The sequence below is a fragment of the Thalassobacillus cyri genome (assembly GCF_900107755.1).
Classification (GTDB): Bacteria; Bacillota; Bacilli; order Bacillales; family Halobacillaceae; genus Thalassobacillus; species Thalassobacillus cyri.
Genome location: NZ_FNQR01000002.1, coordinates 57059 through 397140, shown reverse-complemented (window position 1 = coordinate 397140; position 340082 = coordinate 57059). Strand labels below are relative to the sequence as shown.

324 protein-coding genes, 1 tRNA gene, 4 pseudogenes and 4 riboswitches (1 of these 333 cut by a window edge) are annotated in these 340082 nt (G+C 43.3%); of the genes and pseudogenes, 138 read left to right on the top strand and 191 right to left on the bottom strand.

Annotated elements, in window-relative coordinates; all coding sequences use genetic code 11:
• Nucleotides 1–6: 6 nt before the first annotated feature.
• The 3 genes from BLV00_RS04160 (at nt 7) to BLV00_RS04150 (ending at nt 3424) form a co-directional block, all read left to right on the top strand.
• Complete coding sequence (locus BLV00_RS04160; protein ID WP_425441642.1) at nt 7–129, top strand: IS3 family transposase; 123 nt, start codon at nt 7–9, stop codon at nt 127–129.
• A gap of 258 nt (nt 130–387) precedes the next feature.
• A riboswitch (SAM riboswitch) is annotated at nt 388–496 on the top strand.
• A 143-nt stretch (nt 497–639) separates the two neighbouring features.
• Entirely contained in the window at nt 640–2352 is a 1713-nt protein-coding gene (locus tag BLV00_RS04155) for an O-acetylhomoserine aminocarboxypropyltransferase/cysteine synthase family protein (protein WP_093042696.1), read from the top strand.
• A 64-nt stretch (nt 2353–2416) separates the two neighbouring features.
• Nucleotides 2417–3424: a homoserine dehydrogenase gene (locus BLV00_RS04150; RefSeq protein WP_093042694.1), complete on the top strand. Its 1008-nt coding sequence runs from the start codon at nt 2417–2419 to the stop codon at nt 3422–3424.
• A 46-nt stretch (nt 3425–3470) separates the two neighbouring features.
• Here the strand turns inward: BLV00_RS04150 and BLV00_RS04145 are convergent, their stop codons facing one another.
• The 3 genes from BLV00_RS04145 to rpiA all read right to left on the bottom strand — a co-directional run bounded on the left by BLV00_RS04145 (nt 3471) and on the right by rpiA (nt 6651).
• A complete protein-coding gene (locus tag BLV00_RS04145; RefSeq protein ID WP_218131881.1) occupies nt 3471–4892 on the bottom strand; it encodes a polysaccharide deacetylase family protein in 1422 nt (473 codons plus the stop codon).
• 113 nt (nt 4893–5005) lie between these two features.
• Nucleotides 5006–5842 (bottom strand): tryptophan 2,3-dioxygenase, encoded by an 837-nt coding sequence (kynA, locus tag BLV00_RS04140; protein ID WP_093042690.1) that lies wholly within the window; start codon nt 5840–5842, stop codon nt 5006–5008.
• A 107-nt stretch (nt 5843–5949) separates the two neighbouring features.
• Nucleotides 5950–6651, bottom strand: a complete 702-nt coding sequence (rpiA, locus tag BLV00_RS04135; RefSeq protein WP_245728801.1) for a ribose 5-phosphate isomerase A — start codon at nt 6649–6651, stop codon at nt 5950–5952.
• 133 nt (nt 6652–6784) lie between these two features.
• Between rpiA and BLV00_RS04130 the strand changes: the two genes are divergently transcribed.
• Complete coding sequence (locus BLV00_RS04130) at nt 6785–6964, top strand: hypothetical protein (protein ID WP_093042686.1); 180 nt, start codon at nt 6785–6787, stop codon at nt 6962–6964.
• Nucleotides 6965–7017: 53 nt separating this feature from the next.
• Here BLV00_RS04130 and BLV00_RS04125 read toward each other — a convergent pair whose 3' ends face one another.
• The 7 genes from BLV00_RS04125 to BLV00_RS04095 form a co-directional block, all read right to left on the bottom strand.
• Nucleotides 7018–7989 carry a ring-cleaving dioxygenase gene (locus tag BLV00_RS04125; protein ID WP_093042684.1) on the bottom strand — a complete coding sequence of 324 codons (972 nt, stop codon included), beginning with the start codon at nt 7987–7989 and terminating at the stop codon, nt 7018–7020.
• A 179-nt stretch (nt 7990–8168) separates the two neighbouring features.
• Nucleotides 8169–8936 carry a sugar phosphate isomerase/epimerase family protein gene (locus tag BLV00_RS04120; RefSeq protein WP_093042682.1) on the bottom strand — a complete coding sequence of 256 codons (768 nt, stop codon included), beginning with the start codon at nt 8934–8936 and terminating at the stop codon, nt 8169–8171.
• 23 nt (nt 8937–8959) lie between these two features.
• Nucleotides 8960–9592, bottom strand: a complete 633-nt coding sequence (locus BLV00_RS04115; protein WP_093042680.1) for a response regulator transcription factor — start codon at nt 9590–9592, stop codon at nt 8960–8962.
• On the bottom strand, nt 9585–10628 hold the full coding sequence (locus BLV00_RS04110; protein ID WP_093042678.1) for a sensor histidine kinase: 1044 nt from the start codon (nt 10626–10628) through the stop codon (nt 9585–9587). Before BLV00_RS04110 ends, BLV00_RS04115 begins: the two co-directional genes overlap by 8 nt.
• Nucleotides 10625–11347, bottom strand: coding sequence for a cell wall-active antibiotics response protein LiaF (gene liaF, locus BLV00_RS04105; RefSeq protein WP_093042675.1), 723 nt, complete (start codon nt 11345–11347; stop codon nt 10625–10627). Before liaF ends, BLV00_RS04110 begins: the two co-directional genes overlap by 4 nt.
• A gap of 73 nt (nt 11348–11420) precedes the next feature.
• Nucleotides 11421–12065, bottom strand: coding sequence for a PspA/IM30 family protein (locus BLV00_RS04100; RefSeq protein WP_093042673.1), 645 nt, complete (start codon nt 12063–12065; stop codon nt 11421–11423).
• 24 nt (nt 12066–12089) lie between these two features.
• The gene (locus BLV00_RS04095; RefSeq protein WP_093042671.1) at nt 12090–12449 is read right to left on the bottom strand and encodes a lmo0954 family membrane protein; all 360 of its coding nucleotides are present in this window, start codon (nt 12447–12449) and stop codon (nt 12090–12092) included.
• Between the two features lie 284 nt (nt 12450–12733).
• Between BLV00_RS04095 and argF the strand changes: the two genes are divergently transcribed.
• Nucleotides 12734–13759, top strand: coding sequence for an ornithine carbamoyltransferase (gene argF, locus BLV00_RS04090; protein ID WP_093042669.1), 1026 nt, complete (start codon nt 12734–12736; stop codon nt 13757–13759).
• Nucleotides 13760–13918: 159 nt separating this feature from the next.
• On the opposite strand, the gene BLV00_RS04085 is transcribed toward argF, so the two are convergent.
• The 3 genes from BLV00_RS04085 to BLV00_RS04075 form a co-directional block, all read right to left on the bottom strand.
• Entirely contained in the window at nt 13919–15019 is a 1101-nt protein-coding gene (locus BLV00_RS04085) for a M24 family metallopeptidase (RefSeq protein ID WP_093042667.1), read from the bottom strand.
• 244 nt (nt 15020–15263) lie between these two features.
• The gene (locus tag BLV00_RS04080) at nt 15264–15692 is read right to left on the bottom strand and encodes a hypothetical protein (protein ID WP_093042665.1); all 429 of its coding nucleotides are present in this window, start codon (nt 15690–15692) and stop codon (nt 15264–15266) included.
• A 24-nt stretch (nt 15693–15716) separates the two neighbouring features.
• Complete coding sequence (locus BLV00_RS04075; protein ID WP_093042663.1) at nt 15717–16097, bottom strand: VOC family protein; 381 nt, start codon at nt 16095–16097, stop codon at nt 15717–15719.
• A 166-nt stretch (nt 16098–16263) separates the two neighbouring features.
• Here BLV00_RS04075 and BLV00_RS04070 point away from each other — a divergent pair, with 166 nt between their 5' ends.
• Complete coding sequence (locus BLV00_RS04070; RefSeq protein WP_093042661.1) at nt 16264–16665, top strand: hypothetical protein; 402 nt, start codon at nt 16264–16266, stop codon at nt 16663–16665.
• 19 nt (nt 16666–16684) lie between these two features.
• On the top strand, nt 16685–17443 hold the full coding sequence (locus tag BLV00_RS04065) for an alpha/beta hydrolase (RefSeq protein ID WP_093042659.1): 759 nt from the start codon (nt 16685–16687) through the stop codon (nt 17441–17443).
• Nucleotides 17444–17471: 28 nt separating this feature from the next.
• Here BLV00_RS04065 and BLV00_RS04060 read toward each other — a convergent pair whose 3' ends face one another.
• The 4 genes from BLV00_RS04060 to BLV00_RS04045 form a co-directional block, all read right to left on the bottom strand.
• Entirely contained in the window at nt 17472–18536 is a 1065-nt protein-coding gene (locus BLV00_RS04060; RefSeq protein ID WP_093042657.1) for a PQQ-dependent sugar dehydrogenase, read from the bottom strand.
• Between the two features lie 812 nt (nt 18537–19348).
• Nucleotides 19349–20908 carry a hypothetical protein gene (locus BLV00_RS04055; protein ID WP_093042655.1) on the bottom strand — a complete coding sequence of 520 codons (1560 nt, stop codon included), beginning with the start codon at nt 20906–20908 and terminating at the stop codon, nt 19349–19351.
• Nucleotides 20909–20997: 89 nt separating this feature from the next.
• A complete protein-coding gene (locus BLV00_RS04050; RefSeq protein ID WP_093042653.1) occupies nt 20998–22245 on the bottom strand; it encodes an L-lactate MFS transporter in 1248 nt (415 codons plus the stop codon).
• Between the two features lie 233 nt (nt 22246–22478).
• A complete protein-coding gene (locus BLV00_RS04045; protein ID WP_245728799.1) occupies nt 22479–24770 on the bottom strand; it encodes an ATP-dependent DNA helicase in 2292 nt (763 codons plus the stop codon).
• Between the two features lie 183 nt (nt 24771–24953).
• On the opposite strand from BLV00_RS04045, the gene BLV00_RS04040 reads away from it, so the two are divergent.
• Together BLV00_RS04040 and BLV00_RS04035 are read left to right on the top strand one after the other, a co-directional pair.
• Complete coding sequence (locus BLV00_RS04040; protein WP_093042651.1) at nt 24954–25874, top strand: SGNH/GDSL hydrolase family protein; 921 nt, start codon at nt 24954–24956, stop codon at nt 25872–25874.
• Between the two features lie 36 nt (nt 25875–25910).
• Nucleotides 25911–26543 (top strand): YpmS family protein, encoded by a 633-nt coding sequence (locus BLV00_RS04035; RefSeq protein WP_093042649.1) that lies wholly within the window; start codon nt 25911–25913, stop codon nt 26541–26543.
• Between the two features lie 41 nt (nt 26544–26584).
• Here the strand turns inward: BLV00_RS04035 and helD are convergent, their stop codons facing one another.
• Entirely contained in the window at nt 26585–28903 is a 2319-nt protein-coding gene (helD, locus tag BLV00_RS04030) for an RNA polymerase recycling motor HelD (protein WP_093042647.1), read from the bottom strand.
• A 264-nt stretch (nt 28904–29167) separates the two neighbouring features.
• Between helD and cysK the strand changes: the two genes are divergently transcribed.
• Nucleotides 29168–30097 (top strand): cysteine synthase A, encoded by a 930-nt coding sequence (cysK, locus tag BLV00_RS04025; protein WP_093042645.1) that lies wholly within the window; start codon nt 29168–29170, stop codon nt 30095–30097.
• A gap of 127 nt (nt 30098–30224) precedes the next feature.
• Here cysK and BLV00_RS04020 read toward each other — a convergent pair whose 3' ends face one another.
• Nucleotides 30225–30836 (bottom strand): trimeric intracellular cation channel family protein, encoded by a 612-nt coding sequence (locus tag BLV00_RS04020; protein WP_093042643.1) that lies wholly within the window; start codon nt 30834–30836, stop codon nt 30225–30227.
• A 341-nt stretch (nt 30837–31177) separates the two neighbouring features.
• Between BLV00_RS04020 and BLV00_RS04015 the strand changes: the two genes are divergently transcribed.
• Nucleotides 31178–31702 (top strand): helix-turn-helix domain-containing protein, encoded by a 525-nt coding sequence (locus BLV00_RS04015; protein ID WP_093042641.1) that lies wholly within the window; start codon nt 31178–31180, stop codon nt 31700–31702.
• A 22-nt stretch (nt 31703–31724) separates the two neighbouring features.
• Nucleotides 31725–31877, top strand: a complete 153-nt coding sequence (sda, locus tag BLV00_RS22480) for a sporulation histidine kinase inhibitor Sda (RefSeq protein ID WP_093042639.1) — start codon at nt 31725–31727, stop codon at nt 31875–31877.
• A gap of 87 nt (nt 31878–31964) precedes the next feature.
• Here sda and BLV00_RS04005 read toward each other — a convergent pair whose 3' ends face one another.
• From BLV00_RS04005 to pxpB, 12 genes are all read right to left on the bottom strand, one after another.
• A complete protein-coding gene (locus BLV00_RS04005) occupies nt 31965–33914 on the bottom strand; it encodes an aconitate hydratase (protein WP_093042637.1) in 1950 nt (649 codons plus the stop codon).
• A 154-nt stretch (nt 33915–34068) separates the two neighbouring features.
• Entirely contained in the window at nt 34069–35481 is a 1413-nt protein-coding gene (locus BLV00_RS04000; RefSeq protein WP_093042635.1) for an MBL fold metallo-hydrolase, read from the bottom strand.
• 207 nt (nt 35482–35688) lie between these two features.
• A complete protein-coding gene (locus BLV00_RS03995) occupies nt 35689–36207 on the bottom strand; it encodes a DUF6933 domain-containing protein (RefSeq protein ID WP_176791313.1) in 519 nt (172 codons plus the stop codon).
• A gap of 778 nt (nt 36208–36985) precedes the next feature.
• A complete protein-coding gene (treR, locus tag BLV00_RS03990) occupies nt 36986–37699 on the bottom strand; it encodes a trehalose operon repressor (protein ID WP_093042631.1) in 714 nt (237 codons plus the stop codon).
• A 24-nt stretch (nt 37700–37723) separates the two neighbouring features.
• On the bottom strand, nt 37724–39406 hold the full coding sequence (gene treC / locus BLV00_RS03985) for an alpha,alpha-phosphotrehalase (protein WP_093042629.1): 1683 nt from the start codon (nt 39404–39406) through the stop codon (nt 37724–37726).
• A gap of 35 nt (nt 39407–39441) precedes the next feature.
• Nucleotides 39442–40851 (bottom strand): PTS system trehalose-specific EIIBC component, encoded by a 1410-nt coding sequence (gene treP, locus BLV00_RS03980; RefSeq protein WP_245728798.1) that lies wholly within the window; start codon nt 40849–40851, stop codon nt 39442–39444.
• A gap of 21 nt (nt 40852–40872) precedes the next feature.
• Nucleotides 40873–41367, bottom strand: a complete 495-nt coding sequence (locus tag BLV00_RS03975) for a PTS sugar transporter subunit IIA (protein WP_093042625.1) — start codon at nt 41365–41367, stop codon at nt 40873–40875.
• A gap of 656 nt (nt 41368–42023) precedes the next feature.
• Nucleotides 42024–42677, bottom strand: a complete 654-nt coding sequence (locus tag BLV00_RS03970) for a putative hydro-lyase (protein WP_245728807.1) — start codon at nt 42675–42677, stop codon at nt 42024–42026.
• A gap of 155 nt (nt 42678–42832) precedes the next feature.
• A complete protein-coding gene (locus BLV00_RS03965) occupies nt 42833–44023 on the bottom strand; it encodes an NRAMP family divalent metal transporter (RefSeq protein WP_093042623.1) in 1191 nt (396 codons plus the stop codon).
• An 18-nt stretch (nt 44024–44041) separates the two neighbouring features.
• Entirely contained in the window at nt 44042–44812 is a 771-nt protein-coding gene (locus tag BLV00_RS03960; protein WP_093042621.1) for a LamB/YcsF family protein, read from the bottom strand.
• A gap of 11 nt (nt 44813–44823) precedes the next feature.
• Nucleotides 44824–45825, bottom strand: a complete 1002-nt coding sequence (locus BLV00_RS03955) for a 5-oxoprolinase subunit C family protein (RefSeq protein ID WP_093042619.1) — start codon at nt 45823–45825, stop codon at nt 44824–44826.
• The gene (gene pxpB / locus BLV00_RS03950) at nt 45822–46541 is read right to left on the bottom strand and encodes a 5-oxoprolinase subunit PxpB (RefSeq protein ID WP_093042617.1); all 720 of its coding nucleotides are present in this window, start codon (nt 46539–46541) and stop codon (nt 45822–45824) included. The genes BLV00_RS03955 and pxpB overlap by 4 nt, the downstream gene beginning before the upstream one ends.
• Nucleotides 46542–46844: 303 nt before the next feature.
• On the opposite strand from pxpB, the gene BLV00_RS03945 reads away from it, so the two are divergent.
• The 6 genes from BLV00_RS03945 to BLV00_RS03915 all read left to right on the top strand — a co-directional run bounded on the left by BLV00_RS03945 (nt 46845) and on the right by BLV00_RS03915 (nt 54740).
• Nucleotides 46845–48035 carry an MFS transporter gene (locus BLV00_RS03945; protein ID WP_093042615.1) on the top strand — a complete coding sequence of 397 codons (1191 nt, stop codon included), beginning with the start codon at nt 46845–46847 and terminating at the stop codon, nt 48033–48035.
• Between the two features lie 132 nt (nt 48036–48167).
• Nucleotides 48168–49328 carry a CapA family protein gene (locus tag BLV00_RS03940; RefSeq protein WP_093042614.1) on the top strand — a complete coding sequence of 387 codons (1161 nt, stop codon included), beginning with the start codon at nt 48168–48170 and terminating at the stop codon, nt 49326–49328.
• A gap of 434 nt (nt 49329–49762) precedes the next feature.
• Entirely contained in the window at nt 49763–51103 is a 1341-nt protein-coding gene (locus BLV00_RS03930) for an MFS transporter (protein ID WP_093042610.1), read from the top strand.
• A gap of 121 nt (nt 51104–51224) precedes the next feature.
• Nucleotides 51225–52175 (top strand): oxygen-dependent tRNA uridine(34) hydroxylase TrhO, encoded by a 951-nt coding sequence (gene trhO, locus BLV00_RS03925; protein ID WP_093042609.1) that lies wholly within the window; start codon nt 51225–51227, stop codon nt 52173–52175.
• A 205-nt stretch (nt 52176–52380) separates the two neighbouring features.
• Nucleotides 52381–53778, top strand: a complete 1398-nt coding sequence (locus tag BLV00_RS03920) for an amidase (protein ID WP_093042607.1) — start codon at nt 52381–52383, stop codon at nt 53776–53778.
• Between the two features lie 92 nt (nt 53779–53870).
• Nucleotides 53871–54740: an SDR family oxidoreductase gene (locus BLV00_RS03915; RefSeq protein WP_093042605.1), complete on the top strand. Its 870-nt coding sequence runs from the start codon at nt 53871–53873 to the stop codon at nt 54738–54740.
• Nucleotides 54741–55021: 281 nt separating this feature from the next.
• Here BLV00_RS03915 and BLV00_RS03910 read toward each other — a convergent pair whose 3' ends face one another.
• Genes BLV00_RS03910 through BLV00_RS03900 form a run of 3 tightly spaced genes read right to left on the bottom strand, consistent with a single transcriptional unit; the run spans nt 55022 to nt 57923 of the window.
• Nucleotides 55022–55852 (bottom strand): ABC transporter ATP-binding protein, encoded by an 831-nt coding sequence (locus tag BLV00_RS03910; RefSeq protein WP_093042603.1) that lies wholly within the window; start codon nt 55850–55852, stop codon nt 55022–55024.
• A 14-nt stretch (nt 55853–55866) separates the two neighbouring features.
• On the bottom strand, nt 55867–56922 hold the full coding sequence (locus tag BLV00_RS03905; RefSeq protein WP_093042601.1) for a FecCD family ABC transporter permease: 1056 nt from the start codon (nt 56920–56922) through the stop codon (nt 55867–55869).
• Nucleotides 56919–57923, bottom strand: coding sequence for a FecCD family ABC transporter permease (locus BLV00_RS03900; RefSeq protein WP_093042599.1), 1005 nt, complete (start codon nt 57921–57923; stop codon nt 56919–56921). The genes BLV00_RS03905 and BLV00_RS03900 overlap by 4 nt, the downstream gene beginning before the upstream one ends.
• A gap of 203 nt (nt 57924–58126) precedes the next feature.
• Between BLV00_RS03900 and BLV00_RS03895 the strand changes: the two genes are divergently transcribed.
• On the top strand, nt 58127–59116 hold the full coding sequence (locus BLV00_RS03895) for an ABC transporter substrate-binding protein (protein ID WP_093042597.1): 990 nt from the start codon (nt 58127–58129) through the stop codon (nt 59114–59116).
• Nucleotides 59117–59359: 243 nt separating this feature from the next.
• Here the strand turns inward: BLV00_RS03895 and argH are convergent, their stop codons facing one another.
• The 3 genes from argH to thiD (BLV00_RS03880) form a co-directional block, all read right to left on the bottom strand.
• A complete protein-coding gene (argH, locus tag BLV00_RS03890) occupies nt 59360–60784 on the bottom strand; it encodes an argininosuccinate lyase (protein ID WP_093042595.1) in 1425 nt (474 codons plus the stop codon).
• Nucleotides 60781–62040, bottom strand: a complete 1260-nt coding sequence (locus tag BLV00_RS03885) for an argininosuccinate synthase (protein WP_093042593.1) — start codon at nt 62038–62040, stop codon at nt 60781–60783. Before BLV00_RS03885 ends, argH begins: the two co-directional genes overlap by 4 nt.
• A 166-nt stretch (nt 62041–62206) precedes the next feature.
• Entirely contained in the window at nt 62207–63010 is an 804-nt protein-coding gene (gene thiD / locus BLV00_RS03880; protein ID WP_093042591.1) for a bifunctional hydroxymethylpyrimidine kinase/phosphomethylpyrimidine kinase, read from the bottom strand.
• A 144-nt stretch (nt 63011–63154) separates the two neighbouring features.
• On the opposite strand from thiD (BLV00_RS03880), the gene BLV00_RS03875 reads away from it, so the two are divergent.
• The 4 genes from BLV00_RS03875 to BLV00_RS03860 all read left to right on the top strand — a co-directional run bounded on the left by BLV00_RS03875 (nt 63155) and on the right by BLV00_RS03860 (nt 67886).
• Complete coding sequence (locus tag BLV00_RS03875) at nt 63155–64306, top strand: conserved virulence factor C family protein (RefSeq protein ID WP_093042589.1); 1152 nt, start codon at nt 63155–63157, stop codon at nt 64304–64306.
• 90 nt (nt 64307–64396) lie between these two features.
• Entirely contained in the window at nt 64397–64825 is a 429-nt protein-coding gene (locus tag BLV00_RS03870) for a BrxA/BrxB family bacilliredoxin (protein WP_093042587.1), read from the top strand.
• A gap of 338 nt (nt 64826–65163) precedes the next feature.
• Nucleotides 65164–66102: a PD-(D/E)XK nuclease family protein gene (locus BLV00_RS03865; RefSeq protein ID WP_093042585.1), complete on the top strand. Its 939-nt coding sequence runs from the start codon at nt 65164–65166 to the stop codon at nt 66100–66102.
• Between the two features lie 107 nt (nt 66103–66209).
• Complete coding sequence (locus BLV00_RS03860; protein ID WP_093042583.1) at nt 66210–67886, top strand: M4 family metallopeptidase; 1677 nt, start codon at nt 66210–66212, stop codon at nt 67884–67886.
• Between the two features lie 105 nt (nt 67887–67991).
• On the opposite strand, the gene BLV00_RS03855 is transcribed toward BLV00_RS03860, so the two are convergent.
• The gene (locus BLV00_RS03855) at nt 67992–68717 is read right to left on the bottom strand and encodes a gamma-glutamyl-gamma-aminobutyrate hydrolase family protein (RefSeq protein ID WP_093042581.1); all 726 of its coding nucleotides are present in this window, start codon (nt 68715–68717) and stop codon (nt 67992–67994) included.
• Nucleotides 68718–69045: 328 nt separating this feature from the next.
• On the opposite strand from BLV00_RS03855, the gene adh reads away from it, so the two are divergent.
• Nucleotides 69046–70566, top strand: coding sequence for an aldehyde dehydrogenase (gene adh, locus BLV00_RS03850; protein ID WP_093042579.1), 1521 nt, complete (start codon nt 69046–69048; stop codon nt 70564–70566).
• 33 nt (nt 70567–70599) lie between these two features.
• Entirely contained in the window at nt 70600–70968 is a 369-nt protein-coding gene (locus BLV00_RS03845; protein ID WP_093042577.1) for a DUF779 domain-containing protein, read from the top strand.
• A gap of 49 nt (nt 70969–71017) precedes the next feature.
• Here the strand turns inward: BLV00_RS03845 and hutH are convergent, their stop codons facing one another.
• Entirely contained in the window at nt 71018–72535 is a 1518-nt protein-coding gene (gene hutH, locus BLV00_RS03840) for a histidine ammonia-lyase (RefSeq protein ID WP_093042575.1), read from the bottom strand.
• A gap of 96 nt (nt 72536–72631) precedes the next feature.
• Nucleotides 72632–73069 (bottom strand): histidine utilization transcription antiterminator HutP, encoded by a 438-nt coding sequence (gene hutP, locus BLV00_RS03835; protein WP_093042573.1) that lies wholly within the window; start codon nt 73067–73069, stop codon nt 72632–72634.
• Nucleotides 73070–73266: 197 nt separating this feature from the next.
• Between hutP and BLV00_RS03830 the strand changes: the two genes are divergently transcribed.
• Nucleotides 73267–73446 (top strand): small acid-soluble spore protein H, encoded by a 180-nt coding sequence (locus BLV00_RS03830; protein ID WP_093042571.1) that lies wholly within the window; start codon nt 73267–73269, stop codon nt 73444–73446.
• An 84-nt stretch (nt 73447–73530) separates the two neighbouring features.
• On the opposite strand, the gene BLV00_RS03825 is transcribed toward BLV00_RS03830, so the two are convergent.
• Together BLV00_RS03825 and BLV00_RS03820 are read right to left on the bottom strand one after the other, a co-directional pair.
• On the bottom strand, nt 73531–74964 hold the full coding sequence (locus tag BLV00_RS03825) for a PAS domain S-box protein (protein WP_093042569.1): 1434 nt from the start codon (nt 74962–74964) through the stop codon (nt 73531–73533).
• A gap of 141 nt (nt 74965–75105) precedes the next feature.
• Entirely contained in the window at nt 75106–75888 is a 783-nt protein-coding gene (locus tag BLV00_RS03820; protein ID WP_093042567.1) for a carbon-nitrogen family hydrolase, read from the bottom strand.
• 112 nt (nt 75889–76000) lie between these two features.
• Between BLV00_RS03820 and BLV00_RS03815 the strand changes: the two genes are divergently transcribed.
• Nucleotides 76001–77173, top strand: a complete 1173-nt coding sequence (locus BLV00_RS03815) for a pyridoxal phosphate-dependent aminotransferase (protein ID WP_093042565.1) — start codon at nt 76001–76003, stop codon at nt 77171–77173.
• Nucleotides 77174–77303: 130 nt separating this feature from the next.
• Here BLV00_RS03815 and BLV00_RS21855 read toward each other — a convergent pair whose 3' ends face one another.
• From BLV00_RS21855 to BLV00_RS03805, 3 genes are all read right to left on the bottom strand, one after another.
• Nucleotides 77304–77456, bottom strand: a complete 153-nt coding sequence (locus BLV00_RS21855; RefSeq protein ID WP_176791312.1) for a hypothetical protein — start codon at nt 77454–77456, stop codon at nt 77304–77306.
• 14 nt (nt 77457–77470) lie between these two features.
• Nucleotides 77471–78541: an AimR family lysis-lysogeny pheromone receptor gene (locus BLV00_RS03810; protein ID WP_143030673.1), complete on the bottom strand. Its 1071-nt coding sequence runs from the start codon at nt 78539–78541 to the stop codon at nt 77471–77473.
• Between the two features lie 748 nt (nt 78542–79289).
• Nucleotides 79290–80177, bottom strand: a complete 888-nt coding sequence (locus tag BLV00_RS03805; RefSeq protein WP_093042561.1) for a vanadium-dependent haloperoxidase — start codon at nt 80175–80177, stop codon at nt 79290–79292.
• Nucleotides 80178–80319: 142 nt separating this feature from the next.
• On the opposite strand from BLV00_RS03805, the gene BLV00_RS03800 reads away from it, so the two are divergent.
• On the top strand, nt 80320–81030 hold the full coding sequence (locus BLV00_RS03800) for a nucleotidyltransferase domain-containing protein (RefSeq protein WP_093042559.1): 711 nt from the start codon (nt 80320–80322) through the stop codon (nt 81028–81030).
• 93 nt (nt 81031–81123) lie between these two features.
• Here BLV00_RS03800 and BLV00_RS03795 read toward each other — a convergent pair whose 3' ends face one another.
• A complete protein-coding gene (locus BLV00_RS03795) occupies nt 81124–81954 on the bottom strand; it encodes an STAS domain-containing protein (protein ID WP_093042557.1) in 831 nt (276 codons plus the stop codon).
• A 164-nt stretch (nt 81955–82118) separates the two neighbouring features.
• Here BLV00_RS03795 and BLV00_RS03790 point away from each other — a divergent pair, with 164 nt between their 5' ends.
• Nucleotides 82119–82568 (top strand): hypothetical protein, encoded by a 450-nt coding sequence (locus BLV00_RS03790; RefSeq protein ID WP_093042555.1) that lies wholly within the window; start codon nt 82119–82121, stop codon nt 82566–82568.
• Nucleotides 82569–82579: 11 nt separating this feature from the next.
• On the opposite strand, the gene BLV00_RS03785 is transcribed toward BLV00_RS03790, so the two are convergent.
• Both BLV00_RS03785 and BLV00_RS03780 read right to left on the bottom strand, forming a co-directional pair.
• Nucleotides 82580–82975, bottom strand: a complete 396-nt coding sequence (locus BLV00_RS03785) for an HIT family protein (RefSeq protein WP_342721969.1) — start codon at nt 82973–82975, stop codon at nt 82580–82582.
• Nucleotides 82976–83281: 306 nt separating this feature from the next.
• Nucleotides 83282–84040, bottom strand: coding sequence for a TrmB family transcriptional regulator (locus BLV00_RS03780; RefSeq protein ID WP_093042551.1), 759 nt, complete (start codon nt 84038–84040; stop codon nt 83282–83284).
• Between the two features lie 135 nt (nt 84041–84175).
• Between BLV00_RS03780 and BLV00_RS03775 the strand changes: the two genes are divergently transcribed.
• A complete protein-coding gene (locus BLV00_RS03775) occupies nt 84176–85333 on the top strand; it encodes an MFS transporter (RefSeq protein ID WP_093042549.1) in 1158 nt (385 codons plus the stop codon).
• A gap of 20 nt (nt 85334–85353) precedes the next feature.
• On the opposite strand, the gene BLV00_RS03770 is transcribed toward BLV00_RS03775, so the two are convergent.
• A complete protein-coding gene (locus tag BLV00_RS03770; RefSeq protein WP_093042735.1) occupies nt 85354–85824 on the bottom strand; it encodes a DinB family protein in 471 nt (156 codons plus the stop codon).
• Nucleotides 85825–85950: 126 nt separating this feature from the next.
• Between BLV00_RS03770 and BLV00_RS03760 the strand changes: the two genes are divergently transcribed.
• Nucleotides 85951–86562, top strand: a complete 612-nt coding sequence (locus BLV00_RS03760; protein ID WP_176791316.1) for a peroxiredoxin — start codon at nt 85951–85953, stop codon at nt 86560–86562.
• A 177-nt stretch (nt 86563–86739) separates the two neighbouring features.
• Complete coding sequence (locus BLV00_RS03755; RefSeq protein ID WP_093042543.1) at nt 86740–87228, top strand: nucleoside deaminase; 489 nt, start codon at nt 86740–86742, stop codon at nt 87226–87228.
• A gap of 139 nt (nt 87229–87367) precedes the next feature.
• On the opposite strand, the gene nagE is transcribed toward BLV00_RS03755, so the two are convergent.
• The 6 genes from nagE to BLV00_RS03730 form a co-directional block, all read right to left on the bottom strand.
• Nucleotides 87368–89302: an N-acetylglucosamine-specific PTS transporter subunit IIBC gene (gene nagE / locus BLV00_RS03750; protein ID WP_093042541.1), complete on the bottom strand. Its 1935-nt coding sequence runs from the start codon at nt 89300–89302 to the stop codon at nt 87368–87370.
• A 421-nt stretch (nt 89303–89723) separates the two neighbouring features.
• Nucleotides 89724–89897 carry a hypothetical protein gene (locus BLV00_RS21850; protein ID WP_176791311.1) on the bottom strand — a complete coding sequence of 58 codons (174 nt, stop codon included), beginning with the start codon at nt 89895–89897 and terminating at the stop codon, nt 89724–89726.
• 140 nt (nt 89898–90037) lie between these two features.
• A complete protein-coding gene (gene pabB / locus BLV00_RS03745; RefSeq protein WP_093042539.1) occupies nt 90038–91777 on the bottom strand; it encodes an aminodeoxychorismate synthase component I in 1740 nt (579 codons plus the stop codon).
• A gap of 2 nt (nt 91778–91779) precedes the next feature.
• Entirely contained in the window at nt 91780–92382 is a 603-nt protein-coding gene (locus tag BLV00_RS03740; protein ID WP_093042537.1) for an anthranilate synthase component II, read from the bottom strand.
• 115 nt (nt 92383–92497) lie between these two features.
• Nucleotides 92498–92734, bottom strand: coding sequence for a YjzC family protein (locus BLV00_RS03735; protein ID WP_093042535.1), 237 nt, complete (start codon nt 92732–92734; stop codon nt 92498–92500).
• Nucleotides 92735–92870: 136 nt separating this feature from the next.
• Nucleotides 92871–93248, bottom strand: a complete 378-nt coding sequence (locus BLV00_RS03730) for a DUF2512 family protein (RefSeq protein WP_093042532.1) — start codon at nt 93246–93248, stop codon at nt 92871–92873.
• A gap of 198 nt (nt 93249–93446) precedes the next feature.
• Between BLV00_RS03730 and BLV00_RS21845 the strand changes: the two genes are divergently transcribed.
• The 10 genes from BLV00_RS21845 to BLV00_RS03685 all read left to right on the top strand — a co-directional run bounded on the left by BLV00_RS21845 (nt 93447) and on the right by BLV00_RS03685 (nt 105080).
• A complete protein-coding gene (locus tag BLV00_RS21845; protein WP_176791310.1) occupies nt 93447–93602 on the top strand; it encodes a hypothetical protein in 156 nt (51 codons plus the stop codon).
• A gap of 195 nt (nt 93603–93797) precedes the next feature.
• The gene (locus BLV00_RS03725) at nt 93798–94910 is read left to right on the top strand and encodes a M14 family zinc carboxypeptidase (RefSeq protein WP_245728797.1); all 1113 of its coding nucleotides are present in this window, start codon (nt 93798–93800) and stop codon (nt 94908–94910) included.
• 95 nt (nt 94911–95005) lie between these two features.
• Nucleotides 95006–96088: a lipocalin family protein gene (locus BLV00_RS03720; RefSeq protein ID WP_093042530.1), complete on the top strand. Its 1083-nt coding sequence runs from the start codon at nt 95006–95008 to the stop codon at nt 96086–96088.
• Between the two features lie 245 nt (nt 96089–96333).
• Complete coding sequence (locus BLV00_RS03715; RefSeq protein WP_093042528.1) at nt 96334–97707, top strand: M28 family peptidase; 1374 nt, start codon at nt 96334–96336, stop codon at nt 97705–97707.
• 183 nt (nt 97708–97890) lie between these two features.
• Nucleotides 97891–99087: a M20 metallopeptidase family protein gene (locus tag BLV00_RS03710; protein ID WP_093042526.1), complete on the top strand. Its 1197-nt coding sequence runs from the start codon at nt 97891–97893 to the stop codon at nt 99085–99087.
• Nucleotides 99068–100390 carry an amidohydrolase gene (locus BLV00_RS03705; protein ID WP_425441637.1) on the top strand — a complete coding sequence of 441 codons (1323 nt, stop codon included), beginning with the start codon at nt 99068–99070 and terminating at the stop codon, nt 100388–100390. Before BLV00_RS03710 ends, BLV00_RS03705 begins: the two co-directional genes overlap by 20 nt.
• Complete coding sequence (locus tag BLV00_RS03700; RefSeq protein ID WP_093042522.1) at nt 100383–101666, top strand: M20 family metallo-hydrolase; 1284 nt, start codon at nt 100383–100385, stop codon at nt 101664–101666. Before BLV00_RS03705 ends, BLV00_RS03700 begins: the two co-directional genes overlap by 8 nt.
• A complete protein-coding gene (locus BLV00_RS03695) occupies nt 101632–102939 on the top strand; it encodes a hypothetical protein (protein ID WP_093042520.1) in 1308 nt (435 codons plus the stop codon). The genes BLV00_RS03700 and BLV00_RS03695 overlap by 35 nt, the downstream gene beginning before the upstream one ends.
• Before the next feature lie 90 nt (nt 102940–103029).
• Nucleotides 103030–104553 (top strand): AbgT family transporter, encoded by a 1524-nt coding sequence (locus BLV00_RS03690; protein ID WP_093042518.1) that lies wholly within the window; start codon nt 103030–103032, stop codon nt 104551–104553.
• A gap of 242 nt (nt 104554–104795) precedes the next feature.
• Nucleotides 104796–105080 carry a hypothetical protein gene (locus BLV00_RS03685; protein ID WP_093042516.1) on the top strand — a complete coding sequence of 95 codons (285 nt, stop codon included), beginning with the start codon at nt 104796–104798 and terminating at the stop codon, nt 105078–105080.
• A 218-nt stretch (nt 105081–105298) separates the two neighbouring features.
• On the opposite strand, the gene BLV00_RS22735 is transcribed toward BLV00_RS03685, so the two are convergent.
• The 4 genes from BLV00_RS22735 to BLV00_RS03670 all read right to left on the bottom strand — a co-directional run bounded on the left by BLV00_RS22735 (nt 105299) and on the right by BLV00_RS03670 (nt 107834).
• A complete protein-coding gene (locus BLV00_RS22735) occupies nt 105299–105376 on the bottom strand; it encodes a putative holin-like toxin (protein WP_419177281.1) in 78 nt (25 codons plus the stop codon).
• A 117-nt stretch (nt 105377–105493) separates the two neighbouring features.
• Entirely contained in the window at nt 105494–106540 is a 1047-nt protein-coding gene (locus BLV00_RS03680; protein ID WP_093042514.1) for an ATP synthase beta subunit C-terminal domain-containing protein, read from the bottom strand.
• A gap of 122 nt (nt 106541–106662) precedes the next feature.
• Entirely contained in the window at nt 106663–106896 is a 234-nt protein-coding gene (locus tag BLV00_RS03675) for a hypothetical protein (protein ID WP_143030670.1), read from the bottom strand.
• A 113-nt stretch (nt 106897–107009) separates the two neighbouring features.
• Nucleotides 107010–107834 (bottom strand): aldo/keto reductase, encoded by an 825-nt coding sequence (locus BLV00_RS03670; RefSeq protein WP_093042510.1) that lies wholly within the window; start codon nt 107832–107834, stop codon nt 107010–107012.
• Between the two features lie 98 nt (nt 107835–107932).
• On the opposite strand from BLV00_RS03670, the gene BLV00_RS03665 reads away from it, so the two are divergent.
• Together BLV00_RS03665 and BLV00_RS03660 are read left to right on the top strand one after the other, a co-directional pair.
• Nucleotides 107933–108472, top strand: a complete 540-nt coding sequence (locus BLV00_RS03665; protein WP_093042508.1) for an HD domain-containing protein — start codon at nt 107933–107935, stop codon at nt 108470–108472.
• A gap of 104 nt (nt 108473–108576) precedes the next feature.
• Nucleotides 108577–108999, top strand: coding sequence for a CBS domain-containing protein (locus BLV00_RS03660; protein ID WP_093042506.1), 423 nt, complete (start codon nt 108577–108579; stop codon nt 108997–108999).
• A 50-nt stretch (nt 109000–109049) separates the two neighbouring features.
• Here BLV00_RS03660 and BLV00_RS03655 read toward each other — a convergent pair whose 3' ends face one another.
• The 8 genes and pseudogenes from BLV00_RS03655 to BLV00_RS03620 all read right to left on the bottom strand — a co-directional run bounded on the left by BLV00_RS03655 (nt 109050) and on the right by BLV00_RS03620 (nt 118665).
• Nucleotides 109050–109955 carry an NAD(P)/FAD-dependent oxidoreductase gene (locus BLV00_RS03655; RefSeq protein ID WP_093042504.1) on the bottom strand — a complete coding sequence of 302 codons (906 nt, stop codon included), beginning with the start codon at nt 109953–109955 and terminating at the stop codon, nt 109050–109052.
• 140 nt (nt 109956–110095) lie between these two features.
• Nucleotides 110096–110818 carry a hypothetical protein gene (locus BLV00_RS03650; protein WP_218131880.1) on the bottom strand — a complete coding sequence of 241 codons (723 nt, stop codon included), beginning with the start codon at nt 110816–110818 and terminating at the stop codon, nt 110096–110098.
• Between the two features lie 330 nt (nt 110819–111148).
• Nucleotides 111149–111748, bottom strand: coding sequence for a hypothetical protein (locus BLV00_RS03645; RefSeq protein ID WP_093042500.1), 600 nt, complete (start codon nt 111746–111748; stop codon nt 111149–111151).
• Nucleotides 111749–111757: 9 nt separating this feature from the next.
• A complete protein-coding gene (locus BLV00_RS03640) occupies nt 111758–112954 on the bottom strand; it encodes a ParM/StbA family protein (RefSeq protein ID WP_093042498.1) in 1197 nt (398 codons plus the stop codon).
• 566 nt (nt 112955–113520) lie between these two features.
• On the bottom strand, nt 113521–114504 hold the full coding sequence (locus BLV00_RS03635; RefSeq protein WP_093042496.1) for a Gfo/Idh/MocA family protein: 984 nt from the start codon (nt 114502–114504) through the stop codon (nt 113521–113523).
• 206 nt (nt 114505–114710) lie between these two features.
• Nucleotides 114711–115097, bottom strand: a pseudogene (locus BLV00_RS03630) (protease); the annotation flags it as partial.
• A 13-nt stretch (nt 115098–115110) separates the two neighbouring features.
• Nucleotides 115111–116946 (bottom strand): ABC transporter ATP-binding protein, encoded by a 1836-nt coding sequence (locus tag BLV00_RS03625; protein WP_093042494.1) that lies wholly within the window; start codon nt 116944–116946, stop codon nt 115111–115113.
• Nucleotides 116947–118665, bottom strand: a complete 1719-nt coding sequence (locus BLV00_RS03620) for an ABC transporter ATP-binding protein (RefSeq protein WP_093042492.1) — start codon at nt 118663–118665, stop codon at nt 116947–116949.
• Between the two features lie 133 nt (nt 118666–118798).
• Here BLV00_RS03620 and BLV00_RS03615 point away from each other — a divergent pair, with 133 nt between their 5' ends.
• The gene (locus BLV00_RS03615) at nt 118799–119524 is read left to right on the top strand and encodes a DUF421 domain-containing protein (RefSeq protein WP_093042490.1); all 726 of its coding nucleotides are present in this window, start codon (nt 118799–118801) and stop codon (nt 119522–119524) included.
• 11 nt (nt 119525–119535) lie between these two features.
• On the opposite strand, the gene BLV00_RS03610 is transcribed toward BLV00_RS03615, so the two are convergent.
• Nucleotides 119536–120132 carry a DNA-3-methyladenine glycosylase gene (locus tag BLV00_RS03610; RefSeq protein ID WP_093042488.1) on the bottom strand — a complete coding sequence of 199 codons (597 nt, stop codon included), beginning with the start codon at nt 120130–120132 and terminating at the stop codon, nt 119536–119538.
• 121 nt (nt 120133–120253) lie between these two features.
• Between BLV00_RS03610 and fdhF the strand changes: the two genes are divergently transcribed.
• Genes fdhF through BLV00_RS03595 form a run of 3 tightly spaced genes read left to right on the top strand, consistent with a single transcriptional unit; the run spans nt 120254 to nt 123916 of the window.
• On the top strand, nt 120254–123244 hold the full coding sequence (fdhF, locus tag BLV00_RS03605) for a formate dehydrogenase subunit alpha (RefSeq protein ID WP_093042486.1): 2991 nt from the start codon (nt 120254–120256) through the stop codon (nt 123242–123244).
• Nucleotides 123219–123713, top strand: a complete 495-nt coding sequence (locus BLV00_RS03600) for a helical membrane plugin domain-containing protein (RefSeq protein ID WP_093042484.1) — start codon at nt 123219–123221, stop codon at nt 123711–123713. The genes fdhF and BLV00_RS03600 overlap by 26 nt, the downstream gene beginning before the upstream one ends.
• Nucleotides 123710–123916 carry a heavy-metal-associated domain-containing protein gene (locus BLV00_RS03595; protein WP_093042482.1) on the top strand — a complete coding sequence of 69 codons (207 nt, stop codon included), beginning with the start codon at nt 123710–123712 and terminating at the stop codon, nt 123914–123916. Before BLV00_RS03600 ends, BLV00_RS03595 begins: the two co-directional genes overlap by 4 nt.
• A 293-nt stretch (nt 123917–124209) precedes the next feature.
• Here the strand turns inward: BLV00_RS03595 and BLV00_RS03590 are convergent, their stop codons facing one another.
• Nucleotides 124210–124665 (bottom strand): hemerythrin domain-containing protein, encoded by a 456-nt coding sequence (locus tag BLV00_RS03590; protein WP_093042731.1) that lies wholly within the window; start codon nt 124663–124665, stop codon nt 124210–124212.
• 296 nt (nt 124666–124961) lie between these two features.
• Here BLV00_RS03590 and BLV00_RS03585 point away from each other — a divergent pair, with 296 nt between their 5' ends.
• Nucleotides 124962–126725 carry a Xaa-Pro dipeptidyl-peptidase gene (locus BLV00_RS03585; protein ID WP_093042729.1) on the top strand — a complete coding sequence of 588 codons (1764 nt, stop codon included), beginning with the start codon at nt 124962–124964 and terminating at the stop codon, nt 126723–126725.
• A 245-nt stretch (nt 126726–126970) separates the two neighbouring features.
• Nucleotides 126971–127138 carry an aspartyl-phosphate phosphatase Spo0E family protein gene (locus BLV00_RS03580; RefSeq protein ID WP_093042480.1) on the top strand — a complete coding sequence of 56 codons (168 nt, stop codon included), beginning with the start codon at nt 126971–126973 and terminating at the stop codon, nt 127136–127138.
• A gap of 78 nt (nt 127139–127216) precedes the next feature.
• Here the strand turns inward: BLV00_RS03580 and rpoN are convergent, their stop codons facing one another.
• From rpoN to thiW, 6 genes are all read right to left on the bottom strand, one after another.
• Nucleotides 127217–128521 (bottom strand): RNA polymerase factor sigma-54, encoded by a 1305-nt coding sequence (gene rpoN, locus BLV00_RS03575; protein WP_093042478.1) that lies wholly within the window; start codon nt 128519–128521, stop codon nt 127217–127219.
• Nucleotides 128522–128743: 222 nt separating this feature from the next.
• Complete coding sequence (gene thiE, locus BLV00_RS03570) at nt 128744–129361, bottom strand: thiamine phosphate synthase (RefSeq protein WP_093042476.1); 618 nt, start codon at nt 129359–129361, stop codon at nt 128744–128746.
• Nucleotides 129358–130131 carry a hydroxyethylthiazole kinase gene (gene thiM / locus BLV00_RS03565; RefSeq protein ID WP_093042474.1) on the bottom strand — a complete coding sequence of 258 codons (774 nt, stop codon included), beginning with the start codon at nt 130129–130131 and terminating at the stop codon, nt 129358–129360. The genes thiE and thiM overlap by 4 nt, the downstream gene beginning before the upstream one ends.
• Nucleotides 130118–130966, bottom strand: a complete 849-nt coding sequence (gene thiD, locus BLV00_RS03560) for a bifunctional hydroxymethylpyrimidine kinase/phosphomethylpyrimidine kinase (protein WP_245728794.1) — start codon at nt 130964–130966, stop codon at nt 130118–130120. Before thiD (BLV00_RS03560) ends, thiM begins: the two co-directional genes overlap by 14 nt.
• A complete protein-coding gene (gene tenA, locus BLV00_RS03555; protein ID WP_093042470.1) occupies nt 130933–131622 on the bottom strand; it encodes a thiaminase II in 690 nt (229 codons plus the stop codon). Before tenA ends, thiD (BLV00_RS03560) begins: the two co-directional genes overlap by 34 nt.
• Before the next feature lie 67 nt (nt 131623–131689).
• A riboswitch (TPP riboswitch) is annotated at nt 131690–131793 on the bottom strand.
• A 17-nt stretch (nt 131794–131810) separates the two neighbouring features.
• A complete protein-coding gene (gene thiW, locus BLV00_RS03550) occupies nt 131811–132311 on the bottom strand; it encodes an energy coupling factor transporter S component ThiW (protein ID WP_093042468.1) in 501 nt (166 codons plus the stop codon).
• Between the two features lie 80 nt (nt 132312–132391).
• A riboswitch (TPP riboswitch) is annotated at nt 132392–132504 on the bottom strand.
• A 267-nt stretch (nt 132505–132771) separates the two neighbouring features.
• Here thiW and BLV00_RS03545 point away from each other — a divergent pair.
• The 5 genes from BLV00_RS03545 (at nt 132772) to BLV00_RS03525 (ending at nt 135733) form a co-directional block, all read left to right on the top strand.
• Entirely contained in the window at nt 132772–133464 is a 693-nt protein-coding gene (locus BLV00_RS03545) for a DsbA family protein (protein WP_093042466.1), read from the top strand.
• A complete protein-coding gene (locus tag BLV00_RS03540) occupies nt 133457–133879 on the top strand; it encodes a disulfide oxidoreductase (RefSeq protein ID WP_093042464.1) in 423 nt (140 codons plus the stop codon). Before BLV00_RS03545 ends, BLV00_RS03540 begins: the two co-directional genes overlap by 8 nt.
• A 157-nt stretch (nt 133880–134036) precedes the next feature.
• Nucleotides 134037–134462 carry a DMT family transporter gene (locus tag BLV00_RS03535; RefSeq protein WP_093042462.1) on the top strand — a complete coding sequence of 142 codons (426 nt, stop codon included), beginning with the start codon at nt 134037–134039 and terminating at the stop codon, nt 134460–134462.
• Between the two features lie 17 nt (nt 134463–134479).
• The gene (locus BLV00_RS03530) at nt 134480–135175 is read left to right on the top strand and encodes a Crp/Fnr family transcriptional regulator (protein ID WP_176791309.1); all 696 of its coding nucleotides are present in this window, start codon (nt 134480–134482) and stop codon (nt 135173–135175) included.
• A gap of 12 nt (nt 135176–135187) precedes the next feature.
• Nucleotides 135188–135733 carry a DMT family transporter gene (locus BLV00_RS03525; protein WP_093042458.1) on the top strand — a complete coding sequence of 182 codons (546 nt, stop codon included), beginning with the start codon at nt 135188–135190 and terminating at the stop codon, nt 135731–135733.
• Between the two features lie 100 nt (nt 135734–135833).
• Here BLV00_RS03525 and BLV00_RS03520 read toward each other — a convergent pair whose 3' ends face one another.
• The 3 genes from BLV00_RS03520 to BLV00_RS03510 all read right to left on the bottom strand — a co-directional run bounded on the left by BLV00_RS03520 (nt 135834) and on the right by BLV00_RS03510 (nt 138658).
• A complete protein-coding gene (locus BLV00_RS03520; RefSeq protein WP_093042456.1) occupies nt 135834–136157 on the bottom strand; it encodes a DUF4387 domain-containing protein in 324 nt (107 codons plus the stop codon).
• A gap of 14 nt (nt 136158–136171) precedes the next feature.
• Complete coding sequence (locus tag BLV00_RS03515; RefSeq protein WP_093042454.1) at nt 136172–137551, bottom strand: acyclic terpene utilization AtuA family protein; 1380 nt, start codon at nt 137549–137551, stop codon at nt 136172–136174.
• Between the two features lie 360 nt (nt 137552–137911).
• Nucleotides 137912–138658 (bottom strand): GntR family transcriptional regulator, encoded by a 747-nt coding sequence (locus BLV00_RS03510; RefSeq protein WP_218131879.1) that lies wholly within the window; start codon nt 138656–138658, stop codon nt 137912–137914.
• 241 nt (nt 138659–138899) lie between these two features.
• On the opposite strand from BLV00_RS03510, the gene BLV00_RS03505 reads away from it, so the two are divergent.
• The 4 genes from BLV00_RS03505 to BLV00_RS03485 all read left to right on the top strand — a co-directional run bounded on the left by BLV00_RS03505 (nt 138900) and on the right by BLV00_RS03485 (nt 143234).
• Nucleotides 138900–140270: a TRAP transporter large permease subunit gene (locus BLV00_RS03505; protein WP_093042450.1), complete on the top strand. Its 1371-nt coding sequence runs from the start codon at nt 138900–138902 to the stop codon at nt 140268–140270.
• 16 nt (nt 140271–140286) lie between these two features.
• Nucleotides 140287–140595, top strand: a complete 309-nt coding sequence (locus BLV00_RS03500) for a hypothetical protein (RefSeq protein ID WP_093042448.1) — start codon at nt 140287–140289, stop codon at nt 140593–140595.
• A gap of 19 nt (nt 140596–140614) precedes the next feature.
• Nucleotides 140615–141358, top strand: coding sequence for a gamma-glutamyl-gamma-aminobutyrate hydrolase family protein (locus tag BLV00_RS03495; protein WP_093042446.1), 744 nt, complete (start codon nt 140615–140617; stop codon nt 141356–141358).
• Between the two features lie 853 nt (nt 141359–142211).
• A complete protein-coding gene (locus BLV00_RS03485; protein WP_093042442.1) occupies nt 142212–143234 on the top strand; it encodes an LLM class flavin-dependent oxidoreductase in 1023 nt (340 codons plus the stop codon).
• Between the two features lie 38 nt (nt 143235–143272).
• Here the strand turns inward: BLV00_RS03485 and BLV00_RS03480 are convergent, their stop codons facing one another.
• The 7 genes from BLV00_RS03480 to BLV00_RS03455 all read right to left on the bottom strand — a co-directional run bounded on the left by BLV00_RS03480 (nt 143273) and on the right by BLV00_RS03455 (nt 154683).
• On the bottom strand, nt 143273–144541 hold the full coding sequence (locus BLV00_RS03480; protein ID WP_245728792.1) for a M48 family metallopeptidase: 1269 nt from the start codon (nt 144539–144541) through the stop codon (nt 143273–143275).
• Between the two features lie 245 nt (nt 144542–144786).
• Nucleotides 144787–146274 carry a glutamate synthase subunit beta gene (locus BLV00_RS03475; RefSeq protein WP_093042440.1) on the bottom strand — a complete coding sequence of 496 codons (1488 nt, stop codon included), beginning with the start codon at nt 146272–146274 and terminating at the stop codon, nt 144787–144789.
• Nucleotides 146275–146292: 18 nt separating this feature from the next.
• Nucleotides 146293–150882 carry a glutamate synthase large subunit gene (gene gltB / locus BLV00_RS03470; protein ID WP_093042438.1) on the bottom strand — a complete coding sequence of 1530 codons (4590 nt, stop codon included), beginning with the start codon at nt 150880–150882 and terminating at the stop codon, nt 146293–146295.
• 450 nt (nt 150883–151332) lie between these two features.
• Nucleotides 151333–151872 carry a macro domain-containing protein gene (locus BLV00_RS03465; protein WP_093042436.1) on the bottom strand — a complete coding sequence of 180 codons (540 nt, stop codon included), beginning with the start codon at nt 151870–151872 and terminating at the stop codon, nt 151333–151335.
• Nucleotides 151873–152004: 132 nt separating this feature from the next.
• Complete coding sequence (locus tag BLV00_RS21840; protein WP_176791308.1) at nt 152005–152166, bottom strand: hypothetical protein; 162 nt, start codon at nt 152164–152166, stop codon at nt 152005–152007.
• Nucleotides 152167–152349: 183 nt separating this feature from the next.
• Nucleotides 152350–153675: a S8 family peptidase gene (locus BLV00_RS03460; protein WP_093042434.1), complete on the bottom strand. Its 1326-nt coding sequence runs from the start codon at nt 153673–153675 to the stop codon at nt 152350–152352.
• A 279-nt stretch (nt 153676–153954) separates the two neighbouring features.
• On the bottom strand, nt 153955–154683 hold the full coding sequence (locus tag BLV00_RS03455) for a 3-ketoacyl-ACP reductase (protein WP_176791307.1): 729 nt from the start codon (nt 154681–154683) through the stop codon (nt 153955–153957).
• Nucleotides 154684–154799: 116 nt separating this feature from the next.
• Between BLV00_RS03455 and BLV00_RS03450 the strand changes: the two genes are divergently transcribed.
• Together BLV00_RS03450 and BLV00_RS03445 are read left to right on the top strand one after the other, a co-directional pair.
• On the top strand, nt 154800–155261 hold the full coding sequence (locus BLV00_RS03450) for a DinB family protein (RefSeq protein WP_093042430.1): 462 nt from the start codon (nt 154800–154802) through the stop codon (nt 155259–155261).
• A gap of 104 nt (nt 155262–155365) precedes the next feature.
• Nucleotides 155366–155830 carry a GNAT family N-acetyltransferase gene (locus BLV00_RS03445; RefSeq protein ID WP_176791306.1) on the top strand — a complete coding sequence of 155 codons (465 nt, stop codon included), beginning with the start codon at nt 155366–155368 and terminating at the stop codon, nt 155828–155830.
• A gap of 54 nt (nt 155831–155884) precedes the next feature.
• Here BLV00_RS03445 and BLV00_RS03440 read toward each other — a convergent pair whose 3' ends face one another.
• The 3 genes from BLV00_RS03440 to BLV00_RS03430 all read right to left on the bottom strand — a co-directional run bounded on the left by BLV00_RS03440 (nt 155885) and on the right by BLV00_RS03430 (nt 159859).
• Nucleotides 155885–156979, bottom strand: a complete 1095-nt coding sequence (locus tag BLV00_RS03440; RefSeq protein ID WP_093042426.1) for a M20 family metallopeptidase — start codon at nt 156977–156979, stop codon at nt 155885–155887.
• 125 nt (nt 156980–157104) lie between these two features.
• Nucleotides 157105–158169, bottom strand: coding sequence for an ATP-grasp domain-containing protein (locus tag BLV00_RS03435; protein ID WP_093042424.1), 1065 nt, complete (start codon nt 158167–158169; stop codon nt 157105–157107).
• Nucleotides 158170–158374: 205 nt separating this feature from the next.
• On the bottom strand, nt 158375–159859 hold the full coding sequence (locus BLV00_RS03430) for a Na+/H+ antiporter NhaC family protein (RefSeq protein WP_093042422.1): 1485 nt from the start codon (nt 159857–159859) through the stop codon (nt 158375–158377).
• Between the two features lie 259 nt (nt 159860–160118).
• Here BLV00_RS03430 and BLV00_RS03425 point away from each other — a divergent pair, with 259 nt between their 5' ends.
• Genes BLV00_RS03425 through arsA form a run of 4 tightly spaced genes read left to right on the top strand, consistent with a single transcriptional unit; the run spans nt 160119 to nt 162947 of the window.
• On the top strand, nt 160119–160400 hold the full coding sequence (locus BLV00_RS03425; RefSeq protein WP_093042420.1) for an adhesin: 282 nt from the start codon (nt 160119–160121) through the stop codon (nt 160398–160400).
• Nucleotides 160401–160413: 13 nt separating this feature from the next.
• Nucleotides 160414–160776 carry an ArsR/SmtB family transcription factor gene (locus tag BLV00_RS03420; protein WP_093042418.1) on the top strand — a complete coding sequence of 121 codons (363 nt, stop codon included), beginning with the start codon at nt 160414–160416 and terminating at the stop codon, nt 160774–160776.
• A 25-nt stretch (nt 160777–160801) separates the two neighbouring features.
• Nucleotides 160802–161161, top strand: coding sequence for an arsenite efflux transporter metallochaperone ArsD (gene arsD, locus BLV00_RS03415; RefSeq protein ID WP_093042416.1), 360 nt, complete (start codon nt 160802–160804; stop codon nt 161159–161161).
• 19 nt (nt 161162–161180) lie between these two features.
• Nucleotides 161181–162947: an arsenical pump-driving ATPase gene (gene arsA, locus BLV00_RS03410; protein ID WP_093042414.1), complete on the top strand. Its 1767-nt coding sequence runs from the start codon at nt 161181–161183 to the stop codon at nt 162945–162947.
• An 89-nt stretch (nt 162948–163036) separates the two neighbouring features.
• Here arsA and cypC read toward each other — a convergent pair whose 3' ends face one another.
• Nucleotides 163037–164305, bottom strand: coding sequence for a CYP152 family fatty-acid peroxygenase CypC (cypC, locus tag BLV00_RS03405; protein ID WP_093042412.1), 1269 nt, complete (start codon nt 164303–164305; stop codon nt 163037–163039).
• 38 nt (nt 164306–164343) lie between these two features.
• Nucleotides 164344–165288, bottom strand: a complete 945-nt coding sequence (locus tag BLV00_RS03400; protein ID WP_093042410.1) for a COX15/CtaA family protein — start codon at nt 165286–165288, stop codon at nt 164344–164346.
• Between the two features lie 135 nt (nt 165289–165423).
• Between BLV00_RS03400 and BLV00_RS03395 the strand changes: the two genes are divergently transcribed.
• From BLV00_RS03395 to BLV00_RS03385, 3 genes are all read left to right on the top strand, one after another.
• On the top strand, nt 165424–165813 hold the full coding sequence (locus tag BLV00_RS03395) for a DUF1259 domain-containing protein (RefSeq protein WP_093042408.1): 390 nt from the start codon (nt 165424–165426) through the stop codon (nt 165811–165813).
• Between the two features lie 139 nt (nt 165814–165952).
• Nucleotides 165953–166528, top strand: coding sequence for a TetR/AcrR family transcriptional regulator (locus tag BLV00_RS03390; protein WP_093042406.1), 576 nt, complete (start codon nt 165953–165955; stop codon nt 166526–166528).
• 71 nt (nt 166529–166599) lie between these two features.
• Complete coding sequence (locus BLV00_RS03385; RefSeq protein ID WP_093042404.1) at nt 166600–169770, top strand: bifunctional cytochrome P450/NADPH--P450 reductase; 3171 nt, start codon at nt 166600–166602, stop codon at nt 169768–169770.
• A gap of 128 nt (nt 169771–169898) precedes the next feature.
• Here BLV00_RS03385 and BLV00_RS03380 read toward each other — a convergent pair whose 3' ends face one another.
• Complete coding sequence (locus BLV00_RS03380) at nt 169899–171773, bottom strand: Xaa-Pro dipeptidyl-peptidase (RefSeq protein ID WP_093042402.1); 1875 nt, start codon at nt 171771–171773, stop codon at nt 169899–169901.
• Nucleotides 171774–171839: 66 nt separating this feature from the next.
• On the bottom strand, nt 171840–174173 hold the full coding sequence (locus BLV00_RS03375; RefSeq protein WP_093042400.1) for a WD40/YVTN/BNR-like repeat-containing protein: 2334 nt from the start codon (nt 174171–174173) through the stop codon (nt 171840–171842).
• A gap of 446 nt (nt 174174–174619) precedes the next feature.
• Between BLV00_RS03375 and BLV00_RS03370 the strand changes: the two genes are divergently transcribed.
• Together BLV00_RS03370 and BLV00_RS03365 are read left to right on the top strand one after the other, a co-directional pair.
• Nucleotides 174620–175999 carry an alkaline phosphatase gene (locus BLV00_RS03370; RefSeq protein WP_281242971.1) on the top strand — a complete coding sequence of 460 codons (1380 nt, stop codon included), beginning with the start codon at nt 174620–174622 and terminating at the stop codon, nt 175997–175999.
• Between the two features lie 69 nt (nt 176000–176068).
• On the top strand, nt 176069–176728 hold the full coding sequence (locus BLV00_RS03365; RefSeq protein ID WP_093042398.1) for a hypothetical protein: 660 nt from the start codon (nt 176069–176071) through the stop codon (nt 176726–176728).
• Between the two features lie 150 nt (nt 176729–176878).
• Here the strand turns inward: BLV00_RS03365 and BLV00_RS22730 are convergent, their stop codons facing one another.
• The 3 genes from BLV00_RS22730 to BLV00_RS03350 form a co-directional block, all read right to left on the bottom strand.
• Nucleotides 176879–177076: a YjcZ family sporulation protein gene (locus BLV00_RS22730; RefSeq protein WP_093042396.1), complete on the bottom strand. Its 198-nt coding sequence runs from the start codon at nt 177074–177076 to the stop codon at nt 176879–176881.
• Nucleotides 177077–177184: 108 nt separating this feature from the next.
• Nucleotides 177185–178030, bottom strand: coding sequence for a protein-glutamine gamma-glutamyltransferase (locus BLV00_RS03355; RefSeq protein ID WP_093042394.1), 846 nt, complete (start codon nt 178028–178030; stop codon nt 177185–177187).
• 192 nt (nt 178031–178222) lie between these two features.
• Nucleotides 178223–179422, bottom strand: coding sequence for a CynX/NimT family MFS transporter (locus tag BLV00_RS03350; RefSeq protein WP_093042392.1), 1200 nt, complete (start codon nt 179420–179422; stop codon nt 178223–178225).
• 154 nt (nt 179423–179576) lie between these two features.
• Here BLV00_RS03350 and BLV00_RS03345 point away from each other — a divergent pair, with 154 nt between their 5' ends.
• Nucleotides 179577–181739 carry an FUSC family protein gene (locus tag BLV00_RS03345; RefSeq protein ID WP_093042390.1) on the top strand — a complete coding sequence of 721 codons (2163 nt, stop codon included), beginning with the start codon at nt 179577–179579 and terminating at the stop codon, nt 181737–181739.
• A 32-nt stretch (nt 181740–181771) separates the two neighbouring features.
• On the opposite strand, the gene BLV00_RS03340 is transcribed toward BLV00_RS03345, so the two are convergent.
• The 5 genes from BLV00_RS03340 to BLV00_RS03320 form a co-directional block, all read right to left on the bottom strand.
• Nucleotides 181772–182425 carry a superoxide dismutase family protein gene (locus tag BLV00_RS03340; protein WP_093042388.1) on the bottom strand — a complete coding sequence of 218 codons (654 nt, stop codon included), beginning with the start codon at nt 182423–182425 and terminating at the stop codon, nt 181772–181774.
• Nucleotides 182426–182679: 254 nt separating this feature from the next.
• Nucleotides 182680–183645: a nuclease-related domain-containing protein gene (locus BLV00_RS03335; RefSeq protein ID WP_093042386.1), complete on the bottom strand. Its 966-nt coding sequence runs from the start codon at nt 183643–183645 to the stop codon at nt 182680–182682.
• 243 nt (nt 183646–183888) lie between these two features.
• Nucleotides 183889–185001, bottom strand: a complete 1113-nt coding sequence (locus BLV00_RS21835; RefSeq protein WP_093042384.1) for a hypothetical protein — start codon at nt 184999–185001, stop codon at nt 183889–183891.
• A gap of 55 nt (nt 185002–185056) precedes the next feature.
• Nucleotides 185057–186025: a hypothetical protein gene (locus BLV00_RS03325; protein ID WP_093042382.1), complete on the bottom strand. Its 969-nt coding sequence runs from the start codon at nt 186023–186025 to the stop codon at nt 185057–185059.
• A 168-nt stretch (nt 186026–186193) separates the two neighbouring features.
• The gene (locus BLV00_RS03320) at nt 186194–187411 is read right to left on the bottom strand and encodes a dicarboxylate/amino acid:cation symporter (protein ID WP_093042380.1); all 1218 of its coding nucleotides are present in this window, start codon (nt 187409–187411) and stop codon (nt 186194–186196) included.
• A gap of 224 nt (nt 187412–187635) precedes the next feature.
• On the opposite strand from BLV00_RS03320, the gene BLV00_RS03315 reads away from it, so the two are divergent.
• The gene (locus BLV00_RS03315) at nt 187636–187815 is read left to right on the top strand and encodes a small acid-soluble spore protein H (RefSeq protein WP_093042723.1); all 180 of its coding nucleotides are present in this window, start codon (nt 187636–187638) and stop codon (nt 187813–187815) included.
• A 51-nt stretch (nt 187816–187866) separates the two neighbouring features.
• Here BLV00_RS03315 and BLV00_RS03310 read toward each other — a convergent pair whose 3' ends face one another.
• Nucleotides 187867–188145, bottom strand: coding sequence for a hypothetical protein (locus BLV00_RS03310; protein WP_093042378.1), 279 nt, complete (start codon nt 188143–188145; stop codon nt 187867–187869).
• 262 nt (nt 188146–188407) lie between these two features.
• Here BLV00_RS03310 and dcuS point away from each other — a divergent pair, with 262 nt between their 5' ends.
• The gene (dcuS, locus tag BLV00_RS03305; RefSeq protein ID WP_093042377.1) at nt 188408–190039 is read left to right on the top strand and encodes a DcuS/MalK family sensor histidine kinase; all 1632 of its coding nucleotides are present in this window, start codon (nt 188408–188410) and stop codon (nt 190037–190039) included.
• A complete protein-coding gene (locus BLV00_RS03300; RefSeq protein WP_093042375.1) occupies nt 190011–190730 on the top strand; it encodes a response regulator in 720 nt (239 codons plus the stop codon). The genes dcuS and BLV00_RS03300 overlap by 29 nt, the downstream gene beginning before the upstream one ends.
• 93 nt (nt 190731–190823) lie before the next feature.
• Here the strand turns inward: BLV00_RS03300 and rraA are convergent, their stop codons facing one another.
• The 4 genes and pseudogenes from rraA to BLV00_RS22305 form a co-directional block, all read right to left on the bottom strand.
• Nucleotides 190824–191306, bottom strand: coding sequence for a ribonuclease E activity regulator RraA (rraA, locus tag BLV00_RS03295; RefSeq protein ID WP_093042373.1), 483 nt, complete (start codon nt 191304–191306; stop codon nt 190824–190826).
• A gap of 148 nt (nt 191307–191454) precedes the next feature.
• Nucleotides 191455–191883, bottom strand: coding sequence for a hypothetical protein (locus BLV00_RS03290; RefSeq protein WP_093042371.1), 429 nt, complete (start codon nt 191881–191883; stop codon nt 191455–191457).
• Between the two features lie 177 nt (nt 191884–192060).
• Nucleotides 192061–192621, bottom strand: coding sequence for a GNAT family N-acetyltransferase (locus tag BLV00_RS03285; RefSeq protein WP_093042721.1), 561 nt, complete (start codon nt 192619–192621; stop codon nt 192061–192063).
• A gap of 197 nt (nt 192622–192818) precedes the next feature.
• Nucleotides 192819–193129 (bottom strand): annotated as a pseudogene (locus tag BLV00_RS22305) (GNAT family N-acetyltransferase); the annotation flags it as partial.
• 360 nt (nt 193130–193489) lie between these two features.
• On the opposite strand from BLV00_RS22305, the gene BLV00_RS03280 reads away from it, so the two are divergent.
• From BLV00_RS03280 to BLV00_RS03265, 4 genes are all read left to right on the top strand, one after another.
• The gene (locus BLV00_RS03280; protein ID WP_425441641.1) at nt 193490–194755 is read left to right on the top strand and encodes a 2-hydroxycarboxylate transporter family protein; all 1266 of its coding nucleotides are present in this window, start codon (nt 193490–193492) and stop codon (nt 194753–194755) included.
• A 132-nt stretch (nt 194756–194887) separates the two neighbouring features.
• On the top strand, nt 194888–195802 hold the full coding sequence (locus BLV00_RS03275) for an AEC family transporter (RefSeq protein WP_093042367.1): 915 nt from the start codon (nt 194888–194890) through the stop codon (nt 195800–195802).
• Between the two features lie 47 nt (nt 195803–195849).
• Complete coding sequence (locus BLV00_RS03270) at nt 195850–196329, top strand: PaaI family thioesterase (protein ID WP_093042365.1); 480 nt, start codon at nt 195850–195852, stop codon at nt 196327–196329.
• A gap of 213 nt (nt 196330–196542) precedes the next feature.
• Complete coding sequence (locus BLV00_RS03265; RefSeq protein WP_093042363.1) at nt 196543–197337, top strand: C40 family peptidase; 795 nt, start codon at nt 196543–196545, stop codon at nt 197335–197337.
• Between the two features lie 109 nt (nt 197338–197446).
• On the opposite strand, the gene BLV00_RS03260 is transcribed toward BLV00_RS03265, so the two are convergent.
• Nucleotides 197447–197989, bottom strand: a complete 543-nt coding sequence (locus BLV00_RS03260) for a GNAT family N-acetyltransferase (protein WP_093042361.1) — start codon at nt 197987–197989, stop codon at nt 197447–197449.
• Between the two features lie 181 nt (nt 197990–198170).
• Nucleotides 198171–198914, bottom strand: coding sequence for an SDR family oxidoreductase (locus tag BLV00_RS03255; protein ID WP_093042359.1), 744 nt, complete (start codon nt 198912–198914; stop codon nt 198171–198173).
• A 172-nt stretch (nt 198915–199086) separates the two neighbouring features.
• Between BLV00_RS03255 and BLV00_RS03250 the strand changes: the two genes are divergently transcribed.
• The gene (locus BLV00_RS03250; protein ID WP_093042357.1) at nt 199087–199671 is read left to right on the top strand and encodes an LOG family protein; all 585 of its coding nucleotides are present in this window, start codon (nt 199087–199089) and stop codon (nt 199669–199671) included.
• A gap of 49 nt (nt 199672–199720) precedes the next feature.
• Here BLV00_RS03250 and BLV00_RS03245 read toward each other — a convergent pair whose 3' ends face one another.
• The gene (locus tag BLV00_RS03245) at nt 199721–200932 is read right to left on the bottom strand and encodes a M14 family zinc carboxypeptidase (protein ID WP_093042355.1); all 1212 of its coding nucleotides are present in this window, start codon (nt 200930–200932) and stop codon (nt 199721–199723) included.
• Nucleotides 200933–201117: 185 nt separating this feature from the next.
• Between BLV00_RS03245 and BLV00_RS03240 the strand changes: the two genes are divergently transcribed.
• A complete protein-coding gene (locus BLV00_RS03240) occupies nt 201118–201786 on the top strand; it encodes an NAD(P)-binding domain-containing protein (protein WP_093042353.1) in 669 nt (222 codons plus the stop codon).
• A 123-nt stretch (nt 201787–201909) separates the two neighbouring features.
• Here the strand turns inward: BLV00_RS03240 and BLV00_RS03235 are convergent, their stop codons facing one another.
• The 4 genes from BLV00_RS03235 to BLV00_RS21830 all read right to left on the bottom strand — a co-directional run bounded on the left by BLV00_RS03235 (nt 201910) and on the right by BLV00_RS21830 (nt 204077).
• Nucleotides 201910–202827, bottom strand: coding sequence for an endonuclease I family protein (locus BLV00_RS03235; protein ID WP_093042351.1), 918 nt, complete (start codon nt 202825–202827; stop codon nt 201910–201912).
• Nucleotides 202828–202974: 147 nt separating this feature from the next.
• Complete coding sequence (locus BLV00_RS03230) at nt 202975–203271, bottom strand: hypothetical protein (RefSeq protein WP_093042349.1); 297 nt, start codon at nt 203269–203271, stop codon at nt 202975–202977.
• 157 nt (nt 203272–203428) lie between these two features.
• Nucleotides 203429–203848 carry a vWA domain-containing protein gene (locus tag BLV00_RS03225; RefSeq protein ID WP_093042347.1) on the bottom strand — a complete coding sequence of 140 codons (420 nt, stop codon included), beginning with the start codon at nt 203846–203848 and terminating at the stop codon, nt 203429–203431.
• An 88-nt stretch (nt 203849–203936) separates the two neighbouring features.
• Nucleotides 203937–204077, bottom strand: a complete 141-nt coding sequence (locus tag BLV00_RS21830) for a hypothetical protein (RefSeq protein WP_176791305.1) — start codon at nt 204075–204077, stop codon at nt 203937–203939.
• A gap of 267 nt (nt 204078–204344) precedes the next feature.
• On the opposite strand from BLV00_RS21830, the gene desA reads away from it, so the two are divergent.
• The 4 genes from desA (at nt 204345) to BLV00_RS03205 (ending at nt 208709) form a co-directional block, all read left to right on the top strand.
• Entirely contained in the window at nt 204345–205403 is a 1059-nt protein-coding gene (desA, locus tag BLV00_RS03220) for a Delta(5) desaturase DesA (RefSeq protein WP_093042345.1), read from the top strand.
• Between the two features lie 92 nt (nt 205404–205495).
• Nucleotides 205496–206638, top strand: a complete 1143-nt coding sequence (locus tag BLV00_RS03215; RefSeq protein WP_093042343.1) for a sensor histidine kinase — start codon at nt 205496–205498, stop codon at nt 206636–206638.
• Entirely contained in the window at nt 206635–207234 is a 600-nt protein-coding gene (locus BLV00_RS03210) for a response regulator transcription factor (RefSeq protein WP_093042341.1), read from the top strand. Before BLV00_RS03215 ends, BLV00_RS03210 begins: the two co-directional genes overlap by 4 nt.
• A 251-nt stretch (nt 207235–207485) precedes the next feature.
• Nucleotides 207486–208709, top strand: a complete 1224-nt coding sequence (locus tag BLV00_RS03205) for a C45 family autoproteolytic acyltransferase/hydrolase (protein ID WP_093042339.1) — start codon at nt 207486–207488, stop codon at nt 208707–208709.
• 47 nt (nt 208710–208756) lie between these two features.
• Here BLV00_RS03205 and BLV00_RS22300 read toward each other — a convergent pair whose 3' ends face one another.
• From BLV00_RS22300 to BLV00_RS03195, 3 genes are all read right to left on the bottom strand, one after another.
• Nucleotides 208757–208912: a hypothetical protein gene (locus tag BLV00_RS22300; RefSeq protein WP_245728790.1), complete on the bottom strand. Its 156-nt coding sequence runs from the start codon at nt 208910–208912 to the stop codon at nt 208757–208759.
• A complete protein-coding gene (locus tag BLV00_RS22295; RefSeq protein ID WP_245728788.1) occupies nt 208909–209115 on the bottom strand; it encodes a hypothetical protein in 207 nt (68 codons plus the stop codon). The genes BLV00_RS22300 and BLV00_RS22295 overlap by 4 nt, the downstream gene beginning before the upstream one ends.
• Before the next feature lie 101 nt (nt 209116–209216).
• A complete protein-coding gene (locus BLV00_RS03195; protein ID WP_093042336.1) occupies nt 209217–209399 on the bottom strand; it encodes a YjzC family protein in 183 nt (60 codons plus the stop codon).
• 220 nt (nt 209400–209619) lie between these two features.
• Between BLV00_RS03195 and BLV00_RS03190 the strand changes: the two genes are divergently transcribed.
• Nucleotides 209620–210357 carry a YqjF family protein gene (locus tag BLV00_RS03190; protein ID WP_093042334.1) on the top strand — a complete coding sequence of 246 codons (738 nt, stop codon included), beginning with the start codon at nt 209620–209622 and terminating at the stop codon, nt 210355–210357.
• 80 nt (nt 210358–210437) lie between these two features.
• Here BLV00_RS03190 and BLV00_RS03185 read toward each other — a convergent pair whose 3' ends face one another.
• Nucleotides 210438–210680: a hypothetical protein gene (locus BLV00_RS03185; RefSeq protein WP_093042332.1), complete on the bottom strand. Its 243-nt coding sequence runs from the start codon at nt 210678–210680 to the stop codon at nt 210438–210440.
• 239 nt (nt 210681–210919) lie between these two features.
• Between BLV00_RS03185 and BLV00_RS03180 the strand changes: the two genes are divergently transcribed.
• Genes BLV00_RS03180 through BLV00_RS03160 form a run of 5 tightly spaced genes read left to right on the top strand, consistent with a single transcriptional unit; the run spans nt 210920 to nt 216229 of the window.
• Entirely contained in the window at nt 210920–212548 is a 1629-nt protein-coding gene (locus BLV00_RS03180) for a spore germination protein (RefSeq protein WP_093042330.1), read from the top strand.
• On the top strand, nt 212545–213750 hold the full coding sequence (locus BLV00_RS03175; RefSeq protein WP_093042328.1) for a Ger(x)C family spore germination protein: 1206 nt from the start codon (nt 212545–212547) through the stop codon (nt 213748–213750). The genes BLV00_RS03180 and BLV00_RS03175 overlap by 4 nt, the downstream gene beginning before the upstream one ends.
• 5 nt (nt 213751–213755) lie before the next feature.
• Nucleotides 213756–213983, top strand: coding sequence for a hypothetical protein (locus BLV00_RS03170; protein WP_093042326.1), 228 nt, complete (start codon nt 213756–213758; stop codon nt 213981–213983).
• Entirely contained in the window at nt 213962–215110 is a 1149-nt protein-coding gene (locus BLV00_RS03165) for a GerAB/ArcD/ProY family transporter (RefSeq protein ID WP_093042323.1), read from the top strand. Before BLV00_RS03170 ends, BLV00_RS03165 begins: the two co-directional genes overlap by 22 nt.
• Nucleotides 215111–215125: 15 nt before the next feature.
• On the top strand, nt 215126–216229 hold the full coding sequence (locus BLV00_RS03160) for a GerAB/ArcD/ProY family transporter (RefSeq protein WP_176791304.1): 1104 nt from the start codon (nt 215126–215128) through the stop codon (nt 216227–216229).
• 22 nt (nt 216230–216251) lie between these two features.
• Here the strand turns inward: BLV00_RS03160 and BLV00_RS03155 are convergent, their stop codons facing one another.
• Nucleotides 216252–216635, bottom strand: coding sequence for a VOC family protein (locus BLV00_RS03155; protein WP_093042319.1), 384 nt, complete (start codon nt 216633–216635; stop codon nt 216252–216254).
• Nucleotides 216636–216649: 14 nt separating this feature from the next.
• Complete coding sequence (locus BLV00_RS03150; RefSeq protein ID WP_093042317.1) at nt 216650–217045, bottom strand: VOC family protein; 396 nt, start codon at nt 217043–217045, stop codon at nt 216650–216652.
• Nucleotides 217046–217170: 125 nt separating this feature from the next.
• On the opposite strand from BLV00_RS03150, the gene BLV00_RS03145 reads away from it, so the two are divergent.
• A complete protein-coding gene (locus BLV00_RS03145; protein WP_093042315.1) occupies nt 217171–218244 on the top strand; it encodes a PRK06851 family protein in 1074 nt (357 codons plus the stop codon).
• A 113-nt stretch (nt 218245–218357) separates the two neighbouring features.
• On the opposite strand, the gene BLV00_RS03140 is transcribed toward BLV00_RS03145, so the two are convergent.
• Nucleotides 218358–219470, bottom strand: a complete 1113-nt coding sequence (locus tag BLV00_RS03140; RefSeq protein ID WP_245728786.1) for a 5-methyltetrahydropteroyltriglutamate--homocysteine S-methyltransferase — start codon at nt 219468–219470, stop codon at nt 218358–218360.
• A 165-nt stretch (nt 219471–219635) separates the two neighbouring features.
• Nucleotides 219636–219738: riboswitch (SAM riboswitch) on the bottom strand.
• A gap of 161 nt (nt 219739–219899) precedes the next feature.
• Here BLV00_RS03140 and BLV00_RS03135 point away from each other — a divergent pair.
• Together BLV00_RS03135 and eutH are read left to right on the top strand one after the other, a co-directional pair.
• Nucleotides 219900–220082 carry an aspartyl-phosphate phosphatase Spo0E family protein gene (locus BLV00_RS03135; RefSeq protein ID WP_093042311.1) on the top strand — a complete coding sequence of 61 codons (183 nt, stop codon included), beginning with the start codon at nt 219900–219902 and terminating at the stop codon, nt 220080–220082.
• Between the two features lie 289 nt (nt 220083–220371).
• Nucleotides 220372–221448, top strand: a complete 1077-nt coding sequence (gene eutH / locus BLV00_RS03130; protein WP_093042309.1) for an ethanolamine utilization protein EutH — start codon at nt 220372–220374, stop codon at nt 221446–221448.
• 197 nt (nt 221449–221645) lie between these two features.
• Here the strand turns inward: eutH and aceA are convergent, their stop codons facing one another.
• The 4 genes from aceA to BLV00_RS03115 all read right to left on the bottom strand — a co-directional run bounded on the left by aceA (nt 221646) and on the right by BLV00_RS03115 (nt 225310).
• Nucleotides 221646–222941, bottom strand: coding sequence for an isocitrate lyase (gene aceA, locus BLV00_RS03125; protein ID WP_093042307.1), 1296 nt, complete (start codon nt 222939–222941; stop codon nt 221646–221648).
• A gap of 148 nt (nt 222942–223089) precedes the next feature.
• Nucleotides 223090–223212: a hypothetical protein gene (locus BLV00_RS22475; protein WP_281242970.1), complete on the bottom strand. Its 123-nt coding sequence runs from the start codon at nt 223210–223212 to the stop codon at nt 223090–223092.
• Between the two features lie 333 nt (nt 223213–223545).
• A complete protein-coding gene (locus BLV00_RS03120) occupies nt 223546–223917 on the bottom strand; it encodes a YbaN family protein (RefSeq protein WP_093042305.1) in 372 nt (123 codons plus the stop codon).
• A gap of 43 nt (nt 223918–223960) precedes the next feature.
• Complete coding sequence (locus tag BLV00_RS03115) at nt 223961–225310, bottom strand: dipeptidase (RefSeq protein WP_245728784.1); 1350 nt, start codon at nt 225308–225310, stop codon at nt 223961–223963.
• Nucleotides 225311–225798: 488 nt separating this feature from the next.
• On the opposite strand from BLV00_RS03115, the gene BLV00_RS03110 reads away from it, so the two are divergent.
• Nucleotides 225799–227121: an APC family permease gene (locus tag BLV00_RS03110; protein ID WP_093042303.1), complete on the top strand. Its 1323-nt coding sequence runs from the start codon at nt 225799–225801 to the stop codon at nt 227119–227121.
• Nucleotides 227122–227196: 75 nt separating this feature from the next.
• On the top strand, nt 227197–227550 hold the full coding sequence (locus tag BLV00_RS03105; RefSeq protein ID WP_093042301.1) for a DoxX family protein: 354 nt from the start codon (nt 227197–227199) through the stop codon (nt 227548–227550).
• A 272-nt stretch (nt 227551–227822) separates the two neighbouring features.
• On the opposite strand, the gene BLV00_RS03100 is transcribed toward BLV00_RS03105, so the two are convergent.
• The 6 genes from BLV00_RS03100 to BLV00_RS22470 form a co-directional block, all read right to left on the bottom strand.
• Nucleotides 227823–228989 (bottom strand): lactate 2-monooxygenase, encoded by a 1167-nt coding sequence (locus tag BLV00_RS03100; RefSeq protein WP_093042299.1) that lies wholly within the window; start codon nt 228987–228989, stop codon nt 227823–227825.
• 238 nt (nt 228990–229227) lie between these two features.
• Nucleotides 229228–231150, bottom strand: coding sequence for an endonuclease MutS2 (locus tag BLV00_RS03095; protein ID WP_093042297.1), 1923 nt, complete (start codon nt 231148–231150; stop codon nt 229228–229230).
• Nucleotides 231151–231699: 549 nt separating this feature from the next.
• The gene (locus BLV00_RS03090; protein ID WP_093042295.1) at nt 231700–231894 is read right to left on the bottom strand and encodes a DUF378 domain-containing protein; all 195 of its coding nucleotides are present in this window, start codon (nt 231892–231894) and stop codon (nt 231700–231702) included.
• Between the two features lie 431 nt (nt 231895–232325).
• Nucleotides 232326–233414, bottom strand: coding sequence for an NAD(P)-binding protein (locus BLV00_RS03085; protein WP_093042293.1), 1089 nt, complete (start codon nt 233412–233414; stop codon nt 232326–232328).
• Nucleotides 233415–233519: 105 nt separating this feature from the next.
• Complete coding sequence (locus BLV00_RS03080; protein ID WP_093042291.1) at nt 233520–233837, bottom strand: DnaB-like helicase N-terminal domain-containing protein; 318 nt, start codon at nt 233835–233837, stop codon at nt 233520–233522.
• Nucleotides 233838–233997: 160 nt separating this feature from the next.
• Nucleotides 233998–234120: a hypothetical protein gene (locus tag BLV00_RS22470; protein WP_281242969.1), complete on the bottom strand. Its 123-nt coding sequence runs from the start codon at nt 234118–234120 to the stop codon at nt 233998–234000.
• A 187-nt stretch (nt 234121–234307) separates the two neighbouring features.
• Here BLV00_RS22470 and BLV00_RS03075 point away from each other — a divergent pair, with 187 nt between their 5' ends.
• The 5 genes from BLV00_RS03075 (at nt 234308) to BLV00_RS03060 (ending at nt 236637) form a co-directional block, all read left to right on the top strand.
• On the top strand, nt 234308–234634 hold the full coding sequence (locus BLV00_RS03075) for a DMT family transporter (RefSeq protein WP_093042289.1): 327 nt from the start codon (nt 234308–234310) through the stop codon (nt 234632–234634).
• A gap of 19 nt (nt 234635–234653) precedes the next feature.
• Nucleotides 234654–235007: a DMT family transporter gene (locus BLV00_RS03070; protein ID WP_093042287.1), complete on the top strand. Its 354-nt coding sequence runs from the start codon at nt 234654–234656 to the stop codon at nt 235005–235007.
• 88 nt (nt 235008–235095) lie between these two features.
• Nucleotides 235096–235290, top strand: coding sequence for a hypothetical protein (locus BLV00_RS03065; RefSeq protein WP_093042285.1), 195 nt, complete (start codon nt 235096–235098; stop codon nt 235288–235290).
• Nucleotides 235291–235292: 2 nt separating this feature from the next.
• Nucleotides 235293–235418 carry a DUF6254 family protein gene (locus tag BLV00_RS22290; RefSeq protein ID WP_245728782.1) on the top strand — a complete coding sequence of 42 codons (126 nt, stop codon included), beginning with the start codon at nt 235293–235295 and terminating at the stop codon, nt 235416–235418.
• Between the two features lie 328 nt (nt 235419–235746).
• Nucleotides 235747–236637 carry a fructose bisphosphate aldolase gene (locus tag BLV00_RS03060; RefSeq protein ID WP_093042283.1) on the top strand — a complete coding sequence of 297 codons (891 nt, stop codon included), beginning with the start codon at nt 235747–235749 and terminating at the stop codon, nt 236635–236637.
• 64 nt (nt 236638–236701) lie between these two features.
• On the opposite strand, the gene BLV00_RS03055 is transcribed toward BLV00_RS03060, so the two are convergent.
• The 3 genes from BLV00_RS03055 to BLV00_RS03045 form a co-directional block, all read right to left on the bottom strand.
• A complete protein-coding gene (locus BLV00_RS03055; protein WP_093042281.1) occupies nt 236702–237145 on the bottom strand; it encodes an SgcJ/EcaC family oxidoreductase in 444 nt (147 codons plus the stop codon).
• 20 nt (nt 237146–237165) lie between these two features.
• Nucleotides 237166–237756, bottom strand: a complete 591-nt coding sequence (locus BLV00_RS03050) for a hypothetical protein (RefSeq protein ID WP_093042279.1) — start codon at nt 237754–237756, stop codon at nt 237166–237168.
• 82 nt (nt 237757–237838) lie between these two features.
• Complete coding sequence (locus tag BLV00_RS03045; protein ID WP_093042277.1) at nt 237839–239077, bottom strand: GNAT family N-acetyltransferase; 1239 nt, start codon at nt 239075–239077, stop codon at nt 237839–237841.
• A gap of 182 nt (nt 239078–239259) precedes the next feature.
• On the opposite strand from BLV00_RS03045, the gene BLV00_RS03040 reads away from it, so the two are divergent.
• The 6 genes from BLV00_RS03040 (at nt 239260) to BLV00_RS03025 (ending at nt 242031) form a co-directional block, all read left to right on the top strand.
• Nucleotides 239260–239526 carry a hypothetical protein gene (locus BLV00_RS03040; protein WP_093042275.1) on the top strand — a complete coding sequence of 89 codons (267 nt, stop codon included), beginning with the start codon at nt 239260–239262 and terminating at the stop codon, nt 239524–239526.
• Between the two features lie 6 nt (nt 239527–239532).
• A complete protein-coding gene (locus tag BLV00_RS21825) occupies nt 239533–239685 on the top strand; it encodes a hypothetical protein (protein WP_176791303.1) in 153 nt (50 codons plus the stop codon).
• 87 nt (nt 239686–239772) lie between these two features.
• A complete protein-coding gene (locus BLV00_RS03035; protein ID WP_093042273.1) occupies nt 239773–240036 on the top strand; it encodes a hypothetical protein in 264 nt (87 codons plus the stop codon).
• 301 nt (nt 240037–240337) lie between these two features.
• Entirely contained in the window at nt 240338–240949 is a 612-nt protein-coding gene (wrbA, locus tag BLV00_RS03030; protein ID WP_093042717.1) for an NAD(P)H:quinone oxidoreductase type IV, read from the top strand.
• Between the two features lie 483 nt (nt 240950–241432).
• The gene (locus tag BLV00_RS22285) at nt 241433–241615 is read left to right on the top strand and encodes a hypothetical protein (protein WP_245728780.1); all 183 of its coding nucleotides are present in this window, start codon (nt 241433–241435) and stop codon (nt 241613–241615) included.
• On the top strand, nt 241609–242031 hold the full coding sequence (locus BLV00_RS03025; RefSeq protein ID WP_245728778.1) for a hypothetical protein: 423 nt from the start codon (nt 241609–241611) through the stop codon (nt 242029–242031). The genes BLV00_RS22285 and BLV00_RS03025 overlap by 7 nt, the downstream gene beginning before the upstream one ends.
• A 76-nt stretch (nt 242032–242107) precedes the next feature.
• On the opposite strand, the gene BLV00_RS03020 is transcribed toward BLV00_RS03025, so the two are convergent.
• The 4 genes from BLV00_RS03020 to BLV00_RS03005 form a co-directional block, all read right to left on the bottom strand.
• Complete coding sequence (locus tag BLV00_RS03020) at nt 242108–243097, bottom strand: LacI family DNA-binding transcriptional regulator (protein ID WP_093042271.1); 990 nt, start codon at nt 243095–243097, stop codon at nt 242108–242110.
• 67 nt (nt 243098–243164) lie between these two features.
• Nucleotides 243165–243995 carry a carbohydrate ABC transporter permease gene (locus BLV00_RS03015; protein WP_093042269.1) on the bottom strand — a complete coding sequence of 277 codons (831 nt, stop codon included), beginning with the start codon at nt 243993–243995 and terminating at the stop codon, nt 243165–243167.
• Between the two features lie 17 nt (nt 243996–244012).
• Entirely contained in the window at nt 244013–244900 is an 888-nt protein-coding gene (locus BLV00_RS03010) for a carbohydrate ABC transporter permease (RefSeq protein ID WP_093042267.1), read from the bottom strand.
• Nucleotides 244901–245075: 175 nt separating this feature from the next.
• Nucleotides 245076–246308, bottom strand: a complete 1233-nt coding sequence (locus BLV00_RS03005; RefSeq protein ID WP_245728776.1) for a sugar ABC transporter substrate-binding protein — start codon at nt 246306–246308, stop codon at nt 245076–245078.
• A 238-nt stretch (nt 246309–246546) separates the two neighbouring features.
• Here BLV00_RS03005 and BLV00_RS03000 point away from each other — a divergent pair, with 238 nt between their 5' ends.
• Together BLV00_RS03000 and BLV00_RS02995 are read left to right on the top strand one after the other, a co-directional pair.
• Nucleotides 246547–248709: a glycoside hydrolase family 3 N-terminal domain-containing protein gene (locus BLV00_RS03000; RefSeq protein WP_093042265.1), complete on the top strand. Its 2163-nt coding sequence runs from the start codon at nt 246547–246549 to the stop codon at nt 248707–248709.
• Nucleotides 248710–248835: 126 nt separating this feature from the next.
• Nucleotides 248836–249279 (top strand): VOC family protein, encoded by a 444-nt coding sequence (locus BLV00_RS02995; protein WP_093042263.1) that lies wholly within the window; start codon nt 248836–248838, stop codon nt 249277–249279.
• Nucleotides 249280–249341: 62 nt separating this feature from the next.
• Here BLV00_RS02995 and BLV00_RS02990 read toward each other — a convergent pair whose 3' ends face one another.
• Nucleotides 249342–249968, bottom strand: coding sequence for an NUDIX hydrolase (locus tag BLV00_RS02990; protein ID WP_093042261.1), 627 nt, complete (start codon nt 249966–249968; stop codon nt 249342–249344).
• Between the two features lie 196 nt (nt 249969–250164).
• Here BLV00_RS02990 and BLV00_RS02985 point away from each other — a divergent pair, with 196 nt between their 5' ends.
• The 3 genes and pseudogenes from BLV00_RS02985 (at nt 250165) to BLV00_RS22725 (ending at nt 253207) form a co-directional block, all read left to right on the top strand.
• Entirely contained in the window at nt 250165–251106 is a 942-nt protein-coding gene (locus BLV00_RS02985) for a M20/M25/M40 family metallo-hydrolase (protein ID WP_245728774.1), read from the top strand.
• Between the two features lie 256 nt (nt 251107–251362).
• Complete coding sequence (locus BLV00_RS02980) at nt 251363–252661, top strand: MFS transporter (RefSeq protein WP_245728773.1); 1299 nt, start codon at nt 251363–251365, stop codon at nt 252659–252661.
• Between the two features lie 145 nt (nt 252662–252806).
• Nucleotides 252807–253207 (top strand): annotated as a pseudogene (locus BLV00_RS22725) (hypothetical protein).
• Between the two features lie 41 nt (nt 253208–253248).
• Here the strand turns inward: BLV00_RS22725 and BLV00_RS02970 are convergent.
• Together BLV00_RS02970 and BLV00_RS02965 are read right to left on the bottom strand one after the other, a co-directional pair.
• Nucleotides 253249–253446: a hypothetical protein gene (locus tag BLV00_RS02970; protein WP_093042257.1), complete on the bottom strand. Its 198-nt coding sequence runs from the start codon at nt 253444–253446 to the stop codon at nt 253249–253251.
• 141 nt (nt 253447–253587) lie between these two features.
• Entirely contained in the window at nt 253588–254208 is a 621-nt protein-coding gene (locus BLV00_RS02965; RefSeq protein ID WP_093042255.1) for a DUF3298 and DUF4163 domain-containing protein, read from the bottom strand.
• A gap of 208 nt (nt 254209–254416) precedes the next feature.
• Between BLV00_RS02965 and BLV00_RS02960 the strand changes: the two are divergent.
• Nucleotides 254417–254908 (top strand): annotated as a pseudogene (locus tag BLV00_RS02960) (hypothetical protein).
• A gap of 117 nt (nt 254909–255025) precedes the next feature.
• On the opposite strand, the gene BLV00_RS02955 reads toward BLV00_RS02960, so the two are convergent.
• On the bottom strand, nt 255026–256450 hold the full coding sequence (locus BLV00_RS02955; RefSeq protein WP_093042253.1) for a S8 family serine peptidase: 1425 nt from the start codon (nt 256448–256450) through the stop codon (nt 255026–255028).
• A gap of 413 nt (nt 256451–256863) precedes the next feature.
• On the opposite strand from BLV00_RS02955, the gene BLV00_RS02950 reads away from it, so the two are divergent.
• Nucleotides 256864–257319, top strand: a complete 456-nt coding sequence (locus tag BLV00_RS02950; RefSeq protein WP_093042251.1) for a staygreen family protein — start codon at nt 256864–256866, stop codon at nt 257317–257319.
• On the opposite strand, the gene BLV00_RS02945 is transcribed toward BLV00_RS02950, so the two are convergent.
• Entirely contained in the window at nt 257273–257560 is a 288-nt protein-coding gene (locus BLV00_RS02945; protein WP_093042249.1) for a hypothetical protein, read from the bottom strand. The genes BLV00_RS02950 and BLV00_RS02945 overlap by 47 nt on opposite strands.
• Nucleotides 257561–257598: 38 nt before the next feature.
• On the opposite strand from BLV00_RS02945, the gene BLV00_RS02940 reads away from it, so the two are divergent.
• Complete coding sequence (locus BLV00_RS02940) at nt 257599–258138, top strand: hypothetical protein (RefSeq protein ID WP_143030667.1); 540 nt, start codon at nt 257599–257601, stop codon at nt 258136–258138.
• Between the two features lie 4 nt (nt 258139–258142).
• On the opposite strand, the gene BLV00_RS02935 is transcribed toward BLV00_RS02940, so the two are convergent.
• Both BLV00_RS02935 and BLV00_RS02930 read right to left on the bottom strand, forming a co-directional pair.
• Nucleotides 258143–259651, bottom strand: coding sequence for a malate:quinone oxidoreductase (locus tag BLV00_RS02935; RefSeq protein WP_093042245.1), 1509 nt, complete (start codon nt 259649–259651; stop codon nt 258143–258145).
• Nucleotides 259652–259865: 214 nt separating this feature from the next.
• A complete protein-coding gene (locus tag BLV00_RS02930) occupies nt 259866–260102 on the bottom strand; it encodes an amidase family protein (RefSeq protein WP_093042243.1) in 237 nt (78 codons plus the stop codon).
• Between the two features lie 272 nt (nt 260103–260374).
• Between BLV00_RS02930 and katG the strand changes: the two genes are divergently transcribed.
• Nucleotides 260375–262612 (top strand): catalase/peroxidase HPI, encoded by a 2238-nt coding sequence (katG, locus tag BLV00_RS02925; protein ID WP_093042241.1) that lies wholly within the window; start codon nt 260375–260377, stop codon nt 262610–262612.
• A gap of 113 nt (nt 262613–262725) precedes the next feature.
• Here katG and BLV00_RS02920 read toward each other — a convergent pair whose 3' ends face one another.
• Together BLV00_RS02920 and BLV00_RS02915 are read right to left on the bottom strand one after the other, a co-directional pair.
• Nucleotides 262726–263835: a flavin monoamine oxidase family protein gene (locus BLV00_RS02920; RefSeq protein ID WP_093042239.1), complete on the bottom strand. Its 1110-nt coding sequence runs from the start codon at nt 263833–263835 to the stop codon at nt 262726–262728.
• Between the two features lie 113 nt (nt 263836–263948).
• Nucleotides 263949–265160 carry an ROK family transcriptional regulator gene (locus tag BLV00_RS02915; RefSeq protein ID WP_093042237.1) on the bottom strand — a complete coding sequence of 404 codons (1212 nt, stop codon included), beginning with the start codon at nt 265158–265160 and terminating at the stop codon, nt 263949–263951.
• A gap of 168 nt (nt 265161–265328) precedes the next feature.
• Here BLV00_RS02915 and BLV00_RS02910 point away from each other — a divergent pair, with 168 nt between their 5' ends.
• The 7 genes from BLV00_RS02910 to BLV00_RS02880 all read left to right on the top strand — a co-directional run bounded on the left by BLV00_RS02910 (nt 265329) and on the right by BLV00_RS02880 (nt 274641).
• Nucleotides 265329–266408 carry a M24 family metallopeptidase gene (locus BLV00_RS02910; RefSeq protein WP_093042235.1) on the top strand — a complete coding sequence of 360 codons (1080 nt, stop codon included), beginning with the start codon at nt 265329–265331 and terminating at the stop codon, nt 266406–266408.
• Nucleotides 266409–266495: 87 nt separating this feature from the next.
• The gene (locus BLV00_RS02905; RefSeq protein WP_093042233.1) at nt 266496–267659 is read left to right on the top strand and encodes a galactokinase; all 1164 of its coding nucleotides are present in this window, start codon (nt 266496–266498) and stop codon (nt 267657–267659) included.
• A 2-nt stretch (nt 267660–267661) separates the two neighbouring features.
• A complete protein-coding gene (galE, locus tag BLV00_RS02900) occupies nt 267662–268651 on the top strand; it encodes a UDP-glucose 4-epimerase GalE (RefSeq protein ID WP_093042231.1) in 990 nt (329 codons plus the stop codon).
• 13 nt (nt 268652–268664) lie between these two features.
• Entirely contained in the window at nt 268665–270188 is a 1524-nt protein-coding gene (gene galT / locus BLV00_RS02895; protein WP_093042229.1) for a UDP-glucose--hexose-1-phosphate uridylyltransferase, read from the top strand.
• A gap of 229 nt (nt 270189–270417) precedes the next feature.
• Nucleotides 270418–272217 (top strand): glycoside hydrolase family 2 protein, encoded by a 1800-nt coding sequence (locus BLV00_RS02890; RefSeq protein WP_093042227.1) that lies wholly within the window; start codon nt 270418–270420, stop codon nt 272215–272217.
• 18 nt (nt 272218–272235) lie between these two features.
• Entirely contained in the window at nt 272236–273621 is a 1386-nt protein-coding gene (locus BLV00_RS02885; protein WP_093042225.1) for an MFS transporter, read from the top strand.
• Nucleotides 273622–273657: 36 nt separating this feature from the next.
• Nucleotides 273658–274641 (top strand): ArsR/SmtB family transcription factor, encoded by a 984-nt coding sequence (locus BLV00_RS02880; protein WP_245728769.1) that lies wholly within the window; start codon nt 273658–273660, stop codon nt 274639–274641.
• Between the two features lie 53 nt (nt 274642–274694).
• Here the strand turns inward: BLV00_RS02880 and rlmH are convergent, their stop codons facing one another.
• A complete protein-coding gene (gene rlmH / locus BLV00_RS02875; RefSeq protein WP_093042223.1) occupies nt 274695–275174 on the bottom strand; it encodes a 23S rRNA (pseudouridine(1915)-N(3))-methyltransferase RlmH in 480 nt (159 codons plus the stop codon).
• 152 nt (nt 275175–275326) lie between these two features.
• Between rlmH and BLV00_RS02870 the strand changes: the two genes are divergently transcribed.
• Complete coding sequence (locus tag BLV00_RS02870; protein ID WP_093042221.1) at nt 275327–276232, top strand: Gfo/Idh/MocA family protein; 906 nt, start codon at nt 275327–275329, stop codon at nt 276230–276232.
• Nucleotides 276233–276340: 108 nt separating this feature from the next.
• Here the strand turns inward: BLV00_RS02870 and BLV00_RS02865 are convergent, their stop codons facing one another.
• The 3 genes from BLV00_RS02865 to ltaE all read right to left on the bottom strand — a co-directional run bounded on the left by BLV00_RS02865 (nt 276341) and on the right by ltaE (nt 280272).
• Entirely contained in the window at nt 276341–277594 is a 1254-nt protein-coding gene (locus BLV00_RS02865) for a S8 family serine peptidase (protein ID WP_245728768.1), read from the bottom strand.
• Nucleotides 277595–277754: 160 nt separating this feature from the next.
• Nucleotides 277755–279005: a S8 family serine peptidase gene (locus tag BLV00_RS02860; RefSeq protein WP_093042217.1), complete on the bottom strand. Its 1251-nt coding sequence runs from the start codon at nt 279003–279005 to the stop codon at nt 277755–277757.
• A gap of 244 nt (nt 279006–279249) precedes the next feature.
• Nucleotides 279250–280272 carry a low-specificity L-threonine aldolase gene (gene ltaE / locus BLV00_RS02855; RefSeq protein ID WP_093042214.1) on the bottom strand — a complete coding sequence of 341 codons (1023 nt, stop codon included), beginning with the start codon at nt 280270–280272 and terminating at the stop codon, nt 279250–279252.
• Between the two features lie 229 nt (nt 280273–280501).
• On the opposite strand from ltaE, the gene BLV00_RS02850 reads away from it, so the two are divergent.
• Nucleotides 280502–281377 (top strand): DMT family transporter, encoded by an 876-nt coding sequence (locus BLV00_RS02850; protein ID WP_093042212.1) that lies wholly within the window; start codon nt 280502–280504, stop codon nt 281375–281377.
• Nucleotides 281378–281486: 109 nt separating this feature from the next.
• Here the strand turns inward: BLV00_RS02850 and BLV00_RS02845 are convergent, their stop codons facing one another.
• The 3 genes from BLV00_RS02845 to BLV00_RS02835 form a co-directional block, all read right to left on the bottom strand.
• Complete coding sequence (locus BLV00_RS02845) at nt 281487–282128, bottom strand: class D sortase (protein ID WP_093042210.1); 642 nt, start codon at nt 282126–282128, stop codon at nt 281487–281489.
• Nucleotides 282129–282131: 3 nt separating this feature from the next.
• Nucleotides 282132–283136: a processed acidic surface protein gene (locus tag BLV00_RS02840; protein ID WP_093042208.1), complete on the bottom strand. Its 1005-nt coding sequence runs from the start codon at nt 283134–283136 to the stop codon at nt 282132–282134.
• Between the two features lie 143 nt (nt 283137–283279).
• Nucleotides 283280–285037: a glycoside hydrolase family 3 protein gene (locus BLV00_RS02835; RefSeq protein ID WP_176791302.1), complete on the bottom strand. Its 1758-nt coding sequence runs from the start codon at nt 285035–285037 to the stop codon at nt 283280–283282.
• A 451-nt stretch (nt 285038–285488) separates the two neighbouring features.
• Here BLV00_RS02835 and BLV00_RS02830 point away from each other — a divergent pair, with 451 nt between their 5' ends.
• The gene (locus tag BLV00_RS02830) at nt 285489–285686 is read left to right on the top strand and encodes a cold-shock protein (RefSeq protein WP_062443511.1); all 198 of its coding nucleotides are present in this window, start codon (nt 285489–285491) and stop codon (nt 285684–285686) included.
• A gap of 208 nt (nt 285687–285894) precedes the next feature.
• Complete coding sequence (locus tag BLV00_RS02825; RefSeq protein WP_093042203.1) at nt 285895–287325, top strand: alanine/glycine:cation symporter family protein; 1431 nt, start codon at nt 285895–285897, stop codon at nt 287323–287325.
• 79 nt (nt 287326–287404) lie between these two features.
• Here the strand turns inward: BLV00_RS02825 and BLV00_RS02820 are convergent, their stop codons facing one another.
• From BLV00_RS02820 to BLV00_RS02770, 11 genes are all read right to left on the bottom strand, one after another.
• Nucleotides 287405–288247, bottom strand: coding sequence for an MBL fold metallo-hydrolase (locus BLV00_RS02820; protein WP_093042201.1), 843 nt, complete (start codon nt 288245–288247; stop codon nt 287405–287407).
• 48 nt (nt 288248–288295) lie between these two features.
• Nucleotides 288296–288607, bottom strand: coding sequence for an MGMT family protein (locus tag BLV00_RS02815; RefSeq protein ID WP_093042199.1), 312 nt, complete (start codon nt 288605–288607; stop codon nt 288296–288298).
• A 376-nt stretch (nt 288608–288983) separates the two neighbouring features.
• Nucleotides 288984–290207, bottom strand: coding sequence for a S1C family serine protease (locus BLV00_RS02810; protein WP_093042197.1), 1224 nt, complete (start codon nt 290205–290207; stop codon nt 288984–288986).
• A 76-nt stretch (nt 290208–290283) separates the two neighbouring features.
• The gene (locus BLV00_RS02805; protein WP_093042195.1) at nt 290284–291081 is read right to left on the bottom strand and encodes an MBL fold metallo-hydrolase; all 798 of its coding nucleotides are present in this window, start codon (nt 291079–291081) and stop codon (nt 290284–290286) included.
• 20 nt (nt 291082–291101) lie between these two features.
• A complete protein-coding gene (locus BLV00_RS02800) occupies nt 291102–292013 on the bottom strand; it encodes a two-component system regulatory protein YycI (RefSeq protein WP_093042193.1) in 912 nt (303 codons plus the stop codon).
• A complete protein-coding gene (locus BLV00_RS02795; RefSeq protein ID WP_093042191.1) occupies nt 291994–293331 on the bottom strand; it encodes a YycH family regulatory protein in 1338 nt (445 codons plus the stop codon). The genes BLV00_RS02800 and BLV00_RS02795 overlap by 20 nt, the downstream gene beginning before the upstream one ends.
• A complete protein-coding gene (gene walK, locus BLV00_RS02790) occupies nt 293328–295160 on the bottom strand; it encodes a cell wall metabolism sensor histidine kinase WalK (protein ID WP_093042189.1) in 1833 nt (610 codons plus the stop codon). Before walK ends, BLV00_RS02795 begins: the two co-directional genes overlap by 4 nt.
• 6 nt (nt 295161–295166) lie before the next feature.
• On the bottom strand, nt 295167–295871 hold the full coding sequence (gene yycF / locus BLV00_RS02785) for a response regulator YycF (protein ID WP_093042187.1): 705 nt from the start codon (nt 295869–295871) through the stop codon (nt 295167–295169).
• Between the two features lie 153 nt (nt 295872–296024).
• Nucleotides 296025–297470: a peptidoglycan DD-metalloendopeptidase family protein gene (locus BLV00_RS02780; RefSeq protein ID WP_093042185.1), complete on the bottom strand. Its 1446-nt coding sequence runs from the start codon at nt 297468–297470 to the stop codon at nt 296025–296027.
• A gap of 316 nt (nt 297471–297786) precedes the next feature.
• Nucleotides 297787–297859, bottom strand: a tRNA-Phe gene (locus BLV00_RS02775).
• A gap of 490 nt (nt 297860–298349) precedes the next feature.
• On the bottom strand, nt 298350–299642 hold the full coding sequence (locus tag BLV00_RS02770) for an adenylosuccinate synthase (protein ID WP_093042183.1): 1293 nt from the start codon (nt 299640–299642) through the stop codon (nt 298350–298352).
• A gap of 338 nt (nt 299643–299980) precedes the next feature.
• Here BLV00_RS02770 and BLV00_RS02765 point away from each other — a divergent pair, with 338 nt between their 5' ends.
• Nucleotides 299981–300520: a GNAT family N-acetyltransferase gene (locus BLV00_RS02765; RefSeq protein ID WP_093042181.1), complete on the top strand. Its 540-nt coding sequence runs from the start codon at nt 299981–299983 to the stop codon at nt 300518–300520.
• 37 nt (nt 300521–300557) lie between these two features.
• On the opposite strand, the gene dnaB is transcribed toward BLV00_RS02765, so the two are convergent.
• From dnaB to BLV00_RS02745, 4 genes are read right to left on the bottom strand one after another with little or no spacing between them, the layout of a single operon-like run.
• On the bottom strand, nt 300558–301916 hold the full coding sequence (dnaB, locus tag BLV00_RS02760; protein ID WP_093042179.1) for a replicative DNA helicase: 1359 nt from the start codon (nt 301914–301916) through the stop codon (nt 300558–300560).
• A gap of 36 nt (nt 301917–301952) precedes the next feature.
• Nucleotides 301953–302399 (bottom strand): 50S ribosomal protein L9, encoded by a 447-nt coding sequence (rplI, locus tag BLV00_RS02755; RefSeq protein WP_028784454.1) that lies wholly within the window; start codon nt 302397–302399, stop codon nt 301953–301955.
• Nucleotides 302396–304372 (bottom strand): DHH family phosphoesterase, encoded by a 1977-nt coding sequence (locus BLV00_RS02750; RefSeq protein ID WP_093042177.1) that lies wholly within the window; start codon nt 304370–304372, stop codon nt 302396–302398. The genes rplI and BLV00_RS02750 overlap by 4 nt, the downstream gene beginning before the upstream one ends.
• 33 nt (nt 304373–304405) lie before the next feature.
• The gene (locus BLV00_RS02745) at nt 304406–305350 is read right to left on the bottom strand and encodes a YybS family protein (protein ID WP_245728766.1); all 945 of its coding nucleotides are present in this window, start codon (nt 305348–305350) and stop codon (nt 304406–304408) included.
• A 241-nt stretch (nt 305351–305591) separates the two neighbouring features.
• On the opposite strand from BLV00_RS02745, the gene BLV00_RS02740 reads away from it, so the two are divergent.
• Nucleotides 305592–306407, top strand: coding sequence for a histidinol-phosphatase HisJ family protein (locus BLV00_RS02740; RefSeq protein WP_093042174.1), 816 nt, complete (start codon nt 305592–305594; stop codon nt 306405–306407).
• Between the two features lie 48 nt (nt 306408–306455).
• Here BLV00_RS02740 and serA read toward each other — a convergent pair whose 3' ends face one another.
• The 8 genes from serA to BLV00_RS02700 all read right to left on the bottom strand — a co-directional run bounded on the left by serA (nt 306456) and on the right by BLV00_RS02700 (nt 313044).
• Nucleotides 306456–308042, bottom strand: coding sequence for a phosphoglycerate dehydrogenase (gene serA, locus BLV00_RS02735; protein ID WP_093042708.1), 1587 nt, complete (start codon nt 308040–308042; stop codon nt 306456–306458).
• 337 nt (nt 308043–308379) lie between these two features.
• Complete coding sequence (gene rpsR, locus BLV00_RS02730; RefSeq protein ID WP_028784459.1) at nt 308380–308607, bottom strand: 30S ribosomal protein S18; 228 nt, start codon at nt 308605–308607, stop codon at nt 308380–308382.
• A 24-nt stretch (nt 308608–308631) separates the two neighbouring features.
• Entirely contained in the window at nt 308632–309144 is a 513-nt protein-coding gene (ssb, locus tag BLV00_RS02725; RefSeq protein WP_093042172.1) for a single-stranded DNA-binding protein, read from the bottom strand.
• 12 nt (nt 309145–309156) lie between these two features.
• Entirely contained in the window at nt 309157–309447 is a 291-nt protein-coding gene (rpsF, locus tag BLV00_RS02720) for a 30S ribosomal protein S6 (RefSeq protein WP_093042170.1), read from the bottom strand.
• A gap of 145 nt (nt 309448–309592) precedes the next feature.
• Nucleotides 309593–310693 (bottom strand): redox-regulated ATPase YchF, encoded by a 1101-nt coding sequence (gene ychF, locus BLV00_RS02715; RefSeq protein ID WP_093042168.1) that lies wholly within the window; start codon nt 310691–310693, stop codon nt 309593–309595.
• Between the two features lie 182 nt (nt 310694–310875).
• Nucleotides 310876–311076, bottom strand: coding sequence for a DUF951 domain-containing protein (locus BLV00_RS02710; protein ID WP_093042166.1), 201 nt, complete (start codon nt 311074–311076; stop codon nt 310876–310878).
• Between the two features lie 21 nt (nt 311077–311097).
• Nucleotides 311098–311934: a mechanosensitive ion channel family protein gene (locus BLV00_RS02705; RefSeq protein WP_093042706.1), complete on the bottom strand. Its 837-nt coding sequence runs from the start codon at nt 311932–311934 to the stop codon at nt 311098–311100.
• An 87-nt stretch (nt 311935–312021) separates the two neighbouring features.
• Complete coding sequence (locus BLV00_RS02700; RefSeq protein WP_093042164.1) at nt 312022–313044, bottom strand: YkvI family membrane protein; 1023 nt, start codon at nt 313042–313044, stop codon at nt 312022–312024.
• Nucleotides 313045–313139: 95 nt separating this feature from the next.
• Between BLV00_RS02700 and yyaC the strand changes: the two genes are divergently transcribed.
• Nucleotides 313140–313739 carry a spore protease YyaC gene (gene yyaC / locus BLV00_RS02695; protein WP_093042162.1) on the top strand — a complete coding sequence of 200 codons (600 nt, stop codon included), beginning with the start codon at nt 313140–313142 and terminating at the stop codon, nt 313737–313739.
• Between the two features lie 84 nt (nt 313740–313823).
• On the opposite strand, the gene BLV00_RS02690 is transcribed toward yyaC, so the two are convergent.
• From BLV00_RS02690 to rpmH, 15 genes are all read right to left on the bottom strand, one after another.
• Nucleotides 313824–314780, bottom strand: a complete 957-nt coding sequence (locus tag BLV00_RS02690) for a phosphotransferase enzyme family protein (protein ID WP_281242974.1) — start codon at nt 314778–314780, stop codon at nt 313824–313826.
• 177 nt (nt 314781–314957) lie between these two features.
• Nucleotides 314958–315662, bottom strand: coding sequence for a DUF554 domain-containing protein (locus tag BLV00_RS02685; RefSeq protein WP_093042158.1), 705 nt, complete (start codon nt 315660–315662; stop codon nt 314958–314960).
• A gap of 2 nt (nt 315663–315664) precedes the next feature.
• Entirely contained in the window at nt 315665–316801 is a 1137-nt protein-coding gene (locus BLV00_RS02680) for an aminotransferase class V-fold PLP-dependent enzyme (RefSeq protein ID WP_093042156.1), read from the bottom strand.
• A 60-nt stretch (nt 316802–316861) separates the two neighbouring features.
• Nucleotides 316862–317713 (bottom strand): ParB/RepB/Spo0J family partition protein, encoded by an 852-nt coding sequence (locus BLV00_RS02675; protein WP_093042154.1) that lies wholly within the window; start codon nt 317711–317713, stop codon nt 316862–316864.
• On the bottom strand, nt 317694–318467 hold the full coding sequence (locus tag BLV00_RS02670; RefSeq protein ID WP_093042152.1) for a ParA family protein: 774 nt from the start codon (nt 318465–318467) through the stop codon (nt 317694–317696). The genes BLV00_RS02675 and BLV00_RS02670 overlap by 20 nt, the downstream gene beginning before the upstream one ends.
• 275 nt (nt 318468–318742) lie before the next feature.
• Nucleotides 318743–319621: a nucleoid occlusion protein gene (gene noc / locus BLV00_RS02665; protein WP_093042150.1), complete on the bottom strand. Its 879-nt coding sequence runs from the start codon at nt 319619–319621 to the stop codon at nt 318743–318745.
• A gap of 291 nt (nt 319622–319912) precedes the next feature.
• A complete protein-coding gene (locus BLV00_RS02660) occupies nt 319913–320602 on the bottom strand; it encodes an LrgB family protein (protein WP_093042148.1) in 690 nt (229 codons plus the stop codon).
• Nucleotides 320595–320966 carry a CidA/LrgA family protein gene (locus BLV00_RS02655; RefSeq protein WP_093042146.1) on the bottom strand — a complete coding sequence of 124 codons (372 nt, stop codon included), beginning with the start codon at nt 320964–320966 and terminating at the stop codon, nt 320595–320597. The genes BLV00_RS02660 and BLV00_RS02655 overlap by 8 nt, the downstream gene beginning before the upstream one ends.
• A gap of 349 nt (nt 320967–321315) precedes the next feature.
• Nucleotides 321316–322032, bottom strand: coding sequence for a 16S rRNA (guanine(527)-N(7))-methyltransferase RsmG (rsmG, locus tag BLV00_RS02650; RefSeq protein ID WP_093042144.1), 717 nt, complete (start codon nt 322030–322032; stop codon nt 321316–321318).
• A gap of 19 nt (nt 322033–322051) precedes the next feature.
• Nucleotides 322052–323941: a tRNA uridine-5-carboxymethylaminomethyl(34) synthesis enzyme MnmG gene (gene mnmG, locus BLV00_RS02645; protein ID WP_093042142.1), complete on the bottom strand. Its 1890-nt coding sequence runs from the start codon at nt 323939–323941 to the stop codon at nt 322052–322054.
• Between the two features lie 25 nt (nt 323942–323966).
• Entirely contained in the window at nt 323967–325343 is a 1377-nt protein-coding gene (gene mnmE / locus BLV00_RS02640; protein ID WP_093042140.1) for a tRNA uridine-5-carboxymethylaminomethyl(34) synthesis GTPase MnmE, read from the bottom strand.
• Between the two features lie 255 nt (nt 325344–325598).
• The gene (gene jag / locus BLV00_RS02635) at nt 325599–326339 is read right to left on the bottom strand and encodes an RNA-binding cell elongation regulator Jag/EloR (RefSeq protein WP_093042138.1); all 741 of its coding nucleotides are present in this window, start codon (nt 326337–326339) and stop codon (nt 325599–325601) included.
• Nucleotides 326336–327100 (bottom strand): YidC family membrane integrase SpoIIIJ, encoded by a 765-nt coding sequence (gene spoIIIJ, locus BLV00_RS02630; RefSeq protein ID WP_093042136.1) that lies wholly within the window; start codon nt 327098–327100, stop codon nt 326336–326338. The genes jag and spoIIIJ overlap by 4 nt, the downstream gene beginning before the upstream one ends.
• A gap of 78 nt (nt 327101–327178) precedes the next feature.
• On the bottom strand, nt 327179–327538 hold the full coding sequence (gene rnpA, locus BLV00_RS02625; RefSeq protein ID WP_093042134.1) for a ribonuclease P protein component: 360 nt from the start codon (nt 327536–327538) through the stop codon (nt 327179–327181).
• A gap of 55 nt (nt 327539–327593) precedes the next feature.
• Nucleotides 327594–327728 carry a 50S ribosomal protein L34 gene (gene rpmH / locus BLV00_RS02620; protein ID WP_019377820.1) on the bottom strand — a complete coding sequence of 45 codons (135 nt, stop codon included), beginning with the start codon at nt 327726–327728 and terminating at the stop codon, nt 327594–327596.
• Between the two features lie 706 nt (nt 327729–328434).
• Between rpmH and dnaA the strand changes: the two genes are divergently transcribed.
• The 8 genes from dnaA (at nt 328435) to BLV00_RS02580 (ending at nt 338928) form a co-directional block, all read left to right on the top strand.
• Nucleotides 328435–329790: a chromosomal replication initiator protein DnaA gene (gene dnaA / locus BLV00_RS02615; protein ID WP_093042132.1), complete on the top strand. Its 1356-nt coding sequence runs from the start codon at nt 328435–328437 to the stop codon at nt 329788–329790.
• A gap of 172 nt (nt 329791–329962) precedes the next feature.
• Entirely contained in the window at nt 329963–331105 is a 1143-nt protein-coding gene (gene dnaN, locus BLV00_RS02610; protein WP_093042130.1) for a DNA polymerase III subunit beta, read from the top strand.
• Nucleotides 331106–331367: 262 nt separating this feature from the next.
• A complete protein-coding gene (gene yaaA, locus BLV00_RS02605; protein ID WP_093042128.1) occupies nt 331368–331589 on the top strand; it encodes a S4 domain-containing protein YaaA in 222 nt (73 codons plus the stop codon).
• Between the two features lie 26 nt (nt 331590–331615).
• Nucleotides 331616–332734 carry a DNA replication/repair protein RecF gene (gene recF, locus BLV00_RS02600; RefSeq protein WP_093042126.1) on the top strand — a complete coding sequence of 373 codons (1119 nt, stop codon included), beginning with the start codon at nt 331616–331618 and terminating at the stop codon, nt 332732–332734.
• 9 nt (nt 332735–332743) lie between these two features.
• Entirely contained in the window at nt 332744–333034 is a 291-nt protein-coding gene (gene remB, locus BLV00_RS02595; RefSeq protein WP_093042124.1) for an extracellular matrix regulator RemB, read from the top strand.
• Between the two features lie 99 nt (nt 333035–333133).
• Nucleotides 333134–335044 carry a DNA topoisomerase (ATP-hydrolyzing) subunit B gene (gene gyrB / locus BLV00_RS02590; protein ID WP_093042704.1) on the top strand — a complete coding sequence of 637 codons (1911 nt, stop codon included), beginning with the start codon at nt 333134–333136 and terminating at the stop codon, nt 335042–335044.
• A gap of 164 nt (nt 335045–335208) precedes the next feature.
• Entirely contained in the window at nt 335209–337740 is a 2532-nt protein-coding gene (gene gyrA / locus BLV00_RS02585; RefSeq protein WP_093042122.1) for a DNA gyrase subunit A, read from the top strand.
• A 96-nt stretch (nt 337741–337836) separates the two neighbouring features.
• Nucleotides 337837–338928, top strand: coding sequence for an HD-GYP domain-containing protein (locus BLV00_RS02580; protein ID WP_093042120.1), 1092 nt, complete (start codon nt 337837–337839; stop codon nt 338926–338928).
• 30 nt (nt 338929–338958) lie between these two features.
• Here the strand turns inward: BLV00_RS02580 and BLV00_RS02575 are convergent, their stop codons facing one another.
• Nucleotides 338959–339903, bottom strand: coding sequence for a YaaC family protein (locus BLV00_RS02575; RefSeq protein WP_176791299.1), 945 nt, complete (start codon nt 339901–339903; stop codon nt 338959–338961).
• A gap of 173 nt (nt 339904–340076) precedes the next feature.
• On the opposite strand from BLV00_RS02575, the gene guaB reads away from it, so the two are divergent.
• A protein-coding gene (guaB, locus tag BLV00_RS02570) for an IMP dehydrogenase (RefSeq protein WP_093042116.1) crosses the window boundary here: on the top strand, nt 340077–340082 show its start. Its footprint extends 1464 nt past the window's final position; the window shows 6 of its 1470 coding nt (coding positions 1–6); its start codon is at nt 340077–340079; its stop codon lies off the right edge, out of view.

The window sequence follows — 340082 nt, the reverse complement described above, 5'->3', positions numbered from 1 at the left end:
GAAAGCATCGAACATTTTAAGCAGGAACTGAAAGAATACATGGACTACTACAACCATGAAAGAATCAAATCCAGGTTAAGTGGCATGAGTCCCGTCAAATACCGAGAACGTGCCCAGTTAACTGCTTGAATTAAAAAGTGTCCAATATTAAGGGGTCAATTCAGAAGCCTGAGGAAGCTCACCCCATGCCCACGGAAAGCGATCCGTTTTCCCATACAGCATAACCCCAACATAAAGTCTCGATACTGAGTCTTCAGCAATCGAGCGCTTAACTAGAAACTCACTACTGAGAATTAACAGCGTTAAATTATTAAAAAGTGTTTGACTTTAAAAAAATAATCATCTAGAATACGTAGCAAGCATAAATATTGGATTAAACAATCGAATCTCTTATCGAGAGCGGCGGAGGGAATAGGCCCGATGATGCCCGGCAACCATCAAGCATTGCTTGAAAAGGTGCTAATTCCTACAGATCTGTGGATCTGAAAGATAAGAGGAGGAAACGTACATACGCCCTCTTCTTATGAAGAGGGCTTTCTTATTTCCCTCTACCTTCTTTCACCTGCCTCACTTTTCTGAACGGAATGCTCTCTCTTTCGAACCGATTGCTTATCTTAATCATTTGAAGGAGGAATTTTCATGAGTTTTTCATCCCATCATTATAATCCCGAGACCCTATTGCTGCACGGAGGACAGGAAGCTGATCCTTCCACTGGATCCCGTGCGGTACCCATCTATCAAACTACTTCCTATGTTTTCCGTGATACGGAACATGCCAAAAACTTGTTCGGCTTAGCAGAACCAGGGAATATTTACTCTCGAATCATGAACCCGACAGTCGATGCTTTCGAACAGCGTATCGCATTGCTTGAGGATGGTGCCGCCGCTGTCGCCACCTCTTCCGGGATGGCTGCAATCACATTGGCGATTCTGAACATCGCTTCTGCAGGTGATGAAATCGTCGCCTCAACTAATTTGTATGGCGGTACGTATAACCTATTCACCCATACACTGCCTCGTTATGGGATCACCGTCAATTTTGTAGATAGTACGGATCCAGAAAATTTCAGAGAAGCTATTACGCCTAACACAAAAGCGATTTTCTCTGAAATTATCGGTAACCCGAGCTTGAATGTATTGGACATTGAAGAAGTTGCCGATGTTGCTCATGAAAACGGCATCCCGCTTATTATTGATAACACCTTCGCCACTCCATACATTTGTAAACCATTGACCTGGGGAGCGGACATTGTCGTGCACTCCGCTACCAAATGGATCGGCGGTCATGGAACAACCATCGGTGGCGTAGTCGTTGACAGCGGACGATTCGATTGGACGAATGGCAAGTTTCCTGGATTCACAGAACCCGACGAGAGCTACAACGGGCTTCGCTATGCATACGATGTCGGTCCATTAGCATTCGCTATCAAGCTGCGTGTCCAACTACTGCGCGATATTGGAGCCTGCCTCAGTCCGCAAAACGCTTTCCTATTGCTTCAAGGGCTGGAGACTCTGCACCTTCGTATCAAACAGCATACGGAAAACGCGCGAGAAGTCGCCCAACACTTAACCGAACATGATGGGGTGGAATGGGTGAATTATCCTGGCCTTGAAAACCACCCTACCCATCATTTGGCGAAAAAATATTTACATCATGGAGCAGGGTCGATTGTCGTATTTGGAATCAAAGGCGGCAGAGAAGCTGGCCGTAAGATCATTGATAATATTAATCTATGGTCTCACGTAGCAAATGTTGGGGATGCTAAATCATTGATCATCCACCCGGCATCCACGACCCATCAACAGCTGAGCGCTGATGACTTGGAAAAGACAGGAGTTACAGAAGAATTGATCCGGCTCTCGATCGGACTGGAGTCCACCGAGGACTTACTTGCTGAGTTGGACCAGGCAATCGCTATCGCTACAGGAGAAGAAAACCCGGCGGGTCCTACTAAAGAAAAAGACACTGTACAAACAGTACTTGGATCTTCTCTGGATCGTGAAAATGGCGATTTGAGACGACGCGTCATCACTACAGTGGGAGAATTCTCTGAAACTGGTAAACAGGAAATCAAAAAGCTGGAGCGTTTAGGTTTCATCATTAAAGATATCTCTGAAAAAGATGAGCTGCTTGATACCAAAGTTGACATCGTCTATAGCGAATCTGCAACTGAAATCAGAAACAACATAAAAGAAGTCACTAACCTGTCTCCTGCATTGGTTTGGCTAAAAGAGAATGAAGCTATCACTCTGGATAAAGAGCTTGGAACTGTAGCAGGGGATAACCTTTATGAACGCGCAGTTACACTGAGACAAGCGACGGATCATTCGGATGCAGCGCTGACTTTATAAGAGAAATGCCTGAGATATTTCAAACAGCCGGTTAGCGGAATAATCGGTCTGAAGGAGGATTACCATGAAGAAGATAAAAGCCGCACTGCTTGGTTATGGTACGGTCGGGCAAGGAATTCATGAAGTTCTTCATGAACACCAGGAAAGGCTGCGAATCCTCCTGGGGAAGGAAGTAGAAATTGTTGCTATTCTTGTCCAGAATCCTTCTAAACACAAGAACCTTCCGGAGAATATAGTAGTGACCACAAATTTTGAAGAAATCATCACCCTTCCCGAACTGGATGTGGTATTTGAAGCGATTGTAGGTGAGGAACCGGCACTTTCCTACCTGACACACGCCTTGGATAAAGGCGTCCACGTCATCACAGCGAATAAAATGATGTTCGCCAAGCATGCGAAATCTCTGCTCGAGAAAGCTCGAGAAAACGATGTGAAAATAGGTTTTGAGGCTACAACAGCTGGTGGAACACCTGTGATTCGCACGATTGAGCAGTTATTGCAGGTCAACCGGGTAGAAAAAATTGAAGCGATCTTAAATGGTACCAGCAATTATATTTTGACAGCCATGAGCGAACGTTCCATCGATTTCAAAACCGCCTTAGCCGAAGCGAAAGAGAAAGGTTATGCAGAAGCAGATCCTACGAATGACATCGATGGTACGGACGCATTCAACAAGCTGATGATTTTAAGTCAGCTGATATTCAATGACCAGCCAGCTTGGCATAAGGTAGAAAAAACAGGAATCAAAGACCTTACTAGTACAGATATCCAGGCTGCACAGGAGAATAATAAGAAATATAAACACATTGCTGTCATCTACAAAGAAGGAGATCAACTAAAAGCTGAAGTTTCACCTTTATTGCTCTCCTCTTCCCATCCGCTCTATAACATTGACGGAGTGGATAATGCCATTGCTATTACAAGTAATATAGTAGGTACCATCACCCTGATCGGACCAGGGGCAGGCAAATTACCAACAGCCAGTGCGATGGTTGAAGATCTAGTTGCCATTTTTCAGCACGAACCTGAGAATCATTCCATACACCAATACAAAGACCAGGCAGCAGTGTAAAGAAAGCAGCAAGCCCCTCTAATCAGGAGCTTGCTGCTTTTTATCTCTATGGAAGCCAAGCCAGCACTGGTGGTGCACCGGCCATATCCGTTTGTTCCTCTTTCCTCAACTCGCTTACCGTTACAAATTGATAACCTTCCTCATTCAATCTTCTGAGCAGAGGTTCGATTACTTTGTCTACATAAGGTGATGCTTCCTGCAGTGATATGATTGCCCCATCTTCTGCTTTCGTCATCACTTCATTAATAATAGATTGCGGATCTGCCAGACGCCAAGTTTCAATATCATGACTATTATTAATGATCGGCAGCCCGGCAACTTGTTGAACTTCTTTATTTACATGCCCATAAGGAGCTTTAACAATGCGAGGATATTTTCCAGTCAATTCCTCCAGCTTAGCTGACGTTCGATGTAACTGTTCTTCTATAGCAGAAGGTTCAAGTCTGGTCAATTCACGGTGGTTCCAAGAGTGATTTCCAATTTCATGTCCGGAAGCAGCGATTTGCTTCACCAGTTCAGGATAATAAGCAAGCCGGTTTCCGAGCACGAAAAAAGTTGCATTACCGCCATAAGTCTCTAATTCCTCCAGTACCTGTTTCGTTACTATCGGGTGCGGCCCGTCATCGAATGTCAAAGCAATCCGCTTATTTTTCTGTCTGTCCCTTAGCTGCTTTGTACTCTGTTGGATATCCTTCGATGAGGAGCTAAGGTTTTTAGAAAGAGGCTCCGGGTTATTATGTTTCAAAGCCTGGGAATATCTTTCTTTCATAATATCAATCAATTGATATTCAGGCACTGTCACCTTCACAACCGGAGCTTTCTTTTCCTTATTGGAAGGCTGGTAATAAAGTGTAATGCCATCTTCATTGAAAGAAAACACTTGGAAACTTTCTTCTTGAGGAAGGATTGAGCGTTTAATCCAACCTTCATCAAAACCTGCCTCCAGACGCTCGTTCGTACGTAACTGGTTTATCACATATTCTGATAGCTTACTTAAGTAGTCGCTATCCTTTTTGAACAAATGGGCCAATTTCAAACGCTTCCCTTTAGACAAATCGAAGTTAAGGACAGAATTACCAATTACAGGCTGATCCGTTCCGAAATCAGTAACTTCCTTGAATTCAATGCTGACAATTCCCCCGGAAGTATGAAGAAGCTCAAAGTCAATGTTAAACTCATGGGACGCTTTACTGTTCTCCTCCTGCTTCAATTGGTAGCTGTCTTGTTTGAAATTTGCTATATTTTTCTTCACATAATCCAATATTATTTGGTTCAGTTGATCATTGGAGGTCTGAGGATAGTGTACCGCTAACCGATAATCTTCATATTCCTCGATGATAGACTCTATTTCAAAATTCAGTTGTGTATCTTTGTTACCCTCTGACTGCCCGCTTGCCTTTTTATCCGTACTTGCTGTTGAACAAGCAGTTAAAAGTATGAGCAGCAGAATTGTTATGGATATTATCATTCGCTTCATAGTTAGATTACCCTTCTATGGTTAAAGTGAGTAATCTCATTGTAACATGTTTGTAATATTAATCGACATTTTTTTTACTTTATCGTGCAAAATTGCTATTTCTATCACAAATTCGTTCGAACGTCCCATAATTCTGGAAAAAAACGATGGTCGAGTACCTTTTTTAAATAACCGATACCGGAGGATCCACCGGTTCCTGTTTTATGTCCAATGATACGTTCCACTGTTTTCATATGACGGAAACGCCATTGCTGAAGCCAATCCTCGATATCTACAAGCTTTTCAGCAAGCTGATAGAGATCCCAATATTTTTCCACATTTTTATAAACAGTCGTCCAGGCAGCTTCCACAGTAGGGTCACCGTGATAAGTTTTGGTGAAATCACGATTGACAAGATCAGGGTTAATATCGAGTCCTGCCTTTGCAAGAGCTTCGATTGCAGCATCGTAAATACTTGGCGATTCATAAGCATTTTTCAATTTGGCGTGAAGCTCAGGATTTTTCTCATAAATTTTTAAGACATGCGAAGTCTTGTAACCAAGAGCGAATTCAATCATGCGGTATTGGTAGGATTGGAAACCGGAAGCCTGTCCCAGCTGATCACGAAACTGAATATATTCTGCTGGTGTCAGCGTTGATAAAACGTCCCAGGCATGGATGATTTGGGTTTGGATTTTCGAAACTCTGGCAAGCATTTTAAAAGCACCCTGCAAGTCGCCTCCCCTGATTGCATCAATCGATGCACGTATTTCATGGAGAATCAATTTCATCCAAAGTTCACTTACTTGATGGATAATGATAAACAGCATTTCATCATGGTGATCGGACAAACGATTTTGAGCATTCAAAAGTTGATCAAGGTCAAGGTACTCGCCATAAGTCATGCGTTCCCTGAAGTCAGTATGTACTTTTTCATTCGCTTTGGAATCTTCGTATTTCAAAACTCTCACACTCCTTTTTCATTGCTAGTTATAGTTTACCATGTTCTCCTTGCCGCTTTTAAAATCCCCAAAAATAAACCCCACCAGCATTCACTGATGGGGCCAAATCAATTAGATATAACCTCCACTGGATAATTGAAGAAGATACCGTTCTCTATTACCCCGGGAATTGCATTCAAGTCTTGTTCTGTCGTCAACCCGATATGGTTAAACCTTACTTCTAAAATCAGATTACCGGCTTCTGTAATAACCGGGCCATCTTTATGTTTGGCCATCCTAAGACCCACTGCGGAAACATCCATTTCCTGCAGCTTCGTTTCAACAAGATGGATAGCTCGTGGATCGATTTCTACTGGCACAGGAAAATTGTGACCGAGCCGGTTGACGAATTTGCTTTCATCTACCAGGATATACGTTTTTGGCGAACTGGCCATTACCAGCTTTTCTGCAAACATCGCTCCGCCACGACCTTTGATAAGGTTGAATTCCGAATCGACTTCATCCGCGCCGTCGAAACCCCAATCCGGCCTCGTCTGTGCTAAGGTTGTAGTCGAAATCCCTGCCCGAGCACAGCTTAAAGCAACTTCTACTGATGTAGGAATCGCAGTTACCGTTAAATTTTCCTTTTTCACTTTACTGGCTATTGCCTGAATTGCAAGAAAGGCAGTAGATCCTGATCCGACTCCTATTACCTGCCCGTCCTTTACATGTTCTGCTACTCGAAGAGCCACCAGCTCTTTTTGTTCTCTGTTCGAAATATCACCTGTCCATTTCAAATTATCTGCCAATTGGTTGTTCCATTTCAACACAATCACCTCTTCCGTCTTTATCTGGTTTTAGTATTCCCAATAATAAATTGTATAAAGCGCTTAATTGATGGCATTGTGATTTCCTGTCACTTAAAATAGAACAAGATACAAGAACAGACAAGGAGGTTTTTGTTTGGGAACTTATTTATTGAAGGGTATTGGTCAGATGCTGCTGATCGTGTTTGGGGGCTTATTTTTATGGAATCTGATTCGATACGGAAGTCTTCATTTTGTCGAATCAGGCATGGCAATTGCAGGGTGGCTGCTCTATCTCTCGGGGAAGAAACGTGAAAATAAAAAAGAGGAAACCTAATTAAAAAAATGTTCCCTCTTTTAATTTGTTAATACGGTTCACAGGCTTTTTATTTACGACAGATCCAGTGGGCGCAGCTTAGCTTCGATTTCTTCTCTATCCGGCTCCAAAAATGGCGGCAGTGACAAGTTTTCGCCCAATGATTCAATAGGTTCATCCACATCGAAGCCAGGTGTGTCCGTAGATAGTTCGAACAAAATGCCGTTCGGCTCCCGGAAGTATAGCGCTTTGAAATAATGGCGGTCTACTTTTCCGGAATTGGGGATGCGGGCTTGTTGGATGCGCTCTGCCCAGACATCGTATTCTTTTTCATCCGGTACACGAAAGGCTACGTGATGGACGCCGCCACGGCCGATACGTTCTTTTGGCAGGTCAGGACGTGTTTCAAGGTGCACCTCAGCTCCCGTTCCTCCCTTTCCAGTAGCATAGATCTCTATATCCGGAAGGGTTTCACTAATTAGGGATGGGTAAGAGCCAACATGTGTAAAACCCATCAAGCCGGTTAATACTTTTTCCGTCGGCTTCAAGTCAGCAACGGTCAATGTCACTGGCCCCAATCCCACAATCGCATGCTGTTTTGGAATCTCTTCTGTCTCCCACGCTTCCCCCGGCTCTACCCCCGTTTCTCCGTTATCCGCTACTAATATTACTTTTGTACCTTCCGTATCTTCAAAAGCAAGCGTTTCTCTCCCTGCACGCTGCGTGATTTCGCCATGCTCGACACGCTTTTCATCGAACCTTTGCTTCCAAAATTGTAATGCCTCCGTGTCCTTCACCCGAAGTGAAGTCGCCGATATACTCGACACTCCTGGGTGAGTTCTGGCTAGCATCGGAATATCAAAAAAGGTCAACTCTGTACCCGGGTTCCCTTTCGCATCCCCATAGAATAGATGATACGATGTCGTATCGTCCTGGTTGACAGACTTTTTGACGAGACGCATTCCCAACACCTTTGTATAAAAACGGTAGTTATCTTCAGCTTTTCCGGTCAAAATGGAAACATGATGCAGGCCTAATAATTCCATGATAGTGCCTCCTGTTAATTATCTCGAATTTGAGATAATTTTATAGTACAACTGAATGAAAGTCAACAAAATAACTTGGAGTATGCATAAATCCTTTCATTGATATGGCTGACAACTATTACAAAAGCCAGGACCCTTATTTTTACAGGTCCTGGCTTTAATTATGCAGTCTTCCATAGCTAGTTATTTAATTGTGGAAGTCTATCTTTTAAATAATTGATACTAATCTCCAAGCTGTCAAACGGTTTCCGGCGACTTTCATCCTGTTCTACGATCCACCATTGAACCCCTGCTTCTTCACCCGCTTCCAGCACTGCATCGATATCCACACCGCCAGTGCCAAGTTCCGCAAAAAATTGCTCTTCGTCCGTTGTCATATCTTTTAAATGAATGAGCGGTGACCGCCCTTGATAACGACTCATCCATTCGACAGGGTTCTCCCCTGCTTTCTTCAGCCAATAGACATCAAGCTCCGTATGCAGTTGGTCCGCGGTAGTGGCATCAAATATAGTTTCCAGCGCACTCCGGCCTCCTGGTAACTGATCAAGTTCAAAGTCATGGTTATGATAGCAAAGGGTGATTCCCTCTGCCCGGCATGCTTCTCCTGCTTCTCGCAAAAAAGAGATAAGCGCCTGGTAGCCTTTATCAGTGCGCTGCTCTTGACTTAAGAACGGAACTACAATATATTCACTTCCCAGTATCTTTTGATTGTAGATAACTTTCTGCAACTCAGCTTGTAAGGTTTCCAACGGAACATGGCTGGATACTGCCTGAAGTCTTAATCCATCGATCAAGGCCTTGACTTCTGATACAGCTAACCCTCCATACCCCGCAAATTCTACTCCCTCAAACCCTAATTCAGCTACTCTTTTTAATGTACCAGCAAAGTCTTGTGCACTTTCATGACGCAAGGTATACATTTGCACAGCCACTGGTATATGTACCATCCCTATACTCCCCTTCCTTCAAATCATTGGGTCAAATCATGCTTGAAAGCATAAATGACTGCCTGGGTCCGATCATGCACTTCCAGTTTACCAAGAATATTACTAACATGAACTTTGACGGTTTTCAGTGCAATGAATAACTCATCAGCTATTTCCTGATTAGTTTTCCCTTCTGCTATCTTCAGCAAAATTTCCAATTCACGCCCCGTCAACTGCTCATGCAGGTGATCCTCAGGTTTCTTACGCATACGATTCATAATTTTGCCTGTAACTTCCGGTTCAAGAATCGATTGCCCCTCGTATGTGGCCCGAATAGCCGAAGCGATCTCGTCTGCTTTCGAAGTTTTCAGCATATAACTTGTGGCACCGGCTTCAAGTGCAGGATAAACCTTTTCATCATCGATGAAGCTCGTGACAATAATTATTTTTGCCTCGGGCCAGGCAGCAGTGATTTTTCTGGTCGCTTCAATCCCATCCATTTCTTTCATGACCAGATCCATCAGAATGATGTCCGGCTTCATTTCTAAAGCTAACTCTACAGCTTCCCCGCCATCATCAGCTTCTGCCACTACCTCGATATCCGCCTGGGCTGAAAGATACGCCGATACACCGATACGAACCATTTCATGATCGTCAGCAAATAGCACCTTAATCATTGCCCTCACCTTCCTTTACTGCAGGTATTTTCACTTCCAGCCGCGTCCCTTGTCCTACTAGACTCACGACTTTCAGTGTTCCTCCTACTTCATAGGCACGTTCCTGCATATTCTGAAGCCCATAGGAGCTTGTTTTTGCCTTTTCCACATCAAATCCGACTCCATCATCGATGACTCGCATAATAATCATTTCATCACGCTCAATCAACATCACATGAAGACTGTTTGCTTTTGCGTGTCTTAAAGTATTAGAGATCGATTCCTGTAAAATTCGAAACAGCTGGTCCTCTACTCCCTTATCAAGCTCAAGGTTTTCAATATTCCAGTCAATCGTCATAGGGACCTTTTGTGTCAGTTCAGCAAGCAGTTCCTCTACGCCTTCCCTGATCGACTTCCCTTTTAAAGCTACCGGGCGTAAATGAAGCAGCAGTGCCCGCATTTCCAACTGGGATTGATGGATCATTTTTTCTACCATAGCCAGCTGTTTTTTTGGCCCTGCATCACCTGGAGCTTCACCTTCATTGATTGCTGACATCATCATCGAAGCAGCGAATAACTGCTGACTGACAGAATCATGTAACTCCCTGGCCAGGCGGTTACGCTCCTGGATGACTACTTCCTGCAGGCTCTTCTCCCGTTCATTCGCTCTCTCCGTCGCCAAGCGTTGCGACAGTTCTATTTGTTTCTTCATTTTTTCTTCAAGCTCGGAGATATGTCGATAAATATCTATGATTTCCTGAACCGTTTCATTTTCCGGCTCGCTGCGTTTCTGTCCTTTGAGTAAATCGTTCAACTGGCGATCCATACTATAAAGCTTCCGACGCCAGAACCAGCCGTAGGATATACCGGTAATCAAACCAACGCTTACAGGGAGAATGATGATCCACAGCAGATAGGGAAAATCAAACACTTCTACTTCCCATAAATCTTTCCAATCTTGTAACGGAAAAGCAAGGAAAGTTGCACCTGCTATGATAACAGCCGTAATTACACTGAAGAGAATGCCGGAGAATATTTGGCGAATCACCATATTCATATCCGCTTCACCTCGATATCACCAGAAAACACTGTCGTCATAATTTTCACTTGCGGCCGCTGTTTCCCATATCCTTCAGTTTGATAGGCAAGTTTCTGATTGATCAATTTCGTATGGGGGTGATCAAAAATGACCGCACGCCCGAATACTGCACTATGAGAGATGCTCACTTCCACTTCATAAGGGACATAAATTTCGATATTCCCAAACAAGTGGCGAATCGAGATGACCGCTGTTTCATCGGGAAGCACCGTATTGCTGAGATCGATGATCCGATCGCCAAACCCCCCATGAATATTGATGTCTTTCCATTGAAAGGCGGTATCTGCTGTTTGCTGATTACCAAAAAATTGCTGCTGGAAAAGAGGTTCTATCTCAAATAGCTGTTCTGGAACGTTCGGAGACCCAACGGGCTTCAGATATTCTGCTTCATTTTTAGAACGGGAATAATGAAATAAAAACAAAATTAGCACAGCCACTATTAAAAAGCGGACAGCCATCATATTAAGAATAGTGAAAAACAGACTGACAGTTCCGACCCAAAACAGCACCTTAGCCCAGAGATGAGAATATTTTTTCCAGCCGACATACATTAAGAATCCAGAAAACAATACAGAAAAAATCAGGCCGCCATTGAAAAAAGCTACTTCCAGCACAAAAAGGAGGGCACCAATGATGATGATCCAATTCCATGTGTCTGTATTCATCCATTTAAGCACAAGGCGCCTCCTCCTTTCTTTTATTATGTATAAAAAGACGCATAACACTGCGCCTTTTTAGAATATCATGTTTTTAATGATTCGCTGTAGCCTTTTCTTGTTCCTGCATTTGCTTTTCCAGTTTAGCGATTTTACTGTCGAACGTATTGCGATAATAAGCACTGTTCACTTTATACTCCAGGTTATCGATATAATGCTCCATCTCCTGAAAGCGATTATAGGAGTTTTCTGATGTGTGCTCGATTACGTGGTTCATTTTGTGATGAGCTCGTGCGACATTTTCCCGCCCCATCAATTCCATACGCTTCAAATGCATATCTTTCAATCGGTGCTTCATATCCTCGTATTTACATTCCAGCTCTTCCAGCTGCTGAACTGCATCCTGGCGGGAAACTTTCATACGTTCTGCACGTTCGCTGTATTCCTCGTACTCTTTTATGGCGAAATCGTACATCGTCTCTTCCCCGGCACGCTTCGCAACCTCGGCTTGTTTTTGTCGCTTTTCAGCCATGTCTTGTGCTTTCATCTGTTCCCGGGCAAATTCTTCTTTTAATTTATGCTGGCGTTCCACCAATACTCTCACTTTTTCCGTTTCCTGTTCACTATGACGCAAATATTGATTCAAAACAGCCATCGGATTCTTTTGTTCCTTCTTATCCAATAGTTCATGGAAATCAGCAGTAATTGAGTCTTTCATACGATTGAATAAATTAGCCATTAAAAACCGCTCCTTTGTTTAGTGTTAGTAATTTTTCATTTCCGCCCATTGTTTTTCAAAATTCGTGAACGGATCCTCTGTTTTCGAGGGTACAATTATGTCATCATCATGCTTTTCGTCCTGCCACTGCTTATAAATTACATACAAGACATATGCGGCACCAACACCTATAACCGCGTAGATGTTAGCAAATGCAATGCTTAGGATAAGCAGGCCTGCTATCACCCATCCAATTTTACCTGCTGTAGAATCGCTCTTGATGAATTGCTTGAATACGATATACAACAACCATACGCTTACCCCAAGCAAAATCATCGGCCCAAGATTAGCGAGTAATACAAACAGAGCGATCAGCCCCGCAATAAACAACATGAACTTTTTCATCATCCTGCCTCCTTTCTGTTATCTTGACTTCATCTTACCTTGTAAAACGAAGGTTAATAATGAGCCTAAGCTATATTTCCATATAAGACCTTAGGCGTATAATATTTTAGATTTTTTACAAATAGCACTGGTCATATAAAACAAAACTGTGTTAATATACATATCATCGCATATTTATTCTATTATCGGTTTCGATTTCCCGAAGATAGAATCTATTTTCCATTCATATCCCGGGAATAACTCTGCATAAATATGAAATAAGAGGAAGAGAGGAGAATTGGTTAATGGTTCAGGAACAGACGGTTGCCAAACCTGCCAGCACACTGTTTGGTAAAAGCTTTTTGACACTAAAAGATTTCTCGGAGTCTGAAATACACCATCTGATTGATATGGCGGAAGATTTAAAAGCTAAAAAGAAAGCCGGCATTCCCCATCGCTATCTAGATGGGCAAAATATCGCTATGTTATTCGAAAAGCCTTCCACCCGGACACGCTGCGCCTTCACGGTCGCATGTAATGACCTAGGGGCTCGTGCAGAATACCTGGGGAAGAACGATATTCAGCTCGGGAAAAAGGAATCGGTTCGGGATACTGCCAAAGTACTTGGAAGTATGTTTGATGGGATTGAATTTCGAGGGTTCAGCCATCAAACGGTAGAAGAATTGGCAGCACATGCAGGGGTTCCTGTATGGAATGGGCTGACAGATCTCTATCACCCCACCCAGGTACTTGCAGACTTTTTAACCATCAAAGAACAAGCTGGCCGTTTGAAAGGGATTACGTTTGTTTATGTCGGGGATGGACGGAATAATGTGTCCAATAGCCTGTTGATCGGTGGTGCAAAGGTTGGGATGGACATACGGATTTGTTCACCTGAAGCACTGTTCCCAGACGGATCGATTGTCCAGTATGCCGAACAGACCGCAAAGCAGACAGGTGGCAAAGTGACTGTGTCAGCCAATATTGATGAAGCTGTTGCAGGAGCAGATGTTCTTTATACCGATGTATGGGTATCCATGGGAGAAGAAAATCATTTCGAAGAACGGATCAAGCAGCTCCACCCTTACCAGGTCAATCAAACGATGGTGGAGAAAACGAATAACAAAGATCTCATCTTTCTTCACTGTTTGCCGGCTTTTCATGATTTAGAAACACAAGTTGGAAAAGAAGTCCATAAAAAATTCGGGTTATCCGAAATGGAAGTGACAGATGAGGTTTTCCGCAGCAAGCATTCCTTCGTTTTCGCCCAGGCAGAAAATCGCCTGCACACGATCAAAGCACTGATGGCAGCAACCAACCAAAAAGCATAGTTTTATTTTGATTGGCAGGGAGGGGGTACTTACTTAACCGGGCTTTATTGTGACTTAACCGGATGATATTCCACCCTAACGCAGCTATACTATATTCCAACTTAACCCTACCCGCCTGCAAAAAAGCGGATTACCTCTCGTGAAGGTAATCCGCTTTTATTATTCTATGATCTGCAATTCTTTCGGAACATTCGTTAATGTCTCATAGCCGTCCTTTGTAATCAATACATCATCTTCAATTCGAACCCCGCCAATTGCCGGATCATAGATGCCAGGCTCAATGGTGTACACCATTCCTTCTTTTAACTTTCCGTCATTCAAGTGGCTCATGGAGGGAAATTCATGCACATTGATGCCCATACCATGGCCGATACGGTGCGGGAACTTGTCCCCATATCCGGCAGATTCGATAATATCCCGGGCAGTCTGATCCAAGTCGCCGATCCTCGACCCTGGCTTACTCATTTCCAAGGAAGCTTTCTGAGCTTTTAAAACCGTTTCATAAATTTCTTTTTGCTGATCGTTGGCAGATTGATAGACAAACGTACGTGTAATATCAGAAGTGTAGCCTTCAAGCACGACCCCCAAATCAAATAATACGAAATCGCCTTTTTGAAGCTTACGATCGCCAGGTGATCCATGGGGCTGCCCGGACTTTTCGCCGAATAATACCATGGTGGAAAACGACATTTCACGGACGCCTTTTTTCTTGAGCTCATATTCGATTTTCGCAAGCACTTCCATTTCAGTGACTCCTGCCTTCAAAGCTTCCACGCCAGCTTTGACCCCATAGTCAGCCAGTTCAGCGGCACGGCGGATAATCTCTATTTCGGAAGCATCTTTGATTACACGCATCTCATTCAATATTCCGGCAACATCAAGGATTTCAGATTCGGGAAATAATTCCAATAGCGATTCCGTTCTGCCATAGGATAGCACATCTTTTTCAATACCTAAAACGGATAGGGCGGTCTTTCCTCTTTTATTTAAAGAGCCTCCCAGCTTCGCCCAAGGATCTTCATGGTCAGCATAACCGATCACTTCATATTGCCAGCCAGCTTCACGCAGCTGCCCGCTTTCCATTCCAGGAACAATGGCTATCGGTGCCTCTTCCGGAAAAACCAACAATCCAATCAGACGTTCATGGGGATCCGTATGAAATCCACTTAAGTAAAAGAAGTTCTCTTTCCCGTTAATAAAAGCAGCATCTATGCCAGCTTCTTTCAAATGCTGCCCTACTTTCTGCAAACGACGCTTCATCCTACCCACTCCTTATTATGTATATTCTTCTTCTATGATAGCGGAAAAGCCTACATCTGAAAAATTAGAAAAACTCAGCTTAACGCCAAGCCCTTGTGGCTTTAAAGCCTAATTGTTTCTTATACTTTAACCCTATAACAAAGTTAAACTTACTTAAAATATAATAAAAGCTGACCGAAGAATGGTCAGCTTTTTTTGGGGTTGTTACTACCTTGTCATCAACAACGTCGGTTAACCGCGCCAATCATATTAAAGTTTTCACACTTTCGCCTATCACTCTGAAATCATTCATTACCTTCATAAGTGAAGAGTCAGCAAATTCCTTCCTGTCGATCCCCTCTTCACTCCATTCTGTCATCCCTTGTTGGAACTCCTGTTTGAACTGTTCACCAAGAGATAACAGTTTATCTTTCGCCTCTTGAATATACGTCGGTATTTCAGTCTCTGTCACCTTTTGTATGGTAGTTTCATAAGCATTTTCTAAATAAATCAGTATATTTGTTTCTTGTAAACTTTCTTTCGACTTTTCATAGGCTCCTATAAAAAATTGCTCCACTTCCTGGACAACCTTCTTCCCGTCTTCGCTGTAACTACTAGAAGCTTGGACGGTTCCTACTTGACCGTATGCGGTCAAAAGTAAAACAGTGAAAAACAAGACGAACATTTTTTTCAAATTTCATTCCTCCTAGATGTATTTCTATTGTTGAGGGACATGGAACTCAATGATATGGCCATCAGGATCACAACAGAAAATTTGAGCAAAACCACTGGTGCTATCGGGCTTTTCTTTTATTTCAATTTTGTTTGTTTTCAAGTGTGCAACTGTCTCCTGATAGCTGTCCACTCGGAACGCGACATGGTTCCCTCTTGTATCGATATGACGATCAGGATTGTAGACAAATTGAGAATCCTCGATTAAATGTAGCTGTTGATACTCCCCGATCTGGTACCACGCGCCCGGAAATGAGAAATCGGGCCTATTTTCTTCCACTAACCCTAGTACTTCTCCATAAAAACGCTTCGCTTTTTCCAAATCACTTGTCTTTAAACTGATATGATGGATCATTACTAGTTTCATATATTCTCTCCTTTCTATTTTACAATACTGACGAATTTCTATAAAACAAACCGACTTTAATAAAATCGACATTCCTATGACACATATTTTCATTGTGGGATCCTTCCGCTATAATAAGGTGGTCATAGTGTTAATGATAGTATTTATTCATTAGGAGGATTTTTTTATGGATCGTACGCGATTTTTAGTTCGTGTTTCTGCCATATATGCTTTGATCGGTGCCTTTATCGGCTCCCATATGGCAGGCGCAGGAGGATATGAATTTAGAGCAGTCCACGCCCACATCCTTGTTGTCGGGTGGTTATCGCTATTTGCTTTTGCCATCTATTATAAAGTTTTTTCCATCCCCAAAAAATCAGTGCTGGCAACTACTCAGATATGGACCGCTTTCATTGGGTCAATTGGTCTGACAGCAGGTATGTGGCTCTATTACGTCAAACCTTTCGGAGGCATGGACACTTTCAATTTGATCTTTTTCATTGTGGGCGGATCGATTTTAATGCTTTCCTTCATTGTGTTCGCCATTATGACGTTTGTCCAGGGAAACTATATTTCAGAAGATAACTGATGGAGAGGCAGGTACATGGATGAAAAAAATTTCTTTTAAGAATTCTCGTCATTTGCATTTGGTCGGAGAGTTGTATCCAGCTTCACAGGAGAGGATTGTCATCATGTGCCACGGCTTCACTTCTGATAAGTCTTTAAAGGGTAGATTCGACCGCTTCGCCAAAGCCTTCCACCGACATGGGTTCAGTGTATTGAAATTCGATTTTAGCGGCTGCGGGGAAAGCGATGACGACCGCATCACCCTGCAGAAGGAAATAGATGATTTACAAGCTGCCATTTCTTATGTGAAAAGCTTAGGTTTTACGCGAATCGCCCTCTATGGTCACAGTCTTGGCAGCAGAGTCTGTCTGGAAGGCTTTACGGAAGGTGTCGAGGTGATCATGCTGACTGGTGCACTGACTGGGCCAATCAAATATGAATGGCCCGACCATTTCACAGAAGAACAGCTGGACGATGTGACAGTCAAAGGGTTCCTTGTTGAAAAAACTTCAAGCCCTCACCGGGAGAATATCCAAATCGATCATCAGATGCTAATGGATTTTGAAACGTGTAATCAACAAAAACTCTTATCAAAGATTGACTGTCCCGCATTGATTATCCACGGGGATGCCGACGAAGAAGAAGTAAGTCTCCACCACATCTCCAGACTGGGGATGAAATGGCTTCCTCCCCAGTCAAACCTTGAAGTCATCCACGGCGCCGATCATTCATTTTTCGGCTACCTGAATAAAGTAGAAAGTTTGCTCGTTGATTGGCTGGTAAAACACCTCGCTCCATAATTAAAATGGGTTCTACCCCCCCAGCCAATCACTGATTAGTAACCTTAAAAAGGCGATCATCATTTGTTGCAGGCGAGCCTCTTCCATCGGTATTATTATTGATGAAATAAATATCCCCGTTTTCAATCGTGACATCGCGGATACGCCCGTATTCATCCGTAATAATCATTGGTTCCAATTCATTTAAGTCCATGGCCCGGAGAGCCTGCCCACGCAGACTGGCAATGTACAATCGATTATCTTCTATCGCCACTCCGGATGGAGCCCAGGTATCGGTACCTGTATGGAAGATAGGTGTCACCATACCTTCTTGTTCTTCATCACCTTTAATCACAGGCCAGCCGTAATTACTCCCTGCTTCAATTTTATTGATCTCGTCATGAGCACTGGAACCATGCTCTGATGCATACATTTCCCCGTCCTCCGTCCAGGCGATCCCTTGCGGATTACGATGTCCTAAAGTGTAGACATAAGAGTTTTCAAAAGGGTTATCCTCTGGTATGCTGCCATCCAAATTCATCCTGAGAATCTTTCCTGCCAGACTTTCCACTTGCTGGGCTAAACGTTGGTCGGAAGCATCGCCAGTCGTTATATACAGCTTGTTATCAGGACCAATTTTCATACGGCCGCCATTATGAAAGCTGGAACCTGGTATATCCTCTAAAACCACGTCCACCTCCCGCCATTGTCCATCTTCAAGACGTATGACAATCACCCGGTTTTTAGTAGCGCCATCCTGTCGATAGGTATGATAAACATACGCTTCCTTCGTTTCTGAAAAATCAGGACGGAGCTGGAAGCCGAGCAACCCGCCTTCACCTTGCTGGTGAATAGCCTTTTTGGTTATGACCTGCTGCCTTTCCTGATTTGTACCTGCTGCCCAGGAGATGATATTCCCCTCTCGCTCCGTGATGAAAAATGTATCCCCGGCGATTTCAATATCCCATGGAGAATTCAAGTTGGCAGTCAACACTTCAATGGTAGATCTTTTACTGTTATTTTCGTCAGGTGTCTTTGTCTCAGGAGGCTCATTACTTGAAGAACATCCAGTAACCAGAATCAATGATAGGAATAAAAACAAAAGTTTGGCCATGATCCTCCACCTTTCTTACTTCATTATAATTTTGATGATCTGCGTAGAAGAAAGCTTCATTATTGATTAAAAACCAATCGACCAATGAATTGATATCTGGCCGACTGTTTTTTTGTAGTAGCTCTGTTAAGTCACAGTGTTGCCTTTACAATTGCTCCCTTTTGCTGAAGACTCAGTTTCAAGATAATTAGGTCCGTTACCAAGGTGGAGTTGGGATGGGCTGGGAAACGACTCGCTTTCCAGCTTCATCGCCTAGACACTCGCGACATAAGCAGTCCATCAACAGGAAGAAAGAGCCCTTCCCTTTTGCTGTTCTGCTTATGCGTGTCGTGTCTCCCAAGGCGATTACGCATTCATTTCTTTCCTGCGGGGACCTGGCAAGCTTCCTCGGGCTAAAGCCTGTGGGATCTCGCCTAGCCCCTTCTCCCGCGGGAGTCTCATCGTTTCCCTGCCCATCCAGCTAGCTTTATACTAAACGGCCCCTTCAAAAAGAGAAAAGTGTACAACTAAATCCTTCTTCCTTACACATTTATGTAGGAGATAAAGGGACCAATGTCTTCTTTCTATTATCATGGGGCAGTTTCCACAAGTGTGATTTCGCGAACTTCCCATGACTAGGGGCGTAGGGAAACGATGAGACTCCTGTGGGAAATGCGGGATCGCTGAGGCCCCGCAAGGCGAAGCCTGAGGAGACTCAGCACACGCCCACGGAAAGCGAATCGTTTCCTGGAGTCCCTAAACTCCAATAATATCTCGAAATCGAGTGTTCCATTATACGGCCCTATTATTGAATAGGCCTCTTAACAGAGCCTTTAGAGTAGATATGGACCAATGAACACGGTTACCAGTAAGAGATGAATACCTACAAAATAAGTGAATTTCATCGGGATTCCCCAATCTTTCCACTTTCCTTCCTTCTCCATCAGTAAATAAGCTATCACCGCAAACGCCGTTAATAGCAACCAGGTACTGCCTTGGAAATTCAAGTATTCCGGCATTCTGGCCATCAGCTTTTCAGAAAATAACATGTCATTCCATATTAAGGTCGATAATAAATATAGCCCTAACGCCGTGTACATAACCCATCTCTTTCCTTCTTCTACTGCTCCACCGAAAGCGCCCATCATTAAGAAAATAAACAGAAACGGCCATAAATACCACATAAAAGTGATGAAAAAAGTGAAAGGCGCGTACGAAAACATTCCCACCGTCTTTCCAAGAGCGCTGATAAAATCAGCCTGTTTGTATCCTGCTGCTTTTGTAAGCAACGCTTCCTGCCTGGAAGCGACATTAATTTCATTTGCTTCGCCCTTCGCATCAATCCACAGGACATTATCTACTCCTGCCCTGCTTGGCTTCAGCGAACGTTCCGGTGTATTACTCATTCTGGTCACTTTAGATTGATTTTCAGTTATTTGCAGTTCATAGATATTAAAAGCAGGCGTGTCCCTGTAGGTGGTCTTTGTCGCACCATGGGCAACAAACAGAGCTTTAGCTCCATCTTCATCCAATGAAAACTGTAAATCACTCCACTCTTTCAAGCTCCCATGACTAAAGGGATCGTCGGCTTTTACAGTCTGTAAAGAAAGTTTGCTCCCCTTAAAGTCCTCTGCTGCATAGTAATAATGATATTCCGGAGTACCCGAAACGCTTTGTTTTTGAAGCGTACCAATCATCAACCCAAGCTTACTCTCCTGCACATCAAACGCCACTTCCCTCACTGTTTCACCTGATTTGACAGGAAAAGACTTTGCTGCCAATAACTCTGTGGTGTGCTGCTCTCCCAATTGATAAACCTTTATGCTGGAAGTACTATTTCCTGGAGTTACAGTAAGTATATGTAGACCTTCATCCGTTTCCTTGATATAAACATCTGCTCGTGTGTTATCTAATTCTAAAATGTTTTTAGATTGCATTGTATCCGGGTTAAGGTGGACCAATCGGTTTTCCTGTAAGTAAAATGCATGGTTTTGTACGGGGAAAAAGCCATCTATTTCCGCCAGCTTCTCCCCCTCTTTCCCATGAAATAGGGTTTGTGAATCAGTATAAATCAAAGTTTCGCCATTGTTAAAAACCCGTGAAAACTTTTTATAATCGATGGCATATTGATGTTCCGACTGTAACTCCCACTCTTCGTCATATGTCCTTTCCATCAATGAACTTTCATGGAAGTAACTTACTATGTAACCATCGTCTTTTTCATATATAAAGGGCTCCATTCTTAGAGGAGTTTCTCCAATTTTCCAACTTCTGCTTACCCTCTCATCAGCCGGCTCTGTCACTTTTTGCAAATTTTCAAAAAATAACAAAGCTGCCCCTGCCAGAAAAATAATTAGCGGAAAGATCCAATAGCTCTTGTTCTTATACCACATCCAACTCGCACCTCCTATTACTATATTACACGAGTGGAGTGGTAAAAAGTTTCAAAAAATGTAAAAAAGAAGGGAGCCCCCCTTCTTTTTTACGCATTTGCCTTATTTTCTTTTCGTTTTTTACGTATATCTATTTTTGTCAAAATAGATACGATTAAAGCTATGACGAAAAATCCAGCGAAGTAAAGTAAGCTGCTTTCATAACTTCCTGTCGTATCTTTCATCCATGCAGCAAAAATCGGTCCAACTAAGCCTGCTGCTGCCCATGCTGTCAGAAGAAATCCGTGGATTGCTCCTAATTCTTTTGTACCAAACAGGTCGCCGATAAATGCAGGAAGTGTAGAAAACCCGCCACCATAACAAGTATAGATAACTGCAAGGAAAATTACGAATAATGCAGTTACAGTTGTCCATGGCAGGAGAATGAATAATGCTATTTGCAGAATAAAGAAAATCAAGTACGTATTTCCTCTTCCAATATAGTCAGAAAGACTTGCCCAACCAATTCTGCCCCCTCCATTGAAGATGCCCATGACACCGACAAGGGTAGCGGCAGCCGCTGTACTCATTCCAACACTTTCAACTGCTAAAGGTTTTGCTGCGGAAATAACCGCAATTCCACAAGTTACGTTGATGAACAACATGATCCACAAATAATAAAAACGCTTCGTTTTGAGTGCTTCTTTCGCACTTAGGTAAGCAAGGTCTTTTTTGTTACCTTCTCCTGTTTCACCTTCAAATCCTTCCGGTTTCCACCCCTCGGGCGGACGCTCAATATACAAAGAGGATAAGATCATGATAATGAAGTAACTGACACCTAAAATATAAAAGGTCATCGCAATACCAACAGCGTTAATTAAAAAATCCATTACCGGGCTTGCTATCGCAGCAGCAAAACCGAAGCCCATGATTGCCATACCAGTTGCCAAACCGCGTCGATCCGGAAACCATTTAACTAAGGTCGATACCGGAGCAATATACCCGACGCCGAGGCCTACTCCACCTAATACTCCATAAAAGATATATAGCAGCCATAGTGACCCCATCTGGACGGCAAAACCAGAACCAGCTACCCCAATTCCAAAAAAGATAGCAGCCGTAATTCCAGCTACCCGAGGTCCATACTTTTCAACAAACCACCCTAAAAACGCTGCAGATAAGCCTAAAAATAAGATCGCGAGACTAAAGGTGAACTGAACTTGACTGGATGACCAGCCAAACTTGTCTCCTAAAGGTGTAGTGAAGTTACTCCATGCATAAACGGATCCAATCGAAATATGGATTCCAACTGCACACAAAGCAATTAACCAACGGTTCTTTACCTTTTGATCTGACATAAAACCCCTCCGTCATAATTTCAGAAATATGGTTTAGACGATTAATATTGCCATTTCCCTTATTCGCTTTCATAAAACTTAAAATTCACAAAAATTTCATAGTTAGAGAAATGAACTTAGGGTTATCTTTCCCTATATTTTTTTGGATATAAAAAAAAGACGCAATTGATGCGTCAATTTTTTACGTAATTTTACAATTTGGATTATTTCCCCGGAAATAATGACGACCTTCCTCATTTATTGACAGCATAATGAGACCATTCCGGCGGGAAAAGTTTTAAATATTTACTGGTAAGGAAACGATCATCCACTAACAAGATGCTGCCGTGGTCCTCCTCCGATCGGATCAATCTCCCGCCAGCTTGAAGCACTTTATTCATGCCGGGATAAACATAAGCATAATCATAGCCGTTTTTACCTTTTTCATCGAAATAATTTTTAATTAAATCACGTTCAATACTTCTAGGGGCCAGACCTATCCCAACTATTGCCACTCCGTTCAAACGATCTCCCCGTAAATCCACCCCTTCGGAAAACACTCCACCCAGCACAGCAAAGCCAACAAGCTTCTGGTTTTCTCCTTCTTGAAAACTACTTAGAAAGTCATCACGTTCTTGCTCCGTCATCCCTTGGCTTTGGATAATCGATCGGAATTTCCTACCTTGCTTATTCAGTTTTAACCACTCTGAATAAACAAGTTCCATATAATGATAGGAAGGAAAGAAAAATAAATGGTTTCCTTTTACTCTTTCTACCATTTCATATAAACTATCTGCCAGCTGTATACTGTTCTTTTCCCGATCTTTATACCTTGTCGACAACGGCTGGACAGTTATGTCTACCTGGTTATAGTCATACGGGGATCCTAATTGCAAGATATAATCTCTTTTTTTTCCGCCCAGCATATCTTTGTAATACGGAAAAGGAGATAATGTAGCAGAAAAAAACACAGAAGCCCCATATTGTTTACTGACCTCGTTGAGCAAATAAGAAGGATCGACACAAAACAAATGGAGGTCTGCTTTGTTTTTTTCAATACTGCCATAGATGACATAATGATCATCTACTAACTGGAGAATCTTCAGGAAGTTTTGTGCTTCAAAATAGGTTTCCAGCAACAAATCGTTTTGTTCTCTCTCCGGTTCCTCTTTTAATTCCTGTTCCGCTTTTGCTACAAAATGATCGATCGCTTCTTCCATCATCCCCGGGACTTCCTCTAACAGAAAGTTCTCTTCTTTTTTATGATCGGCAAGCAAGGTATCAAAAGCAGTCTCGACATAACCAATCGCTTCCGAAAGCTCTCCACTTGCATAAAGCTCCTTCAGATCATAAAATGCACCACTGGCCAGGTCAGAGGAAAACATCCCCCGGGATCTTTCGACAAGATTGTGTGCTTCATCTACAAGTAATGCTGTTTGCTGCCTGTCTTCGTTTACCATCCTTTTCAAGGAAACCCTTGGGTCGAAAATATAATTGTAATCTCCAATAACTACATCGGCGATATAAGCAAGATCGAGTGAAAATTCAAACGGACAAACGCGGTGTTTTCTTGCATATTCCTCGATTACTCCTCGAGTCATCTGTGTTTCATTCCTTAAAATATCAAGGATGGCCCCATTTACTCTGTCATAATACCCATCTGCAAATTCACAGTATTCTGGTTGACAGATTGTTTCTTCCTGAAAGCATATTTTATCCTTGGCCGTCAGTGTAACCGACCTGAGTCGAAGTCCATTTTCTTCCATTAACGCTAACGCTTCTTCAGCTGTCATCCTTGTTATTGTTTTCGCAGTAAGATAAAAAAGACGTTCTGTCTCCGTATCGCCCATTGCCTTTATGGAAGGAAAAAGGGTGGAAATCGTTTTTCCGATACCCGTCGGAGCCTGTCCGAATAAATTCCTTTCTTCTTTAATTGTTTTGTATACTGCCCCCGCCAACTTACGCTGGCCAGGCCGATACGTGGAGAATGGAAATTTTAGGTCAGAGATACTTTGATGCTTCTCTTCCCTGATATGGGCAAGAATCCGAGCATAGGAAGTGTAAGCAGCAATGGTTTCATCCATAAAGACAGAAAGTTCATCAAAAGAGTAGGTTTTTATGAATCGCTTCTTTTCTTTGGTATTTTTTTGCACATAAGTCAACTGGACTTTTATTTCTTCAAGTTGATGATCGAGTGCATAGATATACGCATACCCCTTAGCCTGGGCCCAATACACCGGAAAGCTGTCTATCGTCAATTCTTCGAGTGGCATGGATGTTGACTTAATTTCATCGATTATCACACTTGTTTCAGTTTTCAACAAACCGTCACAACGGCCATGAACAATGATTGTCATACCCTCTTTTTGAAATTCTGTCTTTAAAAAGACCTCTTTTTCGTCTTGATCTTTATACTCTCGCTGGATGTGCTGATGAATGAGCGTCCCTTCCATAAGTGAACTATTCGACCGAAAACGGTTATCGATATTACCTCCACGATAGACATATTCGACTAAGGAACGGACAGATATTTTCATCTCTTTCATGATATATTCCCCTTCAATTATCATTAAATCCATTGGCCACGGACAATTTGTCATCACTAAAACCGAAACATGTATAATAAACGTTTGTCTGTTAGAATATTAGTGTAATAAGGAAACAAAATAATTTCCACAAACCAGCGGGAAAGCATATAATAGTAAAACAGACGATACAGGTGTGATACTGTGAAAAACAAAACATTTTTTCTTATAATCACGGCCATCATTCTAGTGACAGGTCTTTTTATTATAGCAATTTCACAAGAACAGCCTGCTACTAACAATGATACGGATCAAACGAACCAAGAGCAAGCAGACGATACCACTGAGTCTGAGAAGAGAGAAGAAACTCCTGAGTACGACGATGCATCCGAGAAAGAAGACAAGACACTTGGAGAAGATATAAAAGAGTCGTTTACAGATGCGCTTGAAAATGCAGTAGGCTTGTTTCTTAAAAAAGATTTGAAAATAGTGGCAATAGGAGATTCACTAACCCAAGGGGTCGGTGATGGCACTGAGAAAGGTGGCTATGTCGGCATTCTGGAAGAAAACCTACGGAATGAAGAGCTGAACCCTAACCTTAGGATAGAGAATTACGGAAAGCGCGGAAATCGTACTGATCAGCTGATTAAACGTATGCAAAAGGAGGAAATCTCCACTTCTTTGGAAGATGCGGACATTGTTTTAATCACGATTGGCGCCAATGACGTCATGAAAGTTATTAAAGATAATTTTCAAAATTTAGATTATCAAGATTTTGTAGAAGTCCAAGATCAATATAAACAAAATTTAGAGGAAATATTTCAAATGATACTAGAGAAAAACCAGGATGCAAGTATTTATCACTTAGGTCTTTTCAACCCGTTTGAAGGATATTTCACTAACATTCCTGAAATGGGACAAATCATGAGCGATTGGAATCAAATAGGAATTGAAGTGTCGGAAGATTACGACGCAGTTACATTTATTCCTATTGAAGACCTTTTTACGAACCCGGAGGAAACGTTGTTGTGGGAAGATCATTTCCACCCGAATAAAAAAGGCTATAAACTTATCGCCGAGCGCGTGTTAGAATATATAAGACCAGATATTGAGCAGAATCAATAACCCGGTTGGAATTCATAATTTATCAGGTGGAATGATATGAAATTTCTAGACTTTAAAAATAAATGGAAAGTTTTATTCTTGGCACTCGCAGCTCTGAACATTGGTATTATTATATGGATTTTAGCATTAATTTTTTTACCTACTTCTTATACAATCGTTAATGTAGATGACCAAAAGAAAACGGAAGAAGCTGAATTCACGATTGTATCGACCAAAGAGAACCTTGAACAGCTCGTCAATGAGTTTTTAAGCCAGCTCCCCAGTGATGATGACTTGAACTACTCCGTATCATTAGAGCGTAATGTCGAATTGAAAGGGAATATCAAAGCATTCGACCAAAAAATACCACTAAAAATGAACTTTGAACCTATTGTTCAAGAAAACGGAGATGTCGTTCTCCAACAAGAGGGAATATCACTCGGAAAGCTGCCACTTCCTAATAAGAAAGTATTGGAGTATGTAAATAAGAGCTTTGATCTTCCTGAATGGGTTATTATAAACCCAAATGAGGAAACTATCTATGTAGCAGTCACCGAGATGAAACCTGCCAGCAACTTCGACCTCCGTGTAGATCGTTTTAATCTGAAGACAAACCAACTCGCATTTAAAATCAGAGTTCCGAACCACAGCTTCCGATTCGCAAAGGAATTCGCAAAGGAAAATTTTTGAACTCAATAAATCCCCTGTTTTATGCTAACAGGGGATTTATTTCATTCGTATTCATATAAATTTCTTGGTACGTGTTTTAAAAAAGGACTCATTTCTCCTATATAACAAATATCTAACTCATGCATAGCCCTTGTGCATGCGGTATAAAACAGTTTCCGTTCACTTTCCTGGCGATAAGTGGAGACAGATGCGTCGGGAACAATAACAGAATCGAATTCAATCCCTTTAGCCAAATAGACCGGCAGAACCATTAAGCCTTTTTCAAAAGGCTGTGATTCTTTATAGATGAAACGAAGAGAAAATTCACCTTCTAAACTTGATACAATCTCCTGACATTCCTCTTTAGTCTTGCCGAGGATTGCGATGGTTTCCTGTCCTTCCTTCTGTCTTTCCTCAATCACCTTTTTCAATTGGTCTATCTGCTCTCTTCTTTTGTGCAGCCCATAAAGACGCGGAAGCCGTCCGTCTCGATTAAAAGCCTCGATTTCATGGCCACCAGGAATAAGTCTGCTCGTAAAGTGGACGATAGGCTTTGTGGAACGATAACTGCGCATCAGCTGTATGCGCTTCACATTCTTATAACCACCTGCTGCTTCAAGTATGGTTGGAGCCTCTCCCACATTGGCCAATATCGCCTGGTTATAGTCCCCCAACAGAGTGAAGTGCGCATTTGGAAAGAGCTGCTGGATGAATTCAAATTGAAAAGGAGAGTAATCCTGTGCTTCATCGATGAATACATATTGGATTACTGGATTAATTTTTCTTCCTTCTATTTGATCCTGCAAGTATAAATACGGCGTAATATCTTCTGCTGGAAGCGTTTTTGATTGAATTGCAGAAATCGTATCTTCCCCTATCTCTTTCCAGTTATCTGGATAATCCACTGGTAAATCCTGTTCGAATAACCCTCGATATAACTTTTTCATGTGAATAAACTTCAAATTTTTTATTTTATTACGTAATGGCCGAAGACTTCGCTCGACGATCATTTTCGCCAACATCTGCTCTTCCCGTTGATAATCATCAAAGGTTTCTTCATTGAAACGTTGATTCTTTTGCAACTCTTTGAAGGCGTCCAAATAATCTTTTTTATCCATGAAAGTAGCTTCTTCCACCGGCCAATCTTTCGTCAATTCTTCGTTAGCTAAATCGTCGACCTTCGCTAACAGCCAATCCATCACCAGCTCTATTTTATTAGGAATCGACATGTTTGTATTTAACTTATAAAAGTATTCGGAAATCTCTGTTCTACTGACTACCAGCTCACCTCGGAACTTGATATTGCGGAACCTCATGCCCTGTATTGCGAGTTTAGTGACATATTGGTCTATCATCTGCTTGAAGGCCAGGTCAGCCTTATAATGAATACCATCAATCCTGGCATCATAGTTCTTTTCAGTCTGCGATGATAACAGATATTCCAACTGATCAAATGGAGATTCCAGTGTATATTCATCATCCAGCCGTTGTGCGGCGTATTCCTGAAATGTATTTTGCCGCATGTTTTCTTCTCCAAGCTCAGGTAAAACAGAAGCCACATAACTAATGAACATTTGGTTTGGCGAGAACAGCAAAACCTGATCAGCCCGGATTGTCTTGCGGTAACGGTATAGTAAATAGGCAATACGCTGCATGGCAGCAGAAGTTTTCCCGCTTCCGGCCACCCCCTGTACAACAAGCATGTCATTCTTTTCATAACGGATGATTTGGTTTTGTTCCTTTTGTATTGTTGCCACGATGCTTTTCATTTGAGAGGTAGCATTCCCGCCAAGTACCTGCTGGAGAAGTTCATCACCTATCGTCAAACCCGTATCAAACATACCCGTAATTTTACCATTTCTAATTAAGAACTGGCGTTTTAGTTCCATCTCACCTTTCATCTTGCCTTCAGGGGTTTCGTATTGTGCGGGCCCAGGAGAGTAATCATAATACATACTGGCAATAGGAGCGCGCCAATCATAGATGAGGAAGTCATCCTCTTCCTTATCCATTAGAGAGCCAATACCGATATACACCGTTTCTTTCTGACCACCTTGCTCGGTAAAATCAATCCGGCCAAAATAAGGTGAGTCTGCCAGGCGGCTGTATAGTTTGATCGACTTATAGAATTGCCCGTGGCTTCGCTCTCGTTCGGATAAAAGCTCTGCTTGCTGCTTTATACTGGCATAAGTCTCAATCACTTCGTCCGGTTCATCGATATTGACGGTGACATCGTCCCAGAAGTTTTTCCTTAAATCAATGATGTTTTCTTTGAGTTGCCCGGTGTTTTCTTCAAGCGATTGTCTTTTTGCCTGAATAAGCTCGATAATCTCTTTGACACGCGCTTGTTCCTGTTTCCAAATACGGGTGTTTTTCTCCATTGGCCTCACTCCCCATCTTTTCTATCTATTCCTATTGACAATGATTGATTGATGTAGTAAAATTATAATTGGATAAATTTATAATTTTACAAAACCAGAATAGACGTTTCTTATTTTACTATACGTTGAAAGAAGAAACAATATGAAAAGGGCACTTTTGTGCCCTTTTTTATATGAGCCTGTTAATCCCTATTACCTTAGTAGGTATTAGAGCTTAGGATATGTTAAAATCTTTATATATACAGATGTAAAGGAAGTGACGGTATGAAAGTTGTAAATAATATGGCAGAATTGATCGGAGATACACCACTAGTCAAGCTGAATCGTCTTTCCCCGGAAAATGGGGCAGATATTTACTTGAAACTTGAAATGTTCAATCCTAGCGGAAGTGTGAAAGACCGTGCTGCTTATAATATGATTATTGAAGCTGAAAAAGCAGGTCACTTGAAAGAAGGATCCGTCATCATTGAACCGACAAGCGGAAATACTGGAATAGGTCTGGCTATGAATGCTGCGGCAAGAGGCTACCGTGCAATTCTGGTCATGCCGGATACCATGACACAGGAACGAATCAATTTGTTAAAAGCTTACGGTGCGGAAATCGTGCTGACGCCAGGAGCTGATAAAATGCCTGGTGCCATTGAAAAAGCAAAAGAATTAGTAGCTGAAACTCCGGGTGGATTCATGCCGATGCAATTTGAAAATGAAGCCAATCCTGATGCCCATCGTCACACTACAGCTACAGAAATTATCAAAGCGATGGAAGAGTTAGGCAAACCATTATCTGCATTTGTGTCCACAGCTGGTACTGGTGGAACGATTACAGGAACAGGAGAAGAACTAAAAAAACATTTCACCGATATGACCATTCATGTAGCAGAACCAGCAGGCTCCCCTGTATTATCAGGCGGAAAGCCAGGCAAGCATAAACTCGTGGGCACCAGCCCTGGTTTCATTCCAAGCATTTTGAACCAGGAAATCTATGATGAAATTTTTAAGATCGAAGATGACGATGCTTATGATATCACCCGTCGGTTAGCACGAGAAGAAGGAATTCTCGTTGGAACTTCCGCGGGTGCAGCCTGCTATGCAGCTATCCAGGTCGCAAAACAGAAGGACCCCGGTGAAGTGATCGTCGCCATCGCTCCAGATACAGGTGAACGTTACCTATCCGGTGATTTATTTCGTATTTGATAAGCAAGCAGCCCGATTCATTGCATTAATGAACCGGGCTGCTCTTTTCATATTAACGTTACATCTTTTCCTAGACAAAATAGTGTAATACTAGATATCCTCTTCAATGACTAGCCACCAGCACCTTCTACATACGATAAAGATCACGAAAACGCAAATGCCATCCTAAGTGATAGGACAGTACCCTTAACAGGATTATCGCAAAGAACAACAGGTACATTTCAAAAGTATCGTCGGTATCCACCCATCCGAGACCAATCACTACCCCGGCAAAAAGTGCCCATACAGCATAGATTTCCTGGTGCAGGACCATCGGTTTCCGTTGGGCTAAAACATCCCTCGTCATCCCCCCGCCAACTCCTGTCAAAATAGCTGCAAAAATTATTCCGCCGAGTGGGAATCCCGCATCAATGGCAAAGGCAGCTCCCTGTATAGCAAAAGCAGACAAACCGATAGCATCCAGATAGATGTTCCAGCGATCCCAAAACATCACCCAGTTCTTAGGGAAAAAGTAAACGATAGCTATCGTCGATATAGCTATATAAAATAAATATCCCTGCTCCCACACATGGACTACCGGCACGTCTAAAGCGATATTCCTGATGATGCCGCCTGCAAAAGGAGTGGCGATCCCCAACATGAAAGTGCCAAATATATCGTATCGTTCGCTTAAAGCAACAATTGCTCCGCTAAAAGCAAAAGCAGCCACAGCAAAAATATTAAGTAATTCCCAAGCCATTATAAATTTCTCCTTGTAATTAACTATACTTTATATTATCAGGATTGGCTGTGGACCACCAATGATTATTATATTTCTTTTACACCAATACAGTCCTGTAATAGAACTTTCCTATAAAGATTTCTGATGATTCCAGGAAGAAGTGAATTTCCAAACCAGCACTAGGAATATTAAACTATCGTTTAGCAGAATTTATATAAAAATATCCTGATAGCTAAAATCACCTTATACCTATCTTTTTTCCTGCTTTTCTATTAGTGTTGCAATTTGCCACAAGGAAATCTGATAATTATGCAGAATTACTATCTATAGAAGTATGGCTACAGTGAGGAAGCGGTTAAATGAGAACATGGCTGATCAAGCTCAGAAAAGAAAACATGTACACCCAGCAGGAAGTAGCATCAAAGGTTCATATCGACCGAGCTTACTACGCTCAAATCGAAAATGGGACACGCAATCCAAGTATATTCGTCGCTAAACAAATTGCAGATTTCTTTCATATTCATCCGTCTGTTTTTTTTACAGAACATATTAGTGACCCTTTTCAAACCGCCTTGCTGAGCTCTCCAGTAGTACTGGCCCATTGCGGAACAGATTTACGTTATACCTGGGTCTTCAATGCCCCCACTCGTTACAGTGAAAATTCCCTACTGGGGAAACGGGATGATGAACTGGATTCCAGTGAGGGGACAGTCGCCCTAATGGATATGAAACGTAAAGTAATCAAGGAAGGGAAGCCCCTCCGAAGGACCATACGTTTTCCCTTACCGGAAGGCAGTATCATCTACGACATTTTCGCCCAGCCTATATATGATGAAGAAGGAAATATTACGGGCGCTGCCACTTGTGCCACAAAGCTTTCCTGATTTTTGAAAGGAGTACCTTTGCATGGAAAACCTATCCTATGAAATGTTAATTCAAGCTTATCGCGCTGCACTCAAACTCAATGTCGACGATGAGTTTATAGAGCTCTTGAAACAAGAAATGAGGCGCCGGGAAAGGCAGCGGGATAATACTCCGGGTTTCCGTACTACACGATAATCCCAGCCCAGCATGTACTCCCTTCTGCATTACAATAAAAAAGGACGCAGATCGTCTACGCCCTTCTTACAGTATTCCCATATTTGTTCACCGATTCAAACGTTCCTTCACCCAGTTGATCAAACCACCCATCAGGATGAACTCTAACTGGCGAGGTGAAAGTGCATGCTCCACTTTTATTGATTTATCTTTCCCTTTCACTTTTACTTCAAATTGATTGCTTTCTCCAAGCTTCTCCCTTAATTCCTCAAATTGAAGGACATCTCCTTGTTCTAACTCCTTCCAATCTGACTCATCGACAAATGTAACCGGCAAAATCCCGAAGTTCGCCAGATTCTGCCAGTGGATTCTGGCAAAGTCCTTAACAAGTGCGACCTTTAGTCCAAGATATCGGGGAGCTATTGCGGCGTGTTCACGACTGGATCCTTGCCCATAGTTTTGTCCGCCGACAATAGCATGGCCGCCATGATCACGTATTTTCATTGCCCGATCATAATAGGTTTCATCGACAATTTCAAAACAAAACTTACTGATTTCCGGGAGGTTGCTTCGGTATGGCAGCACTCTTGCTCCTCCTGCCAGGATTTCATCGGTTGATATGTCGTCACCCATTTTCAGCAATACAGGAAGTTCTAAATGTTCTGGAAGTCCTTCCATCTTTGGAATGGTAGCTATATTTGGCCCCTTCACCAACTCTACCTGCTTCGCTTCTTCTTCCGGTAAAGGCTCTTGCAATAAATCGACGTCTACTGTTGGATTTTCTGGTTCTTTGACTAGGGGGTAATCCATATCAAGTGTACGCGGATCTGTGATTACTCCTGTAAGCGCAGATGCAGCAGCCGTCTCGGGGCTGACAAGAAATACACGATCCTCTTTGGTACCGGACCTGCCAGGGAAGTTACGCGGTGTAGTCCGTAAACTGTTCCTGCCGGTCGCCGGGGCCTGCCCCATCCCGATACAACCATTACAGCCTGCTTGATGCAAGCGTCCGCCTGCTTGAATGAAGTTAGCAATATGACCTTCTTTGGAGAGATCCAGCAGCATTTGTCTGGAAGTAGGATTTAAATCAAAAGAAACATTTTCTGCTACTTTTTGACCTTCTAGCATTTTGGACGCAATTGCAAAATCACGGTAACCAGGGTTGGCAGATGAACCGATATAAGACTGATAGATCGGTTCACCGGCTACTTCACGCACAGGAACAACATTTCCCGGACTTGTCGGTTTGGCGATCATTGGCTCCAATTCTGAGAGATTGATTTCTTCTTCCAAATCATACGTGGCATCTTCATCCGCTTTAAGTTCTATCCATTCCTCTTCTCTATGTTCCTGTTTCATGAACCGCTTCGTTTCTTCATCCGATGGAAAAATGGTACCTGTCGCCCCAAGTTCTGCTCCCATATTTGCAATAACATGGCGATCCATCGCAGATAGGTTTTTGATCCCTGGCCCATAATATTCAAAGACATGATTGGCTGCCGCTTTCACGCCATGTCTTCGAAGCATTTCCAGGATGACATCCTTGGCACTGACCCAATCCGGTAATTCTCCGGTCACTTTTACGCCCCACACTTTGGGCATTTTCACATAAAAAGGTTCCCCTGCAATCGCCATCGCTACATCAATTCCGCCGGCGCCTATTGCCAGCATACCCATACAGCCATTGGCACATGTGTGGCTGTCGGATCCTAACAGCGTCTTGCCCGGTTTTGCCAGACGCTGCATGTGGACAGGATGGCTGACACCATTCCCCGGTTTACTGTAATAAAGTCCGAACCGCTTAGCAGCACTTTGCAAAAACAAATGGTCATCAGGATTCTTGCTGTCTTCTTGAATCAAGTTATGATCGACATACTGGGCAGAAGCTTCTGTCTTGGCTCTGTCGATTCCCATCGCTTCCAATTCCAGCATAACCATTGTGCCGGTAGCATCCTGGGTGAGGGTCTGGTCGATTTTTAAACCGATTTCTTCACCTGGAGTCATTTCACCTTCTGCGAGGTGATCTTTAATCAGCTTTTGAGCTACATTCAAGCCCATTTTATTCCTCCTTTATCAGACTCTATAAGCATTCCTATTCGATGCAAAATTAGCCTATATTTTCCCTTACCCTAGAGAGAAGATTAGTATGCAACATATTCACTATAAAAAAACACACCCCCACTAGCTGCGGGTGTAACATCGGTAGTTCCATTTATTTTTCTCTTACTACTGGTAAATCTTCTTTAGTCCAAGCGGCATATCCGCCTTCAAGGTTCTTCACATCTTTAAAACCGTGCTTTTGCAATACACTGGTTGCTATTGCAGAACGAGCCCCAGATAAGCAATGAACGACTGGTGTTTTGCCTTCTGGAATTTTGTCTAGGTTATCCGGAAGCGTTCCAACAAAGATATGCTCGGCATCTTCCAAGTGACCTTCATTCCACTCGGATTCTTCACGCACATCGAGAGTTACATAGTCATCATCTTGCTGATATTTTTCGTGAAGTTCTTTTGGTGTGATGTTTTCATAAGTTTCCAGGTTAGGCTGTTTAGAAACTTCATCTGCTTTCACGTATGCTACTGCACGGTCAAGACCGATGGATTGCAGGGTCAGGTTGATGTCGTACGTGTCTTCTTCATCTGCAATTAATACGATGTCTTTATCATAATCCATCATCCAGCCTGCCCAGTTGGCAAAGGACTTGTTAAATGGAATATTAATAGTTTCTTCAAGATGCCCTTTTGCAAAGATCTGTTTCGGACGTGTATCCAGTATAATGGCACCATTCTTCTTATAGTCTTCCAATTTATCAATAGAAATTTGTTCTAAATCTTTATCTTCCAGGAAGTCTGGTCCTTCTTTGTTGATTTTTTTCATCATTGCGAAATATTTAGGTGGTTCTGGCTGACCGCTTAGAAGATTTTTCACAAACTCATCTTCATTTTCCTGTTTGACAGCCCAGTTATTGATTTTTTCATAACCTACGGTTGAAGTTGGTACAGCACCTAGCGATTTGCCGCAGGCACTTCCTGCTCCGTGGCCTGGCCAAAGCTGGGCATGATCCGGCAGCTCTTTAAATTTTTTCAAGGAATCAAACATTTGATGGGCACCTTTTTCCGATGTGCCTTCTTCTCCAGCTGCTTTTTCAAGTAAATCAGGACGTCCCACATCTCCGACAAATACGAAGTCTCCTGTGAAAACACCCATTGGTACTTCAGATCCGCCACCTTCATCTGTCAATACGAAAGAGAGACTCTCTGGGGTATGACCTGGAGTGTGCATAACATCAAAACGAACCTTACCGATATAAAATTTATCTCCATCATTCAACAACTCATGGTCGACATCATCCAGATATTGATATTTCCAGTCTCCACCACCTTCGTTAGATAGATAAAGTTTTGCGTTTGTACGCTTTGATAACTCGCGCGCACCGGAAACGAAGTCAGCATGGATGTGCGTTTCTGTTGTTGCTGTGATGTTGAATCCTTCTGCTTCAGCAGTTTCCAGATACGGTGTAATATCACGAGCCGGATCGACGACTAGAGCTTCGCCCGTGGCCTGACAGCCGATTAAATAGGACATTTGTGCAAGATTTTCATCGAAAAAATATTTGAAATACATGAAATACCTCCGTTTTTCATTGTATATACATTATATACCCTATAAGGTATATAGGTAAACCCTGAAGCTAAATCTAAAAATGACTTCTAATATACCCATATCCGTTTATGTATCATTTAAACCTAAAGGTTTACTGTAAAAAAACCGCCATATGAACTTACCCCACTTGTCTGTTCTAACGACAAAGGTGCAGTTCATAGGCGGCTATCAGTCATTTTCATTATAGTAGGCAATTAAGGTATCCAAGGGTTTTAATTCTTTCAATGGCGACAAAATAAACCGGTTATTTTCTTCGTTGACTTCTATAGCGTCAATCTCATCGTAGGATAAGCCTTGCAGGCTATGTTCCATACCTAACTTTATTTCATTCATCATACCAAGAACACTTCGGTCGTGTGTTTTGGTATAAACGATTTCCTGACCGGCTTCCAGGAAATCATCGATGATGACTTGATCGACCTTAAGTAATCTTAGCAACTCTCTTAACGAGCCCATAATGACTTGATCCATATTTTTGAATTGTTCCTGTTTTAAGCCGAATAACGTCAGGTTCAAACCCGTCTCATCATTCATCAATAATATACATTTTCTCCGCTGGATAGTAAAAAAGTTCATATGCCATTGATAAATTCTCGGCCCATCCACAGCATCCGCAGGTTGGACTTCTTTCTTTAATTCTTTGGCCATTTTAGCTGTAACTCCTATTTGCATCATCGCTGCACTCACCTACTTCTATAAAATCGGTCTCTCGTCTTTTTTTATCATAAGGGATAAACTGATTCAATCCAAGCAAACCGCTGCTGGATTAATGAATCGTATTCAATTATAGGGCCGTAAAGTCGAAGACTTGATTTCGAGATATTGGAGGAGATTAGGGTCGTTGGGGGAAGGATTCGCTTTCCGCGGGGAAGACGCAAGCCTCCTCGAGCTAAAGCTCTGCGGGGTCTTGCCAGTCTATCCTTTCCCGCAGGAGTCTTACCCTTCCCCCACGACCCTTGCCGCATAAGGTTATCGAAATCGCCCTTGAATGTCCTAACCTATTTTTTTGAGAAAAATCCAGTAATAATGTGGGATTAATCGTATTTTCTTCTTCAAAAGCATATCATTCTTGGCAGCCAGTTTCGAGATACTAAACTTTGTATGGTGGTTGGGAAAACGGTGAGACTCCTCGGAAATGCTACGCATTTTCTTCGTGCGGTGTTTATTCAAGAAGCTTATTCAAAGTCCTATGGGAGTAGAGTACATGGTGAGATCCCGCAGGGCTTTAGCCCGAGGAAGCTCACCGTACACCCACGGAAAGCGAGTGATTTCCCGGACCTCCAAACGCTCACCACCATAACGGAAACAGTTTCTCTCGAAACTGAGTCTTCAACAAAATGGAGCTTTAATCAAAACGGAGATTTAACAAAGTTTAAAAAAATAAACACTTCCAAAAGAAGCTGCTTCATTCGCTCCTTATGGAAGTGTTCTTCCATGCGTTTTCTCTTAAAGAAAAAATTTAGGGTTATTTACTGCGCCGGGCAAAATCCACAAACCTGAATTTATCAGGACGGTGCCTGGATTCGGTAAATTGAAAGAGTGTCGTATCTTCCAAATAGACTGAACTGCGGATGACGACCATTTGGTCGTGATTTTCTACATCCAGCAATTCCTTATCTTCTTCTGAAACCGGCTCGACGACGATTTCTTTTTTGGCATAGCTGATGGACAGTCCCAGTTTATTTTCAATATATTCATACAACGAATCTTCACAAATGGTTTTGGTCAACCCTGGGACAATATCTTGTCGAATGTAGTCCTTATCCAGGATGACCTTTTCTCCATCAATTTCTCTTGATCGTACGACTCGCCAGATAGGAACTTTTCCAGGATTATCCAGAAGCTCGTCTAACTTCGTGTCAGGTTCCAACAAATACAGCTCATGCACCTTTGTCCGGATTTGCTGGCCGGATTGATGCGTCAATTCCTTAAAGCTTGTCAGCCCAGAAACAGGAAACTCATATTTATCACTGTCCAAAACTATCGAACCTTTCCCTCTCACCTTTTGGATATATCCGTTTTGCGCTAACAGATGAAGGGCTTTACGGATCGTTTCTCTGGAGGTGTCATAACGCTCGCAAAGCTCATGCTCGGACGGCAGCCGTTCTCCAGCCCGGAAGCTGCGGTCCCGGATGGACATTACGAGCTCATTATAGATATCTAAATATTTCTTTTTCATAGAATCACCATTACCATTTTAACATTAGTGGATGTGATAAACGACGGACTCATATGGACGCAATCCTAAACCATCGTAGATATCCTTGTCTGAATCGTCATAATTGCTGATCAGGATATCCACTCGCTTCCCTTTGAGGTCGAACTTTTCCGGCATTTTAAACCGTGTCGCCAATCCGTAAAAATTATTGACGACAAGAAGGGTTTCATCCTTCCATTTGCGTACGAAAGCAAAAATTTGTTCATTGTCCTGCACAATCCATTCGTAATCCCCATGTGTAATAATATCAAAATCTTTTCGAAGCTGAATCAATTGTTGGTAGTGATAGAACAAGGAGTCTTTCTGTTCCATCGCTTTTTCAGCATTGACCGTTTTATAGTTGTTCGCCACTTCAATCCATGGCGACTGATCAGAAAATCCGGCATTCTCACTGGCGTCCCATTGGACAGGAGTACGTGAGTTATCACGGGACTTTTGTTTCAAAATCTCGATGATTTCGTCCTCTGTCACCCCTTCTTTTTTCAGAATTTCATATATATTAAGGGATTCAACATCACGATACTGGTCAATCGATTCGAAGTAAGGGTTGGTCATTCCAAACTCTTCCCCTTGATAGACGTAAGGCGTCCCTTGCATCATGTGAATCGTCGTTGCCAGCATTTTTCCCGATTTTACTGGATAGTTGACATCATCGCCAAACCGTGAAAGTACGCGAGGCTGGTCATGGTTGCACCAGAACAAAGCGTTCCATCCTTTACCGACGTTCATTTCTTTTTGCCAGGTAGAAAGGATTTTTTTCAATTCATAAAAGTCGAAGTCTGCCACTGTCCACTTTTCACCGTTCGGGTAATCCACTTTTAAATGATGGAAATTGAACGTCATGCTAAGCTCTTTCCGCTCCGGACGTGTATAAAGGATGCAATGGTCGATGGTTGTAGAAGACATTTCACCGACAGTAAGCAGGTCATACTTGCCAAATACTTCCCGATTCATCTCCTGCATGTACTCATGAACACGCGGGCCATCGGTATAATATTTACGGCCATCCCCGGGAGCGACACTGCCATCATCATCCGGAAAAGCCTGATTTTTAGAGATAAGATTAATAACGTCCAAACGGAAGCCATCGACGCCTTTCTCTGCCCAAAAACTCATCATTTCGTAGATATTCTTACGAACTTGTTCATTTTCCCAGTTCAAATCGGCCTGGGTGACATCGAATAGATGCAGGTAGTATTGGTCAGTCTGGTCGTCATACTGCCAGGCAGACCCCCCGAATTTGGATTTCCAATTGTTCGGGGGTCCGCCGTCTTTGCCATCTTTCCAAATGTAATAATCACGATAAGGATTATCCTTCGATTGCTTCGCCTGCTGGAACCATTCATGATCAGTCGACGTATGGTTTACGACAATATCCATGATCAGTTTCATTCCGCGTTCATGAACACCGGCAATCAGTTCGTCGAAGTCTTTCATCGTACCGTATTCCGGATGAATATCGTAATAGTCACTGATATCATAGCCGTTATCCCGCTGCGGAGATTTATAAGGAGGGGTCAGCCACAGGACATCGACCCCCAGGTTTTTCAAGTAATCCAATTTTTCAATGATGCCTTGCAAATCACCTACACCATTGCCTGTCGTATCATTAAAGCTTTTCGGGTAGATTTGGTAAACTACTGCTTTTTTCCACCACGCTTGATTCATTTAAAAACACCACCAACCTATATTGTACTCAACCATTAACAATCCCCTCTACGTTTCGCCCAAATGTAAGTGATCGCTGCAGGCAGGATGATAACGATAGCCATTCCAATGAAGAAAGGAAGCCATTTTCCGGCACTTATTGACAAGAAGCCAGGGATCCCGCCGACACCAATGGAAGTAGCTGTTACACCGGCTACTGTAATATACATACCCGCGATACCAGAAGAGATCAGGGCAGCGACAAACGGATATTTAAAACGGAGGTTGACCCCGAACAATGCCGGCTCGGTGATGCCGAGATAGGCAGAAATACCGGATGTGGAAGCCAGACCTTTCAGCTTTTCATCTTTTGTTGCAAGCATCATCGCAAATGCCGCCGAACCTTGAGCGATATTCGACAAGGCAAGCATCGGCCACAAGAAAGTTGTCCCTGTACTTCCGACAAGCTGGATATCTACTGCCAGGAATGTATGGTGCATACCTGTTACAACTAACAGACCATACAAACCACCGTAAATCAAACCGCCTAATGCAGCAAATTGATCGAAGATCGATACTAATCCGTCAGTAAGCAGGTTACCGACAAAGAACATGGCAGGACCTATGAATAGGAAAGTCAAAAAACCAGTTACCAACAACGTTATAGGAGCTACCAGTAACAATTGTAAAGAATCCGGTACACGTTCACGGAGCCAAACTTCTGATTTGGCTAATACCCAGGAAGCTAATAAGACCGGCAGCACTTGACCTTGATAACCTATTTTTTCAATCTCCAGTCCGAATAAATTCCATGTCGGAATATTGCCTTCTTTTAAAGCATTACCATAATCCCAAGCGTTCATCAGGTCAGGATGGACTAAAATAAGACCGAGGACAATACCAAATAATGGACTGCCTCCAAACTTTTTCACTGCCGACCAGCCGATCAGACCTGGCAGGAATACGAAAGCTGTATTGGCAATCAGGTTGATCATTTCAGCAATGCCGGACCATTGAGGATAGACATCGATTAATGATTTACCTTTATAAAAAATATCCGGGCCGGCAAGAATATTGTTCAGACCCATCAACAGACCAGCTGTAACGATCGCTGGCAGGATCGGGATGAATATGTCTGCAAGTACCTTAATGGCTTTTTGAAGCGGATTCATTTTTTCCGAAGATGCCGCCTTGACATCTTCCTTCGTCTGTTCACCGATACCTGTGATAGAAATCAATTCCTGATAAACTTTATCGACAGTGCCCTGTCCAATTACAATTTGAAATTGTCCGTTTGTTGAAAAAGAACCTTTAACTGACTCGATGTTGTTCAGTTTTTCTTGATCGACTTTGCTTTCATCATTCAAGGCTAAACGCAAGCGCGTGACACAATGGGTAGCGGCATTGATGTTTTCTTCTCCGCCAATGGCTTCTAAAATCTGTTTCGCCTGATTATTCAAATCCATGATGGTTTCCTCCCGTATAGGTTAGTTGGCCTTTGGCTTGATCTGCATGATTTCCGTAGAACCAGCTTCCACATTACCCTGATTATAGAAATCAAGGGAATATTCATCGCTGTTTGTGATAATCACCGGGGTAACTGTGCTTGATGCTTTTTCCTCTATCTTTGCAAGATCAAAAGTCACCAGAGTCTGTCCTGTCTTCACTTTATCCCCTTGCTTTACAGAAGCTTCGAATCCTTCCCCGTTCATGCCAACTGTTTCCAGGCCGATATGAACCAATACTTCGACACCGGCTTTGTTCTTCAGCCCGATTGCATGTTTCGTCGGGAATAATTGGACGATTTCTCCATCAAATGGTGCTACCGCTTTTCCTTCGGATGGTTGGATAGCAAGACCCTCACCCATCATTTTTTGTGAAAAGGTCGGGTCCGGCACCTCAGTCAGATCAACTACTTTTCCTGTGACAGGCGCTGTCAGAATTGTCTCTTTATTGTCTTTGCCAAAAAGTTTTTTAAACATAGTAAGTCTCCCTCCTAATCAGTTTCTACCAATCGTCATGACATGTATATACAAGTTATGAACCAATTATAATTTGTATATACATGTTTTGCAAGCGTTAACAATCATTTTTTATTGACTCTTTTAAATCGTAGTGTTTTTACAGTTAAGCTCCCGTTTGCTGAAGACTCCGTTTCGCGATGGTGGGGTCCGTGAGCCTGTGAGGAATGGGATGGTCTGGGGGCAAAGGCTTCTTGCAAAATTATAATAGGGCGGTTTACGCAAGTATGATTTCGAGAATTTCCCATAGCCAAGGGGCGAGAGGGGGGGACGGGGAGACTCCTCGAAAATGTATCCACATTTTCTTCGTGCGTGGGTTAAGTCAGGATGAATATTCAATGTCCTACGGAAAAAGAGTTCCAGGTGAGACATCACAGAGCGTCAGCTCAAGGAGGCTCAGCGGACACGTGGAATGCGACTCGTTCCCCTAGGCTCCTTTCTCCCGACCAATATCTCGAAAACAAGTCTTCGACTTTTCGGTCCTATAGGTGAATAAGCCTGTTAGAAAAAAATCGCCATTAACGCTTTACAGAGTCTTTTGTTAATAAAAAGCAAACAAAAAGCTGCTCTTGAAAAGTGAAGTATCCACCAAACAAGAGCAGCTTCTATTTTACTTATCATATACTATAATCTTCATTTTTCTTATCTGTAATAAACATATGCCCCGGAGCATGGGTGAGCATCAATTCTGGCTTCATATGCATGGCGACTGCCTGAGGGGTAACCCCACAGGCCCAGAAAACCGGAATTTCTCCGTTTTCGATCGTTACAGGATCACCAAAATCCGGACGGGATAGATCAGCAATCCCAATTGCTTCCGGGTCCCCGACATGGATTGGGGCTCCATGTACGGAAGGAAAACGACTCGTGACCTGGACAGCTTTAGGTATGTCGGCTGCTTTCACCGGACGCATACTTACAACCATAGGGCCTGAAAACCGGCCTGCAGGCACACATTGGATATTGGTCCTGTACATGGGAACATTCTTTTTTTCTTCCATATGTCGAAGCGGAATACCATGCTCTAACAATGCTTGTTCAAAGGTGAAGCTGCACCCGAGTAGAAATCCAACCATTTTTTCATCCCATCGCTCTGTTATATCATCCAGCTCCTCTGTCAGCTGGCCATTACGATAAACCCGGTAACCAGGGAGATCGATCCGAAGATCTGAATCTGGTGCAACCAAACGCGGCACAGGAGAACCAGGCTCTGTCACATCTAAAAACGGGACAGGGCTTCGGGTTGCGTTGACAAAACAACAAAAACTCAAACGCCATTGTTTCCGGCAGGACAACCAGGTTCCCCTGAATATACCCAGGAGCCAGACCGGAAGTCGACCCTGTCCAATATTGGGTACGAATTTTTTCCCGTGCTTCCTTTGGACTCCATTTTTCCGGTCTTTCCATTTGCGACTCCCCCTATATGTTATTCAAATAATTGCGGAATACCTTCAATTAGCGTGATGAAGCCCATATAGGTCATGACAATGACGATCAAGGCTCCGAATATAGTCATCCAAACGGGGTGCTTATAATCACCGACGATGCTCTTTTTATGGGCAGCTATAATCATGACCCCCAACGCAAGCGGCAAAATTAATCCATTCAGGGAACCAACTAAAATTAAGATGCTGACCGGACGCCCAACAGAGACAAATACTAAGGTAGAAATAGCTATGAATCCGACAATATACCATTTATGGTGCTTCTCAATTGATTTACTGAATGATCGGATGAAGGACACCGACGTATAAGCTGCTCCTACAACAGAAGTAACAGCTGCCGCCCAGATAACCACACCAAATATTTTATAACCTATGGTACCCGCTGCCGACTGGAATACAGTGGCGGCTGGATTCCCTGGATCCAATTGTATGCCTTGAGCGACCACTCCCAGCGCAGCCAAAAACAAAAAGACGCGCATGATAGAAGCGAAGCCGATCGCTGAGACCGCACTACGATTGACATATTCTAACGACTCCTTACCCTTGACTCCTGCTTCCAGCAGCCGGTGTCCACCGGCAAAAGTGATATAGCCACCGACAGTCCCACCGACAAGTGTTACAATTGCAAGAAAGTCTATCGTATCAGGGGCAATCGTCTTTACAACCGCTTCTCCCAGCGGAGGAGTTGCAGTGAACATGACATAGACCGTCAACCCGATCATAAGAAAACCCAGCATCTGTGCGAAGCGGTCCATCACCTTACCTGCTTCTCGTACGAGGAATACCCCGATAGCAACCAGGCCGCTGAAGAGTGCCCCCATTTCTGGTGAAATCCCGAACAGGACGTTGGTACCTAATCCTGCACCGGCGATATTACCAATATTAAAGGCGAGACCGCCTGCCACAATCAGGGCGGACAAAGCAAAACCAAGTCCCGGGAGGAGCTTGTTCGCTATGTCCTGGGCAGGTTTTTCTGAGATAGCGATAATCCGCCAAATGTTCAACTGGGCTCCGATATCAATGATTATCGAGACCAGGATAACAAAGCCAAAGCTAGCTGCTAATTGCTCTGTAAAATGTGTTGTTTGTGTCAGAAATCCAGGTCCAATGGCAGAAGTCGCCATCAAAAACGCTGCTCCCAAAAGCAGTCGTCTTCTTGATTTTTTGTCCATAAGTTCCACTCCTTGCTGTTATTTCAGTAGATCTTTGATTTTAGCCGTTTCAATGCCGGATTCTTTCAATGCTTGATTGATATATTTCGCAAAATCCAGAGCGTTTGCTCCGTCACCGTGGATGCAAATGGTATCTGCCTGCACATCGATATCTTTCCCTTGTACTGTGTGAACCTTCTTTTCTTTTACCATCCGAATCACCTGGGAGACCGCTTCCTCGTAGTCAGTAAGTAAGGCGTTTATTTCTTTCCTCGAAGTCAGGGAACCATCTTCTTGATAGGTCCGGTCGGAAAAGACTTCACTGGCTGTACGAAGACCTGCTTTCTTACCCGCCTTCACCAATTCACTGCCTGCCAATCCAAATAAGATGAGATCGGAGTCTACTTTAAAAACGGCTTCGGCAATCGCTTCCGATAAGTCCTGACGCTTAGCTGCCATATTATATAATGCACCATGTGGTTTGACATGCTGCATCTTTCCACCTTCGGATTGAACAAATCCGTTCAATGCTCCGATTTGATAGATGACAAGTTCATATGCTTCCTCTGGAGAGATGTCGATGTTCCGCCTGCCAAATCCCATCAGGTCAGGTAAACCGGGATGCGCCCCGATGCCTACCCCTTTTTCCACGGCCATCGCTACCGTCTTTCTCATTGTTGTGAAGTCTCCCGCATGGAACCCGCATGCCACGTTAGCTGAAGTGATATAGTCAAGAATCTCTTCATCACGCCCTTTTTGATAGGTTCCAAAGCTCTCTCCCATATCACAATTTAAATCTACAACCGCCATATCAAACCCTCCTAATTGAATTTCAGTCGTATTCCTTGAGCCAGCTGCTGGATACTACGCTCTCTTTCTAAATAAAGTTGTTGTGCTTCGTCATGGGATACTTCCTGAAAACGGACTTTCTCTCCAGGTTTCATTTGCGCCATCAGTGGTATGTCGACCGAGGCAATTTGTCCGATTTTCGGATACCCACCCGTTGTCTGCCTGTCAGCAAGCAGGATGATTGGTTGTCCATTCGGCGGTACTTGAACCGTACCTAAAGCTACCGCTTCTGAAATCATATCCTCCTCTTTTTCTAAATATAATCCCGGGCCATCCAGGCGATAGCCCATACGGTCAGACTTACCGCCGACTTTAAACACCTCATGAAAAAAGGCTTCCCTGCTTTCCCTTTTAAATAAATGGTATTGTCTCCCCTTCATGACTCGTACCGACTGCTCTTCCTGAAATGCCGGGATGAATTCAGAAGCTACATACCAATCCATACTGATAAAATTTCGACCTTCGGATTCCTTTCTTAATGAAGCCAATATCTTCTTAGCCACACCGGAAGCTTCCTCCACTGGTAGTTCATCATTCTCCTGCACAGCTCTTCCATGAAATCCACCGAGACCGGCACGGAGATATGTCGACTTGCTCCCCATGATTTCCGGAACATCAAAGCCGCCTGCCACAGCTAAGTAAACCCGAGATCCCTCTTTGGCTTGTCCAAACCGGAGTATACTGCCTTTTTTCACAAAAACAGGGCGCCACAGCTTGACCGGATCATCATCAATCGATGCCGAAAGGTCCCCTCCGCAAAGGGAGACCAACGTATCATTTTCAAATCTTAAACTGGGACCTGCCAATGTCACTTCCATGGTAGGCACGTCCTCCTGGTTGCCTACCAGCAAATTAGCAATCCGATGAGCTACAGGATCCATAACACCGCTGGCAATGACCCCTTGCTTTTGAAAACCGGTCCTGCCGAGGTCCTGCAGACTGGTCAGAAGGCCTGGCTTTAAAACCTTTATCATACTTCACCCTCCTTGTAAGCGTCATATTCCTGTCGGGTAATCGCTTTAAAGACGACTTTATCTCCGGCTTGTAATAAAGAGGGATTTACTTGGTCTGGCTGAAACAAAGGCAATGGGGTACGCCCGATTAATTGCCAGCCGCCAGGAGTCTCAATCGGATAGACACCAGTCTGGCTGCCTGCGATACCGACAGAACCTGCTGGAATTTGAAGTCTGGGTTCTTCTTTCCTTGGAGTCGCTATCTTTTTCGTCATGCCTCCGATATAAGGAAAGCCTGGTGCAAAGCCGATCATATAAACAAGATAATCTCCCTGCGTATGATGCTCAATAACTTGCTTTTCTGTCAGACCATTATGTTCAGCGACGAAGGAGAGGTCTGGACCTAAGTCTCCTCCATAACAGACAGGAATTTCTACGACTCGTGCTTGTGCAGACTGCCTTTCTTTCAGCGTGGCAAGGTTTCTATCAAGCTCTTCAACTACCAGCTCATATGGCAGCCGGGATTCTGTTTTTCCCAAGTAATCCAGCACTTTCATAGGATCATAAAATACAGCTATTGTTGAAAAAGCAGGAATATATTCAGTCATCCATTCCCACGGATTTTCTTCAAAATAAATGGCTGTGCTTTTCACTCGCTCGTGCGTATTTTCATCTATCGTTTTTCCAAACTCAATAATGACCGCCTGATCACCCAGCGGGTATACTTTATAATCCAAACGATGGCCTCCTTTGCAGCCCATACTTTTTTGGTTCGTATATTTTTCATAAAATTCTATATTCATAAATGGTAAACGAACTAGAATTTCAATTCAATCTAATTTTCTGATATTTTTTAATGGATATATTCCCCATCTCCAATACAAATAACGATGATAGAGCATTTTTCTTTCAAGGTTGCCAGGTTTATGATATACATTTAGGATGACGACATAATATTTAGGGTATCGAAGTATTTATTTTGAAAGAAGTGATTCATTATCGTTGACCAAGAAAAACTGGCACAACGAAATCTGTTCATTATGTGGTTTGCCAATTTCTTCATTGCAGGAAGCATAACCATGGTTTTGCCCTTTTTATCTTTATATATAGAAAGCTTCGGTAACTTCTCTGAAGCATATGTGCAAAAATGGTCAGGGTGGGTGTTTGGTGTCACCTTTGTGACTGCTTTTTTGTTTGCGCCTATCTGGGGACGAGTTGGGGACAAGTATGGCAGAAAGAAGATCTTAATCATTTCTGCCTTTGGGCTCGGACTCTCTGTTTTCTTGATGGGACTGGCCGACTCGGTCTTGCAGTTGTTTTTCCTCCGGTTATTCATGGGGGTTTTCACTGGATTTATTCCGATGTCACAAGCACTGATCGCAACACAGACACCGAAAAACATTGCTGGCAGGGTGCTTGGAACCCTGCAGACCGGGAGTATCACGGGAAGTTTGATGGGCCCGATGCTAGGTGGATTATTAGCTGATTCTTTCGGTTATTCTGCAACTTTCCAGGGAACATCGATCACTGTCTTTCTATCAGGTTTGATTGTCATCTTTGGAATCAAAGAAGTGAAAATGGAAGATGAAAATAGTGCTAATAAAACCAGTTATTCCAGTAGGGAAGTCATCCGCCATATTATCAGGCATCCAGTACTGGTAATGGTCATGCTGGTCTCTTTGTTCGTGCAAATTGCCCATTTCAGCATCCAGCCTATTTTGTCCTTATATGTTGCTGAGTTGCATGGTGCTGCCAATCTTGCTTTCTTTTCAGGAATCGCATTCTCCGCAGCAGGGTTAGGTAATTTGTTGATGGCCAGACGCTGGGGCCGCATTGCTGACCGGGTCGGTTATGTCAAAATTCTTGTGTTCCTTTTATTCATGGCAGGAATCGTTTATTTACCAGGCGCGTTCGTTACAAGTATATGGCAGTTAGTTATTATCCGTTTTCTGCTGGGGGCTTCAATCGGAGGAATTATTCCGGTACGGTCTGCCTACATTCGCCAGGAAGCTCCACTCGCTATGCAAGGGGAAGTGCTCGGCTATAATACCAGTATACGTTTCTTGGGAAATATGATTGGACCTGCACTCGGTGGAATGCTTTCCGGGTATTTCGGTTTTTCATCCGTATTCTTTGTTACCAGTACATTACTCGTAGCCTCTGGCATTGCCATGTATTTGACCATGCAGCGAAACCCGCATGCTGCTGAACACCATGCGCATTCCGTCTAAATATGGAGAAGCCTCCCGTTTTTTCACGAAAAAAAACGGGAGGCTTATTTTTATTTTCATGAAAACGGTTTATAATATAGGAAAAAGGTCTTTCAAATCCTACCTATTTTCCTATTTAAAGGGGCGCTTCTTATGAAAAGAATCTTCTTCCTCCTCATATTATTTCTCATTACAGCTGCCTGCAGCCAATCGGAGCGTACTATTTTATCTGTTAAAGACCTTACTTTAAAGAATACTGACGTCCAGGCAAAACAAGACTTCCCTGCCAACCCCAAAATAACCCTCTCCGCTATCGGTGATATTCTGATCCATACTCCCGTTTATCGTGATGCACAAACTTCCGGGGGTTATGATTTCACCCCCATGTTCAAGAATGTTGCACCCTACCTGAAAAACACCACGATATCGATTGCTAATCAGGAAACAATGATAGGGGGAACCGACTTCGGCCTGTCGGGATATCCTGCTTTCAACAGCCCGCGGGAAGTCGGTACTGCCTTGAAGACGAGCGGGATCGATGTCGTTTCGATTGCCAACAACCACACCCTTGACCGTGGTGAAAAAGCGATTGAACAGGCAATCTCCCATTGGAATGCTATCGATATGACCTATACAGGCGCCTTCAAAAGTCAACCAGATCAAAACGACCTCCGTGTAATACGAACATCAGTAGGAATCGATGTCGCATTTTTAAGCTATACGTATGGTACGAACGGAATACCGGTGCCTGAAAATAAAGATTATCTTGTCAATTTGATTGATGAACAAGCCATCAGGTCTGAAGTTAAGCAAGCGAATCAAGTGGCAGATGCCGTTGTTGTCAGTATGCATTTCGGCGAAGAGTATCAGCGTATACCTAATGATTATCAAAAAAAATTAGCCCAGCTTATATCCGATGCCGGTGCCCATGTTATTCTGGGTCATCACCCTCATGTACTTCAGCCAATTGAAATGCTTCAAGGAAAGAACGGAAATGAAACACTTGTCATTTACTCCTTAGGAAATTTCCTCTCTGCTCAGGAAGAAACCTACAGGCGGATCGGAGGCATCCTGCAAGTGGAGCTTGAAAAAGACAGAAAAGATGGATCGGTCTCTATTAATCAACCTGCGTTCATACCAACGATCGTTGACTATACCCCTTTTGCCAATCACCACGCAGGCACAGACTTTAAGGTAGTGCCGATGCATAGCTCTCTTCAGGAAGAAGTCATCCCTGAACAAAAAAAGGTATTCGAGGATATTAAACATCACATGTCCCAGTGGCTTCCTGAATTACGTTTTCCTTCTTTATAAAAATATGATATTTCTCACACCATCAACAACCGAGCTGTATAAAGCTCGGCTTTTTTTATCCATTTATTGAAGGTGGGTTTAAAATTACTTTAATATTGTGAAAATAATATTGGAATCCGTTCCCATAAACTTAATATCGCTATTCTTCATGCATGTTTTATCCTTAAAAAATGTAAGGAGATGTGAAAATACCTAGAAAAACTCCAACATTTTTACAAAAACTGAAGTACTTAGGTAAAACACAGCCAGAGACAGAACACAGTGAAATGTCCCCAAAGTCGCGGAGCAATTTCTTGTATTGCCTTGATATAGTGAATGGCTCCTTTCCAGGTAGTTCTTCACCCCCTTCCCCCTGATATGAACGTATGTTTCGCATCCTTAAACGATCTCCTATACACTTATGTAGAAAAAGAGCGGCTAAAGGAGGTCTATCAATGACCAAAGAACAAACAAACAGATCCACCAACTTTAATACGATCCTGATATTAAGTGCCGCTGTATGGCTTGTTGTAATGAACACAACGATGTTTAATATCGCATTACCTACTATATTAGAAGATTTTTCTTTAGCTCCTTCAGAGGGGGCATGGATTGTCTCTGGATATTCAATCGTATTAGCTATTTTTACGATTACTTATACCCGCCTTTCGGATTACCTGCCGCTTCGAATGCTCTTGATTATTGGTATGATCATTTTTGGAAGTTCATCATTGCTGGGTTTTTTTGCAGATAGTTTTACTTGGTTGTTGATCGCCAGGTTATGTCAGGCATCTGGAGCTGCCGCCATTCCTGGGCTTTCCTTTGTATTTGCCAGCCGTTACATCCCTGTATCATATAGAGGAAGAGCCATGGCAATTATCGCTTCAGCTTCTGCTTTAGGATTTGGATTAGGACCTGTAGCAGGTGGAATTATCACGCAGTTCCTGAGCTGGAATTACCTATTTATCATTACTTTATTTGTTGTAGCTGTCATCCCGATTTTAAAAAAGAAAATGCCTGAGGAAACCGTAGAAAAGGGAGCTTTCGACATTTTAGGAGGATTATTGACTGGCGGGACAATTACCTCCTTTCTGCTTTTTATTACGACCTATCACTGGTACTACCCGGTTATCGGCTTGTTACTGGCAGTCTTATTATGGATGCGGATTACAAGGGCCCAACTACCGTTCATCCAACCCGAACTGCTCCAAAATAAGCTTTATCGGCGTCTTTTATATATAACGTATATCGGCTTTGCTACTAACTTTGCCATTTTATTTTTGATGCCGCTGATGCTCCAGCAAATCTATAACCTGGGGCCATTATTAATCGGTATGGTAATTTTCCCCGGGGCTATACTCTCTGCAGGCGCTGCTATCATCGTAGGAAAGTTGATAGATAAGTTTGGAAATATCATCGTGCTTGTCAGTGCTCAAGGATTATTGCTTTTATCCAGTATGATTTTATACTTTTTATTTGCTGTCAACTTTTACATGATTATGTTTGCCTACCTGTTTACCAGTTTTGGCTTTTCCAGCTTATCTTCCAGTTCTACCAATGAAGTATCGCGGATATTACCGGATGAACAAATCGGTGCAGGGATTGGCCTGAAACAGCTTACCCACTTCATTGGAAGTGCTTCAGGAGCAGTGCTGGCAGGAATTTTATTGGAAGTTACACAAGCCACTGGGGCAGCTTCTTTCCTTCTTCCACTTCTGGTTCTGATTATTGGGATGAGTTATTCCTATACAATCGCCTACGTTTATATCAAGAAGAAACCAAAAGAAAGACCCTAACTTCCAAATAAAGGGTCTATTGAAAACCATCTCTTGTTGAAATTTTTTCAAAAAGTAGATATGATATAGTGTGGCAAAAAAATGTTATCACACTTGCAATGTGAAACAGGAGGAATAAGAAATGAGTAATAAAGACTACCGTGTGTTGTTATATTATAAATATGTCGATTTACCAGAATATGAGGAGTATGCGGAAGAGCATTTGGCATACTGCAAAGAATTAGGTCTGAAAGGGCGGATCATCGTTGCCCCTGAAGGGATTAACGGAACCGTATCCGGAACAGTTGAGCAGACCGATGAATATATGAAGCAAATGCATGCAGATGAACGATTCAAAGAGATGATTTTTAAAATAGATGAAGTAGAAGGTCATACTTTCAAAAAAATGCACGTACGTGCGAAATCAGAAGTCGTCAATTGGAGCATCGAAAATGATGACATCGATCCGAAGTCATTCACCGGCAAGCGCTTGAAGCCGAAAGAATTTTATGAAATGCTCCAGGATGAAGATACCATCGTGATCGATGGTCGTAATGAATATGAATATCGTATCGGCCACTTCCGCAATGCCATTCAGCCGGAAGTCGAGACTTCCCGCGAGTTTCCAGAGTGGATTGCTGAAAATGCCGATCAATGGAAAGACAAAAAAGTACTCACTTACTGCACTGGTGGCATTCGCTGTGAGAAGCTGACAGGCATTCTGATGAAAAACGGTGTGGAAGATGTCTATCAGCTGGATGGCGGTATTACCACTTACAGTAAAGATCCTGATGTAAAAGGCCGCTACTTCGACGGGAAAATGTATGTGTTTGACGAGCGGATTTCAGTTCCTGTCAACCATACGGAAGAAGACACCGTTATCTCAGAATGTGAACACTGTGGTAAAAAAGAAGACCGCATGATCAACTGCAGCAATCCGATTTGTAACCGTCAATATGTGTGCTGCGAAGAATGTGAAATCGAGCAGCATGCCGCATGCACTACGGAATGCCGCGAGCATCCGGAAAATCGCTGGGACGTAGACAGACAAAAACAAATCGATAAATATGATCGAATCCAAACGCAAAACTAATTTAGTTTCTGCGTGGGCACTTCAAATAACGTTGGTCTCTAACAGGCCAACGTTTTTTAATTTATAAGTGAAGTGATCGTTTCGATTCCCCTTTCTTATAAGCTTCGTTAAATATCAGTTTTGTCCTTTAACATTGCAGAGTTGCTATATACATTTAAGTAAAGTCCTTTACGTAATATAAGGAAATTTAGGAGGTATTTATTTGATGCTGGATATCATTCACCTGGATGCTACAGCTCAGAAGCAATTGATAGAACAGAAGGAAATCAGTGCTTATGAATTGACCGAGCATTACATAAAAAGAATTGAAAAGTTCAACCCTAAATTGAATGCTGTGGTACATACCATGTTTGACCAAGCCCTTGAGCAAGCAAAACAATATAAACCGGATGCCACCTTGTTCGGAGGCGTCCCTTTTCTTATCAAAGACTTGAATAATATTAAAGGTCTCCCGACTACTTCAGGTTCGAAACTGATGGACGGTTTCACCGCGATGGAAGACGATATTTTTGTGAAGCGCTACCGAGAGGCTGGGTTAATTTTTCTTGGTAAAACGAATACCCCGGAGTTCGGTTTTTTACCCACAACGGAACCAGACCACCTGGGGCCAACCAAAAATCCATGGGCGTTGGACAGGTCCTCCGGCGGTTCCAGTGGAGGTGCAGCAGCAGCAGTGGCTTCAGGAATGGCTCCTTTCGCACACGGCAGTGATGGCGGCGGATCAATACGGATTCCTGCTTCTGCATGCGGGTTGTTTGGTTATAAACCTTCCAGGGGGCAAGTGCCTTTTGGTCTGTATATGAATAACTTTGGAGTTAACCATGCACTGACCAAATCAGTCAGGGACAGCGCAGGACTGCTGGATATTATCAAGGGGGCTGGGCCAGGAGAAAGCTACCCTTCCTTTGCCGAGAATACTCCCCTTCTTTCGAATATTGATAAGGATCCTGGCAGGCTTAAGATAGCAGTAGATCCTGATTGGAGGGGGCGCGTTTCTATCTCTGAAGAATCCAGGAATGCAGTCAACCATGCCGTTCGTCTGCTTGAATCTCTTGGTCATGAAGTTAAATATCAGCCTTTGCCATTTGAATTTGAAGCCTTCGCCAACCACTTTATAACAAGCTGGATTGCTGGCGGCTCCCTTTTGATTAAACATATGGCAAAGTGGAATGAGACGAAACCTTCAAAAGATAAGTTAGAACCTATTTCCTATCATGTGTTCAACCTGGGGTCTCACCTCTCCGCTTCTGAGTATGAGGAAGCAAGAGTGATGCTGATGAGAGAATCACAAAAAATCCATACTTTCCACGACCAGTATGACGTGCTGTTGACTCCTGTTTTGAATGGATTGCCTTCTCTTCTTGATTCCTTCTCTAATGGTGAAGATGCGACAAAAGATATGATGTACAATTTTACGGATATTTGCAGTTTTACACCAATTGCAAATGTAACCGGTCAGCCTTCGATGAGTGTGCCTTTATATTGGACAGCACATGGACTACCGGTTGGTGTTCAGTTCACCGGCAGACTTGGCAAGGATGATTTGATGTTCCGCCTGGCTGCGCAGCTTGAGCGTGCACAATCCTGGGCGTCCTATTATTAACCATTGCATCTGTAAAAAGTTTTTACGTTTGTTTATTAAAATCCTTTAGGTGGTATCGTTCACTAGCGAAAAAGTTAAAGGAGGCAGTATTCATGAAACCGACAGATCGTCAAACAGAAGGACAACCAAAACAGGTTCAGGACAGACAGCCAGGGTTTCGGGAGCCGATGGAGCCTAAACCGATTGTCGAAGATGATGATTATAAAGGCAGCGGAAAGCTGAAAGATAAAGTAGCATTGATTACAGGCGGAGACAGCGGAATAGGTCGTGCTGTGGCCATCGGATACGCCAAAGAAGGCGCCCATCTGGCAATCGTCTATTTAGATGAACACGAAGACGCGGAAAGCCTGAAAGAACGGGTAGAACAAGAAGGAGTCAAGTGTCTCTTGATTGCTGGTGATGCTGGAGAAGAACAATTCGCCAAGGATGCTGTACAGCAGACGGTCGATGAATTCGGCAAATTGAATATTTTAGTTAATAATGTTGCCGAACAGCATCCACAAGCAAGCCTGGAAGAGATTTCGACAGAACAAATGGAGCGTACGTTCAAGACCAACTTTTATTCCTACTGGCATTTTACAAGGGCAGCTGTTCCTCATTTGAAGGAAGGAGATGCCATCATCAATACCACTTCGATCAATGCCTATCGTGGAAACAAAGAGTTGATCGACTACACTGCTACAAAAGGTGCTGTGGTCGGTTTCACACGCTCGATGGCACAAGTGTTGGTAGATAAAGGTATTCGTGTCAATATGGTGGCACCAGGGCCGATTTGGACCCCTCTTATCCCGTCCAGTTTTGATAAGGATAAAGTCGAAGTATTCGGAACCAACACTCCGATGGATCGTCCTGGTCAGCCTGTCGAACATGTCGGCAGCTATGTACTCTTAGCTTCTGATGATTCTTCTTATATGACTGGGCAATGTATCCACATTAACGGAGGCCATTGGATGAGCAGTTAAAAGACCAAAAGCGCATGTGCCTTGCTCACCCCCGACAAGCTTAAGACAAGCCTCGCCGTGACGTTTTGTGTCACAGAGAGGATTGACTTAAAACCTCGAGGGGGTAGGCACTGGCCGATGAAAATGCCACGTCCTGTGGCGTCATCGGCACTAGCACGTCCTATGCGTCGGAGCTGGATGCAGCCCGCTACAAAGGGTTATCTCCGCCCAATAAATAATTACTTAGACATTTAAATAATGCCCCAGGAGTACAGCATGTTCTCCTGGGGCATTATTTTTGTTTACGATGAAATTTGGCTGGTTTGTTTTTGAGCTGCTTTGATAAGACAGCGTCCTTTTCCGTGCGGGATACACATTGGTGTACCAAACAAAGGATCCTCCCTGACATCACACGTCATTTCAAAGACATCCTGAACCATTTTACATGTTACAATATCTTCCGGCTTTCCTTGCGCATAGACTTTTTTATCCTTCAAAGCGACGATATGGTCGGCATACCTGCTCGCAAGGTTGATATCATGCAACACCATCACAATTGTTCGGCCATGATCCTGATTTAAATCAAATAAAAGGTCCAGAATTTCAATCTGGTGAGTCATATCCAAATACGTTGTAGGCTCATCCAGTAACAACGTGTCCGTGTTCTGGGCAAGTGTCATGGCAATCCATGCCCGCTGTCTTTGCCCGCCTGATAACGAGTCCACCGAACGGTCTTTCAGTTCAAGCATGTTGGTCGCTTCTAAAGCAGTCTGTACAGCTTCCTCATCCTGCTTTGACCATTGGCGTGCCCAGCTTTGGTATGGGTAGCGTCCCTGCTTCACCAATTGCAGCACAGTCAGTCCTTCCGGAGTAACAGGGCTTTGCGGCAAGATAGCCATCTTCTTTGCCACTTCTTTGGTGCGCATCTTTGAGATATCTTTATTATCTAGCACAATATGGCCGGACTGCGGTTTCAGAAGTCTGGCTAATGAACGCAGCAATGTAGACTTTCCGCAGCCATTTCCACCAATCAATACCGTTACTTCCCCTTTAGGTATCGAAATATCAAGGGAATCGATAATAAGATCTTCTCCGTATCCTAGCGACAAATCATTGGCAATCAGCGTTTTCATAGTAATCTCTCCTTTTATGACTGCTTGCTTTTATAAAGCAAAAAGATGAAGTAAGGCGCACCGATCGCAGCCGTGAAAACTCCGGCAGGAACTTCAAGTGGTGAAAATAATGTGCGTCCCACCAGGTCAGCACCAAGTACGACAATCGCACCGACTAATGCTGATACTGGTATCAAGGAACCGTAGGAAGAACCCACCAAACGCCTGGCAATATGGGGAGCCATCAATCCAACAAAACCGATCCCGCCAGCAAAGGCAACGGCAGCACCAGTCAATGCCGTGCACAATGCTAAAAAAATCAGCCGGTCCCTTTGAAGATGAGCCCCAATACCTGCAGCAGCTTCTTCCCCTAATTCTTGAGCATTGATTCTTCTTGAAATAATCAATGAAAATATAAACAGAACCAGAACGACAGGAATCAATATTTTAACTTCCGCCCAATTGGAACCATATACACTTCCAGTCAGCCATATATTTGCTTGGGAAGCACGGAAGATAGGTCCCAGAATCATGAACATCGTGATCAATGCCTGGGTCAATAAGGAAATGCCTATTCCTATTAAAACCAGTGTCATGGGCGCAATTCCATTTTTATAAGCAAGAATGTATACCATAAACCCAACAATGATGGCTCCAATGAAAGAAGCCAAAGGCAACCACTGAAGACTTACGGTCAATGCATTGTCCTCATTACTGAACATGGCCAGGAATGCGACAACTGCTACCCCTGCACCACCTGTGATTCCAATAATATCTGGTGATGCGAGTGGGTTTCTGATCATTCCTTGTAGAATTGCCCCACTGACTGATAACGCAATACCCACAAAAAGTGCGGTTAAAATCCTTGGCATCCTGAATGAGTTGACTACCATTTGATTTATTTCATTTCCCTGCCCGATCAAAACTTTGATTACATCCAGAGGATGAACAAAGATTTCACCCAGGGCTGCTGAAAATAAAAACAACGTAACTAAAGCGAGAAGAAGCAGTGCGGATACGACCATCGACCTGGGATCGAAAAGAAACGAGATCCAATCATTTTTTGTACGAAATACGCGATATCTGCTCATGTGCTTTTCAATCCTTTACGGGCAATGTAGATGAAAAATGGTGTTCCGATAATTGCCGTCATGACACCAACCGGAACCTCTTCCGGCATAATGACATACCTTGCAGTGATATCGGCAACCAATAATAAGATAGCTCCTAATATGCCTGCATAAGGGATTACCCAGCGATGATCCTGCCCAACGATTGACCTTGCAAAATGGGGCACTACGATCCCGATGAAACCTATCGGACCAGCAACCGCTACTGCTCCTCCTGCTAAGAGTACAACCAGGATGCCAGAGACTGCTTTTATCCATCCGGTTCTCTGGCCCAGACCCTGAGCTACATCCTCCCCCATGATCAAAATATTGATATGACGGGAAATGAGCAGGGACCCAATCCATGCAGCTGCAAGATATGGAAATACGGAAGAAAGGTATTCCAGGCTTCTTCCCTGCACAGATCCTGCCAGCCAAAACAATACTTCATCCAGAGCCTTTTCATTCAAAACGAGCAGCCCCTGGGTAAAAGAAGAGAACAATGCCGCAATGGCAGCACCGGCCAATGTGAGCCTTACTGGTGTTAAGCCCTGCCGGCCAACAGAGCCGATTGCGTACACCGTGACAGCAGCCACTGTTGCTCCTAAAAAAGATACCCATGCCATTCCTTGCAGAGAAATAGACTGGAAATAGGAGACTGCAAGTACAACGAACAAGGAAGCTCCTGCATTAATTCCGAAAATCCCAGGAGATGCGAGCGGGTTTCGGGTAAGTGCCTGCATCAGTACACCAGCTATAGCTAAAGAAGCTCCTACCACACTGGCAATCAGTGCCCTCGGTAGCCGGACATCTTTTATAATGATATGTTTATTAGTTTGTTCAAAATGAAAAAAAGCTTGGTATGCTTCTTTTAGTGTTACATCTGTATAACCTAAAACGATACTCCCGCAGAGAAATAAGATAAGCAGCAGAAGTCCGGCAAGAATACCTGACCATTTCGCACCGGCTGTCCTCAACACCATAATTTTTAATCCTCTCATTATACGGAAACTAGTAAATTCCTTACATAATCAAGTCTATTTGACCCATGCCTTACTGTCAATGATTTTGAGAATCATTTTCATTTATGTCACAAAATATTTCAAATTTCCATTGACTAAAGATAATAGATTAGGTAAGCTACTAATTGTGAATGATAATCATAATCAATTAGGGAGTGGAAGGTATGTTTAGGAAATACTTACCTGCATTTATGTTAATGTTGGTTTTATCTCTTGTTTTAGCAGCTTGCGGAGGGTCTTCTAACGAAGATGCGAAAGAAAATCAAAGCAATAATAACGAGGGAAGCGAAAGCACGGGGAATTTTGAACCATATACCATAGAACATGCGATGGGCGAAACTACAATTGAAAAGAAACCGGAGCGTGTTGTTATACTTACGAACGAAGGTACGGAAGCTTTGCTGGCACTTGGAGTCAAGCCAGTCGGTGCCGTTAAATCCTGGACAGGCGATCCTTGGTATGACCACATCAGTGACCAAATGGAAGGCGTTGAGGTTGTCGGTGATGAATCAAACGTCAACATAGAAAAAATCCTGGAATTGAAGCCTGACCTGATCATTGGTAACAAAATGCGCCAGGAAGATATTTACGACAAGCTTAGCAAAATTGCCCCTACCGTTTTTGCTGAAACATTACGCGGAGAATGGCAGACGAACTTCATGACCTATTCGAAAGCGTTGAATAAGGAAGACAAAGGGAAGCAATTGATTGCCGAATATGACCAAAGGCTGGAAGATTTCGCAAATAAGGCTGGAGATAAACTGAACCAGAAAGTATCTGTCGTCCGTTTCATGCCTGACCATGTCCGTATTTATCACAAGGATTCCTTCTCAGGGGTTATCCTGGATCAAATTGGCTTTAAACGACCTGAATCCCAGCAGGCAAATGATTTTATGGAAAAAGCAACAAAAGAACGTATCCCAGCCATGGATGGAGACGTCCTCTTCCATTTCACGTATGAAACTGGAGATGGAGCAGCAAATAAAGTAAAAGAAGAATGGCTGAATGACCCACTATTCCAGAATCTTGAGGTCGTTAAGCAAGGGAATGTCCACGAAGTAAGTGATGCAATCTGGAATACAGCAGGAGGATATATTGCTGCAAATAAGATGGTAGACGACTTGGAAAAAGTATTCCTGGAAGAAGAAAAATAATATCTGATAAAAGGGCTGTCCTGGTGGGCAGCCTTCCTTTATGTAATAACAAAAACCGCCCTAGCGTATAGAGCGGTTTTACTAGACAATCCTTGTTAGTTCTAGACGCCAGTATGAGTTTACTGGACAACTTCGAAAAGATACTAGACATTATTCGTGATTTTGTTAGACAAAAGGTGATTTTACTAGACACTTCTTGAAATTAACTAGACAAATCACTCGAATACTAGACAACCTTCACAGTCAGCCATCGAGCTTGACTGCAGACTGCAAGGACTGGACCCAGCTTAAGCTGGCTGTAATCGACTGTTCGGCACTTAGAATCTGTTCCTGCACGCGGTTCTTCGCCGGTCCGCCGGCAACATTCCGGGCTTCCACGACAGATGCAGGTGTGAGAGCTTCATAGATATCTTCTTCAATAGCGTCTGAGAATTGATGGAATTCTTCCAATGATAAGTCGAGAAGATAACAGCCTTTATTGATACAGTGAAGCACTACCTGCCCGACTACGGCATGGGCTTCACGAAAGGGTACATTCTTCCCTACCAGGTAATCAGCAAGATCGGTCGCGTTGGAATAATCTTCAGCAACGGCTTTATACATTGCCTCTTTGTTGACCTGCATCGTTTCGATCATCGGGGCAAACAATGCCAATGCCCCTTTCAAGGTTTCAGCAGTGTCGAACATACCTTCTTTATCTTCCTGCATATCTTTGTTATAAGCGAGTGGCAGCGACTTCAGTGTTGTCAGCATACCAATCAGATTGCCATATACCCTGCCCGTTTTTCCGCGGACAAGCTCTGGCACATCAGGATTTTTCTTCTGAGGCATCATACTGCTTCCCGTACAAAAAGCATCATCAAGTTCAATGAAATCGAATTCCGTGCTCGACCATTGGACAAGCTCCTCGGATAACCGGGACAGGTGCATGGAAATCATCGATGTGTTCGACAAAAATTCAATAACAAAATCACGGTCACTGACGGCGTCCAGGCTGTTTTCACATAGACCGTCGAATTGCAGCTTATCAGCTACTTGCTGACGGTCAATCGGGAAGGTCGTGCCTGCAAGGGCTCCAGCACCAAGGGGCATCTGGTTGATCCGCTTGAAGCTGTCCTGCAAGCGCTCGACATCACGCTGGAACATGAAGACATAGGCCATCATATGGTGGGCGAACGAAACGGGCTGTGCCCGCTGTAGATGCGTATAGCCCGGAAGGATTGTATCGACATTGGTTTTCGCCTGGGTAAGCAAGGCTTGCTGCAATTGGACAAGCTGCTCGACCATATCGACAACAACCTCACGCAGGTAGAGACGCATATCAAGGGCCACCTGATCGTTACGACTTCTTCCGGTATGAAGCTTGCCGCTAAGCGGACCGATTTCCTTGCTCAAAAGCTGCTCGACGTTCATATGGATGTCTTCATGCCCGACATCCAGCTCCACCTTGCCGCACTCGATTTTATAATCGACTTTATTCAGGCCTTCAATGATGATAGCCGCTTCCTGGTGGGTGAGAATCCCACAGGAAGCGAGCATATCTACATGAGCCATACTTCCGATGATATCGTAACGGGCAAGCTTGCGATCAAAATTGATCGATGCTGTATATTCTTCTACGAGTTGATTGGTCGCTTTCGTGAAACGACCTCCCCATAATTTAGTCACGACTTAACCGCCTCTTTCAGATCTAATTTGACTTTATCTAAAGAGCTTCCTGTAATTTTTTCCCCCTGTGTCACGGATGCATGGACTTTTGTCGGCAATCCCCATAGTTTGATGAAACCAAGTGCCGCTTCATGATCGAAAGCGTCATCCGGATTGTAAGTGGCCAGATTGAAGTCATATAGAGAGAAGTCGGATTTACGTCCGATCACCTGCGCCTGGCCTTTGTACAACTTCACCTTCACTACGCCGGAGACGTGGGTCTGGGTCTCTTCGATGAATGCTTTTAAGCCGTCCATCAATGGAGAATACCATAAGCCCTCATAAACCATTTGAGCGAATTTTTGTTCCACGATCGGCTTGAACTGGGCAACTTCGCGAGGGAGTGTCAATGATTCTAATGCCTGATGGGACGTGATCAATGTCGTTGCGGCAGGAGTTTCATAGATTTCTCTTGATTTGATGCCGACAAGACGATTCTCTACATGGTCGATACGTCCGACCCCATGCTTACCAGCAATCTGGTTCAAGTTCAGAATCAAATCTTCCAATGGCTGCTGTTCGCCGTTGATAGCGACAGGCATACCCTTTACAAAAGTGATCTCCAATTCTTCCGGTTCATCCGGTGCATTTTCCGGGGCAGTCGTTAAATCATAAGCTTCTGCCGGAGGCTGTGCCCAAGGATCTTCCAGTACGCCGCATTCGTTACTTCTTCCCCACATGTTCTGGTCGATGCTGTACGGGTTGTCGACATCAACAGGTACCGGAATACCATGTTCTTTCGCGTATGCGATCTCTTCATCCCTGGACATTGCCCATTCTCTGACTGGGGCGACGATTTCCAATTCAGGATTCAATGCAGTGATGGCTACATCGAATCTGACCTGGTCATTCCCTTTTCCTGTGCAGCCGTGAGCGACGGCGACTGCCCCCTCTTTTTCAGCAATTTCAACAAGAACTTTCGCTATCAATGGACGCGACAACGCAGATACCAGTGGGTACTGTCCTTCATACATGACATTCGCTTTCAATGCTGGAAGCAGGTAATCTTCTGCAAATAAAGCCTTTGCGTCTACCGTATAAGATTTCAATGCTCCCACATTCAACGCTTTTTCTTTTACAAAATCAAGGTCTTTCCCTTCCCCTATGTCCAATCCGACAGCGATAACCTCATAATTATATTTATCCTGCAGCCATTTCACCGCTACCGAAGTATCTAATCCACCTGAATATGCTAATACTACTTTTGGTTTTTCCATGAGTGTCAGCTCCCCTTTGCTGTTGTTTTCCTCGTTCTTTTAAGATATGAATTATTATGCATTATTAAGTATATTAATTCAACAGTTAAACGTGATTTTTTTCAAAAACTTTTTTTATGGCATAAAAAAAGCGCGCAATAACAGGGTTCTGCGCGCTAAATTAAATCTACTTATTTTTATCCCGATAGGCAGCATGATTGGTAGATCCGATCCCCCGCTCGAAAGAAAGGGCATAACGGATCGCTTCGGTTACAAATTCTTTCGCCAGGCCGACCGCATCCTCTATCGAGTTCCCTTTAGCCAGTTCAGCCGTAATTGCTGCAGCATACGTACACCCTGCTCCGCTTGTATGGATAGTATCGACTCGTTCCGAACGATATTCCGTAAATTTTTCTCCATCATATAAAACATCCACTGCCGGGTAATCAGCGAGAGCCCCGCCTTTGACCAGTACATAGCCCGGTCCTAGTTGATGCAGCTCTTTTACAGCCTGGTACATATCTTCAATGGTTTCGATACTATCCCATCCTAAAATCTTAGCGGCTTCCATGGTATTAGGCGTGATAAGCTCAGCAATTGGAAAAAGATGACCTTTTATCGTGTTAATGGCATCATCCTTCAGTAATTGCGATCCCATTTTCCCAATCATGACCGGATCCACTACAATGTTACTCACGCCGACTTCCTTTAATATAGCAGTGACATGCTCAATAATTTCTTTAGTAAATAGCATACCGGTTTTCAGCGCATCAACCCCTACATGCTCGAATGCCGCGTATATCTGCGCCTCAATCGCCTCAAGCGGTTGAGTGAATATCCCCTGTTCTGTTCTGGAATTATTAGCAACGATTGCTGTTACGGCACTCATGCCATACACTTCCCGTTCCTGGAAGGTTTTCAAATCTGCCTGGAGCCCTGCACTCCCTTGTGCGGCTGACCCAGCGATCGTCAGTGTCCGAGCGATAGTCATAGTGAAAATCCTTTCTTCTCATTTTTTCATTATCATACTACGCCTTCTGTTAGAAACCAATGGAGAGGTTCCGGTAATGGATAGCAGCGCCAATCTCTGTTAAAATCAACATTATATTAAAGAAAAAAGGGGGACATAGATGATATGAAAATTGTGTCGATTGAACCGACGCCGAGTCCCAATTCGATGAAAATAAATTTAGATGAAGAGCTCCCGGCAGGCGACACCTACAATTTCAAGCAAGGTGATGATCTACAGGAAGCACCAGATCATATAAAAGACCTTCTCACTATCGAAGGCGTTAAAAGTCTTTACCATGTCATGGATTTTATCGCGCTGGATAGAAATCCACGCGCTTCGTGGGAAGATGCGCTGCCCCGGGTAAGGGAAGCACTGGGTACCAAGGAAGAAAATGAGGTTCAGGAAAATACCCGGCAGCAAGCTGCTCCAACAGAAGAAGCATTCGGCGAAGTAAAAGTCTTCGTGCAGATGTTCCGAGGCATACCGATGCAAGTGAAGCTTGATGATGGTAATGAAGAGAAACGTGTCGGACTCCCGGAAATATTCAAAAATGCAGCGATGAAAGCTTCTCCAGCTTCCCCTAACATGGTCATGGAACGAAAATGGGTTGAACAGAACCCTCGTTACGGCGATATGGAGGAAATCGGACAGGAAGTCGCAGAGGAACTGGCTGCCAGCTATGATCAAGCACGTTTGGATGCCCTGGTGGAACGGGCTTTTGAAGAAGGAGCCGAAGAAAAGGTCGAAACACCAAGCCGTGACAAGCAAGCGGATATTCTGGAAAGCCTTGATGCAACTGACTGGAAAGTACGATATGCGGCTCTCGACCGGATGAATCCGTCCTATGAAGACCTTCCAGTATTGGAAAAAGCACTTCGAGATGAAAAAGGTTCTATCCGTCGCCTGGCGACTGCCTACCTTGGTATGATTGAAGAGCCAGAAGTCCTTCCTTACCTGTACCAGGCGTTGCAGGACAAGTCAGTCACGGTACGGCGAACCGCTGGTGACTGCTTATCCGATTTAGGCTTCAAAGAAGCGATGCCTGAAATGATCGCTTCCCTATCTGACCCAAATAAACTTGTGCGCTGGCGGGCGGCGATGTTTTTGTATGAAATCGGAGACGAAACGGCAATTCCAGCTTTGGAAGAAGCCATTAATGACTCGGAATTCGAAGTACGCATGCAGGTGAAAATGGCGCTGCAGCGAATCCAGGGCGGCGAAGAAGCAAAAGGCTCCGTCTGGCACCAAATGACAGAAGCCCGAAAAAACAATTAATTTTATATAATAAGAAGATAAAGTTATTACGCTTTTACGGCATTAACAGCAAAACAAATAATTACATTTATCATTTAAGGAGGATTTAACATGAATGCTTATGAAGAATATATGAAACAAATGGCAAAGCCGATGCGTGATGAACTGACAAACGCAGGTTTCAAGGAACTGACGACTCCTGAGGAAGTAGATGAATTTGTAGCTCATACAAAAGGAACAGCACTGGTTATTGTCAATTCCGTTTGCGGGTGCGCAGCAGGTCTTGCCCGTCCGGCAGCACGAGAGTCGTTAGCCTTTGAAAAAACACCAGAACACCTTGCCACTGTTTTCGCAGGTCAGGACCGTGAAGCAACAGCACGCATGCGTGAACATTTCGAAGGACTGGAACCATCCTCTCCATCCATGGCACTAATGAAAGATGGAAAAGTCGTCCACTTCATTCCGCGGGAAGACATCGAAGACTTCGAAGTAGAAGAAATCGTCGACAACTTGACAAACGCTTACGACAAGCATTGCTGAATTGTTGCGCAACCCCCATTTATTTTGCGAATAATATCATCGGATGACCGCACCCAGGCAATTGACAATCCCCCTCTCTCGATATACCATTATAGGTATATTGCGAGGAGGGGTTTTTCTTGAGCGAAGAGAACAAAAAGCATTGTTACCAGGGCTCCTGACAAATTTCCAAGACCGATGATGGTCAAAAGGGGAATAGCGGCGGCAAGCCAAAATTTCCACCGATATGACCAGGTACCATCGGGATGCTCCTGGTAGGAGTATATATTGTTATCATGCAGCTGATACGCTGAAGAGGGGCCGCCGTGCCCCTCTAATTACATATTCGGAGTGATTCCATGTTCGAAATAAAACCCCATCCAGAATTATCCTGGTCTATTTCCCGCCACAAAACTCTGCTCGAATGTCCCAGAAAATATGGCTACGACTATTATGCTTCCCATAACGGCTGGCTCCGGGATGCTGATTCCCTGGCACGTCACACGTACCGGCTGAAAAAATTGACCAACCTCGAAATGCTGTTCGGAAGTATTGTTCACGATACCATCTACCAAGTCATTCAATATTATTTGGAAACGAGGCAGGTCCCTTCTGAACAGAAGTTGATCGAACGCATCCGCCAGCAGCTAAATGAAGGTTTCATAGATTCAACACGCCGGGAGCATCTATGGCATGATAAGCCGAAACATTATACGATGCTTCATGAAATCTATTATAGCCAGCATGATAGGCTTCCTGAAGATAAAATAGCTAAAATTCAAAAACGGCTTGGTACAGCGATGAACAACTTTTTGACCAGCCAAACATTCCAGGATATACAATCTCCGGAGAATATCCGTTTTGTCGAATCGGAAGACTTTCGTTATATGATGGTCGGGGATGTCAAAATATATATTGTCATGGACCTTGTCTATCGTGACCTAATAGAAGATAAGTGGGTCATCGTCGATTGGAAAACCGGTAAAGCATCTGCAGAAGACCGGAATCAGCTGGCGCTATACGCCCTCTATTTAAAGCAGCGCTATAACATAGATTCCCTGGATAAAATCGTTATACGCAATGAGTACCTGCTGGAAGGCTACCATAAAGAACATGCATTGAATTCAGCTGACTTGGTCAATGTTCAAAATCTTTTTGGAATGAGTATCCAGGAAATGTCCAAGTACCTGGTTGATGTCGAAAAAAATGAACCCGTTGATATCAACCAATTTCCGATGTATCAGGAAGAGCGAAAATGTGCCAGGTGTAACTACCAGGAATTCTGTTTCAGAACATAGAATCATAGATCAGGACTTCTGTATCATAAAAATAGTTAAAAATATTCTGACTTTTATTCCTTCTCTCTTTTATAATTAGTATTAAACTATCTCGAGGAGGAATTTTTTTGAATAAAAAACTATTATTACCAGTATTGGTTTTATCGACTACGGTGTTCGCTGGAACGATAGCCCCCCTCCCTTCGGAAGCTGTACATAGTGAAGCCTCTACAGAAGCGATTGCAGAAAAACAGGGCCTCAACAATGGAAACAAGCCTTTATTCGTCATCGAAAAGCAAGCGGTAAAGCAAAAGGCCAGCAATGCTGCTAATGCTCTTGAGCATTTAGAAAAAAATACCAGTAAATATAAAATCAAAAACCCAAAAGCGAGCTTACTAGAAAAGAAGACAGAGAAAGACGAATTGGGCATGACACATGTTCGTTTTCAACAAAGTAAAAACGGGATTCCAGTAGAAGGAAGCGAAGTGATTGTCCATTACAATCAGAACAATGCCATTACTTCAGTAAATGGAGAGTTCAATACTTCTGTTGAAAATGCAGAGGTGACTACCGAACCTGCTATATCTCAGGAACAAGCATTAGCTGCAGCTAAACAAGCTGTAAACGCTCCCGAGAAACTTGACTATGCACCATCCAGCGAGCTAGTCATTTTTCCTTTCGGTGATAAGAGCTACCTTGCTCATAAAGTAAATGTCAATTTCCTTAGTGAAGAGCCGGGTAACTGGTATGTATACGTAGATGCAGAAACCGGAAAGGTCATTGACCAATATAATGCATTGATGCATGCCGATGGCTACCTGCCGGCGGAAGGATCCGGAACCGGTGTCTTAGGAGATCATCGTAAGTTGCATGTTTCTCACAAAAATGAAAGGACTGGGGATGGAACGAAGTTTTACCTTCAGGACAACTCCCATGACGGTTTAGACGGTATCTATACTTATGATCTCGCCCATCAATGGGGAGGGCTTCCAGGTGAAGTACATTCGAAGGTAGGATCGGCATGGAAAGCGGAGTACGATGAGCCTGCGGTAGATGCCCATTACAATTCAGAAAAAGTATATGAGTATTATCTGGAAGAACATGATCGCAATTCGATTGACGGGGAAGGCATGGCAATCAAATCCAGTGTCCATTTCGGTAAAGATTATAACAATGCATTCTGGAACGGACACCAAATGACTTATGGGGATGGAGACGGCGAATTTTTCGTCCCATTATCTGCTGGTCTTGATGTTGCCGCTCACGAAATGACTCATGGGGTCATCAGTCATTCCGGAGGATTGAAATATCAATTCCAATCCGGAGCCTTGAACGAAGCTTTCGCAGATATTTTTGGGGCCCTGGTTGATGAAGAGGATTGGGAAGTCGGGGAAGATATCATGGCAGAAGCTGCTAAGGAATCGGGCAGAACCTCACTCCGGAGCCTGAGTGATCCTAGTAAGTATCCAGTTGGGTCCAGGTATGCTCCATACGGGGATGGCAGTGGTATGTACCCTTCCCACATGGATGAGTATTATGATCTTCCGAGAGACCTTGATAATGGCGGAGTACACATCAACTCTTCGATTATCAACCATGCCGCTTATTACACAGGTGAACAGATCGGCAAAGAAAAACTGGGACAAATCTATTATCGTGCTCTCACTGTTTATTTCACTCCTGATACGAACTTCAGCCAGGCAAGACAAGCATTGATCCAATCCGCAATAGATTTATACGGTGAAGCCAGTATAGAAGCGATTGCTACAGAAGATGGTCTTACTCAAGTCGGAATTACAGAATAGAACTGCTTTTCACTCTAAAGCCCACTTATCATGGAACTAGGCCATGATAAGTGGGCTTTTATGTTGTGATAGTTAACCTGTTCTGTCAGAGTAGTTTTCTTTCGCTTACTTCCCTGCATACGAAACGAATATATCAAACACTTTACGCATCCGTTCATGGTCTGCTTCAAACAATTCCGGGTGAAATTGTATACCTGTTACAAAGTTATCTTTATCCTTTTTTTCTATTACCTCTACGATTCCATCCTTAGCCTCAGCGGTTGCCCGAAAGCCATCGGCCACATCTTTTACCGCTTGGTGATGGAAAGAGTTGACCTGAAATTCTTCTCCAAATATATCATAGAATCGGCTTTCTTGATCAAACGTAATGGTATGCGAAACCATATTGCCATTGGAATATTGATTATGCTCGATGGTTTCCCCATCTTTATGAGAGATATCCTGATATAGCGTTCCACCAAAAGCTACGTTTAATATATGGATTCCCCGACAGAATCCCAGCACCGGTTTTTCCTGTCTTACCGTTTCTTTTACTAATAATAATTCAGCATTATCTCTTTCAGGGTAAGGCGGGTGCTCCATCAATACCGGCTCTTCCCCATACTTAAGGGGATTGACATCATTCCCCCCAGTCAGTAATAGCCCATCAATGCTTTCAACCTGCCTTTTTATGGCATCTTCCGAATCAAGTACAGGAAGAATAAAAGGCAATCCCCCCGAGGCATATACTGCTTCAATATAATCCTCATTCGCAAAGTAACGGCGGTATCCTGGAAATGGCCCACCTTCATCACGGCTTATTCCTGCACCTACACCTATAATTTTTTCCATATCTTACACTCCTCTAATTCATTAAAAATTATTTCACGTCATATTAAAGGTTCCATTATTCGCCATTCCATTGGTCTTTACCATATTACCGCTTCTTTTTTAAGACAAACCATTTTTATATTAAGAAATGGTTGCAGATATGTTGCGATTGAGCCTGTTAATGCACTCTTTGTCTATTCTCTTGCTTTGTATTTGTTCAATCAATACTAATAATTGACAATATTCTGATAAAATGATACTCTCGTTTTATCCTAAACTAGCAGGTTTAGCGCATGTCTATGTAAGCGTTTGCAATTAAACACAAGGTGAAATGGAGGAATCAATTAAGATGGTTTATGCATTTCCTAACACAGAAGGATCGATAGTAGAATTCAAAAAAAAGTATGATAACTACATAGGGGGTAAATGGACAGCACCAGTTAAAGGACAATATTTTGAGAATGTCACACCAGTAACTGGACAAGCTTTCTGCGAGGTCGCCAGATCGACAGAAGAAGACGTAGAGTTAGCGCTGGATGCTGCCCACGCAGCGAAGGATTCCTGGGGAAAGACCTCAGTAACAGAGCGTTCACTGATCCTCAACCGGATCGCTGACCGCATGGAGGAAAATCTCGAAAAGCTTGCGGTAGCTGAAACATGGGAAAACGGTAAAGCCGTACGCGAGACATTGAATGCTGATATCCCACTTGCTGTAGACCACTTCCGTTACTTCGCTTCCGTCATTCGTTCCCAGGAAGGATCGATTGGTGAAATCGACGGAGACACGGTGGCTTACCATTTCCATGAGCCGTTAGGTGTCGTAGGACAAATCATTCCATGGAACTTCCCGTTATTGATGGCTACTTGGAAGCTGGCACCTGCTTTAGCCGCTGGAAACGCTGTTGTACTTAAGCCGGCAGAGCAAACGCCGGTGTCCATCCTGTATTTCTTTGAAATGATTGAAGACCTGCTTCCACCAGGGGTTGTAAATATTGTAAACGGGTTCGGTTTGGAGGCCGGTAAACCGCTTGCCTCGAACCCACGTATCAACAAAGTCGCCTTTACCGGTGAAACGACGACAGGCCGTATGATTATGCAATATGCCTCCCAGAACATCATTCCTGTTACGCTTGAGCTTGGCGGTAAATCACCGAATATTTTCTTCGAGGATATCATGCGTGAAGATGATGATTTCTTTGATAAAGCAATTGAAGGGTTGGTCATGTTCGCTCTTAACCAGGGTGAGGTTTGTACCTGCCCTTCCCGCGCATTGATTCAGGAGTCCATTTATGATGAATTCATGGAGCGTGCAATTGAGCGGGTCAAACAAATTAAAATCGGCAACCCGCTTGACCCGGAAGTGGCTATGGGTGCCCAGGCTTCTTCTGAACAGATGGAAAAAATCCAATCCTATCTGCAGATTGGTAAGGAAGAAGGAGCGGAATGCCTCGTTGGCGGTGAGCGCAATAAACTGGAAGGCGATTTAGCAGAAGGGTACTATATCCAGCCGACCGTATTCAAAGGAAACAACAAGATGCGTATTTTCCAGGAAGAAATCTTCGGTCCGGTGCTTTCTGTAACAACGTTCAAAGACCAGGACGAAGCAATGGAAATTGCGAACGACACCTTGTATGGACTTGGTGCTGGTGTCTGGTCAAGAGATATGAATACTGCCTACCGTTTCGGCCGTGGTATTGAAGCTGGCCGGGTATGGACCAACTGCTACCATGCCTATCCTGCTCATGCAGCTTTCGGGGGTTATAAGATGTCAGGTGTCGGTCGTGAAAACCATAAGATGATGCTCAGTCATTATCAGCAAACGAAAAACCTGCTGGTCAGCTACAGCCCAAAGAAACTTGGCTTTTTCTAAAATCAAGCGATTTTGAAAAGGAGCGTGAATACGATGGTTGAGCGCGTAGTGGCAACAGATTCCGCTCTCCAGCTGATCGAAAAACTGAAGGAAAAACACGGTCCGCTAATGTTCCATCAATCGGGTGGCTGCTGTGATGGCAGTTCTCCGATGTGTTATCCAGATGGTGATCTGATTATCGGAGCTCAGGATGTACTGCTTGGTAAAATTGGCGACACGCCATTTTACATCAACAAGCAACAATATGAATACTGGAAACACACACAGTTAATTATTGATGTGGTTGATGGCCGTGGAGGTATGTTTTCACTGGAAGGTGTGGAAGGTAAAAGGTTTCTGAGCCGCTCCCGCGCTTTTACAGATGAGGAATACCAGGAACTTAAATCAGAAGGAGCGCTCTAGCATAAAGAACAGGCAAGCTGATAGCAGCTTGCCTGTTTTCTTTTAGCCTTTAATTAGCAACGGTTTGAGAGGTTAAATCCCAGACAAAGTCGCCCTCTTTTAACCAGGTAGCCAGGCGTTCGATATCATTAGCAAACACTCGGTCTTCCTCAATCGATGGAATGAACGTCCTTACATCCTCATACAATTCTCTGGTTGCAGCAGCCATGTGTTCCACTCCCCGGTGTTCGACCGCCTGCATAGCGCAAATCAGTTCAACCGCAAGGACACGGCGTAAATTAGCGATGATCTGATACGCATGACGCGCAGCGATTGTTCCCATACTTACATGATCTTCCTGATTAGCAGAAGAAGGAATCGAATCGACGCTTGCCGGATGGGCAAGTGTTTTGTTTTCCGAAACGAGCGATGCAGCTGCATATTGCATGATCATCGCTCCGGATTGCAGGCCAGGATTCGGACTTAAAAATGGCGGCAGGTCATTCAACTGTGGATTCACAAGCCGCTCAATCCTGCGTTCAGAGATATTCGCCAGTTCCGCCACAGCTACTTTCATGAAATCCATTGCCAGTGCAATCGGCTGCCCATGAAAATTACCTCCTGAAACGACCACTTCTCCATCTTCAAAAATCAATGGATTATCTGTCGCCGCATTCGCTTCGGTCTCCAACTTGTCATGCACATAGTCGAGACTCTGCCAGGAAGCCCCATGGACTTGTGGGATACACCGTATCGAATAAGCATCCTGCACCCTTTTCTCCCCTTGCCTTGTGGTCAAATTACTATCACCCAGCAGCCTTCTCATTCTCGCAGCAACGTCCACCTGCTCACGATAACCTCGCGCTTCATGAATGGCCGGGTGGAAGGCATCAATGATGCCATGCAGCCCCTCCATCGTCATGGCTGCAATCCATTCACTTTGCATAGCCAGTCGTTCCGCTTCAATGATATTGATCGCTCCCATCGCGGTCATCGCCTGCGTACCATTGATGAGGGCAAGCCCTTCCTTCGCTTTAAGCTTTATTGGCGCCAATCCGATTGTATACAGTGCCTCTGCAGCAGGCATTTTTTTTCCTTGAAAATAGACGCGCCCTTCACCAATCAATACAAGCGCCAAGTGAGACAGCGGTGCTAAATCCCCTGAAGCACCAAGTGATCCCTGACTCGGGATGACAGGATGAACTTTTTCGTTCACGAGCTGGCACAGCCGCTTCACCACTACTTCTCTCACACCTGAAAACCCTTTTAGCAGTGTATTCAACCGCAGCAATACCATGGCACGTGATACGACTTCCGGAAATGGCTCTCCCACGCCACAGGCATGCGATCGTATCAAGTGCAGCTGCAGCTCATTGACGTCCCCTTCCCCAATCGATACATCACTGAATTTTCCAAAACCAGTGTTGATCCCATAAACCGTGCGGTGTTCCTCGACAATTTTTTCGACAGCCTTCCGCCCTTTACGGACAGCTTTCATACTATCTTCTGAAATGCTGACTTCTTCTCCATCTATGCAGACACGCTTGATATCACTTATAGTTAATGATTTTCCATTTAACTCCACCATCATCCTCACTCCTCTTTTGAAAATGAAAAAGGAGACGACAATGGCATATGAAAGCCAATGTCGCCTCCTATCAACTGATCACTTTAGGCAACGTTCTTATATATGATTGATTCCTAAACCCATTGTTTCGTGCTCGAGCCCTTTCACAGGTGCTCCGATCGTACCGTAAAAAGCAACGGCAATCCATTCCCCTTCTCCATTACGGTCATAAGGTTTACCCCTGACCACAGCGAACTTCAAACCAACTGTACGCATCATATCACCGATGGCTATCTGCCCTCTGGTTACCCCCTCTAATGCTTCCAGGATAGCATGGTAAAGTGAATGCGTTTCCCGGTATACTTCCTCGGATATGATTTGCTGACGTTTTGCAGCCGTTTCTACAGCCGAAATCACTTTTTGCATGTTCATCGACCCGGCACGGCCGAGGCAAAACTCCACATCCTCCAATTGTTTTTCAAAAGGGGCAAGCTCCTCCTCATCAAGCGTTGCAAGCAGCACAGCTAACTTACCGATTTTCACCCGTTGACTCATAGGTACACCAAATTTCTTTTGTAAACTTTTCTAGTCACTAATAGCTACTTTAATTGTAATCGTTTTCTAAAATGTCTGTCAATCACTATTTGGAAATTTTAGTAAGGTAGCGTGTTAAACGATTGGTGAGATTATTCACATCTGCATAAATTTCCATCAGGTAATCAAACTAATGAGAAATACGTGGAGGTGGCATTATGCAAACACATCGAGCAAAAGAAATAACAGAAGCACCTAATATGATCGACGTCACATATAATGGCGTGCCGATTTACATTCAGCATGTTGATGAAAAAAATGAAACTGCAAGAATTTATCCATTAGATAATCCAGAGGAAGAAATGGAAGTAGGTCTACGAGGGTTGCAGGAACAGTAAACACAGCGACCACTAAAGGTGTTAAGCTGATGGGATAAAAAAAGCGGGTGCTCCTGAAGGGCACCCGCTTTTTCTACTGACTTGTTATAAAGGAAAGGCGATTGATATGGTTGTACCTGCTCCCATTTTACTTTCAACTTGCAATTTCCCGTTGTGACTTTCCACGATGTTATTTGTAATCATCATTCCAAGACCGGTTCCATCCGATTTCGTAGTGAAAAATGGGGTGGTGATTTTCCTTAGCTCTTCTTCTGTCATCCCGCACCCTTCATCCGCAAAGCTTATTTTCATTCCGTCCTTACATTGATCCATTATGATACGAAGACGTCCGCCTTCATGCATCGCTTCAATGGCATTTTTTATAATATTTATAAATGCTTGTTTCAATTTATTTTCAATCCCATGCACCAAAGGTAAGGAGGTGTTCTCCTCAAATTGAATCGTAACCTTATTATTTACTGCATGGGCATGCATCAAACTGATCGTCTGTTTGAGGGCGACATGGAGATCAATAGGCTTCATATCTTCTTCAGAAGGCTTGGCCAACGTAAGAAATTCATTGACCATCAGGTGGATGCGATCTATCTCTGAGAACATAAGGCTTTCATATTGCGTATGCTCACGCTTATGCTTACTGATGTCGAGTAATTGAATGAACCCTTTCAATATCGTCAATGGGTTTTTGATTTCATGGGCAATACCCGCTGCGAGTTCACCGACAAGATTCATCTTTTCATATTGCTGCAGCAAATAGTTGCTTTTCATTTCAAACTCTTTTTGTGCTGAATTATTCCGGAAAACGGCTTGCATCGCTTTTCTTCCATGGTATTCAATGATTGATCCAGTACTCGAAACATCTATCGTTTCCCCGGAAGGTAAGACAAGTCGAATATCAAAAATCCCGTTCACTTCCCCATTTTCTAAAGCTTCGACTAATTTTTCCCGATACCATAACCAGTCTTCTTTTAAAATAAAATCGGACAATGGCTTACCGATGACGTCTTCCGCCTTGACCCCTAATGTCTCTGTAGCTACCTGATTGATATATAAGATCTGCTCTTCGTCATGAATTGCCATCGCATCAGGAGCACCTTCTACCAATTTACGGAATTCTCTTTCACGTACCATCAGCTCTTCTTCTTCCAGCTTCCGTTCGGTGACATCCTGTAGCTGGATGATCAGATGAGATTCCTGCGATTCATCCTGGTAGATAGAAATACTGAGCCGTCCCCATATCATTCCACCATTATTTTTATAACAACGCTTTACTATTTCAAAAGCTTCTATATCTTCCTCCACCAGCCGCTGGAATTGAGTAGCAACCAGTTTAAAATCCTCAGGCGGTGTCAAATCCATAACATTCTTTTGCAAGATTTCTTCTTCCGTAAAGCCCAATATCTTACAGAACGATCGATTTACCATCATAAAGTTTCCATCCATATTTACAATTGCCATACCTATGAATGCCTGGTTAAAAGCATTCATGAATGCCCCTTGTGTTTCTATATTATCCAACATGAGAAGAAACCCCTTATAAAATGTATTATCCTCATTATAAACGATTCGTTATGAAATTCCTGTAAGAATAGTAAAAAACTCACACGGATTTTTTAATAAAAAGCCGGCCTGGATTAATTTTTCCAAGCCAGCTTTCCTGTATTATCTATATCGATTTGGTCTCCGATCATCAAAAATAGGAATTCGTTTTCTTATTTCTTCTACTTCACTCAAATCCACTTCACCAGTCACAATTTCTTCTTCGTCTCCTCCTTCGGCTATGATCTCTCCCCAAGGATCAATGATCATCGAATGACCGGCAAACTTATTTTTCGGATCGGCACCGATCCTATTGCAGGCAACCACATAGCATTGATTCTCAATTGCTCTTGCCTGGAGCAGGACACGCCAATGATTGACACGGGGAGCTGGCCACTCCGCTACCACGAACAACGCTTTCGCACCCTGTTGGACAGGCTTACTCATCCATTCGGGGAAGCGGAGATCATAACAGATGAACCCGGCGACTGATTCTCCATCCAACTCAAAGCTACTTTCATCTTTCCCAGCTTCCAAATAGAGATGTTCATCCATCAACTGGAATAAATGCAGTTTGCTGTATTGATGGATAAGCTGACCGTTGCGATCCACGATCAGCAATGTATTCCTGACCCCGTCCCCTTCTTCATTGGCGACAGATCCTCCAATTAAATGAACCTGATGTTTAACCGCTTGTTTTTGTAAAAATTCAATTGATTGTCTGGCTTCTTTATCAGCAATTTCATCCACACGAGTCAAATCGTACCCAGTGGTCCACATTTCAGGCAACACCAGCACATTAGCCTCGGATGCCGCATTTGCTATCCATTTTTCTGCTTCCTTATAATTTTTCTCCGGATCTCCATAAGCAATATCCATCTGAAGACAGGCTACCTTCCATTTCATCACTATCATCCCCCATTCATTCCTTTACAAATGTTAATTTTCGTTATACCATTTTAAACATTAAATTGAAAGAAGTTTAAGAAAATTCATGTTAAAGGGTGGCTCATCTATTATGAAAACTTTCCCTCATTCTGATATGTTAAAGCAATTGCCGGAACAATTTTTTGCTGTGTTAGCTGACCGTATGGAAAAAGCGGTGGCAGAAGGGCACGATGTCATCAACCTTGGACAGGGAAGCCCTGATAAACCTACTCCTCCTCATGTAATCAAACGGCTGCAGGAGGCTTCAGAAGAAATAGAAAACCATAAATACCCGCCATTCCGAGGAAAGAAGAACTTGTTGAATGCTGTTGCTGAATTCTACCAGCGCGAATACGGGGTCGACATCGATCCCGATACCGAAGTGGCTTTATTGTTCGGAGCAAAAGCAGGCCTTGTTGAGCTTCCGCTTTCCTTGATGAACCCTGGTGAAACCATGCTTGTCCCGGACCCCGGTTATCCAGATTACTGGTCCGGTCCGGCTATGGCCAATGTCCCGATGCATAAGATGCCATTATTAGAAAAAAATAACTTCCTGCCGGTTTATGACGATATTCCAGAGGATGTGAAAAAAGCATCGAAGATGTTGTTGCTCAATTACCCAAACAACCCAACTGGCGCAATGGCTTCTGAGGAATTTTTTGATGAAACCATTGAATTTGCTGAAAAAAATGATCTATGTGTCGTTCACGATTTTGCTTATGGAGCGATCGGTTTTGATGGTAACAGACCTGTCAGTTACTTGGAACGTCCCGGCGCCAAAGATATTGGAATCGAAATTTATACGATGTCGAAAACCTATAACATGGCAGGCTGGCGGATCGCTTTTGCCGTAGGTAACCCATCCGTTATAGAAGCGATCAATATTATACAAGATCACTTTTATTGCAGTATATTTGGAGCTGTTCAGGATGCTGCTGCCGAGGCATTGACCGCCTCACAGGATGGTGTCGACGAGCTCGTCGAGCTTTATGAAGACAGACGGAAAGCGCTGGTCGAAGGAGCGCGGGAAATCGGCTGGAATGTAGCAGCTCCGGAAGGATCATTTTTTGCATGGCTGAAAGTACCAGAAGGATATACATCTGCGTCATTTGCCGATATGCTGCTTGAAGAAGCAAAAATATTGGTCGCCCCAGGCATCGGCTTCGGAGAGCACGGAGAAGGATATATTCGGGTAGGACTGGTCCTGGAAAAAGAACGTATCCAGGAAGCCTTGGACCGTATAAAAAAATTGAATATCTTTTAGATTTCATTAGAAAAACTAGTCTTATCGCCAAGTCCTTATGGCGAAAGCCTAAGTGTTTCTTATACTTTAATGCTTTAACAAAGTTAAACTTTCTTAAACTATAAAAAAAGCAGCCACTGTGCTGCTTTTTTTATTTCCAGCTTCCCATACCCCCGTCTCCCGGATCATTGTTTGCTATTACTCTATTATCGATCTGGATTCGGCTGTCATCGTCAAGGTTGTCCACCACGTTAATAGTGCCTATCAACGAGAACAATAAAACAAGCAGCAACAACTTTTTCATCATCTTCCCTCTTTTCACTTCAAATATTTTAAATAATAGAAAGGCAAGCGGGCAAAAAAGTGATCTCCATACTCATTTTTGAAGCGTTGGTAGGCTCTATGAAGCAACAATCGATCATTACGTGCCACTCCTAAATAGGTTTCCTGGAAAGGTGTCAAAGATGGGAGAGACGATAAGAATGCTTCAGCTTCCTTCATTCTTCCCTCGGCAATTGCCAGATGGGATGCTTCCACTGGATCTATTGTTTCGACTCCCTCTGTTTTACGATGGAAAGCAGCAATAAACGGTAATGATCTTTCTTTCAATTCATAAAGGGAGGATGTCAAAACATTGTCTTCTGCAATCCGTATGGAGGTATTCAAATAATCCATTGCTGAACTATAGTCCTCGAATACTTCTATCAAAGCAAGATGATGATACATACCCGATTGTTTTTCTGAAGACAACGTTGAATTGATAACCTTGTAGGCATATTTTTTAGCTATCATCCCCATGTTTGATTTCCAATGATGTTGAAACATCAACTCATCAAAACGAAGCTGAAAATAATACTTAACCAGTGGTTTATCGATGAGATGCATCGCCATATAGATATCATCGATATAATTATCCAGGCTTCCAAACTGCTTGCTATCATAATGATGGTAAACAAGCATAAATAATCGTAATGCCTCTGCAGCAGCTTGATCCTGTTTCCAATTCCTCAATCTTCGTACTTCCTGTCTGGACATAGGCCTTCCAAATTTCCTTCTCGATAGCAGTTGATAGAAAAAATCATAAGGTGCTGTTATTTTTCCCGTATCCAGCAGCAACTGAACTTCTTCAAAAAAACCATTCATATATAAAAATTCTAATGCGATGACCTGTTCTTCCGGTGAAAAATTGGTATTCAGGCAATAACTTTTGGTCAGGTCTGCTGCCTGCTTCCGGGAGTGCTTTTTAAGCAAATGGTGATAGGTATTGTAAATATTGGAAGGGCTAGCCATCTTCAAACGGTCAATACGGCTGGGTTCAATTACTTGATAGTCTTCCACTTTCACACCTTCTACTCTGAATGATTTTTGTTGAAAGAAAAAATCAGACAATAGCCTCTATATCTACCTATCCTTTTTCACATCAACGAAGCAGGATTTTTTATCCCTACTCCATAAAGTTTCAATAGTTTACAGAATTATTTGATATATCTATTATATAATGATTCTTTGATAAGTTCCATTTTATAAAACTAAAGCTCTATTAAATCAGTATTGATTTTACAGATAAGCTCCCTTTTGCTGAAGACTCAGTTTCGAGACTTTAGGTTGCAATGATGGTGGCTGGGAAAACGGATCGCTTTCCGTGGGCATGTGGTGAGCTTCCTCAGGCTTCGCCTTGCGGGATCTCACCGATCATGTTCATCCCACAGGAATCTCACCGTTTTTCCAGCCACCATATGGTTGTAAGAATCTCGAAACTTCTGTTACGAATGGCATACTTTTGAAGCAATAAGAACGGATCAATCTGGCATTGTAATAGTATTCTCCTAACAATTTAGGGTAAGTAAATTTAAGAGCGATTTCGATAATCTTATGTGGTAAGGGGCGTGGGGGAAGGGTGAGACTCCTGCGGGAAAGGATAGACTGGCAAGACCCCGCAGAGCTTTAGCTCGAGGAGGCTTGCCGGCTTCCCCGAGGAAAGCGAATCCTTCCCCAACGCCCCTAGACATTACCAAACATCTCGAAATCAAGTCTTCGACTTTTCGGCCCTTTAGTTGAATAAGGCATTTGTGAAATATCAAAACAATGTTTACCAGAGTTAAAACTAAAAAAGAGGGTAGAAGCCTACCCTCGTCAACTAGATAAATAATTTAGGAGAAGATGTGTTCACCTCTCGATCTATGCTCTTGTCATCTATTCGTAAAGAATTACAATTCTGGTCAAATTCAAAAGGGATTGCCTGTTCATATGGTGGAGGAATCAGCGAAGCATGCCTGTTCTCTCGATAAGGAGAGTCGATTGTCCTTCCTTGGCTGTCTCGTTCCTTTCTCAGTTGTTCGACTACAATTCTGCCAATTTGACGCCCCAGCATTAATCCCTGATCATTATCCACTGGGAAATGCACACCTGCATAAAGGCGAGACTTAGCATCTTCTTCAGCCAGCTGACGGAGTCGTTTTTCTTCAGCAGGAAAGAAATAAGAAAGAATCACTTCAGCGGCTCCTGATACTGTTGCATGACCGGAAGGGTACGTGGGATGTTCCGGAGTACAAATAACTGTCGCAAGTTGGTCATCAAGCTGATTAGGACGGGCGACAAGCCACTTATATTTAAAATACCAGGTAATTACCAGAGCATCATTTAGCCCTGCAAACAAAGCTCCTAAAATCCTTCCGGCTCGCGGCGCTTCTACGTTATAAGTGTCAATCAGTCGGTCGGCAATAGGAGTCCATTGTTTAGAAGGCGGGCCAGAACCCCAATATTTAGCAATAATTTTTTCTTCTTCAGTAAGGTTAGCCAGGGTACGTTTCACCATTCTCAACTGACGGTACCATCGGATTCGTTCCGGTTGTTCGATCGCAAATTGAACCGGTCTCCCATCTAATGTCTCAAAGCCACCTTCCCCTTTTCGTAAAAAATAAGTGTTCCAGGAACCAGCATAGGGCTCAACCCCCTTCTCTGGAGGATACTCTTCCCCCGCATAAGGAAGTTCCGTCCATAATGGGTAGGAACTATTTTTCGTCATCTATTTCACCTCGATTCTTCCGTTCTTATAATCAGGTTATGTAACATACTGGAATGGATATAGGCATTCTTCCTAACAAATGTGAATTAACGCTTTTTTTTTAGATGAATAACATAATTAAAGTAAAAGGAGGGGATGGAAAGTGGATAAATTTATAATCCAGACCGCGACACGGTTTATTGAAGACTACTTTCCCGATGCGCTGGTTGTATTTATTGGAGGCAGTACAGTCGAAGGGAATATTACATCAGAATCAGACATTGACCTTGTTATCATTGACAATAAGGAGCCCTCTTCGTCATTAGAATGCCACTTATATGAAGGATGGAAAATCGAAGCCTTCCTCTATCATCCCAGCTCCGTCAGTATTAATTTTGAAGCGGCAAAATACAAAGGACTTCCGACCCTGGTAAAGATGTGCGCAGCTGGTAAACAAATTACCGGTGATAAAAAGGAAGGGAGAAAAATCAAAGACGAAGCTCAGCGAATTTACAAAGAAGGCCCTTCTGCCTGGACCCAGCAGCAAATTGATCATGCCCGCTACACAATCACCGATTTGTTATCCGACTTTAGAAGTGCCACCAATTTTGAGGAAGAGGTCTTTATCGTACATGAACTAATCAGTTGCTTATCCGAACTCATTCTCAGAGGTAATAAACAATGGATTGGATGGGGAAAATGGTATGCCAGGGCGCTCAGAAGCTTTGATCCCGAATTAGCCAGGCGAATAACAGCAGCGCTTGAAATATTTATCATTAAAAAGGAAAAAGAGGGTCTCTGCGAGCTTGTACACGAGCAACTTGAAGCCTTCGGCGGTGAAAAGTTTTCCGATTATCGAGAAGAACATTTATGAAATGATAAACGGTGTATAAGAAATAACCTTTCTCTTGAAAAAAACTGCCACGCCCTGGATAGTTTTTGGGGGTGACAGTTTTCCAATCCTGCATCAGAACTTTACGAGGTAGTCCTCCAGAGCCTGCTGCAAATTCCCTTTAATTTCAGCCTTATTTCCAAAGTCAATTTCTCCATCGACCATATTTCTTACAATGGCTGCGCTCATTCCCGTAATGACAGACTTACATCCCATCATAGAGATGCCATCTAACATTTTCATCAAATAATGGCTGATTTCCTTCTCCATTTCAGCCACACCAGATAGGTCGATGATCAATGTTTGAATATGTAATCTCCCTACTTCCATGAGCACCTTTTCTTCAATCACTTGATAACGTTCTTCATTGATTTCTCCAATTAAAGGAAGAATACAGACATTGGATTGGATTGGAATAATCGGTACAGAAAGATTCTTTACCAATTTTTTCTGAGATTCAAGCAGTTTATCTTTAAAATCGGAAAAGCTAAGAAAGAACCAGTTGAGGAATTTGTCAATCTGATCGTTGATTTGTTCCTCCAATTGATAGAACTCCTCCCGATTTGGAGTTTTTTCACTCAACCGTTCGTATTCATAGAGGAAGTTCCATATCGTCCTACGGATCGCCTGTACCCATTCCAGTTTGAACGAGAGTGTCAGCGAGTGCTTTGCCCATATGACTCCTTCCTGTTTTGCAAAAGCTATTACTTCTTCGTCTTCCTGCAGGACGACGTGCAAGGTCAATTTATGGGCATTTTCCAATAAATCGATATTACCTTTCATCATAATACCTTGAATTTCATCTCTTACATTGACAGCTTCATTTAATAGGTTCTCTTCGAACTCGTCATGATTGGCTGCAATGAAATCTTTGATTTCCTGCCCTTCTTTATATATCAATCCCATGCGATTCCCTCCTTTTTTGTTAATAGCTTAGCTTGCTACCATTTGGAAATATGTGTAAAAGATATATTTAAAATATTAATATAAACTATTTTATCAAATTAAAGCTTTGTTTTTAAATGATTGGCGTGAACAGTGGATACACTAAGTGAAAAAGAGGTGTATCTATGTGGACAAATGTGCTGTTGGGCCTGCTTATTCCCTGGGTAATACTCATTTATCTCTATAAGAAAAGTCCTCTCCTAGGCATACTTATGTATCCTTTAGGTGTCACGATAGCATTTGTTGCCAATGATTGGGGTTTCCTTTTGTTTTGGGAAGTGGAGCCGATTCACAAAAACCCTTCCTTACCTGCCATACCGATTAGTGTGGGTTACTTCCCTTTAATCACCAATTTATTTGCCTATGTAAAGGAAAAGAAACCCATAGACACATGGAAGCTTATTTTATTGTTTTCTATCCTCACCACTTTTATCGAACTCCTGGTTCTTTGGTCGGGTAAGATTCATTATTATAATGGATGGAATATTTTATGGACATACTTCACTTATTTAGCGGGATTTGTAGTAGTCAATGTCTATATTAAAATGTTAAAAAAGCATCACGTTCCTATTTGACCTGCTTAATATCACAGCTTTTCCCGCTTATTTTCCGGCTGCTTCAACCAGTAACGGATTCCTTTGTAAGCATAGGGTTCATCAGCAAAACGAGGAATCACATGAAGATGGGCGTGCGGGATTGATTGCCCCCCGGCTTCCCCTGTATTCCATCCGACACTGAATCCATCCGGCGAGTAACTCTCCTCTAAAATCTCTTTGGCTTGCAGCAGCAAAGATCTTGTATCCTTCCATTCTTCCTCAGTCAATTCAAAAACATTTTGATGATGTGCTTTTGGGATGATTAGCCCGCTCCCTTCCAAGACGGTTTGTTCAGACTTTTTTTGAATATAATAGCATGTGCGATTTTCCAGGATAATCTGTTGATCCCCATCTTCTACGATGTTGCAAAATAAACAATCACTCATTTCAGTCATCCTCCCATTTGCTGAAATCTGGTTAAAAAACCATGATTCCTTATCTTTTTACAATTTTTGAATATTTGTAAGTCCTTTTGGTTCATTTACTTTCTCGCTTTTATGTATTAACGTATAATTCAAAGGGTGACCTCCCTTTTGTATATTTCACTTTCCCATGCCCTCTGAACGACAGAGGGCCCTTTTTTTTGACAAAATTTTTTTTAGGCGCTGTTAAATATTACGATGGATAAAGGATCTTTTTCCGCTAGGATGTAAAGTCCGTGGGAACAACATCGTTTATATAGTAACGAAAAGTCAGTACCTTAACTTCATTAAAACCTTCTTTATTTCCTCGTCTCTCATGACTGTGTCTTTATATTTTTGGGTAATCTCCGTCAGTGCCACATCATGATAGAAAAACTCCGTAAAGAATTTGACCAGCGGCCCAGATTGGGTTCGTATTGCCTGCCACCTGAAATCTTCTACGCCTGCAAACAACATTTCTTCTTCATCGACTATTACGATTCTGCTCCGTTCAAGTGCTTCATGGTGGGTATCAGGAATCAACGTAGAAACCCCGGGGATGGTCGTTTTTATTTCTCCGATCACATGGATATTGACTACTAAGCCTGCTCGATACTTTTCCTCTAATAAATCCAGGTTTGAAGAAATATCATCCGCCCACCCGGAGATAAACACAGAATGTTCCGCTCGTTGCAATAGTTCTTGTAACACTGCCTGGATCGATTGATCTTCTTTCAATGTCCAGACACGGTCATCTTTGGGTGCCTGCTTGCTTTTCGCTTCCTTTAACTGCTCGATATTCGCTTCAAAATCAGCTTTCAGCTTCTGAATCGTTGTTTCGATAGGAAGGGGAGTATAGAGCCGCTTTTTTCCCGTAGTCGCTTCTAAAATCATCCCTTTTTCACTTAAACGATGGAGAACTTCATATACTTTCGCACGCGGCACTCCCGATTGCTTTACGATCGTTGTAGCATCGAGGGGCTGATCGACAGTGATCAAGGATTGATAAACTTGACTTTCATATTGCGTGAAACCAAACTGTTGCAGCATATTTCAGAACTCCTTGCTTACATTTTATTGCTTTCATCATAGCACAGAAAAATAAGGATGTAATTTACACTTGTCTTTCTCCTTTTAGATAGTTACTATTATAGTGGTAACAAAAATGAAAGGACGTCATTTATTATGGATAAACGTGTATATTTACTGACGATCGTCTCGTTTATTGTCGGAATGGTCGAACTGATCATTGGGGGCATTTTAGATTTAGTAGCAGACAGTTTACAAGTCAGCCTTGGACAGGCAGGGCTGCTTATCACTATATTTTCGCTTGTCTTTGCGATTGCGGCGCCCATTTTACTAACGGCTACAGCAAAAGTCGAAAGAAAGCGGCTTACATTGATTTCCCTGGCCATCTTTCTTTTTGGAAACCTGATTGCAGTCCTCAGTCCTTCCTATCTGGTACTGTTGCTTGCAAGAATCGTCTCTGCCGTCAGTGGCTCATTATTGGTCGTACTTTGCGTCACCATGGCATCCAATATTGTCGAAGAAAAATATCGTGCCCGCGCGATCGGTGTCGTCTTCATGGGTATTAGCGCTTCCCTTGTGTTGGGTGTGCCGATCGGATTGATGCTTGGTAATGCCTTTGGATGGAGGGCCCCGTTCGTATTGATCACGATATTAACGGTCATTTCCATGATGGGAGTTTACTTCTTCATGGGCAAAATTGAACCGAAGCCAGCTATCCCAATTAAACAACAATTGGCTACCTTAAAAAACAGAAAAATTCTATTTGCACAATTTACTTCATTCTTATTTTTGACGGGGCACTTAGCTTTATATGGCTATTTGACTCCATTTTTAAAAATGACAATGGGGCTGAATGGGACCTGGGTAAGTATCATCTATCTGATTTTTGGTGTGGCAGCTGTCATCGGTGGTGGAGTCGGCGGTATGCTATCCGACCGCTTCGGTACCAAACCTACGATCATCGGAATTATTGTGGTCTTCGGAATATCGATTTTCGCAATCCCATATACCACCTTCTCCCTGCCGCTTTTCTTAAGCGTCATGGTGATATGGAGTATGCTTAGCTGGGCGATTACACCAGCCATGCAAAGTTATTTGATACAATCTTCACCAGAAACGTCCGATATCCAGCAAAGCTTGAACAATTCAGCTCTTCACTTTGGAATCGCGTTTGGATCTTTTATCGGAGGTATCGTCATCGAGCAGGCTTCTGTAGAGTATAATGCAACTACCGGGGGATTTTTCATCATCATTGCCCTGGCGGCAGCAGTATTCTCGATGGCCAAACAACCGAAACCTGCTCTTTCCCACTAATAAAAATGCCAGACATCCAATCAAAGGTGTCTGGCATTTTTATTAACTTTGTTTATCATACTAATAACCGATAAATGCAGGCTCTCATGTGAGATATGAAATAAAAACATCTCGCCCAGCGTCCGCATATGCAGAAAAGGCTCTTCCAAAGCGGAATCCAGCATATTTTTACTTAGCTCGATCAATTTATCCGGCTGCTGCTCCAAATGCATGATCAGCTCTTGCTTTGCTGGAGGATTTTCTTTCCAGTCTTCAGGCCGGCTATCTCTTGGAAACAAAAGGTGATAACGCAATGGCAGCATTCGTTCCTGCTTGAGATGGGTACAAACCGTATGATCCCATCCAACGAGAATATGACCAGCATTCCACCTGATATTATTGGCATGGTGGCTAGGTATCTCATCCCACTGTTCTTCCGGCAGTTCCCTTAAAAGCTCCAGCAGCCACCCCCTCCACATTCTCCACTGTGCAAAAACCTGTCTTTCGTTCATCCAAATTCCTCCATCCGTTTTCATCTATATCCTAGTTCGCTTTCAGCAGCCTCCTTTCCTGCTTTGCTCATGAATAAGCAACACATTGAATATGATGTAAAAAACGCCGTGAAACGAGGTGAACTTATGGATTTGTCCGTAAATGACTTCAATGCCTGTGAACTGCCATTTTGCGCTCAGACGAATGACACGGCTCCTTCCTTCCAGGCGGAAGCCTATGATAATACCACCAAAAAAATCATCCCGATCAACTTGGAAAACTACCAGGGAAAATGGGTGGTGTTGTTTTTCTATGCCAGCGACTTCACGTTTGTCTGACCGACAGAATTGGCAGCGGTCGCTGCTATTCATCCGTATCTCAAACAATTGAATACGGCAGTGTTAGCCATCAGCACCGATAGTGTATACGCTCATAAAGTATTTACAGAAACGTCGCCATCTGCCTCCCAGGTCACATTCCCTCTTGTAAGTGACCGGACACATTCGATCAGTAAAGCCTATCGGGCCTTCAATCCAAAAACGGGAGCCGCTTTTCGCGTCACCACCATCATCGACCCGGAAGGCATAATAGCTGCCAAGCTGGTCAATCCGCCGGAAGTCGGACGTATCGTACCAGAGATTTTGCGTTTGATACAAGGAATACAATATGGAAGAAGAACAGGCGAAGGCGTCCCTGCGAATTGGGTGCCAGGACAGCCAGGAATCAAGCGTGACCTGAGCATGATCGGCAAAATTTAAGGGTTGGTGTAAGGCCTGGATGATCCCTATCATCTGGGCTTTTTATATGCGAAAGTATGATTTGATATAATTCAAGGTAGTTGCTTAGAAACAGGAGGGAACTGTGACCCTCCCGTTATGTAGAAGCACAACAAATTTTAACGGATGCTTTAGGAGAGTCAAAAAGGGGGACTACTAGTGGTCGAGAAATTCAATGAACTGAATCATGAGTTTTTTATGGACGAAGCATTACAGGAAGCAGAAAAGGCGGGCAAGCGGAACGATAAACCGATTGGTGCCGTAATTGTCCATAACAGTGAAATCATCACAAGAGGTTCAAATCAAATTAAAACTTCCAAAGATAATATCGCTCATGCAGAAATTGAGGCCCTGCATAACAACGCGGACTATTTGCAGGAACATGCCAGGGAATGTGTCCTCTATACTACCGTCGAGCCATGTATCATGTGTATCTCTGCCCTTATCATGGCAAACATCAGGAATGTTGTGTTCGCTGTAGAAGACAAATATATGGGTACGGAAAAAATGATAAAAAATCTCCCTTACATTGATGAACGGCTGCACAACTACCTGGGGGGTATCCGGGCTGAAGAATCAGCTAACTTGATTAAAACTTACTCCTCTTTTGATGCAGAGGTAATTTTAGAAGGCTATAGGCCTTGTTAGAAAAACTCGGCTTATAGCCAAATTCTTATGGCGAAAGCCTTAGTTTTTCTTATACTTTTTTCTTTTAACAAAATAATATCTTCATAAAGTAAAAATAAAAAGCCAGGATTCCATAAAATAGGAGTCCTGGCTTTTTGATTTAATATAAAATGTTTCTTTCGTTGACATTGACGTCTTTTGCTTCTGTAACAGATACCTTTTCTCCTTCATTTAAATTCGTAAATACGATTGGAGAAATGGTGGACGGTACATTCGCTTTCAAATAATCGAGATCCGCATGCAACAGTTTATCGCCCATTTTGACACGTTGACCTTCTGTTACAAATACTTCAAAACCTTCGCCTTGAAGCTTTACCGTGTCCAGTCCGACGTGCACCAAAATTTCATGGCCGCTGTCAGCCTTGATGCCGATCGCGTGCTTTGTCGGGAATACATTGATGATTTCCCCATCTACTGGAGATACGAATAACCCATCAGCAGGATCGATGGCAAAGCCTTCGCCCATCATTTTTTGAGCGAATACTTCATCAGGAACCTCACTCAAATTCATTAATTTTCCTTTTGCTGGAGAAACAATATCCGCTTTATCCAATGCAGGCAATCCTGCGCTTCCATCAGTCTTTGTGTCCTCCTGAACCGCTTCTCCACCAGGAGCCTGCATATCATTGCTATCCATTCGTTTACGCATTGCTTCTGCCAGAAAATCAACGGTTGTACCGACGATAACGTGCATGTTGGTTTTATTTAGCTTCATCACACCATTGGCGCCTTGACGTTTAAGAGCTTTTTCATCTACCGCTTCCATGTCATTCATTTGGAGACGAAGGCGGGTGGCGCAATAGTCCAATGTCTTGATATTTTCTGGTCCGCCAAGCGCAGTAAGGTAATGATACGCTTTCGTATCATAATCTCTGCCTTTGCCGCTGGAAGGCTGACCGACTTGCTGGTTCTCCTCTGCAAGTACTTCGTCTTCATCCTCACGTCCTGGTGTTTTCAGGTCCAGTTTTACAATCAAGGCGTAGAAAATGACAAAGTAGATAACCGCAAACACTAAACCTTGGATAAACAGCATGATCGGTTTATCGGCGATACCGAAGTTCAATAAATAATCAATGAACCCGGCAGAAAATCCGAATCCATGCCTGATATCGAGCCAAAGCGATACCATCATTGAGAGTGCCGTCAATAAGGCGTGTACCACATATAGTAATGGAGACAGGAACATGAAAGAAAATTCAATAGGTTCTGTTACCCCTGTCAGGAAAGATGTGACTGCAATACTGAATAGCATTCCTCCAACAGCAGCTCTGCGATGCTTTTTCGCTGCTGCATACATAGCAAGACAGGCAGCTGGAAGACCAAACATCATAATCGGGAAGAACCCGGCTAAGAAGCTTCCAGCACTAGGATCACCGGCCAAGAAACGGCTGATTTCCCCGCGAACTACTTCGTCAGCTCCAGGTGGCATATACGATCCAAAATCAAACCATACGACAGTATTGATAACGTGGTGCAAACCGATTGGTATCAATAGTCGGTTGAAAAAACCGTAGGCACCTACGCCGAGCGCGCCTGCACCAAGCATCCATTCTCCTAATCCATTGATAGCTGCCTGAATCGGCGGCCAAATGAAACCGAAAACACCGGATAACACTACCATCACAACAGCAGTGATAATCGGAACAAACCTTTTTCCACCAAAGAATGAAAGCCAATCAGGAAGTTGGGTCTGGTAAAAACGATTATATAATAACCCTGCAATGATACCTGCAATAATACCCCCGAAGACTCCCATACTCAAGTCATCACCGAAAGACTCTACCCCTCCGGTTAAGACGAGGTAACCTACAGCCCCCGATAAGGCTGCCCCTCCGCTTCCATCTTTGGCAAAACCCATAGCAACACCAATGGCAAAGATCAGTGCCAGGTTAGCCAGGATTCCGTTACCTGCCTGTGCAACAAACGGAATGTCCAACATGTCTTCTGCACCCAGCCGCACAAGCAATGCAGCTGCTGGCAGCATGGCAATCGGAAACATCAATGACTTACCAATACGTTGCAAAAATGCTAACATATCTTTTTTCCTCCCTTTTTATGTACTTGAAATTGAAACCGCTTAATTAGATTATAACACCCGCTTATATAGACGTATAGACCAGATGGGTAAGTTTAGCAGTGTTTAATTATTATTTATAATTAGCTTCTCCCTGAAAAAAATTCCTTAAGAGATAAAGTTTTTTCGTACCGCGTCCCCAGCTCATGTGTCATATTTGCTGAAAATAAAAACAACCTTACTATAAGGCAGATTTCACCCATCGACTCATTCATTACAACTGGTATGAGATTTTACTTCGATAGATATTGTTCATTTACTACTGTTTCTGAATAAGGGACATTCTCACCTTTGATGTTTCCGTCGTTCACTTCTACAAAAGTGAGGGAGGGATGACTTCCTGCGTATGGTAACAACCGGTCTTTATTTGACCCAATAATGCCTACTGCTCCAGCATCGATAGCAGCACGGATATATCGGTGGCCATCTGTATTTTCAAATACAAACGAAAAGATATTTCTCTAGAGTCATAGGCGACCCCTTTCACCATCTGCACACCAGGTCCTAATAACAGATTCGGCTTCAATATCTCTCTGAAATCCAGTTTTTTCACCATGACGTTCAACCTCTATTTAATATTGATCTGTACTTTTTATCCTCTCCCTTACATATATAAATATAAAATTAAACATATATTATACATATATTAAACAAAGCAAAAAAAAGACACGATCAATGTCGTATCTTTTCAGTGTTTCACCTGATCATCTGTACAGGAATCCAGCCTCTTACTCCGTTTATCATCCAAATCGAATTTGCTTCATTAAGGTCTTTCTTATGGATTACCTGCTCTGCGATAACGTGCTGTTCTAAGAGTTCTTGACGAAATGTCCCAGCAAGAAGCCCGCATTTGATCGGGGGTGTGTAATACTTTCCTTGCTTCTCTATCACAAGATTACCGATCGTGAATTCTGTCAGTTCTTCATCTTCATTCCAAAGGAGCACGGAAAAAGCATCTTCCGGAGCTGTCCGGCTAAGTTCATCATAAACTTCGCGGTGTGTCGTCTTGTGATATAAAAAAGGGTTCTTCTTATCAACTGGAGTTTTTGCCAGAGAACAGATCACAGTGTCCAGGGGACGGATAGCAGCCGTTTCCACCATGACTTCACCAGATTTGCTCACTAGCAATCGAACTTTGAAATCTCCCGCGGTTTTGTCAGCAGCGCTATGCTGCAAAGCATGCGATACTTTTTCAACATCCATGGCAAAACCGAAATAAAGGGCTGAGGATAGCAGACGGTCAATATGTCGCTGGAATAAAGGATAGTGACCATCTTGCAGTTTGAGTGATTCTAATAAATGAAACGACGGCCTTTTTTCCTTCAGCAGACCGGCTTTCGCCATCAATTCTTCGTACTCTCCTTCTACTGTAGAGTCCCATGTGATTCCACCACCTGCTCCGTAAGTGGCTGTCTCTGCTTCCTTATCAATCAAAACTGTCCTGATCGGTACATTGAATATCGCTTCCTTGTCAGGAGTAATGAAACCGATAGCTCCACAGTAGATATGCCGGGGGGATTTTTCGAGTTTGGAGATATAATTCATCGTACTTATTTTAGGAGCGCCTGTTATCGAACCGCAAGGAAATAAGGCTTGGAACCAATCATATATCTTAGCAGCAGGGTCTAATTCCGCTTCAACCGTAGATGTCATCTGATGTACAGTTGGATAAGATTCTACTTCAAACAACTTTGGCACTTTTACCGTTCCTGGCCTCGCGATCCGGCCGATATCGTTACGCAGCAAATCGACAATCATGAGATTCTCTGCCCTGTCTTTTTCAGAAGTATAGAGCTTCTGTTTAAGCTGCTCGTCTTCTCTTATACTTCTTCCTCGTGTTGCTGTACCTTTCATCGGCTTGGTCTTGATGCTGCCCTTGCTGACCTGGAAAAAGAGTTCTGGTGATGCAGATAAAACACGGTAATTCCCTATATTCAAATAGGAAGCATAAGCAGACTGCTGATTTTCTTTCAACTGTTGATAAAAAGCGTAATCATTTCCTTGAAATTGTGCAGTCAGTCTCGCTGTATAATTGACTTGATAGGTATTTCCTTCTTCAATCGCTTGTTTGATAGAGGAAATCCCCTGGTGATATTCTTCCTCGTCTGTATCCAGTTTCCAATCGGAAATTCGATAGTCAGGTTGAGACTCAGTCCAGGAATTTGCATCGACAGGATTCTCAAAAATTCCAAACCAGACGAGGGGAAAGTCACCATTTGTCTGATGGACGTGAAATGCAGAATCGAACCCAGGGGCAGCTTCATAAGAAACAAACCCCGCTACATAATACCCTTCCTGGGTTGCCGCTTCTAACTCATGAAAAGCTGCTGGTACTTCTTCTATGCAGAAAACCTCAATAACTTTGATTGGATCCGTAAAACAGATCGGCTGCTCATAAGCTGTTTCAGAAAAGTCGAACTGTAAGAACGTTTCCATGGTTACACCTCTTCCCGTAACGATCTCATTCCCCAACGCTGTGCGTTACGGTATACATTTTCAAGCATGTGAAAGCCCGCATCAGAAAGAATAGATTCAGGATGGAATTGCAACCCTTCGACTGGATATTCCTTATGCCTAACCCCCATAATAACGCCATCCTCTGTTTTGGCAGTTATATCCAGACTTTCTGGCATACTGCTCCGCTCCGCAATCAAAGAGTGATAGCGTGTCACCAAGGTGGGAGAGGGGATACCCTCGAAGGCCCCCAACTGATCATGGGTAATACAGCTTACTTTTCCATGCATCGGCTTTTCCCCTTTAATGACTTCCCCGCCAAAAAATTTAACGATAGCCTGATGTCCCAAACAAACCCCTAAAACCGGAATTCTGGTATGAAACTCATCCAACACTTCTCTGCTTGTCTGAGCCTCATCAGGATTTCCAGGACCAGGGGAAAGTACAATCAAGTCTGGCTGAAGCTGGTCAATTTCCTGAGGAGAAATTTCATGATTCTGGCAGACGCGCACTTGATGGTCCAACTGACGAAAATATTGCACCAGATTATATGTAAATGAATCGTAGTTATCAATGACTACAATCAACTTGTCCACCACTTTCTATAGAAATACACACTTCTCTTATTATAACCCCGGCTGAATATAAGTCTCAAACCTAAAAAAACTCAAGAGCAATTAATTACTCTTGAGAGGGAATAGGTTATTTGATTTTGACCCAATAGGCAGGCTTACCACTTTCTGGTGCCGCCGGGAATTCTTCATCCTGTGCTACTCGTATCACTTTATTCTCTTGCTCCTGGGAAAAACCTTCTACAAGACTGTCAAATCTGTATTGCCCCGTTTCACCCGCCTTATCACCAGTTTGATAACGTTCTTCTTCAGCCAATTCGCTCACCTCCATGGTCATATGCTGCTGATTATTTGTATCTTTTCCCATTCCAACGAGTTGTAAACTCTTTTGAATAGGGAACGCGGGAGTGCAGTGGTGGACCATTCGTTTTAGTAAGCCTTCCTGAAATCTCGACAATAATATACTCACTCCCGGCCAACCCTACCCCGCTATTTATTACGAATTAGTATTTGTGGTTTTCAAACGGATATTTACGATGCAGGACGATCCTTGCCATATATTTGTGAAAGAAATATTCACCGACTGCCATCGCTGCAGCCACTATTGCCCCAGCAATTATAAGGGGAGCCGAGTTGTTTACTAATACAATCCCAAGCAGCCAAACGACAAGGAAAACAATAGCGAAGTCAACGATTGTAGCAATCTTATTCCCGGCTTTAGGAAATACCTTCAGGTCCCCTAACGGGTAGGACAACACCCCAATCGCAACCGTCAAAATAATGACCTCACTCCAGGACATTTGAAAGCCAATCCCTAATATAAGAAATACCGCAGCAAAGGTCATTAAGCTTTTAATTCCTATTGCCTTTAAATGCTCCATAACCGACCTCCTCGCTCTTTGCTTTATGTAATTTTTTCCTTTATACACCTGTTACAAACATAATCTGCCAAAAGGTAAAAAATATGTAAACTCTTAAAAAAGATTGTAGTATCATTGTAAATTCGTATCAAGTTTCGAAAGGATAGATTAGTGAAATCATGTAAACAAAGACCTCATAAAAAACGAAAGGATGGTTTGATGGCTAACAAAAGTGAAAAGACACGAAGTGATGACTCTCCAGAGCAAAAGATGAAGCAGAAGGATAATAAGAGGGACATTGATCCCCAGCGCGAGCAGGTGGATACAGAGGTAAATAAAGATAGCGAAAAAAATCCAGATGATTTCGAACAATAATATCCTTTTACCTATTCACAGCTGCCTTCCATGATCGGAAGGCAGCTCTTGATATTTCATTAGGGCTTTTGATCGAGAGAGATAGGCGAAAAGATTCCCTCACATGGTTGTGTTTTTTGAAATAACAAAAAATTCAGCTTAATAGTGTCAGTGTTCTGCTATAATTTCACTAATTTACATTATGGAGGGATTCTTTTGAAAAAACTCATTGGCCTGTTGGCCATGTTTGGAATGTTACTTGCTTTCGCTGTTCATCCGAATGTCTATGCCAAATCTGACACAGTTCCCGGAGGACCATCTACGGAAGGGAAAACGAGCATCAACAGTATCATTACATACGAAGAAATGATTAAAAAGCTCGAAATCATTGAAGCGACCAGTAAAGGAAAAATAGAAGTATTCACACTGGATGACTACGGTACATCTGAAAGTGGCAACAGTATTTATGTTGCTAAAGCCGGTGATGGCGAGAAGAAAATCTGGGTGCAAGCTCAAATCCACGGAGATGAAAAGCTTACGACGGAAGCAGCTTTACAACTGTTAAAAACGTTCGCAAGCAACGGCACTTCTGATATCAAAACAATTCTCAATGAAGCCACTATTTATGTCATACCGATGTATAACCCGGACGGGTCAATCCTGAATAAACGACAAACCTACCTCGTAGACCAAGACAGATACCTGGATTTGAACCGGGATTGGGCAGAAGATAAATTCGAAGCGAAAGAATCCAGAGTCGTATACGAATACTGGACAGATTTAAAACCTGACTTTGCAGTGGACCTGCACCACCAGGGATTCAAGACAGTATATGGAACAAATGAATCTACTTCCTTCTCACTGGGGATTTCGCTTGCTCCTGACGGTCCGACCCTTCCTGGCATCAAGGACGGATTGTATAATACCATCACAAAACAGATGCAGGCATATGTATACGATTCAATGATTGATTATGGTTATACACATATCGATCAATACCAGGTCGGTGGTGGGGATGAAAAGTATTTCATTGACATCAGAGGCGGCGTCGTATCCGCCATGATGCTGGGGACAAACTATAATAACCTTAATGACGACGGACATAGCAACCCGGCCATATTCTTTGAAACTAAAGGAAACACAAGAGAAGGAAATCTTGGTCAGAAATCTAATGGCTATTTAACAAAGCAGAACTACCAGGCATTGAAATCTTTACTCTACGGCATTGCTACTGATGAAATCTATGGTGTGGATCCAGACCGCTGGGACGATATCCCCGCTTACCCGAGCGCAGGCTATTTAACAGATTATGAAACTAGTGGTTATTAAAATGGAAGCTGCCGGTTAACATTCCGGCAGCTTTTTCATTTGTTCCAAACTTTTCGTGTCTGCATACCTTACTAAAAACAGAAGGTGTGTACGATATGGAAGAACAACCAGATATCAGGCTCCCGGAAGATGCCGGCCCCCATGCTTCCTCTAACATCGAATGGTGGTATGCGTTCACTTTTTTAAACAGCAGCCGCGGCAGCAGATATGCTTTGATGACTTCTTTTTTTCAAGTCGGAGAATCAGCATGCAGCAAAGGTCATTACCTCATTTATACCTTAATCGATCTGGATAATAAAAAGCAGAAAAATCAATCACGAATCGATAACAAATTGAAACGGAATATGATGTTCCTTTATCTCCCTTTTTATTTGCTCCTCCACCCTTTCGATACAACTATGTGGCGTCTTTATAAAAGCTTGATTGCCGGCAGGATTCCCCGTCCCCATGGACTGCTTCGCAAGGCTGTTATCAAACAAAACCCGCTGCGACTTATGTATGGAAAAAATAGCATGACTTTTGAAAAAGAAAAGGAAGACTTTCACCTGCTTTTATCTGAAGACGGCATAACTGCAGACCTTCACTTCCAACCAAGAAAACCTCATGCACTTATCGGGACTGATGGAAAGCCGGATGACTTGTACTATTATTCATTCACACAAAATAAAGTATCAGGTAAATTGCACACACATAAAGGGATAGAATCAGTGAGTGGTGAAGGATGGTTTGATCATCAATGGGGAAAAGATTACAGCCTGGTGAAAGGAACCGGATGGAACTGGTTCGGGCTGCAGTTGGATGATGGACGTGAACTGCTCTTGAATGAAATGCGGAGCAATGATGGAGAGACGTCTTCCCAAATGGCTAATGTAATCGAAAAAGACGGTACAGTCAGGTTTACAAGAAATATCTCCTTCCACCCCCTCAAGTACTGGAAAAGCGTGAAAACAAACGCCCGTTACCCAATCGCCTGGCAAATCACTATCCCAGAGTTCAATATTGAGATCCAAACTGTTCCATTCTTTTCTAATCAGGAAATGTTGGTCCTTGGTCCATTACAAGGGATATGGGAAGGTGCTGTATCCCTCACAGGTAAAGAGCGTCTTTCCAATGGAGCTGTTAATCATTTAACCGGAGAAGGGTTTATGGAACTCGTTGGATATGCATTTTCTTCTTGATTCTGGATAGCTGCAGAAATGCAGCTTTTTTATTGTTCCATGACATTTGTCCCCCACTAGGGACTAAGCTTTAATTTTTCGATCAGCTTCTACATCCCTCTTGATTATATGACAAATTTTTCAGGATAAAAGTAACAGATCTGTTGGGTTTATTCGATTTTATGGTATATAAGAAATTTACTTACAATTCGAAAAATAGGATAATGACCTTGTCTTATAATCTATCAAAATAAGGGAGGATTTTTATGTACCGTAAAACATTAACCGCTATTCTAGCAGCCGGACTTGCATTAAGCTCAGGGATACCGGCAGAAGCAGGAAACCACGCTTCAAATGAACAATCGGATCATGCCCTCGATAACAAGGTCATCAAGAAAATCGATTCAGAAAACATGTATCAGCACATCGAAGTATTATCACAACAGCCGCGTGAAGCCGGCACAGATGGTGAATGGCAAGGTGTCCAATACATCAAAGAGCAGTTTGAAAGTTTTGGGTATAAGACAGAAATTCAGCCATTTGAATTTAATAAAGGTTTTAAACGCGGAACCCCATCTATCATCCTGAATGGGAACGATTTTGCAGGGGATGTCCATACGTTCACAGGTTCGATCAATGCTGAAGTCGAAGCGCCACTTGTCTATGTCGGACTCGCTTCTGAAGGTGAAGTTGGTGACGAAGTAGCAGGAAAAATCGCTTTGATTGAGCGTGGTGAAATTTCCTTTTATGACAAGATTCAAAATGTCCTGGACAAAGGTGCCGCAGGTGTCATTATGTTCAACCGGGAAGGAACCACGGGCAACCAATTCGGCGGGATTTATGAAGGACAAGACATCCCGGCAGTTGCTGTTACTCGTGAAGCTGGGCTGGAATTAGTCGATCGTCTAGCAACAGAAGAAGTAATAGCAACCGTTTCCGTAGAGGGTGCCAGCTATATTAAAGGGACAAGTCATAATGTCATTGCTAAAAAGAAACCACACCCTAATAAAGACAATGGACAAATTGTCATGGTAGGTGCCCACCATGACTCCGTAAGTGTTGGTCCTGGAGCTAACGACGATGCTTCCGGTGTGGCTGCAGTTTTAGAGTTAGCCAGAGTCATGGCAAATACCCCTACGGATACCGAGCTTCGATTTGCTACGTATGGTGCCGAAGAAAAAGGGTTGGTCGGTTCCTATGACTATGCTTATTCTCTAAGTGATGAAGAAGTACAAAATATCGTTGGCCATTTCCAGCTCGACATGGTAGGAAGCCGTGATGCTGGAGAATTGATCATGTTCACTCCAAACGGAGAAAAGAACCTGGTGACCGACTATGGTGCTGCAGCTGGTGCCCGCGTCTCTGAAACTGTTCCATACGGACAGCTTGGCCGCAGTGACCACGTCCCATTCTATGAGCGGGGTATTCCGGCGGCTTTGTTCATCCACGCTCCCCTTGAACCTTGGTACCACGGGCCAGAGGATACGATCGATAAAATCAGCAAAGAGAAACTGCAGGATGTTGGAGAAATCGTAGGTGCAGCAGTTTACCAGATTGCGAGACCCGATACCCCAGCGTTAGAGCATGCGAATGTAGCACCAGGAACAGTAGAATATGACTTTGACGACAGACCGCTTTGATCTTCAAAACAAATCGATTAACTGGTAGAAAGCAGCTTCCCCTCCCCTCTTTGTGAGGGGATTTTTTATATGTTTTCAGAAAATTTTAAATAAAAGGGTGACATTTATCGATAATTTGTTATACTGTTTTTTAACGGAACATTTAAGGAATATTTCCTTAAATAAAAAGGAGTGACAACAACTATGAAATCCACTATCGATACTTATATAGATGAAGTAAAAGATGAAATTATTGATATTCGACGGCACTTGCACCTGCACCCGGAATTAAGCGGAGAAGAATTTAAAACGTCCGAACTGGTACTAAAGAAACTGGAAGCCTATGGAATCGAGTACCAAACCGGCTTTGCAGGAACAGGTGTGCTTGGCATCATAAAAGGCAGCAATCCAGGTAAGACGGTTGCCTTACGTGCGGATATGGATGCTTTACCTATCCAGGAAATGAATGACCATCCTTACATTTCAAAAGAAGATGGAAAAATGCACGCTTGTGGACATGATGCCCATACTTCTATGCTTCTCGGTTCAGGTTATGCGTTAAATCAAATGCGAGAGCAAATAAACGGTATCGTATTATTAGTATTTCAGCCTGCCGAAGAAAACGCCCCTACTGGCGGCTCTAAACCTATGATGGAGGATGGCGTATTTTCGGAATACCAGCCCGATGTCATTTACGGACAGCATGTCTGGCCCAGCCTGCCTGTCGGCAAAATAGGTATAAGAGATAAAGAGATGATGGGTGCATCAGACCGCTTCAAAGTAACGGTAACCGGACGTGGCGGCCATGCAAGTATGCCGCAGGATGGCAATGACGCGATCATGATCGCCAATCAAATGATCACCAGCCTACAGACCATTATTTCCCGTAACGTGAATCCGCTTGATTCAGCAGTTCTTACAATCGGAAAAATCGAAGGCGGTTACCGCTACAATGTCATAGCTGATAAGGTGACGTTCGAAGGGACGATTCGCACCTATCTTCCAGAAGTGAAAGAAAAGGTCAAGAGCCGATTCCATACCGTTTTACGGCAGACGGCGGAAGCTTTTGATGGATCAGTCGATATCGAATATTTAGACGGATACCCGGCAACAATCAATACGCCGGAATGGGCGCAATTAGCGCGCAACTCTGCTAAATACCTGCTCGGCGAGGATGCTGCACCTGAAGTTGCTCCATCCATGGCTGGAGAAGATTTCGCCCGCTTTTTAGAAAATTATCCAGGCGCCTTCATTTGGCTTGGAACGCAGATTGAAAACAAAGAAGAACAAAAGCCTCTTCATGACCCGAAGTTCAAACTGGATGAACGAGCATTACCGATTGGAAGCTCTTTTTTAGTAAAGCTGGCAATAGATACTTTAGATGAACTGGCAAGGAGGTGATGACATGAATGATAATTTCACTGAAGAAATTACTCCCCTGCTGATTGAATGGCGCCGTACCCTCCACCAGAATCCTGAACTTGGTTTCATGGAGTATTACACCACTTACCGCATTGGTAAGGAATTAGAAAAACTCGGCTTCATTATTCATGTGGGAGTCGATGCCCTTGAAAGTGCGTCTCGCATGGGCGTTCCTGATGAGCCGTTATTAACGGAACAGGAAAACAAAGCGCTTCATTGGGGAGTTGAAGAAAGTTGGATGGAGAAAATGCGCGGGGGCAATACAGGGGTCGTTGCCATATGGGATGCCGAAAAGAATGGTGAGCATATCGGCTTTCGGTTTGATATCGACGCCCTGCCAATAAAGGAAACAGATGCTAAGGACCATTTCCCTTCTAATCATGGCTTCCGTTCTCAAGAAGACGGCGTTATGCATGCATGTGGTCATGATGGTCATACCGCCATCGGTCTTGGATTAGCCCATTTCATCGCTCAGTATAATGATTCGTTGACAGGGCGCTACACACTTATTTTTCAACCGGCGGAAGAAGGCGGACGTGGGGCGAAAGCGATCACGGATAAAGGCTGGCTCGACGAGGTTGATCAATTTTATACGGGTCATATCGGCATCAACCCCTACCCTGTCGGTACGATAGCAGCTACGACGAGAGGTTTCCTTGCTTCTACAAAACTGAATGCACACTTCAAAGGTGTCGCTTCTCATGCCGGAATGAAACCGGAGGAAGGAAAAAACGCACTCCTTGCAGCCGCAACAGCAGCCACTCAGCTCTATGCTATCCCTCGGCACAGCGGTGGTCCCACTCGAATCAATGTCGGAAAAATGAGTGCCGGCAGCGGGCGTAATATTATCCCGGAAGCTTCCTATTTAGAAATCGAAACACGGGGAGAAACGAAAGAGATAAACCGATATGTGTTAGAAGAAGCAAAACGAACCCTTCACGCCGCAGCTATGATGCACGATGTAGAGGTTATGATAGACTTTGTGGGAGAAACAGAAGAAATCGAATGTGATGATTCTTTGATTACTACTATCACCGAAGCCTGCCAATCCAGCAACTATGTTACAGAGGTTCTCCCATTTGCAAAGGTTTCCGGTTCTGAGGATGCCAGCTTCATGACCAACACAGTGCAAAATAATGGCGGAAAGGCGACATACATGCTCTTTGGTACAGAGCTCCCTTATGGTCATCATCATCCGGCCTTCGATTATCAAGAAACAGTTATTTCCGTAGCTGTTGATGCATATATTCACATTCTAAAAGGAGGGATGTCACATGAGTGAAGACTCCCATTGGTTGGAAGAAAAGCTACTGCAGTTGAACCAGGCAGATACTATGGATCAACCACGAGGATTCACCCGTCTTAGCTATAGTCCGGAGGAATCTCGTTCCCATGAAGCTTTTCAACAAATAGCAAACGAGCTCGACTTACAAGTGACTAGCGATAAAGCAGGCAACCAATGGGCTGTGTGGAAGGTGGACAGTTTGGCTCCTACCGTTGCTGTCGGCTCACACCTCGATACGGTCAATGCTGGTGGAGGTTATGATGGGGTCGCCGGTGTTCTTTGTGGTCTGGGAGCAATTAAGCAGATGAAGCATCAGTCGTTTACGCCAAAGAAAAATATTGCGGTCATTTGTTTCGCTTCTGAGGAATCGGCCCGTTTCGGTGTGTCTACTATTGGAAGCAAAGCAGTTACTGGATTGCTGGATAAGCAGGAGCTTGAGAACGTCACCGATGGAGATGGTGTGACGATCAAACAAGCAATCGAGGAGTTTGGACTAGATTGGGAAACGATCGAACAAGCAGAAAAGGCCCCGGATGAATTAGAGAGTTTCCTGGAATTGCACATTGAACAAGGAGTACAAATTGAACATAACGGAGCAGAGATTGGAATCGTCAGAGGTGTAGCCTGCCCGATTCGTCTTAAAGTTACCGCCATCGGCATGTCCAATCATACAGGTACAACTCCTATGGACAACCGGAAAGATGCCTTCGCTGCTATCGCTCCCCTTGTTAATTTTGTCGAGCAGGAAGCCAACAAGATAAACACCAGACAGGAAGTTCCCCTCGTAGCTACGGTAAGTACGGTTCAGTTAAAGCCCAATGCCATGAATGTTATACCTGGTGAAGTCGAACTTGGCATAGATATCCGCAGCGTCGATGACAGCTCTAAATATGAACTGGCAGATCTGATAAAGTCCTATTGCAGCCAGGTCGAAACAAAGCGACAAATAACGATCAAAGTAGAAACATTAGTAAATAATGATTCTATCTTTCTAGCGCCACAGATTCAGGAAAAACTTCAGAAAGTCAGTAAAAGGCTTGGATATAAGGCATTGCTGATGGATAGTGGTGCAGGACATGACGTCATGAACATGGCGGTCCGCTGGCCTTCTGGTCTGATATTCATTCCTTGTAAAGAAGGAATCAGCCATCACCCTAAAGAATATGCAAGTATAGCCGATCTGCAAAAAGGAAGTAACATAATGGCAGCATATTTACAAGAAGAAACAGGTGATGACGATGAAGACAAGAATTGGAGTAATCAGTCCTGCTGACTCGATGCAACGGATTGAATATGTAGCACAAGAATTCGAAAATATAGAATTCGTCCCTCATGTGTATGAAGAATTATCAGAAATTACTAACATTTTAACCAATCACAGGTATGAAGTGGATCAATGGTTCTTTTCCGGCGTCCTGAATTATACGTACGCCACAGAAAATCATTTGATTACGGAGGAAGAAGCGAGTTTCCCTCCCCTGCATGGTTCCAGTTTTTTCGGTATCCTCCTGGAAGCTCAATTAGCCAAGCAGACAGTTTTCCAACAGGTAGGAATCGATACGATTTCCGATGAAGAAATCGAGAAAATACTTTCGTATTACAATCTAGAAAAATTGACTTATTATAACCATCCATTTGAGGGTTACGACAAAATTCAAAACCTTGTCGCTTTCCATAAAAACTTATATGAGCAAGGGAAAACCGAGGTAGTAATCACATCAATCAAGGATGTATTTTATCAGTTGAAGAAGATGAAAATTCCAGTATTTCGTGTAACTCCTTCTTATTTATCGATACGCATGGTCATTCAATTTTTAGAGGAACGGGCACATTCTAAACGGTATCGCAACTCACAAACGGCGATCATCGGCTGTCGTGTTCAATTTAATTTGGATAAACTCGATGACCTCTACTATTCCTTCAAGACTAAATATCAGGAATTAGACTTAAAACGATCACTGTTGCAAGTCACTGAAAAAATAAATGGCTCCCTCATGCAATTAGGGGATGGGTTATTCTTTATCTTTACGACAAGAGGAGAAGTCAGCGAGGACGCTTATGAAGACTTACTGGACCTGATTGAAGAAATTAAATTACAAAATAATATTGAAGCCAGTATTTCTATTGGTTTTGGGGAGACCGTATCACAAGCAGAGCAGAATGTCCGGTTAGGATTCAGGAACATGACCAAACAGGAACAAGCAACCATCCTATTAGTAGATGAGGACCAGTCGATTACATTAAAAAATAAGCAAACTGAGGATTTATCCTACCAAACTGTCGAAACCGGTGCTGACTGGAGGAAAAAAATAAAGGATGCGTCAATCAGCCCAGGAGTCGTTTCAAAAATCATCGCTTATGCAAAACAATACCACCGGGACCAATTTACTTCCCAGGATGTTTCGCGTTGGTTACAAAGCACGGAACGGAATGGCCGTCGAATTTTGACAGAGATGGAGAAAACGAATGTAGTAGAACAATGCGGGGAAGCACAATCCGGTGAAAGGGGGCGCCCCCGTAAAGTATATCGATTCACTCAATTGTAATTTTATAAATTTTGTCTGTTCATCATAAAATTTGTTTATTTTCGGAAGATTAACGGTATTTTTCCAAATTTATGAAGGAAGGTGAAACATATGGCTACTCAGTCAAATGCTTCAGGAGGAAAAGGACTTAACCGCTTTTTGAATGTCATCGAACGTGCAGGTAACCGTCTGCCGGACCCATTCATGCTATTCGTGTACCTTGCTGTGTTTGTTATCTTATTGTCCTGGTTCATTTCTTTATTTGATGTTTCGTTTCAACAACCTGGCAGCGAAGAAGTAATTACCATCAAAAGCCTTGTCTCCGCAGAAGGACTTCAATACATTCTCACTTCAATGCTGGAAAACTTTGTCGGGTTCAAACCATTAGGACTCGTCTTGGCAATGATGCTCGGAATTGGTTTGGCCGATAAAATCGGCCTGTTGGAAACAGCTATTAAGAGCACCATTCTGAAAGCACCACCTGCTTTAGTAACTTATGCAGTAATCTTTGTCGGTATCTTAGGTAACCTTGCCTCCGACGCGGCTTTCGTTATCGTTCCTCCACTAGCCGCAATGGTATTTTACACGGTGGGGCGTCATCCACTCGCCGGTCTGGCTGCAGGTTTTGCTGGGGTCGGTGCCGGGTTTACGGCTAACATCGTCATCGCTGGCACAGATGCATTGTTATCTGGTATCTCCACCGAAGTGATGAAAAACTTAGATTCTAATATTGTGGTTACACCAGTCGATAACTGGTATTTCATGATGGTTTCTGTAGTCGTTCTATCTATCACTGGTGCTCTTATTACCGAAAAAATAGTCGAACCCCGGTTAGGTAAGTACGAAGGAAAAGGCGGAGAAGCCTTGAAAGATGCTACCGATCTGGAAAAGCGCGGGCTTAGGAATGCGGCTATAGCAGCTGTCGCCTATGTAGCCTTAATCCTTTTGGTCATATTCATTCCGAATTCACCACTTCGAAATGAAGAGGGCGGCATCATTCCTTCCCCATTTTTAGATGGGATTATTCCGATTATCTTGTTCTGGTTTGTAGCGGTAGGCGTCACGTATGGTAAAACGGTTGGAAAACTCGAAAGTTCAAGAGATATCTCTAAATTTATGAGCGAAGCAATGAAAGATATGTCCGGTTTCATCGTTTTGATTTTTGCGGCAGCTCAATTCATCGCCTACTTTGACTGGACGAACTTAGGCACCTGGATTGCCGTCAGTGGAGCGAGCTTCCTGGAGTCCATTGGGCTTACCGGAATCGCGGTCATTATCGGTTTTGTACTGTTGACCGCTGTCATGAACTTATTCATCTTCAGTGGCTCGGCACAATGGGCATTAGAAGCTCCGATTTTCGTTAAGATGTTCTATTTCCTAGACTATCACCCAGCATTTATTCAGGCTGCCTATCGTATTGCCGACTCATCGACCAATATCATTACTCCAATGAACCCTTATATCATAATCGTGTTAGCATTTATGAAAGAGTATGATAAAAAAGCCGGGCTCGGTACATTGATTGCCCTTATGCTTCCGTATAGCATCATTTTCTTATCCGTCTGGATTGTGTTGTTGCTAATCTTTGCCTTCCTTGGTATACCATTCGGACCAGGAATCGGTATGTACCTTTAAATCAAGTGGGATATTGGCCTATTATCATTACCAGAATTTACTAATCTAGGTATAGTACAGAATAAACCATTTAGTGATCCGGATAATCCTCTTTTAAAATTTATCTATAAAAAGCAGCCTTTATTGTGGGCTGCTTTTTCTTTATATAGAAAGACATCAAGTAACAAATTTGTCATTTAACAAATAAACCAAACTTTGATAAGGTAAAGAAAAGTATGCGCTTACCCAAAAGGAGGGTTACTTTGACACAGCTTTTTACCGCATTTATAGCAGCGATTTTGATAATTGCAGCCTTTTTTATAAACAGGTATTTTGCCGGAAAAGGCGAGATAACCAACAGCATGGTTTACCCTTCGATTGTGGTTGGGGGTAGCCTCGGTCTGATGATCGGAATTATTGGCGAAGGGTCACTGTCGGCCATCATTCTCACCATGGCGATCTTATCCTTGATCGTATTCATTCAGATGTTTGTCATTCACCGTATTTCCAAACTGATTGGACCGATGAAAGAAAAACAAAATAACTAACCAGAAGCCAGCTCATTTTATAAGAGCTGGCTTTTTGCTTCTCTTCGGTGAATCAAGGGTTAAAAGCAAGTTATCCTTCTTCCTTGTGTCTTTCCAATATAGTAATATGACAAAAATCCACCGCTGAGCATATTACAAAATAAGTGCTTGGATGCATGGTGTAATATATTACTTTACGCAAAAAAATAACACGCCGGCTAAGCGTGCCAAGAGGGTTATCACTTGTCGAACTTTAGGACAGCGATTACAAACATGCCAAAGCTTAACATCAACGTCAGTACTTCAAAAGTGTTCATCTTTTATCGCCTCCTTATGTAAAGCCTTCCCAAACATATGTTTGTCCTATTCAATTTTTCTTAAAAAAAGAAAATTCCCCCTAAAAAACCTCCCTCACTATGAGGGAGGCGATTTAATCATTGAATTTTACCGACATAGCTGAGTTCTTTTACTTCTTTTGCATCATTTACGCCATCTAGAATCTTTCGAACATCAACCAATGCGTCTGTTAAAGGTACCGTTTCACCTTTTTGCCCGGTGAATGCTTCTGCGACGTAAAATGGCTGCGTTAAATAGGCTTCCAGCAACTCTCCCCGTTTATAGAGAGGGGCTTCTGTTTCTGGTAAGCTGTCTATCCCTTTTACATTGACGATTGCACGCAGTTCACGGTACCTGCGGAGTAGTTTTTGAGCGCGCTGCTGTATGGTGAGGTGTGTTTGATCCAGATGCGCGCCTTCTAATATAGAGGAGGTTGAATAGATCGGGTTGACGGCAGGAAACAGATGCCTAGCAGCTAAATCAGCATCAAATTGTAACAGGGTTTCTAAAGGGCCATAAGGTAAATCTTCATCTACCACTTCACCTTTTAAATCAACTAAGAAAGTGGTAACTGAGTCAACCCCTATATTTTGAAGACGTTCCTGTAAATTTTGAATATCACCTTTCAGGACGTGGGAACGGTCAGCAGCGAAAACGATCTCGGTCTTATTCGAAAGCTTTGCTATATACTCATAAGCTTCTTCAATCGAGTGAAACGTATGATCGATATACGCTGAAATGTCATCTACTTCCGGATGTTTACCCTCAGGCTCCAATAAAATCGTTTGATACCCTTGTTGTTTCAAGCGGTGAAAAACCTCAGCTAAAATTACAAGCTGCCCCATTCCAGGCCTTGCTACCAGCCCTATCGTCCCACTCTTCGTCAACGGAGCAAACAAATCTAAAGCCTTGATACCCGTTTCTATCATTTCTACCTTCTCCCCTCTGATAATCAGTTCATCGAGACTACACTCAGCCAATGACGCCAAAGCGACAAGTGTCCTTACTTCTGCTCTTCCGACAGGAATTTTTCCTGTACTAAGATTGGACACTGTAGCCGGTCGTAATCCTACCGATTTGGCTGCCCTTGTTAAATTAGGGACACGCCGTCTCAGTAAAGCCACGTTTAAACGTAAATCTTCCATAAAACACACCTCCTGTTACTTTTAATGGTAATTTATATTACTCAATAAAGCAACATAAAATTACGTTAAAGAGTAATTATTTTTTCTCATAAAAAAGAACGGTCTCTATCGACCGTTCTCTCTTATACTTTTACATTTTCTGGTTTGGTTAATATAATACCGATTAATGCGCCAATACTGATAATCCCGCCTATGATCATTACCAGACTTCCTGTCTCCCCATTAATCACAAAGGTGCCGAATAAGGATATCGCAATACTAATAAGAGAAATCGTATAGAACGCAGCAACAATCTTTGATTCTTTTACATAACCAGTAAAGCCTAAAGTTCCTATTAATGTGAGTATCACTGCCACAAAAATCATGGAGCTACATCCTTTCCTCACGTAAATGATGTGTCTTGTTGTTATGTTTTCCCCGGAACGTTATATCTCATGCTTTACTTTTATTTATCTAAAAGGTAATGAGATTATCGAACATTCATTTCAGACGGCTGAGGTCCTTTTCGTTCGTTGCGGTCTAAGGAATCGATTTTTTTCATATCTTCCTTGTCCAATTCAAAATCAAATACGTCAAAATTCTCCTCAATACGAGATGGGGTCACCGATTTCGGAATGACGATTGTATCCTTTTGCAAATGCCACCGGATAATTACTTGAGCGGCACTCTTTCCGTGCTTATCAGCCACTTCTTTAACTTTTTCATTGCCAAGCACTTCCCCACCCTGCATCAAAGGACTCCAAGCCTCTACGTAAATGTCATGCTGTTTACAGAAGTCTTTCACTTCATTTTGCGCCAAATATGGATGGCATTCGACCTGATTCAATACTGGTGTCACTTCACATTCATCCAAAAGACGCTGCAGGTGATCGATGTCAAAATTACATACACCAATCGCTTTTACACGTCCATCCTGATATAACTTTTCCAAGGCCTTATACGTGTCTACGTAGTCATCGAATTCTGGTGTCGGCCAATGAATCAAATATAAGTCTACATACTCCAATCCAAGCTTTTCTAAGCTTTCATCAAAGGCTTTTAAGGTGTTTTCATAGCCTTGATCGGTGTTCCATACTTTTGTTGTAATAAAAAGCTCCTCACGCGGTAAACCGCTTTCCTGGATGGCTTTTCCCACCCCGCGTTCATTCCCATAGATGGCAGCTGTATCGATCGAGCGATATCCAGTTTCCAATGCTTTTTTCACTGCTGGTACAACCTCTTCATCTTCCACTTGCCATACTCCAAAGCCAAGCTGTGGCATGGTGATGCCGTTATGTAAAGTTAATTTCTGCACAGAAAACACTCCTTTATTTGTAATAACTGTAGTTTATCATAAGAAAATAGGGTAAGGCCTATATAAGCATTTAAAACAAATCAGACCGGAGGGGTCCCATGCTGGATAAAGCTAAGCTATTTGCAGAAAAAGCTCATGAAGGTCAGCAAAGAAAAGGCTCAGGTGAGCCTTACATCATCCACCCGATTCAAGTAGCAGAAACTCTGCATCAGGCAGGCTGCTCTATAGAGGTGGTTTGCGCGGGCTACCTTCATGATGTCGTGGAGGATACCGCCTATGATATTTCAGATATTGAAAACGAGTTTGGCAAAGAGATTGCACATCTGGTAGCTTCCCATACGGAAGATAAGTCGAAAACCTGGACGGAACGTAAACAGCACACCATCGATACGGTAAAAAAAGGCTCAAAAGATGTTAAGTATCTGATTTTAGCCGATAAACTGGACAATCTTTTATCAACAGAAAAAGAGTTGGAAAAGCACGGGAATAAGGTTTGGAACAATTTTAACGCCGGATACGAAAAGCAAGAATGGTACTACGAATCAGTTGCTAATTATATGTATGAGGGATTTCTGAAAGCTGAAACCCCAGACTTCTTCCAGAAATACGAAAAAGCTGTTGCCAGAGTATTTGGATAATATTACAAAAATGTTAATTCAGTGGCATCTATGTTTGATCTCCGCCTTAAGCTGGATATTGTTTACTGTGAAGCAATTAAAACCCATTCAAGGGAGGAGATAATATGGCTACTTTACAAGAAGTTATGAACGATAATGTCGAAAACTGCAAACCTCAAGATGATCTTCAAACGCTTGCGAAGGCAATGAAAACAGAAGATGTTGGATTTCTTCCTATTGCTAATGAAGATGGATATTTAGGCGTTGTTACTGATCGTGACCTCGTTGTACGCGGTCTTGCGAAAGGTTCTGCTGATCAGGTTAAAGCAGAAGATATCATGACTGAAAATGTTGTTACAGGCACTCCAGACATGCAGGTTGAGGAAGCAACGAGATTGATGCAAGACCATCAAATTAAGCGCCTGCTAGTAGTTAAAGATCAAGAAGTAAAAGGTGTTGTATCATTAGGTGATTTAGGCGTTAACGAAATGGAAAAAGTGGCTGGAGACACAGTAAGTGAGATTAAAAAAGGTTCTGGCAACAACTAATTTTTAAAACAAAGGATAGCACTGCGTTTTTAGCGGGGTCTGTCCTTTGTTTATTTTTCTCCAATAATCTTTTTATGCATCCAGATTGCAGCCTGAAGCCCTTCACCCATTGCTACGGCCACTTGTTCTGAATGGGCAACTACATCCCCGGCCGCCCACACCCCCGGTATATTGGTCATTTTCGTCCTGCCATCGACAAGGATATGTTTATTATGATGCAGTTCGACTCCAATTCCTTTTGCCAATTCAGATTTGACTTTATTTCCTCCAAAAGCGAAAAACGCATACTTCGCTTCGATTCGGCTTCCATCTTGTAAAACAACTCCATGGAATTTATCGTCATCTGATAAAACGCGATCCACTGATTGGTGAATATACTTAATATTCTTTTCAGCAAGTTGGGCCTGTAAATCGGAATCAACTTCCCTCTGTTCATGATTGATGTAAGTAAGTTCCTTCGTCCAATAAGAAAGAGTTAATGCCATATTCGCCCCTGGGTTTCCTGTCCCAAGCACTAATGTCCGCTCCCCTTTCACTTGATACCCATCACAATCCGGACATATAAACACACATAACCCAAGACAGGGGTAAAGATCTGTAAACTTATGAGGAATACGATCGACCACACCGGTAGCCAACAAAATACACGAGGTAATTAAGTTATTATGTTCATTGGTAGAAACAAGGAAGTCCCTCCCTTCCTTCCTCACATCTGACACAGTATCCTGAAGAAAATTAACACCTAATCGTTCTGCTTGTTGTTTACCAATTGTACGAAGCTCTTTGCCGCTGACCCCCTCAGGCCACCCTAACAAATTATGATAACAACGGCATAAATTCGATCTTCCTCGGTCCGAATCAATCACCAATGTCTCATGCTCATACCTTCCCAACTGAATCGCCGCCTGAAGGCCTGCGATGCCTCCTCCTACAATGACCGCTTCATATTTTTTCACTGGTACCACTCCTAATTATTCACCTATCCTCTTATTGTCACTTTCCTTGTGCATCCCATACATTAATTTCACTCATTTAAATATATTCCCCGGGAAATATCAGCATTCATTAACTCTACATATAATAAAAAAGCCTCTCTTCACGAGAGACTTGTTAATGGATCTGAAACAGGTATTCCTAATTCATCAAATGTGAATAACAGGTATTCTACATCTACCTCCCCAGAGGTGCTTTTTCGATTGATTTTACTTAATTGCTTTATCAGATCTTCTTTGGTTTCCTTTACAAAAGTACTGACAATAACATAACTTATACTTATTTTCTTATTTTTATGGATGATTTTTTGATATTCAACTGTTTCGTGCAGGATTTGTTGAATGGAAAAGGTGAGTGGTTCGATAGGAAATGGATCATGAGGAATAATTTTAGTAGCACATATGACACTTTTATCTTTTAGCTCTAACAACCCGTCAAACTCTAACCGCTTCTCCTTCGTTGTAATCCGAATATGGCGCTGGACCGGGGTATTGTAACGTCTTTCGATTTCTTTAAAAGCAAAATCTTCTGCAATGAGAGCTAATTGTAAAGGCTGCATAGTTTCTGTAGTATTAAATTTTTCAGGAGTAGCAGTGACTAATTCCGTATCATCCGAAGGCTGTTTTTCACCTTGTTCAAACTCGATGATCTCCTGCAGCTTATGATCGAATATCTCCTGGTTCGACACAAATTCTTTTTTATAGTCGAAGTACTCTTTATTTCCCCGTATGATAGCAGCAAGATTCTGCAAATATTCCGTCCTGGTGACAGCAGTTGCAATAATGAAGATTCCAGCAAGATAACTCCATGTGTTATTGGCAAACAAACATAAGCCAAGCAATAACAGAATTCCAGCAATTTTTAAAGCATGAGCTTTTAACCTAGATTTGAATGAAAGAAACGCACTGATAAGACCAAGCAAAATAGATACTGCCGCTAAACCTTCTCTGAAATTTTCAGGTAAAAGTATGTCGATCCCCTCCACCTCCCCGCTCGTTTATTACATTATATGCCCCAGAACATGGAAAAACAACGCTGCCATATCCATAAAAAATCAGGACTGAATGCTTATTTTTTTTAGTTTTATAACCCTAAGGTTCCGAATAAAAAAATGACTTCCAGGAAAAGCACTACCTTTTCTGAAAGTCATTTATTCTTAATTATTCATTTTTGAAAGAAAACCTCCGAGCAGATCTTCATCCGAATCTTCTTCTTCGTCCTCGCGATCGTCATGGTGCCCCTTCAGTTCATCTCTCATTTGGTCAAAGTTGAGGTCATCCAAAGCCTTATCCATCTCTGCCCAGTCTTTCTCGTCTTTCGCTTCTTTTTCTACCGGTGCAGGCTCACTTTTTTCTTCTACCGCAGTAGTCGCTGCCATTTCTTCCTGTAAGTATAAAGCTTCATCTATATTGACGGTATTACTATTCATAGAAGCCAGAAGCGAAGTGGCTCTGACCGGGTCAGCAAGCAAGTGATGAATAATGCTCCCAAGCAGTGCTTCCGAATGCTCATGTTTGATCCAATTACGTTGTTCTTTCGTCAATTGTCTTGGAAGTGGAATCGTGATAGTCTCCCTATCTTTAGAAAGAGATTCATTGACCCCTTCTAAAACGAACTGTGCAATTTTACTCGAAAAATTCCTGCGTTCTGTTTCTTTCAATTTACTCAGTTGTTTCAGTAGATGGTCAGGTGTGTCAGAAGGGACACGAAATGTTATCGATTGGCCCCTCTGAATACCTTTCCCTGCATTACTCATACAATCACCCTATTTTGATGAAGAAGCTTTTTGTTTTTCACCTTTTTTATCTTCCACTTTACGGCTGTCACTCTTACGGATAAAGTCAGAGATCAGCTTATAGTAAGCATTGGACATCATCCAGATACTTTCTTTTTCATCCTCGAAGAATTCAATATTGAAACCATCCAGGTTGTTATTCAATGTCTTCAAATAATCTTTCAAGACAGAGGCACCGCCACCAACAAAGTAGCAGATTTCTGACTGGGAGTTCTTTTGCCATACGTTACGAAGGAAGCGGTATTCCTTTTTAGCAAGTTCCAGCAAAATCCGATCCGTAATGTCATGTACGCTTGTTCTGCTTCCTTTAACCATGATATGGTTGCGATCATTTTTTCTGGTAATGATATCCACTACATCTCTTCGGCTGTCCAATTCTACTCCGTGCTTACTTCTGATTTCTTCACGGATTTGTTCAAGAGATTCCGATACCCCAAGATTGAACCCTTGCGCTTTATCATCATCTACATTACGGTTGCGGATCACAGCGATATCTGTAGAAAGTCCGCCTATATCCTGAATCAGAATCTGCTTATCGATCAAGTCTTTATTGATGATATTCAAATGGTTATCCATTACCAGGTTGATGTACGCTGCGAAACCTTCTGGATAAACTTTTACTTCATCAAATTTAATATTCACTTTTTTGCCTTGATATTTTGGCGTTACAAGAAACTCTACCTGGTGAACCGAACCGAGCAGTTGGGAACGATAACCAACATCTTTTCCTTCTTTTACTTCTCTTAACGGCAGGCCAGTACCCAATGTGTAATTTGCATCGATTACGCCATTATTCTTCTTGAAGCCTTTATCCGGTGTTTTTTCATTTACAGCATCCAGTGCAAGTGCTGCGAATAACATGACTAATGTCTGATCTTCTTCTGCTTTACTGCTTCCTGGATCCAGTTCTGTTGAATTGGTGCTTTTCGTTGCCAGGTTACCTACGCGGTAGATTGCATTATTTTCATGCAGGGCAGGGGAGTGGACACGAATGTGGATATTATCGATAGGATCTTTATCATCTAAATCCTCAATACCGATTACCGGACGATCTTCCACCTCACGCGCTATCACATTCGGTATGTATAGATCGGAATCCAATTTTCCAAATAGTGCTTTTACAGCATCATTACCAACATCGACCGCTGCAATTCTTGAATTTGTCATTTTTCAACTTTCCTTTCTATTTTAGGATTACTCATTAAGCCTGTTCCATAAACTACCTATATATCCAATTACTATTTCAAAGTTATAGCAGATTGATAGTATCGTCAATAAGAAAATAGTTGCATACAATCAAGCAAACAAGCAAACATTCCCGTTTACATGCAAGACAATTTGCACACATGCCTTTGTATCAATATGCGTACTTATTTGTGTACTTGCATACATTATTGTGTACATTTTGTATTCTTTTTGTATACATGTTTACTTTTATGATTACTTGTATGCATTTTTGCACACACAAGAAAATATCCGTTGTTATTCTATTATTTTACAAATGTGAATAGTATCGAATAATGAGAGATTATGGCATATCCGAAGAGAATAGAGTTAAATTGTATGGAATTGAATAGAAAGTAAGAGGGTAAAAGAGAGAAAATGATGGATTGATATGAAAAAAAGGAGGGAGAAAGAAAAGGATTATATTATAAACAAAGAAAAAAGCCATTATCCATAATAAGATAACGGCTAAAATGAGGGAGAAAATATCCAGAAGTTAACAGATATGATTATTGATCCGCTGGATAGACAATTCCAGCTTGTTTCCTGGCTTCCTCGACTATTTTAATAGTAGTAAGAGAGTGATAGTGCGAATTAATAGCAGACTCCCTCTTTCCTTCTGTAATAAGTTTAATGAACTCAGCTACCTCATAGTACATAGAGGGAAAAGCAGAAGATTGAGTGATATTTTCCTCACTACCATCCTTATACCTAATCTCTACGTGCTCAGGGTCGGAAATGTTATCAATTAATATACTGCCATTCTCCCCCTGTATTTCAGATGGAGAAAAAGAAGTAGAGATCTTGGAGTGTATCACCACCGCTTCCATATCAGCATAACTGAAGATGATACTTCCTTCTCCATCCACTCCTGTCTCCAGCTTCACTGCATGAGCTTGTATGCTTTGAGGAGATTCAAATAAAAGCAGCATCGGATAAATGCAATACACTCCTAAATCCATCAACGATCCATTGGAATACTTAGGATTGAAGGCATTAAGAACCTCCCCCTTCTTATAAGCATCGAAACGAGAGGAATACTTACAGAAGCTTCCAACATAACGCCTTACCTTCCCTATTTTATGGATGTTTTTTTGTATACTTAGAAAATTTGGCAGGAAAGTGGTCTTCATGGCCTCCATCAGCAGCACTTCATTTTTCTTAGCTGCTTCAACCATTGATTCTACTTCTTTAGCATTTGATGCCATCGGTTTTTCGCACAACACATGTTTCCCCTTCTCCATTACTGTGATTGCCTGATGAGCATGAAAAGAATTGGGACTGGCTATGTAAACAGCATCGACATTATTACTTTTTGCCATTTCTTCAACGCTTCCGTATACTTCTTCAGCACCGTATTTTTCAGCAAATTCTTCAGCTCTTTCTTTCGTACGGGAATACACTGCTGTTAAATGGAAGTCCTCATAATCTTTTACATCTTCTAATAATCGTTCCGTAATAAAATTCGTACCGATAATGCCAAAACGAACCATAATCTTTAATTCCTTTCCTAAAACATTTGGTATACCTTCGTATAGCACTGTAGCGCATTTAAAGGGCATGTATGAGGGTTTTACAATAGAGAGAGGTATAGTCTAGTAAACTTACTCAAATAGCCCTTCTACTACTTAAATTAAAACATAAAGTGCAAAATTAAAACACCAACCTTAAAAAATGCTAAGGTTGGTGTTCGTAGAGTCTACTTGAAAATAAGTACTTTTCCTACAGTGCCATCAGCACTTTGACCAGTAACACGGAACTTCAAGCCGTATTCAGGGACATTTCTTCCTGCGTCTACTAGACCTGGGTTGCTGAAATCCGCGCTATCATCGAATAATGGTGTACGCTTTGTGAAATTATCTTTTAAAGTAACTCCCCACAAGTCCGTATAGTCTAAGAACATCTTTTCGGACTTCTCAAGCGAAAATGCAGCGTCATGTAATTGATAACGTGTAGAACCTACTGCCTTGTCGCTCCAATAGTTGGTATGCTGGTCTGCGTCCACTACACCGAGGAAGCCGTCCCCTGGGTGAACGCCTGTCCAATTGTTATCGTAGCTACCATCGAAATACCATACAACCAGACCTATGCCCCTGCTTTCACCCTGCATGTAAATTATCATTTTGTTGTGCTCTTACTAGATCAGCATAGAATCCTTCTTTTTCAAGCAGTTCCTGATGGCTGCCTTGCTCGATAATTTCCCCATCCTTCAGTACCAGTATCAAATCGGCTGAACGGATGGTATTAAGCCTATGCGCGATGACAAAACTTGTTCGTCCTTCCATCAGATTCGCCAATGCTTCATTGATTTTGATTTCTGTCACGGTATCGATGCTGCTTGTGGCTTCATCTAGTATCAATAGAGACGGATCGGCCAGTATTGCCCTGGCTATTGAGAGCAGCTGGCGCTGGCCATGACTGATTCCATTTCCATCCGCATCAAGGACTGTATCGTAGCCTTCCTGAAGGCGGCTGATAAAGCTATGGGCATTAGCTGCTTTGGCGGCATCTTCTACTTCTTCATCACTGGCACCCAGCCTGTCATAGCGAAGATTCTCTCTAATCGTAGTATGAAATAAAGTAGCATCCTGTAACACAACCCCCATCTGTTTCCGGAGGCTGTCCCGGGTGATACGCTTGAGATTCTGTCCATCTACCAGTATTTCGCCTTCATCCGTTTCATAAAATCGCGATAGGAGAGAAATGATGGTTGTTTTCCCGGCTCCCGTCGGCCCAACAAGGGCTACTGTCTCTCCCGGTGAAGCTGTGAAATTAATATTTTTCAGGGTTGGCTGCTCATCCTCATAGGAAAAGCAGACAGAACGGAAGTCTATTTTTCCGTTGAGGCTATGGATAGGTTCTGCTTGTTCCTCATCTTTTGTCTCTTCGGTTTCATCTATAATTTGAAAAACGCGATCAGCCCCTGCAACTGCCGAGAGAATCATATTGAATTGGTTGGCAAGGTCATTCAATGGCCTGGTGAATTGCCTGGAATAGGTGGTGAACGTGACTATTACCCCGATGGAAACGGCACCATTTACAGCAAGTAGCCCTCCCCCGCCGACGATGATAGCGAAACTGATATTATTCAGCATATTCATCAGCTTCGGGATAAAACCAGAGTACGTCTGTGCCCAGTAACTGGCATGCCTAAGCGCTTCGTTTTTCTTCTGGAAATTTTCGATGACACTATGTTCCTGGGAAAACATCTTGATGATCGTCTGCCCAGAGAACATTTCTTCCACGTAGCCATTCATATCTCCAAGTTCTCTCTGTTGATCCTTAAAAAACCGCCCCGTCCGTTTCGTGATCCATTTCATTCCGAAGTACATCACGGGAACAATGGTGAGCGTAAGTACTGTTAATAATGGGCTCAGCCAAAGCATCATTCCGATTGTTCCAAGAATAGTGATCAGGCTGGTAGTGAATTGGATGATGGCTGTATTCAATGTTCTGCTGACGTTTTCCATATCATTCGTCAGCCGGCTCATCAGCTCTCCGAATTGCCGTTCTTGGAAAAATAAAATCGGCAGTCGTTGGAGATGAGAAAACAAGTGGTTACGCATCGTAAATACCGTGTTTTGCGATATACCGATCATCCAGTAGTTTTGCAGCCACAACGTTATAGAGTGAAATATATAAATTGCTCCTAATAGAACCAACATTTGCAACAGTGTACTTGTCTCCGGATCTTCAATCACTCTATCAACAGCTACCCCGAGCAGGTAAGGGCCTAATAAAGACAATAACGAACTGATCAGGACAACAGACAGCACCAGCCAAAACAACCGCTTCTCGCTTCGCATGTAACTCCAGACCCTCTTTATGGTCGCCTGGATGTTTTCTACTTTTGGAGGCCGGCTTCCGATACCATGATGACGGGCTCTTGGAATCTGTGGATTTTCTGTCTGTTTATACCCCTTGTTATCCGCCATTTATATCGCCTCCGTTTCTTGCTGGGACTGGTAGACTTGCTGGTAATAGGTATCATTCTTCAGTAAGGCAGCATGGTCGCCTGCTGCGAGGATGTGGCCTTGATGCATCAATAGTATTTTGTCAGCGGCCTTTAGAGAGCTTATCTTTTGAGCGACAATTACGACCGTGCACGCCTTCTTCCGCAAGGTTGCTAACAGTCTGGCTTCTGTATGGGCATCGAGCGCACTGGTGCTGTCATCTAGCAAGAGTATCTTAGGGTCCCGTACAAGCGCTCTCGCGATTGACAAACGTTGTTTTTGTCCGCCGGAAAAGGTAACACCTTTCTGCCCCAGTTTCGTCTCATAGCTGTTCGGAAGTGTTGTAATAAAGTCATGGATCTGAGCATCTTTAGCGGCTGTTATCACTTCTTCCATGGTGGCATCATCTTTTCCCCACTGAATGTTTTCCTTTACGCTTCCTGAGAATAAATGGATCTCCTGGGGAACAAGACTGATTTGCTTACGGAGTGCTTTGACATCATATTCATCTATCGATATTCCATCGATGAGCACTTTTCCACTAGTTGCCTCCTGCAGTCTCGGAATGAGATGAAGGAGCGTTGATTTACCTGAGCCGGTTTCACCTAAGATTCCCACTGTCTCTCCGGCTTTTGCATGAAAATTGATCTTTTCAATAGCAGGCAGCTTAATGGATGGATAGGTATAGGTAACTGCTTCGAATCCGATAGCACCCTCGATTTCTTTCACTATCCCTCCAGTTTGTTCATGGGTCTGATCTCCTTCAGCCTCAATGATCTCGTTTATCCGGTTGGCAGAAGCTTTTCCGCGTGAAAATACCATGATCAAAAAGGTGAACACAGAAAAGGTGAACATCATTCGGGTGGCGTAATTGATGATAGCCACGACTTCCCCCGCTTGCGCCGTCCCAAGATTCAACTGGATAGCACCGAACCATAATATTACAAGTATCACCAGGTTCATTCCAAGCATGACCATTGGCATAGCTAACTCCATCAACCATAAGGCTTTTTTGTTATCGTTCAACAAGGATGTATTAGCATTCTTGAACCTGCGTTCTTCATAATCGCCCCGGTTGAAACCTTTGATCAACCGGATACCGGCAAGGTTTTCCCGGATAATGGTGTTGAGGTTATCAAGCTTCTCCTGAACGCGGCGAAAAAACGTCACACCCTTTGTCAGTATCCAAAATAAGAACAACAACATCATAGGTAGGGATAATAATAAAATCATCGCCAATTCTTTATGTACGGTAAATGCCATCACGAGCCCGCCAATAATGAATAACGGGGCTCGAAGAGCTATCCGCATGAACATAAAAATCAAGTTCTGGATTTGTGTCACATCATTCGTCATCCTCGTGATCAATGTAGGAGTTGAAAACCGCTGAAAGTTTTTACTAGTGAATTCCTGGACTTTTCGGAACATGTCATTGCGCATGTCGTATCCTGCGCCCTGGCTGACATTCGCTGCAAAATAGGAATTGATGATGCCGGCCGCAAATGCAACCAACGAGATTCCTACCAGGACACCGCCCCAAATCGCAACCGTAATAAAATCTTCCTGCAAAATTCCATCATCGATGATTCTGGCCATTAACAATGGCTGGATCAATTCGACGACCAGCTCGACAACCATCAGAAACAAACCAATGTACATCGATATTTTATAGTGGTAAGCGTAAGCAAACATTCTTCGCATGTCTGGTTCCTCCGATAGTTCTGAAAGTTCTTATAATTATACAGCAAAAATGATCTACAGCGAACCGTTAAGCAGGTCTAATACCCCTGTATTTTGGAAAAGATAGTACCAAGTATTTATAGGAGTGAAAATTATGCTAGAGATAGTAAAAGAGTCTTTGCTTGTACTTGGGCGTATTTCCACTATCGTCCCGTTGATGCTCATAACCGCTATTTTTATGGGGAAAAGAGCAATCGGAGAACTGCCGATTTTTGACCTGTTGATCATCCTCACGCTAGGTTCTGTCGTGGGGGCGGATATCGCTGACCCATCAGTAAATCATATTCCTACTGCAGTTGCCATTATCGCCCTTGGTTTATCACAGAAGCTTGTCGCAAAACTGAAGATATCCAGCCGTTCATTCGGAAGATGGATTACGTTCAAACCGACGGTGGTTATTCAAAATGGCAAATTCATTAATGAAAATATGGAAAAAATCCATTATTCGATAGATAATGTCCTCCAGATGCTGCGTGAGAAGGATGTCTTTGATATTAAGGAAGTCCAGACAGCAATCGTGGAAGCGAATGGCGAGTTGAGTATACTGAAACATGCCCGGCATCAGACTGTGACGAGACAGGATATGAACATCATCCCCTACTCTTCTGATATCGCTTTGCCGATTATCATTGAGGGCGACATCTCCCGTGAAGTTTTAAGCTACTTTGGAGTAAAAGCTGTCTGGGTACGCCGTCAACTGGTTAAAAATGGAGTCAAAGATATCAATGATGTATTTTATGCTTCTCTCAATCGGGAATTAGAGCTGCACTATACCCTGAAAAGTGAAGTGGAACATACGATACCACCTGTTCAGCATTGACAGTAGTACGGTCATTTTCTCGCTTTAGAAACAAACCGGTTTCCAGTCACCCAAAATCTCCAGGGATAATCACGCGCCTCTCCGCTGTTATCGATGCCAACCCGAGGGCCAGTAGATATAAAATCAGGCTTTGCTCCTTCTGCGATATATAAGGGCGGTCGATCGAATTTCAAACCATAGTCCGATTTAGTAATACCTAACGCTTTCGTGAGCTTCCCAGGTCCATTAGTCAACTCGATCTCTTTTTTATTTTCTCCCCGGCGCTGGTACATCAAGTTAATCCCTTCCAGCGGCTCTACAGCACGAATCAATATCGCTTCCGGTTTCAGTACATCGCCGCTCACTACGTTAACAAGGCAATGGGTATGCATCACATACGTATAGACATGACCAGGCGCTCCAAACATGACCTCCGTCCGTTTCGTCCTCCGATTTCCATAACTATGGGCTGCACGGTCACCTGGACCTATGTAGGCTTCTGTTTCCACAATCCTGCCTGATGCCGTTCCTTCCTCCGTTTCTTTCACCAATGTTTTCCCTAATAACGCTTCAGCGAGCTCTAGTGTAGGCTGGTAAAAAAAATCTTGTTCCAGCGGTTGATAATTCATTCAGACACCTCCTGTATCGGTATCATTCCCTTTTTTCAGCTTGCCAAAAATATTCCTTTTATAGAATACCCTAGTTTTGTTCATACTTTATATATACTTAATTTTACAATAGGTGGTTTTGATGGAAATGAAAAAAGTGACGATCAGCATTAATGGTCAGGAAGTCGAAGCGACTGAAGGTCAGTCGATCTTTGAAGCCGCACGTGACAATGATATCTATATGCCGGGAATTTGCGCCTCACAGCCTGATTTAGGCGTGGGAGTTATCCAGACGTGTGACACTTGTTTTGTCGATGTAAATGGAAAGCTTCAGCGCTCTTGCTCCACTAAAATTGAACAAGGCATGCAAGTTTCCAATAAATCCGACAAGGTCAAGGAAGCCCAGCTCGAGGGAATGTCACGAATATTAGAGAACCACGAGCTGTACTGCACCGTTTGTGATAATAACAATGGTGACTGCGTCGTGCATAACACTGCCGAGCATCTGCAAGTGAACCATCAGAAATATCCGTTCACACCCAAGCCTTACACGGCAGATAACACCCATCCATTCTACCGGTATGAACCAGACCAGTGTATTCTTTGTGGATTATGCGTAGAAGCATGTCAGGACCTGCAAGTCAGTGAGGTGCTATCGATTGACTGGGAACGGAAAGAACCCCGTGTCATCTGGGATAATGATGTTCCGATCGATCAGTCCTCCTGTGTTTCCTGCGGTCACTGTGTCAGCGTATGTCCTTGCAACGCCTTAATGGAAAAATCGATGCTTGGTGAAGCAGGATATATGACAAAAATACCAAAGAACATACTTGAACCAATGATTGATGTGACAAAAGAAGTTGAACCAGGTTATAGCGGCATTTTTGCCATATCCAATGTCGAAGCTGCGATGCGGGAAAGCCGGATCAATAAAACGAAGACGGTTTGTACGTACTGTGGAGTCGGATGCAGTTTTGAAGTATGGACAAAGGGCCGGGATATTTTGAAAGTCCAGCCTCATCCTGAAGCACCTGCCAACGGAATTTCCACATGCGTCAAAGGTAAATTCGGCTGGGATTTCATTAATAGCCAGGAACGGTTGAAAACACCATTGATTCGAAAAGGGGATAAATTTGTAGAAGCATCCTGGGACGAAGCCCTTTCCCTTATAGCAGAAAAACTGCAGGGCATCAAACAGCAGAACGGTTCCGATGCGCTTGGTTTCATCGCTTCCTCGAAGTGTACCAACGAAGAGAACTATTTGATGCAGAAGCTTGCCAGACAAATTTTCCATACGAACAATATTGATAACTGCTCGCGTTACTGCCAGACTCCTGCCTCTGCCGGGTTGATGCGGACAGTCGGGATTGGCGGCGACTCCGGGACGATTGAAGATATCGCTGCCGCGGAATTGATTATCGTCGTAGGGGCGAACCCGGAAGAATCACACCCGGTTCTTGCTACCCGGATCAAACGGGCGCACAAGCTGCATGACCAGCAGCTGGTAGTCGCAGACTTACGTAAAAACGGATTGGCAGAACGTGCGGATTTACACTTGCATCCTAAGCCAGGCACAGACCTTGTCTGGATTTCAGCCGTAGCCAAATACATGATTGACCAGGGATGGGAAGCAAAAGACTTTTTAAAAGAAAGAGTCAATCATGTTGAAGAATACATGCAATCACTTGATAAATTCACGTTGGAATATGCAGAAAGTGTGACAGGCCTTACCCAGGAGAGCATGAAAAAGGTAGCTGAAATGATTCATGAATCCAAGGCTACTTGTATCCTCTGGGCAATGGGGGTCACCCAGCATATGGGGGGTACCGATACAAGCACTTCGATTGCCAACTTACTGCTGGTGACGGGAAACTTCGGCAAGCGCGGTACTGGAGCTTATCCGCTTCGCGGGCATAATAACGTGCAGGGTGCCAGTGATTTTGGTACAATGCCGAACTTCTTCCCGGGATATGAAGCTGTCGATGATGACGTAATCCGTGGACGCTATGAAAAAGCGTGGGACACTCAGCTGCCGAAAGTACCTGGGCTGAACAACCATGAGATTGTCGCGGCCATTCATAAAGGATCCGTCAAAGGTGTCTATCTGTTCGGCGAGGAAATGGGGCTGGTGGATTCAAACATCAATTATGTACATGAAGCTTTTGAAAAACTTGATTTCTTCGTAGTGCAGGATGTGTTCTTTTCTAAAACAGCCCAGTTTGCCGATGTCGTTCTTCCGGCTGCCCCGAGTCTTGAAAAAGAAGGTACATTTACCAATACGGAGCGACGCATCCAAAAGCTGAATAAAGTGATGGACCCCTTAGGCGACAGCAAACCGGATTGGGAAATTTTCCAGGACCTCGCTAATCGGCTTGGTGCAGATTGGCATTATGAAAACCCAGGTGAGATTATGGCTGAAGCAGCAGCGCTAGCCCCTGCATTCGCAGGCGTTGATTATAAACGACTGGAAGGATGGGACAGCCTCGTATGGCCAGTCGATAAGGATGGACAGGATCATCCATTACTATATGAAAAAGAATTCGCCTTCCCGGATGGAAAAGCAAAGCTCTTCCCGGTAGACTGGACCCCACCTTATGAAGCTGGCGAAGGGTATGATCTCCATTTGAATAATGGCAGGATTCTGGAACATTTCCACGAAGGAAATATGACTTACCAATCGGACGGGATATCTCAAAAAGTACCAAACCCATGGCTGGAAGTATCCCCGGAGCTTGCCAAAGAAAGAAACATAGAAACGGGAGCATTGGTGCGTCTTACTTCCCCTTATGGAAAAGTGAAACTGCGTGTTTGGGTGACTGATCAGGTTAAAGGTAACGAGCTCTACCTGCCAATGAATACACGGAAGGAAATCGAAGCCGTCAACAAACTGACGAGCAGCTACCATGATAAAGATACGCATACCCCGAACTACAAAGAAATGCAGGTGAAGATGGAGCTGTTAGAAGCAAAAGGAGAATCTCCTATTGTTGTTGGAAATTTCCGTTTAGGCAACCCGCAGCCACAAATCGGTGTCAGAGTGGCAAAAAAATGGGAGCGAAAAGATTTCACTCCAATACCTGAATTGATAAAAGAGGAGGGGTTGATCGATGGCCAAAGCGATACAGCAAATTGATACCCAGCAATCGACTGCTGAAGAACAGCAACATAAAGAAATAGCAGCATTAATGAATCAGATTGCTGATAATAAACAGGCAATTGCCAGTATGCTTGAAATTGTCGAGCAATTAGAAGCGACGGGAGCGCTCGATATTATGAAAGGATTTCTGAGCGCGCGTGAAAAAATCGGCACCATCGCAGTAGAGCAAATCAACCAGCCAAATATCCACCACACAATCAAAAACACGTTTTATACTTTAGGTTTTGTCGGTCATCTAGAGCCTGAAAAATTGAACACAATGCTCGCAAGTGTTCAGCAAGGGATTGAATCAGCCTCCACTCACGCAGAAAAATCGGAAAAAACCAACCTATGGGGATTGATGAAATCTCTGCGTGACCCTCATGTAGTTACCGCCCTTTCCACCGTGGTCAGCTTTTTGAATGGAATGGGTAAAGGGTTAGAAGAAAAGGGTGATCAACATTGATTACACGTACATTTTCAATAACTGATTTCCATAAGGGAGATGAGGCACGTATCGAAGAAATATTATATGACGTGTGGGGCGTTCGGAACGTGGAGGTTAATTCCAACCTGGGACTGGCAACGGTCTCATTCGATGAAAAAGCCGCTTCCTGGCAGGACTTTACCCAGGCAGTCGCCGACTCCGGATTTGAAGTAAATGGATAAAGGTAACGGAAAACAGCAGAGATGGATGTCTCTGCTGTTTTTATATATCGGGAGAAGTTAAACAGAGTTTTCCTTCCCTGATGTTCTGCTGCGTGGATGTTTTGTCCTCACTCGCGTGTGTCCCGCCCTACCGGAAGACTGTTCTGTCCTAACTACGCAACCTTCTGCCCTAACGGTCATAAGTTCCGACCTAACGAAGCAATGTTCTGACTTAACGCGTGTAGCTATCGTAAAAGAGGCACTAATCGATGTAGGATTAGTGCCTCTTAATTATTTCCCGGGATATAATCCATTTATCTGCCACTGACGGAATCTCGATGAAAGCGGCCGTTAGCCTGATATAGCAGTTTTTTTGGTACTGCTTCTTCAATCATTGGAAAAATTGTCCGTTCTTCTAACCTGACATGGTCGTCCAGCAGTTCTCCTAATTCGCGAAACTGTTCCGCTGTTAAGCGCGGCTGCTCACGGATCTGTTCGACCATGCCTCTAATTTGTGCATGCTGGATCAGCATCTTCCTGATCGGCTCTTGATCGACATTTCCATACTGAGCGTACAGGGGAAGCAGCACTTCTTCTTCATCACGAAAATGCCCCCGGCCGTCCTGGTTCCAAAAATCAATCACACTCCTGCGATACTCCTGCAAACTTTTTTCCGTCTTCTCCGTGCCCGCTTTTTTCAACTCTACCGCAGTAACAAGCGCATGATGATGGTGATGGGATAAAGGGTATAACGCTTCGTGCCTTTTCATATCCTTTCGACCTCCAATCGAAATGAAGACTATATTGTTATTATATACCATGTGATGGATTACAGAAGTGACCTCCCCCACAATGCTTTTGTATGTAATACCCTGATAGAGTGAACTCCTCCGCCAGATCATACACTACCCCCTGGCAATAGACTTTTCCACCTAATCTATTTGTCCTAATTTCATACGACAAAAGCATTGTTTTCAGATTTTTCAATAAACCATTGACAATTTTCCCTTATACTTCAAGCTATATGACAATAAAGGAGGAAGATGGTGTGAAAAAGACAGGACTCATGCTTATGCTTTGCGCAAGTCTGATCGTTCCCACGACTGCTGACGCTGCGCCTGTCAATGACACCGACGATACATACAACACGAACATTGATATTGAGAATGGGATGACCCAGCCAATTTATTCACTGGATGATGCTATCGAGGAAGAGGTCTATATTGAAACCACGGTCGACAGCGACAATGATGGTGAACTTGATCGTGTCCATGCCAAGATTATTCGTCCAGCTGAAACAGAAGAGGGGCTGGATGTGCCGGTACTTTATACGATGAGCCCTTATTACGCAGGCCTTAAGTTCCCATTGGAATTTTATGATGTCAATAAAGAACTGAACGTCGTCAACCATCCTGGCAAACCGCTTCTTACCGGGGAAAGTAACCCAGCAGGGCTGCCTGGTTACTTAGATGATTACTTCGTTCCACGCGGCTATGCTTTCATTGCTGCAGAAAGTATTGGAACCGGTCAGTCGAACGGTTGCCCTACCACTGGTGATTACCAGGAGGTGGAAGGGACAAAAGCAGTCGTTGATTGGCTGAATGGGCGCGCGGAAGCCTATAATGAAAATGGGGAACTGGTAACTGCCGATTGGTCGACTGGGAAAGTCGGGATGGCAGGGGTTTCCTATAATGGTACCTTACCGAATGCTGTTGCTACTACTGGTGTTGACGGGTTGGAGACGATTGTACCGATTGGAGCAATTAGTGATTGGTACGATTATTACCGATCTAATGGTGCTGTTATAGCTCCAGGAGGTTATCAAGGCGAAGATACGGATGTACTTGCAAAAGCTGTGATGACTCGGGAAAATCCAGAAGTGTGCGCCGAACAGATGAAGGAATTAACAGAAGGACAGGAACGGGAAACCGGCGACTACAATGACTACTGGTACGCCCGCAATTATGTAAAGGACGCCAAGAATATCGAAGCCAGCGTATTGCTTGTCCATGGATTGAATGATTGGAATGTAAAAACAGAACAATTCCAACAGTGGTGGGAAGCTTTAGAAAAGAATAATGTGCCAAGAAAAATGTGGCTTCACCAAAGAGGGCATACCGATCCTTATTATGTCCGGCAGGAAGAGTGGATGACTACTTTGAACAAATGGTTCGATTATTGGTTATATGATGTGGAAAATGGCATCATGAACGAGCCGATGGTAGATATCCAGCGGGAAGATCAATCCTGGGAAACAATGGATGCCTGGCCTGCCGAAGACGCTGAAGACACGAAACTCCACTTCAGTGTGGAAGAAGGGCTTGGCTCCCTCAGCTTCTCGCCGGTATCGAATAATAACAAAACAGAAGCTACGATCATCGATGATCCGACTCGTAGCGCAGAAACATTGGTAAAGGATTTGAATGGGAATAAGGATAACCTCGCAGCCTACTTAACGGAACCTTTAGATAAGCAAATTCGGCTTAGTGGTGTACCGGAGGTTTTTCTCCGTGCTGAATTTGACCGGCCAACCGCTAACCTTACCGCTCTGTTAGTGGATCATAGCAATGAAGGGGCGGAAATCATCACACGTGGCTGGATGGATCCGCAAAATATCAACTCCGATTGGAAAGCGAAGTCTCTCTCACCAGGGAAGGAATATACTTTCCAGTGGGATATGCAGCCGGATGACTATGTTTTTGAAGCTGGCCACCAACTTGGCGTCGTGATCATTTCTACTGATTACGATTACACGCTTCGCCCTGAAGGCGGAACAAAAATAACAATCGATCCTGCAAGCAGCTACATCCAGCTGCCATTAGTGAAGTAAATCAAACGCCAGTATGCATCAGCATACTGGCTTTTTGTATGGAAATAGCGTCTAGCCAATATATCGGAAAATTAGCTAATAACTATTATTTCCTCATAATGACGCTGCTGCATTCTCCTCGATATTTTAAAATTTAGGTTTTGTCACTTCCCTCAAAGGAAAGAATAAAATAAATTAGACTTCCTTTATCATTCCTATTCACCAAAAACGTTACACCGTAATAGATAAATTTGGGGGTGGCCATTATGAACAACTTAGAAGACTTAGAGCAGAAAATAGAAGAAATGCGTATATATATGTATTCCCTTTATCATCATGATCCCTTGGATGATGAGTTGATTGAAGCCTCTCAGACGCTCGATCGGCTGTTAAATGAACTTTCGGCGTCAAACAGAACGTTCAACTGCGAATGAACCTTCCGTCTTGGAAAAAAAAGATATGAGAAAAACTGCCTCAAGGAATCGAATAAAGATCCCGAGAGACAGTTTTTTTTACGAGAGTCGTTTACGTTTGGAAGAGGCAGGAATATGGAGTTCTTCCCTATATTTAGCCACCGTCCTCCGTGACACTGTTATTCCTTCTTTTGTTTTAAAATGGTCGGAAATCTTCTGATCGGATATCGGCTTACGCTTATCCTCCGTTTCGATCAAACTTTTTAATAAAGCTTTCACTCTAGCGGAAGATGTATCGTTACCGGATTCACTACTGAGTTTGGAAGTGAAAAAGATACTTAATTCAAAGCACCCTTGAGGTGTTTGAATCACTTTATTCGCTTTGGCCCTGCTTACGGTGGACTCATGGACTCCGATTGCTTCGGCCACTTCTTTCAGGGTCAGGGGCCGGATAGCCGTGAATCCTTCTTCGAAAAATCCTGCTTGCTTTTCCACAAGCACTTTGGCAATTTTCATCATTGTGGCCTGTCGCTGTTCAATGCTATTAATCAACCATAAAGCCTTTTGGTAATTATCCTTTACATATTTTGCCGTCTGGTCATTTTTATTAATCAAGGTGCGGTAATTCGTATTTACGTGGATGGAAGGTAAATAACTGTCATGGAGAACAATCTTATACTCCCCTTGATGCTTCTTTACGGTTATATCGGGATGCATATATTCTGCGGGTGACTTCGCGATACCCGCAAAAGGCTTAGGTCTTAACTGTTGAATCAATTCTACCGCTTGATGTACTTCTGAAAGAGGTGCATTCAATTTTTCAGCCAGCAAACGCCATTTTTTTTCCGCGAGCAGTTCCAGGTGGTTTGTGACGATTTGTTCAGCCAATACGTTATCTTCATGCAACTGTCGTAATTGAAAGGTAAGATAGTCTGATAGATTTCCAGTTCCAACACCAATAGGGTCAAGGTATTGCAGTGTATCAATAACCCCTGCCACTTGATCGGCCGGCAGCCCAAATTCATCAGCAATCTCGGACGCTGGAATAGGAAGGTAGCCATTGTCATCTAAATTCCATATCAGGTATTGCATCAGCAGCCTTTCTACGTCAGGCAAATCTAATAGGCTTGCCTGCTCCCATATATCCTCTCTTATATCTTTTTCCCTGGTAGCAAAATCAAGCGGACTGGCACCTGAGTGATAGGACCTCTGCTGATAGACAGGTTCGTGGTCGACCTCTGGTGTTCTTTCCTTTAATTCAATCAGCGGATTTTCCAGTGCTTGTTCTTGGATATACGCTGTCAGTTCCATCGAAGAGAATTGCAGCAATGATATCGCCTGTCGTAATTCCGTTGTCATAGCCAGGTTCGTCGTTTGCCGTTGAGACAGACTTAGCTCCATCATATTTCTCCTCCCTGCTAAAAACCTATGAACACGCTTACATTTCGCTGTAGACTGGTTTCCTTTGGAATATATTCTATTTTACTATGCATCGTTATCAATTAGAAGTTGTTCGAGATGAACTTATACTTATTATCATATTGGCGTATCCATCATGAAATTTCAAGCTCGTATCACAAAAACTTCCCCAGGAGATCCATTTTCTGGTTCTCCTGGGGAAGACGGTTAAAGCTGTTTTACTGATTGTGGGATGTTTTCTGCCCGCGTGATAGCGCTGATGACCGCCACACCATCGGCACCCGCTGAAACGATAGAAGGCGCATTTTCGCGGTTAATACCTCCTATTCCAACTATAGGTATAGAGGGAAAGTTATCCCTTAGCTCCTTGACCCACGCAGTCCCAACGGGTTTTTTTGCATCGGCTTTGGTAGTAGTAGGAAAAAGCGGGCCGGCTCCAAAGTAGTCAATATGTTCTGTTGGACTTTTCTCCACTTCCCTCCAGTTTGATACGGACAATCCTATCACTCTGTCAGGAAAAACTTCTCGCAAATCGCTGGGCGATATGTCATCCTGGCCCACATGAACACCATCCGCATCCAGTGATTCAACCAGATCGGTATCATCGTTAACGATAAACAGCACTTCATGTTCCTTACAAATCCTTCTAAGCTTCAGTCCTAATTCCAGTTTTTCTTTTCCTTGTAAAGCTCCTTCACCTTTCTCTCGATATTGAAAAGCGGTGATCCCACCCTCAATGGCCTCCAGTAAAATTTCTACCGGATCACGGGTGCAATTCGTACTTCCCATAATCAGATATTTTCGCAGTCTACTTGCCAAATTCATTCTTGAAATCCCCTTTGAAGCTGTGAGGAAGTCAACGATAAAGCATCAATGAACCTGGGTACAAACGTACCCGAACCACTCACTGCAGGGTCCGCAGCCGCATATTCAGCTGCTAAACCATAAAACTCAACGGCGGCAAATGCTTGCATTTCCGCGATCCCTTCTGTAGTAAAACATGCAGTCAAAATAGAACCGAGCAAACAGCCTGCCCCTGTGACTTTTGCAAGTAAAGGATGACCAGTTTCATTTTTTTCCAGGCGATTTCCATTACAAATGACATCTGTTGCTCCAGTGACAACCGCCAGGGTGTTGTATTGACGGGCTACTCGCTCGGCCACTTCTTCGGCATCTCCTTCACCGCGCGATTCGACACCTTTCATTTCCCAGGAAATATCGACAAGGTTTGCAAGTTCAGCTGCATTTCCTTTGATTGCTGCAGGTTTGACTGTTTGTAATATTTCCTCGACGGCACGCCTGCGAAATGGCGTTGCCGCAACCCCGACCGGATCGAGCACAACCGGGATACCCTTTTCATTGGCTGCTTTACCAGCACGAATCATTGCTGGAATCTCTGCAGCGGTCAGTGTTCCGATATTGATCAACACACCATCGGCATTAAAAGCCATCGAAGCTGCTTCTTCATCAGCCTTAGCCATGACGGGAGCACCTCCAAAAGCTAACAGCCCATTCGCTGTGAAATTCATGACGACTTGATTGGTCAAATGATGGACAAGCGGTGTGTGATTACGCACTTCTTCAATGACATTCATCACGAGCTCCCTCCTCACGTATCGCCCAGTGATTCGTCGGTCCGTTCCCTTTTCCGATAGAAAAGCCATGACGGATCCCAGCAGTGATATAGACCTTCGCACGCCTCACCGCTTCCTCTAATGGGACCCCTTGACTTAAATATGCAGTAATGGCTGCTGAATAGGTACAGCCAGTACCATGCGTGTTTTTAGTGGTAATGCGATCAGAGGTGAACCGATACATCTTCTTTCCATCGTACAATACATCCAGCGCCTCCCCCATTCGATGACCGCCTTTGACAAGTGCCGCTCCCGCACCGAAACCATGTACGATGTGTTCTGCGGAAGCTTCCATATCGGCTGCCGATTCGATGTTTTTTTCCGTAATCATTTCCGCTTCCGGTATATTTGGTGTCACCAGGTTTGTAAGAGGAATCAAATGCTCTCGTAAATAAAAACGAGCTTCAGATTCCATTAACACGTCTCCGCTTGTTGCTACCATTACAGGATCCATGACATAAGGAGCCTGGAAATAAGGTATCGCTTCTGCGACCACTTTCATCATACGGATATCTGCAATCATGCCAGTTTTGAGCGCATGGAGCGGCATATCTGCTTGTATCGCTTCAAGCTGTTGTTTTATCATCACTGGAGGCAAATGATGCACCCCTTGCACACCAGTAGTATTTTGAGCGGTGACAGAAGTGATGACAGACATGCCATAGCTTTTCAGTTCTTGAAAAGTTTTCAAATCAGCCTGTATCCCCGCTCCTCCACTTGAATCGCTGCCCGCTATGGTCAGTGCACATGGGATTGGTCTGCTCATTGCTGTGCCACTACTTTCTGTACCGGCCATTCTTCACACGTATAGGCCATTTCCCAAAAAGCCAACTCAAGTTGACAACTCTTCCGGAATGCTTCTTTCATACGGGTGCGTTGTTGTTCGGATACTACTTCTGCCAGTTCATCCAGACGGTTACGCAGCTTTCCTGTCAGCCCTCTCACCTCAGCATCTGCGTAGAATTTGATCCATGGGTTAAACGGATGGCTATCGTTCGGCTCGTATTGTTCCGTCAGCACCTGACCGATTTCCAAATAGGTCCACGGACAAGGAAGCAAGGCACAGAGGATTTCGCCTAAGTCTCCGGTATGGGCATGGTACATCATGTGCTTAATATAGTGGTCCGCTGTTGGTGGCAGCGGGTATCCTTGCATGTCTTCATATACCACCCCGGCCTGATCGCAAAAGTTATGATGCGGGTGTGTTTCACTGTTCAATACAAAGCCTATTTGATCATGGAAGAGTGAGATATCATCTCTATTGCCTGATTTGGAGACAGCGATGCCATAAATATGCATGAACGCATTCAGATACTCAAAATCAGCCTTGATATAATGCACCAGAGCCTCTTTTGGTACATCACCTTTTCCTATTCCGTCCACAAATGGATGGCGGAATATCTTTTTAAAAATATCATCGTTTTCTTTTCTTAACTCTTTTGAAAAAGTCATGATAAGCCTCCTTAAATAGTTAGGAAGCTACTAGGGGAATAAAAGTAGATAAATAGAGGGTGATGAAGTTGGTCCTCTACTACTTCCCTGCGCTGGCATTATCCAGATCAGGTTCCAAGGGACAAAGGAAGTCATTCCTTATCTCAGCTGAACGCGCCCCTAGTAGTTTTCCGTTAAAAAGTTAAACGCTATGAAACTCTTCTTGTATTAGGCAATAATTGTTCTTGTCTGATTTTGACGACGACCAGCCAGCCGATCACAGCACCAGTAATACTGCTGGCCAGAAATGATGGAATAAAAAACACCGCTCCGACCGCACTGCCCATTAGCACATTGGCAAAAGGGACGGCAAATAAAGCACCAATTACTCCAGTCCCAACAACCTCGCCGACGGCAGCCCAGGCTTTTCTTCCCAGCTTCTTATACAGATAGCCAGCTAAAAATGCCCCGACCATGCCTCCCGGAAAGGCCAGCAAAGTGCCGATTCCAAGCAGATTACGCAGGACACCGATCATAAACGCAATGACCACCGCCGGCAGTGGTCCAAGCGTTACAGCCGCCATCACATTGACTGCATGCTGAACAGGATATGCTTTAGCTATCCCTGCAGGAAACCAGAGCAACTGTGCTCCCATGGTGCCAATTGCAACAAATACAGCCATTGTCGTAAGCAGACGTGTACGATTCATTTCTCCCCTCCTTTCTCCAAGAGCGCACAAAAAAGCCAGATCCTTGCGGGACCTGGCTTGGTAGGTTAAAAGAAAATAGACGTATCTTCCGACTACTTCCCTCCGCTGGTATTAACCAGATCAGGTCCATAAGAGTCGGAAAGCTTACACGCTTTCCTCTCAGCCCACCATTCAGGCACCCCTAGTAGTTGTTTCAGGTATTTAATTGGATGTTTCCATTTCATCATAACAAAGTATAGGAAGCTCTTCCACTTCTCTATGATAATTTTTTAGAAAATTATTAAAGAATTCAGCAGTGAAATCTCTAAGCTTTTCAGGAAAGCTGACAAAGTATATAATTTAATAAGATTGTCAAAAAATATCAAGAAAATCTTTTCTATTTAATCTCTCTTTTATGATAACATGTTGATATTATCAAGCGTTACGATTGCTAACTTATAATACATATAGGAGTGTAACCATGGCTGAAAATAGTAAAGGATCCATGAAATTCATTGTCATTTTAACTGTAGTTGTCATTGGACTTGTAGCTGCGTTTGTCGTATTAGATAGTAAAAATAATAGCGGTAGTGAGAGCAATACGGCTTCTTCCGGTGATTCGCCTTCCCTTGAAGGCCAACCGACCATCGGTGAATCCGATGCACCGGTAGAAATCGTCGAATTCGGCGATTACCTTTGCCCTGCATGTAAAGTATGGAGCGACCAGGTATTTCCATTATTGAAACAAGATTATATTGATTCAGGCGATGCTAATTTGACTTATATCAACGTACTTTTTCATGGGGAAGATTCTGTACTGGCATCTTCAGCAGGAGAAGCTGTTTATAAACAGGCTCCGGAAAAATTTTGGGACTTCAATAAGCAATTATATGCGACCCAGCCAGAAGAACACCAGGAAGGCTGGCTGACTGAAGAAAAAATTGTAGAAGCAGCTGAAAAAAGCGTCCCATCAATAGATATCGAACAAATGAAGCAGGATATGGAATCGGAAGAAATCCAGCAGGAAGTCCAAAAAGATGACACACTCGTCAAAGAACATGGTGTTCAAGTTACACCGACAGTAATGATTAATGGAGAAATGGTGGAAGACCCTTTCAATTATGAGGAAATTTCAAACAAAATCGAACAAGCGATTGAGGATAGCAATGAGTAAACAGAAAAGCAACAGCCAGCCTGTTGCTCTCTACCTTGCATGGCTGACTGCTGTCATCGCTACATTGGGGAGTCTTTATTTCAGTGAAATAAAAGAGTTTATCCCATGTGAATTATGCTGGGTACAGAGGATTTTCATGTACCCGCTTAGCATTATCCTGGGAATTGCAACTTTCCTGAATGACCGCAGTATCGTCAAATATGCGCTGCCACTCTCTATTATAGGCGGGCTTGTATCCATTTTTCATTATATGGAACAAAAAATTCCCGGCTTTGCGAGCATTAAACCATGCGTCGGAGGCGTGCCATGCAGTGCGGAATATATCAACTGGCTCGGCTTTATCACGATTCCTTTCCTGGCACTGACAGCATTTACGCTAATAACCATTTTTTTATTTATTACAAGGAAGAAATAAACTAATCAATAAGCTTAGAGCTGGATTCACACGCTCTGAGCTTATTTTTATGATGGAAAGGGAAAACTTATTTGTATGTGAGACATTGGTTAGGACATATGTCCTTTCGAAAATTTTCATCTTCCTTTTAAATAAATGCAGAATAGGAGGATGAAAGATGAAAGGTGCTTTATTTTCGCTGCTTGGAGGATTGTGCATCACGATGCAGGGTATCTTTAACGCAAGAATGAGCGATGCGATTGGAGGGTGGCATACCACTTCTATGGTCCATATTGTAGCCTTCACCATCGCCATCGGCATTTATTTAAAAGTAAGGGATGGAAAAGGAAAAAGCTTTAGAAAAGTTCCATTTCTTTATTTAATTGGAGGATCGTTCGGTGTCATTGTCGTTTTCTCAGAATTGACAGCGATTCATAAGATTGGCCCGGCGGCAGCCATTGCTATCCTTCTTGTATCGCAAATAGGGATGGCTTTTATCATAGAGTCACGCGGATGGTTTGGAGAGAAGAAAATCCCTGTGACGTTGCGACAAGGTCTTGGACTTATGATGATGCTTGCCGGAGTGGTCCTTTTCCAATTGTAAAAGAAGGTGTTTATACGGTGAAAGAAATAGATGGATATGACTTAAACTACTACCTTGAGTGTTATGAACTGGGTAGGGTCTTCTCAGAGGATTTCAGGCCCCAAATAAAGGTCTGCCAGTTCAAAAAAGGAAATGTTCTATTCTCAGCTGGCGAAGAGCTTGAGGAACTCTACATTCTGGTAGAAGGAAAGATAAAAATTTTTACGCTTACGCCTGAAGGAAAGTCATTAATCAACCGGTTTAAGCGTCCACTGGAGCTTATCGGTGATGTGGAATATGTTAAAAGGAATGCGGTCTTTAATTCCGTAGAAGCTGTAACAGATGGCGTGATGCTTGCAGCGTCATTTGCCGATTTGGAGAAGCTAGAAAAAGATCACCCGCCATTTATGCGTTTTCTATTAGAAACGTTAGCCCGGAAATTTTATACCGAATCACATACAACAAGTCTCAACATGCTTTATCCAGTAGAAGTTCGTCTGGCCAGCTATTTACTATCAATTTCCTCGGTCAGTGAAGGTACAGCTTTTCATCAGGAAATGCATACATCGAATTTAACGGAGCTCGCAGAGTGGCTGGGGACCAGTTACCGCCATTTAAATCGTGTATTGAAAAAAATGGCTTTAGACGACATCATTGAACGAGCCAATGGCACGATTACAATTAAAGATCTTGAAAAATTAAGCATTCTTGCTAAAGGAAACATTTATGAATAAGGAGGAACGCCGATGACTGGAGCGTTATTAGCGATTATCGCAGGCATTTTAATCAGCCTTCAAAATGTATTCAATGCCAGAGTAAGTGAAAAAACAGGCCCGTGGGCAACAACCTCTCTTGTCCTTGGTCTCGGTCTTATCTGCTCATTGCCGGTATTTTATTCCATCGAGAAAAGAAGCATTTTAGAATTTGGAAATGTCAATCCACTGTTTTTGTTTGGCGGGGTGTTTGGAGTAGGAATCGTTTTCTTCTTAATGAGAGGCGTAACGCTGATTGGTCCCGCGTATGCAATCTCGATTGCGCTCATCTCACAAATTGTCATTGCTTTTATTGTTAATACAGGCGGATGGTTTGGCTTTGAAGCGGCTCCACTTTCCTGGCAGAAACTGCTAGGGATTGCCTTGTTAATTGGAGGCGTGCTTGTGTATAAATTGGAAAAGCAGACGGATGAGAACGAGCGTGTTGTGAAGGAACAGAAACCAGACCGGGTGATTTCTTTTTCAGGAGACCAATCAACCTGCAAATCAGACCAGAATCTTCAACATGAACGGTACTAGAGTCGTTTACAGCCCTGCTTATTAAGGTACCCAATATAAAAAAAGGCTGCCCTTAAGTTTTTTATAAACTAAGGGCAGCCTCTATCTTCTATTAATCTTTTTATTGCACAGGTACTTCGATACCCAATAATGGCGGGTACTGCTGGGAGCCAAAGATGTCTCCTTCACCAGGATCTCCGCTTGGAGCAAAGCGGCGAATCGTGAACTTGATCGCATTTGCCGGGTCATACTCGACAAAATCGGTAATTCGATCCTCTTCAATATTGTATAAAGCAGCCAGTTTTTCCCGGTTGATCGATTTACTGTTTTTCACCATCTCATACGTATCTTTTTCCTTGAAAATGATATCAAACGTAATTTTGTCAGTACCGGCGTTTTTACTTCGAATCGTTTTCGCCAGATCATTCAGTGTACTTGTTTTCATCTCCGTTCCTCCTCTTAAGCCTTTACTGGTTCACCAATCATTTTTGTTCTTACATCAAATAATTCTAGTGGGTCATCGACTGGAACGGTGTGATTCATCGTCCAGGAGTAAGATGCGGTCGCAGGCAGGACATCATCGACAACGAATGCTGCTGTCCCGGCCGTACCTTTTACTTCTGGAAGGCGTGCGTAAAAAATCTGACGAGTGCCGAACAAGGTCAGGGCTTCGGCATCCTCGGCGGTTTCCGCGATACCTTCAACTACGATGCATAGCTCATGGGATTTGATTTCTTTTACCGGTTCAAGGTCGCCCATGACACCATTTTTACCAAACACGCGGAAGCTGATTTTATAATCCTGGTCTTTAAATTCCTCAGCCACTTGCTGTTCTGCCATCTCTACGACCTTATCGATATTTTGGATGGTATAAGGATCGCGCACACCAGCGATTCCAATATATTTCTCCCCATTTTTCCCGGAACCTTCTAATTTCACTTTCACTTTTCCTTCAACAGGTACGAATTCCATCCCTGTGATTCGTGTCGTCTTCTCATCATATTGCTCATATTTACAATTGGTCATATCCAGCATACCGCCGGCAACATACTCATAATAAGGATTAGCGCGCTCATACATGGCATGACCTGCCACTGATGCAATCGTACAGCGCTGGTTCGGGTGCATGGCCGTAACCTTTACATCTTCATGTGTAATCGTCCCTACGACACTCTCTTTGGCGCCATAAGGTTCCGCACAGAAGGAAGCGCATTCAAGAACTTTCCCAAGATAGTACGATTGGGCTTCAGGGAAACCTTCACGGATAGCTGGTGCAGCGAAAATCGCACAGTCACTGGAACGTCCGCCAATAACCACGTCCGTTCCCATGTCTAATGCTTTAATATATGGATGGACGCCTGCAACGCCAACAATACGATTCGTTTTATCGACTTCTTCTTTCGTTAGCGGAGGACGTTCATCAAGTCCTTCAATGATAATATCCTGATCAATTTTATTTTTCACATCTTCCTTATCGACTTCCGAATAAAAATAACCGATTTTGAATGGAGGAAGATTATGTTCTTCTGCAATCTCTTTAATTAATTCTACATACATATCGACCCGGCTGTTTGAACCGGAGTCCCCTGCTGAACCGACAAGCATCGGAACATTTTGTTCCCTTGCAGCCAGGAGCATCAATTCCAGGTCATGCTTCTGCCATTTACGCATGCTCACGGACCGATCAGCCCCAAGAGCAGTAGCTCCGATGTCATCACTGCCAGAATCACAGCAATAATAGTCAGGTTTTGTAGCAGCAGCTATTTTAAAACTTTCTTCTTTTGTCGGTGCAAACCCCAGATGACCGTTTGGGCACACAATACGAAGTTGCTCTTTCATGTAAAAAGTTCCCCTTTCGGAAAATAAAAGTATATGACATGTTATAACCAGTTGCACCGAGTATAAGGCAACTTAATTTATTTGTCAATTCTGAATTTTAAAATTTGTGATAGCGTTATCTAAGATTCTTTCGTAAACTGGACTGGCAAGACCCCGCAGAGCTTTAGCTCGAGGAGGCTTGCCGTCTTCCCCGTGGAAAGCGAACCCTTCCCCAACAACCCTAATCTCCTCCGATATCTTAAAATCAAGTCTTCGACTTTTCGGCCCTATTGTTGTATACACCTCTTATTAGAAATCAATAACAACATTTAACACGTCTTTATAAAAGACCTACAAAAAATGAACCTATTATTCATAGGTTCATTGAATGGATCTGGTTATGAAAAATTTATATTTATCCCCTTTATAGTAGGAAGTACGATACTCAATCGCCCTTTCTCCCATATAAATGATAGACGTTACTTTGAATATTGGTGTCACTTCATCCAGCTTTAACACTTTCGCAATCCGCTCATCTGCTAATACGGATTCGAATGTCTGCTTACTATGGGTCGGGGCAATGTCAGGTATATTTTTATATAAATCCAATGTTGTAAAAGGCCGTCCTGCTTCCTTTTCTTTCCTGGCTGCTTCCGTCACTTGTTCCCCTACATCCACAGGGAAAAAGCTATCGTAAAAAACAATCGGCAGTTCATCGCCATAACCAACGAGTTGCAGGTTATACAGCCGATCCATCATTTCTACATTCAGTAAAGTAGATAATTGAAGGTCGGTAACAGCCATCTCCGCCTTCACAATATCCGTGGAAGCGACCAGACCTTGCTGAGATAAAGTGGATTGGAAACTATCAACTTTACTCAATTCCTGCTTTATAGTAGGTGTGGCGACAAAGGTACCCTTACCGTGGGTACGATATAATAACCCTTCGTTCACAGCAAGATCGATCGCTTGCCTTACCGTGATTCTGCTTACTGCATATTCTTTTCCCAATTCCCGTTCTGAAGGTATCTGCTGTTCCGGCTCCCATTCCCCTGCTTTTATTTTCTCTTCTATCACGTTTTTTAATTGTGTGTATAGCGGGGTAGAGCGATCACGTTTTAAATTCAACATTTCTTCACCAACAATCTCTTATAGTTGTATGCACTGATTATAACAATATTTGGAGGTAGATAAAAACCATATACCTGCTAAAATATAGTAATACAAAAGTTTTTAAAAAATTATTTGATAATTCTCAAGAATCTGATATAATCGAAATTACATTACATGTTATAACCAGTTGAAATAGTGTTAATGTTGGTTTTGTTTTTTAATATTATTTGAAAGCGCTTTTATGGAGGTGTGCGAAATGGGAATCCCTTTACCTATGTTCTACTTAATAGGCTTAATCGTTTTTGTTGCTGTCCTGTTTATTGGCTTTAAACGACCGATGTATGAGGTAATGACACTTTCTTTCTTTTTTATCGTCCTGATTTCTGGACAATTGGATATCATGTGGTCCTCCCTGCTTTATCCATCAACAAGCAGTCTGTTCTATGCCATTTTCGCTTTTATGGTCGTTGCGGTGTTATTTGACGCTACGAAAGTCGTACAAAGAATCATCAACCTGATGTTATCACTCGTCGGAAAGTTTCGAGGCGGTGCTGGTTATGTATCTCTGTTAGGAAGTACATTTATGGCTTCCCTTTCAGGTACTGGGCCAGGAAACGTCGCAGCTACCGGTGTTTTCACGATACCGACCATGAAAAAAGCAGGCTATCCTGCCCCATTAGCTGCTACTACTGAAATGTCCTCCAGTATGTTAGGTAACATTGTTCCTCCGTCCGGAATCGTCCTTCTTACGTTTGGTATTTTGAATGAAGTTAACCCTGGGAGTATTACACTAAGTCAATGGATTATAGCTGCCTACGGAATCGGTTTATGGTTTTTCGTCCAGCGCTGGCTTACACTATGGGGGCTCTGCAAATATTATAAAGTACAGCCTATTGCTAAAGAAGAACTTCCTTCCTTTAAAAAGAGCTTTCGTATTGGCTGGCCGGCATTGATTTTACCTGCCTTGATTTTTGTTCCGTTATTCGCGGATGCCCAGTTCAAAGATTTCATCACTGCCCGGATCGGTGCTGACGGTTCTGAAGCATTTTCATCATCGGTATTGATGTTCACCCCTGCTATTGCAGGTGCTTATGCAATTGGGATTGGAAAAAAAGCATTCTTCAACACTACTCGCTCTCACCTTGACCGGTTAGTGGAAGTTTTCAAAGAATCTTTGCCCCAAGTAGTTCCGATTGGTGTCACTATTTATATGGCCTATGCCACTTCACAGGTGTTCATTGGAATGCAGATGGAAGAAGTCGTCCGTAATTGGTTCGTCTCCATGGGAATGACTGCACCCGTCATGATTGTCCTGCTTCCATTTTTCTTCATGATTCTTGGAATGGTGCTTCCAGGTTCAGCGCAAATCGCCATTCTGGGCGGGGCTATGATTGGGGCATTTGGTGCCTTGGGCGGCGATCCAGTACTGTTTGCGCTTATGCTGCCTGCTATGACCGGTGCTTTGGAAGGGATGACTCCTCCACTTGCACTTGGGCTGTTCGTAGCCATGGGAATTGCTGGTTCGGGGTTCAAAGAGACCTCGAAGCTGGCGATTATATGGATATTACTCCATGTGCTTTTAAGTATCATCTTGTTAACAGGCTTTCTACCGATTTTTGGACTATAACTCGGAGGTGTTTCGCATGAAAAATTCAATTTCCAATATTTTTGCTAACCTTTATGGATGGATTGCTTTTCTGACAATGGCTCTTGGTTTGCTTACTGCCTTAATGTTCGGCGCTTCCTTTGTAATTGGAGGCGGCAGCGGTGAAGCGATTGCTGTGTTGGCTGGTAAGATGATGAGTTGGGGTATTCGATTTGCAGCGATTGCCATGGTAGTCGGCATTGTTCATACGTATGCGTCAAAAGAACACAGCCTGACTCTCAAATCCGAATCTAAACAAGCAGCCGAAAAAGCAATCAATAATGCCAAGGTAGAAAAAGCAATCTAAGGAAAAGAGGTGATCACGTTTGAAACCATGGATCGGTGTCACTGTCCATATCGATGAAGGAAAAGAAGAAGATTTATACCCCAGGCATCCATTGTTGTATGTAGAACGTGATTACATTCAAGCGTTAGAAGCCCATGGGATGCACCCGGTCCTACTTCCAGTATTGGATAGCACAGAGGAAGTGCCAGCTTATCTAGCGAAGTTGGATGGCCTGCTTATGACTGGCGGGGGCTACCTTAATCTCAACAAACCCTTGTCTGCTTCTACAAGACTGAGTGAAACTGGCAGTACGCGTTTTACGTATGAGCAGGTACTGTTGAAAAATGCGGTAGAAATAGGACTGCCTGTACTGGGGGTATGCCGTGGAATGCAGATGATTAACGAAGTATATGGCGGCACATTGCAAAACCTAAAAACCAGCCACCATCATCAGGAAGTGATGGGAATGGAAGGATCGGTCCCTACGCACCGTTTAACTCTTGAAGAATCCAGTAAGCTTTCAAAAATGATTGGTAATGATCCACTTCAAGTGAATTCCAGACATCGCCAGGTTATTTCTGAGATAGGAAAAGGCCTCAAGCCTGCTGCCTGGTCTGAAGATGACCTTTTCATAGAAGCGATCGAAAGTGACGACGCTAAGTGGTTAATGGGGCTGCAATTTCATCCCGAACAGCTCTATGCGGACGAGCCCAGATGGTCGCTGTTGTTTGATTCCTTTAAAGATGCAGCATTACAATATAGTCATTCAAAAACTTATTTCTAATATTGGATGGTGGCTTGGCTTCCGTTTGAGAACCCTCTATCCAATCCCCTAAAATCCCGGCGATATCGCCTGGGCTTTTCTTTTATTCCGACCTAACTCGAAAATGTTCTTCCCTAACTCAATCATGTTCTGACCTAACGCTTCTGGCAACACTTCAATCATTTCATTTGGTGAGTAATTCTTACAATTGTTAAACTAAGTCACATAGATAAGCTTGGTGATTTTTCCAAAGAGACTTATTCAACTATTGGGCCGAAAAGTCGAAGACTTGATTTCGAGATATTGGAGGAGATTAGGGTCGTTGGGGAAGGATTCGCTTTCCGCGGGGAAGACGGCAAGCCTCCTCGAGCTAAAGCTCTGCGGGGTCTTGCCAGTCTATCCTTTCCCGCAGGAGTCTCACCCTTCCCCCACGCCCCTTGCCACATAAGATAATCGAAATCGCCTTTAATGTACAATTTAATTTCGGAAAAAATCCTGTCATATTGCTGAATTTATTGTATTTTCTGCTTCAAAAGCACATCATTCTTGGCAGCCAGTTTCGAGATACTAAACTCTGTATGGTGGTTGGGAAAACGGTGAGACTCCTCGGAAATGCTACGCATTTCCTTCGTGCGGTGTGTATTCAAGATGTTTATTCAAAGTCCTGTGGGATGAATATGATTGATTGGTGAGATTCCGCAAGGAGTAGCCTGAGGAAGCTCACCACATGCCCACGGAAAGCGATCCGTTTTCCCAGCCACCATCATTGCAACCTAAAGTCCCGAAACTGAGTCTTCAGCAAAAGGGAGCTTAACTGTAGCATCAACACTGAGATTTAACAGAGCCAATTTTTAAAAGAAAGAAGATGAATAAAATGAGTGTAGAACATAAGCAAATGTATGAGATACCATTTTCGGTGCTGGACCTCGCACCGATTGTAGAAGGCGGGACACCGGCAGATGCCTTTAAAAATATGATCGAACTTGCCCGTCACACAGAAGAATTAGGGTACAACCGATATTGGATGGCCGAGCATCATAATATGCCATTTATCGCAAGCTCAGCTACTTCTGTGTTAATCGGTCATGTCGCTGAAAACACCTCAAAGATCCGGGTCGGGTCTGGCGGTATCATGCTTCCGAACCATGCGCCATTGATGATCGCAGAGCAGTTTGGTACATTAGAGTCCCTTTATCCTGGGCGGATTGACCTTGGTCTTGGGCGTGCTCCTGGCACGGATCAGATGACTGCACAGGCGTTAAGACGCGGCCGTAGAAGTGATGGGCAGGATTTCCCGCAACTATTACAAGAATTAAGAGCTTATTTTGATCCTTCCTTAGCAACGAGCCCAATGCCTATCCGTGCGGTTCCCGGCCAAGGGTTGGATATCCCGATTTGGTTACTAGGTTCCAGCGGTTTCAGTGCGCAGCTTTCCGGCCAGCTTGGTCTGCCGTTTTCCTTTGCCAGTCACTTTTCACCAAATAATACCATGGCTGCACTCGATCTTTATCGCCGCCACTTCCAGCCGTCTGAAACGCTTGAGAAACCACATGCCATGTTAGGCTTGAATGTGATTGCGGCTGAGACAGATGAGGAAGCGGAATATCTGGCAACCTCGCTTTATCAGCAGTTTTTGAATTTGATACGCAATGATGAAGCACCATTGCAGCCGCCTGTAGAAAATATGGACGAGCTATGGTCTCCGCATGAGCATGCGGCACTCCAGCAACAGCTTGGGGCTTCCATTATCGGAAGTAAGGAAACCGTCAAGCGCAAGCTGGAAGAATTCATCGAGGAAACAAAAGCCGATGAAATCATGGTCACTTCCCAAATCTATGATCACCAAAGGCGACTTCGTTCGTTTGAAATTGTGGCGGATATTGTAAATGGAAAGTAAATAGTAAAGGAGCCAGGCTGTTATGACCTGGCTCCTTTTTATTCGTTTGAAGAACCCTGATGACTTTCCAGCATAGAGATTCGTTCCATCATGGTAGGGTGCCCATACCGTAAATACTTCACCAAAGCAGGTGGATGGACATCACTGAGAGCTGTGACAGTCAATTGCTGGAAGGAACCGACTGCGGCTTCTGTGTCTCCGGTCATTTCAATGGCATATTCATCCGCTGATTTTTCCGCTCCACGGGAAATAGTGAGTTCAATCGGGCTTACGATGAACGAAAGTAAGCTGAAAATTAACAACAGTGCCGGCAGAGATGCTATATCTGTTACACGCTTGACACCCCAGGCGTCTCCCCATTTTCTAATCGCTGCATGGAAGAGTCGATACCCTAAGTACATACCGACAAAGGTGACGGCGATTGAGCCAGCAAGCATCCAGAATAAATGGTTCTTCACGTAATGACCGATCTCATGAGCCATAATGAACAACACTTCATTTTCATTCAGTTTATTTAAGGTTGTATCCCATAAAACGATGCGAAGATTCGATCCGATCCCATTAACATAAGCATTCATCGCATTTGTTTTTTCTGACATATCTACTTCATAGACACGATCAGCAGGAATGTCTGCCTGCTCAGCCAGATCCAGTATTTTTTCTTCCAGTTGCGGATTGCTGAGTCTGGAAAAATCATTATAAAGCGGGTCGATGACGACAGGCTGGATATACATCATGAATATTAAAAATGGAACGAGCAGCATCCAGGCATACAGCCACCATCGTTTTTCAAAACGGCGGATCAATACATAAAGAACAGTGATGAGAACAGCCATTATCAAGGTGCTGATCCAAAAGCTGATCATTTGATCACGCATCCAGCCAGAAAAGCTTTGTGTCCCTATCCCATAGTTGATCGACAAGGAACGCCTTATAAAATCGAACGGGAAGGTCACTATCCAGGTCAAAGCAGATAAAAGCAAGACGTAGATCGGGATGTTGATCCATGAAAACCGGGAAACACGCTCGCCGAACTTTTTAAACACTTTTGAAATACCAAGTACCATCACGCCAAGATAAATGACCCACTCCAGCGGTAAACCCAGGAAGAACATCATGGATTGATAACGGGAATATTCCTGGCTTAGCTGCAGCTCACGATCTGTCATAAACGTTGCGGGGTCTGCCGCAGTTCCCTGGTAGGAAGCAGGGACTCCAGTATCAGCCCACCAGAATAAGTAAAGCCCCATGATAAGGGCATAGACGATATAGATGCCAGCAGTCCAAACTGCAAACCGCTTTTTCACGCGCCCACCTCCACTACTTGTACTACTCCTAGCTTATGTCCAAAAAAGTAAATTATATCGTTATCTAGCATTTTATCATGGATGGCCCGTCATCTCTTACATCATTGATTAGTAACACCCGATTTCGGGGCTTTCGTGTGTATAAGGGAGCTTGACCGGAGAAAGGACTAAAAAATCGCCCAGGGGGGACCCTGGACGATTTTATGTGTGAGGTTGACTAGCTTGATCCTCTTTCATTGGAAACGTTAAGGCAATACTGTGGAGCCCATGAGGTAGCGGTCGCATTCGCGGGCTGCTTCCCGTCCCTCATTAATGGCCCATACAATCAGGCTTTGGCCGCGGCGCATGTCTCCGGCAGCGAATACTCCTTCGACATTCGTGCGGTAGTCCCCATATTCTGCTTTAATCGTAGATCGTTCTGTAGTTTCTACTCCAAGCTGACTGATCAGGTCTTGTTCTGGCCCTTGGAACCCGATAGCCAGTAACACAAGGTCCGCCGGCCATACTTTTTCGGTGCCTGGAATTTCTTCACGGATTCGCTTGCCATTCTCGTCTATCTTTAGTTTGACGTTGATGGTATGGACTTCTTTGACATGTCCGTTTTCATCACCGACGAACTTTTTGGTCATGACTGCATAAGCGCGCGGGTCATCCCCCAGGACAGATGCAGCTTCTTTATGACCATACTCTACGCGGTGAACAACCGGCCACTGTGGCCATGGGTTATCTTCTGTATCACGCGCAGATAGCTTTTTATCATAAATATCGAACTGGGTAAGACTCTTACAATTATGTCGAACGGAAGTAGCAAGACAGTCTGTACCTGTATCGCCACCACCGATGACAATAACATCCTTATCTTTTACGGAAATGTAGTTGCCATCTTCATGGTTGGAGTCTAACAGGCTCTTGGTGTTGGCGTGCAGGAAGTCCATCGCGTAATGGATTCCCTTCAGCTCTCTTCCATCGGCCGGAATGTTGCGGTGAACGGTTGAACCGCCACAGAGGATGACAGAGTCAAAATCTGCACGCAGTTTGTCTTCCGGGTAATCTTTACCGACCTCGGTGTTTGTGACAAATTCTATTCCTTCCGCTTTCAAAATGTTTACACGGCGCTCGACAATTTCATAAGAAAGTTTCATTTCCGGGATGCCATAGGTGAGCAAGCCTCCGACTCGGTCACTGCGCTCAAATACAGTCACCCAATGGCCGGCTTTGTTCAATTGGGCGGCAGCTGCAAGACCAGCTGGCCCGGAGCCGACCACCGCCACCTTTTTACCGGTACGCTCAGATGGTGGTTCAGGTTTTACCCAACCTTCTTCGAAACCTTTTTCAATGATGGCTCGCTCCACACTACGGATGGCCACGGGTGGTTCATTGATGCCAAGGACACAAGCACCCTCACAAGGAGCTGGGCAGGCGATGCCGGTAAACTCTGGGAAGTTGTTACGCTCATGTTCTTTTTTCAAGGCTTCCTGCCATTGGCCGCGGTAAACCAGGTCATTCCATTCTGGAATCAAGTGATTGACCGGACACCCTGTCGTCTGTCCCTCGATTTCTGTACCTGTGTGACAGGTAGGGACGCCGCAATCCATGCAGCGCGCCCCTTGTATTTGGACCTCTTCGTCTTTCATCGGAGCTGTATAGTCCGACCAGTCTTTCGTACGTTCAGAAGGGTCACGTTCACGTTGTGATTGACGTTCATATTCCATAAATCCTGTTGCTTTTCCCATCGTATCCCCCTCCTCTTATTATTTTACAAGTTCTTTGCTTCGCTTACTTTCTTCAAATGCCGTCATTTCAGCATCAAACTTACTCATGCCTGTGTCTATCAAGCTGGCAATCCGCTCTTCCATCTCAAGGTAAGCGGTAGGGATGACACGTACGAATTTGGATACATATTTTTCCCAATCATTCAATATGCGATGTCCTTTAGGACTGTTGGTGTATTCCACGTGCTTCGCAATCATCTTGTACAACTCTGTGATTTCCCGTTGGTCGGTCAATCGCTGCAGCTGTACAAGCTCTTTATTGCATTTGCTATCGAAAAGTCCTTCTTCCTCTTCCAGGATATAAGCGACACCCCCGGACATACCAGCAGCAAAGTTTCTGCCTGTACCCCCTAATACGACGACTTTACCGCCAGTCATATATTCACAGCCATGGTCGCCAATACCTTCGACGACGACATTGGCTCCGCTGTTACGTACGCAGAAACGTTCACCGGCAAGCCCGTTGATATAAGCTTCCCCAGCTGTCGCTCCATAGAAAGAAACGTTACCGACGATGGTGTTTTCATCTGGTGCGAATGTGGACTCTGAGGATGGGTAGACGATGATCTTACCACCGGATAACCCTTTTCCGATATAGTCATTGGTATCGCCGATCATGGTCATCGTCACGCCTTTTGGAACAAAGGCACCAAAGCTTTGACCGGCGGATCCTTTGAAATTCAAGCGAATCGTATCCTCAGGCAAGCCTTCTGCGCCATAGCGGCGAGTAATTTCACTTCCGAGCATCGTACCGGTTACCCGGTTGATGTTTCGGATTGAGTGGTTGATCTCGACCGGTTCTTTATTCTCGATTGCCTTTTTGCAAAGTGGAATCAATTCCTGCATGTCTAATTTCTCCGGCAGCTCATGATCCTGTTTAATAGTTTGATAGGTTCCTCCGCCTACCGGTACAGCCGGCTGATAGAGAAGCGACGTAAAATCTACGCTTTTCGCTTTCCAGTGATCGATATCCTCTTTTGGCTCTAATACATCGGAACGGCCGACCATTTCATTAATGGTGCGGAAACCAAGCTCCGCCATCAACTCACGCGCTTCTTGTGCGATGAAACGCATGAAGTTTGCCACGTGATCGGCGTTTCCAGTGAACTTTTTACGTAGTTCCGGATTTTGGGTCGCGACACCGACCGGGCAAGTATCCAGATGGCATACTCGCATCATGATACAGCCTAATACGACGAGCGGTGCAGTGGAAAATCCGTACTCTTCCGCCCCTAACAAGGTAGCGTAAATGATATCGCGTCCGGTCATCATTTTTCCATCTGCTTCCACCGCAATCCGGTCACGCAGGTTATTCAACACGAGCGTCTGATGGGTTTCAGCAAGACCGATTTCCCAAGGCATACCAGCGTGCTTGATACTTGTTCGAGGCGCAGCACCGGTACCGCCGTCATAACCACTGATTAAGACATGATCGGCTCTTCCTTTTGCAACACCTGCAGCAATCGTTCCTACTCCATCAGCGGAAACGAGTTTAACGCTGATACGGGCTCTCGGGTTGGCATTTTTCAAGTTATGAATCAATTCAGCCAAATCCTCAATGGAATAAATATCATGGTGCGGTGGTGGCGAAATCAATTCAACCCCTGTGGTAGATCCACGTACTTCCGCAATCCAAGGATATACTTTTTTCCCAGGAAGGTGTCCGCCTTCCCCAGGCTTGGCGCCTTGAGCAACTTTGATTTGCAATTCATCGGCATTGACAAGGTAATGGCTGTTGACACCGAAGCGGCCAGAGGCAATCTGCTTGATGGCACTGCGGCGAAAATCTCCATTTTCATCTGGCGTGAAACGGTCAGGATCTTCCCCGCCTTCCCCAGAGTTACTCTTTCCACCGATTTTGTTCATGGCGATGGCTAGTGCTTCGTGTGCCTCTTTACTGATGGCACCAAAGGACATCGCCCCTGTTTTGAATCGCTTAGTAATATCATCGACGGACTCGACTTCTTCAATAGGAATCGAACGTCGTTTTTTGAAGGTCAGTAATCCACGAAGTGATTGCAGATTGTTACGCTCATCCGTCAACAACTGCGAATATTCCTTGAATAATTCGTAGTTGTTGCTTCGGCATGCATGCTGCAGCAGGTGGATCGTGTGTGGGTTATACTGGTGATCCTCGCCGTTTTCACGGTATTGGAACTCGTCCCCTGCTTCCAGGTTTTTGGAAACATTACGATTTTCCCCATAAGCACGTTCATGGCGCATCAATACTTCTTTTTCAATGATATCCAGACCGATACCGCCAAGACGGGTAGCTGTACGCGTGAAATACTTCTCTACGACTTCACTGCTGATTCCTACGGCTTCAAAAATTTGCGCACCACGGTAACTTTGAATCGTGGAAATTCCCATTTTAGAAAGTACTTTTACAACGCCATCCGTGACGGATTGGACATACTTGTCAATCGCTTCCTCAAACGTCACTCCAGTCAAGTCGCCTCGTTCAATCAAGTCATTCAGCGAGTCAAAAGCAAGGTAAGCGTTGATTCCCTCTGCTCCATAACCAAGTAAGGTAGCAAAATGATGAACTTCTCTCGGCTCGGCTGACTCTACCAGGAGGCTGACTTTGGTACGCGTTCCCTGACGGATTAAATGATGATGTAAGCCAGACACAGCAAGCAGTGCTGGTATTGCTGCCTGGTTACGATTAACACCGCGGTCGGATAAAATGATCAGAGTAGTTCCGTTTTCGACTTCACGGTCAGCTTTTTCAAACAAAGCTTCCAGAGCCGCATCCATTGCTCCTTCGCCCTTCGCATCAAATAATATCGGCAGCGTAGCGGCTTTGAATCCATCCACATGCTGTTGACGAAGCATCTCCAGGTGACGATTAGTCAAAGCAAATGTATCAAGACGGATATGCTTACAGCTGTCCGGATTCGGATCAACCAGATTTCCTTCTGCGCCAATTGTCGTTCCTACTGCTGTAACGATTTCCTCACGGATAGCGTCAATAGCAGGGTTCGTGACTTGAGCAAAAAGCTGTTTGAAATAGTTATATAGCAGCTGCGGCTTTTTCGATAACACAGCTAAAGGGGAATCATACCCCATGGAACCTACTGGATCTTTACCGCCGGAAACCATCGGCTTCAAAATTTTATTTAATTCTTCTGTTGTATAACCGAAAGCAAGCTGGTGATCGAGAAGCTGATCTTCCTTCGTCAAAGGAGCTTCTTCCAGAGGTTCTGGCAGGTCGTCTAAATCGTGCATATGATCAGCAATCCATTTATCATAAGGCTGCTCTTTAGCAATTTCAGTTTTAATTTCTTCATCAGGAATGATTTTTCCTTTTTCTAAATCGACAAGCAGCATCTTACTAGGGTGGAGGCGATCTTTATATTCGATTTCATCAGCAAAGATATCCAACGCCCCTACTTCAGAACCGAGGACAATCATGCCGTTTTTCGTGACATAGTACCTTGCTGGACGCAGGCCGTTACGGTCGAGGCACGCGCCTATCTGTGTTCCGTTTGTAAATACCAGCGCCGCTGGTCCATCCCAAGGTTCCATCAACGTGCTGTGATACTCATAGAAATCACGTTTATTTTTTTCAATATCTTTGTTATTCGCCCATGGCTCAGGAATCATCATCATTGCTGTATGGGCAAGTGAACGGCCCGATAGATGCAAGAATTCAAATGCATTATCAAACATGGAAGAGTCACTGCCATTGTCATCAATGACCGGCAATACTTTTTCTAAGTCTTCTTCACTGAAGTATTCAGATTGGCATAGCGATTGACGTGCCCGCATCCAATTGACGTTTCCTCTTATTGTATTGAATTCACCGTTGTGGATGGTGTAGCGATTCGGATGGGATCTCTTCCAACTTGGGAAAGTGTTGGTACTGAAGCGGGAGTGTACTAATGCCAATGCGGATATAAAATCAGGGTGGTTCAAGTCAATATAGAAAGAATCTAACTGTTCAGGGATGAGCATCCCTTTGTAAACAATCGTGCTGGTCGACAAACTGCTGATATAAAAATCATCGCAGCCATCCATTTCTGCAATTTTCAGTGCTGCACGTTTACGAATGATGTACAAACGTCGTTCGAATGCCATTCGATCTTTGAAATCTTCTGAAGGTGCGATAAAAACTTGTCTTATGAATGGCTTCGTCTTTTTAGCACTGTCACCGACAAACGAATCGTTGACCGGAACTGTCCGCCAGCCCAGCAGCTCCTGGCCTTCCTCACGAATGATATCTTCTAAAATCTCAATGCATTGATGACGTTTATAGCCATCTTGCGGGAGAAATATCATTCCAACCCCATATTCGCCTTCTCCTGGAAGTTCGATATTTTCTTTCTCACATTGTTTTAAAAAGAAACGATGGGGTATCTGTGTAAGTATGCCGGCCCCGTCTCCTGAATTGACGTCGGCCGACTGGCCGCCGCGGTGTTCAAGGTTACACAGAATAGTAACTGCGTTCTGAACGATATCATGGGATTTTCTTCCGTTGATATTGGCAATCATACCGATTCCACAAGCTTCATGCTCGTTGGCAGGATTATAGAGACCTTGCGGAATTGGATATCCATGTTTTTCCATGATCATTCCTCCTCTATTTATAAAAAATTGTACTATTGTAGGGAAAGTGAAAAAATTCAGTCTTTTCGAGTATGAAAAATAGTATACCATGAAATTGTCAGTCGATTACAGTCCTATACAATAACTGCAACTTTAGACCTATGTAATGTTACGAAAAAGACAACGCTTTCATGCGTTCCTTATTTGTTTAAAATCCTTATATGACAGGATTTCATCGAAATTTTGAACTTTTTTTGAACTTTTTACTTGAGTAAGCCTTGTAAGGTGCTAAATTTTGTTATGTATAAAAATGATATTTACATTTTATTTATGCAATTATGCTGGTGGATGAAAATAACCAGACCTTAGCAAAATTGGAGATAAACCGTAAAAAGAAGCTTACTTTCCTACCCAACTTTTGCAAAACCAGAGAATGAGCCATAGACAAGTTTTCCATGGCTCTTTCTCTTGTCACCTTTCTTTTAAAGCTTTATTCCAATACGATTCATACGCTTTTAAATCGCTTTTACTGAATAAAACAAATCGGATATGTTTGACATGTTTCAGCCCTGTTATTTCATTCAAAACTGTGTTTAAAACTATAGGAATTGCTTCTTTAAGCGGATAACCAAAAGCCCCGGTTGATATAGAGGGAAATGCAATACTTTCTACCTCTTTTTCCTCCGCTTGCTTCAATGCCTCAACGTAACATCTTTGCAGCAGCTCACCTTCTGGCTTATCCCTGCCATAAACAGGATCGAGACAATGAATAACATAGTCATTCGGCAGTTTGAAAGCAGGGGTGATAACAGCTTTTCCAGGGCTGATGGGAGCGAACCGCTTTCCGGCTTCGGCAAGATCAGGACCCGCCATTTTATACAGGGCACCGGCAACTCCTCCTCCTGTACGAAGTTCTGCATTCGCCGCATTTACAACCGCATCCATGTCGGTTTGATTTGCAATATCGCCTTGTATCGTGTCCACTACTACACCCTCAAGCGTTCGTTTCAATATAAGCCACCTCTTTATAGAAGTTTTTATATATCCATACCTCTTCCCGCTAACATTTTAACCTCATGAAAAAGCAGTATCTCCCTCCATAATGGAAGATACTGCTTGATAAGAATCTATATAATAAGCAGCTTACTGTTGTCCGAACTCCAGTACTGGCTGCTGTTGGATAGGTTCCGGTTGTGGGGTAATACGTTTGCGTTTCCTGAAACGCGTAGCAAGCGAATCAAACGCTGCTAAAACAGAGAAAAAACCAAAAACAGTTAGAGACAAAATCGATAGAGAGGTTACCATACCCGCTATCCCCTTTCACATTTCTTTATATATTATTATTTACACCTATATAATATCAAATATTCTTATAAAGTAAATACATATTATGAAATTCTTAAAAATACTGTCGTATTCTTGGCTATATTGTGAATAGCTTGGAATTTTTCAAAAAATTGCATTCCCTTTTCAGGGGGAATGCAACCGTTAATTTATGGCATTTTCACCATTGATATAACCCGCCCCATAGACGTTCGGATCCTTATTACGCCAAATATTAGCACTCTGTTTCAATCGCTGTTTTATCTCATATGGTGTGGCTTCCGGGTTATGCTGCTTCATCAATGCCACAACACCTGCGCAAAGGGGAGTCGCCATGGAAGTACCAGAAAGTACAAAATAATCGTTGTCGACACGGGCGTTTTTTTGGGCTTTATCCAAATAGGACCCAGGAGCCCTCAGTGAAATGATATTGACACCGGGTGCAAGGATATCCGGCTTGGTAACATCATAGATGGTTGGTCCTCTGCTTGAGAATGATGCCACATCATCATCTTCCCTTGTGTCGACGGAATCCTTATCGTCTAATGCGCCGACAGTAATTACCTGATCACTCAAACCAGGGCTTGCGATTGTTTTTGCTTCCGGTCCTTCATTCCCTGCCGCTACGCAAATGATAATCCCTTCTTTCCATGCTGCTTCCACGATTTTAACCATCGGATCTTCATTCTCGGATGAAAAAGCCTGAGCCGTACTCCCCAGCGACATACTGATGATATCAATCCGGCTCTCCGGATGTTCTTCATTATATCGAATACACCATTCTACCCCTTGCATGACCGTCTCCAGGGAACCTGATCCGACCTTGTCGAGTACTTTGACACCAACAAGGTTTGCTTCTGGAGCAGGACCCTGGTATTTACCCTGTGAGGCTGAGCCATCACCGGCTGCATCGCCGGCACAATGCGTTCCATGGCCATTATCATCATAAGGGGCGGTACGTTCATTAATAAAATCTACAAAGTCTACGATTCTTCCCTCTAAATCCTGGTGTGGATGGATGCCTGTATCGATAATCGCTATCGTGACCCCGTTCCCTGTCAATCGCTTATTATTGCGTACGATATTCTTTGCATGGGCTGCTTCGACAGCTACATCAAGAAGGGCATGAACTTCTTTGTCCACATATACTTTTTTAATATGATTACAGTTTGCCAGGATGTCCTCCAGCCCGGCAGGCGTCACTTGAGCACTACAGCAGGATATACGTGAAAAATCATGCTTGAATTTGCACGCATGGTGACGTTCCAGTACTTCATGAAGCTTGATACAATCTGCTTCATAGTAGTCGTCTTCAAACTCGACAATCAAGGAAAGCTTTTTTCTTTTCTTCACATATCCTTCATAAACACGATGTAGAAAGCATGGCGTCCATTTGAATGGGCGATAGCCATTTAATATTTCATCTCGTAGCGGCTTTTCTAACTTATCGGCGTAAGCTCTTACCATTTGAACCATTGAATAACCAAACATTCTTTTTCCCTTCCTTTCTTCGGTGTTCCTATAATCTATGAATGAAGAAAAAGAAAGGAAAGGTGTTTGTCCATTATTCTAGTAAATTGGCTATTCAATCACCTGTAATAGGGACTAAGTGCAAGCATTCTAACGGTAGATTGGCGTGGTAGCTGGTTGACATCCCTCTCTTCAACACGCGTTTCTTATTTCGGCAACGTGGGGATGTCTACAAGCTTAAAGGCAAATGAAATTTAGCATTAAAATCCCCCTGAGATGAGGTATCTCAGGGGGTTGCTTTTAGAATGGATTGGTCGCCCACTGTGCGGATGTTTTGATGAAGATTCGCGGATGGAGTTTCAATTGGGCGATCATATATTCAGCAATGTCTTCGGGCTGCATGAATTTTTGCTTTTCCTCTTCTGTACTATCTCCTTTACCAGTAAGCTCCGTAGCAACCATACTTGGTGTCATGGCAAACACACGGATATTGTGTGGACGAACCTCCTGCATCAAGGCTTCACTCATTCCCAGCAACCCGAATTTGGAAGCACTGTAGGCAGTGGATCCTGCCGTGCCCTTCAACCCGGACATGGATGAGATATTGATGATATCCCCGCCTTGTTTTTCGATCAACTGTGGCAGAACATTTCGAGTGACATGGTAAACACCCATGAGATTGACATCAATGGTTTGTTTCCAATCTTCCGGATCCATTTCCAAGAAAGAACCTTTCTTCATAATGCCCGCATTATTGATCAAAATATCAAAGGTTCCCAGCTTATCTGTCAGATTTACCACCGCTTTTTCTACCTGTTCTGGTGAAGAGACATCTACTGCCGCATAGGCTGCCTGTACGCCAAGCGTTTCTACTTCGGCTGCCACTTCTTTTAATGACGCCTCTGTTCGCGCGATCAAACCGACATTTACTCCCTCTTTTGCCAGGGCGAGTGCTGTTTCCCTCCCTATACCTCTTCCTGCACCCGTTACCAGGGCGACTTTTCCTGTCAGTGACTGTGCCAAATTCATTCTCCTTTCTATTTCATGCTGTTTCAAGGGTATCAAAAAAAAGCATATCTGTTTATTTTGATGCCTTGCTTCCTATTAAAGTTAAGGGTGAAATAGTTAAAAGGAGGAATGATAAATTGAGTAAAAGTAACGATTTCATCCAATACTTTTTATCACATCGTACAGTCACTAATGAATTGATAGAAAAAATCGGAACCGAACATGTAAACTATCAGCCTACTCCAACTTCCATGCCTGCACGTAAACTGGTAAACCACATGCTGAAAAGCTTTTACCAGTTCACTGCTGCTGCAGCAAAGCAAGAGCCGAAACAATTGTTTGATCAGGAAGAAGATGCTTCGCTAACGGAACTGGCAGAGACTTATACCAGTGAGACGAAAAAGCTGATCGAAGCTATGTCTGATGAGGACTTCTCCGAAACAGTGGATTTGACGGAAATGTTAGGAGTTAAACTCCCCGCAGAGAAAGTATTGAATCTGGCGATGGATCACGAAATACATCATAAAGGCAACTTGTTCGTATATGTGCGGGAAATGGGACATACGGAGCTCCCGATGTTTGTAAAACAAGGGGGATAAATGAGAACTGATCCAGGGTATTAAAGGTTCACCTTGTTTATGAAGGATATCAGCCTATCCTGTCGAATATAATTTAAGTAATCTTAATGTCAGGAGGAATATCCTTGCTGGAATTTAAATCAATGAACAAATTATCCTTTCAGGATTATATTAATTTTCTTATTCCTAATTATGCCGAAGAAATCGGTCGCAATTTTAACAAACCGTCTGAGAAAATATTAGAAGATGCTTATGAGCAATTTGCCCAGCTGCTACCGGATGGACTAGACACAGCTGATCACTACCTCTTAGACATCCATGACACTACGAAAAAGCGGCACGTCGGCAAGCTATGGTACCATCTTAAACAAGACGAGCAATCCGCTTATATTTACCATTTATGGATCGAGGAGCCTTTTCGCAGGAAGGGATTGGGATACCAGACCTTAAAGCACCTCGAAAATGAATTAAAAGCCCAGGGCATCACTACTATTGGACTGAATGTATTCGGTGATAACAAAAACGCCTATCACCTTTACAAAAAAATGGGCTACCATACAGGCGCTATTGTAATGGAAAAGGTTTTATAACCCATTCAGAAAAGCAGGCAGGAAATCTGCCTGCTTTTCTGTGATTTGAACCTGTTATCTTGATTTTTCAAGGGTTTTATTGGCCTGCGATAAAACAAAGTCAACAAGTACCTCTTTATAAGACTGAACACTTTCAATATATACTAATTCATTGTCCCCATGCCAGTCAGCGCCTGCCGGTCCAAATTCAACAGCTGATGCTCCATACTTGGTGAAAAACTGGCCGTCATTAGATCCGTGCTGTCCGTATAGGTTGGCACGTTCCACACTGGTTTGGTTAACCAATGACTGAGCCAGCTGAACTACATACGGATTATCTTCCTTTGTTTTAACAGGGTCATTGATGATATGGGTACTTATCTGACCATTTGTTATCTCTTCAATCTGCTTATAAACTTCATCCGGTGACTGATCAGGTAAATATCGAATGTCTAAAGACATTTCACACTTATCCGGGACTTTATTGTATACGCTCCCGCCTTTTATTTTAGCCAGGTTGATGGATGGTTTGCCAAACATAGGAGGACCAGTTTCCTGTGCAAAAGGCAATTTTAGAATTTGTTCAAATAAACTATAAGCTTCCACTATTGCATTTTTTCCTTCCCATGGACGGCTGCCGTGCGCAGGTTTTCCTTCTATAACCATGTCAAGCTGCAATACTCCTTTGGATTGAATAGCGATATTCAAGTGGGTCGGTTCTCCGCAAATTACGAATTCGCCAATATATCCTTGCTCGGTTAAAAATTTGGTTCCATTTTTCCCGCCTGTTTCTTCATCAGGTACAATTTGCAGCTGAACCTTATTGGATAACTCTTCATCTTTCAGTTGTGCCATGGCCATCATCATAGCAGCAGCCCCTGCCTTCATATCTGCTGTACCACGGCCGTACATCTTACCATCTTCTATATAAGGTTGAAATTGTTCTTCCTCTGCCTCTATGACATCAATATGCCCATTGAGAATAACTGTTCTTTCTCCCTGGCCAAGTTCGCATATCAACATGTGATAACCATTGTTCTCCAGCTTTTCCACTGGTAACCCCTGATCCTTTAGCCAGCCTTCACAAAAATCTACAGCCTTATTTACACCTGCTTTTGTAGAGCTATCAATTTTTATCAGCTCTTCAAGCAAAGGAGTTACATCTCCCATTGTTTCCCTCCTCCTATAATTTTCAAGCCTTTATTATCCCTTATCCTCCTATAAAACAGGATAAACATTAGTATAAACAGACAAGTCTCGCGGACTTGTCTGTTTTGTTGCGATCTCTGCTTTTTCTATTGACGGATTCCTGCCTCGGTGAAAGTATTTTGAACATTTCGTTCGTCAATCCGTACAACTCTGTCATGACGGGCTAATTCTATTTCCTGGTCATCTTGCAGCCACTCTTTCTTCACTTTGCGTCCGTCTGTCAAGGCAAGGATGGCAGAAGGAATATCTGCTCCTGCAATATGGGTAAAAGCATATCCTCCTCCGAAACGTGGATTGATATCAATAACATAATATTCTTTGCCATCATAATAAACATCTGCATTCATATAGCCGGCATGCCTTAGGTTTTCTCCCATTTTTCGGGCTATGTCATCAAGCTCTTTTTGATGTACAGTCACACATCTATCAACGTCTCCTCCTCGCATAGCAAGCTGCTTACGGACGAATGAAGCAAGGAAGTTACCTTCCAGGTCGTTAAACATATCTAAGCTAAATTTTTCTCCTTCAATAACTTCCTCAATTAGGACATTATCTTCCGGGTCTTTAGATGTTGCATCAGCTAATGGTGTTTCTTTGACTGTTTTTACTGCATGCTGATAAGCAAATTCCATTTCCTCTACGTCATTGACAATTTCGACTCCCATAGAGGCAGATCCATTGCGCGGCTTCACAATCAAAGGAAATGACACTTCCTTGTTGTTTAACGCTTCTACAGCATCGTTTAGTTTCAGGTAAGATCGAGGAGCAACTACACCAAAGGAGCCAAGCATTTCCCTGTACTTTCCTTTGTCCCTAACTTTCTGAACTACCTGAGGATCAGGGGTGAATACGGATACACCTAGTTCCATCAGCTCTTTTTTATAATTTGCTATTTTAGGAACCTCCCAATCATTCAGAGGAACAATCGCTTTTATATCATTCTCTTTGCAGATATGAAGGATTGCTTCTATATAGCGTTCATCTGTTTGATGAGGTATAACATAATTTTTATCACCGGCCTGTAAGGAAGGAGCATTATGATCAGGATCTGCTACAACCACTTGCCCTAATATCCCGGCATTTTTCATCGCTTCTTGGAAAAAACCGACAAAATCTATTCTTCTTGCACCTGATGTCAATAAAACATTCATTCTTATTCACCTCACTGGTTTCTTTTAGATAGTAAATTTCGTATTTCCGTTATACCCGCAAGGAGAAAGGTTAATCTTCCTTTTTTCCATAAAAAAGCAACAGACCCTTCATCAAAAAGCTGAGATGAAGAGCCTGTCGTATTTCTTACGTGTTATTTCAAGAATATTACATTTAAATTAAACTATTATCATAGCCATTTTTAAATTAACCTTGATAATCTTTTGGTTTGATTTCTTCTCCGTTCTTGCCACTATATCGAAGTCCCCAACCGGTCAAGGCGGCAACCAACATGACGATCAATAATCCCCATCCTTGAAAGACATACGGAAATACTTCCGTAGGGCTTACAACCGGAAGAAAATCATATTCTTCCGCCGCCCCTTTGATCGTTGCCCAGGCAAGCAGGACGCCTCCACTCCACGGGAATATATATCCGAGAGATGAAGACACGGTATCTAAGAAGTTCGCTCTACGGTATGAATGTATGTTCATTTCTTTCCCAATTTTTCTGACAAAAGGTGCGGCAGCGATTTCTGCAGCAGTATTGATGGTAATAAACACATTCAAGAAAGCTACAATGGCAAAAATCGAAAGCTCTGCTCGACGCACTACGTTATTAATGATATTCAAAAAGAAGTTTTTGATCGTTTCCATCGTGCCGGCAACTTCCATTAAATGAGCGGCAGCGAGAATAAATAAGATTAAGATGGCCATATTGAAATAGCCGCCGATTCCGCTCATCAAAGCTCCTTCAATGACTGCTTCTCCTGACTCATTTCGATATACATGAAGAACTTTTGTCAAACTGGTTCCTGTCAGGAAAATAAATACGACCGATGCGACGATTCCCCACGTCAAGGAGGTCAGAAGATGGTGCCCTGACAAGGCAAGGTATAATACGAGGATGAATGGAATCAACATCCATAACCCGTTCGGTCCAACCTGGCTTTGTAAATTGTTTAATGCAGTTTCATTTCCACCGGAGCCGCCGCCGCCAAAAATAATGAATAAAATCAATGTTGGAATAGCAGCGGTTACAGAATATTTGAATCGTGATCGTACAACACCAGGTACGTCCGCTTCCTGTGTCGTAGCAGAAACAATCGTCGTATCGGAAACCGGTGCCAGATTATCTCCGAATACAGCACCACTTAGAATCGCAGCTAATAAAATAACCGGATCTGCACCAAGGATAATCCCTGCCGGGTACATCAGAATCCCAAATGTGGCTACCGTTCCATAGCCTGTCCCGACCGCGGTAGCGAACAATGCTGCCAGCAGGAAGGTCAATCCGACGAACATGCCGCCTTCAACACCGGTCTGAAAACCGAACCAGATCAAACCATCCACTAATCCACCTGCAGATAACATTTTCGCGAACATTCCCGCCCAGAACCAGGCGATTACGGCAATCACGCCAATCGGCTGCGCCATACCCGTAAATAAGCTTTGAGCATAATTCGACCATTTTGATTTAGTGAAAAACAATCCAAGGGCAATACCAATCACCATACCAAGCACAAGCGCTTCTTCTGTGACAAGCTTGGCCACACTTAATGAGATTGCCCAAATGATGAAAAATACTAAAGGAATCGTGGCAGTAAATACACCGCCCCTGAATTCCAGCTTCTTGATTGATTTTTCACCAATCGCTTCATCAATGACTTCATCTTGATGTTTTTTACTCATATGACTCCCTCCAAATAACTATTTCACTGCATAAGTGTATCATATCTAAGATTTTTGTAAACGTTTTCAACGGGTTACCTTTCTCCTTAGCTAAAAATCATCCACTTATAACTTCGAACATTACGTGAATTTTCTGGCAAGCGGAGTCGATTTTTTTGGGATGTGATTGTATAAACAAGATAGAAGTGATATGTTATAAGCGTTCACTTATATAAACAAAATATTATATAACTAAAATGTAATGTAAAGGAGAATGATCATGCAAATTACAGATGAAGCAAAAGTTTTTTTAACGGACATGCTAAAGGAGCATAACGCCCAAGGGATCAAGGTATATGTGACCGGCGGAGGATGCTGCGGACCAGCAATCGGGCTAGCTTTAGATGCTCCGGAAAAAGGTGACATCGTTAAGGAAATTAATGGTATTCAAACGGCCTTTGAAAAAGAAGCGCATGAAACAGCTTCTGGTATCACATTGGACTTGAATACTACGGAGGAAGGCAAAGGTCTGATCATCAAGGGAATGGATCAGTGCTGCTAAGGAGGCGATTGGGATGCTGAAAAAAACAACAGCAAAATCATTGCATCCATACAACCAGCTGTTCAAAATGCTAAATGACCCGAACCGTTTACGGATATTGCTTTACTTAAAAAATGAAGAGCTGTGCGTGTGTAATTTGATGTCTTTATTGGATATGAGCCAGCCTGCAGTCAGCCAGCAATTGAAAAAGCTTCGCGAGGCTTCTCTGATCAATATGCGAAGACAGAACCAATGGAAATTCTATCGATTGAATGATAATTTTCCATATCTGGATTTGCTTATGAAAATCTTGAACGAGCTGCCTGATATCTCACATGAAATTGACGCCCTCACCGCTGATGGTACACGGGTAGTCTGTACAGTTATGGAAAGATAAGAATAACACGATGGAGGTTATAAAGATGAAAACAAAAGTAGAAATTTTCGATCCCGCCATGTGCTGCCCGACAGGAGTATGCGGTCCAAGTGTCGATCCGGAACTGACACGGATTTCCCGTACCGTCATGAAACTGGTCAACGAAGGGTATGACGTCACCCGTTATAATCTTGCCCAGGAACCGGAACAGTTCACCAACACGGAAGTGACAAAGCTGATGGAGGAAAAGGGAACGGAAGCCCTTCCCGCAACCGTTGTCGATGGAAAATTAGTCAAAGCCGGCAATTATCCATCCTTTGGTGAATTTGCAGCATGGTTCGATTTCAATGAATCCGACCTCCAGGTGACCACTCCTAAAAAGAAAATTGACTTCACCACAAAATAATTGGCGGGGAGGCATTTCCATGAAAAAATTACAACCGGAATATATTTCCGATACACGGCATTTATTCTTCACAGGAAAAGGCGGCGTCGGTAAAACATCAACCGCCTGCGCAACTGCGGTCGCCCTTGCCGATGCCGGCAAACAAACATTGATTGTCAGTACCGATCCTGCTTCCAACTTGCAGGATGTGTTTCAAACAGATATCAAGAGCAAGCCAACGCCCATCCCGGAGATTTTTAATCTGTCTGCCGCGAATCTCGACCCCGAAGAAGCAGCTCGCCAGTATCGTGAAAAAATGGTCGGTCCCTATCGTGGAAGATTACCAGAGGCAGCCATCCGAAATATGGAAGAGCAATTATCCGGGGCTTGTACAGTAGAGATTGCTGCATTTGATGAATTCACTAATTTGCTTGCGGATAAGGAAGCGACGAAGGAATTCGACCATATCATCTTTGATACTGCCCCAACCGGGCATACACTTAGACTGCTCCAATTGCCGACAGCCTGGAAATCTTTTTTGGAAGAAAGCACGCATGGAGCCTCTTGTCTTGGCCCTCTTTCTGAACTGGCAGAAAAAAAGTTTCTGTATGAGCAAACAGTAGAGGCTTTATCCGATCCCTCTGCAACAAGGCTCGTGCTTGTTGCAAGACCCGATCAGTCTTCACTGAAAGAAGCAAAGCGGGCCGGCAATGAACTTGCCGACATCGGAATTAAAAACCAGACACTTGTTGTCAATGGTGTTTTCGAACGGCAGTCGGTTGACCGTTTAGCTGAAAAACTGGAAGAGGTCCAGCAAACTTCCCTGGCAGCTATCCCAGACGAATGGCCTCAGATTCCTGTCTATCATTTGCCGTTGGTACCTTTTAACTTGACCGGAATCGAAGCTTTACGCAACTTCTTTTTATCGAATGTCACGTTCGAACATGTATTGACAGAACAGAAGGCTTCCCATGACCTTCCTTCTGTCAAAGCGATTATCGATGACCTCGAACCAAAAGGCCAGGGTGTATTCATGACAATGGGAAAAGGCGGGGTCGGGAAGACGACGATGGCCGCCGCGGTAGCGCTAGGCCTGGCGGAACGGGGGCTCCACGTCCATCTAACGACAACGGATCCTGCTGCCCATTTGACCGATGTTCTGAATAATGAAGAAGGGAAAGGCTCCCTACAAGTGAGCAGAATCGATCCGCATGCGGAAGTGGAAGCGTACAAGAAAAAAGTGCTGGCCAATGTCAGCGAAGACTTGTCAGAAGATGAACTGGACTATATCAAGGAAGATCTTGAATCTCCATGCACGGAAGAAATTGCTGTCTTTCAGGCATTTGCTGAGGTGGTAGACAAAGCGAATGATGCGTTTGTCATTATCGATACCGCCCCGACCGGGCATACGCTGTTACTTCTCGATGCTGCCCATTCCTACCAACGGGAAGTAGAACGGACAGCTGGTGAAATTCCAGCATCAGTTAAAAACCTGCTGCCAAGGCTGCGTGATCCCGCGCAGACATCCGTCGCTCTCGTGACACTCCCGGAAGCGACACCGGTGTTTGAAGCCCAGCGCTTGCAGAAGGATTTGCGACGCGCCTCCATTGAACCATCCTGGTGGCTGATCAATCAGAGCTTCCAGGCTGCTGAAACAAAAGACCCGACCTTGAACGGACGTGCGGTTGCAGAACAGCAATGGATTGAAAAAGTAAAAAACGAACTTTCCAACAGAACAGCCATCGTTCCATGGCAGCCCGATAAAGTGATCGGTACTGCAAAGCTGCAACAACTGATAGCTGACTAACTAACAGGAAAATTCTTAATGTACAATTGGAAGAAAATCGTAAAAACGATAGAAATCAAAAAAGCCCAGAGACATTGCTCTGAGCTTTTTTATTTTGCTTCTTCGAACTTTTGTATCTCGTTCAAAACCATTCCTGACTCTGGAACGGAAGGCATCCGTACCATACTGTAGCTCAAAACCTGATCCGGCACCTGATACGTGATTTCTTTGGTAAGAAAATCGAGACTTGCCTTCATGACTCTAAGTGTTGCCCATTCTCCGGGACAGCGATGGTTTTTATAATATTCACCGCCACCCTGTGGTATCAGATCGAACAGACCGCCGTTCCAATCGCCGAAGCGCTCCGGGTAGAATTTATCTGGTTCTTTCCAGAGCCGCGGGTCATGATTGGTACCATAGATGTCCAGCAATACGAGCCGGCCTTTTTCAAATTTAATATCATTCCAAATGAACCCCCGGCGTACACGGGCCCCTAAAAATGGTCCAAACGGGTAATAGCGGCGGACTTCCTGGGAAAACATCTCAAAAAAATCATCATCTGCTTCCTGCAGCTGGTTTCGATATTGCGGATGTTCGTGCAGTGCTAAAACGCTGAATGCGATGAAGTTTGTAATCGCCACAAGCGGCCGCAATACGTTGATCAATTCAATAGACGCCATCTCGGAATCAAGGTGTTCTCCGTTCAAATCACGGTGGAAAGCCATAGCAAACAGCGCTGTATTCTTGTCTGCTTTCAACTCGCCATCACGCACCTGGTGGATCACTTTTTTAATCCACGCTTCGCCCCTTTTTCTGGCTTTTCTCCCTTGCCAATGTCTCGGTCCAACCGCTCCAAATGCGTCAACCATATCCCAGAAGTCGTCTGCCCGCTCTTTTACTTCCGATTCTTCTAACGGAACGCCGGCCCAACGGCAAGCAGCTCGACACAACACTTCTTTTGCTTCTTGAAAAAGCACCACTTTTTCCGCTTTTTGCCATGCTGGGAATTTTCTACGCCATTCTTCTGTTGTTATTTCAGAAAGCCGCTGCAATCGCTCTTCCGTCATCAGCTTCATAAATAACTGCTTCCGGTGTTCATGGGCCTTTCCATCCATTCCCTGGATGGCATTCTCACCAAAGAGCGTTTTTTGAATCCGCTTTGGAGCAGCCCCTTTTCGTGTAAATTTTTCTTTATCATAAAAAAGCTCCGCTGCCTCTTCCCCACTCATGCAGATCACTTTTTCACCTAACAAACGTGTTTCAAATATATCGGCGCCATAACTTTGGCACCTGTTAGGAATGAATTGATATCCTTCTTTCAATAAAGCAAGGCTGTTATCAAGCGTTTGTTCACGTGGGATTGGAGTAACTGCATTCATCGGATGATATCGCTCCTTTTCCTATAGAGAGTTTGTAGTTATGTTCCCCAGAAACAACTTATCAAACCAGCCTCTTTCCCCAAGTTTGTACGTTTATCCATTTTTATCGTCTCTTGATCAGCGATTATCTTTGTATCTACAATAATCATGAATAGAACTGTACCAATGGCAAGGTGAAGTACCGCCCAGGAAATCGCTATACCAGTTACCAGGGTAAAAACGCCGCTTCCCAGCTGTAGTATTACTATGGTTACGGCTAGCAGCAACCGGGCCTGTACACTTTTTCCCCAAGCCAGTCTGAATGACAAAAATGCCACATACAGGATGTAAACCGCAGTAATTACCGCTAACAGCCGATGAAAGGACTGCAATAATTGCGCTCCGTCCATAGGCAGCCATTCAGCTCCACACCCCCACCAGCCGCAGGACAATCCAAACGACTTATGTTTGATATACGCTCCGAAACCAATAGTAATCAGGGATAGTATGACAAGTATATTCAGATGTCTCTGTTTTATTATTTGTTGGTTGTCGAGCGGAATTTTTCTGGATTTAAATGCTGGTATTTTATGAAAAAGGAACAACAGACTGGCCAGGAACAACATAGCTACGATCAGATGTAAGGTTACAATTACTGCAGGTAAATCTAATACCACGACAAAGGCTCCAGCAATGACTTGAACGGCAAGAAGTCCAATCATCCATGCTCCTGTACGTTGAAGAGACTTTCCACTTTTACTTTTTTTAATGGTAAAGTATAGAATGATTGAAATGATTACAAGCAATAATCCAACAAACCGGTGTGCGAATTCAATTAATGTGTCCCCCTCCAGTATGGGAACCACCTTTCCATTACATAACGGCCATTCCGGCCCACACCCCATTCCTGATTCAGAGGAAGCAACATACCCTCCAAAAACAATCAGAAAATAAGTCAGAGATACAGCTGCAAAAGCTAATCCTTTAATGTTAATATCTTTCACCCTCCTTCTAAAGTCTTAGAAGAGTCTACCAAAAAATGTACGAATTATATGTGCGTTGCATCACAGTTGTTGGAATTTTCTTATAATAATCTTCTTTACAGCTCATAAGTTAGAAAAATAAGGAGATGATCAACCATGAATATGGAACAGCTATGTCATCAGTTCGGAAGGATACTGGGTGGAGAAGGAAAGTTCGAGCATGGTGTCTGTTCGGTGGAACTGGAACGGGATTTGGACGTACAGATACAGGGACGGCCAAGCAAGGCAGAGCTCCATGCCGAGATGATGTTCGAATCGTTAGATCAAAACGGCTTGGCATTGAATATGGGGGAGACGGTTATTTTAGAAGAGGAGGTCTATCCATTCATGTCAGTGTTGCAGAAAAATGGTATCCTGGTCAGTGCTTTGCATAACCACTGGCTGTTCGCTGAACCGACAATTCTTTATCTTCATTTTCAATCGGTAGAACCGCCGTTGTCGTTCGCCCATAAGGTAGCAGAAGCGTTTCGGGTATTTCAAAAATAGCTCTGAATATTTAAGGAGGCCATGGAATAAGGCTCACAATTATTCCAAGGATGTCTATCTACTCATTGAATAAAATCGTTCTTTGTACTAAAATCAAGTCGGAATGAATATTCATTCCGTGATAAAGGGAGGTTTATTTATGCCTGTAGCAACATCTAAACGAGACAATATCTTAAACAGCGCCCTGAAATTGTTTGCAGAGCGGGGATTTGACGCTACTACGGTCCCAATGATTGCAAATGATGCCTTGGTAGGGGCTGGAACAATTTATCGTTATTTTGAGAATAAAGAGGTTCTTGTTAACACGCTGTTTCAATATTATATACATACGTTCATAGAAACTCTTAACAAAGACTTTCCATGTGATCGCTCAATCAAAGAGCAGTTCCATCACCTATTTCAGGGAATGGTCCGCTTTAGCAATCAACATGAACATGCACTATATTTTATAAAAACTCACAGTGCTGCCCATTTTCTCACGGACACCAGCCAGGAGTATTTCGAACAGCTGCTTGCCATTCTCCAAACTTTTTTTGACCGTGGAAAAGAAGAGAGTGTCATACGAAACCTCCCCTCTACAGCATTAATTGCCATCATATTCGGTGCATTCCAGGAGCTTCATCAACTGATCCGCAAAGGAGAGCTCGAACAAACAAACGATTTATTGAAAGGTGTTGAAGAAAGCTGTTGGGACGCCGTCCGCTTACATGGATAAGAGGCATTCCTTATCCATGTCCCTTACCGGAATGAATATTCATTCCGCATTAAAATTTGAGGTGATTATCGATGAAGACGACTCATAAACTGCCACAACCAAAATCTTATGGTCCGCTTGGAAACTTACCCTTAATTAATAAAGAAAGACCAATCCAATCTTTTATGAAACTTGCTGAAGAACTAGGTCCTATTTATCAATTTCAGTTCCCTGGACGGCTTAGTACGTTCGTTTCCAGTGCCAAGCTTGCTGCTGAAATTTGTGATGAAGACCGTTTTGACAAAAAGGTAGGCCCTCCCCTTCAAAAAGTGCGTCCCTTCGGGGGAGACGGCCTATTCACTAGTGAGACGTCGGAACCAAACTGGAAAAAAGCCCACAATATTTTGCTGCCAAGCTTCAGCCAGCAAGCAATGAAGGGATACCACGATAAGATGGTCGACCTTGCGACCCAGCTTGTGCAAAAATGGGCCCGTCTCAATCCGAACGAGGAAATAGAAGTACCAGAGGATATTACCCGTCTTACCCTGGATACCATAGGGCTTTGTGGCTTCAATTATCGTTTCAATAGTTTCTATCGTGAAAAGCCTCATCCATTTGTCGATAAAATGGTGCACGCACTCGATGAGGCGATGAATCAAACCCAGCGGCTGGGTATCCAGGAGAAATTCATGGTACGCTCCCACCGTCAATTCAAAGAAGATATCGATTATATGTTCAACCTTGTCGATCAACTGATTGCAGAACGGAAGCAATCTGGTGACCAAGGGGAAGACGATTTACTGGCCCACATGTTAACAGGAAAAGATCCAGAGACAGGAGAGGCGTTAGATGATGAAAATATTCGTTTCCAAATCATCACTTTTCTGATTGCCGGACATGAAACGACTAGTGGACTCTTGTCATTTGCCTTATATTATTTAATGAAAAATCCAGATAAATTACGAAAAGCCTATGAAGAAGTAGATGAGGTGTTAGGAGACGAGACTCCTACTTATAAGCAAGTGAAGCAGTTGAAATATGTACGGATGATATTGAATGAATCATTACGTTTATGGCCAACGGCTCCTGCCTTCTCTGTTTTTGCTAAAGAAGATACGACACTTGCCGGGAAATATGATGTGGAAAAAGGAGATACGCTCACCCTGTTATTACCGCAGCTCCACCGGGACACTACAGCTTGGGGAAATGATGTGGAGGAATTCAAGCCAGAACGTTTCCAGGACCCCAAAAGCATACCGCACCATGCCTACAAGCCTTTCGGAAATGGACAGCGTGCTTGCATCGGACAGCAATTCGCCCTACATGAAGCTATACTGGTGCTAGGTATGATTCTTCAGCATTTCGAACTCGAGGACCATAGCGATTATCAACTGGATGTTAAAGAAACGTTAACGTTGAAACCAGAAGGGTTGAAAATGCGGGTTAAAACACGGAAAAATGTCAGCTTAATACCCTCACATTCTCCTTCCAACAAGAAGAGAGAAGCCGAAACGGAAGCTTACACGATGGGAGTTGTTAATGCCCACCAAACTCCCCTGCTTGTTTTATATGGATCCAACCTTGGTACTGCCGAAGGGGTCGCTCAGGATCTTGCCACCACTGCCCGCCAACAAGGGTTTAATACAGTGGTTGCTCCATTGGATGAATATACGGATAAGCTGCCGACAGAAGGTGCTATGATTATCGTTACTGCTTCCTATAATGGGAAGGCCCCGGATAACGCAGCTGCTTTTGTTAAATGGATACAAACAACAGCACCAGGACAAATAAAAGGGGTCAGGTATGCTGTCTTTGGCTGCGGCGACCGCAACTGGGCGGACACTTACCAACGAATTCCAACCCTGATTGATCAAGAGCTGCAAGCTAAAGGAGCTACACGTATAGTTGCTCGTGGTGACGGAGATGCCAGTGACGATTTTGATGGGGATTTGGAAAAATGGGAAGAGAAACTATGGCCTAACCTAGCTTCTAATTTCAACCTGGAACTGAAAAATGACGAAAATCAAGCAAGCGGTATTGCTATGGATTTCGTGAGTGGTATCACGCATACCCCATTGGCACGTAATTATTATGCCTTTACAGCAGTAGTAGCAGAAAATCGCGAATTACAAAAATCCGGGAATCGAAGTACTCGGCATATCGAACTGACCCTGCCAAAAGGAGTTACCTATAAGGAGGGCGACCACTTGGGCGTGTTGCCACAAAATAGTGATGCACTCGTTCAAAGGGTATTGAATCACTTTAAACTCGAAGGAGAGGAATATATCGTTCTCAGCAAAGATCCAGGCAAAGCTTCTCATTTGCCAACCGATCAGCCAGTGCGTCTGAAGGACCTGTTGGCTTCTTATGTCGAACTGCAAGAACCGGCTACCCGGGCGCAAATTAGAGAGTTGGCAGCTTACAACTCTTGTCCTCCTCATAAAGCAGACTTGGAACAATTGCTTGAAGAGGAAACCTATAAACAAGAGATATTGCAAAAGCGCGTGTCAATGTTCGAGTTACTAGAACACTATATCTCTAGTGAACTCCCATTCGAACGATTCTTAGCACTGCTTCCAGGGTTGAAACCTCGTTATTATTCGATTTCCAGTTCCCCAATAGTGAATCAAAGAAAAGTGAGTATCACTGTCGGGGTTGTGCGAGGTCCTGCCTGGAGTGGAAATGGTGAATATAAAGGGGTTGCTTCCAATTATCTCGCTTTACAACAGGAAACAAATAAATTGGCTTGCTTCATCCGTGCCCCTCAATCTAATTTCCAGCTGCCAGAGAACCCTGAAACGCCAATGGTTCTTGTTGGCCCAGGTACTGGCGTGGCGCCATTCCGAGGGTTTATACAAGCAAGAAAATCGCAGAAAGCACAAGGGCACTCTCTGGGAGAAACGCATTTATATTTTGGATGCCGTCATCCCGAGGAGGACTTTTTATACGAAGAGGAACTGAAAAAAGCAGAACACGAGGGAATTGTGCAGCTCCATACCGCTTTTTCAAGACAGGACCCAACATGTAAAACCTATGTGCAGCACCTGGTGAGACAGGATGCAGCCACCCTTCTTCCCCTTCTTGAAAATGGTGCACATCTCTACATTTGCGGTGATGGCAATAAAATGGCACCTGAAGTTACCGAAACATTAATCAAGTGTTATCAAGATGCCCATCGAACAAGCTATGAGGATGCAGCTTCCTGGCTGCAGCTTTTAGAGGAAGATGGGGGGTTTGCGAAAGATATTTGGGCCGGGGCATAAGAATACTCAAGACAAAGGGGCTGTATCTGGAAAGGGAGTCGCTTCTCAGCCTACTTTTCGGTATCAATAATAATAACAAGGGGCTGCCTTGATAAGTCTATTGAAGACTTATGGGCCTGCCCCTCTTTTTAAAAGCCTAGTTCTTTTTTACCGCCAACTACTGGAAATGTCACGGTGCTTTGCCCAAGTGAAACCTCTAACTCTACAGGTTCACTAACAGATTTCGTATAACGACGGTCACTGCTGGCAATCACTACACCGATCCGGTGACCTGGTTTAAAGACATAGTCTTCCGGATGTAAGTCGAACCGGAAATGATAGTTTTTGTCCGGCTTCAGCAATTCTTCATAGGATAAATTCTTCCAGTTTTTCGCATCCATCCAGCCACGGGTAACAATTTCATATGGGGATTCGTGGGTTACGATTTCTGTTTGTTTATAGCAGGCGTCATCACTTTCTGTGCTTTCACCCCAGCAATTTTCTTCGTCTAAGGTGCGAATTCCTTCACCACGATTGGTGTGATGGATACGTTCATCACTGCCATAGTCAACAATCAAGGCAGTCAGTCCGGCATCTTCCATATCGACATTTGACCGAATTTCTACGGATGGTGTTCCGCTAAATCGGACTTCCTCTTCCAATTCAGGAGATAAAAACATCAGACGGTTCTCGCTCTCTGTGAATGCATTCTTTATCATGTCGCTTTCTGACTGATTTGGATCGTTGCTAAAGAACTGATCAAAGTTTCCTGGCACAGGGCCCGTTGTCAAGGTGCCAGGGGCCGCCTCGTTTGCAGGGGCAAGCCTGATTTTGGTTTCCCTGGCATCAGCAGCAGGCCATGTTTCATACGTCTCCCATTCCCCTGTTCCGCGTTCGATATCAGCCATCGGTTCTTCCATGATTCCATTGTCTACATCCAGAAGCCAGTGATCGAACCAGCGGTGCAGCGTATTCACCCATTCCTCTCTTCTAAAATCGAATGGATCCACATGGCCTGTCTGGGTAAGCCATATTTTTCTTGGCACATTGTTTATTGACAGCTCTTCCCACCATTGCATAAAATGCTTCGGCTTGACATTGAAGTCATTCAATCCATGGATTAAAAATACGCTAGCTTCCACATTGTCAGCGTTTGGGATATAATTGCGCGCACCCCAAAATTCATTGTAATCACCTGTTTCATCATCTGCATCCTGAGCCATTTCTTCACGGACAGCCGTACATGCTTCGCGACGTTCCGAATTGACAACAGCATTAGCCAGACCAGACGGTCCGTTTCTCCAATAAATTAACCCGCCATAACGATAGTAATCGTACCAGCTTGAAATAGCACCGATGGGGACAATTGTTTCGAGTCCTTCTACACCGGTAGAGGCAACTCCATTGGCAAGGGTACCATCATAAGATTTTCCGATCATGCCTACTTTCCCTGTCGTCCAGTCAGCAGTGACCTCTTTCCCGTCTTCTGTATAGGCTGTAGCGTTCCCATTTAGCCATTCTACAACAACTTTGATGCTCCCCGTCTCTTCCGGTCCTCCTGTAGTTGGGCATCCATCGGAATTATTAGTCCCTACCATATCAGGCAGCACGACGGCATACCCTCTTGGGACAAAGTAATTATCATAGAATAACGGAAACTGGTCATTCACACCGTCCCCGTCGGTATCCTTTATTTCAGACTCATTCCCTCGGCCAATTCTCTCATAGTAAGGACTCGCATCCATAATAACCGGAACCTCTAATCCGTCCTCTGTTTCACTTGGACGGATGATATCTACAGCTACCCGGTCCGGCTCTCCATTTCTGTCCGTATCTAAATCGGATTGTACATAGACGGTTTCACGAATGGCATCTTCATAAGAGAAAACAGGCTCTGTCATGTCATCCTGCAGCTGATGGACAGGACCCTGCTCTTCCGCGCTTACCGGTACTGTGACTGCAAACAAAGCAAATACGAATAGATTGATAGACATCAGAAACCCGTTGGCACTTTTCCGTATCATTTATTTCCTCCCTTTAAAAATAGAGAGGGTGTCCCGGATACGTACACCCTCTCGAAAATTGATAGATTACCAGCCTTTTGGCTCTATTTCATAAACTCCACGACCGAATGTGCCAGCAAAAAGCACACCTGAAGGTTCATGGTATTGAAGATCCATGACCGGCACCAATGGCATGCCTTCCCCAAGGCTGTACCACTTCTTGCCTCCATTAGGGGAAACAAACACGCCTACATCACTGGCAGCGTATAAGACATTCCGCTTTTTCGGGTGGATGATGATATCGTTCAACGGAACCTCCGGAAGATTGCTGCTGACATCTTCCCAGGTTTCTCCACCGTCTTTACTTTGCAATACATGAGCAGCATTATCCCCGGAACGGAAGCCTGAGAAGGTAGCATAAACGACTTTCTCATCCTTTGGGTCAACTGCGACTCTAGTGACCCATCGATCCGGAAGCATTTCATGTTCAATCTCTTTCCAATCCTCTCCGAGGTTATTGGTTGTCCATAAACGGCCATCATCCGTACCAGCATACAAGGTATTACTATTTGATTTTGCAGGTGCTACGGTAGTGATTGTTCCAAACGGATAAGCATCCTTACTCTTGGCATCGGACAGACTAGGACTAATCGCTTCCCAGGTTTCTCCGCCATCAGTGGAGCGATTGAGTATATTACCCGCATAATACATAATCGAAGGGTCATTTGGATCGAATACTAGCGGAGTCAGCCAGTTTCTTCTGTCAGATTCTGTTTCATCTGTAAAGTTGATCATGGTATCTCCGCCATCAATGGAACGAGCACAATTACCATACTGGTAACAGGCAAATACGTTATCTTGATCTTCATAGTTGATGAGATTTGCCAGGCCATCCCCATAATAATAATTATTCCAGCCTTCTTCTCCCCAGGAACGGATAGAACCATTATCTTGCGTGCCTCCAGCCAGGCGGCTTGGATCTTCCCGGCTCACGGTCAGGGTATAGAACTGGGTGTACGGCTCATAGGTTGCTTTTATCCACTCTCTAGACACATCACCGTTATCCTCTGATCGATAGACCCCGCCGTCATTCCCTAAGTAGACACGGCCAGGAACCTTAGGATCCCAAGCCATTCCATGCTGGTCAGCATGAACTTTCCGTCCATTGGTGGCTGACCACGTTTGTCCGCCATCCTTTGATTCCATCAGTTGTACGCCCGATACGAAGATATGATCCCCATCTTCCGGGTCGACATAATTCCTGCCGAACCACCAGCCGAAAGAAGACTGAGAGTTTGCAAGGTTTTTCGGATGGTCCTGCTTTTCCCATGTTGCACCGTGGTCTTCAGAAATATAAAATCCTTCAAAGTATCCGCTTGTCTGGATGACAGTAGCGTACACTTTTTCAGGATTTGTAGAAGATACAGCCAGTCCGATTCGTCCTAAATCGCTATCAGGAAGACCTTCTGTCACTCGCTCCCAGGATGCTCCTCCATCCTCTGAGCGGTAAATACCAGAGCCTTCTCCACCATATTGACGCTTATTTGGATAACGGATCCTATCCCACATAGCTGCGTACACTCGATTCGGGTTTTCGGAATCAATAGCAATATCAACCGCACCTGTTGTTTCATTTTCACCTGCCAGAACCTTTTCCCATGTGTCGCCTCCGTCCTCAGAAAGGTAAAGGCCGCGCTGTTCTCCTTCATGGAACAACGGTCCTGTCGCCGCTGCAAAAACTCGCTCAGGGTTTTCCGGGTCAATAACAATCCGGCCAATGGCATTCGATTCTTCCAGTCCGATCTGCTCCCAGCTTTCGCCACCATTATCCGAGCGGTAGACACCGGTTCCGCCAAATACGATGCTTCCACCACCTGGGTTCGCCTCCCCGGTTCCAACATATAGCGTGCCATCAGGAGTGATCGCAACTGCACCAATGGATTGCACCAAATTATCGTCCCAGACAGATTCGAAGGTATCACCAGCATCTGTACTCTTCCAGACGCCCCCGGAAGCAGCACCGATATAGATGGTGTCCTGTTCTTTAGGATCAACAACTACATCGACTACCCGTCCCCCGATATCACTTGGGGCATTGAAATTCCATTGCTGGTTTAGGGCCCCAGGAGCTTCTTCGGAAGTCATCTTTCGAAGGTCTGATGCCTGGTTGACTGCTTTACGAAAAGCATCTCTTGGGATTTCTTCCTCTTCGTATCCTTTTTGAGTCATAAACCAATCATCCCGTTTTCCAGGGCCTTTCTCGACAAATCCTTCTTCGTCTACTTGACTCTCTTCCGCTTTTGCGGGCACTTCTTTTTCAATAGTTGAAGATGTCGAAGTATACTGCTGAGAAAGGATGACGCCAGCAACTACGCCTAGAAAAGCAAGTGCTATAACCCAATACCAATTCTTTTTCTTCAAGTTTATCTCCCTCCCAGACTTTAGTTAAAATTCTTATGTAGGTTCATGGTGGGAAACACGGAAATCAATTGTTGAAGCACTAATAATGAATAGGTATTTACTAGTAATCTATCCCCCTTTCTTTTATTAGAGTAATGGTAATACCAAAATCTAGGAAAGGCAATATTATCAGAATATTTTGATATCATAGGACTGATTCGCTGAAAAATGAAGGGTTTTGTGCCTAGATTCTATTTGAATATTTCGTATCACGAAATATTCAACGTGGTAAAATAGATTCAATTTTGGGAATTAACAAACCAGGACTTAAACCCCATACGAATAGGCGGAAGGGAAATTTATTAAAAATTACAAACCCTTAACATTTTCCCAATACAAGATTAATAGTTTCACCGTAATATGATGGCTGTAATATCAATAACATAACGTATTGGGAGGAATCAGGTTTGTTTAACAAAAAGTTTTCTAAGAAACTACTACCAGTCGCAATCATGTCTACCTTTATTTTTGGCAGTACGGCAGGCTCATTCGGCAATGAAGCCGCTGCTAAGCCAGACACTAGTAAAAGTGAAATCAAAAACGTCATTTTCCTGATCGGGGATGGAATGGGTACCTCTTATACTTCAGCCTATCGATACTTAAAGGACGATCCTTCTACCCCTTACACGGAAAACTCGGCATTCGATGAGCATTTGATCGGCATGCAGGAAACGTATTCCTGGGATGAAGAGGAAAGCATCACCGACTCTGCCGCAGCTGCAACTTCCATGGCTGCCGGAATCAAGACATACAACAACGCCATCGCTGTCGATATGGAAAAAAATGAAGTGAAAACAGCTTTGGAACTGGCAAAGGAAAAAGGGAAATCAACCGGGCTGGTTGCTACCTCCCAGGTAAACCACGCAACACCAGCTTCTTTCGGGTCACATGATGAGTCCCGCCATAATTACAATGATATTGCAGATGATTATTTTGATGAAAAAGTGAATGGAGAACATAAAATCGATGTCATCCTAGGCGGGGGTACTTCTTATTTTGACCGCGAAGACCGCGACCTTACCGAAGAATTCCAGCAGGATGGCTATAGTTACGTGGATACACGTGAAGAATTGCTGAATGATGATAACGAGCAAATCCTTGGCTTATTTGCACCAAAAGGGATGGATAAAATGATTGACCGTACGGAAGAAAGTCCATCTCTAAAAGAAATGACCTCTACTGCACTGGATCGTTTGAGCAAAAATCAGGATGGATTTTTCTTGATGGTCGAAGGCAGCCAGATTGACTGGGCGGGCCATGACAATGATGTCGTTGCTGCGATGAGTGATATGCAGGACTTTGAAGAAGCTTATCAGGAAGCAATCGAATTTGCTAAAAAGGACAAGCACACCCTTGTCATCACTACTGCTGACCACTCTACTGGCGGTATGGCTATGGGCCGTGACGGAGAGTACAAGTGGGATCCAGAACCAATCAAAGCAGCAAAACGCACCCCGGACTTTATGGCTGCTGAAATTGCCGATGGTGCTGATGTAGAAGAAACGCTGTCCAGCTATATTGAACTAGAATTGAAACAGGAAGAAATCCAATCGGTCAAAGACGCGGCAGATGAAGGCAACACTACGGAAATAGACAACGCCATCGAGCATATTTTTGACGTTCGCTCCGGCACTGGCTGGACGACTGGCGGACATACCGGTGAAGACGTCATCGTTTATGGCTATGGCCCACAATCCGACCAGTTCGCAGGTCTGCATGATAACCATGAAATAGGGCAAAAAGTAATGGCAGTATTGGAAGGAAAACGTGCGATATTGAAAAAATAACAGGAGTGCGCCGCTGTCTTCAGGCAGCGGCCATTTTTCTAATACGGGTTGGATAAGGAGGCGATGTTCATGAAACATCTGATAATGTTGGTGTTCAGCTTGATTTTGTTAGCAGGATGTTCGACATATGGTAATAACACTGAAAGCCATGCTGAGACAAAAGACAGCACGGCACCATTTGAAATTCCGGAAAAAAAGAAGTATAGCAACAACCCACAGGCAAGCGATGACCGAGAGCTGAAACAAGCGGGGGATCACATCGAGGATGAAAACGGCCAGCTCGCACTCGAGACCATCAAAGAAGGGCACACAGTTGAAGAAATCGGGCCTGTGCAGCTTGTAATCGAAGATATTAAAGTGTTGAACTACTCCCCTTCCCCGGACTTGATCGACTATTTTCATGCGTTTAGCGATAATGAAGCGAATTTCAACTATATCAAGTTTACGGTTGCCGTCAAGAATACCAGCGATCAGCCGATCAACTTCGCTCCGGTAGATTTACTGGAAACGAACGCAGGCGAGAAAAAAGATTTTGACGATGATTTCTATCTAGAGAAGCTTTACGGAAAATATGAATCTGGAGAAGTGAAATTCGGTAATATGGGGTTTGTACTCAATGATACCAAGGTAGATGAGCTGAAATCTATTACAATAACAACCAGTGATGTGATGGATGAGAGCCAGGGCACAATCGCTGAAGCGAAAGAGTTTGAGATTGGTTTAGAATAAAACAAGCCTCCGATTGAATAAGAAGCAGCTTCCATTCTCATCCATAAAAAAATAATGCAAGTGGGGCTAAATCTTGGGATTTAGCCCTTGCATTGTTGTTGCCTGCACAAATATGAATGGTACAGGACTTTCATACTTTTGTTTGTATTGTTAGCACTTAGGGAATCCGCAAGCTGCTCCCACAATAATTAATAAAATAAACAACACCACTATCAATACAAAGCTATCGTCTCTGCGTACAGGAGCCATATATCCATAACCAGGCGTTGGAGGAACATTAGCTGCCATTGTTGGAGCTGCGTTCACATTAGCCCCCATATACGGTGCTGCATTTACATTTGCATACATGAATACACTTCCTTTCAAATTTGTTCACTACATTATATTCACCTAGTTTTATACAGAGCCCGTCAATATCCAAAATGGGCTGGACTCCTAAGCCCAAGCCACGATGATTTAAATATTAAGTACTTTATATAGATAAAACCAATATTTTTCATAGGAAATCGAACTTTTATTATGGTGCACTACTATCTGCTTCTTTCTATAATCTGTAAATACTCTATCTATTTTTTTGTTAGTAGTTAAATTATAAAAAGTAAGCCTTGTGACCAAATTTGTTAAATAAGCCGTTACATTACTTCCTTTCTTTCTTTTCTCATTTAAACTATGTATCATCTCTTTATCGTTTTTTATTCCAAATCCATGTCCAAATAGCTTCCCCTCTGTCATAGCGACAGCATTCACCCCTCTAAACCAGGGGGTTGCAGGGTTATAATCAGGGTTTTTAAAATATACTACATCACCAGGTATAAAATGATCCGAATAAAAAGTTTGTAGTCCTAGATCAGGATCAGTATGCCAACTGTATAAATAGAGATTTTGAAACATGAAATTAAATGCTTTTTTACCTATACTTTTCAATAGCGCATGGTAAAAGATGATTACACATGCTGTCGCACATTCAAATGCATAAAGTGAACTGTTTCTATAAATGTCTAGAATAGCATCCGAGGGAAGTATATTATGCTTTAACATAAATCCACCTTGAGTTGTTAAATACCAATATTCAGTATTACAACGCGCATATTTAAAGGTTGTAAATCCAGCTTCACTTTGATTCATTTCTTTTGCACTTTCTATCATGTTATTTCGGACTTTAATTTCAAACAAAAGTTCGTTAAGGGAAGGAAAAGAATAAAGGACATGAGAGTTATTCATTTGTTGGATGATGATTCTTTCCACATTCCCAACGTTCAACGAGTCCATTGATTGAAAAGGCATCCCCGATATTTGTAGCAATGGAATTCTCCATTCTATATCAAATTTGTTATTGTTAGCTATCTTATTCAAGTTTTGATTTAAAGATGTTCTTTTTAAGAGATCATTGAAAGGGGAAAGGTAATAAAAGACGAGATAGCAAGTATTAACAAACTGAAGACAGTTTTTTTGAGTTTCATCTGTGTTTTGGGTAAGCCATGAGCATGCACAGACTCAACTCGTCTGCCTTTCAAAGATAGTTTGATCGCGTGCTGCGCCGAAGCCTGCCAGAACCATCATAATTAAAATACATATAAAAATTATTATCGGAACATTAACCGTTGCGGATACATCAATGACGATTCCAATCATAGTAGGACCGATGGCAGCCAGTGCATACCCAAATGACTGCGCCATACCGGATAACGCTGCACTCTCACGGGCATTGGCGGCACGTAGACCAAGCAGCGTGAGCGCGAGACTGATACTGGACGCCTGCCCCATCCCCATCAGCATCACACTGCCAGTCAGCCAGGCTGTACTGGTGCTGACTAACATGCCAGTTAAACCTGTAAGATATAGAGTACCAATCATAATGATTAACCCCCGCTGATTGCGGAAACGGTCTGCCAGTACAGGGGTCAGGAATGTCATCGGGAGCCCGGATAGCTGCATCGTGGATACCATCAATCCTGCCGCTGCGATACCAAGGCCTTTTCCGGTCATGATTTCCGGAAGCCAGGTAATCAGGCTGTAAAATAAAAACGATTGCAGCCCCATGAAAATGGTAACCTGCCAGGCTATTTTCGACTTCCAAATCGGAGGTCCTCCAAGTCCGGCTGTTTGCTTGTCATCCTTTTTCACAGGACGGGAAAGCTGGGGAATCCATAAAAAAGCGGCAATCAATGCAAGCAGTACCCAGGCGAACAGAGCATTTTCCCATCCAAGTCCCAGCCCTTTCGCAAGCGGGATGCTGAGCCCGGAACCAACAGCTGAAAAAACGGACATGGATGTCGTATAAACAGCCGTCATCAAACCGATTCTTCCAGGATAACGATCCTTGATGATCCCCGGAAGCAGTACATTGGAAATGGCGATTCCTATACCAACGAGAGCTGTTCCGGTGTATAATGTGGGAGCTGTGGCAATATAGCGGATGGCGATTCCGATCATCAACGTTACTAATCCCATGAAGACCATCCGCTCATAGCCGAACCGATTACCAAGTTTAGGTGCTAAAAAAGAAAACACCGCAAAAGAAATCAATGGCAGCGTGGTAATAAACCCAGCCGCACCGTAGGAAATGCCCAAGTCTGTCCGGATCGAACTGATGAGCGGGCCGACTCCGGTGATAGCTGGACGTAAGTTGAACGCTACAAACATGATGCCAATGATTAGAAGTATTTTCTTCGTTTGTGGTGGTTGCTTTTTCATATCTATTTTCCTCTCATGTCATAAATCATTAATTACCATCCTATCATTTTCAAAATTATTGTAAATCGTGAACACCTTTCAAATAAGTTGCTCGCACGCTTAAGGGCACGTAAAATAGAAAGAATATAATACATCGTTAAAGGTTGATGAAGGATTGAAACAATTATCTCTCAAGTATTACTGGTTAGGAAGACTACTCGCTTCTGACCCAGGACGTAAGCGGTTAAACCAGGCAGGCAAAGCGACATTGAGCCTGATCTCCTCGGTTTTTACCGTGATTTTCCTCTTTAACTGGATTGATCAGGAGGCGTTGACCCCAGCAATCGTAGCTGGAATGGCTGGAATGTTGGGCATCATGGCTGTCATGGACGATACGAAACAGGAAAAGCAAGTAACTACAGGGCTGCTGGCGATCTCTGCCGTGGGAGGCGTAACTCTGGGCGCATTATTCGCTGAAAGTGTTTTTCTCGTTTCCTCACTCATGATTGTTATTATCACTTCCGCCTTTTATTTCACCAGATACGGAAGCCGTTACTTTTCTCTTGGTATGATCGGCTTCATGACCGTTTATATTTCATCCTTTTTAAAGTTATCTGCTGCCCAATTTCCTTGGTTCTATCTGGCAATTGCTATCGGAATCAGCTACGCCTTCCTTTATAACTTTTTCATCTTCAAAGATTCTGTACACATGCTGAGACGAAGTATCCAATCGTTTCACACGCAGGCAAATTTGACTTTTCAGCTGTTGGTCGAGATGATCCAGGATCCGGAAATAAAGGAATCCCGGGCGAAAAAATTGCATTACAATGTACGTAAGCTGCGTGAATATGCCAGCAACGTCGCGACTGACTTGAATACGCATGACGTTGCGGAAATTTGGCCAGGTCTAACGACGTCACAAATACGGCTTTATGTTTTTGACACGGCTATGTTTGTCGAAACCCTGGCTGAGTCGCTTTCGGAATTGAAGCGGAACGACGCTTTTGAAACAGCAGAAGTGAGGCAATTGCTCGTGGAGGTGATTGCTGCGCTTCGTAACGCAGATGTTCTGGCCCCGGAATATAAAAAAGAGAATTTGCACTCCGCCCAGCGAGCCACCGTAAAGTTCCGGGATAGGATCAATCTGCTTTTTGACGAACAAGGCCCCCGTCCCAAAGGCAGGCTCTATTTATTGCGGCGCATCGACTCGATTGCTGATCATGTCACCAACGGCGCGATAGAAATCCAGCTTTCCCTGCAAAAAGGGGATAGTGAATCCCTATCAACCGAGGAGCACGATGATGAAGAGGTGGCCGAAGACGAGAAAGAAGAAGGGCTGAAACCTTCGACGAAGAAAGCGCTGCAGGCTTTGATGGGCGGTACGGTCGCCGTTATTGTCGGCCATATCATTTCACCAATCCAGCCCTACTGGGTGATTCTGACAACATTCATCGTTCTGCTCGGTACAGAAACGGTCGGCCGCACGTATCTGAAGGGATTCCAGCGTTCTGTCGGCACGGTCATCGGCGCTATTATCGGTTTTGGGCTTGCCCGGCTTGTTTCCAGCTACGCCACCATTGAAGTGGCACTTATCTTCGTCGTCGTTTTTTCCGCCTTTTATATTTTGACGGTTTCCTATACTGCGATGAGCATTTTCATCACCTTGCTTATTGCCTTCATGTACGACCTGTTGTTAGGCGGAATCAGTCTTGAGTTATTAGGCGCCCGTGTCATTGATACGATTGCCGGCGGAGCGATTGCGTTTCTCGTATCAGCGGTTCTTTTACCGACAAAGACACATGACAAGGTGAACGAGACGTTCGCTGACTACCTGGAAGAGTTGAAAGGATATGTGATCCAGTATGTAAGCAGTTTTCATAAACCGGTTAATGTGAAGGAATTGGCAGAGCAGGCATTTGCGATGGAAGAAAAGGTCCAGGCCATCAAAGATGAATCCCAGCCGATTCTGCACCGGCCAGGTGCGATGAAGCATTCAGAATTATCGAAATGGATTACCATATTTACAGCCACCAACTACTATGCCAAACACCTGGTAGCTTCCTCTTATCAAAAGAATTTCTTCTATCCAGATGAATTGAAAGATGTTTTTCCAAAGGTTGAGAAAAAATTAGAACACAACATTGATGCCCTGATTAGGAAAATAAGAGGCGAAGAACATATCGGTCAGTTATATGATTTACAGGATGAACGAGAGCAAATCGAGCGCCTGGCCCCTAGCACCGATCAGGGACAAGGCGATCTTGTCCATCACCTATACTATGTGTGGCGAGTTAACCAATCGCTGCTGGTGCTGGCTGTAAAATTAGGATTACGATGAAAAAGGACTCCTGCCGTGGGAGTCCTTTTTGCTTATTCAAGTAATCCATCATTGATTTCCCCGCAGGCAATCCGCACGCCTGCATCACCGGATGGTTGGGATTCATTGTCGTCTGGCTTCGCATGAATCACCAATGCTGTTCCTTCTTCTTTTAATAGCGAATTATCTTCCCCTTTTTTCAAGGTTACGTTTTCTGCCAGGATTTCCTCTTGGACGGACTCGTCGTCACCTACATTAATGTTCGGCAAGTCGCCCGCATGTGGTCCATCTTCACTATTGGTGCCGTGACTTACACCTTCCGGGTTGAAGTGACCACCAGCAGATTTAAACTCAGGCGGCTCACAGGTTCCTTTCTCATGAATATGGAACCCATGTTCATCCGGTGGAAGTTCAGATGCATCCAGGCTGATCTGCACACCGTCCTCCTGCTGGGTCAATTTAGCGGTGCCAATATTCTCATCATCCGGATTTTTCAAATCAACCGTAACTTCCTGGGTTACTTCGCTTTTCTCCTCATTACTCTTGCTGTCTTCGTTTTCCTTATTCTCTTCACTGCTCTGATCTTGGTTATTCTCTTCTGTGTTTTCCTTATTTTTCATGTCTTCACCGCTTTCATTGTTGCCGCCACATGCAGCTAATACCGCAATCATCATCATGGTAATCGCGAGAAACAACCAACGCTTCATCGGCACATCGCTCCTTCTTGTAAAAATTTCATGCTATGTAACTTTTTACGAAATATCGAGCTGGTAAACGTAATTGACACAAAATTGGACTTTCAACCTAATGGGGATGTGTAAGAAGTCAGGGGGTTACCTTAGTGGAGGGAGGGTTCTGTCTTAAAGCGGAGGTGTTCTTACTTAACGCAGCTATGTTCCGCCCTGTCTCAAAAATGTTCTGCCCTATCTCAATAAACTTCCGCCCTAACGCGAAGACCTTCTTACTTAACGATATTTAAGATATACTTCCGATCGCTAGTTTTACCAGCATATCGCGTACAGCATTCTGATAATAGCGTGCGTGCAACTTTTTCCGATGATAAACAGGCAAACGAACGGAATTCCTGATTCGAAATTTCATTTCCAACAAGTAATTGGTAATCCCGTAATGTATCGAGATGAGCATTTTCTGATTTATGCTCACATTGAGGGCAATACCAGTGGGCGCGCTTTCGTTCCATCCCAAATACTTCACATTTTGTACAACGCACCCCCATAACCAAGTCAGCAGCTGTTAAATCAAACCGCTGCAAAATAGATGCAGTAAATGGTGTGTTTTCTCTTTGAAGCGTTACCGCAGCATGCTTTATTTGATCAGGCGTCCAAATGGGAGGACCACTCCTCGCATGCAATTTTTCTACCTCAGAATACAGCAGCTTTGGCCGAATGATCCTGCGTTTTAACTGCTGCATATCCCGTCCTTGCGTTTTAATGGTAGTATTAGGATTCGCTATGATGATGAAAGAATGAATAGGGGTTTCGGGGAGTTGGAATGCTTGCATCCAGCGGGTTAACTGAAGGGTCTGGTGCTTCACTTGTAAAAAAGGATCAGGGAAAATATCCTGCTTCTTCTGATAGGTTCGCAATAACTGATGATGCTCGAGGTCAAAAATCAATTTGCCTCTCAAATTTTTGATTTCCAGAATAAGGATGAAGGAGGGAGCCAGAATCAGGGCATCGATTTGAAAATGACGGATGCCATCAAAAAGGCGGAGATCCTGTAAAATGTGGTAACGATCGTGGGAGAGGTACTGGAGATAGACATCAGCAGTCGTTTCACCGAAATGGCCGGCAGAATGCCTGAGTAAGTGTGATTCCACCTCACTCCATTTCTTATGAGTTGGATGCAGACGAGGTAACAATGCTTCCAATTGTAAGTGCTCCATCGTTTTCGCTCTTATTTTCAATAATCTATCACTCCTTTATTAAGGCGTACCCTCTTATATTCGCTATCAGAGTGAAAAATCCTCTATACATCCAGCCGTATTCTGACCTAACGCTGTTATGTTCCGCCCTGTCTCAATAAACTTCCTACTTAACTGAGTCATCTTCTGACTTAATGCACGAAAGTTCTTCCATAACCCAAAAAGGAGGAGATACAACACCCAACAAAAAGAAGCCGGGGAAACCCCCGGCTTATAATTTAATCATTATTCTTCTACTGTAGCATTTACAGAAACTTGTACTGTTTCTTCGTCTTCTTCCGTTGTTTCTTCTTCCTCAACTGCTTCTTCGTTTTCTTCGTCGACTTCAACCTCTTCTTCCGCAGCTTCCTCGTCTGTCTCAACAGATTCTTCTGCTTCCTCGTCAACTGCTACTGCTAGTACAGCAGAACTATCAGAAGCGTGCTCTTTTGCTGTTGCGCTTGCGTTTGCAGATGCTTGAGCGTTTACTTTGTTTTCTTCAGATTTATTTACTCCTTCTTGTGCTTCGTCTGTTGCTTCTTCATCTTCCTCTGTTGTTTCTTCGCTACCTTCATCTACCTCAACTTCTTCTGTAGACTCTTCTTCCGTAGTTGTTTCTTCGTCAACTTCTACATTTTCTTTTGTACCTTCTTCAGTTGTCTCTTCTTCTACAGCTTCTTCCTTTTCATCAGCTTCTGTCTCTTCTTCCGTAGCTTCGTCTTCTGTTGCTTCACCTGATTCAGTTGTTTCTTCAACTTCTCCGGCTAGAACAGCAGAGTTTTCAGAAGCGTTTGCTTTCGCTGTAGCGCTGGCATTCGCTGCTGCTTGGGAGTTAGCTTTGTTTTCTTGTGACTTGTTTACTTCCTCTTGTGCTTCCTCAGTTGCTTCTTCGCTTTCTTCGCCTGCCTCAACTTCTTCTGTTGAAGCTTCTTCAGTTGCTGTTTCTTTTTCTACTTCTACTTCTACTGTTTCTTCTGTTGCTTCGCCAGATTCAGTTGTCTCTCCAACTTCTCCAGCTAGAACCGCAGAGTTCTCTGATGCATTTTCTTTTGCTGTTGCACTTGCATTAGCTGATGCTTGAGCTTTCGCTTTGTTTTGTTGAGATTTGCTTACTTCTTCTTTTTCTTCAGCTTGAACAGTAACTTCAGCAGCTACGTCAGATTTAGCAGAAGCGTTTGCTTTTGCTTTGTCATTCACTTTCGCTTCTGTCTTTTTCTCAGCTGCTACTTCTTGTTTTTCTGCAACTTTTACTGTTTTTTCTGCATTGGAAGATGCTGCGTCTGTTGATTGCACACCAACAAATGCGCCGATTGTTAAAGTTCCTGCAAATACTAGAGATTTGAACCATGTGTTTTTCATTATTAAATCGCTCCTTAATTTTTATTAGTACTGTAGTTTCGATACTTATATAAAATTAAGAAGCGGCTTTCGGTGGTTCTGCTGGCGGTGCATTCACCCATTGATCTGTGAGAAACTCAGATCTTTTGCCGATTGTTTGAGAATTTGAGGCTACGAACTGGAAAGAACCTGGCAGGTTTCCTTTTATCAAAGAAAAAGTGGTCTGGCCGCCAAAGTCGCCTCCGCTCGAAGATACTGGTGACGGGAACGAAGCTGGTTTAGTCATATGTATCTGAGCGATCGGGTCCTTACTCGGCTCTGGAAGTGGTGCCGGCTCTTCTTGTTCTTGTTTTTTCGGTTGCTGATTAATAGCTGTACTATTTTTTTGAGTGTTCGCCTCTCCTGAATCGGCTGCTGAAGTATCAACTCTTTCGCTCGTTGACTCGGCTTCAGCTCCTACTGGCTGCAAATCCTCTTTTTTATCAGCTTGGTCATCAGCAGAGCTATTATTATGTTTATCTGTTTTAGCAGGCTGCTCTTCACCTTTGCCCGAGCTTTTCTCTACCGAACGTTTTGACCTCCCCTTTTCATCCTGCGGTTTATCTTCAACTTGTTTCTTGTCTGCTGCCTTCTTAGAATCTGCCTTCCTCTTGAGCTCATTTGTCAGTTCGGAAGCTTTATCACTTGCCTGAGGTGGCAGGGTTGAAGTTTTATCCTTTACAGGTTCTGCAGGTTCGCTTTCTTTATTTAGCTGAATATTTTTACCTGTCGTCTCTTGAGAGATTTGCTTGCCATGATTAGAAGCTTCTTCAGCAGTCTCAGAGGCTTGGCTTCCCTTCTCCGCTGCTTGTTCTTTGACAGCTTGAGATGTTTCTTCGCCTTTCTCCGAAGTCTCTTCAGCGACAGGGTTCGATGATTCTATTTCTACATCAGCATGTGGCGATGCCTGTTCAGGAGTATTTCCGATATTCGCAAACGTATCGGCTGGAAGGAAAAATACCGCCAGTACCATTAGACATACGTATAACAATGGTCTTGTGCGCACACGTTCACCTCCTTCCCTCTATTTACAAAAGTTCCTGAATTTCGCAATTTTTTTGTCCGTATTCTGAAAATTGTGTGAGGAATTGTTGAAATTTGCCACTAGAGAACTCAGCTTGTCGACAAATATGTATTCAAAATATACAAAAGGACCGGAAAACCGGTCCTTCCCTTAACTTTCTTCTTTTTCTGTCTGATTGATTATAGACGTTCCGGCCAGATCCCCCGTTACGTTCAAGGCTGTTGCTCCCATACCTACGAGTGCATCGATCGATGTGAGTAATGCGACGACTTCCATCGGCAGGCCGACCTGTGTGAATACAGTAGCAATCATGACAATCCCTGCACCTGGGACCCCTGCCGTTCCAATCGAGGCAAGCGTACCGACAATGACGATGGCCAGCATTTCTCCGAGACCAAGTTCTGTTCCCGTATAGTTAGCAGCAAATACAGCAGAAACGGCAATTCGGATCGCAGCGCCATCCATATTGATGGTTGCTCCAAGCGGCAAGCTGAAGCCATATAAGCTTTTCGAAATACCGAGGTTTTTAGCGGCATTCAACGTAAGCGGCAAGGTTCCGGAGCTGCTTTGGGTGACGAAAGCGGTAATCATCGGAGTCCGGGCTTGAGCAAAGAAATTGCCGGGACTTACTTTGAACAGCAGCATCAGTAAAATATAAATGACAATCTGCACGATAATCGCTATATAAAGAACACCAATCATGTTCCCCAGTTCTAAAATCGTGTTCATCCCCTGATTGCCCACTGTTTGTGCAATGATAGCAAAAATACCGACTGGTACATACTGCAGGATCACATGCATGATTTTGAACGTAGCCTCGTTCAGTCCATCAGCCATTTTATAGACATGCTCCCCAAGAGCTCCGTGCTCTGTTGACCCTCTCAAGGCAGAAATCGCGATTCCGAATGCAAGGGCAGTGAAAATAATACCGAGCAGATTCATTTCACTGAACGCCGTTACGATATTTTCTGGTACAATATTCAACAGCACACTCGCTACGCCAGGATGTTCACCAGCATCCACTGTCTGATCGGTCTGCTGTGTAATTCCTTCGCCCGGTTTCATGATGCTCGCAATAGTCAAACCGACAATCAGAGCAAGAGCAGAGGTAGCGACGTAGTAGAGGAATACTTTTCCGCCCATCCTGCTCAAATTAGCCAGGCGCGTCTGGTTCACCCCTACAATCAATGTAAATAATATCAATGGAATAATGATGAATTGTAATAAACGGAGCAGTAAATCACCAAAAGGTGCCAGCACACTTGTACCTTCGCCGAAAATAATCCCCGCTATAATACCCAGAATAAGAGCAATCGTTATTTTTGCTATCAGCGATACATCCCTATATCGCTTCCAAAGTGTTTTAATACCTCTTCCCCCCTTAATCGTATAAATCCTATTTTATTGATCGGAATTTTATAATAACTTACTAAAACAGGGGATAAAAGTCAAAACAAAGGACTTATTTCCTGCGGGTTGTGTTGGCACCACCAAGTTCCTGGCTATGATCTATCCCTTTAACATTACGAGTATATCTTATGGATGGAAAACAAATAGTATGATTATCGCTGTCTTCAAAGGAGGTGATTACGATTAACGCCCAACGAGCACAGGATATTGCTTTTTCGTCCGATATGGTTCAGGTGACCTATAACGGAGAAAGCGTCTACATCGAACACGTCGACGAAACAAGCGGAACAGCTACCATCCACCCTCTTAACAATCCAGAACAAAAACAAAGTGTTCCTGTAGATAATTTACAGGAACAGTAAGAATTGAACCCACCACCTTACCGTGGCGGGTTCTGCCTTTTCCACCTTCAATTATAGATCGCCGAAGTTATTTCCCGTTTGTCCGCTTGCAAATTCGTTTCGTTCGCCGCCATCAGCCAGCTCCTCAGAAAACGCTACCCCATTTTCTTCCCTGTCATCAAAATCACTTGGTTGTTCATTTAAATAGCTATTTTCTCCAGACGCAAAGTTATCGTTTTGTACACTATACTCCTTCAGCCCTGGGTGTGCTGTTTCAAGCTCTACTTCTTTGTTGTCTCTTGTTTCGACTTCTAATTGCCGTCTTTTTGATGTCTTTTTCTTCTCATCCATACGATCATATCCTTTCTAGTTTAGCTTTTGTCTTTCCATGTTTATAATGATACAAATAGTGGTCTTTATGTATGTCAGGGGTGAGCATAGATTTTCACACCCTTTCAGCCATACGATTCCTCTTATTTAAAAAACTGACTTATCCCCAAGTCCTTATATCGAAAGTTTAGTTTTTCTTATACTTTACCCCTTTACCAATGTTTATCTTCAAAGTGTAAAATAGACCTATTCATTCCTTTCTCCAAATTGGAGGTGACAACCATTGCCAAAACCCCGGTTCAAACTAAGCACGATGATCATATTATTTGTCTGCCTAGTCGTATTAGTTTCTTTATTGATCACTGATATTCTTATTACCAATACAACAAGTGAAAATATAGAAGAGCAATTAGAGGAAAAAGCTATCATCGTCTCACGTACGGTAGCAGAGTCTCAGGTGGTTAAAAATGGATTGCAGAACGAGGCTCAGGAAGAAAACATCCAGGATTATGCGATGACGATCCAGGATGCTGCTGATGTCATGTTTGTGGTCGTCATGGATATGGACGGCATCAGGAAATCCCACCCGGAACCGGACCGGATTGGCAATCATTTTGTCGGCGGTGACGAGAAACGTGTCCTTCAGGGGAAAGCGTATACGTCCAGATCGACAGGTACGCTTGGAAAATCATTGCGTGCGTTTACGCCGATTTATGGTGAAGAACAGAAACAAGTCGGAGCGGTAGCGGTCGGTATCTCGCTGCAAGCGGTGGAATCTTCCATCCAACAAAGCCAGTTGCAGATCATCATAGGTTCCGTTATCGGTGTGATTGTCGGCATCATCGGTGCTTTCCTGCTGGCTAACTATATAAAAAAAAGCTTGTTCGGTTTAGAGCCATATGCAATCGCTAGGATTCACGAAGAAAGGAATCAGATGCTCCATTCCGTCCATGAAGGGATTATTGCCATCGACAAAGACGCCACCATCGTGCTTGTAAACAGGTCTGCAAGGCGGATTTTTAAAAAAGCCGGGCTGATGGATAAAGAACCAATCGGGGTGAACATCCATGAATTTTTACCGGGAACAATGCTGGCTGATGTTTTAAGAAACCCGCACCCTGATCTTGATGAGGAGCAAGTCATCAATGGCGTGTCCATCATCACCAACCGTGTCCCGATTGTGGTAAGCGAACAGGTCGTCGGCGCCATCGCTACGTTCCGTGATAAAACAGAGGTCAACCAATTAGCTGAAGAGCTTACCGGTGTCCAGATGTATGCGGATACGCTACGAGCGCAATCCCATGAGTTCATGAACCAGCTGCATGTACTGCTTGGTATGATCAAGTTAGAAGAATACGATCAAGTAAAAAGCTTCATCAGCAAACTCGTCGACCACCAGGCTCATGAAGTCGGCAATGTCACACGTTCCATAAAGGATCCAGCGTTTGCCGGCTTTATTATAGGAAAAATCAGTTACGCCCGGGAAGCCCATGTTGATTTTACAATCCATTGTGAAACAACAATACCGAAACCCGATGACCCTTCCTTGACCCATGAGCTGATTACGATTCTTGGTAATATTATCGATAATGCCATTGAAAGTGTCAGCCATTCGAAGCAAAAAGACATTACGCTCGAATTATCTTATATTGATGAACTGTTGACGATGACCGTAATCGACACGGGAGTCGGGATAGCTGAAGATAAACAAGAAGAAGTTTTCCAGAAAGGAATTTCCACCAAAGAAGGATCTCATCGTGGCTTTGGCCTCTACCTTGCAACAAACAGTGTAGAGCAGCTGGAAGGATCGATTGAAGTCGACTCCTCTCCAGGGCAAGGAACAACTTTTTCAATCATAGTCCCTTATGAATCAGGAGGTGATGGCAATGATCAAGGTACTGATCGTGGAAGATGATCCAATGGTAGCTGCTCTCAACAAGCAATATGTAGAGCAGTTGGACAGCTTCACCCTCAGTGGAGTGGCGGCAAACATAGATGAGGCAACCGTCCATATGGCGGAAACGAAAGTAGATTTGATACTGCTCGATGTTTATATGCCAGGATTGAATGGTATCGATTTTTTAAGGCAGATCCGGGAACAAAACGAAGATGTTGATGTCATTCTGATTACTGCCGCTTCTGATATTGAGCAGATTCAGCAGTCATTAAGGCTTGGGGCGATCGATTATTTAATAAAGCCCTTTGAATTCGACCGCTTCCATGAAGCGCTCACGCAATACAAACATAACTATTATAAACTTCATCATAAAAGCAGCGTCAGTCAGCAGGAACTTGACCGTTTATTTCGAAAAAAAAGCAGCCAGCCTGCTTACGGCCAGCCAAGACCGCAGCAACTGCCAAAAGGTCTCACGAAAAATACATTGCAGACGATTAATGAAGCAATCCTTTCCAATGAAAGGCGGGATTTTTCAACCGAGGATATTGCTGAAGCAGCAAATATTTCGCGGGTATCGGTAAGGAAATATTTAAAATTCCTTTCAGAAATTGGTTATTTGGAAGAAGACTTGATATACGGAGTCGGACGCCCCATCTACCAATATCGGCTTCATGAGGAGAAGCAACATATTATTGCTTCTTATTTATAAGAATCTAAAAAAGGGAACTTCCTGATTTGAGAAGTTCCCTCGTTATTCTATTGAAGCCACCAATTATTTATTAAGGGTTAGAGCTTTTGTTTATCACATATCCAGCTTTTCTGATGCTACGACTATCCCATCTTCGTCCACATAAACATAATCGCCCGGATTCCAGGTGATATTACCGAATTCTAACGTGATATTTTCCTGTCCTTTCCCTTCTTTTTTGCTTTTCAAAGGAATGGTGCCTAAAGCGATTACCCCAGTATCGGTTTCACATACTTCAAGTGAATCTCGAATATACCCATTGATAATAACTCCCGCTAACCCTCTTTGTGCTGCTATTTCTGCCAGGTTACCACCCATCAACGCGCAATTTTTTGAAGCCGCTCCATCGACTACTAGCACGTTTCCAGGTGGAATGGTTTCTAACGCCCTCCTGACAAGGACATTATCGTCTTTCACCTTAACTGTGGAAATAGGACCAAAAAAACTTTTCTCTTTACCAAAACTTAAAAATGAAGGATCGACGATACTTAGCTTGTTTGGATATTCATCACATAAATCAGCAGTTTTGATAGTCATTATTTCTTCCTCCTATTTTGTGTATAAGTTAGATAATAAAGATTTCAATAAAATGGGCGTTAATTCCTTCTTAACCGTAAGGCTCGATATCGAGATATCCTTTAGTGAATCTTCTACTAAACATCGTTTGTTGAGGAAAGAATATGGTTTATTTACAGTGATTACTTTCATAATGCTTCCCTTCCTGTGGAAACTTGCCCTCTGTCGGGGTCCAGACATTTTGGCAAATATTCTTTTCATTTGCCACTGAATAGGTATATATCCAATCTTTTTCATTTTCAAATTCAACTTCTAAGTGATAAGGGTTATATTGCCTGCCTTCTTTTCGGCTAATCGTCCATTCTTGATTAGGATATTTTTCTGCTAGATATTGATTTAGTTGTTCGATCTTTTTTGATACTTGGTAATCAACCCAGTGAGGACGAATAGTAAAGAATAATAGCAATAGTGCAGATAATAAAGACGCGATAATTAAACTAAGTTTTCTCATTTGCTTAGGCAATAAGCGTGCAATTACAAAAATAACAATTACCAAAATAAAGGACCCTGCAATTTCTATTACGGTAATTGGATGCAATTTAACTCCCCCTCCCCATTATCAAACTTAATAATCTTTCTATTTATTGTTCTTAAAAAACTGCTTTTGTTTCAGTAAAGCAAACATCGATGCCTTATTTAAACAAACCTTATAATAATTATTGTCGAGCAAGCGTAATTCAATGACATGGGGATTGCGTCCGATCGTAATTACTGGTTATATTGAATTCATGTAATACACGAGATTATCGGTCCAGTCGTTACATTCATAAATAAATTCCTTCCTTGTACATTCATACGTCATTCCCACGCCCTCTGCTAATCGAATCGATGGTGTATTATCTAAATTAATGTGAGCTTCAATGCGATGGAAACCAAGATCATGGAAGGCGATATTTAATCCTTCCTTGACCGCTTCTTTACCATAGCCGTTGCTCCAGAATTGGTTGTGAATCCGATATCCCAGAAGTCCCCATTGAAATTCATCTCTCATGAGGGTACTAAACTCAACCTTACCGATGTGTTTCTGGTCCTCTTTCCGAAAAACACCAAAAACATAGGCTTCATCCTGCTCAGCTAATCCTTGAAATTTTGAAACAACCTCATTGAACTTTTCTTGTGTCCATCCGCTCAAATCCATGCCATTGCCGTCATATTTATACTGGGAAGGGAGCCTGTTGCGGAACCCTTCGACCCACCGTTCATAGTCATTGTTATGAAAGGGTCTTAATACTAAACGTTCAGTTTCTGATAAAAACTTTTGTTTTTTCGTTATCAATGTGACATCTCCTTTGCATGACTTCTCCTGCAACTCCCCTTCACCCACTCATATTTCGGGAAGTTCACTCCTTTTTCCTTTCGTTTGTCTCCCTGTTTTTCATCGGACTTGCTATCCACCTTTCCAAGGGTTATCGGAGCCTTTTGGTCATTATGAAATCCGTCTGTTTTTCATTCCCCTATAAAAAGAATGGGCTATTTGGGGAATTCGTTTATGATATAAACCCTCTCAATTAAAATGCATCCTTCCCCATGTCTTCCGACTGTGCATCATTGACATTGAGCTTTTAAACACCAGGCGATTTCATGGTTAAATAAACAAAAAAGAAGTGTGAGGATATGTTGGATAATTCTTTTTTTACTTAATTCAAGTTAAGTGCCTTTTCCAAATAAGTATTCATATTTCCTGGAGAATTCTGATGCTTGAATGTCTCCTGAAAAGTTTCATAACTAATTTCCTGAAGTTGGTGTAAATCTTCAAGAGTACACTTTTTTATCGTTACAGTCATTTCTATATGTCGCTCCTTTATCTGAAAAAGCTATACTCTAGCACATTGGAAAATATTGATAGTAGGAGCATATCATAAGATACACCAGTGAAGTACAGGCAGTTCTCTGCGATCGATATTTAAAAATAAACATACATAACAGTTGTAAAAGAAACCTTTCCGGTTGCTTTTTTTAATTACAATACTATCAATAGTTTCATAACATGTGAAACTTCTGTGAATTTTCTTATTATTTAAAACACAGACATGAAAGCGTTTACGAACCTATTGTTTTAACTATTTTGAAAAGGAGTGGTCGAAATGCCTCAAACAGCCAGAGAGCTCGAGTACGAACGACAGACGGACGCCCAAGTCACGGAAATGCACAATGAAAAGAAAAGACTTTCGATTTTTGAAATTCCGATTCTTTGGTTCGGGGTTTTTGCAGCTATCACGATTTTAAGCCTGTATACAGGCAGCCTGCCCGGTGGGATGATCGGAAGCTTACTTGTCATGATGGTTTTCGGAGAACTGTTAGGTTTCGTCGGCGACCGTACACCGATCGTCCGAACCTTTCTTGGCGGCGGTGCGATCATCGCTATCTTCGGTGCCGCATTTATGGTCTATGCCGGATGGCTGCCGGAAGCATCGGTAACTTCCATGACGGAATTCATGAAAGATGGCGGTTTTCTTAACTTCTATATCGCTGCTTTGATTACTGGAAGTATTCTTGGTATGAATAAAAAGATTCTTGTAAAAGTAGGATTGCGCTACTTCCTTCCGATTTTCGGTGCTGTTATTGGGGCCATGGCGATTGCCGGCCTATTAGGTGCCCTGGTCGGGTTCTCCATCAGGGATGCGGTTCTCGTTATCACCATGCCAATCATGGGCGGCGGCATGGGCGCTGGTGCTGTGCCAATGAGTCAAATCTACTCAGAAATGATGGGTAATGACCCTGGCTACTATATTTCCATGCTTGTCCCGGCGCTTGCGCTTGGTAATGTATTCGCCATTGTACTTGCCAGCATGCTTAACCTGCTTGGTAAAAAAGTGCCTTCTCTAACTGGTAATGGACAATTGATCCAGGGATTCAATTACAAAGAGGAAAAACAAACCTATGATATTCAAAAAATGGGAATCGGGCTGCTTGCGGCCATTACTTTCTTTGCTATCGGCAACCTGCTCGGAGATTTGATTCCGCTTCACCCTTATGCGTTGATGATCATCATCGTTGCAATTGCAAAAATTGCCGATATTATTCCAAAGAATGTCATTGATGGCGCGAGTCAGTGGTATAAATTCGTTGCTAATAACTGGACACTAGCATTACTTTTCGGTATCGGAATCGCCTACACAGATTTGAATACAGTGATCGAAGCATTGACGCTGCAATACATTTTAACCGTATTCGGTGTGGTATTGGGTGCCATCATTGGAGCTGGTCTGCTTGGTAAACTGGTCGGATTCTATCCGATTGAAGCAGCTATTACAGCTGGATTATGTATGGCTAATATGGGAGGAACTGGTGATGTTGCCGTCCTTTCCGCTTCCAGAAGGATGGAACTAATGCCGTTCGCACAAATCTCATCCCGTTTAGGCGGAGCGTTGATCCTTCTGTTAGCCGGCTTGATTATCCCGCTTTTTTGATATAATAAAATCAACCTAACCTGCGTATCAATTTGCTGGTGGGGCTGTCTTTGATAATTTCAGAGGCAGCTCCTTTTGTGGTTAAAATTTAAGATGAATGTGGTGAAAATTTAAGATGAATGTGGTGAAAATATGGAAGTCATCCTAATCGTAGTTCCAGCTTTTATCATTTTTGCAATTGGATTTATCGGACAGAAACAGATCGGCTTTGATCGGAAGTCTATTTCCACTGCCGCCTTATACTTAATGTATCCATTCCTGGCTTTTCGGACGTTTTATACGAATGAAGTAACCATTGATTACTTATACATCGTGATTTTTTGCATCGCGCTGATGCTGCTATTGATTTTATTGGTCGTTGTTATTGCTAAATTACAAGCGCAATCAAGATCGAAATCTTCCGCCCTGGTACTTGCCAGCGTATTTATGAATAGCGGCAACTACGGGGTTCCAATCATTTTGTTCGCTTATGGAGAGGCTGGTGTGGACTATGCCATCATCATGATGGTCATCCAGTCATTATTGATGAATACGGTGGGCCTTTATTTTGCCGCCCGTGGAAGCAGTACAGCCAACCATAGTTTCAAAGATTCACTTGTGAAAATCGCCAGGATGCCGATTAACTATGCGGTCATCCTGGGTTTGATGACACAGGCATTCAGTGTTAGCGTTCCGGAGTTCATCATGCAAGCCGTCCACTTTGTTGCTGACGCTACCATTCCGACAATCATGATCGTTCTCGGTATGCAGCTCGCATCACTGACAAAGGGTACGGTAAAATGGGCTGACCTCTCTACCATTTTTTCGATACGCATGATTGTCTCGCCAGTTCTTGCTTTAGTATTGACGATGATCATGGGGTTAGACCCAATGCTGGCCAGTATCCTGATCATTCTGGCAGCCATGCCGACAGCCGCAAACACGACGATGTATTCGTTGCAATTCAATACCGAACCACAGCTGGTTTCTTATAGTACATTAGTGACGACAGTTGCCAGCTTAATTACCGTTCCACTGATGCTCTGGCTGGTTGGTGCTGTATCCTAGCAATCTCTTTTTTCATGCTATACTAAAAGAAAAAGGAGGCGAATCTATTGGCAAAACAGGTTGAAAACGCGATTCAGGATGTTTATCCAGACGACTTTTCCTGGTGTTATGGGTGTGGAAGGCTGAACAAAGAGGGCCATCACTTCCGGACGGGATGGGATGGAGATCAAACCGTAACAATTTACACGCCACGCCCGGAACATACGGCTGTGCCAGGTTTTGTTTACGGAGGGCTGACAGCTTCCTTGATCGACTGTCACGGGACAGGGTCAGCTGCTTTAGCGTTACATCGGAAAAATGGGCATGAGCCTGATGACGACGCCGAGGCACCACGTTTTGTAACGGCTTCGTTGGAAGTGAAATTCCTGAAGCCTACCCCGCAGGATGTTCCGTTGAAAGCTATCGGTGAGGTAGAAGAAATCCACCCCAAGAAGTTCAAAGTACATACAGAGGTTTATGCAGGGGATGTCCTTTGTTCCAAAGGAGAAGTTGTTGCTGCCTTGATGCCTGAATCATTCGGTAAGTAATAGATTTACACAGCCACTCTTTAAACAGGGTGGCTTTCCTTTTGCAGGAACCCAATGGTTTGATTACCTATTATTTCTTGTAAAACTATTATTATCTTAGCTTAATGTCAGTGAAACCTCTTTACAGTATTCGTCTGTTAGACTAGGAATTGGCTTGCGAAAGACAAACTTCGACAAGCTTCAACAACACGAATACTCTCTAGGAGGAATTTCATGTACAAAACAAAACTTTCGGTAAGGAAATATGTTGTTTCAACCGCTTTGGTAACGTCCCTGGCATTCACGCCTGTTCTAAGTGATGGGGCATTTGCAAAAGCTGACCCATCTGCAGGAGATACAGATACAAGTGTTTCTGACAATCAACAAGTCGAAACATCATTTCTTGATAAAGGCGACCGTGGCCAGGAAGTAGAAGCGCTACAAGCGGAACTGGAAGATCTGGGTTATTATACATATAACCTTGATGGCATTTTTGGTCCGATTACAGAAGCTGCAGTAAAAGACTTCCAGGCTGACCAGGGTCTTGCTGTTGATGGAGTCGCTGGACCAAACACCTTGGCAGCATTAAACGGCACAGCTGATAGTGAAACCGCAAAGACAGAAACAGTGTCCTTAGATGAAGATACCGCTTCCGAGGATGCAGCTTCCTCCTCTGATGTTGTGTCTATCGCAGAAAGCGTAATCGGCACACCTTACGTATGGGGCGGCACTACTCCGGACGGCTTTGACAGCAGCGGGTTCATCCAGTATGTATTCGCGCAAGTCGGCGTGGAACTGGACAGAAAAGAAAGTGACATGTGGTTGAATAATGGTACTACTGTAGAATCTCCAAAAGTCGGGGATGTCATCTTCTTTGAAGGGACGTATGACACCGAAGGAGCTTCTCACAGCGGTATCTATATCGGCGATAACAAGATGATTCACGCGGGATCTGATGGTGTCGAAGTAGCAGACATCACCATCGATTACTGGCAAGATCATTATCTAGGCGTCAAATCTTTTCAATAATTCGTGATACCTAAAGCCAGGGCATGTGCCCTGGCTTTTTTCTTTATTTGGCCATCCCTATTTGGCCGCCCCGGGACTTCCATTACCTGGAGGATCCGGGGTGGCCATTTTATTTTTTCCATTCTGCTTTCAGCATGCCATAAACAACATGGTCGACGTAATGGTCATACAACCATTCCGCCTGTCTGATTCTTCCTTCTTCGACGAACCCCAGCCGCTCCGGCACTGCTCTGCTTTTTGTATTCTCATAGGCTGCCTTAATATCGACGCGATTCAGGTTTAATCCCGTAAATGCATAATCGGTCAGCGCTTTTGCAACCCTTGTCATGATGCCCTTCCCCTGATAACCCTCGCCGAGCCAATACCCGATGTAAGCCACTTTATTCGTCCAATCGATTTCGTTATAACCAGCCGTTCCTGCAATTTCACCTTTATACAGGATGAAAGTGGTTAAGCTTTTGTTTTCTATGTACCCTTTTCTCGATAATTGGATGAAAGCTTTCGTGTCTTCCACTCGCTTCGTCATATCTACCCATCCGAGCCATTCTCGCAAATGGTCGCGTGAGTTATCTGTCAGTTCAAAAACGTGGTCGGCATCGGCGATCTCTGGCAATTTCAGTGAAATTTCTTCATCGATTTTATATGTAAACATACTATTCCCCTTTTCATTACTTTCTATCATACTATTTTTTCATAAAAAAAACTCGGCTTGTCGCCAAGTACTTATGGGGAAAAACTTAGTCTTTTCTTACACTTTAATCCTTCAACAAAATTAAACTTTTTAAAGGAACCCCCCGGGTTATCCAATTTTGAGAACCGGGGGGTACAGTTCTTTACATCTCTTGTTCAGTTGGGCGGACGACTATTTCGTTAATGGTCACTTCGGCGGGTTCTTCCAGAGCAAAACGGATGGTTCTCGCAATACTGTCTGGCTGGATCGCCATATCATAAAGATCATCAACACCGGACTTCAAATCTTCATCTGTAATGGTTGATGTCAGTTCTGTAGAAACTGCGCCTGGCGAAATGATGGTTGCCCGGATATTGCTATTTTTCGATTCTTCCATGCGTAGCCCATCGGTGATAGCCCGGACTGCAAACTTAGTTGCACTGTATACGGCACTTCCCGGAAAGACGACATGCCCTGCCACAGAAGACAGGTTGATAATATGGCCCTGTTTTCGTTCCCGCATATGCGGAAGTACAGCGTTAATCCCGTAAAGCACACCACGAATGTTAACGTCGATCATTTTATCCCATTCGTCCACTTTTTGTTTGTTCAATAAGGATAAAGGCATTAGCCCGGCATTGTTCACCAGGGCATCAATTTGCCCGAACTCATCAATTGCATGTTCTGCCAGCTTTTCCATTTCCTCGTGGCTGGTGACGTCGGTTGCCTTGTAAGTGGCCTCTCCCCCACCTTGATTAATTTTATCTTTCAATTCCTGCAATCGTTCCTCTCTTCTTGCCGCCAAAACCAATTTGGCACCTTTAGAAGATAATTCTTTGGCGGTTTCTTCTCCAATTCCACTGGAAGCTCCCGTAATGATTACTACTTTATCTTGAAGACTAGGCATTAAAAACATCCTCCTCTATTTTTCACATCCCTAAACCATTACCAACAAGGATGGTTTTAAAACATCGGTGAATATTAAGAAATGATTAAGATAATTGAAAGGTTTTCGGTTTTCCGTCATAGAATTAGTGTAAATGATACTATAAAGACAGAGACGAAAAGGAGGCAGTCTAGTGGACAAGATCGCGGTATTTTGCGGAGCCAGCATGGGAGCTTCGGAAGTATATGCAGAAGGTGCCAAGGCACTGGGAAAAGAATTGGCAAGAAAAAATATTACCCTCGTTTACGGTGGGGCAAGTGTCGGCATGATGGGAACAATTGCAGACACCGTGCTTGAAGCAGGTGGACAAGCCATTGGGGTCATGCCAGATTTTCTGGATCAGAAAGAACATACCCACCAGCACTTATCCAAACTGATTGTTGTTGATTCGATGCATGAGAGAAAAGCGAAGATGGCAGAGCTTGCTGATGGTTTTATCGTGATGCCCGGCGGTGCGGGCACAATGGAAGAGTTCTTCGAGATTTTCACCTGGGCGCAGCTCGGGCTTCATCGAAAACCGTTTGGTCTCTTTAATGTCAATCAGTATTATGAACCACTCGTTGCGTTATTCAACCATATGTCCAGGGAACATTTTTTAGCAGAGAAACATCGGACGATGGCACTTGTAGACAGTGATCCAACAGGACTGATTCATCAATTACAGAACTATGATGCTCCTTCCGGGACAAGGACTTATATCTCGGAAGACCAGACATAAGAAAACAGACCCGCGTGGCAGGTCTGTTTTTTTATGTTCTTATTATTTTTTAGAAACCATAGTCTTGGTCGCGATCTGTCAACGGGATATCGTAATAACGATCGGCATCAATTTCATACACATCTCCAGATGCAACCTGATCGATGATCCCATAAACACCAAGCTCAACAGCTTTTACCAACTGTCCCAGCTTCTTTTGACCATAACTCTGGGTTTGCCCGGTTACTTCAAACAGGACGGCACCACTTCCATTCAAGGCAAAAGAACCTAGTGCAGTTCCAGGAAGATCAAGGTTCTGCGGATACAGAGTGATGTTGTCAAACGGCGAGTTTCCTCTCTCCTGCAGCGCATCATATGCCGCTACATTTAACTTCTTGGAAAAATCAAAATCATAAGTGTCGGCGTATTCACTATATTTTTCTCCCTCTACACTTTCCGGATGAGGAATGAAATCCCCGGAAATGGAAAGAGTTACCTTTTCATCGCTTCCTTCTACATAGTACTCACCCTGGTGATGAAGGTCGACAAAAACATCTACCTTTCCATACTCCTCCATCAAACCTTTATAAACATCTCGTACTGTTTGGGCTTCCGGTGTGATGTACCATCCCGGCTGACTGGAATTTGCAGGAAAGTCCTCTGGTTGTGGCTGATAATCTAAATCAGGATTAAAATCACGATTGACATCAAAACCAGGCTGTGAAGCATAATCCCAATATTGATTGGTATACGTATAATAGTTCCAGGATGGCTCAGCACCTTCCAGCTGAGGAAAATCTTCCACGACCTCTTCCCATGTCATATCGTTCCCCCGGCGGTTCAATTCCGTTGCATCCGGGTTGATCATCGGCATGGCTACGATGGTCACTTCCTGAAGAATGTTCTTTATTTCAGGGGAGTTATTAGAACCGAAACTCTGCAACAAATTCAGTAATGCAGCTGTACCTGTTTTTTCATTGCCGTGAATTTCACTTTGAAGCAACAGAACTTTATCACCAGTTCCAACAGTCGCTGTATATATTTCACGTCCCTGGTTGGAATAGCCGGCTACTTCCACATCCACCGTGCCTTGACTGCTCTTTTCAATTTGAGCAAGCTTATTACTTAATTCAGCATGGCTGATAAAACCACCAATCGAATACTCCTGGTTTTCTGGTGTACCAGGGTTAGTCCCATGGGAATCTGCATAAACAGGAGCGGCTAAACCAGCTGTAAGTACGATGGAACTGCACAGTAATGCAAATTTGTTCTTTTTTCTCAATGAAATTCCTCCTTTAATTTCTAGATTATTCTACTTAATTCTTCCTTTTTCTGCAGTCTCCTTTGTAAAATTCAAAAACAGAACGTTCGTCCGATAACAATAGGTCGTAACGACCATGGCTAATGAAAGAAGTGCGTGGACATCTGTATAATGATGGTAGATAAGCAAAAAAAGGAGAGATTCTCATGACAAAAACCAAAATTGGCCTGGCAGGCATCGGTAAACTTGGAAGCGCGTTGATGAGCCAATGGGCGAAACATGACATAACCATCGGTGTCTATCACCCTAATCAAGCGAAAGCAGAAAGTTTCATCAGCTACTATCCGAATGGTTTCCTGCTAAAAGAAACTGACATAACTCAATTGGACGTGATGCTTTTGGCGCTTCCTGCTAAGCGGATCATTCCATTTATCCAGGAGAGGAAAGACACGGATACCCTATTCATCAACATGGCCACTTCGTTAAGTACTGAAGAAGTGAGAAGGGAATTTCCTGATAAGAAGATTGCAGGTTTGAAGTTCATGGGGCATGCCGCCGACTTATCTGAGCACGGAAATGGCTTGTTTATTACCGAGCAACAGCTTCCTGCAGCACTTTTGAACGTATTCCGTTACGTCGGGGAAGTAAAAAATGATGACGAAGATGTAGTGATCAAGGTCAATAAAATGGCTACTTACCAGGCGATCAAAGCAGCTGTTGAGATTGAAAAAGAATTTGAAAGAAAGCATCTCCCGATGGAATATAAAGAAAGAGCCTTAACCTCCCTGGCCCCGGAAGTAATTCGCTCCTATAGCCAAGGGAAACTCGGCCATTTCGGACAAGAGATTGCCAAGGAGTTCAAAGGGAAACTTTAAAATTGTGATTGTTTCACGTGGAACATAAATAAGGAAGACGCCATTTTTCGTTGCGCCTTCCTTATTTCCTACCATGGTAGGAACCAAACTGTTTTTTAACCGCTTAGATCTTTCAACTCCTGATTATATACATGTTTTTCTTTTAGTCATTTCATCGGGAAAATCAATATAAGGATTTCGGTTGCCCTGGATTTCCTGGATTGCCTGATTGCGGTGGCGTTCATAGATGGTTGGCGGATATGTCTGGTGCCATGCCTGCAGCAGTTCAATGTCGATCGTCTTCAAATGGGAAGCTTCGATTTTATCGGGATAGCGAAGCAGGAAGTAAAGCATGGCCCTTGCCACGGCCCCTTTTGCATGCTCCGGCTCGAATAATCCATCTTCAGCTTTTCCGCATGCTTTTTCGATGCGTGAGGCTTCCACCTGATCCGGGTCATAATTGGGAAAGTCGTGATAGGGATAGTTGCTCCGGATCGAGTTACAGACCGGATCGCATGTGAACAATTGGTGAATATCGCCCCGCATTGGTTCCTTCGCATCGTACCAGGATTGGGGAACAGTGTGCTCACAGTTATATTTGAATGCAGCAGCAATCCCTGCCAATTTCTCTCCCCCATGATGCTTCTCTAACTTCTCAATTTCCCGGGTACGCTTCAATGAAGTTTCATAGTCTTCCTTGATTACTTCTTCTGCGTCACGCTGCTGACCGGAATAAACACTCCTAAGGGTTCCATCAGGGCGTAAATCTACCCACGGATAGACATATTCACTTGGATCGTAACGAACCTGCCTGGTATGGGTTTCTTCCAGAAGCCGTCCCAGTGCTTGAAAGCGCTCTTCTTGATCCTCCTGGTCAAAATCAATATCCCGGTAATATTTCGCTATCGATTGGCGATCTCTCTCTTCATCGTAATAAGATTTTTCATCTTTTTGTACTTTTGTTTTATTATTGCTCGCCTTTGATAGTATCGTATAAATACGCGTACGGTCTGTGGTTACAGATAAAAACTCTTCTTTTAGCTGCTGATTGAACGTCGACACTTGAATCCCTCCTGAAGCCGGTAGTTTCCCTGGAGTTTTTTCCCAATATAACCGCCCGCTTCCTTCTTTTCATTTGATGATATTTCTCTGCATGCAACGCTTTTCTCATTTGTTTCGATTAATATAAATCTGTCAGCTTTTTTATCATCACAAAAGATTCCTGCAATAAACCTTCATTGCCCAACTCTTTTGCCATGTCTTCCATGTGTGAGACGTTGCTATATAATAGATTCTTGCCTTCTTCGATATTTCCTCCATCAAATAATTGCATTTCTGTTCCAGCGTTTGCGCCGACTTGGTGACCTCTACTTGTTTATCTACCTTAACATCACTTGGTTCTGACAGTTTTTCAAGGTCTTGGGTATAGGTAATGGAAACTGGATGTTCAAAAGAATAAGCTTTAGCCCCTTTTGTTACATCAATAAATTTCCCTGTTACCTGCATGAGCCCCCCTTCCCCCTCAGCACCGACTGGGACGGCGCATTTTATTAGTTGGCATAAATGTCACCCAGCCGTATTTCTATCCCTTGGTTTGTATCACGGGGTTCATAACCCATGACACTTTTGATTACTACACCGTCGACAGGCTGCAAGATCAATGTCACGTTCTGGGAAATGACAGATAACAAACCATCTCATTTTTTGGCAAAAATATCAGGAGTTTCTTCGACTTTATCAATAAAACAAAAATCTCCCTTACCTGCGTCAGCGATCGTTTCCAGCAACTCTTCATCAAAGTGCTCACTGACTCCCATAGTCGTTGTGACGGCGCCTGCTGTTTGATAGTCTTCGGTAATATATTCAGCTGGTCAATGTCCGTGATTCCTGCGTTGGCTACTCCATCAGACAGCCGCAATACACGGTTGACGTAGTTATCGATCTGCTGCTGCAAAACATTCTGACATTCCTGAAACATTCCACCGCTTAAGTTGGTTATCCCACCTGTTTCGATAGTGTCGATCCTATTTTTCAATAAATTTATATGGGTAACTGGCTGGCCATCAAAAACGACCATATTCATCAGGTCCTGCTCCGATAACTGATTGACGACAAACTTACTGGTCTCTTTTCAATAATGAAGCGGCTGGCCTGTCATGGAACCGCTGCGATCAAGTACGACCGAAAGATTGATTGGAGAACGTTTCATTTCTTTTAGCAGACAGTTCCAGGAGAATAAACATCGATTCTTTTCCGGTCGTAGGAACATAGGGGAACTGAAGGGCATGGGTAAGGCTTACATGGTTATTCATGTTACAACACTCCTTTAGGAAATATATTGTTTATGGTTAGAGGATAGCACCCCTTTCCCGATACACCCTTTCTGAAAAATGTACAGGTATCCCACTGCTGGTTTCCCCGGGACATCCAGATATTGGAGGATCCGGGACAGGATACATGATAAATGTCATGTATCCTACCTGACATTTATGTCTTACAACCATGACACAAATTCTTTATGATAAAGGTGGCGTATTTAAAAGCCTTTAAAAAAGTATGTATTATAAGGAGTTAATTCCATGACCAATCAAAAAAAACAAGCACAATTAAGAAAAAATGTCTCTGCTTTTGCTAAACCTGATACGTTAGCTGGAATCAGGCAGCTGATCAACACTCTGGCGCCTTTCTTCCTGCTATGGTTCCTTGCCTATCAGAGCTTATCCGTTTCGGTGTGGCTGACCGTAGCCCTTGCCAGTATAGCAGGCGCGTTTGTCGTCCGGATGTTCATCATCTTCCATGATTGTACCCACCAATCGTTCTTTAAAAGCAGCAAAGCAAACCGGATCATTGGTACCATTACTGGTGTTCTTACGATGTTTCCTTTTGAAAAATGGAAACGGGAACATGCCATCCACCATGCAACCAGCGGGAATCTCGATAAGCGTGGTACCGGCGATATCTGGGTAATGACCGTCGACGAATATAAAGAAGCAAATGTATGGAAGCGTCTGGCTTATCGTTTGTATCGTAATCCATTCGTTATGTTTGGTCTTGGACCATTTCATTTGTTCTTATATTCCAATCGCTTCAACCGGAAAGATGCGAAGCGAAAAGAGCGGATGAACACTTATTTGACAAATGCATCTATCGCGGTCATCTATTCCCTTCTCATCTGGGCAATCGGCTGGCAAGCATTCCTGATCATTCAAATCCCAGTCCTTTATGTGGCAGGTTTTCTGGGAATCTGGTTATTTTATGTCCAGCACCAATTTGAGGATTCCTATTTTGAAGAGGAAAGTGAATGGGATTTTGTGAAGGCGGCCGTAGACGGAAGTTCTTATTATAAGCTTCCGAAAGTGTTGCAGTGGATATCCGGCAGTATCGGATTTCACCATGTGCACCATTTAAGTCCAAGGGTTCCTAACTATCATTTAGAAGAAGCACACGAGTCAACACCGCCGCTTCAAAAAGCGACCACTATTACGATCGCTTCCAGTTTAGAGTCGATCCGCTTCCGTCTGTATGACGAGAAAAATAAAAAGTTCATCAGCTTTAAAGAAATGAAACACCAAATGCGCAGGCCCGCGTCAACCACTACTAACCTGGCGCGCAAACAGCCAAGCTTTCAACAAAAATAATCAAAAGACACCCATTCAAGCAGCATGGAATGGGTGTTTTGCTGTAAAATAAAAGCTATAATCATTTCGGAGTCAAAAATAAGGAGGACATTATGCAGAACTGGTATCATATCATCCCGAAAAATACAGGACTCAGCATCTATGTGTGGATTATCTTTTGTGGGCTGCCGTTCTTTTTTATCTTCCGCTCTTCATCAGCGCTGGATATTGTCTCCGGTATTTTCATGGTTTTGTTGTTTTTCTTAGCTTATCGCCTTTCTTTTATTGCGGACAACTGGATGGTCTACGTTTGGGTAAGCATCGAAATGGCAATCAACATCGTCATGACCATCCTTTTCGGTTATATTTATTTCTCGCTTTTCCTGGCTTTTTTCATTGGAAATATCCGTAGTAAAGCGGGTTTTCTGACCTTGTATATCGTCCATCTAAGTACGACAGTAGCGACAACAACTTTTGTTTTCATCTTTAAGAATGAATCGCTATTTCCACATCTTCCATTTATCATCATCAGCGTGCTTGGTGTTATTCTGCTTCCTTTCACGATTTATTATCGAAACAAACGAATCGACTTGGAAGGAAAGCTCGAGGATGCTAACAAACGGATCTCCCAATTACGAGTCATCGAGGAACGAGAGCGGATTGCACGGGATTTACATGATACACTTGGACAAAAGCTATCCTTAATTGGTTTGAAAAGTGATTTGGCTGGAAAATTGATAGATATGAAGCCTGAGGTAGCAAAGAATGAAATACATGATATCCATCAAACAGCACGTACTGCTTTAAAAGAGGTTCGGGAAATGGTCTCCAACATGAAGGGCGCAAACCTCCAGGAAGAAACCATCCGGGTCCGGCAATTATTGGAAGCGGCGCAGATCGAGTTTGAACTTGAAGGAGATGCGGAACTCCACCATACTCCGCCGTTGGTAGAAAACGTGTTGAGTATGAGCTTAAAAGAAGCCGTCACCAACGTCGTCAAACATAGTAAAGCAACCATCTGCCGTATTATCATTCAACAATCACCAAAAGAAACAAAGATTACAGTTGAAGATAATGGAACCGGGGTTTCTAAAGAAAGGGATGTTACCCAGGGACATGGCCTTCAAGGGATGAAAGAACGTCTGGAGTTCGTTAACGGCAGCCTGGAAGTTTATTCATCTAAAGAAAATGGAACCACCCTTCATATTGAAGTACCAAATGTAATTCAACAAACGAAACAGGAGGAATCGGGATGATTCGTATTGTCATTGCCGAGGACCAGCGAATGCTGTTAGGAGCCCTTGGCTCACTGCTTGACCTGGAAGAGAACATGGAAGTCATCGGAAGTGCCAAAAACGGGGAAGAAGCCTGTGAGCTGGTAAAGAAACACAATCCGGATATATGTATCATGGATATCGAAATGCCTGTAAAAACTGGTCTCGAGGCCGCGGAAGAACTGAAAGATCATCCATGTAAAATCATCATACTGACTACCTTCGCAAGAGCCGGTTATTTTGAGCGGGCACAGAAAGCGGGCGTAAGCGGTTATTTGCTGAAAGACAGCCCAAGTGAGGAGCTGGCAATTTCTATCCGCAAAATCATGGAAGGTCAGCGCATCTATGCTCCGGAGCTGGTGGATCTCGCTTATGGTGATGAAAACCCATTGACGGAACGGGAAGTCCAAGTCATCCAGCTGATGGCTGATGGGAAAAACACGAAAGAAATTTCAAAGCAGCTGTATATCACCCCCGGCACCGTCCGTAATTATATTTCCGTGATTTTGGATAAACTTGAAGTCGGCAACCGGATCGAAGCCATATCTCGTTTTAAGGAAAAAGGCTGGTTCAAATAATAACATGTAAAATTGGCGCCATGTCTCCTGCAAGGGACATGGCGTTTTTATTAGTTAAAGCATCTATTGTAATACTAGACAGCATCCTTGTTGTACTAGACATTCCTTCTTGTTACTAAATAGTTCAATACGCTCTTCCTGAAAAAGTACTATCTTTTATAGAACGTTTGATAGATTTTCTTCCAAACCCCTTCCATCTCCTTCGCTAATCAATAGAATAGATTATAAATTCACAAGAAGGAGCTGGTGAGATGAAAGGCTTCATGAAAATCTTAACAATAGCTTTAGTACTTATGTTGACTGCTTTTCCTTTCGGTGGGAATGGCGCCAATGCCAACGAAGACCCGACCATCTATCTAAAAGGGAATGCGAAAGAAATCGGGAAGCAATATGGCAAGCTGGCAAAAGAAGAAATCCAACAGAATATTACTTTATTCAAGCAGACAGCTGCTGCTATCCAGTTGGATATGGACTATGCTGAAACCACAGCTACGTACGAGAATTTTTTAAGAAATGAAAACCCGGAGCAGCTCGACCAGCTGAAAGCGATGGCTGAAAGTGCGGATGTGAGCTATGATGACTTGCTCGCTTTTAATGCTTTAGGAGAAGATGTCCTTGCGGAAGGATGCACCACTGTCTTAGCTAACGGGGAAGCGACTAAATCAGGCAGCGCTTTTTACCATAAAAACCGGGATGCCATGCGTGGAGCGGCGCAAGTGGTCGTTCAAGTGGAGCCTGAAAATGGAGAGAAATTCATCGGAATTACAAGCGCGGGATATACTGGAATCGCAATGGGAATCAATGAACATGGCGTCTCTGTCGGCAACAACGTACTGGATACATGGGATCGAGGGCCAGGCTACGGGAATCTTGACGTCATCCGACTCGCATTAGAAAATGCGGAAGGTGCCGCTGATGCAGTCGCATTTATCAAAGAAATTCCTCGTTCATCCGGTTCCAACTACGGTATTGCGGATAGCGATGAGGCAGCATTCGTCGAAGCGACTCATACAGCGACCGCTGTCAAATGGGTAGAAGATGAAGTAATGGTACATACCAACCATTATATTCTGGACGGTATGGAACAGTATGAAGCGCTGGATATGGACAACCTGGAAGATAACGACTGGAGCTGGTATGTATCAACCGAAGAACGGTTGAGCCGTGCCACTCACCTGATGGAGCAAGCTACAGGTAAAATCGATGCCCAGACATTGATTAAATTATCTGAAGACCAGGATGGCCAGGACAGCACCTACTGGATTGATTCACAAGCTGAGATCAACGGAATCCCGATGGGGACTGTCTCAACCGGAACGTTCGATGGCTCAAAAGAAAGAATGTGGGGACAACTTGGCCAGCCAAGTGTTGCACCTGCCATTCCATTTGATGTAGATCGGCCGCACATTCCGGACCCTTTCAGTTCTGGCAAGCAAAGTGACCGAATGAAGGAAACAACAGCTAACCGTAACTAATGATGAAAGGGAGCTTCCTTATTGGAAAAGCTCCCTTTTTTTATATATTATCGCTCCAGTTCAATATATTCTCTTACTAATTTCCATTCCTCGCCTTCTTTTCTCCAAACAAACATACACTGAGCAGGGTATGGATCCCCGTTTATCCAGTTGACTTCCCTACCTAGCACAAGGTATTCTTCTCCATTGTTTCTTTCAGTCACCGCATCCAGGTCGTAACCATCATAGTTGTATTGAACAGGTTGCTCAAGATTGGAATGAGGCCAGTAGCCAACGACATGAAAACTCGTATCTTTTCTCCACTTTTACTAACAAAACTATCATTCCATGCCTGGAAGTAATTATTTAATACTGCTTCGATTTTCCCATAAACCTGCTCCTCTCTACTGGTTACATTTGCGTTCATTCATCTTTTTCCTTTTACCATTAAAAAAGAGAAGAAAATACTATCAAATAAAGAAACAACCCCCTGAATAACTCAAGGGGTCGTCCATGGTCTATAGTTTCTTATGAGACTTTCTTCCAATAAGCTGCTTCATTGCTGCCTGGAGAAGGAGGGAATTGATCGCCTTTCTCCACCTTTACTTCTGTGTCATCTTGACTAGCATTGCCACCATTGACTAAACTATCTACCTTGTAAGTGCCGCTTTCTGGTGCCTTTTCACCTGTCTTATAAGTGTTCTCTGCCATGATGCTACACCTCCAAATATAGTTTTGAGGGGATGCTAATCCTCTCTACATTTATTTATATAACACGTTGTCGAATTATATAAACTAGATTCAGCCATTTAAATAGATTGTAAAAAGTTTGTAATTCTAATAGAACATCCTATTTCTCCGCAAGGGTTTGGTCCTGTTCATCTATAGGGTAGTGTCAACTAAAAACATTAATAAGGAAAGGGAGATTTCTTTGTATCAGGATATTTTACAGCAGATCGACCATCGCTCAACCCCTATCCCCGATCGACCATGGCTGATGAGCCAAAGTTGGGACCACCTGCTTTTCATGCATTTGAGAGTTTCTAAAGAGGCTGTTGCTGAATTTATTCCTAAGGCCTTAGAGTTGGACACGTATGATGGCGAGGCATGGATTAGTATCGTCCCTTTTGAAGTAAATGGTATGCACGGACGGGCTATGCCAAAAATCCCCTTCCTCCATTCTTATTTGGAATTAAATGTTCGCACCTATGTCCGCTATCATCAACAGCCAGGGGTTTACTTTTTCAGTCTAGATGCAAACCTGCTTCCGGCTGTTCTGGGCGCTCGGACACTAGCGCTGCCTTATTTCTATGCTGATATGCGAATGACGAAAGAAAGTGGCAGTTTTCATTTATCAAGTGTACGTAAAACAAATAAATATCGGAATTTCAGTGGAAGTTATCTGCCGGTTTCCGATCGTTATTCACCACAAGAAGGCAGTCTTACGGAATGGCTATTGGAGCGGTATGTTTTATGGCAAGGGAAAGGTGATACCCTGATTCAAGGTGATATCCACCACTTTCCTTGGGAAATTTATGACGCGGAAGCATTAATTGAAACAGAAACCGTGACTGCTTTTCTCCCAGAAAACTCTCTATATGGTGACCCTATCTTTCATTATGCAAAGTCTCGCCGTGTTCTTTTCTGGCCATTGAAAAAGATAAATTAATACACTATCTTCGTTACCATTCATTATGTATATAAAACAGCCTGCCGTTACTGTATATCGGCAGGCCGGGATCTTAGTTATTACTGGTTAAGCTGTTGCTGACACTGTTGTGCAAGTTGTTGTATTTGCTGCAATTGCTGTGCTGCATTTTGTTCCTTTTGAGCCATTTGTTGCTGCTGTCCGCCCATAGCAGCTCCGCCTTGCTGTGGCTGTGCTTGCTGCTGTGCTTGAAGTTGCTGTGCGTTTTGTTGTTCTTGTTGGGCCAGCTGTTGAGCGATTTGAGCGATTTGCTGAAGTGTTTGTTGTGCTGCTTGCTGATTCATACAATCATCTCTCCTTTAAATTAGAATACCAAGGTATTGTTTGCATTACCTCCGATATCATACATAATTTCCAGGACTATTAGAGAAAAATCAGTTTCTGCTTAACCTCTTATTAAATCCCATAAAATGGTAATACCTCATCATTAGTATAGCTTACGAAAAAGATGGTAAGGATGGTTATATATGAAATTTATATATACCATTTTATTCCTTTTTATAGAGAATAGGGGTTGCTTACCATGTCGAGATTTTTTCGTTCTAAACGTCAAAACCCCCAGGAGAACAGCACTACTATAAAGCTCTATCCATCATTGCAACAGAATATCACTCACTTCAAACAGACAGTCGGTGAGAGTACAGATATTGTCATCCGCACATTCAAAGCCGGTCAGACCGGTTCTATGGATATAGCTGTCCTTTACACTTCTGGACTAGTGAATAATGAGCTTGTTCATGATTTCATTCTTGATACATTAATGTCTGAAATAAGAAAAACTCCTTTAGACGCCCCAGCACATAAAAGTAAACGTTACAAAACAAAACATATAGAGGAAAACGGAAATAAAGCATATCAGCTGATCAAAGATTATGCGATGACTGGCGGTAATGTCACGGATATCGATACAATGGAGAAATTGTTCCTTCATGTTTTATCAGGGGATACCGTCGTCATGCTGGATGGCTCCATTCAGGCAATGGCGATCGATACGAGAGGTTGGGAGTCACGAGGCGTCGAGGAGCCCTCGACCCAATCGGTCGTACGCGGCCCGAAGGAAGGTTTTACAGAGACACTCCGGACCAATACAGCTCTGCTGCGGAGAAGAATTAAAGACCCGAACCTGTGGATTCGCAGCAAACCGATCGGATCCAAGAGCAAAACAGATGTAGCGGTCGTTTACTTGCACGGAGTAGCCGATGAGAAGGTCGTCAAAGAAGTATATCACCGATTGAATAAAATCAATATCGATGCAATTTTAGACAGCGGCTATGTAGAGGAATTGATCCAGGATGAAACGTATACACCTTTTCCAACGGTGTACAACAGTGAACGGCCCGACACGATTGCAGCTGGTATCCTGGAAGGAAGAATCGCCATCGTCGTGGATGGTTCCCCATTCGTCCTGCTTGTCCCGGCATTATTTGTGCAATTTTTTCAGTCAGCAGAAGATTACTTCCAGCGTGCCGACTTTTCTACCTTGATTCGTTTGATTCGTTATATGGCATTTTTTCTGGCCTTGCTTACACCGTCCGTGTACATCGCGTTGACCACTTATCATCAGGAAATGATCCCTACCTCATTTCTAGTAAGCTTATCAGCACAGCGTGAGGGTGTCCCATTTCCGGCATTTGTAGAAGCTTTACTGATGGAGATAACTTTTGAAATTCTCAGGGAAGCTGGAGTTCGCCTGCCAAAAGCAGTCGGGTCTGCTATTTCGATTGTCGGCGCTCTGGTACTTGGCCAAGCGGCTGTGGAAGCAGGTATTGTTTCATCAGCAATGGTCATTGTCGTTTCGTTGACAGCTATTTCAAGCTTTGTTTCACCCAGCTTCAATTTTGCAATATCGATTCGGATGCTGCGCTTCGGGTTTATGAGTTTGGCGGCAACATTGGGATTATTCGGTATCCTCTTTGGTTTGATAATCTTAACGCTGCATTTAGCAAGCCTTCGCTCATTCGGTGTTCCCTACCTTTCACCGATGGCGCCGTTTATTGGTGCTGATCAAAAAGATGCCATCCTTCGTTTCCCGCGTTGGAAACTGACTACAAGACCTCGGCTCATCAACCAAAGCAATATGGATCGTGAAGATGCAAAAGCGCCCAAACCAGAGAAGCGCAAGCGCCTGAACCAAAGGAAGGAACAAGAATGATGGAAAGACGATGGTTTTTTCTTATAGCTGCCAGTGTATGCCTGATGCTGTTATCAGGGTGCTGGAGTAAGCGGGAATTGAATGAAATAGCAATCACAACCGCAATAGGTATAGATAGAGTCGATGATAAATACAAACTGACCATCCAGGTCATCAACCCGAGTGAAGTTTCCTCGAAACAAATGACAACACGCACAGCCGTTTCCACTTATACTGCGGTTGGGGATTCCATGTTTGAAACAATCCGGAGACTGACAACCCTTACCCCTCGCCAGGCTTACATGTCCCATATAAGAAACATCGTCTTCAGTGAGGAAATGGCAGCGGAGGGAATTGGAAAAGTGTTGGACTTTTTATCGAGGGATCATGAAATGCGGACAGATTTCTATTTGACAGTAGCTAAAGATATGGAAGCCGAAGACCTTTTGAAAGTGCTGACACCGTTAGAACGAATTCCGGCGCAAAAAACCTACTCTTCTATCAATACATCAGAGGAAAATTGGTCGGCGGTTCAATCCATTCAAATCAGCGATGTGATCTCTACTATGATATCGAAAGGAAATAACGCTGTACTGACAGGCCTTAGAGTAGTGGGGAATCCTGAGGAAGGCAGCAAACTTACAAATGTGGAAAAAGTAGATTCGCCAGCACAAATACGTGTGGATGAACTTGCTGTATTCAAGCGTGACAGGCTGGTTGGTTGGCTAAACGAAGAGGAGAGTAAAGGCTATAACTATATTCTGGGAAACGTAAAAAGCACCGCAGAATATGCCCCTTGCAAAAATCCAGAGCAGGGTGGAATTACTTTAGAACTGTTTAATGCCACCAACAAAATGAAAGCTGATGTAAAAGGCGAGCATCCAAAAGTTTCTGTCTCCATCGATGTGAAAGCAGCAATTGCTGATGTAGAATGTGCCCTCGATTTATCCAAACCAGCAGAAGTGGCTAAAATCGAAAAGCAATTCGAAAAAATTTTCGTTGAGCTCATGCAGTCATCGATTGATGCAGCTCAGGAAGATCTACAGAGTGATATTTTCGGTTTCGGGGACTTGATTCACCGCCAGGAAAAGCATTACTGGAAATCAATCGAAAAAGAATGGGACACCATTTTCCCGGAGATTGAAGTGACACTGGACGCTAAGGTACAGATTAAGCGTACTGGTACTACCATTGATTCATTCGAAAAAGAGTTAGAGGAGTAAACCTTATGTGGTTAATACTTTTGATGGTCATTTTAGTGTGGTCAGGTATAGGGCTCAAAGGCTTACGTAAAAAGGGATCAGTAAAAGATATGGCGACCTATATTATTTTATGGGCAATCGGAACGACAGGTCTCATGCTGTATCGTTTTGGTATTTCTATACCCACCCCCCTGGACGGAATTGCTTATATCTATCATCCGCTTAGCAGTCTATGGAAGCAATGGTTCGCATGATGAGAATGGAGGTGTATGGATTGGTTAAGGAAGAGATAACATTAAGACAATTTATTTTGCTAATGATTTTATTTATCATCGGCACATCCATTCTCCTTTCCCCCGCAAGTCTGGCTGCATCTGCAGATAATGATGCTTGGATAAGCGCACTTGTGGCTATGGGGGCCGGTTTGGTTATTATTGTGCTATTCTGGATAATCAGCCAGCAATTCCCTGAGCGTAATCTCGTTGATATCAGTGAACTAGTATTAGGCAAGTGGCTTGGAAAAGCTGTTTCCCTATTGTTTTCCTATTTTGCACTGATCTCGGCAGCCTCTGTGCTCTGGACAGTCGGCAATTTCTTAGTAACGCAAATTATAGTACGAACTCCAGCGCTGGTTATTCACTTCCTTGTCATGTTTGCCGTTGTATATGGAATCCAGCTGGGAATTGAGACGATTTGTCGAACAGCGGAAATTTTCTTCCCCTATATAGTCACCTTACTATCCATTATCTATCTCTTCAGTATCCCATCAGTAGAAATCAAACAAATTCAACCGTTGTTAGATAGCAGCTTTAAACAGATTAGTGAGGGGGCAGCTTTTGATATCAGTGTTTCCGTATTACCTTTAATAGTTCTGCTCATGGTCTTTCCAAAGTATGTATCAGAAAAAAAGCGGATGCTTCCAAAGATACTATTAGGATATGTATGTGCTTATTTTTTTATCGTAGCTATTACGTTTATTACTACAACCGTTTTAGGGGTAAGAGTAACTGCAAACCAGTCCTACCCTACATATGTCATTGCTAAGAGCCTCAATATAGAAGGTTTGATTCAACGGGCTGAAGTGATTATAGCTGTTTCATGGATTTTGACAATCTTTTTCAAATTATCGATGTACTTTTACGCTTCGGTTACGGTTTTAGCTCAGACCATCGGACTAACAAGTTATCGTTCCATCACGATTCCCATGGGGCTAATCACCATTGCTTTGTCCTTGATCATTTATCCAAGCACTATTTATGCAAATGATTGGAACGAAACAACCTGGCTGTGGTTTTCACTTACGTTTGGTTTTGTCTACCCTCTTTTATTATCAGTGATAGGAAGACTAAGGGGAAAATCTATTTCCTCAAATAATAGTTAGAAGGGAGGTTTAATGATGGGAACAGAAAAAATCAGTGCATTCCAACTATTTGTATTGATTGTACTATTCGAAATGGGAAGCGCTGTTGTTTTAGGATTTACCTTCAAGGCTAACCAGGATTCCTGGATGGTTATCCTGTTCAGTATGATTGGTGGCCTATTGCTGTACCTCCTGTTTACCCATTTATCCAACTATTACCCTGCTTTGCCTCTTACTGAAGCCATCGTTAAAATCACCGGACCATTTATAGGCCCTATTTTAGCTTTTTTCTATATCATTTATTTCTTTTATTTAGCATCACGTGTATTGGGCGATTTCACTAACTTAATGCAAATTACTATATTAAGGCAAACCCCTTTTATTGTTATTACTATTGTCTTTACCCTGATGGTTTGTGTGGCATCCATTCTAGGGCTGGAGGTGATTGCAAGGACTGCCGAAATGTTTTATCCATTGGTCATTTTTTCAGGCACACTATTCCTCGCTTTTGTGTATTTAGACGGCCTGCCTGATTTCAGGAACTTACTCCCTGTTTTGGATAAGGGCTGGGAACCGATATTTTCAACCGTGTTTCCCCAAACTATCACTTTCCCGTTTGGTGAAATGATTGTATTCATGATGTTTTTTCCGTATCTGATATCATCTTATAAAAGGAAACAAGTTGGGGTTTTAGGTATTATCGTAAGCGGAATAATACTGACGTTGCTTTCTATCACTATTTTAGCCGTACTCGGTTCGGAAGGAGCTAAAATAGTAGCCATCCCTTTGTTAGAAACCATTTCACTTGTTAATATCCAGGATATCATCCAGCGAATGGACCCGATTGTTATCATCACGATGATTATCCTTGGTTTTATTAAAATAACTTTATTCTTCTATGCCGCTATAATCGGGCTGCACGGACTTTTTCAAATTCCACGCTCCAAACGCCCGGTAGTTGTGATTAGTGCAGGGTTGCTGCTGATCATCATTACATTTCTTATAGGTCTCGAATATACGGAACATGTAAATATAGGGCTGCAGGTCATCCCTTATTATGTACATGTGCCGATGCAATTGATTTTACCCTTATTCCTGGTATGTGTAGCGTGGATACGCGGCCGGATCAAATGGAATTAGGTCCAGACATGAATTTTACCTGTCATCCCTGAACTAGCTGGATCACATTACCGCATGTATCATCGAAAACAGCAACCATCGATCCTCCCATCTTCGTCGGTCTGGTTGTAAATTTCACACCAAGCCCCTCGAGTCGTTCATACTCATTATAGATATCATCTACAGCAAAAGACGCCGCAGGAATCCCTTCCCGGTAAATCGATTCCTGATACTGTTTTGCCGCTGGATGAAGGTTCGGCTCCAATAATAAGTCGATAGCTCCCGACCCTTCCGGTGAAACCACCGTCAGCCAGCGGAAATCTCCCGCCGGAAGGTCCATTTTTTTCTCAAACCCAAGTACCTCGGTATAAAATTGCAACGCCTTCGCCTGATCCTTCACAAACACACTGGTGATATAGATACGCATTGTTATCCTCCTTTTTATATCGAACCTGGGATAGGTTCGTAAAGCTCGATCAAGTTTCCTGCCGGGTCGCGGAAATGGACGACCTTGATTCCCCAGTCCCGCTGTTCCGTCGGTGTGGTGATAAAGGAAACTTTCTCTTTCCAATGGTGATAGGCCTCCTCGACATCGTCAACCTTGAAAACGAGCGTCGTAGTATCATAGCTTTCCGCATCACGATCATAGATTCCCCCGATCGCTTCAGCCATCTGTTTTCGCTCGAACAGTCCTAATGTCGCATCTCCTAATCCCTTAAAGTCAGCATAATTCGAATACTCATCTCCCCAGGTAACCTCAAAACCAAGGGTGTCCCGGTAAAACAAAAAGCATTCCTCGTAATTATCGACAAGCAATCGTACATGTGTCAATTTCATAGAATTCCTCCATTCCCTAACTACTTCGACTGATGACACAGGAATCCTCCTAGACACTCACCTATAAACGTATTTTGCATAGCTTATTATACAGGGAAAAGAGACTAATCGGGGAGCGTGTTAATGTGAAGGGAAAAGTACTCCACTATTTCGCCGGCGACCATACGGCAAAAGGATTTTACACATTGTATGATAGTTGTTTTCAGGGTATCGGCCTGGTGTATAAACTGAACGGAACCTCTCCAGCTGTCAAATCAAAGATTATGAAGCAGCTGGCAGATGCATCACAGGAAAAAGGCATGGCGGTCGAGCTGATTCATCGTTCATCAGACCCGGAGGAACTGGACGGTGTCATTTTACCGGAAATGAAAATCGGACTCGTGGACAGTGACTTATACGATGGTGCCGGGAAAGACATCGATACAGATACTGCTATCGATACAGATCAGCTGGTCAATCAGGAAGATGAAATCTTCGGTCTGAAAGAAAAAATTGAAAACGAGTTTTCTGCGGCACATGCTTCCTTTGCGACTGGTCTGCACATTCACGATGGCCTGGAGGAGATTTACATTAATCAGATGGATTTCGCCAAAGCCAACCAGCTGGCTGTCGAGCTTAACGATCAATTCTTCGGGGGGATAACAGAAACGGGCCGTAAAGCCGTCATCAAGCACCGCTTTTTTGGTGCATCGACTCCTCAAGGTGTGATGGACTATATCGAAAACCTTACCGAAGATTTGGATAAACGCTATTTCATCAAAGGTCGGGCAGGGACAGGAAAGTCTACGTTATTGAAAAAGATCGCTGCCCAAGCGGAGGAGCTCGGCTTTGATATCGAAATGTATCATTGCGGATTTGACCCGGAAAGCATGGATATGGTGGTCATCCGTGAACTGGGTTTCTGTATTTTTGACAGCACCGACCCACATGAATACTTTCCAGAGAAAGACAGCGATGAAATCATCGATATTTACGAAAAAGCCGTTACCTCCGGCACAGACGAAAATTACGCGACCGCGATCATGGAGTTAAACCGCAGCTATAAGTCTTATATGAAAAACGGCATCGTCATTTTACAGGAAACGAAGCGATTGCGTGACCAGCTTGAACAGATTTACGCTGCTGCGACAGATGAAAGCAAAGTGGAGGCACTAATTGAGCTGCTGAACGCTGAAATTGATTCTTCACAGGAGGACTGATTGCCTGTTCGTACCTCTTTACTTTTTTGCGCCTAATTAAAGTTTCGCTCCTTTATCCACTTCTTACCGAATAACAAAAGCCAGCCACTCATGCTAGTGGCTGGCTTTTCTGGTTAATTCCACACTTCGTCGGCGATTTCAATAACATGCCTGATTTTCGCCCATTGTTCCGCTTCGGAAAGAATATTGCCTTCCTCGGTGGAGGCGAAACCGCATTGCGGGCTGAGACACAGCTGGTCTAACGGCACATACTCCCTCGCTTCCGCAATTCTCGCTTTGATGCGGTCTTTATCTTCGAGCTCGCCGTATTTAGACGTAATTAATCCAAGTACCACACGAAGATCATCCCGCTTCACATAACGAAGCGGCTCGAACCCTCCTGAGCGATCGTCATCATACTCAAGGAACAATCCATCGACATTCAGTTCACTGAATAATGTCTCGGAAACGGCGTCATAACCTCCTGATGCTGTATAGGTGGAGCGGAAATTCCCACGGCAAATATGCATCGTAATAATGAGGTCATCAGGCTTGTCGGCAATAGACGCATTGATGGCCTGGACAAATAGCTGCCTTAATTTATCTGGCTCCTGCCCACGATCACGAATCATCTTTTGCCCTTCTTCCGAGAAAAACACTGCCCAGGATGTGTCATCAAGCTGAAGGTAACGGCAGCCCGCATCATAAAATGCCTGGATTGCTTTTTGATAGGCCTTTGTCAAATCCTTCAGCAATTCTTCTTCATTTTCATAGATTTCTTTGTTGATATTACCTCGGAAAAACAACATGTTCGGGCTCGGAATCGTGAACTTAGGGGTATGATTCTCCCCTACCAGCGAGTGAAGGAATTTATAATGTTCGATCATTGGGTGCTTGTCGCTGAAATCGACTTTATCTACAACACGGACTGAATGAGGTTTCGTTTCCACGCCTTTGAATTGGATGCCAGACGCTGGCTCGTACCCCTCGACGCCGACTAAATTTTCGAGAAAATCAAAATGCCACCAGGCACGGCGGAAGTCTCCATCTGTGATGGACTGCAGACCGGCATTCTTTTGTTTTTCTACGAGCTTGATAATCTCTTCATCTTCGATTCTCGTCAATTCTTCTGCAGGGATTTCACCGTTTTCTCTTTGCTGGCGTGCTTTCTTCAGCCGCTCCGGTCGGAGGAAACTCCCGACATGATCCCCACGGAATGGTGCTATTATTGTTTTTGTTTCTGCCACTTCTAATCCTCTCCTCTGCTTAGAAAAAATCGGCTTGTCGCCAAGTACTTGTGGCGAAAGCATTAGTCTTTTTTTATACTTTAATCCTTTTACAAAGTTAAACTTTTTAAAGTATCAAAAAAAGTCCCTTCCAATAAGAAGAGACTTTGTGATCGAATTCGCCGCTTCTTATCTTTCAAGTTTTTCAACTTGCTGGAATTAGCACCTTGTAATCATACAGGTTGCTGAGGTGTCACAGGGCCATACCCTCGACCTCTCTCGATAAGAATCTGTATACAATTTTCAGAAAGTATTGTGCTAGTAATCATATCAGCTGTAAAAGAAAAAATAAAGCCTCACCATTTTTTCTGTTGCTTCAATTTGAAGTTTTTTCCACCCCCGTTTGGAAGATTTCTCTGACGAAATATGTAACGAAATGGAGGGAAAAAGATGGAAAAAGCCGAATTAGAACAAAAAATTGAAGAACAAAGACAAAAATTGTACCACTTATATATAACGGATGATCACTATCCTGAAATCGTAAAAATATCTCAGTATTTAGATGAGCTACTGAATGAATACACCCTTTACACCAATAGTTTCAAACAACAAAAGGGGCTTACTTTTGAGTGAGGGAGCTCTCTCAGGAGGAGCATCCTAGTCTTCCGGACAACATTTAAAGGCTTTGCTGGTTTTATAGCCTATGCAACATATCACTGCCCACCTATAAATTTTCACAAAAAGTGACCCCTCGTCACCAGAAAGCATCCAATATCAAATGAAATATGTCTTATAAAATAGTAATTCCAGCTTAAAAAAAGATCTCTGCCCGGAAACCGGCATGTCAAGTTCTTTTAGCTTCTATTCTGCCCACTCCTCTACTATGATAGGAATTAACCTGAAATGAAAGGGCAGATAGCAGATGGGAATCAATGACATTATCATATTGATTGTAATCGGGTTCCTCTGTTTAGGAGCCATCGATAAAATTCTCGGCAACCGGTTCGGGTTCGGCGATCGTTTCACAGAAGGGTTCATGGCGATGGGCTCCCTGACACTTGCCATGGTCGGTATCATTTCCCTGGCACCTGTAATAGCAACATTCCTGACCCCTGTCATCGCTCCGGTTTACGGACTGATCGGGGCTGATCCGGCTACCTTTGCGAATACAATCCTGGCCATCGATATGGGTGGCTACTCGCTCGCAACCGAAATGTCGCAGCACCCGGATGCCGAACTGTTCGCCTGGGTATTCCTCGGCACGATGATGGGCCCGACGATCGTGTTTACCATTCCTGTCGCGCTTGGAATCATAAAAAAACAGGACCATCCCTACTTTGCAAAAGGCATTCTCCTCGGTCTGATCACGGTACCGGTCGGTGCTTTCACGGGCGCTATGGTAGCGGGGCTTGACCTGGCTATCATTCTCATTAACCTGGTGCCTACGGTTATTTTTTCTATCGCAATTGCGATCGGGTTATGGAAGAAGCCCTCGATGATGATTGCCGGATTTTCCTGGTTCGGCAAAGGTGTGGAAAGCCTGGCGATTATTGGACTCACCGCGATCGCTGTCGAAACGTTGACCGGAATCGTCGTCATTCCCAATTTAACTCCTCTCGATGAAGGAATTCAGATTGTTGGCAGGCTCGCTATTTTCCTTGCCGGCGCCTTTCCGATGGTTGCATTCATCTCCCGCGTTTTTGATAAATACTTAGCAAAAATCGGCGGGTGGCTGCGTATCAGTGATACCTCTACGACTGGACTGATCGCATCGCTGGCACATAGTATCCCAATGCTGGCTTTGCTGAAGGAGATGGAACCGAGAGGAAAAGTTATCAATGTTGCGTTTGCGGTCAGTGGGGCGTTTGTATTCGGTGGGCATTTAGGGTTTGTCGCCGGCGTCAATCAGGAGATGGTTTTCGCCATGATTGTAGGAAAACTCGTCAGCGGCTTCAGCGCGATCGCTCTGGCAGTATTTGCATTGAAAAAGACTGTGTGAATGCCATGGGGTACATAAGGGGTGAAATTAGATAGTTTATGGTGGAGGTTGCATGTTTAGCTGCAACACTAACACGATTAACTTTAGAGGGCACACGGTTATCTGGAAAACTCGCACAGTTAACACGTGAGGATGCACAATTATCATCCCAAATCGCACATGTAAAAAGGGTGCCGCAGCCGACACCCTTTTGCTAGTTATTTTTGAGGAGACAGTTCTCGTTCGGTGAATTGATCGGCTTCGGTTGAACCTTTCAGCGCAGTCGTCGATGATGTTCCACCGGAGACAACCTGAGCAACTTCATCAAAGTAGCCGGTTCCGACTTCGCGCTGGTGGCGGGTAGCAGTGTAGCCGTGGTCTTCGCTGGCAAACTCAGACTGCTGCAGCTCGGAATAAGCTTCCATGCCGCGGTCTTTGTATTGGCGTGCCAATTCGAACATGCCATGGTTCAAGGAGTGGAAACCTGCCAGTGTAACGAACTGGAACTTGTAACCCATTTTGCCAAGCTCCTTCTGGAAATTGGCGATCGTCTCGTCATCCAGCTTCTTTTTCCAGTTGAACGATGGCGAGCAGTTGTAAGCCAAAAGCTTTCCAGGGAACTTCGCATGGATGGCATCGGCAAACTGTTGCGCTTCTTCCAGGTTCGGCTCGGAAGTTTCACACCAGATCAGGTCAGCATACGGAGCATAAGCTAAGCCGCGGGAAATCGCCTGTTCTATACCTGGTTTTGTGCGGAAGAATCCTTCTGCTGTCCGTTCGCCGGTCATGAATTCTGCATCATATGGATCAAGGTCGCTCGTAATCATATCTGCCGCATTGGCGTCGGTACGGGCAATAATAATGGTTGGAGCACCCATCGTATCAGCTGCGAACCTCGCTGAAATCAAGTTGCGCACCGCTGTTTGCGTTGGCAGCAATACTTTCCCGCCCAGATGACCGCATTTTTTCTCGGAAGACAACTGATCTTCAAAGTGAACCGCAGATGCCCCTGCTTCGATCATGCCTTTCATCAATTCAAACACGTTCAACTGACCACCGAACCCTGCTTCGGCATCGGCAACGATCGGTGCGAACCAGTCAATATCCTCCTTACCTTCCATGAAATGGATCTGATCAGCACGCTGCAATGCCTGGTTGATTCGTTTGACTACCTGCGGCACACTGTTTGCCGGGTAAAGGCTTTGGTCGGGATACATATGACCGGACAAGTTGGCATCTGCCGCCACCTGCCAGCCACTTAAGTATATGGCTTTCAGTCCTGCTTTCACCTGCTGCATTGCCTGGTTGCCGGTCAGGGCTCCCAGCGCATGGACATAGCCCTCTTCATTCAGCATCTTCCACAATTTTTCCGAACCCTTTTTCGCTAATGTATATTCAATGTCCATCGACCCGCGGAGACGGATGACATCTTCCGGTTCGTATGGACGTGTAATCCCTTCCCAACGTTCGTGTTGCCATTGTGCCTTCAAATTCTCAATTCTTTCTTGTTTCATAAATCTGACTCCTCCTTAAAGAAATGGTTATATATAAATGGTGTTGCTCATTGATTCATGGGGCGGGACAGAATCTGTGCCCGCACATTTTGTTATAATACATAACTCTAATTAAATCGTTATTATATAACAGACACGATAAAAAAATTTACTCTTCACTTTTAGCCAGGCAATGCTCACATTCCATAAAGTAAATCGCACTGTGATCCCCTACTGGTGTACCGCACTCCGGGCAATGGTGTCCGCTGTTTCGTTCATTCTGTTTTTTCATGTTAACTCCTCCTTTTATAATACAGAAAATAAAGTTGATTAACTGTTATGATACAGTCTATATAGTTTGGTCAAAAAATGCAACCGTTTTTTCAGAATTTTTTATTAATTAGTGCTTTAGTCTATGACATAGGTGTTTTTTCATAGAAGAAAGTTCTCTATTCCTCCTTCACATGGCGTTAAGTAAGAACATGACTGCGTTAGGAAAGAAGTTTATTGAGATAAGTCAGAACACTTTTGAGACAGGGCAGAAGGTTTGCACGTTAAGTAAGAAGGCAGCGGGGATAAGGCGGAAAAAATAAAAAACAAACGTAAACAGCAACGTTTACGTTTGTTATCTTAGTGTTTTGAATGACAGCATCACATAGGTGAAGAAGGCACCAATCAGAATCATCAGTACCCGGATCAGCCATAGTTCCACGAAAAGAAAAGCAGAGGACAGCATTGATACCCATAAAACAGTCACACCGATGACTTTTGCTCTCATGGGAATCGCTCTTTTTTCGCGGAAATCACGGATATACCTGCCGAACCATTTATTAGTGATCAGCCAGTGATACAGCCGATCCGAGCTCCGGACAAAACAGGCGGCCGACAGCAATAAAAATGGCGTCGTTGGCAACAACGGCAGAATAATGCCGAGGATGCCAAGAAATAATGTAATGAACCCGGAAACGATAAGGGTGATGCGTAAAATCAAATGCATTGCTACGACACGCCTTTTAAAATATTCTGTATTAGTACAGTAATTAAAAAGATTGAAGGTATTCGCAGATCGTCTCGATCCCTTTTTCAAAATTATCGAGATGGAAGTGTTCATTCGGTGCGTGAAGGTTTTCCGTTGGCAAACCGAATCCCATCAGTACGACCGGTGCTTCCAGTACTCTGGCAAACACCTCGACGATCGGGATTGAGCCGCCTTCTTTCGGGAATAACGGACGAACGCCGTAAATTTTTTCATAAGCATCAGCTGCTCTTTGAATCATCGGATCCTGGGAATCCAGCACGACCGGCTTGGCCTGGATGAATTGTTTCGTGGTCACCTTTGCACCGGTTGGCTTGTGCTTCTTTAAATGCTTTCCGATTAATTCGTAAACCCGCTGAGGGTCCTGGTCTCCGACTAACCGGCAGCTGATTTTGCCGCTCGCTTCTTTTGGAATGACTGTTTTGATCCCTTCTCCCTGATAGCCGCCGGACACGCCATTGATCTCCAAGGTCGGCCGGATGCCGGTTTGTTCATGGAAGGTGAACCCAGACTCTCCAAACAATGCATCAAGACCCAATTCCCGTTTCATCTCTTCTTCATCAAAAGGAATTTCGGCCACTTCTTTCCGCAATTGCTCCGTCGGTTCTGGCACACCTTCATAAAAATCTTCGACCGCTATTTTTCCATCCGTTTGATGCAAAGAATCGAGCAGGCGCACTAACGCATGGACCGCATTTGGTACCGCTCCCCCATAAGCGCCGGAATGAAGGTCGGAGTTGGCTGTTTTCACCTGGACTTCCATCGCCAACGCTCCGCGCAGTGAGGTGCAAATCGCCGGCTGGCCTTTTTCAATAAAAGAGGTATCCGAAACCAGCACGGCATCAGCAGTGAGCTTGTCCGCATTGGATTCTATGAATGGACCAAGGTTCGGACTGGCAATTTCCTCCTCCCCTTCGATACAAAACTTCACATTCACCGGCAGGGTGCCATGTTCCTTTTTCAACAGTTCCAACGCTTTGATATGCAGGAATAACTGGCCCTTGTCATCGGTTGCTCCGCGGGCGAAAATTTTGCCATCGAGAATCACAGGTTCGAACGGCGGGGTCTCCCATAATTCTATCGGTTCCGGTGGCTGAACATCATAGTGGCCGTAAATAAGAACTGTAGGACGGCCTTCTGCATGCAGCCAGTCCCCATAGACAATTGGATGACCGTCAGTTTCAATGATTTCCACATGCTCCATTCCGATATTTTCCAGTGACTTGGCTACCCACTCCGCTCCTTTTCTTACATCATCTTTATGAGCTTCCACAGCGGAGACACTTGGGATTTTCAAAAACTCCTCCAACTCTTGCAAAAATGCGTCTTTATGTAGCTGAACCTTCTCCTTCACTATATAACCTCCTTCAATCTTCATTAACCCTATTATAATCAAGACCCGCAACTTTTCACAAAATGGAGCTCTTTGAACATTCCTTTCTTTTATCACAGACTGCCCCCTCATTACATAGGTAGTTGAAACAGTTCGTAGTTTGATAATCCTTCATTGCGGCATATCGGAAAGGATGGGTAGTTCATGATCCCTAACAGTTACGAAGAAGCACGGTCTGCATTTCGCAGCCACCTTCGATAAAATAAAAGAAAAATGGCCAGAAGCCTTGCTGACTAGCGAAACCATTTCATCGGGGGAGTATAATACCATTGATATGAAGAAGGACGTTTTGGTATAGAATCGGTCTTTAAAAAAGAAGAAATAGTATAAGAGGGCTGCTGCAGGCAGCTCTGTTTTTTGTTTTGGAGTATGTGCATAAAATCTGCAAACTTTCCGGGTAAGCAAAATAAACAGTGAAATAATAGAAGTAACATTGGGAGGTGTCATAGATGTCGGATTATAGAAAAAATAGTTTATCTTTGATTGGTGCAGTCGGCCTGGGGACTGGTGTTATGATCAGCGCGGGGATTTTTGCACTGCTCGGTCAAGTGGCAGAACTGGGCGGATCCTGGTTTCCGCTTATTTTTATTGCCGGGGGAATTGTGACAGGGTTCAGTGCTTATTCTTATGTGAAAATGAGTAATGAATTCCCATCAGCTGGCGGCATCGGCATGTTTTTGGTAAAAGCCTACGGTAAGGGAACATTAACTGCCTCCGCTGCTTTGTTAATGGCTTTTTCCATGGTGATCAACCAAAGCCTGGTGGCAAGAACTTTCGGCACCTATACCCTACAATTATTTGAGATCGACAATTCAAGCTTTCTCGTTCCCTTGTTAGGAATAGGTTTGCTCACATTTGCTTTTCTGGTCAATATATCTGGGAATGAATTCATCCAGACATTTACTTCCATCGTCTCTTTATTGAAAATTGCAGGACTTGCGGTTTTTGCCATCGGCGGCTTATGGGTAGCCGGTTTTTCCTTCTCTCCTGCAACCACTGGGGGCAATGCACCTGACACTACGATCACTACCATCGTCGCCTCGGTGGCGTTGACGATTCTTTCCTTCAAAGGGTTTACAACTATTACCAATAGTGGGTCCGAAATCGTAAATCCAAAGAAAAACGTCGGCCGGGCTATCGTCATTTCCATTCTAATCAGTCTGGTCGTGTACTTGCTTTTGGCATGGGCGGTATCAACCAACCTTTCGTTAGACAGAATCATTGAAGCGAAGGATTACGCCCTTGCAGAGGCAGCACGTCCTGCGTTCGGTGACCTTGGGCTATGGTTTACGGTAATTATCGCGATCATCGCTACCATTTCCGGTATCATTGCCAGTGTATTTGCTGTATCGCGGATGCTCGCAATGTTAACGAACATGAAATTGATCCCTCATAAACATTTTGGCATGCCAGGACGGATCCAGAAACATACCCTCGTATACACCATCGTCTTTGCGATGGTCTTGACGATCTTCTTCGATTTGAGCAGGATCGCATCGATGGGGGCAATCCTATATCTCGTAATGGATATGATCGTCCACTGGGGCGTGTACAAACATTTACGTAATAAGGTCAATGCCAACTCTGGCATTGTAATTTCCGCGCTGATTCTGGATGCCATTGTTCTAGGGGCTTTCCTTTGGGTAAAAATCGCAAACGACTTACTGGTAGTTGTGGTATCAGTAGTATTCATAATCTTGATTTTTATAGGTGAGAACTGGTTCCTTAAAAATGCAGCTCCCGAAGAAGAAGGTGCAGACCATCACCACTAATGGAAATCAGCCCCCATAAAAGCTTGTCATTGTCTGTCACCGGCGTGCATAGTCTCTTACTAAGGGGGACAGGCGATGACGACTATGAAATTGATCCGTTATTTAGTAGCATTTGTGTTTATCACATCCGCATTAATGAAGCTGCTCAACTCTGACCTGGAGAATGTATTTATAAATCTGGGACTGCCAAGCCCGGTGCAATTGATGTATGCGGTCGCTACAGTAGAATTGGCAGCCGGTGTCATGCTGATCATGGATAGGTATGTGAAAAATTGTGCTATTATTTTAATGTTTATTATCATTGCAGCTATTTTACTGACAAAAGTTCCAGCCTTGCACGGGGGATTTGTACAAGCTTTGTTCCATGCACGCTTAGATATAGTGATGTTAGGATTGCTGTTTATCCTTTATCGAAACTATCCACGTTGATTATGACGAAGCCCCCCTTCTACAGGGGAGCTTTTTTACTTAAAAAACCTTTATTAAAGGTTTCAGATATAGAGCTTCTGATGAAAATCGCAGATAAGCGGGAAGAAGGGTCCAGACTTTTGAAATCAAACAGGATATGAAGAATAAAAAAACAGGAAGTTCGCGACGAAATGCTCCGTGGTCAGTTGAACGCCAATTTCCATATGCGAAAATAATACCAAAAGGGCTAACACAAAATAGCAGTAGCAGTGCTGTTTTGTGTTAGCCTTTTATCATTCTGCTTTTCTTAGAATAACTGAATTGAGTTCTTTTATAGAACTCTCCCCAGTCAATGCCAGCGTGATGTCCAGGTCAGCAATCATATTCTGCATTACTTCTGTTACCCCCTGCTGTCCAGCTGCCGCCAGACCATACATGCACGGTCTCCCTATGAGTACTGCCTTCGCTCCTAAAGCCATTGCTTTGATAATATCGGAACCTCTCCTGATTCCGCTATCCATCAGGACAGGAATCTTATCCTGGATAACATTGCAAACTCCAGGCAATGCCTCAAGTGCTCCTATTGCCCCATCTACCTGTCGACCGCCATGGTTGGATACAATTACGCCATCCGCTCCATATTCCAGCGCGCGTTTAGCATCTTCCGGATGAAGAATCCCTTTTAATATGATCGGCAGGTTCGTATTCGCCTTCAAGAAGGCAATATCTTCCCATGTTAAGCCAGCATTTCCGAACACTTGGGTCCATAGCTTGATCGCCGCTTCCGGGTCCTCATGTGGTGATTTCTTCAGCTTGGCACAAAATGCCGGGTCCGTAAAGTAGTTTCCGACACCTTCTCCTAACAAGAATGGAAGATAAACATTCTTCAGATCTTTTTCGCGCCAGGCCATCATCGGGGTATCCAGCGTCACTACGACTGCCGAGTAACCGGAAGCTTCTGCTCGTTGTAAAAAGCTGGCTGCGATATCCGGATCGTTGCTCCAATATAACTGAAACCACCGTGGTGCATCTTCCATTTCTTCAGCAATTTTCTCCATCGGCGTCGTCGAAGCACTGCTCGCAATAAACGGCACACCTAGTTCTGCACACGCTTTTGCCGAACCTAAATCCCCGTCCTCATGGATGATCGATTGTACTCCTATCGGTGCATGGAGGACGGGAAATGGGTATGTATCGCCAAATAGCTGAATGTCTAAATCTCGCTGTTCCACATTTCGAAGCATCCTCGGTATGATTTCCCAACGATTAAAAGCATTAAGGTTGTTCTGCATTGTTTTGCCAGCCCCTGCTCCCGCTGCCACATAATCATAGGGACCCTCCTGTAAAACTTCCCTGGCTTTTTCTTCCCACTCTTCACACACTACCGGAAGGCGATCTGGATCCGGTTGATGCATCGTCTGATATAAACGGAACTGTACTTGATTTCCAAAGTTCTGCATGCATATTCTCCCTTCCTTTATAAAATGTAATAGGTTCATATATCTGATTATTCTGTCTATTTTTAGCATACCGATAATGTGAAAAAATGGCAACTTCGTATTAGCTTGGGAACACAATACAGTACAGGAAGAAAGCTTCAAGTGGTAAAAGGAGTCCTGCCGGAAAAAAGCAAAAGAGACCCTTTCCACAATAGGACCTCTTATTACTTCAAACTCTCGTATTAACTACGATTAAGTGCTAGCAATCGTCTTCTGTCTCAATCGTCAGACCTTCCACATGCTTACGGTCAAGCTGTTTAGTAACTTTTCGGTATTCCTTAGACTGGAAGATGATATCAAAATCGTAATCAGAAGGATAAAGATCCTGAGCTTTGATGTACAGCTCCAGTCGTTTATGATTCATTTTCAGCTTTTTATCTTTCTGCTGGATAATGTAGTCTCCATTGTCATCTGGTCCTTTATAAACAATGGCTGTTTCTCCGGTTGCCTTTATCTTTACATTATCACCCATATTATAACGAGAGAACGTTGTCTCTCGTTTGGGAGCAGCGTTCCTTTCCTTATAGCGTGGAACGTTTATTTGCTGTTTCATTTCATTTGAATCGAGTTTTTCTTGATCCAAGGGGTACTCCTTTGTTTCGTGATAGGTAACTTCATGAGCACGCTTGATGATGGAAGGATGAAGCCCCAGCTTTAATGCAATTTGAAATGCCTGACTATCACCTGCTTCTCCAATCACCAATCGATAGGTCGGTTGTAATGTCTCCAAATCAAAGGACATGGAACCATTAATAAAATCATCACGCTGGTGAGCTAGCTCTTTCATCTCTGTAAAATGGGTCGTTACCAAAAGTTTAGCTTTCTTGGTCACCAACTGCTCCAGAATCGCCTGAGCCAGACCCATCCCTTCATTGGGCTCTGTACCTGACCCGATTTCATCAATTAATGCCAAGGTTCCCGGTCGAGCATCTTGTAAGATTTCAATGATATTGACAAGTCTTGAACTAAAGGTACTTAAATTAGCCTCAATGCTTTGTCCATCGCCAATATCACAAAAAATATCATCAAATATCATCACTTGGGATTCCGGACTCGCTGGAATCCATAATCCTGCCTGGGCCATCATCGTTAAAAGACCAATAGTTTTAAGTGTCACGGTTTTCCCACCGGTATTAGGTCCTGTAATCATTAAAGCTTGTTCCTCCGGTTTCATCTCGATTGTCAATGGTACAGCCTCCTTTCCCAGGTGAGGGTGACGGGCATCAATCAGCGAAATCAGATTATCTCTGTTCAGTCCAGGCACATCAGCCTCTATATGGATGGCGTATTTAGCCTTGGCAAAAATGACATCGTACTGATGCATGACATCAATAGCAATGAGAATTTCCTGCTTGTATTCAAGGACAGCCCCCGTCAGGTAGTACAATATTTGTTCAACTTCATGCTGCTCAGACAGTTTCATATATTCAATCATGTCCTGCCGCTCTTTCAGTTCCTTGGGTTCCATGAATACGGTTGCCCCTGAAGAAGATGTATCAATTACGGAACCCTTTACTTTCTGGCGATATTCTCGTTTGACTGGAAGGGTAAGACGACCATTCTTTTCGATAATCATTTGCTCTTGCAAGTAAGAAGATTGTTTTTTCAACACTTCTTGTGCGCGGTTTTTCAGCTTTGTCTGTTCTGTCTGTATATCACGCCTGACTTTTAATAGCGCTTTGGAGGCATAGCCATCGATTTGTCCATTTTTTAAGCTCCTCCGTAATTCCTCCTCAAGGAATGTCAAGTCTGACATGGAATCGACGTAAACGGAAATCGTTGGGGCAACATAACCTTTATCATCCATAAACCGCTTCAGCTTACGGCAATGATCCAAAAACTCAATAATCCCTTGGAGAGAACCGACTGGAAGGTAACGCCCTTTCTCTCCCTCTTCCAGTGAACGAGTAACGGAATCCAAAGAATGAATCGGCACACTGGAATTAAGGCGCAATACCGCGATAGCCTCTCTAATTTCCTGAAATGAACGTTCTATTTGCCTCTTATCTACCATAGGAGTTAATGCATGTACCGTCTGCTTTCCTTTGTGTGTCAGTGCGTAAGAAGCGATCTCTTCGATAATTTGATTAAATCCTAAATCATTCATCGCTTTTTTATTCATTTTTGATAAGCTCCTTTATTAATTAGTTAAAAATACAAAAAGCCATCGCAGGATACACTTCCCCCGCGATGGCTTTAAATATAACCATTCTGCATTCAGATACAAAGAAAGAGCCATGACAGGCCCGTCATAGCTCTTTCTAAATTCTTTGGGTATGCCTGTTCTTAACTATCCCTGGTCACTCCAGCACAAATAACACCTTTGCGAAGGTGATTTAAAAGCAATCAGGGAATATACAATTCGTATTAGTTAAGAACAGCCACACTCATAAAAATATCTCCTTTTTTCATACCATATTTGCAGAATGGTATAGATTTAGGATATGCTACCCTTCCGTTAATGTCAATAGACGAGAACAAAATCGCAAGCGCCTTGCTAGTAGTGACGTTTTTTGTCAGAGAGGATTGCCTTAAGACCTCGATAGGATAGGCGCTGGAGCTGGAAGTGACCCACAACCTAAAGTTATCCACAAAAGGAAAAGAATTTTATTAACGATCAAAAATGCCCGCCCCCCTCTGCTATAGGTGGCAGGCATCTTACTTTCCATTATTACTTCACTTTTTTCAACAGCGTCAGTGCATAGATGGCTGCGATACCAACCAGGACATATACAATCCGTGCAACCGGGCTATCCATTCCTCCAAAAATTCCTCCAACAAGATCCCACTGGAATAAACCAAATAATAGCCAGTTCAAGCCACCAACAATAATAAGAATTAGGGCAACCATATTTAAACCTTTCATTAACATTCACCACCATTTTAAGTTTTGTTTAACACTTGTACATATATCGTATAACCTGATTATACGTTAGTAAAACCTTTTTATAACCCAAAATATAAAAGAGCTTCTAAACCATATGGTTTAGAAGCTTTTTAGAATAAAAACTGCTTTTTCTATCATTTCCTCTCTATCCCAGTCCCACAAGTTATACCAATCGATTTTATCTACTCGTTGAGTAACCACTTTATGAAACAGAAGATCAACTTACTGTGGCATCGTCCCTGTTCCTTTGGATTTGTTTATACACTTCTGCGGTTATTTCAGCCAGCGTTTTCGATTCCAGCAACTTTGATGCACTCAGCTTCAAAGACTCGGCATAATGTATTGCTCTACAATAAAAAAACGATCAGGTAGACTTTTTGTCTACACTGATCGGAATTATTTGCATGTGTTCACTTAGATATGAATGGCTTTAATAGGTGGCTGAGTCCTTTCAGAACACTCATATTCGGTTGGGTCACTATTTTTTTCACTGCAGCGTTATGAAGTGATTTTGTCACCAAATCCAATTGATGATTGTCCAAGCTTTCAACTGCTCTGCGCAGCACCAGGGAATCATCATAATCCTTATATAGCGGTTTACAAAGTTTTTCATAATCTCCAAGCCCACAAATATCCTGTGCTGCATATATCCCGCTAAGAATAGATCCCGTTTGTCCAAAACCTAAAAACGGTGTGATTGCACCAAAACAGTTGCCAGCAAAGAACGTATTGCCGATACGTGGGTATTTGCACCTTCCAACCATGTAATCCATTATCGTAAATTCTTCTTCTACAACAATTTCCTGGTTCAGCGTCCGTGAGGCTTGCGATAACATTTCTTCCCAAAATTCACCGCGTTTTTCTACCCATTCCGCTTCATATTGAGGATAGACAATCACCAGTGACGCTTCTGTTTTGGAATGAGGAAGCAAGTAGCCCATACCTTTAGGAGCAAAATGGTTATTGAACCAGGTATGTACCTCATTACGTATAAAATCCCCTTTGACGATAGCCCCTGCAAAAGTGGATTTGAGTGCTATTTCATAAGGCTGGATTTGCTGGGTGTCCTGAGGATCACCGGTCGCTAACACAACATGGGTATACGCTTTGGATATTTCTTCGTAAGAGACATGTTGATCATAATGAATCTTGCTATGCACCAGTTGCTCAGCTAATTGTTTTTCAAAAGCGTATTTATGATCACCCCGCAAATTGATAAACCCGATATTTCCCTCCACGTAGGCAGACTCATTTTCGGAATGTGCATATATTTTTTGGACATTGTACGTCGGCTTTATGTGAATATCATGCGTTTCAGAAAAAAACTTTACCGCATCATTGATGGGAGCGTGAAGAATAGGGGTCATCAATTCTGCGATGTTATACCCAAATCCCGCTTCTTTTCGTTGCTCAAATATATCAGCAGTATGGCCGTTTTTTTCCAGCGTTAATGCACAGGAAAGACCGGCAAGTCCAGCTCCGATTATTGCTGTTTTCATAAGGTTCCCCCCTTTTTTATAGTGTTTGTCAGGGGGCTGTTTTTATCCTTATAAAAAGAACTTCTATTCTCACTTTAACAATAACGCAGTGGTCCCAGGCTCTCTTCATTGCTTGCGGTAACGCAACGCTTCAAGGACCAGACGCTGTTGATGTTCGAAAGTTTCGAGCGTAGGAATAGAAGCTGCGAGCTGACTCAAATACCCCACACCTCCGACTGCGTCGATATCCTTCCCCAGCTCGGTCGTTACCGTGACCAACGTAACTGGCTCTCCAAGCTGATGAACCTTTGCAATCGCTGCGAAAATCTTCTGGTGCCGCTGAAGGTGGAAATACTCGCCTTTCAGTTTTGACTTTTCCATCACGGCATCATCCAAAAGAATCGCCCCTAATACCGCCTGTTCCGCTTCCTCATTGAGTATCATCTGCCATCCTCCTCATCAGTTCCGAAAGCTGTTTATTGAATGCCGCCCTTGTTTCACGTGGAACATCAGCCGCTTCCTGTCCCTAGGTACGCACCTTGATAGGTATTTTTCTTCGGCGGATAAACGGCAATGGCTGACATCGTCGGTGTGTGCTGCATAGTCAGAGAGCTTCTTTATCACGGATCGTAATCCATTTTTTCCGAGGTGCGGAATCAGGATGTGCGGTTAGTCCGTCCAATTCAATACGGTCAAATAACGCAAGGATCTTTTTTAAGTAATTCATGGCTTTCTTGTACCTCCCTTTTTTCCATCATTAAAAAATGCCTTCAATCGTTATCATCGAAAGAAAGCAGGAAAATGGTGTTGTGTTTTTTTAATGCTTAAATTTTGTAGATTAAGGAATAACGGGAAATAGAATCAATATTGTAGAGAATACAACAGGAATATAAGACAAGAGAGGAGTGATAATAGTGCATGCGTATACTTTTTTGATTCTGGCTATTGTTCTGGAAGTATTCGGCAGTGCCATGCTGAAGGCTTCAAATGGGTTTAAAAATAAACTGGCCACTATTGGTGTGATTGTTGGATATGGCTTGGCTTTTTACACTTTATCTTTAGCGCTTAAAACACTCCCTCTGGGTCTGGTTTATGCGGTTTGGGCGGGGTTAGGAACAGCTCTTACCGCAATAGTAGGATTTACAATATATAAAGAAAAATTCAACTACAAAAACGTCGTCGGATTAATTCTTATTATCGGAGGCGTGACACTGTTGAATTTATCAAACGGATCTCATTAATGTGAGGGAGGAGATGAACATGAGAGGTTATCTACTTTTAGCTATTGCTATTCTCGCTGAAATATTCGGGGTTACTATGCTGAAAATGTCACAAGGTTTCACAGCCTTGTTTCCTTCCTTCGGGGTAGTGGCTGGTTACCTGTTTTCCTTTTACTGTTTTTCGTTAGCGCTCAAAACCATTCCGTTAAGTTTCGCTTATGCCATATGGGCAGGGGTGGGCACAGCTGCAACGGCATTAATCGGTATTTTGGTATGGGATGAAGCTTTCAACATACTCACCTTCTCTGGAATCACCCTGGTCATTGGTGGAATTGTCCTGTTGAATCTGTCCAGTCACCCAAACACAGCCAAGAAACTATCATCAAACGGGTGATGGTTCTTTTTGCTAATGCCCGTTCTGGCTGCTGCCAGAATATCACGCCTCCTTTTTCTTAATACTAAACAAAAAAGGAGGCAAATCCATGGCGAAACGCACAAAGAAAAATGATCCGCAGCAAAAGAATAAAAAAGGCTTTGATTCCAGCAAGACAGATACAGAATTCTCCAAGGAATTTGGCAGCGCCAAAGCAAATCAGGCACATAAAGAAAAAGCCAAACAAGCACGAAAGTCCAACAAAGTAAGCAATGATCTTAATAAAGGACAGGAGCAGCGATAACAATGACTAAATCCAAACGTCAAGAAGAACGGGAATGGAAAGCCAGAAAGCATGCACAAAACCCTCACGGAAAAGTCAGATCGTTCGACGAAATAGCTGATCAAGCAAAGAAAAATGATGACAAATAAAAAACCAGGACCAAACAGATTAAAGTGTTTGGTCCTGGTTTTTAAATGAAAACATTCATATCTATCAATGCCTAGAACAGGAATGGTTACCTTGGTGAAAACCCACCCCCATATTTTACTTTATAGGGGTAAAAGCACCGGCAGCTTTCATCCCTAGGTATAAATAAGAACCTACATGCTGTAATGCTTTTGAACAGGGACGAAAACAATTAAAACAGTTACATGTTAAAATGAAAACAGCACATCCATCCTGTGTTATAGATGGCCCGATAACGGGAAGAGTATAGGTGGATGTTATTTCGAATACGAAGAAAAAGGAGTGGAAAGTATGAATCAAAACCATTTTGACAAAATCAAAAACGGCAACGGATTTATCGCAGCACTCGACCAAAGCGGCGGCAGTACGCCGAAAGCGCTAGCGGCATACGGAGTACCGGAGGATTCTTATTCTGGCGAAGATGAAATGTTCGACCTTGTGCACGAGATGCGGACGCGTATCATCACGTCCCCTGCTTTCAATTCTGATAAAATACTTGGCGCTATTCTGTTCGAACAGACGATGGACCGCGAAATCGAAGGTCAATATACTGCTGATTACCTTGCCAGCAAGGGTGTCGTACCATTTTTAAAAGTCGACAAAGGACTTGCCGATAAGGAAAATGCCGTACAGCTGATGAAGCCGATTCCAGACCTGGACGAAACGTTGCGTCGTGCTAATGAACGTAATATTTTCGGTACAAAAATGCGCTCGGTCGTCCATGAACCGAACGAAAAAGCGATCAAGACAGTCGTTGACCAGCAGTTTGATTTCGGTAAACAAATCATCGCAGCCGGGCTTGTTCCGATTATTGAACCTGAAGTGGATATCAATAGTCAGGATAAAGAGACATGTGAAGCCATGTTGAAAAATGAAATCCTGAAGCAGCTCGACGCGCTCACAGATGACCAGAACGTTATGCTGAAGCTGACCATTCCAACGAAGGCAAACATGTATAAAGAATTGATCGATCATCCCCGCGTCGTTCGCGTTGTCGCCCTTTCCGGCGGCTATTCCCGTGACGAAGCCAATGAAAAACTGAAAGAGAACGACGGCCTGATCGCCAGCTTCTCCCGTGCTCTTGCTTCTGACCTGAATGCCAATCAGTCAGACGAAGAGTTTAACGAGAAACTGCAGCAAGCGGTTGATACGATTTATGATGCTTCTGTGAATAAGAAATAAAGAAAAAATGAAGTGCCTGCCCCCCTACTATCATGGGGACAGGCACTTTTTTACGGATATCGTATTAAAGTAATTCTCTCAATTCATCTGTCATTTTTTCCACCAACTCCGGTCTGCCATGAAATTGAGCAGGTGTATTTTGAAAAAGCTCAATATTCCACTTGCCATTCTGGAAAGAAAGTAGCAACGTTTGATGTGTGTTGACATCAGGCTTAATATCCGACTCCCCAGGCGGAACCATTCCTGCTATTGCTCGTACAATCGCGATATCCTCTCCAAGGAAGCGGATTTCTTTTATTTTAGTAACGTAAGGAGCCGTTGGGCGGTCCCTGAATACAGGATCTAAGTGAGAAAAAATCTCTTCCGGCCCATTGGATTGGCTGCCATCAAAACCGATGCTCTCGCCATTTTTTGAAAATAAATCCGCCATCCCTTTGGCATTACGATGGTTCCAGGCAGAAATCAGCTGCTCATATAGTTTTCTTACTTGTTGCTCTTTATTTTCCATAACATATCCCCTGTTCAGCTTTATTTTAGTTTTCGAACCAGCCCTTCAACCGTGCGCCGGTCCACGACATGTTCTTTCCTTCCCCACATCATCAACGTATACCCTAACAAAAACGTCATCACGAGCACGATCGAGCCGATAAACGTATAGATGCTTGTCTCATAAGATGGGAAGTAATGGCTGGCTATAAACGCATAGACGCCCAACACCAGCATGTTGACGACCAGAAACAGTGATTTTAACGCAAAAGACAGCTGCTTTATATTTCGACCGGCACGTACAAACATACACCAAAACAGAAACGCACTGACCAGCATCAGTAAATGAAAGATAGGCAGAGCCCATAGATGACCGGTAAATAAAGACAGGTCATATCCCACACTGATAACTAAAAAAAGCAGGGAAATAATCAAAGGGTGTTTGCTCCAACCCAGTGATTTCTTAATATGATGATGAAACCAGTAGCGGGTTTTATTGATCCAGTAAATAGCAGCAAGTGGAAGAAAAAGTTGTATGAGCAGCTTGTTCATTACATTCGTGGACGGAAACCAGACAGCTAACATTCCGGTTATGGAAGCAGCAAACAATACTCCGAAGACCAGTTTTCTCATCTAAATTCCACCCCGCATGTATGCAATATTTTCTCCAATCAAAGATGCCAGTTACTTTCCTCTTTTGAATATTCCCGATTATCTATTTTTTACCCGCAGTTTTCTCTCGCTTATATACCCTATTCCTCTCTACAACCGTGCAGCCATTTGCTTCAAAGGTTTTCAGCATCGGCACATTATTACTACTAGTGGAACCGATGTAATAAACGGCATCAAAATCATCCTTTAATATACCAAGCGCCTGGTGGTGGAGACGTTTGCTTTTCCCCTTGCCGCGTGCTTCCGGCACAAGTCCAAAATAAAACAATCTCCCTTCATCGGTGGTGCCAGGTTCAATATGCGGCATGACAACTCCGATGGGAAGGTCGTTCTCATAAGCAATCAGACAGGAACTACGGTAATCTTCGCCAAGCTCCCCTTTTACACTTTGCATATGCCCATCCATGTCCAGGGAAGAAGATGCATTTAAGGATTGGATCATCGCTTTTTCCCAAATAAGCTTAAACTCTTCTTCCGCGATCTCATGGAGAGAAGCTGTGTCAAAATAGACTGCTGTCTGTGTGTCATGGTTCAATGCTTTTTTCACCATGACATTTTCGTCATGTAGCCGGAATCCATGGTCTGTTAAAAAAGATTCGACTTCCGCTTCAAATTTATTAGGGATAAGGAGCGTCATTTCCTTGTAATGGAATGCAGGGTCCTTAAGCAAGTGCTTGACGAAGGTTTTCAACTCCTCATCCGTCAAATGTCTGGTATCTTCCACCGTCACATATTGCTCCCCTTCCACAAACTTAACTTTATCGTAAACCGCAAACCGTTCAGTGATTTCCTGATAGGCCGGCGTTTCCAATAGTTCGGTCAGGAAAGCTGCCTTCGTCTTCCGATACGCCTCCATATCCGTTCCTTCATACCGCCTTTTTAAAGCGTTATACGTTTCGATATAGGAGGGATTCTCTATGAAAAAACGTGTCATCGGATAAAAATGGTCGACGGAAGTACCGATCACTGTCAACTGGACACCCACCGGCAGTACTTCTTCTTCACACTCAAAAGCGCAGAAGAAAGTCGTTCGATCACTGCCTGTATTCACTGGATATAGCTCCAACAATGCTTTCCTCGCCTCGTCAAAATCATCCTGAGTCACGCGCACCTGAAGATCGACGTCCCCTTTTGTCAGCGACCCTCTTACGGCTGTACTTCCAACATGATAGACTTCCGCTTCCGGCAATTTATTTTGAATTTTATTTTTATGCTTTTCAAAAACTTTCTCCGCCCTCTCCCGAAACTCCTCTTCCGGGGAGAAGGTAACTTTTTCATCCATATCACGATAACCTCCTGAGTTTAGTAAGTTTCCACCTGCAACTCAGTAACCAGATGTATATCACCACTTTATTTGGAGTTATTTTGCTACAATCGGGTGGGAAAATAAGGTAAGCTGAATATATAATTCTTTCGACACGGAAAAATGATTACCTCTATTTCTGTAATAAGGAGACGGTTCACATGATCATTTACGAAGCATCCAAAACAGAATTCATCTCGGATGTCACCAATGAACTACTGGTGGAGCGCCTATATAACTCCTATCAGGAAAAGATAGGCAGAACATCAAAGAGTGAAATCCTCTCGTGGGAAAATTCTCTGCAACGCATGTCCAATGTAATGCAGGATAAAGACATTCCTGCAGATTCTTCGGTTGCCATTGAGTTTAAAATACCAAACACCTCTAAACGAGTCGATTTCCTTGTTGCAGGAAACAGCGGCTCCTAGGACCATGTGGTAATTGTCGAATTAAAGCAATGGTCAGAGGTTGAAAAAGTGGACGGAAAAGACGCTTTAATTGATACATATTTAAGTGGTGGAAAAAGATCGGTCCACCGGCTTGACGGTCATGACGGAGATGGTGTTGTATCTGAAAGTTTGCCTTAAACTTAAATGGAAAGTGCCTGTTACCCTTTGCCGAACGGGGAACAGGCGCTTTTTGTTTTTATGAAATTGATGAAATGAGGTGACTAAATGGAAATCCTATTCACAATCATCACGGGATTTGCTCTTATATTTTCATTCATCATGGTGGTTAGGAAAAGAAAACGTCTTGGTTTTACAGGGATAAAAAGCCTGCTTACTTCGATCTCCTTTTATTTAATCGGGCTCATCAATATCTTTGCTTACTGGTTCGACTTTTTAGGGATATGGAGCTGGTTGATTACATTCGGACTATTGATAGCAGGCGCTTATTTCACAAATTACATGCCAGTCATTTCAAATTTATCCTCCTAAAAAACAGGGTTAAAAAACAGCAATTGACTTTATCTCAAATTCGAGATATGATCATCTTGAATTTGAGATAAATCACCACCTATGAACAGGTGCTTTATTTTTCGCTACATATCTCGAATTCAAAATATATTCCCTTAATAAACTTCCTCCATTTGGGCATAAGAAGAAAAGCAAGCAAGTGAATCAGCTATATTTTTTATGGAGGGGGTCCTTAAGGATAGCCAGTTAAAGTACAGGCAGGATGGTGTTAAACATGGGTTTTTTAGATAAACTATTTGGAAATTCAAAGGAGATGGAAGACATGTCAAACGTAAAATTAGCTGTCATTTTCTATACGATGAGTGGAACGAACTATCAAATGGCTAAGTGGGCGGAAGAAGGAGCAAAAGAAGCTGGTGCTGAAGTAAAAGTATTAAAAGCCGAGGAACTGGCGCCGCAATCCGTCATCGAAGCGAATGAAGCATGGAAAGCAACCGTCGAAAAAACAAAAGACGTGCCTGTAGCGACATCCGCTGATCTCGAATGGGCCGACGCTATTATTTTCAGCATTCCGACACGCTTTGGTAACATGCCATCGCAAATGAAGCAATTCCTTGATACACAGGGCGGCCTTTGGGCAAGCGGCAAGACGATCAACAAAGTTGTCAGCGGTATGACTTCCGCACAAAACCCGCACGGCGGCCAGGAAGCAACCTTGCTTTCTCTTTATACTTCGATGATGCACTGGGGGGCAATCATCGTTTCTCCAGGTTACACCGATGAAGTACTGTTTGGTGCAGGCGGAAACCCATATGGCACAAGTGTCACCGTAGATCAGGATGGCAATATGGTCGAGGACGTAGAAGGCGCAGTCAAGCATCAGGCAAAACGGACTGTCACTGTTGCCGACTGGGTGATAAAAGGAATTCAATAATTTAGACATAGCCAGAGCCGGTCAAAATGTAGACCGGCTCTTTTTTGCTGCTTTCTATCATCAACTACCCTCATTTTCAATCTGGATTGCTATCTTAGGTTGATTTTCAACTCTTTGATTAAGACCATGTATATAGGATTTCTTCCTTAGTTTAATCTTTATCTATTTTATAATGACCGCTCCCCTGGGTCTCTCCAAGTTTGATCTTTATCCTTTTTATGATAACCGTTCAACCAGGATTTCTCCCTTAGTTTGGTTTTAATGAGACTTCCTCTCGTTTTTCTTGTGTCGCAATTGCACTCTTTTACTGTATTTACCACAATAGAAGGAAATCAAGCGATCCATATGGAATTTATTAGGATGTAACTTTTGATGATCTTCTATTCAACAATAAGCTTCAAGCAGAATATTACATAAATAAATCTATAGATATACGACAGAACATTCAAGAAAGGAGAGTTTCTGTTGCGGAGGTATAATTCATTGAAAAAATTTTTAAATTTAAACACGTTATATATTGTGGCGGGAATCATTGCCCTTAGCTCTTTCCTTATACCACGAGCCATTGACATGTTCCAGCTTCAGGCTCATGGAATCAGACACTTAGCCGAAGACGTCGAGCGTTATCATAATAATACACATAAATGGAAGGTGATTATATGGTAACGATTGATCTAAGTGATCCGGAGAGCAATGAAGGAAAAGTGCTTTTTGATGGTGAGGAAGGAGATCAAATCTACATCTCAAGAATCGTACAGAATAGTTCCAGTTATAATGTGGTTTTCCGGTCAAGTGGAAGCTATAACCTGGGTGGCGGTACTTTAGCTTCCGGTCTTGAACACGCCCGAAATAAAAATGGCTTTACCCATGAGTTTAAAGCAGAAGCGCAGGCCACGTATAACGGTGAGACGTTTAAACTAAGACCCTCTTCTTCCTCGGGATTAAACTACCGTAGCGGCGACGAGTTCGGTTTTTATTTATTTCCACCAGATGAGGAGATTGACATAACAAAAGAGCCAACAATTAAGGTGACCATTACGAATTTGCAACTAAACTTATGGGCAAAGAAAATAAATCATTAAATCTATCTCAGATAAAATAAAAAATGCCTGGATCCAAGTATGCTGATAACACAGCACCTTAAGAACCAGGCATTTTTCATCTTTTTTTCACAGAATCCCGTTCGACAAATTCAGTTGCAAGTTTATAGGTCTGATCGACCGATTCACCGGCAAGCATCTGAAAAATCAGATGGACGGAGAGCGAGCCGGCTTCGTATTTCGGCTGTCTTACGGTCGTAAGCGGCGGGTGAACGTATGCCGCTAGTTGAATATCATCAAATCCAATGATGGAAATGTCTTCAGGAACTCGAATTCCTTTTTCCGAGAAGGCCTGCAGCCCGCCGATGGCCATTTCATCGTTGGCATAGAAGATGGCTTCCGGCAAATTTTGTTGGGCGATCAAGGTACGGGTTGCCCGGTATCCGCCTTCTCTGGTGAAATCACCGTTGATCGTCCAACGGGAATGGTACGGGATTTCGGAAGCCGCTAATGCAGCTTTATAGCCTTTGAACCGCTCCTTATTGTCATGGGAATCCAATGGTCCGCTGACATAGGCAATCGAGCGATGACCTTTATAGAGCAGATGTTTCGTCGCATCATAGCCGCCCTGCTGGTTATCGACTTCCACGTGGATCACATGAGGATTGGCCACTTCCCGATCAAGCACTACAATCGGAAAGTCTTCCCGCGCCGAAGCTTTAATGGCTTCGGTACTGATATTCGTTGCGAGTACAATCGCTCCATCGACACGTTTTTCCCGTAAAAACTTCGTCGCGGTCGACTTATCCCCGCCAACCGAACTGCAGGCGATCAGATCATATCCATTCGACGTGGTGACGTCCTGTACGCCTTTGATCAATTCCGAAAAGTATGGACCTGATAGATCGCTTAATATCAAAGCAATCGTGTTGGTCTTCGTCCGTTTCAGGTCAGAAGCGATACCATTTTTTTGATAGTTCAATTCCTGTGCTGCCTTCAGCACTTTATCGACGGTTGCCTGACTGACTTTATTTATCCCATTAAGGGCATAGGATGCTGTCGATACAGCAACTCCTGCCCGCTTTGCAACATCTTTAATCGTAGCCACCTTACCTACCTCCAATAACACAGCACTGTCCAGTTCTATTGTAAGCTATCCGGACACTGCCATACACTCATTTAATTCCAGACATTGTAAATCCTTCGACAATGTATTTCTGGAAAAAGGAAAAAATAATGATGATCGGAATGACCATGAACGCCGCACCCGCCATTTGCAGCGCGAAGTTATTGGCATACTGTCCTTGCAGCAAGGACAAGCCGACCGATAACGTATACAGACTTTCGTCATTCGCGATGATCAACGGCCATAGGAAACTGTTCCATCCGGCAATGAACGTCAATATTCCCTGCACCGCAAAAATCGGCTTGGCGATCGGGATGATCAGCCGGAAGAAAATATAGAACTCACCAGCACCATCAAGCCTTGCCGCTTCCAGTAAGTCATCGGGAATCGTGGTCATGAACTGGCGGAACAGGAAGATGCTGAACGCCACCGCAAGTCCCGGCAAAATGATCCCGGCCATCGTGTTGGTCAGCCCCATAGCATTCAAAATCAAATAAACGGGAATCATCGTTACTTGTCCTGGAATCATCATCGTAGCAAGGACAAGGTAAAAGATTCTTTCACGGCCCTTAAAATGATATTTCGCAAATCCATAGCCGGCCATTGCATTGAATAGCAGGCCGAGGAAAGAAAACAGGACAACAATAATGGTATTCCGTAAGTAAACTGCAAAATTCATACTCGTAAATAGATTGATATAATTTTCTATGGTAGGGTTATCCGGAATGATCGTCGGCGGAATCGCCAATACTTCATTTTCCGGTTTGAATGAACTGGAGATCATCCATAGAAACGGGATGGAAACCAAAATTCCGCCTGCAATCAGGAGAAAGATGACAAGCGCTTTTTCCGTCTTGCTCCTTTTTGTAGCTGTAGCCATATCCCCACTCCTTCCTATTATAATTCCGTGTCTTTTTTCTGAAGTTTGAACTGGAAGACCGTTACGATAATAATCATCGCAAACAGGATGAACGAACCTGCAGCTGCATATCCGAACTCACTATATTGGAAGCCTTCCTGGTAAATGAAGAGCGCAACCGATATCGTTCCGTCCAAAGGCCCGCCATCGGTCATGACAAATGGTTCTTCGAAGAACTGCATCCAGCCGATCAGCGTCGTAACCGTTACGAAAAAAGTGGCGTAACGCAGTAATGGCAATGTAATATGGAACAACACCTGAAGACGGCTCGCTCCATCCATTTCGGCAGCCTCATAGTAGGATTTCGGAATCCCCTGGAGCGCTGCGAGAAAGATGATCATATTGATGCCGATCCCTTTCCAGACGGCCAGGATGATCAATGAAATTTTGGCAATCGTCGGTTCCTCGAGCCACGGTATATTTTCTACCGAAACCAACGACAAAATATAGTTGAATAGTCCATATTCCGTGTTATACAAGTAACCCCAGATGACTGCAACCGCAATGATATTCGTGATCGACGGCATGTAATAGACCGCGCGGAATGTATTGAAGATCCAGCTGGTGCCATAGTTTAATAGTAATGCAATGGATAATGATGTAATGATAACAAGAGGTACACCAATGATGACATAGAAAAATGTGTTGAATATTGATTTAATAAATGTTGCATCGGTAAAAAGATCTTTATAATTTTCTAAACCGATAAAGGAAATCGCCGACCAGTTCGCCAGTCCTTTCAAATTCATATCCGTGAAGCTGATCACCAGCGCGACCAGGATAGGAATCAGACTGAACAACGTCAATAAAATGACAGCCGGAGCGATAAACATATACGGATGCCGGTTATTCAGTAATTGTTTCATGGAACCACCTACCTCACCTTGGTTAGAAAAACTTGGGATATCGCCAATTCCTTATGGCGAAAGCCTTAGTCTTTTCTTATACTTTAACCCTTTAACAAAGTTAAACTTTCCTAAAGTGTAAATAGAAAAGGGAATGAAATTGACATCCATCCCCTTCTCCTTTCAACAAACGCTTTTATTTTTCTAACAGACTTTGCGCTTCTTTATTGAATGCTTCTAACTCTTTCTCCAAATCAGCGCCACCCTCGGTGATTCTTTCAATCGAACCAAGGAGTTCCTGTGCAATCCGTTCAAACTGTTCGGTCTGCAAGCCTGGTTTCGCATTTTCCATCTGCTTCCCGAATGTTGCGAACATCGGATCATCTTTAAGCATCGGATCTTCCCAAGCTTCGGTACGGGAAGGCAGTGTATTGGAAGTTTCTGCCCAATCCAATTGTGTTTCGGTCTCTGTCATATAGGAAATGAACTCCATTCCCCCTTCAGGGTTGTCGGCACTTTCAAAGACAGATAGGACGGAGCCGCCCATGCTGGATGTATTGGATTCTTTTTCAGGCATAACAGCTGTCGCCCATTTTCCTTTGATATCCGGTGCCTGGTCGTTAATGATGTTGACCATCCAAGGACCACTGAAGAACATCGGCTTCGATCCGTCAGCAAATGCTTGCGTGATATCTTTCCCTTGCTGTGTCTGACTGATGCCTTCTTCAAAATAGCTGGTGTAATATTTGATTGCTTCTTTGAATTCAGGTGTATCAAAGTTCAATTCATTGTTTTCTAAATCGGCTTCATACCCATTTTGCCAAGCGAAAATGAACGGGGTGATCTGGTCGTTACGGTCAATATCAAGACCATACATATCGTCGCCACGGTCAGACAGTTTGCTTGCTGCGTCTTTCAGTTCATCCCATGTCTTCGGCGCTTCGTCATAGCCCACTTCTTTCAGCAAATCGGTACGGTAGAATAGTACCCGTGTATCAACATACCAGGGAATACCGACCACTTGATCGTTATATTCCATTGATTCGACAGCACCATCAAAGAAATTCTCTTTTGCAAAAGAATCATAATCTCCTGTGGAACCCGATAGATCTTTCAATGCGCCGGCTTCTGCAAATTCCGGCACCCAGGTCGTACCCAGCTGCACAACGTCCGGCCCATTACCGGAAGCTACGGCTGTAAGCAGCTTATCGTGAGCCTGATCCCACGGAATAGCTTGTACATCTACCTTATAATCAGAATTCTCTTCAAATTTTTTACTGAAATCTTTTAACAGCTTGCCTTCTTCTCCCATCGCCCAAACCGTAACTTCTTTATTATCTTCACTGGATCCGGATTCATCACCGGAAGAACAAGCCACCAAGATACTGGATAAGACTACAATCAGCAAGATCATCAATTTCCCCTTCACAAACAAGCACCCCTTTTTTAAGTTTTTACTGAAATTTCATTGAAACGTTTCGATAACTGCATTATAATTTATTTTGAATCCGCTTTCAAGTACGTTTTCTAACTTTTTTAATAAGTTACAGGAAACTATTAAAAGGTGGAATAATGCGTATTGACTTAGAAAACGCTCCCATTTATACTGCAATTATTATTAATTTCGAAACGTTTCAATAAACATGCATTTATAGGAGGAATATAATATGCCAGAGAATAAGATGGAACAATTACTGGAACAAATGACGATCGAAGAAAAAGTCGGCCAGCTCGTTCAGTTGGCTACCCCTTTCTTCCGGGGTGCTACCGACCGCGGGGAAATTACAGGTCCGATGGTACAAATGAATATCGATGAAGAAGATATCAAAAACACGGGCTCTGTGCTTGGCGCATCCGGCGCAAGGGAAACAAATAATATCCAGAAAGTCCATATGGAAGAAAGCCGTCTCGGCATTCCGCTTTTATTCATGTCTGATATCATCCATGGCTTTAAGACGATCTTCCCTGTACCGCTGGCAATCGGCTGCTCGTGGGATATTGAATTGGCAGAAAAAAGTGCAGCGATTGCAGCCAAAGAAGCAGCCGTATCCGGTGTCCATGTTACATTTTCACCGATGGTCGACCTCACCCGGGACCCTCGCTGGGGACGTGTGATGGAGTCAACAGGTGAAGATACGTTTTTAAATAGTGAATTCGCCCGAGCTTTTGTACGAGGCTTCCAGGGAGATCTCGATAACGAAAGATATAAAGTTGCCTCCTGCGTGAAGCACTTTGCCGCTTACGGCGCTCCAGAAGGCGGCCGTGATTACAATACCGTTGACATGTCCGAATGGATGCTCCGGGAAAATTATTTACCGGCTTACAAGGCAGCGCTGGATGAAGGCTGTCAAATGGTAATGACAGCTTTCAATATTTTGAACGGCATCCCATCAACCGGGAATGAGCAATTGATGCGAGGCATTTTGCGAGATGAATGGGGATTCGATGGTGTATTGATTTCCGACTGGGGAGCGGTAAAAGAACTGATCCCTCACGGTGTCGCCGAAGGTCAGAAGCAGGCAGCAGAACAAGCATTGAAAGCTGGTGTCGATATTGAAATGATGACATCCTGCTATGTCAATCATGTCGAAGAGCTGATAGAAGAAGGCACATTGGAGAAAAGTTTGCTCGATGAAGCCGTGCTGCGGATTTTGAAATTGAAAGAGAAGCTCGGCCTTTTCGAGAACCCTTACCGCTTTGCCAATGAAGAGGAAGAAGAAAAATATATTCTTTCGGAAGACCATCGACAGGCTTCAAGAGAACTGGCTGCAAAATCGATTGTTTTACTGAAAAATGATGAGCTGCTCCCACTGGCGTCCGATAAAAAAGTCGCGCTCGTCGGTCCGTTTGCTGACAGCACGGATGTGCTTGGGCCATGGTCCTGGGGCGGATCGGCGGAAGATACCATTCCCGTCAAAACGGGACTGAAAGAACACTTTACTGATGAAAATCTGCTCATCGCAAATGGTACCGGAATCGAAGAAGGTACAGAGGAACAAATGCAGGAAGCGTTGGAAGCGGCAGAACAGGCAGAAGTGGTCGTGCTGGCGCTTGGCGAGAATTCTGATATGAGCGGAGAAGCCGGCTGCCGTGCCGACATCCGTCTGCCAGAAGTTCAGCTGAATCTATTGAAAAAAGTACGGGCGCTAGGTAAACCGGTGGTAGCTGTCTTATTCAATGGCAGACCACTGGATTTACGAGAAGTTACCGAACATGCAGATGCCGTCGTAGAAGCATGGTACCCAGGTACCGAAGGCGGAAATGCCGTCGCCGACATCCTGCTCGGCAAGGTCAACCCTTCCGCCAAGCTGACGATGTCCATGCCTTATTCCGTCGGACAGGTCCCTGTCTACTATAACAGCTACAACACCGGACGTCCGAAAGATGCACCAGATGCACAGGAACGCTATGTATCCCAGTATCTCGACATTCCGAATGGCCCACTCTTCCCGTTCGGCTACGGATTGAGCTACAGCCAATTCGAATACGCAGATCTGCAGCTATCCAGCGACACGCTGCTAGTTGATGACGCCTTGAACGTCAGTATTAAGGTGACCAACACCAGCGACCTGGCCGGTGAAGAAGTCGTGCAACTGTATGTCCGTGACCATGTTGGCGAAGTCGTAAGACCGTTGAAAGAACTGAAAGCCTTTGAGCGGATTTCGCTGGAAGCAGGCGAATCTCGAACGGTCTCCTTCAAGGTCACAGAAGAACAACTACGCTATTATCACGCCAACTTCGAACATAAGAGTGATGCCGGCGAGTTTACAGTGTTTGTCGGAACTAACAGTGAAGATGTACTGGCTAAGAGCTTCCAATTACAAAAATAACGGGATGATCAGACCAAATCGCAAATTGATTTGGTCTATTTTTTTTATATCAAAGGAAAATTGTAATTTTAAATGGAAGTAAATATAAACACGGAAAGGTGAAATTTTTTTAAAGGAGAAAAAGTGATGAACCGATTAAATCTTATTACCCTGGGTACGAAGGACATCATCAAAGCACATCAATTCTTTAAGGAGCTTGGTTTTGACACCTCCATTAGAGGGACAGAGTCAAACCCCGTTATTATTTTCTTTAAAAATGAAGGAACAAAGATAGCTTTGTACCCTTTAGAAGAACTGGCTAAAGATGTGAATAATGACAATCCCCCAGCTATAGCAAATGGCTTCTCAGGCATAACATTAGCTTATAATGCCAAGTCCATGAAAGAAGTAGATGAAGTATTGAAAAAAGCAGAGTCAGCTGGAGCTACCATCCAAAAGGAGCCTAAAAGGACAGACTGGGGAGGCTATGGAGGATATTTCACCGACCTTGATGGCTACTATTGGGAAGTTGCCTACGGAGAAGATTGGGAATTTGATGATTCGAATATGTTAATCATTAACGACCAATAATAGCCATCCAACTCACAAAAATAATGCCTGGAACTATTCCCAGGCATTATTTAGTATGTCTGCTATTTACTTTCCTCCTGCAGAATCTCTATGAAATGGTAAAGCACCCGTGCGGTAAGCCCCCAGATCACTTTCTCTCCATAGATATAAAAATATTCTCCCATTTGCCGAGGCCGCCAGTTATAATCCCTTCCATTCGGGATGAGCTCATACGGAAAATCCTCCCCCGGTTTCACTTCCAATGTCACATAATGAACTTCCGGTTTATTATTGAGGAAGAAAGAAAGCGGCACCGTGAACACTTCCCCTACTTCATCAGGGTTAGGTACAACCTCCTCCAGCTTACGATTGATAAAACCGACATACGTATTCACACGCATGTCCATCGAACCAACCAATTGGCCTAACGGAAATACCTGCTCGATATCCTTGTCATCCACTCCCAGCTCTTCCATCGATTCCCGTACTGCTGTGTCCTTGTCATGCCTGTCTTCCGCATCTTTTTTTCCGCCCGGAAAACAGACTTCTCCCGGCTGCCTGATATTTTGTGAACGAACTTCAAAAAGAAGATGCAGCTCACCGTCTTTTTCTATCAAAGGGAGCAATATAGAAAATGGCTTCAATTTTTGCTGGCCAAGGATGCCTGGCGTATGTTTTTTCATTTTAGTCATGATGGCTTCGAGATTCATTGCTTCACCCCATCTAGCTTTTACTTATATCTACTATATCAAACTTCAGGTTATAACCTCTCTATAAATGTCTCTTATATACAGTGCACTTTGCTATTAAAATTCAAACCTTTTTGATAGATTGATATGTAAGAATATTTAAATAATTTTATAAAAGAAAGGTGAGACTATGCTGAGAAAACTATCTTTTTCCTTTATGGCCATTATGATTGGTTTGATGACCGTTGTCGGAAGTGCTTCCGCTTCCACCGTTACATATCCAAAGTCAATTGTGCACAAAGACGGAGCGCTGGCTTATGAACACATGGATTATCTTGCAAATGAAATCGGTTCACGGGTGGCCGGCACAGACAATGAAAAATTAGCAGAACAGTATATCTATGAGCAATTTGAACGGATCGGCTATGAAACAGAGATTCAGGAATTCAGTTATGGTGAAGGTTCTGACTCTTCCAACGTGATTGCTTATAAACCGGGAAAGTCAAGTGAACAGATTATTGTGGGCGCCCATTACGACTCGGTATCAGCAGGAAAAGGCGTGGACGATAATGCATCTGGTGTAGGCGTGATGTTAGAATCCGCAGAAGTATTGAAACATATCAAAACACCCTATGATGTTGTTTTCATCGCCTTCGGAGCAGAAGAAGAGGGACTGCAGGGTTCAAAAGCATATGTCGAGCAAATGACGCAGGCGGAAATAGATAGCACGGTAGGAATGATCAATTTAGACAGCTTAGCTGCCGGAGATCACATGTATGTATACGGGAACGCCGGCGAGGACGGTTTCATCCGTGATCAGACATTGAACATTGCCGAAAAGAAAAAATTAGATGTACAAACCAATCCAGGGCTAAGTCCCGATTATCCTGCTGGTACGACCGGTGACTGGAGCGACCATGCCCCATTTAAAGCGGCGGGTATCGCCTATGGGTACCTCGAAGCGACAAACTGGGAAATCGGTGATTTGGACGGTTACCATCAGACGGTAGAACATGGAGACATATGGCATACAGAAAACGATAACCTGGAATTCCTCGAGCAGGAGTATCCAGGAAGAGTCCAGGAACACCTTTCCACTTTTAGTACAATCTTAACGGATCTGCTCAAGTTCATGAATAAAACAAGTACAGCAAAATAGAATGAAAGTAATAAGAAGACTGGCCTGAAAGCGTCGGAATCATTTTCGACGGAATGGCCAGTTTTTTCTTATTCTTTAAGAAAAATCAACTATGTTAAAGGATTAAAGTATAAGAAAACACTATTGCTTGCGCCATAAGTGCTTGGCGACAAGCCAAGTTTTTCTATGGTAATAACGAGCAATTAGCGTTACAATAAGGAGGGGATAAATACCTCGAAGGGTATGTAATTTGTTTTTTAGAAAGGAAGAACCAACAATGTCTGATAAAGCAATGAAAATAGATGAAACAAACAGCCATCCCGCCTGGCTGAAAAGTTATATAAATTCTACCGATAAACAACAAAGCCTGTACCGGCGCACGCTGATCATCGTGATCATTGCCCAGATCTTCGGCGGGGCAGGCCTTGCCGCAGGGATTACAGTCGGAGCACTGCTTGCGGAGGATATGCTTGGCACCAACAGTTTCGCCGGGCTTCCTGTCGCGCTGTTCACGCTTGGCTCTGCTGGTGCGGCCATGATTGTCGGACGGCTGTCTCAGCGGTTCGGACGACGGCCAGGACTGACGATCGGGTTTGTCGCTGGTGGTCTCGGGGCAATTGGGGTTATTTTTGCTGCCATCCTAAATAGTGTTATTTTATTGTTCGCTTCTCTATTAATCTATGGTGCCGGCACGGCTACCAACCTGCAGGCACGCTATGCGGGAACCGATATGGCCAATACAAAACAGCGGGCCACCGCCGTCAGCATGGCAATGGTTTCTACTACATTTGGTGCGGTTGCAGGTCCGAACTTAGTCGGTGTCATGGGGAATTTCGCTACGTCCATCAGCATTCCTGCATTAGCGGGACCATTCATCCTGGCTGCTGCAGCCTACATCCTTGCCGGATTGGCCATTTTCATCCTGATGCGCCCGGATCCACTCCTTATTTCCAAAGCGCTGGCGGATGTCCAACCAGTCGATGACAATGCCGCACCAGGTGTAACCCTGCCTGCTTCATGGAACAAACGAGGTGTTATCATTGGTGCAACCGTCATGATTCTGAGCCAGATCGTTATGGTCGCCATCATGACCATGACTCCCGTACACATGGGGGCGCATGGGCATGGTCTTAATGCAGTCGGACTCGTTATCGGAATCCATATCGGAGCCATGTACCTTCCTTCACCACTTACTGGTATTCTCGTTGATAAAGTGGGACGGTTCACGATGGCGATCGCCTCGGGAGTCACCCTGCTTGCTTCGGGGATTTTGGCTGCTACCGCTCCTGGCGAATCGATGGCTGGATTGATCATTGCCTTGGCTTTACTCGGACTGGGATGGAATTTCGGCCTGATAAGTGGTACTGCCATCCTCGTTGATGCTACGACACCAGACAACCGTGCCAAAACACAAGGAAGCGTTGATGTCTTCATCGCGTTGGCTGGTGCATCGGGCGGGGCTATTTCCGGTGTAATCGTGGCGTTATCGAATTTCCCTACACTTTCTGTTATCGGTGGGGTTGTCTCGATTTTACTTGTACCATTCATCATTTTATATCGGAGAAATACTAAATGAGGTAGATAACGTTTTGTTATCTGCCCCTCTTTTTTTCAGCACACGTTACCAATTTTTTCATGATCGTCACCTAACCAAAAACCCTCGAATATCATAGCTGTAGATTGCTTAAAAGTGAACGAAAATGGAAGAAAAGAGGGGTTATATGAATAGTTACTTCTGGCGCAATTCTGCCCATCCCTGGCCAGTCCCATATTACTTCTATCCTAATTCGGCTTTTTCAGCTGTACGGACTGCTAAGTGTATCAGTCCGGCAGAGGTTAAGCTGAAGAGTGACATGCGAAGCCTTTGGGAAGAACACGTTGCCTGGACCCGCATGACAATTATCAGTTTAAAAGCACAATCAACCCTTTCCTAACAGAAGAAGCAGTACGTGATATGTCCTATAAACATTTGGATCTCACAAAAATGGAAGCAGTATTCATGATACAGATGGATTACAAAAAAGACATTGCCATCTATGATGAAATCGAGGAACAGGTATTAGAAATGTCCGACGCCATCACATATGCCATCGTAAAGCAATTCCCAGGTGTATTTGGGTGAGATACGTAAAAGCAGCTGCTTTTTACTTAGTAGCTGCTTTTTTATTTACTCTTAAATTCTTTCGCTTCCTCATCCAACCGCTCCACTCTAGCTTGTAAATTAAGGTTAATCTCACTGCCTGTAGAATTTCCGGACTTCCATCTTTTAAAAACTAATGCGGTACCCAACCCCATAGAATAAACGATGATAAATAAAAATAGAAACAATAAGAATAAAGGCATAAGCTCCTGAAGCGTCATTTGTTTCACCTCCTGCCTTGTTTGTAAAATGTTTACATATTTTAAATACGAGGGTAAACACGAAACAGTTTCACTCAAAAAAAGCAGTTCCATTAATGGGCACGCTTATGTCGTACTCCACAACAGAACTGCTGATGAGAATCAATTATTTTGAGCCATGCGTCCAAGCGGCCCTTCTTCATCAATGATATCCTGAATGTCATAAACTGAAATCGGAAACATTGGGAAACCGAAGACATACGGCGTAATTTCATAGAGCTGAAAATAGATAACCAGCGTTTTATCAGCAATATAGAAATCCTGATCAGGACGAATGGTTGTGAACCCATCCAGTGTCTGGATCTCCCGCTCCTTTATTTGCGCGTCAATTAAAGCTGAAAGCCTTGCGACATAATCACTTCCCGGCTTAAATAAATCTTCCAGCTCACACTGCTTCCCTTTTTGCAGATCGAACGTCAACGATTTGATATACGTCATCCCATGGGCCGCCTGAAAGTGGTACGTATAATTGGAGAGAGACAAGCTGAGCACATCTCGCTGATTGTTCTTGATTTCATACAGCCCAAGCATCTCCACTACCGTCGACGGCATATTCCCCACCTGTTCATTGATCAGCTGCTGGGTCTGTCGGGCAATCGCTCGGTTAATCGTCCGTTCGAACGTAGGATTACGCATCCCCACCACCCTGGGATAATAAACAGTTTTATCTGGACCGCCGCTAATGCTTTCTGTCCTGATTCTTACTGGAAAAGCATGGATCATTTTCTCCACCCTCTGTCATGTAATCTACACATGCTCATACCTATTAAAAATTGGGCGGAATTATTACGACTGGATAAAGAAGAAATAAATCCTTCTCAGGATTGCCCCGTTATTCACCACATTAAATAAATTTACATAGCTTAGTAGCATATGCATATGGCTTCTGCCTAAAGCGACTCAGTGGATGAATGTTGATGGAGGGTTAAATATGGTGAATTTCAACTCTTTTCAAGGGATTGTCACTATGATCCAAGACTTTATCACGGGATCGAATGGTGAAGGAGAAGGATATTATAAGATAATTTCCGTAGAAAACGAAACCGGAGCAATGGTAAATTTCGTGGTGGTCCCAACTACTTATTTTGTTGATCAGGCAATCGTGAACGTTGGCGACAGGGTGAGAGGATATTATGATGGGAATGCACCTGTCCCCCTCATTTAACCACCCCAATACCAAGCTCTTGTAATGGTAAGAGAAAGCCCCTAACAAAACGTAAAAGTAGATTATTTCGACAGTCAGCTTGAGAGCAGTGATGGGTTCTTAAAGTTGAACCTTGCCCCCAACACGCCGATTCTATTGGCAAACGGGCAGCCTTTTTCAGCCAGTCCTGCAAATCGTAATCTTGTTGTCATCTATGGACCAGCAACAAAAAGTATCCCTGCTAAGACTGCACCTTATAGAGTTATAGTTTGGTGTTAATTATTAAAACAAAATTATTTTGATAAAGTATAGAAAAATCCAAGGCTTGAATTTAAAAAACAAACCTTGGATGGTAAAGTTATTAGCAATATTCCTGTTGAGGGGTGCATCAATTCACTAATTTAACGCATCAAACGCGTCTAGATGGCCATTACCGAAAAATGACTTCTCCTCTCCATTAACAGGATCCACTGCTTTTTTATAAAGGAGGTCTTCTAATTTAGATGGTGACATTTTTCCATACTTATCAACTAGTAATGCCGCAACTGCAGATACTTTAGGAGTTGCCATTGAAGTACCTAGTGACCAATAATGACCACCTTCTTCACTTGCACTTAGATTAAATTCTGTTTCATATAATCTTTTATCTATATATTCCTCAAATTTACCTTCTACCTGATATTGAATATATAGCCGCATATCTCCCCCAACAGCAGCAATATCAATAAATCCAGGCCCGTAGTTAGAATAGTTAGCTAGAACATCTTCCGGTCCAGTTGCCGATACGGTGACCACCCCTGGAAGTGTCCCAGGTACTTCAAACCCAGCTCCTACAAAATAAAGACCATCACCGCCATAATTAGCATTTAAGAAATCCGTTACTTCACGTTTGTTTGTAGCATTTATAGCATCGTTTCCTGCAGCTGCAACAACGAGGGAACCTTTCTGAGTAACGTAATTCATCACCCGTTTATAGGCTTTGAAATCTGCTACATCATTACCTAACTGTGTTTTTTCTCCAGTTTCTGGATCAACCATGAAAACTTCACCTATAACATCAAACCCTCCCAGACTCATGGAGATTACATCAACACCGTCATTAGCTGCAGCAATCATTGCATTATAAATCCATGCAGACTCAGCAGAACTGGTCCCAAATACACGATAGGCGCGAATCCCAGTATCAGGAGCGACTCCAAGCATGGCACCATTGCCAGCGATTGAACCCGCTACATGACTACCATGACCATGTACATCATCAAAAGCATTGGAATCACCGGTTTCAGTTGGCTCTGTACCCCTGAACCCTCCTGGTGGCACGAAATTTTTGGAGCCTGGCTGCAAGTTACCGACCAAATCAGGATGATCCCGGTCAATACCGGTATCAATAATACCGACAACAACATCATGGGAACCCGTACCTAATTTATAGCTTTTACCGTTATTCGTTATTCGTTGAATATCCCATTGTAAGTCCCAAAGAGCAGCATCCTCCGTATTCACTGCACTCTCTTGAATTCTTTCAGACTTTGGCAAGGTCCAGGAAATAGCAGGATTTGCTGAACTTACTCCCTTCATGCCTTTTAATTTAGAAAATGCAGAATCTGGTACTTTTACTTGGACAAAACCTATTTCAGGAACAGAATAAGCAATTTCCCCTCCTATATCTTTTAACTTCTTGTTAAAATCTGAAGGAATACTTTCACTGTTAAACAACACGGAGTAATAATCCATCTTTTTACTAGCGTCTACTCCTTGCAAAGAAGTTACTAAGCTTAACATTAATACAAAACTAAATACTACAGCCAAAAACTTTTTCATCTTCTTCCTCCTATGTAATAGTGTTTTACAAAATAACGAACAGATTCGTATACTTGTTAATTAGCTAAATAGGCACGTTTTCCTTTTATTTTCGTTCGCCAAATTTAATCAAAAAGCTGCAGGGAAAGGGCTGATTTTGTCATATCTGATGGAATTCCCGACCTCCATTCTGGCTGGCGGTGGTTGTTATGTATTTTTAACGCGGTAGTAAACAATTTCGCCTGATTATCACATCCTATTAAATGAATATCGACGCCTGCCACTTAAATATCAGCACTCATCGTCTATTTCTCAGTTCTTTCTGCTCAATTAGCCCCTCGCATTGCCCAATTATGTCGCCCAGCAATAGGCATTTTCCTTACACTATGAGAATAATTTTGCCCAAGGAGATTTTTTTCGAGAGGAGTGAGGCTTTGAAAAAATTAAATCCAGAAAAGCTTTCCGTGGAATTAAGAGAAGGAGTCACCGCAACCACGCCTATACTGCCAAGGCGCTATACGCTCACGCATTCGGACATTACCGCTGAGCTTCTTTTAACAATTGCCCGAAATTATGCCTACGACACCATCAACCCGATGAGGGATGAACTCCTTGGCGAATGGATCAATACGGGAGAAGGCTGCTACTATCAAGCGTACGTTTTTGTAGATGGCACAGGGCCATTTAATCAGTCCACAGCTTCCATACGAAATACGATTTTCAGACGGGAACTGCCGCTAGCCCTTCAAGCAATCCGATTTGGAGATAAACCATTTTTCATACACCACCCCCCATTAAATCATGCTCCGCTCTTCATTCATTTTATTTCCGTAAGTCCCCAGTTTAACCGGAACGAATATTGGGGAACGTTTTCTGATTACGAAATTTAATCAGATTCCCTATTGCCGCCTTCCCTGCCATCGAAGTCGGCCCCCTGATCTGTACAAAACTGTTTTCGTGAACAAAGCCGGCAACCACCTCTTTCAATCCAGTTAATTCTTCACTAACCATCTTTGCCTCATTGAACCAACTACTGTAAAAGCTTCCGATCTTAACTGTAATCACTTTGACAAACGGTAATATGCCTGCCAGCAACACAAATCCCAAAACAGCCGTTAATAAATTATCCACCTAATCCCTCCTAAAATAAAATTGGTTATACTAGCTAATTGGCTAAAACATGCCGATTTCCTTTTATTTTCGTTCTTCAAATTCACTTAAAAACCTACAACAGCACGGATTTTTTTGCCACATGGTGTCCATATTCTTATGAAAAGAAAGAACGTCGTCGTGTTAAGTCAGAAGGTGCTGATGTTAGGGAAGAACAAATGGGAGCCAGGGAGGAACCTCCCTTCGTGAAGGAGGAAGTTGCTATCGTTAAGGAAGAAGGACTGCCAATCAGGAGAGAACACCATCTTGTTCATAAGGAGAACATGAAAAAATGCCCGACACCCCACTTTGCTATTGCTTCAGTAAAGTGGGGCCAGGCATTTATAACCGCGAATCAATATAATACTGTACAGTGTCTGGTAATATGCGATAACCCAATCCTTTATATTTCAAATCTAACAAAGCAGCAATTACAAAAAATATTCGGCTATTGGCCACAGCCATCGACTGACTCTCATCTGCTGCCCCCCTTCCTTCCCAAAAATAAAGGAAGCATAAATGTGCTGAACCAGCCAATTATACTTCCTTTACCACACTAATATTTCAGTTCGAATTTGCTATTTTTTCATCTTCTGCTAAATCCAGTGCACGATCGGTTGTCGTATTAACTTCTTCAAGAAGTTTTGGGTTTTCTGATAGCAGGATCCCATAAGATGGGATCATTTCTTTTATTTTCGGCTCCCACGCTTTCATATGCTGCGGGAAGCATCGTTCCATTACTTCAAGCATAACGGAAACGGCTGTAGAAGCACCTGGAGAAGCACCCAGAAGGGCAGCTATCGAGCCATCAGAAGAACTGACGACTTCGGTACCAAATTGCAGTGTTCCTTTTCCACCGGCCTCTGTATCTTTGATGACCTGTACCCGTTGACCCGCTACTACCAAATCCCAGTCTTCACTTTTGGCATCCGGGATGAACTGGCGTAAAGCTTCTATGCGCTGTTCTTTTGACTGGACCACTTGTTCAATCAAGTATTTGGTCAACGAAGCATTTTTCACACCGGCGCCTAACATGGTAAGGAGATTATCGGGTTTTACGGACGTCACCAAATCCGTCAGGGAACCTGTTTTTAGGAATTTCGGCGAAAAGCCGGCAAACGGTCCGAATAACAGCGACTTTCTACCATCGATAAATCGTGTATCCAGATGCGGAACGGACATTGGAGGTGCTCCAACATCAGCTTTTCCGTATACTTTTGCATGATGCTTTTCGATTACTTCCGGATTATTGCAGACCATGAACTGACCGCTTACCGGGAATCCTCCAATACGCTTGGATTCGGGAATACCTGTTTTCTGTAACAGATGAAAACTTCCGCCGCCCCCGCCGATGAAAACGAAGTTCGCGGTATGGTATTCAATTTTATCGTTAGCCATATCAAGGACTTTCACTTCCCACGCGCCATCGCTGGAGCGTGTAATATCTTCTACGTTGTGCTTGTAGTATACCTCGATGTCTTTACTCTCCAAATCATCGAACATTTTACGCGTCAACGCGCCAAAATTGACATCAGTCCCAGTATCGATTTTTGTGGCTGCAATGGCTTCGTTTGCTGGACGGTCTTTCATGACCAGCGGCATCCACGTCTTCAGCTGTTCCGGGTCATCGGAAAATTCCATCTCCTTGAACAGTGGATTGGCAGACATGGTTTCGAAACGCTTTCTTAAAAATTCCACGTTCTGCTTTCCTCTGACCAGACTCATGTGTGGCAATGGCATGATAAATTCCCGCGGGTTACGGATTCTATTGCTGTTTACCAGGTGAGCCCAGAATTGCTTGGAAACTCTGAATTGTTCGTTGACTTTAAGCGCTTTCTTGATATCGATGGAGCCGTCCGGCTTTTCCGGAGTATAGTTGAGCTCACACAACGCAGCATGTCCTGTCCCTGCATTGTTCCATACATTCGAACTTTCCTCTCCTGCACTGTCGAGCCTTTCAAACACTCTGATGTTCCAGTCAGGTACTAATTCTTTCAGTAGTGACCCCAATGTTGCACTCATAATTCCTGCACCAATTAAGATGACGTCTGATTTCGTATATTTTTCGCTCATTTTGACTTTCAAACTCCCTAAGCATGCAGAAAAGGTGCACGATCCATCATGCTGATCAAGACACAGTTCGACGTGATTATACACCTTTTCCGGATATTTTTATTCCCATCTCAGTGTATCATTATTAACAATATTTTAAAATATTTATGACGTATATATAGTACTAAGATGATTTGATATTTTGTAACTATTACCCAGGCTTTATCTTTTATGGTCAGATCAGGTTCCATTTATCTTTCGCTGGAGGTTTACGACGTATACTTATTTCAGGATAAAAAGAGGGATTTTTACGGATATCCAGCCAATACGGGGATTGCTCCAATTTTCCTGCCAGTTGATAAAGCCGGTGTTCATTTCCTCTGACAGCCATGAATTGCACACCACACGGAAGGCCGTCTGCCGTTTGATGCAAAGGCAGGGAGATAGCCGGCTGTAGATAGGCAGAAATCATAACTTGTTATGGCCAATCATAAGCTATAACAACCTTTGCGTTTTCAAAAAATACATACAGAATAGGTGAAAAAGAGAATAGCAGCAGTCTTCATTTTTATAAGCCTCACACCATTCGCTTCCGCATACTTTGAATGGATCATTTCAGTATCCTGACTGCCTAATCGGGTATTTTTTGAAAGTTATTAAAATTTTATTCCCATGTAAGGTCTTTTTTATTATAATTATAAATTGAGAACTATTATAATTTTTACTCAGGGAGGGGTATTGCGGATGGACAAGAACGAAATGCATGATAGCAAAGCTGGCAAGTGCCCGGTGTCACACGAGAAAACGCAGGAAGACAGTGCCGTAACGACGACAACAGTTGGGACAACCAATAAAGACTGGTGGCCAAACCAGCTGAACCTGCACATTCTTCATCAGCATGACAACAAGACGAACCCAATGGGTGAAGACTTCAATTATGCAAAAGAATTTCAAAAGCTGGACTATGAGGCCCTGAAAAAAGACCTTCATCACCTGATGACGGATAGCCAGGACTGGTGGCCTGCTGACTATGGACACTATGGACCTCTCTTTATCCGAATGTCATGGCACGCAGCCGGTACCTACCGTACTGGTGACGGACGCGGTGGCGGAGCAACTGGTTCGCAGCGCTTTGCACCGCTTAACAGCTGGCCGGATAACGCCAACCTTGATAAAGCACGGCGGCTATTATGGCCGATTAAGCAAAAGTATGGAAACAAAATTTCCTGGGCTGATTTGCTTTTACTGACTGGTAATGTAGCACTGGAATCCATGGGCTTGAAGACATATGGTTTTGGTGGAGGGCGCGAAGATGTCTGGCATCCGGAAGAGGATATTTACTGGGGTACCGAGAAAGAATGGCTGGCTGACAACCGTTACTCTGGTGACCGCGAGCTTGAAAATCCGCTTGCTGCTGTTCAAATGGGGCTCATCTATGTGAACCCGGAAGGTCCAAATGGAGATCCTGACCCACTTGCAAGTGCACGTGACATCCGTGAAACATTTGCCCGTATGGGAATGAACGATGAAGAGACTGTTGCCCTTATCGCTGGTGGCCATACATTCGGGAAAGCACACGGCGCAGGAGACCCTGCAAAGGTTGGCCCGTCACCGGAAGCGGCTGATTTGGAAGATCAGGGCTTAGGCTGGAAGAGCACACATGGAAAAGGTAAAGGCCGTGACACCATCACGAGTGGTGTAGATGGTGCATGGACGGCTAATCCGACGAAATGGGATAACGGCTACTATGATCTATTATTCGGCTACGAATGGGAGCTTACTAAGAGTGCGGCAGACGCCAATCAATGGGCACCTGTAAATCCTAAAGAGGAAGACCTGGCGCCAGATGCAGAAGATCCAGCCGTGAAAGTTCCTACGTTTATGACAACAGCAGATATGGCATTACGCATGGACCCTGATTATGAAAAGATTTCGCGGCATTACCATGAGAACCCTGAGGCGTTTGCAGAGGCATTTTCCCTCGCATGGTTCAAGCTGCTTCATCGTGACATGGGACCTAAATCAAGATACCTTGGCCCTGAGGTTCCAGAAAAAGATCTGCTCTGGCAGGACCCGATTCCAGCCGTTGATTATGAATTGACTGACGCAGAAGTAGCAGACCTGAAAGCAAAAATTCTTGATTATGGACTGACAGTAAGTGAGCTTATTACAACGGCCTGGGCTTCTGCAAGCACGTACCGCAGTTCTGATATGCGCGGTGGTGCTAATGGCGGCCGCATTCGCCTTGCCCCGCAGAAGGACTGGGAAGTGAACGAACCTGAAAAGCTTGATAGAGTGCTTACTGTATATGAAGTTATCCAAAGCCAGCTTGATAAAAAAGTCAGCATCGCCGATTTGATTGTCCTTGGTGGTAGTGCAGCAGTAGAAAAAGCTGCAAAAGATGCAGGTGTGGATATAACCGTTCCATTTGCGCCAGGACGCGGTGATGCAACCCAAGAGCAGACAGATTCGGAAAGCTTTGAAGTATTAGAGCCGATGGCAGATGGATTCCGGAACTATGAAAAGAAGGCATACACCTTGAGCCCGGAGGAACTATTAATAGACAAAGCTCAGCTACTAGGCCTTTCCGCACCAGAAATGACTGCACTGATCGGCGGTATGCGTGTGCTTGGCACTAACCATGACGGCACAGAGCACGGTGTATTCACAGACCGTATCGGCACACTTACGAACGACTTTTTCGTAAACCTGCTTGACATGGATATTGAGTGGAAGCCAGTAGATTACAACCTTTATGAAGGACGCGACCGCAGAACAGGCGAAGTCGTCCGGACAGCCACCCGCGTGGATCTCGTATTCGGTTCAAACTCGGTCCTGCGTTCCCTTGCAGAAGTATACGCCCAAGATGATAACAAAGAAAAATTTGTGCGTGACTTCACAGCGGCTTGGGTGAAGGTTATGAATGCAGACCGTTTCGACCTAAAACGAACCCGTGATTTGACAACGTCTTATAAAGCATAATAAAAAGCACCTTACCAGGGTAACTCTATCAGGTAAGGTGCTCTTTTTATAATAATAATCTGGCATAATGAGGGAATTTTTGAACCCTAACAATCCATTAAGTTTTGATCGTATTATAACTCTGATTTATATAACGAAATAACTTCCTTAGACGCACGTTCAGCCGCCCTTAGCGCTCCTTCAAGGTGTCCCCCATGTTCCGAAGCGGTTTCTGTACCAGCAAAGAAAATCTTTTCACCCCAGCCACCGGGACTTACCGGCGGTCCGTAGTTTGGAAAACTGCTAAGCGGTGTGGAGTCATCATCCACCGCAGTTTCAGGATCACTTGACCAATCTTTATACAGGAGGGAAATTGGTTTTTCAGCAGACTGTCCATAAAGCCGAACTAACTGGTCAACCACAAGTTTGAGAACTTTTTCCTCACCCAGCTTTTGGCGCATCTTCGGAGGTATCCCAAAGAAACCAAAGAGTGCACCGTAACCTGTCTCAGGTGATGCATCATGGATTTCCTGCAAGGGACCAGCCCAGCTCATTGCCTGGCCGGAAAGTCCATCTTCCCGCCAAAAAGGACGATCGTAAATCGCAATCGCTTTGGCCTGCCCCGCCATCCATGTAGGCTTGTCCAGCAAGCTGGTCGTAAGCTTATCAGGAAATGATGGTGAGAAGGTGATATGACGCGCCACAATTCGTGGAGGTAACGCCAGGATAACTGCTTTTGCACGTAGACTTTTCTGCGTTCCATCAGCATGGGCTGTTTCAAGAGTGATCGTTTCTTGTTCACCCATACGGATTGCTGTTACACGTGTATCTAACTCAATCGTCCTGCGAGGAAGCGTGTCTGCTATGGCGTCAATAAGAGACTGAACACCTCCCACGAGCCGATCTGGCCTTTCCACAGCACCCTCTGGTAACCTGCGTCGCTGTACAGGTTGATGCTGAGATTGCTCTAAAAGTATTGCTCCTTCGGTGTGCTGGACGAAAGTTCGTAATCCGAGTTCTCTGACAACCCTGGAGATAACCGGTTCATGTTGAGGCCAAAACCACGTTGGTCCAAGGTCAAACTTGCCGAATTCAGGCCTGTCCACGACTGCCCTGCTTAAAACTCTGCCCCCTATTCGCCCTCTCGCCTCCAGCACCTTGCACTCGATTCCCTCTGAATCAAGCATAGACGCGGTACGAAGGCCACTTAAACCGGCTCCAACAATGATAACAGGTTCATTCATCTTCTTACCTCCAATCTTTGTATCACTTTTTCCGAAACAAATGACAAAAATTCTTCACTAGCTATGGCTATATGATTCTAAAACACCTTTTTTATATGATAAGCCCCATATACTTACCGTACAAAAACCTCTTCTAAAACAAGCACACATGCCCCTATCGCTGAAGCATGTTCCCCCAATTTTGATAGAACAATCGAGGTTTCTTTTGCTTTATCTGTCAATCCACGCATTTGAATTGTTTCTTCAATCCCCTCCATAAGAAAATGTTCAGCCTTCGAAACCCCTCCACCGATAATGATACGCTTCGGGTTCATTGTGTGAATCAGGTTTGTAAGTCCAATGCCGAGGTACCTCCCTGCCTGGTTGAGAAGTTCAGTGCCGAACTCATCCCCTTGGCAAGCAGCTTTATAAATGATTTCTCCATTGATTTTATCAAAATCGTCATTTACAAGTTCTCGTATGACAGAAGTTCTGCCTGCTTTCATTTCCTTGGCCGCACGTGCTGTTATAGCTGGTCCTGCTGCTAAAGTTTGCAAGCAGCCGTAATTGCCGCACGTGCATTTCGGTCCAGAAAGATCGATGGTCATGTGGCCAATCTCACCGGCAAGGCGATCCTCGCCATGGAACAATCGTCCATTGACCATTATCCCTGCGCCTATTCCGCTTCCAACATTGACTCCTACCAGAGTATCCGCATCATTTCCGTGTCCGAACCAATATTCTCCAAGCGTCATCGTCCGTGCGTCGTTTTCCACTTTTACAATCATATCGAATTCGGCTTCCAACGTTTCTTTAATCGGGATGTTATATAGATTGAAGGAAGGAGCGAATAGAGATGTCCCCGACTGAGGATCGACAATTCCATGCATTCCAACCCCTATACCCAAGAACTTATCCGGATCATTTTTACCGGATGTAATCAGTTGATGAATTCCTTCTTTCATCGTTTCAAGAATATCTTCCTGTGCAGGATGAGGCTGAATCGACAGCGTAACCTTGTCCTTTATTTCTCCAAATAAGTTCGTAACCACAAACTTCATTTGGTAAGCCCCTACATCAATTCCCAACGAGAAGAACTCGTCAGCATTGATTGCTAAGAGAGTAGGTTTCCTGCCTCCTTTTGATGCCCCTTGTGTCGTTTCAATGACATAGTGCGTATCAATCAGTTCCTTGACTATCTTACTAACGGTCGGGGGTGTCAGCTTTGTTTTCTTTGCGATATCCGCTCTGGATATCGGACCATCTTCACGGATCATATTCAAAATGATGGACCGATTCATCGATTTCATCATTTGAAAACTGCCCCGGTTATAGTTCATTGTCATCGTCTTATTCCTCCAACATTGCCCTAAATAGTTTCTATTAAATCTTTTTATAAAATACAAAGATGATATTGAATATTTGTTACTACTAGTATAACATAAAAGTTAATTAATTTAATTAACTAAGTGAATAGAAAGACATTCGATTGAGACTGAAGGAGGTAAACGACGATGAATATAGATAAGCTGAGAGAGTTTTTAAAAAAACAGAAAGTGGATGGCATCCTGCTAAGAAGAAGAAATAACTTTTCCTGGGTTACAGAAGGAAGATATAACCATATTGTCCGTGCGACAGAGATCGGTGTCGCTGATCTGATCATCACGCAGGATAAAGCCTATCTCGTTACTGCGAAAATGGAGGAATCGAGGCTGACAGAAGAGGAAGTCACCTTGTTTCCTTTCGATTGCGAAGTTGTCAGTGATGATTGGTTTGTGGACATCACCCCAAAAATCGAGGCACTGACGGAGGGACTCGAAATGGTTACGGACACCCCCTTTAAGGACTGGGAAGTTGTTGACGACGAACTCATAGAGATACGTTCTGTGCTAAATGAACAAGAAATTGAAAAATACCGAGCGTTGTGCCAGCAGGCAGCTGAAGCTGTTGAGGAAACATGCAGGGAGATCTTCCAAGGACAGACAGAACACGAAATCGAAGCACTGCTTGCAAGTAAAGTTCTGCCACTTGGGATTAAACCGCACGTCATTCTAGTGGCGACAGATGAACGGATCCGCCGTTATCGTCATCCAATTCCTACTAATAAAAAGCTGGAAAAACACGCGATGATTGTCATTTGTGCAGAAAAGCATGGCCTGATCGCCAATGTGACAAGGATGGTACATTTCGGTCAACTCTCTGAAGAACTGTTGGTGAATGAAGAAAAAGTGCAACGCATTGATGCTGTCATGAACCTTCATACACTCCCGGGCACAAGGGTAGGGAAGATCATAGACAAAGGAATCGAACAATACGAGAAAGAAGGCTATCCAGAAGATTGGAAACTCCTCCACCAAGGAGGACTGACAGGCTTTAACCCACGTGAATATTTAGCTGCACCGACATCGGAAGCAATCATTAAAACGGGACAAGTATTCGCCTGGAACCCGGCGCTGACTGGAGTCAAATCGGAAGATACGATTCTGGTCACAGAGAATGGACCAGAATTTCTCACAGATACGGACAAATGGGAATACGGATTTACCGAGATTGATGGGGAGCATTTGAAAAGACCAAAGATCCTGATTAGATGAATAACCCTTAATTTTATTAAAAAAATAATATGCCACAAAGTTAATAAACCAAATTAATAAAGTTAGAAAGCGGGGATGAACAGAACGATGGAACAATTATTGCAGGCATTCGCGAATCGGTTTGGAAAAGAAGGTGCTTCTCTTTTCTTTGCTCCAGGACGAGTCAACTTAATTGGTGAACATACGGATTACAACGGCGGGCATGTGTTTCCTTGTGCACTCAGCGTAGGGACCTATGCGGCCGCACGCAAACGTGAGGATCAGAAGCTGAGATTTTATTCGATGAACTTTGAGGATCAGGGCATCATTGAAACAGACCTTGAGTCCTTAGCTTATGACGAAAGCCACGATTGGGCCAATTATCCTAAAGGGGTCATCGATGTCTTCCGTAAAGCGGGTTGGGACATTTCTTCAGGAGTTGATATTGCCTTTTGCGGCAATATTCCGAACGGTGCTGGTTTATCTTCTTCCGCATCGATCGAACTTGTGACGGCAGTAATCTTGAAGGACCTTTTCTCGCTATCGGTGGATATGGTTACGGCAGTATTGCTGGCTCAAAAAGCTGAAAATGAGTTCGTCGGTGTCAATTGTGGAATCATGGATCAGTTTGCGATTGGATTAGGAAAGGCAGACCATGCGTTACTGCTGAATTGTGATACGCTCGATTACAAAGAAACGCCCATAGAATTGAAGGACTATACGTTAATCATCGCTAACACGAATAAGCGACGCGGTTTGGCGGGTTCTGCTTATAATGAACGTCGTTCCCAGTGCGAACAGGCGGTCAAGGAACTCAATCAGGAACTTAACATTCAAACGCTTGGCGAATTAACAAAAGAAGCATTTGAAGAGAATAAACATTTGATTGAGGATCCGGTGGTTCAGCGCCGCGCGAAGCATGCGGTCTATGAAAACCAACGGACATTGGAAGCCTACGAAAAACTAAGACAAGGGGATATCGATGGATTTGGAACGCTAATGAATCAATCCCACATTTCTCTACGCGATGATTATGAAGTGACAGGGAAAGAGCTGGACACCCTAGTGGAATCTGCCTGGAATGAAGGGGCTATCGGTGCCCGAATGACGGGGGCCGGGTTTGGCGGATGTACAATCAATATCGTTAACCAAAACCAAGTGAAAGATTTTATCGCCCGCGTCGGACGGGTTTATAAGAAGGAAACCGGATTAACCGCTGATTTCTACGTTGTGGAAATAGGTAATGGTGCTAGAAGATTGGAGGAGGTCTAACAATGACTGTATTAGTGTGTGGTGGCGCAGGTTACATCGGTAGTCATGCTGTGTCTAAGCTTTTGGATAAAGGAGAAAACGTTGTCGTCGTCGATAATATGCAAAAAGGACATAAAGATGCGGTGCTTGAAGGGGCGTCATTCTACGAAGGTGACCTGAGAGATGAAGCGTTTTTGAATCAAGTCTTCTCAGAGAATGATATCACTTCTGTCATTCATTTTGCGGCAGATTCTCTTGTAGGTGAAAGTGTAGAAAAACCACTCGTTTACTACGACAACAATGTGTACGGAGCCAATTGCCTCCTGAAGGCGATGGCAAAACATGGGGTGAAGCAAATAGTCTTCTCATCGACCGCCGCTGTGTATGGAGAACCTGATCAGGTGCCGATTATGGAGAGTGATCGGACAGAACCTGAAAATCCTTATGGAGAAACGAAGCTTGCTATTGAAAAAATGCTGAAGTGGGCAGAAAAAGCCCATGATATCCGTTACACGGTTCTCCGTTACTTCAATGTGGCCGGAGCGGACCCTGAAGGGCGTATCGGAGAGGATCACCGCCCTGAAACGCACCTGATTCCGATCATTTTACAGGTAGCTCAAGGAAAACGCGAAAAAATCATGATTTTCGGTGATGACTATCCGACGATCGACGGAACATGCATCCGTGATTACATCCACGTCAATGACCTTGTGGATGCCCACCTTCTAGCGATTGATATGCTCGAGAAAACTAGTAAAAGCGGCATTTATAATCTTGGTAATGGTCAGGGTTTCAGTGTCAAAGAAGTTATTGATGCGGCTAGACGAGTGACTGGACATCCTATACCGTCAGAGGTTGCACCAAGACGCGCGGGTGATCCGGCTCAGCTTGTGGCCTCTTCGGAAAAAGCGATCAAAGAACTTGGCTGGACACCTTATTACGCTGATATTGACACGATGTTGAAGCATGCCTGGGATTGGTTCGAGAATAACCCGGATGGTTATAAGCAATAAAGGAGGGTTTCAGATGACAACGATTTATCATTATATTGAAAACCTGATTCAATATGGTCTCAAGAAAAGGTTCATTACAGTGTGGGATATCGATTATGCCCGGAATTCGCTTTATCACCTTTTTCAATTGGATGGCACAATTCCTCCACAAGTAAAGGATAAAATACCCGAGACTCCTGTTTCGATTTTAGATCCAATGCTTGCGTATGCGATAGAAAAAGGTCTTATCGAACAAGATACAGTTACAGAACGAGATCTGTTCGATGCAAAGATAATGGACTGTCTTATGCCCAGACCATCAGAGGTCATCAAGAATTTTTACCACAGGTTCGAAAAGCAAGGAGCGAAAGCGGCGACAGAATTCTTTTATCAAATGAGTAAGGATTCCCATTATATTAGGACCGATCGGATTTCAAAAAATATGCAATGGTTCAGTCCGACAGAGTATGGTGACCTTGAAATCACCATCAATCTTTCGAAACCGGAAAAGGATCCGAAGGCGATTGCTGCGGCGAAAAGAGCGACGAAAGACGAGAAGTATCCGAAGTGTCTGCTTTGTAAAGAGAATGTCGGATATGCTGGAAGACTCGATCATCCTGCCCGTGACAATCACCGCATCATCCCGGTGGATTTAGCAGGAGAGAACTGGTTCCTTCAGTATTCTCCGTATATTTATTACAATGAGCACGCGATTGTGTTTTCACACGAACACACACCGATGAGCATTTCCAAGGATGGCTTTAACCGTCTGCTTCATTTCGTCGAGCAAATTCCGCACTATTTTGTCGGCTCGAATGCCGACCTTCCGATTGTAGGAGGCTCGATTCTGAGCCATGATCATTTCCAGGGAGGATATCATGAATTTCCAATGGCCAAAGCACCTGTCGAGGAATGGTTTACGTTTAAAGGGTTCCAGGATATTGAAGCAGGGATCGTCCAATGGCCGATGTCCGTCCTCCGTCTCCGTGGCGAAAACCGCAAGCGGCTGACCGAACTGGGTGATGTGATTTTACAGAAATGGCGCTTCTATTCAGATGAGTCCGTTGATGTTCTGGCGGAGACCAATGGAGAGCCACATAATACCATTACACCAATCGCCCGAAACCGGAATGGAAAATTTGAGCTTGATCTTGTCCTGCGCAATAATCGTACGAGCCATGAGCATCCCTTTGGCATTTTCCATCCCCATGAAGAGGTTCATCACATTAAAAAAGAAAATATCGGCCTGATTGAAGTGATGGGTCTTGCGGTCCTTCCGGGACGTCTCATCTATGAAATGGAAGAACTCGCAAGCTATATGGTCAAAAATGAGCTTGATGGAGCGGCCCTGAAGAGTGATGCTACAGCCAAGCACGCTGTATGGGCGAAACAAATACGCAAAGGACGTCAGGTCGAAACGCAAGAACAGGCGAATGCATTACTGAAGGAAGAGATAGGCAAGCGCTTTTCAACAGTACTTGAACATGCGGGTGTCTTCAAACGGACAGAAGCGGGAAGAAAAGGTTTCCAGCGCTTCATAGAGGAAGTCGGCCGTTAAATAAATTGGTATATTGTTCGGAGGGGAGTAACATCTCCCCTCTTTTTTGTGTACTTTTTTAAGTTACGATATTTACAGAAATTTTTTAAAAATTTTATCACTAAATAACTTGTAATGAAATATAAAATTATGTAATAATAGATGCATAAATTAATGAAAACCCTTTCTTAATTTGGAATTAACTGTTTTAATCACTGGAAATCATGTAATAAAAAAGGTGGAAAGAACAATGATTGGTACAAAATCCTTGCCTAAGCAAAAAGATAGTTACACCACGGATTATCCAAGACCCCAACTCCGCCGTAATAATTGGATTGACCTGAATGGAACATGGGCGTTTCAATTTGATGATGACAATTGCGGAGAAAAAGAAGGCTGGTTCAAAGGAGGCTTACTGACAAAAGAAATACAGGTCCCTTATGCTTATCAGACGGACAAATCGGAAGCAGATGATAAAGAGCAGCACCATATCCTCTGGTATGAAAAGGCTTTCGAATGGAAGCCTACAGAAAACGCTCTTCACCTTCATTTCGAAGCAGTCGATTATTTCACCAAAGTATGGGTGAATGGCCAGCTCGTCGGAGAAAATGAAGGCGGTCACACGCCGTTCCATTTCGTTATCAATCCGTACCTGATAGAAGGAGAAAACACGATTACTGTCAGAGTCGAGGACGAGAACAGTGTGGAACAGCCGGTCGGAAAACAATCGTGGAAGTCGGATAATTTCCTTTGCTGGTACTCGAGGACGACAGGAATTTGGCAGTCCGTCTGGATGGAGGAAGTATCACCGGTACATTTGGATAAGTTGAAAATGACCCCCAGGATCGGGGACTCCTCCCTTCACGTCCAGGGCAATATCCAGGGCCATAAGCAGCCGGTTTACCTGGAGGCGGAAGTTTCTTTTAAGGGAGACTGGATCACAACTTCCGGGATATGGGTGAAAGCTAATCAGCATTCGGTCGACTTAACGATGGATGTCCAATCGGACCAGGCGGATTTTCGTGTATTTTACTGGTCGCCTGATACACCTGACCTTTATGATATTCGTTTTACGGTCAAAGATAAGACAAAAACCTACGACCAAGTCGAAAGCTATTTCGGTATGAGAAGCATTGAAGCCAAAGGCGATCGCATCCTGTTAAACCGGGAAAGTTTTTACCAGAAACTTATCCTGGATCAAGGCTACTATCCTGGCTCACTAATGACCGCTTCGTACGAACAAATGGAAGCGGACTTGACGAAAGTGAAAGAAATGGGCTTTAACGGCGTCCGTCGCCACCAGACGATTGCCGACCGACGATACATGTATTTATGTGACAAATTGGGCCTTGTTATGTGGGCGGAGATGCCGAGCAGTTTCCTATTTTCTAATACATCGATGTCACGGATGCTGGATGAGTCGCGAAAAATGATTGATAAGCATTATAACCATCCTTCCGTCATCATTTACACATTGATGAACGAATCATGGGGCGTGAATGAAATCTATCATCGCATCGATCAGCAATACTTCGTAAACGCTTTATACTACCAGGCAAAAGCTTTCGATCCCACAAGGCTCGTCGTCGGGAATGATGGTTGGGAACATACGGTGACAGACATATTAACGGTCCACGATTACAACTCGGATGCAAATTCGATGAAAGACAGCTATAAAGAAAAAGCGGCATTTGTGAACGGCAGTCCCTCCAAGACGAGCTGTAAACAAAACTACGCGCAAGGCTATCATTACCGCGGAGAACCGGTAATCATCAGTGAGTACGGCGGAATTGCTTACGGTTCTTTTGAAAATAAGGACTGGGGATATGGCACAAGGCCGGAATCACCAGAAGAAGTTCTTGATCGATTAGAAAAATTAACGAATGTAATTACAGAAACGTCTTACATCCAAGGTTTTTGTTATACACAGTTAACGGATATCGAGCAGGAAGTGAATGGTTTATTGGATCATGACCATGAATATAAGTTCGATCCGAAACAAATAAAAGATATTATGACACAACAGTCCAACGGCTTCGTTTTTGAATAATTACGAGGAGGAAAAAGTATGGAAGCAAAACAAATGGAGTTAAATGAAGTGGAAAAGCGTGAGAATATTACAACGAAGGAATTCGCCTCTTATTTTGGTTACGGTTTTGGTCAGTGTATCAGCTTCGGCCTAGTCGGTTCTTATATTTTGTTTTTCTACACAGATATTTTAGGAATTTCAGCTGCTGCAGCTAGTATGATCTTTCTGATTGCACGGACGTGGGATGCAGTCAATGATCCGATGATGGCATCCGTGATGGATACGCTGCATTCCAAGCACGGAAAATTCCGTCCTTATTTAAAATACATGCCCTTTTTCATCGTGATCATTACGATCATTTGTTTCTTACCTCTTGATGGGTTGAGCCCGACAGCTAAGATTTTGTTTGCCGGAGGTACGTACATTCTGTGGGGTATGATTTATACGGTTTCTGATGTTCCATACTGGTCTTTATCGACAGTTATGAGCCAGGATGCCCAGGAACGTACGAAGCTGATCACTTTTGCCAATATGGGGGTATTTGCCGGGATTGGTTTATCTCCAGTTGTGTTCATTCCTCTGGCGGAGTGGATTGGACAGGGAGATCAAGGGAAAGGTTATTTCTGGGCTACGGTAATTTTAATGGCTTTTGCACTTCCGGTCATGCTTAACGGTTTCAAAAATACGGAAGAACGAGTGAAGCCGCCGAAAACCAAAGTGAAATTATCCGATGCAGTCCGGGCTGTCCGTGCCAATAAACCGATGTTTGCTATCCTTGTCGTCTTTTTCTGTAATGTGTTCATGAATATCACACAAGCATTGAATGTATTCTTTTTTACTTATAATCTTGGAAACGCTTCCCTTATGTCCATTTTCGGTATTATCAGTCTGGCAAGCTGTGTAGGGTTCTTCGTTATCCCAAGTCTTGCTCGCAGATTCAAGAAGAAACATTTGCTGATAACAATCGTCGCAATTGATATCGTTGTCCGAATCGTATGGTTCTCACTGGGATACTCAAGCGTCGTCGTTTCATTCATTTTCATCTCAATCACGATGCTATTATATACAGCCACAGGTCCACTAATCTCTGCCATGCTCGCGGAAACCATCGAGTATACGGAACTGAAGACAGGAAAAAGGAACGAAGCGGTTACATTTTCCGGACAGACCTTCACAGGAAAACTATCCGTCGCGATTGCTGGTGGTCTGACCGGGGTGATTTTGACTTGGATTAACTATGCACCGAACCAGGAACAAACGGTTGCAACCATGGATGCCCTGTTCTTCGTCGTTGCATTGCTGCCGGCCCTAGGTTCCTTAATTCGTCTGATTGTAATGTACTTCTATTCTTACACAGAAGTTGAGTACAACGATGTTCTTAAAAAATTAGAACAACGTAAATGGAAAGAAAATCCTACGTATTAAACGCTAATCCCCTCTCCTTCCCTGGAGAGGGGATTTATGTTGAATATCCTTCCAGTCTGCTATAATGGGGATAGAATAGCCGTAGGTGGTGTCGAAGTGAAAAGTTTACAGTTGTCATTTGATAATATGCTCTCGATCTCAAAGGCGCTAGCCAACCAGACCCGAATCGAGATGTTGAAGATTCTCAGTGAAAAACCTCATAACGTCAATGAATTGAAAGATAAATTAGGACTCCCTTTTTCAACAACCGCCTCCCATGTCAATAAATTAGAAGAAGTCGGTTTGATCGTCACCGAACTTGTTCCAGGAAGAGGAACGCAAAAAGTCAGCGCCATCAACTATGACCGTATCATCATGGATCTTTTTTCTGAAGATCTTTCTGCTGATGAAAATGAAATCAGCTTTGAAATGCCGATCGGCGATTACTTGGATTGTTACGTGGTTCCGAATTGCGGACTAGTCGCTGAAGACGGATACATAGGCATACAAGATGATCCCAGGTCCTTTTATGAGCCGGAAAGGAAAAGAGCCCAACTGCTTTTTTTCCGCGACGGTTACGTCGAGTACCGTTTTCCTAATCGAATCCCATATGGCTACCAGGCAAAGGAAATCGAATTCAGTGCTGAAGTCTGTTCCGAAGCTCCAAATTATAAAATGGATTGGCCATCAGACATCACCGTATGGATCAATGGCTATGAAGCCGGAACTTGGACCTCACCGAGTGATTTTGGCGGGGAAAGAGGCATTTTCACCCCCGACTGGTGGCGCACGAATTATACCCAATACGGGATGCTAAAGCAGTGGAAAGTGACGAAGAAAGGTTGTTTCATCGACGGAACAATGGTGGATGACTCCATTACACTGGACGACTTGATGGTCTGCGATAAGCCTTATATCTCTTTTAAAATCGGGATTAAAGAGGATGCGGTCAACGCAGGTGGGATGAACTTATTCGGACCGAAGTTCGGGAACTATGAACAAGGGATTTTGATGCATGTGAAATATGAAGAGAAAAAATAAAATATGCCTGGCTCCGGGTTTTACTTCCCGGGGTCAGGTTTTTTTAGACTATCTTATTTATGGTACGGTTCCCCACGATTAATCTTAAACGCCCGATAAATCTGTTCAACCAGAACCAACCGCATCAACTGATGAGGAAACGTCATTTTTGAAAAAGAAAGCCCCATGTCACTGCGCTTCAACACCTCATCACTTAACCCGAGTGATCCTCCGATGACGAAGGTTACCTTGCTTTTTCCGTATGTAGCGAGGTCGTCCAACTTTTTCGCCAGCTTTTCAGAGGTGAGCTGTTTACCTTCGATTTCAAGCGTGATGACGTAGCTATCCGGATTGATTTTGGCTAAAATGCGTTCGCCTTCTTTGTTCTTCACTTCTTTCATATCCGCTTCACTCAAATTTTCCGGCGCTTTTTCATCTGCAACTTCCGCCATATCTATGGATGCATAAGGGCCCAGGCGTTTGACGTATTCCTGGATGCCTTGCTTCAAGTATTTTTCTTTCAATTTCCCTACGGTTACAATCGTGATTTTCATAGATAGTCCTCCTTTTATAAGGATAGGTCTAGTTTATCATAGCTGAAAACTGCAAAGAATAAACACAGCCAACTCACACGACAAATGCAAATGACAAGAGCTTTTTGCTGTTCCATGTTACGCTGAAACCAACTAATAGCGGGGTGATTACTTTGAAAATAGGAATTGTGGGATTAGGAGACATCGCAAAGAAAGCCTACCTGCCTGTCCTTTCGGAAAAAGAAGGCGTGGAACTTGTGCTCTGCACTCGAAATAAAGAGACGCTGGACCAGCTGTCCGCTAAGTATCGGATTCCTGAAAAAGTCCATACCGTCGAAGAGCTGATTGAGAAGGATATCGATGGTGCTATCGTCAGTGCGGCAACAGAGGCCCATTTCGAAATAGCGGAGAAGCTGCTCTCGCATGGTATCCATACCTACATAGACAAGCCGATTTCGATGCATTTTCATGAAACCCAAAGAATCGTCCAGCTCGCAGAAGAAAACAAGGCCATAGCGATGGTCGGATTCAATCGGCGTTTTATTCCTCCGGTGAAAGCTTTGAAAGAAAAAGGAAAACCAAGCCTGGTCATTATGCAGAAAAATCGCTTTAAGCTGCCCGATTATGTCCGGTGTTTTGTCGTCGAGGATTTCATCCATGTCGTTGATACCCTTCGTTTTCTGATGGATACCGAAGTGAATGATATCCATGTCCAGACGCTGAAAAACGGTGATATGATGGACCACCTGATCATCCAGCTGGTTGGTGACGGCTGCACCGCAATAGGCATCATGAACCACAATGGCGGCGCCACGGAAGAAACCATCGAATATTCCGCCGGGAATCATAAATATGTCATCAAGGACCTGGTGGAAACCACCCATTATCACAATAAAGAGATCAGCATCTCCCAATTTGGCGGATGGGATCCAACCTTGTATAAACGCGGTTTTTACCAGATTACCGATCATTTCATCGACTGTATCGCCAACAACCGGACGCCTGACCCGTCAATTCATGACTCGCTTACCACTCATGAGATCTGTGAACAGATTGTAGAAAAAATAGAAGCAACATAAGTAAAACAAAAACGGACGCGGTAAAGGCGTCCGTTTTTGTTCTCATGTATAGTAGGGGGTCACACAAGAATATCTACAAAGATGCAAGAAGCATCCTGTATTCCAAATTTAGTTGACTTGCGGGAAGCCGAAACCAGACGCATAATCATCGCCTGATGCAGCGCCATATCCACCAAGGATATCATTGGCAGTTGCACGATTTTGAAGTTCTGTACGCAAGTCTGTGTTGGTGAATCCAGGGTTCTGAGCCCAGATTTTTGCAGCCAGACCTGATACGTGTGGAGTAGCCATGGAAGTACCGCTGATCGTGTTATAGCCGCCATCATACCAAGTGGACTCGATTGCTGCACCTGGTGCGGATACTTCTACATCCAAACGGCCGATCTGATAGTCGCCGTCAGTATTCGGATTACCGCGGGAAGAGAAATCAGCAACGCGGTACGTGCCATTTTCCTGTGTATCTTCAAGTGCTGCGACTGCAACTGCATCTGCTAAGGCACCTGGGTAACCGATTGTGTTGGCATCTGGTCCAGAGTTACCTGCAGCCGCTACCACAAGCGCACCATTATTATTAGCATAAGTGACAGCATCAGAAATCAACGTGCTCTCAGAGCTGGCTCCAAGGGACATAGAGATTACAACGCTCACACCGTTAGCCTGTCCTTCATCAGCAGCCATTTTAATTGCGTTCGCAATATCATCAGAGTAACCGGAACCACGGTCATTCAACACTTTGTAAGCCCATAGTTTAGCATCTGGTGCTACACCATAAACGCCAAGACCGTCTGCCCCACCATCCGCAAGTACCGTACCTGCTACGTGTGTGCCGTGACCGTTTTTATCATTACATGTACCTTCCTCTAGTGAAGTGCGCATTTGACTGAAGTCCTTACATTGTTCAACATTTGAATTTAAATCGACATGGTTGGCAACGCCTGTATCAAGAACTGCCACACGGATGTTATCGCCGCCAGCCGTAGTCGCGATGGAGTTATCATTATAGATGGCTTCCATTCCCCAAGGAGTCTGATCGGAAGGTAAAGATCGAGCATCAGAACTGCCCGGTTTAGCCTCCAAAGAGACCTTGTCTACTTTAGAAACCTCTAAATTCTTATTCTTTTGCAAAGCATCGAATTGTTTCTGGTTTACATTTGTAGTAAAACCTTTTGCATTGAAATCATGACGGACACCATAGTTTGTTTTTGCTTTTTCTTCAACATCCTCATTAGCTGACTTGATCAATACACGAATTTGATCCTGTCCATAAGCTTTGGCATCATCCGCCGCAGCAGCAAATGCACTGACAGCAAATACGGAAAGAAGTAATAATGCAGTCGTAACTGAAAAAAGTAATTTTTTCATAATCATCCGCCTTTTCATAAGTATTTTTTTAATAGATTACTAGAATCTATCTATTTGACCGAACATTCTGTATAGTTTGATAATTTTAATTCTAGCATAGCTTCCAGTCAGAATTATTGAGTAGTAAGAGGTAAATAGGTAGGTGATATGGCCTGTTTTACTATTGTGCTAGTGGAAATCCGAACCCGGATGCATAGTCATCCCCGTCAGCGGCACCTGTTCCGCCAAGGATGTCATTAGCAGTCGCACGGTTTTGCAATTCGGCACGAAGGTCGGTATTGCTTAGGCCAGGATTTTCCCCCCATAGTTTTGCAGCTAAACCGGATACGTGCGGGGTCGCCATGGACGTACCACTGATTGTGTTATAACCACCGTCATTCCAGGTGGACGCAATCGCTGCTCCTGGAGCAGAAAGTTCTACATCACGCTCCTGAATGACATAGTCGCCATCAGTATCTGGATTTCCACGAGAAGAAAAGTCCGCAACGCGATACGTACCGTTTTCCTGGACATCCTCTAAAGCTGCTACAGCCACAGCATTTTCAACTGCGCCTGGGTAGCCGATTGTATCAGCATCGGGACCAGAATTCCCGGCTGCTGCTACGACAAGGACACCGTTTGCATAGGCATAGTCAATGGCTTCTGTAATTAAACTGCTTTCAGTACTGGAACCTAGAGACATAGAGATAACGACTTTTACCCCTTGTTGCAGGCTTTGATCAGCAGCATGGCGGATCGCATTGGCAATGTCATCAGAAAAACCAGTTCCAAGATCACCAAGAACTTTGTAAGCCCATAGTTTTGCATCAGGTGCAACTCCATAAATACCTGCACCATCTGCACCACCATCAGCCAGGACAGTTCCAGCTACATGGGTACCGTGACCGTTCACATCATTACAAGAACCATCTACGCGTGAAAAGAAGAACCTGCTGAAATCCTTACACTGTTCCACGTTCCCTTCCAGGTCGACGTGATCGGTTTTTGAACCAGTATCAAGGACAGCTACACGTATTTCGTCCCCGCCGTCCGTGGCTGTAATGGAGTTATCGTTATAAATAGCTTCCATTCCCCAAGGGGTTTGATCAGAAGGGGCAGTGCTACGATCAGCAGCAGCTTGAGGTTTATTTACTAAAGAGACTTTATCCACTTTAGTAACGTTGAGGTTTTTATTATTTTGCAGAGCTTTATACTGTTGGAGCGTCACATTGGTGGAAAAACCTTGTTTGCCAAAATCATGTCTGACATCATACTTTTCTTTCGCCTGGTTTTTTGCGTTTTCATTCGTTGACTCGATCAGTACACGCACCCACTCATTTCCATTTTCCTTTTCCGGGGATGCGAATGCACTGACAGCAAACAGTGACATCATCAAGATGATAGTTGTTAACGTAAAAGATACTTTTTTCATTAACGCATGCCTCCTGTTAAATTTTTAGCAATAGATTAATAGATTTAGGTATAACCTCCTTTTGTTCAGAAAATTTAGTCTATTGCGTTAAACTTGATTTTAGCATAGCCTTTTTATCAATTGATTGAGTAAGAGGAAGTAATTACCTAGTACTTTTTCACTATTTATCACAATTTTCCGACATTTTACCCAAAAAAAAAGAAACCACTCTCTCCCAAAGAATAGAAGCGGCTCCTCTTATGTGCTAGTTGACCAGTTGATTCACCTTTATCAGGACGGTGTCGATATCTTCTTTTGTAATATGATAATTGGTGACGAATCGGACGGTATGCGGTCCAAATGGTACCGCTAAAATCCCTTCCTCTTTCAAAGCATCCAAAAACTGCTTTGCCGTATAGCCTGCCTGCTTCGTATTGATCAGGATAATGTTGGTTTCCACCTCATTTTCCACGGTCAGTCCATCAATCTCTGCCAAGCCGGCTGCCAGCTGTTCTGCATGGTGGTGGTCATCCACCAGCCGCTCCGTCATTGTATTCAAAGCGACCAAACCAGGTGCCGCGATAATCCCGGCCTGCCTCAGTCCGCCTCCAAGGCGCTTCCGCCACTTCCTTGCTTTCTTAATAAAATCAGCGGAACCAGCGATGATAGAACCAACCGGAGCTCCAAGTCCCTTGGACAAGCAAAACTGGACGGTGTCGGCAAGCTCAGCGTAGCGTTCCACCGCTATTCCAGTAGCTGCTGAGGCATTGAAAAGCCTTGCCCCATCAAGATGGATAGGGACATGATCTTCTCGTGCAATTTGAGCGATTGTTTTCATATTTTCCAGAGGAAGTATAGCTCCTCCCGCTTTGTTATGGGTATTCTCGAGACAAATCAGACCGGTTTCCGGAAAGTGGATGTCTTCACCGCGGATAGCCGCGGCAACATCAGTCGGAGACATCGCTCCCCGCTCTCCCTTAATTGTTCTTGGCTGAACCCCTGCCAATGCTGACATGGAAGCTCCCTCATAAACAAACAGGTGAGCATCCTGCTCCAGGATGACCTCCTCCCCAGGTTTGCAATGTGTCAGCACAGCCATTTGATTTCCCTGCGTACCGCTGGTTACAAACAAGGCCGCTTCTTTTCCAAGCATTTCTGCTGCCCGCTCCTCGAGCTTATTGACCGTCGTATCTTCCTCATATACATCATCGCCGACTTCCGCTTCGTACGCTGCTTTCCGCATCGCTTCTGTCGGTTTCGTTACCGTATCACTTCGTAAATCAATCATGGCTATTCCTCCATCGTAGTTACGTTTATTAAAAGTGTACTAGATTAAGAGGGTCTTTACCAAGATGAAGCACTATTAATGGTTATCATACGTGGAGTAATGGAGCAGAGATACTTTTTATAAAGGCTTACTTAAAGCAAGAAACTTTTCCAAGGGTTAATTTTGTATTAGGATGGTTAGAGTGTGTAACATCACCAATTCTTTCAGATAGATGAGATGGAGGAAGCTTATGAAAGATCGAAATAAAGGAATCATCTTATTACTGATATCAGCGTTTGGATTTTCGGTGATGGCGGCCTTTGTAAAGCTGTCAGGCGATTTGCCTACCGTACAGAAAACGTGGTTCAGGAACGTCATTTCCGTCCTCATTTCATTTGGATTTGTCATGTACTATAAAGAAAGCCTGTTCGGGAAAAAGGAAAACCAGAAGTTCCTGCTCATTCGCTCGGCGATGGGGACCCTGGGCATGGTACTGTTTTTCTATTCGATCGATGAACTGGTTTTATCGGATGCGGACATGCTGAATAAATTAAGCCCGTTTCTAACGATTATTTTCTCCGCCATTTTCCTAAAAGAACGCGTAAAACTATTCCAAATGGTGGCGATCGTCATCGCCTTTATCGGGACGCTATTTATCATCAAGCCGCAATTTTCGGTGGATATCGTGCCTTATTTAGGCGGAATTCTCGGGGCCGTGTTTGCTGCAGGAGCCTATACGGTGCTACGGATTCTTGGAAATAAAGAGAAGTTTTATACGGTCGTCTTCTACTTTTCCTTTTTCACGACTATGTCTTTACTGCCATTTGTCATCATCTTCTGGGAACCGATGACCATGCAGCAGCTGATCTATCTTCTCTTAGCAGGAGTGTTCGCTACGATGGGCCAATTCGGTATCACCGTTGCCTATAAATTTGCCCCAGCGAAGGAAATCTCGATCTTCTTCTATTCGACTGTGGTCTTTTCTACGTGGATCAGTATTGTCGTCATCAACCAGGTACCTGATATGATGAGTATTATGGGATATATTATCATTTTTGGGGCATTGTTCTACATGTTCATCAAAAACAATCAGCTCGATAAAAAATATCAGGAAAAACAAAGCTAAAACGGCGGTCCTATTTAAGGACACGCCGTTTTTTATATTTCAAGAAAGTTTAACTTTGTTATAAGAAAATACGAAAACTTTCTCCATAAGTAGATGACGGCAAGTTAGGTTATTCTAATCGTTCACTTTCCATTAAATCTGCTACTAAAATGTATCTGTCTGGTGCCGAACCGATGAAATCGAATGGGTAGCAGGTAGAAACGGTCAACGTTGCCTTTGGCTTTGGAACAATGACGGTACGATCGTCCTGATCGACAATCCTCACTTTCCTCACCCGATACGTAAAGGCACCAGCTTCTGTTTTGACGGTCAATTCGTCGCCGACTCCGACTTCACCAAGCCGTCGGAAAACCGTATCCCGGTGCCCGGACAGCACAGTATTATCCTGTTCCCCTGGCAGCACACTGCCAGCGAAGTGTCCAACACCTTTTTCCAACTCATCCTCTTCCGTGCCATGATAAATCGGGAGGCTTGCATCTAACTTAGGGATGATCAGCTCACCCATATGATCCCCGACTTCCGGGACGGACTTGTATAATGGTTCATTAGAAATGCTCGGCGCCTTTTTGGAAGAAAGCTTCATTTCCTTTTCAACTGTGTCCAGCGACGTTTCTGCATTCGTTTTATAAAGGTAGTACCCTTTTAAAAAAGGGTACGCGTTCGTACTAGTGAACCAAAAGCCAAAAACAATCAGGCCAACCCCCACTAGCAGGAACGCCAGTTTCTTTTTACGGGACCGTCTGGCGCTCATTTCCTATGCTCCCTGATTACGGAAGCGGCGAACAGCCCATACACCAATTCCCATAGTACCCAAGCCGATCAGCATATTCAGAAGGTATCCTCCATCTGTATCCGGGAGCTCTCCACCTTTGACCGTCTTCGCGACTGCTGCAGAAGCACTTTCCTGTTTTTTAACCGCAGGTTTATCTGCAGATTGCTTGCTTTCGGCTACCTGTTCGACAGCTGGGAGATCTTTGGCCGTTTCTTTCAAAAGCTCCGAACCAAACATCTCACCAGTCAAAATAAAATCAGCTAAAAATTCTCCTTGAAGATTATAAAGTTCCACCCGGAGATCGTAGCCCTCTGCTTCTGTCATTTGCAGCAAATCTGCCAGGGTTACAACTTTTTCTTCACCACTTGTTACCAGGAATAATTTTGCATCCATTTTAAACAGATCGAGCATTTCCTGCATGATAGATAGCAGCTCGGCAATTTGACCGGCCGTCAATTCAGTTGCTGATTCGAAATCTTCAAAAGCCATCAGGCGGTCATATAGTGTATCTAATTTTGCTTTCATCGCCTCAGAATCCAGACTTTCCAAGTGAACGAATAAACGGTCCAGCTCGTCCTCCGTCAGGCCAAACTCATTGAAAACTCCTTCGTAATTGAAATCAATTGTTTCTTCTATCAAAAAGAATTCGATATCATCAATAAACGTATAGTCATCAACGGTTTCGCCGTAGTCGGCAAGGATTTCATCTAGCTCCTCGCGCGTAAGACCATAAGTGTCCAGCAATTCTTGCAGACTTTCTTCCGTTATGATTGGTCCAAGAAATTCTTTCAATTCTTCTATTGCTTCAAAATCATTAATCACTAAATCATAATACTCCCACAGATAAGTCTCTAACTCTTCCTCTGTCCATTGAATCTCGGTAAGATACCTATCCAACTCTCCTTGATTTATTGCTGCAAAACTATGACCTGGGAAACTACTGACAATCATTACAACAGCGAACACAAGCGACAGCAACCTTTTCAATCGTCATCTTCCTCTACAAGTTTATAATTACGAAATAATTATAATCGAGAAAGATAGAAAAAAGGTACAATTATTTTTGCGTTGAAAAATAAAGTTTTTACTGTACAAACGGTTGAAGGTATTCTAGCCGAATATCGTCTTTATCATTCATAGGATAAACCAGCACCCATTGGATACAAACCTTCGATATTGACTGGCAGCTTGCCGCCTGGATTTTCACCAAAAATGACAGCTACAGCTCCGGTCCAGGCAGTCGGATTCGCTGTACCCCACCGGTCTAGTGCATACGAAGCTAAATAAGCATCTACACCAGGAAATTCCTTGATATCATATGGCAGGCCTAGTGAAACGACAGCCACAGGCTTACCGGTATCATAGAGTGCTTTCACTAAGTCAGCTTGTCCTTCAGGCAGCACGCTTGCTGAGTACGTCGGTACAATAATCCGGTCTGCTTCCTCTGCCAGTGTGACCGCCTCCTGGATTTGTGCGGCATCAGGGTTTGCGCTTGAACCTACCCAGCTCATGACCTCGCCATTCGATTTTTCTTCAACCTTTTCTGCAATTTGTTCAATGTATCTTGTTCCAGCAACTAATGTTGTTTCCTCTGATTGATTATCAAAAGGAAGCACTCCTTCATTTTTAAGCAATGTCATAGAGTTGATCGCTATATTGGATGCAGCTTGCTTATGAGCAGGGGTATGGGTGATATCCAGAGCTTCTTCCGGATTTACTGTCCGTTCATCGAATAGATTGTATTTAAACTTTTTCGTTAAAATCCGTTCCAGGGATTCATGAACCCGCTTCTTGGTAATCTCACCCGTTTGATAAGCATCATATAACGCCTCAAAGGTTTCTATCTGATCTGCCTGGTTTCCTGTAGCCATGATGATATCAGCGCCGGCATTGATAGCAAGAACAGCAGCGTTGCCTGCTCCCCAGTGATCATCAATGGCTTTCATGCTCATCGCATCTGTTACAATCAAGCCATCAAAACCCATATCCTCTCTTAAAAGGCCTGTCAGCACTTTTTTAGATAAGGTAGCAGGAAGTTCTGGATCGATCGCATCGACAATGACATGGGCAGTCATAATGGAATCAGTACCCGCATCAATTGCAGCTTGAAAAGGAGGCAGATGAATCTCCTCCAGCGTTTCACGCTCGTACGACACCCGTGCTATTCCATAATGAGAGTCGACACTTGTATCGCCGTGGCCTGGGAAATGCTTCGCTGAAGCCATGACGCCCTCTTTCTGGTTTCCAATTACTTGCGCAGCTGTCATTTTCGCTACCAGGTCTGTATCTTCTCCAAAGGAACGAACTCCAATTACTGGATTTTCAGGGTTCGTATTCACATCAGCAACTGGAGAGTAATTCCAATTGAATCCCATTGCTCTTGCTTCTTTCCCCGTTATACGGGACACAAGCTCTGCATTTTCTATGCTGTTCGTCGCGCCGATTCCCATCTGTCTAGGAAAAGTAGTCGCATCTTCCGGTACACGTTGGGAAGCGCCATATTCCAGATCAGCTGAGATGATAAGTGGAATACCCTTCTCCGTTTCTTCCGCCCATTCCTGCAGCTGGTTATTGTAGGCTGCCTGGTGATCCGCCGTACGCTTTCCATATACAATCACGGATCCGGCTTTATACTCCTGAATCGCTCGTTTTGTAAATTCATTTGGCATACCTGTTCCATCATCAAAGGTAGAAGGCATTACCAGCTGGCCGATTTTCTCCCGATCCGTCATTTGGCCGATGATACGCTTGATCATGCCATTTTGTGCCTTTTCTGATTGAGGATCTGGCTGGTGAAATTCTTTCGGAGTCGTCTTAGCAGTAGCAGCAGGAATCAATAGTGAAAAAACAAGCATGAAACAGCTGAGTGAAGCTAGTACTTTTTTCAACTTGAAGACCTCCATTCTATTTTATGAAACGAATTTCCAGCGGTAACCCTTTCCCTCCTTTGCAGATATATTCAAAATCAGAATAGCAAGGGGGCAGCATAGAGGTCTATACCAATCGATGAAAAATGTTAAATTCATACAATTAACACATTGCTTTAGCACTAAGGATCAGGCATAAAATAGAATGGAGGAGATGCGTAAATAGTTATTTTCACTACCCCATCACCATATAGTGAGTTTTTATTGTCTTATTGAATCGAATTTTGTCACAACCACACTAATATGAAACTTTTTGGGCGCAAAGCTTGCTTTTCCTGCATCAAGGTGCTATGCTTAGAGCACTTATTATTGTTCGGATATGAGTGAAAGAAGAAAATGTTTTCGTCTTGAATGAATATGAAGAGCAAGAAGAGTAATACAATGTGGCTCGGCCACGCAGGAGGAATTACCAATGGTAGAAGGTACAGTAAAATGGTTTAACGCAGAAAAAGGTTTCGGTTTCATCGAAGTAGAAGGACAAGACGATGTATTCGTTCACTTCTCTGCTATTCAAGGCGAAGGCTTCAAAACTCTTGAAGAAGGCCAAGCAGTAACTTTCGATATCGAAGAAGGTCAACGCGGACCTCAAGCTGCTAACGTTCAAAAGTAATTGACGTTACAAAAAGGACTCCTATATAGGGGTCCTTTTTTTGTGTCCAAAATGTGCTCATTCCCTCAAAAATACTTACCTCTTAACCTTCCATACAGCTCTTTTCCTTCTTTCTGCCCCTAATATACTGGTAAATTTGTAACGCTTTACCAATAAAGAAAACGGGTAAACAATTATAAACCATCGACTTTGTGGGAGGAGCTTACTAATGGATAATCTGCTGACACTGATTGAAACAGGGGTAGCCAATATCTCTAACTTCCTTTGGACTTATATATTAGCCATCATTCTTATTGTAGGTGGAATCTTTCTGACGATCCGGCTGAATTTTTTTCAATTCCGTTTTTTCGGCCATGTACTTCACCGGACAATCGGGCAAATATTCAAAAAGAACAAACACGAAGGAACCATCACACCATTCCAGGCATTCACCTCTGCACTTGCCTCGACTGCTGGAGCGACTAACATTGTAGGGGTTCCGCTCGCCATTGCTATGGGAGGTCCTGGTGCACTTTTCTGGATGTGGATGGTCGCTTTGATCGGGATGGCCACGAGATACTCGGAGATTCTACTCGGATTGAAATACCGCGAATTGAATAAAGAAGGTGTCTGGGTAGGCGGTCCGCAATATTATATCAAAAAAGGATTAGGCTGGAACAAAATCGCGGCCTTATTCGCCTTTTTTCTAATGATTGAAATCATCCCGAGTGTCATGGTACAGTCCAACTCGATCACCACCCAGGTGGAAGGAGCATTCGGCTGGCCGGCATGGATTACGGGAATCATCATCACCGTGTTGATTGGTATAATCGTCTTCGGGGGAATTAAGCGTATTGGAAAAGTAACCGATAAACTGGTCCCTTTTATGGTATTGTCTTACTTAATTATTTGTTTCATCGTCATTATTGCTAACATCGGTGCCATTCCCAATATCTTCGGCCTTATTTTTGCCCATGCTTTCACTCCTGTTTCAGCAGCTGGAGGATTTGCCGGCGCAGGCATTGCCCAGGCCATTCGCTGGGGGATTGCACGAGGACTGTATTCCAATGAAGCTGGGCTTGGTACAGGTCCAGTCGCTCATGCTGCCGCACAGACCGATCATCCAAGTAAACAGGCGCTATGGGGAATCTTCAGTGTCTTCGTCGACACAATTGTGATATGTACCGTAACCGGGCTGACTGTCCTGGCTTCCGGAGCCTGGAAAGAAGTTGGGGCCGATCAATCCTCCAGTATGGTAAATATCGCGTTTGCTGATGTTTTCGGCGAACAATTCGGAGGAGCATTTGTCGCCATCTTTTTGTTATTCTTTGTACTGACAACGGTAGGCGTCATCATTTTCTTCGGCGAAAAACAGGCAGAGTACTTATTCGGTTTGAAAGTTTCTAAAGGGATGCGTATCGTCTATGTCGTTTCCATTTACCTTGGCGCCATCGGTGGCCTGCAGTTTGTATGGCAGTTCCTCGATTTACTGCTGGCAGCAGTAGTAATTTTCAATATTTTCCCGGTTCTGTTCATGCACAAAGAAATCAAAGCAATTACAGAGGATTACATTGAGCGAATCTATCGCGGAAAAGGTGGTAAACCTGGCGTCAAATTATTCACCGATGAAGCCAAAGATTCCGATGGAATAGACCAGTAACTTTATTTTTCGGGATTTGTGTTTTATTTGCTACTTATAAGTATTCTCATAAAAAATAAGCCGGGCGCTCAGCCCCGGCTTATTTTTCATCTTCATCAACATAGCGACCATGGTCAGGAATAGCTATTTTATCAAATTCCCGATTCAGTTTAGCGAGGTTTTCCGTTAATTCCTCACCACTCATCGGAAGTCCGTGTCCAGTCACAGCCAGTTCCGGCTTCAGTGCATCCAACTTCTTCACTGACTCCCAGGCTGTCGTCCAATCCGTAGTCAAATAACGAGGCGGACCACTGATTTCTTGCTCTTGGGTCAATACTTTGAATAAATATTCTTGTTTTACCGTTACAAAAGCATCACCTGCAATCAGTGAACGATCGGATTCCCGGAACAAGGATATATGCCCTTGGGTGTGTCCGGGGGTATGGACCCATCGCCAGCCAGGCATAAACGGGACTGTTCCATCATCAGGAAGCTTATGAACATGGGATCCAAGGTCAATTCCTTCATTTGGGAACATCCGTGACATTTTCGCTACCATTCCGCCTTCTACACTGGTGTCCGGCTCCGGGTAGTCCATTTCACCAGTAAGGTAAGGCATTTCCAGTTCATGGGCATAAACGGGTACCTCCCAATGATCAACCAACTCCTCAACTGCTCCTACATGGTCAAAATGGCCATGCGTAAGAATGATTGCCTTCGGTCTGTTATTTTCTCCATAAAGCTCCTGAGCCGTCCCTAAAATTTCGTCAGCAGATTTAGGCATGCCGGCATCGACCAGCACCCAATCCTGCGGGTGAGCTGTACTTCCGACAAAACAAACGTTTACTACCTGGATCGGCAGGCAGTGAATATCAGGTGTCAAAGGCTGTTCGGTGCCACTTCTTACTGAAGTCACCGGTATCAATCTATCCTTCACTTTCATTCCCTCCTTAATCATTGTTAATTATTCTCTTCCTAAAAACCAATTTTATTAAACCTGGGGATGATACTGATATACAATTAAATTAATGTATCGTCCATTCTCTATCCTGACTTCTTCACTTTCCAGGCGTATTCTTTGCTCTTCCGCAGTTTCTTCATCCTTAATGGCAATTTGTCCTTTCGCACTGACCACACGGTGCCAGGGAAGCTTATATTTTCGACTCATGGTATGAAGAATACGTGCAACCTGTCTTGCCCCGCGCGGGCTGCCGGCAAGCTTGGCAATTTGCCCATAGGTCATCACATTCCCTTCGGGAATGGTCGAGATAAGGTGAATGACTTTTTTTGTGAATATTTCCATGGAAGCCTCCTTAAATTACTAATTGAGTATAACTAGATAACAATTTAATAATAAACCGTTATCCAAAAGCATTATTGCTAATAATAAACCATCCACATGTGTAAAGTTTTTAATTTTTCTGAGAGTTACTAACAATTGTCCACAGATTTATTAACAAGGGGTGTTGATTTTCATTTATACACACAATATTCTACGATGTGAACAGGTTATACACAGATGTTATACACATATTCACAGGTCATACCAGTTATTTAGTATAAGAATTTATGTTCGCTACTATATATATACCATTTATCCTCATGATACCCACAACTTGTGGATAATTATTTATGCTTAAAAAAGCTGCCTCTTTATAAAGAGACAGCTTTAAGCAGGATTAAAAATCTTCTTGCGCGGCTAGGGTTACCGTAGTTTCTTGTTGTTCCCCATTTCGATAATAGGTAACTGTCATTTCCTCTCCAACTTTTTTCTCATGGTAAAGGTGCTGACGAAGTTCAATAATATTTTGAATAGACTCTCCATCCAGCTGGGTAATGACGTCCAACTGTTCTAATCCAGCTTTCGCAGCAGGCGACATAGGCTCTACAGAACGTAAATATACGCCACCGTCTACTTCTTCTGGAAGCTGCAACGTATTTTGCCTTTCGCTCTTCGGAACATCTGCAATCGAGTAAGCTTCCACCCCAAGGAATGGGCGTGTTACTTTTCCTTCTTTTTCTAACTCATCAATAATCGGTTTTGCTTCGTCGATTGGAATAGCGAAACCGATCCCTTCTACCGCAGAACGTGCAATTTTCATCGAATTGATACCGATCAGCTGACCTTCGATATTTATCAATGCACCCCCACTGTTTCCAGGGTTGATGGCTGCATCTGTTTGAATGACATCAGCCTGCCAATCTGCTTGTCCGTCACCATTGAAATCCTGTGGAATCGCCCGTTGTTTCCCACTGATGATTCCTTTTGTAACTGAACCGGAAAACCGTAAACCTAATGGACTGCCGATTGCAATTGCAGGCTCTCCCACCTTGATATTCTCCGACTTCCCGATTGGAATTTCTTTTTCGACCTGGTCAGCCGGCATTTTCAATACTGCCAGATCGGTAAATAAATCACTCCCGACGATTTCAGCAGTAATCCTCGTTTCGTCGGCTAACGCTACTTCAACTTTGTCGGCTCCCTGGATGACATGATGGTTGGTGACCACATAGGCCGTATCCCCATCTATTTTATAAATGACACCGGAACCTGTACCAGCTTCTCCTTCTTCTTGTTCCTGCCAAAAATTAGAGCGGGATTGCATGTTGACTACCCCTACAACCGCAGGAGCCACATTTTCAACCACTTCTGTAACCTGGGTGGTAACATCCACCTCGACATTTTGCGTGGTGCCGGATAAATTCTGGTCCTCATCTACAAGTCCACTCTCATCCTCAGGTATCGTCATATCATAGGGGAGCAGATTAGACTGTATTAATGCAGGAAGAGCCAATAACACCAGCACAGCACCCAGTATAATTCCTACGATCGTAGGCATGACCCAGCTCTTTTTCTTCTTATGCTGCCTTGTCTGAGGAGAATGGTCGTCATAGTAACCCATATGCTCTACCATTCCTTTCTATTTGTAATGGAATATCCGTACTACCTTTAGAAAATTTTCAGCATATAAGTAGCAATCACCCAACAACATATAAAGGCGTAGGTTGTTTAGGATCGGTATCATGGAGCTCTACACGAGATCCCACTTCAAACCCTCTTTCTTTCAGCACATTGCTGACAGACATACGGGCAAGATCTTTCATATTGTTATCTTGACTTAAATGAGCTAAATAAATACGCTTTGTTCGATCTGTTATGATATCAGTCAAAGCGAGGGCACAATCTTCATTGGATACATGACCGGAATCACCAAGAATTCTTCGTTTGGTATTCCACGGGTATCTTCCCATCCGCAGCATTTCAACATCGTGATTAGATTCAAAAATATAGGCATCCGCATCTTCTACTGTTTTTTTAATACGTTCTGAAACATACCCTAAATCGGTGACCAGAGAAACTTTTTTCCCATTATGCCTGAATGTATAAAACATCGGATCTGCGGCATCATGAGAAACCCCAAAAGATTCAACATCAAGGTCACCGAAGCTCTTCACTTCTTCCATCCCGAAATGAAACTTTTGATCCAGCGTAAGTTTACCAAGGGAACCATCCATAGCATGCCACGTTTTCTCATTTGCATAAATAGGTAAATTATATTTTCGCGCCATGATACCCAATCCCTTGATATGATCACTATGCTCGTGGGTAACTAAAATTTTTGTAAGTTCTTTTGGATTGATGCCGACTTCATGCATCGCCTGGTCGATTCTTTTGCCACTTAATCCGGCATCTACTAAAATTTTTTCTTGATCTGTCTCTATATAAAAAGCATTTCCAGTACTTCCTGAAGCTAACACGCTAAAACGTAAGGTCATTCATCGACCCTCCATCTATATTATTCATTATTATCCGGCTCTTGTGCTGATTCGGAATCCGGCTCTTGAACGCTCTCTGCTTGATTATCATCCTGAGGGCTCACAATCCCTGCAGTTTCCAGTGCCTTCGTGATAAATTCATTTTCATTTACTTCCAGAATTCTTCCTTCTGTGGTTGCTGTTACAAAATGAATGTCCTTATTATTGACTGTAATCTTCCATGTCGGAGCGAACACTTGTATACCATTGGAATCACCCTGGATTTGAGAATGGTAGCCTACTACCATGTCAGTAATTTTATCTTCCGAGGTTATCTCTCCATTATCATATAACTGATATACGGCTTGAATAGGCTGAAGTAATTCGGATTTCTCACTTTCTTTTTCAATATCCCCAAGCCTGGTTTGATAATATCCAGTGATCTCCCCTTCTTCAACTAAAAACATCAGTAAGCCGCTTTCATTGAAATAAATCGTGCTATTGTTGTTTTTTTGAAAGAATAAAATAACCTGATGCTCGTCATTTTTACCCCAATAAGAATATTGGTCATCATAGAGGACAAAATCCTCTACCTTATCCATAATTTCTTCGCCCTCATCCTCAGCCTCAACTGGAATTGGTTCCTCAAATTTTACGTAAAGCGAATTCTTGTTATACAGGCTAGGATCAATACCTTCCATAGCATCAAGAGCGTTCAAATCTTCTTCAGAGAAATCCGCTCTCCTGCCATTAATGAAAGCCATAGGGGGTTGTTCTTCAGGTATATCAGAGGTATCGATATTTTCAAGGTTTAATTGTTCTGCAGCAGAAGTGTTCTCATCCAGTTGTTCAAGCTCGGCATCATCGGTTTTAGTTAAAAACTGCTGCAGCAAAAAAAGATCCAGGATCAGAAAGCATAGGATAAATAATGTTTTAATTTGACCCCATTGCATCCTGATCCGCTCCTTTCGATAATTGGACTGCGTCTAACTTTTCGTTGATATTTTCCCATTTCCCATTATGCTTGACATACCACGCTGGCATCAATGTATAAAAAACGTTCTGTTTTCCTGGGTTAGAAGGAATAAAACGGTAACCGATGGAGATATCCTGTATCGTATTTTGGTTGATAGAGGTAGTGTTTTCTAATACGTCTATCACTCTTTCACCCGACTCCAGTACAATCTCTCTCTCTTCATCCGCGTATACATCGACAATATCAATCAAGGGGCGTTTATATCTATATAACTCTTCCTGTCGATACTGGACAGTGATCTCTGATAAGCGGCTTGGCGAAAGGACAGGGATTCCATCGTAAATCATGCGATATGAAACCTGATAATCGGTTACATCGAAAAGATGATATTTATCTGTCCATCCTTTATGGTTGTTAACCATTGCCAAACTTTCTGTAATAAGTTCATAGTCATCCAAAATTGCACCTTTTCCAAATAACGCTTTTTCCAATTTCATACTATTTCCATCTTCCGCTATTCTCATCTCACTGTCATAATCGGAAAAGCTGGTTGTATCATCACTTCGTTTACTTTTTTTCACACGGGAGACATCATCAAAAAGGGCATTTGTTAAAGGTTCTACTTTTACAGGGTCAACGGAAATATAATGATCGGTCATCGTCACTTCGTTTTTCGGTATAAAGATACGCGTATTTTTATTTTCATATTTAATAAGTTCTTGTTTATTTTCTAAGGATCGATGGTGGGAGATTAAATCGGCAAATGCATCTGTAGCCTGTATTTGTGCACGAACAACATTTTCTCCATCCCTGGAGATAAACCGTACTTCGGTAATCGATTCTGTGCTTTCATCCAGAACAAATAACATATGTTTAAAATTACCAGCTGGTAAACCTATTTCCTGCTCCTCTTCACTCACTGTAAAAATACTTGAAAGGGTACTGATTGGTAAACCTGTCGGAAATACTACTTCTGACATGACCTGTCCTTCTGGAAAACCACTTTCGACAGGCTGAAAATTATAAAGTGTCCAGTTTTGCATTTTTTGATAGAAGAGCGCTTCATCCTTGGGATCTTTAAAGCCATAATCGCCCCCAATATTATGAAAGACGATATTACTCGGCTGTACTACATCGGTCATCTTCTGTTCCAGTCCACCGACATCCGTGTTTACCCCCAAATCATCTTCCACCCTGTCATGACTAGGCTGGTAGTTCCATAAAGCTACCGTCAAAAACAAACTGAGCATAATTAAAATAAACAATATGATAGATTTTAAGGTTTCAAAATTCATGCGCTACCCCTCCGCTTCTTTTTCACAAGCGGCAATGTAAAGTGGACGGTGGTCCCTTTGTTTTCCTTGCTCTCTGCCCAGATTTGACCATGGTGTGCTTCTATCATTTCCCGGGCAATAGCAAGGCCTAGACCTGTGCCTCCGAGTTTCCGCGTTCTAGCTTTATCGACACGATAGAAGCGATCAAAAATCTTATCCACTTTTTCAGCAGGAATCCCCATACCTTCATCCGAAACACTTATCTGAAGTTTATTATAGAATTTTTGGGTTTTGAAACGGATGGTTCCTCCCTCCGGAGAATACTTAATGGCATTGGAGATGATATTATCCATGACCTGCGTGATCTTATCTTTATCCATCCATACATATATCGTTTCCTTAGGAAGGTTTCTTTCAAAAGTGATGCCTTCCTCTTTGTTCATCTCGAAGCGGTCGATGATGTGATGGTAAAACTCAGTAAATTCCACACGGTCTTTGAACAACTCATGACCCTTGCTGTCCATTTTGGATAATTGCAACAAATCATTGACCAGACGAATCATTCGCTCTGTTTCATTTTGAGTTACTTCCAAAAACCTTGGTGCAATCTCTTTATCCGTCCAGGCTCCATCCGTCAACGCTTCTAAATAACTTCTCATCGTAGTCAAAGGCGTACGCAATTCATGGGAAACATTCGAAACAAATTCCCTGCGTTCCCGCTCGACTTTTTCCTGCTCCGTTACATCACTGATTACTGAAATGAATCCATTCATATTCTGTCGTTCATCTAACACATAAGAAAAGTTAGCCTTCAACACCATATACTGTTCGTCGGTGCTCATGTCGACCAGCATCGAACCGGTGTCCTGTACTTCTGAGATATCGGAAATCTGATCGTTAAGATCTAATACGTCAAACAAAGACTGGCCTTGTACATCCTCAAAACTTTGGCCGATCAGGTTCGATGCGGGTTTGTTCATCAAAGTGATAGCTCCGAGACGATCGGTTGCTATCACACCATCCGACATATTAGACAATACGGAACTAAGCTTCCTTCGCTCACCTTCTGTGGTGGCTTGAGCAAGCTGGATCTTATCACTTAAATCATTGAAGGTGACTGCTAATTGACCAATCTCATCGGAACCATACACATTTACTTTTTGAGAAAAGTCACCAGCAGCCATTTTTTTGGCTTGTTTTCTCATTTCTGTGATAGGACGTGTTATCGTCCTGGCGACTAGAATCCCAAGCAGTGCAGTAATGGTCAGGGAAATCAATGTCCCTTTAGCAAATATCCCATTGATTTCACTCATCTGCGTATATATCTCATTCATCCTGGCTCTGAGGTAAATGGCTCCGACGGTTTCATCATCTACGGTAATCGGGAAAGTCCGCACAAAGATTCGGTCATTGTCTTCATCAACAAAGATTTTATCCTTTGGATCACCTAACAATAGGGTACTTTGTACTAGGGAATCACGGGTTTTCTGCCCAACATTATCCTGCTGATCATATTGTTGTCCGTAGGTAGCTAAAATACGGCTGTTTTTATCCACTACAAACAGCTCCTGAATATCACTACTGTCAAAATCACCCAGTATCCCCTGGACTTCTTCTTCTAATGAAACTTCATCATCCGTCCGATCTTTCTCATTCTCAAAAGCCTGGGTAAGACTGTAAGTAAGCCATTGAACCCGATCATTAATCGAGTTTTTGAAGTTTTGTTCTAAATTATTTTCCAAATTCTGTGCGAAATAAGCACCAATCACTTGTATTCCTAACAAAAGGAGTAGAATATAAACAAGGATAAGCTTTAATCGCACAGATTGAAAAAAACCGACTTTATTCATTAAAAACTACTCCTGCTCTGGATTACGTAAATAATAACCTACCCCGCGACGTGTGACGATCCAAGTAGGATTACTTGGGCTCTCCTCAATTTTTTCTCTTAGTCTTCTTACTGTTACGTCTACGGTACGGACATCACCATAGTAATCGTAACCCCAAACTGTCTCCAGCAAATGCTCTCTGGTCATTACCTGTCCAATATGTCTCGCCAGATAATGAAGCAGCTCGAATTCACGATGGGTCAACTCTATGTAGTCCCCATCGCGTGTTACTGTATAGGCGTCCGGGTGAATGACCAGACGGCCAATTTTGATATCTTTCGATTGAGTGGCTGTGTCTTCAGGCTCCTGGAAGCGACGTCGCAAATTCGCTTTGACCCTCGCGATCAGTTCACGGTTATTGAACGGCTTGGTCACATAATCATCAGCACCCAGTTCAAGTCCTAAAACTTTATCGATCTCTGAGTCTTTGGCCGTCAGCATGATAATTGGCATGTTATGTTTCTTCCGGACTTCCCGGCAAACTTCATTACCATCTTTATTGGGAAGCATGATATCAAGCAAAATCAAATCAGGATTTTCTTGATCAGCCAATTCGATCGCTTCATCGCCATCATAAGCACATACTACGGTATAGCCTTCTTTTTCTAAATTGAATTTCAAAATGTCAGCAATTGGTTTTTCATCATCTACAACTAATATTTTTTGACTCATCCATTACACATCCCTTTTCCATCCGAGTTTGTTTTACTTTAGTTTATTTTAACTCATTTTAAATGAAATGTCTTTTTAAGCCAAAGGCTTACTCTTACAATAACATAGCCGCGCTGCAAATACTTGCGCGCGGCTATCATTTCAACATATGTTTTATTTGGATACATAACTTAAAGGATTTACCGGTGAACCATTTTTATGCACTTCAAAGTGCAAGTGGACTCCCGTAGATTGCCCTGTGGTACCCATCACTCCGATTTTGTCCCCAGCAGCTACTTTTTGTCCTTTGCTGACACTAATCGAACTCAAGTGAGAATAAGTGGTCACAAACCCATTTTTATGATCTATTTTCACTTGGTTCCCATAGCCTCCACTATTGAACTGAGCATAGGTGACAACACCGCCGTCTGCTGCTTTGATGGTTCTGTCGCTTACACCGGCAATATCGATACCGTTATGAGGTTTACCCCAACGCTGGCCCATCTTACTGGTGATCGTACCGCCGACAGCAGGCCAGGAGAATGTACCGTCACCTGTAGCAGGCTTCTCTTTGGTGCCTTTTAAGATAATTTCTTTGACCGGTTCTTTTACCGTTTCTTCCTTAAGCTTTTTGGTTTCCGTTGTTTCTCCATTTACTTTTGTTATGGAATAATGGATTTCTTTTTTTCCATCCTCGCCTTTTTGTTCTATTTTTGTCTCGCCTTCATATAAGTCGTCTGTACGTTTCGTTTCCGTATCATGGGCGATCGATGCTTCCTTAATTTCTTCTTCTTTTACGATGACTTCCAAATAAGGACGCTGCTCTGCTACTTTTAATGTTTCATCGGCTTCCAGATCGTTGGAATTATCAATATTGTGGTTAAGCTGCATGAACTTTTCTTCGGTCAAATCATATTCACTCGCTATTTCACTTATAGTGTCTCCCTTTTCTACGGTATGCTCTTTTTTGACTTCTTTACCAGATTTCAAAAGTTCCACTGCTTCATCCACGGTAGAAACTTTTTCAGGATCCACTTTATCTTTGGAATGAGTAACTTCTTTCGACAAGGAAACTTCTACTACAGCAGGGTCTCCTTTTTTTACATCCACATTTTTTTCATGTTTCATGTTTGACTCTGCTTCTTTAAGGGTAGATTCATCCATGTATTCCATTTTGAATTGATGAACCGTCTCTTCAGCCTTCTCTTTAGAAGGAAGGTATGCGACGACTTCACCATCTACTTCTACGGTGAAAACTTCTGCTTGAATCTCCAATTCGTTATTGATGTCATCAGTTACTTGATCATTATTATGGGATGGTTCAAAGAGTTTCTCTGCAATATAATTTACTTCACTAGAAGTTGTAAGTGTCATATCTTCATACTTTTCTTGTGCTTTTTCGATATGATCTTCAATCTCACTTTCTACCATTTGCTTATCATCAACAGCACCTATGTATTCATCTCCTACATAAACATGATAGATTGTGGAGAGTTCACCCTCAGCTTGCACAGAAGGGTTTCCCGAAAGCACTATACTGAACAAAAATGCAACAATTAACTTTCCCCAAAAACTTGAATGGCTTGACCTCCGCTTTTTGTTAAAACCTTTTCCCTTCACTACGTAAATCCTCCTAAGCTTTTCCAAGTCAATTATTCTATCTATCTCTCTAAATTGCTTAATAATTTTGTCACTTCATTAATCTATCATAGTGTAGAAGGGTGTCGAAACAGGAAACCTGTATTTGTAATACACTTATAATATACATGGTAGATAACGGTAACATTGGCAACATTAGCTTGATTTTAACGTTAGTGAGAATGTTGATATATCAAGGTTCAAGCGGGTAATTGTCGGAATATTTTTCATTTTTATTACAGTTTATTTTCAACCCGCAAAAAAGAGGCCTGAACATGTTCAGACCTCTTTTTCGCAGTGGCTTGGGACGGAATCGAACCGCCGACACACGGATTTTCAGTCCGTTGCTCTACCGACTGAGCTACCAAGCCTTAATGTTAATAGGTTATTTAATTTTGCTAGTGTTCGTGTAACTATGTTCGTTCTACAACTCGTTTAAACGCATTGTGGCTACATAGGTATTGCTGTACTCCTCGCAAAGCCTACGGTGATGTTTTTCATAAGATGTTTACGACAAGTGTGATCGTCGTACAATTATGTAATTTCATCGCAGTTTTCATTTGTTTTCGACAACGTGGTTAATCGTATCACAAGTATAATCATGATAGCAATAGTTTTTAATATAATTCCCTTTAATTTAGTAAAAAGCGGTATAACCCCTTGTTATCTTTGCGCTGAGCCCACTGCTAATATAACAAGGAATAGAATTACTATACCAACGCCTAATAAAACACTAACGATACTCACCTAACCACTCCCTTCTTTTTTAGAAAAGTTTCTCATAACTTCTATAGTTTAACATAAATTATCTAACAAAAAAGAGAGCTGACATTACATTCAACTCTCTTTAGTGTAGAAGCTTTAATCTGCGCTATATACACTGCGCACGACATTTGTCTGGGATCGATCTGGGCCGACAGAGAAAATCGATAACGGGATACCAGTCAACTGAGAAATACGTTCCACATAATGGCGGGCGTTGGCTGGAAGCTCATGGAGACTTTTCACTCCTGTGATGTCCTCTGTCCAGCCTGGCATTTCTTCATAGACAGGCTCACATTCCGCCAGTACTTTCAAGCTTGCCGGGAATTCTTCTATAGTCTCACCTTTGTAGCGGTAGGCTGTACAGATTTTCAACGTTTCAATCCCTGTCAAGACATCGATTGAATTCAAAGATAAATCAGTAAGCCCGCTAACGCGGCGGGCATGGCGTACTACCACACTATCAAACCAGCCCACTCTTCGTGGTCGGCCAGTTGTTGTGCCATATTCACGACCTACTTCACGTATCTGTTCGCCAATTTCATCTTCAAGCTCAGTAGGAAACGGTCCATCACCGACACGGGTTGTATATGCTTTTGAAACACCGACGACATGCTTGATCTTAGTAGGGCCGACACCTGAACCGATTGTCACCCCACCCGCAATCGGGTTAGAAGAAGTAACAAACGGATAGGTACCCTGGTCGATATCGAGCATTACCCCTTGAGCCCCTTCAAACAAAACGCGGCGACCTTCATCAAGATTATCATTCAGTACTTTGGAAGTATCGCAGACATACTGCTTAATCTGCTGACCATACTCGTAATACTCTTCCAGGATATCTTCTACATTGATTCCCTCTGTTTCATACAACTTCTCAAAATGACGATTCTTTTCTTCCAGGTTCAGCGCAAGCTTTTCATGAAAAGCATCCTTATCCATTAAATCTGCGATACGAATGCCGACACGGGCCGCTTTATCCATATAAGCAGGGCCTATTCCTTTTTTGGTTGTTCCTATTTTATTGGCGCCTTTTTCTTCTTCCTGTAATTCATCTAACTTCAGATGATAGGGAAGAATCACGTGAGCACGATTACTGATTCGCAGGTTACTCGTTGATACACCTTTATCGTGTAAGTATTCCAGTTCAGTTATCAGTGCTTTTGGATCAATGACCATTCCATTTCCTAACACACAAACTTTATCTTCAAAGAAAATTCCAGATGGGATCAGATGTAATTTATACGTCACACCATCAAACTTAATCGTATGACCTGCATTATTACCGCCTTGATAACGAGCAACTACTTCGGCGTTTTGTGATAAAAAGTCCGTAATTTTACCTTTTCCTTCATCTCCCCATTGGGTTCCTACTACAACTACTGAAGACATAAGGCACCTCCGCCATTCTTTAATTTATTGTTATATTTTCTATAGACACTCGTAAGTTTACCAATAGTATAGGGATTCGTCAATGCAATAACCGAACATTAAATATATATCAAAAGTATTTGTTCGTGATTTTACTTAAACATCGTGGCACCTTTCGACATTAGCCCGCTGTGTAATGGTCATCCAGTCCAGATATTTATTGGTCGATCGCAGTATTTATTGGCTAAATGTAGGATTTATTGACTTTTTTCACTCGATATTGACTAAATCGTAAATATATTGGCCACTGGATTATTATGGTAAACTATTGAAAAGGTACAACTAAGGGGGAGGAAGAAATGAAGTTCAGAAATGCCACTCCTGATGATTCAGAAAGCATCGCCCATGTTCAGGTTTCCACCTGGAGATCGACATATAAAAAGATAGTCCCTGACACATTCCTTGAAAACTTGTCCATCGAAGAACGGAAAAAAAGATGGACGAAAATGATAGAGGACCCGAATTACCTGATTTATGTAGCGGAAAATAAGAAAGATGGAATCGTAGGATTTATCAGCGGTGGAAAAGAACGAGAAGGCCATCCATTTTATACAGGGGAAGTTTACGCACTTTATATTCTGACTGCTTATCAACGTCAGGGAATAGGTAAAGCACTTCTCCTTCCACTGCTGCAAAAACTGCGTGCTAACGGCCATTCTTCGCTGTTGATTTGGGCTTTAAGGGATAACCCTTCCCGACCATTCTATAAAGCTATCGGAGGAATCCCAGTAGCAGAACAAACCCTTACCTTAGCAGGGGAGGACTTGAAAGAAATCGCTTATGGCTGGAATGACCTTTCTAAGCTTCTTTTCCACTTGCAACAAAAAGAAAAAGGGTAAGTCCAGCAGCTTTTTACAGCTTGGACTTACCCTTTTATCATGCTGGCGGTATATCGCTCTCCTGGTAACGGTGATCAAGGTCCACGAACTTGTTATATTGTTTTACAAATGCAAGTTCTACCGTACCGACCGGGCCGTTACGCTGCTTGGCAAGAATGATTTCGATGTTATTATTCTCTGATTCTTGTTCATAATAGTCTTCACGATATAAGAAACCGACGATATCGGCATCCTGCTCGATACTTCCTGATTCACGAAGGTCAGACATCATTGGCCGTTTGTCCTGACGTGATTCTACCCCACGGGAAAGCTGGGATAAGGCAATCAAGGGCACATTCAGTTCACGGGCTAGTCCTTTTAATGACCTGGAAATCTCGGAAACTTCCTGCTGCCTGTTTTCTTTGGAATTGGCACTTCCCTGAATCAACTGGAGATAGTCAATCAATATCATCCCAAGCCCATTCTCTTGTTTCAGACGCCGACATTTCGACCGGATATCACTGACCCGGATACCTGGTGTATCGTCAATGTATATACCTGCGTTAGACAAACTTCCCATCGCCATCGTCAGCTTACCCCAATCTTCCGCTTCAAGACTTCCGGTACGGAGCCGCTGGGCATCGATATTGCCTTCTGCACAAAGCATACGGGACACAAGCTGATCCGCGCCCATCTCAAGACTGAAAATTGCTACGTTTTCCTCTGTATTGATCGCAACATTTTGAGCGATATTCAACGCAAATGCCGTCTTACCCATAGAAGGACGGGCAGCGACGATGATTAAATCATTCCGCTGGAAACCGGAGGTGATTTTATCTAAATCACGGTAACCCGTAGGAATACCGGTCACACCTTCCGAGTTATTGTGGAGCTGTTCGATATTATCATAAACATCGATCAGTACATCCTTAATGTTCTTGAATGCTCCTGAGTTTTTCCGTTGGGAAACGTCAAGAATGTTCTTTTCAGCATCATTCAGGACACTATCGACATCTTCTTCATCAGAATAACCGGTAGTTACGATATCAGTCGCTGTTTTTATCAATCGCCTCAGGATCGCTTTTTCATCGACGATCCTGGCGTAGTATTCAATATTAGCAGCAGTTGGGACGGAGTTGGCCAAATCACTCAGATAAGAGACGCCGCCGACTTCCTCCAGCACTTTGGCATTGGAAAGGGCGGTTGTCACGGTAACAAGGTCAATTGGTTCCCCTCTGTCCGATAAAGTTAACATCACTTCAAAAATACGCTGGTGGCTTGCCCGGTAAAAGTCATCCGGCAAAAGCTTCTCTGACGCAGTCGACATAGCTTCAGGCTCTAAAAAGATCGCACCGAGGACCGCCTGCTCGGCTTCGACGTTATGAGGCGGGGTGCGATCATTCCATAATTCACTCACATGCTGTTCCTCCCTTTAGAAGAAAAAAGGATGGCATTATTGTTCTTCCACGTGCACCTTGATGGTGCCTGTAACTTCCGGATGGAGTTTTACAGGAACATTTGTATAACCAAGGGTGCGAATCGGATTATCTAATTCGATTTTACGTTTATCAATTTTTATTTTGTGGGTCTTCTTCAATTCATCAGCAATTTGCTTGCTTGTAATTGAACCGAATAGACGGCCGCCATCACCGGATTTAGCTGTCAATTTCACTTCCAGACCAGCTAATGTTTCCTTCAGCTTTTCTGCTTCTTCTAACTCTTGCTGTTCAAGTTGCTTCTCTTTATTTTTCTTTGCTTTTAATTCTTTCATGTTGCCAGGAGTCGCTTCTTTAGCCAGATTATTTTTCAACAGATAGTTACGTGCGTAACCATCAGAGACATTTTTCACTTCGCCTTTTTTACCTTTCCCTTTTACGTCTTCTGTAAAAATAACCTTCATTCTGGTGTTCCCCCTTCAAAATATTCATCAATGATATCTTGCAACAATGCCTTCGCATCGCTTATGGTGGTATCTTCGACTTGAGTCGCGGCATTTGTCAGGTGACCACCGCCGTTCATGCGTTCCATGACTACCTGCACGTTGACATCCCCAAGTGAGCGGGCACTGATTCCGATACGACCATCTTTTCGTTCCGATATGACAAAGGAAGCAACGACACCACTCATCGTCAGTAAGGTATCTGCCGCTTGCGCAATCAATACCGGACCATAAGACTCCCCTTCATTTCCAGTAGCGATGGCGATTCCATCTCTATAAATCGATGCTCGTTCAATCAATTGACTGCGCCGTACGTAGACATTCAAGTCTTCTTTCATGAACTTCTGTACCAGGACGGTATCCGCACCTTTGGAACGCAAATAGGAAGCAGCATCAAACGTACGGGATCCCGTACGTAAGGTAAAGCTCTTGGTGTCGACTATAATTCCTGATAGCAACGCGGTCGCTTCCAGCATCGAAAGCTTCAGTTTCTTCGGCTGGTACTCCAATAGTTCCGTCACTAATTCAGCAGTAGAGGAAGCATAAGGCTCCATATAGACAAGAGTTGGATCAGAAATGAACTCTTCGGCTCTGCGATGATGGTCGATCACTACCACGTGCTCTGTCTTACTCAAGAGCTTTTCTTCTGCTACCATTGAGGGTTTATGGGTGTCGACCACTACAAGCAGTGTCTCATTCGTAACTACATCCAGAGCATCTTCCCGTGAAATGAACTTCGCCCATAGCTCCTCATCATCTTTCACTTCTTCGATCATTTTATCGACACCTGTATCGATTTCATCTTCATCCATTACGATATGGCCTTCCTTATCATTCGCCTGGGCAATCTTTAAAATCCCGATTGCCGCACCGACAGCATCCATATCAGGCGCTTTATGCCCCATTATCAAAACGCGGTCGCTTTCCTTAACCAATTCTTTCAAGGCATGGGAAATGACCCTGGCACGTACTCGTGTACGCTTTTCCATCGGGTTTGTTTTACCGCCATAGAAACGTACTTTTCCCGTATCATCCTTGATAGCAACCTGGTCACCGCCTCGTCCCAAAGCAAGATCAAGACTTGACTGGGCCAATTCCCCTAACTCAGGTAAACTGACAGGGCCGACGCCAATTCCATAACTCAACGTCAACGGGACATTCTGATTGGATATCAATTCCCGCACTTCATCTAATATCTCAAACTTGGATTTTTCCAATTGATACAAAATCTCTTGGTTCATCACTGCTATAAAGCGTTCTTGCGACGTTCTCTTTAGATAAATGCCATATTCGTTCGACCACTTATTGAGAATGGAGGTAACCTGTGAGTTAAGATGACTTTTAGCAGTGTCATCCATACCCTGCGTAATTTCTTCATAGTTGTCCAGAAAGATGATGGATAACACCGTCTGTTCATTTTGATAAAGATGCTGGATCTCGGTCTGCTTCGTACGGTCGAATAAGTATAGCAGACGTTCATCTTTTTTGATAAAAACCTGAAACTCATAGTCTTTTATCGCGATCCATGCTTCCTTTTTATCCTCTTTGATACAAGTGATCAAGTCTTCTGATAAATCCTGGAGCGATTGACCCACCAATGTCTCTTCATCACCAGCAAAATCATTCATATAAGGGTTCGTCCATTCAACGCGATAATTCTCACTGAACAGAACGATCCCCAATGGCATCTCTAATAACGCTTCCTCCCCGACTTTTTTTACCCGGTAGGAAAGCGTGGTGATGTATTCCTCGGTTTCATTGATCATGTTCTGTTCTGCCCGGACTGTATAATAAATGGAAGCAGTCAGTAGCAGGGTCATCAATAAACCTAGTGACCATTGGTAATACCAAATAAAAGCAAGCAAAACAATGGACAGCGAATAAATGATCCAAAAGTGTCTGCTTATCTTTGGTTTTTTAACAAATTTCGTCATGAATGTCAGCTCCTACAATCAATATCCATGCATTCATTTATCTTCTTTCAAGCGATTACGCAACGAAAATCCTAAATCAATTATACCTAAGATTCTTACAAGATAAAGCAGAACTGTTGGTAAAAGTATGGTTAAAATAATAATAACAACAGGGATGGCTTTGGAAAGTTTCTTTACATGGGTGTAGTAGAAAATAAAAGCAAATCCCTGGAGGGCAATCAATAAGCCGGTGACAATAAAAATATTAATCGCTGCCAGATACACCATGCTTTCTGTATCTATATTGATCCATGTGAAAATCATACCAAAAAAATAGTACCATAATATCGAAGTCGGTAATTTAAAGTCTCTAAATTTAGCGAACTTCAGTTTTTTTTGTTCCATACGATTCAAAATTTTATAGCTCAACAACTGGCTGATGAACGCCAGCCCGAGTGCCATGATCGCAAACAGGCTTGGTATGATATCAGGGAATTGTTGCACTTGCTCTTGAAGTACCTGCATTTGCTCTTCTGTAGCTTCATTTTCACCGATAATGCTGTCCATCATTCCCTCTGTCATTGCAAAGGATTCATCCAGCATCGTGTTGATTTCATCAACCCAATTGACCCCAAATAACATTTGAGTCACCAGGAAGACAGATACTAAACCTAATAAAAACCCGACGGTCCCAACAGCCAGCGTTTCATATGCCGAACGTTTTTTATTAAGGGCTATACCGGTAAATAGTCCCCCTACTCCAGCCATAAGGGTAATTGGCAAGGAATAAATTGTTGCTACCAACAAAGAAAGTATAATAGCAGTTAACACCATGAAAACACCTGGTTTGAAACCATGACGATAGCTATATATAATAAAAGGAACAGGTAAAGCAAAGAATACCAATATTCCAACAAACGGGACAAAAACGTTTATCAATAACATTATCAGATAAACACCGGTCATTAAAGCCCCATCTGTAATTTGTTTGGACCCCATCATTTTCCATGACACTCCATTCTCTCTCTACAAACAGTTATATTCTATATCTTTTGATGTACATCCCTATGATCAAAGTACCCTTTCATTCTAACACGTTTCTTCTTGTTACAATAACTAAATACACAATTGCACAGCAGCTTGCCTTTCTGTTTAAGCCTGAAGCTACTTCCCATTGCCTTTGCTGTGAATTTAATAGTTTGATAAGATTAGTCCAACCCAAACTCAGAGGAGGAGAACCATGCGGACAGATTATCATGTACATATGCATGAGACAGGCGATTTTTCAACGGAGTATTTAAAAGAATATCTTGCTAAAGCTCAAAAAGAGGGAATTGAGGAATTAGGAATATCCGAACATGCTTATTTCTTTAATGAAACGAAGAATATTATTTCCAACCCCTGGATCGATAACCGGCGCGGCCTTGATTTCAAAGAGTATCAGGCTTTATTCGACAAGGCGAAAGATGAGGGACTCTCTGTGAAAATGGGAATTGAGATGGATTATACGCCAGGTAAAGAAGCTGAAATGAAAGCATTCATTGACGCTCATCCTTTTGATTATGTCATTGGTTCTGTCCATTGGATTGGCGATTGGGGAATCGACCTGGCTACTTTCCGTGAAGAATACGAAAGACGGGATATCAAAGAAGCATATCGTCAATATTTCGACCAGGTCGTCACGCTTGCTGAATCGAAATTATTTGATTTTGTTGGCCATATCGACTTAATTAAAATATTTTCTTATTGGCCGGACGATAAAGACTTCCTGCACGCACAATATGACCGGGCAGTTAAGGCACTCGCAGAGTCAGGAACCTGTATAGAAATAAGTACAGCCGGCCTTAGAAAGCCTGTGGGAGAAATTTACCCGGACCCTGTATTATTGAAAAAATGCTATGAAGCCGGAGTAGGTATCGTTTTATGCTCGGATGCTCATAAACCGGATCATATCGGCTATAAATATGACGAATCTATCGAACTGGCACGCTGGGCCGGTTATGATGAAATCCACGTATTTTCTCAGCGTTCTTCTAAAACTGTTCCATTAGACTAAAAAATACCCACCAAAGGAGGAGAAGGTGTCCTCCTAGGTGGGTATTTTTTATAATTGTAAACTATGGACTTGGCGAACTTCCTCCATTTGGCTGATTTTATTGGTACAAGCCTCCTCGAGCGGCTTATCGACAGTCAAAACCATGACCGCGTGTCCGCCAAGGTCTGTACGTCCAACCTGCATGGTTGCTATATTAATATCATCTTCAGCTAATAAATTACCGACTTTACCAATGGCCCCTGGCTTATCATGGTGGCGTATGACTACAAGGTTACCCGCAGGCAGTACATCGACAGAATATTGGTCAAGCTTTACAATCCGAGGTCCAAGCCCGTTCAATAACGTCCCAGAAACTGACCTTGTCTCTTCATTTGTCTGGATCTCTACGGTAATCAAGTTAGTGAATCCACGGGAGTGGGTAGTCTTTTGTTCATTTATGATAATTCCTCGTTCATCAGCTGCCATAAATGCATTAACTTCATTGATCCGTGATCCCAGATGAAGTCGTAGAATTCCCTTCACCGTATTTCTTGTCAATGGATTGGTTTGGTGGTCTACCAATTCACCGGCATAATAAATGTTGATTTTCTCTAATACTCCCCTGGTCAAGCGTGATATAAATTGACCCAGCTTTTCTGACAAAGTGAAATATGGAGCCAGTTGATCCATCACTTCTTCCGAAACAGAGGCGATATTCACCGGATTACGAGCATTACCATCACGCAGAATATGAACGATATCCTTACTGACGTCAACAGCGACATTTTCCTGAGCTTCAATCGTACTGGCACCTAAATGAGGCGTAGCAATGACTTCATCCAATTCCAGCAGCTTATGTCCGATTGCTGGTTCTTCTTCGAATACATCCAGAGCAGCACCTGCAATCTGCTTTTCTACAAGTGCATCATAAAGGGCGTCTTCGTCGATGATACCGCCGCGGGAACAGTTAATAATTCTAGCTGAAGGCTTCATCAGCTGGAAGGCCTCCCGGTTGATCATATGTCTTGTTTCTTCCATCAAAGGTGTATGGAGCGTGATAAAGTCAGCAGTTTTTAGGACATCTTCTACACTGCCGTAATCGACACCCATTTTTTCAGCTTTTTCTTTCGTCAGGAAGGGATCATAGGCGATGACATTCATACGCTGGCCTTTCGCACGGCGGGCTACCTCCGCTCCAATCCTGCCAAGACCGATGATACCAAGGGTCTTATCTTTCAGCTCGACCCCAATCATCGCTTTTCGTTCCCATTTATCTTTACGTAACAGGTTGTAGGCCTGAGGAATATTTCGAGCTAAAGACATAAGCATTGCCATCGTATGTTCAGCAGCAGAGATGGTATTGCCATCTGGAGCATTGACGACAATCACTCCATGTTCGGTTGCTGCATCCAAATCGATATTATCCACCCCGACGCCTGCACGGCCGATCACTTTCAAATTAGGCGCCGCTTCGACAATTTCCCGGGAAATGCGTGTTTGACTTCGGACAATCAAAGCGTCCACCTTGTTCACTTTTTCCAAAAGTTCTTCCTGCTGCATCCCCGGGGTATTGATGACCTCGATATCCTCTGCATTCTTCAATGGTGTGAGGCCCTCTTCACTTAGGGGATCACAAATCAACACACGAAAACTCATTAGCCTGTCTCCTTTCATACCTGTACCGAATTTCCCTTCAGTAATTTCCATCACTAAAGTGAATAATATTTTCTATCCTATCAAACCCTCCCTATTTGTCAATCTATTCAAACAACTCCTTCCTATTTCTAAGCGCTTTCATTGTTTTCATTGCTACATTTTACTTTTTATTTTAAAAATAACCTACCAGTGCTCTTGGCGATAGTATCAATTTCATAAGAGACTTATTCAATTAAAAGGAGCTTTAACTGTAAAAGGAACAATAAGATTTTAACTGAGGCTAAAATAAAAAACCTCTGACGGAAGGATGGATCCTTCGGTCAGAGGTTTTGGATGTTTACTCGGTTACGTATGGCAATAGAGCCATCGTACGAGCACGCTTGATTGCTTTTGTCAATTTACGTTGATACTTAGCAGAAGTTCCAGTTACACGGCGAGGAAGAATTTTTCCACGCTCAGAAACGAAACGTCTTAGCAAGTCAACATCTTTATAATCGATGTGTGTAATTCCGTTCGATGTGAAGAAACACACTTTTCTGCGCTTTGCGCGACCGCGACGTGCCATGTGACATTCCCTCCTTACTTGATTTTAGAATGGTAGATCATCGTCTGATATATCTATTGGTTCCCCATTATCTGCGAATGGGTCATCATTTCGGTTGTTATTGTTGTTATTGTTGTTATTGTTGTTTTGGTTGTTTTGGTTTGCACCAAAGTCATTTTGACGAGGATTCTGATTTTGCTGGAATCCAGATGAACCTTGTCCTCCTCCTTGAGAAGAACCTTTGGTTTCCAGGAACTGTACGCTGTCTGCCACAACTTCTGTGACAAATACACGCTTTCCTTCCTGGTTTTCAAAACTCCGGGATTGCAATCTTCCATCGACACCTACGAGGCTTCCTTTGTTCATGAAGTTCGCGAGGTTCTCGGCAGCACGTCTCCAAACGACACAGTTGATGAAGTCAGCGTCCCGATCACCTTGCTGGTTGGAAAAAGGACGATTGACCGCGATGGTGAAGTTGGCAACTGCCACCCCGTTTGGTGTATAGCGTAGGTCCGGATCCCTCGTTAATCTGCCGACTAATACGACACGATTTAACATCAGAATCACTCCTTATTGATCATCTTCGCGTACAGCAATATGACGGATAATATCATCAGAGAACTTCGCTTGACGATCGAACTCATTGATAGCGTCACGATCACCTTTGAAGTTGATGGTTACATAGATACCGTCACGGTAGTCGTTGATTTCATAAGCAAGACGACGCTTGCCCATCTCTTCAACTTTTTCAACCTCCGCGCCATTATCAGAAAGGATACCGTTAAAACGCTCAACTAGTGATGTTTTAGCTTCCTCCTCGATGTTTGGGCGGATGATGTACATGATTTCATAATTTCTCATCCGTTTTCACCTCCTTGTGGACTTAGCGGCTCCTTCACTTGAAAGGAGCAAGGAGTAATTTATCGTTAATTACTCACAATGTTGTATTATACCAAACGTTCTTTCAAAAAACAACAGTATTTAACGTGGGAAACGGAATCTACGCTTATACATTGAAACGGAAATGGATGACATCGCCATCTTTGACGGGATATTCTTTCCCTTCGAGACGGACTTTTCCTTTTTCACGAGCAGCTCCCATGGATCCTGCTTCAACAAGATCTTTGTAGGATACGGTCTCTGCCCGGATGAAACCTCGCTCAAAATCAGTATGAATGATTCCGGCTGCTTGGGGTGCTTTCATCCCAAGGGTAAATGTCCACGCCCGTACCTCTTGCTCACCAGCTGTGAAATAGGTTGCCAGCCCAAGTAAATTGTAGGTGGCCTTGATCAATTGGTCCAAACCGGATTCAGCAATTCCCAGATCATCAAGGAATTCCTGTTTTTCTTCGCCATCAAGCTCAGCAATCTCGGATTCTATTTTTGCACAGATAACGATTACTTCTGCATTTTCATTAGCAGCATATTCGCGGATTTTTTCTACTTGAGGGTTGTCTGCATCGGTGCCGATTTCGTCTTCACTGACATTGGCCACATATAGGATAGGCTTGATGGTCAGTAGATGAAGACCTTTAACGATCTTCAATTGCTCGTCTGTAAAATCGACTGCCCGGGCTGGCTGTTCCTCTTCAAATGCGTCTTTCAATTTAGATAGTACATCATATTCTGCTACCGCTTCTTTATCTTTTTGACGGGCCATCTTGGCAACACGGTCCATACGTTTCGAAACGGTTTCTAAATCAGCGAGGATCAGTTCTAAATTGATTGTTTCGATGTCACTGATTGGATCAACCTGTCCGGAAACGTGCGTAATATTCTCATCCTGAAAGGCACGCACGACGTGACAGATGGCATCTACCTGGCGAATATGGGAAAGAAATTGGTTCCCTAACCCTTCGCCTTTACTCGCACCTTTGACAATACCTGCGATATCCGTGAATTCAAAAGCTGTCGGTATGGTTTTTTTCGGTTTGACCAGTTCAGTAAGTTTATCAAGACGAGCGTCAGGTACCTCCACGATGCCGACATTCGGATCTATAGTACAAAACGGGTAATTGGCAGACTCTGCGCCTGCTTGTGTAATTGCGTTAAACAATGTAGATTTGCCTACGTTGGGCAGACCTACGATTCCAGCTGTTAATGCCATAAAAGACTTTCACTCCTTAAGGGTTTGCGTACATGTACGTTAGTCATCCCAATTATAAGTTACTGCCTGTCTAAAACACAAGTGGCATAAAAATAGAAAACAAGGGTGATGACAACCCTTGTTTTTTAAAAATCATCGCTTGATAATGTAAATTTTCGAAACAGTTCACTATCCACTTTCCTTTATTCGGTATCCGCTCTTTCCAATACACGTTTCATCTTCGTTTCAAAACGGCGGCGGGGGAGTAAGGCGCTATGGTCGCAGCCCATGCATTTGATCCGGATATCAGCACCCATTCGGATGATTTTCCAGCGATTCTCCCCACATGGATGGGGTTTTTTCATCTCAACAACATCATTCAATTGAAAATCTTTCTTAGCCATGGCCCTTCTTCCTCCATTCCATTATACGTTTTGTTCTGATTCAGCTTCATGCCTGGAATACATGACAAGTCTTGGGAAAGGTATTTCAATTCCCTTATCATCCAATCGATTTTTGATTTCTTTTCTAAGCGCACGGCCTACAGCCCAATGTTCCATCGGGTATGTTTCCGCAATCACCCTCATCTGCACATCAGATGCTGCTAAATTTTGAATACCTAGCAATTCTGGTGTTGTAATCATCATTTCATATTTATCAGGCAGCTCTTCCAAGAGTTCAGCGATCACTTTTTCTGCCTGGTCGATATCCTCTTCGTAAGCGATGCTGACATCCACCACTGCTATACTATTATGAATGGAATAGTTTGTCACCTGGGTAATAGCTCCATTAGGTATAATATGAAGCTCTCCTGTCCAGCTTTTTATTTTGGAAGTACGAAGTCCGATTTCTTCTACAAATCCTTCTATGCCGGAAATTCGCACAAAGTCGCCGACAGAAAATTGATCTTCGAATATGATGAAGAAACCGGTGATGACATCTCGCACAAGGTTTTGAGCGCCAAAACCAATAGCGAGCCCGGCAACCCCGGCCCCTGCAAGTAAGGCGCCGATATTGAATCCAAATGTCTCCAGTATCATCATAAGCGCATATAAATAGACGATATAGGTCAATGTGTTTTCTACCAGTTTGACAAGGGTCGCTTCCCTCCTTTTAGGGATACTGAAAGGTCCCCGTCTCTTTTCACTAAAATATTTAAGGACAATTTTTTTAGCAACTTTTATAATCGTCAAGGAAACGACTACAATCATGATAATCCGGAACAAACCTTTAGCCATGGTTATCCAGACATCTGGCTGCATGATATAGTCCTGTAGTGCTTCCCATTGCTCTATAAAAAATTCCACAGCGAACCTCCTGCATCTAAAAAACTTTTGTTAGTTAAATAATCATGTCTCCATTTTATAGCGATTTACGATCGGATACAACAAAAGTGATGACAGGACATACAAATTTAAAACCCCATAGAGAGGGTATAAGTATTCAATCAAAGTAGAGAATCCAAAAGACGTGAATGGAAGCATGAAAGCGACAGCCATCATTGCAAGGATCCATAATGGGACATCAAGTAACCTCCGGAATCTCGTAATCAACCCGAACACGCCCGACGCCGCAGTGGTAAAGATAGCAATCCACAGCAAAGCGGACATGAATAACAGCATCTCAAAGGGATAGCCTTTTAAAATAGCAAATAAGGGGATTTCATACAATAAAATTTCTTCTGATATTTGAAGCAGACTATTGTTATACAAATAAGAAATCGATCCAAGTACCACTCCACTGCCGATGCTGGCGACCCAAATCTCATTTTTTTCCTGCATCTGATTGCCGATAGCCCCTAGTACCGCAATAAGTGGCAAGATATTCAAAGCTGTAAACGGAAAGGCTGCCATCCAATTGCTCGTCTCATGGAGATGGGAAAACAGCGTCAATTTCTGATCAATTGTGAATAATAACAATACGAGGAACAAACCGATTATCAGAAGTGGAAGAATGAAGCTGTTGATGGAAACGATGCCTTTGACATCCCAAATGAAAATTAAAATAAGTGGAATGACAATGGCCAGTACACCAAACCGGTAGGAAAAATGGAAAGCCTGCCAGGTAGCTCCACTTCCCGCAAGCATTACCACGGTAGTTGTAAATAGATAAAGGATGATCATCCAATCATAAATTCCGGTAAGATGTTTCCCTACGATCACCCGAAGAACAGGTAAATAGTGGCTCGACTTCTTTTCATAACTGATAGATAAAATCACATAGCAGCAAATTGTAAACAGAATAGAAAACAATACAATGGCCAGTCCACTTTCATGACCAAAAAATTGCCAAAGTTCACGACCGGAAGCATACCCCGCCCCTATCATTGTTCCAATGATCAAAAACATCCACTTGCCGCCTGATTTCCACATATAGTCGCTCCTCCACATTCTAAGTTTTTGTGTGTATGTATAGAAAAGTAAAAACTTTTATATACTAATACCAATATGTATTTGGAGGAAAAGCTATGAATCTTCGGGAAAGGTTTTTACATAAAGAAACACGCCATCTTTATTCAGATCCTTTAGTTGTGCCGGAAATGAGTGAGCGCCTGTTGGATCTCCTTCCTCAGGAGAGAAAAATGGTTGTGGTCTGTATCGGAACGGACCGTTCTACCGGAGACTCCTTCGGTCCCCTTGCAGGGTCGATGATTACCGACCAGAATCCGAAGCATTTTTCCGTATATGGCACGCTGGCTAACCCCGTACATGCCTTGAATCTCAAAGATACTATACAAGAGATCCATAGCAGTTATACCCGTCCATTTATCATTGCGATAGATGCTTGTCTTGGAAAGAACTCTTCCATCGGGATTATTTCGGTTTCAAAGGGCGCTTTGGCACCTGGAGCGGCTATGAAAAAAGACCTTCCTAAAGTTGGAGATATTTCTATCAGCGGTATTGTCAATGTGGGAGGATTCATGGAATACTTTGTCCTCCAAAACACCAGGCTTCATACTGTCATCGAGATGGCCTCCCAGGTTTCCCAAGCCTTTCACCGGGTGGACCTAGAACTGCAGCTGCGGGACAAAAAAAAGCCCGCCTTTCGTAATATTTCCACGAACTAATCGTAAAAATCACCCGGAAATCTATGTGTCCGGGTGATTTTTTATGAGGAAATTCTCCACCATAGTTGAATTAAATCCTTATGTTTACTCGCTCTTGAGCTGTTCTATAATATTTTTATAGGGAAGCATTACCATCAGTTCATCACGAATAATCCGCTCACGTATTTGTTCAACCAATTGCTGCTGTTCCTTATTTATCGATGCCATATCCCATTTTTTATGAAACACGGTATAGAGTTCAAAATCGCGAAGTTTCAAAAACAACGGAATTTTTGTAATCCATTCCGCCTCTATTTGATGCTCCTTTTGAAAGCCTTTCAGGAAATGGTATAGAAATACTTCGCCAAACCCGGATCGAACCTCTAAACTTTCATTTCTATACTTCCACCAGGTTGAGTAATAAAGAGGGATAGCAATATCACTAATATACCAATGGTACTTACTGTCATCGAAATCAAACACATGGATTTCGCCTTCGTTGTAAAAGAAGTTCCCTGGATGGATATCCGAATGGATGAGACCGAAGTTTGCCAGGTTCTCCGGCAAAGCTTTTATTTCTTTGATAAGCTCTATTCCCTTCGTAATAATTTCTGCATCCCGGGTACGATTCAGGTAAACCTCAAAGTCTAGTAAATCATCTTGATCCCATTGGTCTCTTCTCCCACTGTCCAGGACGAAACCTTTGGTGACACGGTGCATTTTCCCTACAGTTTCTCCCCAAGTCTCAAACAATGCCGGCTTAAATAGATCCCCATCTACTTTCACCATTCTGCCTGGTGCTTTATCAAATAAACAGACAAAAAAAGAAGTTTCACCTGTCTTGATTTCTTCCATAAGACTTCCTGACATTGACTCATGAACCAACGAAACATTCACTTCATTATCATGTAGAAAATTGATCCACTGCAATTCTCCCTTTAATTCAGATTTACTGCGGTGAGAGGAATGGGTCAAACGTAATATATATGGGGTTCCATCTTTGTAGACTTCAAAAACATAGTTTTCAAAACCCCCAAGATTTTGTGTTTTTGTGGGATCAATCCCATATTTCCCAGCCGCCTTTGCGAGTAAGTCATCCGTAAATAATTCTTGAATCCATCGCTCTACCTAAACACCTCTTCCTTGTCTTAACAGCTAATATTTATTGTTAAGCTATTTCTCTTCCTACCTCTTTATTACGAAAGAATGATTAGTGGAGTGATAAATGTATGGATTTGCTTAAAAAAGCTTAGAGATATAGAGAATGAACCCGACTGTCAATAACGCTGGTAACAGGTTTGCGACGCGTATTTTTGTTAAGTTCAACAGATTCAATCCGATCGCCACAATCATCAGCCCACCCGTCGCTGTCATTTCAACGATGAAAGCATCAAGCATTTCTTGAGGAATCCACCTGTTGATTTGGGTAGCTGACAATGCGATGCCACCCTGGTACAACACAACGGGAACAACAGAAAAGACCACCCCAAAGCCCAGGGTTGTTGTCAACACAAGTGCGACAAACCCATCGATGATCGCTTTTGTAACCAATACTTCATGATCGCCGCGCAATCCCCCGTCTAAAGCTCCGATGACGGACATAGCACCAATGACAAAAATCAGGGAAGCTGTAATAAAACCTTGAGCCACAGTAGAGGTTGATCCTGGTTTTGCCACCTTACTCTCAATCCATTTACCTAGGTTTTCCAGCTTCGTTTCTAAATGTGTTCCTTCCCCTATGATTGCGCCTGAAAGCAGGCTCAACAATACAACGACTATGTTCTCTGTTTGAAAACCCATTTGCAGCCCAATCAGAATGACGGCTAATCCGATTCCTTGCATAATCGTTTCTTTATAACGTTCCGGTATTTTGGTGAAAAATAATCCTAGTAACGTGCCTGCTATGATACATATCCCATTTACGATTGTTCCATATAATACCATAACTACATCTCCATATACCCAATTCTTATTTCTTCAATTGCCTGGACAAAACGGTCGATTTCTTCTTCCGTATTGTAGGGACCGATGCTTGCCCTGACTGCGCCTTGTTCAGTTGTATCATAGTACTGGTGAGAGGTCGGACTGCAATGCAACCCTGCCCGAACTGCAATCTGGTAGTGAGAGTCAAGGACCATAGCGATTTCCTGGGAGGAAATATCTCCAATATTAAAGGAAACCACAGGCATCCGCTCCACTTCCGGTCCAGGTCCATAAACCATGACATCCTTTATCTCAAGCAGTCCATGCATCAATTTTTGTGTCAGATAAGTTTCACGTGAAACAAGTCCGTTCAATTCTTCCAGTGCGGCCTTCCAGCCAGCTATCCCGGGAGTGTTCAGTGTGCCACTTTCATATTTTTCAGGCCAATGATCCGGCTGTTTCGGAAGTTCTGAAAAACTCCCTGTCCCACCGTACAAGAGCGGTTCTAATTCTACTTCTCCTTCTACCAGCAATGCTCCAGTACCCTGAGGTCCAAGCAGCCTTTTATGTCCTGGAAATGCCAGCATGTCTATGCCCAGTTCTTTCATATGTATCGGAAAATGGCCCGCCGTCTGAGAAGCATCCACAAGGACTTTACTAGCCGTCCCTTTGATGATTTCAATCATCGATTTCAACGGGGCTATTTCACCCGTAATATTAGAAGCATGGGACACAATGACCAGCTTGGTCTCAGGGCGCATGGACGCATACAAGCCTTCAATCAACTTTTCAGAACTCCCACTTAAATAAGTGACCTCGATTCTTTTCTGATCTTTCAAGTATTCCAATGGACGCCGTACCGAATTATGTTCAAACATCGTCGTAATTACATGATCCCCTTCCATTAATGGAAAGCCCTGGATCGCCTGGTTTAATGCTGTCGTGGCATTAGGGAAGAATATAACCTTTCTAGGATCGCTTGCCCCAAACCGTTGAGCTAAAAGCTTTCTAGTTGTCTGAATGGTATTCGCAGCACGATCAGCTAACGCATGAGTGCCACGACCCGGGTTGGCTCCGTACTCGTTCACAGCTTCCATCATTGCCTCTGCAACAGCTGAAGGCTTTGGGAAGGAGGACGCTGCCTGATCCAAATAAATCATTTGTCTACCTCCTGATAAAAAAACCTGGTTAAGTGAGTGGGTTAACCAGGTTATTGCTATTTATTTAGTTTCAAACATTCCTAATATCCGGTTCAAATCATCATCCGTGAAAAATTCTATTTCAATTTTACCTTTCCGTTTTCCGCGGTGAATGGACACGCCAGTCCCTAATTGATCGCGTAATGCTGCTTCCTGTTCTTGCAGAAAAATATCTTTTTGCTTATGGCTGCGATCTTTTTCTTTCTTTTTTTGACTGTTATCATTCAATTGAGTGATCAACAATTCTACTTGCCTGACATTCATGATATCTGCCTGGATTTTTTCAGCGATAGGGACTAACTTTTCCTTATCCTTCAATCCCAGTAAAGCCCGTCCATGCCCCATGGATAACTTTCCTTCGTTGATCCATGCGATGATCGGCTCTGGCAGGCTCAATAACCGGACCAAATTTGCGATATGGGAACGACTTTTACCCAGCCGCTTCGCCAATGTCTCCTGGGTTATTCCTAACTCATTGATCAGTTGCTTATATGCCTCTGCTTCCTCAATCGGCGACAAATCTTCTCGTTGTAAATTCTCCAATAATGCCAACTCCATCATTTGTTCATCTGTCAATTCCCTGATGACAGCGGGCACTTTGTCTAACCCAGCTGCTTTAGCAGCACGGTACCTTCGTTCCCCGACTACAATTTCATATCCTTTGATGCTTTTACGGACAATCAAAGGCTGCAGGATGCCATGTTCTTTGATGGATGCCTGGAGTTCCTGAATGGCCTTCGAATCAAATCTCTTCCGTGGTTGATACGGGTTGGGACGGCATTGCTTGACAGACACTTCCTTGATGCTTTCTTCTTCCCCGTCTCTCACCTCCGTGAAAAACGCGTCGAGCCCTTTACCTAACCCTCTCGCCATTAGCAATCACTTCCTTTGCCAATTCTAAATATACTTCAGCACCGCGAGACTTCGGATCATATAGTATGATAGGTTGTCCATGACTTGGTGCTTCGCTTAAGCGGACGTTACGCGGAATGATAGAACTATATACTTTCTCCTGAAAGTACTTCTTCACTTCTTCAATCACCTGGATGCCAAGATTAGTCCGAGCATCAAGCATGGTGAGCAGAACCCCATCAATCATCAAATCTTTATTCAAATGTTTTTGGACTAACCTCACTGTATTCAATAACTGACTTAACCCTTCTAATGCGTAATACTCGCATTGCACAGGGATGATGACGGAATCGGAAGCGGTCAGGGAGTTTATCGTCAAAAGCCCTAAGGAAGGCGGACAGTCGATAATAATATAGTCATATTCATCTTTCACGTCATCTAAAGCTTGTTTGAGCCGTACCTCCCTCGATATGGTCGGTACCAGTTCAATTTCAGCTCCAGCTAATTGGATGGTTGCAGGAATAACATCGAGATTTTCGACCAAAGTAGAGGTTCGGATATCTTTTGCCTCTTGATCTTCGATTAATATATTGTAAATACATTGATCGACATCTCCTTTATTAACCCCAACTCCACTTGTCGCATTGCCCTGGGGGTCGATATCGACTAAAAGCACCTTATGATTCAGATATGCGAGACACGCACTAAGGTTGACAGCTGTCGTCGTTTTTCCTACGCCACCCTTTTGATTGGCAATGGCGATTGTTCTTCCCATGATGTCACCTACCTACTTCTCGATATATCAAACAACACAGGCCGAAGGATTAATCGCACCTGCTCGTAAAAAAACCTCTGCTGAGTCAACATCTATTCTATCACTTTTTTTTATATTCTGACTTCGAATTTTTAAAATCCATGATCGAGCATTAGAATTCCTTATCATATGAGAGCAACTTCACTCCCCATCATATAGAAAGAGCAATGATCCAGCGATAAAGCTTTTTATTAAAAAATCCCCACCTTTCCAAACAGAAGATGGGAATAAAAAGACTATTTCTGATTTTTCTTCGGTATTTTTATGGTGATCTGATAATAATCATCATGATCCTGTTCATCTGTTTCTAAATTGATTCCAGTATCATTCACCATATTCAACGATTGGCGGATCGTATTCATTGCAATACGGATATCTTTATTGACACCTTTCATCCGTGGCTTTTTCTTCGGTTTCTTCTCTTCTGTTTCTTTTTTGATCCGTTCTTCCGTTTGTTTGACATTCAGTTGTTTTTCAATGATTTCGTGCAGGATTTTTTCTTGCAGTTCAGGATCTTTAACAGCAATCAACGCACGTGCATGGCGTTCTGTTATCTCTTTATCCATGATAGCCTGCTGAACCATTTCAGGGAGCTTGAGTAATCGCATCTTATTGGCAATTGTCGATTGGCTTTTCCCAAGACGTTGAGCTAGTGCTTCCTGTGTCAACTCATGGATTTCAATCAAACGTGCATACGCCGCTGCTTCTTCAATGACTGATAACTCTTCCCGTTGAAGGTTTTCAATCAAAGCAACGGATGCCGTCTCCGCATCATTCATCTCTCTAAGTATCGCAGGGACATCTTCCCAACCTAATGACTGCACAGCTCTCCACCGTCGTTCCCCGGCAATCAATTCATAATTTTCTTCATCCAGACGTCGGACGACGATTGGCTGAATCATGCCATGGGTATGGATGGTCTGTGCCAGTTCAGCTATTTTTTCCGCATTAAAAACAGCCCTTGGCTGATACCGGTTCGGCTGTACACGGTTGACTGGAATATGGACGACCTCATCCGCATGATATTCTTTTTCCTCTAAAGCCTCTGCTTCGGGTTCCGAATCAGAATCTGGTTTATCTCCCAGGCCAAATAAGCGACTGAAAGGATGTAACATGTTCAGACACCACCTTTTTGCGAGCAGCACACTCAAGTATTGGTTCGTTCCACGTGAAACAATGACTGATTATAGAAAAAAACGCTGCAGAATCGGAAGACTGCTGCGCACGAGTATGCCTTTTCATTTCTTTCCCTATTTTATCATAATTATCTATTAAAAAGTATCACCACGAATCATAATTTACAAATTTAATAGCTTGATAGAAATCATTTTAATAAGCGATATAAAAAGCCTGCGTTCTACTTGTTCTTTTCTCTTATGGTAAATTGTATTTCTCTTCATTGCTTATTACAGCAGCAATTCTGTAAGACCCGGAGCGATCATAGAGACGATGACAGCGCTAAGCACCATGGCGATCGTACTGATGGAACCTTCCAGATCATCGCGTTCCATGGAGGTCGCCGTACCGATGGCATGAGAAGCGCTGCCCATACCCACACCTCGCCCAATATAATGGTTGAGATGAAAATAGTGCCAAACAAACGGATGGATCAATACACCCCCAATGCCGGCGATCATGACAAATACCGCGGCCAAAGGCATGGCGCCGCCGGTCGTTTCTGCGATGGCCATGGCGACTGGAGTGGTGACGGATTTGGGAACGATCGAGTTGATAATTAACTCACTGAATCCTGCCCACTTGCTAAGGAGGAGTCCAGAAGTAATACCGACGACAGCACCGATAAACGTTCCAGTCACAACCGGAAGCAGCATTCTTTTTAAAATGTCCCGATACTGATAGAGCGGGTACGCTAATCCTACGACCGCAGGACCAAGTAAATGGTCAATCCACTGGCCACCGATCATGTAGGTTTCATAGGATATTTGAAAGATGAGCAGAATCACGATCGTCACGAGCGTAGAAGAAATGATCGGGACGGTGTAGATATGACGAAACTTTTTATAGACGTTAACGGATCCCCAATATATGAGTATCGTTGCAACAATGACGGCGAGGCCAATAATGACATTACTCATAGGACCCCTCCTTTTTCTGTACCATCATTTGAGCGATGACCCCTGACAATCCCATGACGAGCATCGTGCTTAACATCCCGATGGCAATCAAAAGTATACCTTTTCCTTTGAAAATATAGGCATAGCTGATGACGCCGACGGTTGCCGGAATGAAGAAGAACGGAAGATGGGTGATCATGAATCCTGCTCCTTGTTGTATCCAGCGTTCCGACACTACTTTGAAGGAAAGGAGCACGAAAAGGAGGATGAGACCTATGACACTGCCCGGGATGAACAGATTTAGCACCTTCTGAATTGCTGATCCCAACCAGTACAGGAAGTATAAACCGATGAATTGTACGATGATAGTAACTGCTTTATTCATGATGAACCCTTTCTTTTTATATTTATTCGCTCAGTATATCATCTGGCGGGTGTATCGACTATTCCAGACGCTTTTTTTAATATCTTCCAGATTGATTTTACAGTTAAGCTCCCTTTTGCTGAAGGCTCAGCGCATGCCCGCGGAAAGGGAATCATTCCCCACCGAACCGTTATTCAGATTAACATTTCGAATCAAGTCTTCGACTTTGCAGCTCTTTATTTGAATAAGACTCTTATGGAAAATCAACAACTGCGTTTAACAGAGCCAAAATAAAAAACCGTACCTATTTGAGGTACGGTACCAAAGAAACCCGATTTGATTTGGAAAAGCAGGTTCTTCTGCTAATCTGTTACTGAATAGGCGTTTTGTTAGGAACGCCAGCTTTTCTTGGATATTTTTTAGGGGTCTTACGACGTTTTTCTATTAAAGCAATATTCCGTTCACTATTTTCTTCCGGAAGTTCAAAGGTGTGCACCTGTGCTACTTCGCCGCCGACAGTACGGATCGCAAATTGAGCATCTTCGAGTTCGTCTGACAAATTCGGACCTTTCATGGCAATGAATAGTCCACCTTTTTGGGTGAGTGGCAGGCATAATTCACTCAATACGGAAAGCCGGGCAACGGCTCGAGCCATGACAATGTCATAGCTCTCACGGAACTTGCTGTTCTTTCCGAAGTTTTCTGCCCGATCATGATAAAATGCGACATCACTCAGTTCTAATTCATGGGCTAAGTGATTTAAAAAAGTGATCCGTTTCTGTAATGAATCAACGATCGTCACTTTCAGGTGGGGAAAAACGATCTTAAGAGGAAGGCTGGGAAAACCAGCCCCTGCTCCTACATCACAAATTTGTAAAGGTTTCGTGAAATCATGGTAGAAAGCAGCGGTAATTGAATCATAAAAATGCTTCAAGTAGACGCCTTCCTCATCTGTGATGGCAGTCAGGTTCATTTTTTCATTCCATTCCACCAGAATTTCAAAATATTGCTGGAATTGCCGTTGTTGCTTTTCGTTTAATTCGATTCCTTGTTCTTTCAGCTTGCTTAGAAAGGTATGCTTATCCATTGGTCCATCCTTTCTTCTCTTATTCGTTGGATACGCGTGCAATTTTTCCTTGTTCAATATAGACCAGTAAAATCGAAACGTCAGAAGGGTTGACTCCTGAAATACGGGACGCCTGACCGACAGAAAGTGGCCGGACTTCTTTCAATTTTTCCCGGGCTTCCGTAGCTAAACCATTGATGGCATCATAATCAATATTATCTGGTATTTTCTTATCGTCCATCTTTTTCATTCGTTCAATTTGTTGTAAGGCTTTCGTAATGTAGCCTGAATATTTCGTTTGAATTTCGACCTGTTCTTTGACGTCCTCCGGAAGGGCCACTTCAGGTGCTGTCAATGTTTCGATCATATCATACTTCATTTCCGGTCTACGCAACAAATCAGAGGCACGGACAGCTTCTTTCAACGGTGTGCCGCCTGCTTGTTCGACGATATGCTGAACTTTTTCTTCGGGCTTTAAAATGACCCCGTCTAAACGTTTCCGTTCTTCTTCGATCAACTGTTTTTTCTCCTGAAACTTTTCATAACGTTCTTCGGTGATCATGCCCATCTGATAACCAATTTCCGTAAGACGCAAGTCAGCATTATCATGACGGAGCATCAACCGGAACTCGGCACGGGACGTAAGCAGACGATAAGGTTCATTGGTCCCTTTTGTAACTAGATCATCGATCAGCACTCCGATATATGCCTGTGAACGGTCAAGGATCAGCGGTTCGAGATCAAGTGCTTTGGAAGCAGCATTGATTCCTGACATGATTCCTTGTGCAGCAGCTTCCTCATAACCGGAAGTTCCATTGATTTGACCAGCTGTGAATAGTCCTTTGATATTTTTCGTTTCCAAGGTCGGCCATAGCTGGGTCGGTACCACAGAATCATATTCAATGGCATAGCCGGCACGCATGATTTCTGCTTTTTCCAGCCCTGGTACTGTTTCTATCATCTTTTTCTGAATGAATTCAGGAAGAGATGTCGAGAGTCCTTGTACATAGACCTCTTCCGTGTTTCGCCCTTCTGGCTCCAGGAAAATCTGGTGGCGTGGTTTATCGTGGAAACGTACCACTTTGTCTTCAATCGAAGGACAATAACGCGGTCCTGTACCTTTGATCATTCCGGAATACATCGGTGACAACCCAAGGTTTTCATCAATGATTTGATGTGTGTATTCGTTCGTATAGGTAAGCCAGCATGGAATCTGATCCATGATAAATTCGGTCGTTTCATAAGAAAATGCCCGAGGTTCCTCATCACCTGGCTGGATCTCTGTTTTAGAGTAATCGATGGTATGACTGTTGACACGCATTGGTGTACCGGTTTTAAAACGGACCATCTTTATCCCCAACTCTTCCAAATGCTCCGATAGGGCTACAGTTGGACGCTGGTTATTAGGCCCACTTTCATATTCCAAATCCCCGATAATTACTTTTCCGCGCATAAATGTACCAGTCGTTACAATAACAGTTTTCGCAGTATAAGCCGCTTTCGTCTCCGTCACTACACCCTTGATTTCATTATCCTCAACGATCAAGCGCTGCACCATCCCCTGGCGCAATGTCAGATTTTCCTGATTTTCTAACGTTTCTTTCATTTCCTGAATATATAGTGGTTTATCCGCCTGTGCTCGCAACGCACGCACAGCAGGGCCTTTTCTTGTATTCAGCATACGCATCTGAATATGCGTCTTATCAATGATTTTCCCCATCACACCGCCAAGCGCATCAATTTCACGCACGACGACACCTTTTGCCGGTCCTCCGATCGACGGATTACACGGCATAAAAGCAACCAAATCCAGGTTCAAGGTAAGCATCAGCGTCTTTGCTCCACGCTTCGCTGAAGCAAGTGCTGCTTCACACCCTGCATGACCTGCACCAATAACGATCACATCATAATGTCCAGCATCGTAAGTCAATGGTTGTTGTCTCTCCTTTAAATAATTATTTTCCTAAGCAGAATTGGGAAAAAAGCTGATCAATCAAGCTTTCATGAACCGTATCGCCAACGATTTCGCCAAGTATTTCCCATGTACGAGTTACATCTATTTGCACCATATCAATCGGCATATCCATCTCCATGCCGTTGAGAGCATCTTCTAAAGCTTGCTTCGCTTGTTTCAAGAGCTGAACATGACGGACATTCGATACATATGTCATATCCCCTGTGTCCAATTCACCTTCAAAGAAGACTTGAGAGATTGCCTGTTCCAATTCATCGATCCCTTTTTCGTGAAGCAGCGCTGTCGTGATGACAGGGTGCTTGTCTGCCAATGTCTGGACTCGTTCCATATCCAGCTGCGGCTCAAGATCGGTTTTATTAACGATGACAATCACATCTAAATCCCTTACAGCTTCAAAGAGTTTTTCATCTTCTGCTGTCAGCTCATCTCCATAGTTTAACACAAGCAGAATCAAATCAGCTTCCTTCAACACTTGTCTGGATTTCTCTACACCAATTCTCTCCACAATATCTTCCGTTTCACGTATTCCTGCAGTATCGACAAGGCGAAGCGGTACACCACGGACATTCACATATTCCTCAATCACATCACGCGTCGTACCTGGAACCTCGGTGACAATCGCTTTATTCTCATGGACGAGCGCATTCATCAAAGAAGACTTCCCGACATTCGGACGTCCAATGATTGCTGTTGCCAGCCCTTCACGAAGAATTTTACCCTGCTGGGCAGTCTGAAGTAATTTTTTTACTTCTTCAAGGACTTCTTTTGTTTTCTCTTCCATCATGTTGTGCGACATCTCTTCTACGTCATCATACTCCGGATAATCGATATTCACCTCGACATGGGCAAGTGTTTCTAACAATTTCTGACGCAGGCTTTGAATCAATTTCGACAACCTGCCATCCATTTGTTTTAAAGCTACATTCATCGCCCTGTCCGTTTTAGCGCGGATCAAATCCATGACTGCTTCTGCCTGCGAGAGATCGATACGGCCATTTAAAAAGGCCCGCTTCGTGAATTCGCCAGGCTCAGCAAGCCGTGCTCCTTTTGCTAACACAATTTCCAGTACTCGATTGACAGAAACGAGCCCGCCATGACAGTTTATTTCCACGACATCTTCTCTCGTAAAAGTTTTCGGCGCCCGCATGATCGATACCATGACTTCTTCTGCTACTTCATTTGTTTCTGGATCGATGATTTTCCCATAATGCATGGTATGAGAGTCGGCCTTAGATAAATCTTTCCCTTGGAATAGTTCATTAGAAATCGATACGGCTTCAGGACCGCTTAAACGGACAATGGCAATAGCCCCTTCCCCCATCGGGGTTGATATAGCCGTTATTGTATCTGTTTCCAATACGCCCACCTCCTTCATTCCTCTATTTCATATTTCGTATATATAAGTTATCCACAAACATGTATTTTCATTGTCACTAACTTATTAGATTATCATATTTCTATCCGATTTGAAAAGATATCAACAAGATCATTTGTTTTTTGATGTAATTCTCATTATCCACATGTGTATAAAGTTAGTTTCGGTATTCGATTAGTCCCTTATTCTTTAGACAAAAAAATATCCGTCAGCAGTGCTGACGGAATGCTAAATCTATTATTTTGACGGACGGATTACCACATAACGTTTAGGTTCGTTACCAGCCGAGTAGGTCTCCACCTGCTGATTATTTTGCAGGGCAGTATGGATGATTTTCCGCTCATAAGATGGCATCGGTTCAAGCTTAACATCTTCATTTGTACGTAATGCTTTTTCCGATAGCCGGCTTGCCAACGTTTCCAGCGTATCTTTCCGGCGGTCCCTGTAACCTTCCGCATCGAGAACCGCTGTATAATATTGATCGGTATTACGGTTGATCGTTAAATGCAGCAAATATTGTAATGCATTCAATGTCTGGCCACGTTTTCCAATCAATAAAGCGATTTTCTCACCTATCAATTCAAAGTGGATGTCCCGGCCATGGACCGTGGTTTTTACCTCGACCGGAGCACCCATTTGTTCCGCAATTTCTTCGATATAACGCTCCGCTTCTTTAATGGCATCCTCTTGCTGATCCATTTTTTTAGCTGCAACATTTATTTCTGGTTCATCTCTTGTTTCTTGTTTTACTTCTGATTTGGTTTCTGGTTCTGAATTGATTTCTTGCTCCTGGTCTTCTGCCTTAGTATCCACCTTCGAAACTTTGACAATGGACGGCTTACTGCCAAAACCAAAAAAACCTTTCTTTCCTTCATCGATAATATTTACTTCTACTAGGTCCCTGGATGTTTGTAACTGCTCTAACGCTGATTGGACCGCTTCCTCAACTGTTTGTCCAGTAGCAGTTATTTGCTTCACTTAGTTTTTCCTCCCGTTTCTTGTTCTTTCATCATCGGTTTTCGGATGAATATCGTCTGCGCGATCATAAACAAGTTACCAACTACCCAATAGAGGGCCAGTGCTGATGGGAAAAAGAATGCAAATGTACCAATCATGATCGGCATAAGGTAAAGCATCATTGTCATTTGCGGATTTTGCATTGCGGTAGAACCAGCCATCATCAACTTTTGCTGCAAGAACGTGGTTCCCGCTGTCACTATAGCCAAAATATAACTCGGTTCTCCAAGCTCCATCCACAAAAAGCTATGGGTAGCAACTTCTGATGTACGCATGATTGCATGGTAAAAACCGATCAAAATCGGCATTTGGACAACAAGTGGCAAACAGCCAGCCAGCGGATTCACTCCATGCTTTTGGAAAAGCTGCATGGTTTCCTGCTGTAATTTTTGCTGAGTCTGTGCATCTTTAGAACTGTGCTTTTCACGCAACTCCTGTAATTCCGGTTGGATATCCTGCATAGCTTTTGAACTCTTCAATTGCTTGACGTTAAGCGGCAGCAATATCAAACGAATGATAATGGTGATGATGATGATCGACAGACCATAACTCTCACCAGTGATATCGGCAAAATACTCGATAGTTTGAGATAGAGGCCATACAACATATTCATTCCAAAAACCCGTACTATCAGAAGTGATATCTTCATTGACCTGCGTACACCCTGATAAAACGGTAAGTATTCCAGTCATGGCTAACAGCCACAAGACCTTTTTACGCAACGTCCCTTCCTCCTTACTCCCTGACTCATTTACTTTTCTCTTAAACATTTTAGCATTTTCATAGGACTCAATTCTATATTATATCTTAGACTTCTTGTCTTTCGATAATAACTTTGATTTCGACAATACATGGGTAAGACTTTTTTTCATTTGATGAAAATCCATATCATTCGTTGGTTTACGGGCAATGATAATTAAATCATACCTGGGATCGATATTGTCTTCAAGCTCATGGAAAGCTTGTCTCAAGTATCGTTTGATCTGGTTCCTTACTACAGCAACGCCGATACGTTTACTTACAGACAAGCCGATCCGGAAATGATCCTGGTCTTCTTTTTTCAAGTAATAGATTACCAATTGACGATTAGCGAACGATTTACCCTTTTTGAAAACCCGCTGAAATTCTTCATTTTTTTTGATTCGGTATGCTTTCTTCATGAGCTTATTCCTCCACTTTAACGGAAAAAAAGACCACTGACTTCATCTCAGTGGCCTATGCAGATAGAACTTTTCTTCCTTTACGGCGACGACGAGCCAAAACTTTACGACCGTTTTTCGTGCTCATGCGCGTGCGGAAACCGTGTACCTTTTTACGCTTACGATTATTTGGTTGAAATGTACGTTTCATTATATAGACACCTCCTGGTGAAAATTAAAAGTTGAAATTAAAATGCTAAAAGGCAGTCCAATCAATTATAAATAAACCTATCCATAAATGTCAACTCTATATTACATTTCTTTTTATCAGCCCGTGATCTCCCCTGGCCCTGCGTTATATAACAGCCTGTATCATAACACAAAGTCCAGCATGTTTTACAACCTATTTCATTTGCTATACAATCTACTTTTGTGAATAATCCACAGCCATTGTTAATATATTATTCGACGTATTTTGACTATCCACAGCAAATATTGACAAGCTAATCACAAAATATAGTGTTGTGGATATTTTTCATCTACAACCTGTGGTGATTGTGGATAAACATCGAAAAACCGTTGCAACACAAGGATTTATTTGATATCATATTTGTGTTTTAACTTTGGAAAAATAAGCAGCCGATATAATCTTCTCCACAGACTGTGGATAAGCTGTGGATAGTCGTACACAGGGCTGTTTTTAAAGTTATGCACAGTTTTGTGGACAATGAAAATAAATAGTCGAAACCTGTAGAATGAACCATTTTTTCTATCCACACCAATTAAATATAGTTTTTCCCGCACGGGATTGTACAAACGTTATACATTACAACCTTTCGAGCTTTTTTCGCGTGTTCGAGAAAGAGAACGGGAGGTTTTTTGTTTCATGTGTTACTGGATGAAAGGGGTGAGACGATTTGGAAAATATTCATGAACTCTGGGACAGCACCCTGGAGAAGATGAAAGAAAAAATAAGTAAGCCCAGCTTCGAAACATGGTTGAAAGCAACGAAAGCAGATTCCCTAAAGGATAATACCTTGACGATAGTTGCCCCCAATGAGTTCGCGAGAGATTGGCTTGAAAATCAATATTCCAAATTGATCAGTGAAACAGTTTACGAAGTGACAGGAGCAGAATTAAATACAAGATTCATCATTCCAGAAAACAAGGAACAATCCTTGGAAGATGTGAAACTTGCAGCAAAAAAAGTACCTGATGCGAAGCAAAATGATGGAGAAGAATCTCCGCAGAGTATGCTCAATTCTAAATATACATTCGATACCTTTGTTATTGGATCCGGAAACCGTTTTGCGCACGCTGCTTCGCTTGCCGTTGCAGAAGCACCAGCGAAAGCCTATAACCCATTATTCATTTATGGGGGAGTTGGACTGGGAAAAACCCACTTGATGCATGCAATCGGCCATTATGTATTGGATCATAATCCAAGTGCAAAAGTAGTCTACCTGTCTTCCGAAAAATTTACGAATGAATTCATCAACTCTATCCGTGACAATAAAGCCGTCAATTTCCGTAATAAATATCGAAGTGTCGATGTCTTATTGATAGACGATATTCAATTCCTGGCCGGGAAAGAACAAACCCAGGAGGAGTTTTTCCATACATTCAATACTCTGCACGAAGAAAGCAAGCAGATTGTCATCAGCAGTGACCGTCCTCCCAAAGAAATCCCGACGCTGGAGGATCGGCTGCGTTCCCGGTTCGAATGGGGTCTGATTACTGACATCACCCCTCCTGATTTAGAAACACGGATCGCCATCCTTCGTAAAAAGGCGAAGGCAGAAGGACTGGATATTCCTAATGAAGTGATGCTGTACATCGCCAATCAGATTGATACCAACATTCGCGAGCTTGAAGGTGCTCTTATACGTGTTGTTGCTTATTCTTCTTTAATCAATCGCGATATCAATGCCTCTTTGGCGGCAGAAGCATTAAAGGATATCATTCCGAGTTCCCAGCCCAAGGTGATTACGATTGAAGCGATTCAGGAAATGGTTGGTGAGAAGTATAATGTCCGCTTAGAAGATTTTGCGGCGAAAAAACGAACGAAACAAGTAGCTTTCCCGCGCCAGATTGCTATGTTCTTATCTCGTGAACTGACAGATTTCTCATTGCCGAAAATTGGAGAGGAATTTGGAGGAAGAGACCATACGACTGTGATTCATGCGCACGAAAAAATATCAAAGATGCTTGCAGAAGATCAGAATTTACAACGTGAACTCGATGAATTGAGAGAACGGTTGAAATCCCATTGACGTTAATATGTGTATAACTCATTCACGGTCATCAACAGTCTATCCACATGTGGGTAGACTTTCTGTCCTTGAGTTTCCCTACAGTTATCCACATATTCACAGCGCCTATTACTACTGTTACTATTTTTATTAATAAAAAATATATATAATGACTCATTTAGGAGGATTTTTAATGAAATTCATAATCCAACGCGAACAATTGATGGAAAGCGTGCAAAATGTGATGAAGGCTATTTCTTCCCGTACCACTATTCCGATTCTTACCGGTATGAAATTGGAAGCAAGCGAACAAGGCGTGAAGTTGACTGGCAGTGACTCTGATATTTCCATTGAATCGTTTATTCCTGCTGAAGAAGATGGCATTGTTTATGTAGAACAAATCGAACCTGGCAGTATTGTACTGCAGGCAAAATACTTTCCAGACATCGTACGGAAACTTCCACAAAATACAGTGGAAATCGAAACCGATAACCATCGTAACGTCACGATCCGATCCGGAAGTGCTGAATTCCATTTAAACGGACAGGATGCTGAAGAATATCCACAACTTCCTCAGTTACATACCGAGGATAGCTTTGAACTACCGATAGATTTATTGAAAAACTTGATACGCCAAACGGTTTTTGCCGTATCAACATCTGAAACCCGGCCAATATTGACTGGGGTTAACGTGAAAATTGAAAATGAAGAATTGCAATTTACGGCTACAGACAGTCACCGTCTGGCTTCCCGTAAGCTACCGCTGAAAAGCCAGGAAACTCAAATTTCCTTTAACAATGTAGTTATTCCTGGTAAAAGTTTGACAGAGTTGAATAAGATACTTACAGATTCCGACCAGGTAATTGAAATCAGTGTCACCGATAATCAAATATTATTCCGCACCAAACATCTCTATTTCTTGTCACGTTTACTGGATGGGAATTACCCGGAAACTTCAAGGCTTATTCCGGATGAAAGTAAAACAGTAGTGACCATGGATGCCAAAGAATTACTGCAATCAATCGATCGAGCTTCTTTACTGGCCAGAGAAAATCGTAATAATGTCGTCCGGTTGATTACAAAAGGCGGCAACCAAATCGAAATCAACGGTAACTCTCCTGAAGTAGGAGATGTGGTAGAAGAAGTGAACGCTGAAACAATTGAAGGGGAAGAATTAAAGATATCGTTCAGCGCTAAATATATGATGGATGCCTTGAAAGCTGTGGGAAGTGATCAGGTGAAAGTTGAATTTACTGGTGCAATGCGCCCATTCCTGATTCGAGCTACCGATAACAACCAGGTACTGCAGCTGATCCTGCCTGTCCGAACTTACTAAACAAAACGAGCCGACGTCCCGCCAACGTCCGGCTCTTCTTTTTTTATAAATGATGCATCGATAAATTTATTGATGTGGAGGAAATTTACTCCGTATCAATGCCAACAATAGCTGTCATTTATTAGATAAGGATTATGCCACCTATCCTCACAAAATAGAAATGGAACCATTAATGATTTTATAGTATGGCTCATCCTTTTCTTTACTTCTTTTTTTTAGTAAAATAGAAAGATAGGCAAACTACTTGATTAGGGTGAAAAATATGGATGATAAAATAGAAATCTCCACGGAATACATTCAACTGGGTCAGTTTCTGAAATTGGCAAATATTGTCGAATCTGGTGGAATGGTCAAGATTTTCTTAGCGGAATACGAAGTATATGTCAATGAGGCATTGGAAGACCGCCGGGGAAGGAAATTATATCCAGGTGACGTTGTCGAAATTCCGGGTATGGGCAGCTTCGACGTTGTAAAAGAAAGTTGAACCAGACCGGTTGAAAGGAAATTCGGATGTATATTAAAGATATCAAGCTGAGAACTTTCCGTAACTATGATCAGATCCAATTACAGTTTGATGATAAGATCAACGTAATTATCGGCGAAAATGCCCAGGGGAAAACAAATCTTATGGAAGCCATTTATCTGTTAGCATTTACCAAGTCCCATCGTACGCCTAGAGATAAGGAACTTATCCAATGGGAGCAAGAGTATGCTAAAATAGAAGGTAGTATATATAAACGTAACCGTCGATTTCCATTAGAAATCATCCTTTCAAAAAAAGGAAAAAAAGCAAAGATGAATCATTTAGAACAAAAACGCCTCAGTGACTATATCGGGGCGTTGAATGTTGTTATGTTTGCACCTGAGGATTTAAACCTGGTCAAAGGGAGCCCTCAGGTGCGTCGTAGGTTTATTGACATGGAAATCGGACAGATACAGCCTGCTTACATCTATCACTTGGGGCAATACCAAAAGGTTTTGAAACAACGCAATCATTTATTGAAAGACCTGCAGCGTCATCGCCAAACAGATAAAACGATGCTGTATGTACTGACCGATCAGTTGATCGAACACGCCAGTACCATCATTGAAAGACGTTTCAAGTTCCTGAAGCTGTTACGCAGCTGGGCAGGTCCGATCCATGAGAGCATCAGCAGACAGCTCGAACAACTGGAAGTCCATTATGATGCCACCGTAGAAGTATCAGAAGCTATGAATTTGGAAACAATTAGTACTAGATATCAAGAAAAGTTTTCAAAAATGGAAGATAAAGAAATCGAACGTGGAACTACACTGGCAGGACCGCATCGGGACGACCTTATTTTCTATGTCAACGGAAAGGACGTCCAGACCTATGGATCACAGGGGCAGCAGCGGACGACAGCTCTCTCTTTGAAACTGGCAGAAATAGAGCTGATTCATAGTGAAGTAGGAGAATATCCGATTTTACTTCTTGATGATGTCCTTAGTGAGCTGGATGATTTCAGACAGTCACACTTGCTCCATACGATTCAAGGAAAAGTGCAAACCTTCGTATCGACCACCAATATTGATGGTATCGAGCATGAAGCATTGAAAGAGGCGGAAATATTCCGTGTTGCAAACGGAACAATTGAAATTGAGAAATGAGGTGGAACGTTGTTCATTCATATCGGTGACGATCAAGTAATCCGTTCGAAAGATGTGGTAGCAATCATTGATCACACCTTGATTTCTTCCTCATCCATCATTGAGGAAATGATTTACAATCAGCGTAAAGAAAAAAATGTAGTGGAAACGCAGACGCAGGAAGCCAAAGCGATCGTCATTACCGATGATCAGATATACTTTAGCCCCTTGTCTGTGATGACGTTGAAAAAACGTGCCAATATGATGGCCACTTTAAATAAATTGGAAGATTTCTCTGAGATCATCGACGAAGAAGTATGATGGTTATGTCGATCACACAGAGTTTTATAGGTATATTTTCCAGGATGGGATTGAAAACTTCTGGAGGGAATGTAGGTGAAAACCGTGAGTGAAGAAGCAATGAAAAATCGTGAATCTTATGATGAAAATCAGATACAGGTTTTAGAAGGTCTGGAAGCGGTCCGTAAACGTCCCGGTATGTATATCGGTTCGACCAATGAGAAAGGGCTGCATCATTTAGTTTGGGAAATCGTCGATAATAGTATCGATGAAGCAATGGCTGGTTATTGTGATAAAATCCAGGTGATCATCGAAGAAGATAACAGTATTACAGTAACGGATAATGGGCGTGGTATTCCTGTCGGTATGCATGAAAAAGCCGGACGTCCAGCGGTTGAAGTGATAATGACCGTCCTTCATGCCGGAGGTAAATTTGGCGGCGGCGGTTATAAGGTTTCAGGGGGACTGCACGGTGTAGGTGCCTCTGTCGTGAATGCGTTGTCCACATATTTGGAAGTATTCGTTCACCGTGATGGCAAAGTCCATTACCAAAAATTTGAACGGGGAATTCCCTCAGGGGAGTTGGAAGTTATCGATGAGAGCGATATTACCGGTACCCGGATCCACTTCAAGCCTGACCCTGAAATATTCAGTGAAACAGAAGAATACAACTACGATACGTTAGCTCATCGCTTACGTGAATTGGCCTACTTGAATAAAGGCTTGACGATTTCTATCGAAGACAAACGTTTGGAAGAACCGGAAGAGAAAGAATTCTTTTACGAGGGTGGAATAGTTTCGTATGTCGAGCATATGAACCGTACACGGGAAGTCATTCATGAACCGTTTTATGCAGAAGCGGAGCAGGACGAGATCACCGTTGAAATAGCGATCCAGTACAATGATGGATTTGCCAGCAATATATATTCCTTTACGAACAATATCCACACTTATGAAGGCGGGACACATGAGTCCGGATTTAAGACTGGGTTGACACGTGTTATCAACGATTATGCACGTAAAAATAATATGTTCAAAGAAAATGACCCTAACCTGACCGGGGATGATGTCCGTGAAGGTTTGACAGCTATCATTTCGATCAAGCATCCGGATCCGCAATTCGAAGGTCAGACGAAAACCAAGCTGGGTAACAGTGAAGCACGTACTGTCACAGACCACTTATTCTCAGAGACCTTTTCCAAGTTCCTTTATGAGAATCCTGCTATGGGTAAAGTGATTGTTGAAAAAGGTCTGATGGCATCACGAGCCCGGATGGCAGCTAAAAAAGCCCGGGAATTGACACGTCGGAAGAATGCTTTGGAAGTCTCTAATCTTCCTGGTAAGTTAGCAGACTGTTCCTCCCGTGATCCTAAAATCAGCGAATTATATATTGTTGAGGGTGACTCAGCCGGAGGATCAGCTAAACAAGGACGGGACCGTCATTTTCAAGCAATCCTGCCGCTTCGTGGTAAAATTATCAATGTGGAAAAGGCACGGCTTGATAAGATTTTATCCAATAATGAAGTCCGTGCAATGATTACGGCACTTGGAACAGGCATTGGTGAAGAATTCGATCTTTCGAAAGCCCGTTACCACAAAGTTGTAATTATGACGGATGCGGATGTGGATGGGGCACATATCCGTACACTATTGTTGACGTTTTTCTATCGTTATATGCGTCCATTGATTGAAAGCGGCTATGTCTATATCGCCCAGCCGCCTTTATATAAAGTCACCCAGGGAAAAGCGGTTCACTACACTTATACAGACAAGCAGCTTGATGCATTGCTTCAGGAACTTCCTAATTCACCTAAGCCCGGCTACCAGCGGTATAAAGGGCTAGGAGAAATGAATCCAGAACAGCTCTGGGAAACGACAATGGATCCAGAAACACGGACATTGAAGCAAGTGAATATGGAAGATGCTATCGAAGCGGATGAAACGTTCGATATTTTGATGGGAGATAAAGTTGAACCCCGTCGTAATTTCATTCAGGATAATGCTCAATATGTGAAAAACCTCGATGTTTGATCGAGAATGAGTAGAAGTGAACAATTTTAGATAAATCATTCACAAGGAACATTCCCTTGTCAGATAACAGTCAAGTAATGGAATCTGATAGATAGTAATGCACGGAGGCTGCAGTTATACCATACTGCAGTCTCCCTTCCTCATATGTGATAGGAGGTAATTTCATGGTGGATCAACCAAATCGTCCACGTGTCCAAGAAGTTAATATCAGTCAGGAGATGCGGACTTCATTTCTAGACTATGCCATGAGTGTCATCGTAGCCAGGGCATTACCTGATGTCCGGGACGGTCTGAAGCCTGTTCACCGCAGAATATTATATGCGATGAATGACCTCGGTATGCATTCCGATAAAGCATATAAGAAATCAGCTCGTATTGTCGGTGAGGTCATCGGTAAGTACCACCCTCATGGTGACTCAGCCGTTTATGACACGATGGTACGGATGGCGCAGGATTTCAACTATCGTTATATGCTTGTCGACGGCCATGGAAATTTTGGGTCAGTCGATGGTGATGCTGCAGCTGCAATGCGTTACACAGAAGCTCGTATGTCGAAAATTTCGATGGAAATTTTACGCGATATCAATAAAGATACAATCGATTATACCGATAACTATGACGGTGCAGAAAAAGAGCCGGTGGTACTGCCGGCTCGTTTCCCGAACTTGCTGGTCAACGGTACTTCTGGTATCGCCGTGGGTATGGCGACCAACATTCCACCGCATCAGCTTGGTGAAGTCATTGATGGTGTTCTTGCATTAAGTAAGGATCCGGATATTACCATTCAGGAACTGATGGAGAATCATATCTTCGGTCCGGACCTGCCTACTGCCGGGCAAATTCTCGGTCTAAGCGGTATTCGTAAAGCTTATGAAACCGGGAAAGGCTCCATCACGATTCGGGCAAAAGTGGAAATTGAAGAGCAAGAGAACGGAAAAGGCCGTTTGATTGTGACTGAATTGCCATATCAAGTGAACAAAGCCCGGCTGGTAGAAAAGATCGCCGAGCTTGCCAGAGACAAGAAAATTGAAGGAATTACTGACTTGCGTGACGAATCAGATCGAAACGGCATGCGGGTCGTTATTGAACTGCGTAAAGACGTAAACCCGAATGTACTGCTGAATAACCTGTATAAAATGACAGCATTGCAAACTTCATTCGGTATCAATATGCTGGCCTTAGTAGATGGGCATCCAAAAGTACTTAACTTGAAGCAAGTACTGGAGCACTATTTAGAGCATCAAAAGGTCGTTATCAAGCGCCGTACTGCTTATGAACTACGCAAAGCAGAAGCACGGGCTCATATTTTGGAAGGGTTACGGATAGCACTGGATCATCTTGATGAGGTCATCAAACTGATCCGTGAATCGAAAACGACAGAAATCGCCCGTGAGGGATTGATGACACGCTTTGAGTTGTCTGAAAAACAAGCGCAGGCAATTCTGGATATGCGTCTGCAGCGTTTGACCGGTTTAGAACGTGAAAAAATCGAGGATGAATATCAAGAGCTCGTGAAGTTGATTGCCGAGCTCCGCGCTATCCTGGCAGATGAAGAAAAGGTATTGGAAATAATCCGTGAGGAATTGACAGAAGTCAAAGAACGTTTCAATGATTCACGCCGGACAGAAATCGTCATTGGTGGAACGGACTTTATTGAAGATGAAGACTTGATTCCGGAAGAAACCATCATCGTGACCCTGACTCATCAGGGCTATATCAAACGCCTTCCAGCCTCTACCTATCGCACCCAGCGCAGGGGCGGACGAGGCGTACAGGGGATGGGCACGCACGAAGATGATTTTGTCGAACATCTGCTGTCCACCTCAACCCATAACACCTTACTGTTCTTCTCGAACAAAGGAAAGGTATATAAGGCAAAAGGCTATGAAGTACCTGAATTCAGCCGGACAGCTAAAGGGATACCAATCATCAACATGCTTGAAGTCGAGCGAGATGAATGGATTAATGCGGTAATTGCCGTTGAAGACTTTGTCGACGATTGGTATTTCTTCTTTACGACACGAAAAGGGATATCCAAACGGACCTCTATTTCTCAATTTGCCAATATCCGTAAAGGCGGTTTGATCGCACTTAACCTGCGCGAGGAAGACGAACTGATTTCCGTCCGACTCACCAATGGGGAAAAAGATATCATGATCGGAACCCGTCATGGCATGTTGATTCGTTTTGAAGAAGGTCAGGTACGGACCATGGGTCGTACAGCTGCCGGTGTAAAAGGAATTTCCTTACGGGAAGGGGATGAAGTCGTATCGATGGAAATCATCGATAATGACCTCCAAGTCCTAACCGTCACTGACAAAGGCTTCGGTAAACGGACCCCAGCCGCTGACTATCGTATAACTAACCGTGGTGGAAAAGGGATTTTGACATGTAATCTCACAGAGCGCAATGGGGAAGTAGTGGCAGTCAAAGCTGTCACTGGCGAAGAGGATGTCATGATTATCACGGCTACCGGGGTATTGATCCGGATGCCGATCGAAAGTATTTCCGAAACAGGCCGTAATACGCAAGGGGTTCGTCTGATACGCTTGCAGGAAAATGAGTCTGTGGCAACGGTAGCTGTTCTGGAGCCGGAAGAAGAGGAAGAACTTCCTGAAGAATCAGAAGAAGCAGTAGAAGAAGCCATGAACGAAGAACAAATTTCTGAAGAAGAGCCATTCAACGAAGAAGAATAACAACGGAAATTTAGAAGTGTTACATAAAGTCGTCCTTATGTGAAAAAGGGCGGCTTTATGTTTATATATCAGCGATGGAAGTGAGGTAGGGGTTTTATGAGGGTTCATCCATCCCAAGTTGTCCCAGGCTGCATTATTACGAAAGATATCTTAGGGAAAACAAACCGCCCATTGATTACTAAAAATACCGTTGTTAAAGATATACATAAACAAGTACTCCATCGATTCCTGGTCCAGCAGGTAGAAGTCGCTCCAAAACTTTCCTCTGGCGAGCCTTTTATGCCGGAAGCACCGGAAGAACCTGCAATAGAGAGCCGTGTTGAAAAACAGATAGCGGATCCTAAAACATTTATGGAACAATATCTTCAAGCAGTCAAAGCATATAAAAAGTGGTTCGCTGAATGGCAGGCAGGCGTAGCTATCCCTATAGGTGCCGTACGCGAGGTATTAGTGCCATTACTGGACCAAATTAAGAAATCGCGAAGAAATATTTTTATGCTGCATCATTTTTCTACCAAAGACGATTATCTTTATCATCACGCTGTTTCTACCGCCTTGATTGCTGCGTTCTTAGGAGAAAAATTGGGGATGAATCGTGGTGAGTGGATTCAATTAGGGTTAGCCGGCTTGTTAAGTGATGCCGGCATGGCTAAATTGAGCAAACAAATTCTTTTGAAAGAAACTACTTTGACAGAGAAAGAATATCAGGAAGTAAAAAAACATCCGACCTTTTCCTACAGAATGGTAGAAAATATTCCAGTGTTGAATAAAGCTGCGAAACTCGGTATTTTACAACATCATGAGCGTCTTGATGGCAGCGGCTATCCACTTGCTACGGATAAAAAGAAGATTCATATGTTTGCCCGGGTAATTGCGGTCAGTGATATGTACCATGCAATGACCTCAGAACGGTTATACCGGAGTAAACAATCACCATTCCTGGTACTTGAATTGATGATGAAAGAGCAATTCGGGCGCTTCGACCATGCTGTAGTCCAGGCATTCGTCAAAAGTATGACTAATTATACAACCGGCACAAAGGTGAAGCTATCCAATGAGCAAAGTGGAGAAATCGTTTTTGTTGATCCTGTCCATCCGACTAGACCTATGATACGCATCGACGAGGGTGCAGATATTATATACCTCAAGGATTTTAATGACCTTTATATTAGTGAAATATACGATTGAGCTTTGCCCGGACACCTATCCTTGTCCGGGTTATTTTTGTGCAAGCAGCCAGTGCTGGACCATTCTTTCCGATTCTTTACTGGTGAGTGAGATGAAGTGAGTAAGTAAAGCATAATCAGACGTATCGCGAATATGGTGTAGATCCATCCACCACTCCACCTCATAGCGACAAATCATACTGAGATTATAGAGCAGGATGTAATGAATCATCATTTCAGGAAGATGATCCAGCGTATCTCTCGCATAGGAAGTATAAAAGGCTTTTTGCATACTGGAGTAATAGAACGGTTGAGAAAAATAAGGAGTGAATGGTTGCTCCATCTCAATATGCAGCCTATCCTTCTCTTGTTTCCAGGAGACAACGGAAAATTTGGAAAAGCGCTGCTTCAATTTGCGCTCGGTCAATTGGTGATCATAAAGCTGATTTAAAGGGAAGATGATTTTTGTATCACCCAAACCAGCCACTTTACATAATGGCTGTTTATTGCTCCATTGATAGATTTCCTGCATATCTGGCAGCAGTTGCAAAAGATTTTCCATGCCTGCCTTGTCGCTTTGGAAAGGGGAGCAGTTAAAAAGACGCTCACAAGCATAAGAAAATAACCCCTGGGGTTGAATTTTCACTTCATCCTGGGTAAATGAGTAATTCTGTTTTTTTCGTTTTCTGGTGGTTAAACCATGAGCAAGTACTTTGGAGGAAGAAGGATAATCAGGATCTTTGACGAGAAGGCAGGCTTTTAATAAGTGGCCGAGCCCATAAAATAGAAGCATAGGCTGGACAGTCAAAGGTGAAGACTTTCCCGTAGCTAAAAAATTCCTCCCATGTTCAAGGAAATAGCAAAAACGTTCGCTGTTGCGGTAAGCTTTTGTTTTTGCCTCCAGGATGCCCTGTTTCTCATAACAGTGAGTAAGATAATTTCGTGTGTTAGGAACAGCTTGCAGATAGGTCAAAAAAGACTGATTATTCTGTAACAAATCCCTCGCCTCCTCTCTCTTCAGACTGGATGAAGTATCCATCAATTTACTGTTGAAAAAGCTAACATGTTGGCGTATTGTAATTAACAATAAGTAATTACCAACCACCACTACCACTAGCTTAACCCATTTTCACCCAAACTATTTTTACGGAAAAAAGGAGAGGATCGAGCATGCGT

Coding starts and splice junctions, on each gene's coding strand:
- rraA (WP_093042373.1), bottom strand. CDS start 191,306: ATGACTATCAAAACTGCTGATTTATGTGATGAATATCCAAACAAGCTA.
- thiD (WP_245728794.1), bottom strand. CDS start 130,966: ATGGCCGGTACAGAAAGTAGTGGCACAGCAATGAGCAGACCAATCCCA.
- BLV00_RS03730 (WP_093042532.1), bottom strand. CDS start 93,248: ATGGAGCATTTAAAGGCAATAGGAATTAAAAGCTTAATGACCTTTGCT.
- BLV00_RS03590 (WP_093042731.1), bottom strand. CDS start 124,665: ATGAAAAGGCACGAAGCGTTATACCCTTTATCCCATCACCATCATCAT.
- BLV00_RS03485 (WP_093042442.1), top strand. CDS start 142,212: ATGAGTGTAGAACATAAGCAAATGTATGAGATACCATTTTCGGTGCTG.
- BLV00_RS03095 (WP_093042297.1), bottom strand. CDS start 231,150: ATGAATAAAAAAGCGATGAATGATTTAGGATTTAATCAAATTATCGAA.
- rpsR (WP_028784459.1), bottom strand. CDS start 308,607: ATGGCACGTCGCGGTCGCGCAAAGCGCAGAAAAGTGTGTTTCTTCACA.
- BLV00_RS04150 (WP_093042694.1), top strand. CDS start 2,417: ATGAAGAAGATAAAAGCCGCACTGCTTGGTTATGGTACGGTCGGGCAA.
- BLV00_RS03110 (WP_093042303.1), top strand. CDS start 225,799: ATGTCGGATTATAGAAAAAATAGTTTATCTTTGATTGGTGCAGTCGGC.
- BLV00_RS03455 (WP_176791307.1), bottom strand. CDS start 154,683: ATGAATTTGGCACAGTCACTGACAGGAAAAGTCGCCCTGGTAACGGGT.
- BLV00_RS03910 (WP_093042603.1), bottom strand. CDS start 55,852: ATGAAAACGCTGATTGCCAATGATTTGTCGCTAGGATACGGAGAAGAT.
- BLV00_RS03695 (WP_093042520.1), top strand. CDS start 101,632: ATGAAGACAAGAATTGGAGTAATCAGTCCTGCTGACTCGATGCAACGG.
- BLV00_RS04110 (WP_093042678.1), bottom strand. CDS start 10,628: ATGAATATGGTGATTCGCCAAATATTCTCCGGCATTCTCTTCAGTGTA.
- BLV00_RS04115 (WP_093042680.1), bottom strand. CDS start 9,592: ATGATTAAGGTGCTATTTGCTGACGATCATGAAATGGTTCGTATCGGT.
- galE (WP_093042231.1), top strand. CDS start 267,662: ATGACTGTATTAGTGTGTGGTGGCGCAGGTTACATCGGTAGTCATGCT.
- BLV00_RS03120 (WP_093042305.1), bottom strand. CDS start 223,917: ATGCATTTGATTTTACGCATCACCCTTATCGTTTCCGGGTTCATTACA.
- yycF (WP_093042187.1), bottom strand. CDS start 295,871: ATGAGTCAAAAAATATTAGTTGTAGATGATGAAAAACCAATTGCTGAC.
- BLV00_RS03690 (WP_093042518.1), top strand. CDS start 103,030: ATGGCTACTCAGTCAAATGCTTCAGGAGGAAAAGGACTTAACCGCTTT.
- BLV00_RS04095 (WP_093042671.1), bottom strand. CDS start 12,449: ATGAAAAAGTTCATGTTGTTTATTGCGGGGCTGATCGCTCTGTTTGTA.
- BLV00_RS03170 (WP_093042326.1), top strand. CDS start 213,756: ATGTGGTTAATACTTTTGATGGTCATTTTAGTGTGGTCAGGTATAGGG.
- BLV00_RS02980 (WP_245728773.1), top strand. CDS start 251,363: ATGTCTGATAAAGCAATGAAAATAGATGAAACAAACAGCCATCCCGCC.
- wrbA (WP_093042717.1), top strand. CDS start 240,338: ATGTCAAACGTAAAATTAGCTGTCATTTTCTATACGATGAGTGGAACG.
- BLV00_RS03820 (WP_093042567.1), bottom strand. CDS start 75,888: ATGAAATGGAAGGTAGCCTGTCTTCAGATGGATATTGCTTATGGAGAT.
- BLV00_RS03525 (WP_093042458.1), top strand. CDS start 135,188: ATGACTGGAGCGTTATTAGCGATTATCGCAGGCATTTTAATCAGCCTT.
- BLV00_RS03870 (WP_093042587.1), top strand. CDS start 64,397: ATGAATGCTTATGAAGAATATATGAAACAAATGGCAAAGCCGATGCGT.
- BLV00_RS02810 (WP_093042197.1), bottom strand. CDS start 290,207: ATGGGTTACTATGACGACCATTCTCCTCAGACAAGGCAGCATAAGAAG.
- BLV00_RS03830 (WP_093042571.1), top strand. CDS start 73,267: ATGCAAACACATCGAGCAAAAGAAATAACAGAAGCACCTAATATGATC.
- sda (WP_093042639.1), top strand. CDS start 31,725: ATGGAAAACCTATCCTATGAAATGTTAATTCAAGCTTATCGCGCTGCA.
- BLV00_RS04035 (WP_093042649.1), top strand. CDS start 25,911: ATGAAATTTCTAGACTTTAAAAATAAATGGAAAGTTTTATTCTTGGCA.
- treC (WP_093042629.1), bottom strand. CDS start 39,406: ATGAATCAAGCGTGGTGGAAAAAAGCAGTAGTTTACCAAATCTACCCG.
- BLV00_RS03580 (WP_093042480.1), top strand. CDS start 126,971: ATGAACAACTTAGAAGACTTAGAGCAGAAAATAGAAGAAATGCGTATA.
- BLV00_RS03770 (WP_093042735.1), bottom strand. CDS start 85,824: ATGAACGAAAGACAGGTTTTTGCACAGTGGAGAATGTGGAGGGGGTGG.
- BLV00_RS03585 (WP_093042729.1), top strand. CDS start 124,962: ATGCTTATGCTTTGCGCAAGTCTGATCGTTCCCACGACTGCTGACGCT.
- BLV00_RS03700 (WP_093042522.1), top strand. CDS start 100,383: ATGAGTGAAGACTCCCATTGGTTGGAAGAAAAGCTACTGCAGTTGAAC.
- BLV00_RS03915 (WP_093042605.1), top strand. CDS start 53,871: ATGAAACCGACAGATCGTCAAACAGAAGGACAACCAAAACAGGTTCAG.
- BLV00_RS03845 (WP_093042577.1), top strand. CDS start 70,600: ATGGTTGAGCGCGTAGTGGCAACAGATTCCGCTCTCCAGCTGATCGAA.
- BLV00_RS02770 (WP_093042183.1), bottom strand. CDS start 299,642: ATGTCTTCAGTAGTTGTAGTAGGAACCCAATGGGGAGATGAAGGAAAA.
- BLV00_RS03195 (WP_093042336.1), bottom strand. CDS start 209,399: ATGGCAGAGAACACTTATAAGACAGGTGAAAAGGCACCAGAAAGCGGC.
- rpsF (WP_093042170.1), bottom strand. CDS start 309,447: ATGAGAAATTATGAAATCATGTACATCATCCGCCCAAACATCGAGGAG.
- BLV00_RS02745 (WP_245728766.1), bottom strand. CDS start 305,350: ATGGGGTCCAAACAAATTACAGATGGGGCTTTAATGACCGGTGTTTAT.
- BLV00_RS02860 (WP_093042217.1), bottom strand. CDS start 279,005: ATGAAAAAAGTATCTTTTACGTTAACAACTATCATCTTGATGATGTCA.
- nagE (WP_093042541.1), bottom strand. CDS start 89,302: ATGTTAGCATTTTTGCAACGTATTGGTAAGTCATTGATGTTTCCGATT.
- rsmG (WP_093042144.1), bottom strand. CDS start 322,032: ATGGATAAGCATACCTTTCTAAGCAAGCTGAAAGAACAAGGAATCGAA.
- BLV00_RS22730 (WP_093042396.1), bottom strand. CDS start 177,076: ATGTATGCAAATGTAAATGCAGCACCGTATATGGGGGCTAATGTGAAC.
- BLV00_RS03205 (WP_093042339.1), top strand. CDS start 207,486: ATGAAAGGCTTCATGAAAATCTTAACAATAGCTTTAGTACTTATGTTG.
- BLV00_RS02680 (WP_093042156.1), bottom strand. CDS start 316,801: ATGATTTATTTGGATCAGGCAGCGTCCTCCTTCCCAAAGCCTTCAGCT.
- BLV00_RS21835 (WP_093042384.1), bottom strand. CDS start 185,001: ATGAAAAACACATGGTTCAAATCTCTAGTATTTGCAGGAACTTTAACA.
- BLV00_RS03895 (WP_093042597.1), top strand. CDS start 58,127: ATGTTTAGGAAATACTTACCTGCATTTATGTTAATGTTGGTTTTATCT.
- cypC (WP_093042412.1), bottom strand. CDS start 164,305: ATGAATGCAGTTACTCCAATCCCACGTGAACAAACGCTTGATAACAGC.
- BLV00_RS03180 (WP_093042330.1), top strand. CDS start 210,920: ATGTCGAGATTTTTTCGTTCTAAACGTCAAAACCCCCAGGAGAACAGC.
- rlmH (WP_093042223.1), bottom strand. CDS start 275,174: ATGAAAATCACGATTGTAACCGTAGGGAAATTGAAAGAAAAATACTTG.
- BLV00_RS03015 (WP_093042269.1), bottom strand. CDS start 243,995: ATGGCTACAGCTACAAAAAGGAGCAAGACGGAAAAAGCGCTTGTCATC.
- BLV00_RS03150 (WP_093042317.1), bottom strand. CDS start 217,045: ATGAAATTGACACATGTACGATTGCTTGTCGATAATTACGAGGAATGC.
- BLV00_RS03350 (WP_093042392.1), bottom strand. CDS start 179,422: ATGAAAAAGCAACCACCACAAACGAAGAAAATACTTCTAATCATTGGC.
- BLV00_RS03865 (WP_093042585.1), top strand. CDS start 65,164: ATGTTCGAAATAAAACCCCATCCAGAATTATCCTGGTCTATTTCCCGC.
- BLV00_RS03425 (WP_093042420.1), top strand. CDS start 160,119: ATGCAAATTACAGATGAAGCAAAAGTTTTTTTAACGGACATGCTAAAG.
- BLV00_RS21840 (WP_176791308.1), bottom strand. CDS start 152,166: ATGGTAACCTCTCTATCGATTTTGTCTCTAACTGTTTTTGGTTTTTTC.
- BLV00_RS03265 (WP_093042363.1), top strand. CDS start 196,543: ATGTACAAAACAAAACTTTCGGTAAGGAAATATGTTGTTTCAACCGCT.
- BLV00_RS03930 (WP_093042610.1), top strand. CDS start 49,763: ATGACCAAAGAACAAACAAACAGATCCACCAACTTTAATACGATCCTG.
- BLV00_RS02740 (WP_093042174.1), top strand. CDS start 305,592: ATGCGGACAGATTATCATGTACATATGCATGAGACAGGCGATTTTTCA.
- gltB (WP_093042438.1), bottom strand. CDS start 150,882: ATGGAAAAACATGGATATCCAATTCCGCAAGGTCTCTATAATCCTGCC.
- noc (WP_093042150.1), bottom strand. CDS start 319,621: ATGTTACATCCTTTCAGTCGCTTATTTGGCCTGGGAGATAAACCAGAT.
- BLV00_RS02880 (WP_245728769.1), top strand. CDS start 273,658: ATGTTGAATATCCTTCCAGTCTGCTATAATGGGGATAGAATAGCCGTA.
- BLV00_RS03390 (WP_093042406.1), top strand. CDS start 165,953: ATGCCTGTAGCAACATCTAAACGAGACAATATCTTAAACAGCGCCCTG.
- BLV00_RS03610 (WP_093042488.1), bottom strand. CDS start 120,132: ATGAATTATCAACCGCTGGAACAAGATTTTTTTTACCAGCCTACACTA.
- BLV00_RS02850 (WP_093042212.1), top strand. CDS start 280,502: ATGAAAGATCGAAATAAAGGAATCATCTTATTACTGATATCAGCGTTT.
- treP (WP_245728798.1), bottom strand. CDS start 40,851: ATGGATTTGAATAATCAGGCGAAACAGATTTTAGAAGCCATTGGCGGA.
- BLV00_RS03435 (WP_093042424.1), bottom strand. CDS start 158,169: ATGAATGTTTTATTGACATCAGGTGCAAGAAGAATAGATTTTGTCGGT.
- BLV00_RS03635 (WP_093042496.1), bottom strand. CDS start 114,504: ATGGTTCGTTTTGGCATTATCGGTACGAATTTTATTACGGAACGATTA.
- BLV00_RS02890 (WP_093042227.1), top strand. CDS start 270,418: ATGATTGGTACAAAATCCTTGCCTAAGCAAAAAGATAGTTACACCACG.
- BLV00_RS02965 (WP_093042255.1), bottom strand. CDS start 254,208: ATGATCCATGCTTTTCCAGTAAGAATCAGGACAGAAAGCATTAGCGGC.
- BLV00_RS03175 (WP_093042328.1), top strand. CDS start 212,545: ATGATGGAAAGACGATGGTTTTTTCTTATAGCTGCCAGTGTATGCCTG.
- BLV00_RS04085 (WP_093042667.1), bottom strand. CDS start 15,019: ATGAAGCGTCGTTTGCAGAAAGTAGGGCAGCATTTGAAAGAAGCTGGC.
- BLV00_RS02990 (WP_093042261.1), bottom strand. CDS start 249,968: ATGAATCTCGAAGCCATCATGACTAAAATGAAAAAACATACGCCAGGC.
- BLV00_RS03045 (WP_093042277.1), bottom strand. CDS start 239,077: ATGGATGAAAAAGTTACCTTCTCCCCGGAAGAGGAGTTTCGGGAGAGG.
- BLV00_RS22475 (WP_281242970.1), bottom strand. CDS start 223,212: ATGAAAAAACAGAATGAACGAAACAGCGGACACCATTGCCCGGAGTGC.
- BLV00_RS02820 (WP_093042201.1), bottom strand. CDS start 288,247: ATGAAAGTGAAGGATAGATTGATACCGGTGACTTCAGTAAGAAGTGGC.
- BLV00_RS03035 (WP_093042273.1), top strand. CDS start 239,773: ATGGAAATCCTATTCACAATCATCACGGGATTTGCTCTTATATTTTCA.
- BLV00_RS03720 (WP_093042530.1), top strand. CDS start 95,006: ATGGAAGAACAACCAGATATCAGGCTCCCGGAAGATGCCGGCCCCCAT.
- dnaN (WP_093042130.1), top strand. CDS start 329,963: ATGAAATTCATAATCCAACGCGAACAATTGATGGAAAGCGTGCAAAAT.
- BLV00_RS02905 (WP_093042233.1), top strand. CDS start 266,496: ATGGAACAATTATTGCAGGCATTCGCGAATCGGTTTGGAAAAGAAGGT.
- BLV00_RS03500 (WP_093042448.1), top strand. CDS start 140,287: ATGAAAAATTCAATTTCCAATATTTTTGCTAACCTTTATGGATGGATT.
- BLV00_RS03135 (WP_093042311.1), top strand. CDS start 219,900: ATGGAAAAAGCCGAATTAGAACAAAAAATTGAAGAACAAAGACAAAAA.
- BLV00_RS03225 (WP_093042347.1), bottom strand. CDS start 203,848: ATGAATATGGTCGTTTTTGATGGCCAGCCAGTTACCCATATAAATTTA.
- gyrA (WP_093042122.1), top strand. CDS start 335,209: ATGGTGGATCAACCAAATCGTCCACGTGTCCAAGAAGTTAATATCAGT.
- BLV00_RS03365 (WP_093042398.1), top strand. CDS start 176,069: ATGAAACATCTGATAATGTTGGTGTTCAGCTTGATTTTGTTAGCAGGA.
- BLV00_RS03665 (WP_093042508.1), top strand. CDS start 107,933: ATGCTGGATAAAGCTAAGCTATTTGCAGAAAAAGCTCATGAAGGTCAG.
- BLV00_RS21845 (WP_176791310.1), top strand. CDS start 93,447: ATGGCTAACAAAAGTGAAAAGACACGAAGTGATGACTCTCCAGAGCAA.
- BLV00_RS03965 (WP_093042623.1), bottom strand. CDS start 44,023: ATGGACAAAAAATCAAGAAGACGACTGCTTTTGGGAGCAGCGTTTTTG.
- BLV00_RS03780 (WP_093042551.1), bottom strand. CDS start 84,040: ATGCTGCAACAGTTTGGTTTCACGCAATATGAAAGTCAAGTTTATCAA.
- arsD (WP_093042416.1), top strand. CDS start 160,802: ATGAAAACAAAAGTAGAAATTTTCGATCCCGCCATGTGCTGCCCGACA.
- BLV00_RS03620 (WP_093042492.1), bottom strand. CDS start 118,665: ATGCGAAGAATGTTTGCTTACGCTTACCACTATAAAATATCGATGTAC.
- fdhF (WP_093042486.1), top strand. CDS start 120,254: ATGGAAATGAAAAAAGTGACGATCAGCATTAATGGTCAGGAAGTCGAA.
- BLV00_RS02845 (WP_093042210.1), bottom strand. CDS start 282,128: ATGAGCGCCAGACGGTCCCGTAAAAAGAAACTGGCGTTCCTGCTAGTG.
- BLV00_RS03825 (WP_093042569.1), bottom strand. CDS start 74,964: ATGTTGGATAATATAGAAACACAAGGGGCATTCATGAATGCTTTTAAC.
- BLV00_RS03460 (WP_093042434.1), bottom strand. CDS start 153,675: ATGTTTGGTTATTCAATGGTTCAAATGGTAAGAGCTTACGCCGATAAG.
- BLV00_RS03160 (WP_176791304.1), top strand. CDS start 215,126: ATGGGAACAGAAAAAATCAGTGCATTCCAACTATTTGTATTGATTGTA.
- BLV00_RS03545 (WP_093042466.1), top strand. CDS start 132,772: ATGGCTGAAAATAGTAAAGGATCCATGAAATTCATTGTCATTTTAACT.
- BLV00_RS04000 (WP_093042635.1), bottom strand. CDS start 35,481: ATGTATTTCAAATATTTTTTCGATGAAAATCTTGCACAAATGTCCTAT.
- BLV00_RS02795 (WP_093042191.1), bottom strand. CDS start 293,331: ATGAATTTTGAAACCTTAAAATCTATCATATTGTTTATTTTAATTATG.
- rplI (WP_028784454.1), bottom strand. CDS start 302,399: ATGAAGGTTATTTTTACAGAAGACGTAAAAGGGAAAGGTAAAAAAGGC.
- BLV00_RS03475 (WP_093042440.1), bottom strand. CDS start 146,274: ATGGGAAAAGCAACAGGATTTATGGAATATGAACGTCAATCACAACGT.
- BLV00_RS02865 (WP_245728768.1), bottom strand. CDS start 277,594: ATGAAAAAATTACTTTTTTCAGTTACGACTGCATTATTACTTCTTTCC.
- BLV00_RS03230 (WP_093042349.1), bottom strand. CDS start 203,271: ATGCAGGTAACAGGGAAATTTATTGATGTAACAAAAGGGGCTAAAGCT.
- BLV00_RS02675 (WP_093042154.1), bottom strand. CDS start 317,713: ATGGCGAGAGGGTTAGGTAAAGGGCTCGACGCGTTTTTCACGGAGGTG.
- BLV00_RS03805 (WP_093042561.1), bottom strand. CDS start 80,177: ATGACGAAAAATAGTTCCTACCCATTATGGACGGAACTTCCTTATGCG.
- BLV00_RS02935 (WP_093042245.1), bottom strand. CDS start 259,651: ATGAGCGAAAAATATACGAAATCAGACGTCATCTTAATTGGTGCAGGA.
- BLV00_RS02660 (WP_093042148.1), bottom strand. CDS start 320,602: ATGAGTAATGTCATTATTGGCCTCGCCGTCATTGTTGCAACGATACTC.
- BLV00_RS03240 (WP_093042353.1), top strand. CDS start 201,118: ATGACAAAAACCAAAATTGGCCTGGCAGGCATCGGTAAACTTGGAAGC.
- BLV00_RS03395 (WP_093042408.1), top strand. CDS start 165,424: ATGAATATGGAACAGCTATGTCATCAGTTCGGAAGGATACTGGGTGGA.
- BLV00_RS03900 (WP_093042599.1), bottom strand. CDS start 57,923: ATGGTGTTGAGGACAGCCGGTGCGAAATGGTCAGGTATTCTTGCCGGA.
- BLV00_RS02915 (WP_093042237.1), bottom strand. CDS start 265,160: ATGACAATGAACTATAACCGGGGCAGTTTTCAAATGATGAAATCGATG.
- BLV00_RS03100 (WP_093042299.1), bottom strand. CDS start 228,989: ATGCAGAACTTTGGAAATCAAGTACAGTTCCGTTTATATCAGACGATG.
- BLV00_RS04045 (WP_245728799.1), bottom strand. CDS start 24,770: ATGAAAGAGATGAAAATATCTGTCCGTTCCTTAGTCGAATATGTCTAT.
- BLV00_RS03775 (WP_093042549.1), top strand. CDS start 84,176: ATGGATAAACGTGTATATTTACTGACGATCGTCTCGTTTATTGTCGGA.
- BLV00_RS03625 (WP_093042494.1), bottom strand. CDS start 116,946: ATGGCGGATAACAAGGGGTATAAACAGACAGAAAATCCACAGATTCCA.
- BLV00_RS03340 (WP_093042388.1), bottom strand. CDS start 182,425: ATGAAGCGTTGGTTGTTTCTCGCGATTACCATGATGATGATTGCGGTA.
- hutP (WP_093042573.1), bottom strand. CDS start 73,069: ATGAGTCAACGGGTGAAAATCGGTAAGTTAGCTGTGCTGCTTGCAACG.
- BLV00_RS03300 (WP_093042375.1), top strand. CDS start 190,011: ATGATCAAGGTACTGATCGTGGAAGATGATCCAATGGTAGCTGCTCTC.
- BLV00_RS03000 (WP_093042265.1), top strand. CDS start 246,547: ATGCCAGAGAATAAGATGGAACAATTACTGGAACAAATGACGATCGAA.
- BLV00_RS02750 (WP_093042177.1), bottom strand. CDS start 304,372: ATGACGAAATTTGTTAAAAAACCAAAGATAAGCAGACACTTTTGGATC.
- BLV00_RS03680 (WP_093042514.1), bottom strand. CDS start 106,540: ATGGAAGATTTACGTTTAAACGTGGCTTTACTGAGACGGCGTGTCCCT.
- gyrB (WP_093042704.1), top strand. CDS start 333,134: ATGAAAAATCGTGAATCTTATGATGAAAATCAGATACAGGTTTTAGAA.
- BLV00_RS04075 (WP_093042663.1), bottom strand. CDS start 16,097: ATGAAACTAGTAATGATCCATCATATCAGTTTAAAGACAAGTGATTTG.
- BLV00_RS03055 (WP_093042281.1), bottom strand. CDS start 237,145: ATGGAAAATAAAGAGCAACAAGTAAGAAAACTATATGAGCAGCTGATT.
- BLV00_RS03660 (WP_093042506.1), top strand. CDS start 108,577: ATGGCTACTTTACAAGAAGTTATGAACGATAATGTCGAAAACTGCAAA.
- desA (WP_093042345.1), top strand. CDS start 204,345: ATGACCAATCAAAAAAAACAAGCACAATTAAGAAAAAATGTCTCTGCT.
- BLV00_RS03080 (WP_093042291.1), bottom strand. CDS start 233,837: ATGATACTCAATGAGGAAGCGGAACAGGCGGTATTAGGGGCGATTCTT.
- BLV00_RS03085 (WP_093042293.1), bottom strand. CDS start 233,414: ATGAAAACAGCAATAATCGGAGCTGGACTTGCCGGTCTTTCCTGTGCA.
- BLV00_RS03705 (WP_425441637.1), top strand. CDS start 99,068: ATGAACTGGCAAGGAGGTGATGACATGAATGATAATTTCACTGAAGAA.
- BLV00_RS03735 (WP_093042535.1), bottom strand. CDS start 92,734: ATGGGAAAAGATACAAATAATCAGCAGCATATGACCATGGAGGTGAGC.
- BLV00_RS22290 (WP_245728782.1), top strand. CDS start 235,293: ATGACTAAATCCAAACGTCAAGAAGAACGGGAATGGAAAGCCAGAAAG.
- BLV00_RS03070 (WP_093042287.1), top strand. CDS start 234,654: ATGAGAGGTTATCTACTTTTAGCTATTGCTATTCTCGCTGAAATATTC.
- BLV00_RS02580 (WP_093042120.1), top strand. CDS start 337,837: ATGAGGGTTCATCCATCCCAAGTTGTCCCAGGCTGCATTATTACGAAA.
- BLV00_RS02700 (WP_093042164.1), bottom strand. CDS start 313,044: ATGTGGAAATCAGGCGGCAAGTGGATGTTTTTGATCATTGGAACAATG.
- BLV00_RS04005 (WP_093042637.1), bottom strand. CDS start 33,914: ATGGGCTTGAATGTAGCTCAAAAGCTGATTAAAGATCACCTCGCAGAA.
- BLV00_RS03790 (WP_093042555.1), top strand. CDS start 82,119: ATGTGGACAAATGTGCTGTTGGGCCTGCTTATTCCCTGGGTAATACTC.
- BLV00_RS03420 (WP_093042418.1), top strand. CDS start 160,414: ATGCTGAAAAAAACAACAGCAAAATCATTGCATCCATACAACCAGCTG.
- BLV00_RS03430 (WP_093042422.1), bottom strand. CDS start 159,859: ATGAGTAAAAAACATCAAGATGAAGTCATTGATGAAGCGATTGGTGAA.
- BLV00_RS03165 (WP_093042323.1), top strand. CDS start 213,962: ATGGAAGCAATGGTTCGCATGATGAGAATGGAGGTGTATGGATTGGTT.
- cysK (WP_093042645.1), top strand. CDS start 29,168: ATGAAAGTTGTAAATAATATGGCAGAATTGATCGGAGATACACCACTA.
- galT (WP_093042229.1), top strand. CDS start 268,665: ATGACAACGATTTATCATTATATTGAAAACCTGATTCAATATGGTCTC.
- BLV00_RS03600 (WP_093042484.1), top strand. CDS start 123,219: ATGGCCAAAGCGATACAGCAAATTGATACCCAGCAATCGACTGCTGAA.
- BLV00_RS04125 (WP_093042684.1), bottom strand. CDS start 7,989: ATGGAATTATTAGGCCTGCATCATGTTTCCATTTTGACCGGAAAAGCT.
- katG (WP_093042241.1), top strand. CDS start 260,375: ATGGACAAGAACGAAATGCATGATAGCAAAGCTGGCAAGTGCCCGGTG.
- BLV00_RS03025 (WP_245728778.1), top strand. CDS start 241,609: ATGGTAACGATTGATCTAAGTGATCCGGAGAGCAATGAAGGAAAAGTG.
- BLV00_RS02815 (WP_093042199.1), bottom strand. CDS start 288,607: ATGGAAATATTCACAAAAAAAGTCATTCACCTTATCTCGACCATTCCC.
- thiD (WP_093042591.1), bottom strand. CDS start 63,010: ATGACTATCGCTCGGACACTGACGATCGCTGGGTCAGCCGCACAAGGG.
- BLV00_RS03710 (WP_093042526.1), top strand. CDS start 97,891: ATGAAATCCACTATCGATACTTATATAGATGAAGTAAAAGATGAAATT.
- thiM (WP_093042474.1), bottom strand. CDS start 130,131: ATGAATGTCATTGAAGAAGTGCGTAATCACACACCGCTTGTCCATCAT.
- BLV00_RS03960 (WP_093042621.1), bottom strand. CDS start 44,812: ATGGCGGTTGTAGATTTAAATTGTGATATGGGAGAGAGCTTTGGAACC.
- BLV00_RS03065 (WP_093042285.1), top strand. CDS start 235,096: ATGGCGAAACGCACAAAGAAAAATGATCCGCAGCAAAAGAATAAAAAA.
- BLV00_RS02995 (WP_093042263.1), top strand. CDS start 248,836: ATGAACCGATTAAATCTTATTACCCTGGGTACGAAGGACATCATCAAA.
- BLV00_RS02955 (WP_093042253.1), bottom strand. CDS start 256,450: ATGAAAAAGTTTTTGGCTGTAGTATTTAGTTTTGTATTAATGTTAAGC.
- BLV00_RS02655 (WP_093042146.1), bottom strand. CDS start 320,966: ATGAATAAAGCAGTTACTATCATCGTACAATTCATCGGTTTATACTTC.
- BLV00_RS03105 (WP_093042301.1), top strand. CDS start 227,197: ATGACGACTATGAAATTGATCCGTTATTTAGTAGCATTTGTGTTTATC.
- BLV00_RS03260 (WP_093042361.1), bottom strand. CDS start 197,989: ATGTTTACATATAAAATCGATGAAGAAATTTCACTGAAATTGCCAGAG.
- BLV00_RS04050 (WP_093042653.1), bottom strand. CDS start 22,245: ATGTCAGATCAAAAGGTAAAGAACCGTTGGTTAATTGCTTTGTGTGCA.
- BLV00_RS22470 (WP_281242969.1), bottom strand. CDS start 234,120: ATGAATTACTTAAAAAAGATCCTTGCGTTATTTGACCGTATTGAATTG.
- BLV00_RS03520 (WP_093042456.1), bottom strand. CDS start 136,157: ATGAAAACAAGTACACTGAATGATCTGGCGAAAACGATTCGAAGTAAA.
- eutH (WP_093042309.1), top strand. CDS start 220,372: ATGGGAATCAATGACATTATCATATTGATTGTAATCGGGTTCCTCTGT.
- BLV00_RS04060 (WP_093042657.1), bottom strand. CDS start 18,536: ATGGCCAAACTTTTGTTTTTATTCCTATCATTGATTCTGGTTACTGGA.
- BLV00_RS03515 (WP_093042454.1), bottom strand. CDS start 137,551: ATGAAAGAGCAACTTCGTATTGTGTGCCCAAACGGTCATCTGGGGTTT.
- BLV00_RS03385 (WP_093042404.1), top strand. CDS start 166,600: ATGAAGACGACTCATAAACTGCCACAACCAAAATCTTATGGTCCGCTT.
- BLV00_RS03535 (WP_093042462.1), top strand. CDS start 134,037: ATGAAAGGTGCTTTATTTTCGCTGCTTGGAGGATTGTGCATCACGATG.
- BLV00_RS04070 (WP_093042661.1), top strand. CDS start 16,264: ATGGATCGTACGCGATTTTTAGTTCGTGTTTCTGCCATATATGCTTTG.
- BLV00_RS03875 (WP_093042589.1), top strand. CDS start 63,155: ATGAAAATTGTGTCGATTGAACCGACGCCGAGTCCCAATTCGATGAAA.
- BLV00_RS03010 (WP_093042267.1), bottom strand. CDS start 244,900: ATGAAACAATTACTGAATAACCGGCATCCGTATATGTTTATCGCTCCG.
- BLV00_RS02930 (WP_093042243.1), bottom strand. CDS start 260,102: ATGATTTCTGCCTATCTACAGCCGGCTATCTCCCTGCCTTTGCATCAA.
- BLV00_RS03215 (WP_093042343.1), top strand. CDS start 205,496: ATGCAGAACTGGTATCATATCATCCCGAAAAATACAGGACTCAGCATC.
- BLV00_RS03615 (WP_093042490.1), top strand. CDS start 118,799: ATGCTAGAGATAGTAAAAGAGTCTTTGCTTGTACTTGGGCGTATTTCC.
- BLV00_RS03310 (WP_093042378.1), bottom strand. CDS start 188,145: ATGGATGAGAAGAAAAAGACATCAAAAAGACGGCAATTAGAAGTCGAA.
- BLV00_RS02825 (WP_093042203.1), top strand. CDS start 285,895: ATGGATAATCTGCTGACACTGATTGAAACAGGGGTAGCCAATATCTCT.
- BLV00_RS04020 (WP_093042643.1), bottom strand. CDS start 30,836: ATGGCTTGGGAATTACTTAATATTTTTGCTGTGGCTGCTTTTGCTTTT.
- tenA (WP_093042470.1), bottom strand. CDS start 131,622: ATGACTTTTTCAAAAGAGTTAAGAAAAGAAAACGATGATATTTTTAAA.
- BLV00_RS03155 (WP_093042319.1), bottom strand. CDS start 216,635: ATGCGTATCTATATCACCAGTGTGTTTGTGAAGGATCAGGCGAAGGCG.
- adh (WP_093042579.1), top strand. CDS start 69,046: ATGGTTTATGCATTTCCTAACACAGAAGGATCGATAGTAGAATTCAAA.
- BLV00_RS03715 (WP_093042528.1), top strand. CDS start 96,334: ATGTACCGTAAAACATTAACCGCTATTCTAGCAGCCGGACTTGCATTA.
- BLV00_RS02830 (WP_062443511.1), top strand. CDS start 285,489: ATGGTAGAAGGTACAGTAAAATGGTTTAACGCAGAAAAAGGTTTCGGT.
- walK (WP_093042189.1), bottom strand. CDS start 295,160: ATGAATAAAGTCGGTTTTTTTCAATCTGTGCGATTAAAGCTTATCCTT.
- ltaE (WP_093042214.1), bottom strand. CDS start 280,272: ATGATTGATTTACGAAGTGATACGGTAACGAAACCGACAGAAGCGATG.
- BLV00_RS21855 (WP_176791312.1), bottom strand. CDS start 77,456: ATGAAAAAGTTGTTGCTGCTTGTTTTATTGTTCTCGTTGATAGGCACT.
- helD (WP_093042647.1), bottom strand. CDS start 28,903: ATGGAGAAAAACACCCGTATTTGGAAACAGGAACAAGCGCGTGTCAAA.
- BLV00_RS02920 (WP_093042239.1), bottom strand. CDS start 263,835: ATGAATGAACCTGTTATCATTGTTGGAGCCGGTTTAAGTGGCCTTCGT.
- BLV00_RS03210 (WP_093042341.1), top strand. CDS start 206,635: ATGATTCGTATTGTCATTGCCGAGGACCAGCGAATGCTGTTAGGAGCC.
- BLV00_RS03505 (WP_093042450.1), top strand. CDS start 138,900: ATGGGAATCCCTTTACCTATGTTCTACTTAATAGGCTTAATCGTTTTT.
- thiE (WP_093042476.1), bottom strand. CDS start 129,361: ATGAATTTGGCAAGTAGACTGCGAAAATATCTGATTATGGGAAGTACG.
- BLV00_RS04065 (WP_093042659.1), top strand. CDS start 16,685: ATGAAAAAAATTTCTTTTAAGAATTCTCGTCATTTGCATTTGGTCGGA.
- BLV00_RS04145 (WP_218131881.1), bottom strand. CDS start 4,892: ATGATAATATCCATAACAATTCTGCTGCTCATACTTTTAACTGCTTGT.
- hutH (WP_093042575.1), bottom strand. CDS start 72,535: ATGGTGGAGTTAAATGGAAAATCATTAACTATAAGTGATATCAAGCGT.
- thiW (WP_093042468.1), bottom strand. CDS start 132,311: ATGAATCGTACACGTCTGCTTACGACAATGGCTGTATTTGTTGCAATT.
- BLV00_RS03050 (WP_093042279.1), bottom strand. CDS start 237,756: ATGAGAAAACTGGTCTTCGGAGTATTGTTTGCTGCTTCCATAACCGGA.
- BLV00_RS03440 (WP_093042426.1), bottom strand. CDS start 156,979: ATGGGAGATGTAACTCCTTTGCTTGAAGAGCTGATAAAAATTGATAGC.
- BLV00_RS03905 (WP_093042601.1), bottom strand. CDS start 56,922: ATGAGCAGATATCGCGTATTTCGTACAAAAAATGATTGGATCTCGTTT.
- BLV00_RS03280 (WP_425441641.1), top strand. CDS start 193,490: ATGCACAATGAAAAGAAAAGACTTTCGATTTTTGAAATTCCGATTCTT.
- BLV00_RS02685 (WP_093042158.1), bottom strand. CDS start 315,662: ATGGTATTATATGGAACAATCGTAAATGGGATATGTATCATAGCAGGC.
- BLV00_RS03795 (WP_093042557.1), bottom strand. CDS start 81,954: ATGGGATTGATATATAAAGAAGGGCAGGAAATCAAAGATTTCATTGCA.
- treR (WP_093042631.1), bottom strand. CDS start 37,699: ATGAAAAAGAAATATTTAGATATCTATAATGAGCTCGTAATGTCCATC.
- BLV00_RS03855 (WP_093042581.1), bottom strand. CDS start 68,717: ATGGAAAAAATTATAGGTGTAGGTGCAGGAATAAGCCGTGATGAAGGT.
- ssb (WP_093042172.1), bottom strand. CDS start 309,144: ATGTTAAATCGTGTCGTATTAGTCGGCAGATTAACGAGGGATCCGGAC.
- argF (WP_093042669.1), top strand. CDS start 12,734: ATGGTTCAGGAACAGACGGTTGCCAAACCTGCCAGCACACTGTTTGGT.
- BLV00_RS03060 (WP_093042283.1), top strand. CDS start 235,747: ATGAATCAAAACCATTTTGACAAAATCAAAAACGGCAACGGATTTATC.
- recF (WP_093042126.1), top strand. CDS start 331,616: ATGTATATTAAAGATATCAAGCTGAGAACTTTCCGTAACTATGATCAG.
- BLV00_RS03185 (WP_093042332.1), bottom strand. CDS start 210,680: ATGAATCAGCAAGCAGCACAACAAACACTTCAGCAAATCGCTCAAATC.
- BLV00_RS03645 (WP_093042500.1), bottom strand. CDS start 111,748: ATGAGTAATGCAGGGAAAGGTATTCAGAGGGGCCAATCGATAACATTT.
- arsA (WP_093042414.1), top strand. CDS start 161,181: ATGAAAAAATTACAACCGGAATATATTTCCGATACACGGCATTTATTC.
- BLV00_RS03815 (WP_093042565.1), top strand. CDS start 76,001: ATGAAAACTTTCCCTCATTCTGATATGTTAAAGCAATTGCCGGAACAA.
- BLV00_RS02910 (WP_093042235.1), top strand. CDS start 265,329: ATGAATATAGATAAGCTGAGAGAGTTTTTAAAAAAACAGAAAGTGGAT.
- BLV00_RS21830 (WP_176791305.1), bottom strand. CDS start 204,077: ATGAATAACCATGTAAGCCTTACCCATGCCCTTCAGTTCCCCTATGTT.
- BLV00_RS02805 (WP_093042195.1), bottom strand. CDS start 291,081: ATGACCTTACGTTTTAGCGTGTTAGCTTCAGGAAGTACTGGAAATGCT.
- BLV00_RS04100 (WP_093042673.1), bottom strand. CDS start 12,065: ATGGCTAATTTATTCAATCGTATGAAAGACTCAATTACTGCTGATTTC.
- BLV00_RS03090 (WP_093042295.1), bottom strand. CDS start 231,894: ATGAAAGGTTTAAATATGGTTGCCCTAATTCTTATTATTGTTGGTGGC.
- BLV00_RS02985 (WP_245728774.1), top strand. CDS start 250,165: ATGGCCATTATGATTGGTTTGATGACCGTTGTCGGAAGTGCTTCCGCT.
- BLV00_RS03975 (WP_093042625.1), bottom strand. CDS start 41,367: ATGTTTAAAAAACTTTTTGGCAAAGACAATAAAGAGACAATTCTGACA.
- yyaC (WP_093042162.1), top strand. CDS start 313,140: ATGAATCTTCGGGAAAGGTTTTTACATAAAGAAACACGCCATCTTTAT.
- aceA (WP_093042307.1), bottom strand. CDS start 222,941: ATGAAACAAGAAAGAATTGAGAATTTGAAGGCACAATGGCAACACGAA.
- BLV00_RS02765 (WP_093042181.1), top strand. CDS start 299,981: ATGAAGTTCAGAAATGCCACTCCTGATGATTCAGAAAGCATCGCCCAT.
- BLV00_RS03785 (WP_342721969.1), bottom strand. CDS start 82,975: ATGAGTGATTGTTTATTTTGCAACATCGTAGAAGATGGGGATCAACAG.
- BLV00_RS22295 (WP_245728788.1), bottom strand. CDS start 209,115: ATGAACGCAAATGTAACCAGTAGAGAGGAGCAGGTTTATGGGAAAATC.
- BLV00_RS03885 (WP_093042593.1), bottom strand. CDS start 62,040: ATGGAAAAACCAAAAGTAGTATTAGCATATTCAGGTGGATTAGATACT.
- BLV00_RS03955 (WP_093042619.1), bottom strand. CDS start 45,825: ATGATAAAGGTTTTAAAGCCAGGCCTTCTGACCAGTCTGCAGGACCTC.
- BLV00_RS03040 (WP_093042275.1), top strand. CDS start 239,260: ATGATCATTTACGAAGCATCCAAAACAGAATTCATCTCGGATGTCACC.
- BLV00_RS02705 (WP_093042706.1), bottom strand. CDS start 311,934: ATGCAGCCAGATGTCTGGATAACCATGGCTAAAGGTTTGTTCCGGATT.
- BLV00_RS02800 (WP_093042193.1), bottom strand. CDS start 292,013: ATGCAATGGGGTCAAATTAAAACATTATTTATCCTATGCTTTCTGATC.
- BLV00_RS04120 (WP_093042682.1), bottom strand. CDS start 8,936: ATGGTACATATACCAGTGGCTGTGCAAATGTATACCTTGCGTCATGAA.
- rpoN (WP_093042478.1), bottom strand. CDS start 128,521: ATGATGGAGCTAAGTCTGTCTCAACGGCAAACGACGAACCTGGCTATG.
- BLV00_RS21850 (WP_176791311.1), bottom strand. CDS start 89,897: ATGGTGAAAAAACTGGATTTCAGAGAGATATTGAAGCCGAATCTGTTA.
- yaaA (WP_093042128.1), top strand. CDS start 331,368: ATGGATGATAAAATAGAAATCTCCACGGAATACATTCAACTGGGTCAG.
- BLV00_RS03540 (WP_093042464.1), top strand. CDS start 133,457: ATGAGTAAACAGAAAAGCAACAGCCAGCCTGTTGCTCTCTACCTTGCA.
- BLV00_RS03380 (WP_093042402.1), bottom strand. CDS start 171,773: ATGATACGGAAAAGTGCCAACGGGTTTCTGATGTCTATCAATCTATTC.
- BLV00_RS02970 (WP_093042257.1), bottom strand. CDS start 253,446: ATGACGCTTCAGGAGCTTATGCCTTTATTCTTATTGTTTCTATTTTTA.
- BLV00_RS02710 (WP_093042166.1), bottom strand. CDS start 311,076: ATGGCTAAGAAAGATTTTCAATTGAATGATGTTGTTGAGATGAAAAAA.
- pabB (WP_093042539.1), bottom strand. CDS start 91,777: ATGGAAACGTTCTTACAGTTCGACTTTTCTGAAACAGCTTATGAGCAG.
- BLV00_RS03275 (WP_093042367.1), top strand. CDS start 194,888: ATGGAAGTCATCCTAATCGTAGTTCCAGCTTTTATCATTTTTGCAATT.
- BLV00_RS04015 (WP_093042641.1), top strand. CDS start 31,178: ATGAGAACATGGCTGATCAAGCTCAGAAAAGAAAACATGTACACCCAG.
- BLV00_RS22735 (WP_419177281.1), bottom strand. CDS start 105,376: ATGAACACTTTTGAAGTACTGACGTTGATGTTAAGCTTTGGCATGTTT.
- BLV00_RS04055 (WP_093042655.1), bottom strand. CDS start 20,908: ATGTGGTATAAGAACAAGAGCTATTGGATCTTTCCGCTAATTATTTTT.
- BLV00_RS03945 (WP_093042615.1), top strand. CDS start 46,845: ATGTGGTTTGCCAATTTCTTCATTGCAGGAAGCATAACCATGGTTTTG.
- rpmH (WP_019377820.1), bottom strand. CDS start 327,728: ATGAAACGTACATTTCAACCAAATAATCGTAAGCGTAAAAAGGTACAC.
- BLV00_RS03940 (WP_093042614.1), top strand. CDS start 48,168: ATGAAAAGAATCTTCTTCCTCCTCATATTATTTCTCATTACAGCTGCC.
- serA (WP_093042708.1), bottom strand. CDS start 308,042: ATGAGTTTTCGTGTGTTGATTTGTGATCCCCTAAGTGAAGAGGGCCTC.
- BLV00_RS02885 (WP_093042225.1), top strand. CDS start 272,236: ATGGAAGCAAAACAAATGGAGTTAAATGAAGTGGAAAAGCGTGAGAAT.
- BLV00_RS02670 (WP_093042152.1), bottom strand. CDS start 318,467: ATGGGAAGAACAATCGCCATTGCCAATCAAAAGGGTGGCGTAGGAAAA.
- rnpA (WP_093042134.1), bottom strand. CDS start 327,538: ATGAAGAAAGCATACCGAATCAAAAAAAATGAAGAATTTCAGCGGGTT.
- BLV00_RS04155 (WP_093042696.1), top strand. CDS start 640: ATGAGTTTTTCATCCCATCATTATAATCCCGAGACCCTATTGCTGCAC.
- ychF (WP_093042168.1), bottom strand. CDS start 310,693: ATGGCATTAACAGCTGGAATCGTAGGTCTGCCCAACGTAGGCAAATCT.
- BLV00_RS03255 (WP_093042359.1), bottom strand. CDS start 198,914: ATGCCTAGTCTTCAAGATAAAGTAGTAATCATTACGGGAGCTTCCAGT.
- trhO (WP_093042609.1), top strand. CDS start 51,225: ATGAGTAATAAAGACTACCGTGTGTTGTTATATTATAAATATGTCGAT.
- BLV00_RS03640 (WP_093042498.1), bottom strand. CDS start 112,954: ATGACAAATTCAAGAATTGCAGCGGTCGATGTTGGTAATGATGCTGTA.
- BLV00_RS03920 (WP_093042607.1), top strand. CDS start 52,381: ATGCTGGATATCATTCACCTGGATGCTACAGCTCAGAAGCAATTGATA.